The following is a 438,854-nucleotide window of genomic DNA, read 5'->3' as shown; positions in this document are numbered from 1 at the left end:
ATCGCCCCCTTGGCGGGCAAAGTTCGGTTTGCCGCCCAAAGCCCGCCAAAGATACAACACGATTCTCTCTTCACGTCCAGAGACTAAGGGTTAACAAGCTCTTAACGAAGCGTTACCCGCTATTGGTGACGACCGGGCTGCGACTTTCTTATTTTCTCGAATTTCCAATACCTTAGTCCTTAACCCCTTGAGATTTGTTCGTCTTTTGCTCTAGGGTCAATTATGCAAGCGCGACCGTTTTGGAAGCGATCCGAAAGGTCCGCGCAGCTTCACGAATGATGTCGTCGATATCGCAACTCAGGTTTCTTTTGCCGCTCCGCGATGATATCGCGCAAGCATTGGCCGCAGGAGTGGGATCTTTACGATAATTCGGATTTTCCGGGCCAAGCTTGCCGGTCAGAAACTGAATCTTTGAAGTTCACCAAACATGACCAACTGCTGGGGTGGCATTTCCGGCCGCTCGATTTGATGAATGAGGCTTTCAACCAGATTGCGACCAACCGCAACCATATCGACGGAATGCGCAATCAGCGGTACGGAAAGGTAGCGGCAAATCTGGGTATTGTCGCGCACAACAATGCGAACGTCCCGTCCCGGAACGAGATTACGTTGCCGTAGCGCACTGAGAGCGCCGAGCAGACCGAGTTCATTAGCGCAGATCAATCCTGACATCGGGTCTGGCAGATCGAGCAGCTTGCCGACCCACCGTTCACTCGCTGCCATGGTAAATTCCTGATACCCGATCAGTCGCGGGTCGATTTCGAGCCCGGCTTCGGCCATCGCTCGGGAATATCCAGCCATACGCATGGCGCTGTACTGGTCTTCCAGCGTCAACAGTTGCAGAGCAATACTCCGGCACCCCTCGGCCACCAGCATCTGGACGGCTTCGTAGGCAATTTTCTCGTTGTCGATATCCACATAAGCGTAATTCAGGTGCGAACCGCTGCGTCCGAAGGCAACGAATGGAATATGCCGTTCAAGCAGAAAAGGCGGCCGCGGGTCATTTGCTACCATTCGGGTAATGATGATCCCGTCGGCGCTGCCCGCCTGGATGACACGTTTCAGGTTTTCATATGGATCGTCGTCCGGCGTCGTTGATGAGATCGACAGGCTGTAGCCGCTTTCCTGGGCGGCCAGAGTCATGCCCTCGATCAGGGGCAGCTTGGCAAGGTCGGAAAGATAATCGCGTGTCTCAAGGGGCAGAATGGCAGACAATGTACGGGTCTGTCCGGTTCGCAACGCCCGCCCATGCAGGTTAGGCACATATCCCGCAGCATTTGCGGCAATTTTCACCCTTGCGATCGTCTTGGGATGCACTTCAGGGCCGTCTTTCAGCGCACGTGAAACCGTCGTCACCGACAGACCAAGCTCGGACGCAATTTTCTTCAGATTGGCCCGGCCGTTTCCTTCCATCGATAGACTCAAAGCCCCTTTTTTCATGTGTCTAATACACTGCCCTTTTCATCGGAAGAAGGAAAGCGCGGATGACATCTATTAAATCGAACTTGACGAAGTGCACTTTTTCATCAATCGTAACGTTACGATTTTTAGAAAAAGGCTTAGATCCGAAGGAAATCGTGTTTCAGAGGTGAACAAAGGAGAGACTATCGATGTCCCGCATGATGTACTTTTCCGTGGCCATGATCGCGCTCGTAGCCGCAAGCCCGCTGGCAGCCCAATCCCTTACCATCACCACCGCCGGAGGCGATTACGGAAAGGCGATGAAAGAGGTTATGTGGGGACCTGCTGCCGCCGAACTCGGCCTTGACGTTCGTGAGGAAACCCAGAGCGACGGTTTCGCGGCTCTCAAGATGCAGGTTACTTCCGGGGCTGTGACGACGGATGTAATTCACCTCGGCTCTCCTGAAGGCGCTCAAGCTGCGGCGCAGGGGCTTCTGGAGAAGCTGGACTATAACATCATCGATCCGAAGACGCTGCCCGCCGGCGCCGAATCCGAATATTGCTACCCCTTCAGTTCCTACGGCACGGTAATGGCCTGGAACACGAAGACCTTCGGCGCGAACGCACCGAAGAACTGGACTGAGTTCTGGGATGTCAAGGCGTTTCCAGGCAAGCGGGCTTTGCGCGCCAACGCTCAGGATCTGATCGAGATCGCGCTTCTCTCCGAAGGCGTTGCGCCTGGCGACATATACAAGATCCTCGATACGCCCGAAGGCATCAAGCGCGCTATCGCAAGGCTTGAGGAACTCAAGCCGGATGTTGCGGTGTGGTGGACATCGGGCGCCCAGTCCGCGCAGATCCTCAAGGACGGCGAGGCCGATCTCGTGGTGACCTGGAACGGTCGCGCCCAGAGCGTCAAGGCCGATGGCGGTCCTGCCGACTACACGTTCAAAGGATCTGTGATCGGCACGGATTGCCTCGCTGTTCCCAAGGGTTCGGCAAACCGCGAAGCGGCCATGAAACTCATCTCTGCGATGACCCAGCCGGCGCGCGGCGCAAAGCTTACGGACTTCATCGCCTACGGCCCGGTCAATCCGGCAGCGTATCAGGGCGGGCTTATCCCGGCAGAAAAAATGGCGTTTCTCGCTACAGCCCCCGGCAATGTGGAAACCTCTGTTTTCTCGAAGGCCGACTGGTGGCTCAAGAACGGTGAAGCCGCTCAGCTCGCATTTGACGAGATGATGAACCGCTAACATTTGCGCAGAGAACCACGATCACCATGGCAACGACCTCGCTTCCAATCACGATCAGCAATGTGCAGAAGACCTACGGGACTTATGTTGCGCTGAACGATGTTTCGCTTGATATCGCCGCTGGCGAATTCCTGACGCTCCTTGGTCCTTCGGGCTCAGGAAAGACAACGCTATTGATGGCGCTGGCGGGGTTTGTTCGCCCGGATAGCGGTTCTCTCATCATCGGAGGTCGGGACTTCACCCGGCTTCCGCCCGAAAAGCGCGAGATCGGCATCGTCTTCCAGAACTATGCGCTGTTCCCGCATATGAGCGTTCTGGCGAATGTGGAATATCCGCTCGTTCTGCGGCGTGTGCCGAAAGCAGAAGCCCGCGAGCGTGCTCTCGCCGCCCTTGCCCGCGTCAAGCTGGACGGGTTCGGCGACAGAAACATCGCGGCCCTTTCAGGTGGCCAGCGCCAGCGCGTGGCCCTTGCCCGCGCCATTGTGTTCGAGCCGCGTGTCATGCTCATGGACGAGCCGCTTTCTGCGCTCGACAAGAACCTGCGCGAGCATATGCAGTTCGAAATCCGCAAGCTGCATGACGATCTGGGCATCACCACGATTTACGTGACCCACGACCAGCGCGAGGCCCTGACCATGTCGGATCGCATCGCGGTAATGGATGCGGGTATCATACAGCAGATCGGTGCGCCCCAGGACATTTACCATCGTCCCCGCACACGTTTCGTCGCTGAATTCATGGGTGAAGCGAACGTACTTCCCGCTCCGGCGCTCAACGCCGGTAGCAAGGGGTTCGCAATGATCCGTGCGGAAAGTTTCCATCTTGAGGCCGATGCGGCCGGTAGCGACCGTGTTTCCATCGCTGGCCATCTCAAGGCCAAGGCATTTCGCGGTGAAAACTGGCTCCTCAATCTCCATCTCGGCAATGGTGAAGAGGTCATGTTGAGTATTCCGGCTACACATTCTGGTGCATGTCCGCAATTGCAGCCCGGCGAACCGGTCACGGCCTATGCGGCTGCGAGACATGTTCACATTCTGGAAGAGGGGGCGTCTGCATGAGTGCATCGGACCTTGTAAAAGATGCCCGCAAGGAAAGGCGCTTCTTTCTGTCGTTGTCCTTGCCAGCCCTTGTTCTGGTCGGGCTGGGGGCGATTGTGCCGATGGTCTGGATCCTGCGGCAGTCCTTCCTCAACATCGGCGGCCAGGCGACACTGTCAAACTATGAGAAAATCCTCTTCAGCGGTCTCACCTGGTCCGCGCTCTGGACAACGATCATGCTGTCCGGGGCAACTCTTGCCATTTGTCTCGTTCTCGGCATCCCGGTGGCGTTAACGCTGGCAAGCGCGCGGCCGAGGATAGCCAATCGGATGCTGATTTTCATTATGTTGCCGCTGTGGACCTCGATTCTGGTTCGGACTTATGGCTGGCTTGTGTTGTTGCGCCGTGACGGGCTTGTAAATTCCACACTGGGCGCCCTCGGCATAACCGACACGCCGTTGCCACTGGTCTATAATTTCTCCGGAACCCTCGTCGGCATGGTTCATTACATGCTGCCGCTTTTTATTCTGCCTGTTTATGCGGCGATGCGGGACATAGATTCCAATATCATCCGTGCCTCCGCCAGCATGGGGGCCAGCATGTGGCATTGCGTGCGCACTGTCATCCTGCCGCTCTCGGTTGGCGGCATCCTTTCGGGGTCCACCATCGTCTTTATCTACACGCTCGGTTTCTTCGTCACGCCCGCTGTTCTGGGCGGCGGCAAGGTCAACCCGGTCGCCATTCGTATCGAACGCACGCTCTCCACATTTCAGGACTGGGGTTCGGCGAGCGCCCTGGGCGTGGTGTTGCTCGTTCTTGTTCTCACGACAGGCGCCATGGTCTTCGGCCTGCGCCAACTCACAGCCGTGAGGGTTCGCAATGCTTGATGCCTATCAGGACAACCGGCTTTTCAGAAACTTCCTCTGGATCTTCTCGTGCATCGTGCTTGTGTTTATGATGCTGCCGACGCTCATCGTCATTCCCTTGTCCTTTTCGGCATCGGACCTTCTGGAGTTTCCTCCGCGCGAATGGTCGTTGCGCTGGTATGGCGCCTTCTTCTCGTCCGCGTCATGGATGGCGGCGCTGAGAACGAGCCTTCTGCTCGGTGTTCTCACAGCCGTGATCGCGGTGCCGATCAGTTTTCTTGCCTGCTTTGCGATCAATCGGCTGACGGGCCGAAGGGCTGCCGCAATTTATATGATGCTCCTGTCACCATCCGTAACGCCAGGCATTCTTCTCGCAATCGGCCTGTTTTTCATTCTCGCGAAGCTCGGCCTTGTCGGCACGCTGACCGGCGTACTGGCGGGCCATGTGGTTCTGGCCATTCCGGTTGCAGTCATCGTATTGTTGCCTGCCATCAACCGTTTCGACTGGGCCCAGGCCCAGGCGGCCAGAAGCCTCGGCGCAGGCTGGTTTCGCACCATGGGTGGCATCATCCTGCCCCAGCTCGGCCTCAGTCTGACGACGGCCGCGCTGATGGCCTTTCTGACGTCGCTGGATGAAGCGGTGATTTCCATCTTTGTCGCAAGCGGCCAGAACAGCACCCTGCCCAAGCTGATGTTCATATCGCTGCGCGACCAGATCGACCCCACCATTGCCGCCATCTCGACCTTGTGGACGGTTCTCATCACCGGCGTCGTACTGTTTTTCAACTTGCGTCAGCGCAGCGATACTCTCTGAAAGACCCATCATGACCGATACTCCTGCTACATCCGCCATTCCAAAGGCCGGACTGGCGATCATTACAGGTTCTGCTAACTGGGGACTGGCTTTTCCCGAAGACGTGGGCGTCGATGGTGTCCGTGTCCTTGCTCGCGATCTGGCATTCGAAACGCCCTACGGCATTTCAGAAAACTGGAAGCTGCTCGAATTCGATGCCTCAATTACCGCTGAAGGCCGCAGCAAGGTCGCGCTGTGCATGTATTCCCACGGCAATCCGCGTGACCAGATCGACCATTCTTGCCACCAACGCTCCTTCTGGGTTCTGATGAATGCGGGAGTAAAACGGGTTCTTGCCTGCTCGACCATCGGAGCGGTCAACAAGGCGATCCAGCCTGGCGACATGGTTATCAATGCGGATATCATCGAGCTCACTCAGACACCCTATTCCCTTCTTCCGGGCCGTCAGCGCTTCGATTGCTCCGGCAAGCGCATCGTCTGCCCGCATTGTGCCGAAACGCTAGCTTCGACAGCGCGCCGTCAATGGCCATCGTCTTGCCGGGTGCATGGTATCGAACAGGGGCTTGTCGCTGGACATGTTTATGGACCCCGTTTGACCAGCCCTGCCGAGGCGATGGCCTTTCATTTCCTCGGAGCCGATGTGATCAACCATTCAATAGCGCCGGAAGCCACGCTTTCACGCGAGATCGGCGCATGCTTCGTGCCGTGCGCTTTCGTAACGGCAGGATTCAACGACTACATGGATCGCAACCGGGGAAGCTTGTTGCAGGAAGGCGTATTGCCAAGCCTTTCCATGCTCACCTCACGCATTGCCCTGGAAACCGCCGCCGGACTTCCTGATGAGGCTCACTGCGAATGCCATGACCTCAAATCGCCGCAGCCCGAAGAAAGGCATACGCGCTTCTGACACAAACTGGCGGGGTGGAAGCTTTGCCATGAAAATATTCTTCCGGAAAGCAGGGTCCACCCGATGTCGGCGGTCCTGATCTCCTGCTATCCTGCCCGGCAGCATGTGCAAGGCAGCGGCAGGTCGAAATGTGCATGCCCACATCGGATCGCCGGCGCCGGTGCCCGATCATCGCAACGCAGACGTGGAAGCTTCACCGGATGGTTCTGGCGCAAGACCTGAAAGACAAAAATCCGCTGACCATTGCGCAAGCGTGGAAGCTGGGCGGGCGGCAGGTGGCGATTGCAACAGTCGTTGAAACCTGGGGTTCGGCACCGCGCCGGGCGGGAAGTCATCTGGTGGCGGATCGTGAAGGCAACTTCGAAGGTTCTGTTTCCGGCGGCTGTGTCGAGGCATCGGTTATCACGGCCTGCATTGATGTTATTGCAGATGGAAAAGCCGCGATGCTGGAGTTCGGCGTCGCGGATGAAACGGCATGGCGTGTCGGATTGTCCTGCGGCGGGCGCATCCGGGTCTATATCGAGAGGCTCGACTGATGCGGCTGGACACTCTCAAACGGCTGAATATTGCTCGCGAACAGCGCATCGCCGTGGCCTTGCTGACCGATCTTGTCACTGGCGACGAAATTTTGCTTCTCGAAGGCACATTTTGGCCGGCCGGACTAGGTGAGGGTGTAAAAAGCGCGTTTCGCGATGGCCGTTCCAGGTTGCTTGATGAGCGGCAGGGCGGCACGTTTTTGAATGTCTATCTGCCATCGCCGCGCATTGTCATCATCGGTGCCGTGCATATCAGTCAGTTTCTGGCGCAGATGGCCATGGTCGCCGGTTTCGAGGTGCGCATTGTCGATCCACGTACGGCCTTCGCCACAGTGGAGCGGTTTCCCGGCGTAAACCTGTCGGCAGATTGGCCCGCAGATGCTTTCCTTGCTGATCCGCTCGATCGCTACACTGCTGTCGTAGCACTCACGCACGACCCGAAAATCGATGATTTTCCATTGGCAGACGCCCTGCGAACGGGCTGCTTTTACATCGGCGCCCTCGGCAGTCGCGCTACCCACGCATCGCGCATCGAGCGCCTGTCCGGGGAGGGGATCGATGCGGATGCACTTTTGGCGATTCATGCGCCGATAGGGCTGGATATAGGCGCCAGTAATCCGGCCGAGATCGCCGTGGCGATCCTTGCCGAGATCATTCAGGCGCTTCGCGTGCGAAACCACGGCCATCAGGGCGTGGATAGATGAAGTTCGGTCAATTCTCTATCGATGACGCGAGAGGAATTGTTCTCGCACACGCCATGAAACTGCCTGAAGCGAAGTTTTCTAAGGGCCATGTCCTGCAAGACGACGATCTCTACCGTATAAAGGCCGCAGGGCAGATTTCGGTGTCAATCGTGATCCCGGCAGCCGGAATGTCAAGCCGCATGGGAAAGAGCGGCGCTCACAAACTTCTCGCGCAGTTCGACGGTATACCGCTTGTCCGTCGCACGGCCCTCGTTGCCACCGATAGCGTTGCATCGTCGGTCACGGTTGTTCTGGGTCATCGTGAACAGGAGTTGCGAAATGCCATTTCGGGCGTGGATGTCAGTATTGTTGTAAATGCCGACTACGCTTCGGGAATGTCTGGCTCACTTGCGAGCGGCTTCATGACTGGTCAGGTGCGCAAAGCACAAGGCGTGCTGATCATGCTGGCCGATATGCCGGGCATTACCACGGCCGATCTCAACCGGCTGATTGCGGAGTTCCGGCGGTCGGGCGGCACAGCAATCGTCCGCGCGTCCTCACAAGGGAAACCTGGAAACCCGGTTATCCTGCCAAAAGCCTTGCAGGACGCCGTGTTAAGACTGGAAGGAGATATAGGTGCCCGCCACCTCATCGAAACATCAAGCCTTCAGGTGATTAACGTTGAAATCGGTCCGGCTGCGCATATCGACCTCGACACGCCGGAGGCTATCGCAGATGCAGGTGGAGTTATCCTCGACATATCCCCTGCGGACGGTAGGAGCAATCGAGGCCGGCAGGTGACTACGCCCGAAAGTAACTAGGCCGGGTGTTCGTTTTCACCCATAGCATCGTCTCCGCCGATTTTTCGAAGCAGGTAAAGCAATGCTACCTGTTCAGCTGCATTCAGACGACCCATGGTCTGTTCGGTAATTGTTCTGGCTCTTGGGTACATCTCTTGCAGCACATCCTCGCCCGCTGGCAGCAACGACATGATCACCTTGCGGCCATCGCTGGCATCACGCGAGATTTTGATCAGGCCGCGTGCCCTAAGACGGTCGATGATGCCGCGAATGGTGGCCTGATCGACCGCCGTTGCCTTTACCAATTCCGTTTGGGAGATGGGGCCGAAATCATGCAGCGCACAGAGTGTAACAAACTGCACCGACGTCAGGTTGGGATCGACGGCATTTTCCTGGAAAATGGAAAGATGACGCTGATAGGCCTTTCGCAAGAGATGGCCTACCTGCTCGGTAACGCGGTAATTCTCCGCATCTCCACGTTCTCTAATGTCTTCGTCTGGTGCCATCGATCTTTCATCCGCCCGGTTTTCAAGTCGCCTTTTCTGAAAACGACGATTCGAGAGGATAGTAATTAAGGGTGAGAGCACGCAAGTGAAAGGCTAAGCGTGATGCAGTTGCAATTTGTCCCCTGCGGCGGGTTTGCCCCAAGGGATGGATAAAAGCTCTATTCGAGCGCCATGCTTTTGCTCTCGGCATTGATAAGCCACACGCTCAGGGCCGCAAGGACGAGCAATCCCGAAATCACACCTAATGCCAGTCCGAAGCTGGAAGCCATGATCGGTGCGACGATGGATGGCGCCAGAAGCCCACCGAAGCGCGCAACCGAACCAGCTGTTCCCATACCGCTGGCCCGTAAGGTTGTTGGATAGATTTCCGGCGTGAAAGCATAGATCGCGCCCCATGTACCGAGCAATGCAAAGCTCGTCAACATCGATGCCGCCACAATGATTTCAGTGCTTTGACCCAAACCGTAAAGGAATGTACCGATAGCGCTAAGAAGCAGAAACCCTATGAGGGTCGGCTTGCGGCCCCAGCGCTCCACGCCATAAGCAGCCAAGGCATAACCGGGAAGTTGCGCGATTGCGAGAACGACCAGGAAGAGCTGCCCGCGCATGAAGCCGAAGCCTTCACTTGCAAGTCTCACAGGTAGATAGACGAAGACGCCGTAATAGGAGATCGAAATCATCATCCATGCGAGCATGAGAAAGATGGTGCGGCGACGCAGTTCCGGCGACAGCAGGGCGGCAAGCGACTTGCGTTCCGGCTTCTGCGGAACGATAGGCGGAATTTCCGCGATAACACCGTTGGCCTTGGCCATTCGCTGGAGAATGTTTCGCGCCTCTTCCGAGCGCCCCTGGCGATTGAGGTAAAGTGGCGATTCAGGCACATAGAAGCGAAGTGCAACCCCGATGAGAGCGGGTAAGCCGGTTACAAAGAAAATCGTTCTCCAGGCTTCGCCCCCGTCGCTTCCTGCAACGAGCGCCAGCATCGCAAGCGCGACCGTGCCGACAGCCCAGAAACCTTCGAGCAGGACCAGCCAGCGACCGCGACGGTCGGCAGGCAGGAACTCAGCCATCATTGCATAGTCGACGGGCAAGGTTCCACCCACGCCAAGGCCAGTCAGGAAACGCGCGACATAGAGCCATTGGAGATCCGGTGCGAATGCCGATGCGACGCCGAACACCGCGTCCAGAATGATTGCCGCGAAAAGGACAGGGCGGCGCCCTATGCGGTCGGCAAGCCGGCCGAAAACAAACGCACCAACGAGCATTCCCAGAAAGAAGAAGGTGCCAGTCTGAAGCGCTTCTGGCACCGTAACCCCGAAACTTTTCGCTATAGACGGGGCACTGAAACCTATGGCCAGAACCTGCATGGCGTCGGCTGCCCAGACGAGGCCGAATATAACGAACAAACGTTTCTGGAACGTGCCGACACCGGCGGCCTTTATCCCTTGTTCTATTGTGATTGGCGATCGCATACGTACCCCTCATTTTTTCTAATGATTGATGTTTTTATCTTTGCGTCTAAATCCAAGTCGTGATCTGTCGTCGCGTCGCTGACCGCCAGAACTGGCGGTCAGAAATCACTGAGCGCTATATGCGCGGCACGTCATTTGCAGCCCGGAGGTCAGCCAAAATTGTGCTGCATTTCCTTCACGACGATGTCTCCATTGAGAACCATCGGTTCGTCGTCGAGGAACAGCGAGCAACCGCGCATCGGGATATCCAGATGGCAGGCGGTATCGTTCGGGCCGCCGAGTTCGTTGTTGGGACCGGTGGAGAACATCACATTGCCGTAGAAGGAGCGTGCTTCCATGCCCATGCCGCCCGGGAATTCGCCGGGGACCATGCGATGCCACTTGGCGTTCTGGTTAAGACCCCAGCCGACATGGCTCATGCCCATGCCACGAGGATCGTTGAAACCCGCCATGTAGGACTTGACCAGTTCGGCATCGAGGCCGCCGCGAATGTCGGTGATCCAGCCGTTTTCGATCGTGTAGACGATCGGGTCGCGTACGTAGATGTTCTGCGGCAGCAGGATATCGCCCGGAGCAACGACGATCGTGCCATCGACGCCGTCATCATCACCACCGGTAAACACGAAGCCGGACGGCCAATGGTCCCAGCGGCCCGGCTCGTCCGTGCACGCATATTCTGTCACGGCGGGATAGGTGTTGAGCTTGTAGGTGACATCTGTGCCATGCGGAGAGGTGATCCGCATCACCTTCGCCTTGGACAGCAAGTCTCCGGCAAATTCGACGCGTTCGCGCAGTTCCTTCGTCGGCAGCATGCGCGCGAGAACTTCCGGCGGTTCAACGGCGGTCAGGATACGCGTACCGGCAGCCTGGATCGCCATTTGTTCCGGGCTGAACAGCAGGAAGATGCAATCGATGAGCATGTCGGCGGCCTTCAGGGCTTCTACCGCGTCCGGCATGGCTGCCAGACCTGTCTGGCCAACTGCCCATGCACCTGCCGGCGGCACCGGCGGCAAACGCATGTGATACATACTGGCGCCAAGACGCATGCCCGCTGCCATGAACGCGTCGGCATAATCGAGGCGCTCGTTGCCCTGGGTAAGGACGATGAGTTTCTCGCCCTCGTGGACGCCCGACATCTTCAATTGATGCAGGCAGATTTCTGTAAAGCTGAATTGATCCATGCTCATTCCCCTATCTTGCTTTAAGGCTTGGGTGTTGCGTCCAGTTACGGACAGTTGGACTTGACCTTGGCGATTTCCGCGATGGCCTCCTCCCTCGAAACGACATCGCCATACTTGCTGTCGATATCGAAGAGGTTGGCATTGTGCGGGTCCGGGTGACGGTCGCCCACGCATTCGCGTACGACGATACCGCGGAAACCATGCTGTACGGCATCGACGGCCGTGGCGCGGATGCAGCCGCTCGTCGAGCAACCTGCCATGATGACAGTGTCTATGCCCATGCTGTGCAATTGCGAGGCGAGGCTGGTGCCGAAGAAGGCGCTGGCATATTGCTTGATGATGACCAATTCATCGCTGGCCGGTTCAACGCCGTCGCAGAATTCTGCCAGTTCGTTGCCTTCGACCATCGCCTTCATGACCGGCGATTTTTTCACCCACATGCCGCCATCGGCGCAGTTTTCCGCCAGATAGAGTATACGGGTATGGATGACGGGAATGCCTGCCTGCCGTGCAGCCGCGATCAGCTCGGGTGCCTTGGCAACGGCTTCAACGACACCGGGAGCATAGAGCGGCGCGCCTTCTATCGTGTAGGCTTTCAGGAAATCGATGACCAGAAGGGCTGGCCGCTGGCCAAAGCCGATGCGGTTGCCCCAGATACCCTGATAATTGGCTTCAGCAGTCTGCATCGATCGCTCCCTCAATAGGCGCCGGACAGAAGCGCACCGGCTCCTGGCACGACAGGTTCGAGGCCCAGCGATTTCAGCATGCAATAGGTGGTGGCGACTGCCGCAGTAACGACCGGCTTGCCGGTCATGGCCTCGACTTTGGCGATTGCCGAAAGCGACGGCATCTGTACGCAGGCAGACAACACGATGACGTCCACATCGGTGAGGTCCAGCGTCTGTACGATGGCTGGCAGATTGTCTGGGTCGTGTCGGGCGACATCCAGATTGTCGGGAATTTCCAGCGCCCGCCAGTCCATCACCTCGAAGCCTTCCTCGCGGATGTAATTCACCACCAGTTCGGTCAGCGGCTTCATATAGGGTGCGACGACGGCGATCTTCTTCGCCTTCATCACCTTCAGTCCTTCGATCAAGGCGCCCGCGCTGGTAACGACAGGGATGTTGGTGCCTTCCTCTTTTGTACGCCCGGTAAGGCGCTTTTCGGATTCACGGTGATAACCGAGACCCATTGCCATGATGGCGACGAGGCAGGCATAACCCAGCACGTCCACGCAGGCATCGGAAAGCTCGATGGCGCAACGGTCGGATTCGGCATCCATCGCCGCCAGTTCTTCCTTGACGACCTTCTTCATGCGCATACGGCTGGAATGGAAGGTGAAACGCTCCGGGCGAATGGACTGGCGCGCCATCAACATGGCCGGAATTTCGGTTTCCATCGTGGTATTGGAGCTGGGTACGATCTGACCGATACGATAGAGTTTTTGCACTGGTGTAATCCTCTGCAAGATAGCCTGACATCAAACGAAAACGGCGAGCCGGGCGCCCGCCGCAGTCTTCATTTTCAACGGGAGAGGAAGTCTCCAAGCGCGACAAAAAAGCCGTCGAAATCATCCCAGGGGATCATATGTCCGGCATTGGTCACATGGGTGATCTCAAGAGCCGGGCAAAGTGCCTGCGCCTCGTCCACGTCCACCTTTTCGATCACACCACCCCGTCCGGCCACCATCAGCATGGAGGGCACGGAGAGCCTGCCGATATCAGGGAAGATATCGTCCTTGTGGAAATCCTCGAAAGCGGTGACGATGGCCGGCTCGTAACAGGTGTGAAGCCACTCTGCCCGCAGCCTGAGCTGCTCGTCGGTCCATGACGGGCAAAACGTCTTCATACCTTCGGCATCGATGCCCCGTAATGACAGACGAATGCTGTCCACATACCATGGCAGCTTGCTCGGATAATCACGGCGGCCGGGACCGGATACTGGTGGATCGACGAGGACCAGCCGGGAGAATGCATCGGACGCCGTTACGGAGGCACGGATTGCAATGCGCGCGCCCATGGAATGACCGAGCAATGCCGGGCGAGACAAACCGAGTGCCGTGGCAAGCCCCACAACATCGGCCGCCATGGCATCAAGACCATATTCGAGGTCAGGGCCGGTCGATGAAAGCCCGCGACCGCGTACATCGAGAACATATACGTCGTAACGTTCCGCCAGCTTTTCAGCCACAAATCCCCAGGTGATCGCCGGGCTGGTGATACCCGGGATCAGGATGAGAGCCTCGCCCCTTCCGCCGTAACGCAGATAGTGCTGGCGAATGCCGTTGGCGAAAACATTCGCACCATAAAGAAAGGCGCTGCTCATGCCACAGACTCACTCTTGAGCGGTTCGGCGTAAATGTCATAGCCATAAACCCAGGAAGGGTCTTCCTGATCGAGAAGGAACGTGTTGGCATTGGAAACAGTCTGGACGCGCGTTGCCCGTTCACGGCGGTTGATTTCATAAAGACTGAAGGCCGTAGGGAAGTCGCTGACACCTGTTTGCGTCAGGCAGCGGGTCAGCATTGCGGCGTCTTCTATGGCCATTGCGGCGCCTTGCGCCATGTGCGGCTTCATCGGGTGGCAGGCATCACCGAGCAGGACCAGACGGCCCTTGCTCCACAGAGGCAGCGGGTTTCGGTTGAACAGCGGCCACTTCGTCACCTCATCGGTGCTTTCGATCAGCGCCTGAATGATCGGATGATAGCCTTCGAAGGCTGCTGCCATTTCGTCGCGGCTGCTGTCCACGAAGGCAGTATCGAACTCCCACGCAGGATGTGGGACACCCGTGACATAATAATATTCATCACGGCGAGCGGTCGTGTAATAGGCCATCATATGGCGGTCCGGACCCCACCACTTGACACATTCCTCGAAATCCAGATTGAATTTGCGAAGCTTGTCGGGAGAGATAAGGGCGCGATGCCCGACCCAGCCACTGTAATTCGGCTTTTCCTCGCCGAGCAGAGTTTCCCGGACGCGGGAGTTGATGCCATCGGCACCGATGACGATGTCGGCCCGAACCGAGGTGCCGCCCTCGAACTCAACCAGTACATCCGTACCATTGTCGTCAATACGTGCGAGCTTTTTGCCAAAATGCAGCGTGCCTGGTTGAAGCGCGTCGCACTGGATCGCCTGAAGATCGCCGCGATGAACGGTGCAATATGTCGCGCCATAACCTTCCAGAGCAGCGCGTGCGCGATATTCACCGGTAATGCCGTTGCGACTTACCCAGTGGCTGGGCGTGTTGCTGATGCTTACGACCTTCTTGTCCACGCCAATGCGCTCGAAAATCTTCAGCACGTTTGGACCCATATGGATGCCGGCTCCCAGACGCGAAAAGCTCGGCGCCTGCTCGTAGACATCGACAACGAACCCCGCATTCTGGAGCAGGGCTCCGGCAACGGCGCCGCCAAGACCAGCGCCGATAATCGCGATTTTTTGCTTCCCGTTTGACATGCTTCAATCCCTTCACGGAAGAGCGCCAGCGCTTTCCGCCTCATCATCGTTAAGTGAGTCAACAATAGCGTATACACTCTAATATGCAAGATCAAAAACCGGGCAAACAGCGCTAAAGATCGCCAAAATAATAGGCTTTATCCCGAAATTTAAGCAATTTGAGCATTGTCAACAACGCTTGTTTTGGCGCAATAAAAAGCGTATACGCTTATATATGATGGAAAGCCAACATCGCTGAGATGCATGCGCGAGCGGGCTGTGACGGGTGGGTAATAATGTGAAAGCAGGCGAGGGCATCGTTTGTGTGCGGCCGAAAACGGGGGTGCCCATGATTGTTGCCAAGCTGTATAAAATCATGCGAACGGGCGCGAACCGGCGCGCGCCACTGATGTGGGAGTAACGCGGGTGGTTGCGGTTTCGCTTTCAGTCAACGGGGAAATATATCGGGTTGACGCCAGCCCGAAGACGCCTTTGCTTTATATATTGCGCAACGACATTGGCCTGAACGGCCCCAAATATGGATGTGGACTGGGCGAATGCGGCGCGTGTGCGGTTCTGGTCGAAGGCCGCGCCGTACGTTCCTGCACCATCCCGCTTGGCGCTGTCGGTACTCGTGAGGTCGTCACGCTTGAAGGGCTTGCGCATGGCGACGCGCTGCATCCGGTGCAGCAGGCGTTTATCGATGAGGCCGCCGCGCAGTGTGGTTACTGCCTCAATGGCATGATTATCGCGATCGTTGCCCTACTCGAGCGCAATGCGCAGCCGGATGAAGAGGCTATCCGCACGGCATTGCGCCATCATCTGTGTCGCTGTGGCACGCACATGGAAATTCTAGCAGCAGCACGACGCGCTGTCGCTTGCAGGAAGGCGCAAGATGAATGCGAACCGGTACAAACAACGGGACCAGCGCAATGAGTGAACATCGCGAAGCGCCGAAACATCAGTATTTCGCTCAGGAAGATATGCTTGCTGTTGTTTCCGACACCGCGGCCGGCGACGAGGCGGAGCTTTTCGTGGCCATCGGCAAGGACGGGCAGGTTGTGGCCTTTAACGGCCATGTAGACCTCGGAACGGGTATCCGCACATCATTGGCGCAGATCGTTGCCGAAGAACTGTTCGTGCCTTTCGAGCAGGTGCGTATGGTGCTGGGCACCACCACAGTTGCGCCGGATCAGGGCGCTACCATTGCCAGCGAAACGATCCAGATCACCGCGATTCCGCTTCGGCAGGCTTGCGCGACGGCGCTCCGGTTTCTTTTGCAGAAGGCTGCGATACGCACCGGTGTTGCCGTGGATCACCTGATAATAGAAGATGGTGTCATTCATTCAGCCGGTGGAGAGAACTGGAGCTTGAGCTTTGCAGATCTCGTCGCCGGAGAGCATGTTCGCCTGTCCGTCGATCCCGCCGCCCCGTTGAAACCCGCCTCTCTCTATCGTCTCGTAGGAATCTCGCGCCCACGTGTGGATATACCGGCCAAAGCAACGGGGCGCTGGACCTATGTGCATGACGTGCGGGTTCCCGGCATGTTGCACGGTCGTGTGGTGCGCCCACCCTATGCCGGTTTCGATCACGGTGCGCATGTCGGCACAAGTCTGATGTCCATCGATGAAAGTTCCGTGTCCCATATAGAGGGTCTTGTTGCCGTGATCGCGGTGGGCGATTTCGTCGGCGTGGTTGCCACCCGCGAGGAAAATGCCGTCGAGGCCGCAAGATGTCTACATGTGGAATGGCGGACACCGCCGGAGCAGCCGGACCTGAACTTCCCCGAACAGGCATTGCGTGCCAATCCCTCGAAACCGCGCAAGCTTGCCGATCGCGGCAATGTCGACCTGGCTCTGGCAGGTAGCGCGCAGCCGATGAACCGGACCTATGTCTGGCCCTACCAGATGCACGCCTCCATTGGCCCATCCTGCGCTGTCGCAGACTACCGCGATGACGGTTTGACCGTGTGGTCCGGCACGCAGAACCCGTTTCCGATGCGCCGCGATCTGGCATTGCTTCTGGACATGCCGGAAGACCTTATTGTCGTAGAGCGGATGGAGGCTGCGGGCTGTTACGGACGCAATTGCGCCGACGACGTTACTGCGGATGCAGCGCTTCTATCCCGCGCCGTCAACGCGCCGGTGCGCGTTCAGTTGACCCGTGAGCAGGAGCATGCATGGGAGCCGAAGGGTGCTGCACAGATCATGGATGTGCGCGGCGGCCTTGATCTCGAAGGCGGGCCTGCTGCCTATGATTTCGAGACACGCTATCCTTCTAACCTCGCGCCAACGCTTTCGCTCGTTCTGACGGGCAAGATCTCGCCGATGGCCGCGGTGGTGCAGATGGGCGACCGCACCGCGATCCCACCCTATGACTATGGCAATCTGCGCGTCACGGTGCATGACATGCCGCCGATTGCCCGGGCCTCATGGTTTCGTGGCGTCTCCGCCATGCCCAACACCTTTGCGCATGAGTGCTACGTGGACGAGCTCGCAGCCGCAGCCGGTGTTGACCCTATCGAATATCGTTTGCGCTACCTGCACGATCCCCGCGCCGTTGACCTCGTAAACGCTGTGGCGGAGCGGGCCAGGTGGGTTCCGCACACCAAATGGGGAACGCTGGGCGGAGAAGGCGATCTTCTTTACGGTCGCGGTTTTGCCTATGCCGTCTATATCCATGGGCCGTTTCCGGGCAAGGCCGCCGCGTGGGCCGCGTGGGTTGCCGATGTCGCCGTCAACGTCAAAACGGGCGAGATCGCAGTCACAAAAGTGACCTGCGGGCAGGACTCCGGCATGATGATCAATCCCGACGGGGTACGTCATCAGATCCACGGAAACGTCATCCAGTCCACCAGCCGGGTGCTGAAGGAAAAGGTCGAGTTTTCATCAACGGCAGTGACATCGAAAGAATGGGGCGGCTATCCGCTGATCACCTTCCCGGAGGTGCCGGATATCGATGTTCTGATGGTGCCCAGACCGGATGAACCGCCGCTCGGTGTCGGTGAATCGGCCTCGGTGCCCAGCGCATCTGCCATTGCCAATGCCGTCTACGATGCAACCGGCATTCGCTTTCGTGAATTACCGCTGACGCCGGAGATGGTTCTGGCAGCTCTCAACGGCGGATCGCCACCGCCTCCGGCCACCCGGAAAAAGCGCAATTGGTGGAACATCGGTCTGTCTGTGGCTGGTGCGGTCGCTGCCGTCTCCGGTGTGGTGTCCATGGCTTCACCCTGGCGACCGGCTATCGCGCCCATCCCGCGCCCCGATGCCAATGTCTATAGTGCAGCCACGATAGAGCGCGGGCGGCTTGCCGCCGCCGCGGGTGCCTGCAATGTCTGTCACGTTGGAAATGATGGCACACCCTTTGCTGGCGGGCGGCGTTTCGATACCCCCTTCGGTCAGGTTTATGCCACCAACATTACACCCGACGTGGAGGTTGGCATCGGTGCATGGTCTTATTCGGCTTTCGAACGCGCCATGCGGCAAGGTGTGAGCCGCGACGGCCATCATCTCTATCCGGCCCACCCCTATACCTCGTTTGCGGGCGCGGAGGATGCCGACATTCAGGCGCTTTACGCTTATATGATGACGCAGACACCGGTTGCCCTAAAGGCGCCGGAGACAAGACTGAACTTTCCCTTCAGCGTACGTGCGCTGATGGCAGGATGGAACATGCTGTTTCTCAAAAACGGGACTTTCGCTTACGATCAGAGCCGCGACGCCACCTGGAACCGCGGCGCTTACCTTGTCGAGACGCTGGGACACTGTTCCGCCTGCCATACTGACCGTAACGTGCTCGGCGCAGAAAAAAACGGTGCCGCTCGTCTATCCGGCGGCTTTGCTGATGGCTGGGACGCGCCCGCTCTTAACAGTTTCGCAAAAGGGCCGGTCGGCTGGACGGCGGAAGCCTTTTACGATTACCTGCGCACAGGCCATTCGAAAGATCATGGCAGCGCATCCGGGCCGATGTCGCATGTGGTCGAGGTCATGCAGCCCTTGCCAGATGATGATATCCGCGCCATGGCCACCTATCTCGCAAGCCTCAACGACGCAGCCCCGGCCGTCGATGCCGAGGCGAAAAGAACGGCGGCGATTGCGGCAGGCGAGGCGAGTGAAACCAATGCAGCCACCCTAGCGCCAAAAGGTGCCCGTATGTTCAGCGGCGCCTGTGCATCCTGCCATGAGGGCAATGACATCTTGTCCTCTCTGGCCCTGAACACCAATCTGCATTCCGACAGGCCCGATAATGTTCTTCAGGCCATTCTCGGCGGGCTGGATGCACCGGCTATCATCGCGGCAACGACCGGGCGTGATGCACCCGAAATCATGTCCATGCCAGCTTTCGACGGTACATTGGACGCATCGCAGCTCGAGGATCTCACGGCTTATTTGCGCGCCCGATTCGCACCGGACAAACCGGCATGGGAAGACATACAGGCGGCAATCACCCGCGTGCGTTCGACGGCAAATCATCATTGACAGGTGAGGCTGTGGACATATGGTTCGCCGGAAAATCCATAATCAGTTCATAGGCCGTGCTGCGCCCACCAGCCTCGCCTTTTCGGAGAATCCCTTTCGCTAACAGGTCCGCAATGTCGCGGGACGCCGTATCCTGGGATGCGTTCGTCAACTTCGCCCACTTCGTCGATGTAAGCTTGCCCTCGAAGTTGCCTTCTATCAGTCTGTTGAGGACCTTGGCTTGTCGCGAGTTAAGATCATGCGCAGCATGCCTTTGCCAGAAATCATTCTTCAGCATGACGTTGTCGAGGGTTGCCAGCGCGCCTCCAACAGCGTTGCCCAACCGATCCAGGAACCATTCGACCCAGCTCGTAATATCGAGAGATTCATTGCTTGTGATCGATTGCAGGGCTTCGTAGTAACCGGTGCGCGACCTCTCGATAGCGGCAGACATGGAGTAAAGTCTGTGTGCGCCGCCGCCACTACGTGCAAGTGTCATGTCGGCGATTGCGCGGGTTATGCGGCCATTGCCATCACCGAAAGGATGGATGGCAACGAACCAAAGGTGGGCGATAGCTGCTTTAACGAGAGGATCGAGATCATGCGATCCGCTGAACCATTCGAGAAAGGCCGACATCTCAGCCTCTACGCGGTCTGCCGGTGGTGCAACATAATGGACTTTCTCGTATCCGAATGCGCCAGAAACAATTTCCATACGGCCACCTGAGTCATCACGCCACTCGCCGACACGAAGCTTGTGACCCCATTCGTTTCGGCCAGTTGGAAAGAGCGCCGCATGCCATTGAAATAGCCGCTCTGCCGTTAGTGGGTGTGAGCAATTGATCGTGGCGTCGAGCGTGATATGGACAATACCCTCAACAGAGCGGTTCGGCGTCACGAACCCGTCGATGTCGATGCCAAGCCGCCGGGCTAACGATGACCGGACCTGTTGTTCATCTAGTCGCTCTCCTTCGATCGCCGACGACTTGACAACGTCGTCCGTCAGCGCCTGCAGGAATGTTGCCTCGCGCGTACGAAATCCGAGGCTTTCGACACGGCCGATGAGCCGCCCCTGATCAAAGCGTACGGTTGCAAGCCTTGATGCCAAGTGTTCGAGTTTCCATTCGAACTTTGGCCATTGGGGAGATTGCCAGATATATGTCATAGTGCAAGATAAGTCCCATATGCGGAGAATGGAAAGCTTAGACTCCGTAATTATGCGGATTTTATTGCGCTTAATCTCCGCACCCTCATGGAACGAAGTGTAATTATGAATCCGTGCGCTTGGCGATAACCTCATAATAAGTGGACGGGGCAATCGGCAGCAGTCTGCAGATCGGCTCGACCCCGAGCACCGAGCGGTGTTCGTCGATGAAGGAAATCGTCGCTTCAGTGGGCGGTCGAGCTCCGCCTAGGCAAAATACGCCGAGGCTTTGCGTAAAATCTCATTCGCCTGACGAAGCTCACCGTTCTCCCGCTCCAGAACCTCATCTTCTCCGCCACGTCATTTGGCAAACCTGCACGCTTGCCGCTGTGGACCTCGGCCTTCTTCACCCATTCATGAAGGGTATGCGCCGAGCAGCCGATCTTGGCCGCTATCGATGATACGGCCGCCCTAAGGGAGGGATGTTCGGCTTCATGCTCCGCCACCATCCGAACGGCACGGGCACGAACTTCAGGAGAAAATTTGTTCGTCGTTTTGCTTGTCATAGACCCTACTTCTCACGAATTGGGGTCTCCGGCAAACCCGGTGCGGTTCAACATGCGTGGTTGCGTAACCTCAGGCATTGCGACGAGATCTGCCAAAACGGCCTCGACGTTCTCCTGTTTAAACAAGGCTTCGCCAGTTTAAAGACCGTGGCCGGAAACAAGGCATCTAAGACGTTCGACGGACGCGAGCGGTGGCATAGTTTCCATGCCAGAAGCCACGCCATTTTGCGCGTGTCCTGCCAGGAGCATCTCATGACACGACTTAAAGACCTTGCGATCGAGGCCCATGGAGGCCTCCAGCGTTGGCTGCAGTTTGAGCAGGTCTCCGCCGATCTCGTGCAGGGCGGCGTTTTGTGGCCGCTGAAGGGCCACCCCCAGACGCTCGAGCACACAACCGTCACGGTGGGGCTTAAGACGGAGTGGGCTTCGCATGCTCCCTTTGGCTCCGACAATCGCCGCTCACGCTTCGAGCCCGGGCGCGTCGCCCTGGAAGCCGAAGACGGAACCGTTCTCGAAGAGCTTCTGCAGCCGCGTGCGAGCTTTGCCGGGCACACACTTCAGACGCCCTGGACGGAGCTGCAACTGGCGTACTTCGCCGGCTGCGCCATGTGGACATATTTGAACATACCGTTTTTACTCGCCTGGCCAGGCGTCGAGACCGAAGAGCTTGAGCCTTCGCAAGCCGATGGCGCGGACTGGCGCCGTCTCGCGGTCCGTTTCCCTACCGAGATCGCCACGCACAGCGCTGTCCAAACGCTCTATTTCGACGGCGACGGGCTTTTGAAGCGTCACGATTATGACGTCGAGATCGCAGGCAACACGCCTGGCGCTCACATCATCGACAGATATGAGGACGTCTCTGGTATCAAGTTCCCGACGAGAAGGCGCATCCATGCCAGGCAGCCTGACAGCAGCTTCACGACCGATCCACTCGTCGTTTCGATCGATCTGTGGAACATCCGCCTCGGCTAGCCGCCTGGCTTCAGGGTCAAATGGACGAAGCTTCGATGCGCTCATGCCGAACGATGCGGCATGAGCCGTGGACCGGCACAAGCCGCTTCTGCCGGAACTTTGCGGTCATGGTGATCGCGCGGGTCTGAACTTGTATCCGAGGACCGGTGGTCCTCACCCTTGTTTGTCCCGTGGCCCGAATGACGGCATCTACGTCCTGTCGGTATCGGTTGTCGATCGATAGGTCTCGAACACCTACTCCCATCGCGAGGTCCTATCATGAAAGCTATCGGCGTCCGCTCCCCTCTTCCCATCGATGATCCGGCATCCCTTACCGACGTCGATCTGCCGCGGCCGGAGCCGACGGGACGGTATCTCGTCGTGCGGATCGAAGCCGTGTCCGTGAACCCTGTCGATACCAAGATGAGGATGCGGCCATCGGCCGAACCGGGGACGTTCAAGGTGCTCGGCTGGGACGCCGTCGGCACCGTCGAAGCGGTCGGTCCGGAAGTGAGCCTATTCGCGCCAGGCGATAGGGTCTTCTATGCCGGTGCGCTCGGCCGCGCGGAGACGAACGCTGAGTTCCATTTGGTCGATGAGCGGATCGTCGGCAAGAAGCCCGACTCACTCGGCTTCGCGGAGGCCGCGGCCCTGCCGCTGACCGCCATCACCGCCTGGGAGGTCCTCTTTGACCGGCTCGACATCCGCAAGCCCGTGCCGGGCGCTGCCAACGCACTCCTGATCGTCGGCGGCGCCAGCGGGGTCGGTCGATCACGACGCAGCTCGCCCGCAAGCTCACCGACATCACCCTGATCACCACGGCCTCGCGTCCGGAGACGGCCGAGTGGAGCCGCAGTCTCGGCGCACATCATGTGATCGATCATTCAAAACCGCTCGCGGCGGAGATCGAGCGGCTGGGTGTCGGGCAGCCCGCCTTCGTGTTCTCGACCACCAACACCGATCAGCATCTTGGCGAAATAGCCAAGCTCATCGCGCCGCAGGGCCGCTTTGCTTTGATCGATGACCCGGCGTCGCTTGACGTGTCGTCCTTCAAGGTGAAGAGCGTATCGACGCACTGGGAGTTCATGTTTACCCGCTCGATGTTCGGCACTGCCGACATGGTAGAGTAAGGAGCACTGCTCAACGAGGTCTCCCGGCTGATCGACACTGGAACGCTGGACACCACCCTGACCGAAGTCTTCGGAACGATTTCGGCCGGAAACCTCCGCCGGGCGCATGTCCTGATCGAGAGCGGCCGCGCCAAGGGCAAGATTGTTCTCGCGGGCTGGCCGGCCACGGGCGGCTGCTAACAGGGAGCCTGCGATTGCGTGCGGCCGTTTCGAAAGACAGATCGATGAGAATATCGAGCATCCCGATCGTGCCCGGCATCGTTCTTCGGAATGGTGCTCGGCATAGCAGGGCTCGGTGGCGCTTGGCGCGCCGCCCATCTCGCCTGGGGGCTGCCGGCTCTCGTCGGAGAGCCGTTGATGCTGGCCGCCGGACTCGTGTGGCTCGCGGTCACGACGCTCTACGGTTTGAAATGGCTCGTGGCGCGCGAGCTCGCGCTGACGGAAGCCGCTCACCCAGTGCAGTGCTGCTTCATCGGGCTGGCCGGCGTCGCCACGATGCTAGTGGCCGGAGGCGTCATTCCCTACGCCTACGATGTCGCTCTTGCACTCTATGTCGTGGGAGCGGCGTTCACGGGGGGCTTTGCCGTCTGCCGAACCGGTGGCCTCTGGATGGGCGAACGCGATCCCAGCCATACGACGCCGGTGCTTTATCTGCCGACAGTCGCCGATAGTTTCGTCGCCGCTATGGTCGGCGCCGCCCTCGGTTTCCCCCGATCTCGGGCAGTGCGTCTTCGGCGCCGACTTCTTCGGCTGGCTCGCGATCGAGTCCGTGCTGCTGCATCGGCTGCTGACGGCGCCGGGAATGGCGAATACGCTTCGGCCGACCCTTGGAATCCAGCTCGCCCCGCCGGTGGTCGGCGCAGTCTCCCTCATCGCGATTGCGCCGCAGGCTCCGCTGCTGCTAGCCACGGTATGATCGGATACGGGATCCTGCAGGCAGTGATCCTGCTGAGGCTGCTGCCCTGGATCCTTCGTGAACCCCTCGCGCCATCGTATTGGGCCTTCACCTTCGGCGTGACGGCGCTTGCGGCGGCGCCGATCCGCCTTCTAATGCTCGGCGACGAAGGTATCGCCCGCACACCCGCACCGGCACTGTTCGTCTTTGCCAACGTCGTCGTGCTGATCGTGGCGGCAGGCACGCTGTACCGCTTCTTCGCAGGTGCTGGGCACGCCTCCGCGGCAACGCCAGCCTCGGATCGGGCAAGGGTCAGGCCTCCAGACTGACGACCCGTTTCCCTTGCTGAACCTAGAGCGTGGCGAGAGGTCCGGCTTCGTTGCGGATCGCCCTCGGTACCTCGCCGTGCACGCGGCCAAACGCCAGGCGCATCCGTTCCCGGTTGGCGAAGCCCGCTTCGCGTGCGATCACCTCGATCGGCAGACGGCTCTGCTCCAGCATGAGTTTCGCGGCCTCAACCCGCAGCGCCTCCACGGCCTTTGCCGGGGTCGTGCCGGTCTCCGACCGGAACAGTCGCGTGAATTGCCGCGGGCTGAGACAGGCGACCTCTGCCAGGTCGTCGATTGCCAGGGTCTCTGAAAGATTCTGGCGCGCGTAGTCCAGCACGCGCTGGATCCTGTCCTCGTTCACGCTCAGATCCACCGAGTGCCAGCACCCTAAGCACCCATGCTCGAAACGTACTGATCGTCCTGTCCGACTCGGACCGTCTTGATTTGAAAGACTGCAAGGTGTTCAAAACCGGATTTTACCTCAATGAACTGATGCAGCCGGTGAAGGCGCTGCTCAACGCCGGCCATAAGATCACTTTTGCACGCCGAACGGTATGGCGCCTTCCGTTGACGTGACCTCCATCGGCAAGATGTATTTCGGCAGTGATGAAGCGGCGATGAAAGCGAGCGAGGTGCAACTGGCAGAATTGCAACTGACGTCGAGCGACACATCGCCGGCCGTCAGCCTCGCACGGGTCGAGCAGGTCGGTTACGACCATTTCGATGCGGTCTACGTGCCTGGCGGTCATGCCCCGATGCAGGATCTTCTGATGAGTTCCGAACTCGGCAAGCTGCTGACGGACTTCCATGAAAACGGCAAACCGACGGCTTTAGCCTGCCATGATAGGCCGGTCGCGTGTTCATATACGGTCGGCTTTTCGTGCTTGAACGGATGATGTTCTGTCAGACTATCGCGAAAGTCGATCTTCGTCGTCGATCAGGGTCAGCCGACCGGGCCCCACGCTGCTCCATGTCCAGAGGACGAGATTGAGATCATCATCCGAGGCGCCGGGGGCAAAGCTCCTCACAAGCAGCCCGCAAAAGCCGCCGGCCGCCAGTTTGCGGGCGAAGGTTTGCGTTCTCGCTTCCCCCGAAACCTTCATCTGGTCACGCCAGGTCGGATCGGCGAGCGCCGCCGCATCCATCCCTTGCGCCCGAAGGGCCGTGTCGTCCCGGCAGTCAAACACAGTCTCGATATCTGCATCATAGGAGACCAGCGTCGTCGGTTGCAGATTGCCGACCTGATTAGCTTCTTTCAGCGCCGTCATGATCGTCAGCGATGTGTAAAGGGCCGGCATGCCTTTGGGGTTGAACCGGCCGCCATAGAGTTCCGCGCCGCGTCCGGATAGAGGCTCGCGGGCGTAGATCGGGTTGAGCGCCCGGTAGAGCTTTCCGTTATAGTGCATCGGTCGGGCTACGCGTGGACGCCGGCATCAACGGCGTCGATATAGTCGAGCACCTCGTCGGCGCGGCCGTTGCGGACCAGCTGCATCGCGGTCTGGCCGGAGAAGCCGGACAGTGGCTCGGAGCGATACCAGGCATAGGCCATCAACGCCGAGCCGAAGCGCGGTTCGACCTTGTTGACGATCTCGATCATCTCGCGCAGGCGCCGCTGCGTTCTGTCCGAACGGATACGGTCCTTGCGCTGGATCGCGTCTTTTCCGAGTCCAGCGGTGCGGGCGATCTCTTCACTGGTCGTGCGAAATGCATCCGCGATCTTACGCGGCGCAAACAGTCCTTCATCTGCATATTGGGCCAGTCCCATGATCCGCCTCCAATTTCGGTAGCGCCATTATTATAGGCGCTATATAGCGTCAATATTAGCGGCATTCAATGCGTTGGAAAAAGAAAATGAGGGGAGAAAGAGAACCCTCCCGCAGACCGGACTTCCCTCGCCGCTGTCGTTCAACCGCCCTCTATGCAATCCTGCCGGTCGTTCTCGCAAGGCTTTGCCCCGCTCGCTGACGGTCAGGGCCGCTCTGACCGCCCTGCGGTCCGGGGGATGCCTTCAGAAAGAACTGAAGGCAGGAAGGATTGGGGAGGTGCCGGTTCCGATATCCCGGAAGGAAAAGATACCATGCAGATCCTCGATCTGCGTAGGAGGTGATGCGGGCAAGGATCTGTTTCAGGCTGGGCCTGCCATGATAGTAGAGCGCTGAAGTCCCTTCGTATGCGCGTTCGTAGAGTCTGAAGGTTTCGGGGTCTGAAAGGCTGAACGCGGGATTGCTATTAATGTTCTGATTGTCAGCCTTCGGAAAACGCTTCTGCTTGTGAACAATACATGCCTCCGTGCCGATAAAAGCTCGCACGTCCGGTTGGTCGAGCAGGCAGAAGACGTGGTAATAACGTCGGAGAAAATTTGCGGGGAACTCCCCGGTTTCCTGCTGTTTGCGAAATTTGGTGGAAATGGTCTGGAGCTTCTCGATAAGTGTGTAGCCCCTCGTAGCGGGGCACGGCCAGCGCACGATTATCGATCAGCTCGATGCGCGTCGCGGCGTAATCGTAGGCCCAAGAACTGATATTCTTATTGATATTGGGCGCCACAGTGCCGAACCCGGCTTCGAGAAGCACACCTTCCTTGAGGTCCAATTTCGTTCCGGTTGTCTCGGGGTAGTAGAGGCGGATGCCGCCGCTGCGATAACTTTCATTGTCGAACCCGGTATCGCGCTCGATCTTCTGGATGCCGTCGATTGTGATCGTCTTGGCGAGCCAGTCATAGAATGACTTCCGGCCTTCACGATGCGCGGGCCCATCGGGGCCAGTTTTCACATTCATGGTCTTCGGCGGTTCGATACGGATATCGATATCCTCCGAGAAGTGGTTGATGATGCGGTATCCTTTCGAGAGCGAAGTGCCCGCCCTTCAACTCGAACGTCATCTTCAAGTGCTGCAGGTCATACAGGCAGTGCATGATCCAATAGTCTCTCTCGACCAGCACCGGCTGCACCTGATCTCGTCAGCGGCGATGCGCAGGAGCGTCCCGAAATCCTTGTGGTGATGCAGGAAATCAGCTGGCATGCATGTCCGCTACGAGATCGTTGAAGAATTTCCGCGTGCGCACCGTTCCATAGTCCTTGGCGGCACGGGTCAGGGCGGTGCGATTGCCTTGCAGCACACGTTCCTTCACGCGGGCCAGCACCTGATCGCGGTCTTCGGCCAGCTGGTCGAGATTGTTGACCAGGTCGACTAGTAGGAATTCTTTGGTCAGGGTTTTGGGGAAGACTGGCTTTCTACGGAACTCGAACTCTCGGCCGCCCAACATGAAGTTGCCGTGGCGCTTATGGTTATAGACGACAGTCTTGTTATAGAGCTGCGTCGCGCCGACACCCAGGCTGTTATAGGCATTGGGCGAGGTAACGAGGTAACGGTCATCCTTCAGGAAAGCCTCGACGAGCGCGTCATCCTCGGCAGGGGCTTTGCCGAACGCGGTCTGCTTCGGCCGGTGATAGACGCCGGTCGATAGCTTGGTCAGGTATCCTTCCGCCAGCAGCTGCTGCAGGTGCCGATCGACAGACGAGGACCATTGGGCGAGATCCCCCCGACGGTAGACCTTGCCGGACCGCAGATGCTTTTTCAGTTCCTGTAACTTCGTCATTGGATAGCTCCTGCACTCACTATACCGATCGCCATCAGACAAACTGTCTGTTTAGTTTTTATGGCTTAGCGAAGGGCAACGTGAAAATGCCTTTGATAAATCAAGTAGAAGCTGAAATGCACGGGCTGAAGGTTCGTATCAGTTCAAAGTGGAGAGAAGATTTTTGTATGGAATCGACGGGTGCATGATTAGCTTACTGATTTCTTGGTTCACAAGGGTAGATATCACGAGCGCTTTCAGGTCGAAGCGTGTAACTTTCGCGTATCTGAAGTGCGCGAAAGTTACATTGATGTTGCGGCCTTAGAAGAGGTGATGTAACCCGAACGCCTATCTTTCGGCTGCCAGCGCCGTACTACTGGGTCCCCATGCGTGACGGCCGCCTGTTCTTGACCGGTCGCCGCGTGCAACGGCAGCGCATCAGGACGCTCGAAATCATCCAAAATAAAGCGCCTGACCACCCATCCGTCGCGCAGGCGGTGGTCGGAGACGACATGGGCGAACTGCGCGTGAACGTGTCTTCACTACGCCAACGCTTTTTGGAAGTCTTTGGTATCCGTAGCGAACATGCGGCGTCGTTCGATGAAACGATGAAAGAGGGGGGGCGCCGCCCGCCTGATCGAAGAGTACGGTAGTTCGGACGCCGCCGCCGACGCTGTGTTCAAGCTCGCTAGAGACAATGACTGGCTTGATGAAGGGCGCGCAGCCGATCGGTTCCTCAAACAAAAGCCGAGCGCTGCGATCGACGTCACCAACCAAGCCGCAATCGACCTGACGTTGGCTTGGCACGGCGTACTGATCGGCAACCTGACGCACGATGGCTTCGAATGGCGGCGGCAGGCTGCCAACCTAGATGGTCCACCACTTTTGCGCCAGACCACGCCCGGCAAGCTGCCGCCCTTCATTGAGTCGCTTCTGCCGGAAGGTTGGCTGAATCGAGTGCTGAATAGCCCGACGAGCGGGTAGAGCTGCGCGCGGGTAAGCGGTACATGTCGAACATCACGATTGCTGAACGGGCGGGCGAGTTGGCAACCCTGCCGGCTGATATCCTGCTGGCACAGCTAAACAGCTTTACGACGGATCATATGTTCACGGAGACTTATACCGGTCCCGGCCGCGGTGATATCCAGGATACGTTCGAACAGAATCTGGCGCGAATGTTTGCGACAGGCGCGACACCGCGCCTGTCGGGAGTGCAGATCAAGGCGCCGATGTTCCTTGATGCTGACGGCACCCTGATGCCGAGCACGGGTAAGCCGTTCACGCATATTCTGAAGCCTGCCAGCACGTCGGGATTCGAGGCACTACCCGCGATCGAATGGCAATCGATGGAGCTTAGCCGCGCGGCCGGATTCACCGCCCCGGCGATTGCACTCGTTTCCATGCCGGATGGTATGCCGGCAGCCCTTGTTGTTGAGCGGTTCGGCATCCGCACCAGCTTGGATGACATCCGCCGTCTGGTACTCGAAGACATGACTTCGATCCTGGGAGTACGGGCGGAAGACAAATACACAGGCGCCATGGAACAGATCGCGAGCGCTCTGCGCCCTCTTTCGACTGACGCGGATGCGGACCTGCTGCTGCTTTTGCGGCGGGCTCTGTTCGGCTGGCTGATCGCCGCTGGCGACATGCGCCTGAAGAATATGGCGCGCTTCTGAAAATTGCTGCGCCAGGGAGAGAAGATTTCAGCTCGGTTCGTATGGCGCCGCTCTACGACGCGGTTACGACGTGGGTGTTTCCAAACCTGCAGCATCACCGCATGGCACTCAAAATCAGCGGCAAGGATGAACGGCTGAAGAGAGCCGATTTCAAGCGTTTCGCAGCGACAGCGGGTATTCCGGCGGCGGCGGATACGGCCATGGATGAACTGAGGGCAGCACTTGCGCGCGGATTGGAACAGCCTGCGCTACCGCCGCCGCTGACAGATGGATCAGTTGGTGCTGAACGAGCGACGCAGATGCGGGAAATTGTCGGCGAACGCCTGAACAGTTTTGGATAATTTCGAACAGTCAAGTTTCCGCTACGGATTGCTGACGAACGAAGCCCATTTCGCTGGTCTCCTCAAAGGTTATCCTCATCACTGGCCTTGAATCGAGTGCCGGAATGGACTTCGAGGTCGTTTTCCCGATCACCTATCCGAAAACGGGAGCCAATCGCTCCTGTACTTTTAGCATTCCACCAGCTGGACGGCGAATTCCTTGAACCGTTCGGCAAGCGACGTCGAGACCGTCCCGTCGGTAACGACGATGTCGATGTCGCGCCATTCCGCGTAGCGTGCGGGAAATATCCTGTCATGTTTGGAATGATCGGCGACCACCATCGAGCGTGCCGATCGCGAAAGCATGGTCCGGTAGACCAACCCGCATTCAAGAAGCGCGTCAGTGGGGCCGTCGGGTCCGAGACCGGAGGCGCCCAGTATCGCGAAATCGGCATTAAATTCCTGAAGATACGATACCGCATGTGCGCCGATGGTGGCGCCTTCGGTCGGGTGATATTTGCCCGGCAGCATCACGACGTCGATGGTGGGATTGATGGCGAGAACCGTGGCGACGCCAAAGGCGTGGGTAATAACGGTGATGTTTTTCATTTCCGTCGCAATACGCCGAGCGACATGAACGGTGGTCGCGCCAGAGCCGATCATCAGCACCCGCGCGTCCTTGAGCAGCGGTACGCCGGCGCGGGCAATGCGTTCGCGTTCGGAAACAAACAGTGCATGCCGTTCCGTTACGGAAGGTTCGGTGCCGAGGGAGCGTACCGCCCCGCCGTAGGTGCGGTTCAGCAGGCCCTGATCGGTCATCTCATCGAGATCGCGACGGATGGTTTCGGTTGAGACCGCCAGCATCTGGGCAAGTTCTGCGACGCGCAGGCTGGGCGACTGGTCTAGTTCGCTGAGAATCCTGTGCTGCCGCGTCGATTTCGGTTTCTTCATCTATGCCTCGTCTCGTCCCGCTTTGCTCAACTGCTTTTTGGCAGCATAGCGGATGCCCTGCAAGTCCGGCGGCAGTGCGCAGGCTGTTTCCGCGGCGTCCGGCTTTTCTTCAAGCCGCCATGCGCCTGCGTCGCAAGAGAGCGCCGATCAGCCCGCCACCGATCAGGAGCGCCGCAGCCGAAAGCGTGCTCATCGTGCCGAGCGCCGGCACCATCGGCGTGTAACCGGCAACCATCTTGGAATAGAGCCATTTCGGAACGGTGGAATCGACGCCCGCCGTATAGAGCGACAGCGGAAAATTGCCCCAGGAGAGCAGGAAGGCAAAGAGCGCGCCGGACCATATGCCGGGCCAGAGGATCGGTAACGTCACCTCACGCAGAATGAACCAGCGGGAGGCGCCTAGGTCGCGGGCGGCTTCCTCCAGCGTCGGGTCAAAACCATAGACCTGAATCGCGATGACCAGCGTTACCACCGGCACAATCCAGACCAGATGGGCAATGACCGCGGTGATCCAGCTCGGATTGACACCGAGTGCATTGAACCACAGGAGCAGTGCCAGACCCAACACCGGCTGCGGGAAGAATATGGGCAGGAGAATGATCTTCTGGTAGAGCTTGCGGCCCTTCCAGTCGTAGCGGGCAAAGGCGAGCGCTCCAAAAAACGCAAAAACGATCGAAACGAAGGTGACGATGGTTGCGATCAGCAGCGAGTTCGAAACCAGTGTCTGTATTTCGAGAGAATCGAGAGTTTTTTCCCACCACTCGCCGGAGAATATTTTCACCGGGAAAACAAAATATCGTCCCTTTGCCAAGCCTGCGAGTGCGCCGCAGAGTATCGGCAGATAAACGACGATCAGAACAAAGGCCGTCCAGAGGCGAATGGCCAGGCCGGTTTGGATTTGCGCACGGGTTTCCATGGGTTACCTCCGTCCGAGGATGCGGTCGAGATCGAGCTTCGACAGCACGAAAAGCGACAGGCCGCTGACGATGACGACGAGGATGAGAGCGAGCGCCGAGCCGAGCGGCCAGTTCTGCGCATAGGTGAAGGCCACCTCGATATCCTGAGCGATGGTGATGACGGATTGCCCGCCGAGGATTTTTGATTCGGCCACCGCACCCGCGCCCAGCACGAAGGTCAACAGCATGCCGATCAATATGCCGGGCATGGCGAGCGGCAGCTCGATCTCGCGCCAGATCGTGAAACGGCGCGCGCCGAGATCGCGGGCGGCATCGACCAGATCCTTCGGCACCATGGCGATGCCCAGTGTCATTGGGAAGAGCATGAAAGGCAGGTAGACATAGAGCATGCCGAACAGGATTGCACCCTGCGTGTAAAGCAGTTCCGGGCCGCCGGAAAAGCCAAGATACTTCATCAGCCCGTCAAAAACGCCATTCTTGATGAAGAACAGCACCCAGCCATACAGCCGCACATTTTCCGACACGAAGAGCGGGAAGACGAAAAGCACGGAAAGGAGACCCGCCCATTTGCCGAACAGGCGGTTGAGACCGTAAGCGATGGGATAAGCGACGACGGCAAGCCCGATGACGGTGGCGAGCGCATAGGCCAGCGACCACGCGAACGAAATCCAGACGGTGTTGGCCGGATTGAAGATCGTGATGAAATTTTCAAGGGTGAAGGAGCGGAAGGCATCGAAACTCTTCGGCGTGGCAAAGGCATAGGCAGCAACAGCCAGAAGCGGCGCAAGAAATCCGAGGCAAAGCAAGGCGAGCACCGGAGCAGCGGCCAGAAGGCCCGGTTCCACCTTGATACGTTGGGCCGGGGTTTTAGCAAGGTTGCTGCTGTCTTCTCCAAATGCGATGGTCATGGTCAGTCTCCCACCACGATCGCGTCTGCCGCATCCCAGCCGATCATTACCTTGTCGCCAGCCACAACGGCCGCGCCGCGTGCCGCTTCGACCAGATAGATGTGCTCGCCGGCGTGGATCTGATATTGCATGCGCGAACCCAGCGAATATTCGTTGTAGATCGTGCCGGTAATGGTGTTGTCGGCCGAGATGCCGGGCGCCACGAAGCGCATGGTTTCCGGCCGCACGACGACGGTTGCCTTTTCGGCCACTCCCGCGGGAATGCCGGATACGACCAGCGCCTTGCCGCTGGCGGTCGTCCAGCCCGTTGCAGTGCGGGTGATGTCGAAACTGTTCACCTCGCCGAAGAATTCAGCCACGAAACGGTTGGCGGGACGGGTGTAGATTTCCTCCGGCGCGCCGATCTGCACCAGCTTGCCGCGGTTCATGACGCCGACGCGGTCGGACATCACCATTGCTTCTTCCAGCGAATGGGTAATGTAGACAAAGGTTTTGCCGCTGACGCGATGCAGGTCCTTGAGCTCTTTTTCCAGCGCCTTTTTCAGCTTGTAGTCGAGGGCCGACAGCGGCTCGTCGAAAAACAGCACATCAGGATCATAGGCGAAGGCGCGCGCGAGAGCCACGCGCTGCTTTTCGCCGCCCGAACAGCGCATGACGTTTTTGCCATAGTAATTTTCCGGCAGCCTCACCATGCGCATCAACGCCAGTGCGCGGGTCTTGCGTTCGGCGGCGGGCATCTTGCGCACCTTGAGCGAAAACTCGATATTTTCCCCAACCGTCTTGTGCGGAAAAAGCGCGAGCGACTGGAAGACGAGGCACGTTGGACGCCTGTCGGCCGCCACGTCGTTGATGAGGTTGCCGCGCAGCGTGATGTAACCCTCGCTCGGCCGTTCCATACCGGCCAGCATTCGCAGAAGCGTCGTCTTTCCGGATCCGGACGGGCCGACAATGGAAACGAATTCGCCCTCCTTAAAATCGACGTCGATGCCATCGACGGCAGCGAAATCACCGAAGACCTTGCGAACGCCGACCAGTTGCAGCACCGGTCGGACTTTCGAAGCCGTGTCGAAAGAAGGAATGTCGGGGGAGGTTAATGCGAAAGCCATGTCCACACTCCGGACGAAGCTGCGTCTTCCGCTCTGGAAAACACACTTTTCTGTTTCATTGGGAATTCAATTATCCAGTCAGCCGCGCAGGCGCTTGGCGGCCATCATCAGTTCCAGCGCCTTGTCGTAATCGGGTACGATGTCGTATTCGACCGAGCGGGCCATTTCCTCTTCCAGGCTTTCCCACTGGATAGCTTCCAGCTCATCCTTGGTGAAAAGGTCGAAGCACTTCTTGTTACCCATTTGCGAGACAGGGTTGAATGTGCCCTCGGCAAAGGCGACCGCGTGGGCCACTTCCGGCTGCTGCACATATTTCAGAAAATCGCTGGCGAGCGGCGAAAGGTCAGGATTGTTGACGATCGAGGTGATTTCGATCCAAGCGATGCCGCCCTTGCCCTCGATCGGCCCCTTAAGGGGCGTGACCGCGCGCAGGTTGAGATAGCCATCGGCACGAGCCGGGGAAACGGAATAGGTGCCGCCCGTCAGATGCAGATCGATCTCACCGGAAACCAGCGCCTGGTTCAATGCCGCGCCGTCTCCCACCATTTTCGCACCCTTGAACACCTTCTGCGCCGTTTGCGAGAATAGTTTCATTTCCTCTTCGCTATGGGGCTTGAACGGATTGATGCCCGCGATCATGAAGATGCCGAACACGTTCCAGTCGTCGGATTCAAGAATGCCGTAACTGCCGGCAAGGCCTTCATCATTGAACAGGTTCCAGCCCTGTTCCTCCGCCGTGGCGCGGCTGATCTTGTCGGTATTGACGACGAAGGAATAAGGCCCGAAGCGTTGCGCCATGCCCAGCAGCTCCTTGCCGTCCTCGCTCATCGCCCAGGGATATGGCGCTTTGAATTGTGGCAGCATCTCATCGAAAAACGGCTCGAACTCCGCTTTTGGCAAAGGCTTGATCAGACCGGCCGGCGCCATGACCTTGCGCGCCCAGGGATTGTTGACGTTGATGAGGTCCCAAATCCTGGTTTCGCCGGCGCGAAGCCGGTTTATCATCGTCGGATCGTTGGTCAGCGACTCCGCCTTGACCGTGGCGCCCTTGGCCGAACGGTAGGGATCGAGCACCTGGGCGGAATTGTACCCCTCCCAGCAGAGGATATTGAGCTCCTTGTTGCGCGTGGCGGCCAATGCGTTGCGAATATTCGCAAAGGGGATGGCCAATGTCGCCGCACCCATGGCCTGCATGAAATTGCGTCTCGTCAGTTCCATTTCACTTCCCCTTTTATTGTGCTGTCGGCACCACTTTTGATGTTGGAAGTGTGTCGTAAAAATGTGTTATTTACAACATTTATTTTTTCCGTCATTTTGCCTTCTCAAACGTCTTGTCTCATGAGGTAGGCCGATACGTGGTGAGCCCCCTTGAGTGATTGGGAGATAAAACCCTTATTTTTCAGGCATTTTCTTGGGATTCTGAGTTGGCTGGCGAGGTTTTGTGCAAACGCGGCATTGTCGCAAAGGCAAATGCTGCAAATATTGGCAAGTACCACAGGAAGGTGGATAAAAATGTTGAAGTCTCTACGGGGCAAAACCGTTATTGTCACCGGGGCCAGCCGTGGCATCGGCAAGGGGATCGCCAGACGTTTCGGTGAAGCCGGGCTCAATGTGCTGGTCGTCTCGCGCAGCCAGGCGGACGCAGACAGGGTGGCTGCGGAAATCGGTCCAAATGGCGCCGGTTTCGCTGCGGATGTGTCAACGCCGGAAGGAGCCGAGACAATGGTCCGGGCGGCGGTCGGGCGCTTCGGTGGCGTCGATATTCTTTGCGCCAATGCCGGCATTTTTCCAGCGGCAAAGCTTGGAGAGATGACGCCCGAAGATTTCGATCACGTTATTTCCACCAATCTGAAGAGTACGTTTCTTTCGGTCTCGGCGGTGCTGTCGGAAATGACAAGGAAGGGCGAAGGCCGGATCATCATCACCTCATCAATCACCGGCCCGGTTACAGGTTATCCCGGCTGGTCGCATTACGGCGCCTCGAAGGCCGGTCAGCTTGGTTTCATGCGCACCGCAGCCATCGAACTCGCGCCCAAAGGCATCACGGTCAATGCCGTCCTCCCCGGCAACATCTTCACCGAGGGGCTGGAGGGCATGGGCGCGGATTATATCGCCTCGATGGAAAGCTCGATCCCCTTGAAGCGGCTGGGCACGGCGGCCGATATCGCCAATGCGGCGCTTTTCTTCGCCTCTCAGGAGGCCGCCTATATTACCGGCCAGACGATCACCGTCGATGGTGGCCAGATTCTGCCGGAATCACCCGGCGCTCTGGCAGCGATGTAGAAAACGAAAACCCCGCAAAGCCGTTGCGGGGTTTTTCGTATCCCATCACGGCACGTTCAGCGGTTGCCGAGAATCTCCGACAATACCTGTGAAAAATAATCGGCATCTGCCTTCGAGAAGCAGAGCGGAGGGCGGATTTTCAGCGTTGCACCGTGCTTGCCGGCCGCGCCGATCAGGATGCCCCTTTTCTTCATTTCGTTGATGACGTGAATGGCAAGCGCCGTATCTGGTTTGCCATTATCGTTGCTGACAAAATCGAGGCCGATGAACAGGCCGGCGCCCCGTATGTCGCCGATTGCCGAATGGCGGGACTTGAGGTCGCCGAGACTGCCGGCGAAATACGAACCGACACCATCGGCATTGTGCATCAGTCCCTCATCCGCGATCACGTCGAGAACCGCAAGACCCGCTGCCGCTGCAACCGGATTGCCCCCGAATGTATTGAAGTAGCCCGTCTCCTCGCAAAAGCGTTGCAGAAGATCAGGGCGCGTGATGACGCCGCCCATCGGGAAACCATTGCCCATGGGTTTGCCCATGGTGACGATATCAGGGGTTATGTCGTGGCGCATGAACCCCCAGAGCCCGAAACCGGTGCGGCCAAAACCAGGCTGAACCTCGTCGGCAATGAACAGCCCGCCAGCATTGCGCACCGCCTCCACAGCGGGTTTCAGAAAACCGGCCGGATCGGCATAGATGCCGTCGCTGGAGAAGATGGAATCGATGATCAGCGCCGCCACACCGTAACCCGATTTCTTCAGGTCGGCGATGGCTGCTTCAACATTTGCCGCAAAGGTCGCTGCAACGGTGGACGGGTCACTGCCCGATGGGGCGGGAACCGTGCGCACGAAAGGCGCGGGCCGGCGTTTCCTCAAGGCTGAAGGCGAGATTTCCGTCACCAGCGCCGTATTGCCGTGATAGGCGGTCTCGGTGACGATGAAGCCTTCCGCGCCTGAGCCGATGCGTGCGATACGCAGGGCGAGATCGTTGCTTTCCGATCCGGTGCAGGTCATCACCAGATTGGAAAGATTCTCGGGATAGGTCGCGAGCAGCCGCTCCGAATAGGTCTCGACGATACGGGTAAGATAACGGGTGTGAATATTGATCCTGGCGGCCTGTTCGGCAATGGCGGCGACGACGCGCGGATGACAATGCCCGACCGACGGAACATTGTTGTAGACATCGAGATATCTACGCCCGCTGGCATCATACATATAGGTGCCTTCCGCCCGCACCATCTCGATAGGCTGTTCGTAGAACAGCACGGAAGATGCGCCGAACGTGGCGGAACGGCGTCGGAGCCGCTCGGAAAGATCTTCAGGAAAGCCAACCATGCGGCCGGCGTCGAACCTGTTCAACGCCAGGATTTCTTTGAAGGGAGCGGCGGTCATTGGGATCCTTTCACAGCGATGCGAGATAACGGTCGGCGAGCGCAACGGTGCCGTCCGTATAAGCGGCACCCAGCGCTTGCGCCGTCGGCGTTTCCGAATGTGAGGCGATCCACGCCGTCAGTTGCATGCGCCTCAGCATGATGAACATGGGCAAGGCCGCCACCTGTTCGGCAGCCAGCGGTGCGACCCGGCGATAACCCTCCAGCCAGGCATCCATCAGTTCGGGAATGTAAGTCTCGTGCTCCATGAAGCTGATGGCCGCGGCGAAGTCGTAGGCGAACCACGAAAGTCCGCAATCGTCGAAATCGATGACGCCGAGCCTTTCCCCTTCGACGAGCAGGTTCGCTGCCCGCATGTCGCAGTGAACGAGTCCGAATCGATCGGCACCGTAGCCAAAGGCAGCCGTGCCCTTTTCCAGTTCGAGATAGGTCCGTTCAAGTATCGCCCTGCCATTCGCCGTCAGACCGAGGGCTGCGCGCCAATCCCCCCACCAGGCTGATGGGCCGATAATATGCTCGAAGTCCCACAATTTTCGAACAAAACCTTCGGGCCTTTTCCAGCGGCGGCTGTGGTCGTGGAGGCGGGCATTTATCCCACCCAGCACTCCATACCATTTCACGAGATCGGTTTCGGCATCCGGTTCCCTGCCGGACATGAAATCGAAGGCAACAGCAAAACGACGGGTCTCGCCGTCGGAAAAGGATTGCAGAAGCCTGCCGTTGCGAGAGGCCATGACTTTCGGCGTCTTTACCACCCCGTCGCTGCGCAGGGCTTCGGTCCAGGCAAGTTCGGACAGTATCTCCGCCTCGCTGTGATAGTCAGGCCGATGGACCCGCACGATCACATGGCGTCCCGCCGGCTCGGTGACCCGGAATGTTGCGTTTTCCGATATGGTCAGCAACTCGACGTGGGCATCGGGATCGATATCCCAACTCGGTATAAGGCTGGCGACCCCGTCAGCCAGACGGATCAAGAATTGATCGTCATACAACATATGCGTGATTCCAGGCTTCGTTAATGTGGAAATCCAACACTAAAAATGTGGAACATGCAACATAATTTATAATTTGAAAAACACTGCTTGCCGGTTGGCCGGAGCAAGAAGCGTCTAGGTTCGAACAGGCGACGATAGTGTCGCCTGTTCGATGTGGCGTCTCCGATGTTCGGAACAGCGATCGCGATGAAACCGGACCTAGCCGTTTCGACGTCCTCGGCCCCAATACATTCCGGCTCTCGCAGTCAAAAGCATCATCATTCCTCGCCGGAGGATGCCCAGATATCTTAAGAAAATGTCACTCATGGCTTTTCCTTTCTTCTTGTTTGATCGATCGGATATAGGCGCGCCAACCGCCAAGGCCTGTCACTTCCAAAGCACCCTCGAGCGCATAGGGTTCGCACAGGAAGCCGGAGATTTGTGACCCGTCGTCCAGCGTTACTTTGCCGATCCCGAGCGGGGCGGGAATGTGCTGCACCAAACGTCCAAAGGCTTCGGGCGTCACCCTCCAGACCTCCACCTCCAGACCCGCGCCTTCAAAGCCGGGCTCCCGCAGCAGGCCGGGTTTCGGTGGAGCGGTATTCGGCAAGACGAACAGCCGGTAATCCCCGGCTGTGCGGCAGGATTTCATCAGCCGACCGCCGGGGCCTGTGAGTTCGTGATTGAGCGGCATACCGGTAAGATGGGCGCCGACAACGACGATCGGCACCAGCCCGTCATCGGTATCCGCCACTTTCGAGGCCTCCGGCAGGGCAGCCTTGCGATCCCTGCCCATGCCCGGCTGCAATGCACGGTGCAGCATATCGGCAAATGGCGCCAGCGCATCATCGGAAAAGGCGGGCCCGAACAGGGTCACACCCGCCGGCAAATGATCCGCAGCATCAAAGCCGGCGGGAACAGCGATGGCGGCATAACCGAACAGATTGGCGAAATTGGTATATCGCCCGAAATGGCCGTTCTTCGCGATCGGATCTGCGCGCATCTCCTCCACCGTGTAGGTGGTCGGCGATGTCGGCAGCATCAGCGCGTCGGCTTTCGCCCATTCCGCCGATGCCTTTTGGCGAAGCGCCTCAAGCCTGTATAGTCCCTCGAAGGCATCGACGGCATCGTATCGCCTTGCCCCCTCGATGATTGCCCCGACGATGGGATCGAAATCGTCGACATTGGTAGCCAGGAAATCCTTCACCGCCGCCAAACGCTCGGCCACCCACGGACCGTCATAGAGCAGCTCGGCGGCCTGACGGAACGGTGCATAGTCGAAGGGGACGATGTCTGCGCCGAGCATTTTCGCTTTTTCGATAGTCGCGTCATAGAGTGCCTCGAAAACGGCATTGCCGAAAAATTCGCGTTCCCCGGGCTCAAGCACACCAATGCGCAGCCCGGCGGCAGGCAGGGCGGCCGGCTTTGCCCTGCGCGAGAAGGGATCGGCGGCGTCATAACCCTCCATGACCCTGCGCACATCCACGCCGTCGCCCACCGTCGCGGAAAAAACGGTCACGACGTCCACTGAGCGGCATGCGGGTACGACGCCGACATTCGGCACCAGTCCGGGTGTTGGTTTGATGCCGACAATATTGTTGAAGGCAGCGGGTACGCGGCCGGAGCCGGCCGTATCCGTGCCGAGGGCGAAACTGGCAAGGCCCGATGCCACCGCCACGGCAGAGCCGGAAGACGAGCCTCCCGACACATAAGCCTTGTCGAACACCGAACGCGGAGCGCCGTGAGGCGAGCGTGTGCCGTTCAGCCCGGTGGCGAACTGGTCGAGATTGGTCTTGCCGATGACGATTGCGCCTGCAGCCTTCAGCCGGGCAATCACGGTCGCATCTTGTTTCGGCCAATAGGAGAAGGATGGGCATGCGGCTGTTGTCGGCAGGCCCATCACATCGATATTGTCCTTGACTGCAAATGGCACGCCCCAGAGGGGAAGGCTGCTTACCTCAGGCGCGCAGGCCATGAGATCGCGTGCAGCGGCGCGCAGATCCTCGTCCGGCGTCTTCGTTATGAAGATTGCCGGATCGTCCGACGCCTCGATGCGAAGAATTATCTCCTCGATGAGATCGAGCGGGCTCAGCCCCTTTGCATAGGCTGCCTTAAGTGAGGCGATATCGAGAATGATCGGCAACATTACATGGCCTCCAGAACGACCAGCACGTCGCCGGCCCTGACATTGCGGCCCGGCCCGGCGCGGAGATCGCGCACCTTGCCCGCGGCGTGCGCGTTGACGGTGATTTCCATTTTCATGGATTCGATGATGGCGAGCGTTTCGCCGGCCGCCACCTTCTGCCCTTTTTCCACCAGCACCTTCCAGACATTGCCCGGTACGGCACTTTCAATGCCGAAGCATCCGTCGGGAATATCGCCCCCGAGGCCGGGACCGAGGCCTTCATCAACAACGAAACTATCTAGCCCCTGATCTTTCCAGCGCTGGCGTTCCGCCTCGAAGGCGGCCTGCTGGCCCGCCTTGAATGCGCCGATTGCGGCGGCATTCTTCTGAAGTTCCGTCTCGTAATCGGCATAGGAGAATTCTCCCTCTTCGATACGGACGGGATAACCCCCATGGGGAAAGGCGGCGCGGGCCTCGGTCAATTCGCCGTGGCTGACGGGAAAGAAACGGACCTGATCGAAGAAATCGAGCAGCCAAGGTTTGTCCTTGCCGAAAACCGGGGTTTGCCGCCACGTATTCCACATCTGGATGGTGCGCCCGAAGAGCTGATAGCCGCCCGGTCCCTCCATGCCGTAGATGCACATATAGGCGCCGCCGATGCCGACGGCGTTTTCCGGTGTCCAGGTGCGTGCCGGATTATATTTTGTCGTGACGAGGCGATGGCGCGGGTCGAGAGGAGTGGCAACCGGGGCACCGAGATAGACATCGCCAAGCCCCATGACGAGATAGGAGGCGTCGAAGATTTTGTCTTTTACCGCCTGTTCGTCATCCAGACCGTTTATGCGGCGGATGAATTCAATGTTCGAGGGGCACCAGGGCGCATTGGGGCGCACCAGTTCCTGATATTTGCGCATCGCCAGCGCCGCATGCGGATCGTCCCACGACAGCGGCAGCCAGACGGTGCGGCTCGGCACCTTCACCGAATGAACGGAAGGCATGCCGTTTTCGATTTCGGAAAGAAGGCCGAGCAACCTGCCCCGCGTCACATGCGATCCATCATAGTGAATCTGTAGCGAGCGGATACCGGGGGTCAGGTCTACGAGGCCGGGAATGCGGGCTTGCCGCACCGCCTGCATCAAAAGATGGCTGCGAAGGCGCAAGCTGACATCGAGCTGCATCGGCCCATATTCGACCAGAAGGTTGTCATCGCCCTGCCGGCGATAAACAACCGGAACCTCGCCGTCATCAAGACGGCCGAGAATGGGGGAGCCGGCATTGTCGCCAATACGTTTGACGGTGGGACCGGCAATGGGGTCTTCCGCCCGAGTAACCGGATGAAAGCGGATTTTGTCGCCCGGTTTGAACTGTCCCATCTTCCACTGCTCGTCCGCGGCAATCACTGCGGGGCAAACAAAGCCGCCGAGAGAGGGGCCGTCCGGCCCGAGAATGATCGGCATGTCGCCCGTAAAATCGATGGCGCCGATGGCATAGGCATTGTCATGCAGGTTCGAGGGGTGAAGGCCGGCTTCCCCGCCGTCCTGGCGCGCCCATTTCGGCGCAGGGCCGATGAGGCGTACACCCGTGCGGGCAGAATTGAAATGCACCTCATATTCGGTCGCAAACAGGGTCTCGATATCGTCCTCGAGGAAAAAATCCGGCGCGCCATGGGGGCCGTAAAGCACGCCAACCGACCATTCGCGCGTCAGGTCGGCAGGCTCGGAGGCGGCTTTCATATCGGCCTGGCGCGCGCGGGCGAGGCGAAGAACGTGGCCGGCGCGCAGGGTGCCGGTGGCGTTGCCGCCGAACTGGCCAAGTCCGAAAGTGGCGCGCGAGCCGAGCACGACCGGCGCATCAAAACCGCCGGCCACCGCCAGATAGGCTCGCTGTCCCGCACCGCCGATCTGGCCGATGGTAAGCGTTTGTCCGGAACTGATCGTGATCGGGGTGTCATGCGGCACGGGCTCACCGTCGCACGTTATCGGCATTTCCGCGCCGGCAAGGGCCACCGTCACATCCGCAAAGAACTTGAGCACCGGTCCGGAAACGGTGATTTCCAGCGCCGCCGTATGGTCATGATTGCCGACCAGTCGGTTCGCATGCCGGAAAGACCGTTCGTCCATCGGTCCGCTCGGCGGCACGCCGACATGCCACAAGCCGAGACGGCCAGGCAGTTCCTGAAGGCTCGATTGCGCTCCCGGCGCAATGACCTCGACCACGTCAGGCACGAAGGAGAAATCCTTCAGCGCCGTGGTCGCGACATTGCCGGTTTGGAAAAGGTCGGAGCCGGCAATCGCCTTGAGATAATCGAGGTTGGTCTCGATGCCGGAAATCGCGGTGTGCGAGAGGGCCGTGCCAAGATTGCTAATGGCTGCGTTGCGATCCGCGCCCGTGACAATGATCTTGGCGAGCATGGGATCATAAAAAGGCGTCACTTCCGTCCCGGTCTCTATCCAGCCGTCGATGCGGATATCGTCAGGAAAAACTACCTCCGTCAGAAGCCCGGCGCTCGGGCGAAAATCGGCATGGGGCATTTCCGCATAGACACGCGCCTCAATGGCGGCTCCCTTCGGTGTCAGGTGCTCGGCACCAGTCAGGACATCTTCGCCGGCAGCCTGACGGATCATCCATTCCACCAGATCGATGCCGAAGACGGCTTCGGTCACCGGATGCTCCACCTGCAGCCTCGTATTGACCTCCAGGAAATAGAATTCCTCGCGGGCCGGATCGTAAATGAACTCGACCGTGCCGGCGGAGCGATAATTCACCTGTTTTCCGAGCGAGACGGCCGCCGCGTGCAGGCGCGCCCGAACCTCATCGGAAAGCCCGGGGGCGGGTGTCTCCTCGATGACCTTCTGGTTACGGCGCTGAAGCGAGCAGTCGCGTTCGCCAAGTGCGATCACCCGTCCCTCGCCATCGCCGAATATCTGCACCTCGACGTGGCGGGCCTTCGCCACGAACCGCTCCAGATAGACGCGGGCGTCGCCAAAGCTCGCTTTCGCCGTACGCTGCACACTCTCGAAGGCCGCTTTCAGCGCGACATCGTCGGCGCAGAGCTGCATGCCGATGCCGCCGCCGCCGGCGGTGGATTTCAGCATGACCGGATAACCGACGGCTTCCGCGGCGGCGAGCGCTTCTTTGACCGAACCAAGCAGACCGGAGCCCGGAAGCAGCGGCACACCGCTTCTCTGCGCCAGTTCGCGCGCCGTGTGCTTCAGGCCGAAATCGGCAATGTTTTCCGGCGTCGGGCCGATGAAGACGATGCCCTCGGCCGCCAGCCTTTCGGCAAAGCCGATATTTTCGGAAAGGAAGCCATAACCCGGATGGACCGCTTCCGCCCCTGTCTTTTTGCAGGCGGCAATCACCGCTTCGATATCGAGATAGCTTTCTGTAGAGGGCGCCGGCCCGAGGCGTATGGCTTCATCAGCCATGAGTACGGCTTTCGTGAAGCGGTCGGCATCGGAATAGACCGCTACGGAGGCAATACCCATGTCCCGGAGCGTCCTGATGACGCGGACGGCGATTTCGCCGCGATTGGCGATGAGAATTTTCTTGAACATTGGCTCAATCCTCCTCATTCCAAACGAGCACCCGGATCGGCGTCGGATCGAAACCATTGCAGGGATTGTTGATCTGTGGGCAGTTGGAAATGACCAGCAGCACGTCCATCTCGGCCACCAGCTCGACGTAGTCGCCGGGCGCGGAAATGCCGTCGACGATGGTCATGCCGCCATTGGGCGATATGGGCACATTCATGAAGAGGTTGATATTGGAAACGACATCGCGCTTGCCCATGCCGTATTTCGCGACCTCGGCGACGAAATTGTCCCGGCAGGCATGAAGATATTTCGTCCCGTGGCCGAAACGCACCGTGTTGCTTTCGCAGGAGCAGGCGCCGGCGGAGGTGTCGTGACGGCCGCAGCTGTCGGCGGTCACGGTCAGCATCACACGGCCCTCACACGACATGATTTTCGTGCCCGTCGATATATAGGCAGCGCCCTGCGCCCGCACCGTATCCTGACCGGAGTAGCGTTCGGAAAAATCTCGAGCGTTGTAAAACAGCGTATCAATGGCCTGCTGGCCGTAAGTGTCTTCGATGCGAACCGTAGCGCCCTTGCGGATGAAGGTGGAGAAGGGGTTTTCAGCCGGGACGTAGTGGTCTTGCGCTGCATTTTCACATGTGCGCGACGAAACGGTTTCAATGAAATCGGTCATATTCGTTTCTCCCGGCTCAAAGATTGGAAAGTACGTTGTTTTCGAAACCGCGCACGGCCTCGGCGGTGGCGGTCCGGCACAGGTCGTCAGCGGCAACCGGAGCGGCCGCAAGGCGGGTAACCGTCACCGGGTTCGGCGCATAGGCCGGGTTAGGATCAAGCGGATGCGGGCAATTGGAAAAACCGACCAGCATGTCCATTTCCGCGCGCAGCTCGACATAGTCTCCACCGTTGAGCAGAGCCGGGTTCCAGAAAAAACGGCCCTCGGCATCAACACGCACGGGTGCGAAAAGCGACAGTGCCGCCGGAATGTCACGGCGGTCGAGGCCGAGTTTCATCGCCAGCTTGATGAAATTATCGCGGGTGTCGCGCAGATGGGCGCGGTCATAACGGGCATTGCTCTGCGCGTTCGAGCCGCCCACAAGGCAGTCATGGGCGCCGGAACTGTCCTCGGTAATCGAAAACATCACACGCCCCATGTCGGAAAAGATGACGCGACCTTTGGAAAGCCCCGTCGTCCACTGCACCTTGATCGTGTCGGGCAGATTGATGCGTTCCGATGTGTCGGCGGCATTCCAGGCGATAAGCGCAATCGAAGAGAAGCCGTGGCTCAGGCTGATGCGCAGCACCTCGTCCCGGCGCAGCCTGGTCGTCCAGTACCAGCCGCCGGGAATGATTTCGCGGTGGAGGATCTGCGTTTCGTCGAGCGCGGATTCGGGCAGGAGGCTGAGGCCGGGCAGCGCCTTGGGCGCAAATTCCAGCCCCTTTTTCTGGTGGTCTTCATAACGGGCGCGGTTGGCGGCGATTTCTTCGGGCGAACGTCTTTGGTGCATAAGGTGCTCCATGGCGGTTGAGTTCGGGTCGTCCCGGTGTCTGCCCTTGTTTGCCGGGTCGTCCCGGCGGGCCGTCAAAAGCAATTCCGGCAAGGGTGTTGAGCCACTCCTGTATCCGTAACTGCGCAGTCGACATCAGAGAGCTTGGCCCTGATGGTGGATATCGTTTCAGGCGGCGACGCCGCCGGCCCGGCGCGGCGGCCAGATCGAAATGTCGCGGGTAACCGTTGCGCCATAGCGCAGTTTTTCCTCCGGGCGGTCGCGCGGTCGCTCGAAAGCAATGACGCGCGTGGCAAGCGTGAAGGCCTCACGCATGTCGTGCGTCACCATCACCACCGTCATCTGCGCCTCGTTCCACAGCCGTTTCATCAGCTGGTGGATTTCGGCGCGAATGCCGGGGTCAAGTGCGCCGAAGGGCTCGTCGAGCAGCAGGATTTTCGGCCGCATCAGCAGCGTCTGGGCAAGCGCCAGACGCTGCTGCATGCCGCCGGAAAGCTGGGCAGGATATTTGTACTCCGACCCTGAAAGGCCGACATCGCCTATCATGGTGCGGGCCTCGTCGATCGCAGCCCGGCGGGCTGAGCCGAGCAGCCGTCCGCTCGCCGGCGACGCGACAAGTTCTTTGCCGATCAACACGTTGCCGAGCACGGTCAGATGCGGAAACACCGAATATTTCTGGAATACGACACCACGGTCCGGTCCCGGTTCGCCCGGCAGCGGTTTGCCGTCGAGAAGGATCGTGCCGCGGCTCGGTCGCTCCTGGCCGAGGATCATGCGCAGGAAAGTGGTTTTGCCGCAGCCGGAGGGACCAACAAGCGCAACGAATGCGCGGGATTCGATCTCAAGCGAAACATTCTCCAGCACGATCTGATCACCATATTCCTTCCAGACATTGTCGATGGTCAGCGTGCTCATGCCTTGTTCTCCGTTGCCGACCAGGGAAAGATGGCAAGACGCAGCCGCTCCAGCAGCCAGTCGGTCAGCACGGCGATAAGCGTGATCCAGATGACATAGGGAAAAATCACATCCATCGCGAGATAGCGGCGAACGAGGAAGATGCGATAACCGAGCCCCGCATCCGACGAAATAGCTTCCGCCGCAATCAGGAAAAGCCAGGCCGGTCCGAGCTGGAGACGCAGACAGGTGATGAGCCGCGGCAGGACCTGCGGCAGCACCACGCGCAGTGCGATCTGCCATGAGTTTGCCCCAAGCGTCTCGGCCTTGATGATCTGCTCGCGCGGCAGTTCGATGGCCCTCAGCGCCAGATCCCGGATCATCACGGGCGCCACGCCGATGACGATGAGTGCGATCTTGGAAATTTCGCCAAGGCCGAGCAGGATGAAAAGGATAGGCAAAAGCGCCAGCGGCGGCACCATGGAAATGGCGCCGACGAAGGGCGACAGCAGTGATCGGGCGTAAGGCAGCATGCCGATGAGCATGCCTATGGCCAACGCCATTGCGGTTGCTATGCCCAGCCCCGAAAATAGGCGGGCGAGGCTTGCGAGCGTATCCGCCCATAGAAGAATATCGCCCGTGCGGGCATCGGGAATGACCGCCAGCCGGTTGATGGCGTCGGCAAGGCCGGCTAAGCCCGGCAGAAGCTTGTCATTGGCGTTTTCGGCAAGCCGTGCCGCCGAGCCGACCGTGTAAGCGATCAGTATGGCCGCAAAGGGCAGGACGGCAAGTCCAAGGCGGGCACCGTTCGAAGGACGCGAATTGATCCAGCGCATGGGAAACTCCGGGGTAATGGAAGGGTGGAAGACCGCGCCGGGGCGCGGTGCAGCTGGTCCTCAGAGCATTCCCTTGGCCGCTTCGGCCATGTAGTCCGTCGTGAAGCGGAACTTGACGTTGGACGTGTCACCGCGGACGGTCCCATCCGGAAACGCTATGCCGATCGCGTCCGCCGATGAAGCGCCGTTGCCAAGCAGGCCCTTGTCGAACAGGAAGTGCCGCACCCGGTCCATGGTCTTCGGCAGGTCCGGCGAAGCCGTGAAGGCGACCGCGTCCGCCGGCTTTTCGAACAGCTTGGTGGCCGCCATCTGGGCCTCGAAACCCGCAAGATCCGTGCCGGACGCCTTGCCCATCGCTTCACGCGCGGCCTTGCCTTCCGCGCTCTCGGCGGTCATCACCTTCATCGTATCGTACCAGATGCCCGCGAGCGCCTTGCCGAAATCGGGATTATCCTTCAGCACATCGGTATGGGCTACCATCAGATCGATGATCTCGCCGGGGACTTTGGAACTGTCGAAAACCTTGTTGGCCGAGGAATTCTGGAGAATGGTCGAAACCAGCGGATTCCACGTCACGACAGCGGAAACCTCCGGTGTTTGATAAGCGGCGACCATGTCCGCGTCCGAGGTATTGACGACTTTCACATCGCGTTCGGATGAGCCGATGGTTTCAAGCGCCCGTGCAAGCAGATAGTGCGACACGGAAAACTCCACGAGATTGATGTTCTGGCCCTTGATCTCGGCAAGGTCTTTTTTGTCCTTGAGGATGACGGCATCGTTTCCGTTCGAGAAGTCGCCGACGATGACGGCGGTTGTATCGACGCCGCCGGCAGCGGGAATAGACAGGCCGTCCATGTTGGTCAGCGTCACGGCGTCAAAAGCGCCCGCCGTATACTGGTTCATCGATTCCACGTAATCGTTGAACTGCGTGACCTCGATATTGATGGCGTATTTATCGGCCCATTTCTTAACGATGCCATGGTCGGCGGCATAGCCCCAGGGCATCCAGCCGACATAGATCGACCAGGCGACCTTGAAATCCTTTTTCGGCGCAGCATCCGCTGTCGAAACAAGCGGGAGCGCTAGAAGGCCACCCAGCACGGAAACTGAAATGATTGTTCTGAAAGTCTGCATTGGTATTCCCCTTTTGCTTGTTCTCAAAAAGGGATCGGCATAGACCAACGCCGCCAATCCCTTGGCTAACGAGGTCTCCCGGGCTTTTGTCCCGCCGTGCATCTGTGCGAGATTTCTCCTCGCACAGTGGCTGCTCTCGGACCAGTCATGCAAACCTGCACCGGAACCCTAGCGGCCAACTCGGAATGAATGATGCAAATCGCGTGCCAGATGGGATTTCGGGTTCTGACGCGCGATTTCGTCAAAATGCGAAGAAGAGTGCCCGATTTGTGTTCTTGCCGATGGGCTTCCAAGCTTATTTTTTAGGCGCAGCTTCGGCCAGCCGCCGTTTCGTGCTTTCGTCAGGCCATTCCGCCACCATAGTCATTCCAGAAATTGCCAACGGACAATAACACCATGCCAGTCAAACTGATCGTGCATGCAAGGCGATTGTCGAGGCAATCACGATGTGGTGGGACTCGTGGAGTGTCCCAAGCGGCCAACCTTTTGATCGGACCCAGTGGAATTTGCCCTTCTAACAACTAACCTTTCCCGATGGGTGTCGCTGAAAGCTCTCGAGCATTCAAGCAGGGGCCAACGCAGCCTGCGGGATGGCGGCATAGTTCCGTACAGCACCATGCTGTCGCAAACGAAACTTTTATATTAAACAAGGAGGTTACAAACGCTTAGCGAATCCAAGGCGGCGATCTAATTCGATTCCGCTCAAGGCGTTCACCTAGAAATTTAGCCTACTCATTTCTTCGTGACGGATTTCGGCTTTGGTTGATACAAGCGCCGTTTAACGTTTGAGCACAAAGCATTGCGGACATCCATGTCCACAATCGAAAGGTCGAACCATTCCGGATCAAGATATCCACCGCACCAACTTACGGTTTCGGCATATTCGGGATCGTCTCGATCGGCGATGATCTCCAAAAACCGCTCGTAACCCGATACGCCACCCACATCCTCGGGCGGCCGCGCCCTTTCGCCTGCGACACAGCTCCCGTGTTTGGGCGCGGTAGTGAGCGTCAAGAACTCCTCGACCATGACCGTGTGCCGCCAACCATCCCCGAAATCATAGTGGTAGCTGAAGAGAGAGCCTTCCTCGAAGTCCGAGCGGATAGCGTTTCTGCAGCGGCTGGAGATCGATCCGGAACTGCAGGCGCGCGTATCATCCGGACGGTGGGACCAGACGATCCGGGAGGGCAACGCAACCCCGGCCTGGCTTGCCAACGACTTCAACGCCAGTCGCCGCCACGCTCTGATCGTGGCTCAAGTCATCAAGCTTTGCCAGAAGCTCATGGACGACGCGGTAACGATGTTCATCAAACTGATGGGTAAGTTGTTCTCGCAAGCCAACAATCGAAAGAAACAGCGACGGATGGACTGCAGAGCGAACACCGCCAAAGCGCTGCGCATGTTCCTCGATACGATCACTGCTCTGCACGAATTCCCAGTCCATGTCCCCGCCAGTGATGGACTCGTCGCGGGGAAAGTCGACGCGGATTCCAAACGGCTCGAAGGGAACGAGCCCCGCCATGAGTATGTCGGTGATCGTCTCCTCACGAAAGTTTCGTCGCTTATGCTGATCTCAGTCCAGTATTCCGGCAGCCAGGAATGGGAAACGATGGGCGAAGCTGCATAAGAGATCCAAGTTTTCCATTCCTTTGATATGCCCAGTGGCGAGGGTGGCGATCGATGACACGCGCGACCGCGTGCCCGGGAGACACTGAAGGCATTACCTGGCGCCGGTAGTGCCGCCTTGCCGAAGGCGTACCTGACAACTTCCGGTGGTCAATCCCCTTTGTTTGCCAAGGCACACTCAATGCCCCGGATGGATCGTATCGTTCAGATACACGCAGATAAACATCGCGACCAACACCCCACAGACGTCAGTCGAGCCTTCGAATGTAGAGCCCATCCGAGGCACCCTCTTTGAGAAGGATCTCATCGACGTTTTCCGTTTGGGCGAGGCTGATCAACAGGGCGCTGCAGTCGTCCTGCTCGGCTGACGCCGCCCTGCTGCCTGTATGAAGGAACGTGGTCTGTTGATCGGGACTTAACTCGGCTCAAAAGCCATCGGTTGCCATGATCAGACGCGCTGCCGGTCCCTTGATTTTCTCAATCGTCGGGGCAATAAATTCCCTGGATCGGAAGCTTGACGTCAAGAGATTTCGCGATTTCAGCATGCGGTAAGTCTTTTACTGCATTCACCAAGGTGTGTGGGGCGGTTATCCAGGATACGGATTCATCCGCGTCCCTGATGCCCAATGAGCAATCTCCTGCATAGGCGGCAAAGCAGTCCTCCACGCCGCAAATCACGACGAGATAGCTTGCAGACCCTCGCGGGAAGCGTGGTGCCAGATCACGGTGCAGATCGCGGAGGAAGTCGCATAGGACCTCAGTTGAGACCGGAGAAGCCGCGGCAAACCAATCGACCATCTCCTTTACCAGCACGCGGGGAAGGTCTCCACTGCTCTCGCCGGCTGTCGATCCGTCTGTGATGATCATCAGCAGGCCGTGAGCATTCATGCCGATGCCAGCAAAGTCCCGGTTGTCGCTTGTGCGGGTTCCCTTCAGCGTGCGCCATTCGAGGTTAGCCCGCATTTTGGCCATCACACTGGCTGATCGTCACATAGCGCGCTTTTACGATGGCTGAGCGGCCAGGCTGTTTACGGAGATTTCCTTCAAGAAAGTCGTCGAAATCACTATTGGCGAGAAGTGCGCGGAACCCCTCGGCGGTGAATTGACGCACGTCATCGGAGGCAGCAGAAATCTCGGCTAGTAGCTCCTCGCGTCCGTCAACCATCAACAACAGATCCTCCGCATCGCGACTGGCGGGCGGTGTCAGCACCTTTATGTCTAGGCCGGTATCGAGGATGTGCGGCTGAGCCGTTTCGATCCCGGTCGCATACCAACGATTGCTAAAACCGAGGATTGCTTCATCATCGGGCATGAAATCGACCTTGAGCCTGCCAAGGCGCATCCGGCAGATCACATCATCGTCAGCAGCCTCTACGAAACCTTTTGTGCGCAGGTCTTCCAGCAGCATTGCCCATTCGTGCAATCCGGCAAGATCGACGATCAGATCGATATCGTCCGTCGACCTGACGTCTTCCAGCGTCACCGGGTCTGTGATGAACAGCGCCGTTGTGCACCCTCCGACAAAGACGAGACGGTTGCGGAGGTCATCGCCAAGAGCGGTAGCGACGGCCTTCAGCATCTCCAACAGCTGCTCGCGGATCTCAGTCATTTCGCGAGCATTCTTGATTTGAGGTGATCGCTTGCCAGTCCAACTTCGCGCTGGTTGCCAAGTCTGATGGCATCGACCAGAGCCAGATATTCGTAGAGGTGCTGGTCTTTCAAGGCTGCTTCCGGCACGCTCTTGAACAACGGTTCCACCGATTGCCCCATCTCTCGCCCTTCGGCGTATGGCCACACGTAGTTGTAGCTTCCGCCGCTGACGAGCAATCCTTCGAGCATAGGGGCCGCGAACGCCGTCGGGATGCCGCGTTGCATTGGGCCCGGGTTTGCGGGGAACACGAACCTCAAACCGTGAATGATGAAGTTGAACAGGTTTCGTCGGTGTGGGCGTGGTTCATTTTTCGCGTTGTCCTTCCGCGCGATACCGGATGCTACGCTTCGCTTGATGGATTGGGCAATTTCTGTTTTGCTGATGCCCGTGAGATTTTCCAGATTTCGGACAGCGTAGGGATCCCCGCCAATCGATTCCGATCGCAGTCGCTCTGAGCCCTTCTCGAGCTCTTGATCCTGCAAGCTGATCAATTTCAGCAGGACGACAATATCCTGACTTTTCATTATATTTGTCCTTTGTCCTAGGACTGAGGACATTAAGGGGCGTCCAACTGTTTTGTCAAATATAATCAATGTAAGTGCCTCGGGGCTAGAGTGGACCCGTCGGGCTGGACCACAAACGGCTCAATGATCTGCCATTTCTAAAGGCAAGTAGACGCCACGATTGGGAAACTTGATAAAGATACGGCCACTAAACAAAGGGGTCGCGAGTTCATGTCCCTTCAAGAGCCAAGGAGGCGGGGTAAGCACGGCGGATGCCTCGACGGCATAGAGTGGTTGAGTCGAGACCGTCTTGGTGGAAAACAGTTGTCAACCTGCGCCTATCAAGCGCTCGTGTAGCCGGTTGATAGCCCTTTGGAAGACGGCGGGCTCGTCGAGCGCCCGGGAGAGGACGATCGCCCCCTGGATAGAGAGAACGGCATCTTCCGAAAGGACGCGTGCCCGCTCAGCGTTACGGCCCTGCCGGATGAGCGCTGCTTGGAGAGCGTCCACCCAGGCGACGAAGTAACCTCGGATGGCTTGGGCGAATAGGTCTCGGGTGTTGGTAACAGCCAAAGCGCCGACGAGACAGACGCGCCTCCCCGACCTGAAGTATTTCGCGGTTTCATCGAGCATTGCCGCAATCGCGGCGTTGGCGTCGTCTCGGTCTCGCAGAGGAGAATAGACGGAATCTTCAAACCATTGCTCGATTTCGGCGAGCACAGCCTGAACCATCTCCTCCTTCCCATTCGGAAAGAAGTGATACAGGCTGCCCTTGCCCAGGCCGGTGGCCTTGCCGATCAGGGCAAGGCTCGCACCTTCATATCCATGCTCGCGAAATACTTCGGCCAGGGAGGCGACGGCGTCGGATCTTTCAGCGACCATGCGGGCCATGATTAGAGACCCAGATCACTGAGGCTGGCGTGGTCGTCCGGACGGCGGCCGAGCGGCCAATGGTAAAGGCGATCGCTCTCCGCGATCGGCATTTCGTTGATGGATGCGTGGCGATACGCCATCAGGCCGTCCTCCGCGAATTCCCAGTTCTCGTTACCATACGCGCGGAACCACTGGCCATTGTCGTCGCGATATTCGTAGGCGTACCTTACAGCGATGCGGTTCCCGGTGAAAGCCCAGAGCTCCTTGATAAGGCGGTATTCATGCTCCCTGTTCCACTTACGTGTCAGAAATGCCTGAGCTTCCTCACGGCTGGTAGCGAATTCGACGCGGTTCCGCCAGCGGGTGTCGATCGTGTAGGCAAGCGCGACCTTGGCGGCATCGCGGCTGTTCCAGCCGTCTTCGGCCAGACGGACTTTTTCGATTGCGGTTTCGCGTGTGAACGGGGGGAGAGGAGGACGTGACATGAGTATTTCCTTCGTGAGCCGCTTGTTGTACCAATAGGTAAAGGCTGTACCTATTGGTACAATAGGTGGAATGATTTTCGGTGTCAACGGGTTTCATACGGCGTCCGCGCGAAAACTTGCGACGTGCTTTCCCGATGCCGATCCCGAACCGGAGGGCCTATGTTGAGACTAATGGGAACAAGACGGACCATCCGTGCGCCCGTCCGCAATGGACTTGATGCGCAGCAACCCCGGTTCCATCATCACAACAAGCGCACTCGTCGGCTCTAAAGCCGGGACATAGGCCCGCGCCGATACATCAAAGCCCGCCCTATCGCCTAGAGGCGACCGGTCATGGCAATGATGTATTCCGGAGAAGCATGGGGAAGGCGGTGTTGCCAGTATCAGGGAGATTGGCGGCTTAGAGCGCCGCATCGTCGGACCTTGTCTATTGTGGTCCAATGAACTCAATGCTTCCAAAGGAGCGACTTCGAAAAGCCTTCGAACGGCTATGCCGTAGTAATCGGTACGGAGACCACTGCGAGGCCGAATGCGGCCTGCGGGGCGATGATCGGTAAAAAGGGGCGCGGATGCCCCTTTTATTTTCTCGATCGGCCACAGACGGCCGCGGCATGGATCATCCACGCCAGACCGAATCAGCCCTTGATGAAGGCCAGCAGATCGGCATTCAGCACATCGGCATTGACTGTCAGCATGCCGTGCGAGAAACCGGGATAGGTCTTCAGCGTGCCGTTTTTCAACAGTTTGACCGACTTATGAGCCGAGTCGGCAATCGGAACGATCTGATCGTCTTCACCATGCAGAACCAGCGTCGGAACGCTGATATTCTTCAGGTCTTCAGTCTGGTCGGTTTCGGAGAAAGCCTTGATGCCGTCATAGTGGGCCTTTGCGCCGCCCATCATACCCTGACGCCACCAGTTCTGGATAACGCCTTCATGCACGGTCGCGCCATCACGGTTGAAGCCGTAGAACGGGCCGGCCGGCACATCGCGGAAGAACTGGGCGCGGTTTGCTGCAAGTGCTGAGCGGAAGCCGTCAAACACTTCCATCGGCAGGCCTTCCGGATTGGCCTCGGTCTTGAGCATCAGCGGCGGTACGGCGGAAACGAGAACGGCCTTGGCAACGCGGCCGGCGGGTTCGCCATGCTTGGCGACATAACGGGCGACTTCGCCGCCACCGGTGGAATGGCCGATATGGACGGCATTCTTCAGATCGAGCGCCTCAACGACTGCAAAGGCGTCAGCGGCGTAGTGGTCCATATCGTGACCATCTGCAACCTGGGCGGAACGGCCGTGACCACGGCGGTCATGGGCGACAACACGAAAACCCTTGGAAACGAAGAACAGCATCTGTGCATCCCAGTCATCGGACGACAGTGGCCAGCCATGGTGGAAGACGATTGGCTGTGCGTCCTTCGGACCCCAGTCCTTGTAAAAGATTTCAGTGCCGTCCTTGGTTGTTACGAAGCCCATGTCGATATCTCCTTGTGATGAACTGTTCGTGGAAGAGGTCTGTGAGAAGGCGAGCAACGGGATGCTCACGCCGGCAAGTGCGATGCTTCCGATCAGTACGCTGCGCCTCGACACGAAAAACCGATCTGTATCGGATGACATTGCATTTCTCCTGTCGCGCTGTGTTTGCGAATTCCGTATTTGACAAAGAGAAACTATCGCCATCTCCTGACAGAAACACGTGGCGGAAATGACTTTATCCGAGGCAAAAGTGGCAAAACGGAAAGAAGCTGAATTCATAGAGGTGGGGTTGCTGGTCTACCCGGACTGCCAGTTGGCTGCCGTCTATGGATTGACCGATCTGTTTCGCGTCGCCAGCGAATGGTCGACGAATCTGCAGACACCGACAAGTCTTCGTAACATCCGCGTTAGCTACTGGAAGATGGAGGACGCAGATGTGTCCTGCACATGGGATTCACACCCCGGAGTTGCGCACTCGCTGAGCTACGTCATCGCGCCACCGAGCATCATCATGCCGGAGAAAATGCAGAGCATGAGCCCCGCTTCGCAATGGCTCGCGTCCCAGCATGCGCGTGGTGTGACCGTCTGTTCGATCTGTGCCGGGGCGTTTGTGCTTGCCGAGACCGGGCTAATCGACGGCCGGCGCGCCACAACCCACTGGGCTTTTGCCGAGAGGCTTGCCGAGCAGTTTCCTAAAATCGACGTCTCACCTGACAATATGATCATCGACGATGGTGACGTAATCACCGCAGGCGGCATTCTGGCCTGGGCGGATCTCGGCCTGCTGCTTGTCGAGAAGCTGCTCGGGCAGGCCGTGATGTTGGAGACGGCTCGCTTTCTGGTCGTGGATCCGCCGCGTCGCAGTCAGAGCCAGTACAAGGCTTTTCTTCCTCGCTTCGATCACGGCGACAAGGAGGTCCTGCAGGTCCAGCATCAGTTTCATGCGACACCGGAGCTGCAAAAGTCGATCGGCGAACTGGCACACAGCGTGCGTCTTTCGGAACGGACGCTCCAGCGCCGCTTTTTCCGAGCGACACGGCTGAAACTGACCGAGTATCTGCAGAACGTGCGCATCATGAAGGCGCGGCAGTTGCTGGAAACAACAAATGGTTCTGTCGAGAGCATTGCCTGGGCCGTCGGCTATGCGGATCCGGCAGCATTCCGCAAGATATTCGGTCGGTTGACGGGCGCGAAGCCAAACGTCTATCGCGGAGACGCGCGACTGTAATCAAATTGTGTTGGGATGCGCTGCCGACAGTAGATGGGCGGCCAGCGTTCAAGCTGAGCAGTAGATCTCGGTCGTTTGCTTGCTGAAACTGCCGGGTTGAAGGTTCGGATCACTTCAAAAGCCTTGTTTTTGATTGATGGTTGCGTCGGAACCCACTGAATCGATATTCAAAGTCGGATAAAGCGCGCTCACCGCTTCGACGTCTGCCTTTAATTCACCGATCATCCATTCCTTGACCTGCGTGACGATCGGGCGGGCGGGCTTGGTGCGCAGCCGGATAAGATGGCAGCGCCGGCCGGTGACCATCAATTGCTCGCTCGCTGGAACCAGTGTCCGTGTCCGCAGCCAATGGGCGACGACGTTAAGCCAGCCAAGCGCCACGCCCTGGCCCAGAAGAGCAGCTTGCACGACGATGGCGTAATCGGAGAAGATCATCGAATTCTGCGGGTCGCTGCCGCTGGCCGGTGTGAACAGCGTCGACCAGTTGGGTTGCGCATCGCTTAAATTGATCGTCGTATCCGGCACGCGATCAATATCGTTGCCGGAAATGGCATGGCTTTCCCTGTAGCCCGGACTGCAGATCGGCAGCAGGATTTCGGGCATGACGAAAGCTGCCTCGTGATGCCTGTCCGGTCCATCGACGAAACGCATCCCAAGATCGACGTCGTTGACCGGTCCCGATAGGGCGCCCATCATGAGCTGAAAACGAAGATCGACATTGGGAAATTCCCTTTTGAATTCGGCCATTCTCGGCATCATCCAGTGCGTGGTGAAGCCGGTCGAGACGGAAAGAGACACGGTTTCGATACCGGTTCGGCGATCCTCGATTTCCCGCAAGGCGCTTTCTATTCCGGCGAAGCCTCTGGCAATCGCATCGAACAGCAGCTGGCCGGGTTCCGTCAGCATCACGCCACCGGGCTGCCGAAGAAACAATGTCGTATCAAGATGTTCCTCCAGCCGGGACATCATGCGGCTCACAGCCGCTGGCGTCACGTTCAATTCGTCTGCTGCCCTTGAAAAACTGCCGCAGCGCGCAGCCGCCTCGAAAGTAAAGAGGCCATTCATGGAAGGCAGGGAGCGGCGAAGGAATGTCATTACATTTTGTAACATCGTATAGATTTTTTTTCAATTGCTTATCCGCCTTTTGTTTGGTCTCTTTGCTGCCAACGAGGGCGAAAGACCTTCCATGAATTCAGGGGAACGCGACAGATTGGTTTCAGGCCGGCGCTGGGCGTCACAGGCTGAAAATCTGCTCTTCGTTCCGCAAAAACACGCTGCCATACGTCGGAGCACCACCGAACGTACGGGGATTTTTTAATGGAATCATATGATTGAGCAGCCAAATACAGAGCGGGTAGGCGTTTCCATCAAAGAGGCAGTCAAGTGCTACGGAACGTTTCGTGCGCTGGACGATGTCAATCTCGATGTCGCTCCCGGCGAATTCGTTTCCATTCTCGGGCCTTCGGGGTCAGGCAAGACTACGTTGCTGGGAATTCTCGGCGGATTTGTCCAGCCAACATCGGGGTCAATTTGGTTAGGCGATCGGGATATTACATTTGAGCCGCCGCATAAGCGGGACATCGGTATCGTCTTTCAGAACTACGCGTTGTTTCCGCATATGAGCGTCGGCGAAAACATCACCTTTCCGCTAAGGGCGCGGCGGCTGCCGAAGGCGAGCTGGCCGGCGAAACTCAAGGCCGCGCTCGAGATGGTCGAACTCACCGGCTATGAGAGCAGGCGTATCCACGAATTGTCGGGCGGCCAACGCCAGCGCGTGGCGCTGGCGCGCGCCATGATTTTCGAGCCCGGCCTCATTCTCATGGACGAGCCACTTTCGGCGCTCGACAAGCAGCTACGCGAGACCATGCAGATCGAACTCAAGCGGCTGCATAAGCGGCTCGGCGCCACGATCGTCTATGTCACGCATGATCAGCGCGAGGCGCTTACTATGAGCGACCGCGTAGCGATCATGCACAGGGGACGTCTGGTCCAGGTCGATACGCCGGAGCGCCTGCATGACCGTCCCGTCAACGCCTTCGTCGCCCGTTTCATCGGCGAGGCGACCCTGCTTGCGGTTCGGCGCGAGAGCGAAATGGCGGTGCTGCTGGGAGACCGGCTGCTGCACACGGCGCATCGCGTGCCGGAAGGCGAAAACCTGCATCTCGTGGTTCATTCGGAAAAACTCGTGGTGGCGCAAGGCGCCCAAGCCGATGGCGGTAACAGGCTAACAGGCACTGTCACGGATACGCTTTATCAGGGCGAAAGCATTCGGGTTTTCGTGCGGCTGGACAGCGGTGGCGATCTGAGCTTCCGGCTTCCTAGCAATCATGCCGGCCGCGTGCTCATGAAGTCGCCGGGTCAACCGATCACGCTTTCACTCCACCCCGAAGACACGGTGATCGTTCCCGAAGCGGGCTGAGACATTCCATTCCATGCAGTCAACGAGGATAAAGACTATGCAGCTTACGCAATTCAAGGTCATGACCTTCGATGTGGTCGGCACTTTGATCGATTTCGAAACGGGTGTGCTCAATGCGGTGCGTGCGCTCGGCGGCGAAAAGGCGGCCAGGGTCACCGACGACGAGATTTTCGAACCGTACAAGCGCGGCCGCGACAAGTTCTATGGACGATCTTCCTTCGCCATGAAAGACGTCTATCTTTCTCTCGCCAACGAACTCGGTTTCAACAATGACGACGCCACGGCGGAAGCCTTCCAGCTTGCAGTGCTGCGCTGGCCTGCTTTCGCGGATTCCGTGGAAGCGCTCGCCCGCCTGCGTAAGAACTTTCGTCTTGTCGCCATGACGAATGCCGACCGGACGGCGTTTTCCGCCTATTCCGATACGCTTGGCAATCCGTTTCACGACAGCGTCACCTGTGATGAGGCCGGATGCGCCAAGCCCAATCCGCAGTTTTTCGCTTTTAACAAGGGGCGTCAGTCGGCTTTCGGTTTCAAGCAGTCGGAAATCCTGCATGTCGCCCAGAGCCAGCATCACGATATCGGCGTGGCCCGCGAACTTGGCTACACGACCTGCTGGATCGAGCGTCGCCAGGGCCAGCAGGGGTTCGGTGGAACCCCGGCTCCGAAGGTGGTGGCCAAGCCCGATTTCCACTTCTCCTCGCTCAAGCAACTGGCCGATGCGGTGGACGCGGAGCTTGTTGCCGGCGTCAAGACGGCAACGGCAGCCTGAAAGCGGGAGAGCCGGACCGATGGCCGCACGCCCCCCTTTTCCTGATATCCACTCCCTCTGGCAGGAGACGGCTTCGAGCCGTCCTGCCTTCGACCGGCTCTCGGGTGATCGTCGGTTCGATGTCGCCATCATCGGCGGTGGCTATACGGGCCTTTCCGCGGCGCGCTATCTGGCCCGCCGCGGCCTGTCTCCGGTAGTGCTGGAGGCAAGCCGGATCGGATGGGGCGCGAGCGGCCGCAATGGTGGCGTGGTGTCGGGCAAGTTCCGGCTTTCCTTCTCCGACATCGCCGCCCGCTACGGGATAGAGACGGCGCGGCGCATGCATGATCTCGGTATCGAGGCCATCGATCATGTCGGCGAACTGGTAGACGATTATGCAATCGCCGCTGCCGATTATCGCCCTACCGGTTCGCTGCGCTGTGCGCATAATCAGCTGTCGCTCGATGGCCTGAAAAAAGAAGTCGAGTGGCTGCGTGGATCGCTTGGCGACCACGCCTGCACCATTCTCTCACCGGAGGACATGGAGGCGGAGACGGGCTCAGGCGATTTCGTCGGCGGCATGCTCAATACCCATGGCGGCGTCATTCACCCCTTGAATTTTGTTTTGGGCATGGCGGCCGGATTGAGTGCCGCAGGCATCGCGATCCACGAGAAGACGCCGGTGGCGGCATTCAGGCGAGATGGCGCGGGCATCGTTCTTGAAACGCCTGACGGTGTCGTTTCGGCCCGACAGGTGGTGATCGCCAGTAATTCCTATTCTGATCTGACGCCGGCCACGTCGGCGGTCCGCAAATCCATCATTCCCTTCCGCTCCGCAATGATTGCGACCGAGCCGCTCACCGGCAGGCCCGCTTCCCTCCTGTCGCAGGGACGCAGCTATACCGAGACACGACGCATGATGCGCTGGTTCCGCAAGGTCGGAGACCGTGTGATGTATGGCGGGCGCGGCGCCTTCGGCAAGGCGGATTCCCAAAGCGCGTTTGCGGCGCTGCACAGGGCCATGGTGCGGCAGTTTCCAGAACTCGCAGCCGTATCTGTCACCCATCGCTGGTCCGGCCTCGTGGCCATGACGATGGACAGCATTCCGCATCTGGGCCGGCTGGACGACCGGGTCGTCTATGCAGTCGGTTATAATGGAACCGGGGTGGCCATGGCCTCCAACATGGGCCGCTACGTTGCAGCTATGGTTGCAGGGCAAAGCCCCGATCTCGGGCTCTTGACCGCAGAGCCGCTCAACCCCGTGCCTTTTTATCCCATCAGGGAGCCAGCCGTCCGGCTCGTCGCCGGCTGGTATCAGTTCCTCGATGCAATCGGACGCTAAGACCCGACAGTCGAATGCCAAAAGGGGCGACAGCGCCTCGCCATAAAAGAGGAGAACGACAAATGAAATACAGATTTTCCATGCTCGTGCTTTCCGCATCCGCCGCTGTCTTTTCGGCTGGCCTGGCGTCGGCGGAACAGGTCACCTTCGTCTCGCAGGGCGGCGCCTACCAGGAGGCGCAGACCAAGGCGATCCTCGATCCCGTCGCCAAGCTGCTTGGCATCACTGTCAATCAGGACAGCGCGCCGGATGCCTGGCCGGTGATCAAGACGCAGTCCGCATCTGGCAAGATCGTCTGGGACGTCATCGACACGCCGGCGAAGGATTGCATACGCGGCGGGGAACAGGGAATGATCGAGAAACTCGATTTTTCCAAGATACCCAATGCGGAAAAGATGCCGGCCGAATACAAGAGCCCCTATTCGGTCGCCTATGAATTCTACTCGAGTGTGCTTGCCTACAACAAGGACAAGTTCGGTGGCAACACGCCCAAGAGCTGGTCGGATTTCTGGGATGTAAAGAAATTTCCGGGTACGCGGGCGCTTCGTAACCATCCTCTTGCGACACTTGAGGCCGCTTTGCTCGCCGATGGCGTGCCAGTGGACAAGCTTTATCCGCTCGATGTCGACCGGGCTTTCAAGAAGCTCGAAGAGATCAAACCCTATGTCACGGTGTGGTGGACCTCCGGCGCCCAGTCAGCGCAGCTTCTAGCCGATGGTGAAGTCGACATGGAGATGGCGTGGAACGGCCGCGTTGCTGCGGTGGTGAAGGAGGGCGCGCCGATCGGTTATTCGTTCAATGAAGGTTTCCTTCAGTATACGTCGCTCTGCATTCTCAAGGGCGCGCCGAACCTTGAAACGGCGGTCAAGTTCGTCAACGCGGCGCTGACCCCTGAAATCCAGGCGAATTTCCCGGCCTATATCGACTACGGTCCAGGCAATCCTGAAGCGTACAAGACCGGCAAGATTTCGCCGGAACGCGCTGCCGAAATGCCGAGTTCGCCGAACAATGCCGCACTTCAGGTTCTGGTGTCGGATGAGTGGTGGAGTTCACCAGCCGGTGAGGAGGCGCAAAAACGCTGGGCGCAGTTCATCCAGAAATGATGTTCGGCCTGTGGAGGGTCACTGATGGCACAGTCGAAACGAAATCCGTCGGCGCTGCATGAGCAGCGTGAGCAAAGACTCATGCTGATGCTGCTGGCGCCAGCGCTTGCGGTCGTCGTCGTTCTGCTGGTCCTGCCGCTTCTGTGGCTGGGCTGGCAGTCGATCCGGCAGGATGGCGGCTTTACGCTCGTTCACTATCAGCGGTTTCTGACGGAGTCCGTCTATTGGATGACCTTCCTTCAGACCTTCCGCATTGCGGCGGTCGTCACGCTGATGACCGTGCTCCTCGGCTATCCCGTCGCCTATGTGGCGGCGGGCCTGCCTCAGCGCTGGAGCGTGCTCGTTCTCGCCATGGTGCTGCTGCCTTTCTGGACATCCGTTCTGGTGCGCGCCTATGCCTGGCTCATCCTGCTGCAGCGCAACGGCATCATCAATTCGGCGCTGACGGGATCGGGCCTGATCGATGCGCCGCTCCGGCTGGTCAACAACGAATTCGGCACGGTCATGGCGACGATCCACATCCTGCTGCCCTTCATGGTGCTGCCGCTTTATGCGACGATGAAGAAAATACCCACGGAACTGACCATGGCCGGTTCCAGCCTCGGCGGCTCACCCATGCATGTCTTTTGGCGGGTTTTCCTGCCACTGTCGCTGCCGGGCTTGATCGCCGGCATGGTTCTGGTCTTCGTGCTCACCCTTGGTTTTTATATCACGCCGGAACTGCTGGGCGGCGGGCGCACCTACATGGTCTCTATGCTCGTTTCCCGCAACATCGAGGTTTATAACGAATGGGGCGCAGCTTCGTCGATTAGCGTCGTTCTGCTGGTCTGTGTCTTTCTGGTCTTCCGGCTGGCGAGCCTCATCATTCCATTCGAACGCATCATGGGAACGAGGTGACACATGAGCCTGTCGAAAATCCTTCTCTACGGCTTTGTAGCCCTCGTTCTCGCCTGGCTGATGATCCCCATCCTGATCATCCTGCCAATGTCCTTTTCCGGCGCGCGCTTCCTTGCTTTCCCGCCGCCGTCCTGGTCGCTGCGCTGGTATGAGGCTTATCTTGGCAGCGCCGCCTGGATGCAGGCAACGCGTGTAAGCCTGATAGTCGCCGTCTCCAGCGCCGTCATCGCCACCATTCTCGGGACTGCGGCGGCCTATTCTCTTAACCTCACACAATCGCGGCTGGTGCGCAGCCTGCAGGCGCTGCTGCTTCTGCCGCTGATCGTGCCGATCGTCATCACCGCTGTCGGTGTCTTTCTGGTTTACGCGCAGATCGGGCTCCTCGCCTCGCTGACCGGGCTGGTCCTCGCCAACGTCATGCTTGGTCTGCCCTATGTCGTTACCTCCGTCCTCGTTGGGCTGCGCAAGTTCGACCACACGCAGGAAATGGTGTCGCGAAGCCTCGGCATGAACCGCTGGCGGACCTTCTTCATCGTCACCCTGCCGCAAATCCGCCCGAGCGTCATTTCCGGTCTGCTCTTCGCCTTCATCTCCGCCATCGATGAGACCGTGGTCTCGCTTTTCATTTCCGGTGGCGAATACCAGACGCTCACAAAGCGCATGTTCACCGCGCTGCGGGACGAGATCGATCCGACCATTGCCTCGATCAGCTCCCTGCTGACGGCGATCTCGTTCATCCTGCTGATGCTGGCAGCGATCAATGCCCGCAACACCGAATATTCGCAGGGACGGGCCACATGATCGTCGATCACCTGATCCTCGGCGGCGGATCGGCGGGCTGTGTGCTGGCCGCACGCCTTTCCGCAGATTCGCGGCGGACGGTCGTTCTGGTTGAGGCCGGGCGTAATATTTCGGCGGACGATATCCCGGATGAGGTGCGCGGCCGTTATCCCGGTCGGGCCTATCTCGATGCGCGCAATATCTGGTCGCATCTCACGGCGTTGATGGGCCATGCCCGTTCCAACACGGCGCCCCGTCCACCGCGTTGCTACGAGCAGGCGCGGCTTCTGGGCGGAGGCTCGGCGATCAACGCTCTGATGGCCAATCGCGGCGCCCCGGCCGATTATGCCGAGTGGCAGGCGCTTGGAGCGGACGGCTGGGGCTGGGACGCCTGCCTGCCCTATTTCCTGAAGATCGAAGCCGACAGGGATTTCGACGGGCCGCTTCATGGTACGGACGGACCGCTGACGATCCGGCGCATATCCGACGACAGGATTTCCCCTTTCGTTGACCGAGTTATGAAAACGCTCGACCGCCGCGGCCATCCGATAAAACCTGATCAGAACGGAGCATGGGAAGACGGCGTCTTTCGCGGTGCGATTGCCGTGAGCGATAGTGGGGAGCGCTTGCCGACTTCGGTTGCCTATCTGACGGCGGATGTGCGCAAACGCCCGAATCTCAGGATCATCACCGAAAGCGTCGCGGACCGCATCCTGTTCGATGGCCGTCGAGCCACGGGCGCGAGATTGACAGGTGCGACGGCGGAGACGATCCAAGCGTCGGACGTGATTGTCTCTGCCGGCGCCATCCACACACCCGCGCTGCTGATGCGCTCCGGTATCGGCCCCGTCGGTGACATTGCCGCCGTGGGGGGCGATGTCGTGGCCGGCCGCAATGGCGTCGGGCGCAATCTGATGGAGCATCCCTCGATCGCCGTCGCTGCCTATCTGCCGCCGCAGATGCGGGTGCGTGACAGGAGCGAACACCACGAACAGGCGATCTGGCGTTTCTCGTCGGGTCTCGACGGCGCGCCGCAGAGTGACATGCATGCCGCCATCCTGTCGCGATCCGGCTGGCATTCCATCGGTTTGCGGCTGGGCAGCCTGTTCTTCTGGGTCAACAAGTCCTATTCGCGCGGCTTCGTGAAGCTCGTTTCGCTTGACCCCCATGTGGAGCCCGAGGTCGACTTCAGAATGCTGAGCGATGAGCGTGATCTGAGGCGGCTCAAGCTTGCGCTGCGGCTGGGAGCGGAGGCACTGTCCGATCCTTTCATGGCGGGGCACGGCGGCACTGTTTTTCCATCGAGCTATTCGCCTCGGGTGGCGAAGGTCGCTGTACCAGGGACATGGAACGCGTTGCAGCGGGGTCTTTTCTCGGGTCTTCTGGATGTGGCGGGTCCGCTGCGCCCGGCATTGGTGCATTCGGCGATAACACTCGGCACGACCATGCGGGGGCTGCTTGAAGACGACGAGGCGTTGACGGAATTCGTCCGCCGCCATGTGGGCGGCACATGGCATCCTTCGGGAACGTGCCGCATGGGATCGGCTGACGATCCCACGGCGGTGACGTCGTCTACAGGCCGCGTACACGGCGTGGAAGGATTGAGGGTTTGCGATGCATCGTTGATGCCGTCGATCCCGTGCGCCAATACCAACATTCCCACGATCATGATCGCAGAACGGGTCGCCGACTTCATCCTGGCCGGCCGCTGAGATCATTGGAGACGGATATGGACAACTATCTCAAATTCTACATCGACGGCGCCTGGGTCGATCTACTCGGCGGCCAGCGTCTACCCGTCGTGGACCCCGCCACCGAAGAGCCTTTCGCAGAGATAGCCATGGGATCGGCGGCGGATGCCGAGCGCGCCATTGCCGCCGCGCGCCGCGCCTTTGCTGCCTTTTCGCAGACGACGCGGGAAGAGCGCCTCGGCCTGCTTGAGCGCATTCTTGAGATACTGAAACGTCGACAGGACGAGATCGGCGACGTGATCTCGCGCGAGATGGGCGCACCAAGAAAAATGGCACGGGATGAGCAGGCGGGTATCGGCGTGGCGCATTTCGAGCAGACAATCCGCGCCATGAGCGATTTTCCGTTCGAATACATGCAGGGCACGACCCGCATCGTCCATGAGCCGGTCGGTGTCGTCGGCATGATCACGCCGTGGAACTGGCCGATTAACCAGATCGCCTGCAAGGTGGCTCCGGCGCTCGCCACCGGCTGCACCATGGTGCTGAAACCCTCGGAAATCGCGCCGCTCAACGCCATACTTTTCGCCGAAATCCTGCACGAGGCCGGTGTTCCCAAGGGCGCGTTCAACCTTGTCAATGGTGACGGCCCGACCGTGGGTGCGGTACTGGCGAGCCATCCCGATATCGACATGGTTTCCTTCACCGGCTCGACACGCGCCGGCATTTCGGTCGCGCAGGCGGCGGCCCCGACGGTGAAGCGCGTGCATCAGGAACTGGGTGGCAAATCGCCCAACATCGTACTCCGCAGCGCTGATCTCGACGCCGCCGTGCACGCCGGGGTGATCAGGTGCTTTGCCAATTCCGGCCAGTCCTGCAATGCGCCGACCCGTCTTCTCGTCCCTGCGGAGCAAATGGACCGGGTGATCGGCATCGCCTGTGCGGCGGCGGAATCGGTCCGTGTTGGCGCACCCGGCGATGCCGAGGCGGATATCGGGCCAGTTGCCAGCAGAATGCAATTCGACAAGATTCAGAGCCTCATCCGCAAGGGAATGGAGGAAGGGGCGGAACTCGTTGCCGGCGGGCTCGACCGGCCAGCGCATCTGAACAGCGGCTATTATGTACGGCCGACAGTCTTTGCACGCGTTACGAACGACATGACGATCGCCCGTGAAGAGATTTTCGGGCCTGTGCTTGCCATTCTCGGTTATGGCAGCGAGGACGAGGCGGCGGATATCGCCAACGACACGCCTTATGGACTAGCATCCTATATTCAGGGCGCACCCGAGGAGGCGCGTGCCTTCGCACGACGACTCAGAACCGGCATAGTGCGCCTCAACAGCTCCGCCTGGGATGGGGCCGCCCCCTTCGGCGGCTACAAGCAGTCGGGCAACGGTCGGGAATATGGCAAGTTCGGTCTGCACGAATTTACCGAAATCAAAGGTATAGTTGGGTTCGGCGACTGAGCATTATGCTCCATCTCCAGTCATCGTCGTGGTTCGAATGGATCCGCAGGAGCCTTGTGATTGAACGGTGGCTGCGCAGGATGTGCCGGTAACCATCACCGGACCGGCGTCGTCGAGGAACTGGTCTTGAGACTGGGACTTGTATCGAGAGCGCCGACCGCTTCTTCCGCAACACCGGCGCAGTCATCCGACACGGCGGCAATCAGGCCTACTATTCTCCAGTCATGGACTATATCCAGATTCTGCCCTTTGAGGCGTTTCGCGATGATACCGGGTACGAGGTGACCGACAGGACAGCGGCGGAACATCGCGTCGGACGCGACCTGTCGCGCTATGCCAGGATCGAAGGGAGCGGGCTCGGGAAGAACTCATCGCCGATCTCGGTATTGCTTCGGAGCTCGAGCCGCGGCCGGATCGTCGTCCTATCTCCAGTCCTGGTTATCGGTGCTGGTCAACGACAAGCGGGCGATCTTTCAGGCAGCAGCTCATGCGCACCGGGCGGTCAATTATCTCCAGAGCCTTCAGCCCCAGGCGGACATCTGCTCAAAGACGGAGTCGACGGGAAAAATGCTCCTCCGTCACAAACGCGGAATCTAATTCATGCCGTGCTATGAGCTTTGTACCTTCTTTACCGAGCGTGGGTACGGATTGCCGAGAGACCGCTAAGAGCCTGGTCGGGCATTAACGTGTGCTACGACCAACGCTGCTCGATCCTATGACGAAGTCCGAAACGCGACATCGATTGGCCATGCGGCCCAGGCTTCGTATGAACTACGTGTTTGGTTGCGGGATTGCGAGCCCTTCCACCAGAGTGGCAATGGCTGCGTCCAGCGGCGCCGGTCCGACTTTTTCTTCCACCAGGAGCCCATCGATCGCGAGCAAGGTGATGCCGTGAATGAGCGCCCATGCGGTGGTGGCCTGTCCCCTGACTGGCCGCTTGCGAATGGTCCCAGCAGCCTGACCGCGGTTGAGCATGTCCAGCACTACGTCGAATACCGCTAACGCCCGTTGATCGAGATGCATTCCTACGGCCCGCCCCTCCTCGGCACTGAACATCAGTCGATATAGGGCCGGGTTATCGGTTCCGAACGCGACATATGCCAGAGATATCGGCATGATTTCTTCGAGCAAAGATTGGGGGGCTTCGGGTTTCGCCTCCGCTAGCGCCTCGCGTAGTCGATCGAATCCAATCATGGCGAGTTCGACGAGCAGAGCTGCTTTATCCGGAAAGTGTTTGTAGGGCGCAGCGTGGCTGACGCCGGCCCGACGGGCGACTTCTCGCAGCGTGAACTGCCAGTTCTTGTCATCCCGGAGCATGTCTAACGCCGTTTCAATGATTGCGCGGCGGAGATCACCGTGATGATAGGGGCGGTTTTGAACGTCTGTCATGGCGATAAAGTTTCTCTTGGATACATTGTTGACAGTGGTAACATTGCGGTCTATATAGACCTCCATGTTGCTTTTGTCTACATCGGAGTATGCCATGAACGCTATAGAAGAATTCACCGACGCCAACCACATGGGCCGTATCCTCACCGCCCAGCGAACCGCCTTTCTCCGCGACGGCGCGCCATCACTCGCGGATCGTCGCGCCAATCTCGCCAGACTAAAGCAGGCGCTGATCGGTCGCCGCGCGGCCCTTGAGGCGGCCGTCTCTTCGGACTTCGGGCATCGTGCCCGTCACGAGACCGCGATCATGGAGGTCTTCGGGGTGATCGCTGGCATCGATTATCTAAGCAAAAACCTGCGCCGCTTCATGCGACCTGAGCGCCGTCATGTCTCGCTCCTGATGCAATTCGGCCGGGCCTGGATCGAGTATCAGCCCGTCGGTGTCGTTGGGGTCATCTCGCCTTGGAACTATCCAATTCAGTTGTCTCTGATGCCGGTGGTGACCGCGATCGCCGCGGGAAACCGCGTCATGCTCAAGCCGTCCAATGTGACGCCGGAAACAAATGCCCTCATCGCATCGATGCTCGGCGAAATCTTCACGGAAGAACAGGTTGCGCTCGTCGAGGGCGACGGTGCGGCCTTCTCAACCCTACCGTTCGATCACCTTGTCTTCACCGGCAGCACAGTAGTGGGGCGCGCGGTGATGAAGGCGGCGAGTGACAATCTCGTGCCGGTCACCCTGGAGCTTGGCGGAAAGTCCCCGGCGATCGTTGCCAAGGGCGGCGTGCAGGATCGCTTTGTGTCCGACATCGTCTGGGGGAAGCTTCTTAGCGGTGGGCAAACCTGCATCGCCCCCGACTATGCCTTGGTGCATGAATCCGAGGTCGACACATTTGTCGCGAGTTTCGACAGGCTGGCAAAGGCGGCCTATCCAGACGGTCCGACCAGCGAGGACTACACTTCCATCGTCAACGACCGTCAGTATGGGACGCTGATCGACCTGATCGAGGATGCCCGCGCCCACGGCGCACAGATTATCGAGGTCGGGCACCGGCCTGGTGACGCCGCCCGCCGTCCGCATACGCTCGCGCCGACGGTAGTGCTGGGCGTCACCGATGAGATGAAAATCGCCCACCAGGAGATATTCGGTCCGATTCTGCCTATCTTTCCCTATCGAGACATCAGTGAAGCGATCGCCTATGTGAACGCCCGTCCGCGGCCACTGGCTCTCTACTATTTCGGTGGAGACTCTGCGGAACGGCGAAAGGTGCTCGACCGCACGACATCGGGAAATGTCACGATCAACGGCACGATCATGCATGTCGCCCAGGATGACTTGCCTTTCGGCGGCGTCGGCGCCAGCGGGATGGGCGCCTATCACGGCGTCGAGGGCTTCAGGCGACTGAGCCATGCCAAAGGCATCTACGAGCAAGGACGGTGGAACACCGTCAAACTGTTCCACCCCCCATACGGAAAGCTGGTCGAGCGCATCCTGAACCTCATGATTCGGTAAAGATTCAAACTCTGCAGGCGCTAACAAGCAAGACTTCGTCAGCTCCACCAAAAATATCCATCTATTTGAAAGGAAACCAAATGCAAAACGTTGCTAACGCGGAAACGCAAACATCCCTCGTCGGAAAATTCAATGGTGCCGCAACGAAGCGGGCCCTGATCACCGGCGCCTCAAGTGGCATGGGCCTCGAATATGCCGAACTACTGGCAGCGCAGAAAGTAAATCTCGTGCTCGCCGCCCGGCGCAGGGAGCCGATGGAGAAGCTCGCCTCAGAGCTTCGGCAAAAATATGGTGTCGAGATCGTTGTTGAACCGATAGATCTTGCAGCCCCTGGCGCTGCCGCTCGATTGAAAAGCAGTCTGGACGAAAAGTCGCTGCAGATCGATATTCTGGTGAACAATGCCGGGTATGGGTTGCACGGGGACTTTCTGGAAACCCCGCTGGAGCGCACGACCGATATGATACAGCTCAACATCACAGCGGTCACGGAACTGAGCTTTATCTTCGGGCAGGATATGGCAACCCGCGGGTCTGGGCAGATACTTCTCATTGCAAGCATTCTGTCATTCCAGCCCGTTCCTGGGTTTGCCGCTTATGCAGCAACGAAGTCTTATGTGTTGTCGTTTGGAGAGGCTTTGCACGACGAGCTCCGCCCTCGAGGCGTGACGGTCACCTGCCTTTGCCCTGGACACACCGAAACAGGATTCGATTCGGCCGCAAGTGCCCCTGTCTCGCGCATGCTGCGTTTTCTGACGATGAAGCCCCGTCCTGTCGCCGAAAGTGGTCTTCGCGCGCTATCAAAAGGAAAAGCTTCCGTGCTCCCAGGGTTCATGAACAACATCATTATTTTTTCAAATCGCCTGACGCCGCGTTCGATGCAGCGAGCCGCCATGAAAAACGTTACGGGAGCTTAGCCCTGAAATCGGCCGGCAACAGACGGAATCGCGCCTCGCACTCCGATCCCGACAGACACAGTGAGGAATGAATGGACAAGAAAGATGACCGCCCTATCCTTGTGACAGGCGCCGCGGGCGCCGTTGGGGCAATCGGCCGCAATGTAACGACCAACCTCTTGGCCAGAGGATTTTACGTCCGCGCCTTGGTGCGGCGGGAGGATGACCGCTCGGCAGCGTTGCGCGATCTCGGCGCTGAAGTCGTCGTCGCCGACCTGACGGACCTCCCCTCCATGCATCGCGCCATGGAAGGTGTTTCACGAATCTATTTCGGCATGTCCGTGTCGCCATCCTATCTCGAAGCAACCGTCAACACCGCGGCTATCGCTCGCCATCATGGGGTTGAGGTATTTGTGAACATGTCGCAGATGACGGTCTCGCAAATGAGCATCACCGAAACGACCGATAGCCCGCAGCAAAAGCAGCACTGGCTGGCCGAGCAGGCGCTCCAATGGTCGGGCCTGCCGGTGGTCACTGTACGGCCAACGGTCTTCATGGAAGGGTTTTTCCTGTTCTTCGCCGCCGCGGGGGTTCGGGAGAATGACGAGCTGATCCTGCCGCTTGGCAACAGCATCACCTCACCAATCTCCTCCATCGACGTAGCCGACGCCGTCTCAACGATACTGGCCGAACCGACCCCGTACATCGGTCGCATCTACAATCTGACAGGTCAGGTCACCGCTGATGTGAACCACTACGCGAAAAACTTCTCCGACGCGCTTGGGCGGACCATCCGGTATCGGGACGTGCCGATCGCGGCCTGGGCCGACAAATTGCGCGAACGGGGAGTGCCGGCCCATGTCATCAGCCATCTGGCCACGATGGCCAAACTTCATCAGCAGGGTCGATACAATCGACTGACCGATGATTTCGCGGAGCTCGTTGGGAGGGAGCCGACGAGTATGCACCAGTTCGTCAAGCTTCACGCAAAGGAGTTCTCCCGATAAGATGTTGCTGCCTGACAGGGGAGGAGCCCCACGCATGATATACGAACGGCGGCCTCTTATTCTTGCTTAGGGGGCGTTCGTGGATGCCACGCGCGACGCTGTGTTACCGCCGCAGCAACTGCAGTTTGACGATGCATGTCCCGCACGTCCCTGGCCAACATGCACTGTCGATGAAAACCAGGCCTCATCCCTGACGGACTCAGTCCTTCAAATCCGCCGGCGACAGACGCCTCTGTCGCCGGCCTGTTGATGTTGGTAACTTGTGTGCCTTTTCAGGAAGGTCGACCTTCGCACGGTAACGGCAAACGCCGCCCATATCACCGTACCGTATATCTGTGCCCCTTAAATGTTTAGGGGCCAAGATGGGCCAAACGATCATCGGCGGTATACACCATGGCGGGCCGTTGCTTCAGTCGCCAGTCGCCCCGTCGAATCTGACTCAGGCGCTGGCCGATCTGCTGGTCCGAACAATCCCCAATCGCTAATCTCACTATCTGAGCAAAGGACATTTCTAATCGCACCCTGGCATGTGCCCGACGCAATCGACTTCATGCAGGCAAACATCTCGAAACCCAATACCAGTGCTATGGTCGCCGGGGCCATCGGCGTCTCGGTTCGGGCTCGAAAAGGGTTTTCTTTCATTCCTGGAAACGACCCTGGCCGTTTTATCTGCGGACCCTTCGGCTATGGGCTGTCAGAAATGATCTGCTCGAGCCGTTGAACCAAGAGCCCGTAAGAACAATTTGTCTAAAATGGGGTTCTATCATCTCGGCCGCTTTTGGGCGGTCTATCGCTCTGTCTACGGCAAAAAACCGTCGGAAACGAGAAACGGTGGGGTTGCGCCCTGCAGAAGCCGCTTGCGAGTTTGGGCACGCAGAGGTGGTGATCGCCTTTGTGCAGTTGAAGTCGGGCTGCCGCGGTTCGAAGGGACCATCGAAGAGCGATGCCATGATGTACCTGTGCAGGTTGTCGTGATAAACGAACAGCTTGAGGCATTTTGCTAGGTAGACACCTCCATACTCGAGACCAGCGTGCTGAAGTAGCTCCGTTGCGGATAAAACGCCGAATGTGAGCGGCGGACGTCGTAAAAGTTTCATTACCGGCCGGTAGTGTTGCGGCCCGAAGCACGCCCTTTGACTGCAGACTGGGCCATGACTACCGTGAAGCCGCTGGCACCACGCACGGCTGATGCCAATTAGCCTTGTTCCGTGGGCGAGGGTGCAATTGGCAGGCCGTTTATCACAAGAATCTCCGGAATTGGCGTTCGGTGTTTTCCAAAGTATGACGTGCAAGGATGCCGGCACGCCGTATGAAGCGGATTTTAGAACTTCACTGATAGCGTCGCTTTGACCCCATGCTGTTGGGCGCCCTCAGCAATCTGGCCGGAATAGGCAATTCCGAGGGTGGAGCTTGGGTTGAGGTCATAGTCAAGCCCCGCAGCAAAGATGAAGGCGTTGGGCGCCACCGGGACGCCAGCGATCGTGAAGTCGCCGCCTCCCGCAAAAGCATGCGTCGTCAGCGGAACGGTATCGCCGGCCGCATGCCGCCAGCCCGACATGCCGCGCAGAGTGGCATTCGTTCCACCCAAGCGAATATCCATTTCGGCATGCAGGCCAAGTGTGGCGATGGCGGTGTTAGTAGTGCGGCTCGAACTGTCGAGCGCGGCGGCCCCGCCTTCTTCTGTGAACCCGGCAGTCCGAACGGCCACATGAGCGAGATTGGCGAAGGGCTCGAAAGAGGCCGCCGCCGTATCGATGCGATATCCGAGCTCGGTAAAGGCCTGCAGTGTGCCGGCGCCGTAACTCGCATCGAGCCTGTCCCCCAAGTTTCCGATTACGACGCGGCGGCTGGTATCGATCTCGTGCCAGGTATGGGCAAGGCCGGAGCGGAAAGCGAGATTGCCCCAGTGCGTGCCCCCGTAGAGGCCGAGGTGATAATCGTCGCTCGATCCCGATGAGGCGCGGTGGCGCGGGTCAAAGCGTGAGTTGCTGTAGCCAGCCATCATGCCGAACCTGACGTCATCGAAGGTGGTGTCGACGCCGGCGAGAAATCCACCGGTCTGATGGGGCAGCGTAGCGGCGTTGCCATCCGTGGATGCCTCGCTCCGGCCGCCAAACACCGTACTCCAGAAAACCGGCCTTTCCGACGTATCGGCGGCGATCGGTTCCGGACCGCGCGGCCGGACGGCATGTATCGGGAACGCGGTGGGGCCGGTATCGCCGAATGCGGAGCGCAGGCGCTCATTGGCGGCATCGCGGACAAAGAGGCTCTGGTTGATCAGCGCCGTCTTGATCGAGGCATGGATTTCGCCGGAAAGGGCGTTCAAGCTCGCCTGAATCTCTGACTCGTCGTCCGGCAATGTGACGATCGCGTCGTAGACGTTGTTGCCGGTTCCGAGTCGCTCGGCGGCCCCCGCCGCGGCAATCTGGTTGCGCGTTGCCGCCATTTCGGTGAAGCTCACGTCGTTGCGCGCGATCTGCAGATAGACGTTGTTCAGATCACAGGAGAGGTCGGCTGCCAGGAAGGCGTAATTGGAGGTGACCGCGCCGAATGTGCCGCTGATCCCGCCGGTTGCGGTCAGGACAGTATAGGGGGAGAAGGGCTTGTAGTTGCCGTTCATCCCGACATGGGTGACGGAGGCGCCGTTTAGAAACGCGGTGCCGGTGACCGAGATGAAATCGCTGGCGGTACCGGCTGGATCGACCTCGACTTCATAGGTGGAGCCGGGATCGAAAATGAGGTTGCCGCCGACGGTCAATGTTCCGATGGAATTGCCGGGCGCAACGGTGGCGCCCGCGCCGGCGTTCAGCGTACCAATGGCCCCCGAGCCACCCAGTCTACTGCCTGTCATCGTCAGGGTGCCGCCAAGGCTGCCATTGACGACCAGGCCGCCGCCCGACACGGTCGTCGTACCGGCAAACCCTGAGCTGTCGCCAGTCAGGAACAAGGTGCTGGTGCCGAGTTTGGCGAAATCGCCGCTGCCGGAGAATATGCCAGCATAGGTGCTGTTGCTCGCTTGGTTGATGGTCAAGTCGGCGCTGCCGATCGCGATCTCGCCGCCGCCCGAAAGCTGCCCCATAGTGAGGTCGAAACCACCGAGATCAAGGACGCCGCCATTGACCGCGTAGGCGCCGTTCTGCACGAAAGCGCCAGCGCTGCCTGCCAGCAACGTGCCGGTCTCGACCGTCGTCACCCCGGTATAGATGTCGGTGCCGGAAAGCGTCAGCGTGCCGGTGCCCTGCTTGGTGAGGCCGCCGGTCCCTTGCAGATCTGTTGATATAGCGACGGCAAAGCCGTTCGTATCGATAAAGGCTCCACCGGCATCGATCGTGACCTCGCCGGCGCCGAAGCCGCGCAGGAAATTCGCCTCGCTGCCCGTTGCGCGCAGAATCCCGCCGTCGAAAACAAGATTTGCGTTACCGGCTCCTCTCTCGACGTAGCCTGTCTTAAGAACGCCGCGTCCGTTTCCGGCACTTCCGTCAATCTCCACTGTTCCCGTGCCGCCGGATTCGTTGGCGATGACGATCTCGGACGCAGAAACCATGCCGCCATCGCTGATCGTGACACGGCCTATGCCGAATTCGCCGACGAAGAGTGCGCCTGAGCTGATCCAGTTCGAGCCCGTGCCGATCACGCTCACCACGCCGCTGCCAACGGAACTGAAGCCGACATAGCCTTGGCTGCCGGTGACGGAACCGCCATTCGAAATGGTCAGCGTTCCCGTTCCGGCCTCGCCGACCGAGACGAACGCAGCATTGTTCCAGACCGAATTTGCGCCCGTGACGATGACCTCGCCGATGGCACTGGAATCATTGCTAATATAACCGGATGCGTTGTTGACCGTGCCCCCATTCGAGATGGTGAGCGTGCCGGTCCCGCTATCACCGATGTAGGTGTCTTGGGAGCTGATCCAGGTCGAACCTGCACCATTGACCGTGACCGAACCGCTCGCGCCGGAGAAATAGCCGACATGGCCGGCCACACTATCGACCATGCCGCCATCTTCGATGCTGAGCGTGCCGGTGCCCTGATGGCCGACATAAAGGGTATCGGAGTTAGCCCAGGTGGAGCCCGGCCCGGTCACCGTTACCGTGCCGCCCGCACCCGGATCGACGCCAAGCACGCCGATATCGTTGCTGACGTCGCCGCCATTCCGGATGATGAGGGCTGCGTCGTCGCCGCTTTGCTCGCCTATCAAAAGGTCGTTGTTGATCGTCCATGGACTTGGCTGCGTGCCCGCACCGGTTCCGGCCGGATCCATGCCGTCGATAATCTCCGTATCGCTGCCGCCGATGACCTGTTGCGCCCACCCCGGCCTCACGACGAGCGCCAGCGCCAATGCACACGACAATCTCATAGCTTGTCGCAGACCCATTCCAGGGATAGCTGCTTCATCGAGCCGTTTGGCCATGTCTTCGTCCGCTAGTCGTTTCGCCTACAGAAGAATAAAACGTAATCGATTTATATTTAGTTATGGTTAATATCTAATTTAGTGTATTAGGCCCTTATTCGTTGCCATAATAAGCGAACGACAGCTTAATTGTTCTGCTCTTATCACGTTAAGCTTTGTTACTCGATCAACGCCACGATGACCGAGCGCCGTATCAAGGCAGTCGGCTCTGTCCCCGGCGCGAACTATGGCCGCCTGATGCGGCGGCAACTCCACCGGCCTCAATCCACTCGGTGCCTTGGAGGCAATGGCCAACCACCGTGCTTCCACCGCTCGTGCGGCGGTTCCGTTCCCTCCATCCCGGCATTGAACTCGTGGCGCTCGAAACGGATGATCGTGAGGTTGAAACCTCGTTGGATACGGGTGCGGTCGATCTTGGTGTCGTCCTAAACCCTTGCCAGATAGTAACGCGGTGCTCATCGGGCGGGACGCATGGGTCTGCGTGCTGCCTGCGTCCCATCGCCTCGGCCGACGCGACGCACTATCCCTTGCCGAATTCGTAGCGGAGCCGTTCGTGCTTGCCACCGGCGGATGCCATGTCAATGCGCGCACGCTGGCGACGGCTGCCGGCTTATCGCTGGCGGATGTGCGCATGGAAGTGCGTGACTGGGCTAGCGCGATAGCGCTCCTTCGCGAAGGCGTCGGTGTCAGTCTCGTGCCGGAATCAACATTGCCAGAAAGGCGGAGAGGCGTTCGCACCGTGCGTCCGGATTTCGAGGAGCATATGGCGTCGCTTATTCCCGCCGGGCGCATGGGTCGGCCAGAGGAGCTTGCGCGTGCGGCGCTGTTTCTAGCATCTGATGCTGGCAGTTTCGTCAACGGGATCGAACTTCACGTTAACGGCGGCATGACGCTGATATGAGATCGATCAGATCTCGTCACAGGGCAGCCCTTCGCCATACGCTGGGTGTCAGACCTGTATGACGTTTGAATGCGACGCTGAAAGCCGTCAGCGTCGCGTAACCCTGTCGTTCTGCAATCTCGGTCACCTATAGACGCGGATGTAGTCGAAACTCGACAGCGGGCGGATCGTTCTTCTTCCATGACCGATGACCATCGGGAACAGGCCGAGGCAGAGCGCCCACCACAGGAGACGGTTTCCTTTGCGTTCGACCGGATGACCGTCCCGCGTTTCAGGGAGACCTTAAGTAGGTTTTGCCGTCACCAAAAGCGACAATGCGTTTCAACGGGTAATCGGGGAGATTACGACTGATCAATCTATATTTCGATCAGTCGTTTCTCGACGTCTTCATAATCGGCAGAGCGGTCGATTTTGATCTCAGACGATCTCACTATCTTCTTGTCGCAGGCAAAGGGTTGGTACGATGCCTTTCGTCCGGTTCGAACGTTGGTCTAAGCACTGCCAACCGGTGTGTTCGGGGTTCAAAGGAGGAAAGTTTTAATGCAACGACGCCACCACTCCGTGTGATGAACGCCACCGAAGAGAAATAAGTGATGCGCATTTTCTCGCCTTGTCGAACTTTCGCCGAAAGCAAGGCGTTCAAAACAATTGAGTGAAAGCCGCACCCCGATCGACCCAGATACGGCTAGCGAAAATCGAGGCATGAGAGGGGCAAGTGTCGCCACCCTAGACCTGGCTGGTTTCTCCCTCCGCCAGCTGGGCAAGGCCCGGCAGATTGCAGACCAGAAGTTTCTGCCGCCCGCCCTGCACCAGACCCTTGCTCTCCCAGCTGCTGAGGATACGCGAAACGGTGTGCAGCGTCGTGCCGGTCATTTCGGCTATATCCTGACGCGAGATCGGGAAGTCGATACGGATGCCATCCAACTCCTTGCGTCCCGCCTGCTGTGAAAGGCGCAGCACGGCGTGCGCCACCCGGCGCTCCACTTCCTGCGTCGACATTTCGCGGATGCGTGTGTGGGCTTCCTCAAGACGCTGGCCGATCGTCTGCATGGCGGAGACGGCGAGATGCGGGTTCTGTTCGACGAATTGCGGCCAGAGGTCCGTGTGCCAGGATAGAATCACGCTTTCGGCCGCCGTCGTGGCGGTGCCGGGATAATCCGACCGTTGCAGCGCCCGGGCGAAACCGAAGAGGTCGCCGGGATGCACCATACGCACGATGATCTGCTGGCCGTCATGGGTCACCTGCGTCACCTTCAGGCGGCCGTGAATGAGCAGGAAGAAATGTGTGGCGGACTGGCCCTGCTCGAAAATGGCTTCGCCGGGCGGGACCAGCCGGGATGTGGCGTGGGTCAGCAGTCCGTCCAGCTCATCGTCGGCCATCTTGGCAAACAAGGCCAGCGACCGGATGACGCTTCGGTCAATCTTCACTTGCACCCTCTCCGGTGATTGGCCGCCGCCTTGGTTCCCGTCATGGGCAACCGGGTGTCGACCTTTTCTGTATCCTCACAATACAGCACTATCACTGGCTGAAGAAGATCAAATGATATGAATCAACTGATTGTTTTAATTGACGATTATCAAGAAATCAGACGGGCTGTGCGAAGCTTTTCGACAAGCGGCGCATACCACCGCGTATCCTTCACCAGCCGGAAGCCGAGATTATCAGGAGGCACGCCAACGGCGCAGCCGCCGCTTTTCGGATTTTTGACGAAGGCGCTCATCGCCGCCCGGTGTTTTCCCGATGCGACGGGAATGCCGCAGGCGGCGGCGGTGTCGACCACTTCGCCATCCTTGCCGAGCGTCACGCGGTGGCTGCAACTCGCGGTCCATTCCCAGATATTGCCGCCGAAATCGGCAAGGCCATATTCGTTTTCGCCGAAGCTGCCATAAGATTGCGGAACGGGATTGCCCGCGGCCTTGCGGCTGGTCTGCCGCTCGTAATCCGCCAGCCAGCGCAACGCGGGGTTTTCACTGTCCGCAGCCACGCCAAGCGTCTCATCCGGAAAAAGCGATCCGGCGGCAGAGGCCAGCTCGGTATCGCTCGGCAGGCGCCAGACAGTGCCGGTCCGCTCGCTCAGCCACTTTGCATAGGCGTGGGCGTCATCCTGGCTGATGCCGGTTGCCGGTATCTCGGCGCCGACGGGGGCGGCAAAGCCGGGTTCGGGTTGCTGGCAGCTGCCTTCCGCCACGCAGCGCGCATAATCCGCGCTCGACACCTGATATTTCATGATCGTCAGATTTTGCCGCATCGTCACGTCGACCATCGGGCCATCGACGGCATACCCATTGCGAAAATATTCACCCTCCGCCCGGTAGGTGAAACGTCCGGCGGGCACAGTAACGACCTGCGGAGCCGTCATGGCCGCGCTGGCATCAGCGCCGCTGCGGATGATCCCGGACTGGAAACCAATGGCCGTTGCCAGCACTGTTGCAAGCGAGAGCGGCAAAAGAAGCGAGACGGCATTTGGGAAATGGCTATTGCCGGGAATGCCCATGGGAACCTGCCTGCGTCGTTGAGACGCCAAAGTTCGGGCCTGCTTTCAGGCCGCAGAGAGCAGAAGGGGAGCGCGCCGCGCCTGTCGGCGGCGGCGCGCTCCCGTTTTCGTCAGATGCTCGATGGGGCCAGCACCGCCTGCATCAGGGTGTTGTTCCACTCACCCGTGACCTTGAAGTGGGCTGCTGCGCCCAGTTCGAAGGCTTCGATGAGGTTGTGGTTGACATAGGCGTAGATGCCGGGCTGCTCGAAAGTGTAGAAGGCCGCGCCCGCCGTGCCGCCGGGGATGAACCAGGTTTCCTGGTCGAGATCCGGCGGGTTGCGGAATTTGCCCGTCGCCCAGACATAATCACCATGGCCGCCGATGAGGTGCGGGCGGGTGTCGCGGTTCGCCTGCGAATGAACGATCAGCACCTTTTCACCAACGGCGGCCTGAAGGGCATGTTCACCTGTCAGGGCACCAACTGCACCGTTGAACACGATGTGGCTTGGCGTCAGCTTGCGCATGACTTCCAGCGTGTCGGCCATGGCGTCGCCGGCGCTTTCATATTTCTTGAAATTGCCGTTCTCGTCGCGCGGGATGTAGAAGTCCTGCTCGCCGATATAATAGATCTTGTCATAAACAAGCTCCTTGCCGTGGCCGTCCGCCAGGCCCTCACGCGGCAGTACCATGATCGCGCCATTCATGCCCGAGGTGACGTGCCACGGCACCATGCCGGGAGGTGCGCAGTGATAGACGAAGACGCCGGCCTTGGTGGCTTTGAAGCGCAGGATCGCCTTTTCACCGGGGTTGACGATGGTGAGCCCGCCGCCGCCGAGCGCGCCGGTGGCCGAGTGGAAATCGATATTGTGCTGCAGTTCATTGGTATCGGGGTTGATGAGGGTCAGTTCGACATAGTCGTCCTGGTGCACCACCATCAGAGGCCCGGGAACCGAACCGTTGAAGGTCATGGCGTGGACCTCGGTGCCCTTGTCATCAAGGATCATCTTCTGCTCTTTGATCGTGAGCGTGAACTCGACGATCTTCGGTCCGCCTTCGGCTTTCTGCGTGTGGGCATGCACGAAGGGCGGCTTGATGAGATCAACTTTTACGCGAGGTAACGCTGCAATCTCAGCGCTCGTCAATGGCTTGGCTGCGGCCTTCTTTTCCTCTGCCGCGCTCGCTGCTGATGGCATGATGACGGGAGCTATAGCCCCTGCAAATGCTGCGCCTGCGAGAATATTACGCCGTGTGATGTGGAAGGTTTCCGTCATCATTCTTCTCCTATCCCTCTTGGGGCAGAGCATGTTTCGCTCTGTCCAGCATTTGTAGCGGAGGGGCGAAAATACAATTTGAGATGGAGCAAACTTCGCTTTCGGCACCCTGCGACATTTTGGCAGGCGGCTGAAGGCCGGTGTGGAAGCGTCGCACCGCCTCTTTGCCTGTTCGCAAAGAAGTCGGACGGGCTTGCGTCTAGACATATGTCAAGACCAAGCAAGGAGCATTATAATGAGTGGCAGCGAAACAGTTCTCACCCAAGGGCGCAGCCGGCCAAAGGGCGGCATTCCAAGAGGGCTGGCGCGCACCGGCCCGGTTATCTTTTCTTACGGCTTCCGGCCGTTTTTCCTCGGCGGCGCCCTGTGGGCCATCGTGGCGATGGTGTTGTGGATCGCAGCCCTTTCCGGCTTCATTGACCTCGGTGGGGACTACAGCGCACCGAACTGGCATGCCCATGAGATGCTGTTCGGCTTCGCTTCGGCGGTGCTCGCCGGCTTTCTTTTGACGGCCGTGCCGAACTGGACGGGGCGGCTGCCGGTATCGGGCAAACCCTTGGTGTGGCTGTTTGCGCTCTGGTGCGCCGGCCGGCTTTTCCTGCTTGTGCCGGGCACGGTGGGCGTGGTCACTGCCGCAGCCGTGGACGGGCTTTTCCTACCGGCACTTCTGGTGATCTGCGCGCGCGAGGTCATTGCCGGGCGCAAATGGAAAGATCTGAAGGTGCTGGGCGGGCTGCTGGCGCTTTCCGTCGCCAACATCATTTTCCATGGGGCGGCGATTGGCGGCGATCACAGCCAGATCGCGACCCGCCTTGCCGTCTCGGCCTATACCGTGCTCGTCATCATCGTCGGCGGCCGCATCGTGCCGAGTTTCACCCGAAACTGGCTGAACCGTTTTGGCCGCACGGATTTTCCCGTGCCCTATAACGGCTTCGATACGGCCGCCATCCTCACCGGCATCGTGGCGCTTGCCGTCTGGACAATAGAACCCGAGAGCATCGTGGCAGTGCCCACGGCGCTTCTGGCCGCGTTCATGCATGCTGTTCGACTCATCCGCTGGCGCGGCTGGACGACCTGGCCGGAGCAGGTGCTGGTGGTGCTGCATGTGGCCTATGCCTTCATTCCCGTCGGTTTCATCGCGATTGCGCTGGCGGCTCTAGACGTGATGGACACGCGCTCTGTGCTGCACGTCTTCACCGTCGGCGTTATCGGCTGCATGATGCTTGCGGTTATGACGAGAGCGAGCCTTGGCCATACCGGGCGCAAGCTCGCGGCCAGCAGCGTCACCATCGCCGCTTATGTGGCGCTGATCGCCTGCGCACTGCTGAGGCCGGCAGCCGAGTTTTTCCCGGGCGTGATGATGCATCTTTATGCCTGCTCGGCGCTTCTCTGGATCGTGGGTTTCGGTCTCTTCTGCGTCGAATACGGACCGATCCTGATGCGCGAACGCAAACCGCTGAAAGCCTGAAACGCTCTCTTGCGACACCGTCAAAACGAGACGCCCCGGAAGCAATTTCCGGGGCGTTTCGTTATCAAGCGTAGCCGATGGTTTTAATGCGCGCCGGCGCCGGCGCGGATGAAGATGCGAAACGCCGTGCGCGCCTCGTCGAAATTGCCGGCCCAAAGATGGCCCCGGGCCAGAAGCTCCGGGTAAAAAAAGGTCGGCTCCTGCCGCATCAGCACGAAGATCACGGCGCCCGGCGGAAGACGATCCAGCGCTTTAAGCGTGCGGCTTGTCTGGCCTTCGGCCGTCTCGTCGCTGAGGTCGAGATAGACGACCGGATCAGGCCATATCTGCGGCTCCTCGGCATTGCCCGCAAGCGCCGGTGACACGGAAATCTGCTCGGTTTCAGTGGATTGCGGCGTGAACAGTACTTCCCAGTCGCCGCCGCCGATTTCCCTGACCTTATGGTCGAAACCGCGCTCGGCCATCACCTTGAACAGAGGAACCGGCCGGAAGGTGGCGTATAATCGCAGCGCCTCACCGGGAGCAAGCCCGGCTACGGCTTCCATGATGGCCGGAAAGGGCTCGCCGCCACTCAGCAAAAGCGGCCGGACATCGAGTTCCCTGATCATTTCCGTCATTGCACCACCTCATCTGTCGGCTGGCGGCGGCAAGGGCCATCCGCCAGAGGTCTTTTCACCACACCGCCAGGGCGGGGGTCAATGTTCCGATCCGCAGCAGCATTCGCAGCCGGACATATCGTCTTTGGAACCTTCTGCCTGTTCTTCCAGCCGACCGATATCGAGACGCCAGACTTCCGGACCCTGTTCAAGATATTCCCAGCCGAACTGGCCGGGGAAATTGGTGGCCAGCTGGTAAAGCAGTGGACGGGGATCGTGATCGCTGGTGATCTGTAGCGATTGACCCTCGGTTAATGCGCCCAGCGCACCGAAAATGCGCGGATGGCGTTCGCGATGCGGAATGATGCGCACGTCGATATTGGCTGCGGTTTGGGCTTCTGACATAGGCTGGCTCCACGGCCGCGGATGGAATGATGTCCGGCGGTGCGGCTGGCCGGCGGACTGGAAAAATCTATCCGCCGGGCGGTCGGGAGACATTGTCGCCGCGCAAACAAACCTAGATTCGTCAGGTTCGTTGCGCGACATGCTTCAGCCGGCAAGGCTGCGATAGATTGCCGGCAGCGCAGATGGCAGCTTGGCGATCCTGTTGACGATGGCATAGCCGTTCTGGCCGAACATGACCGGAATATAGGATTGCGCTTTGCTGTCCACCGTTACGCCGAACACGCTGACGCCAGAGCGTCGTGCCTCGGAGACCGCGCGGCGGCTGTCCTCGATGGCGAAGCGGCCGTCATAGTGGTCGACATCGTTCGGCTTGCCATCCGTCAGAAGCAGAAGCAGCTTGCGCCGCTCCGGCCTTTCACGCAGCTTGGCGCTGGCGTGGCGGATGGCTGGGCCGATGCGGGTGTAGAAGCCGGGTTTCAGCGCCGCGATGCGACGCACGATAGTGTGCCCCATCGGCTCATCGAAATCCTTCACCGTTTCCACCCGCACCCAGGAACGGCGGCGGGAGGTGAAGGTCAGGATGGAGTGACTGTCGCCGCAGGCGGAAAGCCCGTGGGCAAGCACCAGCAGGGCTTCCTTCTCCACATCGAGCACCCGGCGATTGTCGAACCAGGCATCGGTCGATAGCGACACGTCGACAAGAATAGTCACGGCAAGATCGTGCGCCTGTGGGCGGCTTGCCATATGAATGCGGTCGCTGCCCTGTCCTCCGGCGGCGATATCGCTTCTGGCGCGAACCACGGCGTCAAGATCGAGATCATTGCCGTCCAGCTGGGCGCGCAGCATCTCGTGGCGTGGCCGCAGCACCTCGAATTGCCGCCTGACCCGGCGGATGAGGCTCTTGGTGTCCGGGTCGGGTTCCGGCGCCATCTCGGCGTTCTTCGCCGGACCGGCGATGACCCGGCAATGATTGGCGAGATAGGTACCGCTGCGGTAATCCCATTCGGGATAGGTCAGCTCCGCCGTCAGCGAGGTATGGTTCAGTGCTTCGGGCGGCAGGTCGAGATCGAAGCGGAAGCGGGCGGAAGGCCGCCCCTTTCTTTCACCCAGTGTCATATCGTCAAGCTCGTCCGCCGCACTGCCGTCGGCATCGTCGCTGTCGTCACCCGGCCGGTCGACATTGACCATCTCGGCCATGGCGAGGATTTTCTCGAAACGGTTGAGGATGAAGGGGCTGCGTTCGGTTTGCCGATTTTCAGCCTTTTCACGCACGGCGATATGGCGGACGGCCTCCGCCCCTTGCGGCACAGCGCCCGCTGCCGGCTGGTCCTCGCCTTGCCGGGCATCGGATGTTTCGCGCAGCAGCGTGTCCGGCCATAGCGGCACCGGCAGCATCGGCAGGTAGCGCGGCGGCGCCTTGGCCGAGAAACCGGCGGGTGGCGCATGGCCCTCGATCCCTGCCGCATCGGCCAGCATGGAAAGCACCCGTTGTTCCACCTGCTGTTCCGCCTGCGGCAGCGGCCGTTTCTGGCGCACCGCGAGCATGGCGGCGCAAAGCCGGCGATAACGGGTCTTCATTCCAGGGAAGGCATGGCTGACGGCTTTTGCCAGTTCTGCGGCGCGATCGAGCCGGGCAAGATCGTTGCGAAGCGGGTCGGCGGCCATGACTGGTTCAAGCGGCATCATCGCCATGGCGGCGGCGAGCCAGAGATAGAGATCGCGGTTGAGGCACCGGTCGGGAAATAGATCCAGCACCGGCGGCAGCATCAGCGTTGCATGATCACGTCCTGGCTGGGCGAGCTTCTCTTCGCCAAGACCCATGCGCTGGCGCAGCCTCAGCCGGTGGCTGGAAGTGCGGGCGCGGGCCGGAGCGATCTGCACCGCATGTTCACCGCCAAAACCGCGGAAACATATGGCCAGCACTGCCTGCATATCCTCCAGCTTCACGGTATGATCCGGGAAGCGTAGCCATGTGCCGGTCTCGCCGATCAGCCTGTGCCAGGCGCGGCCGACGGTTTCTTCCAGTTCCAGAAAGTCCAGCATGGTTTATCCTCATGGCATCGGACCGGAACGCGCGGGGCCGCGCAATCCGGTGTAGATATCAAAGCGCCTATCGAATGATCGCATCCGCGACTTCATGCAGCGCGGCCTTCACATCGGGCTCGTCAGTCAGCGGTTCGATCATGGTCGCGCACACGGCCTGACGCGCGGGAAGGCCGGTATCGATGAGGCTGGCGCAATAAACGAGCAGGCGGGTGGAGACGCCTTCTTCCAGATCGTGGCCTTTCAGGCCGCGCAGCCGGTGGGCAAGATCGACGAGCGGCTCGACGTCGCGCGCATCCAGCCCGCTTTCATGCGAAACGACGGCGATTTCCTGCTCCTTGGGCAGAAAATCGAATTCGATGGCGACGAAACGCTGGCGGGTGCTGGGTTTCAGGCTCTTTAAAAGGTTCTGGTATCCGGGATTATAGGAAACGACGAGCATGAAGCCCGAGGGTGCTTCCAGCACTTCACCGGTGCGTTCCAGCGGCAGGATGCGGCGATCATCGGTGAGGGGATGCAGCACGACGGCCACATCCTTGCGCGCCTCAACGATCTCGTCGAGGTAACATATGCCGCCCTGACGCACGGATCGTGTCAGCGGGCCGTCCATCCACACGGTTTCCCCGCCTTTCAGCAGGTAACGGCCGGTCAGATCAGCGGCAGCAAGATCGTCGTGGCACGAAACGGTGGAAAGCGGCAGGCCGAGTTTCGCTGCCATATGGCTGACGAAACGGGTCTTGCCGCAACCGGTCGGGCCTTTCAGCAGAAGCGGCAATTGCCGCACCCAGGCGCTTTCGAACAGTGTGCATTCATTGCCGAGCGGTGTGTAGAACTGCGTGTCCGGCTGAGGCTGAGGGATCGGGCGGAATATCGTGTTCATGGTCATCTCCATGTTTGTTGATAAGGAACCGGCTCTCCGGGGGAAAAGGAGAGCCGGTCCGTTTCTCATTCGGCGGGCTGCACGAGGCGGGCAACGTCGCCCTGTTTCTGCTTGCCCGGTACCAGGATTGCCCAGATGAACATGACCGCCGAAATGAGAACCGCGAAACCAGAACCGAGACGGATCCAGTAGAAGATCGCCAGCTGGTCCTGCACATCCATGAAGCTTTCGCCCATGACCCGCTGAAGCTGGATCTGCACCACGCCGGCAAAGGTGAGCGCAAAGGTCATCACCGACATGGCCGTGCACATGACCCAGAAGCTCGTCATCGAAAGCCACTGATTATAGGGCGCGCGTTTCTTCATTTCGGGGATGGCGTAGGCCATCATCGCAAGGTTCAGCATCACATAGGCGCCGAAGAAGGCGAGGTGCCCGTGGGCGGCGGTAAGCTGGGTGCCGTGGGTGTAATAGTTCACCGAAGAGAGCGTGTGCAGGAAGCCCCAGACGCCGGCGCCGAAGAAGGCCATGACCGAGCAGCCGATCGACCAGAGGAGGGCTGCGCGGTTCTCATGCTTGCGGCCAGCCTTCCAGGTCATGACGAAGGTGAAGATGACCATGGTGAAGAAGGGGGCCACTTCCAGCGTCGAGAACAGCGAGCCGATCCACTGCCAGTAACCCGGTGCGCCGATCCAGTAATAATGGTGGCCGGTGCCGAGGATGCCCGAGAAGAGGGCAAGACCGACGATGACATAGAGCCATTTTTCCACCACTTCGCGGTCGATGCCGTTGAGCTTGATCATCAGGAAGGCGAGGATCGACGCCATGATCAGTTCCCACACGCCTTCCACCCACAGATGGATGACGTACCACCAGTACATCTTGTCGAGCGCCAGATTGATGGGGTTGTAAAAGGCGAAGAGGAAGAAGATCGCCAGACCCCAGAGACCGAAGAGCAGGATGTTGATGACGGTGGTCTTGCGGCCCTTCAGCGCCGTCATGGTGATGTTGAGCAGAAACATCAAAACGACAAGCACGATACCGACCTTGATGGCGAAGGGCTGCTCGAGGAATTCGCGGCCTTCATGGATGCGGAACAGATATCCGACCACGGCAACCGCGGCGGCCACCAGGAAGATCCAGAACTGCGCGATGGCGAGCTTGGGGCTGTAAAGCTCCGTTTCAGTTTCTTCCGGCAGAAGATAGAAGGTCGAGCCCATGAAGCCCATCAACAGCCACACGACCAGCGCATTGGTGTGGATCATGCGCACGATGTTGAAGGGCAGAAGCTCGGAAAGCGTGTTGGGCAGCACGTAGATCGTCGCGGCGATGACGCCGAACAGGATCTGCGCCACGAACAGCCCGATTGCGCCGTAAAAATACAGCATGGCGACTTTTTGCGTCTGGTATTTCATCTCGTCATCTCCTTGCCGTCAACCTCAACCCGCATCGTTCGGTGGCCAGTTCTGCGTCTTGATCCGGCTCGTCCATTCGAGGAAGTCGACGAGATCATCGAGTTCCTGTTCGGTGAGATTGAACTGCGGCATCTGGCGCCGGCCCTCGATGCCGGTGGGCTGGGCGGCCATCCAGGCCTTGATGGAATCGCGCGCCGTCTCCTTGTCTTCCACGCCGCCATAGCGCTTCCAGACATTGCCGAGTTCGGGCGCGAAATAGGCGCCTTCGCCGAGCAGCGTGTGACAGTTGATGCAGGAGTTTTTCTCCCACACGTGTTTGCCGCGCGCGACGCTTTCCGTCAGCGTGCTTTCGTCCGTCGAGGTGGTGCGCATGTAATAATGGCTATGGGCGGTCAGCCCGACGAATATGGCGAAGAAGAAGATGGAGCCGCCGTAAAAGACGTTTCGCGCTCCTGTTTTGGTCAGGCGTTCTGCCATGCCAATGGTCCTTTCCATCCGGAAGACCGCTTATGCGGACTGGCTTGATCGAACCCTCTTGCCGGGATTTGCCAGCAGGCTGGCGGAATGCGGTGGGGTCTGAAGCCTTTCTAGCCGCTGGCCGCCGGCGTTCTTTGCCATTTGGCAAACAAGTGGAGAGGTGATGCGGTCCGCCTTTTCAGAGCGACAAAATGCCCTGCAGGAACGCCCGCAAAAGGGCTGCGGCGGCGAAGATTGCGGGCCATGCCAGAAGTGCCGTGCGCAGCAGGCCTCGCTCTTCGCCAAAACCCAGAAAGTCGTCGATGACGCGTCTGGATTTCATGAGCGCGAAAAGCAGCATCAGGCAGGCGACGGCAACCGGCGGCAGAAGCGCTGCCTTCCACGATGTGACAACGGCCGTGCCGGCGAGAACAAGAATGGCGAGCACTGCAAAACTTCTTGCAAGCCGGCGGGAGGTGCGGTGGATCATGACTGTCAAACCAGATAGATGATGGGAAAAATGACGATCCAGACCAGATCGATGACATGCCACAGCGTCGTCACCAGCGTGACGTTCTCGTTTTTCGGGAAGACTGCGACGAGAAACAGCAGCACGGCCACGAAGACGACATGCAGCAGATGGAAGCCAGTGAGCAGGAAATAAAGCTCGAAGAAAGCGCCATATGCGGGATCGGACGCGAAGGCGATTTCGGTGGAATATTCATGGAGTTTCACACCGACGAAAGCGAAACCCAGCAGGCCGGCAAGAACAAGCGCCCGCCTTTTGCCCGGCAGCGCGGTGTGGCGGCTGGCCGCGACGGCCGCCTGCCAGCCGCTTGCCAGCAAAATCAGTGTGTTGAGGCCGGCAAGCTGCGGCTGCAGATGCTGGCGCGCGGCTGCGAACGCATCAGGGTTGAGGGCGAAGGCGATGATGAAAGCACCGGTCAGCGCGCCGAAAGCGGCAAGTTCGCTCCAGACCAGAATCCACAAAAGCAGGTTTCCGCTTTCCTCTTCCGTATTGATCGCCATGGCCTCGCCCGTAATTGTAAAACAGCAAGCCACGCTTAGGCGTCCTCAAACCCCGCTTCTTTGCGGTCGGTCAAAGAAGGGAGCGCGCAAAGTCCTATTGTCATGACAAAGCGCAACTCTGGAAAATGGAGCTTCCCATGAACGACGCGCAGGTCGGGCTGATTGTCGCAACCCCTATTATCATTGGCTTTGCGGTGCTGTTGTACCGTATGGGTGTGTTGCAGCGCATGGGCGCGGTTTCCGCCGTACTCGCCTCCGTGGCCATTGCTTCGGTGCTCTTCCTGAACCAGTGAGAAGGCAGTCGCATGCTTGAACTTGTCGCCGCTCTTTCGCTTTTTGTGGCGCTGCATTCCATTCCCGCCGTACCTGCCGTGCGTGGCCGGTTGATTGCGGCCATTGGCCGGCCCGCCTATTTCGGGGCTTATTCCGTGGTCTCGCTTCTGGCGCTGGGCTGGGTGTTTTATGCCGCGCTGTCGGTGGATTATATTCCGCTTTGGGATGTCGCGCCCTGGCAGGCGCATGTCACCTTTCTGGCAGCGCCGATTGGTCTGTTTTTCGTGCTCGCTGGTCTTCTCAGCGTCAATCCGCTTTCCATTTCCGTGCGGCAGGGAGATAAACCGGGGGCAATCGTGCGCATCACGCGGCATCCGGTGCTTGTCGGTTTCCTGTTCTGGTCGCTCGGCCATGTCGTGCCGAATGGCGACCTGCGTTCCGTCATCCTGTTCGGCGGTTTTGCACTGTTTTCGCTTGGCGGGATGACGATGACCGAAAAACGCGCCCGCAAAAGAAAGGGTAATGCGTGGAGCGCGGCGGCTGCTAAAAACGCAACGATCCCTTTCGCAGCAATCCTTTCCGGCAAAACGCGCCTCGCCGTGGACGGGCCGATGCTGCTAGCCGTGGCGCTGACAGGATTGACGGTCTGGTGGCTTCTGGCCGGCGGCCATGCCGCGCTCTTTGGCGCGGACCCCATGGCCTATTTCTGATCGCTCACGACGTCTTCACCACATGCGGCTGCCATATCGGCGCCTGCGGTGCGGGCGCGATACCGAGCTGATCGATGGCGCGGGCGGCGAGCTGATCGACAATATCGAAGACGCTTTGCGGCCTGTTGTAAAAGGCGGGCACCGGCGGCATGACGATAGCGCCTGCCTCCGTGACAATGCACATGTTGCGCAGATGGATGAGATGCAGCGGCGTCTCGCGGGTCATCAGCACCAGCTTCCGGCGTTCCTTCAGATGCACATCGGCGGCGCGGGTAAGGAGATTGTCCGAAAGCCCGGTTGCAATGGCGGCAAGTGTGCGCATGGAGCAGGGGGCGATGATCATGCCTGTTGTCGGGAAGGAGCCGCTGGCAATCGCCGCGCCGATATCATCGACAGCATGATTGACGCTGGCGAGCGACAACATCCGCCCCATTGCTTGCGCACCTTCCTCATGCAGCACGGTGCGTCTGGCGGATTGCGACAGGACGAGATGGATTTCGACGCTTTTCATGTCGGCGAGGCGCTCGATGATGCGCAGCGCAATGCTGGCGCCCGAGGCACCGGTGACGCCGACCACGACACGGCACGGGTTCATGGTCGTTCTCCAAGGCCAAGATCACGCCACATCAGATCCACCTTTGCGATGACGTCTGGCGTCATGGAGAGCACGCGACCCCATTCGCGCTCCGTTTCCGGCGGTAGCTTGCGGGTGGCGTCCAGACCCATCTTGCCGCCGAGGCCGGCTTTCGGCGAGGCGAAGTCGAGATAATCGATCGGCGTATCGTTGATGATCGTTGTATCGCGCGAGGCATCGAAACGGGTAGAAAGCGCCCAGATGACATCCGCCCAGCTGTGCACATTGATGTCGGGATCGACCAGAATGATAAGCTTCACATAGCTGAACTGCGGCAGCATCGACCACAGGCCCATCATCACCCGCTTTGCCTGGCCGGGATAACGCTTGTCGATGGAGGCGACCATGACGCGGTAGGAACAGGCTTCCGGCGGCATCCACAGATCGACGATTTCCGCAAACTGCCTCTTCACGAGCGGCAGGAAAATCTCGAGCATGGCTTCGCCGAGAACCGAGGGCTCATCCGGCGGCCGGCCGGTATAGGTGGAAAGATAGAGCGGGTCGCGGCGCGTGGTGATGGCCGACAGCGTCATGATCGGAAAGGCTTCGACCGAATTATAATAGCCGGTGTGGTCGCCATAGGGGCCTTCCATTGCCGTTTCCGTGGCCGAAACAGTACCTTCCAGCACGATCTCGGCATTGGCGGGCACCGGCATCGGCACCGTCAGTGCCTTCGCGATGCGGCTTTTCGAGCCGCGCAGCAGGCCGGAAAAACCAAGCTCGCTGATATGTTCGGGAAGCGGCATGACGGCGGAAAGAATGGTGGCGGGATCAGTGCCGATAGCGACGGTTACGGGCATATCGAGCCCGCGTGCCTGCCACAGCCGGTGGTGCTGCGCGCCGCCGCGATGCGCCAGCCAGCGCATGATCACCCTGTCCGGCCCCAGCACCTGCATGCGATAGATGCCAACATTGATATCGTCGGGATCATCAGGCGAACGGGTGATGACCAGCGGCCAAGTGATGAGCGGGGCCGGCTCTCCCGGCCAGCACCATTGCACCGGCAGGCGGGCAAGATCGATGGCATCACCCGTCAGTACCTTTTCCTGCACCGGCGCGCGCGAGACGTTGCGTGGCCGCATGGACAGTGCGGCTTTCAGCAAAGGCAGCTTACCCCATGCCTCGGCCATGGATTTCGGCGGCCGTGGCTCGCGCAATTCGGCAAGCTTTTGTCCAAGTGTTGGCAGACCGCCCGTTTCCAGCCCCAGGCCCCATTCGATGCGTTGCCGCGTGCCGAAGAGATTGGCAAGCAGCGGCATGTCCCGCACCTTGCCCTCATGGTCGACGGGTTGCTCGAACAGCAGCGCCGGCCCGCCATCGGCGAGCACCCGGCGGTGGATTTCGGTGATTTCGTGCACCAGCGAGACCGGCTGGCGAATTCGCCGTAGCTGCCCGCGTTCTTCCAGCAACCGGACGAAACCGCGCAGATCGGCTGCGTGGGCGGGTTTAGTTTCTGTTTTCTCGTCTCTCATGCCGCCTGTTTGCCGGTGGCGGTGCGGCATGTCCTTGCGCTGCCGCAAATGCGGCTTCAGTGCGAACGAAGATAGTCGGCAAGAACGAGGGCGTGGTTGTGTTCGGTATCATGGGCGGCGTAAAGCAGCGTGACGCGGCCCTTCGCCATCAGCTCCTTCATGCGCGCCACGGCATCGGGATTGGCGGCCAGCTCCTCATGATAGTGCCGGGTGAATTCGGCAAAACGCGATGGCATATGCGAGAAATTCTTGCGCAACTCGTTGCTGGGCGCGATTTCCTTCATCCACAGCGAAAGCTGTGCGGTTTCCTTGCGCATGCCGCGTGGCCACAGCCGGTCCACCAGAATGCGTGCGCCGTCATCATCGCTGGCGGCATCGTAAATCCGTTTGATCCTTATATCGGACATGGGCGGCCTCCTTCGCTTCGCAAGTGAATGATTTATAGCGGCTTTTGTGAAATCGCACCCGAAAATCTCTCTGTCTTTGCGTTCGCTCAAACCGGCGCTGGCGCGCTGCGGTTAGGTTCCTGCCGCAACTGACCCGACAGGACCATTTATGAGACCGTTTCCCGCCGCCATCGCTACCCCCATGAATTTTCTGCCCCTTGCCGTGGTGCAGCGAGCGACGGCGGCGATGCTGGCGCAGATCATGAAACGGCACCCTGACCTGTTCGGCCGGCTCGGTGAACATTGCAGCAAACGTTATGCCTTCCTGCCGGTCGATCTGCCCTTCGCCTTCATGGTCGAGCCCGCGCGTCCTGCCATCACCGTCAGCCGAAAGGGCCGCTTGCCCAAGGTGGATGCGGCGGTGGAAGGGCCGCTTTTCATGCTGCTGGCGCTGATGGAGGGGCGGCAGGATGCCGATGCGCTGTTCTTTTCGCGTGATCTCAGCGTCACCGGCGACATGGAGGCGATGCTGGCACTGCGCAATACGCTCGATGACAGCGGCATTGATCTGCCGCGCGATCTCGGTGCCTTTGCCGGGCCTTTCGCGCCTGTCGTAACGGGGCTTGCGAACCGCCTGCGCGGCCATGTTCTATCCGAAACGCGTGGAGGTGCGGCATGGAGTTGATCTGTCCTGCGGGAACGCCTGCCGCCTTCCGCGAGGCCGTGGATGCCGGCGCGGATGCCGTCTATTGCGGTTTTCGCGATGAGACCAATGCCCGCAATTTTCCCGGCCTCAATTTTTCCCGCGAAGAGCTTGCCGAAGCCATTACCTATGCGAAGAAGCGCGGCGTCCAGACTTTCGTCGCGCTCAACACCTTCATGCGCGCGGGCAATGAGGATATCTGGTATCGCGGTGCGGCCGATGCCGTGAAGGCGGGGGCGGATGCGCTGATCCTTGCCGATTTCGGTCTGATGGCGCATGTGGCGGAACACCACCCGCAGCAGCGCATCCATGTCTCCGTGCAGGCCTCCGCCTCCAATGCCGATGCGGTGAATTTCCTCGTCGATGCCTTCGGCGCGAAACGCGTGGTGCTGCCGCGCACGCTGACGATTTCCGACATCGCCCGGCTGGCGCGGCAGATCCGCTGCGAAATCGAAATCTTCGTGTTTGGCGGCCTCTGCGTCATGGCGGAGGGGCGCTGCTCGCTCTCGTCTTACGCCACCGGAAAATCCCCCAACATGAACGGCGTCTGCTCGCCAGCAAGCCATGTGCGTTACCGGCAGGACGGGCCGGAGCTGGTGTCGGAACTCGGCGATTACACCATCAACCGCTTTCCGGAAGGCGAAGCAGCGGGTTATCCGACGCTCTGCAAGGGCCGTTTCGAGATTGCCGATGACAAGTCCTATGCCTTTGAGGACCCGGTGTCGCTTGACGTGATGGACCAGATCGATGCGTTGCGCGAAGCGGGGGTCAGCGCGCTGAAGATCGAGGGCCGCCAGCGCGGCAAGGCCTATGTGGCGGAAGTGGTGTCCACCCTGCACCGGGCGCTGGCCGCCAGCGCCGAAGAACGGGGACGGCTGCTCTCACGCCTGCGACTGTTAAGCGAAGGCCAGCGCACAACTGTCGGCGCTTACGAGAAACGCTGGAGATGATGGCGATGGCACACACTGCAAAGGCCACATTGGCGCTTGGCCCGGTCCTCTATCTCTGGCAGGGCGAGAAATGGCGCGATTTCTATTTCCGCATCGCCGATGAAGCGCCCGTCAGCCATGTCTATCTCGGCGAAACCGTCTGCTCAAAACGGTTTCATTTCACCGAACCGCATCTGGCCGAGGTGATCGAGCGGCTGGAGAGTACCGGAAAGCAGGTGATCCTCTCTACGCTTTCACTGGTAACGCTGGAGCGCGAAAGCCGCCAGCTGCGCGGCCTGATCGCCGACAGCCCCTATCCCGTCGAGGCGAACGATCTTTCCGCGCTCGGCATGTTGCACCGCACGCCGCATATCGTTGGGCCAATGGTGAATGTCTACAATGCCGCCACCGCGCGGTTGCTCGCCTCGCGTGGGGCAAGCGCCATCTGCCTGCCGCCGGAACTGCCGGTGACCTCGGTGGAGCGCATCGTGGCGGAAACACCGGATGTGGAGTTCGAAGTCTTCGCCTTCGGCCGCCTGCCGCTCGCCATCTCCGCACGCTGCGCCCATGCCCGCGCCAAGGGCAATATCAAGGATAATTGCCAGTTCGTCTGCGGTGACGACCCTGACGGGCTGCCGGTGCGTACGCTTGACCGGCAGTCGTTTCTGGCGCTGAACGGCGTACAGACGGTTTCGCACACCTGCCAGTCGCTGCTTGGCGAATTGCAGGATCTGGCGGCCGCTGGCATCGCCCGATTCCGGCTGTCACCACAGGATTGCGACATGGTGGCGGTGGCGCAGATCCATGACGATGTTCTGGCCGGCAGGCGGGATGCGGCAGATGGTCTTGCACGTCTCGGGCAAATCTATCCGGACGTGCCTTTTTCCAATGGTTTCCACCACGGGCAGGAAGGGGCGGCCTGGGTCGCCCGTGCCCGCAACACGGCGCATGGGGTGAATGCATGACGATGAACAGGCAAGAGCCGCAATCGCTGTCTGTGGCAGCGCCGGGCGGGGCGGATATCGCTGCTGCGATCCATCTGGTGCGCAACGTGGTTTTGCAGAGCGCACTCGATTGCGGCTGCCGTGACAAGGTCCATGAGGCGCTGCGCGAGCTTGAGGATTTCGAGCGCCAGCGCAATATCGTCAAGCTTCTGGCCGCCGCCCGCGAGGAGCGGCGCAAGATCGGGCTTCTGACCGAGATGCTGGCGGATTTTGCCGAGGACGATACGGTCGATGAAGGCATCGTCGAAACGGCGAGCCTGATGTTTCTCGACATCGCCGCCGCCGCTCAGGAAGGATCGCGAATTCTGCGCGACGCCCTGTCTCTTAAAACATGTAAATAAAACTCATGTTTTTGGTGTTGTTTGATCCAGCGCAAAGAGGCCGTTCTTGCAAAATGTCATCCCCGGTACACGCAGGTTATGACTGAAGGGGTGGCATATGCGGGTGCTGAAGGCGGGGTTTTTCACGATAACAACGGGTTTGATGGCAGGGGTTTCCGGTGTTGCGCTTGCGCAATCGGCCACACCGGGCTCGACCACGGTTCTGGAGACGATCACGGTTGAGGGGGCGAGATGGGCGGATGGCGTGGAGCAGGCGCGCCAGCGCCTGAAGGCCATTCCAGGTGGTGTCTCCGCACTCCAGCCGCAGGAAGCGACCTCAAAGGCCGTGCCGACGCTTGCAGATGCGCTTGCTTCGGCGCCCGGCGTGGTGGTGCAGCGCTTTTTCGGCGGCAATGACCAGCCGCGCATTCAGATCAGAGGCTCCGGGTTGCAGCAGAACCCGGTCGAACGCGGGGTTCTGGTGCTGAAGGACGGGTTGCCGATCAACCGTGCCGATGGTTCCTATATCGTCGGGCTCGCCAATCCCGGTCAGGCCAGCCTCATCGAAATTTACCGCGGTTACACCGCCAACCGGCTGGGGGCCAGCGTTCTGGGCGGGGCGATCAATTTTGCTTCGCCGGTGGAGAAGGGAACCAGCATTTCTGCCGGCGGCGGCAGTTTCGGTCAGGCAGATGCCTCGCTGCGCACTGGTTTTGATGCAGATCGCTTCGCTGCCGGTTTTTATGCCGATGTCAGCCGTCGCGACGGTTATCGCGTCTATATTGATTCCCGCCGGGTAAGTGTCGGCGGGGTGATCGAGGCGGAGGTGTCGGACGCCGTCAAGACGCGGGTTTTTGCCAGCTATACCGATCTGGGTTTTGACGTGGCGGGACCCCTGACGAAAAGCGCCATGGATGCTGATCCCAGACAGGTTTCGCCGGGCCCGCCAACCAGCCTCGGCCCGAATGTGATGCGTGACAAGCCACGCCGGGAGGCCAGCCAGTTCGTCATCGGCTCGCGCAGCTCGATCGAACTCGGCGATCATCTCTTCGACATCGGATTGGGTTACACCTATACCAGGGACATGTTCCGGTTCCCGGTCTCAAGCGGCGTTCGGCGCACGGATGGCGGCGATGTGACGGGGCTGCTGCGTTATGCCTACCAGCCCGATGCCGATGCCCTGCTGCCGCTTTTTGAAGCTTCGGCGCTCTATACGGTCGGTTCGGCGGAACGGACCTATCACATCAGCCAGGCAGGGGGTGATGGTCCGGCCTTTTCCAGCAACGATCTCGATGCTTCGACACTGTCTTTGAATGCGGGGCTGAATATTCCGCTTTCCGAAACGATGACGCTGTCGCCATCGCTTTCCTACACTCATGCCACCCGCGACAATAACGATCTCTGGCGGGCTGCGACCCGGCCGAGGCTGAGCTTCGGACCGGGCGGCGCGGCGGCCTCTGCCGTGGCGGTGGATACGGGCTATGAGCGCAGCTACAGCGGCTGGTCTCCGGCGCTCGGCATCAGGTGGCGCCCGGACGACAACAACATGCTGTTTGCCGCTGTCAGCCGCAGTTTCGAACCGCCGACCCATGACGATCTTCTCGGTACCACCGGCGGCACGCCGAATGCATCGCCCACCGGCTTTTCGACGCCCGATCTTGAGGCGCAGACGGCGACTACGGTCGAGATCGGCTGGCGCGGCGAGCGTGGCTCGTGGAATATCGACGCCACCGCCTATTATTCCTGGGTGGAGAACGAATTGCTCAGCCTGCGCGACACGAGCGGTTCGCTGCTCTCCGCTTTCAACGCGGATGAAACCGTGCATGCGGGTGTGGAGCTTGGCGTTTCCGGCGAAGTGCTAGATGGTCTGACCGCTCGTCTTGCCTATGTGCTGCAGGATTTCCGCTTCCGCGACGATCCGGTGCGCGGTGACAACCGGCTGGCCGGCGCGCCGCGCCATGTCGTCAATCTCGCCCTGCAATATGCTATTTTCGAACAATGGGATATCGGCGCGGTGCTGCAATGGGTGCCATCCAAGACCCCGGTCGACAACATGAATACGATGTATGCCGATCCCTATGCGGTGGTTGATCTCAAGACCGAATATCGCGTCAATGACAGGTTCTCGATCTATGGCGCGGTCACCAACGTCTTCGACAAGACCTACGCCTCATCCACACTCATTCTCGACCAGGCAAGCGCCGGTCAGGCGGTCTATCTGCCGGGCGACGGGCGCGGATTTTATGCCGGCATCAAGGCGCGTTTCTGAACGCCGAAAGGATCTGATCATGACGAGTTACACACGACGCCGGGCGCTGTCGCTGCTTTCCAGGCTGACCGTCGCGGGCCTTGCCGCGCCATCCGTCCTGAGGGCCGAGGCACCGCTTGTCTTTTACGGTCCGCCCGCAGCACCTTCGGCGGTTCTGGCTCATGCCGTAAAAGGCGGTTTCCTGAAGGATGTCGCGCCTGGGGCCGTGTTCAAGGCATGGAAAACGCCGGATGAAATGCGCGCCGCCGTCGCTTCCGGTTCCATGGGAGCGGTGGTGATGCCGAGTTACGGTGCTGCCAATCTCCATAATCGCGGCCTCGGCCTTGGGCTGATGAACGTGCTGACAACGGGTCTGCTCTATATCGTGTCGAAGGACGAGACGCTGACGTCGCTCGAAAGCCTTTCCGGCAAGACGCTGGCTCTGCCGTTCAAGAACGACATGCCCGATTTCGTTCTGCGTCGCCTTGTTGCCGAGAACGGCTTGAAACCCGGCGACATCAAGCTGGAATATGCCGCTTCGCCACCGGAAGCCGTGCAATTGCTGCTGACGGGCCGGGTGGATGCGGCCCTGCTGAGTGAACCGGCCGCGACCGCTGTGCTGATAAAGGCAAAGTCGTTTTTCATGACCGTTCACCGCACCATCGATATCCAGCAGGAATGGGCAAAGGTGGCGGGCAAGTCGGAAATCCCGCAGGCGGGTCTCGCTTTGACGTCGCAGGTTCAGCAAAAGCTCGGCAAGGCAGGTATAGAGGCTTTGCAGGCGGGCATGGAAGCGGCACTTGCCAGTGCCACAGCTGACCCGCAAACGGCCGCCGCCGCCGCGGCCGATGCCCTCGGCTTCCCGCCGGAAATCATCGCCGCCTCCTTTCCGACAAGCCATTTGTCGGCGTTGAAGGCGAGTACGGCACGCGCCGATCTCGAGGCGTTTTACGATGAACTTGCCAAGGCCGACCCGGCAATCATCGGCGGCCGGCGGCCGGATGACGGCTTTTATCTGGTGTAGCAGGCATGAACCGCATTCTTGAAAGTCTTGGCTGGACCGGTCGCTATCTCTGGGCGGGCTGGGCTGGGCTTTCCGGCATTTTCTGTTTTCTCGCCGCATGGCAGGCTGGGCATGAGATTTACGGCTCCTTCATCCTGCCCTCGCCGGGTGAGACTTTCGCGGCAATCGGGGGTCTGGTGGCGCGACCGGACTTTTTCGCCATCCTGTCGCAGAGTGCCATCAGGGCATTGACCGGTTTTGCCATTACCGCCGGCATCGGCACGGTGGCGGGTGTGGCGGCGGGCTGCTCATTTGCCGCCATGCGGCTGATGAAGCCTGTCGTCACCGTCCTGCTCGGCGTGCCGCCCATCGGCTGGATTGTGCTGGCGCTGATCTGGTTCGGATCGTCGGGCGGCACCGCCGTCATGACCGTTGTCATTGCCTCGGCGCCCGTTTCCTTCGCAGGGGCGCTGGAAGGGGTGACCAAGCGCGACCGTCAGCTGGAGGTTATGGCGCAAGCTTTCGGCGCTCCATGGTTTTACCGCCTGCGCACGGTCACCATGCCGCATGTTCTCTCCTATCTCTTCCCGGCCTGGACGACGACGGCCGGCAGCGCCTGGAAGGTGACCGTCATGGCGGAGCTTCTGTCAAACTCCGGCGGCATTGGCGGCGAACTGGCAACCGCGAGGGCGCTGTTCGATATCGCCCAGGTGAGCGCCTGGCTCACCATCACGGTCGGCCTTGCCTTGCTGACCGATTACGGCCTGCTGCATCTGCTGCGCGAAGCGTTGGAACGCTGGCGCGCCGTTGGGCTGCCATGGGGTGTCAAACGATGAGCGACCATTTTTCCCTCAGTTTCGAACAGGTCGGTCACGCCTTTCTCGGCCGCAGCCTGTTTGAGAATATCAATCTGGGCATCGCGCCGGGGGAAACCGTGGCCCTGCTCGGTCCCTCCGGCAGCGGCAAGACAACGATTTTGCAGATTGCGGCTGGTATCATCGATCCCGTTCGCGGCCGTGTGCGTCGCAATTACCGCAGGCAGGGTCTGGTGTTTCAGGAGCCGCGGTTGCTGCCATGGATGACGTTGATTGACAATATCGCCTATGGTCTCGCTGCGGCGGGCATGCCGAAACGGCAGCGGCGGGAAACCGCCGGGCAGTTTGCTCTGGAAGTCGGTCTGGAAGAGACGGATTTTCACAAATATCCGGTCGAGCTTTCCGGCGGCATGCGCCAGCGTGCCGGGGTGGCGAGGGCGCTCGCCGTGGAACCGGACATGCTGTTTCTGGACGAACCCTTCAGTGCTATTGATGTCGGCCTGCGCCGGCATTTGCAGGAACTTCTGGTGGATGCCGCTCGCAGGCGTGGTTTCTCCACGCTTCTCGTCACTCACGATCTTCATGAAGCGCTCTTGGTGGCCGACAGGCTGATCGTGCTCTCCGGCGTCGATGGCCGGGTTGTTGCCGCGCATACTCCGGCCGGTTCGCCGGGGCGGCGCATGGCGCGCGCGGTGTTCGACGAAGTGGAATTCCTGTCCGAGAGCCCAGCTTTCGCCGAATTGTTTTCGGCAAAGGAGCGGATGCGATGAGACAACCACCGATCCTCTCCGAGGCCCTGCGGCTGTTTTTCCCTTTGGCCGCCGTGCATGGCGCGGTCTGGCCGTTCTTGTGGGTCGCCATCGGCGGCTACGCCTTACCTTTTGCCGATGCCGTTCCGCCTTCGCAAATCCATGCCCATGAAATGATTTTCGGCACCTATGGCATGGCGCTCGCCGGTTTTCTCGGCTCGGCGGTGCCGGAATGGACCGATACGAAAGCGGCGGCGGGTCGCACACTTGTTTATTTTGCCGGTCTCTGGCTGCCGGGCCGCCTGATCGGTTTCGTGGGGGCCGATGGGTGGAGCCTGCTGGCGGGCTTTTTTGATCTGGCATTTCTACTCGTGCTCTCCGTCCTCATCGGCAAGGCGATGCTCGTGCGTCGAACGACGAAACATCTGGCGTTCCTCGTCTGGCTCATTCTGTTTGCGGCGATGGAGACAGGCGTGCGCTATGCCTGGTGGATCGGTGATCTGGAACTCGCAGCCCGCTGTCTGGAGGCGGCGCTGTGCGTCTTCACCGTGCTGTTTTCGCTCTCGGCCGCTCGCATCAATGTGGTCGTCATCAATCTGGCGCTAGATCCGAGCGCCGAGACCACGCCTTACCGGCCCCATCCCGGCCGCCAGCATATGGCGGGCGCCATGGTGACGCTTTACATGGTAGCGAAACTCTTCTTTCCGGAAAGCGATGTCTGCGCCTGGTTGGCGCTTGCGGCCGGTGCGGCATTTTTTGACCGGCTGGCAGAGTGGTTCATCGGGCGTGCCGCCTTCAAGACCGAGGTGCTGCTGCTCGGCCTTGGCAATGCCTTTGCCGGTGCGGGGTTTCTGGCGCTCGGGGCGGTGCGGCTCGGTTTTTCCGTCACGCCTGCCGCTGGCCTGCACCTGTTGTCGGTGGGCGCACTTGGCTGCGCCATCATGGCGGTGTTCATCATCGCCGGGCTGCGGCATACCGGACGCAACCTGACATATCTGCCGTGGCAGGCGCATATGGCAGCCGCCCTGATGGTGGCGGCCGTGCTGATCCGCATTCTGCCGGAATTTGATTTCGCAGCATTCCTGTCACCCTATCATCACGGCCTCAGTGCTATCCTGTGGGCGGCAAGTTTCGGTGCCTGGCTTCACGGCTTCCTGCCCTCCATGCGTGCGCCCGGTGTTGATGCAGCGGGAGCTTGCGGCTGAGGCGCAACGTGTTCCTCTCGCCTTCGACGTTTTCGTGTGGCCTGATTATTTTTTCGGCAAAAGCGCAATATGAAATCAATGGCTTAGGCCAGCACTATTGATGAATGTTATTTCTAGTAAATAATCAATAAAATCAGTTGGTTGAATATTTACGCCTTTTGGCCGATGATAACTCGAACCGAACAGGGAAACGCGAATATGCCCAAAATAGTCGCGCCTCTACACGCAGATGGAAAGCCGAGCAGGACGAGGGAGCTTATTACCTTCGCCGTTCTGGCCTTTGGGATCTGGCCTGTGCTGGCGGTCGGATTTGTCGGAGCCTATGGCTTCATCGTCTGGATGTTCCAGATCATTTACGGGCCGCCGGGGCCGCCCGGCCATTGAGGGCGAATGACGATGCAAGTCTCTCTCAGCCGGCGTGACTTTCTGCGCGGCGGACAAAAACGGGAAACACGTATCTGTCCCCCCGGGGTCGCGTTGAGCGACCTCGCCGCCTGCAGCGGTTGCGCAAAATGCGTTGAAGCCTGTCCCACCGGCATCATCACCATGTCGGGTGGCTTTCCTTCGGTCGATTTCTCGGCCGGGGAATGCACCTTTTGCGGCAAATGCGCGGAGGCCTGTCCCGAGCCGGTTTTTGCCGTCCCTGCGGCGCAGCGCTTCGATCATGTCATGGCGATTGGCGATGGGTGTCTCGCCTTCGGCAATGTCGATTGCCAGGCCTGCCGCGATGCCTGTCCGACCGAGGCCATCCGGTTTCACCCCCGCCGCGGCGGCCCCTTCGTGCCGGAGCTTATCGCGGATGCCTGCACCGGCTGCGGGGCCTGTGTGTCCGTCTGCCCGACGGGTGTGATCAAGATCAAGGAAACAGCCACGGAGATGCAATATGCCTGAAAATACAGGCCTGTATCATGTCTCAAGCGCTGTCGTGGCGGTGATGCCCCAGATGCGGGACGCCGTGTTTGCAACGCTTCTGACGCTCGACAATGTCGAGGTTCATGGCGAGGGTAACGGCAAGATCGTCATCGTCATAGACGGCACGAGCACAGGCATGCTGGGCGATACGCTCACTTATATTTCGACACTCGACGGTGTGATTGCCGCCAACATGGTTTTCGAACGCGTCGATACAGAGGAGACAGGCGGCGATGAGCAGCGAACTGACGCGGCGTAATCTATTGAAGGCGCATGCCGCCGGCATTGCGGCGGCAACGGCGGGCATTGCGCTGCCGGCCGCCGCCCAGCCGGTGCCGGGCGGTGTTTCCGCATTGCAGATCAAATGGTCCAAGGCACCCTGTCGTTTCTGCGGCACGGGCTGCGGTGTCATGGTTGGCGTCAAGGAAGGCAAGGTCGTTGCCACCCATGGCGACATGCAGGCGGAGGTCAATCGTGGCCTCAACTGCATCAAGGGCTATTTCCTCTCCAAGATCATGTATGGCAAGGACCGCATCGAGACCCCGCTCCTGCGCAAGAAAAATGGCGCCTATGCCAAGGATGGCGAGTTCGAGCCTGTCAGCTGGGACGAGGCCTTCGACGTGATGGCGCAGCAGTGCAAGCGCGTGCTGAAGGAAAAGGGACCGACGGCCATCGGCATGTTCGGTTCCGGCCAATGGACGATCTTCGAAGGTTATGCCGCGACCAAGCTGATGCGCGCCGGCTTCCGTTCCAACAATCTCGATCCCAACGCCCGCCACTGCATGGCGTCGGCCGCCTATGCCTTCATGCGCACTTTCGGCATGGACGAGCCGATGGGGTGCTATGACGATTTTGAACATGCCGATGCCTTCGTGCTCTGGGGCTCGAACATGGCGGAGATGCACCCCATTCTGTGGACCCGCATTGCCGACCGGCGTCTGGGATTTGATCACGTGAAGGTGGCGGTGCTTTCCACCTTCACCCATCGCAGCATGGATCTGGCCGATGTTCCGATCATATTCAAACCGGGTACGGACCTCGTCATCCTCAATTACATCGCCAACCACATCATCAAGACCGGCCGCGTCAACGAAGACTTCGTGAAGAACCACACGAAATTCGTGCGTGGTGTCACCGATATCGGTTATGGCCTGCGGCCAGACGATCCGGTTGAGGTGAATGCCGCCAATTCCGCCGATCCGACCAAGACGGAAGCGATCGATTTTGAGACCTTCAAGGAGTTCGTCTCCGAATACACGCTGGAAAAAACCGCCGCCATGACCGGGGTGGAAGCCGGTTTCCTGGAAGAACTGGCCGAGCTTTATGCCGACCCGAAACGCAAGGTCATGTCGCTCTGGACCATGGGTTTCAACCAGCATGTCCGCGGCGTCTGGGCCAACCAGATGGTCTATAACATCCATCTGCTGACGGGAAAGATTTCCGAGCCCGGCAACAGCCCGTTCTCGCTCACCGGCCAGCCATCGGCTTGCGGCACGGCGCGTGAAGTGGGAACCTTTGCCCACCGCCTGCCGGCCGACATGACGGTGACCAACCCGGAACACCGCAAACATGCCGAGGAAATCTGGCGCATTCCGCATGGCATCATTCCGGAAAAGCCGGGTTACCACGCCGTGCAGCAGGACCGCATGCTGCATGACGGCAAGCTGAATTTCTACTGGGTGCAGGTCAACAACAACGTCCAGGCCGGCCCCAACACCAAGAACGAGACCTATCTGGGTTATCGCAACCCGGAAAACTTCATCGTCGTTTCGGATGCCTATCCGACCATCACCGCCATGAGCGCCGATCTCGTCCTGCCCGCCGCCATGTGGGTGGAGAAGGAGGGGGCCTATGGCAATGCCGAGCGACGCACCCATGTCTGGCACCAGCTGGTGGAGGCCTCGGGCGAGGCGCGTTCCGACCTCTGGCAGCTGGTGGAGTTTTCCAAGCGTTTCACTACCGACGAAGTATGGCCGGCGGAAATACTCGACGCCAATCCCGCCTATCGCGGCAAGACGCTTTACGAGGTGCTCTACAAGGACAGCGATGTCGGCAAGTTCCCGCTGAGCGAGATCAACGCCGATTACAAGAACCAGGAATCCAGTGATTTCGGCTTCTATCTGCAGAAGGGCCTGTTTGAGGAATATGCCGCCTTCGGGCGCGGCCACGGCCACGATCTGGCGCCTTACGATGCCTATCACGAGGTGCGCGGCATGCGCTGGCCTGTCGTCGACGGCAAGGAAACGTTGTGGCGTTACCGCGAGGGTTACGACCCCTATGTCAAACCCGGCGAGGGTGTGAAGTTCTACGGCAACAAGGACGGCAGGGCGGTCATCATCGCCGTGCCTTACGAGCCGCCGGCGGAATCCCCCGATGAGGAATTCGATACCTGGCTGGTGACGGGCCGCGTGCTGGAGCACTGGCATTCCGGTTCCATGACCATGCGCGTACCGGAACTCTACAAGGCGTTTCCCGGCGCCCGCTGTTTCATGAATGCGGATGATGCGCGCAAGCGCGGGCTCAATCAGGGCGCGGAAATCCGCATCGTCTCGCGGCGCGGGGAAATCCGCTCGCGGGTGGAAACGCGTGGCCGCAACCGCATGCCGCCCGGCGTCATCTTCGTTCCCTGGTTCGATGCCAGCCAGCTGATCAACAAGGTGACGCTCGACGCAACCGATCCCATCTCCAAGCAGACGGATTTCAAGAAATGCGCAGTCAAGATAGAGCCAGTCGCATGATCAGGAAACACGGATGGATCGCCGCCACGCTTCTGGTCGTGGCGCTTGCGACGGGGGCCGTAGCGCAGATGGTGCCGGAACTGTCCGGCCCGCGCGGCGATGCAATGAAGACCGAGCCGGCCAAACCCCTGCCGAAATGGGTGATTGACGACTTCCGGCGCATGCGTGCCTATCCCGAACAGCCGCCGATCATCCCGCATTCGATTGACGGTTACCAGCTTTCGGTTAATGCGAATCGCTGTCTGTCCTGTCACAAGCGCGAATTCACGCAGGATTCCGGCGCACCGATGATCAGCGTCACCCACTACATGACGCGGGAAGGCCAGATGCTGGCAGATGTTTCGCCACGGCGTTATTTCTGCACCGCCTGCCATGTGCCGCAGGCCGATACACGGCCGCTCGTGCCCAACACGTTCGAGGATATGAGCACGATGGGCGTGAAACCGGCGGGTAGCGAATAATGATTGCCCGTATCAAAAAACTCTTCATCTGGCTCTGGGCGGTTCTGACGACGCCGGCGGGTACGCTCAGCCTCGCCTTCCTGACGCTTGGCGGTTTCGTTGGCGGGGTGATGTTCTGGGGCGCCTTCAACACCGCGCTGGAAATGACCAACAAGGAAGCCTTCTGCATTTCCTGCCACGAGATGCGCGCCAATGTTTATGAAGAGCTGACCCGGACGGTGCATTTCTCCAACCGCTCCGGCGTGCGTGCTTCCTGTCCGGATTGCCATGTGCCGCACGAATGGACCGACAAGATCGCCCGCAAGATGCAGGCTTCCAAGGAAGTCTGGGGCAAGATTTTCGGCACCATCAACACCCGCAAGAAATTCCTCGACAAGCGGCTAGAGCTTGCCCAGCACGAATGGTCGCGCCTGAAGGCCAATGACAGCCTGGAATGCCGCAATTGCCACTCCTCGGTCGCCATGGACTTTACCAAGCAGACGCAGCGCGCTGCCGATCTTCATTCGAAATATCTGCTGACGGGCAAGGCCACCTGCATCGATTGCCACAAGGGCATCGCGCATGAACTGCCGAACATGGAAGGCATCGACCCCGGCTGGAAAATGCCGCCGGCGCTCAACGATGAACCGGGACAGACGGCGTCCGCGGTCGATGATCTGCGCCGGGCGATGAGCGATGTGCATCGGAACGTTTTTTAAGGAAAAACCCTGTCGCTTTTCCATTGCCTCAGACGCCACTTGTGAGGCCAGCGACTGTAAGAGTTGATGGATCTCCTTACCTTCAGACAGACTATGGCAAGATTTCCATCAACCTTTATTCCTGGGTTGGCAGATAGCGTGAGCAGTCCGGCTTCGGCTGGTTCGTGCACTTCTCGAACGGCCTAGATAACGACAGTGGTAATCTGGGTGTCTTAAGTTCAGTTCCCTTCAAGAGCAGACGTGGTGGCACCTCAGCTCTTAAGCGTTTCAAGAGTGAGGTCGATTTCCGGAACAGGCTATGCAGGGGAGCGCCGCGCGTGCCGGCGACTCTCGTCACCGTTCGAAAATGCTGCGGGGCTCGGGTCGTTGTCCCGACACTTCTAGGCCCGGGGCCGTCCACCCTTTCCGCTTATTCAGTCTCGTATTGTGCCTTCGAGATCACCTTCATCGAATCCTTCTCGAAGAAGATGATCTGTTGGTCAGGTGTCTTGAACCAGCACGTATGTTTCGCGGGTTTGCACTCGCAGTTGGGATTTTGCGGCACGCACGCCGAGATGTCGATTTTGCTCCGGTCCAGAAAGAAGTCGGATTTCGATTGCGCATGCGCCATGCTGACCAACGTCGATATAGCCGCAGCGCCAACAAATAACCATCTCATGGACTTTCTCCTAATGTTCTAAGGCTCCTTGAACCCCGGCGGTTTTGCTGTAACCCCGATGATCTTGATCGTCTGGACGTCCTCGCGCGTTCTCGATGCTTCCGCGGTTAGATTGAGCCGCACGGCTTGAAAGCCGAAAGAGCCGTTTGCATGAACGGATCGAGACACCGCGAATTGCTTGGTCATGCTGAATTTATCGAAAAGCATCATTGGATGGCCCGCACTGGTCGCCAGCAACTGCTCGGCGAATTCGTTCAGTCGATCCCCGATACCAAGCCCCGGGTTCTCCATCATTCCGGCTCCGCTACGGGCTGCCGCACAGACACTTGTATCCAAGGAATATGGATTGAGGAGGATGGTATCCTCCATAGAGGTTGTTACCGACTTCGACCCTGACACGGCGAACCCTAATGATGCGGAACCATAGGGTAGAATGAGCGGCCCAATGCCGACCCCGGCCTTGCCTGCTGCCGTATCGACGACTTTGAGGGTCAAAGTGATCACAAACGGCTTTTCGCCCTCAAGGAAACGGATTCTCGAGCTGTCACGAAGACGTTCGTCAGCGAAATATCGGGCCATCTCACACTTGATCGTGTTGAGAACGACAGCCGCCGGAATCAGAATGCGAGGGGACGACGAAATCGTTCCGCACGACGCTAGCAGCACCATTGATGCCATCGACAACACATTGCGCATAGGAATTCCCCCACGCGGCAAATGAAGCAGGAATCGCCCACGAAGTCCAACGGTTTACGCAACCCCCATAGGCGTCACTACCCCTCCAAAACTATTGAGGGACCATCTTACGTGCCGGAGCCAAATCGGAAGCACATACTCAATGAATGAGCCTAAGGGCCGCAGGCCGCCACGTGGGGCGGTCGCAGCAAACGAAGGCCAGAGCGCGCTCCCCAATAGCGCCGAAGAAATGGCCGCAGTCTTGTGGGAAGCCGAGCCGGGACAGCTCCCCCTATCTCTGATCGGTGCTGAAACCGGCCATAGCCGGAAGTATGCCTACGAGGTTCGCGGCAATCTTCACGGTTGCTGCATGGCCGCGCCGAGATTTCCCAAGACACCGAGTTGACCCATGATGATGGTCGCGGCGGTCTAGCAATGGAAGGATGTCACCTTGCCGTCCTTCATGTGGAAGACGAAGACGTTGCAGCAGGGCGCGTGCATTTCCTTTCCGGTCGCCGGGCGAGCGGACCTGTATGCGTGCCGTTGAGGGTTCCGAAAGCCTGGGAGGGCGGCATCAAGCTCCGTGTCTTTTGGCTTGGGGCGGCGTGCCCACATTTGTGGATTGAGCGACCCCCAAATCAGTCGTGGTTATGAATACAGCAAATGCAGCGGTGGCAAACGTGCGGCTTGGTCGGCATGCTGTGGCTGCGTTTTCTGACCCCGGTTTCCGGTTACTGGACTGCGTTTGCCGCACCGCTGATGCTTGTTGAGGTCGGTCAGGGTAGTTCTCCGGCTCCGTTGACGACGACAGACCCACCTCAAGAGTTGCAGTAATCTGCGGCAGATCCTTACGCCCAACCCAATGGGTTAACGTTCCGGGAGGCTTAGTCTGTACGTTTAATGCCGCATAGCAATCTGCGGCGGGCAACAATCGAAGACTTACCGAACACTTTTCATCGTCGCATTGATATATGAGGCGCTATTCATCACGTAGGGAGGCTTCATCTTCCGTCGCCACCGCTGCCCAGGGATGATTGGGATGCGCCATTCCGATGAACATGTCACCTTCACGCATGACGGCCGAAGGAATTGCGAATCTAACAGGGTAAAGGGTGTCGTCAACGATCTCCACGGGGAAGCGGTGTGCCACTGTCGTGGCCACATCCGTCCGCGCCCGGCGGTCGATATTGATCGTTACGGAGCTGGCGTCGATCCTCGGGGTGCTGAACGCTTCTTCCAGGGAAAGGCCGAAATGGGCCACATAAGAAAGGAGCTGGACCAGAGCTGGCATGATCTGACGGCCGCCCGCCGCGCCCAATGCTATCGTCGGCCGTTCGTTCAGGGTGCCGATGAAGGGACACATATTGGCAAGTGGCCGCACGCCACCAGCAATGGAGTTGGGCTGCCCGGGGCGCGGATCGAACCACATCATGCCGTTGTTCAGCAGGAAGCCGGTGGAGGGTAGCGTGACCTTGGAACCGAAGCGCGACAATAGCGTGTTGGTCAGCGAAACCATCGTGCCAGCGCTATCGACGACACTGATATGGGTGGTGCAGCTATCGCCGCTTGCATGGCCAAGGGTGCGCAGACGATGTTCGGACGCCTTCCGTATGGCACTGGCGAATGCAAGGGCCGTGCGGCCCGAATGGGGTTCATCGACCGGCAGGCTGGTGGAAAGCTCTCGCAGCGCCTCCACCATCGTCGGCCCACCCGAAAGGCCAGACATGGCATGGATCGTCAGGCCAGCATAATCCAGCGCAATCGGCTCGCGCCATAAAGGCCGGTAGCCGGCCAGATCGCCAACCTGAATGGCTGAGCCACCCTCCTGCAATTCACGTACCAGGCTGGACGCAATTTCCCCTTCATAAAAATCGCGCGCACCCGCCTTGGCCAGGCGTTCCAGCGTTCGTAACTTGGCCGGCATGGGAAGGTGAACACTGCCGCCACGCTCGCCGGTGCGCGGCGCTCTGCCATCGCGCAAAAAGATGTCCGCGGAAGTGGGGAAGCGACCGAGATTTGCGGCATCGACCGCAAGCGCAAGCGTTGCGAACCAATCGACGGCAAGGCCGCGGCGAGCATGTTCGATTGCCGGTTGCAGCGCTTCGCCAAAACTGATCGTGCCGTGGATTTCCAATGCCTCGGCAAAGCCGGCGATGGCGCCGGGCACACAGATCGAAGGGTAGCCGCTGATATTGCGGTCGCCCGCCACCAACGGCCAATCAAACCAGTCGCCGTCATTTCCCGGTATGAGAGGATAGTCTGCGGGATCCAAACCGGCGGGAGACAGGACGTTGAAGTCAAGTGCCGTGACCTGTCCCGTCGCCCCGTCGGCGCGCAGCATGAAGCCGCCGCCACCGATGCCGGAAAGCCAAGGCTCCACGACACTCAACGTCAGCGCCGTGACGACGGCCGCATCAACAGCGTTGCCACCGCGAGCCAGAACGGTGGCGCCAGCTTCCGCCGCGAGCCGGTTCTGGCAGGAAACGAGACCTTTACGGCTGCGGATTTCACATTTAGCGATGGTCCAGCTCTCGGTCATGCTGGCTTTCCGAACCGCCGTGGCCCGATCGACGCCGGCACTCTCGCATCGATTGCGAAACGCCCCTTGTTGACCGAAGTTGAATGGTGACGGGCGATCTCATCTGCGGTTGCCACCCACGCAGCGGGCTGACGGGAGATCTCGTCCAGCAGTTCCTCCAGCAGTGCTATCCGCTGGGCGCGACCGGAAATCCAGTCATGCACCGTCAGCGTGAACAATCCTCCGAAGCGGTGAATGGCACGCCATTCCCTTATCCAGTCGGCAAGCACAGCGCCGCCGGGCTGCAACGGAAAGCGATCACGCCCACCGCCTTCGAACTTGAAGAAAATCGCATCATCGATTGCCCATTGAACGGGAATTTCCGTCATCCCGTCCATGTCATAGGGATGGTCGAAACCGGACAGGGAAGAATCATAGGTCAGGCCATGGCGGCGGATTTCACCGAGCATATGGGGCGTGAGTTCCCATGCCGGAGACCGGAAGCCGCTGGGGCGGATACCCACTTGAACGTCGAACAATTCGAGGCTCGCCTCAAGCGCGCCGGTGAATTCCTCGTTTGAAACCTCGGAGACAATCTCGTGGAAGTAACCGTGAAGCCCGATTTCGTGGCCTCTTTCAACGATTGCCGGCAGGATTTCCGGATTTGCCTCCGCTACATAGCCGGGCACGTAGAAACTGGCCCTGTAGTCGTAGCGGGCAAAAAGGTCGAGCAGGCGGTAAAGGCCGGTACGCGGACCGAAACTGCGGATTTCCGGCAGCGCCAGACGATCAGGTACTTCTCCATCGCGCAGCGACCATAAAAACGGCGAGGTGGCATCCACATCGACCGAAAGAAGAACGCCCGAGGTTTTACCCTGAGGCCATTCATAGGCGGGGTAGGGAGCACCTATCGGCAAGGCGGGATTTTTGTTCGACATTCGCTTTTCCCCAGCTTTTCAGTTGCAAACAACGCCTTGTTTCAAAACGTGTCTTCGATGCGTCGAGAAATCCTCCAGGATACCTTTGTCAAGTGGATTGGCGTCGAGCACGACGAGATCGGCACGGAAACCGGTCGCCACCTGGCCAATCTCCTTTTCCAGCCTGACGAGCTCCGCCGCCGTGCTGGTCGCAGCGCGCAGCAGATCGAGCGGCGGCACGACGTCTGCACGAAGCTTGAACTCATCGAGCTGACGCGTGTGCATCGGACCGATGAGATCCGTGCCGTAGGCCATGGGGACACCGGCGCGATAGGCCATTTCGACCGCGTGAATGCCGGCGTCCAGAACGACCCTGATCTTGTCCATCCTGTCACGGGGAAAACCGCTTTCGGCTCCCACCTCGGAAAGAGCGCGGAAACAGGACAGCGTCGGCGTGAGGAAACTGCCCGCCTCCTTCATCAGTTGGACCGTCTCCTGGTCGAGCAGGTTGCCGTGCTCTATCGAGCGAACCCCGTTTCGCACGGCTCGTGCCACCGAACGTGCGGTGTAGGTATGTGAAACGACATAGAGATCGGCCATCGACGCCTCATCCACGATTGCGGCGATCTCGGCCTCGGAAAACTGGTCGGAGGTGATGCGGTCCGTTGGAGAGGATATGCCGCCATTGGCCATGATCTTGATGTGATGAGCGCCGCGACGGATTTCGTCGCGTGCCGCCAGACGAACCTGCTCGACGCCATCGCAGCGGCGGCCAAGGCTGACCTGGGAATAGGTTTCGTCCGTGACATCAACGCCCGGTCCGCGGTGATCCCCATGCCCGCCGCTTGGCGAAAGCGCCTTGCCGCCATAAAGAATGCGGGGGCCTTCAATCAGCCCCTCCTCGACCGCCCGCGCCAAGCCAAAATCGGCGCCGCCGACGTCGCGCACCGTGGTGAAGCCGCGCTGCAGCATGCCTTTCAAAATCCGGGCGGATTGCGCCGCCACGTACATTGGCGACTGCTTGGGCAGTTCGCCAAGATTGGCAGTGTAGGCGGTGACATGGACGTGAGCGTCGATCAGACCGGGAATAACGAAGCCGCCATCTACCTTGATCCGCCTTGCCTCGAGCTCCGGCACTGTGCCGTCAGCAAGATCAACGATCATGCCATCTTCGATCACGACATGCCTGTCGGCAAGAATGTTTCCGGTGACGACGTCAACAACGTTGGTGTTTTCGAGAATGGTGATCAAGGTCCGGTCCTTCCATGCCTGCTATCAATGATAAAACCGGGCGGTGAACCGCCCGGTTGAATTTGACAAAATGCCTTTAGTTCTGCGACCAGCCGATGCGGTTCAGAAAGAGATTTTCGTTCGGTAGCGGCGAGAACTCGACATTTTTCGCTGCCCCATAGATGACCGAAGCCTGGTAAAGCGGGATGATGTAATTCTCGTTCGCAACGATCTGATGGACCGTCTTGTAGAGCTCAAGGCGCTTTGCTGGATCGATGGTCGTGCGCGCTTCATCGAGAGCCTTGTCGATGCGCTCGTCCTTGATGGTGGACCAGCTGCTGGAGGAGTGAAGCAGGGAATAAAGCGTACCGTCTGCATCCTGGCAACCGCAGCTCCAGCGGCCGAATGCGCTGGCGGGTATGGTTGCGCCACCGGACTGCATCTGCTGCATCCAGTTGCCCATGTCGGTCGTCTCGATTTTCACATTCAGTCCTACATCTGCAAGCATCTGCTGGATTGCCTGAACCACGCGCTGGTCGTAGGTCGGGGTGGTAAAGAGGCTGAATTCCGTCTTTGCCGCATCGCCGACTTCCGCGATCAGGGCTTTGGCCTTCTCCGGACTGAATTCGGGCGGTGTGATGCCTTCGCTGTAACCGAACGAAACCGGCGACGTCAGCTGCGACAGAGGCACATCAAAACCACCCAGAATGCCATCGACGATGCCCTGCTTGTCGATAGCATGGGCGATCGCCTGGCGTATGCGCTTGTCGTTCAGGGGAGGCTTGTTGATATTTAGACTGTAGAAAGCAAGGCGTTCGCCCCGGACCGGCAGAACCTTCCCCTGCCCAGATGCCGTCAATTGGTCGGCAAGGTCGTTGTTGAGGTTGCTGGCGAGATCCGATGCGCCGGATTGCAGGTTGGCGATCCGTGTCGATCCGTCCGGAACGGCGCGGAAAGCGACTTTCGGAAAGGCTCCCTTGTTGCCCCAGTAATCGTCGTTACGATCGACTAAGACTTCCACGCCGCGGTTCCAGGCTTCGAACTTGTACGGACCGCTGCCAACTGGCTTCAGGTTGAACTCGTCCTTCGAAACGGCTTCGACCACATGTTTCGGCACGATCGACAGCTTCGTCAGCTGCGCCAGAAGAACCGGGTAGGGGCCTTTCGTGGTCACGATCAGCGTCGTCGGGTCCTTGGCGACTGCATCGGTGATCTGGTTGAACTGCCCGATCTGCGGGCTTGCGAATTTCGGATCGGTGATACGCTTGATGCTGAAAGCGACGTCTTCAGCCGTCAGTTGCTTGCCGTCATGGAACTTCACATCGCTGCGGATTTTGAACTCGATTTCCGTGTCCGACAGATATTTCCACTCGGTTGCGATCTGCGGGGCGATTTCACCCTTGTCGTCACGCGTGAGCAGATTGTCGAAAATATTGCGGTAGACGTTGAAGCTGTCCGTATTCCATTGAACGTGCGGATCGAGCGAACTCGGTTCCGCAATGAAATCGACAACCAGCAGATCCTTCGCGCCGACCGGCAGGACTGCCGCGGCGAGCGATGTCGCGGCCAGCAATGCTGCAGCCAGAATGTTTTTCAGTCGCATAATCCCTCTCCTGTCCGTCGTTTTCCGCTCCTGTAAACGGAAAGACATAACTTCTAATCTGACATCTTAGTTTTTATATTTGAATTGCAATAATCCGATGTTGCCATGCTGTCGGCATTTCGGCAATCATGGAGTTTTCCAAATCTACGAACATAAGGAAAAAGTAATTTCTGATTTTTGAGATAAAATGAAAACTGTTTCTTATCAAAGATTTGAAGGTCCAATTTTTTCGTTTCGTCGGCGACCTAATTGTGAGATATTTTCTGCAAATTCCGGCTTGCGAAAAGAAAAACCGTTCTTTGCCTCGGCTTTAAGAGATGCAAAGATTAAAATCTGAGAGGTCAAATATGTTGGATAGAAGTTCGTTCGCCCTCTCACCTGCCGCCAGCGGCAAGGGTGAACTGGCGGAAAGGGCGTTGCGAAGTGCGATCGTGAACTGCGTTATGGAGCCGGGCGAGAGGCTGTCGGAAGTTGCCCTGGTGGAGGAGTTCGCGCTGGGGCGCGGCGCCGTGCGAGCTGCGCTGGCAAGGCTCAAAAGCGCGGGACTTGTTTCCTCTTCCGCGCGCAGCGGCTGGGCTGTAATGCCGATCTCGGCGTCCGAAATCCGCGAGCTGAGCGCGGCGCGGCGGCATCTGGAGCCTCTGCTCTCGTCCGTTCTGCTGGATGAGGTTGCGCTCCAGAGGCTGGTAATGCTGGCGGACACACATCTGGCGCTGACGCAGCGCGGCGACATGAACGACGACATTCTGCCGACGATCCGCCGTTGCGAGCGCGAGATACTGGAGCTGCTGGCGGAGCGGCTGGGTATGCCCATCGTCGCCGGCTGGCTGGTGGATTTGTGGGACAGGTCTGTCCGTCTGGTCAATTTCTTCGAAAAGACCGGCCGGGTTCGGCTGGTTCCTGCCGGCAGGTCGCAGCTGGTGCATGCGATAATCGACGGTCGAAAGGCTGAAGCGCTGGAGCATCTGGCCGCCGCCAACACGTCGCTCGAGACCTATCTTTTTGATCGCTTTCTGGAATCGGAAGCGGTGGTGGGGGGCAGGGGTAACCGCCGCACTGTCGCCAAGGACAAGCCGGGTCGTGTCAAGCGACCCAAGGATTCAATCGACAGAACAAGGATTTGATGAGGATCATGAATTTTAGCTGCTCTCTTCGTTTCTCTGCCATGGCGCTGCTTCTTGCATGCGCTCCGCTCGCGGTCACGCCTTCGATGGCCAAAGACCAGCTGATTGTCGATCTCGTGAACGAGCCTTCCTCGCTCGATCCGCACAAGCAGTGGAACCCGGACAGCTATTACGTTTATCGAAACATCTTCGACAACCTCGTCACCCGCGATGATGCGGGCAAGATCGTGCCGCAGATCGCGACGGAATGGACTTATAAATCCGATACCGAAATCGTCTTCAAAATTCGCAACGATGTGAAGTTTCACGACGGTAAGGCTTTGACCGCCGCCGATGTTGTTTTCAGCGTCAAGCGTATCATCGACCCGAAATTCGCGAGCCCGCAGCTCGGCCAGTTCAACAAGATCGTCAGCGCCGAAGCCACCGGCGACAATGAGGTGACCCTGAAGACGGATGGCGCCTATCCCGCGCTTTTGCCGCAACTGGTCAAGCTGTCCATCGTGCCGCAGCATGTGGTCGTGGAAAAGGGGGATGATGCCTTCAACGCAGCGCCTGCCGGCTCGGGACCCTACAGGTTCAAAGCCTGGGCGAAGGGCGTTTCGGTGGCGCTGGAGCGCAATGACGACTACTGGGGCGACAAGGGTGCTTTCGCTGCCGCTGAATTCCGCGCCGTGCCGGATGCCGCCACCCGTATCGCCAACCTGCAAGCGGGAACCACCGATCTCGCCGTCGGGCTCGATGTCGATCTTGCCGGGCAGCTGGATGGTTCCGCCAATGCCAAGTCGCTTTCCGTTCGGACCGAGCGCGTCGCCTATGTGAAGCTCAACCCCAATGTCCCGCCTTTCGACGACAAGCGGGTACGCGAAGCCGTCGCCAGGGCGATCGACAAGCAAGGCATCGTCGACGGGCTGCTCGGCGGCGTCGATAAGCCGGTGGCGCAAATGGCGACTTCAGCGCATTTCGGGTATGCCGACGGTATCGAGGGTTATCCCTATGATCTGGCGGAGGCCAAGCGGCTGGTCAGTGAAGCCGGAGCCACGGGCAAGGCGGTCGCTTTCGCCACTGCGCCATCTTTCGATCAACGCGTCGTGCAGGCAATTGCGCAGATGGTGGGCGAGACGGGCCTTTCCGTCAATATCGAGATGACCGATATGGCCACCTATCTCAAGCGTGTTCAAAGCGCGCCGGCCGCGCAGCCCTCCATCGCTTTCGGCCGCTGGTCCTGCGCCTGCCAGGATGTGGACGGGGTGTTGTTCCCGCTGCTGCATTCCTCCAGCTCATGGTCGTCGGTCAGGAACCCGCAGATCGACAAGCTGCTCGAAAATGCCCGCAATACCCTCAATGAGAAACAGCGGCTGAGCGATTACAAGGCTGTTGCCGAATGGGTTGCGACCGACGTGCCGCTGGTGCCGGTCTATCAGGCCGCCATTATCTACGGAGCGGCCAAGGGCCTTCAGTGGCAGCCGACCGCCAATGAGAGCCTCTTCCTCAACCGCATGAACTGGAAAGACTAATTCCTAGCCGCTCTGCAGGGTCCAGCCGGATGTGGTCAGACCCTGCGGCAACCAATAACAGACGGAACAGCACCGGTGCCAGCTTTCTTCCTCAAGCGCGCTTTGCAGGCGTTCATCGCCATTCTGGGCGTCATGACCTTGATCTTCTTCCTGCAGCGCCTCGCAGGGGATCCCGTTCTGCTGCTGGTGCCGCAGAACGCCACCCAGGCCGATATCGACACCATGCGGGTTGCACTTGGTTTCGACCGGCCTTTGATGGTGCAGTATATCGAGTATCTGAGCGCTTTGATGTCGTTCGATCTCGGTCGCTCCTACGTTCAGAACGTGCCGGTCTGGACGCTGATCGCCAGCCGCCTGCCCTATACGCTGATGCTGGCCGGCGGTGCGCTTCTGGTCGCATTCGGCCTTGGCATCCCGCTGGGCGTCGCCATGGCGGTGCGTCGGGGCAAAATCGAGGCCAAGGCGATGATGGGCGTGGTGCTGGCCGGACAGTCGATGCCGACCTTCTGGAGCGCCATCCTTATGATCATGGTCTTCGCTGTCTGGCTCGGCTGGCTTCCGCCCTCCGGCGCGCGTGACTGGGCCAGCCTGATCATGCCGTCGCTGGCCCTTGGCCTGCTTTCCATGGCCACTTTTGCGCGCGTTGCGCGTACCGCCGTGCTGGACGAACTGGAAAAGGATTATGTGCGCACCGGCTATGCCAAGGGCCTGCCGATGATGCGCATCGTGACGCGTCACCTGCTACGCAACGCGGCGATCCCCGTGGTGACGGTGACCGCGCTCGAAATAGCCAACCTTCTGGCCGGAGCTGTCATCGTTGAGACGGTGTTCGCCTGGCCGGGCCTCGGACAGCTGACGGTACAGGCGATCAGCGCCCGCGACTTCATGCTGGTTCAGGGCATCGTCCTTCTCGGCGCCATAACCGCCATACTTTTGAACCTGGTGGCCGATCTTCTCTATAGCCTGATCGATCCGCGCATCCGCATCGAAGGGAACGCATGATGGCCGGCGCCGTATCCGCTCCAAAGCCGATGGCGCGCCGGTCTGACCGGTGGTCCTGGAACGTGCTGCCGTTTTTCGCGATCCTGCTCTGTCTGGTGCTGATTGCGGTCCTCGCTCCGCTCGTTTCGCCTGCCGATCCTAACAGTCAGAACCTCCTGGCGCGGCTGAAGCCACCGGGTTTCCAGAGCCGGGGCATTACCTATCTGCTCGGAACGGACGAACTCGGTCGCGACGTGTTCAGCCGGCTCATCTATGGGGCGCGGATATCGCTGCTGGTCGCGTTCGCGTCCGTCATCCTGTCAGGCATTTTCGGAAGCGTGCTCGGTATGGTGGCTGCTTTCTATCGCGGGTGGGTCGAAACCATCATCATGCGGATTGTCGATATCGTGCTGTCGGTGCCGGCCATTCTGCTTGCCATCATCACGGTCGCGGTCATGGGGGCGAGCCTGACCAATGTGGTCATCGTGCTCGCGCTTACCCGCTGGCCCCGTTATGCCCGCGTTGCCTACGGCCAGACGCTGTCGGTCGCCAATATGCCCTATGTCCGGCTGTCGCGTTTCATGGGTGCGGGCTGGTTCCGTCTGCTTAGGCGGCACATTCTTCCCAATATCGCCGGTGGCCTGATCGTCGTCGCCACGCTCGAATTCGGACTGATGGTGCTGTTCGAGGCGGGGTTGTCCTTCCTCGGTCTTGGCGTACAGCCGCCAACCGCAAGCTGGGGCGCCATGCTTTCCACCGGCCGAAACTATGTCGGCACCGCATGGTGGATCGCCACCTTCCCGGGGCTGGCGCTCTTTCTCCTCGTCCTTTCCATCAACCTGATCGGCGACAACGTCCGCGACCGGCTAGATCCGCGCGGAAGATAGGATTACGTCATGAATTTCGATCAAGAGTTCAAAGGCAAGAAAGTCGTGTTGACCGGTGCAGGCGGCATCATCGGCGGCTGGATCGCGAATGCATTTGCGGCTGAGGGTGCGCAGGTCTGTCTTACGGATCGCGCCGTGGATCGTATCGAGAGCCGCAAGGCGCAACTGCCCGGCAGCGGCCATCTGACCTTTGCGGCGGAATTGACGGATGCGGCTTCATTGTCCGCCTTCGCCGCCTTCGTGGAAGCGGAATGGGGTGCGCCCGATATCCTCGTCAACAATGCCGGGATTTATCCGTCCGGCTTCCTTCTCGATATATCGGTGGATGACTGGGATGCGATGTTCGACATCAATCTGCGCGCGCCATTCATCCTCTCGCAGCTCTTCGCCAGGCAGATGGTTGCCGGCGGCAAGGGCGGCTCCATCGTCAACATCTCGTCCGGTGCTGCCCGCAAGATGCGCAGTACAGTCGTTCCCTATTGCACGTCCAAGACCGCGCTCGACCGATTGACCAAAGGCTTTGCGCTGGAGCTTGCGGAATACGGCATTCGCGTCAATGCGGTGGAGCCGGGGTTTGCAGCGGGCAGCGATGTCAGCACGCTTACCGAGGAGCATGTGTCCAACGTCACCGCCGCCATTCCCCTCGGCCGTGCGTCCTCGGCGCAGGATGTGGCCGCAGCCGTTCTCTATGTCACCTCAGAGGCGGGATCCTACGTCACCGGCGCAACGCTGACGGTCGATGGCGGTAACTCGATCGGCTCGCAGGTTGTCTTCCAGGCAAAGAAGAAAGCGCTCTGACACGATGGCAGAATATCGGCTTGTTTTTGTGCAGGTAGCGGCATGACCGCCTCCGTTCTTTCGGTAGAGGATCTCAGGGTATCCATCGGCGGTGAGCCGGTGGTCGATGGCGTCAGCTTCGAGGTCCGCCAGGGCGAAATTCTGTCGCTGGTGGGCGAGTCCGGATGCGGCAAGTCAATGACTGCCTTTTCCGTCATGGGACTGCTGCCGAAGGTCGCCCGCATCACTGGCGGCCAGGTCCGTCTTGGCGACCGGAATCTATCGGCGCTTTCCGAAGGCGAGCGGCGGGGTCTGAGGGGTCAAGAGATCGCCATGATTTTCCAGGAGCCGGTTGCCTCGCTCAACCCGCTGATGAAGATCGGCCGACAGATCGAAGAAGGTCTGATCGTCCATCGTCACCTCGACGCCCGGTCGGCCAGGCGCGCCGCAATCGAAATGCTGGAAGAGGTCGGTATTCCCGAGCCGCAGATACGCGCGGGCCAATATCCATTCGAACTTTCCGGCGGCATGTGCCAGCGCGCGATGATTGCGATGGCGTTGATCTGTCGCCCGCGCCTGCTGATCGCGGATGAACCGACAACGGCGCTGGACGTGACCATTCAGGCGCAGATTCTTGAATTGATGAAGCGCCTGCGTGACGAAACCGGCACCGCAATCCTGCTCATCACGCATGATATGGGCGTGGTGGCGGACATGGCGGACCGCGTGGCGGTGATGTATGCCGGCCGCGTTATAGAGACAGCGCCGGTTGAGGGGATTTTTTCAAACCAGGAGCATCCCTACACCCGGCTGCTTTTGAAGACGATTCCGCGCCTCGACGGAATGCCGAAGACGGAACTGCCGACGATCGAGGGTCTTGTCCCGGATATAGGGCACTGGCCTGCAGGCTGTCGTTTCAGTCCGCGCTGTCCGCTTGCCGAAGAAAAATGCCGCCAGCTATTGCCGCCGCTCGTCCCGCGTCCGGATGGCGGCCAGGCGGCCTGTTGGCGTTCCGAACTGGTCGGAGGAATTTGATGAGCGACACGTTGCTGACCGTTGAAGGCCTGAAAGTTCATTATCCAATCCGTGGCGGGCTGCTTGGAAGGCCCATCGGCTTCGTGAAGGCTGTCGATGGCGTCGATCTCAGTATCGGCAGGGGCGAAAGCGTTGCCCTGGTTGGCGAGTCCGGTTGCGGCAAATCTACGCTCGGCGCCGCCTTGCTGGGCACGACCAGATCGACCGGCGGTTCCGTCCGTTTCGACGGCCAGCCCATCGTTTACGGTGACGCGCAGGCGCGCAAAACGCTGTCGCGGGACATGCAGATCGTTTTTCAGGATCCGGTATCCGCTCTCAACCCGAAACTCACAGTCGGTGAAAGCATCGGTGAGCCGTTGGCCATTCACGGCGTGGGAACCGCGGCGGAGCGCCGGGACCGCGTGGCGGAGCTTCTCAGCCTTGTCGGCCTGCATGCCGGCCATGCCATGCGCAAACCCAACGCGTTTTCTGGCGGACAGCGCCAGCGTATCGTCATCGCCCGCGCTCTGGCGCTCAATCCCAAACTGATGATCCTTGATGAGCCGGTGTCTGCTCTCGACGTGTCGATCCGTTCGCAAATACTCAACCTGCTGCTTGAGCTACAGCGAAAATTCGGCCTTTCCTACCTGTTCATCAGCCATGACCTCTCGGTGGTGCGCCACTTCGCCGATCGTGTGGCGGTCATGTATCTCGGCCATCTTGTTGAAACCGGGCCGACCGAGGACGTGTTTTCGCGCCCGGTCCATCCCTATACCGAGGCGTTGCTCTCCGCCGTGCCGCTGCCGGACCCGATCGCGCAGCGCGGTCGCCAACGCATCGTGCTGAAGGGCGATCTTCCAAGCCCGGCCAATCCGCCGAAAGGCTGCAAATTCGTGACCCGCTGTCCCCTGGCGGAAGATATCTGCCGGGAAAGCCACCCGCCGCTGCGGCCGGTCGGCGCAGGCAGGCTTGCAGCCTGTCACCTGCGGGCCGGCTGACGTCGCGGCGCGCAGGATCAGTTGCGAAAGGCGATGTCGCACTCGGCGGCAACTTGCGCATCCCACTCCGCCCTGTCGAGATCGGCAAGCGGGAGGATGCGCGTGGCGCGGCGCGTGAAGGGAAAGCGCCGGGCATCGGTGGAGGCAAAGCCGCCGCTGTCAACCACGAAAACACCCTCTTGCGCGAGCGGGGTAAACGCGCTGCGGAAGTGGTTGCTGGATTTGACATGGATAATGGCTTTCTCCTCCAGATTTATCCCCTGGCTGCGGAAGGCCTGTGTGTCATAGGCCTGAATACGTTCGGTAACGATGGCGATATGTCCGCCGTCGCCGACCCGCAGCACGGCGCCAAGCCCGCCTTCCAGAAGCTCGCCGTTGAGATTCGGACCCTCGTTGCGATAGCTTACCTCATCGACCCGCTCCACGACGACATCCAGAACCAATGGATGACCATCGCCCAGGCGTCCCATGGATATGCGTCCGCGATTGCCGACGCCGATCGATTGCGCAGCGAGCACCGCTTCACCATCGACCAGGAAGCCCGCTGCGAAAGGCAGCGGCTGCGCGGCAAGCGCCGCAAAGATATCGGCAAGATTGGCGACCCCGCCAGAACCGGGATTGTCGCCGGCGTCGCCGACAACCACGCGGCCCCGCGCGGCGTGCGCGAACATATCTGAAGCCGCCTCCTCAAACGTAGGCGCGCGGCGCATTGCCGCAATGCGGCGTTCCCACACGGCATCCGCCATGTCGCGGTAAGCCTGCCGCATGGCTTCGGCATCGGTACCGGTCACGAGGACGGAACTGCCCACTTCGTCGGAATCGACATAAGGAAACCCGCCCATGACAACGACATCTGCGAGACCCGGCCGTTTCTCCACCTCGTTGGAAATGGCGACGAGTTCGGAAAAAGGCGCGGTGTCACTGGTCTGGGCGCTCATCGGTACGGCGATCGGCAGGCGGAAACGGCGTGTTCGCCAGGCTGTCGGCTGCAACGCCAGCTGCATCATCTTCTTGCCGCGAGCATGGGTATCGGCATGCGGATAAAGCTTGCCGCCAATGATCACATCGACAAGAAAAGGCAGTTTCGGCTCGACATTGGCGTGGAAATCCAGTGGAACGGCGATGCGGATGTCTGGGCCGAACACTGCACGTACCTTGCGCGCCAGATCGGTTTCCGGTTCCTTCACGCCTTCAACATGCAGGGCGCCGTGCAGAAGCAGCGCCACCACATCGACGGGGCCGTTCGCTGCTATTTCTTCAAGCGACGTGATGATGTCGTCCACGAGGCGGTGGTAGCTTTCGCGTTTGAGCGTCCCACCCGGCAGACAGCCCGTGCAAACCCCATAAGATATCTCATAGCCAGCTTCATCCAGCGCTTCCGTGACGCCGCCCAGCCAGTTGCTGGTATAGCCGAACTCGCGCCGGACATCCTCGCCGCGAAAATACTGGGCGGACAGGAAACCCTCATAATTGGCCTTGACCGGGGTGAAGGCATTGGCTTCGTGGAAAAGCTGAATCACGGCGGCGCGGGGCATTGGGAACCTCTTTCGTATGGTTTGTCTTGGCACCAGAAAAGAGCCTGGAGCCGGTTGCGCCTTTTTTGGAAAAAGGCTTTGTCGCTCACGCCTTTTCTCCGACGCTATCGCGGACAAGCACTTCGAAACCGGTATCGACGAGCTTTTTTGCGCCGTTCTCGCCCCTGACGCGACCGATGATCAATGAGACGGCCTGATGGCCCATCTGGTAAGTGTTCGGCTGCAAGGTCGTGAGCGTAGGCGTGATTTCGGAGGCGATTTCGTAGTCGCCCCAGCCGGTCACAGCGATCCGGTCCGGGACTTGCCAGCGCCGGCGATTGCACTCGAAGATGACGCCGGCGGCGATGATGTCAGTTGGGCAAAGCAGCGCGTCAAGCTGTGGATCCTGATGCTGGAGAGCGTCGAGCGCCTTCGACCCCGCGCCAAAACCATCGGTTTCATCGGCAAGATAGATCAGGTCCGAACGCAGCCCGTGTACCGCGAGCGTCTCTTTGAAAGCGGGTAGACGCTCGGTGAAACGATGGGCGGCAGCGCCCTGATAGCCGACAAACCCTATCCGCGTCCTGCCGGACTGTAAAAGCAGGTTCAGTATCGCCGCTGTCGCCTGAGAGGCCGAATATCCGACCGCCATGTCGAAAGCCTTCTGGTGGACCCAGGATTCCACGACCGGGGTGCCGGCCTTGCGAAGCAGCGTCAAGGCGTCTTCGTCATGTTCATCGCCGACCAAGGCGATGCCGGCCACGCGCAAGCCAATAAATGTCTGTATCGCGGCGCCTTCGCTGCTGAGGCTGTCGGCAAGCTTAAGGATGAGTTCGTACCCATCCTGCGCGGCCCTGTCCTGCATTCCCCGGACATATTTGTAGAAGCTCGAGTTTTTGATCGACGGTATGATTGCGCCGATGATCCTGCTTTGCCCAGAAGCAAGATTGCCCGCCGCATGGTTCGGCACATAGCCCATCTGCGCTGCGATGCGCAGTACCTTCCGGCGTGTCTCATCCTGAACGCGCGTCGGGTAACGGAACGCGTTGGAGACCGTCATCGGTGAAACGCCCGCCGCTTGCGCAACTGACTGCATCGTGACTTGAATCTTGTCGTCGTTGGACTTGGCCATGGGTTTAAGTGCCTTAAACGGCCCGCGATGAGCAAGGAAAACCAATGCTCAAAACGACCGATAAATCGCAAAAACAATTCTTGACGTCGAATGATATTATCTAAATTGTAGCGCTACAAAAGCAATCGTTTTTTTGCAAGGGTCGGCTCATCCGGTCCCTTCTCAAAAACCGCCGTCGCGCGGGAAGCAGGGCGATGACGTCAGGAACGAATATGAGCGCCGAGACACTGGTGCTGACGGGCGTGCAAAAAGCCTATGCCGCAACCGTGGCGGTGCGCGATCTCGACCTCCGCGTTGCTGCGGGAGAACTGGTTGCGCTGCTGGGGCCGTCGGGATGCGGCAAAACCACGACGCTTCGCATGGTCGCCGGTTTCGAGCACCCGGATGCCGGCTCCATCACAATCGGCGGGAACGAGATTTCCGCCCTTCCGCCGCACAGGCGCAATCTGGGCATGGTCTTCCAGAATTACAGTCTGTTTCCGCATCGAACCGTGGCGGAAAACATCGGTTTCGGTCTGAAAATGGCCGGTCTGGCGCGTGCGGAAAAGGACCGTCGCGTTGCTGAAATGCTGGACCTTATTCAACTGCCGGGACGCAAGGATATGTATCCGGCGCAACTTTCCGGAGGTCAGCAACAGCGCGTAGCCCTCGGCCGGTCTCTGGTCGTCAATCCGAAAGTGCTGCTTCTCGACGAGCCGCTCGGCGCGCTGGACAAATCCCTGCGTGAAAGCATGCAATTCGAGATCAGGAGCATGCAGCAGCGTCTGGGCATCACCACCTTGCTGGTGACTCACGATCAGGAGGAGGCCCTGTCCATGTCGGACCGGGTTGCCGTCATGAACGCCGGGCGGATCCTGCAGATCGGTTCTCCGACTGATATCTACGACCGGCCGCAAAGCCGTTTCGTCGCCGAGTTCCTGGGAACGTCCAACATTTTCGAGGGAAAGGTTTCTGCCGATGGCCGCTTCCTGATTGTCGCGGGCAATGGCGGCGACCGGCCCATCGCGCTTGAAGCCCCGGCCACGCCCGGTCGTTCCCTCACTCTTTCAGTGCGTCCGGAAAGGTTGCGGCTGGGGGATGAGGCCACATCCTGCACGAACTTCGAGGGGCGCGTGACGGGCGCCGTCTTTCGCGGCAACTATGCGGCCTATCAGGTCGCGGTGCCGGCGCTTGGACGCGATCTCTTTGTCTACAGGCAGGCGGACGGCCCACTGGGTACCGTTTCCTTCCGCCTTGGTGAAACATTGACGCTCGGCTGGGTCCCGCAGGATGCGGTGCCGGTCCGCGACGAATGATTTGGAAATGACGATGACGCAAAAAAACGGCGCACGCATTGGTATCGATGTCGGCGGCACATTCACCGATTTCGTGCTTGCCAATCCGGCGGATGGAAGCCTTGTCCACTACAAGGAGCCCTCCACACCGGACGAACCCTCGCGCGCGCTGATCGATGGGCTGAAATCCCTTCTCGAAAAGGCAGGCATTGATGCTTCTGGTGTCGCAACCCTCATGCATGGCACGACGATCGGTCTCAATGCCATCATCCAGCGACGGGGCGCCACCATCGCGCTGGTGGTGACCAAAGGCTTCCGTGACATACTGGAGATCGCGCGCAGCCGCATGCCATCCTCATTCGACTTCCATGCGAGCAAGGAGGAGCCGCTGGTGCCGCGTTACCGGATCATTGAGATCGATGCCCGGCTGTCGTCTGGCGGAAAGGTCACGGCCATGCCGGACGAGGCCGAACTCGACCGCGTGGCGGGCGAACTCCAGGCGCTCGGTGTCGATGCGGCCGCACTGGTGCTGCTTAACGGCTACACCGATCCATCCGTCGAAATCGACCTTGCGGCCCGGCTTGCGGAAAAGTCCGGCGGTCTCGGCATCACGTCCGCGGCGGCGATCTGGCCGGAGATACGCGAATACGAACGCACGCTCGTCGCCTGCCTGAATGCCTATATTCAGCCGCTGATGCAGCGTTACTTCAAAGACTTGAAGGTCGGACTAGTGCGTGATGGCATCACTGCCCCGATTCTCGTGACCGCGTCGAACGGCGGCTCGCTCAGTCTTGGCTCCGCCCGCGAACGCCCGGTGGAGACGATCCTGTCCGGCCCCGCATCCGGTGTCATGGCGGCGGCGCGGCTGGCGGATGCAGCGGGTGTTACATCGATCATCACTTTCGACATGGGCGGCACTTCCTCCGATATCGCCGTCGCCCATGCCGGCTCTGCCGAACTTGCCACGCGCACCGATATTGGCGGCCTGCCGCTCGTCTTGCCGGTTGTCGATGTTTCAGCGATTGGGGCAGGCGGCGGATCAATCGTCTGGGTCGATGGCCACAGCGTCTTGAAAGTCGGCCCGCGCAGCGCCGGCGCCGTGCCCGGCCCAGTCTCCTACGGACGTGGCGGTCTGGAACCGGCCGTGACCGATTGTTACCTGACGCTCGGCTATATCGATCCAGACGGTTTTCTCGGCGGCCGCATGAAGCTCGACAAGGCGGCTGCCGAAGCGGCACTGGCCGAGATCGGCGAGCGCATCGGTCTTGGCGGCGAAAACATTGCCGCGGAAGCGGCCGAAGGGGCGCTCGCCGTCATCACGGCAGGCATGGCGACGGAACTCTACAAGACGCTGGCGTCAAGGGGTCTCGACCCCGCTACTTTTGCACTGGTGCCATTCGGCGGGGCCGGTCCGACCCATGCCAATCTGCTTGCCGAGGAGGTGGGTATCGGGCGCGTGATCATACCTGCGGCGGCAGGCACGTTCTGTGCTCTCGGTGCTGCCGCAGCAGACCTTCGCCGCGATTTCGTCCGCAGCCTTCGGCGTCCTTTGACATCGCAAAATGCGATGCTGCTTCAGCAAGTCTTTGCTGAACTGGCCGCAGAAGGCTCTGACTGGCTCGAACGGGAAGGCGAGCAGACACTGGCTCGCCGCATCGAAAGAGCGGTTGATATGCGCTATGCCGGGCAGGCCTATGAGCTGCGCATCGCTTTGAGCGAGGATTGCGTGGAAGCGACGGATGTTGCGGCCGCCTTCCATGCGCAGCATGAACACGTCTACGGCTTCCGTGATACCGCAACGGAAATCGAGCTGGGAACAGTCCGCCTGGCCGTGGTTGGGGAAACGCCCAAGCTTTCGCGACAGACCATCGCCACAGGGGGTGGAAGGCCGGTGGCCAGGAAAGAAAGGCCGCTCTTTCGCAAGGGAACATGGTTTGCAGCAGCAGTCTATGACCGCAGTTCACTCGGGGCCGGCGACTGTATTTCCGGTCCCGCGATCATAGAACAGGACGATACGACCACCATCCTCCTGCCGAACTGGACAACCCGCGTAGACGACGCTGGCAATCTCCACCTGGAAAGGCTTGTGTCATGAAGCTCGATTCCGTCACCCTCGCCATTCTCGGTAACAAGCTGGCTGCGGTCAGCGAGGAGATGTGCCTGACGCTCCAGCGCACCGGCCGGACGCTTTACGTCAAGGAAACGGCGGACTTCGCCTGTGCACTCGCGGGTCTTGATGGCCGCTTTTTTGCCTATCCACGTTCCATCGGAGTCTCCGGCTTTGTCGGCCTGGAATGCCTGCCATCGATCAAAGCCGTCGGCAAGCTCGAGCCCGGCGACATCATCCTGACCAACGATCCTTACCGTTCGGAAGGACTTGCTACGCATCTTCCTGACCTGCACATGATCGAGCCCTATTTCCATGAGGGCGAGATCATCGCTTATGGCTGGTGTTTCGTGCATTGCTCCGATGTCGGCGGGCGGGTCCCGTCGAGCATATCGCCGGTCAATACGGAGATTTTCCAGGAAGGTCTGCGCATTCCGCCGGTTAAGCTCATGAAACGCGGAGAAATGGTACCGGAGGTGCGCCTGTTTCTGGATGCGAACAGCCGCACGCCGGATGCAAACATGGGGGACATCCGCGCCATGCTTGCGGCGCTTGCGGCGGGCCGCCGGCGTCTGGAACAGACAATCGCCCAGCATGGCGCCCAGGCGGTTTCCGTCGCCGCGACGGATCTGATCACATACGCCGCCGAAAAGGCTCGCGACGTGCTGCGCAAAGTCCCCAATGGCACCTATGGTTTTTCGGATTACCTTGACGATGATGCCGCCACCCGTCTGCCTGTGCGCATCGCACTTGCCGCGACGGTTGATGACGGGACGGTGCATCTCGATTTTTCCGGGACGGATCCGCAGGTCGCCACTGCAATGAACATCCCGTCACGCGGACGGCCGCATGCCTGGCTGACGCTGCGCGTGCTGGCGCTCGTCAACACGCTTGACCCGACCACACCACTCAATGCCGGACTGCTTCATCCCGTGCGAGTTACTGCGCCAGAGGGAAGTCTCGTCAATCCACAGGAGCCGGCGGCCACAGGCGTGCGCCATGCGGCGGCAATCCGCGTCAACGATGTGTTGAACGGCGCTTTCGGCAAGGCCCTGCCAAACGTGATGCCTGCCGCCTCGTCGGGAACCGTCATTCCCGTTGTCATGGCCGAGCCGGATGGGCGCGGCGGCCGCCGGGTTCAGGTCATAGAGCCAATGATCGGCGGAACCGGGGCGCGATCGGGACGCGACGGCGTGGATGGCCGCGACAGCGGTATTTCCAACCTCGCCAACAACCCGGTTGAAACGGTCGAAGCGGAACTCGGCGTAGAAATCGAGGCCTATGCGCTGCGCCCGGATTCGGGCGGGGCAGGGCGCTGGCGCGGCGGTTGCGGCATGGAGCTGACCTTTCGTGTCCTCACCGATGACAGCAATGTACTCGGTCGCGGCATGGAACGCCTTCTCTTCCGGCCCTGGGGTTCCAACGGCGGCAAACCGGGGGCGGCAGGCGAACTGATCGTCAACCGGGGAAAGCCAGGCGAGCACCGCCTCGGCAAGATCGATGTGCTCACCGTTAATGCCGGTGACACCGTTACCTTTCTGACACCGGGGGCGGGCGGCTGGGGCCATGCTGCCGAGCGCGATGCGCAGGCCATTCTGCTCGATGTCAGGAACGGCATCGTGACCATTGAAGCCGCCGCCCGCGACTACGGCGTGGTTATTGCCGGCAATGAGGTAGACGAAGAGGCGACACTTTTACTTCGGGCGACACTGGTTGCAAGCACCACAGCCAACGCGCAGGGGGCGGAGCGTGAGCGCTGGGACGCCGTCTTTACACCTGAGCTTATGGACCGGATGAACAGCGTCCTGGTGGCGCTTGCCGGTGCGGTTCGCCAACGCAGGCGAAAGGAAATCTTCGATCGTGTCCTCTCGGGGCTGCCGCCAGATTTCCCCCGCGGCGCCGCAGCGGCAGGTGCCGAAATGGCTGCCCGAAGCGCACTTGAAGTGGCCGTGAGTGAACTGTGACGATCTTAACCCGGGGGCCGGCGCGCTTGCCCCAATAGTTCGGAGAATTTCGATGACGACGATAAAGAGACGGACATTCCTTGGCGGCGGCGCCGCGATCGGTGCGGGTCTCCTGACCGGCCTCTCTCCGCGGCTTGCCAATGCGCAATCCGGCGAAATCACCGTGACAGCCTTCGGCGGGGTCTGGGAGGAGGCGGTGCGCAAATGCTTCGTCGCGCCTTTCGAGGCAAAAACCGGGGCGAAAGCAAATGTTTCGCTCGGCGGCCCGCCGCAATGGCTGGCGCAGGTGGAGGCCGAGCCGAACAAACCGCCGGTCGATGTTTTGATCATGACGCCGGATCTCGCGCTGACCGCCGCCAAGGTGGACCTTGTCGATGACTTCACTGTCGAGAAACTTCCCAACCTTGCAAAAATACCGCAACAGCTGACAGATTCGGTAAAAGGCAAAGGCACTCTGTTCGACTACGGCGTTAGTGGCATCACCTACAATAAGGACAGGATCAAGACCCCCCCGAAGTCCTTCAAGGAATTCGTCGAGCGCGTATCCGCAGGTGAGTTCGTCGCATCGATACCGTCCATCAGTTACGCGGTGACGCCGATCATGCTGATCTGGTCCTTGGCGCAGGCGCTGGGCGGCAGCGCCAAGGACGTTGGACCTTTCTTCCAGGCGGTCGAGAAGATGAAGGACAACCTTGTCTTCTGGGGCGGGCCGAATGATTTCTTCAATCACCTGTCTTCGGGTGAGGCGGATATCGGCATCTATTTCGACGGCCGCACCTGGAACCATTATGACAGCGGCGCGACCTGGATAGACTTCATCAATCCCGAGGAAGGCGGCGCGCTGAACGGCGTGGCCGTGCAAAAACCCAAGAACGCCAACCCGCTGGCCTGGCAGTATATCAACGAGGTTCTCGATGCCGGGAACCAGACACTGTTTGCCGAGGTCATGAACTACGGCGTCACCAATACCGACGTGGTCTACAGCGAAAAACTGAAGCCACGCATCACCCCCTGGCAGAATACCCAGTTCCCGCCTTATGAAGAGATCGCGCTTGTCCGTAACGAGTGGGTCGATCGCTGGAACCGCGAAATCGGTCGCTGAGGAAAAAAGCCCTGCGGCCATGCCGTGTGGCCGCAGCAAGCTGAACGGATAATCCATGCAAGCGCACGCCTCCGCCACCGCAGGACTGAAGGGAACTATGTCAAAGCCATGGCTTCTGACAGTGCCGGCCCTGTTGTTCCTCGTCGCCTTCTTCGTTTTGCCGCTGTTCGACAACGGTTTGCGCAGCCTTATCGGCAGTGATGGCCGCCTGACTGCCTCGCGTTATGTCGCCCTTCTAACGGACGGGTTCTACCTGAAGGTGATAGCGCAAACAATTCTGCTGTCCGCCGGGGTGACATTGATCTGCGTTTTGGTGGGTTATCCCGTGGCCTATTTTCTCGTTCGCAAGGCCGGGCGCTGGGCCGGCCTTATCATTTTCCTACTGATCGCCCCACTGCTCACATCCATCATCATGCGGACTTTTGGCTGGCAGGTTCTGTTTGCACGGCGAGGTCTGGTCAACAATTTTCTCGTCGATCAGCTAGGAGTGATTTCTACGCCGCTGCGGCTGACGAACTCACCGGAAATTGCGATTGCCGCACTGGTTCATGTCCTCGTTCCGTTCATGGTGCTCGCGATTGCGACCGTGCTGCAATCCGTTGACCGGCGGCTGGAAGAATCCGCCAAAATTCTCGGAGCCGGTCGCTGGAGAACCTTCTTCGAGGTGACGCTGCCGCTGTCGCTGGATGGCGTCGGAACCGGGGCGATCCTGGTATTCATGATCGCGAATGGAAGTTTCGTGACCCTTGTCCTGCTCGGCGGCGGTCTGCAAACGTTACCGCTTTTGATTTACCAGCAATTCAATACGACCCGTGATTTCGGAATGGCGAGCGCCATGAGTACGATCCTCCTCGTTATCGCCGTGTTCTGCCTTTTCTTTCAACTGCGCCTCGTGCGCCGTCGGGGGGCGTGAGGATGGCTGCAATGAAACGGGACTGGATCAGTGCGGGCCTCGCCCTTTTTGTGATGATATTCTTCATGTTCATGCTGGCGCCCATACTGGTGGTCGTCGTGGTTTCGTTCACTTCGGCAGGCTACGTGTCTTTCCCCATTCCGGGATGGTCACTGAAATGGTTCGCCAACATCTTTGTGTATCAACCGTTCATCGATGCCCTGACCGTCAGTTTTCAGGTGGCGACCGGGGCGACAATATTGTCATGCCTGCTTGGCGTTCCCGCTTGCCTCTATCTGGCTCGCGCCCGCAGCGGCTGGGCAAACGCCGTGATGACCTTCCTGCTGTCGCCGCTCTCCATGCCGATGATCGTGATAGGTTTTGCCTCGCTGTTTTTCCTCTCAAGGCTTGGCATCGGCATTTCCTTCACTGCACTTGTGATCACCCACACGGTCGTCTGCCTGCCCTATGTCATTCGCACCGTCGCCGGCGTGTATGCGGGCATTCCGCGAGCCCATGAGGAAGCTGCAGCCATTCTCGGGGCCAACCCGATCAATGTCTTCCGGCACGTGACGCTACCGTTGATACGGCCAGGCATCATGGCTGGATCGCTCTTCTCGTTCCTGACATCCTTCGACAATCTGCCGATCAGTTATTTTTTCGGCAGTTCCAGCACCAATACGCTGCCGGTGGTGATGCTGAGCTATATGGAGCATCAGTTCGATCCGACGATCGCGGCGCTCAGCACATTGCAGCTCGTCATGGCAATCGCTGCGCTGCTGATAGTCGACCGGATCTATGGAATAGACAAGATGACGGTGGCTGGCTGATGCTGATACTTCCGATTGATCACGTCATCATTCCCGTTGCGGATCTGGCAGCGACTGGGGCCGCATTTGAAGCGGCCGGTTTTGTGGTGACGCCGGAGGCCCGTCACAGCGCCGCAATGGGCACGGCTAACCGCTGTATCATGTTCGACAGGACATATATCGAGCTGATGGGCGTCGTTGAGGAAACCTCCGCAAACCTGCCATGGCGTCGCGCGATCAAGCACGGCTCGGGCATGGGCGGACTGGCTTTTTCTACCAGCAACATTCAGGTAACGGCCAATGACTTCAAGGCGAGGTGCATAAGGACGGAAGCGCTGCGGCATTTCTCCCGCCAGACAAATGAAGGCGAGTTGCGCTTCTCGGTGATCCGCATCGATCCCTCCGAGACACCAGGCTTTCAATGCCTTGTCTGCGAGCACCATACGCGTGAGTTGCTTTGGCGACCAGAACTGCTTCGACATCCGAACAGCGTGACTTCCATCGAGGCGATTTTTCTGCCCAGCGTTGAGGGGCTGGGGCGGTTTGGGCAGCAGGAGGGTGTGGCTGTGATGCAGGGCAATTCCGGTCTGAGGCTGCGTGGATCAAGGTCGGCCAGCTACGACCTGACATCGAGTTGCGACATAACTATTGAGGTGATTGCGCCATGACATACTGGCCTTCGGATACGCCATCGTCCCTCTGGATGGAGTTGTCACGGGAGAAATTTCGTGCCCCCGCCCTCAAGGAGGCGCTAGAGACAGACGTTGTGGTCATCGGCGGAGGCATATCAGGCCTGGCGACCGCCATCGAATTGCGGCGGCGGCAGCACAGGGTGGTGGTGCTGGAGGCGGCAAGGGTCGGCTACGGCGCATCGGGGCGGGCGAACGGTCAGGTTATTTCCGCACTGACGCGCCATGGGCCGGACGCCATCACCAAGCTGTGGCCGGGCAAACGCGGTGAACTTTTCATCGATCTCGTCAAGGGTGCTGCCGACCGGCTCTACGATTTGATTGACCGATACCAGATCGATTGCGATGCGCGGCGCAACGGCTGGCTGCAACCGGCCCACACGCCCGGCCGCGCCAAACGGGTGGCGAGTATGGCGGCCCAGTGGGCCGCCGTCGGCGCCCCCACGGCGGCGCTCGACTGTCGAGAGATCGCCGGGCGTTTGGGGACGGACGTCTATGCGGGCGGCTGGGAACATCGGGGCGGCGGCCACGTCAATCCCTATGCATTCACGGTCGGACTCGCCCGCGCAGCGGCGGAGGACGGCGTTCTCGTCTTCGAAGACAGTCCGGCAATCGAGCTTTCACGAAGCGCTGGACAATGGAGCGTAAAAACGCCTGCCGGTTCCGTGTCGGCTGCGAAAGTCGTCATGACCACCGCTGCCTATACTGGCAAACTTTGGCCGGAACTGCGAACGTCCATTGTTCCGGTCACGTCCTACCAGGCGGCGACGGAGCCGCTAGGGCCGCTTTCCAACACTATTTTACCGAATGACGAGGCCTCATCCGACACGCGGATGGACCTGCGATATTTCAGGAAGGACAGGGAAGGACGCCTTATCTCCGGCGGCGCCCTTGCCGTTCAGTTGGGTGCATCATGGCGCGTGCCCGCAATGGTCGGGCGACGGTTGCGCGAGATGTTTCCGGCGTTGCCCAAAAATCCGATGTCGAGATTTTGGGCCGGCCGTATCGCGATGACAGTAGACCGACTGCCGCATCTGCACCGCCAGGCGGATGGGCTATGTGCGTGGATCGGCTGCAATGGCCGTGGTCTGGCGCTCGCCTGTGCGCTCGCTCCTGTCATGGCGGACGCGGTGGAAGGCATGGCCGATGACAAACTCGCACTGCGGCCGACGACACTATCAAGGTTGCCGTTTCATGGCCTCTCGTCACGTTTCGCCCGGCTGGCGCTGTTCTGGTACCGGCACAAAGATTCGCGGGAGGTACGCTGATCGCTTTTTCGACAATACCAGGCTGTCGCCCGATACGGCGGGGACAAGGCCTTTTATTCTCCCTCAACCGACCACATCCAGTTGCCGCGGCCCGAACAGTTTCGCGACATGGCCTCTTTCGTTGCCACGAGAGCGCACGAAACCTTGCATTGGGCAGGCGGTCCCGCCCGGCTGAATAGGGATCTCAGCCGATACCACAAGGACCGCCGCGAAAGGGCATTCGAAGAAATGCTCGTGGAATTGGGCTCAGCGATGCTGTGCGCCGATCTGGGCATCGTGCCGGAGCTGGAGCCTCGCCCGGACCATGCCGCCTATGTCAAGAGTTGGGCGGAAATCCTCGGGTCCGACAAGCGCGCGATCTTCAATGCGGCGGCGCATGCGCAGCGCGCTGTCGCCTATCTACATGACCTTCAGCCGGAAGCGACCGCCGGGCAGGAGGCTGCCTGACGATCTCAAATTTTGCCGGGGGAGGGTGCATCCTCCCCGATCCGGCTGCGGGCGCTTTCGCTCGGAGCTGGCGCCCAGTCCACCACCATGGCGCTGATGGCAGCCCATGGTGAGATTGGACCAATGCCCGACTGCGCGATCTTCGCCGATACCGGTGGGAGCCGAAAGCCGTCGTATGAACATCTCGAATGGTTGACGTCGCCGAATGTCCTGCCGTTCCCGGTCCATATCGTATCGGCCGGCAATATTCGGGACGTCTTATGGATGCAGCAGCCGGCAAACGCTAGGCTTTTATTCCGGCGTTTGCAAAGACCGTGACACCAGCGGGTGTAGATGAGGAACACATCGTCTCGAATCGGCTTGTGGGTAACTCCGACTGGCTCGACGGAACCCCTGTTGGGCTCGACAAGTCTGGTAAAGACCATCTCGCTGTCAGAATTGAAGGCTATAAGGGAAGTGTTTCGCCCGCCGAAATCAACCTCATAGGCATGGCCGACTGCCGGGAAAGCAATTTGGTTCATGTTGCCTTGGCTCCTGTCTTTAGCCAAGGGCGTCCCGCACCATCGCGGTGTCGACATATTGGTCCATACGCGGGATCTTGCCGTCCCGAAGTTGGTAGAGATGCGCGAAGTGGGCGGTCATGGACTTGCCGGTCGCCTTGTAGGTGCCGGAATAGATGCCGAAGGCGGCAACGCGGTCGCCATCGGCCAGATAGGTGCGGACTTCGGCCTTATAGCTATCCCATTCCGTCGCGAGACGATGAAAAACGCCCTGCATCAGGGCATCCACCCCCACATAGGTGCCCGCATAGGGAAATCCCGCTGCCTCGGTCCATTCGATGTCGGCAGACAGAACGGCAAGGAGGTTCTTGCCGTTCTCCTCGGAGGACCCTTCATAGGTCCTCCGGATGATGTCGCGATTGCTGATCATCTCAGCCCCACTTCATTTCGCCCTTGGCGACCCTGGAACCGATATCCAGCGCGACGCCCATACCAAGGCCTGGGAAGCGGGCCTCCATCGCTGACTTCAGCGCGGTAGCGTCAGCGGCCTTATCCAGCTCCTCTTCGAAGGCGAGGAGATAGGCCTTGGTGAACGCGACGGCTCTCAGATCGGTCGCTGCCTGCGGATCGAGGTGGCCGGGCACGACGACGGACGGGTTCAGGGCGGCGATCTTGTCGAGATTGGCAACCCATGCCGCCCGGACCTCCTTGGTCGGTGTGTCCGCAGTCCAGACGTGGACGCCGGAAAAAATAAGCACGCCACCGAACACCGCGTTGAGCGTGGGTACGCGCAGATAGCGCCGGTTGGCCAAGCCCTCGGCGGCGACGATCTCGACCGTCTCGCCGTCGACCGTCAACGCCGGGCCGTCGAATGCTTCGGGCAGCACGACATCGGCGAGCGTCTGCGGCCCATTCTCCTTCAACTGGGGACCCCAGACGGCAAGCTTCTTCTCAACATTGCCGTTTATGGCAGCGATCGTGTTGGAAGCGGAGATAACCTTCGCGTTCGGGAACGCCTCGCGCACCGGCTTCAGACTGAAATAGTAGTCCGGGTCGGACTGGCTGACATAGATGGTGGTCAGGGTCTTACCCGTTGCCTTGATCGCCTCCGCCAGCGCCCGGCCGTCCGAATAGGTGAAGCCGCCGTCGATCAGCAACGCTTCGGTCGGCCCGGTGAGCAGCACTGGCGCGCGGAAGAAGCCATTCTGGCCGGCGGGAAAATGCTTCCATGTCAGTGTGGATCCGGCTGCATGCCCAAGACCTGCCGGGGCGAAGGCAATGGCGGCACCTGCTGCAATCGTCGTTTTCATGAGGTCTCTCCTTGAATACATGGTGGTCTCCAGTCTTGTCGGTTGCTGATACGCGGACGCACAGCGGCGTTGAAAATGCTGATTGGGCACGCTTCGATCAGCCCAGTTGAAGTTCGGCGACGAGCAGATCGAAATCACCGTAAAGAAAACGGCTATCGATCTTTCGGCACTGATCCCCGGATCCTGCAAGAATGGCGGGTACGCCCTGAATGCCGAAACGCGCCATGTCGGCCCGTGCCGCCGACATCCTGCTCCTATATGCGGCGAGGAGTGCCTCGTCTGGAGCTTGAATCCGCCGAGCCGCCTCGACGCAGCCGGCCGATGTGAGCGTTTCGGCGACGATGCCGAGATCGGAATTGTTGCGGCCTTCCTGATAGCGGGCGCGTTGCAGGGTGTTCAGCACTTCGAGTTCACGCGCCGGCTCGCTAAGAGCGACGGCGACCAGCCCGAGGGTGGCTGGCGCGGAATCAAACAGGCCGCCTACCGCACCGAGCACCTGCTCGCGGTAGGCTTCGGAGAAGGGCTGCCCGGTCAGGCGGACGATGCGCTGGTCGTTCTGCCAGGCATAGTCCGCAAATTGCTTGTTCATTGGCCGTGAACCCTCTCCGGCAAACAGGCCGGTAGGCGCCAGATCGAGCGTCACACCGTCGAGCCGTGACAGCTTCTCCAGCGCCGGACCGGCGCCGTAGCACCAGCCGCAAAGAGGATCGAAGAGATAGGTGATCTGCATATCTGTTTTCCGTCTTGTCTGGCATTGAAGATATGCGATCGGGATTGAATTGATAATCGCGATTAAATATCCCAAACTGTGCGTCATTGGCATACAATGCGGGAGTGCTACATGGAGGCGATCAATCTCAATCGGCTAGCTTATTTCGTTGCTGTGGTAGACGCGGGCTCGTTCACACGTGCCGCGGAGCGGCTCGGCATCACCAAGACCGTCGTCAGCCAGCAGGTGGCCCGGCTGGAAGCAGACCTCAGGACGAGCCTCCTCTTGCGGACGACCCGCCGCGTCGAGCCGACCGAAGCGGGCCGGTTGCTACACGCGCGGGCGGTCATCATCCTGCGCGAAGCCGAGGATGCGTTCGGCGAAGTCGCCGAAGTCACGGCCAGTCCGGTCGGGACATTGCGGATCGCCGCCCCGAACGACTTCGGCACATCGACCATTGCCCCATTGGTGGCGAAATTCTGCCGGAGCTATCCCGCCTGCACGGTCGACCTCTTCCTGTCGGACGCCAAGATCGATCTAATTTCCCATCACATCGACGTCTCGATAAGGGTCGGCTGGCTCGACGATTCCAGCCAGCAGGCCCGCCGTATCGGCGCGTTTCGGCAGTTGCTTGTTGCCGCACCTGACTTCGCGCGCACGATGACCGCCAGTACCCCGGATGATCTCGCCCACCAGCCATTCATAGCCAACGGCGCGTTGCGTGAGCCGCTGGTCTGGCATTTCTCGCGCGCCGACTTCGACCGTCGCACTATCCGCATGCGACCAGCGATGACCATCAACGCAACGCCAGCCGTGCTTGCCGCGACACGGGCCGGTGGAGGGCTTTCGGTGCTGCCGGACTTTCTGGTAAGCGGGCTGCTGGAGAGCGGCGCGCTCGTCCAGGTTTTGCCAGACTGGTCCTTGCCATCGGGCGGCATCCATGCGGTTTATCCCGCTGCGCGGTTCCGACCGCCCAAGGTCACGGCGTTCGTCGCGATGCTGGCAGCCGAAGTGAAGCTTGCATCGGCGGATTGAGGATTTTCCCAGAAGCGCCCGAAGCTGGCCGGCACCGGCCGCCCAATCGCCGCACATGCGTGGGGCGATTGGTATTCGTCAAAGGCGGTTGAGGAAGTCCGAACGTCAATCGCAAGACGGCCTGACGGCGTACCAGTGTTGTTGGACAGCGCGAGAGCTGTCACGTTCGCGGCGGATCGCGTCGACCCGTTGCGCACCGCGCTATCGTTCTCATCCCAACATCATTCAAGCCGATGGCTGCAACGTCGCCATGTCGATGACGAAGCGATAGCGAACATCTGCGCGCTCAAGTCTTTCGAACGCTTCGTTAATTTCATCCATGCGAATGAATTCGACATCGGGCAGGACTTTGGCACGGGCGCAAAAGTCGAGCAGCTCCTGAGTTTCAGCGATACCGCCAATCGGTGACCCGGCAATCCTGCGCCGTCCTGTCATCAAGGGAAGGGTGTTCATCTCGTTCATCGGTCCAAGCTGGCCGACCAGAACAAGTGTGGCGTCGACATCGAGCAAAGGCAGATAGGGATCGAGATCGTGCCGGACGGGGACCGTATCGATGATCAGATCGAAGCTTGAATGCGCGGATGCCATGGCCTCAGGGTCGGACGAGACGAGCAAACGCTCGGCGCCCAGTGCGAGGGCATCGGCTTGCTTGTTGTTCGATCTGCTGACAACGGTGACATGCGCTCCCATCGCGACAGCCAGCTTGACTGCCATGTGTCCAAGACCGCCCAGCCCGACAACCCCGACGCGGCTGCCTGGCCCGACATTCCATGTGCGGAGCGGCGAATAGGTAGTGATGCCGGCGCAAAGAAGTGGGGCCGCCTTCGCGGGATCGAGTCCTTCGGGCACGCGCAGCACGAACTCCTCTCGAACGACGAGGGTCGCGGCATAGCCGCCGGTCGTCAATTGCCCGGTGATCCGGTCTGGAGCGCCGTACGTCGACGTGACGCCCTGGCGGCACATCTGCTCTTCGCCCGACCGGCACTGGTCGCAACTCTGGCAGCTGTCGACGATACATCCAACTGCGACGAGGTCGCCCACCTTGTAGCGCGTCACCTCAGGGCCGACATTCGTGACGCAGCCCACGATCTCGTGCCCGGGGACTACCGGATAGGTCGTCCATCCCCAGTCATTACGCGACTGGTGCAGATCCGAGTGGCAGACGCCACAATAGAGGACCTCAATTGTTACGTCATTGTCGCGCACTTCGCGGCAATTGAACGAGTGCGGCTTCAAGGGGGCATCAGGCGCGGTCGCAGCGTATCCGTATGTTTTCATGGTGCACTTTCCGAGTGGACGTTTTGGGATTTGTTTCGGCGTTCCGGCGGCGGTCATGAGGTTTGCAAAGCCATAGGCCGTTCGTTTCGTCGATGAAAATGTCTTGCGTTTCCGCAAAGCAGTGGTAGTAAGAGGAGGAGTCCTCCGTTTTATATACGGAGAATTCCTCCGTTTATCAAGCTGGAAAAACATGATGACCGCTGAAAAACAAACACCGCGCAAACCGCGTGCCGACGCCGAGCGCAATCGGCTGAGGCTGATGGCTGTGGCGAAACAGGTGTTTGCGGATAAGGGAACGTCTGCGAGCCTGGACGAGATTGCCCGCGCGGCCGGAGTGGGCATTGGTACGCTCTACCGACACTTCGCGACACGCGAAGCGTTGATCGGTCAGCTGTACGAAAACGAGGGCGATCAGCTCGCGGAAGCAGCCAACAATCTCTCGCAAGGCGAGCCGCCCATCGAGGCTTTGCGGCAATGGCTTTTGTTGTTCGCCGACTATCTTGCGACCAAGCGGATCATGGCCGATGTCCTGAGTCTGCTGGGTCCCAATGCCGACGAGATCTGCGCGGCCTCGGCCGAAAGGCTTATCGCAGCCTGCGGCTATCTTCTCGATAACGCGACAGCGAGCGGCGACATCCGTCGCGACGTGGAACCTCTCGACCTGCTGATGGCGATCGCCGGGGGCGCAAATCTGGGGCACGCGCCTCAATGGGAGACCGGCGTTGCGCGGGTCATTGGCATCATGATCGCCGGCCTCATCCGCGAGCCCTGACACATTCATCAACGCAACAACGGACAAGTCCGCCGCACCGGGCGGTGCGCTCATGGTCGGCAGCCGACAGGAAGTGGCGTCCAAATTCTTGATCGCCGCACGACGCTCCGCATCGTCCGGTTCATGGGACAGGTCAGTCTCGGCGGAATGTCCAAGGACATGATCGAACTCCGTCCGGCTGTTCGGCGAAGCGGACATTCCAGCCGTGCGGCATGTCCGTCGCATGAGAGAGGCCCCATGACCAGGATCAGCAAACCGTCATCCCATCAGCGTTTGCGTGTGCTGACGGCCGGGGCCTTGCCAACAAATTCACGGCTATCGATCTGGTCGAACATGAAGATCGCAATGTCTTCGCGAGACACCGCGAGGGAGTGGCGGGTGCGGCCGTAGAGGCCCACGTTCAAGAATTTGGAGGCAGGCCTGTTCTTGAGGAAAGCCGCGCGCACTATGGTCCAGTCGAGACCGGAGGAACGGATTGTGTCGGCGAGCCCCACGATGTCCTGATAGACGCCGGGAACCAGACGCTTGATGACTACAGCCGGGAGCCACGCCTTCCAGTCGGACCCATCGGCCGGATCGACGGCCGTACCGGTCGAGATGGCGATGAGGCGCGTGACATTCTCTTGGCTCATCGCCGAAATGATGGCCTGCGTCGCCCGCGTGATTGGACGATCTTTCGGGTGCGGGGTTTTCGACGGCCCGAGCGCCGACAGCACCGCATCGGCGCCGCGAACGGCCTCGCGCAGGACCGCACTATCCGAGAGATCGCCCCGCACCACACGAACCCTGACGTCCTGGAAAGGTGACGAAGAGCGGGCAAACACCGTCACCTCGAAGCCGCGCTTCAACGCTTCATCGATCAGATAGGGACCGGTTTTGCCGGTCGCGCCGAAGAGGGTGACTTTCATGTTTCGAGTCCTTCCTGAAGCGGGTGCGACGGGTTCGCCGCCCCCGCACTGTGAGATTATTCCTGCACGAGATCGAATTTGTTGCCGTCCGGATCGGTCAGCGTCGTGTAGCGGATCTGCGGCAGCTCGAACTTCTCCACGACCGTCGCACCAAGCTGCACCAGCCGCTCGGTCTCGCCATCGAGATCGGATGTCTTGAGATCGACATGGACGCGGTTGCGCTGTGTCGGCACGTCTTCGACTGGAAGGGCGGGACATCAGGCGACGCGGCCAGTTGAACGATCATGCCAAAATCATTGGCGACTGCGATACCGAGAGCTTGCGACCACCAGGTGGCCAGTTTCTGCGGGTTGGCAGTGTCGATGGTGACAGCGTGTATCTTCATGGTCTGTTTCCTAGTTTCTTTGGACAGGGAGCGGTCCTCGCCCTCGCATATGCTCACTTGCGAGGACCCCTCCGGTAGCTCAACGGGCACTGTCGATGATCGACCCGCCATCGGGCGCGAGTGAGTAGCCGGTCAGGAACTGGGCGTCCTTGCTCGCCAGGAACAGCACCACGGGCGCGATGTCTTCCTCCGGCGATCCGTAACGGCCGAGTGCATTGGCCGGCGGCGGGACATCGACTTCAGGTCCCCATGTCTCAGCCACCGGCAGAACATTGTTGACGGTGATCTTGTCCCCCGCCCACTCGCGGGCGGCCGTTCTCGTGAGCGCCCTCACGGCTTCCTTGGCCATGTTATAAGGAGCCATGCCTGCCAGTCCCGAGACGCCGGCAAGGGACCCGAAGTTGATGACACGGCCATGCCCGCTCACTTTGAGATGCGGATAGGCCGCCTGCATGGCCCGCAGATAAGCGATCGGGCCAATCTCGAAATTGCGCTGGAGCTGTTCCGCCGTGAGGTCGAGCACAGACGCATAGGCAACGGTTGAGTCGAATGCGTTGTTCACGAGAATGTCGAGGCCGCCATAGGTCTCGACAACCTTGTCCACTGCTGCCTTGATGTCGTCGGCATTGCCCAAATCGGCTGGAAGCGCGAGCGCCGTGCCGCCGGTGGCCTCTATCTCAGCCACGACGGCTTCAATGCCAGCCAGGGTGCGCGATAGTACGCCGACCTTTACGCCTTCGGCTGCAAACAGCTTGGCGGTCGCGCGGCCAATGCCCCGACTGGCACCGGTGACGAGTGCGATTTTTCCTTCAAGTCTTGCCATTGTAGTTTCTCCTTAGTTGAGACTTGCCTGTTGGGTTGTCGCGACGAGGCCGTAGGGCGACGGCACATCGCGAGCGGCATTCTGCGTGGCGAAGGAAGCGGCGAGCAGTGCGGGGCCGATCACGGCTGGCAGCGCACCAGCAGGCTTGCGAACGCCCAGATGCGCCGATCCCGATAGGATCAGATGGAAGAAGATGCCCGCATAAGCCAGATCACTCAGCGGCACGCTGACCCGCGACAGGATCGCGAGCGGGCCGAGAACTTTCACCACGATCATTAGGGGCACGAGATAGGGTGCCGGATAGTTGAGCCCGGCAAGGGTCTGCGGAACCCAGGCGCCTCTGGTCAAAATAAAGAAACGCGGAACTTAGATAGAGCAGTGACAGCAGTGCTGTGCTGACCCAGTAGATGACGGTTGCTGTCATGACTATTCCCGTGGACCTCGCGCCCCCGATGAGACGGCGGTCGATTTCGTGTTTTCCTTCATGTCCTCATTGGCATCGTATCCGAGAACCTGTACGATAATTTAGATGTTGAACGAAAAATCACAAGTAGTATGAATTTATGATGATAAGTATGGAAAACCAGACTAATGACGATACGTGACGACTTCACCATGCAGGATGAGATGCGCCGCGCCTTCGCTATGCTCTCTGGCAAATGGAAGCTGGAGATCATGTGGCTGCTGCATCAGCGCACCCATCGCTTCGGCGAATTGCGCAAGGGCATCCCCGGCATCACGCAGCATACGCTGACGGTGCAACTTCGGGAACTCGAGGCCGATGGACTGGTGGCCCGAACGGTGTTCGCCGAAGTGCCGCCGCGCGTCGAGTATGCAATGACCGACAAAGCGCGGGGGCTCGGTCCCACCATGGAAGCGCTCACCGCCTGGTGGAATGAATATGGCAGGCAGTCCGCACCAAAACCAAAGCCGAGAGGCCGTAAGGCAAAGGATTAATGGAGCCGTCCGGTTTTAGGCCGGACGGTCTTAGTCTCACGCGGGTTCGGCTTTGTTCTTGAAGAGCTGTCCATAGGGCGACGGCTTGCGTCGCGCGGCATTCTGCGTGGCGAACGAGACAAGCAAGGCGATCAAACCGACCAAAGCCGGCGCGAAGCCATAGTCGCCGGCATTGAGATGCGCAGAAATCGCCAGCAGCAGGTGATAGAACATTCCCGCATAGGCAAGGTCCGACAGGGCGACATTGAACCGCCAGAGGATCGTGACCGCGGCGAGCGGCTTCAGCACAGCCAGGATCGGCACGAGATAGGCGGGGTATCCGAGTGTCGGGAAGATGCGCTGCACGCCGACGAGGTCGGAAAGATAATAGGCGCCGCCCGCCAGATAGATGAGAGACAAGAGGCCCGTGGAGGCCCAGTAAATCCATTTCAGCTTCATTGGTGATTTCCTGTTTACGAAAGAAGTTGGGTGGCAAGGACCTGCCGCAGGGCCTTGGGTGGACGGCCGGTGAGCCGCTCGACATCTCCGGTGACGATGTCGAAGGCCCCGCGGATGAAGCTTTTCTGGATGTCGATGACGGCATCCACCACCGTCTCAGGCAGTCCCGCCTGCGACAGGCCCGCATGCAGCTGCTCCTCTGGCAGAACGAGGAAGTTGAGGGGGCGGCCTGTGATGTCGGCGATGAGCGCCGCGCGCTCGGCGCCCGAGAGGCGCTGTTCTCCTGTCGCGTGGTAGATCGCGCCGTCGTGGCCATCGCTCACGAGAATGCCCGCAGCAGCCGCAGCCACATCGTCGCGCGAAACGAAGGAAACCCTGTTTTCGGCAAGGCCGGTGAGTACGCCACCGGCAAGCGACGCCCGCGCCTCATCGGCCAGCGCCTCGGCGTAATAACTCATGCGCAGGATCGTCCACCCAGGCGCTGTGGCGATCAGATGCTGTTCGCCCTTCCAGTACCCGGAGCCAAGTTCCGCATCGTCGGCCCGCTTCGTTCCCGCAGCCGACATGAGGACGATGTGAGGCACGCCTGACCGCCTCGCAGCATCGATAGCGGCGACCAATTGCACTGCACGCTTGCCCGGCTCCAGGTCGGCCGAAGGGATCAGCAGCAACCGGTCCAGCCCCACATAGGCTTCCCGAAGCCCGTCTGGTTCATCGTAATTGCCATATCGGGACTGGACGCCGTCTTTCGCTCCTTCCGGCGTTCGCGAGATCGCGACCACCTCATGTCCGCCTCCCCGCTGTAGCAATTCCACGATCACTGTCTTGCCGAGATGCCCGCTCGCACCGCTCACGCCGATTTTCATTGTTGGCCTCCTTGTTCGATTTAACGCACTATCTGTTCCTAACGTTGTATATGTTCCCAAAGAGAAGCGTAAGAATGTACAAAATGGTGCGTCACGCACCTTTATGTTCGTGGAGGGATCGACATGCCGGCGATGACGAAAGAACGCGATACGCTTGAGGATCAGCAGCACGCGAAGTGCAGACTGCTTGGCCAGATCCTCGACCGTATCGGCGACAAATGGACGATCATGGCGGTCGGCGCCCTATCCGACGGGCCAATGCGTTTCAACGCCATCATGCGGCGTATCGGCGGCGTGTCGCATCGCATGCTCACGCTCACACTACGTGGTCTGGAGCGCGACGGCATGGTCCGCAGGACGGCCTATGCCACCATCCCGCCAAAGGTCGAATATGAGCTTACACCGCTCGGTCGATCACTCACCGAACCCTTGGCCACATTGCTGGAATGGGGAGAGAAGCATAGCGAGGACATTGATGTTGCTCGCAAAGCGTTCGACAGCGATGCCTGATGTTGCTTCGGCGTAATGCGTTTCCACTGAGATCGATAAAGTGCCTATTGGGGACAGGGGAGCTGTCGGGTGGCATAGAGCACGCAGATAGCTCCTACATCAGTTTTGCCTGGGTCATAAGGAGTTTCAGGCGCAAACTCCTAGGTGCGTGCGCGAACGTGCAGCCATTGGCGCCGAAATAGCATTTAAGAGTAGTATTCTGGCGACGTCGCAACGGAGGACCGCCCATTTCGAGCGTAAAACGTGCCGCCCCTGTCCGAATTTCTACTGTGAAAGAAAGCCGTTCAGCCAGATCCTAGAGTCAGGGATCCTCTTCCGTGCCTGCCAGCCAGTGCGGTATGGCGCTGAGGGCAAGGGGGATTGCATCCTGACCGCGGCCGTTGCCTGTGGAACTAGGCACCATGCAGTCGACGATGGGCTCGGCTATCGAACGGGCGGTAGTGCAAACCCACCTATTCGCGAAGGGGTCGAACGGAACGGCGGGACCTCAGCCATGACGTAGGGTGAGCAGGTGCCGATAGCGATTGTGCCGGCAGCGCGCTGGTGTGAACTCACCGATTGCTCTCTCGGCATGTCGTGCGCAATCCGGTTCGGGCTGGCCACACCCACGCAGACCTCGATGGATCTGGTGTGACCGAAGGACGCCTTCGTCTCGATCGCCTTGGCCGCAACGGTCATACGCAACTTTCTTCCCCTGCGAACAGGTTCGCATTCCTCGCGGGCCAAGAAAGCCGCTCCCGGCCATCCTCCACTTCGTTCCGGCCCCGTAGGGGTGCGGCGTCGATCGCCGTCGGTCTTAACACCGTCATCGAGGCCGCGATGGGCGCGGCCCGAGCAAACCGGAAAAGGAACACGACAATGGCAGTCATCGGCGAATTCACCACCAACGGCAACAACTCCATCATCGGCAACGTGCGCACCCTCACCGTCAGCATGAAGGCCCGCCTGAACCCGATCGAACGCGTCTCGCGCGACGCTCCGGATTTCCGCATCACCGCCGGCAACGGCGTCGAGGTCGGCGCCGGCTGGAAGGCGGTCTCCAACGACGGCGAGGAATACATCTCGGTCAAGCTGGACGATCCGAGCTTCAACGCCCCGATCACCGCAGCCCTTTGGCCGAGCGAGAAGGACGGCGAATACGCCCTCATCTGGAGCCGCCCGAAGCGGGAGGCCTGATCACCCCGAAGAGCTCCGCCGAAAGGCGGGGCTTTTCTTCTTTTCAGATCATGAAGCCGGAGGCGGGCATCGAGCCCGCCTCCGGCTTCATGGTGCCATACGGAGAGGATGTGAGCTGCTCAGTTCGTCCAAGCGTGCCATGACGAACCGAAGGCTTCCAGCACGAGCGGCGCCTCCAATTTGCTCCTGCCGCCTTTGGCGGCTCCCGCAAATCGGTTCCTCCACTCGCCGCCTCTGGCGGTCGCGTCCCGCGCTGCTTGACCCCTCCGTTTCGCGATGACGCGCGGCGTCGTCTTTCACAAACGTCAAGTAGACGACGATGACGATTTCTCTCGAAATGCAACGCGAAGAACTCCCGGCCGAACTTGGGAATGCCTGCGATCCGGCCGAGCGCCGCCAGATTGCGGCGGAGCTAGAGATGGTGCAGGCGGAGCTTGCAACCATCGAGGCCGAGCAGGACGGGCGCATCAGCGCGGAGCCTCCTTTCTAGGGGGCTCTATTTCTGCGTCCCTTGTGGCTGTCTTGCCTCAGCCGTTCAGTGCGTCCTTGACCGCCTTGCCTGGCGTGAACGTCAGCTTTTTCGAAGCGGCGATCTTGATCGTTGCGCCTGTTGCCGGGTTACGGCCTTCACGCTCCGGCGTGTCCTTCAGCTTGAACTTCCCGAACGAGGGGATCGACGTTTCTGCGCCAGCAAGCGCCGCGTTGGTGATCTGCTTGAAGATGCTCTCGACGATCGTCTTGGCCTGCGCCTTTGTCAGATTCTGTTCGGCTGCGATCTTGTCGGCGATTTCGTTGGTCGTGGTCATAAGGTACGGTCCTCTTTCGGTTTTCGGGCCTTCAGCTTTGACAATGAAGATGTGGCGAAGAAAGGTGCAGAAAGGCAGGAAATCCCGCGTTGACGCGAAAACCACAGGAAATGCAGAAGTTCGGCCGATTGAGACAGGTTATTAGACACTGCTCGCGTCCCGATAGCCGCGTCGTCTCTTCGTTCGTTCGATAAGGAACAGTGCTGTGTCCGCATCGTCCGGATGATCGAAGGTCTCCATCATCGTCTGGCCGCCCGATCCGATCCGGCCCCAGTTTCGGATCACCGAAGCACCACCGAACAGCGTCGGCTGGATCGCAATGCTGTAGTAGCGCCGCATGTTCTGCGCCGCATCGATGCGGTGAAGATGAACCTGGCATGTCTCCTTGTCTTCCATGTTCCCATTGTCGCTGTCCCGGCAAGCAGCGTCCAACGAGTTATATGAATCGATCCGGTGTCACCGATTCATCGTGGTGATGGTTTCAGACGGGGATTGGCGAGGCGGCTTCGCCGCACGGCTCTTTGAGCAGGCGCACCGAACCCGCAAGTGGTTTCGTCCCATTCGGGTCACGATCCTCTCGCGGCCGGTTCTCTTCTCTCTGACTTTGTATTTTGCGCCCGCCAGTCCGGCGTTAAGGACGTCGGCACCTCCAAATCGCAGCCACCGTCTGCGACGGCTCCTGCAAATCCGCTCCTCCAATCGCCGCCTCCGGCGGTCGCAATGCGATCCCTGACCCCTTGCATCAGAAAGACGAAAGGAGATTGCCATGACAGAGCGGAAAATCAAATCCAGCCATGGCGGCAGCCCGGAATGCTGGCGTCAGCGCGAAGAGGGTTTCGGTTGATTCGAGAAGCCGAGCGTGCACATGGGCGCGTCAAGGGCGCGCCAATGTACATCTCAGGGGCTACGACGATGATGGCGACGTCATCCCCGTCGAAAACCTCTGTCAACGGGATGCGCTGGACGCGGCGATCCGTGCTATCGAGGCCAACGAGACGGCGGTCGATATTCTGGTTGCCCAGCGACGAACCGAGATTGCCGGCTGGCGCATCGACGCCGTGAGCCGTCAACTCAACAGTAGCCTCGATTGAAGTCGAGGACGAAAGGTGGTGGCACCACCTTTCGTCCTTGTCCTTTGTCTACGAGCCATGCCAGCCGGATCGACCGGCCGACATGGCTGATGAAAGAGGACAAGCCCCCTCTCGACCCTCACTCCCATGAAGTGGCAAGGCACCGCCCCGCCCCCTCAAACACCCCAACACATGGGGAAAGGGGACGGTTCCTCCTCCCTTTCCCCAAATCCCTATCCCTCTGCCGGCTGATCTATTGTTCAGGTTGGATCAGCAGCGCATGACTTTCGTCGTTTGCTGCAAGCCCTATAATGATAAGGAGTTGGGGGTGAAAAATAGAGGCCTGCAGCGGTGACGACAATTCTTGAAACTGAAATCCTGACGAACATGGCACTGGTCATGGAGCAGGAGCGGATAGAGCGTTGGATGACCACAACTGAACTGCTTAAACTCTGCGAACTGAGCGAGTCTAACTATCTTGGTATATTCGATGGCTCCGTAAAATTGCGATTGAGCGCCGTCGTCGGTACCGGTCGGAATCTTGATATTCCACTTGTTGAACTTTTCGGTCGACCATCTGTCAGATTCAATCGACACCATTGAAGACACTTATCCTTCTGCCAGTCTGAACCGGATAGTGCCGTGAGATGGTTCAGACAGAAGCAACGGTTGGTGGTACATCCTGCGTCGTGCTGGGTGTCTTTTCTTTTTCTGGCTGTCGCTTGCCTGTCGTTGAGCGAACGCGGTTCAATATCGGTGGCAGGAATGGCACATGTTCCCAGACGACATCGCCTTCGAAAAGGGTTTCGGTATTGCGGTTACGCCATCTGACCTCTTCCCTGGTCACGAAGGGTGGCGCAATTTCGGCGAGGGTCGCCAACGGTACGAACCCGGCCGTACAGATCAAAGCAATGATCCTCAGCGTCAAGTTAGCATTCTGTGTGAATACCTCAAGGGTAATGATTGCTTCGACAACAATGATCGGTGTGAAGGCCATGAACGCAGCCCAGATGATCAGCGGCCCCATCAGAGAGTACCAGTCTTTTTTCCAATGCATCCCTTATTGTTCCTTTCGACTTTTTGAGAGGTCGAGGGGGCTGATTGTTTCCAATGCCACGTTATATCGATTGCTCATCCCTGTGAAACCTATTCTCACCGACGCAGGCTTTCATATCGTCACGCCGGAACCAAATAGCACGGCCACACCGTAGCGGTGGGTTGCCGGAGGAGAACACGATCTGCTCGTCGCTGCGCATACGCAGCACTTCATGCGGCAGGATCAGCGGGCGGCGGCTGAGCTGCTTTGATCGCGAGCGCGACGATCCCTTCATTCCGGTCGAACGGTTGGTCTGATCGACCTCCACTGTGGTGTCGCCACAACGCTTGGAAATATAGTCCGCAGTATCGGGATCGTTGATCGCCGCAAACGAAATCCACGACGCGGATTCGAACCATTTGCTCGTCGCGTCACGTCCACCATAGGCCTCGCGCATCTGGCCGAGCGACTGGAAGATCATCGTCAGTGTGATGCCGTATTTGCGGCCCGCGTCTCGGGCGGTTTCGAGGATGCGCAGGTAGCCGAGACGTGCCACCTCGTCGAGCAGGAAGAGGGTGCGACCCTTCACATCGCCGTTGCGGTTATAGATCGCGTTCAGCAGCGAACCGATCACAAGACGCGCCAGTCCTGGATGGGCTTCCAGCACTTTCAGATCGAGCGCTATGAAGATGTCAGTCTCGCCGTCTGCGAGATCGTCGGTCGAGAAACTGTCGCCGGAGACCAGGCTGGCATAGTTGGGATAGGAGAGCCAGTGCGTATCCTTGACGGCATTGGCGTAGACACCGGAAAATGTCTCCGGCGTCATGTTGACGAAGACGGCGACGTTTTCCTTTACGAAGTCGGACCCTGACCCCTCATAGATCTTCGTTAGGCGTGCCCGAAGCTGGGGTTCGGGCTCGGACAGATTGGCGCGGACCCGGCGCAAAGTTTGCTCTTTTTCGTCCGTATGTCCTGAAAGGCAGACATCGGCGATCAACGCGGTCAGGAGCTGCATCGCCGAGGCCGTGAAGAAGTCATCGCGGGCGGACGCGGTGCGCGCACTGTCGGTCATGATCCACGTGGCGACGGCAACAATATCCTCTTCCTTGGTATTGCCATGGCGACCGATCCAGTCGAGCGCATTGAAGCCGACATCAGACGCGGTTGGATCGAGCACGATCACTTTGCGGCCGGCCGTGCGCCGATGTTCGATCACCATCGGCGCGACCTCGCTTGACGGATCCAGTACGACGACGCCGCCGCCCCATTTGAGCGCGGTCGGGATCGTCACTGACGTCGTCTTGAAACCGCCGGAGCCAGCAAAGACGATCCCGTGCGACGAGCCAAACGATCCATCGAAGCAAAGCAGCGACGCCTTGCCACCGCCGCCCCAGCTTTTTTTGTCATCGGCCCGGAACGGCATGGCGGCAACGCTATCGCGATCGACGCGATAGCGTTCACCGATAACGATACCGCCTGCTTCTGGAAAAAGTTTTGCGGCTTCGGGCAGTTTCATCCAGTCGGCCTCGCCATGCACAGCGCGTTTGCCACCGATGCGGCGCGGTCCGGACGCCACGAACGCAGCATTGCCTTTCAGCGCGATACGCAAGGCGAAGATACCGCTGAATAGTGCTGCGGCAGCACCCACCATCGTCGCCGGGTCGGAATAGGCGAGAACGGACTGTCCCGCCGGCACGTTTCCGGCGATACCGGCAAGTCGGACAATCTCGCGCACCACGGCGACGGCGCCGGTCACGGCGTTTCCCGCAAGCACGCTCCCGCCGGCCGTCTTGATGTTCGCGGAACCGTTGACGGCGAACAGCGCGATGACGCCGATCGCGGCTGCCGCAATGTAGGGTAATGCAAGGCCGGCCCGCCCGAGCATCAACTTCGCCTGCGGGGATGTTCCAAGTGCCGCCAGCCGATGCTCTAGGCCTGAAGTTAGAACCATCGTCACAAGCATGATGATCGCCGGCAGGACAGCCAGCAGTGTCCTATTCGCCGTCATGACCGAATGCCTCCACGCCAATCGTGGTCAGACGTGCGCGTTCCATATCGTCACCTTTGATGCGGCGGTTCGCGTCGATCAGCAGGCCGAGCAACAGCGCGCGCTTCTCGTAGCGCAGCCCGGCCTTGACGATCAGGCCGCCGAGCTCGATTTTTTCGCGCGTATCCTTTTTGCGCGCATCCGATGTCATTGCTTTCGCCATCCGCTCAAGCCTCACCAGCCCCGCCCGAATCCGCGCCAGGCGACTGCGCCGTGGACGACTCACCGCCGCTTCTGCTCTCGCCGGCATTCTTTCTCCCGGTCGCAATACCTTTGCCTCCGCGAAACTGTTTGGCGACGTCCTCGAAGGCAGCCTGAAGCTCTGCCTCGTCAATCTCGATATCCCCGAGGCCGGCTTTCAGCGCGATGCGACCAATACGCTCGGCCTCGCGGGTCTCGGCCTGCTTCAGCTGGTCCTGCAATCTGGCGATTTCTTCCCTGATCCTCGATGATGGCTTCTTCATTCCGGTCGCTCCTTTAAAGTCCGGGCGTTGCACTTGCGACGCCCAGACTCTTCCGGATGCTCTGAAAATGACATCTGCAGATCTGCAGATCGCCAAGGGCGATGCCTTTGTGAATGATCCCGCCGTTCCGAAGGAGCGGTTCCAAGGGCGCAATTATACGTCGCGATGCGACGCGTTGCTTCTCGGCCCGGTGGGTCCGAGCTTTGCCGCCACTCCCGACGAACTTGATTCTAACCGGGAGCGCTCTTCGCCGTGGCCATCGCCCATTTCTCAGCCAGCATCGTCAGCCGCGGCTCGGGTCGCAGTGTCGTGCTGTCTGCAGCCTATCGGCACTGCGCGAAGATGGAATACGAGCGTGAGGCCCGCACCATCGACTACACCCGCAAGCAGGGACTCCTTCATGAGGAGTTTCTTCTCTCGGACGATGCCCCGAAATGGGTGCGCAGCCTCGTTTCCGATCGCTCTGTTTCCGGCGCTGTCGAGGCCTTCTGGAACAAGGTTGAAGCTTTCGAGAAACGAGCCGATGCGCAGCTTGCCCGTGATCTGACCATCGCCCTGCCGCTGGAACTGTCTGCTGAACAAAACATTACCCTGGTGCGGGATTTCGTCGAGAAACACATCCTCTCAAAAGGTATGGTCGCCGACTGGGTTTATCACGACAATCCCGGCAATCCGCACGTTCACCTGATGACCACTTTACGGCCACTCACCGAGGACGGCTTCGGGTCGAAGAAGGTCGCTGTCATCGGTGAGGATGGTCAGCCGGTGCGCACGAAGTCCGGCAAAATCCTTTACGAGCTCTGGGCCGGATCGACTGATGACTTCAACCTGCTGCGGGATGGATGGTTCGAGCGGCTGAACCATCATCTGGCACTCGGCGGCATCGATCTTCGCATCGATGGGCGCTCCTACGAGAAGCAGGGCATCGATCTGCAGGCTACCCTCCATCTCGGAGTCGGAGCCAAGGCGATCGAGCGCAAGGCGGAAAGCCACGGTGTTCGCCCGGAGTTGGAACGGATCGAGCTGAACGAGCAGCGACGCTCGGAAAACACCCGCCGGATCATGCGCAATCCTGCCATCGTGCTCGACCTGATCATGCGGGAAAAGAGCGTGTTCGACGAACGCGATATCGCCAAGGTGCTGCATCGCTATGTCTACGATCCCGCAGTCTTCCAGCAATTGATGCTGAAGATCATCCTGAACCCGCATGTGTTGCGGCTGCAGCGCGACACGATCGACTTTACCACCGGCGACAAGCTGCCGGCGCGATATTCGACGCGAGCGATGATCCGGCTGGAAGCGACGATGGCGCGGCAGGCGATGTGGCTGTTGAACCGGGAGGGAAGGGGCGTTTTCCAGTCCGCTCTTGACGCCGCGTTCCGGCGGCATGAGCGGTTGTCCGACGAGCAGAAAGTTGCGATCGAGCGCGTTGCAGGACCTGCCCGTATCGCCGCCGTTGTCGGGCGCGCCGGGGCTGGTAAGACTACGATGATGAAGGTGGCCCGTGAGGCCTGGGAATTGACCGGATATCGTGTTGTCGGTGGTGCGCTTGCGGGCAAGGCGGCTGAGGGTCTGGAAAAAGAAGCCGGCATCGTGAGCCGGACGCTTGCGTCATGGGAGCTGCGCTGGAACCGCGGCCGAGACGTTCTGGACGACAGGACGATCTTCGTCATGGACGAGGCCGGCATGGTCGCGTCGAAACAGATGGCCGGGTTCGTCGATGCCGTGGTTCGGGCCGGCGCCAAGATCGTGTTGGTTGGTGATCCCGAGCAGCTTCAGCCGATCGAGGCGGGGGCCGCTTTCCGCGCCATTGTCGATCGCATTGGCTACGCCGAACTCGACACTATCTATCGTCAGCGCGAGGACTGGATGCGGAAGGCATCACTCGATCTGGCGCGCGGTAATGTCGAGAGGGCGCTCGTCGCATATCAGGGCCAGGGCAGGGTGCTCGGCTCGCGACTGAAGTCCGACGCCATTGCAAATCTTATCGGCGATTGGAACCGCGATTACGATCAGACGAAAGCGGCGCTAATCCTCGCCCATCTGCGCCGCGACGTCCGGATGCTCAATGTCATGGCCCGCGAGAAGCTGGTCGAACGCGGTATCGTCGGCGTGGGCCACGTCTTCAAGACGGCCGACGGCGAACGCCGTTTCGATACTGGCGACCAGATCGTGTTCCTGAAGAACGAAGGATCGCTTTGGCTCAAGAATGGCATGATCGGCCATGTCGTTGAGGCTCAACCGAACCGCATCGTGGCCGTGGTCGGCGAGGGGGATCAGCAGCGCCAGGTGATCGTTGAACAGCGGTTCTACAACAATCTCGATCACGGCTATGCCACGACGATCCATAAGAGCCAGGGCGCGACGGTTGATCGCGTGAAGGTACTCGCCTCGCTGTCTCTGGATCGTCATCTGACCTATGTGGCAATGACCCGCCATCGCGAGGATCTGCAGCTTTACTACGGGACGAGGTCTTTCTCCTTCAATGGTGGCCTGGCCAAGGTTCTATCCCGAAAGAATGCCAAGGAGACGACGCTCGATTACGAGCGCGGCCAACTCTATCGCGAGGCGCTGCGCTTCTCCGAGGCTCGTGGCCTGCACATCGTCCAGGTCGCACGCACGCTGGTACGCGACCGGGTCGACTGGACGCTACGCCAGAAAGCGAAACTTGTCGATCTCGGTCGGCGTCTTGATGCCTTTGCGGCGCGCCTCGGCTTCACCCGAATCCCTGACACTCAAACGATGAAGGAGGCCGCACCCATGGTCGCAGGCATCAGGACATTCTCAGGCTCTGTTGCCGACACGGTCGGTGACAAGCTTGGCGCCGATCCCGCGCTGAAACGGCAATGGGAGGAGGTCTCGGCGCGCTTCGCTTACGTCTTCGCTGATCCCGAAACTGCCTTCCGCGCGATGAACCTCGACGCGGTTCTCGCGGACAAGGAGATGGCGAAACAGGTTCTCCGGAAACTCGAGATAGAGCCGGCTTCGATCGGCCCCCTGAACGGCAAGACCGGCATTCTCGCCACCAGGTCGGAGCGGGAGGCGCGTCGTGTCGCAGAGGTCAATGTTCCGGCCCTGAAGCGGGATCTCGCGCACTATCTTCGGATGCGTGAGACGGTCAATCAGAGGCTGCAAACGGACGAGCAGGCCTTGCGTCAGCGCGTTTCGATCGACATTCCCGCACTGTCGCCGGCAGCGCGCGTGGTGCTAGAGCGGGTCCGTGACGCCATTGACCGTAACGACCTGCCGGCGGCGATGGCCTACGCGCTCAGAAACCGCGAAACCAAGCTCGAGATTGACGGGTTCAATCAGGCGGTCACCCAGCGGTTTGGGGAGCGGACGCTGTCGAGCAACGCCGCGCGCGAGCCGTCGGGAAAGCTATACGAACAGCTTTCCGAGGGTATGAAGTCGGAGCAGAAGGAACAGCTCAAACAGGCCTGGCCGGTCATGCGCACGGCGCAACAGCTAGCGGCCCACGAGCGTACTGTCCGATCACTAAAGGTTGCCGAGGAACAGCGCCTCACCCAGCGCCAGACGCCGGTGCTGAAGCAATGAGGCATAGGCGAGTTCTCCTGTTTCTGACGGGTGCCGCCGCCGTCATGTCCGCGCTGGCGGCGACTGCGCTCACAGGTGGCTATCGGCTGAACCTAACCCCAAGCGAGCCGCTCGGCCTCTGGCGAATCGAAATGCTTCAGCGTCCGGTCGCCGTCGGCGATCTGGTGTTTTTATGCCCGCCGATGACAGCCGTCTTTGGCGAGGCGTGGCGGCGCGGATATCTGCGGCAGGGGCTTTGCCCCGGCGGTTTTGCGCCGCTGATAAAGTCGGTCGCCGCACTTCCCGGACAGCGTGTCGACATCACCGATCACGTGTTCATCGATGGTCGCCTGGTTCCGGCATCGTCTGTATGGGGCAGGGACGGCGAGGGCAGGGCGATCACCCCAGATCTCGGCGGCGTCGTACCGCCGCATCATCTGTTCCTTCACTCACCTTTTGCGAGCTCCTATGATAGTCGATATTTTGGTCCGGTTCCGGATTCCGGTCTTCTCGGCCTGGCGCGGCCGGCCCTCACCTTCGATCCCTGATCGCGGTGACAATCATCCGACTGATCGCTGGAAATCCATCCTGCTGATCATCACGGCCATTGCCTGCGGGTGGGTCGGCTGGAGCGGCGAGGTGCTTCTCCTTCCGCTCGCCATGTTCTTTCCTTTGATCTGGGCGATCGCGCCGTCACGCTCGATCGCAGCACTTGTGGCAGCAGGATATTTCCTGGCGGCCTCCCGCGGTTTGCCGCGGGGCGTGGCCAACTTCTATAGCGCCGATCTCTGGCCGGGGCTTTTGCTCTGGGTAGTGGCTTCCGCATCCTTCGTCGCTGTCCACGCGGTGTTTTGGACGAAACCTCGGGGCAAAAACGCTTCCGAGAGAAAAGGAACGGATGCGGCGAGGGCGCTACGCTATCTCATTGTAATAGTGATTACGGCGCTGCCGCCATTCGGCATCACCGGTTGGGCGCATCCCCTGACGGCTGCGGGAGTGCTGCTTCCCGGCTGGGGATGGTGGGGACTGTGCGCGATGGCGACCGGCCTGCTCATCATGGCGACGAGGCTTTGGCCGGCCGCAGCCATCATCCTTGCGGGATTCTGGCTTTGGTCCGCCGCGACGTGGACGGAACCGAAACTACCTGATGCGTGGAGGGGCGTCGACCTTCAGGTGGGACAAAAACTCGGTCGCGATGAATCGCTTCTGTACCACCGTGACCTGATCCTGACGGTGCGTCGCTCAATTGCCGAGCGCCCGGACGCGCATGTTGTGGTGCTGCCGGAGAGCACGCTCGGTTTCTGGACGCCGACGGTGGAACGCGTCTGGCACGAAGGTCTTCGTGGCTCGAACCTCATCGTCATCGCAGGTGCCGCCGTCATCGACTCACGGGGCTATGACAATGTCATGGTCGCGATTTCGGCCGACGCAGCAAAGGTTCTTTATCGCGAGCGCATGCCGGTCCCGGGTTCGATGTGGCAGCCGTGGTTGCGATGGACCGGGCAGGGCGGTGGCGCGAAAGCCGACTTCTTCGGCAATCCGGTGGTTGAGGTCGATGGGGTCAGGATCGCGCCGCTGATCTGCTACGAGCAGCTCATTGTCTGGCCGGTCCTGCAATCGATGCTGCATGCGCCAGAAGTCATCGTCGCCGTTGGCAACGGCTGGTGGACGGAAAACACCTCGATCGTTGCCATCCAGAAAGCGAGCGTCTCGGCCTGGGCAAGGCTCTTCGGCTTGCCCGTTGTCATGGCATTCAACACATAGGAGTACCCAAGATGCTCGATGCCGTCCTTATCCAGCAATGCGCCGATCCTTCCCTGAAGCCCTCGATCGTTGAGCAGTTCATCGCAAAAGCCGGATCGCAGGACCCTCTCGCCATCACCGTGCGATCCGGCAGCCGGATGGTGCTGGTGCCGAAGCCGACAACCCCGGAAGAGGCACTGACTTTGATCCGCGACAATCTCGGTCGGAACACCGTTCGCGTGGGTATCACGCAGTATCCGGCAGGTCTCGGCATCGTCGAGGCCGGTCAATTGAAGCCGGATATGGTCGAGGCTTGCGAGAATATCCGCATGGGGACGGCGCTGTTCGCCAAGGTCTTTCGCACCGTTTTAAAATGGTATGGCAATCCCACCGCGAAAGAAGTCCTGCCGCAGGTTATGGATGATGCGGTCATCGCCTGGCAGACGGGGTATTTCGAAGGGCTGGCGGTGTTTCGGGCGGAGGATCCGCGGCGGGAAGAAACCGCTCGGCCTGAAACCGTCGATTCAGAGAAAGCCGAAAAGGATAGCGACCCTACTGAAGCCGGTGACACGGTGAAATCCGCGGCGGATGCGGATGCTTCCGATCCGAACAAAGCAGGCATCAGGATCGACCTTTCCGGGATCGGCGCGAGGCCTTAATCAGGATCACTCTGCAGATCTGCAAAGTGATTGTTTTCTATCGCTCTAGCGAAACAAGCATCGGCCCGTTATATGATGGAGCAGGGCAGTACGCGCTGCCCGGGGGTGTGGAAACCCTTACTCGGCGGTTGATGTCGGCCGATACGACATCAGAATCCTCTGGCCAGTGGCCGGTGGGCCTGCGACGTATGTCCAGGTGCTCCGGTGCTAAAGGTCGCAGGACTGTCCGAGTACAGTTTCCAACCCCCGGCTTGGGATCAGAGATTAACGTTTGCGGGGGCGCACCGCAGACTATACTCAAGGGTTGGATCACCAATGGATTTGAAAGATTCAGCAGTGTCGGACACATGTGAACTGCGCCCGGTGATCGGGCTCACGCGCGGACTTCCAGTCCCGGATATCGAGACCCTGGCGATTAACGCCATCCGGCTGCACAGACAACTCGTCGAAAAGGCGGATCAGTTTTTCCAGGCTTTGCCGAAGGATTATCAGACGGGCAAATCTGTTGGTGGAGAGCAGCATCTCGAATATATCGAAGCGATGATCGAGATGCATGCGCAGATGAGCGCCGTTAACACGCTGGTTGGTCTGCTGGGCTACATTCCGAAGGTGTCGGTCAACTAAACTCTTCGCCTAGATGAGGCCAGCACGAATGGCCAGGGCCACCAGGTGCGGCATCGTATGGATCTGGAAGCGCTTTCTCGCCTCCTCAAGTTTGCTTTTCACCGAATTGTATTTGACGCCTTCCAGATCGGCCGCTTCTTCCATCGTCTTGCCGACTGAGATCCAGTTGAGGTACGCGGCCTCCTTGGGATCGAGCCACGCCGGATACTGTGCACTCGGCGTTAGGCAATGTGATATCCATCCCGAAGCCACCAGCAGAATCGGGATCAACAAAGATATGATATCGATCCAGGCTTCCTCCTTCGCTTCGGAAGAAGTGCGGCCCCATCCGAGCGTCACAATGGGTGTCGGCGATTTGCAGCTCATTTGAATTGACGGGCATCTTTTGTTCCGAGAGCTTCTTTCCGTCTTTTGCGATATCCAGCCTTATGAACGCGCAAAGCTCGCCATCGGCGTTGATTTCGACATTATGGGCCACGATGCAAAAATAACCATTCGAGAAATGCGCGTCGGCGTACCACCATTCATACGCTCCGGGCAGAAATGGTTTTGAAAGCCGAAACCCGTCTTCCCAAGTCTGCGGCACGTCGCGATTGATCTTGAGTTCTGCGAAGCGTGCGTCATCGTCGAGCAGGCGAACTTGCTTTGTCGGGATAGCTATAGTCCTTCCATTCAGCCCCAAATCTGGGCGCACGATGCCTGGCCACCGGACAACGGCAGCAAAAAGCACGGCCATGTTTGGCGATTTATCGGCTGATCAGTTCAACCTACGCTCATTCTCTTCTGCTCAGAATTGATCGCAGGCGGCTCGTCTGCACGTCGATCGATTGTGGACCGTTGCCAGTCAGCAGCTTTAGGTGAGGTTCCCATTCGACACGGATCGCCGCCGGATTGAAGGACAGACGGACGTCGTAGCCGGCCTCTTTCAATGCCTCATCCACATAGTATGGCAATCTCGTCTTCTTGCCGGGAATTTTAGGATAGTTCGTTGAAAGAGCCACAAGCTCTCCGAACTTTGGCACCGTCGTGATCTTCGCACCACGAAACGGGTGGTTCGGGTAGTCGAAGGGGTTTCCACCGGAATCCACCCTCCACCTGGCCGAGGTCATTGCGATCGGCGCGTGGCAGATCAACGAAAGAAGGACATTTTCTTCATACGCCGTATTGATAATCTCGCCGAGCCAGGGAGCATCCTTAAAATCCACGACTGGTGCGTGTCCGCCGGGGAAGTGAATGAATTCAAAGTCCCCGATCGAAAAGGGATCGTCGGGATCACGATGGCGTTCGACGACTGTTTGGGCCGAGAGATAGTCTTTTTGCGGTAGGGCCGCAAAACTGGCGAACACTTCGTCAAACAAGGCGGCCGCTTCCGGGTCTGTGTTAGGCAGTACTTCGGATAGCGGCAGAGCGCCAAGATGTCGGCGGGCAAGTGCGAGTTCTGCGCTGCGGCGGGAAACCAGATCGGGATGGCGACGGGCAAAGCTCTTCGGGGCGAACATATTGGCGGCAGCGGCGAAGGTCATGCCGCTCGTTGCGAGAAAAGGGAGCGACAGGCCGTTTATATCGAGTTGCGGCAACGCGCCATCGGGCGTGCATAATGTGAACTCGTGGGAGTTTTCGAACTCCTTCAGCACTTGCGCCAGTTCAACAAGAAAAACTCCCGTTGAAATTACATGGCCCGCCGGCTCGCTGACCTGAAAATGGCGGGCAGACGACAGAATGATGAGGGCTTTGGGCTTGCCTGATGGGTGGGTATCGGCTGTCATATCAGCTCCTTTTTTCGTTATGGAGCAAAGCGCGCAAAAGGACGGGAACCATGCTCAACATGCTCCCCGGGCTGATCGCCCGGTCGAGGGTCACGCTGCGTTCCAATGCCATCAATCCCCCCGCGAGATCTTCCAATGCAACGGGCGGCGGCGCTTTGCTAAGATCGAAAAGCAGCTTTGCAAGCCGCGCATAGAGCGTGCGTTGCTCGGCCATGATGGCCCAATAGGCCTTGCCGAATTCGGGATTACGCACCGCGTGTAGTTGAAGTTCGGCGGAGACTAAGGCGTGCTCCGGGCTTTCGGAAAGTTTTTCCGCCCATGCATCTACGCCATCGAGAGCCGCTTTGAGGTCATCGCCGACGGCATCAATGATAGAAGCCACCCGTTCGGATTCCTCAAGCTTGTGCAGCTTCAGGACCTCCAGCAACAGGGCCTCGTTGCTCTCGAAATTAGAATAGAAGGCAACCTGCGAGTATCCGGCCGCCTCCGCGATATCGCGCATCGACGCCGCATTGAACCCCCGCGCAGCAACTTGCTGCCGTGCGGATTTTATCAAGCGTTGACGGGTCTGCTCTCGGGTCTCTTCACGAGTGAGTCGGCGACGGTTCATGTTTCTCATGAGATTCGAATATCAAATGATATTTGAATTGGCAATGCTATTCAGAGAATTACCCGCGCGGTCGTTATGGTTTGACATGCTGCGCCGGAAGAAGCCGCACATCATGCCCCATCTAGGTGACGACCAACAAAAACGATGCTGCCGATGCCGAAGCCATCTCCTACGCGGTCACTTGACCAACCGGACGGTTTGTTCCGATCAAGGAGGTCCAGCACCAGAAGGTGCTGGTCCTTCATCGCGTCCGAGAGATGCTGTTCCCCCAGAGGACACAGCTCATTATTCTAGGGTCATCTCGCTGAGTTCGGCATCATTGCTCCGAACCGCACCCAAAGTATCGGGCTTCTAACCTCGCTGATTGAGGATGAAGAATACAACGAGCTTCCGGCAGTGGGCGCGGCATGTGTTGCGCTCTCACCGAGCGACTGAGGGAGGTGAAGACAAAGCAATTGCGCACATATAGGGATCTGATCAGGGTCGTACAGGGAAGCGAGGCTTGTCGATGATTGATGACCATTCCTGGCGTCGGTGTGGCTACAGCGACAACATTGGGTTCCTCCATGAAAGAAGCGTCCGACTTCAGGTCTGGGCGATCTTTCGGCCCTAGTCTCATCGAGTTCCCGTCATTTGTTATTGACCATCGCTGTGACCATGGCCAAGCACTGACAGCTTTTCTTGATACATTTCCCCTCATGCAAAAAAGAAAAAAGCTGCAGTTTTACCTGTCCGCGTCGTTGGCGACCCACTTGAAGAAGTAATAAACCGCGACCCACATTAAGATCAGCGGCATAAGATCCGATATTATTTGCATTGATGCGCACTACTATTTACATTGGCGCTCCCAAGCGGAAGCTATACTGGATTCAAAATTTGCCAGAGCCACCGACAGGCGGGGCACTCGCCGCTCGTCCCGTGTAAGTGGCAGCAGAGAGCCATCGCCGTCGACAATACTAACAAGATCAACCTCTCAAAAGATAACTGGATACGACCCAGCCCCTCATTGAAGAAAGATTCGCTATCGCCCAGCGTAACAGCAGGTTTTCTGAGAGTGCACCAGAGGAAACGTCGTGGAGTCCATAATTATCAAGAACGCTGTCGCGCACGATCAATTGTGACGTCTTTTCGGTCGTTCGGCTAATGGATAAAACTATACCAGACTAGCTTTTGCTCGACACTCTAGCAGGCCCGGAAAGTCCGTCTTTCCGGTCTCCTGGAATTGCAAGACGGAAGCTTAATTGAATAAGCGGCGTATTTAAATTAGACCATGAATATCAAGGTTTTATATTTTTTTGGCGTAGTTTTAGCCTCGATCTTGTTCCAAATTATGCTGTTCGGCAGCGTTTATGCGCTTTTCTGCTGAGCCAGCGCAACCGACGGCGTTTCCCGCTCACAAGAATTGGCTCTGCGATATTCACTAGGTGAAAGCCCTGTCCAGCGCCGGAACGCAAGGTTGAATGGTGGAGCGGAAGAATAGTCCAGAAGCTTGGCCAATCTGAACATCGGCACCTTGGTCGTTCCAAGGAGGCGAACCGCCTCACCTCGCCTGATATCCTCCAGGATTTCAACATAGGATGAATTTTCGTCAGCCAGTCTTCGTTGCAAGGTTTTCGTTCCCATGCCCATTGACCTTGCGATAACCTCCGCACTGGTCACTCCAACGCCAAGCATGCTGCGTATCATCGTCTCGACTGTTTTCTGTGCCGTGCCCTGAAATACCGGCATCCGGGAAACGCGCTCATGGAAATGAGCGGCGGCGCAAGCGTTGAGATATTCTTTTGAGCACGCGACGGGAAGATCGAGATGTCTGTCGTCAAAAACGATCTCATAATGCTCCGCATTAAATTCAATCGGGCATCTGAAAACCTCTTCATATATGCCCCGGTTGACGGAGCCACCGTGCCTGAAGCGCACCATCACATGATGTTTGTCGGCCAACCCTGTGAGAACCCGCGTAAGAAGGCTGATTGAAGCAAAAATCGATTCGATCTTTTGCCGGCGCAGAGCAGTCGAGTTATCGAACTCGAAGCGACAGGCGACGTAAGACGTACCAGGCATCTTGATGCGCCTGGGCCTGTAGGCATTGGTATGTGAATGCCAATAGGCCTCAATCCGCTGGATCCATTCACGCATGGTCCGCGCCTTTGTTGCCGCAAGCATTACAGGCCCGAGATTCTGAAAGAAAGGAACCATGTTTTTTGCCCAGTCAATGCCAAAGGTGGGTCGCTGCATATGACTTGCGGCAACCTCAAGCAATGTTCCGAACTTGTTTGCACTGATAAAAAGATCTACATCGTCCAGCGCAGATTGATCGATGCCTGCCAATACAAGCAACTCCTTGGGATCATAACCTGCTGATCCCACCATTTCGCTGAATCCGATGAGTGAGACCGCTCTTATGTAAAACTTTTCTGGCTGCAATGTCGTCGCTTTCATTTTTCCCTTCGATCCTGTTTTAGGACCTGGTCGTCTTGGCTACACCCCGTCCCGGGACATGATCTGTACGCTGCGATGTCGGAGGCAAACACGCATCGTTTCAACGGACCAAGATAAAACATAATAGCTCATTTCTCTGACCTGTGGGCTGGCACAACGTAACAGCCTCGCACCAGATTATTTGCCTTACGAGGAAGACCCTCCTTCCGCTCTTTGAGGAAGCGATCGACACGGCGAATTCGCATGGCGCGCAACTTGGTGCGAATGGAGATCGCAGAAAGTCTGGTTACCAATACCCACCTCGCGATCCCGATCAATAGCGATCAGCTTGGCTAAAGCGAACTGAGCGCCTTTACCCGAGGCTTCAGGCATTTCACGGAGTTCACTCCAGCTCGTTTCCGTGAGGAGATCAGAAATCTCCACATTGTCTGCTTTCTGCGTCAATGGGCCATCGCCCCTCCTTGATCAACGTCAGCTTGAGCTGTCCAGCTCCCTACCGCCTTCAGTTTACCAGACGACAGGATGCGATTGACCTGTGTTTACGTTGACAAGTCCTGACGGCACCTGGTCGCTTGGCGCGACGAATACCCAGCGCCAGGGCAGGCAAGTCAGGGTGGCGAATATCAGCGTTTCCGGAAAGCCCGGTTTCCAGATCTTGGTAGCGGAAGGCTCGTACATCCACTCGATCTTTTCCGCGGCTGAGTATAGCTGCTGCATTTCTCGATCAAGTTCCTCTGCCGGGCGCGCCGTCATCAGGCCACCGATCTCGTAGCGTACCTCCGCTACGATCTCGCCCCGATGCGCCAGCACCCATCCGCCGGCGATTTCCTGCAGGCGATTTACGGCCATCGCCATCGCACCGTCGGAGGAGCCCACTGTCCAGACATTGTGTGAATCATGTGCGACGGAGCAGGCAAGAGCAGTGTCCGGATCCGCCGGACCGCAGCCCAGCCAGAACATCGATGCCAGCTTTCCGTTGCCGCTATAGCGGTCGATTATTGCGAATTTCGTAATCTTCCGCGCCGTGTCACGCTGGACCTCACCGTTTTCAACCCTCAGTTCCATGGTCAGAAAATCCTGATTCCAGTGAAAGGGGCGCAGGAGCGCTGCTTGGACGCTATGCCGGTCGCTGGGAGCCCGAATGGCAAAATCCGCCGCAGTCAGGAGGCGTCCGATGTTCAGCGTTTCGCTCGCCCATTCCGGCCAGGAAATGTCGGGTTGCGGTCCGAGATATTGGTTGCCTTCGGAAACGAGCAAGCCGTCCGCGTAAACGGCTGAGATGGAAACGGCGCCCACATCGTTGAGCAGCACGAGATCCGCATAGCGGCCGGGTGTAATGCTCCCCACCCATGCGTCGATTCGCATATGTCTGGCCGGGTTGAGCGTGACACATTGAATGGCGGTTTCGGGCGGGACGCCGTGCTCGATCGCGGACCGAAGATTGTAGTCGCTCGCGCCTATTCTCAGCGTTTCCGAGGCACTGCGGTCATCCGTGGTAAAAGCGATACTAGACCAATCGGGAAGGCCGCGCTCAAGGAGGCCCGGCAAGACCTCGGGGAAATTATAGGGGCGGATCTCGATGAAGATGCCACGGTTTATTTTCTCCCAGCCGTCCTCGAAACTCCAGATCTCATGATCGGAAGAGATACCGGACGCGGCGAAGGCACTGGTTTCATGCGCCTCGACAAGACCTGCACCGTGTCCCTCGACAACGCCGCGCTGTTCGACCGTAGCACGGATCATTCCCCATATTCGCTCATAGGCGGGGTTTTGCGGATCCCAGACCGCCGGCCAGTCCATGACCTCGTCGAGACTGACCACGGACAGATCTCCCGTCAGGAAGCCGCGCTGCTCCTCATAGCCGTAATCGCCGCCGGTGCTCTCCCATCCGCTCGGAGGCACTGCGGAGCCGGGCTGGATGAAGACCTTGTGTGGTACGCCATAACTGCGGGCCGTCTTCCAGAATGCCGTATTGTTGGGGCCGTCGACATTTGCGAATTCGTGGCTCGCCTCGCACGTCCAGGTGTTGCCTCTCGGCAGAACAAGGGCTGCCTCATATTCGGGCGTCAGGTGCGTGCTTTCGATGTGCTTGTGCACCTCGCCGAAGCCGGGAACGGCCGAAAGGTCCGGATAGTGTACTCGGCCGGCGACCTCTCCCTTGTATTGGCCGGCAGGGCCGACCCAGGCGATGCGCCGTCCCTTGACGACGATCTCCTGGTCAATAGCCCACATGCGCGTATGTACATTCAGCAGGCGGCCCACGCGGATCGCCAGATCCGCCGGTCTTTTGCCCAAGGCCACAAGGACGAGATCCTGGCGGATGGTGATATCGTCCTTTGCGCTGAGGATGAGGTCGTTTGGAAGGCTCATGGTGCGCGCTCCTTAAAAAGCCCGATTGACGATAATGATGTAGATGATGAAGATGACATCGAGGGCTACGAGCATCGCGGTGAGTTTCTGCCACTGGCGCGTCGCCAGAACGATCAGCGAGTAGACGAAGCAACCGATCGCCAATCCCATCATCAGATCGGTGGTTACGACCGTGATCAGGAGGATCAGGATAGGCGGAATGGCATTCTCAGGCCGCGACGTGTCCAAGTCGCGAATGCCTTCCATCATCAGAACGCCGACCATCACCAGGGCCGGAGCCGTTGCCTGGGCCGGAATGATGCCGATGAGCGGCCAGAAGAAGAGCGAGACACCGAAGAGAACTGCGACGACGATGCCGGTCAGGCCCGTACGGCCGCCTGCTTCGACGCCCGCCGCCGATTCCACGTACGCCACGACAGTCGACGTGCCTAAAGCAGCACCGATAATCGAGGCGAAGCCGTCAGCGGCGTAGGCCTGCCTGGCGCTCGGAATGTTGCCGTCCTCATCCATGATCTTGCCGCGGCGTGTCACACCAATCAGCGTCGCTGTCGCAGAGAAGAAATCGGATATGAAGAAGTAGAGCGTGATCGGAAGAACGAGCCAGAAGTGCGTGAAAAACTCATGGAAATCGAAAGCGAAGAAGAGCTCTTTTGGGATGATCGGAAAATCGATGATGCGATCCGGAACGGCTGTCAGCGGCGTTCCATCCGCTGTGATGAACAGGCCGATGACACTCAGGGCGGCGATCGAGATCAGGAAGGCGGCCGGTATCCGCAATGCGATCAGCATCGGCGTCGCAAGCACGCCGATAAGCGAAAGCATGACGGCCGGCTCGGCGATATCACCGAAGGAAAGCCGGTCATTGGCCAGAGACACCAGGCCGGCGTTCTTGAGGCCGAGATAGGCGATGAAAAGACCGAGGCCGCATTGTATGCCCAGCCGGATCGGCTCGGGAAAACCGCGGACAATCCGCTCGCGCCATCGGGTGAGCGACAGGATCGTAAACAGGATCCCGCCGATCAGGACCATGGTGAAGGCAGTCTGGTAGGATACTCCCATCTGCAGCACGACCACCTGCGCAAAGATTACGTTCGACCCCATTCCGGGCGCGAGCGCGATCGGCAGATTGGCCCAAAGCGCCATGATCAAGGTTCCTACCATCGAAGCGAGGGCCGTGGCGATGATGAGCGAATGCATATTCATGCCCGCGGCCGACAGGATCGCTGGGTTGACCACGATGATGTAGCTCATCGCGCCGAAGGTCGTGAGACCGGCTACGACCTCACGCGATATCGACGAATTCCGCTCTTCGATGCGGAAATATCGATTGAGGGTCGGTAGTTTTGAGCGCTCCTGATCCGAAAAAACATTGCCTGTCATTGCCTATCGTTCCCCTGTTTTTGCCGTCGCGTTGGCAGCTTTTTGCTGTCTATCGAGCGTGATGAAACTGGATATCGTCATGAAAAGGCGGGCGCCATGACTGCGGCTTCGTGAAGTTGATTGGAATTCAGGAAGATTGCGCATTCTGACAACCGAGAGGCTTCGGTCCGGGCATAGGGATTGTTTTTAGCCTTGGCGCGAATGCCTAACCGCAGCGAGACAGGCGGGTCAGCGCTCGCATAGAATGCGACGAGTTAGGCACAAATATTGCTTGTTATCGACATGGAGCCCCGTCGTAGCCTGGCAAAGGCCGAGGTTCTCACACCAACCCGCAGCCGACCGAGTGCAACTACGCACCGGATGCGGGCTGTTCTGTAGGAAGGATCGAGTTATGGAGATTTTAAGTCGAGACTATAATTTTCACTTTCATAAGGCGACAAGCGACAACAATCCTGCCGGCACTTATTTCGGCGAACCACGTGTCGAGGTATCGCTCATTATGAAGGGGTCGGTGCGGTTCATCGTCGATGGCCGTGTACGTGTTGTGCATGCGCCCTGCGCCACATTGCAGGCGTATCACGTCGATCTCCACGCGCTTTCGAACAGCGACCAAAAGGTTCAGACAATGTGGTGCCACTTCTCCCCGGATGCGCTGTCGGAGGACGACTGGTCGGTACTGGAAAATTTGCCGGCCGCCCAGCCGATTCCTCCTTTGATACCATCACTCTTTGCCGGCGCTCTCTCCTTGCAGCAGGAATCCGCTGCCCCGGGCGAGCATGATGTCACCAACCACATGCGCAATTCGCTCGGCCGAACGATCCTCGCGGAATATATCCGAGGCACCCAGCTTGCGGGGCGAACGAGGCCATTGCCAAAGGCGGTTAGCGTGGCAAAAAAGGCGCTCGACAGTGAATATTCACGATCATGGACCGTTCCAAAGCTCGCGAGCCTCGCCGGTACAAACGCAAACTACCTCATTCATCTTTTCAAGACCTATCTCGGCGAGCCGCCGATGCATTATTTGTGGCAGAGAAGGCTGGATGCGGGTATCCAGATGCTGCAGTCCACCAGCCTGACAATCGACGAGATATCCCATCGCTGCGGATTCCGGAGCCCGGCGCATTTTTCACGGCGGGTCAAGGAGAGGAATGGCGCTCCACCAAGCCGTTTCCGGTAGTGGTTGCATTTTCACGGAGACGTGGTCCCGCGGGCCGTCCATTATTGGAGAAGCTTATCCAAGTGCATCATGCCTGTTTTTGAGGGTAGGGGATCAGACCTCTCCGTGCAAATGTGCGATGAACGCTTCGGTTGGCGTCCTGTAACCCAGGCACTTTCTCGGTTGGTTGTTGAGTATGCGTGTGATCTGGTTCAGCATCGCTTGTGACATCTGGCTGAGGTCCGTGTTCGATGGCAAGAAGCGGCGGATGCGCTTGTTGGCGTTTTCCACCGCACCTTTTTGCCAAGGCGCGCTTGGATCGCAGAACCAGCTCCGTGCGCCGATCCCATCTTCCAAAGCCCTGAATGCTGCAAACTCTGTGCCGCGATCGAAAGTAAAGCTCTGACGTGCGAAAGCGGGCAGGGAGGAGAAGGTACGCACGATCTTGTCCATGATTGGTCGCGAATGTCGGCTCGGGTTTTTGATCAACACCGTGTAGCGGCTTTTGCGCTCAATAAGGGATGTCACATTGGCATGGCCAAACGGACGTTCGAAGATGACGAGGTCACCCTCCCAGTGCCCAAACCGGGATCTGTTTCCAATAAAATCAGGCCTTGCGAGATGCGATGGCTTGCGGGGAATGCGCCGTCGCGAGGCTTCCGTGATCCCAATGGGCGACGTTTGCGGCGCGCTTCCGGCAGGTATCTATAAAGTCCGAGTTCGTAATCTTCCTTGCTGTAGATGAACCGGTAGATCGTCTCGGCAGACACACGAACGGGGCTTATTCCTTCTGACAGCAGGCGTCCGGCGATCTGTTCGGGCGACCACCGAGCCTCCAGTTGACTGATGACTTCAGCACGAAGATCTGCATGACGTCGAAGCTTGCGCAAACGTCGCCGCCGCTCGCGCCTCAGTTCATCAGCGATCGTGCCAAAATAGCCGGTGTACTCAGGCAGTTCCTTGTCATGAAAGGTGTTGCGCCGGATTTCCCTATAGATCGTCGAACGGTGGCGTCCTAGCCGACGGGCCATCTCGTTGACAGCAAGTTTTTGCTCTACGAAGCGATGAAGAAGGCGACGATCGGCGAGGGTTAGTTGCTGATAACATCCAGACATGCCAAAATCTCCAGAGTGAAGCCATTGAAATTACTGGCATGTCGCGCTTGGAAATAGAATGTACCCGGCTACAACATTTGTGGCAGAGGAGTTGGAATGTCCTCTCTGGCGCAAAGTAGAAATGTCATTTTGAACTACCACGCGGCACAGCGATCAGCCCCGGTCTGACCGGCTGGTCCGGGTTGCAAGATCAGATCGGGGCGGGTGAGGGACGCCTTTCGGCTTTAGCTTTGAGACTATCCGATCGATACATCACTCGGCAGCATCGAGCCTTGACAGCTTCTTTTTCCGACGCGCAATCACCGCCTGATCACTCATGATATCCGTCTTCCGCCCGGGCTTGCGGCCCCGCGATATGTAGCCGTTCTTGTCGCTGTTGGTCTTCACCTTCGGCGTTGTCTGCTTGTCCTGACGTTCCTTGATATAGGCCAGAATATCACCGAGCCGCTTGTTCTCGGTGATCGCCGCATGTGTCACCCGCTGATCCTTGTCGAACACCGTATAGGGCAGGGAATATCCCTTCGAGCGCACATCGAGGCGACCATCGGCGTAGGCATAGGTCTCGACATATTTGCCAACCAGGCCTCGCGTGACGTCGTTCTCGTCCAGCATGATCCGCTGGCGTTCGAACGAGAATGTCAGCTGCGATCCGACATACCGCTGCTCGCGCTTGCACAGAATCTCGGCCAACCGCTCCGGTGGCAGATTCATCGCCCGATGCAGGTCATTGGAGCGGGCAGGGGCGATCGCAAATCGCGCATTGTAAGCGGCCATGAAGTCCGGAAGGAAGGCATTGCCTGCCTCCATATTGTCGATGCCAGAAAGCCGCAGCTCCTTGACCAACCGGTCCTGCAACGTCCGGTTCATCCGCTCCACACGACCTTTGGCTTGGCTCGAGTTTGCGCAAAGAATCTCGATATTTAGCTCACAAAGCGCCCGCCCGAACTGGGTCATGCCCTGACCACCCTTGGCATCCTTCTTCGCCACCCGAAACACCGAATGCTTGTCAGAATAAAAGGCAACCGGTGCGCCGTGGTGTTTGAGATATAGCGCCAGCGCTTCAAAATAGGTGAAGGCGCTTTCCGAACGCACGAAGCGCAACTGCATCAGCCTGCCGGTCGCATCGTCAACGAACACCAGCAACGAGCATGACGGTCCGCGGTCCTCGAACCAGCGATGCTCGGATCCGTCGATCTGCACCAGCTCGCCATAAGCCTCGCGACGTAATCTCGGCTGATGAAACGTCCGACGCTGCTTGCGCGACAGCCATAAGCCAACATCCACCATCCAGCCACGGACGGTCTCGCGAGACACATGCAGTCCATCACGCTCGGCGAGCTTCTCGGCCGCCAGGGTCGGGCCGAAGTCCGCATAACGTTCACGAACCAGCGTTACCGCGTAATCACGAATGCCGTCATTGATGCGGTTGTTGGATGGTCGGCCGATCGCCTTGTGTCTGATCGAAGCCGCACCGCCAGTTTGCATCCTGTTCAACAACCGACGGATTTGCCGTGTGCTGAGATCAAGCACATGCGCCGCCGACACCATGGTCATGCGACCGGCAATCACCTTCGACAAAATCTCGATCCGCTGCAAATCCCGTTCGCTCATCGCAATCAGTCCCATCTGCAATCTCCCAGGCATCGTTCAGACCCGGGGAGTGTGACATTCCAACTTTGCAGAAACAGGACACTTCAACTTTGCGGCTACAACATTTGATCGCATAATCTATCTTATGGAACTTATTATATTATCGGGTAAGCGTCATGGCTCTCTGGCCGTCATCCATTTAATTTAGATCTCTTAGAAACTTCGCGAGCGCAGATTTGAAATCGCGTTGGTAGGCGTTGACGCTGTCAGACTTGGAGGTAATTTCGACGAAAGAGGCATTCGGTATCCATTCGGCTAACGTTCGCGCATAAGAAAGGGGGTGCACGGGATCGCGATTATTGCCAATGACGAGAGTCGGCACTGAAATGTTCTTGATTTCGTCCTCAGTTACGCCAGGTCCCCCCATCGCGATGGATGTTAACAAGGCAGATGTTACCTCTATCGGCTCGCGAGTGAAAAATCCGCGGATTGCAGATAAATTGTCTGGACCGTGTTCAGCAAGATCCATTGCGACCTCTGACATCTCAAATCGCTGTAATGCGTCTTGAGGGTCGTATTGCGAGAGCAATTGCCCCACAAAAAGATTTGGATATGCGCTTCGTGGAGCATCGTCAGTTACCCATGCAGGGCGGGCTAAGATCAGCGCCCTTATCATGTACGGCCAGCGTACGGCAATTCGGAGAGATATCGCGGCACCCATAGAGATGCCTCCAATAACCGGTCGCTCTAGGGATTGCATATATCCTACCACGTCGTCAGTGAACGTGGGAATTAAAAGATCCTCAAGCGGACCAGTTTCGGATTGCCCATGTCCTCGACATTCGACCGTCAAACACCGATATGCAGTGTCTTCAGGAAACACTTGAATGAGCTGGTCTGCGTCTGCGCACAGCCCGTGTTGGAACACAAACGGGAGACCCTCTCCATGCTCAGAAACGGAGAGGGATACTCCACGGGTCTCATATACCGATCGGATCATTTGAGTATCCCCAAGACAACGCTAAGCACGAGCACACTGCGCTTAGTTATTTCAGATTTACTGCACTGCTTTAAGCGGACGGCCATTGGCGGCAGCATGAGACCCTACCTCCGCAGCGGCGACCGGATTGCCACGAATCTGCGCGCTTCCCTCCGCTAAGAGGGAAAAGTTGCGACATCACCGCGCACCTGTTAATAGAATTACATTCCGGCAACCAAATATCGTGATATCATGCGACTTGTCAAATCCCTCCTAGACCGCTGCTTCGAACTCATCACGCTGCTTAGTGAGAACGCAGATGGTATGGCCCTTGGCGAGATCAGTCGTCGTTTAGACGTTCCCAAGAGCGCGGCTCACCGTCTTCTGACCAGTCTTTGTGACTTGGGTTGGGCTGAACAGGTACCCAATAGCGGTTTCTATCGGCTCTCGCTGAGATTGGCTGTTGTTGGCCAACGCTTGCTGGCCGGAACGAAGATCCCTGATATCTGCCAGCCGATCCTCGATCGTTTGGCGGACACGGCAAAAGGCCTCGGTAGGATTGCAATCATTGGTCCAGACGGACTTACATGGATTGCCCAATCGCAAGGCGTTCGTTCGGGTCTGGTTTATCAGCCCGAGTTGGTGGCCAAGGTACTCCTTCACACAACGGCAAACGGTAAAGCGTGGCTTGCGACACTTGATCGCGACGAGGCTCTGGCTCGTGCCGAAGCTAGCGGTCTGGGACGCAAAAATATCGGCGGTCCTCGGGTAATCACGACGAAGCAAACGTTCTCAGCAGCCCTAGATGAGACGCAAGAGCAAGGTTGGGCAAGCGCCATCGAGGAAGCCGAGCCAGGCGTCGCCGCTGTCGCTGCGGTGATACGGGTTGGCGAACAAGTTGTTGGGACGGTCAGTGTCGCTGGCCCGATTCACCGCTTTTCTCCGGTCGTAGTTCCGCAACTCGCAGAGCAGGTCCAAGCGGCGGCGCGGGAACTTTCTGAGCTTTGGCCTTACCGGATTTCGCTCCCCGGCCGACAAGCTCCCGCGGTAGCTCTGTCGGAAGGCATTGAAGAGACAGTTTAATATGCAGTTAATATGCAGACGACATGTCAACCTCTTGTGACGACCGAAGGCAAAGCCTGACCCCCGGCCATCGCTGGAGGAACATCGTTGCGTGGCGTGAATTATGGCCATGGTTCGAGAGGGACCGTCTTTTCAGTCGACTGGAGGTTGGGTTGGATAATGTTGAACTAAGGGCAATGCGCAAGACAGATAACCCTGCTTTACGGCGGGTGGGTCGATCAACGAGGTGAATTTCTCATGTTGGTAGGACCGTCCGGCCGCGGGAAAATCGACACGCGTCTGTATGAAGAGGCGCAACCGCGTGACGTATCGTATCCTGCCCTCCGATCTCCGTGTGGGCCGATGCCGCAAGCGAGAGCTAGGAGGGGTGGGCAAACAACGAACTCATTAGGCGGAACAGCATTCCATCGTTTACGACTGGGTATTGGCTATTAAGCCCTTGACCAGGCCAATTTCCTGCCCCAACACGACGCTTTTCCGTCGTTGACATACCCAATTTCGTAGATAGAATGGCGTTCCAATAGTGTGCCGGCGCTTGGCCGCGCCGAGGATAAGCCACGGTAGCCAGGAGGCGGGAGCATCGTAGGCTGGGGAAAATCACGCGGCATTGACGACTGTAGCACCTCATGTGGTGTGCTCGCGTAAGACAAGGACCAACTGGGAGGAGGAATCTATATGGACGACTTGAAATTATCGCGCCGCTCACTATTAGGCGGGCTGGCTGCAGCATCAGTGGTTGCCGGGGTTGGAGGCCGACGAGCATCGGCACAATCCGGCGTAACATCCGAGGTGAGCTACAATGGGTTTCTTGATCCGTCCAACGGCAAAGACCCTAGGGCTGTCGCGCAGAATCGGATGATCGAAGCGTTCGAAAAGGCCAATCCATCGATCAAGATCAGAGTCATTGTCGACCCTTCAGGTGCAAATGGTATTCGTGCGGCACGCGCGCGTTCCGGTGCGCCCGACGTCATCCGCGTCTCAAATTCGCAACAGCCGGAATATTCGTCGACTGGTTCAATTTTGCCAATTGATGACCTTATAGCCCGTGACGGCATTGATACCAAAGATTGGCTGATCCCTCTAGAGCAGACTAAGGTTAATGGGCAACTGTGGGGTCTGCAGCAGGACTTTCGCATTCCGATCCTTATCTATCGAAAAAGCCGGTTTGCAGAAGCGCAAGTTACAAGTCCACCGCGCACCTACGAAGAAGTTGCGGCTCTGGGAGCAAAGCTCACTAAAGGAGCTACTATCGGATATGCCGTTCCGATCGGGACGACGGGCGGGATCGGTGGCGCCCAGGCATTTAACGAATTCATCATCAGTTCGATACTTGCCGGAAATACAGGTCCTCTTTTTGCTCCCGACGGCCGGAACATCGCTTTTTCGGATGACCGGCTTTTGCTCGCCGCCACGACCGTTTCGGACCTTTTCGCGAAAAAGGCCTCCACGCCCGTCAGCTTGCAATATGGATACAATGAATTGCAGGATGGCCTGCGCTCGGCAACGGTCGCTTCCGCCTCTTTTGGCCTTTATCGGTACAAGGGTATCGAAAATGCGGTTGCGAACAATGATCTCGCCTGGGCCCCAGCACCCACGGTCGGGCAGGGCGATAAGCTGACCGCTTATGGATTCCAATTGAGCATCAATGCAAACTCTCCGAATAGGGAAGCCGCTTGGGAATTCGTAAAGTTCATGACAAGCCCGGAAGCGCAAATTCTCGCGGCTCGTGGCGGTGAGGTTGTCGCGCGGGCGAGTGTCTACAACGATCCATATTTCTCTACACCTGAGGCCGCTGATCAACAAGGCTGGAAGGCCCTTGTTCAGGAGCGCGGTCTCCTGGTAACTTACTCTGTCATCCAGTCAGCCTTCAATCAGATTGCCGGCGAGGAATTCCAGCGCATGATCCTGCGCGGCAGTACGCCTGAAAGCGTCGTTTCGCAGATCAAGTCCCGTTATTCGGAGGCTCTATCGAAATCTTGAGCCTCTAGGCACGGCATCACAGCTTTGGGATGCCGTGCGACCACACTACCCCACAGCCTTGAAATAGCGTGTTAGAGCAGCACTCTTCAAGTTCGACCATGCCTGTCGAGAAGGGTCGCCGGGCAGGCTTCGACTATCGTGTCGACAAGCACTTTTACTCCGTGCCCTACCAGTTTGCCCGAGAGCAGGGACGCGCAAATCACTGCCAACACGATCGAGATATTCTACGAGGGCGAATGGATCGCAGCTCACGGGTGATCGAGTGGCAAAGGCACCAAACGACGACACCGGAGCACATGCCGTCTTCGCATCGGCGGTTTGCCAACTGGACGATAGAGCACATTAGCCGCTAGGCGTCGGCAGCCGGTCTGGACGACGGTTTACTCTATGACCGCATTCTCGCCGACCGTTGCAGCCGGTTCTATAGACATCGAGGATGGTCCAAAAAGTCCCTATACCTCGACGGTCCGGGGGTGTCCTTAAAGGAAACTCAACACTGGAGCGACGCCATCATCAGTCGATAAGGCACGTCGAATATCGACGTCATGCTGAGCCGCTTCACACCTCAACTACGGCAGTCTTCCACAGATTAAAGGCATCGCTGCCTTACGCGGTGAGGGTGGGAAGAGGCTCCAAGGGCGTGGCTTTCGAGTTTCTCACGGTTGATGTAGGACCGAGGTTCTAGGCTTGAAAGAGACTTGCACCAACCGTGCAGGACACTATAGCGAGCCAGACGGACGCGGCCCGCTGAAGTACCATCATGTGTCGGTGGTTTCGCGCACCGACCCGCGTCAACCTGCCAATCAAACCCCAAATCATGGTGGCAATGCTCGCCAAGACAACGAAAATAACTAGCTTTGGCAGGAAGTCCGGTGCGATCGGCTGAGGCAGAAGAACAAGCCCAAACACGAGGGCCTTGGGGTTGAGCGCCGTTGTCACAAATATGCGTCGAGCGGTCACGCTGCAGTCCGCGACATCTTTTGTTGCCGCCACCCAAAGCTTGATTGCGAGATACATAACCCAAATCGCCGCCGCGGCCTTCAACATCAAACCGGTTTCGGGCCATCGACTGATCATCTCTCCCCCGAGCCACGTGAGGGGCACTATCATAGTGAGGTAACCGAGAAGTTCGGCAGGTAGTAGTCTTGCAACGACCCAGAAATTGTTGCGCGCCGATGCCAACCCCATCAACGTATTTGTCGGGCCGGGACTCAAAAGCAGGATAAACACCGCCGAGATATATGCTGGATAGCTCATTGCAGGTCGCTCGCAGCGGTAGTGTCTTCAGTCATTCCCGGTGGCGTTAAGCAGGTGTTTGCCCCTGGCTTTCCCTCAAGTCCAGCTGTCTGTCTCGTCGTAGTGAGGAATACTCGACTGGCTTCCAAGACGCGAACACGCAATCGCAGCGGCTTTTGCGGCTCGTCGCATTGCCGCGTCGAGCGAGAGACCTCGATCGAGAGCAGACGCGAGGACGCCTACAAAACAATCACCAGCTGCGGTCGTATCCACAGCGTCGACCCGTAGCGCCGGGACCGTTACGTCCTCGCCGTTGATGAAAGCTTCAGCTCCCTCTCCTCCCTTGGTGCGTAAGACGCCGGTGTTGAGAGCGCCGGACAACGATCTCGCGCTCGGCTCGCAATCAAGCCAACCAGAAAGAGCTTCCGCCTCGTCTTCGTTGACGATTAGGATATCGACGAGCGAGAGAAGGTCGCGATCCAGCCGGTAGGCCGGCGCCAGATTGAGGATCGATTTTGCGGAATGATTGAAAACCCGTCTGATCAAATTTTCGATCTGAACAGTGTCGCTTTCCATCTGCATGAGGACGTAATTTGCGTTACAAAGCAGCTCATCTTCAACGCCATTCGACTGGGCTGCCAGGTTGGCGCCTGCTGCTACCGCTATCATATTGCGGCCATCGGTATCGATCATTATAGCGGCGGAGCCAGTACGCTCCTCTAATCGAACCACACGGCTGATATCGACTTCGCGTTCCAGATTCTGGAGGGCAATGGGGGCCATCGCGTCGTTACCCACAGCACCGATCATCACGACATTCGCGCCATCCCGTGCGGCTGCGAGGGCTTGGTTAGCCCCCTTCCCTCCAGCCTCTGTTCGTGATCCGCGGGCTAAGACCGTCTGTCCAGCTTGAGGTATCTCGTCGACCAGATAAATGAGGTCAGCATTTATTGACCCGAACGTGACAATCATAATTTGAACCCTCGTTGCAGTTGGCGGGCGGCACTGAATTACGATCCAAGCGATCTACGTTTCCAACCTACGCTAAGATTGCCGTGATGATCGGTCACCTCTAATCCGTATCGCCGATGATCGGAATTGAGTTGTCTTTTAGAATCCATTTCTGTTTTTCTCAAGCTCAAAGAGTAACCTCGGCCCGGCCGACGGCTGACGCGTCTTCCGCCATTACAGAAAATTGCCGACCTTGATCACTGACGTCGAGCACTTATGGAAGCCTATTCCAGTTTAGAAACAAACCTTGTAAGCTTCGCAAAACAGGAGATTCAGGTTTGACCGTCGCAGCCGTATCACGATGCCTCACGCTTTTGGAAGTGCTGGCTGGAGAAGCAGGATCTATCGAGTTGTCCGATCTTGCCGGACGCCTCGATATGCCGGCCAGTGCGGTCCATCGCCTTTTGACTACCCTTATTAACCATGGTTGGGTTACCCAAGACGCCGCGAGTCAAAACTATGCCCTTTCTCTCCGTTTGAGCGCGTTGGCCTTCCGGAATCTCGATGCCCGGAACGTCCCCGACGTGGTCCAATCGGTCCTGAATCGGTTGGCTACGGAGACGCAAGAGTATTGCCGCTTAGCGATTCTGGAGGGTCGGGATTTGATATGGGTGGCACGCGCACAAGGTGCAACAACCGGCCTCCGATATGATCCGGACATGGGACAAGAGATCGTTCTTCACGCAACGGCAAATGGAAAAGCATGGCTTTCCACCCTACCCGAAGAACAGGCTCTGGAAATCATTTATTCTCGCGGTTTTACGGCCAAACGAAAGCTTGGGCCCAATTCTGCTCGGTCGATCGATGAACTCAGGGTCCGACTGAATGAAACCCGGGAGCGGGGCTTCGCAACCTCTGTCGAGGAGGGTGAGGCTGGTACCGCAGCAGTCGCGGTTCCCTTTCGAACGAGTTCTGATGCTGAAGCGCCGGTCGCTGGAACCATCTCCGTTGCGGGGCCTCTTATGCGCATAACCGAAGATCGTTGGCCCGACTTAGTCTGTTCCCTCAAAAAAGCTGCGGAAGAACTGAGCGACATCTGGCCTCTGCGAGTTCGTCAGCGAACCATGACGCCACTGATCGTAGCAACCGGCGCAGTGCTGTAGCTGCGCCTAAAGTTACTTTAACGCAGAACGCGGCCGGTTGGATCTGCAAGGATCGCCGGGCTCTGCCATTGCAGACCTCGTGATGTGTCCTCACAAAGCGGTTCTGCGCCTACCCGCACTCCTGATCGAACAGCTTGTCCAGTGCCAGTGCGCCAGCAACGCAGGCTGATTGGGAGCAAACTCACGTTAATGCTCTGCCTTCTACCGGACATCAGCCTCTTCTTCCTCCCTATATCACTACCCGATGTCCTGCCCCTAAAGCGCGCCTGACAAAATTTTCTACTAGATTCGAAAGGTGGTTTCGTTTTAGAAATCAGTTCCAATTAAGTGCGCAATTAGAGAGGGTTTGCGATGAGCGTAACAAGATGGGAGGACGATGCCACTCTGTGGCACGGTCCAGACTATGGCCCGGAGGCTTTGAAATACCACCCGGACGTCAAGTCGGCAGCCGTTGCAGGGCGCATCATCACCTGCGTCGAAATTGTGGACTGGAGCGGCACAGGCACGAAGGACATGCTGATTTCAGCATGGGACGCCTGTTATGACGGCCGTGTTTTTCTGCGCCGCCAGATCGGAACAAACTCCGACGGGACACCTGTTTTGGGTGAAGAGGAACTGGTCGACGGTGTGCGCGGCTACGTGACTGCCGTCAGGGACGGCGATACTTTCCACCTCGTCTCGACATCACGTCTGCGCAAGCAGATATACGTCTTTCCCAATATCGGCGTAAAGGGAGCCCCGAAATTCGGCGATCCCGTAAGGCTCGATCTCGAGGCCGACTGGGTCAAGGGCAATGAGTATTTCCACATGGCCCGCTTCCACGACATCGATGACGACGGCGTCGATGAGTTGATCGTCGGTAGCGACTACTGGAACGACTACTGGCCGAACGGCCTGGAATGGAATGATGAAGGGTATCGCGGATATGACGATGCCGGCCGCTGGCTGGGCGGTCCGCTACGCGGTTTCCTTTACGCCTTCAAGAACAGTGGCACGCTCGCGGCTCCCGTACTGGAAAAGGGGCATGCGCTCATCGCCGGCGAGACGCCGCTCGAAGTCTATGGCCAGCTTGCTCCGGCTTTCGGCCGCTTCGGTGCAGAGCGCCAGAGTGTGATAGCTGGCGAATTCTGGAATATCCTGCACATCGCAAGACAGCGCGAAGACGGAACCTTCGAGCCGACCAGCTTGATCCGCACGATCGATGACAAAGTTCTGGAACTCGAACAATGCATCCACCTGCCCTGTGTGGTGGATTGGGATGGCGACGGCCGCGAGGATATCCTTTACGGCGCTGAGGACGGCTATATCAGTTTCCTCAAAAACGTCGGCGATGGCGAGGACGGATTGCCGCGCTTCGAGCAGCGAGGCCGAATCGAGACTGAAAAGCCACTGATCCATGCCGGCATCCTGCCAAGCCCGGCTGCATATGATTTCAGCGGTGATGGGCACTACGACCTGGTTGTCGGCAACAGTACCGGCGAACTTCTCTTCTACCAGAGCCGGGAAAAGGACGGCACCATCTATCTCGACAAAGAAGTCATGCTGAAGGGCGGCGAGAAGCCGATCCGACTTGCGGCCGGTCTGACCGGTTCAATACAGGGGCCATCGGAAAAGATGTTCGGCTATTCCTGCCCGACACTGGCCGACTGGACGGGCGATGGCAGCATGGACATTCTCGTCAGCGACGTAACGGGAAGGCACCGTCTATTTCGCAATACCGGCGAAAAAACGATTCCGCCGCGCTTTGGCGAAGAGGAATTCCTCACATACAGGGGCAAGCCGCTGAAGACGGTCTGGCGGGTGAGGCCTGCAGTCGTCGACTGGCTCGGGGACAACGACCTTCACTATGTCGCATTGGATGAGGACGGCGTCCTCAGTGACTGGAGGAAAGCCTCGGATACCGAACTCATCGACAAGCGTTTCCTCCAATGGGAAGATGGTGACGCCATGCGCTTCACCGTGGATGTCGGCGGTGGACGCGGTCGTGTGAAGCTGTGCTTTTGCGATTGGGAAGGGACTGGTCGTACCGATCTGATCTTCGGCACCCATGCTCGCGCCTGCGTGCCGCCCGATCCGAAAACCGGCGCGCCGCGCAACACCACCAAGCAGGCCGGCCTCTTCTACGCGCGCAACATCGGGACACCGGAAGAGCCTCGTTTCGCATTGCCGGTTCCGATCAAACATCGGAACGAGACCATTCAAATGGCGATGCATGTCGCCTCTCCTGAAGTCGCCGATTGGGCTGGTCGCGGTGTGCTCGACCTTATCGTCGGCATCGAGGACGGCAGCATCGTCTGGCTCAAGCGCGAGGAACTGTCGTGGTAAACGGTGTCACTATTCGCGGCACGACCAGGCTGATCGGCATCATCGGTGATCCGATCGTCCAGGCCAAGTCGCCAGCGGCGGTCAATCCGCTCTTTGCGGCACGTGGAGCGGATATCGTCTCTGTCCCACTCCATGTTCCGGCAACAGATCTGGCTACGATCTGGGCCGGTCTGAAGGCTATGCCGAACCTCGTGGGGTTCGGCATCACCCTGCCCCACAAGCAGACCGCCATCGATCTATGCGATAGTCTTGACCCGGTTGCCGCCCGGGTCGGCGCTGTCAACTTTGTTCGGCGTGAACTTGACGGCACATTTCGGGGCTATCAATTCGATGGAAAAGGCTTCGTGCGGGGCCTGCAATCGAAAGGGGTCGCGATCAAGGGTCGCGACGCTCTCATCATTGGAGCGGGCGGTGCTTCGGTTGCCATAGCGTTTGCTTTGGTCGAGGCAGGAGCCGACAGCATCACGGTGTCCAACCGGACCTTTGATAAAGCCGAAGCGCTGGCGGAGACAGTGAACGCCGACTTTGGAAGGAAGGTTGCCAAGGCGGGCAAAGCCGAGCCGGAAGCGGGTCAGCTCGTCGTCAATGCCACGTCGCTCGGCCTTCAAGATTCGGACGCCCTGCCGCTCGATCCCGATCTTCTAAAACCGGGGATGACATTTGCTGAAGTCATTGCCCAGCCAGAGACGACCAGGCTTCTCGCGCTTGCTGCCAAAAAGGGTGTCGAGACCCATTCCGGGATGCACATGATCACTGGACAGGCCGACCTGACCGTTGACCATATCTGCGAGCTTTGGGCTTAGGTGCCAGGAAAATGTCTGATCGGCATGCCTGACCCGTCAGTATGCCGATCGCTTCCCGTCAAGCATCATTGGAAGGCAGAGCGTGAATCCTCTGGCGCTCGCTCGAACCAGTTCGGGACAATACCTGGATCTGAGAAACGACCAGTTCCTGCGGCTAGTTTCCTAGCATAGACACGCCATCTTTAACCCATCGTAGGGGTGACAGGCATGCCTGTCTCGGCTGCTTCGAGGATGGAGAGAGTTGCCGTGAGGGTACGCAAACCGTCTTCTCCGTCGATTAGTGGCGTCTCTCCACATTGGATGACGCGACAGAAATGTTCTAGTTGAGCAATGTAAGCCTCGTTCTGTTGAATGACGCGCGATTCACGCGAGATCGGCGATAGCCAACCTGGCTTTGCCTGATCAACGTAGCGCCAGATGAAAAGGTCTGGAAATTCAAGAGACCCCTCGGATCCAAGGAAACGGTAGGCATTCTCCCGTCCCTGGTAAATCAATGGGTTTTCTCCGGTCGCGGAATCCCAGGACCAAGGAGCGGGAGACGCATCGGAGGCCGTGATGGTCCCAATCGCACCGCCGCTGAATTTGAGCATGGCCACCACAGTGTCCTCGACCGAGTTTCCGCGCCCCTCGCTCGAAACGATTGCAGAGACTGTCTCAATCTCCCCGCAGAGATGTCGAAGAAGGTCGATCTCATGAATGAGATTGATCAGTACGGGCCCCGCACCCTTTTCCCGCCGCCAGGACACATCGAAGTAATCATCCGGCTTCTTGACGGACCAGAGCACGCTGACCGCGAGCAATCGGCCAATGTCGCCTTCGCTCAGAATCCTTCGTGTCTCCTTCACCACTGAGTTATGACGCCGATGATGGCCAACCAGGATGGAGGTCTCGTTGCGCTTGGCGAGGTCAACCAGCGTCCGAGCGTCAGCTACGGTGTCGGTTATTGGCTTTTCGATCAAAACCGCGACGCCTCGCTCGAGTGCGCGTGCAGCAGTCTGAAGATGGAGCTGCGTCGGCGTTGCGATGATAACGCCGTCGGGTTTGACGCGATCCAGCAGATCCTCAACCGAAGCGAAGCTGGGAACACCGAGCTCAACCCCGACTTTCGAAGCAACCGGTCCAGGATCGCTTATGCCGACCAGTTCGCAATTGCTGTAAGAGGCACAATATTTCGCATGGCGATAACCAATCCAACCTACCCCGATTACGCCGATCCGTGGTTTCCCAATAATCCCGCTCATTTCTGATTCCTCCCACCCTTGGATGAAAATGCTCATGCTTGCAAAATTCGAGGAACCTCTGCGATTGCACACGGCGGTCCGCCCGAGAGGGCATCGATGCGATCCGCGGCTTTCCATCGCCATAATTAGCCGCTTTTGCGAACAGGCCTCTACCGAGGCGGGCCAGGACTAGGCAAACCCTGATGTTGCAGTCTTAGACCTTTCTCTGGCCACCGAAGCCGGCCAACCTCGCCTGTCAACGACAGAGTGACGATAGCATCTTGTAAGTCTTGCCCTACAAACCCCAGATTTGTGGGATAGATATCCGGCATCCTCACTTGGTCGAGCAGTTCGCCCTGTGGTGAAACAACGGTTATACATCCCGTCACTAAGGTTGCGACGCAGATGTTACCAGAAGCTGCGACCTTCAGGCTGTCGAACCTCTGGAAGCCGTCAAGACCAACGACAAGCTCCCCTCCGCTTTGGCTCGGGAACGGCGTTCTCTCAACCACCCCCGGCTTCACTATCGCGTAGCTCCATAACCTGGCTGTTTCCATTTCGGCGACGTAGAGAGTCTTAAGATCGGGAGATAGACCAACTCCATTGGGTGTCAGGAGCGGAAACACCACTTTCTTTATCCAACTGCCATCGGCTCTTGCGTAAAATACACCACCGTGGTCGCGCTGGAACTCCCGAACCCTGCCCGTGTCGGTAAAATAAAATCCGCCGTTATTGTCGAAAACGATGTCGTTTGGGCCGCTAAGTGTCCGGCCGTCGCACCGGTCATACAAGGTATTCACCTCACCGGTAGCGATATCGACCCTTTGGACCAATCCACCGGAGTAATCAGGGGCAAGACCAACAGGTCGCAACCACTCACCCTCCTGCTTCCAGGAAAACCCTCCGTTATTGCAAACGTAGAGTGCTCCATCCGGGCCTAGAGCCATCCCATTAGGTCCGCCGCCGGTATGGGCCAATACTTCGTGTTTTCCGGCTCCGCTGATCCTAATGATTCTACCGGCACCGATCTCCACGACGGCAATCGAACCGTCAGGAAGTTCGACCGGTCCTTCGGGAAAGTGAAGTCCCGTCGCAATTATCTCAATGTCGGGTTTTGTCATTTGGTCTGCGATCATGAAACAGGGCCGACGTGCGACCTAACTGGTCGTTTCCACGTCCTCAGGCGCTCCACCATTGGTCGCTGATCGGTAGCCCGCCTCAAGCACGGCGAGCGCGCGCTCCGCTTCCAGCAGGCCTGCAACGGGAGGACGGCCGCTCGCTAAATCCGCCCAGCTGCGGCGAAGGAAGACTGGGTAATATTCGTCGGTATTGTACTCGATGTTCGTGGCAGAAGCCTTCTCCTGTTCGGGCGATTTGGCGTAGAATTGATCGGCATACCCGCGAATATAGCGTTCGCGATGAGCGAGCGAAAAGGCAAAATCCCGCTGATCGTCGGCGGTGGACGGATACAAATAGCCTGTCTCGATCACACCAATCTGTCCTGCGGCAGTTCGGCAGGTGAAGACAGCCTGTTCGTCGACAGTCACGTCAGGTCGATAGATCCGAACCTCTCCTGCAACACGGGTGATGGGACTTTGCGTGAGTGTCGAGATCAGGTCGATGAAGTGAATGCCAACATTGAGCATCGATCCACCTCCAGCGTGGTGCTTTTCCAGCATCCACGCGCATCCATTCCGCTCGTAACGGGCGACCGACCCCACAATGAACCTGAAGGACAAGTGTTGAAACCCGTCGGGCGTGAGCCCTGCGGCCGGTGATAAACGATCGGCCAGTTCACTTACGCGCTGGATAAAAGGCACACTAACGTAAACACCACGTTCTTCGGCTAAGCTGCGGATACGACGAACCTCCTGCAGATTGAGCCCGCACGGCTTCTCAATCAAGAAAGGCTTGCCCATGGCAATCAGCCGCTCAGCAAGTTTGACCATGTCGGAGTGTCGGCTCAATACAATGGCGAAGTCGAAGTCCGCATCCAGGAGCTCCTCATTGGAGCCGTAGAGCTTACAATCAAGCAGATCAGAAAAACGAGCACCGGCAAACGAAGCGCTGTCCGATATGCCAATTACCTCAACGCCCGGATCCTTCAGCGCAGGGATGTAAAGCGGAAAGTGCCAATGGCTGACGTCAAAAACTGCAATTTTCATCCCGACTCCATTTATTCCGGGTTCATCAATGGGAGGAGCTGTCGTTTACTCGATGGGACGAATGGACAACGGCAAACTGACATTTGACCGCTATCCAAGCGGCTCCTTGTGAAAAGCCTTCCATAATGCTATTGGAATAGCGTTCCGAAAAACCGAATATCGTGGTATCATGCGACTTGTCAAATCCCTTCTAGACCGCTGTTTCGACGTCATTACGCTGTTGAGCGAGAACGCCAGCGGGCTGTCACTGGGCGAAATCAGTCGCCGGCTGGATGTCCCGAAAAGCGCGGCGCACCGCCTGCTCAACAGTCTGTGTGACTTAGGTTGGGCCGAGCAGGACCCTGAGAACGGATTCTACCGACTTTCATTGCGCCTCGCCGTCGTGGGCCAGCGCCTGCTAGCTGGAACACGGATTCCCGACATCTGCCAACCGATTCTGGACCGGTTAGCGAGCAATACGAAGGGGCTCGGCAGGATTGCGATCCTTGACCCTGATGGTTTGACCTGGATATCCCATTCACAAGGGATGCGATCGGGCTTGATTTACCAGCCAGAACTCGTTGCAAAAGTTCCATTGCACACGACTGCTAACGGAAAAGCGTGGCTGGCAACACTGGATCGAGAGGAAGCGTTAGCAAGGGCCGTGGCGAGCGGACTAGGGCGAACAGACCTTGGTGGCCCGCGGGTTATCACCTCCAGGCAGACATTTTCCGCGGCTTTGGATGAGACCGAAGAACGAGGGTGGGCCACTGCGATTGAGGAAGCTGAACCGGGCGTCGCTGCTGTCGCTGCTGTCATTCGCGTCGGCGGTCAGGTTGTGGGAACGGTGAGCATCGCTGGACCGATTCACCACTTTTCACCGCTTGTACTGCCTCAATTGGCGGAACAGGTGAAGGCAACTGCTCAGGAACTTTCTCAACTCTGGCCCTATCGCATCGCGTCGGCTACCCCGCAAACGAGCCCATCACATCGGGCCCAAGTCATTGGCAATATTATATAATTGTATTTTATAGGCCACGGTGCAGTACATCTAACGCCGATGTCTGTTGACACCTGTCATCCTTAGTGGAATAACGTTCCGATAGTGATCGAGGAGATCGCGCTGGGTTAGGTGGCCGCCTCGTCGGCTGGTAGGAGGAAACAGTTGGCTAATGTTGAGCTGAAAGCCGTTCGCAAAGCTTACGGCGCCGTACGCGTGCTTCACGGCGTGTCTGTCGATATCAACGAAGGGGAGTTTGTAACCCTCGTTGGACCCTCGGGTTGCGGAAAATCAACTCTGTTGCGAATGATCGCGGGCCTTGAAAATATCACGGGTGGCGAGATCCAGATCGGCGGACGCACCGTTAACGACATCCCGCCGAAGGCGAGAGATATCGCCATGGTATTCCAAAATTATGCCCTCTATCCGCATATGACCGTTGCGGAAAACATGGGCTTTTCGCTGAAGCTCAAAAAGGCTCCGCGGGAGGAGCGAGAGATGCGCGTTCAGCGGGCAGCTGAAATCCTGAGCCTTACGAAGCTCCTCGATCGTTACCCTCGCGAACTTTCGGGCGGGCAGCGTCAGCGCGTGGCGATGGGTCGCGCGATTGTGCGCAATCCGCAAGTATTCCTGTTCGATGAGCCGCTCTCGAACCTTGACGCGAAACTGCGCGTACAGATGCGCGCTGAGATCAAGGAACTGCATCAGCGGCTCAAAACCACAACCGTTTACGTGACCCACGATCAGGTCGAAGCAATGACAATGGCCGATAAGATCGTTGTCATGCACGACGGTTACGTCGAGCAAGTCGGTGCGCCGCTTGAACTGTATGATTACCCTGCCAACGTATTTGTTGCTGGATTCATCGGATCGCCATCGATGAATTTTCTCAACGGGCGAGTGGAGGAAGGCCGGTTCGTTCTCGAGGATGGACACATGCTGCCTCTGCCTGCGGGCGTCGCCGATACGTCGGAAAAGGTGATCTACGGCGTGCGTCCTGAGCATCTCACGATCAGCGACGAGGGACTGCCTCTTACCGTGACCGTCGTCGAACCGACCGGTTCCGAGACCCAGATCATCGCTCGGCATGGCGCTCAAACTATCGTGTGCATATTCCGGGATCGGGTTCTTCCGAAAGTTGGCGAGACCATCACCGTGGCCCCGGATCTTTCACGCGTCCATCTCTTCAGCGAGAGCACTGGCAGGCGCTTGTCCTAACGACGCGACGCCTCCCACTCCGCCTGATACGGCCACAGGGGAATAGTAATCGAATGTCTATACCACCGCTTCAAGTCACCAATCAAAGCGCGACGCACCTGGCGAGTGACGTCGTGGATGACACTGACATCGTGAGCCGCTTTAGTTGGGCTCCCTTTGTATGGTTTACGCCCGCAATTTTGATCCTGTTTCTCGTGACGCTTTATCCGACGATCTTTGTGATCTGGTTGAGCTTCCAGAAAACCAAATACTACGAGCTCGTCGGCTTTACCGGTCTCACCAACTACACCGAAGTCCTGACCTCTTCCGAGTTCTGGGATACGACGATAATTTCTCTGACCTATGTTGGAGGGTCTCTGGCCGGCGCGATGATCCTCGGCCTGGGCTCAGCGTTGGTATTGAATAGGGCGGGCGTTACCGGTTCTACATTGCGGGTTTTTATCCTTTTCCCTTGGACGCTATCCATGTCGGTCGTCGGCAGCATCTGGCTGTGGCTCCTCAACCCTTCATTTGGGCCTGTGCCTTACGTGATCCAGAAACTGGGTATTGATCCGGGACTGATGTTAGGGGATCCGGGGATGGCATTGCCCCTCATCATCATCGTTACAGCCTGGTGGTCCTTTCCTTACGTCATGGTGATGGCGACAGCAGCCATGCAGTCCATTCCGAAAGAACTCTATGAAGCAGTTGAGATCGATGGCGGCGGGGCGTTTGTGAAGTTCCGTTATGTCACGTTCACGGAAATCCTTCCCACCTTGGGAAGCACCGCGCTGACGCTTTCCATCATGTACCTGACCTTGATGACGCTGATCATTGTCATGACCGGCGGAGGACCACTGGGGTCTACGACGACGCTCAGTTTCGAAGCTTTTCGTGGAACCGTTCAGGCGGTCAACATTGGGCCGACGGCTGTCGTGTCGATTGTCGTCCTGATCATCAATGTCGCCCTTGGTGCTCTTTACAGCCGGCTGACCGGCCGCGCTACCGGATAGGATCAGATATGAGTAACGCTCTCTCGAACCGATCAAACGGACAGATACCCGCGATCCTGGGTTCACTGCTTGTCGCGATTATCGTTCTTGGACCAGTGCTTTGGGCCTTTGCGACATCTTTCAAGACAGAAGTCGAAGCGGTTGTTATTCCGCCTACTCTTTGGCCAACGTCACCAACTTTGGATAACTACACCAAGGTCTTCAAGGACGCGGCCTTCTTCAGCGACCTTTGGAACTCTGTTGCCTACTCCGTTGGCGCCGTCATCATCGCTCTCCTCGTTGGAATTCCCGGAGGTTATGCCGCCGCACGTTTTTCCTTCAGGGGCAAGCGGACGTTGATGCTGGTGATACTCGGAACCTCGATGGTTCCAGGGGTCGCCCTGCTTGTTCCGACTTATTATCTGCTGGAAACGGTCGGCTTGCTCAACAGCGGTATTGTCATCACGATAATCCTATCCGCTCGCATTATCCCGCAGACCGTCTGGTTTATCGCCAATTTCGTCGAAGCCGTTCCAATTGAGATCGAGGATTCCGCTATGATCGATGGCGCGTCCCGGTTTCAAATCATCTGGGCTCTGATCTTGCCGCTAATACGTCCAGGCATAGCGGCCGTCGCGACGATTGGTATTGTGACAACGTGGAACGACTATATCACTGTGGCGGTTTTTGCGCCCGAGGTCGCAAAACGGACCCTCCAGGTGGCGCTTGTCAATCAGGTCTTCGACGCCGTCGGCATTTCCTGGTCCTACATGATGGCGTTTGTGATGGTCGCATCATCACCGGTTATCCTGATGTTCGGCTTCGTTCAAAAATGGTTCATCTCCGGCCTGACGGCAGGCGCCGTCAAAGGCTGATGACCGCCAACTTTTATACCAACTCGTTCAACATGGGAGGGAAACGCATGCAAACCATATCGAAACGGAAACTTATCAAATCATCCGCGGCACTAGCAATTGGTACCGCCATCCTCGCATTCGCTGCTCCGCAAGCCTTTGCCGAGAGCACGAAGATCATCTACCAGACGTTTCTCGATCCGAACAACGCGAAGGATCCCCGGTCTGCTGCTCAGACCAAGATGATCGACGCTTTCCAGGCAAAGAACCCGGACATCAAGATCGAGCTGCTTGTCGATCCGACCGGTGGAGCAGCAGCACGTGCTATCAAGTCCGGAAGCCAGACACCAGATGTGATCCGCGTCGTCGGCTTTGCGGTTTCCGAATTTGCGGCCACCGGAAATCTTCTCGAGCTTGACGATCTGGTCAAGAAGGAAGGCATTTCGGACGAGGATTGGCTCCTGCCGCTGTCGAGCACGAAGGTTACCGGAAAGCTTTACGCTCTTCCCCAGGACTTCCGTATTCCTATCCTCTTCTATCGCAAGAGTATGCTGGAAAAGGCCGGCGTAAATCCGCCGACGACCTGGGATGAGGTGTGTGCACTGGGCGACAAACTCGGCCAATCGGATACGATCCCGTTCGCAGTTCCGCTCGGAGCAACCGGTGGCCTTGGTGGCGCCCAGAGCCTCGGTGAATTCTTCCTGAGCACGATGTTGCCTGGAAACGGCGGCGAATACTTCACGCCTGAGGGGAAGATCGCGTTTTCCAAGGAGTCGTTTGTCAAGGCGGCGCAAACGATCAAAGACTTCTACACGAAATGCAAAGTCACGCCTCTTCGCAGCGCCCAGATGGGGTTCAATGAGTTGCATGACGCGCTCCGGTCCGGCAGTGCGGCGACCGCGGTGTTTGGTGTCTATCGCTACAAGACAGTGAAGCAGCAAGGCGGTGGTGACGATCTGGCCTGGGCTCCGGCGCCCGGTTATGCGGCAACCGACAAACAGACCGTGTACAGCTACAACATCGCCATCAACAAGAAGACCGCCAATCCGGATGCGGCCTGGACCTTCGTGAAGTTCATGGTGTCACCCGAAGCGCAGGCCTTCGCAGCGGAAGGTGGTGAAGTCGTGTCGCGCAAGTCGGCTTATACAGCGCCTTATTTCCAGGGCGATGCCGGCAAAGACCAGAAGGCATGGGCAGATCTGGTGGCACAGCGAGGTCAAACCGTGACCTACACTCCCATCCTGTCCACTTACCATACCATTCTCGGCGAAGCCTTCCAAAGAATGATCCTGAAAGACGGATCGCCCGCGGATGCCTACGATGAGTTGATCGAACGGTATGGTGCAGCACTCGCGAAGGCGCAGTAAGCCAAGCTCCTCGTAACAAGCCGGGATGGCGGGGATAGTAACCGCCATCCAGTTCCTTTCCGAGACGACCATCGACAGACGTCACCGGAATATAGACGACAAAAATTATTGGTTTGGGCGGCCTTAATTCTCGCTCAACGACGGTTGAAAGGCCGACGGGAGTGCTGTGCCATGCGATCTCAGATCGCGCGCGAACCGTAGGCCCATGAGCCACATTCAAACTGATGAAAGGCATCCGCCATGAGATATCGGTACCTTGGACGAACTGGAGTTCAGGTCAGCGAGTACATGCTGGGCACGATGAGCTACGGAACGGATGGGAATACTGACGAGAAAGAGTGTATAGACATCCTGCACAGTGCGCTTGATCGCGGCATCAACTTTATCGACACTGCCGACACTTACTCTCATGGTGAATCCGAGGAGATCGTCGGCAAAGCGATTGCAGGCCGGCGGGACAAAGTGGTGCTTGCGACCAAGTTTCGCCTGGCGGCCGGTGAGGGACGCAACGAACAAGGCGCGTCGCGCTACTGGATCATGAAGCAGGTGGAAAACAGCCTGCGACGGTTGAACACGGATCACATCGATCTCTATCAGATGCATCGGCCCGACCTTCAGGCCGATCTTGATGAAACACTCGGTGCTCTCGACGACTTGGTCACGCAGGGGAAAGTTCGCTACATCGGCTGCTCGACGATGCCGAGCTGGTATCTGGCGGAGACACAATCTGTAAGCCGATTGAACAAGACAGCGCGATTTATCAATGAAAGCTCGCCCTACTCTATTTTCCAGCGGGCCGCAGAGAGGGAAACCCTCCCCGCCGTCCAACACTACCGCATGGGTTTCACCGCCTGGAGCCCACTGAACGGCGGCTGGTTGACCGGCAAGTACAAGGCCGATGGCTCGGTGCCGTCAGGATCGAGGGCCGAGCGTGTAAAGGGGCAGTGGGGACAGCACTATCCGATCCTACAAACACGCTTCGACATGCAGCGCGAGGGTAACCGGCGAAAGCTGGAACTGCTCCCGGAACTCGAGCGCATTGCAACGGAGGCAGGTATGTCGCTTATGCACATGGCTCAGGCTTTCCCGCTTGCGCACGCTGCCGTGACGTCCGTGATCCTCGGTCCGCGCACCCTTGAGCAGTTCAACGTCATGGAAGCCGGGTTCAACGCCGTTCTTCAGTCCGCGACGCTTGACCGGATCGATGAACTAGTTCCTCCGGGAGCACTCATTGAAGAAGCCGACCGTGGCTACGTTTCTCCGTGGCTAGCGCCAGAGGTTCGTCGTCATGCGGGAACCGCTGCCTGAGACACGAACCGCCACCTTTCCTGCGACCCAGCAACGGTCCGAAAACAATGAATACTCAAAAAACCAAGAGGGGCCGATGACCAACATCGTCATCAACCACGCCACAGTGCGCGAGAGAGCAGATATGTTGACCTTCCTTCGTCTCTGCGTGGAGCGAGGACTGAAAACAGTATCCATATGGGGAGACGAAATCGCCAAGGTGGGTGAAACTGACGCTCTCTCCGTTTTGCGCGATTTCGGAATGACTGTCTCAGGATATAACCGTGTTGGGCCGTTGACAGCGGATTCCCTTGACCGCGTCGAGGCGGAACTCGAGCGAGCCGCCAGATTTGAGGCTGACCATGTCTTCCTTTTTACCGGGGGCTTTCAAGCCAATGAAAAGGATCTGGCGACAGCAAGACGAAGGGTCGAGGATTCAATCGGCAAAGTTCTCGACAGCGCACGAAAGATTGGCGTGAAACTCGCCATTGAGCCACTTCATCCCATGGTCACGGGCGATCGCGCCCTCATCTCCAGCCTCTCGCATGCAAATTCCATATGCGAAGCACTGGGGCCGGGCATCGGAGTGGTCGTCGATGTCTATCATTGCTGGTGGGACGAGCGACTGGCAGCCGAGATTGAGCGCGCGGGCGAAGCAGGCCGGCTTCTCGGTTTTCACGTAAACGACTGGCTGCTTCCGACACGGCATCTCCTGACCGATCGAGGCATGATGGGCGATGGGATCATAGACCTGCGCGGAATCTACTCGATGGTCCGAAGTGCCGGATATAAGGGAGCGGTCGAGGTGGAGATCTTCTCCACCGACTGGTGGTCTCGCGACCCGGCGGAGGTGATCGATATTGCGATCGATCGCTGTCGCAGCCTGTTCAGGGCGGAATAAAATCATGCACGTTAATATTCCTAACCTCAACGGCAACTCGCGTATCTACGCCGTGTTTGGCGACCCAATATATCAGGTACAGACGCCGCGGCTGATCAACCCGATCTTTGCGGCCGCCGAGGTGAACATCTACGCGGTGCCATTCCTGATAACCGCCGAGCACTTCGCGACGGCATGGGATTGTTTCTCCGCCATCCCCAACCTCTGCGGTATCAGCACCACGGTGCCTCACAAGGTTGCGGCGGCCAAAAGGTGCTCAACGCTCACCCCAACGGCGAAGGCAGTCGGCGCCGTCAACTGCGTCCAGCGCGGAGAGGACGGCCAGATGAACGGTGCGCTCTTCGATGGCGTGGGCTTCGTTGAAGGACTGGGAGGGGCGAAATCCCGACTGCGCGGCGCCCGCGTGCTGATTGTCGGAGCAGGGGGAGCAGGCCGCGCGATCGCCTTCGCGCTGGCTGAAGAAGGCGTAAGCAAGATTAACCTCATGGACCTCTCGGCTGAATCCGTCGCCTTCACTGCGGCTATGGTCAATACCGTTCGTGGTGAAGAATGCGCGGTTGCCGTCGATGGATCAGCAGGTTGGGACTACGATATCGTCATCAATGCATCTCCGATCGGCGTCAAGGGAGATAGCATATTTCCCATGCCGGCTGACGCGATACGGCCCGAAATGCTCATAGCAGACATCGCCAGCTTAAGCAGCGAGACAGCCTTATTGTCCGCTGCCAAGGCAGCCGGCGCGACGGTGTCCGACGGGAATGACATGCTGCTTGCACAAATCCGCCTGATGGCAGGCTTTGCCGCAGGTTTGCCGGCAGGAACTGCGCTTTAAACACCTAACAAAGAGCGAAAGAGTACATCATGAGAATCCAGGCCCAGGGCATTGTCCCCGTCATGCTTACCCCTTTTACGCCGGACAACCGGATCGATTGGCAAGGTCTTGAACAACTCGTGGAATGGTATATCGTCAATGGTGCAGATACGCTCTTTGCTGTTTGCCAGTCCAGCGAGATGCAGAAGCTGTCGCTGGAAGAGCGCGTTGAGCTTTCCAAACAGGTTGTCTCGCTCGCTGCAGGGCGTGTGCCGGTCATCTCATCGGGACACATTAGCGACAGCCGCGATGACCAGCGCGCCGAACTGGTGGCGATGGCCGAAACCGGGATCGACGCGCTTGTCCTGGTCAGCAACAGGCTCGACACAAAAAATGAAGGAACCGAAGTATTTCGCTCCAGCCTCGACGCCATCTTGAGCTGGCTCCCGAGCGACCTGGCCCTCGGTCTGTACGAATGCCCGGCTCCGTATCGCCGTCTTTTGAGCGATGACGAGTTCAAGCTGTGCCGTGACACGGGCCGCTTCGTAACGCTGAAAGACGTCTCGTGCGATCTCGAAACCGTCAAGCGGCGCGTCGCACTCTCCGGCGATTCCGGCTTTGCGATCGTCAATGCCAATGCGGCCATCGCCGCAGCCGCTATGCGGGCGGGTTCAAAGGGCTTCTCTGGCGTCTTCACCAACATTCACCCTGACCTCTACGCGTGGCTTTACAAGCACGCTTCGGAAGAAAACGATCTGCGCCGCGAACTTGAAAACTTCCTCGCGCTCGCAGCGATGGCTGAGCCGATGGGATATCCTGGTCTTGCCAAGGTTTGGCACAAGCGCCTTGGCACGTTTGAGAGCATCTATTCTCGTGTGACGGATTATGACATTGCCGAGCGGCATTGGGCGGTCATGAATCTTCTGGACCATATCCAGCTGGGGACGGAGAGGTTTCGCGAGCGGATCAAGCAGGCGTCCTGAGGATAGTGGCCGGCGGATTTGCTCCGAACGACATATGTCGCCGAGGGCGTCTAAGTTCAAAGCACTGATCGTCGGATGGCCGGATACCTTCATCGTTAAGGCGGCGTCGTTAAAATGACCAAGAGGCAGTCATGAATTCTATGCTAGCAACCACTGACATAAATGCATTGGCCCATCAGCTATGCAGCCTCCGTCAAAACGGAAGCAAGGTTCTGACAGGTCAGCTCGTCTCAGTGCCCGTGGCACTTGAGGATGCGATCGACGTACAGCGCCAGTTATCGACGCTTGAGGGGGCAGACCTGAGCGCGTGGAAGGTAGCCAAATCGCCCAGCGGCGACTCCGTCGCCGCTCCACTTCATCCCTATCTGGATAATCCTCCCCGTGCAGTTCTGACTTGGCGTAAGGGCATGAAAATCGAGGTGGAAATTGCCGTTGAGCTTTGCCGGGATCTGCCTCTTCGCACCGATAGAACCTATGAGCGGGCCGACATCGAGGCCGCTATTTCCAACGCCTATCTAGGCGCTGAACTGGTTTGGAGCGGTATTTCGGAGGGGGGCGAAATATCATTCCTGGCATTCTTGGCAGACCGACTGGGGAACTCGGGCTACGTAAAGGGCCCTTCCCTATCATTAGCAACCCTTCGACCCGGTTCAAGTTTGCCGCTAACGATTTCGTTCGACGAGAACGTCGTTTTTGACGCAACGGCACAGCATCCCACTAAAGACGTGCTGACTTGGCTTCGCGACTACGCAAACGATCTATCGAGGCCTGACGCATCGCTCAGAGCGGGCTCAATTATCACGACAGGAAGCTTCTGTGGCGCAATCGAAATTGCCGGTTCTTGCGACGTCAACATAAAAGTCGCGGGAGACGTTTCGCTACACCTCGCACTCTCATAAGTCGGATCCGTCGGGCCAAGAAGGGCACTGAAATGAGAAAATTAAATCCCAGCTTCACCGTGAACACCTACTCGTACACAAGCCGCTTCTCGGCGGTGGAATGCTTGCGCCATGTTTCGGATATGGGTTTTTCCGGTTTCGAAATGATGCTGATACCAGGCCATTTTTGGCCCAGCACCGCTACAGTTGCTGAGCGCAAAGCAATCAAAGATCTGCTTAACGAACGAAACATCCGGATCTACACGCTCAATCAGCCAAACCTGGACGTTAATCTAGCAGCCCTGACACCGGAATGCCGAAAATACTCCTGCGATGTTGTCGCTTCTGCGCTTGAAGTCGCGGCTGACTGGGGCGCTATCGGGGTCGTCGTCAACCCCGGCAAGACGAACCCCGTTTTCCCCGCGAGTTCCGATAAACTTACCGAATGCTTCCAATCCTCGCTGGACACATTGGTGAAACGTGCGGCGGACCTGCAGGTCAAGCTGATCGTTAAGAATCATCCTTTGTCATGGCTTTACAGAGGAGCAGACCTTCTGTCGTTTTTTGATCGCTACGGATGGACGAGCATCGGATTGGGATACGATGTCGCGAACGCGGCATTCGGACATGACTCGACGTTAGACGCTCTTCCCCAATTGAAAGAGCATCTGCTGGCCGTCTACGTTGCGGACACGCCGCTGGAAGAGTTTCGCCATGACCCAGTCGGCGGAGGTGCGGTGTCCTTCGAACCTATCGCCAAGGTTCTCGACACCATCGATTATCGCGGCCCATCGATTTTCGAAATCGTTTCAGCTGATCCCGACGAGGCGCTCCTAAGCAGCGCGTCCTTGCTGACGCCGTTCTGGCAGACGAGATCAGATCCCTTCGCAAATGCCGTCGGAGAGAACCGCTCATAAATATCACGTGATTGGCAGTGAAACGCCGCCCACGGATGCCAATTCAATGAAGCTGGAGCGTCGCGCTTAGGCGATGAGGAGATACCATGATCATCAATACTTTTTCATACCTCTGGAAATCCACCGCAGTAGACGCAATGTGCGAACTAACCAAGCACCGCTTCACGGAGTTTGAGGTTCCCATCGGATCACCGCATTGCTGGCCAGACGAAATGTCGCCAAAGACGCGTTCCGATGCAAGAGAGCGTTTGAAGGACCACGGAGCGAGCGTAAGGTCGCTGAATGCTGGCGGCTACGATATCAATCTAGCTAGCCCCGGCGCAAACATGAGGCGCAAAAGCGTTGACCATATCAAAGACGTCATCGAACTCGCAGTCGATTGGGCAGTGACGGACGTAGTCATCTCTCCCGGTACGCGTCGACCGATGATATCCCCTACGCTCGAGCAGGCCTACAGGTGGTTCTCGGAAAGTCTTGACGTGCTCCTCCCGGTCGCGGAGCAGGCGGGCGTTCATCTACTCGTTGAGAATACCCCATATTGCTGGACGCCCACAATCGGCGAGCTCGTAGACCTCGTAAAGAAGATCAAAAGCGACAATGTGAGTATCGTCTATGATGTCGCGAACGCCGCATATATTGGCGAGGATCCTGTGGCAGCGCTGCTTTCTCATCACTCTTACATTGGTCTGGTACATATCTCGGACACGGGCACGGACGTGTGGGGTCATGATCCGATCGGTACGGGCATCATAGATTTCGAGAGCCTTGGACGCGCCGTGGATTCGGTCTTCAATGTCGACCGCGTCGTTCTAGAGGTCATTCGGGAAGAAGAACCACTACTGGAAATCAACAACGCGATTCAGGAGCTCAAAAAGCGTGGCTGGAGCCTCGATTGATGTAGTGCCGTTTTGCAATCATGTTTGGCGCACGAGTTCCGCGTCGGGATGGCAAAGCTCGCCCATAACTCATCTCAAGCGACGGGTGCCGTACCGTAACGGTGCGTTCGAGGGAGAGACGGGCTTTGCAGATGCAACTCCTCCGGCAGCATGAAACATCATCACGCACGTCTAGAATCTAATTGTGATTTGGAAGTGAATTCCATATTAATTACTAACAACAATCGGAGAACCGTTCATGAAAGTCTTAGTCAGTGGAGGAAGTCGCGGGATCGGCGCAGCGGTTTGTGTCCGCATCGCGGAAGCGGCTGCAGCAAGGGGCGAGCGCGCCCAGATCGCGGTGTGTGGTCTCGGTTCATTTGAAGGGCAAGACGACGTTGCACGCTCGGTGCGCGCGTTTGGAGGGGATGCTATCACTCTATCGGGCGACCTGGGCAATGTCGATGTGGTTCCAAGGCTCGTGGAAGCCGCGGTATCGGAATTCGGTGGTCTTGACGCTTTGGTTGCCAATGCCGGCGTGGCAAGTCCAGGAAATATCTGTGATTTGTCAGTTGCCGATTGGGATAACATGTTCGCGGTCAACCTTCGCGGAGCGTGGCTTCTGGCCAAATATTGCTACCCGCACTTGAAGCAAAGCCGCGGAGCGGCATGCTTCACATCATCGATGTCGGGACAAGTCCCTCATGCCGGGTCAGGAGCCTATAGCCCAAGCAAAGCAGGGTTGACTATGCTTGCAAAAACTCTTGCCCTGGAATGGGCGCCGGATGGCATTCGCTCGAATGTCGTCTCCCCTGGAATGACGCACACTCCAATGTCCGCGAAGATGTACGCCGATCCAGCGATCAAGCAGGCGAGAGAGGCTCTGATCCCGCTATCGAGGATCGGAGATCCCAAAGATATAGCAAACGCAATCGAGTTCCTGATCAGTCCGCTTGCAGCTTACATCACCGGTCAAGACCTGTGCGTCGACGGTGGCTTCTCAAAATCGATCCTAAGCCACATCCCTGGGCGTCCAAGCTCAAAATCATAGTCGGCGAGGTCGCCCCCTCGAAGGCTGCGAAGGCCAACTCGTAGACCTTCGTGGGCCTAGCTAAGGGGTGCAAATGCGCACGCACAAGGCGGGCTCAACCTGAACAAAGCAGGAGGCTACTTATGTTGAATAGACGTCAAGTATTGGAGCGCGCCGCTTCAAGCAGCCTTCTGTTTCTCACAAATCGTCGAGCATTTGCGCGAACCGACCGGCTATCCCGGCGGATACATGGTGCACTCAGAGCCGCTCCTCGAGCGGCAAACCCAGCTTCGTCACGATTCGCGAAGGTCGATTGAAGAATATTCTCAGCCCTAAGGGAATACGCTATTTCCGTGGCATTCCTACGCACGCCCGCCCATGAGCGCGCTTCGTTTCAAGCCGCCGACGCCTCCCGTTGCATGGACTAGGACGCGCTAGGCTACGCAGAACCTCTCAGCAGCTATATACAATCAAGTGATTTTCTTGCGGTGTTCGATGCTTTACGCTCAGTATCACCGCGCCGCGCGTTTTCGCTGCCGGCGAGAGATTGATCACGGCAATCTCAAGGCCCTACTGGAAACAGAGTAGGCACTCCAGCTTCGCCCTCGAAAAGCTGCGAGAAACCGCCCGCCTATTCAAAAATGCGACATCGCTGAGCACGGATAGAAATTGTTTGCAAAATAGAAACTAATTCCATTTATCTTCTTAACACCTTCGGTGGGCAACTAAGACAGTGCTCGGAATGTGACGAGTGCCGCTGCATTGGTATGTATTCTTCGTGCTGTTTTGCCGTGCGCGCCTTGGATGTGACGTCAGTCGGTAATTTGAAGCGTCTGAGCGTAGAGGCAAAGCCGGAGTCCCTCCGTTTTGATGCGCGGATCTTGAAGTTATTAGATAAGGGGATGGGGAAAAATGATATTCAACATACGGAATGTCCTGATCGGGCTCTTTATACTCGTTAGTGTCGCTTTGGCCGGATTGTTGGGGAATTCTCTGCTGTCTTCTTTAGAACGTGCCCGCGTGTATACCGAAGTGTCAAATTTGATATCGATGGATAAATATCTTTTTCAGGTTCTGGTGAACGTGCGCGGCGAACGGGGAGACTCGGCAACCGCATTGACACTTTCTCCCGCCGACGGGGCGGGTGCTTGGGCGGCAGCGACCGGCGCACGAGGACGGGTCGATGCGGCAATGGCGCAAGCCATCGCCAAAGCCGGGACGCTCGCACGCCCAGAGCTCAGATCGGCGCTCGATCGCGCTCAGCAGATCTATAGTCAGTTTGTCAGTTTGAGACAGAGGATAGATGCAAACATCGCTCTGCCACTTGCGCAGCGCGAGGTCGGACTTGACACGTCCATCCTCAGCGTCGGTAGTGAATTCCTTGCGGCGCTCGAGGCCGGTTCTGTTGCGATGGAGCGCCGCGTTCGTTCTCTAGATGCCAGCCAGATCGCACTGCTCGAAGTGCGATCCTTCGCTTGGTCTGCTCGTGCTTTTGGCGGCAATGCCACGGTTATTCTAACAGGTGTTGTCGGTGCTGGCCGTCCGTTGACCGAAGCCGAGCTAGTTAAGTTGTCTGGACTTGACGCTAGCGTCGCTTTCGCATGGAAGTCTGTTTCAGACCTTGTTTCCCATGATGACACTCCTGATGTTTTGAAGGCTGACTTTGCCGTCGCTGACAATAGCTACTTCAAGGGACAATTTGCCGAGCAGCGCGTACAGCTGCTAGCTGATCTCGCCGCCGGAAAGCCTCTGAATTTCACGAAGGATAGCTGGCGCACGACCGTCACCGCTGCGTTAGGCACAATTGCAGCCGTGGCGTCATCCACGATGGATGTGCTCGACCGCCAAGCCGAAGTCGGCCGCCAGGGCGCCGTTCTCGAAGCCATGATCTATCTGGCGGTCTTTATCATCACGCTCGCCATTTGCGTGACCGGTATGGCTGTGATCATCTTCCGGGTGACTCGGCCGATCAGCAGACTGACATCCTGCATGGGTGAACTCTCTTCCGGAAATCTGGCTGTGACGGTGCCAAGCGCGTACCGCCGAGACGAAATTGGCGAAATGGCCCGTTCCGTCGAAGTGTTCCGCGAGGCCGGCATCCGCAACAAGCAATTGGAACTGGATGCTGCCACAAGCCGCGAGCAGGCCGAGCGCGACCGCGTCGAGACACAGTTCAGGGCCGAGGCCGAGGCCGAAGAGCGACTGAACCAAGCTACTGGTTTGTTGGCGTCAGGTCTTCGTCGCCTGTCGTCGGGCGACATGGTCTGTGAGATCAAAACGCCTTTCGACCCCCAGTTCGAAAGTCTGCGTCACGACTTCAATTCGTCGGTTCTCCAACTACGTGAGGCACTGTTACGGGTTGGCGAATCGGTCTCGACTGTCAATGGCGGATCCCAGGAAGTCTCTACGGCATCCGACGATCTTTCCCGCCGCACAGAGCAGCAAGCAGCCTCTCTAGAAGAAACCGCAGCCGCGTTGGAAGAGATCACGGCAAATGTCGTTTCAACATCGAAGCGAGCGAGTGAAGCCCGTGATACCGTTCGGCACGCCCGCAACAAGGCGGATGATTCGGGCAAAGTCGTCAGCGACGCCGTAGCCGCGATGGAGCGCATTGAACGGTCGTCTAGGCAGATCGGCCAGATCATCGGCGTGATTGACGAGATCGCATTCCAGACAAATCTTCTTGCTCTGAACGCGGGTGTGGAAGCCGCTCGTGCTGGCGATGCCGGCAAGGGCTTTGCTGTTGTCGCGCAAGAAGTGCGTGAACTTGCCCAGCGTTCGGCTAACGCCGCTAAAGAGATCAAGACGCTCATTGGGACGTCCGCCGTCGCCGTCACGGAAGGCGTCAAGCTGGTTGCCGATACCGGCGTCGGTCTCGGGGAAATCGGGCAACTCGTTCTCTCGGTCAGTGATCATATGGAAGCCATTGCCACGGCTGCACAAGAACAGTCCGCTGGACTTACACAGGTGAACACCGCTGTTAACCACATGGACCAGGCAACACAGCAGAATGCTGCGATGGTTGAGGAGATGAATGCCGCAGGTGCCGGTCTCGCACAGGAATGCCTAACTCTGCAGAGCCTGCTTTCCGAGTTTCAGCTTGGGCAGACTGCCTCCGTGCTCCATCAGATTGCCCGGAGGATGGAGGCGGTCGTATCGCCCATGCCTTCAGGCGCCCCCCCACGTCCGTCAGTACCGGTTGGCTTGCGACCTGCGGTTACCACCACATCTCGCATGCGTGTGGCGCCTACGCATGGCAATGTCGCGGTAGAGAAAAACGACTGGCAGGAATTTTGACTTTCCGGGGATAGGTTGGCTAACTCTGGGAACCGTGACTGAAGCGTCGGTGCTGGCTCGCCAGTCCGAACCCCTGGCGAAAGCCGGACGCAATCGGGCAGGCCGTGTCCGGGCATGGAATACTGTGCATGGCGCAGATTGATTCATCTAGGAAAACAGTCCACGATTTGCTTTTCGTAAGCGCAGATTGCTGATTGGCCTCACTTTGCATCCCCGGCGAAATAAGCGCTCGCCTTTTTTAGGATGTCTCGCTCCTCGGTGACGCGAGCCAGTTCCTTTTCAGTCGCCTGATCTCCTCGTCGTAGCCCTTGGCGCTCGACGCAGCAAACTTCTCCTTCCATTCGTACAGAAAATGCTGGCTAACCTCGAGCTGCTGCGAAGCCTCCGCAACCCGAAAGTCTCGCTCAGTAATCTGACACTGTGCGTCGCGCTTAAAGCTCTTCGCTGAAATTCGATTTGCTCATGGTGCTCTTCTTGCCTCAAATTTAGGAAAGAAGGTGTCTACAAATCTCGGGGCTATTCAGCATCGCATATGCCACGCGGACTACCGTGATCTTTATTCATAGCTTTAAGGCTGTGGCCGAGAATTTCGTGCAATTCACACACGCGTTCCGGACTTAGCTTCTCATGAAGGCTGTTTTGCGCCTCCCGCCATGCGAGGCGGGCTGTCGTCCATCTCGCTCGCCCCTCCCCGGTCATCTCCACAGAACGACTGCGGGCGTCGAGGCCAGGACAGAGACTGATGAGCTTCTGATCCAGGAGCGGCCGCATGTTCCGGGTCAAGGTGGACGCATCCATTTCCATCACCCGCGCCAACTTCCCGAGCCCCACCGGGCCCAAGACGGCAACGTGAGATAGCAGAGTGTACTGCGTGATCTTCAGCTGCGCGCTAGACAGATATCGGTCGTAGTGGCGGCTCACCGCACGTGTAAGCTTCCGCAACACGAGATTCGTGCATTCGTTTATCTTGACCGACTTGATCATGGCTTTTAACTTACAGAGATTATTTGCATATACAAGGGTTTCAGTATGGGCGTTGACGAGTTGACTGCCTCTTGGATTCGGGAAGAAGAGGAGGTGCGCGGCAGGTTCCTTCCGGCCGGTGTGATGCCGATCGAGAAACTCGCGGAGCGGTCCGGGTTGGAAACGCTGAATGCGATCTTCTCAGGCGAACTTCCCCCTCCTCCGATAGGCGAAACCCTGGATCTCGTTCCGATACACATCGAGACAGGCAAAGCGGTATTCCAAGGGCGGCCTTCGAAGAGGTACTACAATCCTCTGGGAGGCGTGCATGGCGGCTGGTTCGCGACCTTGCTGGATTCAGCCGTAGGCTGCGCCATCCACTCGACCCTGGAGCGTGGCCAAAGCTACACAACGCTCGAACTGAAAGTGAATTACATCCGCCCCCTGACAGAGAAGGTTCGCATAGTGCGCGCCGAGGGCGCCATCATCCACGTCGGCCGCCAGACAGCGACGGCCGAAGGCCGGATCATCGGCCCCGATGGCAAGCTGTATGCGCACGCATCAACGACCTGTCTCATTTTCCAGCACCAAGGAGCCAAGAATGGCTAACTCAAAGATTGTCGTCTGCTCGCCACGACGCTGAGAGCATTGGCTATCCGCGAAACCTTGGTATGGTCGGGCTTGGCGTCGGATCCGCAGACCATCAATGCAGCTATCATGGGACAGTTTGTTCACGCCAGCGCCAGAATGTATCCCCCGAGGCAGGCGGCCATCGGTGGCGGCTTGCCGTTGCAAGGGCCGGCGCTGACTGTCAATCGCGTCGCCCACCAAACGCGGGCGTGGCACCTCAAACTTCGTTGGCCGCACTCTGCTCAGTCCGCCAAGCCGGGTATCATGTGCACTAGCCTTGCGATGACCTTTGAGCAGTTCGCCTGGGGCGCGATGTGACAGGCGTTCGGCTCCGTGCCCGTAGTCAGGCCCCAATCGGCAATTTTAAACGCTGACCCTTTCGGCCCTTGCGCTATCGATCCATTCTGTATATGATGACCATCATGCGAAAATCAACAATCAACTCCCGAGCCGCCGCCAAGGAGGCTTCCCACAAGAGGATCGTGCAGGCTGCCGCACGCGCCATCCGGCGCAGCGGCTTTGACGGCACGGGTGTGGCCGACATCATGAAAGAGGCCGGCTTGACGCATGGCGCCTTCTACGCCCACTTCGACTCGCGCGAGGCCATGCTGGCCGAGGCGGCGGACCAAGCTGGCGCCGAGTCAAACGCCGCTGGCGCAAGTGCCATCGCCTCAGCGTCTTCGGAGCAGGTTTTCCAGGCCTTGGTGCACGCCTATCTTTCCAAGGCACATCTTATGAGCGTCGAGACGGGATGTCCCGTGGCCGCACTGGGTTCCGAGATGCACCGTCAAGCGCCTGAGGTGCGCCGAGTGGCCACGCGTGGCATCAAGGAAATGATCGATCAGGTCGCGCGCCAGTTACCGGATTGGGGGCAGCGAGGTGCGCATGAACGCGCTTTGGTGACGGTGGCCACCATGGTAGGCACGTTGATTTTGGCCCGCGCAGTCGATGACGCTGCCTTGTCTGACTCTTTGTGCAGTGCTGCATTGAAGCGTCTTGAGCCCTCAGGGTCGTGACTGACCGCTTCATTTTTTTGATCTTACATATGATGATCATCATACCAAATTCCCGTCAACTGCCACTGGTTGTGGTCCTGAATCTGGAGCTACCAAGGAGAACCTATGAAAGCCTTCATCGTGGATAGTTACGGCAAGCGGGAGCATCTGCGGGCTGGCGACGTTCCAGAACCGGAACTGGGGGCCGACGAGGTGTTGATCGAGGCCCACGCGTCAGCCGTCAACCTCATCGACGCCAAAGTGCGCAATGTCGAGTTCAAACTCATCCTGCCTTACCGCACACCCTTCATCCTGGGGCACGACGTGGCGGGCGTGGTGGTGCGTGTCGGCTCCCGCGTTAGTCAATTCAAAGTCGGCGACGAGGTCTACGCCAGGCCCCGTGACCTGCGCATCGGAACCTTTGCAGAATTCGTTGCGGTCAATGAAGACACAGTGGCGCTCAAGCCCAGAAACATCTCCATGGAGGAGGCCGCCTCCATCCCCTTGGTCGGTTTGTCTGCATGGCAGGCGTTGTTCGAGAAGGCCAAGCTTCAGACGGGTCAGAAGGTCTTCACCCAGGCGGGTTCCGGGGGCGTCGGAACATTTGCGATCCAGTTGGCCAAGCACCTGGGCGCCACTGTGGCCACCGCCACCAGCGCCGGCAACGCCGCGCTAGTGAAAGACATGGGCGCGGATGTCGTGATCGACTACAGGAAGGATGCCTTTGAAGATCGGCTGCGGGACTACGACGTGGTGCTGAACAGTCAGGATGAAAAGACATCGAAAAAGTCCCTGGGCGTGCCCAAGCCTGGCGACCACGTCGTGTCCATCACAGCGCCGCCGGACCTCCAGTTTGGCAAGGACATCAAGGCTTCGTGGCCAGTGAGACAGCTCTTCAGAGCGCTGGGTTTCAGCGTTCGCCGGAAAGCCCGGCGCCTCGGGCTCAACTACACCTTCCTATTCATGAGGGGCAACGGAAGCCAGCTTCGACAGATCGCATCGCTCATCGAGGTGGGCGTCATCCGCCCGGTGATCGACAAGGTCTTCCCCTTCGAATCCACCAACGAAGCCCTAGCTTATGTCGAAAGCGGCCGCGCCAAGGGCAAGGTGGTGATCAGGATGCGATGAAGTCCCACAGAACGACATCGCACCCCCCGAAACATGACGAACTTACTCGAACTCTCAAACAATCATCTGGAGCCTTCCATGAACATTGAAAACTCTGTCGTCCTCGTCACCGGTGCTAACCGCGGTATCGGCCTGGCATTTGCCCGCGAACTCCTTGCACGTGGTGCCCGCAAGGTCTACGCCGCCGCACGAGACCCTGCCACTGTGACGCTGCCGGGCGTGCAGGCCCTGCGACTTGATGTCACCAAGCCCGAAGAGATCGCGGCTGCAGCACGGGTGGCCCCCGATGTGAACCTGGTGATCAACAACGCCGGGATCGCCCAAGTCGGTGGCTTTCTTGCCGATGATAGCGAAGAAGTGGCTCGGCGCATCTTCGAGACTAACTTCTTCGGCGTGCTGAACGTGAGCAAGGCCTTTGCGCCCGTGCTCAATGGCAACGGCGGTGGCGCATTGATCAATGTGCTGTCAGTGGCCTCCTGGGTCAACGGCGGCGAGTTGGCTGCCTACTCGGCGAGCAAGTCAGCGGCATGGTCTTTGACCAATGCCTTGCGCCACGAGCTCTCTGGCCAGAAGACCCAGGTTCTCGGCCTGCACATGGCCGGCGTCGATACCGACCTCACGCGCGGCTTCGAGATTCCGAAGACGAGCCCCGAAGAGATCGTTCAGCGCGCACTCGATGGCCTGGCTGCGGGCGCCGACGAAGTCCTGGCTGACACGTTCACCCAGCAGGTCTGGCAAGGCTTGACGGCCCCACGTCCGGCCTACCTTCCCCAAGCCCAGTGAACCGACGCTGCAAATCCCCATCGACAGAAAGCCCGACATGCTCTTCACACCCTTCGTTAACCCCTCCCTGCAGCTGAGCAATCGCATAGTGATGGCGCCCATGACGCGGCATCGCGCCGTGGAGCACAACACGCCCAACGCCCTGATGGCCGAATACTACAGCCAACGGGCCACTGCCGGCCTGATCGTCACCGAGGGCACCTCGCCGTCGCCCAATGGGCTGGGCTATCCACGCATTCCGGGCCTGTTCAACCAATCCCATGTGCAGGCGTGGAAGCAAGTGACGCAGGCTGTCCACGCACAGGGCGGCAAGATTTTTGTGCAGCTGATGCATACCGGCCGCGTGACTCATGCGGACAACCTGCCGGCGGACGCTGAAGTTCTGGGACCGATGGCAGACGTTTGCCCCGGCGAGATCCGCACCGACACGTTGGGCATGCAGCCACACAGCGCGCCGCGCGCCATGACCGCGGAGGACATCGCCCACGCGGTAGCGGAGTACGCTCGGTCGGCTCAATTGGCCATCGAGGCGGGGTTCGACGGAGTCGAATTGCACGCGGCCAATGGCTATTTGATCGAGCAGTTCCTGAACGCCAACGTGAATCGGCGCAGCGATGGGTATGGGGACGGTTTCCATGGCCGTAACCGTTTTGCGCTGGAAGTGGTTCGTGCCACTGTGGCCGCCATTGGCGCAGACCGCGTTGGCATTCGCCTATCGCCATGCGGCGTGTTGAACGGCACGGGCGCCTACCCCGATGTCGAAGCCCAGTATCTGGCGCTCGTCGAAGAGCTGTCGCAGTTGGGCATTCTGTACGTCCACCTTCTGGACCATTCCGCTTTGGGCGCCCCTCCAGTGCCTGCCGAGCTAAAGCTACTCCTGCGCGCCGCGTTCAAGCGTGTGTTCATCCTCGCCGGTGGCTTCGACCGGGCAAGCGCCGAGCATGCGCTTGAGGAAGGTCAGGCAGATATGATTGCTTTCGCCCGCCCTTTCATCGCCAACCCGGATCTGGTGGCACGCATGCAGACAGGGGCACCACTCAATCCCTTGGACATGGCGACTTTCTATACGCCTGGCCCCGAGGGCTACACCGACTACCCTGAGCTCCACGCTCACAGCTGAGCCAATCCCCCATGGGTTGAAAGGCGCCAGCTGAGAGAGTGGTGGATGCCGTTCTGCTGCACAAACTCCCGTAAACAGGCAAACACAGGAAATTACTAATGACGAAAACGATCGTGATTTATCATTCAGGCTACGGTCACACTAAATCTGTCGCTGAACATGTGGCCAAGGGAGCTAATGCAGAATTGATCGCAATCAGCTCTGAAGGCAATATTACGGATGAGGATTGGCAAGCGCTGAATGCCGCCGACGCCATCATCTTTGGGACGCCGACGTATATGGGCAATGTCAGCTGGCAGTTTAAAAAATTTGCTGACGCGTCGTCGAAGGTCTGGTTCGCTCGGAATTGGCAAGACAAGGTCTTTGGGGGCTTCACGAATTCCGCGAGTCCCAGCGGGGACAAGCAGGTATCGATGATCGCTTTGCAAACGCTTGCTTCGCAGCACGGTGGTATCTGGGTGAGCTTGGGCCAGGCACCGTCCAGCACGAAAGCGGCTACCTCGGACGATCCCAATAATCTCGGAGGTTCGGTTGGACTGCTAGCCCGTTCGCCTGCTGACGCCTCCGTGGACGAAGTCCATTCCGGCGATCTTCATACCGCAGCGCTCTACGGCGAGCGCGTAGCCGCCATCGCTACCAAGCTGAAGGCGTAGCATTCTTGACGACCCTTTCACCCGCCGAACAATCCGGCGCACCATAGAAAGTTGAACCATGATCCCGCTCTTCCTTCTTGCAGCAGTTGCTGTTGGACAGCCGCCGGCACTCTCGGTGGCTTCCACTGCCGATCCCGCACCACTCCATCAGCCCGCGCGTGGCGACGAGGAGCTCAAGGCAAACAAACGTGTCGTCATCGAATTCTATAACCTGGCGCTGAACAAGAAAAACGCGGATGCGGCCATCGCACTGATGGGACCGACCTACACCCAGCACAACGCCCGTGCACCCGACGGAAAAGATGGGTTCCGGACGTTCATTGAGAGCTTTCGGGAAAAATATCCCGCCTCCCATAGCCAGATCCTTCGCGTATTCTCAGATGGTGACTATGTGATCCTTCATGTTCATCTCGTGCGCGAACCAGGAAGCAGGGGCGAAGCTGTCGTCGATATCTTCCGGCTTGATAACGGTAAAATTGTCGAACATTGGGACGTCCTGCAGGCCGTCCCCGAGACCATACCCCACAACAATACTATGTTCTAAATCTTTCCCTTGATGCCCGCTACTGCTACTGAAACGAGATACCTGGGCTGATCGGAACTTCTCAGGAGTTCCAGGAGCGTCGGTTACACCCTGAGTTTGAAGACGTTTTATAAGCGCCGGCCACCATCAAAGGTTCTGCTCAGGCGGCAGGTGCTTCAACGGAAAATGCCGCCCGCCGCGACTATCTGTTCCAATGTATCGACGTCGATCAGAGCGCCATTTCCGATTTCTACTTCGGCAACCAGAGGTGCGGCTAGATCAATCAGGCTGCGAGCACCTGTGTCGCCAACTAGCTCTTTTAACGGTCCAAACAAATACCTCGGAAAAATCACAGGATTGCCTGGCACACCCTGCGAGACTGCACGAACCACAGACTGGCCAAGGTGGCGGCGGAACTCCGCAATCAACTTGTCCAGGTCATCCACGATCAAGTCGGGCATATCAGCGAGCATGATCATAATGCCGTCCGGCTGACTCGTTTCCGCGACGGCTACCCCTACATGCAGTGAACTTGCCATGCCTGACATGTAGTGTTCGTTGTGGGCCACGCCTACAGCTAAGTCCGCTATCTCGGCTTCTATCTTTGCCCTCATGTATCCCGTCACCACCGTGATCGAGTGGCTTTGGCAACCGAGGGCGATCAGTGTTGAGCGCCGAATGAGGGACACCCCTTGAAACTCTGCGAGCAGTTTGTGAAACCCATTCGGGCTTGCACGGCTCGATCTTCCTGCAGCAAGCACAACCACGGAAACACTGAAGAACGGGCATTCTTTGACGAACGCGTTTCTCATCCGAACGCTGCCAGCCGAGAGGCAGCCACGTCGCCCAAAACCGATAATGCGATTGATGTTGCGTCTCGCGCCGGACCGAAGATGCCGATCGGCGCTTTTATGCGAGCGATGTCCGATTGTGTGAAAGACTGCAAGCGTAGACGCTCCGAGCGTTTTCGGTGGGTGCGAGTGCTGCCGAGCGCTCCTACGTAAAAGGCTGGCGATCGAAGTGCTGCCTTGAGGACCGGAAACTCGGCGTCGAGCTCGTGATGTAGCAGAACTACCGCCGTGAATGGGTCGATTGCGTTTGGGTCATTCAGCCCTTCGGTGGCGGAGCTAAATTGCAGGACCTGGTAAAATGATGCCCTGGCAAGACGGACCACCGCTTCGGCTTCGGCCGTTGGGCCAGAGACTAGAAGGCGTGTTCTTGGTCGATAGATTACCTCGAAACGATCTTCCACCCAACCCGTTTTCGAGGCCGTGACTGCATTGCTGAGCTTACATTCTTTTGGAATATAGCAAAGCCCTGCCGCTTTTCTCCGGCGCAAGTCATTCAAGACGCTGCAAAGCGGATGTATGTCGCGAACAACATGAATTGCCAGGGAGAGACCTCCGCCACATGGAAGAACTATGTCAAAAAACGGAGACCCTTCTCCAAAACTTACCACGCGATCACGGCCGTCCGATATTGCGAGAAGCGCCTCGGCCGCGACGGCGGCTTCCACACATCCGCCAGAGACATAACCGCAAAAACGGCCGTCCGCCGCAACAGCGACATGCGAGCCAAGCGCGCGTGCCGCACCACCGCGGACTTCGCTGAGCGTCGCCAAAGCGACTGGTCCGTTGCGAAACTGGTCAACGACAAATTGCAGCAAATCTACGGGATCATCGCTTGACGATGCTCTTTCCGGAACTGCATGTGAGGTTGGAGCCAGCATCGGATGCTATCGCATTTGCAAGATAATGGGGTCGCTGCTGGCCGGATCGGTGTGTTGGCGAAGCCCCTTGACGTCTTCTTCCGCTACCGTCTTGCCGTGATTGCCCCAGGCTGAGCGCACATATGTCAGGACATCGGCGATCTCTTTGTCCGTTAGTTGTTCACGGAAAGGCGGCATTCGATATGCGCCCGGGACGGTATTGCTGACGACCCGAACCGATCCGTTCAATACCACATTGATTTGCGAGTCCGTGTGCTCGATCAGTGAAGAAGCAGCGCCGGCAAGCGGAGATATCCATTGGTTCTGTCCCCGACCGTCGGGGCCATGGCAGAAACCACAGCGTTCTGCATATGTCTGTTCCCCCGGAGTGCGCTTGCTGATCGAAATCGAGGTCGGCGCCTCGACATAGCGCCAAGGGGCACCGTCACCGGAGGGGTCGCCGGGTAGGGATTTCAGATAATGGCTGATCGCACGCAAATCGCTTTCAGTCATGAACTGCAATGAGTTGTTGTAGACCTCGGTCATCGAGCCAAAAACAACCGCATGTCGGTTACGGCCATTTTTGAGAAACTGAAAGATGTCCTCCTCGCTCCAGCGACCAAGACCTGTGTTATGATCCTGACGAAGGCTTGGTGCATACCACCCATCCAGTACGGCACCTGATAGGAAGTCGGGGCTCAATTCATCTAGACCTTTTTCATTCATGCCGAGGCCGCGGGGCGTGTGGCAAGCACCACAATGTCCGGCAGCCTGAACAAGATATGCGCCCCGGTTCCATCTCTCGTCCTTACCCGGCTTTTGCGCATACACGCCTCCATCGACGAACATGGCATTCCAGAGTGCCAGCGGCCAACGTATGTTTAACGGCCACTCAATATCCGCTGGTTCGTTCAGTTGCTTCACCGGCGCCACGTCATTCATGAAAAAAGCATAAAGCGCAGTGATGTCATCATCGGTCATTTTGGCATAAGACGGATAGGGCATCGCAGGGTAGAGACGGCGTCCGTCGGGGGTTACGCCGTGCCGGACGGCCCGGTCAAAATCCGCAAGGGAGTAGTTGCCGATACCCGTCGTTTTATCCGGCGTAATGTTTGTCGCGAAAATTGAGCCGAGTGGCGTGTCCATCTCTAGCCCACCGACAAAGGGCTTGCTCACCGGAGTGCTGTGACAGGCGACACAATCGGCCTGACGTGCAACCATTTCGCCCCGTATTAGAAGCTCCGGGGTTGCCTTGGTAGCTGCTATGTCATTGTCGAAGGCTGATGTCGGCAAGCGGGTGACGAACAAGGTCAGACTGCCAGCGACAATGACAGCGATCCCGCTTAGAACTAGAAGCATTTTCTGCAAAGGCAATCGATCCTGTGTAAGGTGTCTTGTTGGGTGACAGCCTCAATTGATGAGGGAGCCATTGCGATTGTGCGACGGTGAGGATGCAATCACGAGGTAAGCCGAAGTTGCTTCAAGTCTCGAATCTGTAATGTGATAGGGGCATGCTGCGTAGGCGCTTCCCGGTCAGAGTAGAGACAGCATTCGCGACCGCCGGGGGCACCGCCGGGAGGCCTGGTTCGCCTATTCCGCCCATTTTCTCTCCGCTTTCGATGATCTTCGTATGCACGCGCGGCATTTGGTCCGGAGACAGGACCCTGTAAAGATCATAGTTGCGGGCGACGGGCCGACCCTTCTCATAGACGGCTTCTTCGAAGAGGACCTGGGACAGACCAAGGGCAACGGCTGAGTTTATCTGGGCCTCGATGATACCCGGGTTGATAATACTGCCTGGATCTATCGCTTGCCAAAGATCGTGAACTACAACCTCTCCGGATTGGATCGACACTTCGGCAATCGCAGCGGTGTGGCTACCGAACGGGGATGCCATGCCGATCCCGCGGGCACGTCGGGAACCGTCTTCTGCTGTAAATGGACCACGTTTCCAGCCGCCTGACATATCGGACACAGCCTCGAGGAGATTGGTCAAACGGGCGTTGTTCCTGAGCAACTGAAGGCGGAGGTCATACGGGTCCTTGCCGCCCGCGTCAGCCATTTCGTCGAGAAAGCACTCGTAGAAAAAGTCATTCATTGAGTGGCCCACCCCGCGCCAGTAAGAGACCATCGCGGGATTTTGAACATAGATTTGTGCGATGCGTCTGTTGGGGATTAGATAGGATTTTCCAGTCAATCCCTCGACTGCGGTCTTGTCGATTTTTTCAGGATTGTGTCCCCGAATCCCTTCGGTCGGCCCCTCAGAGACGCTAACGGCTTCGACCGCCATTGGCATGCCGCTGTCGTCAAGGGCAGCGCGAAACCGAACCGCCGCCATCGGCCGCAAGGTGTCCCTCAGAAACTCTTCCTCGCGGCTCCAGATCAATTTGATCGGGCGCCCAGTTTCTCTCGCAAGCTGAATGGCCTGTTTATATGGATTGGCAGCAACGCAAAGGAAGTGTCTGCCGAAGAAGCCGCCAAGCAAGGGACTGTGGATATTGATTTTCGCAAGGTCCAAGCCCGTGCTTTTGGCGATATCGGCCTGGAACACTTCCGGCGATTGGTTGGGCATCCATACATCGAGGGTGCCGTCGCTGCTAAAGCGGGCAAGCGTTGACGGGGGCTCTAACTGAGCGTGGTTGAGGTACTGACTCTGATAAGTTGCCGAGACGATTTTCTTGGCAGACGCGAGGACGCCGGCTGGATCACCTTCCGTTTCGGCATCCCTGCCATCACCAGGCTCGTGTACGAGTCGATCCGCAAATGCTTTGGTTGAGAAGTCGATCGGCATGATACGCCCGCCTTCAACGGCCGAAATTCCGTCAGCTTCCTGCCAGTCTACCTGAAGTGCTTCGGCGGCCCGCTTTGCAGTCCACCAGCGCTCTGCAACAACAGCGACTGCGCCGGGCAGGCGATGAACCGACAGGACGCCGCGCATTGCCTTGACCGCATCCTCGTTGAAAATTGTACCAGCCGACATACCAAGTCGCGGTGCGTGCTGCACAGCGGCTTGCAACATGCCCTCAACCCTACAGTCGATGGCATAAACAGCGCGCCCGACGGTTTTGTCAAAAACATCCAGGCGCGGGATCGACTTTCCAATCCATCGGAACTGGCTGCGGTCCTTCAATGTCACGTGATCTGCGGCTGGGATCGGAAGGTCAAACGCATGCCGGGCGATGTCGCCGTACGAAAACGACCGGCCTGTCGCTGCATGGACAACGCGTCCTGGTTCGGTTGTCAGTTCATCAAGGGGAACATCGAGCCGCGTGGCCGATGCCTGAAGAATCATCAGTCGAGCCGACGCACCGAGACGGCGCATTGTATCGTAACTGAGACGCGTGGAATTACTTCCTCCGGTCAATCGCATGCCAAAAATGATTTGATAATCGGGGCCCGCAGGCGCATTTTCCACCGTGAAAGACGCGGGGTCGAGGTCAAGTTCCTCACCAACGATTTGCGCCATCCCGGTGAATATGCCTTGACCGCCCTCGACGAAAGGGCTCAACAGACGTGCGGTATTGTCCGGGCGAATTTCCAAAAATGCTGGAACACGCGTACCGGGCGCGACCTTGCCAGCCGCTTCCTGCGCTCGCGTCGACTGGACAGGTATTCCGAAGCCAATAACGAGCGCTCCGGCAGTCAGACCGGCGGAAGCCAACATAAAACCACGACGAGAAAGATTAATCGGAGCACCTGAGGACATCTCGCCCTTTGTCGGCCACTCGCGGAAATGCTCGTTCATAGAGTGGCCTCCGTGCGCTCTGCTACGTCATTCACGGCCGCCTTTATCGCGTTGTAAGTCCCACAGCGACAGAGGTTAATCATAGCCGCAGCAATATCGTCGTCGCTCGGGTTAGCGGTCTTTTTCAAAAGCGCAGTCGCTGCCATCACCTGTCCGGACTGACAATAGCCGCATTGCGGGACCTGATGCGCGACCCAGGCGGCGACGACACGTCGGCCGACCTCGTCCTCCTGGATGGCTTCGATCGTCGTGACTTTCTTGTCGATGACACCGTCGAGGGGTGTCACGCACGATCTCGTGATCTGTCCATCGACTAGCACCGAACACGCGCCGCATTGAGCGAGGCCACAGCCAAACTTCGTTCCGATGAGACCAAGTTCGTCCCGGATCACCCAGAGCAGCGGGGTATCGGGTTCAGAATCCACGTCATACGTTTGATTATTGACGAGCAGTTTCAAACAGGTGACCTCCAGTTAAACGATCGGCAGGACAGCCTTTGCGGTGGATCCGTTTTGCTCAGGTGCCCGCACACGTGACAAGTGCGGACGATCCATGAGAGTAACCCGCTCGGCCCTGGGCAGACGAACAACAGCTGGCTTTATCGCTGGCCAGACCCGCTCAGCGAGGCTTCGTTCAGTTGCTGAAATTCTCTGTCTGAAAGGGTGACGGCTGCTGCGGCCACATTCTCGTCCAGGTGAGCTACTCGGCTTGTTCCCGGAATTGGCAGCATCACCGGACTGCGCTTCAGTGTCCAAGCCAATGCGATTTGTCCTGGTGTCGCACCCTTTGCTTTGGCCAGAGTGTCAACAATCCCGCCTGGCTGCGCTAGCGTGCCAGCGGCCAATGGGAACCATGGAATAAAGCCGATACCGTTTGCTTCGCAATACTCAAGCACGGCTTCGTCGGCCCGGTACGCCAAGTTATAGCGATTCTGCACCGTGGCGACTGGAAAGATCTTTCGCGCCGCCTCGATTTCCTCGACTGTGACCTGACTGAGACCGGCGAAGCGGATTAATCCCTGATCGATAAAGGAACGGATCGCCTCAAACTGCTCGAGTGCCGGTACCTTCGGATCGATGCGGTGCAGTTGCCACAGATCGATGCGATCGATTTTCAGGCGACGCAGGCTCATCCGAACGGCCTGTCCAAGATAGTTTGGATCGCCTACTTGAGGCCACGTACCTTCAGTGAGCCCCGGACGCACGAGCCCTCCCTTCGTCGCTATCGTCAGTCCCTGGTAAGGGGCCAGCGCCTCAGCGATGAGATACTCACTAACAAAAGGACCGTAGCTGTCGGCCGTATCAATGAAGTTTACGCCGAGCTCGGGCAAGCGTCGTAGAACACGGATAGCTTCTTCTCGGTCTTCTGGTTCTCCCCATATGCCAGGGCCCGTGAGCCGCATCGTTCCGAAACCCAGCCTATTAACCTCAATTTCTCCTCCGACTTTGAATTGACCTGAAAGTGTTGCGTCTGGCTTCGTCATGGCGATGACCTCGCTTATGTTATGACTGTTGTTAAACGGGAAACCCTTACCGTCATTGGCAATCCAGCCCGATATTGTGAATTTGGCGTGAAATTATAAGAGCGATTGAATTTCAGATAGCATATGATATTTTGATATACAATAGTATATTTTGGCCTGATCCAGGCAAATGTCTCCGGCCATTCCAGACCTTCCCGATGACATTTTGAGAACGCGCCCGCGCCGGCGTCAAACTTCCTGAAGGGTCCGGAGAGCCAAACGTCTGGGCTAGCGGAGGGACTGGTCGATCTCGCGGTGCTTTATGATACCGGCGCGATCAGCACCGCCAGGATTATGAAAGTCAAGGTTTCTCCAGCGGTGTCGCATGTCGATGACCAACTTGCCACGCACGAGACGGTCTGGGTTCCCGACGTTGCGGAGTTGCTCTCAGCGCTTAGTCTGACATTCAATTTGACGGAACTCGTTGGATATTGTTCATGTCGCGAAAACCCTGATCGAGGTTGATTACGCGACTCCGGTACGACCCGTTGGTCGAACCGCTTTCCGGCGATCGCGCAAAGCTAATAGAAGCGGTTTCGAAAGAGCCTCTTGCCCCCGAGACGATCAGCTCTGTGACAGACCAGGGGCTGAATGGATGACCCCATATCCCGTGTCGTGCACGCGATTGCTCAGTCAGCGTGGTTGATGCAACAACGCGCGCAAGATATTGGACATGAGGTTAACGCCCGCACCTTTATGGATAGCGCTGTCGAGGATGGCACCCCGCCCTAGTGACATCAGCCCCCCCGCGAGGTCCTCTAGGGCGGCAGGTGGAGGAACATTGCTGAGGGCGAAAAGTCGCCGAGCGAACTCCGCGTAAAGTGCGCGTTGCTCCTCCATGAGCAACCAATATGCCCTACCAAATTCAGAATTGCGTACCGCGTGTAGTTGAAGTTCCGCTGAAACAACAGCGTGTTCAGTACCTGCAGCTAACCGTTCGGCCCGAGCATCAAGACCGTCCAGGGCTGCAGTTAGGTCATCCCCTGCAGCCTCGATGATGGAGTTAATGCGGCCTGCTTCCTCGAGCTTGTAGAGCTTCAAGACTTCCAACAGCAAGGCCTCTTTGCTATCGAAGTTGGAGTAGAATGCGCCCTGCGAGTAGCCGGCACCTTCGGCAATATCGCGCACAGAAGCACCGTTGAATCCGCGCGCAGCTACCTGCCGACGAGCAGATTCGATCAGACGCTGGCGGGTCTGTTCTCTGGTTTCTTCCCTTGTAAGGCGACGACGGGTCTCTTCAGTCATACAATTCCGATATCACGCAGTATTCCGATTTGCAACGAAACATGGTGCCCTTGACGCACACCCTAAAACGCCGACTTCTTCAGAACATGAATAATATGGGCCGCATGCAAAAATGCAGCTTTCGCATCCTGCGAATGAAGTTCTCGCTTAGATGCGTTGACAGCGCGGAGGTAATTTTCCGCTTCTAATACAAGAGGAACGTTGCGGATCTGAGTGTCGTTGAGCGCGCGACCGATCAGAATGGCCGCAACATTTAGCCTCTGCCGGATTTCTTGCTGACTAAGGTGCTCAATTCTATTGGCAGAGTGAAGAAGCTCACGAATGTAGTTTGATTTTAGGGGCACTGAGGAGTGACTTCTTGAGAAACGGAAGAGCGATCGCCAAGTCAACGTGAGTACGAACGCGCGCTCGCTCGCTTGGATCGTTGTGTGGCAACTAGCGAAGTTCGGACTGATATCGCCAAGCAGGTGGCGCTTAATATTCAAATATCAATATATATCAAAATGTCAAGTGATATATGAAGTATCAAAATTCTTTTAGCCGATCTAGGCGTGGCTCACTTGTCGAACGATCCGTTTTCAAATGGAAAAGCCGCAAAGAGAGAAGCATTCCAGCATCACGCAGTCCTCAAATAAGATGCGCGCGGATTGCCAAAGCGACCAGGTGAGACATCGTGTGGACCCCGAGGCGCTTCCTGGTCTCTTGGAGCTTGCTCTTGACTGAGTTGTATTTTACTCCTTCCAAGTTAGCCGCCTCTTCCATGGTTTTTCCAACGGCGATCCATTTTAGATAGGCCGCCTCTTTGGGATCGAGCCAAGCTGGGTGTTGTACAGTGGGTGTGAGCGGAAGAAGGCACATCCGTGCATGAAGTTGTCCGACAACGGCTGCGGCTGCCACGACATCAATATCGCGGCCCAGGTTAAGGGTCGGCTTTGCAGAAGCCATCGTGAACATCGACATAGAACCGTTGGCTGCCCTTACTGGAATGGTTACGCCGGAGCGGATGTCGAACTCTGCGGCACGCGCATAAAACAACCTTTCTGCCTTTGTCACGCGGGGGCTGTCCTCATCACCGCTCCAGACGAAAGCCTGTCTCAGAGTCCTTGCGCGTTTCACGACAGGGTCGATCGTGGTGAACTTTTGCTTAAAATAAATAGACCGCCACTCTGGATGATAATTCGTGACAGCGAGAATATGGCCAGGCTGCAGGTGAAGGTACGCATAGCCCTCAAAGCCAGCGTCCTTGGTCAGATTTTCGAGGGCGTGCTGAAGCACGCTGTCGCTGCCCTGCAGCGCGCTGATATCGGTCAGCTTGTCCAGCCAAGAGTGCATGATATACCCCGCTTTAGGAATCAGTTGGGACAGGTCATTCGTAGACTCCAATATTAGTGCTGTGTCTGAACTCGCTGGCTGAGGTGGTTAGTCTCTCTCCGATCTGCACTGTGCTAGCGCCGATTTGGGTTCCTATTCTCTAGATGTCCACTGGTGGGTCTCATTCCTCTGTATCGCGCCACCGGGTCTGCTTACACCGAGTTGTTGTTCAAGAGGGGCACGTACCATTCCCAGCCTCCTTTCCCAGTTTTTTTGAGCCGGTAAAGCGCGTTATCAGCGCGCCGTAAAACCTCCCGCAAATCATCACCGTCTCTTGGCCAAAGGCTCGCGCCGATGGTTGCCCCTACGCTGACTTCCATTTCCGCGCACTTGAAGGGCTTGTCGAATGCATACCCAACACGTCGGCAGACGATCTCAGTCTCCCTCACGCTCAAGCCAGGCACCAGCAGGACGAACTCGTCGCCGCCAATTCTGAAAAGGAGGTCGCTCCTCCTTGTACACTCGCGTAGTCGGCATGCGACGGCCTTTAGGACTGCATCTCCGCAGTCGTGGCCCAATGTATCATTGATCGGTTTGAAATCATCAAGGTCGACAATCAACACCGCAAGGTGTTGCGATGGCTCGCCGGCGGCGGCGGTTGTTTCGATGCTCCATTGAGCCTGGAGGGCTCGTCGATTGCCCGCCCCCGTGAGCGGGTCTTCAAAAGAAAACCGGCTGAGAGCCTCTTCGGCAACCTTACGTGCCGTCACGTCTTCGAAAGTAGCGATCCCAATCCCTATATCGTGGAGCAGGATCCCGCGATGTTGTACGGTCAGTATTTTTCCGTCACCGCAACACACGCGTAACTCTTGCACATCGACTTCGGAAATCCCTTCTTCCGCGATGGTCCATACCGTTCGCCAGCGTTGACGGGCATCTGCGCGCTCTGACTGGTCTACATAGGCGTTATCAATCCAGTCATCGACCGTTAGGAAACTGTCATCTTCGTAGGAGAACACGCGTTTAAACGCACGGTTTACGAACTGAATACGACCATCCGACAAAGTTGCCCATGAAAGGGGCACGGGTACAGCGTCAAGAATGATGTGCAAATCGCGATGCGATACCAACCTGCCGTTCTCTGCGCGTTCGAATAGTTCCTTCATCGCTTCTTTGCCATCGTTTATAGCGACCGGTGTTGTACGATCGCTCCTCTCTACAGGTCGATTGGAATTGCGTTGCCCTCATCGCGTTCGAGCACGAAGGCACCTGCCTGCGGAATATCCTTGAAATCCATGATTCCCAATATCGTATTCGCATCGATTTTCGCGAAATGATCAAGGATCGGCCTCGCGTCGTAAAGTAGGGAACCGGTGAGTTTTTCACGATATCGAACGGTACGCAGGCGCCCCCCGGAAAAACTCGTGCGTAGGTCCGCGCGCGAAAGCTTAGTGAACTCGGACACAGCTTCCGGCACTGAGGTTGCGTTAACCGAGAGCGGAAGCCGACTGGGATCTATAGCGAAAAGCTCCGTCCCATCTAGCGAGTGTACGATAAGCGGATGCGCATCCTCGACACCCTTAAATACTTTTCCGTACCAGCCGAGAGTGTCCAGCAGGCTGTCCATAGGGTGATCAGTCGCAATCACAAAGCCCTTCCAACGACCAATCAAGAAGTCGGTGGACACAGGGTCGAGCTCATCGAAGACCCTCAGAACCGTCGCGGTATCCGAATTTCGTTCCCGAAGCATTTGATCGAGCATGAGTCTACTCCATTTGCAGTTGAAGAAATTCGTCGACCCGACCAGTTGAGTATACTTCGCGGCGCTACCTGCGCAGCAGGCTCAATTAGCAACTGGCGCGAGGCCGATTTTCAGTAGGTGATTTGCATTCTTGCGCTTCTCGATTAGCCGTCAGCAAACGAGCGTTGCTCAACGCTCCTTTCTTGGTTGGCAGCCTGGGGTCAAGTTCTCTATTCACTTTGAATAGCATATGGTATTCAGATTGTAAATGATATGTAGCGCCCGTTTATCAGGATATACAAGTCGATCCGGCGTGCTCCAAACTGCTGCAACCCGGCGGATCTTTCCGTCATCGAACTTGGGACATCCAGAATTCTTGCTGCCCGTTATCGACTTGTCGGGCAGGTTGTAGAAGCCCCGAGGAGGAGATCGCAAATGACATGGAGGTCGGTGACTACACCAGTGCACAGTGACCGGATTTCCGGCGTCGGCTTGTAGATATCGGGGACCATGAAAGTCATCATCCCGGCGGAGGAGGCAGAGCGGACTCCGTTGAACGAATCCTCCAGGGCCAGGCACTGATCGGGCTCCACCTGGAGCCTCCTCGCTGCGACCCGAAATGGATCAGGCGAAGGTTTACCAGCAGCGTAATCCCCATGCGCGATAATCGCGTCGAACCGGCCCTGCAAACGGTGAGCGGAAAGATGTTTTTGCACTGTGGCATGGGACGACGATGTCGCGATACATCGCGGGAGCACAAGTTTATCAAGCACGTCAAGAAGTTCGACAACCCCCGGCTTTAAACGGAGTTGCTTGCTGGCGAGCGTTTCGAAATATCTCATCACTGCGTCGCCGTATTGGTCGACCGGGAAATCCGGTCCCATTTGCTGCAGAAAGGAAAGTTTGTTTTGGGCCCATGGCACGCCAATGGCACCCTGCATTAATGCCAACGGCACATCGTGCCTCACCTCGCGAGCGGCCTCCATAAACGCTTGCTGATAGAGTACCTCTGTATCGAAAATTAAACCATCCATGTCGAAGACGACTGCAGAAGGCATATATCGCAACATCATGATCCCTCGCGTAAACCCAGGCCGGTTTGTCTTCGTGATGGCGAAGCCCCACGAACTGCCATCAGTCCGCCTGCATTTTAAATTTCACTGAATATCCAGATATCACATGATATACGAAAGAGCAAAGCATAGCCCGCTGTTTCGTTGTGAGCCGGAAATCGTTAGGAAGCCAAGTGATTCATACCACCTCATCTTCAGATCGGGAGGCCTGAGCCCCTCAACAACCTTCCCGCTTCGCTTATGCTAGTGATTGTCTATTCTTATTTTTCAACGGTATTGACCTGGAAAGACAATGTCCTGATCCACGAGAACATTAAATTTGTAGCCCGGTCGGATCTCCAACGTCGGCTGCACATCCATATTCCGCTGGATCGTCCGGTCGGCCACTCGCCCAAAGGTTTCAGCAAAATTCCGCCTCGCAGCATCGGATGCCGTATCCTGGGTGGCTAGCGTTGAGCTCTGAGGCACCGCCATGTCGATGCCCGTCCCGATCAGCGCGATCATGACCGCCGAGCCGAAGGTTTTCAGATAGTGGTTGTTCACCTTGTCATTGAAGCCGCTGTAGCCGCTCGCATCCGTGCCGGCCATGCCGCCAATCTGCAATGTCGAGCCGTTCGGAAAGATGATGTCGGTCCACACGACAAGAACCCGGCTCTGGCCGAACGACACCTTGCTGTCATAGCGACCGAACAGTTTAGTGCCCTGCGGAATCAGCAGACGATGGCCTGTTGCGTTGTCATAGACGTTCTGACTGACCTGAGCGGTGATACGCCCTGGCAGATCAGAGTTGATGCCTGAGATCAATGTCGCCGGAATAACCGAGCCCCGTTTCAGCTCGTACAGGGACTGCTGCGGCACGACGCGGTTCGGCAGATAGCCGAGATCCTTGAGATCGGCATTGAAGAAGTCTTCCTTGGAGCTCTGTCCGTTCGGATCGACGTTCTGTCCCCCCAGACCGGCGCGCAGGGCCGCGGCGTAAAGATCGGAAGCGTTTCCGTTCGCCGCAGCTGTCGTCGTCCGGGCTCCGGCGCTCGCATCGTTTTCCGACCCCACTCGCAGTTTGCCGCGATCGATGGCAAGCGGCGCATCATAGGCGGAGTCCCGCGCCTGCATCCGCGCCATCCGTTGGCGCTGTTGCTCGCGCAGGACCTGTTCCTGTTGTTCACGGGCCAGACGCGCACGCCACACCGCCTCCGGCTCCAGTTCAGATTCGCGCCGTTGCTCCTGTCTCTGTTCGGCCTGCGCGAACGGATTCGCCGCCTTCTCTTCGGCCTGTTTCGTCTCGGCTGGCGTCGGCTGAAACGTCGTCTGCGGCTGTGGCTCGCCGATGATACCGTCGGTGACACCACGCTTGATCTGGTCGGCATAGGTCGATGCCAGATTGCCGGAACTGGTGTCCGGGCCGCTGTCCTTGCCGAAGTAAAGCCCGCGCGAGGCGAAGCCAAAGAAAATGATTCCGAGGAAGGCGACCAGCAGCACGATCACAAGGATGACCGGCACGCGGTTCACCCGCTTGATGCCGGATGCGGCCTGATTGTTTTGCGCACCACCGAGTTTGAGAGACTGCACCATGATACCCTCCCTCACCCGCGCCGCATGAGGGACAGGGCGCTTGCCGGTGTCGCACCCGATGTCGTCACTGTGTAGGCCCGGCCGAGTTCGATACTGCTGGTCGAAAGCCGCGCGAGCACCTGGCCGTCGTGGGGCACGATGACATACGCGAGCGGAACGACGGTGGCGCCGCTATCCGTCTTTTGGTCGGTGACAACGGCATAGCCCCATCCCTTCAACGCGGCTTCAAGTGCCTGTCCGAAGGGAGAACCATCCTGCTTGAGCACGATGGTCGCCTTCCCCTGTCCGATCTGTTCGGCAAGTCGGCTGACCATATCGCCCGCAATGGCGCCCGCGGCTGGTCCGGAGACCTCTGGCGCTGCTGCGCTGGTGGCAAGACCGTCTGTGTCCATCGACTGGCAACCGGAAAGTAGGATGGCGAGAGCGCAGACTGCGGCGAAGCACAGTATCTGGCCATGACGGAGCGGGGTCTGGCTGCGGAAGTTCAGCATCACCGCCCTCCCCTGCTGATTGTCACCTTCTGCTGTTTCCAGCCGACGCCCGAGACGAGGACAGCGCGATCGATATTGTAATCGACCACCATCATGTTGCTCTTCATGCGATAGTTGACGATGCGGTTTTGGCCGCCGGAGACGACGAAGAGAATCGGCGCATCCTGACCGGAAATCGACCGCGGAAACTGAATATATGTCTTCTGCCCATCCGAGTAGACTCGGGTCGGTCGCCAGCCGGCACTGCCCGACATGGAATAGGCGAAGCTTAGTTGCTCGGCGGGAACTCCGGCGCCAGGTATCGTGCTGGCTTCCAGCCGTGCGTTGACGTCGGCAAGCTTTGCCGAGACGTCCTCGGGATATTCGAACCCGACGCGCGCCATATACTGCGTGACGTGCGATTTCAGCTGGATATGATAGGTCCGCCGCGACGTCGTCACGACCATGGACGTAACCAGATCCGGCTCCGACGGCTTGACGATCAGATGAATCGCCTGGCCACCGACCGCACCCGAGGTCGCAGGCTCGACCTTCCAGCGCACGGTATCGCCGACCAGCACGTCGCGAACCACTTCGCCACCCTGAAGTTCGATGTCGCAGACTTGTAGCGGTGAGCAGACGACGGACGGCTGCACTTCGCCATAGAGGAAGACCACCTTTCCATCAGCACCTTTCGTCACCAGCCCGCGGCTTCCGCGCCATTGTGTCGAAATCCCCATGCCTTTCGCCTCGTTGGCGGTGACACCATCGGCGGCGAGAGAAGCAGACGGGAAGGCGGAGGAGGCAGCAACGGCGATAGCAATGATGCCGGCGCTCATCGTGACCCGAGATAGTTCGTGTGATCTGTTCATGTTCGGGGCCATGCCTTTCAAAGCTGTGCAGTCCAGTCGAAGTCGCGGAGATAGAGACCGATGGGATTGAGGCGGATGACGCCCTCGTCCTGGGGCGGCGTCAGTGTCACGGTGGCAATCGCACGGAAGCGGCGCGTGGCTGTCTCCTTGCCGCGGCGATCCCGCTCGAACTCGGTCCAGTCGATCTGGTAGCTCTGGTTCGACAGCGCGACGATGTTGTTGACCTCGATTGCCACCGTCGCGTTCTTCGCCTTCTCGAAGGGCGAGTTCGAACGAAACCAGGCGTTGACCTTTTCCGTCGCGGGATCGGAGGTGCGAAGCAGCCCGTAGGTGCGGTCGATATACTGCTTCTGCACGACCGCATCCGGGGTCACCGAGCGGAAGTTCGACACGAAACTGCCGAGTGTCGCGCGCACCACCCGTGGATCGGCATATTCGATCTGCTCAGGGAAGCCGGCATTGACAGCCGTACCAAGCTTGTCGACTTCGACAATATAGGGGATCAGCTTGACCTGCGTGCTCTGATAAAGCGCATAACCAAAACCGATAACGGCCATGGTCATGCCGGCGATGCCGACGACGCGCCAGGCGGCTGCCGCTTTGACGTACGAGCCATAACGCTCGTTCCATTCGTTGCGAGCGGCGATGTAGGGATTATCTGGAATATTCCGACCCGTCATTCTTTCAGCGTCCCGTCACTTGGTGTCGTTGATCGGCGGTGGTGGAGGCGGTGTGCCTGGCCGGCCGGATGGTTGATCGAGTTTGGCGTTGGCAAGGCCGAGCATCGATCCGGCATAGGCGCCGGGCGAGCCAATCGCCTTTTCCTTTGCTGCCGAGCCGACGGCACCAGCGGCTCCTCCGATCCCGGCCTGCATGCCGCGCAGTGCCGCACTGGCCAGGGACGCGCCCCCTGCCCTTGCGGCACTGGCGGCCCCCAAGCCTCTGTTGGCCGCGCCGATCGTAAGAAACCCGGCGCCGAGTGCCGCGGATGTCGCTTGTCCGCCATGACGGATGGCTTCCATGCCGCCGCCGACCGAAGCGCCCTGGACCACGCCTTGTAGAATGGGGGGCACATACATGGCGATGACGAAGACGACGACCGAGATGCCGGCGATCGCCAGCGTCGTGATGAATTGTTCAGAGGTCGCGGTTGGTGCCTCCGCCAGACCGAGAAGGATGTCCGAGCCGATCTTGGCGATCATCACCAGCGCCATCAGCTTCATGCCGACGGAGAAGGCATAGACCAGGTATTTGATCGCGAAATCCTTGGTATAGGAGGAACCACCGAGCCCGAGCATGATCATGCCGGCGAGCAGGCCGACATACATCTCGACCATGACAGCCACGAAGATCGCTGCTAGCAGCGAGAACGACACGACGACCACGACCATGGCGAAGACGGCGGCGATCGCCAGTGCATTATCCTGCCAGAGGCCAAATTTCGCCTGTTCCGACATCTTCGTTGCGACACGAATGCCGGCATCGAAGATGTTGGCGGGAGATGCGGAGCCGCCACCCGCGCCGATCTGGTAGAGACTGTCGACCACTGCTTTGGCGAACTCTGGTCCTCTGTCGAGGATGAAGGAGAACAGGCCGATGAACATGATGCGCTTGACGAGTTCAGCAAACCAGCTGTCGAGCGAGGCGGCACTGATTGCCAGCCATACGGCAGCAACCCCGACCTCGATGCCGGCGAGGATCCAGAACAACGAGCGAGCTGCGTTCATTACCGTCGTTTCCCAGCCCCTGGCGGCGGTGACGACGGAATTTTCGAGTGTGGTCAGGACATGGCCCTGTTGTGCCATCGTCGGCGTGGCCGCCAGCAACACCACCGCAATCGCAATGAACATATGTTCAAGTGTGCGGGAAGGATGAACAGCTACCATCGCGGTTTCATCTCCTGGCCCCCACGAATGCCACGGCTTGTATCTCCGCCAAAGAACTGTTCACGGTGTCGGCGCTGTTCTTCGTTGGCGGATGAGCCTGTCGCAATCCCGCCGGATCCGGAAAGTGGCTCCGGTCGAACGATAATCCAGGTGATCGCGCTCGCGCCGGCCGCGGAAACGACCGCGACGAGCGCGACAATAGTGATCAGGCGGGGGCTCACCAGCGGGGCTCCATCGTCTGGCCGCCCCTGATGTCACGCTCGGTTCCGCTGAAGAATTGTTGGCGCCGCGCCTGCGCGAGATCCTTCTGCGCCTGTTCGGACTGGTACCAGGTGCCCATCATCGTCATCTGCTGGGAGACCAGGCCCCGCAGTTTCTGCATTTGCGCGACCTGCTGGGCGGCGATCTCGTGCCCGACCTGCAGAGCCTTCATCTGGCCGTCGGCCGATTCCGACATCGACCTGAGCTCCGACATGGTGCTTTCTTCACTGGAAAATTGCTCGGCCGTCAGATTCGCGGCCTTCAGCGTGCCGGCGATGGTGTCGCGATTGGTGTCGGACCAGCTCTGATAGGTCGTGGAGAAGCTCGCACCGTCAGGCAGATTGCTCTTCATATCGGCAAAGCTCTGGAAGCGCTGCTTGAGGACATCGTCGACATTGCCCATGGAGAAGGCGACGCCCTGTCCCTGGTTGACAATGGTCTGGAGGTTCTTCAGATCGCTTTCGACCTGTCCCCAGACATGGTTCGGAAGCTGCGCCGTGTTCTGCAGCATGTTCTTGTAGATGTTGAGCTGGTTCTGGATCTGCTCGGCCAGCTGCGAAATCTGGGTGATCTGGTTGTTGACCTGCTCAGCGGACTTGCCGACGAGACTGATCAGTTCGGTATTGTTGGCCAGCTGAGTCCATTCCGTTGCCTGTCCCGTGACGCCACCGGCCTGCGTAGGAAGCGAGAGAGCAGACGAGAGCATGAGAGCCGCACCAAGCACGGGGTGCAATGTCCTACTGAGTTGGGAAGAGCGTGTCGGCATGGGCGATACCCCTTTGCTGGAGCCAATAGAGAGGCCAGGCGGCCCCATGTTCAAGATGCAGGGCGCGGATGCGCTTGAGGTCTTCCTTTCCGGACGCTCCGACAAAAGAGAGCGCCACCGGTCCAAGCGCCATGTCGAAGAGCCTGCGGCCCTCGGGAGAGACGACGTAATAGTCGCGCTTCGGGATAGCGGTCGCGACGATCTCGATCTGCCGTTCGTTGAAGCCGATCCGTTCGTAAAACTCGCGCGTTCCCGGCTCCCGGGCAGCACCATTCGGCAGGCAGATCTTGGTCGGGCAGGATTCCTTCAGCACATCGATGATGCCGGACCGCTCGGCATCAGAGATCGACTGGGTGGCGAGCACCACGGCGCAATTGGCCTTGCGAAGCACCTTCAGCCATTCCCGGATCTTGTCGCGGAACACCGGATGGCCGAGCATCAGCCAGGCTTCATCGAGAATGATCAGGCTAGGTGAACCGGTGAGCCGCTTTTCGATGCGTCGGAAGAGATAGGTCAGGACAGGAACAAGATTGCGCTCGCCCATGTTCATCAGTTCCTCGATCTCGAAGCACTGGAAGGCGCCGAGCGCCAGACCGTCCTCCTCGGCATCGAGAAGCTGCCCCATCGGACCGTCGACGGTGTAGTGATGCAGGGCGTCCTTGATCTCGCGCATCTGCACGCCCGAGACGAAGTCGGAAAGGGAGCGGCCACGCGACTCGGCCATCAGCGCGATCTGCCGTGAAATCGCATTGCGATAGTCGGGGGTGATGGTGACCCCCTGCAGCGCGACCAGCATCTCGATCCACTCGGAAGCCCAGGCACGATCAGCATCGGACGAGAGATCGGCCAGCGGGCAAAATGAGAGTGCCCTCCCCTCTCCCTCCTCCGGCATATCGCCACCGATCTGGTAATGATCGCCCTCGATTCCAAGCGTCAGCGGCAGCATCGAGCCACCGTTGTCGAAGGCGAAGATCTGCGCACCGGCATAGCGTCGGAACTGGGCTGCGATCAGTGAAAGCAGAGTTGATTTGCCGGAGCCGGTCGGACCGAAGATCAGCGTGTGGCCGACATCGTCGACATGCAGGTTCAGTCGGAACGGTGTCGACCCGCTGGCGACCTGCATTAGCGGAGGAGATCCGGCCGGATAAAACGGACAAGGTGCGACCGGGCTGCCCGACCACACGGAATTGAGCGGGATGAGGTCGGCGAGATTGCGCGTGTTGATCAGCGGCTCGCGGATGTTGGCATAGGAGACGCCCGGCAGGCTGCCAAGAAATGCATCGGTCGCGTTGATTGTCTCGATCCGTGCGCCAAAGCCTTCGGCCTGAATCAGGCGGCGGACCGCCTCGCATTTCTCCTGAAGACGGGATTGATCCTCATCGAAGAGGACAATGACCGGCGTATAGTAGCCATAGGCCACAAGCTGCGACGAGGCTTCGGCGATCGCGTCTTCGGTCTCTGCCACCATCAGCATCGCATCCTGGTCGAGCGACCGCGACTGCGTCTGGAAGAGCTGATCGAAGAACGGCCGCACCTTCTGCTGCCACTTCTTGCGCGTACGCTCGAGCCTTGTGCGGGCCTCCTCAGCATCAAGGAAGATGAAGCGGGACGACCAGCGGTACGTCAGCGGCATCAGATCAAGGCTGTTGAGAATTCCGGGCCAGCTTTCCGCGGGCAAGCCGTCGATCGCCACCACGCCGAGAAACCGGTTCTCGACGAGTGGCGTCAGACCGTGCTGGAGTTCGGCCGTCACCAGCCAGTCGAGGTACATGGGGATTTCGGGCAGGCGCACCGGATGGTTCTCGCCGGTAATGCAGAAACGGACGAACTGGAAGAGCTCGTCGTAGCGGGCGACACGATGACCGCCGCGCTCCGGCGTCTCTCGTGTCATCATCCGCCGGATCGACACGACATTGCCGAGATACTGTTCGACCTCACGGATCGACGTCAGAAAGGTTTCAAGCGCCTTGTCGGCATACGTCGCGGATCGGCTGCCAACGTCGGAATAGACATAGCGCGTCAGTCCCGACCGCCGCGGTTCCGGTGGGCGCCAGGTGAGGATCAGGGCATGCCGGCTTTCGTAGTGCCCCCTCTCCTTCTGGAAGTGTGCCCGCCGCTCCGCATCGATGGCGCGGGTGACCGGATCGGGGAAATGACTGGCTTCCTCCGTTGGATAATCCCCCGTCGGCACTCGAATAGCCTCGACCTGGATCATCCAGCCGGACCCGAGGCGCGAAAGGATGGCATTGATCTGGCGCGACACCTCGTTGCGCTCGGCGTCCGTTGAACTTTCGCTGTCCGGGCCGGCAAAATACCAGCCGGCCATCAGCGAGCCGTCCTTCAGGAGAATGACGCCGTTATCGACCAGCCCGGCATAGGGAACGAGATCGGCGAAGGACGGTCCGGAATGGCGGAAGGATTTGAGGGCAACCATGCCGTACTCCCTCAGTAGCTGCGCCACGGCGATGATGTCGCGCGGTAGAAGGTCTTATACGAAATATGTCGGATATAGACCCGTCGCATCAGCGGATCAGCCTTGGCCATCATACGAAGGGCGGCGACGGTGACCAGCCAGATTGCGATACCGAAGAGCGCCGCATACCAGGTCAGAACCACGAAGATCAGGATGACGGCGGCGAGCGCCGTTACGAGGACAAGCTCGCGATCGGCGCCCATCAACAGGTTGGGACGTGACAGCGCCCGATGTACCCGCGACCGGATGAGATTGGAACCGGCTTCAGCCACGGGCTCCCTCCCCTACTGCTGACGGCGTCGTCACGGGTACAGAGACGACTGGAGCCACGCCTCCCTCGGCGTGGCGCTCGCCAATTGAGGCGCCGGTCGCGCCAAACAGGGCGACGATTTGGGTGGCGCTGAGCAGCACGCCGCCGACCAGCGCGACGTAGCAGAGCCGCCGCGCGAAATCGTTGAGTTCCCCACCGAAGATCAGCATTGCGCCGGCGATCGCGACCGCTGTAAGGGCGATGAACCCCGCGACGGGGCCAGTAATGGATTGCTGAATCTGCTGCAGCGGCGATTCCCAGGGGAGACCGCCACCTCCCGAGGACGCCAATGCTTGCTCGGAAATGCTAAAGCAGACGGCGGCAAACGTAATCACTGCGAGAATGGAATAAGTCTTACGCGACATGGCTGTCCTCGTCGATCTGGGCATAGTGTTCGGTCTGGTAGTGGTCGTTGCGGTAACCCTCGATGTGAATCACCTCTCGGACCCGCCTCCCCTTTCCCGTCCGCTCGATGGAGACGACGAGATCGACCGCCTCGCCGATCACTTCCTGCATGGGCTGCTGGCTGGCCTCGGCAGTCAGTTGCTCAAGCCGCCGCAGCGCCGACATCGCGGTGTTTGAATGGATTGTAGTGACCCCGCCGGGATGACCGGTGTTCCAGGCCTTCAGGAGCGTGAGCGCTGCACCGTCGCGGACCTCACCGACGATGATGCGGTCTGGACGCAGTCGCATGGTGCTCTTAAGCAACCGCGCCATGTCGATTCTATCGCTGGTATGCAGGCAGACTGCATTCTCCGCTGCGCATTGGATCTCGGCGGTGTCCTCGAGGATCACCGTCCGATCATCCGGTGCGCTCAGAACGATCTCCGCGATGATTGCATTAGCGAGCGTGGTCTTGCCGGAGCCAGTGCCGCCGGAAATGACGATGTTCATGCGGGCGCCTATGGCGCTTCGGATGGCTGATGCCTGGGCCTCTGTCATCACCTTCGACGTCACATAATCGTCGAGCGGGATGAGACGCGAGGCGCGGCGACGGATCGTGAAGGTCGGACCGGACACGATGGGCGGAAGAAGACCCTCGAAGCGATGGCCACCGATGGGCAGTTCGCCGGAGATGATAGGGTGCTCGTCATCTGCCTCCGACTGCAATGCATGGGCGACGCTACCGATGATGACTTCCGCAGCCGCTGGTGTCATGACCCCGGCCCCGGCTACACCGTGACCGAGGCGTTCAATGAACAGTCGGCCGTCCGGATTGAGCATGATCTCGACGACTGTCGCATCGTCTAGCGCGACGCATAGCTGGTCGCCAAGCGCATCCTGGAGCTTGCGAACGAGGCGAGGGTGGGAACGTAGCTGGTTCACGCCGCGCTCCTCTCCGGGTGATCATCGGCACAAGAGAGAACGGATCGATAGTTCGAAGGGCGAACCTGTTCGAAGCTCTCCTGGTCCGCTGGAAGCGTGCCGGCGATGGCGACGGTATTGCCAATCGGAACGGGTTCACCCAACCGCGCCATCGGCCATCCCGCTCGGTTCAAGATACGCTCGAAACGTAGATCGGTGGCGGTAACGATCTTGTCGTAGCCATTCGCCATCGACCATTCGATGATCCCGGCGAACATGGTCAATGTTGCAAGGTGGAGTTGGCTCCCTTCCCTACCTGCGGGTAATGTCGTATCGACGCAGAAGCGGGAACTCTCGATCATCGCATTGGTCGCGTTGAGCGAGCCATCCGCCAGAAGTCGCGGAAATGTGCGTTTCAGCATGGTCGGGCCTTGTGCGGGCAGAAGGCGCGCGCATCCGATCACACGTCCATAGTCTGTCACCGCAAGGACATAGGTGGGGTCGAACCGGTCGTACTCGTCAAATTCGCCTGTCTCGGTGACTGTGACATCCCATTCTAGGCGACCTCGGAAGACCATTTCGCGAAGTCGGTGCATCTGCGCCAGTTCATCTTTGTGATGGGCGTGTTGATCAGGGGGAACGGTCAGGATCCGCATATCTTTCTCCGCTTGATTTCACCGTGCGAAGAAAGAGCATCTCGAAAGCGACGTGGCTATCTGCAGATCTGCAGTGCTCGCCGTCAGCAGTCCATGCCGCTTTTACTTTCCTTTCCTATTCATCAAACGCATCGGCCAACAGGGAAGGCGCGACTTGGAAAATCCTAAGTTTTGCGGGGGAGCAGGTGAATGCCGGCCAGGGTGCAACGCACGGACCCTCCGGCCATCTCAATAGAGGGTATATCAAGCGCAACAATTCGTACGCAGTCTTCGATCGCTTCTCGCTGGTGAGGTTCAAGCGATGCCACAGCCGTCGTAGACATGGCCAGAAAGCGCCCACTATTCCCCCCAAGTTCCAGTGCATTGCCGGCAAATTTGCCAATCTGATCGTCGCGCAGTTCAATCACCTCCCGCCCTGACCTATGCAAGCGGGCCAGAATCTCTTCACGACGGGAGGTGTCGCGTATCATACCGCTCCCGATCATGGCAAAATCGGTTCCGATGCACATCAATACATTTGTATGGTAGACGGGCATTCCCTGCGCATCGCATGCATCAAACACCATCGGCTCAAAGCCGAATTGTGTGGCGAACCGCTCGAGCGCAACAGGATTTGTGCGATCCGAGCGGGCGGCGTATGCGACCCTGTCAACGTGGTCGAGGACCATCGCACCCGTTCCTTCGAGAAAAAGTCCATCAGGTTCCAGCCCGGAGTAGTCGATAACCTGCTGCACCCGGTATTCCGATTTCAGCATTTCGATAACATCGACCCGTCGCTCTTTTCTGCGATTTTTTGCCCGCATGGGATAAATCGCAACAAGCCCGCCGGCATGTGTCGAGAACCAGTTGTTGGGAAAGACCGAGTCAGGTGTCGTCGTCCCCTCATCGTCAAACATATGGACGGTCACACCGTGATGTCGGAGCGTTTTGGCTGCGTTGGTTATCTCGGCATAAGCCATTTGTGTGATGTCCGAGACACCGATGCCCGCGGCTTGAAAACTGTTGTCATCAGCCGTCTCGGTATTAACCGTAAAATTATGAGGCCGGATCATCACGACTGAGGCCGGTGCTTGGGCAGAATATCGCATGGGTTCAGTCCGCTTCCAGAAATTTTGCAGCGGAGCGCCGCACGTTGATGCCGCCCTGTGCCGCCAGTTTGCAGATTGTCCGGGCTGTCTCGTAGGATTTTACGAATGCGGAGACAGGAAGGAATTCGAAGCGCGAGTGGAAGTTATAGGCGCCCGTGAAAAAGTTCGGCGTCGGGATGCCGCGAGCGGACAACACTGCACCATCAGTCCCGCCCCGCATCGGGACGATCTTCTTTTTTATGCCGAGCTCGTCAAGAGCGCTGAACAGCAGGTCAGCCGCGCGGGAATCGGCGGCAAGATGATCGCCGATATTGTCATATGTGTCCAAAACGGAGCTGCGAACTGCGCCTGTCGGGTATTGTGCGGCAACAAGTGTCGCCACTTCGCCAATTCGCTTCTTGCGCTCTTCGAAGCTGTTCCGCTCGAAGTCGCGGATCATGACTTTTAGCCGCGCCTCACTATCGCTGGCGCTGAGATCCCTGAACCAGAAATACCCTTCCCTGCCCACGGTGTGTTCAGGTGTATCCCTACGATCGAAATGGGAGATGAAATCAATCGCCATCAAAAGAGGATTTACGAGGACGCCCTTGGCCGACATCGGATGGGCGCTGACGCCCGTGAAAATAATCTCCGCAGATGCCGCATTGAAGTTTTCCACCACCACCTCGCCCTCCTCGCAGCAATCGATCGTATAGGCGAAATCGCAGGGGAAACGGGCAAGATCGAGGGCTTTTGCTCCCCGCAAGCCGATCTCTTCGTCCGGCACGAAGGCAACCGCAATATCACCGGTAGGCGTGTCATCTTCAAATCGGGCGAGCAGCGTCATGATCACAGTGATTGCCGCTTTGTTGTCGGCGCCAAGTACACTTGTTCCGTCGCTCAGGATGACGTCTCCTCCCCTCCAGGATTCTATTTCCGGATGGTCAGCCACCCGCAGCCAGATGTGCCGGTCCTCGTTCATGCATAAATCGCGCCCTTCAAATCGCTTGATCTGCGGCTTGATATTCGCGGATAGTCCAACATCGACCGTATCGAGGTGGGCAATAAAGCCGATGCGCGGGGCATTCGGATTTGAACCGCGCCTTACCGCCGTGACGATTGCATTTTCGTCGACAAGTACGTCTTCAATGCCGAGCTCCTGAAGTTCCTGTGCCAGCAACAAGGCAAGTTTCAGTTGTCCCGGCGTCGAGGGCAATTCGGCCGCTGCCACATTGCTCTGACTTTCGATGCCGACATATCGGAAGAACCTTTCGAGAAGCTCGTCACGTAACCCGGTATCGTTTCTTGCCGTCGTTTCCATGGATCTGTGCTCCGCTCTTTATCTGGATATGGTTTTGGTTAGGCGATGTCAGTTCGTTGGTTTGACACGAGGGCCTGAAGGCATTTTGTCCTGCCTCATATCAGGTGGTCCGGAACTCAGAGCCGAAGAATGCCGATGTTGTCTTCTATGTGGATTTGTGCCCCCAGCTCGGCCGACTGCGCCTGAAACCGCGCGAGAATTCGGTTCGCTCTACCGTCGGTCGCAATATGGGGCGCCAGTCGCTCCTCCAGTCTTGAATGGCTCAAACCCTCCTCGCCACCGATGACAACGGGATGGAATTCGATCTCTACCAGTCGGTTGTCGGCCTCGAAGCTGCACACACCAATCACACTCTCCCAGACTTCCGGTGAATGCCAGGTTGATTTGGAAGGAACATGGAATATGAAATTGCCGAGGCTGTAGAAAATCGGCCGTCCGTTATAAATCTCCAGTGGCTGAAGCACCGGCGCGCCGTGGCTCAGGAACATTGCGGCCCCTGCGTCAATACAGCGACGTGCGATGGAGCCAACCCACTCAGGAACCTTGTACCAGTCGGACGCCCAGTGATGATGATGCAGATAGGCGACGACGAGGTATCCCTCGCTCGCGGCTGACGCGATTTCCTGGAGGTTTCGCTCCATGTCGCGGTCGTCGATGCGCACGTTGCGCCCAAATCGACCTGCGCGCTTGAAGATTGTCCGGCCGAGCGCCAGTTCGTCAATGGGATCCACGAATGGCGGGTCGTTCGGTTGACTGTCATTGGAAAGATCGATTGCAGTATATCCGACCTTGTCCCGGATCGCGCTCAGCTCTTCAAAGGCGCGATCGTCCACCTCAATGAGCTGAGAAAGTTTAAGACGGTTGATGCCGGGACGCGCGGGGCGATGTTCGTCGCCGTCAGCTGCATACATGAGATCAGGCCCTGGCCCCCCATCCATGGCAACCATCGCTATGCGGTTTGTGCCAACCACTCCCCTGCCTGCTTGGGTTGCGTGCCGGTGATCCCGTCCGATCCCTGCATGCAGCATCCGACGTCGTTCCACTTCGTCCAACGTTGCCAGAACCCCTGACGGACCTAGGTCAAACGCGTGGTTGTTGGATAGCGACAGTGCGCCGAAACCCGTCTCGGCCAGAGCATCGAGAACGATTGGTCGGCTACATCCGAAAAACGAACCTTTCAGTGGCCATCCGCCATGATCTCCAAGTATGGTGCCCTCAAAATTTGTAAAAGAAAGATCTGCTTTTCGAAGGATATTCTGGACCGCCCTGAATTCCGCGGCGTCGATATCCCGAATGTCATGCTTGATGAGAGACTGGCCGGTCACGGCCAAGGTAAATCGTCCTGTCATACGCTTTTGCCTGTGTTGACCGCCCATCGGACGGCGTATTGGTTGACAACCGCAACAACGGCGCTTGTGGAGCTGCTGTGCCGGGAGTGGAACGGCGTGTTCCGCGGAGATGCTCAGTGCGTGAATCTTTGTGGACGTGCGTCAATGAGACTCCGCGTGTATGGATTTCGCGAATTCGAGAAGACGTCGTCACAAGGGCCGCTGTCCTCGATCTTGCCGTCCCTCAAGATGAAAACCGATCGGCAGAGCTGTTGAACGACCGCCAGATCGTGCGAGATAAACAGCATCGAAAGGTTCTGGCTTTGAACGGTCTCCCTGAGCAGTTCGATGATCTGGGCCTGCACCGAGACATCAAGTGCCGAGGTCGGCTCGTCAGCGACGATGATTTGCGGACGCGCCAGAAGAGCCCTTGCGATGCAAACGCGCTGTTTCTGCCCACCGGAGAGCTGATGCGGATACCGGGTCAGCAGGCCCAGCGAAAGCCCAAGCCGTTCCATCATGGCGTCGAGTAAGAGCGTCTTGCTGTCGTCTCTGGCACCTGCGCAGAAGTGAAGGCTTTCGCGCAAGGTTTCGCCTATGCGCATCGTTGGGTTTAACGAAACAGCTGGATCCTGAAAAATCATCTGAACCTGTCCGAGCAGGCCATTGCGCTGCCCCGATTGTGTCACGTCGTAGGGACGGCCCTCCAGCAGCATCGTTCCTGTCGATGCCGTTTCCAGCCCCGCAATGATCCGGCCGAAGGTCGTTTTTCCGCTACCACTTTCCCCCACTACACCGGTGATCTCGCCGCGTAGCAGCGTCAGGCTGATATCGCTCAAGGCGTATCGTGAAGAGCCACGCCCTCTGTCGATCAACGAGGACAGCCCCCTTGCAACGAAAGTCTTTCCAATGCCTTCGACCACAAGAGATGGATTGGAAGCATCCCTTGAAGCGGGACCTGCTTGTTCCCCCCGTTGACCGTTGTGGCTCGTCCCGCCAGTATCCGGGGTGTTCAGAAGTAACCGGGGAACCGCGGCGAGAAGATCACGAGTATAGTCCTCGGCAGGTTTGTCGATCACACTGTCGGTGTCGTTTTCCTCAACGACCTTTCCCTTGCGCATGACCAGTACGCGATCAGTCACTTCCGCGACGACACCCATGTCATGGGTGACAAGAATGACTGAAACCCCCGTTTCATTAACGAGAGTGCGCAACAGTGTCAGAATTTGCTTTTGCACGGTTGCATCCAGTGCAGAGGTCGGTTCATCCGCGATAATGAAATCTGGCGATCCGGCCAGGGCCATGGCGATCACCGCCCGCTGTCGCTGCCCACCGGAAAACTGGTGCGGAAAGTGACCATAGCGACGCTCCGGGTCGGGAATGCCAACCCGGCCGAGAAGGTCCAGCGAACGCATGCGGGCATCACCCATGGTGAGGTCCGCGTTATGGGCTCGAACCGTCTCGGTGATCTGGGCACCGACGCTCATCAGCGGATCGAGGGAAGCGGTGTGGTCCTGAAATACCGCCGAAACCCGCCGACGCCGCGCCAGGTCGCTCTGTCTGTCGAGTGGATCGAGGGGTTTCCCTTCGATGACGATTGTCCCGGACACCTGCTCGATTTCAGGAGGTAGCAGCCCAAGGATCGCGTTTCCAATCGTTGATTTTCCGGCACCCGACTCGCCGATGATTCCCAGGATCTCGCCGCGGCTGAGCGTAAAGCTGACATCTTCCAGGATTTTCGAAGATCCAGACTTTGACAGATGGCGGAGGCTCAGATTGCTGATTTCAAGAAGCGGCACGGTTTTAATGTCCGTTACAAGTGTCGTGGATGCTGGTGCCGAGCTGTTCATCGTGGCTTGCTCCTGGGGTCGAGGCGCAGGCGAATTCCCTCGCCGGTAAAGTTGATGGCGGCGATCAGGCAGAACAGTGCAAGGCCGGGAAACAGGCTGATCCAGTACTGGCCAGTCAGAAGGTACTGAAATCCGTTCGCGACCATCGAGCCGAGCGACGGTTTGTCCAGGGGAACACCAAGGCCGAGGAACGACAATGTTGCTTCAAGTGCCACCGCATGACCGACTTCAATCGGAATTAGACTGACTGCCGGAGCGATACTGTTTGGTAACAGGTGCCGGAATATGACCCTGTGCGTCGGCAGACGCTTCAGGCGTGCTGCGTCCATGTATGGCTTTTGCGTCTCACTGAGGGCGACGCCCCGCACCAGCCGCGCGTAGCTTGCCCATTGCGCGATGACCAGCGCAAGAATGATCCGGTCCACGCCCGGTCCAAGCGTGACGATGGCAATCAGCGCAACGAGAATTGTAGGAAGGCTGAGCTGCAGGTCAACGATCCGCATGATCATGACATCGACCCAGCGCCCGAAATACGCAGCGCTTACCCCCGCCGTCAGACCGATGAGTGCAGCGATAGCCGAGCTTGTAAGCGAGACGACCAGACTGATGCGCAGCCCATAGAGAATGGTGCTGAAAATATCTCGTCCCAGTCCATCGGTGCCGAGGAGGTAAATGTAGCCTCCGCTGCCGGCGGTGCCCGGCGCCGACGACGCCTCCCACCCGAAAATCTGGAGCGGGTCATAGGGGTTCTGTAATGCAATTAGTGGTGCTGCGAGCGCTGCCAGAACGAAGCAGCACAGAACAATTGTCGACAGGTGAGCCGATGCATTAGGGAGTGTGCGGTGTTCGGACGTGTGGGTGCGCATTCTGAGCGCCCGGAGAATAAGCGGTTTCATGATATATTCCTCCTTATGACGACAGGCGCACACGTGGGTCGACGAGCGCGTAATAGAGATCGACGAGCGCGTTCAACACTACGAAGCTCACGGCCGTGAAGGTCAGGCTCGCCATGACGACGGGCCGGTCAAGTAACTGGATGGAATCGATCAGCAGCTTGCCAATCCCCGGCCAGGCAAAGATCGATTCAACCACGACGGCAAAGGCGAGCATTCCGCCAAATTGCATGCCGATGATCGTGACAAGGGGCACGCTGATGTTCGGCAGGGTGTGAGCAAACAGTATCCGCCTTGGTGAGAGGCCTCGTGCCCTGCAAAAACGCGTGAACTCCTGCTGTTCTATCTCGATCGTTCCTGATCTCGTCAGTCGGGCAATCAGCGCGATGTTCGGAATGGCGAGTGCCAGCATCGGGAGGATCATGTGCCGCAATCCATCTGCGGTCAGAAAACTCCATTCGTTTCCCGCAAAACTTGCCGTCGTCCCTCGGCCGCCCGACGGGAACCAGCCGGTCAGGACCGCACCCGTCAGGATCAACATCATGCTGAGCCAGAACGAGGGAACGCTGAGAGCAAAGACGCTGCCGTTGAGGACTGCCCGATCGAGCTCCGTTCCCTTTCTTCTGCCGGCAACGAGACCGAGGCCGACGCCGGTGATGGCCGACAGAAGCATTGCCGCACATGCAAGCTCCAACGTCGCCGGCAGCTTGCCTAGAACAAGATTAAATGCGGGTTGGTGGTAGATATAGGAGGTGCCGAAATTGCCGCTGACGACATTTTTCAGAAACAATCCATATTGTTGCCATATCGGAAGGTCGAGCCCCAGCGCAGCCGTCGCACGCCTGATATCCTCAGGGGTGGCAGTTTCAATATTGACCACGTTGAAAACTGGATTACCAACGCTGTGGATGCCGATGAAGCCGATCAGCGACATGGCGAGGAGGAGAAGCACGGCCTGTGAGAGCCTTGCCGAAACGGCGAAGATCAGACCCATCAGCTTACTCCGTCGCTGCGATGGTCTGCATGGCAGTTGTCCACCCGCGTGGGTGCATCACGTATGATCCAACTTTCGGGCCGTAGCCGACGATATGATGGAAGTGATAGAGCGGTATGATCGGCTGGTCTTTGAGAGCAAGTTCAGTCGCCGCTGCAAGCGCAGCATCGCGCTCTTTACCCTCTTCGATGCTCTCTGCCTTTGCAAGAAGTGTATCAAAGGATGAGTTGCGATAATGCCCGAAATTGAGCGCACCGGTGCCGCGCTCCTTATCAGGAGAAGCCAGCAAGGCTCGCAGGATGACGTCCACAGATTCACCAGAGGTCCCACCGTACCACGCGGCGTATTCGCCGGCGGCGCGTTTGGTGTTGAACACCGAAAACGGTGATGCTTGGGGCTGGACAGAAACGCCGATACGCGCCCAGCTCTGTGCCACCGCCTGAAGACTGTCGCTGTCTCCGGGGTAGCGGCCGGCAGGGCCAGCTAGAATGATTATGAAGCCTTCAGAGTAACCCGCCTTTGAAAGCAGCGCTTTGGCGGCGTCATAGTCGGGCGATTCTGCCTTCAGATTGGGGGAGGTTCCAGGCAAGCCTTCGGGAAACACCTGTGACGCGGCAGTACCGTAACCCGAGAGGATCTTCTCTGCGATCACATCGCGATCTGTAGCAAGCGCCAGGGCCTTTCTTACCCTTATGTCTCGAAACGGGTTGGGGATAGGGGCGCCGGATTTGTCAGTTACGCCTGACACCTTCTCCTTCTCGACGTCGAACTGCAGAAAATTGATGCGAGCCGCACTGATGCTGGCGATGCTGGCGCCGCGCTGTTTCAGGGAACTGACATCCCTTGCCGGGACCGAGTCAGCCACGTCCACATCACCGGCAGACAAAGCAGCGACACGGGCTGCAGGACTTTCCATGACCCTGAAGGTGACCGTGGGCCATGCGGGACGGCTGCCCCAGTAGTCATCGTTTCGTATCAGTCGCAGGGTCTCGCCCGAACTCCAGCCGTCCAGCTTGTAAGGGCCGGTACCTACGGACGCCCTCCCGGAATTGAGTTCTTCCGTTGTCTGAAACCCCTCCCCCGGCTTGTGCATGATGAAGACGGAGGACATCAAAAGAGGAAAATTGGGGACTGGCCCATCCGTTTCGAAGAGGACCGTCAACGGATCCGGTGCCGTGGCGGACTTGATATCTGTTACATAGGAACGGTATCCGCCGCTGGGTGATTGCAGGAAGTTCCTGATACGCTCGATGGAATAGACGACATCGTCCGCCGTAAACGGCGAACCGTCATGAAACTTGACGCCGTCACGCAGCTTGAACTCCCAGCGATTGTCGGAGATCATCGACCATGAAACCGCAAGACTGGGCTTTAACGCGAGCTTTTCGTCTTGGTAAACCAGTCGCTCGTAGATATTCGACAGCAGCGATGTGTTTTCGTTAAGGTTCGCATAATGTGGGTCGAGCGTCATCAGCTTGTAGGATGTTGCGATGCGCAAGTCGGACTTCGTCTGGGCACTCGCTGGCGTGGAGGGCTGGGTGAGGAGCGCAATTGATAGAACGGCTGTGGCGATGGTGCTTGGCCGAATTGTTTTGGTGAAATTGATCATCGAGTTCCCTTTTTGTCGTTGGAATTTGGACGGCCGGGGACCCATGCTGCGAAAAGGCTGCAGCTTGGTTCAGCAGACAGATGGTTGAATCGGAAACACGACGGGACGCTCTGACCCCGCCGGATAAATGTGACGGTGCTCGAATTTAGAGGGCTACGGCCTTCCCGTTTCGGTCCCCTGCCCTATTTGGTTGGATAGGCGCAATCTTCCGTGACGGTGGATCGGCCGCAATGGGAATGGTCTGGAAATGAGATGGAGAACCTGAGCTGAAATCTGCCCTCGCGAAAGAAGGCATAGTTCTGCTATTGTCGGAATCAGCCATGATCCGAGCTCCCTAACAGCTTGAGTGTGGTCAGGCCGTATCCGGCGTTCGTGCACAAGATACAGTCAAGTGAAACTAAAAGTGCCACATGAACTAAAAAAGTTCAACCCGAAATCGTGGATTTATGAAGAAAATAACCGGTGCTCAGATTCGAGCGGCAAGAGCGCTAAAGAGGTGGACGGCTGAAGAGTTGGCCAGTCATGCGTCTGTTGGATTATCGACAATACGAAGAGCTGAAGCAGATAACGGATTGCCATCAATTACCTCTGCGAACTTGAAGCTTATACATATGGCTTTCGAAGATGCGGGAATTGAATTCATAGAGGAAAACGGTGGTGGGGTTGGCGTTCGCTTTAAGAACCCTAGTTAAAGGATGTCTGTGCGGACGATTGCATGGATGTTGCGATCGTCGACTGATTTTTCTCGATACACCGTCACTCTCCAATATCTGCCTTTCAAAGGCGAACTTTTGGGTTGGCCGCCAAGACAAGGTCTATGAGCTGGATCTTCGGCAATAACGCATCGTGGAGATGCAAAATTTGTCAGGTTCTTGTGGTTGGGGACTCCCGGGATTGAATTGATCGTAGATGGCCGAAAGCCCACTGATATGAAAACCTCACAGGAAGATTTCGCAGGGGTCTATTTGCTAGGGATGCAACTGCCGTGCGTGGTGCTTAATGCGACCGATGGTACGTCCGTTGACCTTAGAGGACCGGGTCTATCCGTAGTCTATGCCTACCCACGTACAAGTCCACCGGACGGCAGGGTATTTGACGGATGGGAAGAAATACCCGGAGCTAGAGGGTGCACGCCGCAATCTTGTGCTTTTCGAGATCATTTCGCTGAGTTGAGGCGATTAGGGGTGAGTCGGCTTTTCGGACTTTCAACTCAGCCCACTGAATATCAAAAGGAGGCCGCAGACCGGCTCCATCTGCCTTTTCCATTACTTTCCGACAGTTCGCTTTCGCTGGCCAACGCTCTTAACTTGCCCACCTTTGAAGCTGGAGGGTTCACGCTGCTCAAGAGGCTGACGATGATAATCGAAGAAGGCACCATCAAGCATGTTTTCTATCCGGTACATTTGCCCGATGAAAATGCCGAAGCGGTGATTTCTTGGCTGGTAGCGAACTCTTCCTCATGAGTACACGGATTGCCGACAAGAGAGAGAGACGCTACCCGCTTTTTGTCTTGTGGTTCCCGCACAGATGCCGCGTCTATCGGCACGATTGTCGCCGTGTTAGGTGTTTCCGGAAAGGCCGATTTGGGGCCGGCTGCAGACTGAACCACAGTTCATAGTGACCACCCATTTGCACCGAAATCGGTATGAAGCGGAAAGCCGCAGTTGCACGGAAGCTGACGAGGAACACAAATGTCGATCACTGTACAGAGAACAATCCCTGCCGAGCGAATGCGCCAGTTCCACCAAATGGTTGATCGATGGCTGGGAGAAGGTCCCATCAAGCTTGCGACGAATGCAACGATAACTGCAATGGACAATGCCGGCATCCCGAAGGCCGAACAGGCAGCGATCATCGAGGATCGGGATATCATAATGAAATACAATATGCGCCTTGGTGTCATCAGCGAGGTATTCGGCCCAGCCATCGATAAAGCAGTGAGTTCGTACCGGTCGGGTAATGAAGCCCAGGATGAAATCGCTCGGTTGATTGTGACTGCAATCGGTATCCGTCAGGACGACGACAGTGAATTGATCACATTCACCTTCACGACCCAAGCCGAAGCAGATGTCTTTCACAAAGCAACCTGACAGACTACGTGTCGCTCTTATGTCTTCATTGCTAACAAGCAAAAATGCGGCGTCGGGAGATGAAGTTGCTAAACCGCATCATGACCGGTGGCAATGAGGTATGGCGCCTCCGAGGGTTCAGCGCTCACCTTGGCGGCGTAGTGGCACAAAACCCCTGCAACGATACGCGATTGCGGCACGCTCCCCGTGATCGATCTAGAACGATGGAGCTGTCAGCTTATTGTTCTACACATCTTTGATCGTTTGTTGGAGAAAGTGACTAGAGGCAAGTCTTCGCGTCTAGTCGCTTGGCCATGAGGATTTCATCAAATTCAAGTCCATCATCGACGTATCCCTGTGGGACAGTCCCGATCTCTCTGAAACCGGCGCGTTTGTAGAATCGTATCGCCCCTGCACGGTTGGCTCGCACTCCCAGCTCGATCTGCCTCATCCCGTGTTGCTGAGCGTATCTAATGGTCGTGTCCAATAGTGCGTTTGCAAGACCGGAAGAGCGAAAGCGCTGGTTTACGTACACCATCGTAATCGTTGCTCGGTGGATCATCTTGGGTTGGTGCAATTGCTTTAGCGCCATCAATCCGACAGGACGTCTTTCGGCGAATGCTACGAAAACAGGAATATTCATCCGCTCACGCCATTCCGCATCCGAGAGCCCTACCCAATCCTCATAGACGCTCGCGAAGGCACCAGGTTCGCTTTGCAATGCTTCCAGTCGAATCTGGCGGAACACGTCCACTTCCCCTGGCGAGATTGTGCGGATCTGCCAACTGGATGTTTCCATCGGGGTTCCTCCGTTCGAATCTTGCCTAGGCCCACCGCCACTCCGGTGATGCAGTGGTAATCCTTTGGCTTGTGAGATGGCCATACATCTCCCGCCAAATAGGATCGGCGGTGAAGAAACCAAGATCGCCTGCCGCCACTTCCAGTGGCTGCTCACCATATGCCGCGGCGACGGCCAACCAATGTCCGACCTCTTCCGTTTCTTGAAGCGGAGAGGCGTTTGCTGGACGAAGAACGCGATGGCCCCACATGCTAGCGTGGCTGTCCTCACGCATTGCAGTCAAAAGCGCTCGGTCGTGGTTTGCGTCGAGCGAGGCAGCAACGACGTATCGCATCAGCGGGTGGTAGACAGTCTGCCGACTACCACCGAGCAATCGAATGCCCGGGAGGATTGATGTGACGAGCGCCATCGTCAGCAAATTCGGAACCAACTGGCGCTGGCGCAACGACCTTGCAAGATGCTCAGGGGTGAGCGGAATACTGAAGGGTGCCGAAGTTGAACCAGTCAGGACACCGCAATCGAGGTGAAGCGGCACAATCCGTCCGTCTACAAGTCCCCAGAAAAAATCGGTTGTTCGCCTGATCCAACCTGCCCACGGGCCCTCGTTCAGTGCGTCAATTATCGACAGCATTCTCTCCGCAGCCTGACCATCACCCGTGAAACGTCTCGATAGCCATGAGTCCGGGTCTTCGAAGTGATCGGCAACGAGGTCTCCCACATCCACATCGTTGAACTGTAGTAACTGCAGTGACAGCGGAAATGACTTCTTCCAGAGAGCCTGATTGGCAGCGATGATCGCGTCGGCCGCCGTCGGGAACGTGGCGTCGGGCAGCTCGGTTCTCAGCAATGCGGCGTATGGGTTTGGAGCCGTTGCGGTGGTGGGTGAGAGCTCGAATTGGTATGGCCCGTTGCGGCCGCAAAGGTTGGTTGATCCCATGCGCCGCTTGGACAAGCCAAAGACATTGATGAGATCACCACCGGCATCCAGCCACCCTGGCCCCTTTCCGGGGCTCTCCGTAAACTTGACGGTCGAACAGCCAAAGTAAAGGTACCACCGGCGTTTGTGAGAACTCAAGCCCAATGCGCTGAACAGATGCGTGTAGAACGCCTCCGGGTCCACAATCAGGAAACTATGCGGTCCGCTTTGTAATACGGGCACCTCTGATATCTGCCTGGCCGCATCCAGCGCTTGGTCCTCATCAGCACCTGCGCGAATTGCCACACTGCGGACCAGCATCTGCAAACGCCCAATCGCATCGTTACGCACAGAGCAGTGTCCCCGGTGGACATCGTCATATACCGCATGTGCATAATCCAGGAGCGGACGTTGCCAGAATTTCTGGAGTTTGGGCATCAGAAGGGTCAGCGCCTGTCTGATTTGCGAGGCGGAAAAGCAAGGTTCTCCGAAACTGCCACTCATGAGTTCAATCTCCGCGCGGTCCAGGCAATGGAGCAACGACCGGCTTTACTGACCAAGGAGGGCGCCATTTCCAGTTTGTGGGGAGCGGCTCGTTGGCGTCGTCAATAATCGTCAGCGGCAGTCGCCCGTTAGAGAAGTCAGCGGGTATTGCAGGGCTCAACAGCAACGAAACGTATTCAATCATGGATCGTCGAGAGTTCGACGAGACGATCGTGTAAAAATTGCCACTGTTCCAGGTCACCACGCTGTAGCGAAAAGACAGGCCAAGTGCCGCAACGGTCGTCGCCATATCGACCTGGAAATCCAACATGGTGTTGAGGATTTCACGTTTCTTTTCCGAAATCTGGCTCTGTGAGAAAAAAAGCGATTTGAACATCTCGTCTTTTTGACGTTCACGCTCTGCGTAGATCAGAGGATCGGGATGCCGGAGCTTCTGCACCTGCACCAGCACCCCTGTCGGCCTGAGCGAGCGGGCGACAAATTCTGTCTGATTATCCCTGTCGCTTCCATACATCTGGAACGTGGTGTCTTCGATAAGTACATCGAATCCTCGCCGAAATGGCTTGAGGTCCCGATCACTTGCGATCCGATCAGCATCGAGTTCGAAAAAAGGGCCCTCGAAGAAATGCGCGTACTCGCTGCCGCGCTTTTCGTAAAAGCACACACGGTTCGCAGCGGTCGGACTGCAGTTAAGAGTACTGATGCGGCCGTCGCCGAGTTTCGCGAGCGAGCGGGAAAGGCTGCCAGCTCCGGCTCCCAGCGTGTACAATGTCGCCGGCCGGCACTCCAGTGCCCAAGCCCCTAAACAAAACCGGAATGCCGCAGCTGCAATACGGCACTCCTCTTCCAGCCGGAAGGGGATGCTGGCAAAATAGTGATGCTCAAACTTGCCCCACAGTCGCCGGTGAGTGTCTGCGTATGTCAGGCAATCCAGATCAAATTGCAGAAGATCGGCTGAAGCGATCGGCGCGCCATAGTCGGGCGCGCCCTCCAGCCCGCTTGCAGTTCTCTCGAAGAAGTCGGCAAACTCATTCAGTCTCGGCGCACGTCGCCAAGCGTCTTTTACCGTGTCATCCATCTTTGCACGTCCTTGCCCGCGCCGAATTGCGACGCGCCTTTAGGTTGGTCAAACGTGGCGGGATTGCTCCGGAAGTTTTGGCGCCGGCAGGGTCCACGCCATTGCCGAAAGCGATCGAACGATAGCCCCGCGGGCAGACCTGTTCGAAACTCGCTTGATCGGTAGGAAGAGTGCTGGAGATTTTGTCGATCTCCACCGGCTCTCTTCGCGGTGTTATCGGCCACCGGGGCCGGTCCCGGGTGCATTCGAAGTACAGATCTTTTGCCGTGCCGATCTCATCGTAGCCATTCGCCATCGACCACTCGATGATGACGCGAACACTGTGAGTGCTGCGAGATGGACTTGGGCCCCCTCCCCTACCCGGGGGTAACCTTGTCGCGATGCAGACGCGAAAACTCTCGATCATCCTGTCGGTCGCATTGAGTGAGCCGCTCGCTAAAAGCTGCGGGAATGTCCGCTCCGACATAGTCCGGTTGACTGTGGGAAGCCGACGCGCGCAGGCAACTACCGCGCGGATGTTCGTGGGGTTCAGCTGGTCGTGTTGCTCAAACTCGCCCGACTCGCTGATTGTAACATCCCGTTCGAGGCGGTCTCGAAAACCGGTCGCGCGAAGTCGATGCATCTGTGCCAGTTCATATAATTGATAGGCGTATTGATCACGAGGGACCGTCAAGATTCGCATTTCTCTCTCCGCTCGTTTCGAACGTGAGGAGAATGATCATATGAAAAACGATGTCGCAATCTGCAGATCTGCAGCGCGTGATTCTATCTCTGGAGGGACGTCATAGTGTCGATCCGGGAAAGCCGAGCGCGTTGCGTGCAGGTGTTTCAACTGCAGATCTGCAGTTCCACTGTAGGACATCCGATTTTCAATATCCGGTCATCTCAAGATAGCCTCTCCCCGAGGTGGTTCCACTAAACTCTATCGGCCCCTCCCAGTAGGGTGTCGAGGTTGCCATCCATGCTTGCTCGTTGAGAGGGACTGTTTTGATGTCGAGACCACGGCTCGGTATCTGCACGCTCCATTCCACCGGGATCGCCCTGCCGTTCACATTCGCGGTTCGCAAGGGGCGGAGCAGCACGTCCGCCGGATCGATCGGGGATGTTTCGCCATCGGCTGAAATCCAGTTTGCAGACGTATACCCACCTCGGTCGTCGCGTAGCCGGAACGCCATAAGCTTCTCGCCGGATGCCAGGTGAAGCGAAAACCAGTCCCATCCCGTCTGATTGGAAGCCAGCGGCTGCGAAGACCATTCGCGATCGAGCCAGGCTCTTCCCGTTACTTCAAGGAGCCTGCCATCGAGACGGACGGCGCCGCTGACGTCGTAGAATGGCTGAGAATAATAATAGCTTGCCTGTCCTGCCGCCGATTTGACCGAAAAACCTCGGTCTCCCTGGAGAACCAAAGGCCCATTCGCCTGAAGTTTCAGACGATATTCGAAACCATCACCGCTGGCGTTCAGATCAAGCTGGTCAATCGGATCGGGGAGACCGGCCGTCGCCGTCTTCATCTGCCAGTTATCGATCCAGGCTTCAAAAGGGATAGCTCCAACACCCGCCTGCCCGATGCCTCCGCGCGCCAGTCTTTCTGCAACATGGTGACGGCTTGCGGTCGTGACGGCGGCGTGACCTAACCATGTCTGCGGATCTGCCCATCCGGCACCTTCTCCGGGGTGAAGTGCGGAACGGAAGAGCGTCCACTGGGCACCCAGCTGTTCGCCGTCTGCCGTCTGCAGATTGGCGGTGACGTACCACCACTCGATCCTGAAATCCGGATGCGGCCCGTGGTCTTTTGGAAAAACAAGCGGCACGCCCCTTTGCGGAATGTTGAAGCCTTCGGCATTTGACCCAAGGCCGGCAAAACCCTGCCCCACCGCCGCCGTCGGTGAAAGAAAGCAAGATGCGTAAAGAAGAAGAAGGATACGCTTAACGTTCATTGGCAAATACCTTCAGAAGATCGGCTGGTGCCGTTTTCGCCAATCGGCGGACGGGGATGAGAACCGAAACGACGGCGGCGAACAGCGCGACGAGGCCGAGTTTGAGCCATTCTAACGGAAACAGAATCATTGGCAGCCGCCATCCGAACGCTTCCACATTAATGATCGCCAGCAGAACCCAGGCGAGCGCGAGGCCGACAGGAATGGCAGTAACAAAGGTGACAAACCACAACGCCAGCGTTCGAAGGAACTCCAAGAGCGCCAGGTCGCGGCGGCGAAGCCCAAGTGCCCAGACGGGTGCAAGCTGCGGCAATCGCAGCGAGGCGAGTGTTAACAGGCTCGAAAACATGGCGAAGCCAGCGACGGCAAGCGTCAGTACGTTCAGCGCGCCGGTCACCGCAAAGGTCTGTTCGAAAATGGCGGCAGACTGCCGTTTGAGCGAAGCCTGGTCAACAATATTGGCCTCCGGCAGGCTGAACTCGTCTATCAGCCGTCGGCGGAAATCCGCCACGTCATCCGGCCCCATGCGAAGGCCATATCTCAGTTTTTCAACGTCCGGATAGTGTCGAACCAAAGCATCGATACCGATAATCACCTGGCCCATCGGATTGCCGTAATCTGAAAAGACACCGACCACAGTCGCGCTCCAGCCGCCCGGCAAGTCGATTTTCTGACCAGGCGAAGCTTTTCCGGCTCTCCAGAGCTGCTCATTGACGAGCGCCCCGTGCCCGCTTGCAATGTCATCCCAGGTCGCAGCCGTTCCAAGGATCAGCGGCCAGTGATCCCTGTAGGTCGGGTCGTCGGCAACGCCGAAAATCTGCACCTGCCCTCCGGAGATTTCGCCTCTGGTGCTCCAGATGGGCAGGACCGCCCTTGCATTTTCCGGAAACCATTGGCGCAGGCGGGCCGCTTCAGCCTCGTCGCGTGCAGTTACATAGACCTCTGCAGCAAGCCGCTGATCGAGCCAGCCGAGAAACGTCTGCCGGAAGCTCGAAACCATGGTACCGACGCCAATATTGGCGGATAAAGCAAGTAGCAACGCCATCAATGCGAGAGAAAGCCCGGGCAATTGCTGGCGTGTATCGGCAAAAAACCATCGAGTGAGCACGTGCCGGGACGTTTGCTCGCCCGCTTTCATGGCAACGGCCAGCAGCGGCGGAAGAACGAATGCCGCACCAAGAAGAAACGCCGCCAGCACCGCAAATCCCGAGAGGAGACCGCCCCCGAACCGGACGAGCAGGCCGGATGTCAAAACAAGAACTATCCCTGTGATTGCCTGGAACACCAGTCCTTTGGCGGATGCCATTGTCCACGCCCGGCTCTGTGCTGCCGACAATAGCGGCATCCGCCAGACGCGCCAGAGATGTTGCAGCGACGAAAGTCCGGTCCCGACCACCGCAATGCCAAGGCCCGCCAACCACCACTCTGGCCGAATGGAAAGTGAACCCGCCACGCTCGCCCCGTAAAGGCCGCGCAGCGTCATGGCGACACCGGGCAGTAGCGCCGAGGCCACCACGTATCCGAGAGCCACGCCCAGGGCGCCCGACAACAGCGAAAAGAGCGTTATTTCGACGACAAGCATCGTCGTCAGGGCGCGAAGCGAGATACCGAGGGATCTGAGGGTTCTGAACGTGCCGCGCCTTTGCTCGAACGACAAGCCGGTTGCAGAATAGACGATGAAGAGACCGACAACAAAAGCAAGAAACCCGAATGCAGTGAGATTGAGGTGAAAACTGTCGGTGAGCCTTGCCACATCCGGCCTCCCGCCGGCCTGTTTCACCGTCAGCTCCGGTGCGATGGTGGCAAATGCCTGAAGATCCACTTTTTGTGAGGGCGAAATGACGATCCGGCTTAGGTTTCCATTGCGTTCCAAAACGCGGTCAGCTGTGGAAATGTCTACAAAAGCCGCTCTGTCAGGAATATTCGCCGCCGTTCTGACGGCAAGGTCTGCAGTATCTTTTAATGTGCTGGCCGTTGCAGGCGATACGATCATCATACCGGGCACCGTCATGAAGTCGATCAGCCCGGATGGCTCCGAAGCGGGAAGAACCGTTCCTTCAGACGGCATCGTCAACGGGTCGATGCCGACAAGCCTGATACGCGTTGTCCCGAACCTGTGTTCACCCTCGATAATCGGAGAGACATCAAGGCCAGCCCGCCGAAGTCGGGCATAAGTCTTCAAGGAAATCGTTCCGCCGTCTTTTGCCACCAGTTGGTCGAGTTGGTTTTGCGCCAACACTGAGGCAGCCCGGTCGTAACTCGCGCGAGCCTCGGCATTGATGGCCTGCACGGCAGACCAAAGAGCGGTCGCAAGCGCCACGCCCAGAATAAGGGTGAAAAACTGAAGCGGTCTGTAGCGCCAATGCGAGAGCAGCGCCCAAAAGGCAGCCCGGTTCATTGCGAAACCTTCCCGCCACTGAGCGTGATGCGCCGATCAAGTTTTGCCGCCAGCCGGCTGGAATGGGTGACAAGCAGAAGTGCGATCTGCGCTGACTTCGTCATCTGCAACATGATATCGATGACAATGTCCGCCGTCGCTTCGTCGAGATTGCCGGTCGGCTCGTCGGCAAGGATCAGCGGCGGCCTCGCCGCAAGTGTCCGCGCGATCGCAACCCGCTGTTGCTGACCGCCAGAGAGCTGCTCGGGATAGCGGCCGAGCAGCTCTTCGATCCGAAGGGTTTCGACCAGCGTCTTCTCCCAGACCGGATCGAAGCGGTCCGCAAGTCTGGCATGAAACGAAACATTGGAGCCGACATCAAGGCTTGGGATGAGATTGAACTGCTGAAAGATCAAACCGACGTCATGGCGACGAAACATCGCACGACCTTTATCGTCCAGATCGGTGATATTGCGGCCACTCGCTATGATGGTGCCGCTGTCGGGGACGTCGAGGCCGCCGACAAGATGAAGGAGTGTGCTCTTCCCGCTGCCGGATTCGCCCGTCAGGGCAAGGCTCTCTCCCACATCGAGCGAAAAGCCGACACCATTGAGTACGGCTATTGTGCCTTCAGCGGTCTCATAGGACTTTCTGATGTCGGAAATTGACAGAATCATGAGGCTTCGATCTCTAACTCGTCCTATATGATCGGATGTGTTTGCAGGTTTGAACCAATCGTACCCGAGGATGTTCCAGTGTACGATACATAAGCCATCCAGCTTTTGCTGGATAATCGCAGTTGGCCTTTGTCACACCCGCATTTGGGAATAATAGCTGAGGCGGGTAAAGCCTACGGAAATGCTCCTAATTTTGCTGCCTGCGATACAGTTACTCTGCTATCCGTGGCTGCATTGCTGGAGAGCTACCGTACTGCGCGTCGGCTGAACTCGGCCGATGCCTTGCTTCGAGGCTCGAGGCACATTGTCCTAACTGCACGATTGCATGAACTCACGAGTACCCGTGGGGGGCGGCGCTTTGCCACGCGTCGTGATTCCCGTGGATCGGCGACAATGGAAAATATTCATGCCGGGAAGCAATCGGGAACCAACCCGCACCAGCATGGTTGGGGTCGCTCGATTGAATTCATACCAAACGAGGTGTTGCATGGCCCAGAAATCCCTTCCCATCCCCAACGACAACAGAAGCCACGAAGGCCCTGGTGACACTGAGCGCCTGAGCACTGAGGACATCTCTCTCATCAATGAAGAGAAAGCTTCCGCGCGGACTGGCCAGCAGGCGAACGTAAAAATCAACACGACACATCAGGGTCACCAGCAGGAAAGATAGCGCCAGCCTGTTCCCGGCAGTCCCCGGGGCCTCGTCGTTGCAGATCGATACAGTTTCCGGAGACGCCACATGCGGATTCTTGCCGTTACGGCTGAAATGTTTCCATTCGTCAAAACCGGCGGATTGGCCGATGCGGCAGGCGCGCTGCCGGAAGCTTTGGAAAGCCTGGGAGGGGAGGTGCGTACACTGTTGCCTCTCTACCGAAGGCTTAGTCCGCTTGTCAGCGGCCAGGAGGCATGTCTGACTACGAATATTCTGGGACAACCGGTCTCGGTTTTTTCCGTCACGGCGGGTGGTCGCAACCTGCTGCTTCTGGAAGCCGCAGACCTGTTCGACAGAGACGGTCACCCCTACGGCGAAAAGGAAGCGCCCTTCAGCGACAACGATGTGCGTTTTGCCGTCCTTTCCAAGGTCGCAGCAGAAATCGCCCTTGGCGCTCTGGACGGCTGGCAACCGGATATCGTTCATGCTCACGATTGGCACGCGGCTTTAGTCTGCGTCTATCTTTCCGAGGCGACGCCGAAGGTGCCCTCGGTCCTCACCCTTCACAATCTTGCTTTCCAGGGGCAATATCCACTGGAGCGTGCCAGCATGCTAGGCCTTCCCTCCCACCTCTGCACCGTCGACTGCCTCGAATATTATGGCGACCTGTCGTTTTTAAAGGGCGGTCTGACGACGGCATCAGCCATCACCACCGTCAGTCCAACCTATGCACGGGAAATTCTGATGCCGGAAGCGGGCATGGGAATGCACGGGGTGCTTGCCGGACGGCGTGACAGTCTGCGCGGCATTGTCAACGGCGTGGATCAGGACGTCTGGGACCCAGCGACCGATCCCTACATCCTTGCGAATTTCACTTCGGCCACGGCGACGAGGCGGAACCTGAATAAATATGCCCTGCTTCAAGCTCTCGGTCTCGCACATACGCAAGGCCCCGTTTTCGGCGTGGTCAGTCGTCTGACCTGGCAAAAGGGCATTGATCTCCTACCTGACGTCGTTCCCCTGATCATAGAGAAAAAAGGTAGACTGATTATTCACGGAGAAGGCGACAGGGCGTTAGAAGATAGTTTGCGCGCGCTCGCAAAACGCTATCCAGAACTCGTCTGTGCGCATATCGGTTACGATGAGAGGCTGGCCCACATGATCCAGGCCGGCTCGGATTTCATCATCCAGCCGTCGCGATTTGAACCATGCGGGCTCACGCAACTCTATGCATTGCGATATGGCGCGCTGCCCATTGTAAGCCGCACCGGCGGGTTGGCGGAAACCATCATTGATGCGAACGATGCCGCAATCGAAGCGAGAGTGGCGACTGGTTTTCAGTTCGAGCCGGCGAATACGGACGATCTGCGCGCCGCCCTCGAACGCGCCATCCATGCGTATAATGACAGGGAGCTTTTCAGGCGCCTCCAGGCACAGGCTATGGGCGCCAATTTTTCGTGGGACAAAAGTGCCAGGCAATACATGACGCTTTTCGAAAGCCTTGTCGACGACAGCGATCCCGAGAAGGCTTTTGTCGCCGATGTTCGACCGGAAGCCTTTGCAAAGATAAGAGCTCACAGGCGACAGACGGGAACCGCAGGATCATCGACAGGTTAGGCCACCGATAACCGGAGGCTCTGGTGATGAATGCAGCGAATGATCGCAGCGGTGTTCGTCGATGAAGGAAATCATCGCGTCATTGGGCGGTCTAACTCCGCCTGGGCAAATACGCCGAGGCTTTGCGAAAATCTCATTCGCCTAACGAAGCTCGCGGTTGCCCCGCTACAGAGCCTTCATCTTCTCCGCCATGTCACTCGGCAAACCTGCACGCTTGCCGCTGTCGATCTTGGCCTTCTTCACCCATTCATGGAGGGTATGGGCCGAGCAGCGGATCGTGGCGGCTATGGAAGATACTGCCGCCCATCGCGAAGGATGTCGGCTTCATGCTCCGTCGCCATTCGAACCGCGCGGGCACGGACTTCTGGAGAGAATTTGTTCGTCGTTTTGCTCGTCATAGACCCCACTTCTCACAAGTTGGGGTCTCCGGCACAGCGCTGGTGCGGTTCAAACAGACAATTTGTCTGATGGCGATGGGCAACGGATCTTGGGCGCCACCTCAATAAAGCTTTTGAGAAACGCGCTCGGCCATGAAATCAATGAAAGCGCGAACTTTAGGCGCTCTTGCCGACATAGGCGGCCAGACAAGCGAAACGCTGCCACGTTCGTCCGTGTAATCTGCGAGAATGGCTTGGAGACGCCCCGCTGCAATATCGTCGCTTACGAGATAGCTTGGCACCTGAATAATCCCCAATCCGCCCAGTGCGGCGGATGCAAGTGCTTCGCCGTCGTTCAAAATCGTAGACGGCTTGATTGGTGTTCCCTGGTGTGAATTCTTGAACGCCCAGACCTCTGGCCGACCCGTGGTAGGAAAACGATAGTATATACAACAGTGACTATGGAGATCTGCTGGACTTTGCGGAATGCCGCGGTGGGCAAGATATCCAGGCGAGGCGCACGTTGTGAACGTATGTGGTCCGATCCTTCGTGCGCGTAAGGTTGAGTCGTCCAGCTCTCCAAGTCGCAGCACCACGTCATATCCGCCCTCGATGATATCAACCTTCACGTCATCGAGGCTGATTTCGGTCGTCACCTCTGGAAAGCGAGTTCGAAAATCGAGGAGCGCAGGCATAACAATCTTGCGACCTAAGACTGTGGGCACGCTCACCTTGAGACGACCTCGGGGTGTCTGTTGGACCAGATGAAGCTCTTGCTCGGCATCTTGCAGTTCTTTCAAGATACGAGTGACGTACCGGTACAGGATGTCACCTTCGCCGGTCACGGCTAGCGACCTGGTTGTACGGTTTAATAACCGCAGACCTAGACGCCCTTCAAGGCGCTCTACCGCTTTCCCCACGGCCGATGCGGATAGGCCGAGCTTCCTTCCCGCAGCCGCAAAACTTCCGGTTTCGACGGCGACTGAAAATGCGACAAGGCCGCTGAGGGACTCTATAGAGACGATTGACGACATTCTGTCCGGTATGATGCGACGAGTACCCCTATTCCGTCAACTGCTACGATTGTCCAATATCCAGGCAGCAAACGCTGGCGCAGATCGCCATAAAATGTCGAGTTAGCTTTGGAAGGAAGTAGTCATGTCTTTCACTCACGCACCCCTATCCTTGATTATTCAACGCGCCGGATAACGGGTCGGACAAGCAATGACCCGGCGGCGGCAGGCGATCATGGAACGCTTGAAAACCACCGTGATGGTTTGGTTCGCCGTCTACCCGAGCGTCCTTCTAATTATCTGGCTCGTCGGCGACCGTACTCAAAACTGGCCAACGCCGCTGCGTGTATTGGGCGCAACGCTCTTGATCGTGCCGATTGTTACAAACATTAGCCTGCCCGCAGTGAGGACGATTGTCGGGAAAATCGAAAAGGCAATTGTGCGGCGGCAATCGAGAAGCCGGCTCTAACCTCGTCCATCTTGGACGATCACTCAAAAGTCGAAGGATCCAGAGATATGACGATGACTCCCGACAGCATAACGAGCCGGAAAGCCTTCAATTGGATCAACGGATCCCAGTGCCAAGAAGGTGAGTTGAAGCAGTCCATCGACCCGGCGACTTACAACGTAATCGGCCACTATCCCGACTACGGCCTTGAGGCCGCGAAATTTGCCGTAGCAGCAGCCTCTAAAGCCTTTCGTGAGACTTTGTGGGCGCACGATCACGAACTACGGGCGCGTGTGCTCGACCAACTAGCGTGCGCTTTTGAGCGCAATCGCGACAGACTTCTCGAGATTCTGTCGTTGGAGAACGGCAAGGTGAAGGCAGAAGCCGCGTTCGAGCTGGACATGGTTGCGAGTAAGCTTCGCTATTCGGCCGCAACTGCTCTGGTCGAAGGCGGACGGGCGATGACACCCAAGCCGGGGAGCATTTCCCTGATCCTTCGGCAACCGACGGGGGTCGCCGCAGTCATCGCCCCTTGGAACTCGCCGGTTATTCTGACTATCCGCTCGCTGGCTCCAGCGCTTGCTGCTGGTTGCACCACAGTCATCAAGCTTCCGGCGCAAGTCGCACAGACTGCAAGCGTTATGGCGGAGATAATGGCTGAAGCAGAAGATCTTCCGAATGGCGTGATCAATCTATTTTTTGAGAGCGGACCTGAAGGCTCTGCCTATCTCGTGGACTCGCCGGAGGTTCCGGTCGTCAGTTTCACAGGATCCACCCGTACTGGCCGAGCCATCAGCAGCACTGGCGCAAGGTATCTCAAGCGTTTCGGCATGGAACTCGGTGGTAAGACACCGATGATCGTCTTTGACGATGCAGATATCGATGCCGCTTTGCCGGTCCTGGAGAAGGCACTGACAGTCTTCAGCGGCCAGTTCTGTATGACGGGCTCCCGCCTGCTCGTGCAGAATGGCAAATACGAGGCCGTTCGCGACGGCTTGGCGGAAAGGTTGCGCAACGTCAAGGTTGGCCCCGCTACCGACCCCTCAAGCGATATGGGCCCGTTGATAGACCGCGCTAACGTCGAGCGGGTTGATGGTGTTGTTGAGGCCGCTATCGCAGCTGGAGCGAAGGTGGTTGAGCGTGGCGGGCCCATCAAAGTCGGTCCGCTTGCAAATGGCGCCTTCTTCCGCCCGGCCCTTCTTGAAGTCTCTGATAACAGTCTCACTATCATACAGGAGGAGACTTTTGGTCCGGTGCTGACGATTCAGCGATTCTCTGATGAGGCCGAAGCGATCCAACTCGCCAACGACAATGAATACGGACTGTCGGCCAGCATCTGGACACGCGATGTCGATCGATCCTTACGGGTCGCGCAGGCGCTCGAAGCGGGCTCGGTGTGGATCAATGACTGGGCGAAGGTCTACGACGGTACAGAAGAGGGCGGTTTCAAACAGTCTGGCCTTGGCCGCCTGAACGGTCTGGCTGCGCTCGACGATTTCATCGAACACAAGCACATCGCGCTCAAGCCGGGCTTGACGCAACGCTAACACCAAAAGGGTCGCTCAAAAGGAGGAATAAAACATGTCTACCGATACGAACGCCGAGAAAAAGTTATCGAAAGCAGAAACAGCATCACCGACATCGCCTTTGGGGGTGTTGCAGTCGATCTTGTCGAACCCGACCGACCTGGAGTTCGTCAAACAATTCACCACAGACGATTTCATCTATGTTTCGCTCAACTATGAGCACCCGGAGCTGAAACGGATCATGCCTTGGGCTGGTACCAACGAAGGTACCGAGGGGCTAGTCCAGACTTTCATCGATGTCGGCCGTTACTGGACAACAGACAACTTCGAAATCCAGGACAGTTTCGAAAATAAGAACGGCGCGGCGATCTTCGGCACGTTCACCTACACATCAAGCGTTTTGGGTAAAACGGTGACGTCGCCTTTCTCGGTTCTGGCGCGCGGCGAGAACGGCAAATTGTCCTACGTGCAGTTTATGGAAGACACTTTCGCAACAGTCCGCAGTTTCAGAGATGGCGGCGAGTATTTTATCAAAGCGAACCCGGACGGGTCCGAAATTGCCGTCTGAAGGTAAGTCCCCCTCGCCCGGCTTCAACCAACAAGCAGCTTTCTCTCAGCCAGCAGTCCCCAGTCCGGGCGGGGACCTGCGCCATGTTTGACTGCAAGCATATGTATGTGGCGTGACCGAAAACAGCGCCGATCCGCAAAAGATGGTTGAGTGGCTCATGGTCGAATCCTGGGCCGAGCACCTGCGCCAGCAAAAGACGGTCTCGAATGCCGATGCCGATCTGCAGGGCAAGCTTCTGACCTATCGCAAAGGTCCCGACAAGCCGGTCGTGCGCCATTTTCTGGCGATCGGCCGGACAAGGCCTGATCCGAAGACGTCTTTGGAAAGAGCAGGCAGGATCGCGCCCGCCCTATAGCGGGAGACCCGTCGACATTGCAGCGCAACGTAGTGGCATTCCCGCCGAGAACTACGGTGACTGAGTTTTTTGACAATTAAATATCGATATCATGGGACCTCGATGCCGAGAGCGTCATGCAGTTCGTCCACCATGGCAAAATCTTCCTTTCGAGCGAGCCACTGACCGAAGGGCATCTCATTCATCACCAGTATATCGGGCCGGCGATTGGCAAGAGCTTGGGAAAATTGGTCCCACGTCGCTCCATGCGGCTGCAAGCCATCCGTCATCTCGACGTAAGCACAAACAGGCATTATTTTCCTCCGCCTCAAGGGATCGAGCTAGGACTTGGCATAAGGTCAACGTTTCAGGACTGCCATGAGCTTCCCGCCGGACGGCTCTGTATTCTCAATGAGGTAGCGGGGCCACGGTGACCGGCACTGCGTAGGAGCTACCGGCTAGACAGTGACGCCGTAGCGGCTGCATTTTTAGCTTCTTGGATGGACAGGCGAACCGCTCGCTTCATGGCGTCCTTCTCCCCGAATATGGCGACAAAAGCCGTGGCGCCTTCCAAACGGGCTAATGTGTCAGTCGCGATGTTCCGAGCTACATCGGCAGGCATGGCGCGGGACAAGATGCTGGACAGATGATCGCGGTGCGCTTGAAAAAACGCTCGAACTGCATCCTTGGCAATCGGGGTCTCGTCACTCGTGCCATAAGCAAGATGCAGGCCTACGCATCGCCCGCGATCGGTGAGAGTGGTTGCAATCAGTTCAATGACCTCGACGAACTCGGCGCCCCATTGCCTTGATCCTAGGTCTTTTTGACCGAATGTCTCTTGCAAGGTGAGATCCAGGACCGCCGGAACGAGAGCTTCCTTGTTGGGAAAGCGGACGTATAGCGATGATTTCTTCAGGCCCACGGCGTCCGCAAGGTCGTTCATAGACGCGCCGGCATATCCTCTTGATCGAAACAATTCCCTCGCGGTCGATACGATCGTTTCTCTCATGACTTTCATACGTTTTCTCCGAGCCAGGTTCTACGACACTTGATACAGCAACCTTGAAGGGTTGACAACCGACCGTTCGGTCGTATTTTACGTCCATCCGCCGATTGTTGGTGTGCCGAGACCCTTAAGAAGGAGTTCCAAAATGGTCGTGAACTACAAAACGCAAAATGTTGGAGACATCGATGTTTTCTACAGAGAGGCCGGTTCAAAGGAAGCGCCGGTGCTTCTTCTGCTCCACGGTTTTCCGTCATCCAGCCACATGTTTCGCGATCTGATCCCGCTGCTGGCAGATCGGTACCGCGTCATCGCACCAGATCTTCCCGGATTCGGTCGAACGATCTCACCTCCACGTGGGGATTTTGCTTACACATTCGATAACCTCGCCGCTGTCATGACAGGCTTCACAGAGGCGCTCGGCCTCAGCCGCTATGCACTTTACGTGTTCGACTACGGCGCACCGGTCGGGTTCAGAATGGCAACGGCCAATCCGGAGCGTATCACCGCCATAATCAGCCAGAATGGCAACGCCTACATTGACGGGTTCAGTGATGAATGGACCGCGTGGGAGGCCTATTGGCGGGACCCCTCCGCCGAAAACAGAGAGGCATGTCGGGCCTCGTTGTCTTCGGAGGTTATCGAGAACTGGCAATACCGCACCGGGGCATCAAAAGAGCGTCTTTCGCCCGATGGTTATCAACTCGATATCGTGTTCATGTCGCGACCGGGTGCGGAAGACATTCAACTCGATCTTATCCTCGACTACAGAACAAACATCGACCGGTATGGCGAATTTCAGGCGTATTTCCGGGATCACCAACCACCGTTCCTGGCGGTCTGGGGCAGACATGATCCAGCATTTTTACCGGCGGGCGCCGAGGCTTATAAGCGCGACCTGCCCGCCGCGGAAGTCCACCTGCTTGATACCGGCCATTTCGCCTTGGAAACACATGCTGATGAGATCGCTCAGTTCATACGGAGCTTCCTGATCAGACACGTCTGAGCTCGATACGACAGTCTCGTGGTAAAGTTGGTTCCAGGATCACTGAAAAAATTCAATAGACGAAGCTTCGCGGGGAAGACAGGTGCGGGTTTTATGACCCAATCCCAGCGTTCCAGCTAACGCAACAGAGTTTTGCGTGTCGCGCACCTACAGGATGCCAGCGAGCTCCACGAAATATTGTTCGCTGGTTCGGTTCGCAGCTTCGGCAGCTTTCGCGAATGACCTGAAGCACAACAACTTATCCAGGAAGAAAGGAACAGAAATATGATCAATCTTGAAGGCAAACGTGCATTGGTAACCGGCGGTTCGCGAGGCATTGGTGCTGCGATCGCATTGGCGCTGGCGGAAAACGGCGCGGATGTCGCGTTCACCTACCAACGCTCCGCCGAAAAGGCTTCAAAGGTAACGGAAGCGATCGAAAAGATGGGGCGCCGTGTGGCTGCAATCCAGGCCGACAGTGCCGACCCCGAGGCGATTGCCAGCTCAGTAAGCGAGGCCGTCTCCGTTTTGGGCGGGCTGGACATCCTTGTAAACAGCGCTGCGATTGGCCACAATGGAACGATCGCGGACCTTGACGTCTCAGCGTATCAGACGTTGATGGATGTCAACGTACGGGCTCCGGTCCTGTTCGCGAAAGCCGTCATCCCGCATCTCGGCAAAGGCGGCCGCATCGTCACAATCGGCTCGGCGCTAGGTGAGCGGGTACCGTTTCCCGGCATTACACCCTACGCAATGTCCAAAGCAGCACTCACATCTTTCACACGCGGTCTTTCGCGTGAACTTGGTCCGAGTGGCATCACCGTCAATCTCGTGCAACCCGGAGCGACCGATACGGAGAGCAACCCGGCGGATGGACCAGCTGCAGACTTCCAGAAGAGCTTGACGTCCTTGGGGCGCTACGGCGAACCGCGGGAGATTGCCAACGCCGTCGTATTTCTCGCAAGTCCGGCTGCGAGTGTCATTACGGGCGCCATTCTAACCGCAGACGGCGGTGCGATCGCCTGACTTTCTCTCGTGAAATTCCGAATAGGATAATGGTACCCACCGTTGATCGCCTGTGCATGCCGGCCATTGATCACTTCGGTGGGCGCCTTCTCCACGCTTCTACTTTTGACAATAGGAGACCTTGATGGCCAAGTCTGAACTTTTCGTCACACCCGGGTACGGGCAGAAATTCCATGAGCTTTTGCACTTTTCACAAGCGCTCAAGATCGGTGATCGCATTGAGATCTCCGGCCAGGGCGGATGGAATGATGAACTCGAAATCCCGGTTTCGATCGTGAGCGAAATCGAGAGAGCGTTTGAGAATGTCCAGCGAACCTTGGCCACGGCCGGCGCGGAGTGGAGGGATGTCGTCCACGTCAATTCTTATCACGTTGGAGGCTTTCCACCGATTGTAAACGAGACGATTGCCGGTCTTTTCCGAAATTACATGCCCGATCGCGCTCCGATTTGGACGCAAACCGGTGTGGAAGCCCTTGGGCTCCCCGCCATGCGAATTGAGATCCGCGTCACTGCCATCCTGGAATGACACTGGCGCCTGCCACGCCTGCATTAGAGCGCAATGACTAGCCGCGCTGAGAACCGACCGAAACATGGCTGTAGCCAGCTGACCGCCTCAACGCGATCAGAACCTCAGCCTTCCACCAAGGAGAATGTGATGAAGACCGACAGCTGCCCCATTCCCACACCCCAGGAGCGCTCCTTCCTAGCCATCCAGCAAGCAGCCGAACAGACGATGCTTGAGAAGGTGGCGCGTGCCATCTCCGATGCAACAATCGAAGTTGCAACGAACGTGCGGGACGCCGGTTTGAGCTTCGAACCGACCAGTGAAGGTTACTTCATGTTTGCGGTTCAGCAGGCAATGTTCGTGCGCCTTTGCGGAGGCAATCCGGATACGCTGCGGGGAGGAAACCCGGAGGTTGGCGATCATGTCGTTCGGAATTGTCGCAACATCATCGACACCTATTGGAAGAGCCAGTCTGCGCGCACCACGATGCCCTGAAGCTGTTCAGCAATCGGCCACAAAAAACGAGGTTCATCATGAAATGGGAATACCTGACAGTCACAAAACTCTCGATAATCATCAGATGAACGAACTAGCAATGTATCTTTCCACGAGAAAGAGAACTCCGAAAAGAACTATCCCTATGAGGCCAAAAAGCCTGTTCAAACGGACGGATTTTTCTATCACCCAAGATGGGCACTCTGGGTGCTTACTATCAAACCAGGTTACCCAAGTACCACCGATCGATCGAGCAAACGATCCATAGCCGTTCGCTTCAACTGCGAGCCTGTGCGTGAAGTAGCTGTATAAAAATACGCACAGAAGCACGAGTGAGAGGTCAAATATAATGATGACTTTAAGCCAGATAGGCAGCGGCATTTCTATTGGACCCACCAATTTAACGCCATCAACACAAGTGTTCGATCACATACGTAACCAAGTTTTTTGGGCTGTCATCTCCAAATTTTTTATGGACACGATCGCAGAGACGGTGACCAGGCTGCGGTCGCGTGCCGTAAGTTCCTTCCGCACCGAGACCTCACCGAACAGGATGTCGTCGGTGAAATGGCCGAGGCCGGGAGAGACATCATATACGGCCGCAGGAGCTATGCGACGGCGCTGTTCCCGCGCGTCGGTTCCCGTGACAGCAAGCGCCGAGATAGCCATGATGCGGCATCTTCATCTGCTATCCTTTCCTTGCTCATTATGATGGACGGGGCCGCAATCGGCCCCATCCGCATGTGTGTTTCGAGCCCATTACGCAGGGCAAACGATCAAGACGGATTTCGGCTAGGCCAGATACTGCCCGAAGAAATCGGCCATCCGGTCGAAGGGGATCTTGTCCACCCGGTCGTAAAGGTCAGTATGGTTTGCGCCAGGGATGATCAGCAGTTCCGCAGCGGCAGCAAAGGCGGTCTCTGCAAAATAGCGGGAATGCGCCTTCTCTCCATGAACGAACAGGATCGGGCGCGGCGCAATCTCTGCGATGTAGGTCAGGATCGGCATGTTCATGAACGATAGTGGCGTCGTGTGTGACCAGGCATTCCCTGAGTTGACAGCTCGTGGATGATAGCCACGCGGCGTCATGTAGTAGTCGTGATAGTCTATGAGGAACTGGGCTTCGCCACCTTTCAGCTCGTTGTAAGGAGGCTGATATGCAGGCGTTCCCTTTTCAGCATCAGACCAGCGCTGGCGACTCAATTGATCGAGAGCTTTCGTCCGCTGCTCCAGCGTCACAGTGTCGTTGTAGCCCTTCGACATGACACGGGTCATGTCGTACATCGTGCTCGCAACGACCGCCTTGACCCGCTTGTCGACCGCAACTGCGTTCAAGGCGAACCCGCCCCAGCCGCAGATACCGATCATTCCGATACGTTCGCGGTCGACGAATGACTGAAGGCCGATGAAATCCACGGCGGCGCTGAAGTCCTCCGTGTTGATGTCTGGAGAAGCGATGTTGCGGGGTTCGCCGCCGCTCTCCCCGGTGTAGGATCCGTCGAATGCCAGCGTCGCGAAACCACGTTCGGCCATCGTCTGGGCGTAGAGACCGGAAGACTGCTCCTTCACAGCCCCGAATGGGCCACCGACAACCAGGGCTGCAAGCTTGGCGTTTCCGCGCTCCTTCGGCAGATAGAGGTCGCCCGAGAGCTGGATGCCGTAGCGGTTCTTGAAGGATACTTTTTGATGATCGACCTTTTCGCTTTTGGGAAACATCTTGTCCCACGAGGTGGTTTGCGCGAGCACCTGCGTTGCGACTGTGGCAGGAACCACGCTTATCGCAGCAACGGCAACACCCGTAGCCTTCATCAGATTGCGTCTGGCGGCACTGAAGCCGTCATTATTGTCAGTCTTGCTGGTCATGCTCGTCACTCCTTCGATGTGAGGTGGCTTACTGGATGCGCTCGATGCGAAGCGGGAACTTGCCGGGCTTGTGCAGCGCCTCGTAGCCGCCATCGAACCGACCAAGACGAACGAGGCCGGGATGTTTGTAGTCGGCGTAGAACATCGCCAGATTGCCCCATGGCACGTAATAGCAAAGATCGTAGGGTCGCTCGTTTGAGAACGGTCCCCGCCCGTCGATGCTAAGCTTGCGTGGCAGGTAGGCGATCTTCTCGTTGGAGCTGAAATCATCGATCTCGAGATCCAGCGGAAGCATGGACGCGAAGTCGCGTGCGGAGGGATTGTCATAGAGGGTTGCGGTCATCTCGTGCCCCTGGAATACAAACCTGATTTTCACGCCTGTTGGCTCCTGATTATCAGGATCGCTTTGCCCGCAGACGGCTCCTGGCACTGTCGCGACTGCCAAGGCCGCCGCGAAAAGGTGCCGCCGGCTTGGATTCTTGATGGGGATACTCACTTTGTCCTCCCGGCTGCGCGCCACGCGGCGAGAGATGACAGCGAGGATCCAAAAAGCAGAACCGCACTGAGAAGAAAGGTGGATTGCCAGCCGACGACATCGAACAGAAGTCCGCCGAGTGACGCTCCGGCCGTGATTGCAAGCTGGATCACGGCGACCTGCAGGCCTCCACCCGCCTCGGCGTCCTCTGGAAGCGTGCGGCTGAGCCAAGTGCCCCAGCCGACAGGCGCAGCGGTGCCGAGCAGCCCCCAGCCGATCAATGACAGGACCACGGGAAACGTCATCTCGCCAAGCGCAATTAAGATCACAGATATTACGGCCATGAGCATCGGGATGATGACGAGGACGCTGAACAGGCGACGAGACAGAAGCCTGCCTATGATCCAGGTGCCGACCGCTCCCGCAAGCCCCATGACCAGAAGGGTAAGCGACAGCGTTTCGATACTGAGCTGGGTAACACGTTCCAGAAATGGCCGCAGATAGGTGAAGAGAGCGAATTGTCCCATGAAGAGAAGCAGGATCGCGGCCATTCCGAGCGCCACATCCCGCCGTCTGAGAAGCCGGAAGAGGTTTCCTGAGGTTGCAGCGCCACGCGGAGGAAGGCTCGGAAGACTGATCCACTGCCAGATGAGCGCAAGCAACGCCACGGGCACGACGAGAAAGAACGCACCGCGCCAACCAATATAAGCGCCGAGCAGACTGCCCAAGGGGGCGGAGATTGTTGCCGCAACGGCATTGCCCGCGTTGAGCAGGGCGAGCGCCCTAGGCACCTCATCATTCGATACGAGTCGCATCACGATAGCGGTGGACATCGACCAGAAGCCGCCAATCGAGACTCCGAGCAGCGCTCGACCCAGCATCAGGAATGGATAGGACGGCGCGAAAGTCACCGCTGCCCCCGACAAGATCAGAAGTGCGGTGAGACAAAGAACCACTGCGCGGCGATCGAAGCGGCGGACAAGGATGGCGATGAACAGGCTGGTCAGGACGGCGAATATCCCTGAGATCGAGATTGCTTGTCCGGTGTTGCCTTCCGATACGCCAAGATCCGCCGCGATCGGTGTGAGAAGGCTGACGGGCATGAACTCGGATGCGATCAGGACGAAAACACACAGCGTCATGGAGAATACGGCGCCCCAAGCAGCGTAACCTTGCTCTGACTTGTCATAAGTGAGGGTCATTGATCGCTAATCCAGTCGAATTGATTTTCCAGCGTTGCAACGAAGATAGTCACGTCGTACTTTTCGGACTAGCCGTGCAAAATCGCATGGACTTATCGATATTCAACATTAATCCTGAGGCACGACGATGCAGCGCGAAGACATGAAGGATCTGTTGTGGTTCCTTGAGGTCGCAAAGGAGAAAAGCTTCACGAAGGCTGCGGCCAATCTCGGAACCTCGCAATCGACGCTGAGTCATACGATCAAGCAGTTGGAAGCTCGGCTCGGTGTTCGTCTTTTGACGCGAACAACCCGTAGCGTCGCCACCACGGAGGCGGGGGAGCGTCTGTTAAGTTCGATTGGCCCGCGCATTCAGGGCATCGAGTCGGATCTGGCGGATCTTGTCGCGTTTCGGGAGAAACCTTCCGGCACCGTCCGTCTGACCCTGTCTGACCACGCGTTGCAGACCCTGGTATGGCCGAAGCTTTCCCGCACGCTTTCTGACTACCCGGATGTGAAGGTCGAACTCTACAGCGATAACGGCATGCGCAACATCGTTGAGGAGAGGTTTGATGCAGGTGTTCGTCTGGGAGAGAGCGTCGACAAGGACATGATCGCTGTGAGGATCGGTCCCGATTGGCGGCTGCGAGCCGTCGCCTCGCCGGATTATTTTACCAGGCGCGACATCCCGAAAGTACCGCAAGAGCTCGTCGGCCATACCTGCATCAATATGCGCCAGGCGACCTTGGGCGGTTTCTACGCCTGGGAGTTCGAGAAGAACGGCCGTGAACTACGCGTTCGCGTAGACGGGCAACTTAGTTTCAACTCCTCGATCGCACAGGTCGAAGCAGCCATCAATGGCTTCGGGATCACATATGTGCCAGAGGATTTGGTCGAAGAGCACATTACTGCAGGACGATTACAGGCGGTGCTGGATGATTGGAGCCCGCCGTTCACCGGCTACCATCTGTACTATCCCAGCAGGCGGCAGATGTCCCCAGCCATGATGGTGATCGTGGAGGCTCTCAAACAACGGGCGAAGGTGTGACCTTGTATTTCGTCATCCATGTTTCAACGCCGCCGATGAGGATGATCGGTCCGCCAATCGCAGCCATGCCTTAAAGGGACTCGAACCTTCGGTCTCTCTCTAATATGCTAAGTTACCAAAAAATTTGCGAGATTGCGGGCCTGTTGTTTAATGGCACTCACATTTTAACGCCATGCAAGTTCTGGCGCTTGGTGGTGGCCCAATGATACAATGGCGGTTGTTTGAAGATTGATAAGTCCGTCCGATCGTTTCAGACTGTTGCCATGACAACAACAATAGATTTTTTAGAGATGCAGGCCTTTGTCGCCGTGGTGACTGAAGGATCTTTCACCGCCGCAGCGGAACGCCTCGAAACGGATAAGGCGCGGGTGAGCCGCATAGTGCGGCGAATGGAAGAGAAGCTCGGCGCGCGGCTTTTGAACCGGTCGACCCGGCATCTCAGCGTGACAGAAGTCGGGCGCGATTATTTCGAACGCGCTTCGTCTATTCTGGCGGCAGCTGAAGCCGCCGAAGCCGCAGTGGCACAACGGACTCAAGAACCGAAGGGCCGCCTGAAAGTTACGGCTGGGGCCGAATTTGGAACGACGCGGGTCGATGGCTGGATTGCTGAATTCTTGCGCAAGTATCCGAAGGTGACCATCGAAACTGAATACACGAACCGTCTCGTGGATATCATTCATGAAGGTGTCGATGTGGCGATCCGCATCGGTCTGTTGGATGACTCGGGACTTTCGGCCCGGAGGCTGGGAGAGCTGACATACGGCTTGTATGCATCCCCGGATTATCTGAGGAGCGCAGCATCTATCCATAAAGTTGACGACCTGAAGCTGCACGATCTCATCATGCATGCGCCGCGTGGCCGTCCGGGCTGGACCTTGGTAAATGGTGAAAAGACGGAGAAGGTGTGGCACTCGCCGCGGTGCGCCCTCGATAACACCACGGCCGCCAGGAATCTGGCGCTGTCGGGCCTTGGGATCGTGCAGCTTCCAAGATACATGGCCGAGCCGCATGTAGCTGAAGGCGGCCTTGTCAGAGTCCTGTCAGGTTGGGCGCGTGTCCCTGTGCCGGTCCACGCCGTCTTTGCGTCGACGCGCTATATGGATCCGAAGGTGCGGGGGTTTGTCGACGTCTGCCGCGATGGCTTCAGGAGTGATGTCGAAGGCTCGAGTTGAGACAATCGCTGCGCCGCATGTGTTAGATTCTAAATGGCGTGAATCCGTTCTGTTGTCACGGAGTATCTTAGCGATCTGGTCATGACGCTTCCATTTTTGAGCGACCTTGCCGCTCGGGGATTGGGTGTGCCTGCACCGCTGGCGATCCATTGTCGGCTCGAGGGACAACAGTGTGTTGCCCGCGGCTCGACTGTTAACTCCTACATCAGATTCATAACTTTGCTCGTGTCGCTTGCTGGAGCGCTCGCCGCCGAACGGCGCGCGGGACAGTGCGGGCGCATGATACCCATTGGCGGCTATCGCCTATTTAAGAAAGACATCTCATATGACACAAACAATCGGAATTATCGGCTCCGGCCTCGTAGGTAAGGCCGTCGCGCGCCTCGCGACCGCAGCTGGCTACAAGGTGGTGATCAGCAACTCCCGCGGCGCGGACACCATCAAGAACTTGATCGAGGAGCTTGGCCCGCTGGCGAGCGCCGGCACCACCGAGAAGGCCATCGCTGCTGGTGACATCGTCACGCTCTCCATCCCGATCGCCGCGACCGAGCAGCTGCCCGCCGACAAGTTTGTGGGCAAGGTCGTACTCGACCAGACGAACTACTATCCCGCATTCGGCAGCAATGACGTTCTCGACAAGGCCGAGCTGACTTCCAGCGAGCTGATCCAACGGCGTCTGCCGGGGGCGAAGGTCGTCAAGGGCATGCACAACCTCAGCTGGCTCCACATGAAGGCCAACGCGACGCCAAGGGGTTCGTCGAACCGCACGACGCTGCCGATCGCGGGTGACGACGCCGGAGCGAAACAGACGGTGACGGAGTTCTTCGATAAGATCGGCTTCGACACCATCGATGCGGGCTCGCTCGCGGAAAGCTGGCGCATTGAACCGAGCACGCCGATCTACTTTTGGCGCTACGCTCCAACGGTAGACCTGCAGGCGACGGGTCCTGAAGCCGAGCGCGCCTACACGCAACCCGGCACGCCCGTGTCTCGCGGAGATGCTCGGCGCCTGATAGACGAGGCAAAGCGCCCGTCGCCGATCGGCGGCACCTTCGAGGGCATGCCGCAGGTCCACGTCGACCTCTTCATGGCCCAGGCTAGCGCAGCGACCACAGCGACGTAATCCCCCGCCGGACGCCCCCAAGGGCGTCCGGCATTTGGCTGGGGATGCCTTGTGATTTAGACGGCGCATGACAGAATGTTGTCCATGACATCAACAATCGGCTTTTCCGAAATGCAGGTCTTCGTCGCAGTGGTAATGGAGGAGTCCTTCACCGCCGCGGCCGTTCGCCTTGAGACTGATAAGGCTCGGGTGAGCCGGATCGTACAGCGGATCGAGGAAAAGCTCGGGGCGAGGTTGCTGAACAGATCGACGCGCCGCCTCAGCGTGACAGAAGTCGGAAGGGACTATTTCGAGCGCGCCTCCTCGATCCTAGCCGCCGTAGAGGCGGCCCAGGCCGCGGTCGCCCAGCAAAGTCAGGAGCCCAAGGGCCGTCTTAAGATCACAGCGACACCAGAGTTCGGCACGACACGCGTCGACGACTGGATCGCCGCCTACTTATCCAAGTGGCCGAAGGTCACGGTGGAAGCGGTATACTCAATTCGGTTCGTCGATATCATTCATGAGGGGATCGATGTTGCGATCCGCATTGGCACCTTGCAAGACTCTGATCTGTCGGCCCGCAAGCTTGGAGAGATAACCTACGGCCTCTATGCCGCGCCTACATATCTAAGGGAAGCTCCGGCGCTCCGGACCATCGACGATTTGAAACGCCACGACCTCATTATGAAAACGTCCAGCGGTCGCGCGAGCTGGATCCTTGTCAATGGCCAAGCCACAGAGAAGGTTTCGCAAGCGCCACGCTGCGCGCTCGATAACATCGTTGCGGCCAAGAACCTGACCGTGTCCGGTTTGGGGGTGGCGCAACTTCCGCAGTTCATGGCTGAGCCACACGTGGCGGAGGGAAGCCTCGTCAGGCTTTTGCCGGGTTGGGCAAGCATACCCATGCCGGTTTACGCCGTTTTTGCCTCTACACGCTACATGGATCCGAAGGTACGTGGCTTCGTTGATCTCTGCCGCGAGGCTTTCGGGGCCCGGCAGTGACATCAGCCTGCGCTGAGCCCCCCGCTGAAACTAGAATTGTGCGTCGGAACATCCCGGTGCCCGAGCGATGATTCACCATTGTTGCTCGCGCGAGCAACAGACTGAGGTTCGTCGAGCACCTAATCTACCCCTGAGCGATATCCTACCTTCCAACCGAACCGCTCCGCGAGGAAGCGCGAACGTTGAAGTGAATAGGATATCAAAATGAAGATCGGAATCTTAAACGCCGGCAATCTCGGTAGTCGTCTGGCAAGGGCCTGGGCCGCCGCGGGCCATGAACTTGTTATTGCGAAGGACGGTGAGGACCGGAAAATCGCGCCATTACTTGCAGAACTGGGCGATAGGGCTCGGCTCGGCACGATCCGCGAGGCTGCGGAGTTCGGTGAAGCTGTTCTTTTCTCCGTTTATTGGCCCCGGGTGGAAGCGATCGTGAGCGAGGTTGGCAACGCGCTCGATGGCAAGACCGTGATCGAGACCATGAACCCGCTGGGCGTTACTGCCGACTTCGTGCACTTCCACGACCTAGAATTTATGCGCGACAACTCGACCGCGGAAGACCTGCAACGGCGGCTGCCGGAGGCACGCGTCGTCAAGGCGTTCAATCTATTGGCGGCTCCGGTGCTCGAGGCGGCTGCATGGTCAGCATCGCCGGCGCAGCCCGGTATCTTCTACGTGAGCGACGACGTTGCAGCCGGAGAGGTCACGCGAGGTCTGATCGCTGACGCCGGGTTCAAGTCCATCAACGCCGGTCCACTTGCCGGCGCCAGGCAGCTCGAACAGCTCGGCGTGCTTTTGCATCACATCGCAGACCACGAATTTGGCGGCGACGCGGATCTCGTGCGCCTGGCTCTCGCGGTCGTCGAGGCAAATCCCGGCCCGATCGCACGCAAACGGATCGCGTGAACAGGCGCGCCAACTCGTCCGCAAATCACTGAAATCACATTTTGGCTAACGAAGGGAAATTCTATGTCGCAGACTCTCAACGGAAAAACTGCTCTCGTGACTGGAGGGTCACGGGGCATCGGTCGCGCTATCGCAGAGCGTCTCGCCGCCGACGGCGCGACCGTCGCACTGACTTACAACTCCAGCAAGGCCGGCGCCGACGAGGCCGTCGCCGAGATCGAGAAATCCGGTGGCCGCGCATTTGCGCTGAAAGCTGAATTGCTGGACGCGGGCTCGATTGGGCCGTTGTTCGAGGCGCTTGATGCCGAACTCGAAAGCCGCAACGGCAGCAGAACGCTGGACATCGTCGTGAACAATGCCGGCGGCAGCGGTTTCGGCGGCCTCGACAATGCGACGCCTGAAAGCTTTGACGCCATGTTCAACGTCTTCGTCCGTGCACCCTTTTTCGTCGTCCAGGCCGCACTCAGCCGCCTGACCGATGGCGGACGGGTGGTAAACGTGTCTTCCGGTTTCGCCACACGACCCTCGCCGATGGCGTCGATGTACTCGATGGCCAAGGGAAGCATCAACGTCTTTACGCATTCGCTCGCCATGGAACTGGGTCCCCGTGGCATCACGGCGAATGCCGTTGCGCCGGGCTGGACGCGAACCGACATGAACGCGGCTGTCCGCGAAAGCGCCGAAATGGTGACCGCCATCGAATCAGATACCGCCCTTGGCCGCTTCGGCGAACCGTCGGACATCGCCGCGGTGGTGGCCTTCCTGGCCTCGGATGAAGGCCGGTGGGTGACCGGCCAGGTTATCGAAGCGAGTGGCGGCTACAGGCTCTGATCCCATGGTGAGATCAGCCCTGCAGAATTACGAGGATATCCGACGACAATGCCGGTGCTGATCTCACCTTCGAAATCTATGAAGCGTTTCCCCAGAAATATGCTTGATCGACGGGTGGAAGAAGCCGCCATGACGTATAAATCAATCGCCTAGCAGGCCACAGAGCAGGTATTTGATGGGATACAAACCATCAACCGGTGATTCCGCCATGCAGTTGAACAAATTCGAACCTACGATCCGCTTTTTCTCCGAATCCACAAAGCAGAGGCGAACCCGCCGACCTGACGAGTTTGATCAAACACGTTCATCGGCAGATCAGCTTTTGGCATCCAAACGCGTCCACTTCCACCCCCGGCAGGCCGGCAAGGCGGGGAAAACATTTAGTGTCGCTCCTTCTCCGTGCGCAGTTTTATACTGTTAAAACGCCGCCTCAGTTCCTTGCGAAAAAATAAGAGGTCCGCGGCAGGAACACAATGACGTCACAGTAGTGGAAACGCGACCGCCTCTCGGGTGACCCAAGGGGCGGTCGGAAAGCGGGTGAGGAAGCTCCGCTCGCTCCTATGGGGAGAGTTCCTCCAAAACCTTGCCTTTGGTCTCCACCGCAAACAGCATTGTCACAACGGCACCAATGACCAGAATGGCGGCAAACGTCGCGAACACATACTGGATGCCCATGGAGGACATCAAGAAGCCTACAAGCATCGGGCCGGCGGAGGAGCCGAGACGAAGCCAGGCGCTGCCCGTCCCTGTGCCGATAGCCCGCAAGCGCGTCGGGTAGATTTCCGCCGAATACAGATACAGCGAGAAAGTCACCGTCTGCACGATGGCGTAGGCAAGGCCCGCCAGGATGAGGACCTGCATCGGCGATGTTGCACCAAGCCACGCGAGAATGACGAGAGGTACCGGAGCAAGAAGCAGCGCACCCGTATACCACCGTTTACGGCCCACCCGATCGATTAGCAATGCGCAAATGACGGCGGCCACAACGCCCGCTGCAGACGTCATGAAACCATACAGAATGCTTGTTTCAAGCGGCAGGTTGAAAGTCTGGCGGTAGAGCGTCGGCAGCCATGTAATCGTCCCGTTCGCCACCATGTAGGCGCAGAACCACATCGCCCAGATCGACAGTGTGCGCTTCAGGTAGATTCCCTGGAAAAGTTCCCTCCAATCGGACTTACGCTTGACGGATGTTGCTATGACCCGAGGTTCGGGAAGCTCTTTTCCAGAGGCTCGAGCGCTTTCTTCCATACGTGTCACGATGGCGTCGGCCTCGTCATACCGACCGGTCGCCGCTAGCCAGCGCGGAGACTCTTTCAGGAACCAGCGCAACGGGATCATCAAAATGGCAGGTACCAGACCGACGACAAACATTGCTTTCCAGCCATAAAGCGGAACCATGAAGTAGCCGATCAGACCGGCGCCGACGAGCCCGAGCAGGAACATGACTTCGTAGAGCAGGAAAAAGCGACCGCGGCCTTTCGAGCCGATCAACTCGTTGATGTAGGCGCTGGCGACGGGCACTTCGCCGCCGGTGCCTATCCCCTGCACGAAGCGGAACGCCATCATCATGCCCGCGCCCGCGGCAAAGAGGCAGGCAACATCCATGCTGACGAACAGGAGAATGGTGAACAACAGAACTTTGAGCCGACCGATTTTTTCCGCGAGCCAGCCAAACAGGATGGCGCCGATGAGTTGCCCCAGATATCCCATCGATAGGATCATTCCTGTCTGAGATGGAGTGAGCCCCCACTCGCGGACCAGAACAGGCATCGCGTAGGCTATGGCGATCACCGTATAGCCGTCGAAGAACGTCGCCGCTCCAACGATGTTACGGGCCCAAAAAACTTCTCTTGTGATAGGAAGGCGCTCCAGTCGGGCGCTGATGTCGGCCTGCGGATCGGCAACAGCCGTCGCGTCAGCCATCTGTGGCTGCATGATATTCATGATTTCCTCCTCGACCCGTCGCCTTTCTCGCTCCCGGCTACGGATACGCTCCCTGCGTTGTTGCTACGATGTTTCGGCGTTCCTGTCAGAGATAAACTTGTTCCTGCGCGGACCTGCTGCTTTGCTCAGGCCGGCCCCCTTTGGTTTGCCGCCCCGAGCGCTTGCAGGGGGCGGCAAAAGATCATTCAGCGGCCAGCAGCTGCTCGACGCGGCCAATGCCGGCTGCCTCGAAGGCAGCAAAGATTTCCTGCTCCGCCTTTTCGCCGAGGTTCTTCAAAGGCTCGCGGATCGTCGCATGATCGAGGACTCCGCGGTGCACGAGGCCGAGTTTCAGGGCGACAGTGCCTTCCATATGTGAACCACGGTGGTAGACTGCACGGGTCACCGGGAGCAATTGTTCGAAGATCTTGCGCGCTTGCGGATAGTCCTGTGCCTTGCCCGCCTTGATCAGATCGATCAGAAGCTCGGGCGCGATATTGCCATAGCCGACGAGTAAACCGTCGACATCGAACATCGTTGGCAGAAGCCATTCGTCGTGGCAGCTGAGGACCTGCAGGTTCGGATTGGCCTTCTTCAGCTCGGGGATTTCGACATACCAGCGCTTCATATTGCGCACGCCGTTTTTTGTCGCCACGACACCGGGCTGGGTGGCGATTGCCAGCTGCGTATCCAGATCATAGGACGCCTTGGTCACATCCGGATACTGGAACAGGATTTCCTGCAGGCCCGATTCTTCCCAGATCGCCTTGTAACGGTCCTGTGGTGCACCCTTCTGGAAACCGAAGCGAAGCCAGCCGTGGTTAGGATAAACGAGCGCGCCGGTGGCACCGGCAGCCTTGCACTTCTTGGCTTCTGCCGCAGCCACCCGCGTACCTTCCCCGGTAATACCGGCGATGATGGGCAGCGAACCGCCAACAGCATCAACGTAAATGCGGATGAGTTCCAAGCGCTCGTCTTCAGTCAGGAACGTGCCTTCGCCGGCATGGCCGAGAATGACGAGGCTCTTTACGCCATCCATCGAGGCAAGCCACTTGGCGATTTTTGCATTGGCTGCGTAGTCGACCTCACCATCACGCGTGAAAGCGGTGACGGGTGCCGGGCTGAGGCCGCGAAGATCCATGGGTTGCATCTGATTTCTCCTCCTTATCAGCTGCTGTCCTTAATCGACCAGCAGACGGGATCGTTAATGGGAACGTTCCCGTTATCGATCTGAATTGTTCTGGAGTCAACCGCGTTTTTCGTGCAATGTACTCGGCGTGCGCCCGGCAACAGACGTGGAATGGAAAAAAGACAATGGAATCAAAAGAGCGTCATCGGCAACCGCGCGTGACTGTTCACAGTGTTGCCGCTGCCGCGGGAGTGTCGAAATCGACTGTCTCACGCATCCTCGACGAGCGGCTGCCGCGGTCGGACAGCGAAACAGCCAAGCGTGTGCGCAAGATTGCGGCGGAACTCGGTTACGTGAGGGATGTTTCGGCTGCAAGCTTGCGACGCGGTAACACGATGACGATCGGCGTCATCGTTCCGCGGTTAACGGATACCGTCATGGCGATGCTGTATGAGGCAATTGTCAAAGCTTGCGCCCGGACCGGACGGTTTGCCATTGTTGCGACGACCGAGGATAAACCACAGGCGGATCGCCTGGCAGCGGAATCGCTTCTCAATAGAGGCGTCGATGGATTGATATTATCCACCGCGCGTGATGATGACAGTTTCCCCGATGAACTGAGAGAACGGGGTGTCCCCTTTGTACTGGCGCTGAGAACGGATCGTCACAGCCTCTCTGCGGTGGGCGATGATCGGCTCGGTGGCTATCTTGCGACGCGTCATTTACTGGATTTGGGCCATGAGCGGATAGGCTTGATTGCGGGTCCAGACTATGCATCCAGCGCGACCGGACGCGTCGACGGATACAGGCAGGCCCTTGAAGAGGCATCAATTGCAATCGATCCCGGCCTGATCATCCCGTCGACATTCAGTATCCAGTCGGGAGCAGAAGCGGTCACGAAGCTCATGGCACTTGGCAATCCACCGACTGCAATTTTTGCCGTCAACGACAATACCGCGATCGGCGCGCTCTCGGCATTGAACAAGGTGGGGCTCTCTGTGCCGGATGACGTCTCCCTGGTTGGCTACAACGATATACCGATCGTCAGCCATCTCTCGACGCCACTCACAACACTCCGCGTTCCCTTTGATCAGATCGCGGCCAACGCGCTCGACTTGCTCACGCATACAACTGCCGTCCGTGAAAGCAAAATTCTCGTGTCAGCCCCAACTTTGATCCCGCGCAAATCGACAGCAAGGCTCCACGTTTAGTTCGAGCAGACACGTTTTGCCTGCAAGGGCGAAAGGTTTGGCGACCGCTGAAGCCAGTCAGGGGAGCTGAGCAATAATGCTCGAGACGGAAAAACCGCTTTGCTTGCTTTGATTTCGACCGGCGCAGAGGCGACATGACGCACCGCCGGCGCAATGTCTGTGCGGCAGGCATCAGGATGGCATCGATAGCTGACGTCTTCTTCGCCTTGAACCAAATTGAACCTCCGGCCGCTAATTCAGCAACAAGGTCACTGAAAATTCCGGCTCGTCACCTTCAGCGTATCGATATGAAGATCGGGCACGAACATATCCCGCGGGACAACGGGCTTCGGCCTGTCTCGCGAATCCTGACGGCCGCCGCCGTGGGAGAACTCATACCCTCGCCCAGTCGGCAGCTTGAAGTCCGTCTCCCGATCAGCCAGACCAACTAGATCCGTGACAGGTCTAACAGTTGCTGCGCGACCAGATGGAGGACCTCCCCTTCCCGCTGAATGCGTCCGTTGATCGCCATCATCGAGGATCCGAGCACCACACGCCGGCGCTTCTCAAACAGCGATGGCCAGACAACGACATTGGCAGGCCCCGTTTCGTCTTCGATGGTGATGAACATCATCAGAGATAGTGTGCCTCGATGGCCCTTTGCATTCCGTCAGCTAGAGCCATCAGCACCTCAAAGGGCCGAACGAATGGCGATGCGTTGAAAGCGAATTCAAGCTTCACTAAGGGCTTGAAACTAAAATCTGCTATTCCTAGCTCTTCCGCGGCCGGGGCTTGAAGAGCTCGGTCTTTATTCGCACGTCTGTTCAGAGTGACGTTAGAATGGAAAAGACATACGATTTTATCAAAGATCTTGACGTGACAAAGCGGGAGGAGTTTTTCATCGATATCGCTCGCACCCTCGAGCACACAGCAAGGGACGCTTTCAGCGCTCCGCCTGCCTGGCGGCTTGAGATGGCCCGGCCGCCGTCTTTGCTGCTCGGTATGCCGTGAGAAGAGTTGCTTTGGCGTCTGCAGCGGCGGAGCGTCGGTCGGTAAGGTCGTTGTTTCTGGCGTGTCTCAAATTTCTATCCTGACTTTTGCGTTTGGGATGATCAACTGGACTTCGATCGTTTGGCAAGTAGCGCGGATGTAGGGGAGATCCGGTCAGCTTTCTCCTTGGCGAGGCGCGCTTCGCGCAGCCTGATGGTCTTGGCATCGCGTGCCTGAGCCGCGGATTGGAGCTCTTCCGCCGCATTGTTCTTGGTGAAGAACGCCGTCTGAAGACTGCCGAAGGCCGCCTCGGCCTGCTGGCGAGATTTACTATATGTCTCTGTCATTGATTTCCTCGACGTTGGCCGTGAGGCGAAACGGAAAAGGCCAGGCGAATTGCCTGGCCTTAAACTGATAATTGCTCCCGGCAGTGCCAGTACATCCGTGGTCAAAGGGGAGCAGATATCGATTAAGCGGACTGCAGATTGCAGGCCGACATCTTGCCCGACTTCATGTCGCGCTCGAGTTCGAAGCCGATCTTCTGGCCTTCGACGAGCTCGCGCATACCGGCGCGCTCGACGGCAGAGATATGAACGAAGGCGTCAGCGCCGCCGTTGTCAGGCTGAATGAAGCCGAAGCCCTTGGTGGAATTGAACCATTTTACTGTGCCAGTGGTCATGAAGACCCTTTCAAAGCATAGATTGAGGAACCGCGAAGCTGTTGCCACGCAGACGAAAAACCGACTATTTTTGAAAGAGAAATTCGCTTAAAACGCGGTGCCAATCACGCGGTAGACAAAGCTCGGCAAGCAAAAGATCGATGACTGAGACATAGGGGGCCGCGGCTGAAACGTCAACCTTTAATTTTCAGAAGAAGGCCTTCACCCCTTTTGGTTGTGGCCGTCTTTGAGGTTGTGGTTCGCCGGTGAGATTCTCGAAGCGGTCATCGAGGCCGTTGATCTAGAGAATAGCCACCTGATCCTGCCAGCTTTTATGGCCATACCGTCTCATCCGCGTGCTTCCGGCCAAGGGGGCGTTCGCTAATTTTCTCGCTTGTCGCACACATGCTGATCGAGCGAAATATCCCAGGATGCAAAGCTTGATCACACTGAATCTACGGCCCTGGCTTCATGCAGAGAGGCGGCTTTCGTTCATCCTAAGGGTAACCACCACGCCGCCATCGGTCCAGTCATAGGCTATCGATCCGCCCAACTGCCCGGAAATCGTCCTCTGCAGCAGTTTACTGCCGTATCCTTCGGAAGACCTTGGCTGCGGATCACCCTTACCCCCATGTTCGCTCCAAACGATCTCGACATTGTCTTCGACAAGCGCGCCGGAGATGTCGAGTAACCCTGTGTCGTTAGACAGTGCACCGTATTTAAGCGAATTGGTGGCCAGTTCATGGATGACCAGCGCGAGATTGGTTGCTGCTTTTTCCCCTAGCCCCATGCGTGGAACCGAGACGCGGATACGGCCAGCAAACGCACCGACATCGTTGTAGGGCGCGAGCAGCACGGCAAACAGGTCACCCAACAAGGCAGCCTTGCCCTGCCCGTCCGGAAGAGGACGCACCAGTTCGTGCGCACGACCAAGGGCGGTGAGCCGTTGTGTCAACTGCTTGGCCATTTCCTCTTTCGTGTCGGTCGATCGCGATGTGATCGTCGTCAAGCCGGCCGCCAGCGCGAGCAGGTTCTTGACGCGATGGCTCATTTCGCCTGCAAGGAGTTCATGACCTTCCTCAGCCTGCTTTCGGCCCGTGACATCCAAAAAGACGCCAGTCATCTTCTTGGTGGCGGTATTGCCCTCGTTGCCTTGGCCTCTGGCAGAAATCCATCGAACGTCAGAGGCGCTCGTCAAGATCCGGAAGTCAATTTCGAAAGGGCCATCAATGCCCCGGGTCGCATTAAATGCCGCGCGTACCCGATCCCGGTCCGCCGGATGCACTTTCGCGGAAAGGTGCTCAAAGGTTAGGTTGGTTTCAACCGGGATGTCCCACAATTCATAGGCCTTCGTATCCATAATGAATGTGCCGTCGTCGACCGTCCAGGTCCACAATGCGACGCCAGCCGACTTGATGGCTCGCAGAAGCTCCTCAGTTGTCCATTCCGGTTGCGACTTCGCCTGGCTCATTGTCGTATCTCTTCCACCAGATGCAAAAACTGTCATTCGCCAAGAACTAGCGGGCTAGACAAGCGTTATCAATGGCCAAAGTAGACAATGCGATCTCCGGTGAAAGTGATGATGGTAAACTCGGATCAGTATCAGGACATATTCGTCGGTAACGGCGAGATGGCGCAAATGATGCGCCGTCATGACTGGGCTAATGACCCACTTGGTTCGCCTGATGGTTGGCCGGAAGCACTGAAGGTAGCGATCAGGCTCTTGCTGACATCAAAATTTGAGATGTGGCTGGGCTGGGGACCGGACATCGCCTTTTTTTACAATGACGCCTATCGGCCAACGCTTGGAAACAAACATCCCCATGCGCTAGCGGTGCCGACGAAGATCCTGTGGGCCGAAATCTGGGATGATGTGAAAGGCCGCCTTGCGACCGTCTACGAGACCGGGCAAGCGACCTGGGACAGGGCCCTTCTCCTGTTTCTTGAGCGCGACGGCTATCCTGAGGAGACCTACCATACCTTCTCCTATAGCCCCTTGCTCGGCGATGGCGGCAAGGTAGAGGGTGTTTTTTGTGCTGTTACTGAGGAAACCGAACGGGTTATCAGTGAACGCCGGTTGGCAACAATGCGTACCCTAGCCTCTGGGCTTGCCGCAGTGGACACGCAAAGGGGTGTATTCGACGCGTCACGAGAAGCGCTTAGGCAAAACCTTCAGGATCTTCCTTTCAGTGCTCTGTACGTTTTCGACGATGAAGGCAATGGCAGGCGCCAGTGGATATGTGGAGCGCCTGAAGACCTCGCGCTACTGCCTCCAGAGATAAGCCGTAGTGTCGGTATCTGGAACCTCGAACGTGCCTGGGCAGAGCAGGCAGTTGAACTGGTAGACCTGTCGACTTCCAAGGAAATTCCGGTCGGGCCGTGGCCAAAGGCGCCGTTTCAGGCGGCGATCGTTCCCCTGATCGGACAGGGCAGCGAGCAATCAAGGGGTATCTTGATCAGCGGGCTCAATCCGCACCGAGCCGTGAGTGACGAATATCTCGATTTTCTAAAGCTGCTTGCAGGCCAGATCACGTCACGACTGGCGAGCGCTGAGGCGTTCGAGACCGAACGGCGACGGGCGGCGGCCCTCGCCGAGGCCGCCGAGATGCGAGAAAAAGCATCGGTTGCTTTGCAGCAACTCAACCGCCAGCTCGCATCGGAAGTCGAGTTGCGGACTACCGAGCGCGATCGCATGCGGGCTCTGTTCCAGCAGGCGCCGAGCTTCATGTGCATCCTGAGTGGGCCGGAACACACGTTCGAACTTGTCAACGATGCCTACTTGCAACTGGTTGGGTATCGTCAACTCATAGGTTTAAGCGTGCGGGATGCGCTTCCTGAGGTGGCCGGGCAAGGCTTCTTCGAACTGCTCGATGATGTGTTTCAGTCGGGAAAACCATATATCGGTCAGTACGCGCCGGTGTTTCTCCAGCGTGCAGGCAGCGCGGAGCCGGATGAGCGGTTCGTCAACCTGATCTATCAGCCCATTTTCGATCAAGTCGGCAACGTCACAGGCATTTTCGTTGATGGCTTCGATGTAACGGACCAGAAGCGTGCGGAGGATCAGCTTCAGAGCCTCAACCAGACGCTTGAGCAGAAGGTGGAGCAACGTACCCAAGAATTAAGGTCCGCCCTTCTTGAGCTAGAAAAGGAAACCGTCGAGCGGGAAAACGTTCAGATCGCCCTAAGGCAGGCGCAGAAAATGGAAGCCCTTGGCAATCTGACAGGCGGCGTGGCGCACGACTTCAATAATCTCCTGCAGGTCGTAAGCGGCAACCTGCAGCTCCTATCGAGAGACATCGACGGCAACACTCGGGCCGAACAACGCCTTAATAATGCTCTAGCTGGCGTGGCGCGCGGCGCGAAACTGGCGTCGCAGCTTTTGGCGTTCGGTCGCCGGCAGCCCCTTGAGCCGAAGGTAGTCAATGTTCGTCGCCTGATCCAGAATATGGATGATATGCTGAGACGGGCATTGGGTGAAGAGATCGAGCTCGAAACGGTGGTCTCCGGCGGCCTCTGGAACACGTTGATTGACCCAAGCCAGTTGGAGAACGCCATCCTGAACCTGGCAATCAACGCCAGGGATGCGATGGGGGGCCGCGGTCGGCTGACGATCGAAACGGCGAACTCGATACTTGACGACGATTATGCTCGCTCACACGACGATGTCCGCGCAGGACAATATGTTCTTGTCGCCGTGACAGACACGGGGTCTGGCATACCGCCCGAAATCCTCGAGCACGTGCTGGAACCGTTCTTCAGCACGAAGACGGACGGGAAAGGCAGCGGCTTGGGCCTCTCCATGGTGTACGGCTTCTTGAAGCAATCCGGTGGACATCTCAAGATCTATAGCGAGGTCGGTCACGGTACAACGATGAAACTCTACATGCCGCGCACGATGCAGATCGAGGACAACTTGACCGATGCAAACGCAGTTCCCGTGAAAGGCGGAACAGAAACTGTGCTCGTCGTCGAGGACGATGACGGTGTTCGCGAAACGTCGGTCGCGCTCCTGACAGACCTCGGATACCGCGTTCTCAAGGCACATGATGCCCAGTCGGCATTTGCGATCGTAAATAGCGGCGTGCACATCGATCTGCTGTTCACCGACGTCGTCATGCCGGGTCACATGCGCAGCACCGAGCTCGCGCGAAAGGCAAAGGCCCTCCTTCCGGACATCGGGGTTTTGTTCACCTCAGGCTACACCGAGAACTCGATCGTTCATGGCGGAAGGCTGGATGCTGACGTAGAACTATTATCAAAGCCTTATACCCGCGAAGCATTGGCGCGAAAAATTCGTCACGTTCTCAGCAACGCGCAGCAACACAAAATCGCTGTGCAAAGACTGGAGCGGCAGGAGCAAACGCCGGGAGACAGTTCTCCACAGCCACAGACGGCGCAAGCGCGGGTCTTGATAGTCGAAGATGAGCCGCTAATCTTGATGTCGACGGTCGATATGGTGGAGGAACTGGGCCACTCGGTTTTCGAGGCGAGTTCTGCCGAAGACGCACTTGGCGTTCTGGAAACCCGAGGTGTCGATGTTCTGCTGACAGACGTCGGGTTGCCTGGCATCTCCGGTATCGATCTGGCGCGGCGGGTCCGGGAGCGCTGGCCAAATGTGCGCATTGTATTCGCGAGCGGCGACGATAGCGCCAGGGCCGCATCCGGAATCAGCGATGCGCGTCAGCTATCGAAGCCCTTCGCGATCGAAGGTCTGCGTGAAGTGCTGGCTCAGAACGACTAGACCGCCCGGAAGCCGCCTGATTGACTCCAAGTTCCGGAACTGCCGGTGGCAGATCGCGGCAGCGCCCGCTACAGCCCATTTGCCCTAATTGCCATCGAGATGTACCTCTGGACAGAGTAACCTCTACCGCCAGATTATACGCCTTGAAGGAATATGCACTTATGACGCCCAGATGACCACTGTGATTATCTGGACCAAGGATCTATGACTTTCAGCCCCGCAGCCTCGAAAGGGCTTGTGTTGCGAGTTGCAATCGCCAGGCCCTTTGCTAGCGCTGTGGCTGCGATGTACCCGTCAGCGGTGCCAATCGCTTTCCCAGACATTCGAGCTCGTGCCATCAGTTCGGAATAAAACTGAGAAGTAGCCAGATCGAACGACAGAATGCGATCGGAAAAGTGTGGCAGCACATCGCCCTCAAGGCGGTCGCGAAGAATAGTTTGCCGTTTCCCTGAAGGCATCGCAGCTATTCCGAAACGAATTTCAGCAATCGTTATTGCAGAGAGGAAAAGGGTTTCGATAGCTTGGGCGTCCAACCAGGCGATTACAGCTTCATCAGGAACGGATTTCCTAGGTTCGGATATAACGTTAGTGTCCAGAAGTATCATTCGAAGGTCATCGGCTCAGCAGGTGTCCTGTCGCACCTTTTCTGCAGGGCCTCAATGTCGCTGTTCGAAAGCTCGGCATCGCGACCAATGGCCGTCAGCAAGGAACCAAGCTTAATACGTTTAGAAGGACGAACAGCGGCCTCAATAATGTCACGAATCTCCGCCTCAGTGCTCCGGCCGTGATGAGCCGCTCGCACCCGCAGAGCACGATGTGTTTCCTCGGAAAGATTACGAATGGTGACTGCCGGCACTGATATCAACCTACAGAAGTGATGGCATTGATATCAATTTATCAAAAATGACGCCAAAATTCGAGATGCTCATGAACTGCGGTGAACATCATGACTGTCTAGATATTCTAGCTTTTGATGAGACCCGAACCGTCGGCCCAGCAATTTTCCTCAAGGTGGTTCGCCCGCAGCATTCAACATTCTGTCCAATAATACTTGCAGAAGAGTACGGCTCCCGCTACATTACTGGATATATATCCGGAGGATCCGATGGCTAGTTCTCAGACACGTGCAATTCAAAATTACAGGAGCCGCCTGGGCGACCGCGGCCTTGCTCGTTTCGAAGTTCTTGGGCGCGATAGCGATCGGAGCCTTATCAGATCATTAGCGCGCAGGTTGGCAGAAGATGGCCCTGAAGCGGCAAGTTTGCGCGCTGTTGTAAGCGAAACGCTTGCCGGAGAACCGCCTAAAAGAGGTGGTATCCTTGCGGCGCTACGCCGATCACCCCTCGTTGGAGCAGAACTCGAAATCTCACGTTCACGCGAAGAAGGTCGAGAGATCGATTTCTGATGCGTTATCTGCTCGACACGAACATTCTCAGCAACGTTACCAAGGCTGAACCGTCAGCATCACTATTGACGTGGATGGCCGAGCAAGCTGACGCTGACTTATTCATCGCATCGCTCACCATCGCTGAAATACACCGCGGAATTCTGGAGAAGCCCGCGGGCAAGAAGCGTGTCGCTCTCGAAGCCTGGTTTGCTGGTAATGAGGGGCCACGCGCACTCTTTGCGGGCCGCATCCTGTCGTTCGACGAGAAGGCAGCGCTCATCTGGGGCGAGTTGATGGCACAAGGAAAGGCGTCGGGCCGTCCAAGAAGTGCACTGGATACGATTGTCGCGGCCATTGCCCAGTCCAACGGTTGTATTGTTGTGACCGACAATGAGCGAGATTTTCACGGAGTCGAAATCATCAATCCCCTCCGGCAAACCGCGATCTGAAACGGCTGGAAGTTTTTAATGCTCTTGAGCGGAATCGAACAGCCGTTCACCTAGTGCTTTTGTCTAGCATCAATTCATTTCTTCAGCGACAGCGTGTACCGGGTATGCCGACGTTCGCCTGTGCGCGTCAGTGCACCGATCTCTACGAGCTGCTGAAGGTCGCGTGTTGCTGTAGCACGGGATGTGTCTGTGATCGAAATGTAGTTTTCGGCGCTTAGCCCCCCCTTGAAGCCTGCCGTGCCCTCTTTGAAGATGCGCGCGACTACTTTTTCCTGCCGCTCGTTCAGTTGGCCCCGAAAACGGTCATAGAACTTTGCTTTCTGAATGAAGAAATCGATGCGCTCAAGCGTCGCCCGTTGAGCATCCAGGATAGTTTCTGCAAAGAAACTGATCCAGCCGGTGATATCGAGCGTACGCTGGTGCCGCTCAAGCTCGGAGTGGTAGGCCTTCCGGCGCTTCTCGATTGTAAAGGCGAGTGAAATGAGGCTTGGCTGCCCTATGTTTTGCGCTAGGGATTTCTCAGCGAGCGCGCGCCCAATTCGGCCGTTGCCATCCTCAAATGGATGTATGCTTTCAAAGTACAGATGTCCTACTGCTGCACGCGTCAATGCTTGAAGCGACGTTTGGCCATCTGGCCCGGATTGATTGAACCATGCGATGAAAGTCTTCATCTCACCGGTAACCTGGCGAGACGGGGGAGCCTCGAAGTGGATTGTGGGCTTGTCCAATCGACCCGACACGATCTGCATGGCGTCTTCATGCTTGCGGTAAGCACCAACTGTTTCAATATATCGGTTTCCGGCCATTAGCATTGAATGCCAGTGGAACAGGCCCTCATGATGCAGCGGCTTATGCCAGCTTCGATAGACATCCGCCATCATCTCAGCGATCCCCCGCTCTTGGGGGCGAATCTGTCTATCATCAGCGTCGAGCCCGAACTGCCGACGGAGTGATGATTGGACACTCATTCGGTCCAGAAATTCCCCCTCGATCTCTGAGGTCTTGACCGCTTCGTCGCTCAGCAACTCAATGCGAAGTTGGTTGCTGTCGTCCTCGTTGAAATGTCGGACAGCACCGATAACCTCGCCAGCGGACTGCAGAAATTTCTGCTCCAACGGTATCAGGCTTGCGGTGTCGTATCTGAAGTTTGGCCAATCAGTGTTTTGCCAGTTCCATTTCATGAGTTATAGCGCCCCTCTCTATAACTCATAATTATTGCCATAAATGAGCTATTGCAAGTCCGTCTATCGCTCATCATCACGATCTGCAGTTCCTCATTCAAGAGGCAGCGATTGGCAGGTAACCACTTGCCCTAAGCATATTTTGTTAACGGGCGCCCCCTATTTCCGCTCGCCCTCGGCATTGGTGTCAAGAGAAACGGAATGAGCATGACCAAACACGACTTTTCATCACGTCATTTTCAGCGAAAAATTTCGGAATTCTGCGAACTTCGCATCGCTCCAATCGCATCCAGGAGAGTGTTGGAGAATATACGGCCTTATCTGGCCAGTTTGATCATCTACCGGAAATCTCCTCCGCTTCTGAATGGCCGTATCGACTGGACGATGATCAGTCAGGCCTGTGGGATCGAAGCCGAGTTGACGGCAGAACTGAAAAAGCAGCTCCGGCCAGGCTTGGATGCAATCATCCGCTGGCTGGGCGCACCACCAGCGGCCGAAGAACGACGACCGCCAAAGCCGACAGTTAGCTCGGGCAAAATGGCGCCCGCCAAGAAGGCAGCTTCCGCACGCTCCGCCCGACAGCCACAACGCGCGGTGACCGGCGGCACCTTTGCCGGGTCTGCGTCAACATCGCGCGGCCCAGCACCAAAACCGATAAGCCCTTTCCCAGAAGCACTCTTTGAAGCGACAGAAGATCCGGCGAGCTTTCAGGACGCATTGGTCTACCATATGCGTCGGTTCGGCGACACATATTGGCAGCTGTACCGCGCCGTTGTTCATCTGGATGAGACATTCGATAACAAGACGCTGCTATCCTGGATGCAGGGGGAGCGCGTGCCTCGCTCCGTTGCCAGCTTTAATATCCTGCGCCGCATTGAGCGGCGCTATCGGTTGCAGGAAGGATATTTCAAGGACAAGCTACCGCACCAGGCGCGCTCGCTTTATGGTCATGATCTCGGCGATATCAGCCCGGCTGAGCGGCGCAGGATTTCGGTGCATCTGCCAGATGACTTCAGCAGCCTGCCCTTTACTAAGCGGGAGGAGATTCTCGATTGGGTGCGCCGGGTGATCATTTCCGGATCGACAGAGTATCGCCGCTATCAGGCGGCGGCGAGCAAGCAACGTTATGCCATTCGCTTTCCCGGTGTCACTTATGGCGGCAGTTCCGTATCACCCCGGTCCTTGGCACCCGCAGTCAGCACCGATCAGAATGCAGCGGCAGAAAACGATGATCCGGATTTGCTGTCCGGGGTTATCGATGCGCCGCCAAGGCTTGCCATGGAAATGGCTGACCTCATCCGTTTCAAAACCTCGACCCTGACTGCCATTGGCTTTCAACGGAATGGCGTCTGGGGGGAGGAAACGGCCTCTCAGAAGATAGAACATCTCGGATTGATGTTCGGCGCACTAGCTTCCTGACCGAATGGAGCAGTAAGAGGTTTCGGCGTACCGCTTAGCCAGTTGAGCTTTGGCCTTCTCGTATTCCCCGGTGTTTGGGACTGGTATCTGCGGTGGCGGGAACAGCGACGCGGTTTCTATACCAAATGGGAAGAAGACATGCTTATGGTCGCCCAGGCTCTTACTCGCGCGGACGTCGGCTGGATACGGCAGCACCCGGAGCTACTTCAGAACGTCAGACCGATTACAGGCTTGATTGAGCGGGAGGAAATTGAATTCGCAGCCCGTAATTGGCATGGCGCCTGTGACGCTTTTCACCGACATGCCGCCAATCGTTCCAAGGAAATTCAGCGTGTCATGCGTGTTCACCGCGATCCATTCGAGCCGGTCATGTGCGTCCTTGAGGCAGAGAGTCCATTGGCCGAATATCGTAAGATCACCGATGAGATTCTTGAACGCATGCCGGATGAGAACAGATATCCCCGGCCGGCGGCCGAAGCCGTGAGATCATTCCTGCTGCTTCGGCTTGGCCTGCACCTTGGGCTGCGGCAAAAGAACCTTCGCCAGTTACGCGTCTGCCCGCGCGGACATTATCCGACCTCAGAACGTCGACTTGAAGACATGAAGTGCGGAGAGTTGCGCTGGAGCGACCGCGATCATGGGCGGGAGGTCCTTATCCCATCGGTCGCGTTCAAAAACTCGGGCTCCTCCTTCTTCGGACAGAAGCCATTCCGGTTGATTTTGCCCGACCTTCTCGATCTCTACAAATACCTCGACGCGTATATCGACAGGCATCGTGGAGTTCTGCTCGGCGGTGCGAAAGATCCCCAAACGCTATTCGTCAAGACAGTGAAAACGACCAGCATTGATGCTGCTTACAATTCGACCACATTCTACGAGGCCTGGCGGAGCGTTATTCAACGCTACGGCATTTACAATCCCTACACCGGGCGGGGCGCGATCAAGGGCCTGCTGCCGCATGGGCCGCATAACCTGCGGGACATTCTTGCGACGCATATTCTGAAACAGACCGGATCCTACGAGCAGGCAAGCTATGCCATTCAAGATACGCCAGATGTCGTGCAGCAGCACTACGGTCGCTTCTTACCGCAAGACAAGGCGGCCCTGGCTGCCAAAATCCTCAACCAGGTTTGGGAAGCCGCGTAAGATCGAATGAGATATTCGGCTCGGATAGTGATGACAGTCTGCGTCTGGGCCGACCTCTTCGTTTAGCTCTTGAAGAGATCTGAACCGTCGGCACAGGTTCCCCTGCTTGGGACTTTAAGGCGCACCAAAGACTTGGCCTTTGGAGAATGTCTGTTTTGGGGCCGAAAGCGGTAATCTGCATCGGCCGATCATGCCAGCATATCTGAGACAATTTCCTCGATATTCGCATTGTGCAGGTGTTTTGCATGGCTTAATTCGGACGGCAGGTGCTCGCCCACGAAATAGCTTCGGGAGGCGAGATTGAGCATAGGGATATCTCCGTGCGAATCCCCCGCCGCCGCGACGGCATCCCTGTCGATACTCAATTCGGCAATCAGGGAGCTCAAATAGCTGGCTTTATCTTCCGGCCAGAAATGATCGATGGTCCCTTTCTCTTGCCAGCCGGTACCGACGGCGTAATCCGCACCCAGTTCTGAGGCGAACCAGCCGACAGCGAACTCCCAAGTGATGGACACAAGGGCGATCTTGACTCCGGCCTCTTTGAGGCGCGCAAACCCTTCTTTGACACCCGGAGCTAGACGAAGCTCCGACAGATGTCCGATCAGGGCAGCCCGGTCAAAGGGGGCATACCACTCCAACATTGTTTCGCGTCCAGCGGCAATTTCATCTCGCGAGCGAAGAAGCTCGAAACCGTCCATTTCAACCGTACGGCCTAGTTTCCGGGCAATACAGCCGCAGATATTTTCGCCCCGCAGAATGGTTCCGTCTACGTCAAACGCAGCTAGTTTGATGGCGCTGATCTTCTGTCCCCTTTGTGCTCTTTGGTGCCCACAAACCGTAGTAAAAGAAGCCGCCTGCCGCAACGTCTCCTGTCGGCGCAAAGCGGTCATTGCGTGCCGCTCATGGCTCAAGCGAATTTCTTGGCCAGCGTCTTCGCCTCAACGAAATCGAACCTTTGGCCCATCTATTTGTCATGAATTGAGAGGCAAGGGATCGGTGCCTTCACCTAGAATTGCGAGGTATCGTTGATAGCTGAACACGCGGCCACGCTTGCGTCCGGTAACCTCATCAACGATGCCCAATCGCTTCAGATCAGCGAGTGCGGCGTTGACCGTTGGTGCGGACAAACCCGTGATCTGAACAATCTGGTTCGCAGTGTGAAAAGGAGTCTGCTGGAAAAGCTCGTGAATGCGAAGGGCCGACCCCGCTCTATCACTCTCCATGGTGATCCGCTCGCGATCTTCCTTGAAAAGATCGACGATCTGTGTCGCTGCCTCAAAGGCTTGATTGGCAGTGTCGGCAACGCCGGCCAGGAAAAAGTCCAGCCAGGCTTCCCAGTTTCCATGCTCACGGACCTCTTGCAATAACCGATAGTATTCTCTCCGATGGGACTTCAGATAAAGGCTGAGGTAGAGCAGCGGCTTTCGCAAAACCCCGTTCATGCAAAGATATAGGGTTACAAGCAGGCGGCCAATACGACCATTGCCATCGAGGAACGGATGGATCGTTTCAAACTGCACGTGCAGCAGGCCAGCTTTGATTAGCGCCGGTAGTCGCGATTGGTCGTCATGCATGAAGCGCTCGAACGCATCCAGGCAACCAGCCATTTCAGTGACGGGTGGCGGCACAAAGAGTGCGTTACCGGGGCGCGTGCCACCAATCCAATTTTGCGAGCGGCGGAACTCTCCTGGATCCTTGGTGCCTCCCCGCCCACTGTGCAGGAGCCTGGCGTGCATCTCACGGATCAGACTCAACGACATGGGCAACGTTTCTAGCCGCTCTAAACCATACATCATGGCGTCAACATAGTTGGAGACTTCACGGATATCATCAACTGGCTGTCCGGCTTGAGCTTCGGTCTCAAACCGCAAGAGATCAGAAAGCGTCGACTGCGTGCCTTCAATCTGCGAGGAAAGAACGGCTTCCTTTCTCACATACATATAAAGAAACAGCTCCTGTCTCGGCAGCAGCATTGTGATACCATCAAGGCGTCCTAGCGCTCGCTCAGCCAAGCTGAGGCGCTCTAGCAATGAAAGTACATCAATCGCCGGCTCGGGCGGCAATGGTGGGGGCACGAACGCCCACACTGTTTCACTGGCAGCGACCGTCTCGACGAAACGACCCAAGCGGTTTCTGGATTGGGAATCAGACATAACCCAATATCAGCCGCGCCCCTTAATTAAGCAAGGCGCATTTCATTTAATTAAGCGACAGGTGTAGATAAGCGCGCTTAATTAACGCGCCGACATTGAACTCCTTACCTTCGATCCAGGCGGCGTAGGCGCCTAGTACGATAATTATGCGCCATTAGAAGTGACACGCCCGATACATCCTTTGTAAGGGGCATCTACTCCATCAGTTCAGATCGATGATGAATCTTTCCGGCTCTGTTGTTCAGCGTTTGCAGATAAATTCGTAAGGCGTGAGCCAGTTAAGGGTCTTGAGGCGACGGCCGAATTTGTACTCTTGGATGAAGCTTTGGAAAATGGGTTTGATGTTGATCACGGAGTTTTCGGGCGAGGATGCCGATGCGACCGATGCCCACCATGATCAAAGCACTCCTCACCCGATCTGAAATCCGCGGGCAAGCGGATCGCGATCATCCACGAATATGGTGTTGTGCCCAATGATCCGCGCCCAGCCGGAGACGCTCGGCATTATGCCGCTGAAGCTGCCGACTGCCGTCTCTTCCTCGATCCTGCCTTCGAAGATCGTGCCGATCAGGCTTTCCTGACGGAATGTGTCCCCGGTCTTTAGACGACCCTTGCCGTGGAGCTGCGCCATGCGGGCCGAGGTGCCTGTGCCGCCGGGGGAGCGGTCGATGGCCTTGTCGCCGTAAAACACTGCGCCGCGCCCATCCGCATCGACTGAAACCGGTTTGTCGCACCAGATGGCATGGTGCACGCCGCTTATTCTCTCGTCTTCGGGATGCACGGGATTGGAGATTTGGGAAAGCGCGTCGCGCAGCTTGCGGCTGAGATCGACGATATCGCTGGCCGACATGCCGTCGAGACCGGGCCAGGCGGCTTGCGGCTCGACCACCGCATAATAGTTGCCGCCATAGGCGACATCGACGGCGAGCCGACCGAGGCCCGGAACCTCGACATCCACATCGGCAGCGTGGAGATAGCTGGCGACATTGAACATGCGGACGGATTCGACGAAGTCTGCGGGCTTCTCGTATTGAATATCGACCTTTCCGGCGGGCGTCTCAATTGACAGCCTTCCCGGCACCTTAGGGATCACTAGACCCTCCTCGATAGCCGCCGTCACAAGCCCGATGGTGCCGGCGCCGCACATGGGCAGGCATCCGCTGACCTCGATGAAGATCACCGCGAAATCGCAGTCCTGTCGGTAGGCCGGATAGATGATCGCGCCCGACATCACATCGTGGCCGCGCGGCTCGAACATCAACGCCTGCCGTACCCAGTCGTGGTCGCGAACGAATATGTCGCGGCGCTCAGCGATCGGAAGATGCGGCAACAGCGGCCCGCCGCCCGCGACGAGGCGAACGGGGTTTCCGCAGGTGTGGGAATCGATGCAGAAGAAGCTGTGGCGCATGGCTCTCTTTTCCTCAGTGCGCGCCGTTTCCTCCGGCCGATACCCTGCGGCCCTGTAGCGCGCCTCTGGACAGTCGGTCGAGGAGAATGGCGATAGCGACGATGGCCAGTCCGGCTCTTAGGCCTGGCCCCATTTCCATTCGCGTCAATCCACGCGTGACTTCAGCGCCAAGTCCGCCCGCACCGACAAGCCCGGCAAGAACGACCATGGCCAGCGACAGCAGGATGCACTGGTTGAGGCCGACCAGAAGCGTTGGCGTGGCGGACGGGATTTCGATCTTGAAGAGGATCGCACGGGGCGAGGCGCCGCTCGCCTGTCCAAGTTCGAGCAAGTCCTTCGGCACCTGGTTGAAGGCGAGTGTGGTGAGGCGCAGCATGGGTGGCACGCCGTAGACGATCGTGGCGATGATCGCGGGCACGCGGCCCAGGCTGAAGATCATCACCGCCGGGATGAGATAGACCCATGGCGGTACGGTCTGCATGATGTCGAGCACGGGGCGGAGGGCTGTCTCGAAACGTTTATGGCGGGACGCCAGGATGCCGAGCGGAAAGGCGATCGACACCGAAATGATGACAGCCACCGTGACCAGCGCCAGGGTTTGCATGGATTGTGTCCAGAGGCCGGCGAAGAAGCAGAAGGCAAGCGCAAGCACCGTTACGATTGCGGCCTTGAGATTGATGGCGAAAAAGGCGAGCAATGTCGCGACCGCAATCAGGGCAAAGGCGGGCGGATAGAGCAGCACGGCTTCGATTGCACCGAGAACGCTCTCGATGAGGTTGGTTACCGCGGCGAAAAACGGGTGGAAATTGGTATTCAGCCAGTCCACGGCGGGTGCGAGATAGGTGCCCGGAGAAAATCGGAAGAAATCGAAGTTCATCTTGCACCTGCCTTTGCGCGACTTGCCGCGCTTTGTGTGAGCCTGTCCAGCACCATGGTCAGAATGACGATCGCGATCGCGGCGTTGATGGAGGTGGCGATATCCAGCGTGCGTACTGCCCCGTAGATCGTTTCGCCGAGGCCGCCGGAACCGACGATACCCGCGATGACGACCATCCCGAAAGCCATCATCAGGCTCTGGTTGATGCCAGCCATGACGCTGGGTATGGCGAAAGGCAGCCTGATCTTCGTGAACATCTGCCAGGGTGTCAGCCCGCTTGCGTGACCCAGTTCGATGAATTCCCGTGGCGTCATGCGGATACCGAGCGAGGTCAACCGGATGGCGGGCGGCATGGCGACGATGACGGTGGCGATGAGCGCCGTCGCCGGCCCGTAGCCCAGGAGGGCGATCGCAGGCAGGAGATAGATGTAAGGCGGCATGGTCTGGATCAGATCGAGCACGGGTTCGAGCACCCGGTCGAGCGATTTGGCGAATCCCGCAAGGATGCCAAGCGGAATGCCGACCAGCAGAGCGAGGATCGTTGCGGTCGTGACAAGCGCCAGGGTGCTCATGGTTTCGGCCCACAGCCCAATGGTCGCGCAGAAAAGCAGCGCGACCCCGGCGAGAATGCCGGCTGCCAGGTTGATCAACCGCCAGCCGAGCAGGACGGCGATGAGTGCGACGACGACGGGCGAGGCAAGCTGGAGCAGCCACAGGATGCCGTCGTAGCTGCCCTCAAGCAGCCAGCTGACGAAATCGAACAGCCCCTCGCCATTATCGCCGATCCAGCCAAGCGCATCCTCCGTCCAGATATCGAAACGGTCCGTGATGATCGAGGTATCCATCTTGAGCCTCCAGCTATGCCGCCACGGATTCTTCTTGCGCTGTTCCGGCCACACCGCGAAGAAGGTCGCGGGTGGTGACGATGCCGATGACGGTATCTTTTTCGACCACCGCGACGGCATCGTGGTCAGACTGCATCGTCAGATCGATCAGCGCGCCGATATCGTCCTGTGGCGAAGCCCTGAGCAGCGTGCCGATATCGCACTGGGGCTGCGAGGCCGCAAATTCCGCAACCGGCTGCATAACCGAATAGGCCTTCACCAGATGGATTCTGGAGATGCCTGCCACGAAATCGGCGACATAGTCGTCAGCGGGTTTGGTGACGATATCCTCGGCGGTTCCCACCTGCACGATGACGCCGTCCTTCATGATGGCGATGCGGTCGCCGATGCGGATGGCCTCTTCGAGGTCATGGGTGATGAAGACAGCGGACTTGCCGAGCGATTTCGTCAATTGCCGAAATTCGTCCTGGAGCTGCCGACGGATAAGAGGGTCGAGCGCGCTGAACGGCTCGTCCATGAGAATGATTTCCGGGTCGGCGGTCAGGGCGCGGGCAAGTCCGACGCGCTGCTGCATGCCTCCTGACAATTCGTGGGGATACCGCGACGTCCAGTCGGCGAGGCCCACCTTTTCAAGCGCCGCGCGGGCTATGCGGTTGCGCTCGTCTTTCGCTACGCCTCGAACCTCAAGACTGAAACCGGCGTTTTCAAGCACCGTCCGATAAGGCAGCAGCGCTACGCTCTGAAACACCATGGCGATGTTGCGGGCGCGCAATTCGCGCAATTCGGCGGCGTTCAGTCTGGCGATATCCTTGCCCTTCACCGTGATTTTGCCGACACTTGGCTCTATGAGGCGGTTGAGGAGCCGAATCAGGGTGGATTTACCGCTGCCGGAAAGCCCCATGATGCAGAAGATCTCGCCACGGCGAACCTGAAGGCTGGCGTCGGAGACGCCGACGACACAGTCGAAATCTTCTAGTATCTGCTTCTTTGACAATCCGCGTTCGGAGACGGCCTTCACGGCGGCCTGCGCCCGCGCGCCAAAAATCTTCCAGACGTTTTGGCAATCAACCAACACTTCGTTGGGTTCGTTCATCACAGAATTCATCGCGTTCCCCACGGGCCTGCTCGGGGCCGGCCTTCAACTTTTGGAAATCCGCGTGCGGGCCGCCTTTGTGGCCCGCACGTTCTGGGTCATTCGCCCTTGATATTTTCCCAGCGCTTCAGAAGATCGGCGTGGCTGTCGGTCCATTCCTTGACCGCCTGGTCCATTGTCTTGCCGTCATTGACCGCACCATTGATCGTGGTGATGTCGGCAAGCGGCACATAAATGCTGGCGACCACTTCACGCGCATGCGGATATTTCTCGGAGAAACCCTTCTGGCCGATCCAGTAATAGCTCTGCGGCGGCGGGAATACGGCCTTCGGATCCTTGAGGAACTTGACGTCGTATCGCTGCATCATCCAGGAAGGTTCCCAGATCGTGACGGCGACCCATTCCTTGCGGTCGATTGCCGATTTCAGAGCGGCGGTCATCGCGGCCGTGCTGCCTTCGACGAGCTGGAGCTTCAGACCGTAATCCTTGACGGCATTGCCGGCATCGCGCATCAGGCCTGAACCCGGCTCGATCCCGATGATCTTGCCCCCGAACTTGTCGGCGTTGTCGTTCAACTGATCAATCGAGTCGATCGTCACGTATTTCGGAACTGCGATCGCCTGGTAGAGACCATGCGACACCGGCGAAATCTTTTCCAGACGTCGCTTATTCTTGTCCCAGTAGTCCTGAGCGACGTAGTCGGTCTGCGAGGCTAGAAGCTGGATGTCTCCTTTGGAGAGGGCGGCATAGGCAATACCCCATTCCGAGAACGACACGACTTTCACGGCGTAACCGGAATCCTCAAGTACCTTCTTGGTGATCCCGGTGATGGGCGTGAGATCCTCCCAGGACATCGTACCCACCGTAATCGTCTTTTCCGCCGCTTTGGCGGAGAATACCGTCATGCCGATCATCGCAGCCGCGCAGAGCGCTTTCCATAAAGTCTTCATAATAGTTCTCCTAGTTTTTGTTCCCATTCTTCTCGAAGGCTTCGTGCTTGGCTCAGCCCTCACATTGCGTAGGAGGGTTCATCCCTCGCGGCCTGCACGCAATTCCTGCAAACGGATCACCGAATTGATGCCGAGCCACGCGAATGGTTCCGGCGGCAGCCGGGTGGGCTTGGGATGATCCATGTATTCCTCAAGGTGTCTGGAAGCGTTGCCGGTCGCCAGTTCCGCCGCCATCATGCCGGCAAGCGTGCTTTTCACGGTGCCTAGCCCGTTCTCGCAGCAGGCGGAATAAAGCCCCTCCTCGATCTCGCCGAAGGCGGGCACATGATTGCGGCTGAGACAAAGCCTGCCGGCCCAGCTGTGCTCGAAGCCGATATTGCCGAGGCCGGGAAAGCGGGCGTCGAGCGAGCGCCGATGCGCCTGCGCCATCTTCGCAAGCCGCCGCTCGCTGATGCCAACCGTCGTCTCATAGGTATATTTCGTGCGGATCGCGATGCGTGACTGGCCGCCCGAGGTGATCTTGCGCACGGTTGCGCCCATCGCATCGGCGGGCAGCAGCGCCCACTTGTCTTCGCCCGATACGCTGCGGCCGAAAGTGTCCGCCGGAAAGGGCGCGGTGATCGACGCATAGGCGAAGATATGCATCAGCCGTCCGTCAAAATGGCCAAAATCGTCGATATGGCCGTTGACCCCCAGAATGACCTTCGGGGCGCTAACGCCGCCCTTCGGCGTCACCGCCGTCCAGATGTGATTTTCGTGTCTGAGCGCCGTGACAGGCGAATTTTCGAACAGATCCACCTTCGGCGACAGGCCGGCGGCCAGTTCGCGAATATAGTCCGCCGGCTGGATCAGCACGGCTCCCGGTGTATAAAGCCCGCCGAGATAGTAGTCCGATCCGGTCAGCGCGCGCATTTCGGCGGCGTCGAGGAAACGGTGTTTTTCGCCGGTGTTTTTCAGCGACAGGCCGAAACTCTGGTTGAGTTTCAGTCCCCGGGCGGTGGCGGCGGCATTGATCTTTCCGGCCGGATCGAATGTCTGGCGCGACATTCCGTATTCCGCCGCTGCTTCGGTGGAAAATTTTATCGCCGACCGGTTCTGCTCCATCTCGAGTTTGGTGGCGTCGGCCGCGCCGCTCGAATATTCACCGGAGGCGAGGTTGTGGGGAACGTCGATCATGAAGCCGGAATTGCGGCCCGAGGTTCCCTTGCCCACCTCGCTCGCATCGAGAACGACGATCCTGTCGCCTGGACGAAGCTGCGTGAGGCGGCGCGCAGCGGAAAGACCCGCAAAACCCGCGCCGATGACCAGCCAGTCCGCCGTTACGTTGCCTTCCAAACTGCGGACCGGGAAGGAACGTTCACTGATCGCCTCCCAGCCCGAGATGCCGTTTTCGACCGGCAAACGCCTGACGTTCAGGATCGTCATCTGACCGTCTCGTCCACCGAACGATCCGATATGTCGAACCAGATCGTCTTGAGTTCGCAATAATTGTCATGCGCGAAAATCGACTTGTCGCGCCCGCCGAAACCGGATTCCTTGTAACCGCCGAAGGGCGTGGTGGCGTCACCCTCGCCGAAGCAGTTGACCGTCACGATGCCGGCGCGGATTTCGCGCGACAGCCGGATCGCCTTACGCAGGCTTGCGGTATAGACGGACGCCGCAAGGCCGTAATTCGTGTCATTCGCGAGACTGACCGCTTCGGCCAGCGTGTTGAAACTCGTCACCGACAGGATGGGCCCGAAGATTTCTTCCTTGAAGAGACGGCTCGTCGGCGTCACCTTGTCGACCACCGTGGGCTCGATGAAGATGCCTTTCTCGGTCTTGCCTCCGTGAACGATGACAAGCTTCTCGGTCTTCACATCCTCGAGGAAGGAGTGGACCTTGTCGAAATGGGCCTTGCTGACCAGCGCGCCGATGCGGTTTTCCGGGTCGAGCGGGTCACCCATCTTCCATTCGCGCATATAGGCGCCGATCCGCTGAAGCAGTTCGTCCTTGATCTTCGCGTCGACGATCAGCCGCGAGGAGGCCGAGCAATTCTCGCCCATGTTCCAGAACGCGCCGTTGACGACCTGTTCGGCGACGAGATCGAGGTCTTCGGCATCATCCAGCACCACCGCCGGGTTCTTGCCGCCGCATTCGAGCACGACGCGCTTGAGGTTGGAATCGGCGGCGTAACGCAGGAACCGCCGTCCGGTCGGCGTGGAGCCGGTGAAGGCCACCATGTCGACATCCATATGCAGGCCGATCGGCTCGCCGACTTCCTTGCCGCCCCCGGTGACGACGTTGAAGACGCCGGCCGGAATGCCGGCCTCATGGGCGAGTTCGGCGACGCGCAACGTCGTCAGCGTGGTTTCCGCCGCCGGCTTGACGATGACCGAACAACCGGAGGCAAGCGCCGGGCCGATCTTCCAGGCGAGCATCAAAAGCGGGAAATTCCACGGCAGGACGCAGCCGACGACGCCGACGGGTTCGCGCACGATCATGGCAAGCGCATTGCCGGTGACCGGGGCGGTATTGTCGTAAAGTTTGTCAATCAGTTCGGCATGCCAGCGAATGGTATGGATCGTATCGGGAACATCGACCGTCTGGCACTCGCGGACCGGTTTGCCGCTGTCCAGGCTTTCCATGACGGCCAGTTCGTGCCGGTTGGTTTCCAGAAGTTTTGCGAAGTCGATCAGGATCGCCTTGCGGTCGGCTGGCGCGAGATTGCGCCAGCGGCCGTCCTCGAAGGCCTCCCGCGCCTTGGCGACGGCGAAATCCACATCGCTCGCGTCACAGGCGGCGATTTCGGCGAGCGTTTCGCCGGTGGCGGGGTTGGTCGAGGTGAATGTCTTGCCCGATTTCGCCGGCACGAAAGCGCCGTCGATGAAGGCATTGGCGGGCAGTTGTAGTTTGGCGGCGATCGCGCGGTATTCGGCGGCGGTCAAAGGTTCATGCATGATTGGCTCCCGACGTAATCTGGGCGACCGTGCGCTTCAAGGTGGCGACGACAGTCTGGAGGGTGCGTTTTTCCTCGGAATTGAGCGGCCTGAGCGGCGCGCGGACGGGACCGGCCTTCAGGCCGATGATCTCGCAGCCGTGCTTGATGGACTGCACGAATTTTCCGCATTCGAGGAAATCCATCAGCGGCAGCATCGCGGTCATGATCGCGCGGCCCTTGTTGAAATTCTTTTCGAGAACGCAGGCTTCGTAGAGCGCCACATGTTCGCGCGGCAGGAAATTCGAGCCCGCGCAGACCCAGCTTCTCGCACCCCAGGCGAAAAATTCGAGCGCCTGGTCGTCCCAGCCGCAGGAGAGCGCGATATGCGGGAACTTGCGGGCGAGCAGATGCAGGTTGCCCATATCGCCGGAGCTTTCCTTGATGGCGACGACGTTTTTCGATTTGCCGACGCGGGAGAAATACTCTTCCCCCATCACCACGCCCATGCGGGCGGGATAGTTGTAGAGCATGATCGGCAGATTGGCGGCGCGGTCGACGGCCAGCGCATGGACCGCATTTTCACGCTCCGTCGGCAGCGCATAGGGCGGCGAGGAGACGAGAATGGCGTCCGCCCCGATTTCCTTCGCGGCCTTGGCATAGTCAATGGAATCCTCGGTGCGCGTGGCGCCAGTGCCGACGATCAGCGGCAGCCGCGTACCGATGACCTGCTTGGCGTAAGCGGCGAGATCGAAGCGCTCCTGCGCCGTCTGCGCGTAATATTCACCCGTGGAACCGCCGACGATGATGCCGTGGACGCGGGCTTCGATCAGCTGCTCCAGAACGGCTGCGAAACCGTCACGGTCGATCTGCCCATCGGACCCAAGCGGCGTGATCGCCGGAGTATATATGCCTTCGAACTTCAAGACGATTTCTCCATCGCTGCGACGGGCACCTCAACGAGGGCATCCGCCTTCATTCCCTGTGGTGCGATGAACATTTCCATGTTCTCGCGCGACAATTCCCAATGCTCGAAGACCAGATCGACAACGGCGTCCTCGTCATGCTTTTCAATCGCTGCGATGAAACCGTCATGATGCTCGACGGCAAGCTTCAGGCGTTCGCGCATGTCGTCATTGCGCGGCCGGTAAAACGTGTGGCCGATGCGGGCGTGATCGATCAGCAGTCGCCCGAGGCTCGCCTGCAGATAAACGTTGCCGGACATGTCGCCGATCAGCGCGTGGAAATGGTTGTTTTCCACGACCATGGCCGGCGCATCGCCCTTCAGGATGGCCGTGCGGAACCGCTCCTGCGTGTCCCTCAATTCGCCAAGCTGTTTCGGCCGGAAATTCTGTACGGCAAGGCGGCCGATCGCGGCATAGATCATCGGTGCAACCAGAAAGAAGTGCCGAAGCGTCTGGTGATTCATCGGAATGACACGCGCGCCACGATTTGCCCGAATGTCGATATAACCCTCACCCTCGAGACGGCGAAAAATTTCTCGGACAGGCGTGCGCGACAGGCCGTAGCGTGCGCCGAGGCTCACCTCATCGAGATCCTGATCGGGGTCGAGTTCCATCGTCAGAATCTGATGCTTGATATCTTCATACAAGCCGTTCTTGCCGTTTTTCATCCAAACCTCCTGCCCGAACCCGTGTGGGCGCATTCCATTCCTGTCGACGTTGAAAAAGCTGACACGGCTTTCGCGATGAGTCAACGAAATTGTATAATCTTGTTATACATTGCTTATAAGGAAATAATTCATTTCCGCGATTTCACACGTTGATGGTGTGCAGAATATTGAAAATATTACACTTTAAGAAATTCTGCTTATTTGCATGGGCTGGCGAGGCCGCCCCAAGGCACGTCGCGTGCGGCGACATCGATCAGGAATTTGTACTCCGCGCTGGGACTCGCCAAACGTTTCAGTTGGAACATGATCCGCTTTTCGTTCTCGCTCTCATTGTCAAAAACGGTGTCCATGGGCTGATCTGCGGAACGTACGGTGGGTATAAAGCGCCGAAGGCCTGTCGCCGGCATGCTGCTCGATTCCAAACGGTCCGGATTACGCGACAAGAAAGGCCAAGGCTTCCCTGTTACTGAGGAGAAGACAAATTCCAACGCTACTAGTTCGATCGTCGCAATCGCGTCTATTCCGACAAACTGGCGAAGTTGCTCATCCGGGTGCAACGAGGCCGCCGGCATCGTCGCTGAGCAGATGAAGGTGCAGCCGGTGCTGGTCGAGAAGACTACTGGAGCATGCACTGCCTGTACGACCTGCAGCAGCTTGAGATGGCGTTCGAACTCAAGGGCGGTACTTGCTCTGCTAACGGAAAGCGCGATGGACCAGACCTAGCTGCTGTGGTTAACAATCCGCGCACGATGTCGCTGTCAGATGCCGCCAACATCGACGAAGATGCCTGGTAACAACGGTCAGCGTCGCCGTATCTTCCCCTTCGATATAAAAAGCATGGTCGGAAATACACCGCGGGCGGCGGCAATGGCGCGTTCGCCACCCGACACCGGGGCTCCCGTTGACAGGCGCTTGCGTGGAAGCCCTTGCGCATGGCTTTTGGGTCGATATCAAGTATCGATCCACTATATGGACCTTCCATATGCGCAAATAAACTACACAAATCCGTATGTTTACAGTTGATTTCGTCAATTTTTGTATGTATTTCGAATAGATGATTTTGTAGCGGTCCATATTGTGGAGGCAATATACCGATACTTTCAGACTTTGAGGGAGGTCTGGCCAGTCTGGCAACAACAGATACATCCTGATGTCGCGGTCGCGGCACGGGCCCTGTTTGCTGGCCGCCATCCATTGCGAAGGTTGTTCTGCGGGAGAGGAGGCCCAATGACCATGACCGCAAGCACAAATGACGATGTATTTGTACTCGATGGCGAGCTGCTGCATACGGAGCCGGTAACGGGCTCGTGGTTCATGCGACCTGTCGAGGCTGTGGCAGCCGTGCTGCTGGCGATCATGATCGGCCTGCTTCTGCTGGGCGTGACATCGCGTTATGCCCTGCATCTGCCGATCGTCTGGATCGATGAAATGGCATCGATGAGTTTCCTGTGGTTTGCCATGCTGGGTGCGGCAATCGCCATCGATCGCAGCGAACACCTGCGCCTGACGCTGTTTCTCAACATGTTTCCGCAACGGTTCCTGGGCTACATCAATTCGCTGGCGATGTTGCTGGTAGCGGCATTTCTAGGTGCGATCATCACGCCGGCCGTAGAATATGCCATCGAGGAATGGGTGGTCACGTCGGCGGCGCTGAATATTCCCATGACCTTCCGCGCCGCGGCGCTGCCATTGGGCTGCTGTCTGATGCTGCTTCTGGTCTTCAACAATCTCTTTCGCAAGGAAAGGCTGCGCGACATTATCGCGGCCGTTGTAACCGTCGCGGTCGTCTCCGGCCTGCTCTATCTGGCATCGCCGGCGCTTGAATCCCTGGGCAACATCAATCTGGCAATCTTTCTTGGCCTGTTCGTGGCGGTGTTTCTGGTACTGGGCGTGCCGATTGCCTTCTGCTTCGGCCTTGGAACACTCTCCTATCTCACCTTCACCACCTGGGTTCCAACCATCGTGATGATCGGGCGTATGGATGAGGGCATGTCGGGCATCATTCTGCTGTCGGTGCCGATTTTCGTGCTGTTGGGTTGCGTGCTCGATGCTACCGGCATGGGCAGGGCGATCGTCGAGCTTCTTTCCTCGATGTTCGGTCATATTCGCGCAGGCATGTCCTATGTCCTGCTCGGTTCGCTATTCCTGGTCTCTGGTATTTCCGGATCGAAGGTTTCGGATATGGCAACGGTTGCACCCGCACTGTTTCCGGAAATGAAGCGCCGTGGCCACAAGCCCAAGGAAATGATCGCGCTTTTGGCCACCGGCGCCGCCATGGCTGATACTGTTCCGCCATCCATCGTGCTCATCGTGCTCGGTTCGGCGGCGGGTGTGTCGATCGCCGGTCTGTTCACCTCCGGCTTCATGATTGCCATGGTGCTGCTTCTGGTGCTGGCCGTTCTGGCCCGCTGGAAGGCGCGGCATGAAAACATGGAAGGTGCAAAACGCACGCCATGGCCGCTGGTGGGCAAGGCAGCGCTGATTGCCGCGCCCGCACTGGTTCTGCCCTTCCTGATCCGCAGTCTGGTGGGCGGCGGCGTGGCGACGGCAACCGAGGTTTCCACCATTGCCGTGCTTTATGCGATGATCATCGGCGCGGTGCTTTATGGCGGCATCAGCCTCAAAAAGCTTTACTCCATGCTGGTGGAAACGGCAGCCCTTTCCGGCGCTATCCTGTTGATCCTCGGCTGCGCCTCGGCCATGGCCTGGGGGCTGACGCAAAGCGGCTTTGCCTTCCAGCTCACCGCCATGATCACCGATCTGCCGGGTGGCTGGATGACCTATATGGTCGTGTCGATCGTGATTTTCATGATCCTCGGCTGCGTGCTGGAAGGCCTGCCCGCGATCGTATTGCTCGCGCCGATCATGTTCCCCATTGCCCGCACGCTTGGCATCAACGACATCCATTATTCGATGGTCGTTGTGGTTGCCATGAATATCGGCCTGATGGCGCCGCCCATCGGCATCGGTTTCTACATCGCCTGCAAGATCGGCAATGTCTCGCCTGATGAAGCCATGGGCGCCATCTGGCCCTATCTTGCAGCGATGGTCATAGGCCTGCTGCTGATTGCCGCAATTCCCGGCTTTTCGACAATTCTGCTCTGAGACCGTGGCGGGGATGTCCGCGACGCCGATTAACGACACATGCTTTTATTTTGGGAGGAGAAAGCAATGAATATCAACAGACGTACCATGCTGGCCGGTGCCGGTTCCGCCGTTCTTGCCACCGCTTTTGTGTCGCGCGCCCGCGCTGCGCAATACAATTATAAATATGCCAACAACCTGCCCGCCGCGCACCCCATGAACATCCGCGCCAAGGAAGCCGCCGACCGTATTGCCAAGGAAACCGATGGCCAGGTGACGATCAATATCTTCCCCAGCAGCCAGCTGGGCGCCGATACCGACGTGCTGAGCCAGGTTCGCTCGGGCGGCGTTGAATTCTTCACGCTTTCGCCGCTGATCCTGTCGACACTGGTGCCGAACGCATCGATCAGCGGCATCGGCTTCGCCTTCCCGAACTACGATTCCGTATGGGCGGCTATGGATGGCGATCTCGGCAAATATGTGCGCGGCGAAATTGCCAAGCAGAACCTCGTTGCCATGGACACCATCTGGGACAACGGCTTCCGCCAGATCACCAGCGCGTCCAAGCCCATCGCGACGCCTGCCGACCTCGAAAGCTTCAAGATCCGCGTACCGGTGAGCCCGCTCTGGACATCAATGTTCAAGGCCTTTAAATCGGCTCCCGCCTCGATCAATTTCGCGGAAGTCTACACCGCCTTGCAGACCGGCGTGGTCGATGGCCAGGAAAATCCTCTGGCAATCATTTCAACTGCCAAGCTGTTCGAAGTGCAGAAATTCTGCTCGGTCACCAACCACATGTGGGATGGCTTCTGGTTCCTGGCCAACAAGCGCGCCTGGGAACGCCTGCCGGATGACCTGCGCACCATCGTTGCCAAAAACCTCAATCAGGCCGGCAAGGACGAGCGCGCCGATGTGGCAAAACTGAATGCTTCGGTGAAGGAAGACCTCATCGGCAAGGGCATGACCTTCAACGACACCGACGCCTCTCTCTTCCGGGCAGTGCTCAAGGACGCCGGTTTCTATTCCGAGTGGAAGGGCAAATATGGCGACGAAGCCTGGGCCATTCTCGAAAAGGCCGTCGGCGCCAGCCTGACCTGATCGGTCTTGCATAATTGGCCCCGCCTCTGGCGGGGCCGACCCGACTATTTCTGAAGATTGCAATGGAGACTGTTTTGACAGGTCGCCTGACGGGAAAACGCGCCATTGTGTTTGGTGCAGGATCATCGGGTCCGGGTTTTGGCAATGGCAAGGCTGCGGCTGTGCAGTTTGCCCGCGAAGGCGCGCGTGTGGCCTGTGTCGATCTCTCCGCTGACGCCGCCGAAGAGACGGCGCAGATCATTCGCGACGAAGGTTTCGAGGCGATTGCGGTTGCGGCAGACGTCACGAAGCTCGATTCCGTAACGGCAACTGTTGCCCGTACCTGTGACGCTTTCGGCGGCATCGATATTCTGCATAATAATGTTGGCGTGACCCATATGGGCGGGCCTGTCGAGCTGGATGAGGAAAGCTTTCGCGCCTCCGTCGATCTCAATATCGGCTCCGTTTATCGCACCGCCAAGGCCGTGCTGCCGGTGATGCTGGCGCAAGGCGGCGGTGCCATCGTCAACATCTCCTCGCTCGCCTCCATCCGCTGGACCGGCTATCCCTATTTTGCCTACTACGCGATGAAGGCCGCCGTAAACCAGGCAACGGTGGCGCTCGCCATGCAATATGCCCGAGAGGGCATTCGCGCCAATTGCATTCTTCCGGGCATGATCGACACGCCGCTGATCTACAAGCAGATCAGCAGTCAATATGCCTCCGTCGAGGATATGGTGGTGGCGCGCAATGCCGCCGTTCCGGTTGGCCGCATGGGTGATGCCTTCGATATCGCCCGCGCCGCCGCCTTTCTGGCATCCGATGAGGCGAAGTTCATCACCGGCGTCTGTCTGCCGGTCGATGGCGGACAAAGCTGTGCGGTGGGGGCATTTTCCTGATATGGCGACGACGATCCCGACAGAAAACGATCTGACAGGTGCGCGCGCGGTAGACCGGGCGCTGGGGCTGCTCTCCATGGTGGGGCGTCATGCCGAACGCGGCGTGGCATTGTCGGTGATTGTCACCGAAAGCGGGCTGAACAAACCCACGGCTCGCCGACTGCTGCTGGCGCTAATCCGCGCCGGCCTCGTGGAGCAGGACGAGGAGACACGGCGTTATTATCTGGGTGAAGAGGCTTATGTGCTGGGCAGCCTGTCGTCGCGCCGTTTCGGACTGTTGCAAATGGCCCAGGACGGGCTGACACGTCTTTCCCGCCGCACTGAGGATTCGAGCTTTCTTTCCGTGCGCCGCGATACATTTGCGCTCTGCCTTTATCGTGAAGAAGGCACCTGGCCGGTACGTACCCATGCGCTTCAGGCCGGCTTTGAGCACCCGTTGGGCATTGGCGCCGGTTCGCTTGCCATGCTGGCGGCCCTGCCCGATGCCGAGGTGGAAAGCGTCATCGCCGCCAATGGCGGGCTGATTGCCGCAAATTATCCCGGTATCACCCCTGAAGGACTGCGCCGCGATGTCGAGTTGACGAGAGCCAATGGTTATTCGCTCAACCCCGGCCTGATCCTTTCGAATTCCTGGGGTATCGGCGTTGCCATCCGCACGCCTGACGGTGCGTTGGCAGGTGCGCTGAGCATTGCCGCTGTCGATAGCCGCATGCGCCCGGAGCGGCAGCCGGAACTGGCGGCGCTGCTGCGCGAGGAAGTGACGCGCATCGAAACACGCATTGCAGAAATGATGGCCAGCCGCGCTCGCACGCGCGGCGATGGTGAAACGAAGCGACAGGCAAGGAGAACGAGCAGATGAGCAAAGCACAGATCGTCGGCTGGGCGCATTCGCCTTTCGGCAAATCGGCCCTTGAAAATACCGAACAACTGATGGCCTCGGTCGTGACGCCGGCCATTGAGCATGCGGGCGTCCATGTCGGCGATATCGACGGCATTTTTGTCGGTGTGATGAATAACGGTTTCTCGAAACAGGATTTTCAGGGTGCGCTGGTTGCCATGGGCGACGAACGCCTCGCCTATACGCCCGCGGTGCGTTTCGAGAATGCCTGCTCGACAGGATCGGCCGCCCTCTATAGCGCCATGGATTTCATCGAAGCCGGGCGCGGCCGAATCGCGCTCGTTGTCGGCGCCGAAAAAATGACGGCGCTGCCAACGGCGGAAGTCGGCGAAATCCTGCTTTCCGCCTGCTACCGGGCTGAAGAAGCCGATATTTCAGGCGGCTTTGCCGGTCAGTTCGGGCGTATCGCAGAGACCTATTTCCAGCGTTATGGCGATCGCTCGGAAGAACTGGCGATGATTGCCGCCAAGAACCACGCCAATGGCGCGGTCAATCCTTATGCCCACATGCGAAAGGATTTCGGCTTCGATTTCTGCAACACGGTATCGGAGAAGAACCCTTATGTCGCAGGGCCCCTGCGCCGCACAGACTGCTCGCTGATCTCCGATGGCGCCGCCGCCATCATTCTGGCCGACGAGGAAACAGCCGCTACTCTCAACCGCGCCATAGGCTTTAGGGGCCGCAAGCATGTCAACGACATTCTGGCTCTAAGCCGCCGCGACCCACTGGCCTTCGAGGGCGCGCGCCGTGCCTGGGCTGGCTCGCTGGAACTCGCCGGAGCGACCCTCGATGACCTTTCCTTTGTTGAGACGCATGACTGCTTCACCATTGCCGAACTTATTGAATATGAGGCCATGGGGCTGGCGAAGCCCGGTGAAGGACATCGCGTTGTCCGGGAAGGAACGGCGCTGAAGACCGGACGCCTGCCGATCAACCCATCCGGCGGCCTGAAATCCAAAGGGCATCCGGTGGGGGCAACCGGGGTCTCGATGCATGTCATGGCCGCGATGCAATTGATGGGTGAGGCAGGCGATATGCAGATCCCCGACGCGTCGCTGGCCGGTGTTTTCAACATGGGTGGCACTGCGGTTGCCAACTATGTCTCGATCATGGAGCGGGTGAAATGACGATACAAAGCGCCGCGCAGCATCCCCCGGGCGGTGTTGCGCCGTCCACCACGCGAGTGATGAATCTCTCGCATTTCCTCACCCAGGCGGCGCGCCGTAACCCCGCCGATATAGGTTTCGTCTGGGGCGACAGGGCCTGGACCTGGGCCGAAATGGATGCCCGCGTCGATGCCATGGCGCAGGCGCTGGTCACCGAATTCGGCGTCAAAAAGGGTGACCGCATTCTGGTGCAGTCTTCCAATAACAACCAGATGTTCGAATCCATGTTTGCCTGCTTCCGCGTGGGTGCGGTGTGGGTGCCAACCAATTATCGTCAGTCGCCAGATGAAGTGGCTTACCTGGCCAAAGCCAGCGGCGCGCGCGGCATGATATGCGCCAGCGCTTTTCCCAATCATGCAAGGGCGAGCCGCGCGGCATCCGCGATTGATTTCACAATCGCCATCGGTCCGGCAGAATTCGGCGAGGACTACGATGACATTGTCGCACGTCATCTTGGCCAGAGGGTGAAAAGCGAGGCAGTGAACCGAGACGATCCCTGCTGGTTCTTCTTCACCTCGGGCACCACCGGCCGCCCGAAGGCTGCGGTGCTGACCCACGGCCAGATGGCCTTCGTCATCACCAACCATCTTTGCGACCTGATGCCGGGAACGGGAACGGGCGATGCCTCGATTGTCGTTGCGCCGCTTTCGCATGGCGCGGGCATTCACCAACTGGTGCAGGTGGCGCATGGGTCAAAAACGGTGCTTCCGGCTGTTGAAAAACTCGATGTGCCGGCTGTGTGGGCGCTGATCGAGAAGTGGCGCGTGACCAACGCATTCACCGTGCCAACCATTCTGAAAATGCTCATCGAAGACGCCTCGGTCGATCGTTTCGATCATTCGTCACTGCGCTATGTCATCTATGCCGGTGCGCCGATGTATCGCGCCGATCAGAAACGGGCGCTCGCAAAGCTCGGCCCGGTTCTGGTGCAATATTTCGGCCTTGGCGAAGTCACCGGCAATATTACCGTGCTTCCCCCTTCCCTCCACAGCACCGAGGATGGACCGGAGGCGCGGGTCGGCACCTGCGGTTATGATCGTACCGGCATGGAAGTGCAGATCCAGAACGACGCGGGTGATGAGCTGGGCGCTGGCGAAACCGGCGAGATCTGCGTTATCGGTCCCGCCGTTTTCGCAGGCTATTACGATAACCCGGAAGCCAATGCCAAAGCCTTCCGCAACGGCTGGTTCCGCACCGGCGATCTGGGCCACCGTGATGAGAACGGCTTCATCTACATCACCGGGCGCGCCTCCGACATGTATATTTCCGGCGGTTCCAACATCTACCCGCGCGAGATCGAGGAAAAAATCCTCATGCATCCGGATATCACCGAGACCGCGGTTCTGGGCGTGCCGGATGCGGTGTGGGGAGAAGTAGGCGTGGCGGTTTGCGTGGCGCGTCAAGGTGCTGATATCGCCGGTATCGACCTCAAGTCCTATCTCGAAGGCAAGATGGCTCGCTACAAGCTGCCGAAAACCGTTGTGTTCTGGGATGCCATGCCGAAATCCGCCTATGGCAAGATCACCAAGAAAATGATCCGTGAGGAGTTGGAAAGGCGCGGCCAGATCCCGGTTTTCGAAGAAAAACTGACCGGCTGAAAGCCGAAGCGCATGATCGGGAGGAGATGGAATGAGACAGCAGACGACACAGAAAAAAGGGGCCGTCGCCATCACTGGCGGCGCATCGGGCATCGGTTTTTCCACGGCGCAGCTTTTGATGGCGCGCGGCTGGCAGCCTTGGCTCTTGGATCTCAAGCGCGAAGCGCTGGATGCGGCCTGCGAAAAACTCGGCATCGACGCCTCGCGCGGCATCGTCTGCAATGTGGCGGATGAAGCCTCGGTAGAGCAGGCATTCACCGCCCTGACGGCCGGTAACAGAGAGCATGAGGTGGGTCTTGTGGCGGTGGTCAACAGCGCTGGCATCGGTATGGACAAGCTTTCCATCGATACCAGTGTCGAAGAATTTCGCCGTATCGTCGATGTCAATCTGGTCGGCAGCTTTGCGGTGGGGCGCGCCGCCGCGCGTTATTGGCTGGACCGTGAGAGCGCCGGTTCCATCGTCAATATCAGTTCGGTCTCCGGCATGTGCGGCAATCGTGGCCGCAGCGCCTACGGCGCTTCGAAGGGCGGCGTCAATCTTCTGACGATGGTGATGGCAAACGAGTTGGGTCAATCGGGCATTCGCGTCAATGCCATCGCTCCCGGGCCGGTCGATACGCCGCTGACCCAGGCCGTTCATACCGAAAACGTTCGCAACCAGTGGCACAGCCGCGTTCCCATGCGCCGCTATGGCACCACGGACGAGATTGCCTCTGCCGTGGCTTTCCTCGTGTCGGATGAGGCGAGCTACGTCAACGGACAGGTGCTGGCGGTGGATGGCGGCTTCATTACCGCTGGGCTTGTGGTATGACGGAGACAGGCACGCAGGAGCTTCCCCGCCGCATCGTCCATCCCGGACCGGTGACGCCCGAACGCTTTCGCGTCGTCGGCTGCCACGCCCATCCGGTCACGCTGACGGTGAGGCCCGGCGTATGCGTCAACGAAGCGATTGCTGATGCGTTTGCGGAGCAGGGTTTCGATGGCGGTTATGTGAGGCTTAAAAACGTGCCGATGAAGCGGCTGCATTATGTCATGCCCGCAGCCTCCCCCGATGACACCCATGCCGCCTGGTACAGCGAAACCTTTTCCATGCCTGATGGTACGATCATCGATGCCGGCCTGCATATGGGGCGACGCGACGGTCAGCCTTTTCTGCACTGCCATGGTTCCTGGAAAAGCGCTGAAGGTATTTTATCGATGGGGCATCTGCTGCCTTTCGAGGCCGAATTTGCCGGGGAAACACCGCTTGAGGCTCTGGCGCTGGATGGCGCGATCCTCGATGTGCAAAAGGATGAGGAAACGAATTTCCCCCTCTTCACGCCCATTGCGCAACCGCGCAATCAAAAGGATGCGGGCCTGAAGGCGCTGTTGTGCACCGTGCGGCCCAACACCGATATCTGCACGGCCCTTGAAGCGGCCTGCGCGCAATTCGGCCTGCGCGCAGCTGAGGTCAATGGTATCGGCAGCCTGATCGGTGTGGATTATGAAGACGGGACCACTCTCGCTGCCTATGCCAGCGAAATCCTCATTCGCAATGGCCGCGTCACGGGTGGTCAACACGCGGCGCTGGAGATTGCCATGGTCGATCTCACCGCCCACATCAGCGACGGGCGGCTGGTGCGCGGAAAAAACCCGGTTTGCGTCACTTTCGAACTGCTTCTTACCGAAAGAAAAGAGGCAGCCTCATGAGTTGCGCCGGGGCGGCTGGCGACACTGCGCCACTCGATGGCCGATCGTACTGCAATTCACGCCGCCTGCGGCTTCTCCGCGGGCAACCATTCCTCCAGCGTCACTTCAAAGGTCATGCATACGGGGTTGGCACCTGCAATGAAGGGGCCGCCGTAAACCGCGCCTTCTGTATCCGCGACTACGCCGGTCAGCGCGGCGCGCAGCGAACCGTCGGGCTGGGCGCGCACTTCACCGGCAATCGAGACGATTTCAACGGCGGGACCGCTTATCTGCAAAAACGCGCCGTTGCGCGTGCCGAGACATGCATCGACCAGGCTCCCAAGCGCACCGCGCACAAAAGCATTGCGGAACCCTTCGGCCAGGCACAGTTTTTCGACGCCGAGCACCAGGTCTTCATTTGGCGCGATACGGGCATAAGCCACACGGCCCATGGAGCCGGATTCAACATTGTCATGCGTGCTCATCGGCGCGCTCCGTGCGGTTGCGTGGCTGAAGAAGAGGAATATTGGTTTCGGGATCGAATGACTGCTGCAGCACGAAACTGTCGAGCGAGGTCACAAGCGCGGAAATGCCGCCTTCTCCGACAATACAGGATTCCGTCAGCAAATGGCCGCCCCTGACCACCCCCGCCACAGTCCGCATCGCCGCATGGCAGTGAACGATCGGCTCGCCCTTCATGCTGCGCCCAAGCGTGGCATTGCCAAAGACCAGCCAGGCTGCTCCTGCGTCGATGGGTTTCGTATAGGCGATGACCGCATTGCCGGAAGGATCAGGCGGGGCCACGCAATAGGACAATATGTCGAAATAACCGCCAAGAATGGTCAGAGACGCATTTTCGATGCCGTTTTCGAAGAGCGGCTGCACGATACCATCGTAAAGGCTGCACCCCGGCGCGATGAGCAGCCGCACATGCCGCGCAGATGGCGAGCGCAGGCTGTTGATGCGCACCGGCGAGGAGATGCCGGGATGTATCAGCGTTCTCGGCCTTGGAAAATGCTGTTGCTGTACTGGTGCCACGCCTGCTCCTCCGTGCTGTCTGTACCTTGCAGTACGGTACTCAAAGACTGGCCAAAGGTGCTTTCGAATGACACCGGCAAACAGCGGGCAAGAAGACACTTCTTTCGTAAGCGGTCTCATGGACGGCAGATTTTTTTGCAGCAGATTTCGGGGAGACCGGCATGACGAAGCCGCTGGACAGAATTGATCGCAAAATATTGCGGGCCCTGCTGGAAAACGGCAGGCTGAGCAACACGGAACTATCGGAAAAGGTGGGGTTGTCACCCAGCCCCTGCTGGCAGCGTGTCAAGCGGCTGGAAGATGAAGGGGTCATTCGTGGTTATACCGCCATTCTCGATCAGGCTCACCTGGGACTGACCGAGACTGTCATTATCGAGGTGATGCTGGAGCGCCACGATGACGAGGTTCTGGAACGTTTCGGCGCAGCCATGGCCGCCCTTCCGGAGGTGCTGGAAGCTTATCTGACCACCGGCGAATATGATTATCTCATCAAGGTGGCGGTGGCAGGAACCACAGGCTACGAGCAGTTTCTACGCCGCAAGCTCTACAAGATCGAGGGTGTGCGCCATTCCCGCTCCTGTTTCGCACTCAAATGTCTCAAGCACACATTGTCAGTCGTGCCCGATGCCGAGCCTCCGTCCGGCTGAGGGTCTGCGCACCTCGCCATCAATGTACTGCGACCGCGATAATCCCTATTCGGTGAAAGCTTCTTCGCGTTTGCGGCTGATGCTCGGCGACAGCACGAGCGCCAGCATCGCAATGGCAAAGATCAGCAGAGACAGGCTGAGCGGGCTGCGCAGAAAGATCGTCGGATCCCCCTGGCTGATCAGCATCGATGCGCTCGGAGCTCACATGCTGCGAACCTCGATCCGCCACGCAAAGAGTTGGCCCAACCTGGCCTTGTCGGTCAACGTCTCACCCGTCCAATTTTGCAATCCGGACTTTGCCGCGCAGGTTGTCGCCGTGGAGGTTGATTTCAACCCCAATTACCTTACTTTGAAGATAACTGAGGGCGTGCTCCCGAGCAAGCGCGTCGGTCTATAGACCAGCTCCGGCGGGTTGGCATCAAATTTGCGCTTGACGATTTCGGTTGAGGCTATGCGAGTATCGGTGCGCTGCGCCAATTCGGCTTTGATCGCATGAAGATCGATCGGTCGCTTGTGTCGGGCGTCGAGGAAAACGGCAAGGGGATTGATATCCTTGGCGCGACGATAGCCTTGGCGTCAGCAGTCCAACCAAAATCATCGGTCTTACGGGCGGGCGATGCCTCAAGCCGTGCAACCTCATCTAAGGCTCTTGAGGTTTGTACCGGCGCATTGCGGTTTGACGTCAGAAAATCCAGGCCGGCTCGGATTTCATCAGCCAGCCGTCGCGATTTGAACCATGCGGGCTCAAGCAACTCTATGCACTGCGATATGGCGCGCTGCCCATTGTAAGCCGCACCGGCGGATTGGCGGAAACCATCATTGATGCGAACGACGCCGCAATCGAAGCGAGAGTGGCGACTGGTTTTCAGTTCGAGCCGGCGAATACGGACGATCTGCGCGCCGCCCTCGAACGCGCCATCCATGCGTATAATGACAGGGAGCTTTTCAGGCGCCTCCAGGCACAGGCTATGGGCGCCAATTTTTCGTGGGACAAAAGTGTCAGGCAATACATGACGCTTTTCGAAAGCCTTGTCGACAACAGCGATCCCGAGAAGGCTTTTGTCGCCGATGTTCGACCGGAAGCCTTTGCAAAGATAAGAGCTCACAGGCGACAGACGGGAACCGCAGGATCATCGACAGGTTAGGCCACCGATAACCGGAGGCTCTGGTGATGAATGCAGCGAATGATCGCAAATGGGGCGTCCAGCGCAATCGATCGGGCGATACGGATTTCAGGATTTGGGCTCCCAGCTCAGCAACGGTGAAACTGTGGTTGAATGATGCGCAATTCGACATGCAGGAGATCGATGACGGCTGGCACCACATCACAAAACCCACCCAGATCGGCGATTGCTATTGCTTCGTGCTGGCCGATGGCCAAAGAGTCCCCGATCCGGCTGCCCATCAGCAGCAAGAAGGCGTGCTTGGTCCATCCCTGATCGTCAACCATGACTTCGCCTGGAAAAACCAGGAATGGAGAGGTCGGCCTTGGCACGAAGCGATTGTCTATGAGCTGCATGTCGGCACCTTCACCCCAGAAGGCACCTTTGCGGCGGCAGGGGAGAAACTTGAATATCTCGCCGACACCGGCATTACCGTGGTCGAACTGATGCCGCTTGCGACATTCGCAGGAAATCGTGGCTGGGGTTATGACGGCGTCCTGCAGTTTTCACCGCAACGGGACTACGGCTCGCCGGACGAACTGAAGGCTTTCATAGATAAAGCCCATGGCTACGGTCTCATGGTGCTGCTTGATGTCGTCTACAATCACTTTGGCCCTGCAGGAAACGCTCTTCAAGCCTACGTGCCCGCATTTTTCAAGAAGGACGCGACGCCGTGGGGACCCGCACCGGACTTTAACCGATCCGTGGTCCGGTCCTTCTTTCTTCAAAACGCATTCCACTGGCTGCAGACCTATCGTTTCGACGGATTGCGGATCGATGCCGCCGATCACCTCGCCGGTGGCGACGGTGAGGTCGATTTCCTCACCGAACTGGCGCGAGAGGTGAAACGAACGATAACGGGCAGGCATGTGCATCTCGTCATAGAGGATGCGAGAAACGCGGCGTCGCCAATGACACCCTCGGCTGATGGCGCGGTCCTGATCGACGCGGAGTGGAATGACGATTTCCATCACGTCATCCATGTTGCCACCACAAATGAAGACGGCGGCATCTATGGTGACTTTGCGACGAGGCCTTATGACAAGCTTCGCCGTTCGCTGGCCACCGGTTTTGTCTATCAGGGAGAACCGCGCCCTTCCCGTGATTTCGCAAGCAGCGGAGAACCGAGCGGCCATTTGCCGCCGCAACGATTTGTCAATTTTCTCCACAACCACGATCAGGCCGGAAACCGTTTATGCGGCGAAAGGCTGCGCGCCCTGATCCCGCCGCCCCTTTTCGAGACCCTCGAAGCAATTCTCCTTCTTTGCCCGCAGACGCCCTTGATCTTCATGGGTGACGATCATGGCACGACCAATCCTTTTTTCTTCTTCTCCGACCACCCCGATCACGACCGGGAACAGGAAATAAAAAACCGGCTTAAGCAGGCGGAAATGTTTCAGGGGAAACTCTCGCCCAACGTGCTGGAGATGGTGCGCGACCCAAACGATCCCTGCACAATGCGGCTCTCGACATTGAACTGGCAGCAGGCGGAAAGTTCGGACGGACAACTGGCCCGAGCAAGGATGACCGCATTGCTTGCGAAACGGCGCCGACACATTTGGCCCCTCCTCTGCACACAATTCGAGAAAGGGGTATCACTTGATTGCGAGCCTCAAAGCCTTGCGATCGATTGGTATTTCAAAACGGGACGACTGGAAATGCGCGCAAACCTTTCGGCAGACAAATGCGAACTGCCGCCGGTGAAGGGAGATATCCTTCATCGGCACGGCGACATTGATAACACACGATACGAAGGTTATGCGGCTCAGTTTGCGATCGATACGCACCACTCAGTCCAGACTTCGCCGTAGCGACTCCCGTGCCCTGTTGACACGGCTTTTGATGGTGCCCACCCGGCAGCCGCAAATGGCCGCCGCATCGGAGTAACTTGTCCCTGCGGCCACGAGCAGCAAAGCTTTTTTCTGATCCTCGTCGAGTTCGCGGATTGCCTGCATGACTTCCTGATGCTGCACACGCCATTCCTGGCTGGCAGGGGTGGACATGGATTGCTCGATACCAACAGGCAAGCCAACGCATTCACGTCTCGACACCTTGTAGCGGGTGCAGAACGTGTTTCGCAAAATGGTGAAAAGCCATGATTTCAGCGCCGTGCCGGGGGTAAAACCATGCAGAGACCGCAGTCCCCGCAACATCGTCTCCTGAACGAGATCGTCAACATCCTCCTCATTTCTGACGAAGCGACGGGCAAAAGCCGTCAAGGCCGGCGCCAGATCTGCAATACCGATGCGCAACGCCTCCAGTTGCGCTTCACTCAATGTGTTTCCGGAAACTCCATTCACAGCGTGGCTGGTCATTTTCCCATCCTTTCACGATGGGGAAATGCCTCGGCAGGCGCTTGGTTGCCGTACGCCAACGTACAATGACAACATCCATGGCGATCCGGGCGGCGTTGATCGGGAAAAGCTGAGCCGCGGGAACCCCGGCTTGACGGTCAGTTATCTTCCGCGCCGACAGCTGGTCGCCCGCCGTACCTCTGTTCGATCATGCGTTCCGCGTTTTTTCGCGTCTGTTCACGGTCCCGGCGGCTTTCTTCGCTATCGCCGGAACGGGCGTCGTCCGTACCGGGCTCCGGCTTTATATCGTCGTCTGGTCGGCTCATCACTTCATCTCCGCTCGTGAGTACAGGATGGGATCGGCTCATCCGGTCGCCTTCTAACCCCGGCGACGTGACGAGGTTCCGGCCTGGCGGAGGCTTTGAGGGAACAGGGATGAAGGAAAAAGGTTAGGGAAGCATCAAGGAGGATGTCATGAACAAGGACGACAAGCTCAAACAGATTCACAAGGACAGTGAGCCGCAATTTGCACGCGGCAAAAAAACCTCTGATAACAACGGGGTGGCGAGCGCGAAGCCAAGGGTCATCACCGGCTCCGACGACGCAACCGCCAACAAGCTGCCGCCCGGCGTCAAGAAACCCGAGAAGGATTGGGATATCAATTACGACGAACGGGAAACGAACGAGGGCGATTTCAGGGGGTAACCCTCTCGCAAACCGCGATATTCACCGGGCCAGGTCCTCGATGACAAGTTCGATGGACTGTGGCTCGGCGCCTTCCTTTGTCTGCACAGTCAGGACGCTGCCGGTGTTCAAGACGCCTTCAAGCACCGTACGCTCACCTACAATGATCTTAATCACCTTGGGGGTCGCAGCCTCGATATTCAGGCTGTTGCTGGTTTTGTGATCAACGATCTCTGTCACGGCCGGACCTCCGGTTCGAGGGAAGATAGGCGGCCTAACTTCGCTCGGGCACGCTTGTTCCCTCTTTTCGGTGACGACGCCCGGCCGGCCGCGATTGCCAGGACGGCGGGGAACTTTGACGACAGACCCCGGTTAGGCTTGAACCCGGCCCACCTGCCGCTCCATCGACCCGGAAGGAACACCGACAATGAAGGCATTGACCTGGCACGGTAAACACGACATCCGCTGCGAAACTGTACCTGACCCGCAGATCGAGCACGGTCGTGACGCGATCATCAAGGTGACCGCCTGCGCAATATGTGGCTCCGATCTCCATCTCTATAACGGCATCATGCCCGATATGCACGGCGGCGACATCATGGGCCATGAGACCATGGGCGAAGTCGTCGAAGTCGGTAGCGACAATAAAACGCTGAAGGTCGGTGACCGGGTCGTCGTGCCCTTCACCATTGCCTGCGGTGCGTGTTTCTTCTGCAAAAGAGGGTTCTATTCCGGCTGCGAGCGCAGCAATCCCGATCCACATAAGGTCCGTGAAATGTGGGGGAATTCCCCAGCCGGGCTGTTCGGTTATACCCACCTTCTGGGAGGCTTCAGCGGTGGCCAGGCGGAATATATGCGGGTGCCGTTTGCCGATGTCGGACCTATTAAGGTTCCGGATGGGCTGACGGACGAGCAGGTGCTGTTTCTCTCGGATATTTTTCCGACCGGTTACATGGCGGCGGAATTCTGTAACATCCAGCCCGGCGATACGATTGCGATCTGGGGCTGCGGCCCCGTCGGCCAGATGGCAATCCGTTCCGCCTTCCTCCTGGGTGCGGAACGGGTCATCGCCATTGATGCCGTACCGGAACGTATCGATCTCGCCGCTGCCGCGGGCGCACTGACGCTCAATTACCTGGACGAGGACATTTACGAGCGGATCATGGAACTGACCCATGGTCGGGGTGCCGATGCCTGCATCGACGCGGTAGGGACCGAGGCGGATCCGGCTGCTGGATGGGATTCCAGGCTCGACCGCATCAAGGTGGCCACCTTCATGGGCACCGACCGCCCGCATGTGCTGCGGCAGGCGATCTATTGCTGCCGCAACTTCGGCACGGTCTCGATCGTTGGCGTCTATGGTGGTTTTCTGGACAAGATTCCCATGGGTTCAGCGATCAATCGCGGCCTGACATTTCGAATGGCCCAGACGCCGGTGCAGGCTTATCTGCCCCTTCTGATGGAGCGGATCGAAAAGGGGGAGATAGATCCCTCCTTCGTCATCACCCACCGCGCCAGCCTCGAAGAAGGTCCCGATCTCTATAAAACATTCAGTCACCGCGACGACGGCTGCATCAAGGTCGTTCTGAAACCATAGGAGGCGAACATGAACCCGGATATATCCACCAAGGGTCTTGCCGTGGTCACTGGCGCCTCATCGGGCATCGGTTACGAACTGGCAAGATACGCGGCGCAGGACGGTTACGATCTCATCATCGTGGCTGACGAGGCCGAAATCGAAACTGCGGCGACGCACCTGCGGGCAGTCGGCACTGAGGTGGAAGCCGTGCAAGTCGATCTTTCGACACAAGTGGGCGTCGAGAAACTTCTCTCCCGCATTGCAACGAAAGAACGTCCGGTTGACCTGCTGTTCGCGAATGCAGGACAGGGATTGGGCCACGGTTTCCTTGACCAGAAAATGGATGCGATCCAGCGGGTGATCGCCACCAACATCAGCGGCACCATTGCGCTGGTGCATGCGATCGGTAGTGGCATGCGTCAGCGCGGCAGCGGGCGGATCCTGTTCACGGGCTCCATTGCCGGTTTCATGCCGGGGACGTTTCAGGCGGTCTATAACGCCACCAAAGCCTTCATCAATTCCTTTTCATTCGCGCTTCGTGAGGAGCTGGACGGCACCGGCGTTACGGTCACCTGCCTTATGCCCGGAGCGACCGAGACGGCGTTTTTCGAGCGCGCTGATATGCTCGAAACGCCAGTCGGGAGACAGAAAAAGGACGATCCCGGCTTCGTGGCGGAAATCGGTTACGACGCGATGATGAAGGGTGAAGGCGATGTTGTGTCCGGCTGGAAAAACAAACTGATGTCAGCGGCGGCGAATGTGACGCCTTCTGAGACCCTCGCAAAACAGCATCGCAAAATGGCGGCCCCGGAAGAAAAGTGACTCCGGCTGCTTTATGGCGGAAAGCCTCGAATCACCTTGCCGACCTGACAAGTCCCGCCGCATTCGACAATGTGACCCGCGAGGTGCTCCCCGATGAAATGGAGCGGTTCATACCTTTCGTCACAAAGGGCGAAGACGTACTTGAGCTTGTTGCCGAATGCCGTTCCTAGCGCGTGGGGGAAACTTACATCCACAACGTCTCTCGCGATCAGCAGGGCTTCATCCGCTTCATGGGAGGGGAAGTTCTCCCCGCCATCGCACGAACTGACAGTTAAGAGGAATTGTTATTGATGGATGCTGATTTGCTGGTTGGCTATCTTGCCTCCATATGCTCCGTGGCGAGCTTCATACCGCAGGTTTGGAAGGTCTTGAAAACGGGAGACACCGCAGCCATCTCGGCGCGCATGTATGTGCTCACCGTGATCGGCTTTGCGCTCTGGACGGGGTTCGGTCTTCTTCGCGGCGAGTGGCCGATCATTTTGACCAATTCCATCTGCTTTTGCCTGTCCGGCGTTGTCCTTTCCAGAAAGCTCAGGGCTCGTAATCGCGCCGGGTAAGATTATCAGACAAAATTCCTGCCTGTCTGCCCTCGCTGTCCCCATCCTGAGGAACTTTCGATGGCTGCGACGGTTCGGCAGCATGATACCGGTTTGAACCAAATAGGAGGATGAAATGGGTACTGATCGCGAGGAATGGATATCGAAGCGCGCTTATGAACTCTGGGAGCAGGCCGGTCGGCCTGAAGGACAGGACGAAGAACAGTGGCACCTTGCCAGTGCCGACTGGGAGACCGAATTCGGACCCGTCGAGCCACCTTCTCCGGCTGACGGCTCCCCGGGAAAAAGCGTCTGACGGAAGGCGAAATTGTTCTCCGATTTGAAGGCGAAGGATAGGCCGTCTTCGGCGGCCGCCTTATCGAGCATTGCGAGGGACATCCGAACAGGCCCGATGCCGGTATATCATTCGCCAGCCTTCCGACAGTCTGTCGGAAAGCTCTGATCGCTGAAGTGCAAACGCTACAGGACAATATGCCTCATCGCCGAACGGAACCGTTTCGGGCCCCTAGGTTACTGACGTGGCTCAAAATCGGCGCGCTCTAAGCCAGATATGCCGGCAACACCCGGCCTGTTCCCATCCCGCCAACTTTCCAGAGGTAACAATGATCAGCAGAAATTCCCGTATCATCGCCGGTGACCACCGTCAGCTCGGTGCGATCGCAGACAATGACGGCGTGAACTTCGCGTTGTTCAGCGCGCATGCGGAACGGGTGGAACTTTGCCTCTTTACAGACGATGGGAGGACGGAGATCGAGCGTATCGAACTTCACGAATATACCAACGAGGTCTGGCATGGTTATATCCCGGGCCTGACGCCAGGGGCGCTTTATGGCTACCGTGTTTACGGACCGTTTGATCCGGAGAATGGCCACCGTTTCAACCCTCACAAGCTGTTGCTTGACCCCTATGCGCGCGAACTCGTCGGTGAGATCGAATGGGGGCAGCCCCAGTTCGCATATGTGTCGGCTAGTGTGGACAAGGACTTGTCCTTCGACAAAACCGACAGCGCTCCGTTCGTTCCCAAAGCTCGGATCGTCGGGCGGGCCGACGCGCCAAGGGGTAAGCCTCGCCCCGATATTCCCTGGTCGAAGACGATTTTCTACGAAACTCATGTCAAAGGTTTCACCCAGCTTCATCCCGCCGTGCCGGAGGCTCTGAGAGGTACTTTCGAGGGGCTTGGGCAAAAGGAGATCGTGGACTATGTCAAAAGCCTTGGCGTAACCTCCATCGAGCTGCTTCCCGTCCACTGGTTTCCCGACGATGCCCATTTGCTGGAAAAAGGTCTGCGGAATTTCTGGGGGTACAACACGCTGGCTTTCTTTGCACCGGCTAACCGCTACTTTGGTCCCCGGGGCGTTCAGGGCTTCCGCGACATGGTCCGAGCCTTTCACGAGGCGGGGATAGAGGTCATCCTCGACGTCGTCTACAATCACACCGCCGAAGGCAATGAAATGGGGCCGACACTCTCCTTCAGGGGTATCGACAACTTTTCCTATTATCGCACCTTGCCGGGTCAGGCGCGGTATTACATCAACGATACAGGAACCGGGAATACGGTGAACACCTCCCATCCGCGGGTTTTGCAGATGATAACGGACTCGCTTCGTTACTGGGCTCAGGAGATGGAGATCGACGGGTTCCGATTTGATCTCGGAACCATTCTGGGACGTGAGCCCGAAGGTTTCGACCAGCGCGGTGGCTTCTTCGATGCCGTTGGACAGGACCCGGTTCTGTCACGCCTGAAGCTCGTGGGCGAGCCGTGGGATATAGGGCCCGGCGGCTACCAGGTAGGCGGGTTTCCACCTGGCTGGGCAGAATGGAACGACAAGTACCGCGACACCGTCCGGGACTACTGGAGAAACCGGGATGGCACGACCCGGGACTTTGCCGCGCGTGTTCTGGGCTCCGGCGACGTTTACGACTTGCGCGGTCGACGCCCCTGGTCGGGCGTGAATTTTCTGACTGCCCATGACGGCTTTACGCTCAACGACCTCGTTTCATACAATGAGAAGCACAATCAGGCGAATGGTGAGGACAACAGGGATGGTCATGGTGATAACCGGAGTTTCAATTTCGGTATCGAAGGCCCATCGGATGACGAAGGGATCATTTCTCTTCGCGACCGCCAAAAACGAAACTTCCTCGCTACGTTGTTTCTGTCTCACGGAACCCCGATGCTCCTGGCCGGCGACGAGTTCGGCCGCAGCCAGATGGGCAACAACAACGGGTACTGCCAGGATAACGAGCTGAGTTGGGTTCATTGGGACGGGCTGCCGGCAAGCGCAGCGCAACTGCGCTATTTCGTCAGCAGATTGATCTCATTGCGGAATGAACACTCGATTTTGAGGCGGGATGACTGGCGCGACGGGATGGTCATCACCTGGTACAATCCCGCAGCCAGCGAACAGACGCAGGAGGAATGGGACGATCCCGGAGCCACGACGATCGGACTGCGTGTTTGCCGCGATCATGACGAAGAGGAGGGCTGGGACGATATTCTCATTCTGTTCAATCCCCATGATGGGCCGGTGCCATTCGTGCTGCCGCAGGTAGAGGGAGGCTGGGTCGAGGTTCTAACGACAGCCGATCCCGACATGGCCGACCGAAAAATTGAAGCCGCTGAATATGTCTTAATAGAACGCAGCCTTGTTCTGCTACGTTCAAGGAAGGACCTTTGAACGGTCGAATAGTCCTTTTCAAAGTGAAGATTGCCGCACATCATTCCCAGATGGGGACTGAACATGCAGCCGATGGTGACGACCGCTCGCGTCCCGCTTCATTCAGAGAATGCTCGATCATAAGAGCCACAGCACTGCAAACCGCCGTCAGGAGATAAAGCTATTAAGTCGAATATTGAAGCGCGCCGTCAGCTCCGCAGCATAAGACAGCAGCGAAGCGCTTGGCGCTCCATATCAAGGATGTAGCGACGTGAGCGGCCGACTACGCACCGATCAAGACAGTGGCGGAAAGATAAAGGGAACACGAGAGCGACCATGTTCCGAGTTGCCAAGTCCCTTTTCAACAAAGGTAACTTTTGATGCTCAACAATAGGGTTTCAACGAAAGCGAAGCCATATACTGGCCCGAGGATTAACACGAGCAAGTCAGAGGTATCAGGTGCGTGATTACAATCGTGATGATGACAATCGAATGTTTCCTTCCGATACCGTGCGCGCGCTGTCCAGCGATGTCTCGAACGGGGACTTGACGTCGCGCGACTTTCTGCAGGTATCGCCGATTGCAGGTTATCTCACCGATGAAGCCGGCACTCTGATATTCTACAACGAGTTGGCCGCTGACATATGGCAGCTCAAGCCGCGTTTAAAGGACGTCAGGTACTGCGGATCCCTTAGGCTCCACACGCCAGATGGCGAGCCACTGCCGCATGTGGAGAGCCCCATGGCGATAGCTCTGCGGGAAAAGCGACCGGTGCGAGATCATCATTTGCTTGTGGAGCGACCCGACGGAAGCCGGCTTCCCGTCCGTGCGTTCGCAACTCCGATATTCAATAGCGGCGGTGTCCTCTCCGGCGGCGTCAACATGCTCATCGAAGAGCCCGATGATCCATTCACCGATGAGATCACACAGCGTATGACAGCCATAATCCAGTCCTCTGACGACGCAATTCTGGCAAAAGATCTGAACGGTATAATCACGGACTGGAATCGCGGCGCTGAACAGTTGTTTGGTTATACCGTGGAAGAAGCGGTGGGCCGTTCGGTCACGATGCTGATCCCTCCGGATCGAGCGGATGAAGAACCCGCCATTCTTGCGCGCCTCCGGCGCGGCGAAAAGATCGATCACTACGAAACGGTCCGCAAGCGAAAGGACGGCACGTTTGTCGATATCTCCTTGTCTGTATCGCCGATCAGAAACCGCATCGGTCACGTCATAGGTGCTTCCAAAATTGCGCGCGATATCACGGAACGCCGGCGTGCTGAAGAACAACAACATCTGTTGATCCAGGAGATGAACCACCGTGTAAAGAACCTCTTCACCGTGGCGAGCAGCATAGTTTCGCTCAGTGCAAGAACGACGAAAACGTCGGCTGAGCTCGCAGCCGCGGTTCGGGAGAGGCTTAACGCTCTTTCACGGGCGCATATGTTGACAGTTTCGCTAACGTCCCTCGAATCTGATCGCCTTGCCCAGGCGACCACACTTCACTCGCTGATCAAAACAATCCTCGCCCCCTACGGCCAGGGAGCGGCTTCTCACGTGATCATTAGTGGCCCGGATATTGATATTACAGGCGGTTCTCTGACGAGTTTTGCGCTTCTGCTACACGAGTTCGCAACCAACGCCGCAAAATACGGTGCTTTGTCAACCGAACAGGGACGCGTTGAAATTGCATGTGAAAGCGACGACCAGCTGTTCACTCTCACCTGGACCGAGAAAGGTGGGCCGCCGGTCAAGCGAACGTCCGACGGGGAAGGTTTCGGCACAATTCTCGGTCGCGCGACCATTGGTAGCCAGCTAGGTGGAGAAATTCACCGCGACTGGAAACCTGACGGCCTGGTCATCCGGCTGAGCGCCGCTCGTGACCGTCTCTAAGCCGAGCACGAGACGGCGTATTGCTGGGTTTTGTTCTCTCGCATCTTGTCTACTTACGACCTGAAAATGCGATTGCCCTGACGTCGGTTCCCCAAACCATCCGTTCGGCCGGGGGCATGCGTTCGCTTTTATGGTTCGTTCTTCGAAGGAGTGACAATCATGCGAGACGTCACCGCAAGCACCTTGTAAGCCCGACGATCCGAAAACAACTCACGGATCGACCTGGCGAACCAGACCCAAGAATGAGGACATTTTCACCAACAACGACGAAGGAGCGCCACCAGTCCCGGTCGGCCAGCCTGGTGATCGCGAGCGAGGATCTGGGACCAACGGCCCCATGCGAGGCCACTAAGCTTCCCTTTGCAAGAATGGAGACGATGGCAGCATTCTGATAATGCGCCGCAGTGCGAAGCAGTGGTTGCATTTTTACGCACGTTCCGGATTGATGGCGCTTCGGAGGCGCTGAAGAGTGCGAAGCAGGCCTTCCTTCGAACCGATCGCACCGTCAAGCCTCACGAACATTGGGGCTAGATCAAGGCAATCAAGGGTTGATTTAGGGTTGCCAATTATAGGGGTCGACTCTCGCTACGATAGGAGTACCATCCAATGCATTGCCACCAACCGAATTCATAGGCGGTGGCACCTGAGGGTTACTACGTGCTCCCGCCTATTCGTGTGGAGGACGGCCGTGTGCCCCAGCCAGAAATTTCTCGTAATTGCTTGCTCCGACGTATCCTTATCCGTTGGGCCAGTCGCTTCACCCCCAACGAAGCGCTACAGGTCCACCTTGTGGAAAAGACGATCAGCGAAATCCTCCGGGAATTTCCAGTAATCGACGACACATCTCCCATTGATGTCGAGCTGTTTTCGACGATGCGGCGGGTGATGCTTCGGGAATTTGGTGTGCAAGGTCTTGATGCACCCTCTTCAGGCGAAGGCGCGCGCGTCAACGATCAGTGAAGAGTGGACGACGGGCCCGGTCGGCCAAAGAGCGCATCGGCTATTTTTCGAAGTTGCGTCGAGTCGTCACTCAAGACGTAGCCCGCCGAATCCGCCCTCTGGACGGAAGCAAAAACAAAAGGCACCTTCATCGCGTCGAGAAGCATGGCCAGGTGCATCATGGTTTCTTCATCGACTTCGGCATCGATGATCGCGGCATCGACCCCACCGTCTTCCAATGTCTGCAAGACCTGCCTAACAGAAGAGAAGGGGCCGACAACAGTTGCTCCAGCGGCAACGATCTGCACGCGACATCTTGCCGTCAACAGCGCCCGCTGCTCCACAACCATCAGCCTCTTGCCCCTAAAGACGCGTAGCACAGGAATGTCCTCAATTTGTCCCCGCCCCTGCTGCGCCCTACGCAAGCAGTGCCGACATCGCCTCTCGCTATACGCGCTTAGCTTGTGAATTGTAAGGCAAGCAAGATACAATGGCTGTCAACGCCCCCGCAACAGAACCGCGCTGTGGCCCAACGGTTCCCATGAATCCTCATTGAGCTCTTATAGGCACCACGGTTTTGCAAAATTTTTGACGGAACCAACACCCTGGGAGGTGGTTGAATAAAACTTCATAAGAAACAGGAAAGTATGCAATGCCACGGTATTACTTCCACTTCCGAGACGCAGAGGGCCTCTCGGTGGATGGGGAAGGCGCAATGCTTTCGAACGACGAGCGAGCCCGTGTCGAAGCCGCGCAAGCCGCTAGAGAAATGCTCGCAGAGAAAATTCTCAAGAACGAAGTTGTAGACGGCGCAGTGTTCGAGGTTGTCAGAGGCGACGGTGTCCTGATCGCAAAAATCCCACTAAGATCCGTTGTTCGGTTTGAGTGATGGGGCTTGCTCACTGATGCGCTGGTTGTCTGGGTCCTCCATGTCGGGTCTAACGGCGTCATCAGCGTGGGTCCTGGCAAATCCGAAAATTGGTTCGGGACGACTTGGAATCGTTTCTTCAGGCTGATATGTTCCCTGTTTGTTTCTGTCCGCCGTCGAGCGAGATCCATGACAGGCATGGCCCCAACACCGATCCGCAAAATCATTCACGTCGACATGGATGCTTTCTACGCGTCTGTGGAACAGCGTGACAATCCTGAATTGCGCGGTAAGCCGGTGGCAGTCGGCAGTGCAGCTGCACGCGGTGTGGTAGCAGCCGCAAGCTATGAAGCACGCGAATTTGGCGTCCGCTCGGCCATGCCGTCCGTCACTGCCGCGCGAAAGTGTCCCGACCTGATTTTCGTGCCGCCGCGCTTCGACGTCTACAAGGCCGTGTCCGAGCAAATTCGGGCAATTTTCGCTGATTACACGCCGCTGATCGAACCGCTTTCGCTCGATGAGGCCTATCTCGACGTCACAGAGAACCTGAAGGGGATGGCGATAGCGACCGAGATCGCGCTCGAAATTCGGGCCAGGATCAAGCAGATCACCGGTCTCAATGCATCCGCGGGCATTTCCTACAACAAGTTCCTGGCCAAGATGGCATCCGACCTCAACAAGCCGAATGGTCAGGCCGTCATAACGCCGAAGAACGGTCCGGCCTTTGTCGAGCGGCTCGCGGTCAAGAAATTCCATGGCGTCGGTCCGGCTACCGCGGAGAAAATGCACCGGCTCGGCATCCAGACCGGCGCGGATCTGAAGTCAAAGCCGCTGCAGTTCTTGGTCGAGCATTTCGGCAAGTCCGGTCCTTACTTCTACGGCATTGCCCGCGGTATCGATGAACGGCAGGTCCGCCCAGATCGCATTCGCAAATCTGTTGGTGCCGAGGACACATTCAGCGTCGATATCAACGACCTCGATCTTGCCGCTGCCGAGTTGAGGCCGCTTGTCGAGAAGGTCTGGCGCTATTGCGAGGCGCAGCGCGTCAGCGGCAAGACAGTCACTGTGAAGGTCAAGTATTCCGACTTCACCCAGGCGACACGCAGCCGGACAAGCGCGTCGCCTGCCGTCGGAATTCAAGAAATCCTCGAGGCAGCATCGGCTCTGCTGGCGACGGTCTACCCCTTCCGTCGGCCGGTCAGGCTGCTGGGCGTGACCCTGTCTTCCCTAACCAATGATCAAGCCGTTGAGGACGAAGAACAACCGCAGCTCGATTTCGCCAAAAAGGATATGTGGAACTGATGCGGAGATTAAGTTAGATAATGTCCGCATGTCTGCGGAGATTATGCTTTCCATTCTCCGCATATGGGACTTATCTTGCACTATGACATATATCTGGCAATCTCCCCAATGGCCAAAGTTCGAATGGAAACTCGAACACTTGGCATCAAGGCTTGCAACCGTACGCTTTGATCAGGGGCGGCTCATCGGCCGTGTCGAAAGCCTCGGATTTCGTACGCGCGAGGCAACGTTCCTGCAGGCGCTGACGGACGACGTTGTCAAGTCGTCGGCGATCGAAGGAGAGCGACTAGATGAACAACAGGTCCGGTCATCGTTAGCCCGGCGGCTTGGCATCGACATCGACGGGTTCGTGACGCCGAACCGCTCTGTTGAGGGTATTGTCCATATCACGCTCGACGCCACGATCAATTGCTCACACCCACTAACGGCAGAGCGGCTATTTCAATGGCATGCGGCGCTCTTTCCAACTGGCCGAAACGAATGGGGTCACAAGCTTCGTGTCGGCGAGTGGCGTGATGACTCAGGTGGCCGTATGGAAATTGTTTCTGGCGCATTCGGATACGAGAAAGTCCATTATGTTGCACCACCGGCAGACCGCGTAGAGGCTGAGATGTCGGCCTTTCTCGAATGGTTCAGCGGATCGCATGATCTCGATCCTCTCGTTAAAACAGCTATCGCCCACCTTTGGTTCGTTGCCATCCATCCTTTCGGTGATGGCAATGGCCGCATAACCCGCGCAATCGCCGACATGACACTTGCACGTAGTGGCGGCGGCGCACACAGACTTTACTCCATGTCTGCCGCTATCGAGAGGTCGCGCACCGGTTACTACGAAGCCCTGCAATCGATCACAAGCAATGAATCTCTCGATATTACGAGCTGGGTCGAATGGTTCCTGGATCGGTTGGGCAACGCTGTTGGAGGCGCGCTGGCAACCCTCGACAACGTCATGCTGAAGAATGATTTCTGGCAAAGGCATGCTGCGCATGATCTTAACTCGCGACAAGCCAAGGTCCTCAACAGACTGCTAGAAGGCAACTTCGAGGGCAAGCTTACATCAACGAAGTGGGCGAAATTGACGAACGCATCCCAGGATACGGCGTCCCGCGACATTGCGGACCTGTTAGCGAAAGGGATTCTCCGAAAAGGCGAGGCTGGTGGGCGCAGCACGGCCTATGAACTGATTATGGATTTTCCGGCGAACCATATGTCCAGGGGAGCTTAATCCGCAGACCTTAGACTTCACGATGGCGCTTTGTCTGGGAAGCAAAAACACCGCTCTTCGGCGTAGTCGCGTCAACTCACCGAGCGTATTAACAGGGGCGCAGTCCATCCCGATCCGAAGTGGGTGCGGATTTGCAAGACGTGCCACCACGCCGCCGATGCCAGTAGCAACGCCAGTTTATCATGGGCTTCCGGTATGCTGCTGTCGCTCAGGCTAGAAATCCGTGTGACGTCGAATCCTCGACGTGAAATCAGAAGCCGAAAGCAGCGCGCGAGTTGCATCCGGCGTCAGGGGCCGTGAGAGCAAGAAGCCCTGAAGATGATGGCAACCCAAGCTCTTTAGAGTATCGCGTTGCTCCCTTGTCTCAACACCCTCGGCGGTAATCTTCAATCCCTTGGCCCGCGCGATATTGATCATCGCAACGACAAGAGCCCTGTTGTCGCTTCTGTGGATTTCCTCGATAAAGGATCTGTCAATCTTGATGCGATCCACATCGATCTTCTGAACCCGCGAGAATGACGAGTATCCAGTTCCAAAATCGTCGATGGCAAACCTGACGCCGGCTGCGCGCAGGGCTGCAATATTCCGCTCCGATCGGCCATCCTCGCCGGTGGCAGCACTTTCCGTTATCTCGATCTCCAGGCGGTTAGCCGGTATCTGCCATTTTTCGAGCGCAGCAATTATGTTCAGCGGATAGGCGGGCGAACACAGTTCCACTAAGGAGGCGTTGAGCGCGATGTCGATGTCGGGAAACTCTGCCAGCATGGAACAGGCGTCTTCCAGCACAATGGCACCGATTTCGTGAATGAGGCCGCACTCTTCCGCGAGCGGAATAAACCGTTCGGGGCTGATGTATCCGAGTTCCGGGTGTTTCCAGCGCGCCAGGGCCTCGAGAGAACAGAGCGTCCCCTCCCCCGCAGAAAAGACAGGCTGATAAAATGTTTCTATCTGCGCATGGCCATTGACCGCTTTACGCAGGTCAGCCTCCAGAGCTCTCCTCTTGCGAAGCAACTCGTCCATGTGGTCGCCGAATATCGCGTAAGTATTCCTGCCGGCGGCTTTGGCGTGATAAAGTGCAATGTCAGCCTGACGGATTGCCTCGTTTGCGTCAAAGGAGCCCTGCTTGAGAGCCACTCCGACACTCGCACCAATTGCGACATGTGCCCCATAGATTTCGAAAGGCGCTCGAAGGTCGTCAACGATGGCTTTTGCGGCATGCTCTGCCTGCACGAATTCGTTCAGCGTGAGAAGAACGGTAAATTCATCACCGCCGATCCGCGCAACAAGGCCATCGGGAAAAAGGCTCGTGAGCCGCGCTGCAACAAGCGATATCAATTTATCTCCCGCGGGATGGCCAAGCGAGTCGTTCACCTCCTTGAACCTGTCGAGATCGGTGAACAGGACAGCGTGTACCTCGTCTTCCTTCGCATTTTGCGCGGCCGCCGCAACCTTCGCGTTGAATTCCGAACGATTGGCGAGCCCGGTGAGACCATCATGTGTCGCCTGATATTGCAGTTGCTCCCGGCTCGACCGTAACCGGTTCGAGCGTCTCCAGAGTGCATTACCACCAATGCTCGCTGCACTGAATATAGCAAGGAACGCAATTGCTATGGCGGGAACGGTGGCCTCGAGGACCTTGTGGCCGGGCGTGAAGGGTTGCCACTCGAAGTAGCCGACAACCGGTCCGGATCTTGAACGCAGCGTAAGATATGAAAAACGCGGATCCGTCGGCTGATGAAGGGCAAAGCGCAGATTGTGGAACTGGTATTCCTGACCCACGGTCGCTGCGAGATCTCCGTCTAGAAAGCGAACCGCGACATGCAGATGTTGCTGCCCCGGTTGCTGCTCGATATCCCCTGTGTCCGAAACGATCGGTTTGACACTGACGATTGCCGGGCGCGAGCCAACGTAGACGATGTCCGCTTCGCCTATGGAGAGGACCTTGCTGCTCGTTCCGTCCTGATCGCCGGCAATGAGGCGCTCCTTCAGTCTCTTTGCCAATGGAAGATAGGCGACCCGCAAACCATCGCTAACGGTCGCGTCATTGGGAACGACAACAAATTGGTAGATTGGATTGAGATCCTCTGTCAGCACGACTGCTGCGTCGTGTCCGAAATATGTGTTCATCCATACGCCAAGATTGGTGTCCATCCAGTCGCGATTTCGGGCAACCGAATTCCTGACCGCGTCATCCCAGACAGTGGCGCTTTCCTGATCATGAGCAATTGATGACCTCAGTTTTGAAACCGTAAGAGCGACGACATCGCGCTGTCTAGCAACCGCGATAGCGTCGCTTGCGACCGCCGCCCAGTAAAGTGACAAGAGAAGCAGCCCACATATAGCGATCGACACCATGATGGGCAGGCTAAATCTCCAAAACCATTTCGACTGCAAAAGGGTTAGCATTCGTTCATGTCCGCCTGTGTTTCATCGACCCTACGAGGATGAACCTTAAAACGGCTGGAACCAATATAGTTAAGGGAGGTCGAAACGGCTTTCGTACGGTGCCGCACAAAACTACCTCTTCACGGTCGTGGGCCTGCGATGTTCCGCCTCGGAACGGGAGCATCCTTCGCGGCGGCATCGTCAATCGGGCCGGAGACATCGTCGAATGGCATGAAGCCGGCGTTGTTGAACACCAGGTTGAGATCGGGATGGGTTCTCGAATAATTCGCGCGCGGCGGACTGGATGCTGTCGAGGCTCGATACATCGAGCTTGATGGCCGCCATGCCGGGATTTTGGCCGCTGTCACCTCGTCGAGCAAGGCGATGCGTCGTCCGGCAATGATCACCTTGTGGCCGTGCCGGTTCAGGCATGGGGTGGCAGTTCGGCCCCTGCTAGTTTCGTGGATATGTTGTCGCGCAGCCGGTAATAACGCAGCATCATGGCTGGCGCGAAACCCATATAGAAGGGAGCTGCTTTCAGTGGTTCCAACTTCAGGGCTAGTTCGTTTTCCGTCTTGCCGAGTGCCCATTCCGAAAGAATGGAACCGAGCATCGAGCCGGTCGGCACACCACGGCCCGAAAGACCGGTCAAAGCCACAACGCCGGGCGCAAGACCATAAAACCGCGGAACGGTGCGATATTGCATATCGAGTTCGCCGAACCAGAAATACTCCCAGCGGATATCTTCCCGGAGCTTTGGATGCAGCCATTTGAGCCTTTCGCTCATGACCTGTCTCGTATAGGCCATGTCGCGGCCGCGGCGTCCCATGGGAAACATCGATGCGACGATCCGGCCTTCGGCATTGTATTTGTAGACGTAGATGTCGCCGCGACCATCATGAATGGTCGTGTTCTGCGGCAGGACGGTCCGGTGTGTCTCTTCGGACAAAATTTGCGTCGCGGCAACGAACACGCGTTGAATCTTGAAGGTTCGATCCAGCTTGGGCCAACCACCAACCGTATAGGCGCCAGTGGTAAAGATCACTTTCGACGCGACCACTTCTCCGCGATCGGTCTTGACCTTCCAGCCTCCGGTTATGTCGCGCTCGCAACCCGTCACTGCCGAGCCGGTAAATATCTTCCCGCGCTCCTGGATGACAGCACGGCCGAGACCGCGGGCGTAACCGAGCGGATTGAGGTGACCTGCCTCTTCGTGCAGCCAGCCGCCGTCGAAACGGGGACTGCCGGTGACCGCTTCCACCTCGTCACGGTCGAGCAGCCGGGTTTTCGCGCCCACCGCATTATAGGTCTCGACCTTGCGCCTGATCTCATCCATGGCGCCCTTATGCGGGGCACCCATCACATAGCCGTTCTGCACCCATTCGCAGTCGATCTGATAGTCGCGGATTATGCTCGAGACACGGTCATTCGCCCGCGTTTGCCGTTCGATCAACCGTTCCGCCCAGGGTTCACCCAGCATCCTGCGCAGTTCGGGCAGGCTATAATGGGTAAAGGTCGGGGTGCAATGTCCGGCATTGCGGCCCGAACCGCCGAAGCCGATTTCCTGCCGCTCCAGAAGCACGACATTGATGCCGGTTTTCGCCAGCTCCAATGCGGTCGTCAGACCGGTATAACCCGCGCCGACGATGCAGACATCGGCCTGCACACGACCGGAAAGAGGCTCCGTATGCGGTGCTGAAGCTGCGGTCGCATACCACAGTGTCACGTCAAAGGGTGAGAACGAAACCATCTGCCGACACCTTCAATTCAGGTCACTGCGCGCATCGAGCGCATCACGAAGCCCATCACCGATGAAATTGAAGCTGGTGACGGCAAGCGTGATGGCGACTCCAGGTACGATGGCGAGCCAGGGCGCCTTGTCGAGATATTGCTGGGCTCCGTTCAGCATATTGCCCCAGCTCGGCAGAGGCGGCTGAATGCCGTAACCGAGAAAGCTAATATAGGCTTCCAGAAGGATGGCGCGCGCGACTGTCAGGGTCGCGGCGACGATGATGGGGCCGACAGCATTCGGCAGCAGTTCCCGGAACATGATCCAGCCATTGGGCAGGCCGAGCATACGGGCTGCCATGACGAAGTCGCGTTCGCGCAGAGACCGCACTTCCGCCTCAACCAGGCGGGCAATTTCCATCCAGCTCGTGACGGCAATGATAACCGTGATCATGAACGGGCTCGGCTTGACGAAAGCGGCCAGAGCGAGAAGCAGGAAAATACTCGGGAAAGACAGAAAGGCATCGACGAAACGCATCAATATCGCGCCGATGCGCCCGCCATAATAACCGGCAACGACACCGATGATGGTGCCGATCAGCGTCGACAGCACCATGGCGAAAAACCCGACCAGCAGTGAGATGCGGCCGGCATTGAAAAGGCGTGCGGCTATGTCGCGTCCGAGCGGATCGGTGCCGAAAATATGGTAACCGGTCATCGGCGGGGCAAAACGGGCGCGCAGATCGATGAACAATTCATCGTAAGGCAAGAGATAGGGCCCGACCACGCAGGCGAAAATCATGACGGTGATCATGATGAGGCCGAGCACAGCAAGCTTGTGGCGGGCGAAACGGCGCAGCGTGCGGTTCTGCCACCAGTGGATCCGCGGTGCGGCCTGTGAGGGATGGAGGGTTGCAGCGGACATGGTCTTTCCTTCGATTGAGTGCGGCGTTTCGTCGATCGGCTCTATCCGAGCCGGATGCGGGGATCGACGAGAGCGACCATGAGGTCAGCGAGCAAGCTTCCGATGAGAACGAGGATTGCGGAAAACATCAGAAGCCCCATCACGACGGGGTAATCGTGATAACCAAGGCTATCGAGGAACAGGCGGCCCATGCCGGGCCAGGTAAAGACCGTCTCCGTTACGAGGGCGCCGCCGAGAATCGTCGGGAGCTGGAGACCGGCAAGGGTAATCATTGGCAGAAGTGCATTGCCGACGACGTGTTTCATCAGAACCCGGCGCGGGGTCAGCCCCTTGGCGCGGGCGGTACGGACGAAATCCTGATTGATGACATCAAGTGTCGCAGTCCGCATATAGCGGCTCCAGACGGCGATGTTGACGAGGGCGAGTACCAGGCTCGGCATGATCAGGTGAATTGCGTAGTCATAAAAGGACTGATCGCCGATCGTGTACATGTTGCCTGCGGGCAGCCATTTCAGCCGAAGCGCGAAAACATAGATGGCTACCAGCCCGAACCAGAAGGTGGGAATTGAAAGCGCCACCATGGCCCCGACCGTCGCGGTGTAGTCGAACAGCGTGTAACGCTTGGTCGCCCCCTTAATACCGATCCAGGTGCCAACAAGAATGGATACGACGGTTGATGAGACCATCAACAGCAGGGTCGCAAACAAATGCCCGGAGATGATATCGAGAACCGGTCGCTGGTCGCGATAGGATTTCCCCCAATCGCCTTGCAGCAGGCGCCAGGCCCATTCAAGATATTGCACCGGCAAGGGTCGATCGAGACCCATCTGGTGGGCGATGCGATCGAGCGCCTCCCGCGTCATGCCGGGCGTCAGGGCAAATTGCGACAATGGCCCGCCAGGCGCGAGATTGAGGATGGCAAAACCGATGATCGAGACAAGTAGCAGAAGTACGAGGCTCTGCCATATCCGGTGGAGAAGAAAGGTCAGCATGATGAGACTCCAGGTCGCATCGTGGAACTGGCTAGCAACCATCCACGAATAGCCGTCAGAGTGCCGGCTGCTTCAAAGCCGGCACTTCACATGGATCGGGCGTAAAGCCCTGTCTGCGGCAGGCTTTACGCCAGACGCCAGGTCGCAACGTTCCAGGTATCGATGCGGTTATTGACGTTTGGCTTCACGTTTTCGACGCCCTGCTTGTGACCACGCACCGTTGCGTACTGGAACAGTGGCAACAGCGGCAGTTCCTTGCGCATGATCTCCTGGATCTTCAGGTAGACGGCCTTGCGCTCCTCTGGCACGAAGAGACTGCCGCCCTTGGCCAGAAGATCATCGACGTCCTTGTTGACGAACTGCCAGGTATTCTGGCCCGAGCCGCCTTTTGCAGCGCTCGACGTCGAGCGGAAGAAGTCGGATGTGTCGGGATCCGGGCCGGTCAGGAAGTCGAGCCCGACGATAACCGAATCGAACTTCGACAGCATCCAGTAGTCACCCCACATGACAGCCGGCGGCAGGTTCGAAATGGTCATCTCCACGCCGATATCCTTGAAAGATTGCTGCATGTATTGCTGAACCTGTTCGCGGATGTGATTGCCCGCTGTCGTGGAGCAGGTGAAAGCGAGCTTCACGCCGCCCTTGGCGCGGATGCCATCCGCCCCGGGCGCCCAGCCCGCATCATCGAGCAGCTTTTTCGCTTTCTCAATGGAATATTCATGCTTGGGTAGATCTGGATTGTAATAGAAAGACTGCTGCGGAACGTAGCTTTCGGTGGGTGTGGGCAAACCGTAATAAAGTGCCTCGATGATCGATTGTTTGTCGATCGCCGCATAAAGCGCCTCTCTTACCGCCGGCTCCTTGAACTGTGGACGTTCCATGTTGAACGAGAGGGATTCAATCGTGGAGCCCGGAACGACGTTGACCACCTTGCCGGCGAGATCCTTGGCCTCGTCATAATGGTCGGGTGTGATCCATTGCAGGCCCACCACGTCTATGTCGCCGGTCTTGAACTGGGTGTACATCACATTCAGGTCGGGCACGTATTTGTAGACCAGACGCTCTATATGCGGGCCATCACCAAAATAATCGGTATTGGCGTCGAGCAGAATGTAGTCACCTGCAACCCGCTCCTTCCACTTGAAAGCGCCCGTGCCGACCGGCGCGTTGTTATAGGCGGCGGTATTGCGGTCAGCTTCCGCACCTAGGAGGTGCTTCGGCGTAATAAATGTGGAAGCAAGGATCGAGGGATAGGGCGCGAAGGGCTTTTCCATCTTCCAGGTTATTTCCGTTGGCGAAACCACGGTCAAATCCCGTACGAATTCGTGCCCGGTCTTGCGCCATGAACGGAAGTTGGGATCGACCAGAAGTTCAAGCGTGAACTTCACGTCTTCAGCGGTGAACGGCTTGCCGTCGTGCCATTTGACGTCGTCACGCAGCTTGACCTTCCAGTTGAGACCATCGGCGGAAATGCCGCCGTTTTCGACCGTTGGCACTTCGGCGGCGAGAGCTGCGACGAAGGCACCTTTCTCATCGACATAAAACAGCGGATCGAAGATGCTGAAATGGATACCTTCATCCACTTCGATATGCGGCATATGCGGGTTGAAGACGGTTGGCTCCTGCGAGAAGCCAACCGTGAGCTGGCCTTTGGCGGCCTTGTCCTGCGCCATGGCGCGGGAAAAACCCGGAAGACCGGAAAGGACGACGCCGGATGCGCCGAGCGCCAAAAGGCCGAGTGCCTGGCGGCGGGTGGTATTGATAAGCGGCTTGTTCTGGTCGGACATTTTTAGTTCCCCTTGTTCCGATGGTTGAACACGACGATTATTTTTGCTTCCGCCTCTTTGGGCGGTACTACTCCCATCAGCAGTTGCCTGCCTCATGCGTCAAAAGGATCGGCGGCACGGGCCCGCCGTGTTTGCCATGTCAAAAGCCGCTGACCAGTTCGATCTTCGAACCGTCGCTGAAGCGGCTGAAACGGAAATCGCGACGATCGACAATCGGATCGCGGCCTGTGACGATATCAGCCATGAGTTTTCCCGCCGCCGGGCCGATGCCGAAGCCATGGCCGGAAAAGCCGGTTGCGACATGAAAGCCCGGAATGGCGTCGATACTGTCGATGACCGGAATGGCGTCAGGCGTCACGTCGATCATGCCCGCCCAGCGCTGCGAAATTTCGGCCTTTTCGAAGACCGGGAAGGCTTTCTTCAGCTTGGCAAAGGCGCCGTCCGTCATGCCCATCGCCGGAATGGGATCGAGCACACGATTATATTCGAAGGGCGAAGCCTCATCGAGCGCCCAGCGGCGCGGGATGCGCCATTCATCGAAAAAGCGGCCGGTCAGGCGCAGGTCGAGCGAGCGCCACTCATGCCGCAGGGCCGGCAGGAACTTCAGCGCATAACGGAAGGATGCGGGCACGATGTCGACAATATTCTGGAAGCCGTTGGCGATCGTATATCCGCCGTCAAGCCGTTTGCGGATCGCAAAACCGTTCGACCAGATCGCCTCTTCCGGACCGCCTTCCAGCGGCTTTGTGCGCAGCACGGAATTCATGACCTTGAGCTGCGGCAGATCGAGACCATTATTGCCGAGAAACAGGCTGGACCACGCGCCACCCGCCATCACCGCCGCCTTGCAGGCGATTTCACCGCGCTCTGTCACGACACCCGACACCTTGCCGCCGGACAGCTGCAGACCGCGCACGGCGCATTCGGTCAGGATGAAAGCGCCACGGTCGCGGGCAGCTTCGGCGATGGCCGGGGCGGCGCGCTGCGGCTCGGCCCGGCAATCCCCGGCCGTATAGAGCGCACCGGCGACATCCATGTTGGAGCCGGGATATTTCGCCTTGAATTCCGCTCTACTCAGCATGCGGCTTTCAATCTGGTAGCCTTCCAGATTGCGGTTCCAGCGTTCGTGCTCGGAAAATTCCTTTTCGTTTGCGCATGTAAAGACGATGCCGGAGCGCTTGAAACCGGTCTCCCGTCCTGTACGACGATTGAGATCCGCCCAGATGCGCAGCGATTCTGCCATCAAGGGCACCTCGCGTGGGTCGCGGCGGGAAATGCGCACCCAACCCCAGTTGCGGCTCGATTGCTCATGACCGATACCGCCCTTTTCGCAAAGTGCAACACGCAGCCCCTGATCGACAAGTTCGAGCGCGGTGGAGGTGCCGATAATGCCGCCGCCAATAACGACGACATCGACTTCTTTCGGCAATTCCGCATCGCCATGGACGGGAACGACATAAGGACCGGGCATGTCAGAAAAACTCCTCGAGCTGGCAATTAATGGCGAATTCGGCGACGGAAGCCTCATTCGGTAGGGACAGCAGCATTGCAATGATGCGGGCAAGATCGGCGGGGTGGGTCATTTGGTCCGCCGGCCGTTCGGAAAGGGCGGTCGCCATATCGGTGGCAACGAAACCGGGGCATACGGCTGTGGCGCGCACGCCGTTTTCGAAGCCCGCCTGCCGGATGGCATGTGCAAGCGCGACCGCCGCGAATTTGGAGAGAGAATAGCTGCCGGCAGATGCGGACTTCACCCGCTTGCCGGAAAGGGAAGCGAGGATGACGACCCGGCCACGACCACTTTCGCTCAACGCCTCCCAGGCGGCCTTAACCAGCCTTCTCGGCGCCTTGACGTTGACCGCAAGCATGGCGTCGATATCGTCGTCATCCGCTTCGATCACTGTCTTCGGGATCATGATGCCGGCATTGGCCACGACCGCATCGATACGACCGAAATGCTGAAGCGCATCATCCGCCCAGCGTTTCTCCGCACTCGCATCATTTGCGTCATACTGGGCAAGATGGACCTGTCCCTCGCGACCGACAGCCCATTGCGGCAGCGAAGGGCTGCGCATACCAAGCGATACCGACCAGCCTTCACCAAGAAGAGTAGCGGCGATATGGTCGCCTATACCCCGGCTTGCACCGGATATGAGAGCAACGCGTTTTGTCGTTCGCTCCATCATGCAAGCCCCACAATATGGCGGTAGGCGCGACGCAAAATGTCGATAACCTGCTTCTGCTCGTCTTCCGGGATGAAGCTGAAGAAATCGCGCGATTGCTGCGGAACGATCTCCCGGATTTTCGTTGCAAGTGCCGCTCCGGCTTCGGTGATGTAAAGCTCCTGGGCGCGGCTGTCCTCCTGCGACACTTCCCGGCGTATCAGATCGTGCGACACCATCTGGTCGATGATCCTGCCCATTGCAGACCGGTCCCGCATCGTCAGATGAGCTATCACTGAAGGACGGATACCCGGGTAGTCATCGACGAGCAGCAGGGTCGTGATCTTTCCAGTTCCCTTCGCCACATCCAGCCCGTCCAGCCGGGCATCGAGATCGCGCGATACGGCAAGGTTGATCGTGCGGATGTAAAAGCTCAGCGTGTCTTCAAGCACATCGAGATTGATATCGGTTGGCGATGTCGGCGGATTTTCAGTTGGTTTGGACATGGAGTTTCCGTTCGAATGGTCAAAGATCAGCATTGGCGCACACGCATTCCCGGCGTGCCGCAGTGCAGGTTTTCGGCCATGTCGTATGTCAGTTTTGTGACTGAATGAAAGGATAATTAGTAGACAAACGCAACTACTTTTTATTCCTGAAATCATATTTTTATTATTTAAATCAGATTCTTAAAAGGAAAACCTCTCGCACCGCCGGATCCACAATAATCCGGCGGTGCGATCGGTCTTTGATGTCGCGCGATGCGAAGTCTGTCGAGGTGTCCGGCTCGTCAGACTTCGATGTTATGTGCCGACGGCAGTTGCCGCAGGTTCCCAGTCCGCACCGGGGATCGCCGCAACGAGTTTCCGAGTATAGGGGTGGGCTGGCGACCGGAAGATTTTTGTCGGCGGCCCCTGTTCGACAACCGTTCCCTTGTGCATGACCAGAACATCGTCGCAAATCTGGCTTGCGACGCGCAGGTCATGGGTAATGAAGATCATCGCCACCTTCATTTCCCGTTGAACCCGCGCCAGAAGCTCCAGCACCTGCGCCTGTATGGAAACGTCGAGAGCGGACACGGCTTCGTCGGCCACAAGGACGACCGGATCAAACATCAATGCACGGGCGATGCCGATGCGCTGGCGTTGGCCGCCGGAGAATTCATGCGGGTAACGGTCATAGGCCTGCTCATCCAGCCCCACGAGCTTCAGAATTCCGAGCGCCTTGGTTCTTGCCTCATGCACTGCCATTCCATGGGCGACAGGGCCGACCGTCAAGATCCTGCCGATCGTGTGGCGCGGATTGAGTGATGCGAACGGGTCCTGAAAAATCATCTGAATATAGGGTCGCAAGGATCGAAACGAGGTTTCGTCCATCGCGGCGATGTCGCGGCCGTCGAAGCGTATGGAGCCGCCATCGGCGTCCAGCAATTTGAGCAGGACACGTCCGAGCGAAGACTTGCCCGACCCGCTTTCACCGACGATACCGAGCGTCTGGCCCTTGTGGAGCTTGAAGCTGACACCGTTGACCGCCTTGACGATACGGGCCTTGCGGAAAAACGAGCCGGAGCTGCGATATTCCTTCTCAAGATTTTCGACCTTGAGAACGACGGGGGCTTCTGCGCTGACTGAACGCTCAGTGCTCCGCATCCGCGGAACCGCAGCGACAAGTCGCTGGGTATAGGGGTGGACGGGATTGACCAGAACCTGGTCCACCCTTCCCTGCTCCACAAGATATCCCTTCTCCATCACCACGACGCGATCGGCAATTTCGGCAACGACGCCGAAATCGTGGGTGATGAACATGACGCTCATGTTCTTGCGCTTCTGTATCTTGCGGATGAGCTCAAGGATCTGCGCCTGGGTGGTAACGTCGAGAGCGGTTGTTGGCTCATCGGCGATCAGGACATCCGGATCGAGTGCCAGTGCCATGGCGATCATGACCCGCTGGCGTTGTCCGCCAGACAGACGGAACGGATATTGCAGCCGCATCAGAGGCGGGTCGGGAAGACCGACTTCTTCCAGTAGATCCAGAACCTTGGTCCTGCGGGTTTCAGGCGTTCCATAGCCGTGCGCTTCAAGCACCTCGGCGATCTGATCCCCGATTGTCATCAATGGATTGAGCGCGGAAAGCGGGTCCTGGAAAATGATTGAGACCGCCTGACCACGCAGCGGCCGGATCTTATCTTCCCTGGCCGCAAGTATGTCCATTCCGTTGAAATGGATTTCGCCGGAGCTGACTTTTATCACGGGCGACAACAGCCCCATGATCGTGCTGGCAGTGACGGATTTGCCGGATCCGGATTCACCGATAATGCACAGGATTTCACCTGCATGAAGGTCGAACGAGATATTCTTGACCGCGTGGGTGCGCTCCATTCCCGGCGGAAGATCCACCGTGAGATTGCGAACGGACAGCACCACGTTGGCTGACGTGGTGGGATGCGACATAAGTTCCCCTTGTTTTTTGTAACTTTGTTCGCCTTGGCTGACGCGTCATGCGCCGAGGACAATATAGTGGACAATATCTACTATATTGTCCAGTGGCGATGACGCGCGTTGGAAACCATGGCTAGCCGAGCTGAGACTGCGGCCGAAGGTGTCGCGAAGGGATTGAACGGCGCATTTTCCAAGGAGGGCGCCGTATCTGTTTTGGAGCACCATAGTGAGCCCTTGATGGCGTAGGTAGTGGCCTGAGCACTTGCTCTTGAAAGAATATGAACCGCCGACCCTCAATTCAGTGGTTCTGGCTGTCAAATGTTTTTCTAATCTAGGCAACTACTTGCTCTTCGGGACGGTAGGCTTGGGTCGAAAGTCTTGGCAGCTTAGCGCCAATAGCAGATGTCCTCGGGCATCGGTGAAACCAACGACGCGGATATTCCCGCCAAATTCGATGAACGTTCCAACACGCACGAGAGGCAGATGCAACGCCCTCTGAAGACTGGTAAGACAAAAAAAGGAATGCCGGAGGCAAGGATCATGACCAGAGAAGAAATGCTGAGATATTCTCAAGCAGTTTGCGATGGTCTTCGCGAGGATCAAGACGGGGTGAGACGTGAGGTTCTCACCCACGCGGGAAATAGGTGGTCGCTCGGCGTCATACACACCCTCGGCGTTTACGGCAGACTTCGGCACGCAGATATCGGTAGACGGATGCACGGCGTCACGCAGCGAATGCTTACTCGCACGCTACGCCAACTCGAAAGAGATGGCCTCGTCACGCGCCACGATCTCGTCGAGATGCCGCCTCGGGTGGAATACGAACTGACAGAACTGGGAATGGGTCTTCTCATTCGTATGATCCCGTTGTGGACGTGGGTCGTGGAGAATTCCGAGCAGTTTCGAAAGTCACGCGAGGAATTTGATTCCCGACCGCCGGAAAAGCCTTCCTGGCAGACGTTCTAACGGCCGAGAACCGCCGTCGCTCCGTTGATGTCATCACGCCTCGACCGGATGGCGATAGGAAGCTGCGGACGAACCGGGAGAGTGCGGGCATACCGCGCGCTCCTGTTTAATTATCTTCTGTCGGGTTGCACCTCAAAAGGCCTCGTTACCTTGCGCTCAGGTTGACGTTGATCCAATCAGACACATCCGTCACCTTTATGCCCTCGTGGACGTTGAACGTGCCCGCCTTGTCCCACGACATGCCTCGCCCGATACCAAAGGCTGCACGGTATTTGCGCATCATGTTCTGAGGGTCGGCTGCTAGTTCTTCCATGAGAACCGGAACAGTCCACTCGGAGCGACTGAAAGGTCTGTTCAAAGCTGCTTCAAGTTTGTCCGCAAGCTCGCCATAGGTAACCGTGTCGCCAGCCAGAAAGACGATTTCATTGCTGATAGTCGGCTCGTAAAACACAATTTCTGCGGCGAGCACCCCGATGTCGTCAGGCGTCGTCACCGTAACAGCCGTATCGTAGCTTCCGAGTGCTCTCACTGTGCTATTCTCAAAATCAACGACGCCGAATTCCGGTTCGAAGAGATAGCTCATGAACATGCCGGTGGAGATGATAACCCAGTCGGTCTTACTTTGAGATCGCAGGAGTTCACGCACATCAAGCTGGGCATCGAAGATGTCCTGTGGCCCGCCTCGACCGATTGCTTCGAAATCGACGCCGAATTGCCACGGGAAATAGCGGGGAATCCCGGACTGCAGCGCTGCCTTGGCCAGCTTCATCGGAGTGTTGATCCCCGCTGCATAGCCCGTGCAGCCGATCACGGTGTCATAGTGAGAGAACAAGGACGCCAACTCATCAACCGAACTCTTCACCAGATCGCCTACGACGATATCGATACCCAGGTCGCGTATTTCAGCAACGTCACGCTGCTTCGGCGGGAAGTCGGAATCAATGGCGCTGGCACGCAGCAAAACGCTGATCTTCGCGTTTTCAATCTTTTTGGCACGACGGGCCAGATTGCGAAGGACGGGCATGCCGAGTTCCCCTGCCCCGAGAACGAGAATGTTTCGTGACTTCACGTTGGAAACTGTCTGATTCATCTATTTCTATCCTTCAAAACTCTCTGTCACTGCTATTTGGCAAGGCGCGACCATGAAGAAAAGAAGGTACACGGATGATACTGGAGCAAAAAAGAAAGACGACAATCCCGTTGTACTCGTCCGCACATACCGGTCTGTCCGCTTCGGGCCGGGAACTGCCCTGATGCACCAAGTGCGGCCGTGAATCTATCGGACGCGGGGAACTACCGGATTTTCAAGAAAGCCACGCCGGAAGGCTCTTGCAACAACCACGCCCAGTCCAAATCCCGATATCAATCTTGCTAGCAAAAGATCAGGCAATGAATAGGACGCCAGCCAATAAAAGGTTCCAAATGCCAAGAACGATGTTGCGACAAGGCTAAGCTGGCCGTCTGTTGCTGGCCGACGAAAAGCCACAGAATGGAAGCCAGCGACGCCCCCAACCAGGCATGGCAAAAACTGACCGAGAGTTATCGTTGGCTTCGCCGTAAGCGTATCCAAAAGGCAAAAGATGAACGCCAACAATCCGGTGCCGAGTAACTGCAACAATACGGCTCCAACCAGGCTTGTTCTGACGGAATATTTGGGTTTCGAGTAGCGAAAATATGTGACCAAGACGCCCTCCTTTGACGTGGTCGCGTTCGATGGGCCGCGATCGCCTTGAAATTCGTACAACCTCAACTAGAGTTGAGGTCAAGGGGCAATGGCACGAGAGTTAACCGCTGGGCAGATTGCGGCAAGCGCGGTCTGAAATCAGGAGGGACCGGATGGCACACGTTATTTTTTGCATGGTGCGTCGAGCAGCGGCAAGTCAGCCATTGCGAAAGCGCTGCAGAAGCGCATCGAGAAACCATTCTGGCATATATCAATTGACCATCTGCACGGTGCGCTTGCGCGACCATCCTTCTCAGCCCTTCGAAACCCTCGTCGCTTCGACATCTCCAAAAATGCGTTGAACCGCAGCGATGTCGACCGAAACCTCGATGTCACCATCGAGGGCACCATCATGGCGAGTACCATCGGCGCGCGAGGCGTCTCGGCCGGATGCGTGCGAACCGGATGTGTTTTCGCCGGTGGCCGACTGTACGAAAATGTCGGGCCGGGGCACGCCCTGCTGTTGAACCAGATGCTCGACCGTGAGGTCGGCGGCCTCACGCGTTGAGAAACTCGCGCGGATGGTAACGGTGCTGTCGTCCGCCATGATGATCTCCTTTGGCTTCAATGAAAGCGAAACTCTCAGGGTGCGCCGTGGTTGCGAAGTTTTCTGTCTTCTTCTCGGCGAGCGGCCCGCCGGACTGGTCGAAGCTCTTCTATGGTCGGCTGCCACCACTCAGCACCTTCCGCGTGTGGTACCTTCGCTGGCCATGTGCCTACGAGTTCGTCTAACCTCGGCTTCCGCCACAGACCCCAGACGTGATCTTCCGTGACGCCTGGATAGAATTCCGCCATCGCCTCTGGATCGACGAGTTCCCCGGTGATCTCAGTGAAGATCACCAAGCCATATTGAATGCCGACGACGCGGTCCAAAGGTGGAAGGTTGTCGCTCGCGACAGGGTATCGCCGCCTTTTCCGCTCAGCCGAGCGTAGTTTCGACTTCGCCTCCTCTTCCGAGCCTTTCCGGGCTTCAACTCGACGCCGCCGTTCCTCAGGCTCGTTCCTCCTCGCCGCCTCCTCGATTGCCGGCCAGTGGCTGCGGAGCTCTTCATATGAACGGTAGGGGACGTGCCAGATCTTCAGGTCGCCATCCCATCGCGAATATGGAATCTTGCGCAATTCGTCGACGACCGTACGCGAATAAGGCGTCTTGATCAGGAAGCCTGCCTTCCCGAGTGCAAGGTAACAGCTCTCGATCGGGTCAAACTCGAACGCATCCCTGCCCTTCGCGTCGGCGAACGCATCGGCTTCTGCTTCGAGTTCGGCCAGCCAGCGCCCGACACGGCGTGCGGCAGTCTTACCTGGCACAAACCACGCCTTCCGGGTGTCGCTCCATCTCGCCGTGGGGAAACGCGTCCGAAATTGCTCGACAGTCATGCGGTCGAACGGAAAGAACACCGTCTCTCCTGGCGCAGCTTCGACATTCTCCGTTGATTGCTCGTCGCTCATGCTGTGGAAACGGCTATGTTGACCGACAGTTTCAATCTTCCGCGAAAAGGCTGAGCCCGCTTACGGTGTTGTTGGAACTAAATCACGGCTGGACGCTTCTCAGTGTCGAGGTTCCAGGCTGTGTCAACCGGACGTGGCAGGGATGACGAACGCGATGGTTTTTCCGGTTTCTCATCGCGGCCAACGAAACGGCAGTCGAGCGTCCAACCTGTCCGGCCGGGCCTCATCCCGCCCTCATCGGAGGCGGGAGGCGGATTTGTACCGGGGACTGCCATGGCCAGCGACAAGCTCTCGACCTACAAGCAGAAACGCGATTTTCAAAAAACGCAGGAGCCGAGCGGCGCAGCGAAGCTGAAGGCGTCCAACCGCAGGCGCTTCGTCATTCAGAAACATGACGCAACGCGGCTGCATTACGACTTGCGGCTCGAACTCGATGGCGTCTTCAAGTCCTGGGCTGTCACCAAGGGACCGTCTCTTGATCCACACGACAAGCGCTTGGCTGTCGAGGTCGAAGACCATCCGTTGGACTATGGCGATTTCGAGGGCACCATACCGAAAGGCCAATATGGCGGCGGAACTGTCATGCTCTGGGATCGCGGCTACTGGGAGCCGGAAGGCAACAAGACGCCGGAGCAGGCTCTCGCCAAAGGGGATTTCAAGTTTACCCTGGAAGGCGAGCGGCTGCATGGCAGCTTCGTGCTGGTGCGGATGCGCAATGACCGCGACGGCGGCAAGCGGACGAATTGGCTGCTGATCAAGCATCATGACGACTTCTCAGTCGAGGAGAATGGTGCTGCGGTCCTTGAGGACAACGCGACGTCCGTCGCCTCCGGCCGAACCATGGAGGCGATCGCTTCCGGCAAGGGCAGGAAGCCAAAACCGTTCATGGTGCAGAGAGGCGACGTCCAGGCAGATGCCGTTTGGGATAGCAATCACGGGCTGGCGGCGCAGGAACGTGCCGCGGATACGAGGACAAAGCGAACGCCGGCGCCGAAAAAGCCGGCAAAGTCCGCGATGCTGGAGTTCATACCGCCGCAGCTTTGCGAAACGCTCGATCGCCCGCCCTCAGCCGATGGCTGGATCCACGAGATCAAGTTCGACGGCTATCGTATCCAGGCGCGCATCGAAGACGGCGAGGTGACGCTGAAGACCCGCAAGGGCTTGGACTGGACGGGCAAATATCCGGCGATTGCCGCGTCGGCCGCAAACCTGCCGGATGCCATTATCGACGGAGAGATCTGCGCCCTCGACGAAAACGGAGCGCCGGATTTCGCAGCACTTCAGGCGGCGCTGTCGGAAGGCAAGACCGACGAACTGGTCTATTTCGCCTTCGACTTGTTGTTCGAGGGCGGTGAAGACCTGCGGCAATTGCCGCTCACCGAGCGGAAGGAACGGCTGCAGACACTGCTCAATGATGCCGGTGACGACCCACGCTTGCGTTTCGTCGAACATTTCGAAACCGGAGGCGATGCGGTCCTCAAATCTGCATGCAAGCTGTCGCTGGAAGGTATTGTCTCGAAACAGGCCGACGCGCCCTATCAATCGGGCCGCACCGAGACATGGGCGAAATCCAAATGCCGCGCTGGCCATGAGGTTGTGATTGGCGCCTATGCCACGACCAACGGCAAGTTCCGTTCCCTGTTGGTTGGTGTCTTCAGGGGTGGTCACTTCGTTTATGTCGGCCGGGTTGGAACCGGCTACGGCGCCAAAACAGTCGATACGATCCTGGCGAAGCTTCGCGAGATCGAGGCGGAGAAATCACCGTTTACGGGAATCGGCGCGCCAACGAAGGATCCCAACATCGTCTGGGTCAAACCCGAACTGGTCGCAGAGATCCAGTTCGCCGGCTGGACTGCGGATGGACTCGTCCGCCAGGCGGCGTTCAAGGGATTGCGCGAAGACAAGCCTGCACACGAAGTCGAGGCAGACAAGCCGGCATCGCCGGCAAAGACCGACACCCCGACGCCGGCCACCACCAAGCCGTCAAGGCCGGCACGCGGCAAGAACGCCAAGGCCGAGGTGATGGGCGTGATGATCTCCAGCCCGGACAAGCCGCTCTGGCCCGATGCCCATGATGGAAAGCCGGTAACCAAGGAAGATTTGGCTCGCTATCACGAAGCCGTCGGTGCATGGCTGATCGACCATATCAAGGGGCGGCCATGCTCGATCATCCGAACCCCCGATGGTATCGGCGGCGAGCAATTCTTTCAGCGCCACGCAATGCCGGGGACCTCTAATCTGCTCGAACTGGTCAAAGTGTTTGGCGACAAGAAACCCTATCTGCAGATCGATCGCGTCGAGGGGCTTGCCGCCATCGCCCAGATCGGCGGCGTCGAGCTGCATCCGTGGAATTGCGAACCGGGCCAGCCGGAGGCGCCAGGCCGTCTCGTCTTCGACCTCGATCCAGGCCCGGAAGTCCCCTTCTCCGCCGTCGTCGAAGCCGCTCGGGAAATGCGCGACCGGCTGGAGGAACTTGGCCTCGTCAGCTTCTGCAAGACCACCGGTGGCAAGGGCCTTCATGTCGTCACGCCACTTGCCGTGCCAAAGGGTAAGAAGCTTGCCTGGCCGGAGGCAAAAGCGTTCGCACACGATGTTTGCCAGCAGATGGCACGCGAGAACCCTGAGCTTTATTTGATCAAGATGGCGAAGAACCAGCGCAACGGCCGCATCTTCCTCGACTATCTGCGCAATGACCGGACGGCGACGGCGGTCGCGCCGTTGTCGCCGCGTGCGCGACCGGGTGCTACAGTGTCGATGCCCCTAACCTGGACCCAGGTGAAGACCGATCTCGATCCGAAGCGCTTCACTATCCGCACCGTCCCAGCGCTGCTTGAGAAGACGAGCGCCTGGCAGGATTATTGCGACGGGCAGCGATCGCTGGAGCAGGCCATCAAGCGGCTGGCAAAGTCCATGAAACAGGCCGCCTAAACGCGGGACCCGTCAGGTACCGTAGCGCCGATCAAGTTCTCGGAGAGCAGCCTGAACATCGTCGATGCAAACCGGCTCCGGTGTTCCGGGAATATGGCGGAACGCCGGCTTAGAGTCGACCGCGTAGAAGTCCGCAGGCCCATGAGGCCAGGATGGTCCGTTTGTCGTCCGCGGTGAGAGCAGTCGCTTTCACCACATCAAGCGGCCGCTCAATCTGCATGCCCTGAAGCAGGACCGTCGGATGACCCGTCGCAGCGGCATTGCTCGCGGCCTGCTGCAAAATCTGGTCCATGTCGGCCTCCCTAGCGAACGTGCGGATCTTTGTCGTGCCGGCGACTGGAAGCGGCGATGATATCGGTCTCCGGTGCCAGCAGATCGTGCTTCTCAGCGAAAGCTGCGAACAGCCCGCGTGCGGTCTCCGCTTCGATCTCGCCGCGCAGGGCTGCGCCACAGGCCTTCAGCGCCACCGAATAAGCCGTGTCGCGCATTGATGCTGGCCATTCGACGAGATGCCGGTAAGCGTCCATAACTGTTCGGACCTTAGCGGGAAAGCCAAGACCGACAAGGATAATCACAGGTTCTCTGAACATATCGGGTTTCATTGTCTCTCTCCTTCCCAACCCGGAATGTGCGATAGGGCGCCGCGGCCAGCGGCGCCCTTTTCCAAAGTTTCAGTCAGGCGGCCTTTTGCGCTTCGATCTGCACCGGAGCGGTCGACTGCACGAGGGCCGGATCCGTCTGGATGTCGATCTTCCGCGGCTTCAACGCCTCCGGGATCTCACGAAGGAGATCGATCGACAAAAGACCATTGTTTAAATCCGCGCCATTTACCCTGACATGGTCGGCAAGCTCGAACCGGTGTTCAAACGGACGTCCGGCAATGCCGCGATGCAGGTAGCCTTCGGATGCCATCTCCTGCTTCTTGCCAGTGACCGTCAGCAGATTGGACTGGAAGGTGATGTCGAGATCATCTCGGGCAAAACCTGCGACCGCGATTGAAATCCGGTAGCTGTCATCGCCGGTCTTGACGATGTCATAGGGCGGCCAATCACTGATCGAGCGGGCGCGCTGGGCATTTTCGAGGAGATTGAAGACCCGGTCGAAGCCGACGCTCGAGCGGAACAGAGGTGCGTAGTCGTAAGATGTTGCCATAGCCATATCCTCCTTGAAGCAACATGGGTACAGAAGCGCCGAAACTCGGTGCTCCCAGCAAGGCCAGCCCTGTTTTCAGCGGCTGGCGGCAAACGATTTGGTTTTTGAGAATTTAGGATTCAAGAGCACGGGCCGAAAAAATTTAAGGCCTCGCCGACGCGCTGAAATTCCTGCTCAGTCGAGCTCATAAACAGCGGCATTGTCCTGGATCTCACGCAGTCCTTTGTAAGATGCGTGCCGCAGATTGCCATCGTCGGTCCAGCCACGGAACTCGATCTCGGCAATCAGCGTCGGCTGCGCAAAGACGTAGTTCTTCCCCTTGAGCGGCACGACCGGTGTCCTGGTCTTCAGCGTATCCAGGGTCTTCTTCAGGTATGCCGCGTCCTTTTGCTTGAACCCGGTTCCTACCGCGCCAACATAGACCCAGTCCTGTCCACGTCTCGCAGCCAGCAGCAGACTGCCAATCCCGCCGCGCGCGGTGGCTGACTGCTCGTAGCCGACGATCATGAAGCTCTCACTCTGCACGCACTTGATTTTAAGCCAGTCGCCCGTCCGGCCGGATCGGTAAGGACGGTCCCGGTGTTTGGCGATAATTCCTTCCAGCCCGAGAGAACAGGCGATTTCGAGGAGTTCGCCGCCGTCACCCTCCACCTCCTCGGAAAGCTGGATCGCTCCAACCGCACCATCCAACAGATCTGTCAAAAGATGTCGGCGGACTGACAGCTCGGTCTTCGTCAGATCGTGCCCGTCGAAGTATAACAGGTCGAAGGCGAAGAGGACGGCTTCGCTCGAATCTCGTTTGCCGCCGCGTCCGCCAAGCGAGCGTTGCAGCGCTCCGAAGTCGGACCTGCCTTGCGCATCGAGCACAACAGCTTCGCCATCCAGGATAGCAGTCCCGACTCCCAGCTCTTTGGCAGCTGCCGCGATCGCAGGAAACCGGTGTGTCCAGTCATGGCCGCCGCGGGTAATAATTCGCACGCCTTTCGGCTCGATGTGCACGGCCAGCCGATAGCCATCCCACTTGATCTCAAAAGCCCAATCCGGGCCGATCGGGGGAGCTGCCTTGAGCAAGGCCAGGCATGGCTCAACCCGATCGGGCATCGGATCAAATGGAAGGTTCGGCTGCGCCGGATCGCGCTTGCGGCGCGGCTGCGATTTTGCAGAAAGCCCGTCGTCCTGTAGGAGCGGTTTGGCGCGTCGCTTCATTTGCTGGACCGGGTCTCAGCGGCGACCGACTTTTTCAGAGCATCCATGATGTTGATGACGTTGCTCGGCGTCGACTTTACTGGCGCGGACGGTTTCGCTCTGGCCTGCTTTTTCAGCGCCTTCTTCTTGGCGGCAATGATGTCGAGAAGCCGGTCCTGCACTGGATCAATGACCATCTTCGGGTCCCAGTGCTGCGTCTGCTTCTTGATGAGTTGCTGTACCAGGGGCATCATCTCGCTGTCCGCTGTCTCGTCGTCGTCGATGCCCGCAAAATACGAGTCTTCATCGCGGACTTCATCCCCGTAGCGCAAAGTCCAAAGGACAATACCCTTGCCACGTGGCTCCAGCATGACGGCGCGTTCCCGGCGCGAGATCACCAGCCGCGAGATACCAACCATGTCCTGGGCCTCCATCGCATCGCGAATGACGGAGAACGCCTCCTGTCCGACCGGATCGTTGGGCGATAGGTAATACGGCGTGTCGAGCCAGATCCATTCCACGCTGTCGCGCGGGGTGAATGTGAAGATGTCGATCGTCTTGGCACTGTCGAGCGCAACGTTCTCCAGCTCCTCGTCCTCCAGCATTATGTATTCGTTCTCGCCACGCTGGTAGCCTTTGACCTCATCTTCGTCTTGGACCTCTTTGCCGGTGACGCTGTCGACATAGTGGCTGACGACGCGGTTCTGGGTCTCGCGATTGAGTGTGTGGAAGCGGACCTTCTCGCTTTCGGAGGTCGCCGGCATCATCTGGACCGGGCACGTGACGAGCGATAGCTTGAGGTAGCCTTTCCAATAGGGACGGACAGCCATGGTCTCCTCCGATCAACCGGCGCGGCGGGTCTGCGACGCCGCGGACTTGGTTTTGGAAGCGGCAGGTTTGGCGACCTTCTGGCGCGCCGTGCCCTTGTTGGCATTGGCCGCACTCCGTTTCGGCTCCGCCTTCTTTGCATCAATGCCGGCACTCTCTCTGAGTGCCTGCAGAAGATCGCTGGGTTTCGACGCCGCCGGCGCCTTTTTCTTCGGAAGCGCCCTACCCTCGATCTTCGCCTTCACCAGCTCGGCGACGGCAGCTTCGTAACGATCATCGAAGGCACTGGCATCAAAGCTTCCTCTCTTGGTGCCAATGATGTGCTCGGCCAAATCCAGCATTTCGCCTTCGATCTTCAGATCGGGTAGTTCCTCGAACGCCTCCTGAGAGGAGCGCACCTCGTAATCGAAGTTCAGCGTTGTGGCGATCAGCCCTTTGCCATGCGGACGGATGAGGACGGTTCGAACGCGGCGAAAGAGAACGGTCCGGGCAATCGCGGCAACCTTGGCTTTCTTCATGCCGTCGCGCAAAAGCAAAAAAGCATCCGTACCCATCTTGTCCGGCGCCAGATAGTACGGCTTGTCAAAATAGACGTCGTCGATCTCGTGGCAGGGGATGAAGGCGTCGATCTTGAGCGTCTTGTCGCTGTCAGGAACGGCGGCGGCGACCTCCTCGGGCTCAAGGATGATGTATTGGCCGTTTTCGACCTCGTATCCTTTGACCTGCTCGTCACGTTCGACCGGATCGCCGGTCTCGCTGTCAACGAACTCGCGCCTGACCCGGTTTCCGGTCTTGCGGTTCAGCGTGTTGAAAGCGATCCTTTCCGAAGATGATGCCGCAGTGTACAGCGCCACCGGACAAGCGACCTCTCCGTATTTGATGAAGCCTTTCCAATTCGCTCTCGGGGCAACCATGACGCAGAACTCCTGACACAACCAATGCGATTCAAGCGAATCAGCATGTAATTGTTCCGAGTCGAAACGAATCAATTTTCAAGGACTTAGCGCGATCATGCCCACTCGTTTTACGAGTCTGCGCTAGTCTCTTGATTCCCGTGCATCTTTTCCTGGTCACATGCGTTTCTTCGTGGAGCAACCCAAAAAGGAGTCCTGCCATGAGCAAGCGCGAACTGATCGATACCGGAACTGACAAGCGTTATGTCCGTCGTGACAAGGAGGGGAAATTCAAGGAGAGTGTCGACGTCTCCCGCTCGCTGTCGGCCGATGCTCGCCACGACGCGAAGCATGATGCGAAACCGGGTCAGGGCGACAAGGGTGATCGCAGGCACTGACGGAACCGCCGGTGAAGCTCGCTACCTACAACGTCAACGGGATCAATGGCCGGCTGGAGGTTTTGCTCCGCTGGCTCGACGAGGCGAAGCCTGATGTGGTGTGCCTGCAGGAGTTAAAGGCGCCGGACAACAACTTTCCGCGCCGCGAGATCGAGCGCGCAGGCTATGGCGCCATCTGGCACGGCCAGAAATCCTGGAATGGCGTGGCGATCCTTGCCAGGGATCAGGAGCCGCGCGAAACGCGACGCGGCTTGCCGGGCGATCCTGACGACAGTCACAGCCGTTACATCGAGGCGGCCATCGATGGCATCGTCATTGGCTGCTTGTATCTTCCGAACGGCAATCCAGCGCCAGGGCCGAAGTTTGATTATAAGCTCCGTTGGTTCGAACGCCTGCATTCCTATGCGGCGGAACTGTTTGAACTCGACGTGCCCGTGGCTCTGGTTGGCGATTTCAACGTGATGCCGACGGACCTCGATGTCTACAAGCCGGAGCGCTGGCGAGACGATGCGCTGTTTCGGCCCGAGGTGCGCGAAGCTTATGCGGAGCTCATTGCAGCGGGCTGGACGGACGCCCTCAGGCTGCTGCATCCGGAAGAGCGGATTTATACGTTCTGGAAGTATTTCCGCAACGCCTTCGCCCGCGACGCCGGGCTGCGCATCGACCATTTCCTGCTGAGCCCATCGCTGCGGGAACGAGTGCAAACCTGCGGCGTAGACAAGTTCGCGCGGGCCTGGGAGCACACCAGCGACCATGCGCCGGTCTGGATTGAACTGGATGATGAGTAGCATATCTCAAGGACATGTCGGTGCGGTCGTTTCCAGGCCCACCACCCGTGGCGATGGCCGATAGAGAGACATAGGAGTGACGGTATGCAAGATTTCGACGCCGTAGAGTTCGCAGACCGTCTGGCGGCGATGACGGACGAGGAAGTGTTTGGGCTGATGAAGAAGCTCGAGGAAGCAAGCGAGACCATTCGTCCTGAAGATCGGGATGACAGCGATGTGTTCGCCCAAATCGCCATGGTGGAGACGGCGATCGAGGATCGGTTTCCGGGCCAGCTTATGGCGCCATACAAGGATTGGCAGCAGCGCCGGGTCGGTAGCTGATCAGGAGGATTTTTGATGAGTGAGAAATCTGAAAATCAGGAACGACTGTTTCAGCAGTTGGATGATGCCGTCGCCGAGATCATCGATCGTTTCGCCAGTGAAGGACACGGAACAGCGCGTGTCGTTGAGACGCTTCAGGACGTTCTGGCAAAGCGGCAGCTCGCCTATGATCGCGACCCTGATCCCGCGGATGAACCGATAGAAGAACCGGCCAACGAGTGGCCCGCAGCCGATAACCCGTCGAACGAAAACGGGGGGCGGAGACCATGAACAATATGGCAGACCATCCCGCCGCCGTTGAGGCAATAGGCAGTCTGACCCGGACGCAAGAAGAAGCGCTTCGAGCAATTGCTTTCTTCCGGCGACAGAGGAAAGTGGGCCGGGGTTGGCTGGTGGGTGACAAGCGGCTATCGGAGAAGCTTGTCGAGCGGCTGGAAAAGATGGAACTAGTCGAGGAGAGCTTCATCCGCGGCGAACCGGTGCTGCAGTTGACCATTGTCGGACAGGCGATCAAGGCGCAGCTGCTTCAATAATCTGCCTGCTCATGCATTTTATCCATTGGAAAGACGTGAGCCTACTGACTACATGATAGCATAACCGGATTACGCTACTGACCAATGTTTTGGTATAAAATTTGGTCAGTAGAGGCGGAGTTGCTTTTAGTGACCAATTTTCGTATATAATTTTTGGACACAATGTAGGATAATTATGCCGGATCCCACATCTGACACTCTGGAACGCATTCACCAACGGATCGCCGACGGGGCGCCTTCCGGGGTTTGGTCGCGCTCCGATTTCCTGGATATCGCAACACCGAACGCCGTCGAAAAGGCGCTGCAGAGGCTGACCAATCGCGGCGACATCCGCCGCCCTCATCGTGGTCTTTACGACAAGCCAGCTGTCAGCCAACTGACAGGCAAGATGGTGTTTCCACCACGGGCCTCCTTCATCGATGCAATCGCGCGACGCGACAAGCTTCGTGTTTGCGTCGATGGAATGACGGCTGCCAATGATCTTGGCCTGACGACGGCCGTCCCTGCCAGGTCCACAATCTATGCGGACACATATCCCCGAATCATCGAGATCGAGGCCAATGCCGGCGATGCGGAGGCCACGAAGCCGGTTATCTACATCTTGGACTTCAAGCGCATTTCGGCAAAGACCGCCTTCTGGGCGGGCCGGCCGGCAATGCGAGTGATCCAGGCCCTCCACTGGTTTCGCGACGAGCGATCAAATCTGGAGACAGTTGTCGATGGTATCGTCCGCTACCTGGCACGAAGTCCCCACAGACATCCGATCGTCGAGGATCTGCGGGAAAACATCCACGCAATCCCTGCCTGGATGTACAAGGCGGTAGAGACCATAACTGCCGATCAGCCGCCTCAGGAAGATGGAGGTACTTCACAAGGCAACGAGGGAAAGGATGAACATGCGCCAGGGTTTCATTGATATCCTTCGCTCAAGCGCCGACGAGCGCAAGGCCTTGTTTTCCGCCGCTGCGTCCGATCTGGAGACGCGGGCCGAAAATATCGAAAAGGATCTGTACGTCTGCTGGGTGCTGGACTTCCTGTTCAACCGCCGCAAAGACGATACTATCGGCCTCTACTTTAAGGGCGGCACCAGTCTCAGCAAGGCATATGGCCTGATAAAGCGCTTTTCTGAAGATATCGACATCGGCATCTACAAGGCAGACCTAAAGGTTCCCCTCGAGGCCGATATCGCAGCCCTGCCCTCCGTCAATCAACAGCAGAAAGCTCTGGCCGAACAGGTGGATGAGGCAGCGCGCCATTATATGTCCGGACCGCTCAAGCGTTTGCTCGATGAGGAAATCGCTGCGGTCGAGGAAGAGACCGGACAATCGGGACATTTTTCGCTCGACTTCGGATACGATCTCTACCGAAAGAAGGAGGCGCTCGACGTACTCGTTCTGGGATACAAAAGCGTCTTCGACATGAGTGGCGGTTATGTCGAAGCGGCAGTGCGCATTGAAGGCGGGGCACGCCCGGATCCGGTTCCGGCCGAGACGCGAGAAATCATTCCATACATTGCCCCGGAAATGAGAAAGGGCAGTGACTTGACGGTCCAGAATGTAACAACCGTCAAGCCGGAGCGCACTTTTTGGGAAAAAGTTCTGATCCTTCACGCGATGACGGAGATGACGGAAAAACGGAGAATACAGAATAGTCCTGAGCTGAAAGTTCCAGACCTCAATCGATACTCGCGCCACTATTACGATGTTCATCAAATCTGGACGAATCCCGACTACGGCAAGGCCACTGCATCGATGCTTGACCTTGCTGAGGCTTGCCGCCGGCATAAGGAGCTGATGTTTCGCGCGCCGGACCATCGATATGATCGAGCCGTCCCAGGAAGTTTTCGGCTGGTGCCCACGCCCGAGATGCGCAAAAAACTCGCATCCGACTACGAGAGAATGTCCGCCATGATATTTGGGACGCCGCCCGAATTTGGGTCTGTCATGGACAGCATTGAAGAGTTGGAGGCCTTTCTCAACGCAATCGCGGACAAGGCCTCTGTTTGAAGGCAAATGCGAGAGGTAGCAGATCGTGTCGCCTTGATGGGAATCGAACCGTCAACCCCGCAATTTTCCTCAGCTAGTTCACGCCCCATGCATTCAACATTAGGTCCAATAACACTTGCAGAAGAATACGTCTGCCGCTACATTACTGGATATATATCCGGAGGGTTCGATGGCAAGTTCTCAGACACGTGCAATTCAAAACTATAGGAGCCGCCTAGGCGACCGCGGCCTTGCTCGTTTCGAGGTGCTCGGACGGGATAGCGACCGGAGCCTGATCAGATCATTAGCGCGCCGGTTAGCGGAAGATGGCCCGGAAGCAGCCAGCTTGCGCGCCGTCGTGAGCGAAACGCTTGCCGGAGAGCCGCCTATAAGAGGGGGTATCCTTGCAGCTCTCCGCCGATCGCCCCTTGTTGGAGCAGAACTCGAAATCTCACGTTCCCGCGAAGGAGGTCGAGAGATCGATTTGTAATGCGTTATCTGCTCGACACGAATATTCTTAGCAACATTATAAAGCCCGAACCGTCAGCGTCACTACTAATATGGATGGCGGAGCAAGCTGACGCTGACTTATTCATCGCATCGCTCACCATCGCTGAAGTACACCGAGGAATTCTGGAGAAGCCGGCGGGCAAGAAGCGTGCCGCTCTCGAAACCTGGTTTGCCGGTACTGAGGGGCCACGCGCACTCTTTGCAGGACGCATACTTTCGTTCGACGAAAAGGCCGCGCTCATCTGGGGGGAGTTAATGGCACAAGGAAAAGCGGCGGGCCGCCCAAGAAGTGCATTGGACACGATTGTCGCGGCCATTGCCCAGTCCAATGGCTGTATTGTGGTGACCGACAATGAGCGAGATTTTCAGGGGGTCGAAATCATCAATCCTCTCCGGCACACCGCAATCTAAAACGGCCAGCAGCTTTACGCTCTTGACCGGAATCGAACCGATATCCACCGCTCCGATACACTGAGATGCTGTAACTTGTATGCTCAACGTGGAAAGGTGCGTTCGCGGCATATCGGTTCCATCATCGCTTTACGGCAACACATTTCACCTCAGCGAGAAGTCCCTGGTGCGCGAGTTCAGAGACACCTATCCGGGTCCACGCATAGGTTCCCTTCGGAAACACCTCGTTTTTGACAGTCCGGAACACGTCCATGTGCTTGGACATTTCGACGTGATAGCTTGTCACTTCCACGATGTCATCAAACGTGCAGTGAGCGGCTTCCAGAACCATCCGTAAATTGTCCCACATAGCTCTGAATTGCTCTGAAGGATCGTGAATGATGTCGAGATCCTTGGTCCGCCCAACTTGGCCGACGACGTAGATTGTGTCTCCGACTTTAACCGCGGGCGCATAGCCTGCTCGGCTGACGATCTCCTGCATCTCGTCGGGTATAATGATCTCTCGATCCATAGTAGTCCTCGCAATCTTTGCTGGTTACTAGCGGCACTGATACAAGCGGCGCGAATTTTCAAGCTCCGCTGGATGAAAAAGTAAATACGGCCAGCGATGTCGGGCAGTCCTTCACTTCGCCCCGGCACGGCTCTTTCCCGGGCGCAGGTACGTTTCTCAAAATAGTTGGGTTACGTCCCCGGACGTGACCCAACTAGCAAGTTCATCGAGACAAGCGCCTTTTGCAGAATGAATGCCGCCACTACTTGGCAGCTTCCGCGGCCTCCTCGATCACCTTCGCAACTGCAGCCGCCTGCGAGATATAAATAGCGTGACTACCGTCGATCTCCGTCACAGTTGAACCGGAGCGCTTGTACATCCAGCGCTCAAGGCCCGGATTGATCGTCATGTCATCCTTCGCAACAATCCCGTAGCTTGGCTTGTCGTGCCAAGCGGCAATAGACACCGGCGCACTGGTGGCCGCGACGGCGACAGGCATCTGAGACCGGGCCATAAACTCGCCCTGCTCTTTGGGTAGATCCGCCCCGAAATCAGCTGCGAACTTTGCCGGGTCGATAAGCAGGAAGCCATCCTTTGTCGGCTTGATATCGTTGGTGGGTGACGGCATCGATTGGAGCAGTTGTGCGGTGCTTTCGCCCTTGTCTGGCTGCAGTGCCGCAACATAGACTAGTGCCTTGACCTTGGGATCATCACCTGCTGCCGTGATGATCGTGCCCCCATAGCTGTGGCCGACGAGAACGACGTCCCCGTCCTGCTGATCAAGCACGCTCTTCGTGGCTGCAACGTCCTGATCCAGGCTTGTCAGTGGCTGCTGGACGATGCTGACATGAAAGCCGTCGCGGGTCAGGATGTCATAAACGCCGCGCCAACCCGAACCATCCACGAGCGCGCCATGGACAAGCACGATGTTGCGCGCGTCCGCTAAGGCTGGGGCTGTTAGGGCAGCGGAAGACAGAAGCGCGGCAATGAGGCCAGCGGCCGCTTTACTGAAGTTCGACATGGTCGGTTGTTCCTTGAGTTTTGTGCGTGAAATAACTGAGGCTTTGAAATCGCCTGAAGGATATGTCTCTCCCCCTATCCGAAGGAGAGACGAACGTGATCGCTTGCGCTTACTGCTTGACGACAATTGGAGCCTTAATCGGCACGCGTTCATAGAGGTCGATAATGTCCTGGTTGAGCAGGCGCACATATCCGGAAGAAACTGCCTTGCCAATCGAGCGCCATTGCGGATTGCCGTGCAGACGATAGAGTGTGTCGTGGCCACCGGAGAAGATGTACAGCGCTCGCGCACCCAGCAAATTTTTCAGGCCCGGCTCCATGCCGCCATTTTCGATCGAATATTTGGCCAATTCCGGCTGGCGGGCGACCATCTCGTTCGGCGGCTTCCAACGCGGCCATTTCTGACGCCACTGAATGATGCCGTTGCCCTGCCAGGCAAAGCCATCGCGCCCGATCCCGACACCATAGCGCATCGCGGTCCCGCCCGGCTGGACGAGACAGAGGAAGCGGGAGGGGGTGTCGACGACGATCGTGCCGGGCGCCTCGCCAGTCGGGTCGAGGACCTGCTGGAGATAGTAGCGCGGATCGATCTGCTTGTAGGGAACCGCCGGGATTAGAAAGCCGCCATCCTCGGTAGGACCGTACATGACAGCCAGTTCGGCATCTGTCGGCGCAGGAGCGATGTGGACAGAGCCGATCGGTTCCTGGAGAGGCGTCGACTGTCGCCCCACCATCCGGCCCGTGCCGGGGGTGGAGACGCACCCTGCCAGGGCCGAGACCGCAGCCATCGCCGAAAGCGACAGGAGGCTGTGGCAGGATGACGAGGTATCAAAGCTCACCCTCATTCCTCATCCTGCCATCTGCGCAGATCCGTCTGGTCATGATAGGCCATGCGATCAGGCGTGGTGATAAACTCAATCATCGTGCCCCACGGCGCTCGGCAATAGCAGACCCTGTTTCCAGGACCTTTTTCGGTTGCGTAGGGAATAGCTCGTGGTGCCGTAAGGGCTGTTCCGCCAGCCTTCTCAAAGCGCTGTACCGATGCATCGATGTCGTCGGTATAGACACCAAAATGCGTGATGCCGAAGTCGCTCGGTGTAACCGGTTGCGCTTGTTTGGGGCCGTGCATTTCAAAGAGCTCGATGTCAGGCCCGGTTCCGATCTTGACCATCGCCTGCGCACGCACAACCGTTCCCGCGTAAGCACCAGTGGCCCGCTCGAACTCGGGTCCTTGCCTGGCCGGATCCTGCGGCCCGAACGATTGGTAGATCACCTGGCCGCCAAAGGCTTCCACCAGGAACGATTTTGCCGCTTCGATGTCAGGCACCGTGATGCCGATGTGATTGACGCCGCGAATGACAGGTGCGGTCATGACAATTTTCCTTTCTTGTTAAATCGATGAACGCGATCGAGCTCAATTTGCCCGCATCGCAGAGTTCACTTGGCCTTGAGGAAATCGATGAGAGCAGCGGCCACTTCATCCGGGCGCTCGTCCGCCACATAGTGACTGCAGCGGGCAATCGAGCCGCCAGTTACATCTGTGGCGAACTCCCTGAGCATCGCGACCATATGAGCACCGAAACGCTGCTCGCCGCCGAGACCTAAAACCGGAATCCGGAGCGGTTGTTTTTTGTATTCAAGCGCGGCCGCATGGTCGGCGGTCAGTGTGCGGTACCATTCCATGCCACCGCGCGTGCGACCAGGAAGTGCCATTGCTTTCGCATAAATGTCGATATCTTCAGGATTAAAGGTGCTGTGATCGTAAAACCGCTCCGCCATGAATGTCGAAACATAGTCATGTTCGCGGCCATAAATCAGGCGTTCCGGCAGATCCCGATTAGCATGGAACGCGAAGTGCCAGATCTTTGCCGTCGTCGCCTCCCACTGGCTCCAGCCAGGAAGCGGAACATCGAGGACGGCAAGGTGAGTAACTGCATCTCGATAGATAGCGGCCTGCGGAAGCGCTACCATTCCGCCGATATCATGGCCGCATACGGCATAACGTTGATGCCCAAGGGCAATCATGACCTCATGCGCGTCGCGCGCCATCGTCGCCTTGTCGTAGCCGTCAAGCGGGCATTCGGAAAAGCCTGCGCCGCGTAGATCAATCGCCACCACGCTGAACTGCTCCGCCAGCAGCGGCATCACATGGTGCCATTCCCACCATGTTTCCGGCCAACCGTGAAGCAGAAGGATCGGGGGGCCGGAGCCGCCCGTGACGGCATTGATCTTGATGCCGTTCACCGGCACCAATTGCTGGGTAAACCCTTTCAATGTTGGGATCATGATGACTTTCCAATCGATGTGACGTTCAAGCAGAGCTAGCGATCAGATCAGGGCTGATCGAAATCGGTGGCAATCGAGATGTCGCGCCAGGTGTCGATATCGCGGCGAAACGAAGCCAGCTTTCGCTCAGCGATTGAATGCGCGACGGGCCCAAGCGGCAGATGAAGCGGGGCATTATCGGCGTCGACCGCCTGCAGGATCACTGCAACCGCCTTGTCGGGATCCCCTGCTTGATTGCCGTTGTTGGTTTCCCGATAGTGCCTGCGCGAACTCGCGGCGTATTCCGGCATCTCGTTGGCCGCCATCGTGATCGAACGGCCGAGGAAATCGGTGCGAAACGGGCCAGGCTCGACGATCAGCACACGGATGCCGAACGGCTTCAGCTCACCGGCGAGCGCCTCGGAAACCCCTTCGACCGCAAACTTGGCGGCATTGTAGTATGCTGCGCCGCCGCTGCCCGCGATCCCTGCGCCGGACGACATATTGACGATCATTCCGCCCGAACGTCGCAAGGTCGGCAGCGCTGCTCTGGTGGTTTCGATAAGACCGAAAACGTTCACCTCGAACATCGGTCGATATTCTTCCGGCGTGCCTTCCTCGAGCGCGCCAAACAATCCGTAGCCGGCATTGTTGATGAGGACGTCAAAGCCGCCGAATGTCTCGACCGCCTTAGCGACTGCGGCTTTGACTGCCGCCACATCCGTCACGTCGAGCGGCAAGGTGATCATGCGGCCGCCGAAAGGCTCAGCCATTTCTTCGATCGAGTTGACGTTGCGGGCAGTTGCGACAACCTGATCGCCTCGCTGTGCCGCAGCGATCGCCAGCCGTTGTCCGAAGCCGCTCGAGCAGCCTGTGATGAACCATGTTTTCATGATGTTTCTCCGCTTGCTTTCAGAAGATGACTTGAATTTAGATGTTTATATTTGTACTTGAAGTGACAGTTTTGTATTTTCACCGTTCACTTTTGTAAGGGCGCGGCCGTGGAGTGGAGCGACGTAAAAATCTTCCTTGCGATTGCGCGATCCGGCACGCTCGGCGGTGCTGCGCGTGCTCTTCATACAAGCCATCCGACCGTCGGCAGACGGCTGCGTGCCCTTGAGGATGCCATCGGCCACACGCTCTTCCAGCGGACCGCGGACGGTCTCGTGCTTACCGAGGAGGGCCATGGGATCATCGCCCTGGCAGAGCAGATGGAAGAAGGCGCGCTGGCCATGGAGCGCCGGCTCGCCGGGCAGGAGCAAAACCTCAAAGGCAATCTGCGCATCTCATCGGCAGACTGGTTCGGGGCCTATGTCCTGCCTCCCATCGTGGCGGATTTCTCGAAAGCCTACCCCAATGTAGACGTCGAGATCCTGACGGGCACCCGCCTGTTCAACCTCGCCCAAAGAGAGGCCGACGTTGCCTTTCGCATCGTTCCGTTCGACACTGCCGATGTCATTCAGCGGCGGCTCTTCAGGCTCGAATACGGCGTCTACATCGCCGAGGAGTCGCCTGACCCTAAATATGGCGACGGGACTGGTTTCCGTCTGATCACCCACGACACTTCGACAGGGCAATTCCCCGACATAGCCTGGCTCGCCGAGAGTTTTCCGAACGCGAGACCCGTTCTGCGATCAAACAACCGAAACGTTCAGGGGCGAATGTGCAGGCAGGGCGTTGGGATCGCCGTCCTGCCCCGCGCGGTAGGCAATCAAATCCCGGGTATCCGCAGACTAGAACTACCCAAGCACCCGCCGGCGCGAGACATCTGGATGGGATATCACCGCGACCTGCGACGTCTTCAGCGTCTTCGGGCGTTTATCTCGGCCGTCTCGGACCACATCACAAATGCCCCTGCATGGTAAGCCGCGCGAAGAAGATCGATTCTCCCCGCCGATCCCCGGCTGCGGTAGGACAGCCGCCACAGACAACTTACTTGCTGGCCGCAATCTCCCTGTGCCGCTCCACCACAGCGCCCACGATCATTGTCATCAGCCCTTCGACGAAGTGCCGACTGAGGCCAACGTCATTGGCGATACTCATCACTCGATCCAATTGGCGTCGCTCTCGCTCATTATCGACCGCCGGCAACGCCTGTTCGGCTTTCAAGTGGCCGACATGCTCGGTACAGCGAAAGCGTTCGGCCAGAATATAGAGGAGAGCGGAATCCAAATTGTCGATGGTCCTCCGGTAGGAAGCGAGTTGCTGTGCCACATCATCTGTCATCATTTGAATATCTTCCAAGTCGTTTCGTAGGCGCGAGGTAGAGCTTATGAGATGGGATGCATACTGCGACGCGACAGGGCGATCGTCAGCCAAATTGCCGAAACCAGGAAGTAGAATGCGCCGACGCCAGCGTAGCCCGCAACCGTGGCGATAGAAGGCTCCTGAGGCCTTTGCGCCTGAAAGATGAAGAGAGCACCGGCCACAGAGGATTGGGCTCCGCTCAAAATCATCACCCACTGACCTCCACTCGTTCTCCAGCGCCGCACGGCAGTTCCAAGCTGCAACAGCCCTGAAAAGATCGCCCATAGACCGAAGGCGCCGAGAACCCAGTTCATGTTCATTGTCAACGCCAGAACCACGGCTATCGTCATAACCGAGCTCGCGGCGACGTTGATCGCTTGGCTCCGGTTGGCGGCAAGACCACCGCTCCTCGCGGCATCGATAACGTTGGCGACTGCATCCCAAGCGGGGTAAATGATCAGCAGTGCGGCAGCCACCGCAAAGGAATGTTGTCCTGCCGTCAACGCAGTCGCGACCCACAGCGATGAGAAGGCCGCTCTGGTAAAGTAATACTGCTTGAGCCACTGGTCGTTGCCGCGCGCGGCACGGGAGGTCTGGTTGTTCGACATCGTTTTCTTTCACTTTCTGAACTGGTTGTTTAATGGTTCGCGCAAGCGTCGTCAGATGAAGGCTAAATGCTTGCCCAAGAGGGTGTTCTCCTCCCATTCAGTACGGCGGATCCGATCGCTTTGCCGGAGAGTTTCCCGGCTGACATTTCGGGACTATCGAGGTCCTGGCCGTCGCGAGAAGAAACCGTCGTCCCGCCGCCGTGGGCAACGCTTGATGCCCATGCCTTTCCGAAGGCTCATGGATTGTTTTCCTGTGGTTCACCATTTCGATTACCTCAGATGCCGGCGTACCACTCGTAGCCACGGTCTTCCCAATAGCCGCCGTTCCCACCCCACAGCCCGGCGAAGCTGTCGACCAGTTCGATGCGCATGATGTATTTTGCCTGTTTGTAGCCAAGTTGTCGCTCGACCCTGAGGCGCAAGGGCGCGCCGTGGCCGACGCTGAGATCCTGGCCGTTCATCTGGTAGGCGAGGATGGTTTGAGGATGGGCCGCATCGATGAGATCAATGCTCTCATAGTAACGACCGCTTCCGTCGAGCGTCTTTTCGAGTTCGTCGGCACAATGCAATACGACGTAGCGCGCCGTTGGCTTGACCCCGGTGAGGCGCAACAGGTGGGAGAGCGGGACGCCTTTCCATTTACCGATCGCACTCCAGCCTTCGACGCAGTCATGGCGGGTAATCTGGGTGCGGAAAGGAAGCGCCTTCAGACCAGCGAGTGAAAACGTCTGAGGTCGATCAACAAGACCGTCGATCTTCAGTCGCCAGTTTGCGAACTTGCCTTCCAGCAGCTCCGCATATTCATCGCTGTCGGGAGCACTCGTTCCATTGACACGGAAGGAGGGGGAAATGTCCTTTTCGTCAAACTCGCGCGCCAGTGAATCGCGCCCCTGAAGCAGTCTTTGGGCTTTTATGGTCAGATGCTCAGCTGAGCGAAGGACTTTTGCGACGTCTGCGTTCTGGTCCAAGAGGTCGCAACCCGAGAGAGTAAGGGCGCTGGCCCCGAGCGTGCCGCCGATGAGAAAGCGGCGTCGGGTGAAAAGCTTGCTCATGATTTCGGGCCTTTCTCCTGGATCGCATAGCGTCCGGTGATCATCGAGCGGATGTTGTTCCAGGTCCCGGACAGGACTACCATTGCCACATGCACGACAACGAAGATGACAAGCGCCGACGCTGTGATGAAGTGGATGGTGCGCGCGGACTGACGTCCGCCAAAAATCTCGATCAAGGCGGGCAGAGCGGCATCGACGCCCGGTGACATGGTCAGGCCTGTCAAAACCATCAGAGGCAGGAGGACGACAATAACGGTGAGATAGGTGAGCTTTTGAAGCGCGTTGTAGTGCCTGGCCTCCTCGCCTTCTGGAAAGCGGAGCCGAGCGTGGTCGAGGATTTCGCGGCCGAGGTGGCGCGGCGAGATCTCATGAGGCTTTGGCGCCAGGTCTTTGCGGAAATGTCCGCTGAGCACGCTGAAGCCGAGATAGACAATGCCGTTGATCACAAGCAGCCAGGCGAAGAAGAAATGCCAGCGACGTCCGGCGGCAAGATCCTGGAATGAAGGGATGGTTGCCCAGGAGGGAAAAGCGCGTGAGACCTGTTCGCCATCAGCCTGAGAAACGCCAAGCACGCCCGTCGTGGGGATCTTCAACCCGGCAACACGTACGAAACCGCGCGGCTGACGGCCGCCGTCATCGGAGCCTATTGTCAGAACGGCGGGATCGCCGTTCGCGCCATAATGACCCCAATAAAGCTCTGGGTGGGCGTTGAAGATCTGCAGCCCGCTCAAAAGAAGGAAACTCAGGCAAAGCACGTTCAGCCAGTGCGTGACACGGGTCACAACCGAGTGCCGGCGGATAAAGATCGTCCGTGGATATTCAACATTGTCGTTGGAAGCGTTTGCGCTCATCTCAGCGTCTTTCATCGTTGACATTTTACGGCTGCAGATCAGGCGTCGCCGATTTCTAGTCACTGGCCGAAGCAGTAAGGCGGCTGCTCCGGCCAGTGGCGGCGTGGTCTTCACATAGGGGGAACCACGCCATTCCTGCCGACGACCACCTGGTGGGCGATCGGGCCTGTTGCAGCTTTTTCAGCTGTGATGAAGACCACGGCACCAGGAACGAGATCATCCTTGGTGGCCGCGGCGATGGTCACGACCGGTGTCCCATCCGGAATAGCGATCTTCTTTTCCTTGCCATGATAGGTCACGGTGACAGTCCGGCCATCGACGCCTTTAACGGCATCCGCGACCGTCGCATTGGTCATGCTGCTGTCCGGCTTCAGATCCCAACCGTAGCTCCCCTCGCCTGTGCCTTTCATTGCCGGAGGGAAAATCAGGACCTCAAGTGCGCCATCGCCACCATCGGCCTTTGGTAGGGATGCAATGCCGACAAAATCGCCCGGCTTGATGTCGGTGACCTTGGCATTCGCGACGCCTGCCAGCTTCCAGTCGTCTGCAAGCGCGACGTCCATTGTCTCCCCTTCGCGGGTCTTCACTTTGAGCGTCGACCCCTGGTAGTCGACGATGCTCCCGCGGACATGGATCGGCGCGGCTTTCTTATCCTCGGCAGATGCGGGTGCCGAAAGGACAGTCACAGAAAGGATGCTCGTCAGCCCGAGGGCTAAGGCTGGGAAAGTATTTCTCATTTTATCTTCCTACTAGTTGGTAGTTTCGATGGACGCAATTCACCCGAGTAGCCTTGCCACGCAGGATTAGTGAGAAACCGTCGGCGTGAGACGATCGAGGGCAGGTTCAAGTATCATTGAGAACACTTCCGGCTTCCCATTGGCTCTCGCCGAAAGCATTGCCCCGTATATGGTGGCCAGAAATGTTTCGGCTTCAACATGCGGCGCACTGGTAAGACTCAGTTCGCCCTGCTTGGAACCGCGTTCCATGACCGAAGTCAGCCACGAGGAGATGAAGCGAAAAAAGTTCGTCACCTCCGTTGCGACTTCCGTCGGGAGGGATGGCAGTTCACTGGCAAGCATAGCACAGACACAATAGGGTCTGCTGGCATCCTCAATGCATGCGGCCCAGTGGTTTGCATAAGTCTTGAGGATGTCCAGAGCATTCGGAACCTTCTGCTCAAGGATTGCCACGCTTGCCTGGCCATCCTCTCGATAACGCTTAACCAGCTCACGCACCAGATCGACCTTGCTGGGAAAATGATGATGGATGCTGGCCTTGCGGATACCAACAATCTCCGAGATATCGGCGTAGCTGAAGCCATTGTAGCCGCCGCTTATCAGAAGGTGTCGGGTGGACGCCAGAATGTCGTCCGAGGTGGTCGAAAGATTACTCATGCAGCTTGTCTACCTTCTAGTAGGCAGATCGTCAATAGCAAATTTTGGGTTTGCGTTAGCCGTCTGTGGAAACAGTCACGCTCTTCCAAGCTTCGATTTCCTGGGTCAGGCGTTCGATCCGCGCCGTTACATGTCTAAGCGCGTCGCTGCCAAGGAGAAGTTGCGGCGGGGGATTTTCAGATTCGATGAGGGTCAGCACCGCGTCGGCGAGCTTTTGCGGATTTCCGAGCTGCTTGCCGCTCACTGCCTGACGCGCCTCGCGGATCGGATCAAACAGGGTATCATAGTCAGCAATGGAACGCTCTGTGCGGACCATAGAACGGCCTGCCCAGTCCGTCCGGAACGAGCCGGGGCAAAGGGTTGTTACGTGCACACCAAACGGCGCCATTTCCGACCGCATGACCTCTGAAATACCCTGCAACGCGAACTTGCTGCCGCAGTAATAGGCGATGCCGGGCATGGTGATCATGCCTCCCATCGACGTGACGTTGACGATAAAGCCGCTTCGGCGCTCACGGAACCTCGGGAGGAACGCCTTGGCGACTGCAACGGCGCCAAACACATTCACGTCGAACTGGCGGCGCATCTCCTCGATCGGCGATTCCTCAAGCACACCCTCGTGCCCATATCCGGCATTGTTGATCAGCACATCGACTGGGCCATGCTCTTCCTCCGCTCGCCGCACCGCGACCGGAACACGATCAAAATCGGTGACGTCGCAGAGGACCGGGCGCAGTTCCGGGAGGGTCTTTGCCAGCGCTTCGCGCGAGGCTTCGGAGCGGATGGTCCCGATGACGGTATGACCGGCTTCGATTGCAGCAGTGGCGATCGCCAGCCCAAAACCTGAGTTCGCCCCTGTTATGAAAAACGTTTTGCCCGACATTTCTGAAACTCCTTGATTACCCGTTGATGTGACAGATAATCTGGAGACAACGCGGGTTCGATTGCGAATCCTCTTAGAGTTTTGCCAATTCCTATGAACTGTAAAATGTCGCCCTCTACACATGACCAGTCTGCCGCCTTGGCCGGACAACTCGCTCCTCGTCATGGCTACAACCAGACCGGGCTCGGTTGTGTCCGCATCCTACGCACGGAAGCAGTGCTGAATGACATTCCGGTTCTTTATAAGCCGGGCGCCGTGTTCGTATTGCAGGGGAGCAAACACGGAATTCTGGACGGGGAAATCTACCTCTATGACGAGCACCACTATCTTGCCGTTTCGGTGCCCGTCCCCTTTAGGATGACATCTACAGCCAGTCCACGGCGGCCACTGCTCGCGGTCTATTTAGAGTTCGACATGCAGATGGCGGCCGAGATCGCCACGCAGCTCGAAAAGCTCGCGGGTCCTGCAAGCGTCAAGCCAAAAGGGCTCTTCTCGAGTAGGATGGACAGCACTATCGAAGACGTCCTGCTGCGCTTGCTGACGGTGCTCGGCAGTCCGGTTGAGGTCGCCGTCCTTGGCGGCTCCATCCTGCGTGAGTTGCATTACCGGGTCATGTCAGGGCCGCAGGGCGGCGCAGTGATCGCCGCCCTGCAGCGGAAAGGGACGTCGGGAAAACTGGTCGAGAGCCTGGCATGGCTGCGCAAAAACTACGGCTCTGAAATCACCGTCGCGGACCTTGCCAGAGCGGTGGGCATGAGCGTTCCTTCCTACCATGTCCATTTCAAGGAGCTGACAGGCTCAAGTCCGATGCAATACGTGAAGGCGATGCGGCTCCATGAAGCGAGACTGATGATCGCCCGCCAGACGGCGACAATTGCAGAGGTGGCGGCGTCAGTGGGCTATGTCAGCCCGGCGCAATTCAGCCGCGACTTCAGACGGCATTTCGGGCGTACCGCATCGGAAGAAGCGAAGTGGGTCAGGCATCACCTGGGCGAACAGGTTTGACCATTGCCCCTCACCGTTATGACGATCGATCGACCGTCAGAACACAACATGTCATTGTAAAGCGGCTTGAAGGGCGGCTTTGCAATGAATGAGGGTCGTGTCGAAGACGGGAACGCCTACGTTATCCTGGTTTAACAGCATTCCCACCTCGGTACAGCCGAGGATAAGACAGTCGCAGCCTTTGTCAACCAGACGCTGCGCAATCCGTTCATAGGTCAAGCGGCTCTCCTCGCGAACGATGTCGCGGCACAGCTCTTCATAGATAATGCGATGGGTTTCTGTTCGATCATCAGCTTCAGGGATCGTTGGCGACAGCCCCTGAGCGATGAGGCGGTCGGTGTAGAAGGTCTGCTCCATGGTGAAGGCCGTTGCCATCAAACCCGGTCTCCGGAAACCGCGGTCCAGGATAGCGGTTGCAGTCGCGTCCGCGATGTGCACGAACGGGATCGACACCCCGCCCACGATCTTGTCCGCCACTTTGTGCATGGTATTCGTCGCCAGGATGAGGAGGTCGGCACCTCCGCGCTGCAGCGCGATAGCATGTTCATTGAGGATTCGGCCTGCCGCGTCCCAATCGGAGGATGCCTGCAACTTTTCGATTTCGTCGAAGTCGACAGACCGTATGAGAAGCTCGGGAGAATGGAGTCCTCCCAGGCTCTCGCGGGTGAGCCTGCAGAGTTCTCGGTAATAAATCTGGGTTGACGTCGCGGACATTCCGCCAAGTATGCCGATGGTCTTCAAATGCTTCTCCATGTTCATACGTTAGGTCTGTTACCGCTCAACGGGCGCTTGAGCAGAAACCAGGCTACCCATATTTGCTATTTTGGTACGATCGCAACGCAGGAAAACCACCAACGGAGTGGAGAAATCCCTGGATGAAGGCCACCGCCTGCTTCGCCAAATTTACGCGCATAGTACAGCGGAGGGAACTCCGCAGCCCATTCGCGCTTAAATTCCGCGTTATCACCTACAGGACAGAGCGGCGAGGCACCGCCTCGTATCAATGCTCAGGCACTGATGCCGCCATCGACGAGAATGCCTGAGCCGGTGATGTAGGCTGCACCGGGCCCCGCGAGAAAGGCGACGGCCTCTGCGACTTCACTGGTTTTACCGTATCGAGCAATCGAGAGGTTTGGCAGGATAGCGGCTGCGAGCGCGCCATCGGCAGGGTTCATGTCAGTATCAATCGGACCTGGTCGAACCAGATTGACCGTAATTTCCCGAGAGCCCAACTCACGTGCGAGGCCGCGCGTGAAGCTTTCCAGCGCAGACTTGGTCGCGGCATAGACCGCGATCCCCGCGAACGGCACAGCCAGACCCGCGTTGCTGCCGGTACTGATGATGCGACCTCCGTTGGGAATATATTTCAGCGCTGCCTGGGTGATCAGAAAGACACCGCGAACATTGACGTTCAGCTGCAGATCAATCTCCTCAAGTGGCTGCGTGGAAAAATCACTTGCGAAAAGGACGCCGGCATTATTGACCAGAATATCAAGGCTGCCGAGGCGGGCGACGGTCTGCTCGACAGTGGACCTTGCCGCTTCTGTACGCGCGGCATCGGCATGGATGGCGATCGCTTTGCGACCCATGGCGCGGATCTCAGCAACGAGGGCTTCCGCTTTCTCGACCGACTTCTCATAGGTGATCGCAACGTCGGCACCGTCCTCGGCCAGTTTCAGCGCAATTGCCGCACCGATACCGCGTGCCGCACCGGTGACCAGCGCGCGCTTGCCGGCAAGAGGTAGTGTGGAGATGTTGTTCATGGAGATTACCTCTGAATGTTTCTATTTTGCTGGGGAGTTTCACCCCGTTTCCGCGTGATCGGCTGATGATGCGCTGCAATGGCGCCGCTTATCGACGCAACGGTTGGGTCGATGTCAGGCTGACGGAAAGCCATCCCGCGATGAGAAGACAAATGGCAATTGCAACCGCTGCAACGCTGTATGCTTGGCCAATGGATTGAACGTCTGTGGCCGGCCCCAAGATCGAGAAGAACAATCCGCCAACGATTGCGGCTGCCAACGCACCGCCAATCTGAAACATCGAATTGACCAGACCAGAAGCCAATCCTGACTGCGCCCGGTCTACCCTTTGCACGATGCTCTTCACCAGGTTTGGAAGGGCGATCCCCTGCCCCGCACCGATAAAAAAAAGCGCAGCAAAAAGGAATTGCGGAAGGCCATTCGAAATTAAGGCCGCCGTTCCAAACAATCCTCCGGCTTGCAGCACCATGCCGGCGCCAGCGGAAAATCTTCCGAAGACGCTGAGGATGCGCTCGCTTGCAAAAGGACCAAGGACGAAGCCGACAGCCGTAGGAAGGATCGCCAGCCCGGCCTCGAAAGGCGTCCGACCAAGGCCACCCTGCTCATAGACCGAGAATATCAGCCAGAAGGCCGCAAGGGCGTAGAAGAACAAGGCAGCCAGCAGCCCGCGCAGTAGCCCACGGTTTTGCAGCAGGCTAGGTGCAAGAATCGGATCTTTCCCCGTCGATTCCAGATGTTTCTCATGCCGCCAAAACAGGACGAAAAACGGAAGACACGTGGCAAGCATCACGATAAGCCAGATCGGCCACCCCTGCTCCCGGCCCTCGATCAGCGGCGCAATCAGTGCAAATAGCGCAATCGCGATCAACAGTGCTCCGCCAAGATCCAGTTTGCTTGGGTGCGCAGATCGGGTTTCTCGCAACATGACGAAGGCCGACGGCGCAGCGACTGCAATAACCGGCAGGTTGATGAGGAAGATGGCTCTCCATCCAAGACCAAGAACATCAAGCGCAATCAACGCACCACCGAGAAACAGACCAACCATCGATGCCATCCCGAATGTCAGGGCATAAAAGCTGAGGGCTCTTGATTTTTCTTGGTCTGGGAAAATGGCATTGATCGAAGCCAAGGCCTGCGGTGCCATAATTGCCGCTGCAAACCCCTGAAGGATACGGCCGGCGACCAACGCGGCTGGAGACCAGGCAAACCCGCATAAGGCAGATGCGGCTGCAAACCCGACCATTCCAGCCAGAAAGACATTTCGTCGACCATAGAGATCTCCAAGCCTGCCGCCAGTGATAAGCATCACAGCATAGGTGGTGGCGTAACCGGAGATAATCAGCTGCATCGTTGACGCAGAAGCCCTGAAATCTGCCCGGATCGAGGGCAGCGCCACATTGACGATGAAGAAGTCAAGCGGTGGCAAAAAAGCGCCGGTCAAAAGGATGATCAGTGCAATCCAACGACGTGGATCGAGTTTGTCATCGGGATTGCTCGTGTCTATCATAAGTGTCTCCACATCGACCAAAAAATCGATCGACGGTTTGAAATGATAAAAATTGGGAACCTATTGGTTCCAAATTGAAGTTAGCCAAGCGCCTTCAGCGCCAGTTCGACCATGGCCCTCGTCTCAGCGCGATCCGCTCCTGCTTTGGCAAGGACCCGCATGCCCTGAATCTGACACACGAGGAACCTGGCAAGCGTTCGTTCATCCAGCTCGGGATCGGTTTCGCCCAAGGCCTGCGCTCTTATTATCGCCGCCGCATAAAGATCTTGCAGCCGCCTGAACAGCCGGGAAATACGTGGTGCGACCTCTTTATCCTTTGGGAGCATCTCGACAGCTGCAAAGACGACAAAGCATCCACGCAAACCGTCCTGTCCCGATGCTTGATCCACCTGTTGAGAAAAAGCTTCTAAAATCGCGGCTTTGGGCGACGGATTGGAATGAAGCGCTTCACCGACCGAGCGAACCGCGTCCTCAATGTAAGCGTCGAGGGCGCGCAGATAGACGCCTCTCTTGTCGACGAAAGCCTTATAAAAGCTGCCTCTGGAAAGTTTCATACCCTCAAGCAAGTCGGGAAGGGATGCTTCGTGATATCCACGATCCCAAAATACGTGCATTGCTTTTCGAACTGCTTCATCGAGTTCAAATTCTCTAGGGCGACCAACGGACGCGGATATTTGAGTGCGCTTGACCATGGCAAATATATGGGACCATTCGGTCCACAATGCAAGCGATATTTTCGGGATGATGCGCCAAGCGTTCGGCACCCAGGTTAGTTAGCGACGCCGATCGACGGGATAATCCCGAGAGAATTCCCGGACCGCCATCAAAATCGGCATAAGCCCGCGGCCTGCTGAACTCAGCGAGTATTCAACTAGAGGAGGCTGCTCTTGAAAGTCGTGCCGGATTATGAGGCCGTCAATTTCCAGCTCCCTGAGATGTTGCGTTAGCATCTTCTGGGATATCGCAGGTATGTCTCTCATGAACTGCGATGCCCGCAATGATGGTTCGGCGAACAATCGGAAAAGGATCGGCAGTTTCCAACGTCCTGTGATCATCCGAAGCACCCTGCTGACATGAGAGACGGAACCGTCGGCTCCGAGGCATGTCGCCCTGTCCTCGACAGGCACTTTAAAGTGCGTAATTGCCTGTTTCATCGACGAACCTCATATCTGCCGGAGACGATAACACGGATCAAATATCATGGACTTACAACTCCAAAACAAGGTTGCGCTGGTCACGGGAAGCAGCAAAGGGATTGGCGAGGGTGTGGCCAGAGGCCTCGCGAAGGAAGGGGCAACCGTTCTTGTCCACGGTCGCGACAGAATGAAAACGGAGGAAGTCGCGCATGACATCATATCCTCTGGAGGTCGGGCATTCGCGGTAGTCGGTGACCTGACAGTGTCGGATCAGGTCGATCGTCTTGTTAGGGATTCCAAGGCCGCAGCAGGGTCGATCGACATCCTGGTCAACAATGCTGGCGGATCTGCCCCGGCGGAGGATTGGACCTCGACAAACTCTGAAACGTGGGCCGCTGTCTATGACAGAAACGTGCTCGCATCTGTGAGGATCGTCTCGCTCGTTCTGCCCGCAATGAAAGCGTCGCGGTGGGGTCGGATCATAAACATCTCAAGCCTGGCGGCCCTGATGCCGCCTGCAAGTCGACCGGACTACTCTGCCGCCAAAGCGGCCATGATCGCGATGACGGCGTCGCTCGCAAAAGACGTTGCTGCACAAGGCATTACCGCAAACACCGTTTCGCCTGGAACAGTGCATAGCATCAGTTTGGATACCGCTTTCCGTAAGAAAGCCATTGAGAGGGGCATGGCCATCGACGCCCCTTGGAATGACGTAGAGAGAGAAATCCTGCCGTTGTTTGCTCAGGTGCCCCTTGGAAGGGTAGGAACCCTCGAGGAGATTGCGGATGCGACTGCGTTTCTCTCGAGCTCCCGTGCTGGCTATATCACAGGAGCAAACCTCCGACTTGATGGCGGAATGTGGCCAGGGATGTAGCAGGACAACAGAGGGGCAGCGCCAAAACTTTGTGGGTTTCCGGCCTCAGTTCCAGTTTGCCATGACGAACCGGTGGATCTCCGCTTCGAGTTCCTGGTCTTCCGGCGTCCCACCCATGAAGCCACCATGGGGCATAGCTTCGAAGACGTGCAATTCGGTTTCCACGCCAGCTTTTCGCAACGCTCGATGCATCCTCACCGTGTTCGACAGGAACAGGTCACGCGTGCCGGTTTGGAGAAAAGTCGGCGGGAAGCCCCGAAGATCGCCAAAGAGTGGCGATAGATAGTGAATTAGCCCCCGAAAGGCCCGGACATGCTCCCCCACTTAGCTAAGTGGGTAGGAGTAATGTTGGTAATATGACTAGCAGCAATTTTAAGATGGAAGTCCTCTCGGGGCCGGAACGTCGGCGGCGCTGGAGCACGGCAGAGAAGCTGACGATCATCCACGAGACCTATGAGGCGGACGCGACGGTGAGCATCGTCGCGCGTCGACACGGCATCCAGCCGAACCAGTTGTTCGCCTGGCGCAAGCTGGCGTCCCAAGGGGCACTGACGGCGACGGCCGCCGAAGAGGAGGTCGTTCCGGCTTCCGAATACCGGGCGCTTCAGGCCCAGGTGAAGGAGTTGCAACGCCTGTTGGGCAAGAAGACGATGGAGAGCGAAATCCTGAAGGAAGCCCTCGAAATCGCCGGTGGCCCAAAAAAACATCTGTTGCGCTCGCTCTCTCTTCCGAGGGGGATTTTGGAATGAAGACCGTCTGCGAAACTTTGGGTGTCGCCCGCTCGAATATCGCCGCGCGTGCCGCAGGCTCCCCGTCCAGAGCCAGAGGACGCCCGCCTCTACCTGATCGAGAGCTGGTGGAGGACATCAAGGCCGTCATCGCCGATACGCCCACCTATGGCTATCGGCGTGTCCATGCCATCTTGCGTCGGAATGCCCGGAAACTGGGGCGTTCGTGGCCCAATGCCAAGCGCGTCTACCGGGTGATGAAGCTGCACAATCTGCTGCTGGTGCGTCATACCGGAGCGGTCGATGATCGCCTTCACGACGGCCAGGTCGCCGTCGAGCGTTCGAACATCAGATGGTGCTCCGACGGCTTCGAGATCGGCTGCGACAACAAGGAGAAGGTCCGCGTCGCCTTCGCCCTCGACTGCTGCGACCGCGAGGCAATCGCCCATGTCGCCACCACGGAGGGCATCAAGAGCGAAGACGTGCAGGACCTCGTGATCACCGCCGTCGAGAACCGCTTCGGTCGCATCAACATGCTATCCGAGCCCATCGAATGGCTCACCGACAACGGCTCCTGCTTCATCGCCAGGGACACCGCATCCTTGCTCCGCGAGATCGGCATGGAACCGTGCACGACACCGGTGCGAAGCCCACAGTCGAACGGCATGGCCGAGGCGTTCGTCAAAACATTCAAGCGCGATTACGTCTCGGTGAATCCAACCCCCGACGCTGAAACCGTTATCGCTCAACTGCCGTTCTGGTTCGAGCATTACAACAATCTTCACCCGCACAGTGCTTTAGGATATCAATCGCCGCGCGAGTTCATCAGCTCGCAATCTCAAACCTGAGCATGTCCGGTCTTTTGGGGGCAACTCCAGAGTGGCGATAGATAGGGATTGGAAAGATCTGCACCACCAGCGTAGAGCAAGTTGCTTGATCTAAGCGGTAGAGGCAGAACGAGATCAATCATCTGGTTTGTTTTGAAACTGTCGCCCGATTCGGTGAGGTCAACCTGTGGCGACAGCAAGACTAATCTGCTAGGCATTGGCATGCCTTCATCTCTCGCCCGCAGCAGCATGGCAGTCGCGAGATTGCCGCCTGCCGATCTCCCCAGGATGATTACCTTGTCGGGGGAATGACCAGTCAACACATGACGGTACGCGGCCAAGCAGTCATCAAGAGCGGCCGGATATGGATGCTCGGGCGGCATTCGGTAATCGACGCCGTAGCATCGAACGGCATGTTGGTGAGCTTGGCGGCGCGCACTGACGCGACAGGCCTCTCCGCCTCCGAACACCAATGCGCCGCCATGCAGGTCGATGAGTGCGCTACGCTCATGAAATGATCCGTGCGGCGTTGCGACATGGATCGTTGCTTGTTCGACTACGATTGTCTCGACTGTGGACTGCAAACTCTTGGCAAGGTCTTTAGCCGCGGCGGCGTAGTGCGCATCTACTGCGGCTTTCATCATCATCCAGCCTGAAAAATCCTCTGGGGACGGCATTTCGAACCGCGCATTGATAGGGCTACCGTCCTCGTCGACCAAGGGCGACAGTGCCGCTCGCGCTTCGGCGCTGATGGACTGTGGGACCTGAACTATCCGTGAAGGGACGGCTACACTGCGCGGGGAATTGCTCATTTCTTGCTCTGTCATGGAACGAAGCGGCGATGACTTTTTCTCGAACCCCTGGCGCCGGTCTGGCCTGTCGACGTTAGACGATCTGCCCGAGACATGAAATCGCTTCAGATTGGAGGTTGGGTCCGCAGCCGGATGACTGACTGTATCCGATTACTTCGAAGGGAGAACAGCATCTATCACTAAATTGACCCTGCTACCACCTCAACAATTTGGGCCCGATTGAAGCTCCCAGTGCCATTACGCATGCAATGGCGATCGAATACCATACCGCCACAAAGGCGGCGCCATCGTTGAGGCAGGCGATGGTATAGGCGAGACCACCAACGGAACCGGCAAGGAAACCTGCAATAGCGCCTGCCCGGCTGAGCCGCGTGGGCGTTCCGGTTCGCATCGCAAAAAGAATAGCTGCGAGCGCGGGGATCGAAGCCATGATGATAGTCCCCGCGCAATTTAGCACGGAGTAGGTGTGAACTCCAAACAAGGGAAAGCCGCTCCGATCAAACAGAGCTCCGGCAAGCAGGAACAACAGAGCCGGAGCAAGAACGAGAACCGTACGAGACGCCTGGCCCGGCTGGACCACTGTCCAAACAAGCTGAAACCCGCCGGCAGCTACAAGAACCATGCCGATGACTTTGAATAGGAATGTCCATGTCGGCAGTATCTGCAAGAGATCGGAGCGAGGTCCGGCGATCATCACAACGACGCCAGTCGCTGCCAGGATGGAAAAGACCAGCGCGACAGGAAGGACGATCGAGAGGCGGAGCAAAAATGACGAACCTTTACCAGCTTGCGCTGCAAGACCTCGAATAAGATCGTCCGTTGGCTGCCGATTGTCATTCATGCCCGGGGCCTCTTCCCTGTGTTGCCGCCATTAGTCTCTTCAACGATCGATGGAAGGCGACGCGCACCGCGCCCTCGGTGGAACCGATACGCGCCGCGGCCTCTTTGATAGAAGCACCTTCGAGCCCGATGGCTCGGACAGCAGCCTGTTCACCGGGGGGCAAGGCGGAGATTAGTTTTTCGACATCTGCCGGATTGCGTTCAGGATCGATCCCCTCAAATAAGAACAAGCCGGCCCACTGCTCTTCGGTCAAATCGACGCGCATGCGTGCGTCTCGACCCAAGCGCCGGCTGGCGTCAATGATCTTGTAGCGCGTGATTGCGTTCAGCCAGGGAAGCAGAGACCGCTTCGTATCCCATTGGTGGCGACGGGAATGCACTGCTACGAGCACTTCCTGTACGACATCCTCTGCCTCATAGCGACTAAAGCCCATATACCGCAAATGCGTTTCGACGATCCGCCGCACCGAAGCGGCGAACGCCCTGAGAAACGCCTCGTAGGCAGCGCTATCGCCAGTGCGTTCCGCGCGCATCGCTTTCGCCCATTCGTCTTCCCGTGTGTCCATCACTCGTGCTTTCGGTTGGGCGAGACCCGTTGTTACGTCGCATCGCGAGATTATTCGATATTACGCGCCGATCACATCGGTGTGACGATGTAAGATTGGGGTATTCCCAACGAAGGACTCCTCGAAGCATGTGCTTTATGATGAAAGGAAGTCCGGAATGATCATGAACAGGCGCACATTTTCAACTACTATGCTTGCCGGCGCGGCAGCATCAATGCTTTCAACCAACGGCATGGCCGCATCGGCAGTCGGCCACCCAGAAAAGGCCCGTAACGTTGTCTTCGTCCATGGGCTGTTCGCAGATGGTTCCTGCTGGAGCGAAGTGATATCGAGGCTGCAGCCTAAGGGCTTGAACATCACATCCGTGCAGAACCCTCTGACTACTCTCTCGGAGTCGGTTGCTGCTGCGGAGCGAGTACTGGCGCGGCAGGATGGGCCAACCGTACTGGTCGGGCACTCATTTGGAGGAATGATTGTAACTCAGGCCGGCATGCATCCTAATGTGTCTGCGCTCGTGTACGTCGCCGCGCGTGCACCCGACGCAAACGAGGATTTTGGCGCTTTGGCGAAAACCTTCCCTACTCCACCTGCTTCTGCCGGGATTGTTTTCGACGGTGAGGAAGGGAGACTAAGCGAGAACGCATTCTTAGAGGATTTCGCTGGTGACATTCCAAAGGCCCGCGCGAAAGTGCTGTATGCAACGCAGTACCCTTTCCAGAAGACGCTGCTCGCGGGCAAAGTCACAGAAGCGGCATGGCGCCATAAGCCCAGCTATTACGCGGTGTCTAGCGAGGACCGGACGATTAATCCAGACCTCGAGCGGTTTCTCGCGAAACGAATGGGCGCTAACACAATTGAATTGAAAGCCAGCCATTTATCGCTGATCTCGCATCCTGATGACATCGCCGATCTTGTTGTGAAAGCAGCAGGCTACGCCGCTTAAACGCGATGCGCGACGACTTAGACCTCGCGTGCATCGATCACTGCGAAGTGAGCACGTCATGCTGATGCCTGGCGCCGAATGCCAGACCCGCAATCGCGGAAAAGAATAGCAGACAACTCCGTTTGCTCTCCTCGGCTTAACGTGGGCTTCGGTGCCAAGTGCGGATTATCTGCGTCACTTCATGAGAGGTGACGCAGATGACGTGATCCTCCATTGAGGATGAGGCATATTTGTGTGTCCAGCCAGGGCGTGTGTGGGAAAGCAGTTCGGCGGGTCCAGCTGAGCGAGCAAAATGGTAGCCCCTCTCGCACGCCCTGCGGCGACGTATTTTCAGTTGATCTTGAACCAGCTCATCGCCTTGATCGGAATCGAACCGGCGTTCCGAAGAACCGCCCCATCACCGCCATCGCAACCAACCCACACTTTCAGTTATTGCAGATAGAGGTCTCTCTCGCTATATTGGCTGCTAAGGAGATATCGCATGGCCAGCCAAATTGTTCATTTCGCCAGACTGTCAGATCGCGATCGAAAAACAGCAATGCCGTTGCCAAAGCTGGTTGCCGGTGACAGGCTGGAACTCCACGTTCGTGATGCAGGTGGCAAGGCGCGCACGCTCCCGATCCCACCCTCGGCCGCCGCAGCTGTCGAAGCCCTTCTGGCGCATATGCTGCGCGGGGAGCGCGTTGCAGTGCTGGCCGAGGACCAGGAAGTGAGCCCAAGTGACGCTTCAGCCATTCTCGGCATCTCTCGTCCGCTCGTCGTCTTGCGCATGGACCGTGGCGATCTGCCATTCCGCTACGTCGGCAAACACCGCCGCGCCCTCCTGAAGGATGTGCTCGCGTTGAAGTCGAAGCTCGACAAACGACAGATGGCAATGGAAGCACTTGCCGAGGACACAGAGGACCTGATCGAGACCTATGGCCTCTAATCCGCCCGTCGCGGTCTACGATGCCTGCGTCCTCTACCCCTTCCACCTCCGCAACATTCTGATCCAGTGCGCCTTCGACGGTCTTGTCGGGGCGCGCTGGACCGACGATATACATGATGAGTGGATGCGCAATCTCGCCGCCAACACACCAGGTTTGTCCATCGACCGTTTGAGAGCCACGCGCGACCGGATGAACGCGGTCCTCCCAGAAGCCGTCGTGGCTGACTATCGCCCGTTGATTCACGAACTCACGCTACCGGATCCCGATGATCGACACGTCCTCGCGGCAGCCATCGCAGGCAAAGCCTCCGTCATCGTCACCTGGAACCTGAAGGACTTTCCCGCAAGCAACCTTCTTGCCCATGGTGTGACGAGCAAGTCGCCAGATGATTTCCTCACCGATCTCCATGCGGCGTTTCCGGAAGCGCTAATCTCCAGTGTCAAAAGTGCGAGGCATAATCTGCGAAAGTCGATTCCATCGGTTGAGGCGTTCGTCGACGCGCTTCATCAAGGCGGGTTGAAGAAGTTTTCAGGGATGCTTCGCCGCAACATAACCGGATTGAAGTGAGCCCGCGCAATCCTTGAAAAATTGACGAGACCGCCCGACGACTTCTTTGGGTTGTCGGGTCGTCCTTATAGACTTTACGGATTCTTAACCGTCTACCACTAATTCCGCACGCCCTCGGCCTGAGGCCCCGAGAGAATACGGGATGACACATGCCAAACGAAGACCTTTCCAAACGCCATTTCCAGAAAAAGATCTCGACCTACTGCGATGTCCGCATTGTTCCTGTCGCGCCGGATCGGGTAGTTGACAACGTCCGCGCCTACCTTCTGGCGTTAATCACATTTCGAAAGACACCCGCTCTAGCGAACAACCGCTATGATTGGCGGCAGATAGCGCACGATTGTGGGATCGATGAAGCGCTGACGATAACGTTGAAGAAACAGCTGCGACCAGCGCTGGATGCGATCATGCGCTGGCTGAAGGAGCCGCTTGTAGAAGACGATGCTCCGAAAGGCAGAAGACTGCAAGCTGCGCCGATATCCGGTGCCACGGGAAAGTTTACCCCCTCCCCGACAAGCCAGCATCACGAAATCGAAGAGATCGAGAGCTCGCCCTCACCTGGCCGCCCCGGCCCTAAGCCGAGATCAGTTTCTGACAAACCAGAACCCTTGTTCGAGGCCAACGAAGACCCGAGTTCATTCGCCGATGCACTCGCCTATCAAATGCGCCGCTTTGGTGAGAGTTACTGGCAACTCCACCGGGCGGTCGTTCGCATAGACGAAACCTTTGATGCGAAGACCTTGCTGTCGTGGATTGAGGGCCAGCGTGTGCCGCGCTCGGTGGCAAGCTTTGATATCCTTTGCCGGATCGAGCGCAGATATGGCTTGGAGCGAGGCTATTTCAAAGCCAAACTGCCACATCAGTCCAGGTCCTTATATGGCCACGATCTGGAAGACATCAGCCCGGCGGAGCGGCGCCGGCTTGCCTGGCATCTTCCCGACGACTTCAGCAGCCTGCCTTTTTCAAAGCGCGCAGAGATCCTGGAATGGGTCCGGCGCGTCATCATCTCGGGGTCGACGGATTACAGGCGTTTCCAGGCGGCAGCAACGAAGCAGCGCTACGCAATCCGGTTCCCTGGGATCACATATGGCGGGAGTGCACTTACTCCTCGACTAGCGGCTTCTAGCTGGCTGCGAGATGAGGACGAAAAAGGGCGTTTGACCAAGGCTTTCGAGGATCCAGACCTGCTCTCCGGTGTCGTTGACGCACCCCCTCGGCTTGCGATGGAGATGGCAGATCTCATCCGCTTCAAAACGTCGACTCTCACCGAGATCGGCTTCCGCAGAAATGGCGTCTGGAATGAGGAGACCGCCAGCCAGAAAATCGAACATCTCGGCCTGATGTTTGGGGCACTTGCGGCATCCCCGAACGGGGTTGTCAAAGGCCGAGGCGTGCCGCTCAATCGACTTACCTTCGGCCTCCTGATCTTCCCGGGCGTGTGGGATTGGTATCTGCAGTGGCGCGAGCGCCGTCGCGGCTTCTTTACTAAATGGGAAGACGACATGCTGATGGTGGCCATGGCCCTTACTCGCGCTGAAGTCGGCTGGCTTCGCCAACATCCCGAACTCCTGCACAACGTGAAGCCGATCGAAGGACTGCTCACGACAGACGAGATCGAGTCTGCTCGTCGGGACTGGCATGGCGCATGCGAAAACTTCCACCGCCATGCCGCCAACCGTTCAAAAGAAATCCAGCGGGTGATGCGCGTGCACCGCGATCCATTCGAGCCGATCATGTGCGTGCTGGAAGCGGAAAGCCCGCTCGCTGAATATCGGAAGATCACCGAGGAGATCTTGAAGCGTATGCCCGACGAGCACCGCTACCCGAGAGCGGCCGCTGAGGCGGTCCGTTCGTTCCTTATGCTGAGGCTGGGCTTACATCTCGGCCTCAGGCAGAAAAACCTTCGGCAATTGCTGGTCTGCCCACGCGGACAATTCCCAACGGCAGAACGCCGGCTCGAAGACATGAAGAGAGGCGAACTGCGTTGGAACGAACGGGAGCGTGGGTGGGAAGTCTTCATCCCATCCAACGCTTTCAAGAACTCGGGCTCCTCCTTTTTCGGGCAGAAGCCGTTTCGTCTGGTGCTGCCGGATCTTCTTGACCTCTACACCTATCTCAACGCCTATATCGAACGGCACCGGAAGGTGCTCTTGGGACGCGCGCCCGATCCCGGCACGCTGTTCGTCAAGACAGTTAAGACGACCAGCATCGACGCCGCTTACAATCAGACGACGTTTTACGAGGCTTGGCGGTTAGCGATCCAGCGCTACGGCATCTACAACCCCTATACAGGCCGCGGTGCCATTAAGGGTTTGCTACCACATGGTCCACACAACGTCCGAGACGTGCTTGCCACTCACATCCTGAAGCAAACAGGATCCTATGAGCAGGCCAGTTATGCCATTCAGGACACGCCCGACGTCGTGCAGCAGCACTACGGACGTTTTCTGCCTCAAGACAAAGCAGCATTAGCTGCGCGGATCCTCAATCAGGTATGGGAGGCAGCTTAGTATGTTGGATGCGTCGCTCAGGCCATTGCAGGCATATGCGCAAAATGTCCGCAGCCGTCTGGGACACTACTTATCGTCTCCGCCTTGATGGGAATCGAACCGTCAACCCCGCAATTTTCCTCAGCTAGTTCACGCCCCATGCATTCAACATTAGGTCCAATAACACTTGCAGAAGAATACGTCTGCCGCTACATTACTGGATATATATCCGGAGGGTTCGATGGCAAGTTCTCAGACACGTGCAATTCAAAACTATAGGAGCCGCCTAGGCGACCGCGGCCTTGCTCGTTTCGAGGTGCTCGGACGGGATAGCGACCGGAGCCTGATCAGATCATTAGCGCGCCGGTTAGCGGAAGATGGCCCGGAAGCAGCCAGCTTGCGCGCCGTCGTGAGCGAAACGCTTGCCGGAGAGCCGCCTATAAGAGGGGGTATCCTTGCAGCTCTCCGCCGATCGCCCCTTGTTGGAGCAGAACTCGAAATCTCACGTTCCCGCGAAGGAGGTCGAGAGATCGATTTGTAATGCGTTATCTGCTCGACACGAATATTCTTAGCAACATTATAAAGCCCGAACCGTCAGCGTCACTACTAATATGGATGGCGGAGCAAGCTGACGCTGACTTATTCATCGCATCGCTCACCATCGCTGAAGTACACCGAGGAATTCTGGAGAAGCCGGCGGGCAAGAAGCGTGCCGCTCTCGAAACCTGGTTTGCCGGTACTGAGGGGCCACGCGCACTCTTTGCAGGACGCATACTTTCGTTCGACGAAAAGGCCGCGCTCATCTGGGGGGAGTTAATGGCACAAGGAAAAGCGGCGGGCCGCCCAAGAAGTGCATTGGACACGATTGTCGCGGCCATTGCCCAGTCCAATGGCTGTATTGTGGTGACCGACAATGAGCGAGATTTTCAGGGGGTCGAAATCATCAATCCTCTCCGGCACACCGCAATCTAAAACGGCCAGCAGCTTTACGCTCTTGAACGGATTCGAACCGCTAAGCTCTCAGTGCAGCTTGGTTCAATAAGTATGTCAGTGAGATAACGTTGCGCAGACGCGCATCATTCATTTTTTGTCCTGCTCAGCAAGAGCGGTTACGAGCTCAACAATCTTTCGTCGAATATCTGGGTTTCTGATCTTTAGAAACGCCTGATTGAGGTGAAGCCCTTCCGTTGAAGCCAGGAAGAGCCCATCCGCAAGTGAGGAGAAAGTTTTAAGATTGTCGATAGCGTCCCCTTCGGTCCCCGGAGCATCCTCGAAGAAAAACGAAATGGGTACATTCAAAACGTTAGCGATATTCTGGAGGCGACTGGCGCCAACGCGGTTCGTGCCGTTTTCATATTTCTGAATCTGCTGAAAGGTGATTCCGAGAGCTTCACCAAGGCGTTCTTGACTCATTCCGCTCAGTTTACGTCGCAACCTTATGCGTCCTCCGACGTGAACATCGATGGCGTTAGGTTGTTTCTTCTGAGCCTTCAAATTGGTCATCCTTACATGCAAATCTCAAAACTAGTTTGTCCACGCGATCGCGTTTCTTGCAAGAAGTCGTCAGAAAGATTCTCTTCATTCCGACGGCACTGCAACAAGGAATTATAGAAGAGAGTGCTGAGTCGTTAAATCTTCGATTGGCACTGGCCAAGGTGTTGCTTCGAGCGCATTGTTCGCAATGGGTGGTAGAGGGCTGGCATATGGAGAAAGCTTCCGTTATCGTACTTGCGGTTTTAAATGCTCTGGCATTTCTGGGCGTATCAGCCATCGCTTTTGGTTGGATAGGGCCGTCGAAGGGCCTGGATGAGACATTTCGTGCCGGTGCATATGATTGTCTTCGCAATGGGCGGCACGATTGTAATGTCACACCAAGCCCGCCCAAAGAATGTGGTAAGTTGACCGCGCCACAGGCGTAACTGAAACAGACGACTGCTTACTGTATACGCGATTTGGCGGAGCTTCTGGTGGGTCGCTCTGTCGGAGCGCGCGACTGTGTCCAGTTGGCTGAAGCTGGGTCTCGGAAAATCTTTGCCGTGAGTGAGGGCACTTGATGTGATGCTTCGGCGGCCTTGAATGTGACAAATTGTACCGCATAACGACTTTCGAAAAACGGCGGCACACCCTCGGACTAAAGTTGCCTTACACCAACTCCGGTCGTCATTTTCTAATTTCGCCTTTTCTTATTTCAACGCCGCCGCGTCTGGCGAGGATGGCCTAGATATTTTTGGTCCTGTAATTCGAAAGGGCTAATCCTACTAATACTTTAGGCCCAAAGTTTTCCCGAGACATCTTCATTTATAGCAAGTTGTTTAGAGCAATTCTATTGTGGTACGTTTACAGCCTGAATAAACGTGGGGGTTGATAAATGTCTTTGCCAGTGTTCGCGCCTGTATCAGTAGCATTTGTCGACGATCACCCTATACTTCTCGAAGGGCTCGTAAGTCTTTATTCGGGCAAAAGTGATCTCAAGATTGTTGGTGAAGGCCACAATGCGGTGGATGCCATCAAGCTCGCGGAGCAGCTCTCCCCCGACGTTATCGTCATAGATCTCAGCATGCCAGGCGACTCTATGGCGGCGATTGAGGTTATAACCCAGACGATGTCCGCTACCAAGGTCGTGATCTTCACTGCTACCTCCAGTATCGAAACCGCAGTGAAGGCTCTCAATATCGGCGTATCAGGATATGTTCTCAAGGGAAGTAGCTCTACGGACCTCCATGAAGCAATAATTGCCGCCCACAAAGGCGAAAAATACATGACGCCTGGCTTTGCGACGAAGGTCATTATGTCAATGAAAGCTGCAGAAGCGCGGCAAAAAGCGATGCAAAATAAACGTCTCAGTGCGCGGGAGGAGCAGATAGTCGGCCATCTGATGAGAGGGCAGACAAATCGCGAAATTGCCCATAGTCTCGACATCAGTGAGAAGACGGTCAAACACTACATGACAATCCTCATGCAAAAGCTTGATGTGCGCAACAGGGTTGAAGCCGTACTTGCTGCCCAGAAAATTAATACGCCGAGTGATCTTTTCAACTGAAACAAGCAAGCGAGGTCATGTGGTTATTCGCTTGTATTCGGGCTCGACAATTGATTGATCGGCAAAACCGCGACAACAATCGTGCCAGCCAGACGTCTGAAGACACGCATTTTTCCGCCAAATGATCTCACGCGCCGCCTCTGGCTCGTAATGCCAAGCTTCACCCGCGCAGCTGCTTTTTGATCAGTGTGGACGACACGTTCACCGAGATCTGCCACGACAACGATCAACTTGTTATCGTGGATCCGGTAGCGAACTTTCTGCTTATTGCTCGAGGCGTGTCGGAATGCATTCATGAGCCCTTCTTGAATGAAGCGATATACGCATACGTTGAGGTGAGGCTTATATACTTCGTGCGGTATCAGACCATCCATCTCAACAGGGAATGCTGTGAGATCGCGATATCTCGCGACAGCTAGCTTGATGGTCTCACTTAAGCTGAGCTCATCAAGCTCTGGCAAAGCCAGGCCTGCAGAGATCTTTCTGAGATCTACCAAAACGCTTGAAACAAATCTGAGAAGCTTTTCGAGTTCCTTGTCGACGGGTTTTCCGCTCGTTCGCTGCTCTGCGACCATGTCGCTCAAGCGAAGATTGATGAGTGTTAAAACCTGAACCGGCCCATCGTGAAGATCATTGCCAATCTGGTCGAGTATTTTCTCGTTTAGCTTCCCGGCCTCAAGGCGGGCATAATCTGCCGCTTTTCTGAGTTTGTCGTTCTGCTCCCATAAATCCAGAGCGTTGAGAAGATTTGCTTCGATCGCATGCTTCTGCCGGACGATAAGGCGACTTGCCGTTAGAGCAATAAGATACAGAAGTCCCAGCATTGGAAGCGTGATAGCCGCAACGATAAGGAACGTTCCACGCTGAGCCGAACGAAGCTCGCCGATGAGATAATTTGGCTCTTCATAAAACTCTCCGACAAGAATGATCTTGCCGTTTTTGTCGCGCAGTAGCGGCGCATAGACTTCGATCAGGAGGTTCTGTTTTTCATCGCCCGTATAGGCGTGTTTGTCGACCTCTGTGCGGGACACGACGATTTCACCCGACAGGGCGGCCTTCAACTCGTCGAATACCCGTGGACGTTCAATTTTCTGGTTGTTTGTCGAGTAGAATATACTGCCGTCTGCCTTCCAGAGCTTGATCGTGCGAACATGCTGACCAAGAGGTCCCGTGCCGAGAAGTGTCTCAAGACGAGAGGCAAGGACGGGATTGATCACATCATTGCTGATGTCAGCCTCCTCGATGAGAGGGGACACGAAGGTCTCAAGATAAAGTGCCCCTACTCCACCCGCCCCTGCGAGCATTGCGCGTTCAACGCGATCTGAAGCCCACAGCGTCAGACATGACATCAAGACAATTATGATCGGAGACATGAGGATCATGAATTGTGTTGAGAGATGTAAGGCTCGAAATCTTTCGAGTAAAGATCGCCAGGAAAGCTTCCCTTTCACCGGTAATTCAGAAGGCGGATTCTTGACAGGATCGGTCTCGTTCGGTGGCGAAGATCTCATTTGTGAACTCGCAGGTCGTTTTCACCAATGTGGTCTCGAAAGTCTGACTTTTAATTAATTTCACCGAACATGCGGCGATTTTTGCAGTCCAGAGTGTGCAATTCGTTATCGTTGCAATCTGACGCGTAGCAAGGGCTGAACTTCTCAGACCAAAGTCCGATGTCCACTCCGACGAAGGGGCATGAAAGAACTGGACCATGTGAAGTGTCACAAAGCAAGCGTTTCCTGCAACCTGTGATCATGAGGGCTAAGGGGACCTTCTTCTTGTAAGGGGAAGATATGTTGATTGGGCTGAGGGCCAATCAAGACCTTTCAAAGCCTCCATCAATGTAACGGCGTTTTAGCGCACTGGCGCTTTTGGAGGGGAAAATGGCTGCTTTCACACTCAACCAGGCTGACTTGGCATTTGTTCTTCATCAGATCAAAGTCGCAGAAGTCCACGCGTCCGGTGTGCCACTCACTGAAATCCGGCTCAACCCTGATGGAACAGTGATTTCCGACCGGACACAGTATGATGCTGTGACCGGTGTCTATCTCGGAAACGCAGCAACGCCTCGCGCCATTCCCGATCCCCATGTGCCAGTTGGACTTCGTACCGTCGACGGCACCTATAACAATATCGTGGCAGGCCGGGAACTTTGGGGGGCTGCCGACCAGGCCATGCCGCGTGCGCTCGATCCGAATTTCCGCAACGATGCCGATGGCGACACGATGTCACTCGGCGGCCCGGCCGTCGTAACGAACACCGACTACAGTGTCGTTGGCGCACCTTCCGGAACAAATGGCGGTCATACAGGAAACGTTGCCGACGCGGATCCGCGCATCATCTCGAACCTCATTTCCGACATGAGCATCAATAATCCGGCTGCAGTATCGGCCTGGTTCAACAACCCTCTGGCGGTTGCGGCGTGGGAGGAGGCTAACCCTGGAATGGTGCCCGTGGCGCCTGGAGAACCTCTAGGCACGAACGGTGTATACCTCACCAATGCCGACCTTGCTTCGATCCCGAACATCGCACCTGACGAAGGCCTCTCGGCGCCGTTCAATGCGTGGATGACATTCTTCGGCCAGTTCTTCGACCATGGCCTCGACCTGATCAGCAAGGGTAACAACGGCTCAGTATTCATTCCACTACAGGCGGACGATCCCCTTGTCCTCGGCGCCGATGGCATTGCCGGTACGCCCGACGACCTGCCTCCTAGCCTGCGATTCATGGTCATCACCAGAGCAGACCCTGTCGATGGTCCCGGTGCAGACGGGGTTATGGGGACGGCCGACGATACGCATCACGAGGCCCGTAACACGACAACTCCGTTCGTTGATCAGAACCAAACCTACACCTCGCATCCGTCGCATCAGGTTTTCCTGCGTGAATACGCAACCGTTGGAGGCGTCACCGTCGCGACCGGACGTTTGCTTGATGGCCCTCCCCCGGCAGGTTCTCCCGCGGGAACACACGGTGGCCTTCCGACATGGGCGGATATCAAGGCCAACGCTCTTCAGTACCTCGGTATTCAGTTGAGTGATGCGGATGTCGTCAACCTGCCTCTTATCCGCACCGATCAATACGGCAATTTTATCCCCCATCCGGTGACAGGTTATGCGCAGGTTGTGACGGGTATCGGTGCAGACGGCATTCCAAACACAGCAGACGATGCAGTCGTCTCCGGCACACCGTCAACGCCTATAAACACGTTCGCCTCGCTGGCGTTACGTACCGGCCATGCCTTCCTGGACGACATTGCGCACAACGCCAATCCATTTAACAGCCAGACTGGCGCTCTGAAAACTGCGGACGCCGACGGTGTCGTCAGCAGTGGCCCCCTCGCATCGGGTGTTTATGACGATGAGCTGCTCGCACGGCATTTCATCACAGGTGATGGCCGCGGTAACGAGAACATCGGTCTAACCGCAGTCCATCATATCTTCCATTCCGAGCACAATCGTCAGGTCGACTCCCAGATGCTGACGATCCTGCAAAGCGGCAATATCGCTTTCATCAACGAATGGCTGGCGACAGATATCGGCGGCCTCCCCGCTGACTTTGAAGATCGTCCTGCGATCGATCAGCTTGCTTATGCACAAAGCCTGAACTGGGACGGCGAGCGCATGTTCCAAGCAGCCAGGTTCGCAACCGAGATGCAGTACCAGCACCTCGTGTTTGAAGAGTTCGCGCGCAAGATTCAGCCCGCGATCGATGTCTTTGTTTTCAACTCGGTCACGGACGTCAATCCGTCGATCTTCGCGGAATTTGCCCATACCGTTTACCGCTTTGGACACTCGATGCTGACCGACGGTATGCCACGCGTTTTCCTGAACGCGGATGGTACGGAGACGCCAGCGACCGAACCTGAGCTCGATCTCATCGAGGCTTTCCTCAATCCGGTCGCCTTTGATCTCAACAGCACCATCAGTGCAGATCAGGCCGCTGGCGCGATCGTGCGTGGCATGGTCGTCGAGCATGGGAATGAAATCGACGAATTTATCGTCAGCTCCCTGCGCAACAATCTGCTTGGTCTGCCGCTGGATCTCGGCGCGATCAACATTGCTCGCGGCCGCGATACGGGCGTGCCTTCGCTCAACGACGCCCGTGCGCAATTGTACGCGGCAAGCGGCTCCACATTCCTGAAGCCCTATGACAACTGGGTTGATTTTGCCGCCAATCTGAAAAACTCCGCATCCGTAATCAACTTCATTGCAGCCTATGGCACGCACGGAACAATCACCGGCGAATCCACGCTGGCCGGAAAGCGTGCGGCTGCGACCGCGCTCGTTATGGGCGGTGCCGGTGCCCCTGCGGACCGCGTTTCCTATCTCACCAGCACAGGGACATGGGCAGGTGTGGAAACGGGCCTCAACCTGATCGATCTGTGGATTGGCGGCCTTGCCGAAAAGAAGATGCCCTTCGGGGGCATGCTCGGCTCGACATTCAATGCGATCTTCGAAATGCAGCTCGAAAACCTGCAGGATGGCGACAGATTCTATTATCTGACCCGTACGCAGGGCCAGAATTTCCTCAACATGCTGGAGCAAAACTCGTTCGCCAAGATGATCATGGCGAATACGGATATTGCACAGCCGGGCGCTGACGGGATCAGGGGTACGGCAGACGATATTATCGCCCGTCACCTCGGCGTTGACGTCTTTGCCGATTACGATTTCGTCCTCGAGATCAACAAGGCGAATCAGGTCGGCGAAGACCCTGTTGGGGACGATCCGATCATGGCCGCTCTCGGTCTTGGTAAAGTTCAGCGCGATGATCTCTCCACTGCCGACGTTGACGAAAGTGTCGCTGACACCAGCGCCAATCAAAGCGGCAGCACAGGACACTACCTCCGCTTCACGGGTGGTGAACACGTCGTGGTCGGCGGCACGATAGGCAACGATACCATTATCACTGATTTCGGCGACGACGGTATCTGGGGCGACGCCGGAGACGACCGCATCGAAAGCGGTGCTGGGGTCGACCTCGTTAACGGCGGTGCAGGCAACGATATCATCACGGACTCGGGCGATACCGGCGACTTTGTGAAGGGCGATGAAGGCGACGACGTGATCGCCAATTCGAACGGCATGGATATCGTCATGGGCGGAACTGGCAAAGATGTCGTCTTTGTCGGTGTCGACGATACGGAAGTGTTCGGCGGCGATGGTGACGACTTCATCCTCGGTGGTGACGGCGTTGATATGCTTATGGGCAATGAAGGCGACGACTGGATCGAGGCAGGTGGCGGTTTTGACACCACGGCTGGCGACAACTCCGAACTGTTCTTCAATTCGTCGATCGTTGGTCACGACGTCATGTTTGCCGGCAATGAGGAGCACGATTTCGATGCTGAATCCGGCGACGACATCATGGTCCAGGGTGAAAGCGTCATGCGTAACGAGGGTATGTTCGGCTTCGACTGGGCAATCTTCAAGGACGTGGAAATGGACGCCTACGCTGATATGCGTATCCCGATTTTCACCACGGAACAGGAAGATATCCTTCGCAACCGGTTCGACAAGACTGAAGCGCTGTCCGGCTGGAACTACAACGACACATTGCTTGGCGACGATCGTGTCTTTGGCGACGTGGTGCCTGGCGATACGGTTGCCACGACCGAGGGTATCTTCTTCAACGATGGTTTGACGCAGGCGGGCGTCGATCGAATTGAAGGCCTGCGCGAACTGCTTGGTAACCTGATCGCAGCGGCTCCAGCCAGCGGAAACCTGGAGGCGATTACCGCCTTCGATCGCGGTAACATTCTCCTGGGTGGGGCAGGCAGTGACTCACTTCGCGGCAATGGTGGAGATGACTTCCTTGATGGTGACGCGTGGCTGAACGTTCGCATCCGCATCACGCCTGCCGGCGCGGAAAATACGGATGGCAACCAGATTGCTACGGTCGACAGCCTGAAACACGTCTTCACTGAAGACGAGAATCCAGCCTGGGCTGGGAAATCGCTCTTTGAGTTGATGATCTCTCGCACCATCGTACCAAGCCAGTTGCATATTGTTAGGGAGATTGTCTCATCAACAACGCCGCTTGCAGGTGATGATACCGCCGAGTTCAACGATATTCGTGCAAACTACACGATCGTCAGAAATGGTGATGGAAGTTTCACGGTGACCCACAACACGGTTAGCAACGTTGTTGATCCATTGACCGAGCGTAATCTCGTCTCCGATGGCGTCGACACCTTGCGAAACATAGAGGCGGCACGGTTTTCGGACGGTATCGAGGTAGCTCTCGTAAACCGGGCGGCAACAGGTGTGCCGGTGATTAGCGACACATCACCGACTGAGACGCAGACATTGACTGCGAACACGTCCGATATCGCCGATGCGAACGGTCTGGGAACTTTCAGTTTCCAGTGGCAGACATCAATCAATGGCACGACCTGGACCAATGTTGGAGCGAACTCGGCGAGTTTTACACCCCAGCAGGCACATGTGGGCCAACAGGTGCGGGTGGTTGTTAGCTTCGTCGATGGTTTCGGCTCTGCCGAACAGGTCGTGTCAGCCGCAACCCAGGTCGTGGGTGACGTGATTAATGGCACTAATGCGGCCAATACAATCAATGGAACCGCTGGGGCAGACATAATTACCGGAAACGGCGGTAACGACATCGTCAATGCAATGGGCGGTGACGATGTCATCAACTGGAGCGCGCTTCCACCCCACGGGCGCGATAGAGTCGACGGCGGCACTGAAGGCTTCGATGGCGACACCTTTTCTATACAGGGGTCGCCATTGGCGGAAACGTTCAGGGTCTACACACGTGCCGCAGCAATCAGCGCGGGAATGAGCGGCATCGCCGCAGGAACGGAAATCGTCATCACTCGTAACGGGACGAACAACGCCTCCATTATCGCGGAACTGACGGAGATCGAAGAAATACTCATCAACACCGGTGCGGGTAACGATACCGTTCTGGCGATAGGCAACTTTTCTCCGACCAACCTCAGCTTCAACACCATCACCATCAACGGTGGTGCGGACGACGAGACCGTCAACATTTCTGGATTGATGTCAGCACACCGTATTCTCTTCCGCAGCAATGGTGGCGACGATACGATCGTTGGAACCCTTCGTCCTCAGGACGTTGTCGAACTGGCGCCGGGACAACAACTCTCCAGCTACACCCTTGTGGACAATGGCAACGGAACAAAGTCATTTTCGAACGGCACGCATTCGATCACTTTCACAGGTAGTGTCGTGCCCCAGTTCCAGGAAGCGACATCAGGTGAAGACGGCGACGATATTTCCGGTCACTTCGAATACACACCAAGTGATCTAGCTGGTCTGAAAGCACTCGTGAATGGTCTTTCTCCCAACGATGGTGATGATCCTGTCCCAACAGGTGTCCGCACCCTTTCCGGCCATGGCAATAATGCTGCAGATCCCGACGCAGGTGCTGTCGATACACCATTTATCCGCATCACCCAGTCGCACTATGGCGAGCCGGACGCCTTCGGAAATTCCGCGATCAACCCGATCTTTGACGGGCTCGATCCCCGAAACATCAGCAACATTCTGGGTGCACAGGAAGCGAACCTTCCAAAAGCCGATGCCAACATCTTCTTCATGGCCTTTGGACAGTATTTCGACCACGGCCTGGATTTTCTCGGAAAAGGCGGAAATGGCACGATCCAGATTGGCGCTCCCGGAAACGGAGCCCCCGGCTCCGGCAATCCGGCTGATCTGACACGCGCTACCGTCGCCTACTACGACGATGGCGTTCCACAGCACATAAACAAGACATCGCCGTTCGTCGATCAGAATCAGGCTTACGGTTCGAATGATCTCGTCGGACAGTTCTTGCGCGAAGGCGATGGGTCAGGCGGTCTGGGGGCACACTTGCTTCAAGGCGGTGCGGATCCATCCAACCCCAACTTCAAGCTGATGCCGACATTGCGTGACCTCATCCTGCATCACTGGGAAAACGACACGGTTTTCCACTCACCGACACTCGCGGGCGGACAGGCGAGCTTCCGCTCCTATTTCCCGGGTCTCGTTACGGCAGGTGTGATCAATGAAGCTATAATCTCCGGGCTTGCCTCGGACTTCATGGGTAGCACGCACGCACTGCTTCTCGACACCAACCCCTACATCAGTCTGCTTGATCACTACGTGGCGGGCGATGGCCGGGCGAATGAGAACATTGCCCTCACCTCAATGCACACCATCTGGGCCCGAAACCATAATTTCCATGTCGAAGGCCTTGAGGCAGCCGGCTTCGATGGAACTGCTGAGGAACTGTTTCAGGCTGCAAAGATGCTCAATGAGGCCGAATATCAGCGCGTTGTCTTCACCGAGTTCGCAGACAAGCTGATCGGCGGCATTAGAGGAGACGGCGACCACGGTTTTTCGGAATACAATCCGAACGCGACGGCAGCGATCAGCCATGAATTCGCCGCTGCTGTCTATCGGGTTGGTCATTCGCTGATCGGCCAAACCATGACGGTCCTCGATGAAGATGGGAACCCGACCCAGGTGGCATTGTTCGATGCCTTCCTCAATCCCACGAACGATCCAAGTGCCTTCAAACTGCCGCTCAGCACGCTTGCGCAATACGGATACGTGCCACAGGAAGGCTATGAGCAGCTTGGTGTGAGTGCCATCCTCGGTGGGATTGCGACACAACCTGCCGAAGCCGTCGACTTCAACATTGTCGACGCCGTACGAAACGACCTTGTGCGTATCAACGCCGACCTGTTCGCCTTCAACGTTGCACGAGGCTGGGACGTCGGACTTGGAACGCTCAACCAGGTTCGCATGGACCTCGCAGCATCCACAGACCCCTATGTCGCAGAGGCGCTAGGATATGCAGGAACAATGACGGCCTACACGTCCTGGGAAGATTTCCAGAGCCGTAACGGTCTCTCTGATACCGTAATCGCCCAGTTCCGTCAGGCATATCCAGACCTCGTTCTCGAGGCCGGTGAAATCGATGCGTTCCGCGCGATCAACCCGGATATCGAGATTGCGATGCAACCGAACGGAACCGGCATCGTCAAAGGCATAGATCGCGTTGATCTCTGGGTTGGAGGCCTTGCCGAGAAACACATCAACGGCGGCATGGTCGGTCAGACATTCTGGGTCGTCCTGCAGGAACAGTTCGATCGCCTTCAGGAAGCTGATCGCTTCTACTATACGGAGCGTTTCGACGATTTCGATTTCTACGAAAACTTCATCGACGGCCAGGAGTTCGCCGACATCATCGCGCGAAACACGGGTCTGACGAACCTTGACGAGGATATTTTCTCGCCGAACGTCCAAGACAACGAGGAAGAAGAGGAAGACGACGACAATAATAACGACGACGACGATGATGACGATGATGACGGCGGCGCCAACGGTGGCGGCGATGACGATAACGAGGAGGAAGAGGAAGAAGAGGACGACGGCGAAGACGACAACAATGATGATGATGACGACGATGGAGATGACGACGACAGTGGCAGCGGCGACGACGACGACGACGATGACACCTGCTCGCACGATGACGACGATGACGATGGCCCCGTTGTCTCTGTCCCGATTGCAGCCCTTGCCCTAATCGGTACCGCTGCAGGTGAAGTACTCGCCGGGCAAGCAGGCGATGACACGATACTTGCGGGTGGAGGCTCGGACGTGCTGTCTGGGGATGCCGGTTCTGACATCCTGAGGGGCGAAGACGGCGACGACGTGATTGTCGCGGCTGCGGGCAACGATGTTGCAAGTGGTGGCATTGGCGATGACGAGCTGCACGGCGGCGCCGGTCACGATGTACTCTTTGGAAATAACGGGGCCGATCTTCTCTTCGGAGATTCCGGCAACGACACTATCGAAGGTGGTGCCGGTGACGACCAAGCTTGGGGTGGCGATGGGGACGATATCGTTCTTGCCACTGCCAGCGATGGAAATGACAGGTATTGGGGCGATGGAGGCAAGGATACGCTCGATTATTCCGTCGCAACGACCAACGTGACCGTAGATCTCGGTACAGGCCTCATGGGACACGGCACTGCCGTCAGCGCCACGACAGGTAACGATACGTTCTACGGCTTCGAGAACTTCGTGGGTGGCTCTGGTCATGACGTGATCACTGCATCGAATGCTGCGAACGTGATGGATGGCGGTCTTGGCAACGACACCTTCCGCTTCACAACGACGAGTGCAGCCAATGGCGACAGCATTTACGGCTTCCAGCCTGGCGACAAGATCGACTTCTCAGCAATCGACGCCAACACAGGTGTTGCGGGTAAGCAGACCTTCACAATCAACAGTCCAGCCTCGCTGACTGCGACCGGAGGCATTGCGATTACGCACGAAGTTCGTGACGGCGAGGACTTTACGGTCATTCGTGGTCACACCGATGCAGATGGGAACGCCGACTTTGAACTGGCGGTTTCCGGAAAGCACCATCTGACCAACAACGATTTCACAGGAGTTTCCTGACCAACCGAGAGCGAACGGGGGACATCCCCCGTTCACTGCGAATTCCCAACGCCGGTGAGGACTGGCACCGGCGTTGCAACTGAAATGGGATGTCTTGGGTCAATCAAATCACTCCACGACATGCCGCGAACTTAACGCCGAATGTCGGCAAAGTTTCCAGGGGGAATTTCAGATGAGTGGCACCTGCAACAAAAAAGAAAACCAAATAAATGGCTTAGGTGGCTTGATGATGTTTGTCTTCGGCCTGTCCGGCATCATCAATATTCTGGCCCTGACCGGCGCCTTTTACATGCTCCAGATCTATGACCGTGCGTTGACCAGCGGAAGCGTGTCGACGCTTGTTGCATTGTCTGGCCTAGCAATTGGCCTTTATCTTTTCCAGGGTCTCTTTGATATTCTTCGGTCACAGATCTTGGTGAGGCTTGGGGCAAGACTGGATACTCAACTGGCCCCACTCGCCCACAAAGTCGTCATTGACATGCCGCGCTATGGTTACTCCACGGCTGAAGCGACAGAGCGTGGGCGGGACGTCGATACGATCCGCGGCTTTCTAGCGAGCCCCGGACTAATTGCGCTGTTCGATCTGCCCTGGATGCCAATCTACCTCGTATTCGTTTGGCTTCTTCACCCGATGCTCGGCATGCTGACAGCTGGGGGAGCCGTGGTCCTCGGTCTTTTGACGCTGTGCACGGAACTTCTGACACGTCGTCACGCCAAAGAGATGCTGAAGTCGACGGTCCTGCGAAATGCAGTGATAGATTCCAATGCGCGAAACAGCGATATCATGCACTCAATGGGCATCGCTGATCGGGCCGTCAGCCGTTTTGAGCGCGCCAATCGGCGTCATCTGGATACGCAAACCAAGACATCCGATATCTCCGGGACATTCTCAGGCCTGTCGAAGGTACTGAGAATGATGCTGCAATCCGCAATTCTCGGGCTTGGCGCATATCTCACAATCAAAGGTGAATTGTCGGCTGGTTCGATCATCGCATCTTCGATAGTGACCGCACGCGCACTTGCACCGGTCGATCAAGCAATCGCGCAGTGGAAGGGAATGGTCTCGGCTAGGCGCAGTCATGCGCGCCTGAAAGAAACGCTGGCTGTTCTCGACGACAAGACGGCACTTTTGAACCTTCCCGCTCCAAAGGAAACATTGACCGTTGAAGGTATCACAACCGTCGCGCCCCATAGCGGTGCGGTTCTGTTGAGTGATGTTAGCTTTGAGCTGAAGGCTGGCCAGGCGCTTGCGTTGATCGGCCCGAGCGGTGGCGGGAAAACGACCCTTGCCCGATCCATCCTCGGCATCTGGCCGACACTTCGCGGCTCAGTGCGCATTGACGGTGCGGATCTCAAGCAATGGCCTTCAAGCTTCTTCAGCGAACATGTAGGCTATCTGCCCCAGGACGTCTGTCTGATGGATGGAACCATCGCAGAGAACATTTCGCGTTTTGCCGAAACGCCGGAGGCGCGCACGATCCTTCAGGCCGCAAGGGCAGCAGGCATCCACGATATGATCGTTCGCCTGCCGAATGGCTATCAGACGGAGCTCGGACCGAATGGCATGTCGCTTTCCGCCGGTCAGCGCCAACGTATCGGGCTTGCAAGGGCGTTGTATGGCAGCCCGTTTCTTGTCGTACTCGACGAACCGAACTCCAATCTCGATGCCGAAGGTGAAGAAGCACTGATGAAAGCGATTGCCGCAGTGCGCTGTCGCGGCGGGATCGTGGTGGTCGTCGCCCACCGCCCTAGCGCACTGCAATCTGCCGACATGGTCGGCGTTGTCCAGAACGGCAAGCTCGTGGCGTTCGGTCCAAAGGACGAAGTTGTGAAAGGCCCACAACCACAGTTGCTTCGCTCAGAACATACACGCGTCCAGGCGTCGTCAGGCAATACTCCGGCAGAATGAATTTGTTCCGTTGCAACGCATAGAGGCAACAGGAGGAGAACAGACAATGGAAGACAAACTTGTTCTTGGGCTGCCTGACGTAGCAGCCTCCATAGCGCCAAAGAACCGCTTTGAGGTTCAGGAAAAACCAGCCCCGCGCTACTGGAGCATTGTGAGCCCGGCAATCGCATTTGCCGCGATCGGCGCTTTTTTTGGAAAGCTTCATTCCGAAACGCACGTCGAGGGGCCGGATTCGCCGGATGAACGACAAATTCTAGACTCAACTGCCGAAACCGTCGCGAGTTCGAACGATGCTTCGACAAACATCGACATTATTGAGGAAGTCGCCGCGTATCTTCGCCAGGTTGCAGAAGAAGCTGGCCGTGCCGAACGGAAGGTAAGGTATTTCGCGGAAGGCATCCAGTTACCCTCCACGTTCCACGCAAGGGTCGACCTCAATCTCGAAAATCATACCTTTCGTTCGTTCCTTCAATCGCTTTCCGCAAACGACAATCATCGGGTCAGCGGTTACTTTGGGCCTTTGACGCGACTCGGCGCTTTGGGCAACGAAACCCCTATCGTCTGGCACGAAAGCGACCGGTGGGAACGTGGCGGCATTTCAACTGAAGCGCCGCGTTCAGATGAAAATCCGAAAGGCCACGACCTGCCGTCAACTGGAGGCAGTTCTCCTCCTACAAGTAATACACGCCCGAACAGATTGCCCGTGGTTGCGGGACGGGTGCTGCTAGGCAGTGGCTTGATGAACCTTTCTGCACTGATCCTTCTTGATAATTTGGCATCGGCTGCGACCGACCCGGATGGCGACACCTTGTCGATCCGAAACCTGCAGGTTTCGTCTGGCGTCATACAGAGCTATGGCGACGGTAAATGGCTGTACACACCTGAGCGTGGCTACACAGGTGAAGTCACCTTCACATATGGCATTAGCGATGGAACCGGAGCTGTGCTGGGGACGGCGATGCTGGACCTCGTAAAAGCGGCGCCACACGCCGTTGAAGGTACCAATAACGATGATGTCCTACTGGGAACCCCCGAGGAAGACATAATTGCAGCCCTCGATGGGGACGACATTGTCTACGGGCGCGAAAACAATGACGTCATTTACGGCGGCGATGGAAATGACACGCTTATCGGAGGGACTGGAAACGACACCATCTATGGCGAGAGCGGCCACGACCGGATCTTCGGTGGCGAGGGTGACGACGTCATTTTTGGTGGTGAAGGAAACGACGAGATTTATGGCGAAGAAGGCGCTGACATCGTGTCCGGAGGTGATGGCGATGACATTGTCAGTGGGGGATCCGGCAATGACCATATCTTCGGAGACGTAGGCAACGACCGCCTTTCCGGAGATGTTGGGGATGACCTGCTCGATGGCGGTGACGGCAACGACATGCTGTCGGGCGGTCTCGGCAACGACGCCGTAGTCGCTGGAGCCGGCAACGACACCATCGTCATCGGCGCTGGCCCCGAGGAAGCGCGAGCACCAGCGCAACTTAATGCCGTTAGCGATGGGAACGACACATATTCCGGCGGCGATGGCTTCGACACGTATGACGCATCGTCGGCTTCTGAAGCAGTGGTCGTTGACCTTGCCGCCGAGACTGCATCGGGTTCTGAGATTGGAACAGATAAGGTCGTTGGATTCGAGGCTGCAATCGGCGGCAGTGGAAACGACACGTTGACCGGCGATGACGGGAATAATCTCCTGATCGGAGGAACTGGCGACGATCGACTAACCGCAGGCAGCGGCAGCGATATCGTCAATGGTGGCGCTGGCGATGATACGGTAGTCGTTCTCTACACGAGCGACGGATCAAGCGATGGCGACGATCAATATTCCGGCGGAGAAGGGATCGATACCTACGACGCTTCCGCGACAATTACGGCAGTCATCATTGACCTTGAAGGTGGCACAGCAACGGGGGTTGAGATAGGGACGGATCAACTGGAGGGCTTCGAAGTCGCCATTGCCGGGCTCGGCGACGACGTTCTGGTCGCCAATTCGGATATCAATTTTTTGACGGGTGGCGCGGGCAACGACGTCTTCATTTTCCGTTCGGTGGAAACCGTGTCCAACAACGGGCAAGGAACAGACAAGATACTAGACTTCCAGATCGGCGATCGGATCGATCTTTCCGATCTCGCAGATGAAATCGGCGGGCTGATGTTCGACCGCATCATGGGCGAGATCGATGACCAGCAGGATGTGCGGCGAATTCGCCTTTACAGCGAGTTTGCCGACGGCGAGACAGCCATTGTTCGCGCCGTCATCGATCTAGCGGGCGAACAAGACGATCTCGAGCTGCTGATCTACAGCCATCAGACATTGACCGAAGATGATTTCATTCTTGCGGCTCGTGATGAGGACGCAGGATTGGCACGGGCGTAACAAAAAGGGCGAAAGCCATATCGGGGAGTCTGCTGAGATGATGTATGAAAACAAAAACACCAACAATCAGGTGCAATCTAATGCACAATCGTTCGGCATCGCGCCACGCGTCATCGTTTCAGGCATTCTGGCAGGATTCCTAGTGTTTGGTGTCGGTGGATGGGCAGTCCAGGCAAAACTTGCTGGTGCGGTTATCGCGCAAGGTCAGCTCGTGGTGCCAGATCAGGTCAAGACTATCCAGCACCGTGACGGCGGGATTGTCGCTGACATTCCTGTCGCCAATGGGGACACGGTAAAGGCTGGTGATGTGCTTCTGAGGTTTGACGAGACACAGACCCGAGTTGAACTGACGATCATCCGAAGCCAACTCGCCCAGCTTAGGGCGATGAAAATCCGCCTTGAGGCGGAGCGCGACGGTAAGGACACTATTGCATTCCCCAATGCTTCTATCGTAGCTGAGCTGGCGCATAATGAAACGAAGCTGTTTCAGGAAAACCGCCGGATGATCCTCAATCAGAAACAGCAGTTGGAGATGCAAATCTCCCAGCTCGAAGACCAGATTGACGGTTTGATTTCGCAGAGGAAAGCGAACGAAGCTGAAAAGAAGATCATCACTGAAGAGATCAGCGTGAGCGAGAGACTCGCCAAAGGCGGGTTGATCAAGTTATCGGAATTTCGCGACCTCCAAAAGCAAGTAGCACGTATCGACGGGACCAGCGGCGAAGTGGCAGCTCGCGTGGCGGAGGCTGAAGGAGAGATTAGCGAGTTGCGCATCAAGCTTCTCTCAATCGACCAGACGACGCGCTCTGAAACTCAGAAGGAGATTGTCTCGATCGAATCCAAGCTCGCCGAACTGGGAGAGCGAGAGATTGCTGCACATGACCGACTGTCGCGAATGGAGGTCCGTGCACCTGTTGATGGCTTTGTCTATGACCTGCAAATCCATACCATCAACGGCGTCATAGGAGCAGGAGCGACTATCATGTCGGTCGTTCCCAAAACTGACGACATGAAGGTCGAATTCCGGGTTCCGCCGGCAGATGTTGATCGTGTCACGCCAGGCCAGGCCGCTAGGATGCGACTGACAGCGTTTAATAGTGCAACCACTCCCGAGGTATATGGGATCGTCGAGTTCGTTGCAGCAGCAACCGTGGTCGACAAGACGACTGGTCAACCCTACTATCTCGCGACAGTTGACATGATTGACCAACAGGAAGTCATCAGAGACCTCAAACTCATGCCGGGCATGCCAATTGAGGTTTTCGTTCATACAGCTGAGCGCTCGGCGTGGTCGTATCTGACGAAGCCTTTCACCGACCAGGTTATGAAAGCGTTTCGCGAAGAATGATTTGGAATGGACGATATCTAGTCAAATGGGGACGAGATTAACCCGCAAGGGCGATGGACGGTCCTTCTAGCAAGTCGTAGACTGCGCTGCGGATTAGGCAACGATACTCTCGGAGAAAACGAATGCCTATCTTCATTGATCGGCACGATCTCACCGGCGTTTCCGCCGCAGATATTGCCGTAGCACACCTCAAGGACCTAAGTGTCCAGGAGCAGTATGGTGTTCGGTTTCTGACTTACTGGTTCGATGAAAGACGTGGGACGGCGTTCTGCCTCATCGATGCACCAGATGCCGAAACAGCCCAATGCGTGCATCGTGAAGCTCACGGCTTTATCGCAACGGAGGTTGTTGAAGTCGCTCTATCTGCTGTGGAAGCATTCCTCGGACGAATTCAAGACCCTCTAAAAATCGGCTGTATTCCCCCCGATAAGGACGCCGGTCACCGCGCAGTTTTATTTACTGACATCGTGGGATCAACTGAAATGACTGCGCGGCTTGGAGACCGCATGGCGGCTGAACTCGTAAGAGCCCATGATGCTCTCGTGAGAGCCTGTTTGGGCCGGCGAAACGGTAGAGAGGTTAAGCATACGGGCGATGGTATAATGGCGGTCTTTTCGGTAACGCCAGATGCTGTCGACTGCGCAGTTGATATTCAGCGCGCGTTCCATCGCTATAACACGGATAATGGGGAGCCGATCCATATCCGAATTGGCTTGGATTGCGGTGAGCCAATTGAAGACAGCAACGATTTCTTTGGCTCAACAGTCCAACTTGCGGCTCGGCTATGCGCAGCAGCTGAAAGTGACCAGATCCTGATCTCAGAGAACCTCTTCCTTGAATATGGAAGGACTGACGTAATCATTCGCGGTGATCGTTTTGAACTGAAGGGATTTGCCCAACCAGTACTTGCCTATCGTTGCGAGTGGCTGGCTTCAATGTGAATGACGTCTCAAGCGAGTTCAGTCCGTCTGTAAGGATAATCTTTCGGTGTGCCCCAGTCTGTGAGGGTAGTGGCTTTGCAATCAACAAGGAGGGTGAAAATGAAGAGCCCGAATGCTGCGCCATACACTGGAGTGCCCCCGTTTCGCCGGACATGTCGGCTAGATTGATTTAGCCCTGATGAACTGCCGAGGGGAAGCCATCTTGAGAGCGGAATGGGGATGGATTTCGTTGTAGTCCTCGATCCATCCGTCGATGAGACGGAGCGCCGTTTCGGCGTCCGGTAGTGCCGAGATGCGGACGTAATCTCGCTTCAGGGTTTTGACGAAAGCTTCTGACATTCCGTTCGACTGCGGACTGGCCACCGGCGTGAAGCAGGGCGTCAGGTTGAGCGCCTGGGCGAACAGCTTCGTATCCCTCGCGGTGTAAGCCGACCCATTGTCCGACAGATGTTCGATTGGATGTGGGGCTCTGGTTCCGTTGAAGCGTTTCTCGACCGCCTCCAGCATCATATCGCGCACGTCCGAGCCGGAGATGCCCGCATTGGCAACTGCCGTCCAGGCAATGATCTCGCGGTCGAAGGCGTCGATAATGAAGGCGAGACGAATGACCTCACCATTCCAGCAAGTGAACTCCAGACCGTCGGAGCACCAGCGCAGGTTTGAGCGCATGACCATGACCTTGCCGTCATGGATGCGGCCCTTGCGAACGGCCGTATGCTTCTCCAGCAACATGGCGTGGTTGCCCATGATGCGGTGAACCCGTTTGGCGTTGACGACAGGCTTATCGGCGGCTCGCCTTTCGCGATTGAGGAGCGCGGCGATCCGCCGATAGCCGTACGTCGGCCTTTGATCCACCAGCCTGCGAATGGCGGGCAGAAGCTCTGCATCCTCGACCTTGTGGTATGGCCCACGCGGCTTTGTTTTGCCTTTCAGCCGCTCGATGAGGTTGGAACGGGAGACGCCCAGCGTGTCTGCGACGGCCTTCATCGCGAACCGTCCTTCGGCAACAAGATCGGCCGCGATATCCGTTTTTTTGAGTCCGCTTTGGAAAGGGCTTCGCGGAGGATTTCGACCTCCATCGTCTTGCGACCGAGCATGCGCTCCAGCTCCCGGACGCGATCCTCCAGTTTCTTCACTTCCGAATTCCCGACAACCGGCTCGTCAGAATCCACGGCTGCAGCACCTCCCTCGCTCAAGAGCCTGCGCCACCGATAAAGCAAATTGGGCGCGACGCCATGACGGCGAGCGGTCGAAGATACCGTCTCGCCGGGTTCGAAACTCTGCTCAATGATTGTCAGCTTTTGCTCGGTTGTCCACCGCCTGCGGCGAACATCACCCGTCAGCAATTCAACGTGTCGATACTCGTTAGACATAAGCCTGTCCTCAAGCCTGTGCTTGAGCCTTTCTGCTTATGCCGACTGTCCGGTCGAAATGGGGGGCAGTTCATACACGATTGAAGAGCTCCAGGACGTCTATGCTCTAACGATACAGAAAGCAGCAGAGCTTATCGACCGCTTCCGCGGTGATCGTGTTTTGATTGACAAGATTATGAAACGTTTTCCAGTACGAAACGATGACGGTAAGCAGTAACCTGCTACCCCGTCTTGGTCACTGACGTCGGTCTACGGCACATTGTATGGTCGTCGAAGTTTCTTAGCAAGGACCGCAACCCCACAGCGGTGGTGGTGTTTGAAGATTCTGAGGCGTCTATCTGCGTGGATAAAGATTACAGCCTAAATCTCGCATTCCCCTATGCTTTTTGTTTCCCGCAGACAGAGGCAGGCGTGGCCGCGATGTCAGTGGGACGGGTGCGAGAAAAGCGGTACACACCGTGCGCCCGTGGGAGCAGGCGGTGAAGGGCTCTATCTCCTATTTTGCCTGGAACATGTGAAGGAGTACAACAAAGGATACAGCTACACGTCTGCACCTTCGAATGCCGACGTCGCCCGTTACCAAAAAGAGGCGACGACTGGATCTCGACGGACCTTTGGAACCCGCGTTCAGGAGGCAACGGAAATCCCGATCCCCTCGACAGAGCGTTCTGGCTCGGCAAAGACGCTTAATGCTCGCAAGGCAGGTACGGCGGGACAGACGAAGGCCGGCCAGCAGGAGAGAAAGCTAAAGGCACTCGAAGCCAAAGCGTTCGAAACACTTGGCCTTTTACCTCAAGCGACTGGCAGTGAGATAAGGAGCCGTTACAAGGAAAGGCTCAAGATGCACCATCCAGATGCCAATGACGGAGATCGAAATTCCGAGGATGAACTTCGTGCAGCGATTGGAGCCTACAGGATCCTAAAGTTGAATGGCTTTTGCTAGCGGGATTTTCAAAAACGTCCCGAAGACGAGAGGGTGGTACAGAGAGATGAAAACAACCGCGATTGCACCCTCCTACTCTTGAACGGATTCGAACGAAAGACACGCAATATCGGAATCTTAACTACCTGGAAATATTTGATAATTTCTCTGTCATGTGTTCCGGCGTGGGATTGGTAACATATCTTCGCCGCAGTGGTGTAGACGGTTATGAGCTAGCCGGGATGGCCAAGGTACTTTTAGGGGCTCGTCGTATCGATCGTGATGAGTATCGACCGCTTGGCCCCACAGACTTCATACGTTTGCTTTTCCAGACCAACCCACCTTCGCCAAAGCCCTACGGCAAGATGAGCATCAATTGGCTGGTTTGGCTCGGCGCCAGTTCGCCTGGCGGGTATCAGTTTTGAGCATCGGCACATCCTAGATGAAGCTAGCTCGCAATAAGCTCGTTACCTTGCCTGTTTTTGTCATCGGCACGGCTGTCCTGGAAGACCGCTTGAAGGCAAACGTCTCCGGCAGGAACGATCGCTACGCATCTAGAAATAAATCCTGATTCTAGATCAAGGGGTTGCCCGCAGAAGCCGGATATCGATTACATTTTTGTACCCTTCCGTTGTTGCTTTCTTAATGAGATTGAGCCATATCCTTCCTCAACAACACCCGCCACGCCTCGGACGGAACTTAGGTTTCGGAACTGCGCACCCCGGCGGGTTTTCCTTTTCTGGGACTTCGAATCCGCTTATGAAATGGCATGAAGTTCGAAAAACCGTCCGTCTCCATCGCTGACCAAATTACGCTGCTTGAGGCGAGGGGAATGGCTGTTCCCGATCGCGCCCACACAGCTCATTGCCTTCAGCATTTAAGTTACTACCGTCTGCGTGCCTACTGGCTTCCGTTCGAGGAGGCGGCGCCCCAAAATGGCGAGCATAGTTTCAAGAGTGGAACTACGTTCGACAATGTGCTGGACCTATACATTTTCGACAGACGTCTCAGATTGCTCGTGATGGATGCTATCGAAAGAATCGAAGTTTCCCTGCGAGGGAGTTGGGCGCATCATCTCGCGATGAAATATGGGCCACACGGATACCTAGAGCCAGCCCTCTACAATCGCGCCGATCGGTATGCTCAAGCATTCGCCAGGCTGATTGAAGATCTCAACAGATCGAAAGACACTTTCATCGTTCATTACAGAAGCAAATACGATGATCCGGAGCATCCTCCTATTTGGATGACGGCAGAAGTTGTTTCACTGGGTCAGCTCTCGATGTGGTACAGTAATTTGAAAAGCCGCCCCGACCGCCAAGCCATTGCGAAGACGTATGGACTTGACGAAACGGTGTTGGTTTCGCTCGCTCATCATCTTACTTATATACGCAATATCTGTGCACATCACGGGCGCCTTTGGAACAAACAGATCACTGTGAAGATGATCGTGCCGAAGTCGCCTGCCAGCCTGAAGTTGGCCATGAATCAAAATGTTCAAGGCCGTCTATATAATACGTTGGCGGTTCTCGGTTTTCTAATGGATGTCGTAGCGCCCGGAAACCAATGGCGTCCGCATCTTTTAGATTTGATGAATTCCTGCCCACTCGCGGATGAAAATGCCATGGGCTTCCCCCAAAACTGGAAAAATCTTTCCGCATGGAATTGATTTTGAAGAAGATGAGGGGAATCGAACCTACGACCATTTTTGGGAAAAGACACCAAGGTGCTGAATACGAACGAATTTGATCAAAAGCGCAACAAATCTGGTCGACGCTGAAGCAGCTCGATGCCCAAAAAAATATGCGGCATGCCTCGATTTCATTCCAAACAGGGATTGCTATGACTGACGAAGCCGGATCTATCTTCAATTCCTCGCCCCCGCCGCACGTGGACGACATCCTTTTTGGGCCAAACTCCGAAGATTGGCATTTAAATGCCTGCATCACGCATTGGGGTGAGGTTGACTACGCTTATAAGGCGGGTTTTCGAAGAGCCGCCCTTCAGTTAACAACGCAAATGTGCGAGCAACCGATCGACCAAGATTCCGTCGTATATCCGATTGTTTATCTATATCGTCATCACGTCGAGCTGGTGCTCAAAGACATTTTCCGCCTTGCCGCAGACCTCTGCGAAGTACCTCTATCGGGTAGTCAGAAAGATCATCTTGGCAGGCACGATCTCGGAAAATTGTGGTCCCTGATCCGTCCCTTGCTTGATCCCGCTTGCAGGATAGGAGGAGAGAGTTGCCTGCCCGTGGCCGACCTTGACGGGATTGATGCCTATATGCGCCAGGTCAACGACCACGATCCGAGGGGGGAAAGCTTCCGTTATGCGCGAAGCCGGGACTCAACGCGGACTCTAAGTCCCGAACTCGTGCATATCAACATCCGTTCGTTTGCGATCCACATGGAAAAATTGGCTGATTATTTGGGCGGTCTCGAGAACTGGCTCGGGATGCTCGTCGATAGCCGCAATGAGGCAATGCGCAGATGAGGTCAGAGACTCTTATGCTGGGTCCGTGGCTATGCCGGTAGTATTCTCATCGGAACCGCCCCCAAGCTGGCAGCGGTGTTTTTGAATTCTTCATAGCGAAAATCTGCTGCCCGAATACACACTTCCGTCGGGTTTTTTGATCCTCGCACAAATTTTCCAACCTCTTGATGAACTCCGGCGCCTGCGCAAGCGCATCGCGCACTACGAACCGGCCCTGAATCGCAACATAGCGCCCCGGTACGACTCGCTTTTAGACTTGATCGGCTATATCTCTCAGGCTACGGCCTGGTGGGTAGATGATCAAAGCTCGGTTATGGAGGTTTTAGCGTAGGAACCGCGAGGGATTATAGCTTGGGGGCACTATGAGGACGATAGCATTAGACCACGTCACATGGCGAAACTGTTGGGCAGATGTCGGCACCTATAGCCACAAAGCGACTTTAGAAAACTTCATAAAGGACGTGGTCGAGCCTGGTCTCGCCTCGCTCGACAGCAAAATCACAGAGTATGCGGAAAAAGGCGGAGCCTGGGAAGCCTTTGCAGTCCCCGACCTGAAGGCGGTCAGGCGAGAAACTACTGTCGCCTTTAGCCTCGCAATTCAGTCGATCTGGGAACGTCAGTTAAGAGGCTATCTTCAACGATGCGTCGCAGAGCTGTATCCAAAGCGTGCAGACTTGCACGATATGACCCAGTCCAACAAATGGGTGGTGGTAGAGGCGCTGTTTCTTAACCTAAGAGGCGTGGCGCTAACCTCCTTTCCATCTTACAGTGTCCTTTCCACATTGCATCTTCTCGGCAATGCCGCTCGCCACGGTGAAGGGCAATCGGTGACGAAGCTCAGGCGAGAACATCCGGAGTTTTGGCCAGAGATGCCCTTTGGGGACTACACACCGCTTGTTCACCTGGGGAAATTACTGGTAACTTTGGAGCACTTACGGCACTTCTCCGAGGCGATCGGCGCCTTCTGGGACGAAATTGAGATTATCCGGCTCCGGAGCCTAAACTCAAAAGATGATCGGATACACCGCGGGATTGAAGAGCTTATTCGCCAGCGCAAATTTGTGACCTGACGACCCTTCAGCACCCGTGTTCCGGTATCAGGAGAATTGCAGAAGGCCACTTACGCCGTTGATCGGCGTTCCGGAAATAACTAACGCCGGGCCGTGCAGCTGCTTCTCCCCGGCAATCTATACGTTAGTAGGCGTGATGTGACCGCCATCAATGACTATTCTCATGCTATGTCCGGCAGCCACCAGCGCGGATTACCGTGCGTGCCGGCAAATGTATCAAGGCTGTTCATCGCAGCACCGGTGAGGGCCGGCTCCACTGGTCGAGAAGATGCGGATGATCGACAATCTTCGCCAAGATGGCGTGAAGATCCAGAGCCTCACTGAGCACCTCGACAGCGAAAGCGCCACGGCCGCTTTGCGCTGCAGATCCACGCGCCATGGCGGAATACTACCTTGACCTCAATCGCGAGTGCACGATGGCGGGATTCGAAGCCTCCCTGCGCGGGGACGTAAGGGCGGCCGCCCACAAAAGTTCTGCGAACAGGATTTGGAAGCCGCGCGTGCCGTGCACGCGACTGTCACAATATCGGTCGCCGACATCACCAAGCGTCTCGGCGTCAACAGTCCGTGCTTCTACAGTTGCTTCCCGCAGACGCTGTCCCGCTTGGTGAAATGTGACTATTCCCGGTTGCAAGGTTTCATTGCCACCCCTAAGCTCTTCGAGCTACGGAGGAGCTAATGTTAATAGCGCATCTGGAATTGTCGAACTTTCGGAAACTTATTGCTGTACGCATGGATATTGCGGACCAGACCACCCTTTTCGTGGGTGCCAACAATAGTGGCAAGACGTCCGCCATGGTCGCGCTCCGGCGGTTCCTGCTGCATCACGGCAAGGGCTTCCAGCCTCATGATCTTACCTTAGCCCATTGGGACAAGATACGGAAAATCGGCCAGGCTTGGGTAAAAAACCACGCGGAGGAGCTCCCTCCGGACCTTACCGACACGGCCTGGACCGAGTGTATGCCTTTTCTCGATCTCTGGCTCGAGGTTGGGGACAACGAGCTCCATTACGTTCGAACTGTCTTGCCAACTCTTGGGTTCACTAAGGGCCTTCTGGGCCTGCGCTTGAGATTGGAACCAGAAAAGATCGAAACAATCCACCAGGAGTTCCTAACTGCTTTCACAGACGCTTGTAAGCTGAAAGCGAGTTTGAAAAAGGAAAGCGAGGTGCCCTCTCCAACGCCGTCTCTAACATTGTGGCCGGAAGATTTACTCGATTTTCTGAGCCGCGACTTCATGAAGTATCTCACCGTTCGCACTTACGTTCTGAATCCTTCGAAGCTAAAGGCGCCCATAAACGGGAGGGCCCAACCTCAAAAGCTACGCCCCGGCGCGGTAGCGATTGAGGGCAACCCGCTTAACGGCCTCATACGGGTCAATGAGATCAATGCTCAACGTGGTTTCGGCGAAACGGATGGCCCGGAAGAGGGCGCGGCCCCCGGCAACGCCGAAAGCCGGCGCCTATCCGAGCAACTGAGAGCCTATTATACCAAACATCTGGACCCGACGGATAAACCCGATATCAGCGACCTGGGGGCTTTGCAGGCGATCGAGGCCGCTCAGGAGGCCTTCAACGTACGTCTGCATGACAGTTTCTCCGACGCGTTTGTCGAGGTCGAGGGTCTGGGATATCCGGGGGTCACGGACCCAAAGATCAAGGTATCGACACGGCTTCGAGCGCTGGATGGCATTGATCACGAAGCTGCGGTATCGTTTGAAATTGATGTGGTGAGCGAAGCGGGTGAGATCACGCCTACCTTGCGTCTTCCCGAAAACAACAACGGTCTCGGCTACCAAAACCTGATCTCGATGATCTTCCGCCTTATGGCGTTTCGTGACGCCTGGATGCGGGTCCGAAAAGCCGGAAAAAACAACCTAGATGACCCGATCGAACCGCTGCAGCTTGTGCTGATAGAGGAGCCGGAGGCGCATCTTCATGCCCAAGTGCAGCAGGTTTTCGTCCGAAAAGCTTACAGTGTTCTCCGCAAACATAAAGATCTCGGAGACTCGAAGGCCCTTCGCACGCAGCTCATCGTAAGTAGCCATTCCAGCCACGTCGCGCACGAAACACCTTTTTCGTCCCTTCGCTATTTCCGTCGCCTGCCGGCCGGCATGGGGGCGACCGTGCCTACGTCCATTGTCGTCAACCTGTCGGAAACCTTTGGCCCGGCAAGCGGAACTGAGCGGTTCGTTACGCGCTATCTTAGATCCCAGCATGCTGACCTCTTTTTTGCGGACGCTGCGATATTGGTGGAGGGACCTGCCGAGCGCATTTTGCTGCCGAACTTTGTGCGGGAGCATTATCCCTATCTCCACCAGTGCTACCTCTCGATCTTGGAAATAGGTGGCAGCCACGCCCATACGCTCAGGCCACTCATCGAGCACTTGGGCTTGAGCACGCTCATTATTACCGATCTGGACACCGAGAAGGACGGCGAAGCGGTTCAGCCTGAGCGAAAAGCTGGACAGGTTACTAACAATGACACGCTGGAGAAATGGTGGCCCAAAAAAACCGACGCTGACGAGTTGTTCGACCTTCCCCAGACCCAAAAGGTCATGGATACGGCAGGCGATCCATTATTTTCGGTTCGCGTCGCCTACCAGAAGCCCTTAAACGTAGCTAAACCAGGCTCTTCCGACGAGGTCGAAGCCTTGCCCTACACGTTTGAGGATGCACTGGTGTTCTCAAACATCGAATTTTTCTCCAGGATGACTGGCAACGGCCTCGTGAAAAAATTCCATACTGCAATCAACACGCAGCCGGATATTAAATCGATTGGCGCAGCAATGTTCGTGGCCTTGAAGAAAGGAAAAAAGGCGGAGTTCGCGCTCGATGTGTTGGCCCATAAGGATTTTACAACCTTAAAGGTGCCGGCCTACATTGACGAAGGTTTGGATTGGCTCGAGGGGAAGCTGAAGAAGAAGCGAAGTGATATCATTGATGTAATCAAGACCGGTGGGTCAGATGACTCAGAATGAGGCAACCAACGACAACCTCGTTGACAAGCATGTCGATGATGAAATTTTTGAATGCTTGGACCTCGACGCACCTAAGAGCTTCTTCATGTATGCCGGTGCGGGTTCCGGAAAGACGCGCTCTCTCATTGAAGTACTTCGGCGCCTGCGCGAGAAGGCAGGCGAAAGGTTGGCTCTGGGCGGCCGGAATGTTGGTGTCATAACATTCACCAATGCAGCTTGTGATGAGATCAAGCAGCGCCTGGATTTCGATGTCCGTGTGGTTGTGTCCACGATCCATTCGTTCGCTTGGTCGCTAATTCAGGGCTATAACGACGATATCCGCGAATGGCTGAAAGAAAACCTCAAGGCTGAGATTGCCGAACTTCAAGATAAGCAGACCCGAGGCCGAGCCAGTAAAGCCTCCGCGGACCGGGAAAGGTCGATCCTGAGCAAGACGGCTCGTTTGGCCGCACTCGATGACCTGCTGACGTTCCAGTACAGCCCCACTGGTGACAATCGCGAGCGGGACGCCCTGAACCACAGCGAAGTGATTTCGATTACGGCGAGCTTCCTCACCGAAAAGCCGGGCCTGCGGTCAATTCTTGTGAATGCTTTCCCTATCCTGCTGATCGACGAGAGCCAGGACACAAACAAGGACCTGTTGGCTGCCCTTCTCACGGTTCAAAAGGAGCATGGCAGCAAATTCAGCCTTGGGCTCTTTGGCGACACGATGCAGCGCATTTATTCGGATGGCATGGTCGGTCTGGAGCGAGCTCTTCCTGCAAGCTGGGAGCGGCCAGCGAAGGTCATGAACCATCGCAGTCGTGAGCGGATCATTCGCCTTATCAACCGTATCCGCAAGGACGTGGATGGTCAGGAGCAGCGCGCACGGTCGAATAAGCCGGGGGGCCATGTCCGTCTTTTTATCGTGCCTTCCGGGAGGGATCAGACTTCGTCCGAGGGCCATGTCCGTACCGTCATGGTCAAGGAAACGGGTGACGATGGTTGGATCGCGGGAAGCGTTAAATCGCTGATTCTTGAACACCACATGGCGGCACGGCGCCTAGGCTTCTCGGCATTCTTCGAGCCCCTGCACAAGGTTGAGCGCCTGCGCACTGGGTTGCTTGACGGCAGCTATTCGGCGGCGCGGTTCTTTGCAAAGGACGTGCTGACCCTCGTAAAAGCCATTAGGAGCCAAGATGACTTCGAGATCGCGGCGGCCGTTCGCGAGCGCTCACCGCTGCTTGAGAAGAAAGCGCTTCAAGCTGAAGGCGTGGACCAGGCTGAAAGGATCCTGCAAGTTCAGCGCGGAGTCGACTCCCTCGCCGCTCTTTTTGCAGCTGGTGCGAGCCCAACGTTCTTGGATGTCCTTGGCGATATCGCGGTATCTCAGTTGTTTCCCATTCCGGCTCCCCTCACCCCGTTTGTCGGCGCCGGCGAGATTCAACTAAGTGATGATGACGGGCCGGAGGAACCCGGCACAGACGAGAAACTAACGGAGCTTGAGGCGTGGCGGCTCGTTCTAGGTACACCCTTTGCGCAAATTGAGAATTACGAGAGTTACGTCAGCCGAACCTCGAGCTTTGATACCCATCAAGGCGTGAAAGGCTTGGAATTCCCGCGAGTGCTGGTGATCGTAAGTGACGAAGAAGCGCGTGGATTTCTATTCAGCTATGAGAAGCTCTTTGGAGCCAAAGCGAAGAGCGCCACAGATATTCAACGCGAGGCCCAGGGCGACGAGACGACGATCGATCGAACCAGAAGACTGTTTTATGTGACGTGTAGCCGAGCCGAAGACAGCCTCGCCATTATTGCCTACAGCGATAATCCCAGCGCGGTGAAGTCCACTGCGGTGGAGAACGGTTGGTTCGAGGAACAGGAAGTAAATATCCTCTGGTCATGACTTCTGGCAAGGAGTCGCTTTCGAGCTATGTCTCGCTCTGAGCGGATGGAGGCATTTTCTCAGAACCAATTCGGATCTTCGCCGACTTGAGCACAGTGCACTTGGATACGGAAAAGCCCAAGATGTGATACGAGCTTGGATAAGGAAACGACTGGGCGGCAACTGGGAAGAAGAAAACGTCACTAGTGACGAAAACTCAACGTCGGGCGATGGAGTGCCCGGAGTTTACTGTCGTAAGCATCCAGCATTTTAGCCCTCGCCCACGAGCTAGTTCGCTCAGTCTATACTCCACCACCATGTCGATCCGTAAATGTCTGATCGATCGTGCTCAGTCCAGATATGCTTGGACCACATGTGCTGCGGTGGGTTGCCGCCGTATTTCACCTCATCGTGCATATATTCGTAAACGTCCTTTGTGATCCAGGTTTTTTCGGATTGCTTAATCTCGGTAAGCTTGGCCGCGTAGTTCGCAGCTCGCCCAACCCAGACGATATCATTATCTCCTCGGACGCCTGTTCGGGCAGCTCGGATTTGGCTTGTATCGACACCAACAACCTGTCCAACTTGGATTTTGCTATCTGGATACTGCTTTTTATAGGCTGGATGAATGACCTCCTGAACTGCCCAGTTGATTTTCATAGCGGCCTTTACCGCCGACGTGCACTGTGCCTCACCGATGAAAACGCCCATAACTCTGTCTCCATCATAAGAGGTAATGGTCCCACCCATGTTGCGGATAATCCTGCCGGAGCAGTACAGAAATGTCTTGTAAATTTCGGCGGACTTCTGCCAACCCGCAACGTCAACCATGTTTGTCGAACCAGTGAGGTCCGCGTACAGGACGGTCGCACGCTCGAATACGATCGCATCATTCGACAGTTTCAGGTCTTCAGGGGCTGGAACCACTCGCCCATCTCGGGTCGACCAGGATGAACTGAAAACTGAACTTACGTTATCTTTTAGCTCTTTCAGAAGTGCCATAGTGTTCAGCCGTTGTTAGGGCCAAGAGACAAAATATGATTGCGGAGCTTGTTGCAGGCCGGAGCGATGAGCGCGTCCATGTCTTTGCCATCGTTGAAGCCATAGGAAATCGTGGTGATACCGGCGAGGTCACTTGGTAGACGAACTTTTTCGTCACGAGGCTCCATAAGAATAGCCCGTGAGCGGCCCAGCCTTCCCATGAACAAGCCAAGCTCCAGAATGACGTTGTCGCGGGGTGTTGGCCACTCGGTTCCCCGAAACACCGTGACGTCGTCTGCGTGTGCAACCGCTATTGCAAAATCGGAGTCGTCAACCGCGGCCTCGAGTGCATCCATGGTATAACTTGCAATGCGGAAAACACCATCAGTCCAGACGGTACAGGTGAACGGGTCGTGTTCGAACGCACTCTGGATAGCCCGCGCGACAAGGAGACCTTCGACCGAGGAGATGATGAACACACGAATTTTGTCACGATGCGTTCGAACGAGTTTATTGCGCTCAGACAAACGACGGGAAAGATCACGAGCTATCGTGCGATAGATCGATGGGTAGCGTTCCGCGAGACAAGAAAACTGCTCTTCAGCAAGTTTTGCGACTACGGCGCTCGAGCTCGCGGTAGCCGTCGCTGATCTTGTTTGCGCTAGCTGAATTGCGGCCATTTCACCTATGGTGTCACCTGGCCCACGACTAGCAACCGGCTGCCCATTGACTACAATCATAAACGTTCCGGAAAGCACCAAGTAGATGTCGTTAGTTTCATCACCCTGTCGGATAAGATCGGCGCCAACTGCATACTCCTCTATTTCACAGAGATCAGCGATTTCCTCGATGAGCACAGGCTGTCCCAAGCAAATCTTCTGTGTGGCGATCGCTTCTATCCTCAATCTACGCCCACCTGCCCCCTCGAACCGCTCTTTCATGGCCTCTCCTCACATTCGGGGCAACCATAGGGCGATTCTTGATCAGGTCGAAAGAGGTGCACCTGGTAAATGCGCAAAAAGTGTAAATGCAAATTCGCACCTAGAGTTTGATCAAGGGCTCACCAGTTCCTCGGGCTCGGTAGGTTTCGTTCCATTGGTGTGGGATGAAATGGTAAGGCCGGAACCGTCAACTGTTTCCGTGCTCCTCGCGCAGAGGTAGGAGTAACGCACTCCAGTAAAGCGACTATATTCGATGGAGAAGCCAGCTGTATCTGCTACGTCCGAAGATGGGGTAAAATTGTTTATATGACGCTTGAGCGCACCGGTCAGCTCCTCAAAGCCACGCCAGAGCCGATACTTGTATAAACTTTGACACCGATGATCGAGAAGGAAACGTCTGCTACGCGTCTGTCATGGCGTAAGTCCAGGGAACATCTGCGGCGAAACGTAAGCAGAAGACTCCGTGCCCCAAGCCACCGTCTCCCGTCTTCTCCAAACGCCAAACTTGCAAAGCAATCTTCCTCGCCCGCTTGCGGCGTCACCTTGAGCGAATAGATCGCCGCGCCTAGAGCTTCCGCCCTAACAATGTGCGTGCCAGAGCTAACCGGTCACGCTCTTTTCGAGTTACTTAGAGATAGAGACCGGTTTCGACTTCTATTGATGTGCGCTCACGCTAAATCTGCGCTCGCTCGTCGGAGGCATTCGCTACAAGACGGCGTACGGGTCTTTTGAGCGGCGCGCTCATTTCTGTCTGCCACCTTGATCCTAGGAACCTCGCGATCATTTTGCTGCATGTCGAAGACGGAGATGCTCTATGCGGTGGCATCTGGGACACAGAAGTGAGAAGTCCGCTATAGTTGTTCGACGCACTCCCTCTGAAAGCGGATCTTTATGATGAACGTCAAAGAGACTTCGGACAGGTAGATTTTTTAGGTCAGGTTTGTCTGCGGGATCGAAAGCGCAGCCATCACACCTGATAGACTTCGCTTTTTGCCGAGACAGCCAAAACTTTTGGGCGAGCCAAGCAGCTCGCCGTTTGATCTTCACCCTACGGTCTTCAGTCTCCCCTTCGAGCGCGTGTCGCAGATCAATATCTATCGTCGCCGCGGTGGTAGTCGGGATGTTGGATCGCTCCGCAATCAGGATCTCGTCCTCAATAGCTATCCAAGCATTTTGGGCAGGCGTCTCGACAATTTCGAGATCTGAAATTTCCTGCCGCATTTTATCTGTGACAATCCGAAGTGTAGAGCTTTGCGTCCGATAGGTGGAATTAAAAACGTCGGATGAAAGAACCGAGTGCGCGGTCGGTTTACCGATGATCTCCCACGTACGTACAATCGGGAAGGCCACGGACCATCTCTTTCTCTTCCCTGGTTCGGCCCACACATTCTGCATGTGCTCAAACTCATCTTTGCCGAGGACGTCTATCAGTGGTCGAGAGGTAGGGCGCAGCTCATGCACAGCTACGAGTCGATCTGCGAGCTGCCGATGCGTGTCGCGGTCCCGGATCACCTGCGGATCATTCTCAAATCCGGGGCGAGGATCCTCCATTTTCTGAGCGACGCGTTCGAGAACCAAGCCACCAGCCATTTGCTTGCTAATGGTGTTTTCACATTTTGCATCTGCGTCCCTACCGGTTCCCGTGGGTGTAAAACCGATCCAAGTCCTCCCGGGCAACCAATCGGCCTTTGTGGCAGTTACGGGTAGCGGGAGATCGCGAATCTTCATTTTCTCACTCAACTCTAACCTCACGGCTATGTGCGTTTTACCGTACAGGTGTGCAACTCCACGAGAATTTTCCAGCGGCTCAGGCGAGATCTCAAGAGCCAAGACGGCATATTTTTGGTCGTAAAGTATTGAAATTAAAGTTAATATTTCTTAAACGAAAGCTAACCTACCGTTAGCATTCCTCACATGGTATGATCGATAGTTGGCGTTTAAGCCATTGATAAGTACCTCTTATCGATGATTGTTGATTTCGCGGCGCAAATCACTGAAAATCGCTGCTAATACCGGTCACCAAGGCCGCATGAATCCGGTTTTTTGGAGCACCCGTGGCAAAAACATCGCTAAACGCCGTCGAACGCCGCGCCGAAGAGCTCGACACTATCGCCGCCGTCCTGCCACTTGAGCGTCGCGACGAGCTCGCTGAGCTGTTGACGGATGAGGACGTCGAAACGCTGCGCCATCTCGTCAACCAGGGAATGGGCGACAATACCCTAAGAGCGCTGACCTCCGACCTCGCCTATCTTGAAGCCTGGGGCCTGGCCGCGACCGGACAGTCGCTACCATGGCCAGCACCCGAGGCACTATTGCTCAAATTCGTCGCCCACCATTTGTGGGATCCGGAAAAGCGGGCAGGCGACCCCAACCACGGCATGCCCGTAGATGTTGACGAGAATCTCAGGCACCAGGGTTTTTTAAAATCCATCGGTCCGCACGCGCCTGATACGGTGCGGCGCAGGCTGGCCAGTTGGTCGACGCTCACCAAATGGCGCGGTCTTAACGGCGCTTTCGCCTCCCCTGCCCTCAAACAGGCGATCCGGTTGGCGGTTCGTGCCGTTCCACGAACGCGCCGTCGTAAAAGCGCCAAGGCAGTCACAGGCGATATCCTTCAAAAGTTGCTGGCGACTTGCGCGGATAGCAGCCTGCGCGACGTTCGCGATCGGGCGATACTGATGGTCGCCTTTGCCTCAGGTGGTCGCCGACGCAGCGAGATTGCCTCATTGCGCGTCGAGCAACTGACTGTCGAGGCTCCGATCGAAGTGCCCGACAGCCCTCCCCTCCCCTCGCTCGCCATCCATCTCGGCCGGACGAAAACAACCACCGGCGAACAAGATGAGATCGTCTACCTAACGGGCCAGCCGGTGGAGGCACTCAATGCCTGGATGGCAGTCGCAGGCATTGAAAAGGGCAGCGTGTTTCGGGGGATTGGCAGGTGGAATACCGTTTCGAAGCGGGCGCTCGACCCGCAATCGATCAATGCCATTCTCAAGCAGCGAGCCAAAATGGCCGGGTTGGAGCCAGGGGAGTTTTCGGCGCACGGGTTGCGGTCAGGGTATTTGACCGAGGCGGCAAACCGCGGCATCCCGCTCCCGGAGGCGATGGAGCAATCCCGCCATCGATCCGTTCAGCAGGCATCCAGCTATTATAACAGTGCTACACGCAGAAGCGGGCGAGCGGCCCGATTGTTGTAGGATCGGATCTCACTGTCAGAATTGCCAGGGCGAGATCAATTGGAGCCCTGTTGTCTCGAAATCTTTGAGGTTTCGGGTCGCCAACCGGCCACCATTGATCCGCGCTATCGCCGCGATCATGCCGTCAGGAACCGACATCCCCCTCCCCTGCCGCGCAGCGTCTCCCATGATATCGCCATAGGCCAATGCTGCTTCTTCCGTGAAGGCAAACATCTTGTCGGAGAACCGGCGACGCCAGCTCACAAGTCCCTCTTCCAGGCGATCTGCGCGCTGATCAGGCCTGATCTTTTGAATACCAAAAGCGATCTCAGCAACTGCAACCGTCGGTAATGCCAATTCGGCGTCGTGACGAACCAGCCATGCTATGACCGCAGAATCGGGAGCTTTCTTCAAAGTCTCCGACATCACATTCGTGTCGAGAAAAATCAAAGCTCGATGCCTTTGTGAGCGCGTCTGTTTTCATCAATGATACTGTCGAAATCGATATCCGTACCTGACTGCGATGAAAGACGACTATAGAATTTCGCAGCGGGTTCACGTCCTGCCTCACGAGCCTCATAGGTTTCGAGCGCGCGCTCGACGATATCGGCAATCGTGCGATTTTCTCGGCGGGCGAGCTTATGGGCAAGGTCGCGAGCTTTGGAACTGCGGACAGATAGTTGCGGTGTTACCATTGAGTGCTCCTTTCTCTCCACAGTAACTTAAATTGAAATAGCCATCAAGATGGCGTCTGCCATCTTGATGGCTATCTAGTATTTGTGATTTGGCGCCCCGTGGTTTGGTGATCGTGCATGTTCGTTCCGCGTGGAGGCCAACACATCCCCTCCCCGAACACCATACTTTAAGCAATTTCCGCCGTAGACGGCCATCAGAGCGCATTTCAAGCCGGTCGTAGCTAGATGTAATTCGACGCCGTGTTTCGCGTCTGACAGGGCCGCATTAAGGTCATAAAACATACTTGCAACTGGTCCTTTATCAGCGCATTCCTTATCTGAACAAACCCGCTGAATCGAACCGAAAATCAATGGCCGAACGGCAAAAAGCAATTCTCCTCCCCCACCTCGCCGGCTGATAGGTCACGCCCGTGTCGCGACCGACGATCAGGTTCACGATGCGCAGGTCGACGAGCTACAGGCCGCAGGCTGTGGCCTCATCTGTCAGGATCATGGGCCCATGTGCATCCGGAACGCGACCCGTGCTCGCGAGACTGCTGAAGGAGTTGACCGCGGCATCAACACTCAACAGAGAACAGCGTTACGGCTACTCGTTCAGTTATACGACAATGCTTCCGATCAGCCGCATTGCCCCAGCGATCAGAAGGAAGGCCAAAATTTTGCGCAGCGTTTCGGGTTTGAAATAGAACGCTCCCAACCACGAGCCGACATAGCCTCCGGCCCCCACACACAACAGCCACAGTGGAAGCTCCGCAGGCAGGTCGGGCATGGTAACCCATGCGCCAGCCAACGCCGCCCCGGAATTGAGGAGGTTGAATACCGCCGAAATCGCCGCAACCTGACGCGCCCCTGCCCAGCCCAGTGCCAGCACCAAGGGGGCCAGGAAGATGCCACCCCCTACTCCAGTGACCCCTGACATGATGCCCAGCACCCCACCCGCCACGAGCGACGGCATAAAGGGCGGGCCTTTGGGGTGGGCTTCGCCATCACGGCCGGATACCGGGCGCAGCATCTGGACTCCTGCAATGAGCAACAGGATTCCGACCACCGGATGATACACCCCCGCAGGCAGGTGCAGCGCGCCGCCGATCAAAGAGAACGGCAGGCCAAGGATTGCGAACGGGTAACACGTGCGCCAGGTGACCAGATCCGCCCGGTAGAAGCGAATACAGCCGATGGCCGACACGAGAATATTGAGAGCGAGGGCTGAAGGCTTGATAACGGCAGGCATGAACCCGGCCAGCCCCATCAGCGCCACATAGCCCGTGCCCCCCGCCTGACCGACGGAGGAATAGAGCAGAGCGACTATCGCTAGGGAGAGGGCAAAGAGGATATGCAGCACGCGATCAGCCTACCATACCTCGGCGGCGAAAGCTCCCAAGGAGGACGAACAAGGCCAGGGCCAGCAGGCCGAGGCCGACGATCGCCGCGAGGGACAGCGAGAACCCCAGCCATTCCATTGCCAGAGCCATGACGAAGGGGGCTGAAGCCGAGACGATCAGTCGGGCGGCCATCATCTTCCCCTGCAGCTTGCCGTAACCTTCACTGCCGAACAGCGCTAGCGGCAGGGTTCCGCTCACAATGCTCAGCAGGCCGTTGCCCATGCCGAACACCACGGCGAAAACCATGGCCCCGGGTATGGAGGGCGCGGTCAGTTCCAGTACCAGAGCGCCGGCAGGGATCAGTGCCGCTGAAATCATAGCGAGACGGAGCGCGTCCAGGCGTTTGCCGAACAGCATATTGATCAGCCGGCTCGCGACCTGCGACGGTCCGAACAGCGCGCCGACGATGGCTGCGGTGGCGCCGAGGCCGAGGCCGGCGAGCAACGGCACCATGTGGACCAGCACTGATGCGCTGGCGAGGTACTGCACCGCAAAGGCCGTGGTCATGAGGGCAAACCCAGTGCGGCGGTGCGACGGCGCCAGTGATCCTGCCATGGGAGCGGCCTGTTGTGCGACAGCTTGCCGGCGGCTGTGTGCCAGGCCGCGCGACAGCCAGGCGTGGATCGGCAGGCACACCAGCAGATTGAGGCCAGCGAATATGAGGTAGACGTTCTGCCAGGACAGCTGCGCGTGCAGCGCCGTCGTGATCGGCCAGAACATCGTCGAGGCAAAGCCAGCGACCAGGGTGAGATACGTGATGCTACGTTGCGCCACCACCGGCCGCAGCTGGACCAGGAGTGCGAACGCTGCCCCGTACTGTACCAGGTTGGCGGCGACCTCGATCGCGATCAGTGCCGCGACATAAGTACCCCTTCCCGGCGCGTAGGCGCAAGCAACTAAGGCTACGGCCGCGACGGCGGAGCCAATGGTCATCACCCGCCCTGCCCCAATGCGGTCGATCAGCGTGCCAAGCCAAGGGGCGGTCAATCCGCCGATGAGCAGGGCGGCCGAGAGGGCGCCAAAGATCCATTCCTGAGACCAGGACAGGCTTTCAGCCATGTCCGGCGCCAGGATGCTGAAGCTGTAATAGAGGGTGCCGTAGCCGATGTTCTGGGTGACACCAAGGGCGAGGATCGCGCCGATCGGCAAGCGCTGGGTCATATGGACTTGAGGCTTACGCGCTGCTCGAGCTTTTCGGCCTCTTCCTTTCGCTCGCTGTAGCGATCGGTGAGGTAGGCGGAGGCGTCACGGGTCAGGAGCGTGAACTTGACCAGTTCCTCGCAGACGTCCACTACCCGGTCGTAATAGGAAGACGGCTTCATGCGTCCGTCTGCGTCGAATTCCTGAAACGCTTTCGCGACCGACGACTGATTGGGGATCGTGATCATCCGCATCCAGCGGCCGAGAACGCGTAGCTGGTTGATCGCGTTGAACGATTGGGAGCCTCCGGAAACCTGCATGACCGCCAACGTCTTGCCCTGGGTCGGTCGCACCGAACCGACCGCAAGCGGAATCCAGTCGATCTGCGCTTTCATGATGCCGGTCATCGCGCCGTGGCGTTCCGGCGAAACCCAGACCTGGCCTTCCGACCAGGCGGACAAGTCGCGCAGCTCCTGCACTTTGGGGTGGCTCGCCGGTTCCGCATCGGGAAGCGGCAGGCCTGCCGGATCGAAGATCCGCACTTCGCAGCCGAAGTGCTCCAGCAGCCGCGCCGCTTCTTGCGCCAGAAGCCGGCTATAAGACACAGCCCGCAGAGAGCCGTAGAGGATCAGAATACGCGGTTTGTGCGATGAGAACGGAGGACGCAAAGCGTCCAGGTCTGGCTGACGAAGATGCGATAGGGATGCGGCAGGCAGATCAGACAACGCGCTTGCCCTCCGCATCGAGGACCTGTTCGCCATCTTCCTTGGTAAAGGCGCCTTTGTGGGTATCCGGCAGAATGTCCAGCACTACTTCGGATGGCCGCGCCAGGCGCGTGCCGAGCGGCGTCATGACCAGGGGCCGGTTGATCAGGATCGGGTCCTTAAGCATGGCGTCGAGCAACTGGTCATCGGTCAGCTCCGGGTTGTCGAGGCCCAGCTCCGCATAGGGCGTGCCCTTCTCGCGGATAGCCTGGCGCACGGTGAGGCCGGCGTCAGCGATCATCTTGACAAGCTGATCGCGGCTTGGCGGGGTTTTCAGGTATTCTATCACCGTCGGTTCAATGCCGGCGTTGCGAATTATTTCCAGCGTGTTGCGCGACGTACCGCAGGCGGGGTTATGGTAGATCGTGACATCCATCGTTTTCATGCCCTTTCGATGGTGGAAGTGGAGGAGCGGACGGCGGCGCCGCGCTCGTACCAGCCCTTGCTGCGGTTGACGATCCAGACCACCGACAGCATGACTGGCACCTCGATGAGGACGCCGACGACCGTGGCCAGCGCCGCGCCCGAGTTGAAGCCGAACAGGCTGATGGCGGCGGCCACCGCCAGTTCGAAAAAGTTGGACGCGCCGATCAAAGCCGACGGGCCGGCGACACAGTGCTCCTCCCCGCTCATGCGGTTGAGCAGGTAGGCGAGGCCGGAGTTGAAATAGACTTGGATGAGGATCGGAGCGGCCAGCAGGGCGATCACGCCCGGTTGCGCGAGGATCTGCTCGCCCTGAAAGCCGAACAGCAGCACCAGGGTCGCAAGCAACGCAACGAGAGACACCGGCTGCAGTCTGGCGCCAAGGCGGTTCACATCTCTCAGCCGGCGCAGGATTTGTGCCGCGACCACCGGCAGGACGATGTAGAGCACGACCGACAGGATCAACGTATCCCAAGGCACCGTGATGGCGGACAGACCCAACAGCAGCCCGACGATCGGCGCGAAGGCCACGACCATGATCGTGTCGTTCAGCGCGACCTGGCTCAGCGTGAAATGAGGCTCCCCTTTGGTCAGGTTCGACCAGACGAACACCATGGCGGTGCAGGGCGCGGCGGCCAGGATGATCAGGCCGGCGATATAGGAATCGATCTGGCCGGCCGGCAGGTACGGACGGAACAGATAGCCGATGAACAGCCAGCCAAGCAGCGCCATCGAAAATGGTTTTACGGCCCAGTTGATGAACAGGGTGACGCCGATCCCGCGCCAGTGTCGGCCGACCTGACCGAGGGACGCGAAATCGATCTTGAGCAGCATCGGAATGATCATCAGCCCGATCAGCACTGCGACCGGCAGGTTGACCTTGGCGACTTCGGCCGCACCGATCGCTTGGAAGGCGTCCGGCATGAGGTGGCCAAGCGCCACCCCGACGACGATGCAGGCAAAGACCCACACCGTCAGATAGCGTTCAAATGTGGACATGATTTTATCCTCAGATTGATTTGGCAAACAGGCCGGCAGACGCCGGGCACAAGCTTGCCGCCTGGCGTGTTTGCAGGATCGTCTCCGGCGCAGCCGTGCGCTCGACTTTCACGAACCCAAGATGTTCAAAGAACGCGGCAGCCGATTGAGTCAGCAGATAGACAGTACGGGCGCCGCCGCGCCCCGCCTCGTCAAGCAGCCGGCGGGAGATAGCTTCGCCATAACCGCGTCCGCGTTGTTCTGGCAGGACGACCACGGAGCGCAACAGCGCGCAGTCGCCATAGGGCTCCAGCCCGCCGAAGCCGACGATTTGACCCTTGTCGGCAAAGCGGAAGAAGGTGCGCCCACTTTGCTCCAGATCGTCGATCGGAAGTCCCGCCGCCTGCAGGGCTGCCCGCAGGTCCTGATCGCGCCCGCTGGCCGGCTGCTGATCCAAAACGTAGCTCACGCGACGTGGCCCTTGCGGCTGGTGCTGCCTTCCATCGTGCCGATGGTACGGAGCTGGGTTTCAAGCGCCAGCTTGTCAATCGAGGCTAGGGGCAGGCTTAAGAATGCGGTGATGCGGTTCTTGAGATAGCGGGCCGCCTGGGAGAAGGCCTGGCCCTTTTCGATGAGGGAGCCTTCGACAGCTGCCGGATCTTCAACGCCCCAGTGGGCAGTCATCGGATGGCCGATCCAGACCGGGCAGGCTTCACCAGCGGCATTGTCGCAAACCGTGAAGATGAAATCCATTTGCGGTGCGCCGGGCTCCGCGAAGACGTCCCAGCTTTTTGAGCTGAACCCCGTCGCTTCGTATCCGAGGCCACGCAGCGTATCCAGCGCTAACGGATGAACCTCGCCCTTGGGCTGGCTGCCAGCAGAGAACGCGCGGAACCGGCCCTTGCCTTCACCATTCAAAATCGACTCGGCGAGGATCGAACGGGCCGAATTGCCGGTGCAGAGGAATAGGACGTTGTAAATGCGATCAGCGGTCATTGCAGGTTCTCCTTCGGGGTTGGCGCGCAGCAGGCGGCGATTTCGGTGGCCGGTGCGCATATCTCCGGGTGCCCGGCGCAGCAGTCTTCCAACAGGAAGCGGACCAGTGCGCCCAGCCCGTCGTAATTGGCGGTGTAGATGATCGAGCGGGATTCGCGCTGCTGGTTGATTAGCCCGGCGCGTTCCAGTTCCTTCAGATGGAAAGACACATTCGAGGGCGATACCTCAGCCTTTTCCGCGATCGCACCGGCAGCCATTCCGTCCGGACCGGCCACCACCAGCATGCGGACGATGTGGAGCCTGGTTTCCTGCGACAGGGCCGCAAATGACATGAGGGCTTGACGTTCTTCCATATTTCTACAATCCTTGAATTATTGAAACATGAGTAGCCGAAATGAACGCATTCGACAAGTCCCTTCTCGAAACCGACATCAGCCTTGGCCGCCTGCTCGACACCATCGACGGCGTCCGGGACCTACCATTGATCTTTTCCTACGACGGCCGGCCGGTTAAGGGCGGCTATCACGTGACCGAGGTGAAGGCCGGGCAGTTCGCAGCACTCGACTGCGGCGCCGAGCACGAGGAGTGGTCGGAAATCTTCGTGCAGCTGTGGGACATTGATGAGGGTGACCGCACGCACATGTCGGCCGAGAAGTTCGCGGCAATCATCCGCAAGGTGTCGGAGCATGTGCAACTGGCCGGCTCGGCGAAATTGACCTTTGAGGTCAGTGACGGCGTCCGGCCGATGCAGCTTTATTGCGCGGCGGCCCCTGCCCTACACAGCGGCGCACTGCACGTCGATCTGGTGCCACGTCCCGCGAGCTGCAAGCCGCGCGATCGCTGGCTGGCGGAGGAAAACCAGAAAGCCTCGGCATCCTGCGGCCCGGTACAGCAAACAGGATCATGCTGCTCCTGAGTCCGCTTAATTAGTATGAGTCCGGCGAATTGGGAGAATGCCTTGTTCTTTGAAATCAGTCAGATAGAGTCCGCTCGATAAGGACGACCGACAAGTAAGAATCGGGGCAAATCACGGTCTCAGAGGCCGCCGAAACCGTCCTTTTGGAGCGCCTTTGGCCAAATCGAAGACATCACCGACCGCCGTCGAGCGGCGCGCCGAAGAGCTCGATACCATTGCGTCCGTCCTGCCGCTCGAACGCCGCGATGAGCTCACCGAGCTTCTGACCGACCAGGACATCGAAACGCTGCGCCATTTGGTCAACCAAGGTATGGGTGCCAACACGCTGCGAGCGCTTACGTCGGATCTGACCTGTCTCGAAGCCTGGGGCCTGGCAGCCACCGGGCAATCGATTCCATGGCCGGCGCCCGAGGCGCTGCTGCTAAAATTCGTTGCCCATCATCTTTGGGATCCGGAAAAGCGAGCCAACGAACCAGATCACGGCATGCCACCCGATGTGGACGACAATCTGCGACGTCAGGGGTTGCTGAAATCCGCCGGTCCACACGCACCCGACACGGTACGCCGCCGACTGGCCAGTTGGTCGACCTCACGAAATGGCGCGGCCTTAACGGAGCTTTCGCCTCCCTGCTCTCAAACCCGCCATTCGCCTCGCCGTGCGGGCCGTCCCAAGGCAACGTCGTCGCAAGAGTGCTAAGGCCGTCACCGGCGATGTGCTGACCAAGCTGCTGGCAAGCTGCGCCACCGATAGCCTGCGCGACGTCAGGGACCGGGCGATCCTGATGGTCGGCTTTGCCTCCGGCGGCCGACGGCGCAGCGAGGTCGCAGGCCTTCGCCTGGAACAACTGAGCGTGGAAGCTCCGATCGAGATCGAAGGCGGCCTTCCCCTCCCCTCTCTCGCCATCCATCTTGGCCGCACCAAGACCTCCGATGGCAAACAGGATGAGGTCGTCTATCTGACCGGCCGGCCGTGGAGGCGCTGAACGCCTGGCTGGCAGCCGCTAAAATCGACAAGGGCAGCGTATTCCGGGGGATCGGGCGCTGGGGCGCAGTCTCGAAGCGGGCACTCGATCCGCAGTCGGTCAATGCTATCCTCGAGCAGCGAACGGACATGGCCGGGCTGGAGCCTGGGTAGTTTTCCGCTCATGGCCTAAGGTCCGGCTATCTGACCGAGGCTGCCAACCGTGGGATCGCCCTCCCCGAGGCATGGAGCAGTCGCGTCATCGATCGGTGCCGCAGGCATCCAGCTATTACAACAACGCGACACGGCGTAGCGGTCGGGCCACGTGCCTCGTTATATAGATGAAATTATCCTTGCAATTGGGGAATATAACTCCATAAATGCAAGGATGATTGAACGAAGAATAGAAGCCGAACTTCTGGATCTGTTAGACGAAAGCCCTGCCGTTGCGCTGTTGGGCCCTCGTCAGGTCGGTAAAACGACATTAGCAATCAATATTAGCGAAACCCGGACATCCATTTATCTCGATCTAGAATCGGAAGCAGACCGGGCCAAGCTTTCGGAACCCGAACTCTATCTTGCAAGCCACAGTGAGAAGCTGGTCGTCCTCGATGAAGTTCACCGACTGCCAAGTATATTCCACATCCTACGGGGCCTGATTGATCGCAACGCCGGGCCGGAAGGCGCAGCGGTCAGTTCCTGCTGCTTGGCTCCGCTTCCATCGATCTCCTCAAGCAATCCGGAGAAACGCTGGCTGGCCGAATAGCCTATCTTGAGATGCAGCCTGTCGACGGATTGGAGGTCCCTGAAGACGCGCTCGAAAGGCTTTGGCTACGGGGTGGTTTTCCTGACAGTTTCCTTGCTTCTAGCGACCGTGCAAGTATGCGCTGGCGACAGGATTTCATTCGCACCTATCTCGAACGAGATATTCCGCTTTTCGGGCCGCGCATCCCCGCCGAGACGCTAAGGCGCTTCTGGACTATGCTGGCGCACCACCAGTCCGGTCTCCTCAACGCAGCCGAACTCGCCCGCTCCCTAGGGGTAGATGGGAAGACCGTCGCTTCTTACCTCGACCTTCTTGTCGACCTGCTACTGGTGCGTCGTCTCGAACCCTGGCATGCCAATGTCGGCAAGCGGTTGGTCAAATCACCAAAAGTCTATGTCAGAGACAGCGGCATTGCCCATGCGCTGCTTGGGCTTGGAACCACTGAACAATTACTTGGTCATCCAATTGTCGGCTCCAGTTGGGAGGGCTTCGTGATCGAAACACTGATCGCGTCCTCGCCTGAGGGCACTGCAGCCAACTTTTACCGTACAGCTGCCGGAGCCGAAATCGATCTCCTGCTGACCCCTCCAGGCGAAAAGCCCTGGGCGATAGAGATCAAGCGAAGCCTTACGCCGAAACTCGAAAAAGGGTTTTATCTGGCCTGCGAGGATTTGCAGCCGCAAAAGCGGATCGTTATCTATCCGGTCAAGAGTCCTTCCCTCTTCCGAACGGTGTGACGGTAATGTCCCTCTCTGCCGCCCGTCGCCTATTGCTTGACCGATAGCCAAATTCGCGTTGATGGGGATAGTGTGCGGGCCAGCGTAACGCCTCAACGCCGGTTTTCTCTAAAGGTCTGATAATCTTGCATTATCGGACATTTCTGTCATTATAGGGAAATGGCCCAAATCATCGGGCAAAACACCAAAATTCACGTCGAGGAGACCTCAGCACCGTCTTTTGGCTTCTGGCCGTGATATTTCCGCGCTGGAGGTGTGGGGCGATTACTCTCTCGTCGGCGAGGATCAGGCGCCAGCTCATCTCGCAGGCCTTGCCGATCGCGCCCGCGTTATGTCGAAGCGGCCAGCTCCGCCCACGCGCAAAGCTTATGCTGCCGACTGGAAGCACTTTTCAGCGTGGTGCCGGCGGTTCGCCTCTCTCCCTACCCCCGCACCCGCAGACCGTCGGGCTCTATATCACGGCCTGCGCTTCCGGCAGTGCCTTTGGCGCGGCGGAGCGCGGCGCCAAGGCCAACTCCGCCTCAACCATTCAACGACGCCTCTCCTCGCTCGCCTGGAACTATGCGCAGCGTGGCCTCTCGCTCGATCGCAAGGACCGGCATATCGCCACCGTGATGGCCGGCATCCGCAACAGTGCTGCGTTCTGGAGGAGCGTGGGTTCGATCGAAACCACGTCATGCCGTCCGACGTCGATACGACCCTCGCTGAGAAATAAGCCATCGCTGCTGGGGGGCAGGCACCACAGTCTCAAGAAGCTGCTGGATCACGGTGTGAAGACGCTAACCAAGAAGGCGGGAGCGGAGCATTCCCTGGCCTCGGCGTTGGCGTGCACTCAGATCTGGGTCGGCTTGATGGTGTCGACACGGATGTCGCCGTCGATCACTCCCCTCACCAGACCCTGTCGACCATGCTCCACCTCAATCACCGTATAGAGCTTCTCATCTCTAAAGCACTTGCATTCGACGTCGACACGTCTTCTGCTGGAAGGGCGTCGATCTCAAGGTAATCGAGTTCGGCACCTGCAGCGACAACCCGTGCATCACCCGCAGTCCGCGCAGCGACCACGACAGTTCCGTGGGGGGGCGCATTCTCCCAACGTGGGTCGTCCGGTGCTGCAACCGGCTCAAGGCGATAAACATTAAGGGTTTCGCCGACAACCGTTCCGCGTGCGATCACGCTTGCATCGTCAAACTGGGCCCGGCTTTCCGCCGAGTAGCCGAACCGGTTATCGGTAGTACCTGTGTTTCCATCGTAATCGTCATCCGTCGATTTTGCGTTAGACATGGTATCTCCTCTCTTTGACGTCTTAACCTCCGTTACAAACCACGGGCCTAGCCCAAATGTTCCAAGTGTGGTCAGAGCTCAGGCGTTGGCTAAACTGACAGCAAGGGAAATGTCCATCATCGATTAGACACGCCCTGCGGGCCATTGTCCGGCGTCATCGTTACTTTCGTGGGAGGTCCGGGGATGCCAACATCGCGGAGCTGCGTAATGGGAAACCCCATGGGATGACTCGTAGGGTGGTGCCCCGGTTGCCTCAATGCCGTGCCGTGGACGAAGGAGGGTGCAGATTATGCGCACTGAAGCAGTGCGCCAAAAACCTTGTCAGCTGACAAGGTTTTTGGCGGACCGAAGCATCCACCGACTGTTCGCCATGATACGACACTGAAAAGATCCGCCTGACTTCGCGACCCAATCGCCGCGGTGGAACCTTGTCAGCTGACAAGGTTTTAAGAGGAACCTAGCTGAAACAGATTTTCGCGCTAAGCCCCGGTTTATGATGAGTAGAACTGGACCAAGTGACTCAAGCTGGAGGGAGACCCGATTTGTCAACAATTGCTACTGCGGCGTGGTCCATACCCAAAACGGCCGCCGACCAGTTCCCGGAGGAGGGGAGTAGCCTTCAACGGTACGCCTCCATCTTTAACGGCGTCGAAATCAATTCCACTTTCTACCGTCGGCACAAGGCGTCCACCTTTGCGCGATGGGCTGAATCTGTGCCCGACACCTTTCGATTTTCTGCAAAGGTGCCCAAAGAGATTTCGCATAGGCGCAAAATGAACGACATCTCAGAGCCGTTTGAGACCTTTATAGAAGACCTTGCGCCACTAGGCCAAAAGCGTGGGCCGCTTTTGTGTCAGCTTCCGCCATCGTTGGCCTTTGATATCCAAACGTTAGATAACGCACTCAAGACGATGCGGGCGATCGACGAAGGCCAGATCGTCATTGAAGCTCGGCACGAAAGCTGGGCGTCGCAAGAGGCAGTTGATCTGCTGAAGACACACAAGATTGACCGCGTCTTCGCCGATCCTGCGCTCGTGTGGCCTGCCGAAGCCTTCGACGGACCCCCGCGATATGTTCGTCTGCACGGAAAGCCCAAGATCTACTATTCCGCTTATAACGACGACGAGATCAGATTCTTTTCTAAACTCGTGGCACCTGACGGCTGGTGCGTCTTCGACAACACCGCGTCAGGTGCGGCAATCGAGAATGCTTTAACGATGAAATGCACGCCTGGACGCCAACGTCCGCGCAAGACATCGGGATGAGGCAAGTGAACTTGTGCGATGACGGCCTCGCGGACGATTCAACGGTCGGCCTCATGTGCTTGATCATTCATCACGGAACCCCAACCCGTCATATCCCGGAGCCGACTCTTTGAAATTCCAAACATGCGGCGCTTCGCTTCCAAATCAGGCTGACACATGGCTTTCAATTTCGCTGGAGAGCAAACCACGGCGCTGCCGCGGCTGGGCGGCCCCGATTTGAACAGAACACCACGAACGTTACGGAGTTCCAAAGGGGAGGGGGCGAAAGAAGGGGACAGCGAGGGTCCAAGCAGCCCTCAGCATCAAATCGGCCGGGTTGAGGCGCGTTCAACGACTTCGGTTTTTAAGACCACCTTGCGGGTCGCTTGATCTGCGCCATTCAACCGCTCGACAAGCAATCTTGCCGCCGTCGCTCCGAGTTCATACACGGGTTGCCGGACAACGGTGATCGGAGGGCTGGTTACGGACGTCCAGTCCGCATCATGGAAAGAGATCAAGGACACATCGCCCGGAATATTTACTCCCAAATCGCGGTGAGCCTTGAATACCTCAAGGCCGATGATGCTGTCTGATGCGATAATCGCGGTCGGAGGGTTTGCCGATTGGAGCATTTCGACAACGATCCGGTGTGTGCGTTCCGGCGTGACGGCGCCGACCTTCACCCAGTCCTCTACGCCAACAAGGCCAGCCCTACGGCAGACGTCAAGATATCCCTCGATACGGCGCCGGACCGACCCTGTGCTGATGTCCTTTGACGTGTGGAAGCAATGATCCGGCGTGTCGCAGGCGGTTAGATAGGCAATGCGGCGGTGACCAAGCGCGATTAGTCGGCTCGTGACATTCTCGGCAGCATGACGATCGTCGGCAAGAACCGTGTCCACGTCGAGCGTGTCACTCCCGCGGTCAAGTAAAGCCAAGGGTAGTCCCGAGCGAATAGCCTCATGCAGGTGCTCGACATCATTTTCATTAGCTGGCGATACAATGAGTCCGTCTACGCGCCTGGCTAGCAAAGTGCGGATGGCCGCTTTCTCAACAAAAATATCCTCGCCCGAATTGATGAGAATGACGGTAAACCCCGCCTGCCGGGCGATATCCGTGATGCCGCGTACGGCGAGGCTGAAGAAGGGGTTCTCGATATCCCCCACTACGACGCCGATCGTGCCGGAACGGCCGGTTGTCATACTGCGGGCAAGCTCATTCGGGCGATAGTCAAGGGAACTTGCGGCAGCTGTGACGGCCTCGCGCACCCTGTCGCTAACAGTTCCGTAGCCGCCGAGCACGCGTGCAGCCGTTGCCTTCGAGACGCCGGCCCTGCGCGCCACGTCAGCCACGGTGACGGAAGGAGTTTTAGATAGGCTCTTATCCATAAACGGTAGCCTTACAAGAGAACTTGACGACTGGCAAATGCGAAGATAACAATTGCCAATAATCAAAGAGACCGGTCTCTTTCTTTCTGAGACCGGTCTCAAAATACAAAAAGACTTCCGACATGCGAACTGCATGGGCCGGGCAGGTGACGTTATGTCGCCGTCCGGATGGGACCCGTGCGTCTTGAATACATCGCAGACAACGACACCAGAGGAGACGAAACCAATGCGATTTACCGAAGCCTTCACTTCCGCCTTTACCAAAATCCGCGCCAGCGCTCTCGCGGTCACGCTCGGTATGCTTACAGGCGCGGCGTCCCCGGCGTTTGCCGACAATCCGCTTGGCCTCATTGATCCCACCACCATCAGTGTCGGCACGATGGGCGACGCCAAGCCCTATGCCTTCACCACAGCCGACGGTAACTTTACCGGTTTCGACATCGAGCTTTTCCTCAATGTCGCCGGACGTCTTGGCTTCAAGAAGGAGCAGGTGGTCTTCACCGGCCAAGAATTCTCCGCCCTGATGCCCTCGGTCGCCAACGGCCGCTTCGATGTTGCGGCCGCCGCAATAGGCACCACGGCCAAGCGCAAGGAGACCGTTGATTTCTCCGATGGTTATCTTGCAGGTTTCCTGAGCGTTCTGACTTCGGAAGCCGCGATCACCGATGCTGCGGGCCTCAAGGACAAGCGTCTCGGCGTCGTGCAGGGCACGCTGCAGGAAATCTATGCCGAGAAAAATTTCGCAGGCACCGATCTCGTAAAATTCCCGGACAACAACTCAGCCGTTTCCGCACTCAACAACGGCACGGTCGATGCCCATTTCCTCGATTTCGAGGCTGCAAAGGATTATTCCGCCCGCTATCCGGCGCTAAAGATCGCGGTCAATATTCCGAGCTTCGATGCGCCGGCCGGCTTCGTCATCCGCAAGGATAACGAAGCATTGCGCCAGGCGCTCAACAAGGGCCTGAAAGAGGCCATGCAAGACGGCACCTGGAAGAAGCTTCACGAAAAATGGTTCCCCGGCACACCGATGCCGCCGGCATATCTTCCCAAGCAGTGATGCCGCCTTCCGGTCCGGCCTTCACCGGTCGGACCGGCCTTTCTTTCAAGGGATATCCTGATGAACTGGCTTGAAAACCTGCGCCGCAGCTTCCTCGACTGGAATGCCATGGCCGAAGTGCTGCCGACCATGATCACAGTCGGTCTGAAGAATACGCTGATCCTGGCTGCGACCTCGACGGTGCTCGGCGTCGCCATCGGCATGATGCTCGCTGTCATGGGCATTTCCCGTTCGCCCTGGCTGCGCATCCCCGCCCGTCTTTATACCGATATTTTCCGCGGGCTGCCGGCCATCGTGACAATCCTCCTGATCGGTCAGGGATTTGCCCGCATCGGCCGGGAATTGTTCGGACCGTCGCCTTATCCGCTTGGCATTCTGGCGCTCAGCCTGATCGCTGGCGCCTATATCGGCGAGATTTTTCGCTCCGGCATTCAGAGCGTCGACCGTGGCCAGATGGAGGCCTGCCGGGCATTGTCGATGAGCTACGGTCAGGGCATGCGCCTTATCGTCGTGCCGCAGGGTGTGCGCCGCGTACTGCCGGCTCTCGTCAACCAGTTCATCGGCAACGTGAAGGACTCGAGCCTTGTCTATTTCCTTGGGCTTTTGGCCTCCGAGCGCGAGATTTTTCGCGTGGGACAGGACCAGGCGGTGGTGACGGGCAATCTTTCGCCTTTGCTGCTGGCGGGCGTGTTTTATCTCGTCGTCACCGTGCCGCTCACCCATGTCGTCAATGCGATCGACAATCGCCTGCGAATTGGCAAGCAGCGTCCCTCCGTCATCACCAGTGGATTGGAGGAGGTCAGTGAACTCGACAGTGCAGCCCGCGCTTCCGGTGTCGCCTTCAAGGGCGGCAGCCTTGATGTGCGCCGTCTCGGCATGGCCTATGGCGATCTCGACGTGCTGAAGGGTGTCGACCTTTCGGTAAAGCCGGGCAGTGTCACCTGCATCATCGGCCCATCCGGTTCAGGTAAATCCACCCTGTTGCGTGGGCTCAACCGCCTGGTCGAGCCGAAGAGCGGCGATATTCTCATCGATGGTGAAAGCATTCTCTCCATGAAGCCGGAAACGCTGCGCCGCAGGGTCGGCATGGTCTTCCAGCATTTCAATCTCTTTCCGGATCACACGGCGCTGGAAAACGTCATGCTGTCGCTGAAGAAGATCAAGGGTCTGCCGGCAGCCGAGGCCGAGCGCATCGCCAAGGCAAGGCTTGCCGATGTTGGTCTTGCGAGCCGTCAACATCATCGTCCGGGCGGTCTTTCCGGCGGGCAGCAGCAGCGCGTCGCGATTGCCCGTGCGCTTGCCATGGAGCCGGAAGTCATCCTCTTCGACGAGGTGACGAGTGCGCTCGATCCGGAATTGGTCAAGGGCGTGCTCAACCTGATGGCCGAGCTCGGCACGCGCGGCATGACCATGGTCGTCGTGACGCATGAAATGGGATTTGCCCGCCGGGTCGCCGATCAGGTCGTCTTCATGGATGAGGGGAGGGTGGTGGAAACTGGCACGCCGGAGGCGATATTTGATAACCCGCAAAGCCCGCGCCTTCAACGCTTCCTTGCGGAAGTTCTCTGAGGGTAGGGGAGGAGAAAAAATGACACGAACGATACGATGGGGCGTACTCGGTTGCGCAGGCATTGCCGCCAAAGCGGTCATTCCCGCCATCCAGTCAAGCCGTCTGGGGCGCGTTGCGGCAATTGCCTCGCGCGATGCCGTCAAGGCGAAGAAGATGGCGGCCCGCTTCGGGATAGCCAAGTCCTATGGCAGCTACGAGGATTTGCTTGCCGATCCGGACATAGATGCAATCTATAACCCTTTGCCCAATCATCTACATGTGCCCATGACGATCAAGGCGCTGGAGCAGGGCAAACCCGTGCTTTGCGAGAAACCGATCGCGCTTGATGCCGCGCAGGCAATAGAACTGGCGGCCGCACAGAATGCAGTGGGACTGCCAGTCGCCGAAGCCTTCATGGTTCGCCACCATCCGCAATGGAAGAAAGCACGTGCGTTGATCGCCGAGGGGCGCCTGGGCGAGGTCAGGGCCATCCAGACGATCTTTTCCTATTATCTCGATGACCCCGGAAATGTGCGCAACCAGGCTGATATTGGTGGCGGCGGCCTGTTCGACGTCGGTTGTTATGCCATCAACACGGCGCGTTTCCTGTTCGACGCGGAACCGCAGCGAGCAATCGCTCTCGTGGAACGTGATCCTGTCTTCGGCACGGATCGGCTGACGAGCGGCTTGCTGGCGTTTCCGGAGGGAAGGCAGCTTGCCTTCACCTGTTCCACACAACTGTCCCTCACGCAGAAGGTCACGGTGCTCGGAACGCGCGGGCGGCTGAAAATTCCCATACCTTTCAATGCACCGGCCGATGAGCCGACTTTCCTTATCTTCGACGATGGCCGCGATCTTGCCGGCGGTGGACGCGACGAGATCATGATCGGGCCGGTCGACCAGTATCGTGAACAGGCCGATGCATTCGCCGAGGCCGTTCTCTCTGGAAAGCCACTCGATACCGGGCTTGGCGACGCGATTGCGAACATGAAGGTGATCGACGCACTTTTCCGCTCTGCCGCCAGCGGCCGCTGGGAAGAGCCCTGAACCGCTTTACCCCATCCCTATGACAATTCATTGAAAGCCAACTCCATGACCGACAACACTATCTCTTCGGCCGTCATCATCGGCGCCGGTATCTTCGGCGTTTCTACCGGCGTGCAGCTTGCGCGGCGCGGCATTCAGGTCACGATCCTCAATGACGGCCCGCCCGCCAACGGTGCCTCCGGCCGCTCGCTTTCCTGGTTAAACTCGGCGCGCATGCGCTCGGAACCCTATCATCAGTTGCGGATGGCCGGTATCGACCGTTATCGTACGCTCGCGGCACAGAACCCTGATGCGGAATGGCTTCGTTTCGATGGCGGGCTGACTTGGGATGCGGATGACGAGCACAACGAGATTGACGAGGCCTATCGCCACGAGGTTTCGCTCGCCTATGACGCGCAGCGGCTTTCCGCAGCCGAAGTCGCAAGCGTCGCGCCCGGTCTCGACGCACGTGCAATCACCCCCCAAGGTGCCATCTTCAATCCCGGCGAAGGCTGGGTCGATCTGCCAACGTTGATCGGGGTGCTTCTGGAAGAGTTTTCCGCGCTCGGGGGTGTTCTGGTGACGGACCAGGGTGCCGCGCGGGTCGTGGTTGAGGGTGGTCGTGCCGTTGGTGCGGAAACCGCAGAAGACTATCTCCATCTGGCCGACGCAGTTGTGCTCGCGACAGGCCCGGCCGTGCCGAAGATGGCTGCGGAAAGCGGACAGACCATCGGCGACGGAACACCGATCGCGCTTCTCGTGCAGACCAAACCGTTCGCCCATCCCCTGCGCGCTGTCCTTAACACACCGCGTGTCGCTGTCCGTCCCGCGCCGGGTGGTACCTTCTCGCTGGATGCCGACTGGGCGGCTGATGAGGGTGTGACAGTGCGTGCGGACGGCACCTATGAGATTGATAACAGCATTGTTGCCGAGCTTCTGGTGGAGGCTGCCAAGGTGATGGAAGGCAATCCGCAACTCGAAGTGGCTTCGATCGGTGTTGGTGGGAAACCGATCCCGGGCGACGGCGAGCCGGTGATTGGAGCCATCAAGGCCATTCCCGGTTATTACTTGGCCTTCAGCCATAGCGGCGCAACACTTGGCCTTATCGTGGGCGAATTGCTTGCTTTCGAGATTGTTACAGGAACCGAACATCCCATGCTCGCGACTTTCCGACCGGAGCGTTTCTCGAGCTAACCAACTACAGGAACGTTATGCAAAATAATCCCGCCGAACTAAAGGCGGGTTTATTTGCGGCACGCCGTTGTAGAAACGCCGTTTCTGTTTTTGACAGGGCAGGGCGGCCAGGTCCCTTACCAATTATCCGCGCGACGCGGAAATCGATCGGATCACGCCGGCTCAGCACGCGGTTCAGCTTGGACCTGTTAAGCAGAAAACCGGTTTCAGCGAATCCGGAGACACTAGCCAGAGGCATTGTTGCCCGGCTGCTCGGTGAACCTCTGCGATCGAGGTGTTTTGATCGTTGACCCGCCTCCTGAAGCCGGGAAGTGTTGAGATTCTAGTATTGACGGGATTTGGTCGCCAAGTTCCATGGCTCACCAGCTCGGCCAGATGAAAGTACCGGACAATGGAGGGCAGGGAAGGGTGGTCGCTTCATGCTGTGAGCAAGCAAACGCCTTCCCATTGACCAAGGTTCCAAAGCGCAGGCTAAGACCGCCATGACGATATCACCTCTGCAAGCAACCATCATCCTGCGGCTTTGATCTGGTGGCCGCCAGCTCGCAGCAGAGCCATAAGCACCGGACCAAGTGAGAATTCACCGCGCTTCGCCTTATTTGTCAAATCCCGGAGATATCCACCTGGCGAATTAATGTGACCGCCACGTTCCAGGATGCAGGCGATCGTCACCGCAGCATTCTCTGGACCCATTACCTCACAGGCCTCCTGATATGCGGAGGGGCTGACCCCAAGCATCGACCTGACGACCACGGCGGCTGTCATGAGCTCCCGCCAACTCCCGATTTGTCCCTCAGGCCCGTAGTTCGAAATCTCGGGGCAGGCCCGCAAGACAAGACCAATTGGGAAAGCCTTGATCGGCACATGGACGGCCCGCTTATTCTCACTCGGCTTCGCCTCCAGCTCGTTTCTAGAGCTAGGTTCAAGTTCATTTGGAGGGTTGGTATTTGAATTCTGTATGTGACGCTCAATATGGGCATCATTGCTGATCATTTCTGAAGAAAAATCATCGGAATTCAGGAGTTTGAGGATGTCCTCACGCAGGCCGCCCATCCTGGCATACAGATCGCTAAGTTCGCCCAGGTTCGGATTGCGCGGAATTTGCCTCACGAGCAGGAGATATCGCTCCTCAAGCTCGTCCCAATCGCCTGGAGCACCTTCTTCAATGGCAGCCGTGATTAGCTTGCGGATATCACGCCGGCAGATGGTCAGGTTTTCCTTTGCTCGTCTAAAGGCAACGCGATCAGCAGCAACCTGCTGGGCAAGGCATGCGAGCTCCTCGGCTCGCATAAGAAGCGGCGATATATCGAATCCGAAGGCGTGCTCGATTGATCCGCCGTCATCTTTTTGAGCGTATCGTTTGCCGTTCGCACTGTCCTTGCGGATGATCAGTCCGGCCTCAACGAGAAGGGCAAGGTGCCGCCGCAAAGTGGCGCCTGCAATGCCATGAGCGCGAATTGACAACTGGATGTTTGATGGGAAGACGATGAGCTGTGCTTCCTGACGCAGTTCATTTTCCGGATAGAAGCTCAACAGCGCGTCAAGCACGGCGAGGCTACGATCCTGCAGACCGAGCACTTCTCGAGCTTCCGATGCGTCGCGGAAAACCTTCCACTTGTTTGCCGACTTGCCTTCCTCGATCCTGCTCGTGGCAATTTGCCGCTTCACAAGCGCAAGCGTAACCTGTCGCCGCCCAAAGGGCGTCGTCACTTGTCCACCTTCCATGTCTTCGCCTCTCAAAAAGGCAAAAGATCAACGCTCACCGAAATGGTGCCAAAGACTCTTGACTAGGATTCATGGAAATGCGATTCTCTAGCTCTCACACGACGAGAAGGGCTTCCATGACGGCAACGTTTCGGGGGCCTTTTTCTTTTGCGCGATTTCCTTCCTTAAAATCGTTTCGAAGTCCGCTTTGGCTTCGATTAGTTCTTTAATTTCTCATGAGCGAAGCGTTCAGCCAGCGCCGGCAGCTCCGATTCAATAAAGCTCAGGAATTCCGCCCCGGCCCGCGTATCCGCCGAAATGCGAACCTCCTTGGCCGTGCGCAAATATCTGCCCAGCTGCTCACCTGCGGGACCAGCAATGGTTTTGCCGGTTTCCTGCAATGGCGCTCTGGGCTTCAGAGCATTCAAAGCTGCCAGAAACTTCTGGTCGGACCCGAAGCGCTTTCCGGCGGTGACCGATAGCACCTTGCGCACTTCGTCATGCAGATCAGGGCTTTCGGAGAACGTCTTTGCAAACTCGGCCCATCTCGGACGACCCACCTTGGCCGCCCTACCGATTGCTTCTATGATTTCGATCGGAACGGCGCGGTAGACTAACCGCATGCGCGCAAGCTCGGGATCGTCGATCGACAGGGCCGCCTTGATATCCCGTGGCTTCACGTCGGCATCGTCCATACGGCGTGCAAACAGGGCGCGCTCAATCCAGCTCAGATCCTGGCGATCGGCGTTTTCGATACCCTGTGCGATGACGAGTTCGACGTCGGAAATCTCGACTTCGATAGCCTTGACCGGAACACCGAGATCTTTGGCTGCCTGCAGCCGGCGGTGGCCGTAAATTACCTGATAGCGGTCAGGTGAGGCCGGTGATTTGCGGACCTGGATGGGAACCTTCTGGCCTTCGGATCGGATTGAGTTCCTGAAACTCTCGAAATCAGAGCCGTCGTCGTCAGGAAGACGATCGGGAAAAGGCGAGGGGTCGACCTTTGACGGATCGAGTTCGCGGATCGCGCCTCCACCGGCTTCGACAAGCGCCTTCAGGCGGTCGCGTTCCGACTTGATGTCGTCGATTGCCCGGTGCGCCGCACCGATCACGCCGGCGCCGACACGCGCGGGTGGGGCCGGTTGGGGAGCGGTGCCAGGGTTCTCCGTTGACAGCCGGTTTTCCAGCTCTGCAGACAGCAGTCCGAAGTTCGCTACGATGGATTTACGCGATGACTTGCTGGTCATGTGCGCCCCCAGCTGGTGTTGATGAGTTTCACGATCGCTTCGTTGACGGCATCGACCGCCTCGCGGGCTCGCTTGTGCGTATCACGACCGATCTGGCCCATTTCGAGTTCGTAGATTGAGCGTTTCGCAAGTCCCGCTGCCTCGACAGCCGTGCTTTCGATCAGGGTTGGTAGAAGCACATCGGTGCCGAACAGATGGCGCATCATCGCGACAACCTGCGACTGCGGTGCGTCGTTCGGATCATGGCGGGTGATGAGATAGCGGATGAAATCCTGATCAAGCTGCGCGCCGTTTTCGTTTAGCACGCCGATCAAATCGCCCATCATCAACAGGAACTGGCTCATGGAAGCCACGTCAAGCATCGCCGGATGGACGGTGATAATCATACTGGTCGCAGCATAGATTGCGCTGAGCGTCAGAAATCCAAGGGACGGAGGCGTATCGAGGATAACGACGTCGTAATCCTGATCGACTTCGGCCAGCGCGAGCTTCAATCGCTCGAAGAAAATTGCCCCTGAACCGGATTTCTGGGCCAGTACCCTTGGCGTCTCGTGCTCATATTCCATGACCTCGAGGTTACCTGGGATAAGGTCGATGCCGTCAAAATAGGTCTTGCGAATAATGTCACGGATTGATCGGCGCTCGGCGTCGTCATAGCGCAGCGCCGCATAGATGGTCTCATTGGCGCCGACGTCAAACTCGGGCTGAGCACCGAAAAGTGCCGAAAGCGATGCCTGTGGATCGAGATCGAGTGCGAGGACGCGGTAGCCCTGCAGCGCTAGATAATGGGCAAGGTGAACGCAGGTCGTGGTCTTGGCACTGCCGCCCTTGAAGTTGGCGATCGCCACGACCTGAAGGTGTTCGCCCTCGCGGCGGCGCGGCGAAAATCTCAACGCCTCCGAGGGCTTCTGGCTTGCGAAGAGTTCCCGCAACTCGTTGATCTGGGCCAGTGTATAGACCCGATGATTATTTTCCAGACGTCCTGGAATCGGGCCACGCCCTTCACTCGACAGGAGTTTCAGGGTGGAATCAGGTATGGATGTGAGCTTGGAAACCTCGTTGGTCAGGAATGGACGCAGGCTTTTCTCCGACTTCGGCGGATACATGCGTGTGCGCAGTTCCTGCAATTGCTGCGACAAAAGGCTCGCATGGCGGGCTATCTTACCGCCTGCATCTTCCTTCCGAGCAATCGTTGCTTCAATCTTATCCGCTATCGCCAT

General features: G+C 58.0%; 404 protein-coding genes, 37 pseudogenes, 1 riboswitch and 1 other annotated feature. Of the genes and pseudogenes, 206 read left to right on the top strand and 235 right to left on the bottom strand.

The genetic code is table 11. From position 1 onward, the window contains the following. Positions 1–396: 396 nt before the first annotated feature. Positions 397–1,413, bottom strand: coding sequence for a LacI family DNA-binding transcriptional regulator (locus CFBP5499_RS27650; protein WP_080830388.1), 1,017 nt, complete (start codon positions 1,411–1,413; stop codon positions 397–399). Between the two features lie 197 nt (positions 1,414–1,610). Between CFBP5499_RS27650 and CFBP5499_RS27645 the strand changes: the two genes are divergently transcribed. From CFBP5499_RS27645 to CFBP5499_RS27610, 8 genes are all read left to right on the top strand, one after another. Beyond that, entirely contained in the window at positions 1,611–2,654 is a 1,044-nt protein-coding gene (locus CFBP5499_RS27645) for an ABC transporter substrate-binding protein (RefSeq protein ID WP_080830387.1), read from the top strand. 26 nt (positions 2,655–2,680) lie between these two features. After that, entirely contained in the window at positions 2,681–3,712 is a 1,032-nt protein-coding gene (locus CFBP5499_RS27640) for an ABC transporter ATP-binding protein (protein ID WP_080830386.1), read from the top strand. Beyond that, positions 3,709–4,578: an ABC transporter permease gene (locus CFBP5499_RS27635; RefSeq protein ID WP_080830385.1), complete on the top strand. Its 870-nt coding sequence runs from the start codon at positions 3,709–3,711 to the stop codon at positions 4,576–4,578. Before CFBP5499_RS27640 ends, CFBP5499_RS27635 begins: the two co-directional genes overlap by 4 nt. After that, positions 4,571–5,371 carry an ABC transporter permease gene (locus CFBP5499_RS27630; protein WP_080830384.1) on the top strand — a complete coding sequence of 267 codons (801 nt, stop codon included), beginning with the start codon at positions 4,571–4,573 and terminating at the stop codon, positions 5,369–5,371. Before CFBP5499_RS27635 ends, CFBP5499_RS27630 begins: the two co-directional genes overlap by 8 nt. 10 nt (positions 5,372–5,381) lie before the next feature. After that, a complete protein-coding gene (locus CFBP5499_RS27625) occupies positions 5,382–6,278 on the top strand; it encodes a 5'-methylthioadenosine phosphorylase (RefSeq protein WP_080830383.1) in 897 nt (298 codons plus the stop codon). 200 nt (positions 6,279–6,478) lie between these two features. Then, complete coding sequence (locus CFBP5499_RS27620; protein ID WP_080830382.1) at positions 6,479–6,814, top strand: XdhC family protein; 336 nt, start codon at positions 6,479–6,481, stop codon at positions 6,812–6,814. After that, on the top strand, positions 6,814–7,518 hold the full coding sequence (locus CFBP5499_RS27615; protein ID WP_080830381.1) for an XdhC family protein: 705 nt from the start codon (positions 6,814–6,816) through the stop codon (positions 7,516–7,518). Before CFBP5499_RS27620 ends, CFBP5499_RS27615 begins: the two co-directional genes overlap by 1 nt. Next, the gene (locus CFBP5499_RS27610; protein WP_080830380.1) at positions 7,515–8,318 is read left to right on the top strand and encodes a nucleotidyltransferase family protein; all 804 of its coding nucleotides are present in this window, start codon (positions 7,515–7,517) and stop codon (positions 8,316–8,318) included. The genes CFBP5499_RS27615 and CFBP5499_RS27610 overlap by 4 nt, the downstream gene beginning before the upstream one ends. On the opposite strand, the gene CFBP5499_RS27605 is transcribed toward CFBP5499_RS27610, so the two are convergent. From CFBP5499_RS27605 to CFBP5499_RS27575, 7 genes are all read right to left on the bottom strand, one after another. Further along, positions 8,315–8,803: a MarR family winged helix-turn-helix transcriptional regulator gene (locus CFBP5499_RS27605; protein ID WP_080830379.1), complete on the bottom strand. Its 489-nt coding sequence runs from the start codon at positions 8,801–8,803 to the stop codon at positions 8,315–8,317. The two genes, CFBP5499_RS27610 and CFBP5499_RS27605, sit on opposite strands and share 4 nt — an antisense overlap. Positions 8,804–8,961: 158 nt before the next feature. Continuing rightward, the gene (locus CFBP5499_RS27600; protein WP_080830378.1) at positions 8,962–10,275 is read right to left on the bottom strand and encodes an MFS transporter; all 1,314 of its coding nucleotides are present in this window, start codon (positions 10,273–10,275) and stop codon (positions 8,962–8,964) included. Between the two features lie 149 nt (positions 10,276–10,424). Further along, positions 10,425–11,456, bottom strand: a complete 1,032-nt coding sequence (locus CFBP5499_RS27595; protein WP_080830613.1) for a leucyl aminopeptidase — start codon at positions 11,454–11,456, stop codon at positions 10,425–10,427. 44 nt (positions 11,457–11,500) lie between these two features. Then, entirely contained in the window at positions 11,501–12,142 is a 642-nt protein-coding gene (locus CFBP5499_RS27590; protein ID WP_080830377.1) for an N-carbamoylsarcosine amidohydrolase, read from the bottom strand. Positions 12,143–12,153: 11 nt separating this feature from the next. Continuing rightward, positions 12,154–12,906, bottom strand: coding sequence for a maleate cis-trans isomerase family protein (locus tag CFBP5499_RS27585; RefSeq protein WP_080830376.1), 753 nt, complete (start codon positions 12,904–12,906; stop codon positions 12,154–12,156). A gap of 74 nt (positions 12,907–12,980) precedes the next feature. Then, complete coding sequence (locus tag CFBP5499_RS27580) at positions 12,981–13,781, bottom strand: alpha/beta fold hydrolase (RefSeq protein WP_080830375.1); 801 nt, start codon at positions 13,779–13,781, stop codon at positions 12,981–12,983. Next, positions 13,778–14,914: an FAD-dependent monooxygenase gene (locus tag CFBP5499_RS27575; RefSeq protein ID WP_080830374.1), complete on the bottom strand. Its 1,137-nt coding sequence runs from the start codon at positions 14,912–14,914 to the stop codon at positions 13,778–13,780. Before CFBP5499_RS27575 ends, CFBP5499_RS27580 begins: the two co-directional genes overlap by 4 nt. Before the next feature lie 405 nt (positions 14,915–15,319). On the opposite strand from CFBP5499_RS27575, the gene CFBP5499_RS27570 reads away from it, so the two are divergent. Both CFBP5499_RS27570 and CFBP5499_RS27565 read left to right on the top strand, forming a co-directional pair. Beyond that, positions 15,320–15,829 carry a (2Fe-2S)-binding protein gene (locus CFBP5499_RS27570; protein ID WP_080830373.1) on the top strand — a complete coding sequence of 170 codons (510 nt, stop codon included), beginning with the start codon at positions 15,320–15,322 and terminating at the stop codon, positions 15,827–15,829. Further along, positions 15,826–19,374 (top strand): molybdopterin cofactor-binding domain-containing protein, encoded by a 3,549-nt coding sequence (locus CFBP5499_RS27565; protein WP_080830372.1) that lies wholly within the window; start codon positions 15,826–15,828, stop codon positions 19,372–19,374. Before CFBP5499_RS27570 ends, CFBP5499_RS27565 begins: the two co-directional genes overlap by 4 nt. On the opposite strand, the gene CFBP5499_RS27560 is transcribed toward CFBP5499_RS27565, so the two are convergent. Continuing rightward, the gene (locus CFBP5499_RS27560; protein ID WP_080830371.1) at positions 19,340–20,518 is read right to left on the bottom strand and encodes a Fic family protein; all 1,179 of its coding nucleotides are present in this window, start codon (positions 20,516–20,518) and stop codon (positions 19,340–19,342) included. The genes CFBP5499_RS27565 and CFBP5499_RS27560 overlap by 35 nt on opposite strands. 109 nt (positions 20,519–20,627) lie before the next feature. Beyond that, a pseudogene (locus tag CFBP5499_RS27555) lies at positions 20,628–21,063 on the bottom strand (transposase); the annotation flags it as partial. Beyond that, positions 20,664–20,780, bottom strand: a sequence feature (AL1L pseudoknot). It overlaps the preceding pseudogene by 117 nt. A gap of 252 nt (positions 21,064–21,315) precedes the next feature. Between CFBP5499_RS27555 and CFBP5499_RS27550 the strand changes: the two are divergent. From CFBP5499_RS27550 to CFBP5499_RS30935, 3 genes and pseudogenes are all read left to right on the top strand, one after another. Next, positions 21,316–22,035, top strand: a complete 720-nt coding sequence (locus CFBP5499_RS27550) for a hypothetical protein (RefSeq protein ID WP_080830370.1) — start codon at positions 21,316–21,318, stop codon at positions 22,033–22,035. A 258-nt stretch (positions 22,036–22,293) separates the two neighbouring features. After that, positions 22,294–23,324 (top strand): annotated as a pseudogene (locus CFBP5499_RS27545) (zinc-binding alcohol dehydrogenase family protein). A 90-nt stretch (positions 23,325–23,414) separates the two neighbouring features. Beyond that, complete coding sequence (locus tag CFBP5499_RS30935) at positions 23,415–24,368, top strand: dicarboxylate transporter/tellurite-resistance protein TehA (RefSeq protein WP_233284271.1); 954 nt, start codon at positions 23,415–23,417, stop codon at positions 24,366–24,368. A 22-nt stretch (positions 24,369–24,390) separates the two neighbouring features. Here CFBP5499_RS30935 and CFBP5499_RS27535 read toward each other — a convergent pair. Beyond that, positions 24,391–24,726, bottom strand: a pseudogene (locus CFBP5499_RS27535) (helix-turn-helix domain-containing protein); the annotation flags it as partial. A gap of 32 nt (positions 24,727–24,758) precedes the next feature. Between CFBP5499_RS27535 and CFBP5499_RS27530 the strand changes: the two are divergent. After that, positions 24,759–25,240: pseudogene (locus tag CFBP5499_RS27530) on the top strand (type 1 glutamine amidotransferase domain-containing protein); the annotation flags it as partial. 36 nt (positions 25,241–25,276) lie between these two features. Here the strand turns inward: CFBP5499_RS27530 and CFBP5499_RS27525 are convergent. The 4 genes from CFBP5499_RS27525 to CFBP5499_RS27510 all read right to left on the bottom strand — a co-directional run bounded on the left by CFBP5499_RS27525 (position 25,277) and on the right by CFBP5499_RS27510 (position 27,963). Next, entirely contained in the window at positions 25,277–25,774 is a 498-nt protein-coding gene (locus CFBP5499_RS27525) for an RES family NAD+ phosphorylase (protein WP_080830369.1), read from the bottom strand. 8 nt (positions 25,775–25,782) lie between these two features. After that, positions 25,783–26,133: an antitoxin Xre/MbcA/ParS toxin-binding domain-containing protein gene (locus CFBP5499_RS27520; protein ID WP_080830368.1), complete on the bottom strand. Its 351-nt coding sequence runs from the start codon at positions 26,131–26,133 to the stop codon at positions 25,783–25,785. Between the two features lie 479 nt (positions 26,134–26,612). Further along, positions 26,613–27,167, bottom strand: a complete 555-nt coding sequence (locus CFBP5499_RS30845; RefSeq protein ID WP_244557733.1) for a hypothetical protein — start codon at positions 27,165–27,167, stop codon at positions 26,613–26,615. Positions 27,168–27,375: 208 nt separating this feature from the next. Beyond that, the gene (locus CFBP5499_RS27510; RefSeq protein WP_080830367.1) at positions 27,376–27,963 is read right to left on the bottom strand and encodes a hypothetical protein; all 588 of its coding nucleotides are present in this window, start codon (positions 27,961–27,963) and stop codon (positions 27,376–27,378) included. 355 nt (positions 27,964–28,318) lie between these two features. Here CFBP5499_RS27510 and CFBP5499_RS27505 point away from each other — a divergent pair. Beyond that, positions 28,319–29,959, top strand: a pseudogene (locus tag CFBP5499_RS27505) (type II toxin-antitoxin system HipA family toxin). Positions 29,960–30,127: 168 nt separating this feature from the next. On the opposite strand, the gene CFBP5499_RS27500 reads toward CFBP5499_RS27505, so the two are convergent. From CFBP5499_RS27500 to CFBP5499_RS27480, 5 genes are all read right to left on the bottom strand, one after another. Then, positions 30,128–30,889, bottom strand: coding sequence for a DeoR/GlpR family DNA-binding transcription regulator (locus tag CFBP5499_RS27500; RefSeq protein ID WP_080830366.1), 762 nt, complete (start codon positions 30,887–30,889; stop codon positions 30,128–30,130). A 109-nt stretch (positions 30,890–30,998) separates the two neighbouring features. Beyond that, positions 30,999–31,805: an ABC transporter permease gene (locus CFBP5499_RS27495; protein WP_080830365.1), complete on the bottom strand. Its 807-nt coding sequence runs from the start codon at positions 31,803–31,805 to the stop codon at positions 30,999–31,001. A gap of 3 nt (positions 31,806–31,808) precedes the next feature. Beyond that, the gene (locus CFBP5499_RS27490) at positions 31,809–32,714 is read right to left on the bottom strand and encodes an ABC transporter permease (RefSeq protein ID WP_080830364.1); all 906 of its coding nucleotides are present in this window, start codon (positions 32,712–32,714) and stop codon (positions 31,809–31,811) included. A gap of 2 nt (positions 32,715–32,716) precedes the next feature. Beyond that, positions 32,717–33,820, bottom strand: coding sequence for an ABC transporter ATP-binding protein (locus tag CFBP5499_RS27485; protein ID WP_080830363.1), 1,104 nt, complete (start codon positions 33,818–33,820; stop codon positions 32,717–32,719). A gap of 78 nt (positions 33,821–33,898) precedes the next feature. Continuing rightward, positions 33,899–35,038, bottom strand: coding sequence for an ABC transporter substrate-binding protein (locus CFBP5499_RS27480; protein WP_080830362.1), 1,140 nt, complete (start codon positions 35,036–35,038; stop codon positions 33,899–33,901). A gap of 294 nt (positions 35,039–35,332) precedes the next feature. Here CFBP5499_RS27480 and fabG point away from each other — a divergent pair, with 294 nt between their 5' ends. Continuing rightward, positions 35,333–36,103 (top strand): 3-oxoacyl-ACP reductase FabG, encoded by a 771-nt coding sequence (gene fabG, locus CFBP5499_RS27475; RefSeq protein WP_080830361.1) that lies wholly within the window; start codon positions 35,333–35,335, stop codon positions 36,101–36,103. A gap of 56 nt (positions 36,104–36,159) precedes the next feature. Here the strand turns inward: fabG and CFBP5499_RS27470 are convergent, their stop codons facing one another. The 9 genes from CFBP5499_RS27470 to CFBP5499_RS27430 form a co-directional block, all read right to left on the bottom strand. Next, on the bottom strand, positions 36,160–37,491 hold the full coding sequence (locus CFBP5499_RS27470) for an aspartate aminotransferase family protein (protein ID WP_080830360.1): 1,332 nt from the start codon (positions 37,489–37,491) through the stop codon (positions 36,160–36,162). Positions 37,492–37,501: 10 nt separating this feature from the next. Next, a complete protein-coding gene (locus CFBP5499_RS27465; RefSeq protein WP_080830359.1) occupies positions 37,502–38,485 on the bottom strand; it encodes a phosphotransferase enzyme family protein in 984 nt (327 codons plus the stop codon). Between the two features lie 298 nt (positions 38,486–38,783). After that, entirely contained in the window at positions 38,784–40,610 is a 1,827-nt protein-coding gene (gene atzF, locus CFBP5499_RS27460; protein ID WP_080830358.1) for an allophanate hydrolase, read from the bottom strand. After that, entirely contained in the window at positions 40,610–44,146 is a 3,537-nt protein-coding gene (gene uca, locus CFBP5499_RS27455; RefSeq protein WP_080830357.1) for an urea carboxylase, read from the bottom strand. Before uca ends, atzF begins: the two co-directional genes overlap by 1 nt. 4 nt (positions 44,147–44,150) lie before the next feature. Further along, positions 44,151–44,801, bottom strand: coding sequence for an urea amidolyase associated protein UAAP2 (locus tag CFBP5499_RS27450; protein WP_080830356.1), 651 nt, complete (start codon positions 44,799–44,801; stop codon positions 44,151–44,153). Between the two features lie 16 nt (positions 44,802–44,817). Further along, complete coding sequence (locus tag CFBP5499_RS27445) at positions 44,818–45,633, bottom strand: urea amidolyase associated protein UAAP1 (protein WP_175416932.1); 816 nt, start codon at positions 45,631–45,633, stop codon at positions 44,818–44,820. Between the two features lie 168 nt (positions 45,634–45,801). Further along, on the bottom strand, positions 45,802–46,548 hold the full coding sequence (locus CFBP5499_RS27440) for an ABC transporter ATP-binding protein (protein ID WP_080830354.1): 747 nt from the start codon (positions 46,546–46,548) through the stop codon (positions 45,802–45,804). Next, positions 46,545–47,363 carry an ABC transporter permease gene (locus CFBP5499_RS27435; RefSeq protein ID WP_080830353.1) on the bottom strand — a complete coding sequence of 273 codons (819 nt, stop codon included), beginning with the start codon at positions 47,361–47,363 and terminating at the stop codon, positions 46,545–46,547. The genes CFBP5499_RS27440 and CFBP5499_RS27435 overlap by 4 nt, the downstream gene beginning before the upstream one ends. A 60-nt stretch (positions 47,364–47,423) precedes the next feature. Then, entirely contained in the window at positions 47,424–48,497 is a 1,074-nt protein-coding gene (locus tag CFBP5499_RS27430; RefSeq protein ID WP_080830352.1) for a putative urea ABC transporter substrate-binding protein, read from the bottom strand. 73 nt (positions 48,498–48,570) lie between these two features. After that, positions 48,571–48,680: riboswitch (guanidine-I (ykkC/yxkD leader) on the bottom strand. Between the two features lie 2 nt (positions 48,681–48,682). On the opposite strand from CFBP5499_RS27430, the gene CFBP5499_RS27425 reads away from it, so the two are divergent. Beyond that, the gene (locus CFBP5499_RS27425) at positions 48,683–48,889 is read left to right on the top strand and encodes a hypothetical protein (RefSeq protein ID WP_130932593.1); all 207 of its coding nucleotides are present in this window, start codon (positions 48,683–48,685) and stop codon (positions 48,887–48,889) included. A 340-nt stretch (positions 48,890–49,229) separates the two neighbouring features. On the opposite strand, the pseudogene CFBP5499_RS27420 reads toward CFBP5499_RS27425, so the two are convergent. Continuing rightward, positions 49,230–49,592 (bottom strand): annotated as a pseudogene (locus CFBP5499_RS27420) (plasmid pRiA4b ORF-3 family protein); the annotation flags it as partial. Here CFBP5499_RS27420 and CFBP5499_RS30245 point away from each other — a divergent pair. After that, positions 49,591–49,923, top strand: a pseudogene (locus tag CFBP5499_RS30245) (Tn3 family transposase); the annotation flags it as partial. The pseudogenes CFBP5499_RS27420 and CFBP5499_RS30245 sit on opposite strands and share 2 nt — an antisense overlap. 51 nt (positions 49,924–49,974) lie before the next feature. Here CFBP5499_RS30245 and CFBP5499_RS30930 read toward each other — a convergent pair. The 7 genes and pseudogenes from CFBP5499_RS30930 to CFBP5499_RS27385 form a co-directional block, all read right to left on the bottom strand. Beyond that, positions 49,975–50,019, bottom strand: a pseudogene (locus CFBP5499_RS30930) (hypothetical protein); the annotation flags it as partial. Between the two features lie 581 nt (positions 50,020–50,600). Beyond that, positions 50,601–51,086, bottom strand: coding sequence for a hypothetical protein (locus tag CFBP5499_RS27410; RefSeq protein WP_080830349.1), 486 nt, complete (start codon positions 51,084–51,086; stop codon positions 50,601–50,603). Next, complete coding sequence (locus CFBP5499_RS27405; RefSeq protein WP_080830348.1) at positions 51,076–51,732, bottom strand: hypothetical protein; 657 nt, start codon at positions 51,730–51,732, stop codon at positions 51,076–51,078. Before CFBP5499_RS27405 ends, CFBP5499_RS27410 begins: the two co-directional genes overlap by 11 nt. Continuing rightward, positions 51,729–52,298 carry a hypothetical protein gene (locus tag CFBP5499_RS27400; protein ID WP_080802349.1) on the bottom strand — a complete coding sequence of 190 codons (570 nt, stop codon included), beginning with the start codon at positions 52,296–52,298 and terminating at the stop codon, positions 51,729–51,731. The genes CFBP5499_RS27405 and CFBP5499_RS27400 overlap by 4 nt, the downstream gene beginning before the upstream one ends. A 306-nt stretch (positions 52,299–52,604) precedes the next feature. After that, positions 52,605–53,168, bottom strand: a complete 564-nt coding sequence (locus CFBP5499_RS27395) for a TetR/AcrR family transcriptional regulator (protein ID WP_080830347.1) — start codon at positions 53,166–53,168, stop codon at positions 52,605–52,607. Between the two features lie 2 nt (positions 53,169–53,170). After that, a complete protein-coding gene (locus CFBP5499_RS27390; protein WP_080830346.1) occupies positions 53,171–53,635 on the bottom strand; it encodes a DUF1348 family protein in 465 nt (154 codons plus the stop codon). A gap of 635 nt (positions 53,636–54,270) precedes the next feature. Continuing rightward, on the bottom strand, positions 54,271–55,107 hold the full coding sequence (locus CFBP5499_RS27385) for an alpha/beta fold hydrolase (protein WP_080830612.1): 837 nt from the start codon (positions 55,105–55,107) through the stop codon (positions 54,271–54,273). 229 nt (positions 55,108–55,336) lie between these two features. On the opposite strand from CFBP5499_RS27385, the gene CFBP5499_RS27380 reads away from it, so the two are divergent. Beyond that, positions 55,337–56,335: a GlxA family transcriptional regulator gene (locus CFBP5499_RS27380; protein ID WP_080830345.1), complete on the top strand. Its 999-nt coding sequence runs from the start codon at positions 55,337–55,339 to the stop codon at positions 56,333–56,335. Positions 56,336–56,449: 114 nt separating this feature from the next. Here the strand turns inward: CFBP5499_RS27380 and CFBP5499_RS27375 are convergent, their stop codons facing one another. Then, positions 56,450–57,430: a LysR family transcriptional regulator gene (locus CFBP5499_RS27375; protein WP_137066511.1), complete on the bottom strand. Its 981-nt coding sequence runs from the start codon at positions 57,428–57,430 to the stop codon at positions 56,450–56,452. 232 nt (positions 57,431–57,662) lie between these two features. Here CFBP5499_RS27375 and CFBP5499_RS27370 point away from each other — a divergent pair, with 232 nt between their 5' ends. The 9 genes and pseudogenes from CFBP5499_RS27370 to CFBP5499_RS27330 form a co-directional block, all read left to right on the top strand. Next, positions 57,663–58,754: an ABC transporter ATP-binding protein gene (locus CFBP5499_RS27370; RefSeq protein WP_080830343.1), complete on the top strand. Its 1,092-nt coding sequence runs from the start codon at positions 57,663–57,665 to the stop codon at positions 58,752–58,754. 37 nt (positions 58,755–58,791) lie between these two features. Further along, complete coding sequence (locus tag CFBP5499_RS27365; protein ID WP_137066509.1) at positions 58,792–59,523, top strand: HAD-IA family hydrolase; 732 nt, start codon at positions 58,792–58,794, stop codon at positions 59,521–59,523. Positions 59,524–59,542: 19 nt separating this feature from the next. After that, on the top strand, positions 59,543–60,844 hold the full coding sequence (locus CFBP5499_RS27360) for an NAD(P)/FAD-dependent oxidoreductase (protein WP_080830342.1): 1,302 nt from the start codon (positions 59,543–59,545) through the stop codon (positions 60,842–60,844). A 62-nt stretch (positions 60,845–60,906) separates the two neighbouring features. Continuing rightward, a complete protein-coding gene (locus tag CFBP5499_RS27355) occupies positions 60,907–61,947 on the top strand; it encodes an ABC transporter substrate-binding protein (RefSeq protein ID WP_080830341.1) in 1,041 nt (346 codons plus the stop codon). A 24-nt stretch (positions 61,948–61,971) separates the two neighbouring features. Beyond that, positions 61,972–62,844, top strand: a complete 873-nt coding sequence (locus tag CFBP5499_RS27350; RefSeq protein WP_080830340.1) for an ABC transporter permease — start codon at positions 61,972–61,974, stop codon at positions 62,842–62,844. Positions 62,845–62,847: 3 nt separating this feature from the next. Continuing rightward, positions 62,848–63,645: an ABC transporter permease gene (locus CFBP5499_RS27345; RefSeq protein ID WP_080830339.1), complete on the top strand. Its 798-nt coding sequence runs from the start codon at positions 62,848–62,850 to the stop codon at positions 63,643–63,645. Continuing rightward, positions 63,642–65,336: a GMC family oxidoreductase gene (locus CFBP5499_RS27340; RefSeq protein ID WP_080830338.1), complete on the top strand. Its 1,695-nt coding sequence runs from the start codon at positions 63,642–63,644 to the stop codon at positions 65,334–65,336. Before CFBP5499_RS27345 ends, CFBP5499_RS27340 begins: the two co-directional genes overlap by 4 nt. 17 nt (positions 65,337–65,353) lie before the next feature. After that, positions 65,354–66,778: an aldehyde dehydrogenase family protein gene (locus CFBP5499_RS27335; protein ID WP_080830337.1), complete on the top strand. Its 1,425-nt coding sequence runs from the start codon at positions 65,354–65,356 to the stop codon at positions 66,776–66,778. 143 nt (positions 66,779–66,921) lie between these two features. Then, positions 66,922–67,375, top strand: a pseudogene (locus tag CFBP5499_RS27330) (zincin-like metallopeptidase domain-containing protein); the annotation flags it as partial. A gap of 174 nt (positions 67,376–67,549) precedes the next feature. On the opposite strand, the gene CFBP5499_RS27325 reads toward CFBP5499_RS27330, so the two are convergent. Next, a complete protein-coding gene (locus CFBP5499_RS27325; RefSeq protein ID WP_080830611.1) occupies positions 67,550–68,167 on the bottom strand; it encodes a TetR/AcrR family transcriptional regulator in 618 nt (205 codons plus the stop codon). 94 nt (positions 68,168–68,261) lie between these two features. Between CFBP5499_RS27325 and CFBP5499_RS27320 the strand changes: the two genes are divergently transcribed. The 3 genes from CFBP5499_RS27320 (at position 68,262) to CFBP5499_RS27310 (ending at position 71,580) form a co-directional block, all read left to right on the top strand. Continuing rightward, positions 68,262–69,680, top strand: a complete 1,419-nt coding sequence (locus CFBP5499_RS27320) for a coniferyl aldehyde dehydrogenase (RefSeq protein ID WP_137066507.1) — start codon at positions 68,262–68,264, stop codon at positions 69,678–69,680. An 80-nt stretch (positions 69,681–69,760) separates the two neighbouring features. Further along, positions 69,761–70,594, top strand: coding sequence for an SDR family NAD(P)-dependent oxidoreductase (locus CFBP5499_RS27315; RefSeq protein ID WP_080830336.1), 834 nt, complete (start codon positions 69,761–69,763; stop codon positions 70,592–70,594). Between the two features lie 71 nt (positions 70,595–70,665). After that, on the top strand, positions 70,666–71,580 hold the full coding sequence (locus CFBP5499_RS27310; RefSeq protein ID WP_080830335.1) for an NAD(P)H-binding protein: 915 nt from the start codon (positions 70,666–70,668) through the stop codon (positions 71,578–71,580). A gap of 1,321 nt (positions 71,581–72,901) precedes the next feature. On the opposite strand, the gene CFBP5499_RS27300 is transcribed toward CFBP5499_RS27310, so the two are convergent. Next, a complete protein-coding gene (locus CFBP5499_RS27300; protein ID WP_233284270.1) occupies positions 72,902–75,937 on the bottom strand; it encodes an autotransporter outer membrane beta-barrel domain-containing protein in 3,036 nt (1,011 codons plus the stop codon). Positions 75,938–76,150: 213 nt separating this feature from the next. Between CFBP5499_RS27300 and CFBP5499_RS30680 the strand changes: the two are divergent. From CFBP5499_RS30680 to CFBP5499_RS30925, 3 genes and pseudogenes are all read left to right on the top strand, one after another. Continuing rightward, positions 76,151–76,313, top strand: a pseudogene (locus tag CFBP5499_RS30680) (alpha/beta hydrolase); the annotation flags it as partial. Further along, a pseudogene (locus CFBP5499_RS30675) lies at positions 76,264–76,694 on the top strand (LysR family transcriptional regulator substrate-binding protein); the annotation flags it as partial. The pseudogenes CFBP5499_RS30680 and CFBP5499_RS30675, both read left to right, overlap by 50 nt. Positions 76,695–76,754: 60 nt before the next feature. Next, positions 76,755–76,892 carry an SDR family oxidoreductase gene (locus CFBP5499_RS30925; protein ID WP_233284284.1) on the top strand — a complete coding sequence of 46 codons (138 nt, stop codon included), beginning with the start codon at positions 76,755–76,757 and terminating at the stop codon, positions 76,890–76,892. A 16-nt stretch (positions 76,893–76,908) separates the two neighbouring features. Here CFBP5499_RS30925 and CFBP5499_RS27290 read toward each other — a convergent pair whose 3' ends face one another. The 4 genes from CFBP5499_RS27290 to nirK form a co-directional block, all read right to left on the bottom strand. Further along, the gene (locus tag CFBP5499_RS27290) at positions 76,909–77,019 is read right to left on the bottom strand and encodes a helix-turn-helix domain-containing protein (protein WP_080830333.1); all 111 of its coding nucleotides are present in this window, start codon (positions 77,017–77,019) and stop codon (positions 76,909–76,911) included. 599 nt (positions 77,020–77,618) lie between these two features. Beyond that, the gene (locus tag CFBP5499_RS27285) at positions 77,619–78,320 is read right to left on the bottom strand and encodes a Crp/Fnr family transcriptional regulator (RefSeq protein WP_080830332.1); all 702 of its coding nucleotides are present in this window, start codon (positions 78,318–78,320) and stop codon (positions 77,619–77,621) included. 149 nt (positions 78,321–78,469) lie between these two features. Then, entirely contained in the window at positions 78,470–79,387 is a 918-nt protein-coding gene (locus tag CFBP5499_RS27280; RefSeq protein WP_080830331.1) for an SUMF1/EgtB/PvdO family nonheme iron enzyme, read from the bottom strand. A gap of 110 nt (positions 79,388–79,497) precedes the next feature. Continuing rightward, complete coding sequence (gene nirK, locus CFBP5499_RS27275; protein WP_080830330.1) at positions 79,498–80,640, bottom strand: copper-containing nitrite reductase; 1,143 nt, start codon at positions 80,638–80,640, stop codon at positions 79,498–79,500. 235 nt (positions 80,641–80,875) lie between these two features. On the opposite strand from nirK, the gene CFBP5499_RS27270 reads away from it, so the two are divergent. Beyond that, positions 80,876–82,108: an NnrS family protein gene (locus CFBP5499_RS27270; protein ID WP_080830329.1), complete on the top strand. Its 1,233-nt coding sequence runs from the start codon at positions 80,876–80,878 to the stop codon at positions 82,106–82,108. A gap of 83 nt (positions 82,109–82,191) precedes the next feature. Here the strand turns inward: CFBP5499_RS27270 and CFBP5499_RS27265 are convergent, their stop codons facing one another. The 8 genes from CFBP5499_RS27265 to CFBP5499_RS27230 all read right to left on the bottom strand — a co-directional run bounded on the left by CFBP5499_RS27265 (position 82,192) and on the right by CFBP5499_RS27230 (position 88,929). Then, entirely contained in the window at positions 82,192–82,725 is a 534-nt protein-coding gene (locus CFBP5499_RS27265) for a DUF2249 domain-containing protein (RefSeq protein ID WP_080830328.1), read from the bottom strand. Between the two features lie 78 nt (positions 82,726–82,803). Next, complete coding sequence (locus CFBP5499_RS27260) at positions 82,804–83,109, bottom strand: DUF2249 domain-containing protein (protein WP_175416930.1); 306 nt, start codon at positions 83,107–83,109, stop codon at positions 82,804–82,806. A 144-nt stretch (positions 83,110–83,253) separates the two neighbouring features. Further along, positions 83,254–85,152: a nitric oxide reductase activation protein NorD gene (locus tag CFBP5499_RS27255; protein ID WP_080830326.1), complete on the bottom strand. Its 1,899-nt coding sequence runs from the start codon at positions 85,150–85,152 to the stop codon at positions 83,254–83,256. 67 nt (positions 85,153–85,219) lie between these two features. Beyond that, a complete protein-coding gene (locus CFBP5499_RS27250; RefSeq protein WP_080830610.1) occupies positions 85,220–86,032 on the bottom strand; it encodes a CbbQ/NirQ/NorQ/GpvN family protein in 813 nt (270 codons plus the stop codon). A 65-nt stretch (positions 86,033–86,097) separates the two neighbouring features. Further along, on the bottom strand, positions 86,098–87,444 hold the full coding sequence (locus tag CFBP5499_RS27245; RefSeq protein WP_080830325.1) for a nitric-oxide reductase large subunit: 1,347 nt from the start codon (positions 87,442–87,444) through the stop codon (positions 86,098–86,100). Positions 87,445–87,468: 24 nt separating this feature from the next. After that, complete coding sequence (locus CFBP5499_RS27240; RefSeq protein WP_046800955.1) at positions 87,469–87,921, bottom strand: c-type cytochrome; 453 nt, start codon at positions 87,919–87,921, stop codon at positions 87,469–87,471. 178 nt (positions 87,922–88,099) lie between these two features. Continuing rightward, positions 88,100–88,390, bottom strand: coding sequence for a hypothetical protein (locus tag CFBP5499_RS27235; protein ID WP_175416929.1), 291 nt, complete (start codon positions 88,388–88,390; stop codon positions 88,100–88,102). A 5-nt stretch (positions 88,391–88,395) separates the two neighbouring features. Next, positions 88,396–88,929 carry a cytochrome c oxidase subunit 3 family protein gene (locus CFBP5499_RS27230; protein WP_080830323.1) on the bottom strand — a complete coding sequence of 178 codons (534 nt, stop codon included), beginning with the start codon at positions 88,927–88,929 and terminating at the stop codon, positions 88,396–88,398. Positions 88,930–89,066: 137 nt separating this feature from the next. Between CFBP5499_RS27230 and CFBP5499_RS27225 the strand changes: the two genes are divergently transcribed. Continuing rightward, the gene (locus CFBP5499_RS27225) at positions 89,067–89,222 is read left to right on the top strand and encodes a hypothetical protein (protein WP_003520964.1); all 156 of its coding nucleotides are present in this window, start codon (positions 89,067–89,069) and stop codon (positions 89,220–89,222) included. Positions 89,223–89,234: 12 nt separating this feature from the next. Beyond that, positions 89,235–89,912, top strand: a complete 678-nt coding sequence (locus tag CFBP5499_RS27220; protein ID WP_080830322.1) for an NnrU family protein — start codon at positions 89,235–89,237, stop codon at positions 89,910–89,912. 4 nt (positions 89,913–89,916) lie between these two features. Here the strand turns inward: CFBP5499_RS27220 and CFBP5499_RS27215 are convergent, their stop codons facing one another. The 3 genes from CFBP5499_RS27215 to CFBP5499_RS27205 are packed head-to-tail and all read right to left on the bottom strand — an operon-like array spanning position 89,917 to position 92,425. Next, a complete protein-coding gene (locus tag CFBP5499_RS27215; RefSeq protein WP_137066505.1) occupies positions 89,917–90,507 on the bottom strand; it encodes a UbiX family flavin prenyltransferase in 591 nt (196 codons plus the stop codon). Next, complete coding sequence (locus CFBP5499_RS27210; RefSeq protein ID WP_175416928.1) at positions 90,504–92,018, bottom strand: UbiD family decarboxylase; 1,515 nt, start codon at positions 92,016–92,018, stop codon at positions 90,504–90,506. The genes CFBP5499_RS27215 and CFBP5499_RS27210 overlap by 4 nt, the downstream gene beginning before the upstream one ends. Positions 92,019–92,074: 56 nt before the next feature. Then, positions 92,075–92,425 carry a DUF488 domain-containing protein gene (locus CFBP5499_RS27205; RefSeq protein WP_080830320.1) on the bottom strand — a complete coding sequence of 117 codons (351 nt, stop codon included), beginning with the start codon at positions 92,423–92,425 and terminating at the stop codon, positions 92,075–92,077. A gap of 148 nt (positions 92,426–92,573) precedes the next feature. Between CFBP5499_RS27205 and ubiT the strand changes: the two genes are divergently transcribed. The 15 genes from ubiT to CFBP5499_RS27130 all read left to right on the top strand — a co-directional run bounded on the left by ubiT (position 92,574) and on the right by CFBP5499_RS27130 (position 106,189). After that, positions 92,574–93,089 (top strand): ubiquinone anaerobic biosynthesis accessory factor UbiT, encoded by a 516-nt coding sequence (gene ubiT, locus CFBP5499_RS27200; protein WP_080830319.1) that lies wholly within the window; start codon positions 92,574–92,576, stop codon positions 93,087–93,089. Next, positions 93,080–94,057: a ubiquinone anaerobic biosynthesis protein UbiU gene (gene ubiU, locus CFBP5499_RS27195; RefSeq protein ID WP_080830318.1), complete on the top strand. Its 978-nt coding sequence runs from the start codon at positions 93,080–93,082 to the stop codon at positions 94,055–94,057. The genes ubiT and ubiU overlap by 10 nt, the downstream gene beginning before the upstream one ends. 5 nt (positions 94,058–94,062) lie before the next feature. Then, on the top strand, positions 94,063–95,001 hold the full coding sequence (gene ubiV / locus CFBP5499_RS27190; RefSeq protein WP_080830608.1) for a ubiquinone anaerobic biosynthesis protein UbiV: 939 nt from the start codon (positions 94,063–94,065) through the stop codon (positions 94,999–95,001). Continuing rightward, complete coding sequence (locus CFBP5499_RS27185; protein WP_080830317.1) at positions 94,998–95,381, top strand: hypothetical protein; 384 nt, start codon at positions 94,998–95,000, stop codon at positions 95,379–95,381. The genes ubiV and CFBP5499_RS27185 overlap by 4 nt, the downstream gene beginning before the upstream one ends. A 97-nt stretch (positions 95,382–95,478) precedes the next feature. After that, positions 95,479–97,629, top strand: coding sequence for a TonB-dependent receptor family protein (locus tag CFBP5499_RS27180; RefSeq protein ID WP_080830316.1), 2,151 nt, complete (start codon positions 95,479–95,481; stop codon positions 97,627–97,629). Between the two features lie 19 nt (positions 97,630–97,648). Continuing rightward, complete coding sequence (locus tag CFBP5499_RS27175; protein ID WP_080830607.1) at positions 97,649–98,632, top strand: ABC transporter substrate-binding protein; 984 nt, start codon at positions 97,649–97,651, stop codon at positions 98,630–98,632. A 5-nt stretch (positions 98,633–98,637) separates the two neighbouring features. Continuing rightward, on the top strand, positions 98,638–99,447 hold the full coding sequence (locus tag CFBP5499_RS27170; RefSeq protein WP_080830315.1) for an ABC transporter permease: 810 nt from the start codon (positions 98,638–98,640) through the stop codon (positions 99,445–99,447). Beyond that, entirely contained in the window at positions 99,444–100,196 is a 753-nt protein-coding gene (locus tag CFBP5499_RS27165) for an ATP-binding cassette domain-containing protein (RefSeq protein ID WP_080830314.1), read from the top strand. The genes CFBP5499_RS27170 and CFBP5499_RS27165 overlap by 4 nt, the downstream gene beginning before the upstream one ends. Next, positions 100,193–101,380, top strand: coding sequence for an NnrS family protein (locus CFBP5499_RS27160; RefSeq protein WP_080830313.1), 1,188 nt, complete (start codon positions 100,193–100,195; stop codon positions 101,378–101,380). Before CFBP5499_RS27165 ends, CFBP5499_RS27160 begins: the two co-directional genes overlap by 4 nt. Positions 101,381–101,578: 198 nt before the next feature. Continuing rightward, the gene (gene napE, locus CFBP5499_RS27155) at positions 101,579–101,764 is read left to right on the top strand and encodes a periplasmic nitrate reductase, NapE protein (protein ID WP_046800942.1); all 186 of its coding nucleotides are present in this window, start codon (positions 101,579–101,581) and stop codon (positions 101,762–101,764) included. 6 nt (positions 101,765–101,770) lie between these two features. Next, entirely contained in the window at positions 101,771–102,271 is a 501-nt protein-coding gene (locus tag CFBP5499_RS27150) for a ferredoxin-type protein NapF (protein WP_080830312.1), read from the top strand. Then, entirely contained in the window at positions 102,264–102,551 is a 288-nt protein-coding gene (locus CFBP5499_RS27145) for a chaperone NapD (RefSeq protein ID WP_080830311.1), read from the top strand. Before CFBP5499_RS27150 ends, CFBP5499_RS27145 begins: the two co-directional genes overlap by 8 nt. Next, positions 102,526–105,030, top strand: coding sequence for a periplasmic nitrate reductase subunit alpha (gene napA / locus CFBP5499_RS27140; protein WP_080830310.1), 2,505 nt, complete (start codon positions 102,526–102,528; stop codon positions 105,028–105,030). Before CFBP5499_RS27145 ends, napA begins: the two co-directional genes overlap by 26 nt. Beyond that, on the top strand, positions 105,000–105,491 hold the full coding sequence (locus tag CFBP5499_RS27135; protein WP_080830309.1) for a nitrate reductase cytochrome c-type subunit: 492 nt from the start codon (positions 105,000–105,002) through the stop codon (positions 105,489–105,491). Before napA ends, CFBP5499_RS27135 begins: the two co-directional genes overlap by 31 nt. 2 nt (positions 105,492–105,493) lie before the next feature. Then, positions 105,494–106,189 (top strand): NapC/NirT family cytochrome c, encoded by a 696-nt coding sequence (locus tag CFBP5499_RS27130; RefSeq protein ID WP_272438706.1) that lies wholly within the window; start codon positions 105,494–105,496, stop codon positions 106,187–106,189. Positions 106,190–106,598: 409 nt separating this feature from the next. On the opposite strand, the gene CFBP5499_RS27125 is transcribed toward CFBP5499_RS27130, so the two are convergent. From CFBP5499_RS27125 to CFBP5499_RS27095, 6 genes are all read right to left on the bottom strand, one after another. Next, entirely contained in the window at positions 106,599–106,847 is a 249-nt protein-coding gene (locus tag CFBP5499_RS27125; protein WP_080830307.1) for a hypothetical protein, read from the bottom strand. Between the two features lie 18 nt (positions 106,848–106,865). Next, positions 106,866–107,543 (bottom strand): hypothetical protein, encoded by a 678-nt coding sequence (locus CFBP5499_RS27120; RefSeq protein WP_080830306.1) that lies wholly within the window; start codon positions 107,541–107,543, stop codon positions 106,866–106,868. Between the two features lie 958 nt (positions 107,544–108,501). Next, the gene (locus CFBP5499_RS27110) at positions 108,502–110,061 is read right to left on the bottom strand and encodes a gamma-glutamyltransferase family protein (protein WP_080830305.1); all 1,560 of its coding nucleotides are present in this window, start codon (positions 110,059–110,061) and stop codon (positions 108,502–108,504) included. Beyond that, positions 110,058–110,978, bottom strand: a complete 921-nt coding sequence (locus CFBP5499_RS27105) for a polysaccharide deacetylase family protein (RefSeq protein WP_080830304.1) — start codon at positions 110,976–110,978, stop codon at positions 110,058–110,060. The genes CFBP5499_RS27110 and CFBP5499_RS27105 overlap by 4 nt, the downstream gene beginning before the upstream one ends. A gap of 18 nt (positions 110,979–110,996) precedes the next feature. Continuing rightward, the gene (locus CFBP5499_RS27100; RefSeq protein ID WP_199445979.1) at positions 110,997–112,208 is read right to left on the bottom strand and encodes a metal-dependent hydrolase family protein; all 1,212 of its coding nucleotides are present in this window, start codon (positions 112,206–112,208) and stop codon (positions 110,997–110,999) included. Positions 112,209–112,284: 76 nt separating this feature from the next. Next, the gene (locus CFBP5499_RS27095) at positions 112,285–113,790 is read right to left on the bottom strand and encodes an ABC transporter substrate-binding protein (protein WP_080830303.1); all 1,506 of its coding nucleotides are present in this window, start codon (positions 113,788–113,790) and stop codon (positions 112,285–112,287) included. A 347-nt stretch (positions 113,791–114,137) separates the two neighbouring features. On the opposite strand from CFBP5499_RS27095, the gene CFBP5499_RS27090 reads away from it, so the two are divergent. The 7 genes from CFBP5499_RS27090 (at position 114,138) to CFBP5499_RS27060 (ending at position 121,085) form a co-directional block, all read left to right on the top strand. Then, entirely contained in the window at positions 114,138–114,914 is a 777-nt protein-coding gene (locus CFBP5499_RS27090) for a GntR family transcriptional regulator (protein ID WP_158523302.1), read from the top strand. An 86-nt stretch (positions 114,915–115,000) separates the two neighbouring features. After that, positions 115,001–116,428, top strand: a complete 1,428-nt coding sequence (locus CFBP5499_RS27085) for an ABC transporter substrate-binding protein (RefSeq protein WP_233284269.1) — start codon at positions 115,001–115,003, stop codon at positions 116,426–116,428. 75 nt (positions 116,429–116,503) lie between these two features. Continuing rightward, on the top strand, positions 116,504–117,430 hold the full coding sequence (locus CFBP5499_RS27080) for an ABC transporter permease (RefSeq protein ID WP_080830300.1): 927 nt from the start codon (positions 116,504–116,506) through the stop codon (positions 117,428–117,430). Positions 117,431–117,459: 29 nt separating this feature from the next. After that, positions 117,460–118,296, top strand: coding sequence for an ABC transporter permease (locus CFBP5499_RS27075; protein WP_130932603.1), 837 nt, complete (start codon positions 117,460–117,462; stop codon positions 118,294–118,296). 9 nt (positions 118,297–118,305) lie between these two features. After that, positions 118,306–119,094, top strand: coding sequence for an SDR family NAD(P)-dependent oxidoreductase (locus CFBP5499_RS27070; RefSeq protein WP_080830298.1), 789 nt, complete (start codon positions 118,306–118,308; stop codon positions 119,092–119,094). A 42-nt stretch (positions 119,095–119,136) separates the two neighbouring features. After that, entirely contained in the window at positions 119,137–120,108 is a 972-nt protein-coding gene (locus CFBP5499_RS27065; protein WP_080830297.1) for an ABC transporter ATP-binding protein, read from the top strand. After that, positions 120,108–121,085, top strand: coding sequence for an ABC transporter ATP-binding protein (locus tag CFBP5499_RS27060; protein WP_080830296.1), 978 nt, complete (start codon positions 120,108–120,110; stop codon positions 121,083–121,085). Before CFBP5499_RS27065 ends, CFBP5499_RS27060 begins: the two co-directional genes overlap by 1 nt. Positions 121,086–121,102: 17 nt before the next feature. On the opposite strand, the gene CFBP5499_RS27055 is transcribed toward CFBP5499_RS27060, so the two are convergent. Then, positions 121,103–122,620, bottom strand: a complete 1,518-nt coding sequence (locus CFBP5499_RS27055; RefSeq protein ID WP_080830295.1) for a M81 family metallopeptidase — start codon at positions 122,618–122,620, stop codon at positions 121,103–121,105. 85 nt (positions 122,621–122,705) lie between these two features. Next, entirely contained in the window at positions 122,706–123,731 is a 1,026-nt protein-coding gene (locus tag CFBP5499_RS27050; RefSeq protein WP_233284268.1) for a LacI family DNA-binding transcriptional regulator, read from the bottom strand. Between the two features lie 212 nt (positions 123,732–123,943). On the opposite strand from CFBP5499_RS27050, the gene CFBP5499_RS27045 reads away from it, so the two are divergent. The 10 genes and pseudogenes from CFBP5499_RS27045 to CFBP5499_RS30665 all read left to right on the top strand — a co-directional run. Beyond that, positions 123,944–125,026, top strand: a complete 1,083-nt coding sequence (locus CFBP5499_RS27045) for an ABC transporter ATP-binding protein (RefSeq protein ID WP_130932590.1) — start codon at positions 123,944–123,946, stop codon at positions 125,024–125,026. Positions 125,027–125,039: 13 nt separating this feature from the next. Then, positions 125,040–127,100 carry a hydantoinase/oxoprolinase family protein gene (locus CFBP5499_RS27040; RefSeq protein WP_080830604.1) on the top strand — a complete coding sequence of 687 codons (2,061 nt, stop codon included), beginning with the start codon at positions 125,040–125,042 and terminating at the stop codon, positions 127,098–127,100. Next, entirely contained in the window at positions 127,097–129,076 is a 1,980-nt protein-coding gene (locus CFBP5499_RS27035; RefSeq protein ID WP_080830293.1) for a hydantoinase B/oxoprolinase family protein, read from the top strand. The genes CFBP5499_RS27040 and CFBP5499_RS27035 overlap by 4 nt, the downstream gene beginning before the upstream one ends. Positions 129,077–129,128: 52 nt before the next feature. After that, a complete protein-coding gene (locus CFBP5499_RS27030) occupies positions 129,129–130,178 on the top strand; it encodes an extracellular solute-binding protein (protein WP_080830292.1) in 1,050 nt (349 codons plus the stop codon). A 157-nt stretch (positions 130,179–130,335) separates the two neighbouring features. After that, a complete protein-coding gene (locus CFBP5499_RS27025; RefSeq protein WP_233284267.1) occupies positions 130,336–131,091 on the top strand; it encodes an ABC transporter permease in 756 nt (251 codons plus the stop codon). Positions 131,092–131,102: 11 nt separating this feature from the next. Beyond that, positions 131,103–131,900: an ABC transporter permease gene (locus CFBP5499_RS27020; protein ID WP_080830290.1), complete on the top strand. Its 798-nt coding sequence runs from the start codon at positions 131,103–131,105 to the stop codon at positions 131,898–131,900. Then, positions 131,900–132,547: a VOC family protein gene (locus tag CFBP5499_RS27015; protein WP_233284266.1), complete on the top strand. Its 648-nt coding sequence runs from the start codon at positions 131,900–131,902 to the stop codon at positions 132,545–132,547. The genes CFBP5499_RS27020 and CFBP5499_RS27015 overlap by 1 nt, the downstream gene beginning before the upstream one ends. Further along, positions 132,544–133,836 (top strand): NAD(P)/FAD-dependent oxidoreductase, encoded by a 1,293-nt coding sequence (locus tag CFBP5499_RS27010; protein WP_080830288.1) that lies wholly within the window; start codon positions 132,544–132,546, stop codon positions 133,834–133,836. Before CFBP5499_RS27015 ends, CFBP5499_RS27010 begins: the two co-directional genes overlap by 4 nt. Beyond that, positions 133,820–134,283, top strand: a pseudogene (locus CFBP5499_RS27005) (zincin-like metallopeptidase domain-containing protein); the annotation flags it as partial. The gene CFBP5499_RS27010 and the pseudogene CFBP5499_RS27005, both read left to right, overlap by 17 nt. Before the next feature lie 9 nt (positions 134,284–134,292). Continuing rightward, a pseudogene (locus tag CFBP5499_RS30665) lies at positions 134,293–134,567 on the top strand (hypothetical protein); the annotation flags it as partial. 105 nt (positions 134,568–134,672) lie between these two features. Here CFBP5499_RS30665 and CFBP5499_RS30920 read toward each other — a convergent pair. From CFBP5499_RS30920 to CFBP5499_RS26985, 4 genes and pseudogenes are all read right to left on the bottom strand, one after another. Then, a pseudogene (locus tag CFBP5499_RS30920) lies at positions 134,673–134,804 on the bottom strand (hypothetical protein); the annotation flags it as partial. 19 nt (positions 134,805–134,823) lie between these two features. After that, on the bottom strand, positions 134,824–135,213 hold the full coding sequence (locus tag CFBP5499_RS26995) for a nuclear transport factor 2 family protein (protein WP_080830287.1): 390 nt from the start codon (positions 135,211–135,213) through the stop codon (positions 134,824–134,826). Position 135,214: 1 nt separating this feature from the next. Beyond that, positions 135,215–136,114 (bottom strand): MBL fold metallo-hydrolase, encoded by a 900-nt coding sequence (locus CFBP5499_RS26990; protein WP_175416926.1) that lies wholly within the window; start codon positions 136,112–136,114, stop codon positions 135,215–135,217. 76 nt (positions 136,115–136,190) lie between these two features. Beyond that, positions 136,191–136,823 carry a DsbA family protein gene (locus CFBP5499_RS26985; RefSeq protein ID WP_080830285.1) on the bottom strand — a complete coding sequence of 211 codons (633 nt, stop codon included), beginning with the start codon at positions 136,821–136,823 and terminating at the stop codon, positions 136,191–136,193. Between the two features lie 111 nt (positions 136,824–136,934). On the opposite strand from CFBP5499_RS26985, the gene CFBP5499_RS26980 reads away from it, so the two are divergent. Beyond that, positions 136,935–137,837, top strand: coding sequence for a LysR family transcriptional regulator (locus CFBP5499_RS26980; protein WP_080830284.1), 903 nt, complete (start codon positions 136,935–136,937; stop codon positions 137,835–137,837). 225 nt (positions 137,838–138,062) lie between these two features. Here CFBP5499_RS26980 and CFBP5499_RS26975 read toward each other — a convergent pair whose 3' ends face one another. Next, on the bottom strand, positions 138,063–139,115 hold the full coding sequence (locus tag CFBP5499_RS26975; protein ID WP_080830283.1) for an NAD(P)-dependent alcohol dehydrogenase: 1,053 nt from the start codon (positions 139,113–139,115) through the stop codon (positions 138,063–138,065). 193 nt (positions 139,116–139,308) lie between these two features. Between CFBP5499_RS26975 and CFBP5499_RS26970 the strand changes: the two genes are divergently transcribed. Beyond that, positions 139,309–139,887 carry a TetR/AcrR family transcriptional regulator gene (locus tag CFBP5499_RS26970; protein WP_080830282.1) on the top strand — a complete coding sequence of 193 codons (579 nt, stop codon included), beginning with the start codon at positions 139,309–139,311 and terminating at the stop codon, positions 139,885–139,887. Between the two features lie 266 nt (positions 139,888–140,153). On the opposite strand, the gene CFBP5499_RS26965 is transcribed toward CFBP5499_RS26970, so the two are convergent. From CFBP5499_RS26965 to CFBP5499_RS26950, 4 genes and pseudogenes are all read right to left on the bottom strand, one after another. Then, entirely contained in the window at positions 140,154–140,795 is a 642-nt protein-coding gene (locus CFBP5499_RS26965) for an NAD(P)-dependent oxidoreductase (protein WP_080830281.1), read from the bottom strand. Positions 140,796–140,851: 56 nt separating this feature from the next. Continuing rightward, positions 140,852–141,028 (bottom strand): VOC family protein, encoded by a 177-nt coding sequence (locus tag CFBP5499_RS30660; protein ID WP_233284265.1) that lies wholly within the window; start codon positions 141,026–141,028, stop codon positions 140,852–140,854. A 231-nt stretch (positions 141,029–141,259) separates the two neighbouring features. Next, positions 141,260–142,003, bottom strand: a complete 744-nt coding sequence (locus CFBP5499_RS26955; protein WP_080830280.1) for an SDR family NAD(P)-dependent oxidoreductase — start codon at positions 142,001–142,003, stop codon at positions 141,260–141,262. Positions 142,004–142,015: 12 nt separating this feature from the next. Next, a pseudogene (locus CFBP5499_RS26950) lies at positions 142,016–142,427 on the bottom strand (DoxX family protein). Positions 142,428–142,594: 167 nt separating this feature from the next. On the opposite strand from CFBP5499_RS26950, the gene CFBP5499_RS26945 reads away from it, so the two are divergent. Further along, positions 142,595–142,960, top strand: a complete 366-nt coding sequence (locus tag CFBP5499_RS26945; RefSeq protein ID WP_080830279.1) for a winged helix-turn-helix transcriptional regulator — start codon at positions 142,595–142,597, stop codon at positions 142,958–142,960. A 36-nt stretch (positions 142,961–142,996) separates the two neighbouring features. Here CFBP5499_RS26945 and CFBP5499_RS26940 read toward each other — a convergent pair whose 3' ends face one another. Further along, positions 142,997–143,398 carry a DoxX family protein gene (locus CFBP5499_RS26940; protein ID WP_080830278.1) on the bottom strand — a complete coding sequence of 134 codons (402 nt, stop codon included), beginning with the start codon at positions 143,396–143,398 and terminating at the stop codon, positions 142,997–142,999. 14 nt (positions 143,399–143,412) lie between these two features. Further along, positions 143,413–144,264, bottom strand: coding sequence for an SDR family oxidoreductase (locus CFBP5499_RS26935; RefSeq protein WP_080830277.1), 852 nt, complete (start codon positions 144,262–144,264; stop codon positions 143,413–143,415). 132 nt (positions 144,265–144,396) lie between these two features. Between CFBP5499_RS26935 and CFBP5499_RS26930 the strand changes: the two genes are divergently transcribed. Further along, entirely contained in the window at positions 144,397–144,774 is a 378-nt protein-coding gene (locus CFBP5499_RS26930) for a winged helix-turn-helix transcriptional regulator (RefSeq protein WP_233284282.1), read from the top strand. A gap of 423 nt (positions 144,775–145,197) precedes the next feature. On the opposite strand, the gene CFBP5499_RS26925 is transcribed toward CFBP5499_RS26930, so the two are convergent. Then, positions 145,198–145,458, bottom strand: a complete 261-nt coding sequence (locus tag CFBP5499_RS26925; protein WP_137066503.1) for a hypothetical protein — start codon at positions 145,456–145,458, stop codon at positions 145,198–145,200. A 174-nt stretch (positions 145,459–145,632) separates the two neighbouring features. Here CFBP5499_RS26925 and CFBP5499_RS26920 point away from each other — a divergent pair, with 174 nt between their 5' ends. Next, positions 145,633–145,950: a DUF736 domain-containing protein gene (locus CFBP5499_RS26920; RefSeq protein ID WP_175416925.1), complete on the top strand. Its 318-nt coding sequence runs from the start codon at positions 145,633–145,635 to the stop codon at positions 145,948–145,950. Positions 145,951–146,269: 319 nt separating this feature from the next. Then, on the top strand, positions 146,270–146,440 hold the full coding sequence (locus CFBP5499_RS30230) for a hypothetical protein (RefSeq protein WP_175416924.1): 171 nt from the start codon (positions 146,270–146,272) through the stop codon (positions 146,438–146,440). A 37-nt stretch (positions 146,441–146,477) separates the two neighbouring features. On the opposite strand, the gene CFBP5499_RS26915 is transcribed toward CFBP5499_RS30230, so the two are convergent. Next, positions 146,478–146,756: an HU family DNA-binding protein gene (locus tag CFBP5499_RS26915; RefSeq protein ID WP_080830603.1), complete on the bottom strand. Its 279-nt coding sequence runs from the start codon at positions 146,754–146,756 to the stop codon at positions 146,478–146,480. Positions 146,757–146,897: 141 nt separating this feature from the next. After that, the gene (locus CFBP5499_RS26910; protein WP_080830273.1) at positions 146,898–147,152 is read right to left on the bottom strand and encodes a WGR domain-containing protein; all 255 of its coding nucleotides are present in this window, start codon (positions 147,150–147,152) and stop codon (positions 146,898–146,900) included. Between the two features lie 398 nt (positions 147,153–147,550). On the opposite strand from CFBP5499_RS26910, the gene CFBP5499_RS26905 reads away from it, so the two are divergent. Beyond that, the gene (locus CFBP5499_RS26905) at positions 147,551–147,847 is read left to right on the top strand and encodes a hypothetical protein (RefSeq protein ID WP_199445977.1); all 297 of its coding nucleotides are present in this window, start codon (positions 147,551–147,553) and stop codon (positions 147,845–147,847) included. A gap of 330 nt (positions 147,848–148,177) precedes the next feature. Continuing rightward, positions 148,178–148,429, top strand: a complete 252-nt coding sequence (locus CFBP5499_RS26900) for a hypothetical protein (RefSeq protein ID WP_130932588.1) — start codon at positions 148,178–148,180, stop codon at positions 148,427–148,429. 49 nt (positions 148,430–148,478) lie between these two features. Here the strand turns inward: CFBP5499_RS26900 and CFBP5499_RS26895 are convergent, their stop codons facing one another. The 4 genes from CFBP5499_RS26895 to traC all read right to left on the bottom strand — a co-directional run bounded on the left by CFBP5499_RS26895 (position 148,479) and on the right by traC (position 151,373). After that, positions 148,479–148,883, bottom strand: coding sequence for a hypothetical protein (locus CFBP5499_RS26895; protein ID WP_080830271.1), 405 nt, complete (start codon positions 148,881–148,883; stop codon positions 148,479–148,481). Between the two features lie 61 nt (positions 148,884–148,944). Further along, on the bottom strand, positions 148,945–150,870 hold the full coding sequence (traG, locus tag CFBP5499_RS26890; RefSeq protein WP_080830270.1) for a Ti-type conjugative transfer system protein TraG: 1,926 nt from the start codon (positions 150,868–150,870) through the stop codon (positions 148,945–148,947). Next, complete coding sequence (gene traD / locus CFBP5499_RS26885) at positions 150,857–151,072, bottom strand: type IV conjugative transfer system coupling protein TraD (protein WP_175416923.1); 216 nt, start codon at positions 151,070–151,072, stop codon at positions 150,857–150,859. Before traD ends, traG begins: the two co-directional genes overlap by 14 nt. Positions 151,073–151,076: 4 nt before the next feature. Then, a complete protein-coding gene (gene traC, locus CFBP5499_RS26880; RefSeq protein ID WP_080830269.1) occupies positions 151,077–151,373 on the bottom strand; it encodes a conjugal transfer protein TraC in 297 nt (98 codons plus the stop codon). A gap of 252 nt (positions 151,374–151,625) precedes the next feature. On the opposite strand from traC, the gene traA reads away from it, so the two are divergent. The 5 genes from traA (at position 151,626) to CFBP5499_RS26855 (ending at position 157,933) form a co-directional block, all read left to right on the top strand. Beyond that, positions 151,626–154,928: a Ti-type conjugative transfer relaxase TraA gene (traA, locus tag CFBP5499_RS26875; RefSeq protein WP_080830268.1), complete on the top strand. Its 3,303-nt coding sequence runs from the start codon at positions 151,626–151,628 to the stop codon at positions 154,926–154,928. Next, on the top strand, positions 154,925–155,455 hold the full coding sequence (gene traF, locus CFBP5499_RS26870; RefSeq protein WP_080830267.1) for a conjugative transfer signal peptidase TraF: 531 nt from the start codon (positions 154,925–154,927) through the stop codon (positions 155,453–155,455). Before traA ends, traF begins: the two co-directional genes overlap by 4 nt. Further along, complete coding sequence (locus tag CFBP5499_RS26865; RefSeq protein WP_080830266.1) at positions 155,376–156,671, top strand: conjugal transfer protein TraB; 1,296 nt, start codon at positions 155,376–155,378, stop codon at positions 156,669–156,671. Before traF ends, CFBP5499_RS26865 begins: the two co-directional genes overlap by 80 nt. Before the next feature lie 11 nt (positions 156,672–156,682). Beyond that, positions 156,683–157,309: a TraH family protein gene (locus tag CFBP5499_RS26860; protein WP_080830265.1), complete on the top strand. Its 627-nt coding sequence runs from the start codon at positions 156,683–156,685 to the stop codon at positions 157,307–157,309. A 315-nt stretch (positions 157,310–157,624) separates the two neighbouring features. Next, positions 157,625–157,933, top strand: coding sequence for a transcriptional repressor TraM (locus CFBP5499_RS26855; RefSeq protein WP_035260802.1), 309 nt, complete (start codon positions 157,625–157,627; stop codon positions 157,931–157,933). 9 nt (positions 157,934–157,942) lie between these two features. Here the strand turns inward: CFBP5499_RS26855 and CFBP5499_RS30655 are convergent. From CFBP5499_RS30655 to CFBP5499_RS26825, 6 genes and pseudogenes are all read right to left on the bottom strand, one after another. Continuing rightward, positions 157,943–158,155, bottom strand: a pseudogene (locus CFBP5499_RS30655) (transcriptional regulator TraR); the annotation flags it as partial. 551 nt (positions 158,156–158,706) lie between these two features. Next, positions 158,707–159,699, bottom strand: a complete 993-nt coding sequence (locus CFBP5499_RS26845; RefSeq protein ID WP_080830263.1) for a hypothetical protein — start codon at positions 159,697–159,699, stop codon at positions 158,707–158,709. A 1-nt stretch (position 159,700) separates the two neighbouring features. Further along, on the bottom strand, positions 159,701–160,318 hold the full coding sequence (locus CFBP5499_RS26840) for a TetR/AcrR family transcriptional regulator (protein ID WP_080830262.1): 618 nt from the start codon (positions 160,316–160,318) through the stop codon (positions 159,701–159,703). Between the two features lie 1,338 nt (positions 160,319–161,656). Continuing rightward, positions 161,657–162,748, bottom strand: a complete 1,092-nt coding sequence (locus CFBP5499_RS26835) for an AraC family transcriptional regulator (protein ID WP_080830260.1) — start codon at positions 162,746–162,748, stop codon at positions 161,657–161,659. 507 nt (positions 162,749–163,255) lie between these two features. After that, entirely contained in the window at positions 163,256–165,118 is a 1,863-nt protein-coding gene (locus CFBP5499_RS26830; protein ID WP_137066501.1) for an adenine deaminase, read from the bottom strand. Positions 165,119–165,130: 12 nt separating this feature from the next. Beyond that, the gene (locus tag CFBP5499_RS26825; protein WP_137081378.1) at positions 165,131–166,498 is read right to left on the bottom strand and encodes an NCS2 family permease; all 1,368 of its coding nucleotides are present in this window, start codon (positions 166,496–166,498) and stop codon (positions 165,131–165,133) included. A 391-nt stretch (positions 166,499–166,889) separates the two neighbouring features. On the opposite strand from CFBP5499_RS26825, the gene CFBP5499_RS26820 reads away from it, so the two are divergent. Then, positions 166,890–167,675, top strand: a complete 786-nt coding sequence (locus tag CFBP5499_RS26820; protein WP_158523312.1) for a helix-turn-helix transcriptional regulator — start codon at positions 166,890–166,892, stop codon at positions 167,673–167,675. Positions 167,676–167,768: 93 nt separating this feature from the next. On the opposite strand, the pseudogene CFBP5499_RS26815 reads toward CFBP5499_RS26820, so the two are convergent. The 3 genes and pseudogenes from CFBP5499_RS26815 to CFBP5499_RS26805 all read right to left on the bottom strand — a co-directional run bounded on the left by CFBP5499_RS26815 (position 167,769) and on the right by CFBP5499_RS26805 (position 171,359). Then, positions 167,769–168,769: pseudogene (locus tag CFBP5499_RS26815) on the bottom strand (IS30 family transposase). A gap of 252 nt (positions 168,770–169,021) precedes the next feature. Further along, positions 169,022–170,395 carry an ISNCY family transposase gene (locus CFBP5499_RS26810; RefSeq protein ID WP_080830599.1) on the bottom strand — a complete coding sequence of 458 codons (1,374 nt, stop codon included), beginning with the start codon at positions 170,393–170,395 and terminating at the stop codon, positions 169,022–169,024. A gap of 163 nt (positions 170,396–170,558) precedes the next feature. Continuing rightward, a complete protein-coding gene (locus CFBP5499_RS26805) occupies positions 170,559–171,359 on the bottom strand; it encodes an alpha/beta fold hydrolase (RefSeq protein WP_080830598.1) in 801 nt (266 codons plus the stop codon). Between the two features lie 231 nt (positions 171,360–171,590). Between CFBP5499_RS26805 and CFBP5499_RS26800 the strand changes: the two genes are divergently transcribed. The 3 genes and pseudogenes from CFBP5499_RS26800 to CFBP5499_RS26790 form a co-directional block, all read left to right on the top strand. Further along, positions 171,591–172,421 (top strand): IclR family transcriptional regulator, encoded by an 831-nt coding sequence (locus CFBP5499_RS26800; protein WP_080830597.1) that lies wholly within the window; start codon positions 171,591–171,593, stop codon positions 172,419–172,421. Between the two features lie 675 nt (positions 172,422–173,096). Beyond that, positions 173,097–174,401, top strand: coding sequence for an ABC transporter substrate-binding protein (locus CFBP5499_RS26795; RefSeq protein WP_080830596.1), 1,305 nt, complete (start codon positions 173,097–173,099; stop codon positions 174,399–174,401). Between the two features lie 110 nt (positions 174,402–174,511). Beyond that, positions 174,512–174,751, top strand: a pseudogene (locus tag CFBP5499_RS26790) (Mu transposase domain-containing protein); the annotation flags it as partial. Between the two features lie 331 nt (positions 174,752–175,082). On the opposite strand, the gene CFBP5499_RS26785 reads toward CFBP5499_RS26790, so the two are convergent. Both CFBP5499_RS26785 and CFBP5499_RS26780 read right to left on the bottom strand, forming a co-directional pair. Further along, on the bottom strand, positions 175,083–175,658 hold the full coding sequence (locus CFBP5499_RS26785; protein ID WP_080830595.1) for a LysE family translocator: 576 nt from the start codon (positions 175,656–175,658) through the stop codon (positions 175,083–175,085). Positions 175,659–175,733: 75 nt separating this feature from the next. Further along, complete coding sequence (locus CFBP5499_RS26780; protein WP_080830594.1) at positions 175,734–176,609, bottom strand: ribokinase; 876 nt, start codon at positions 176,607–176,609, stop codon at positions 175,734–175,736. A gap of 317 nt (positions 176,610–176,926) precedes the next feature. On the opposite strand from CFBP5499_RS26780, the gene CFBP5499_RS26775 reads away from it, so the two are divergent. From CFBP5499_RS26775 to CFBP5499_RS26765, 3 genes are all read left to right on the top strand, one after another. Further along, positions 176,927–177,751 (top strand): IclR family transcriptional regulator, encoded by an 825-nt coding sequence (locus tag CFBP5499_RS26775; protein ID WP_080830593.1) that lies wholly within the window; start codon positions 176,927–176,929, stop codon positions 177,749–177,751. Between the two features lie 351 nt (positions 177,752–178,102). After that, on the top strand, positions 178,103–180,076 hold the full coding sequence (locus CFBP5499_RS26770) for an FG-GAP repeat domain-containing protein (protein ID WP_080830592.1): 1,974 nt from the start codon (positions 178,103–178,105) through the stop codon (positions 180,074–180,076). After that, complete coding sequence (locus tag CFBP5499_RS26765; protein WP_233284264.1) at positions 180,070–180,879, top strand: shikimate dehydrogenase family protein; 810 nt, start codon at positions 180,070–180,072, stop codon at positions 180,877–180,879. Before CFBP5499_RS26770 ends, CFBP5499_RS26765 begins: the two co-directional genes overlap by 7 nt. A 182-nt stretch (positions 180,880–181,061) precedes the next feature. Here the strand turns inward: CFBP5499_RS26765 and CFBP5499_RS26760 are convergent, their stop codons facing one another. The 3 genes from CFBP5499_RS26760 to CFBP5499_RS26750 form a co-directional block, all read right to left on the bottom strand. Beyond that, positions 181,062–182,156 carry a Gfo/Idh/MocA family protein gene (locus tag CFBP5499_RS26760; RefSeq protein WP_158523311.1) on the bottom strand — a complete coding sequence of 365 codons (1,095 nt, stop codon included), beginning with the start codon at positions 182,154–182,156 and terminating at the stop codon, positions 181,062–181,064. A 113-nt stretch (positions 182,157–182,269) separates the two neighbouring features. Further along, positions 182,270–183,220: an SMP-30/gluconolactonase/LRE family protein gene (locus tag CFBP5499_RS26755; RefSeq protein WP_233284263.1), complete on the bottom strand. Its 951-nt coding sequence runs from the start codon at positions 183,218–183,220 to the stop codon at positions 182,270–182,272. Positions 183,221–183,256: 36 nt separating this feature from the next. After that, complete coding sequence (locus CFBP5499_RS26750; protein ID WP_080830589.1) at positions 183,257–184,264, bottom strand: Gfo/Idh/MocA family protein; 1,008 nt, start codon at positions 184,262–184,264, stop codon at positions 183,257–183,259. A 169-nt stretch (positions 184,265–184,433) separates the two neighbouring features. On the opposite strand from CFBP5499_RS26750, the gene CFBP5499_RS26745 reads away from it, so the two are divergent. The 14 genes from CFBP5499_RS26745 to CFBP5499_RS26675 all read left to right on the top strand — a co-directional run bounded on the left by CFBP5499_RS26745 (position 184,434) and on the right by CFBP5499_RS26675 (position 200,632). After that, positions 184,434–185,264: an IclR family transcriptional regulator gene (locus tag CFBP5499_RS26745; RefSeq protein ID WP_080830588.1), complete on the top strand. Its 831-nt coding sequence runs from the start codon at positions 184,434–184,436 to the stop codon at positions 185,262–185,264. Positions 185,265–185,408: 144 nt separating this feature from the next. Continuing rightward, positions 185,409–186,461 (top strand): ABC transporter ATP-binding protein, encoded by a 1,053-nt coding sequence (locus CFBP5499_RS26740; protein WP_080830587.1) that lies wholly within the window; start codon positions 185,409–185,411, stop codon positions 186,459–186,461. 53 nt (positions 186,462–186,514) lie between these two features. Continuing rightward, positions 186,515–187,453 carry a carbohydrate ABC transporter permease gene (locus CFBP5499_RS26735; protein ID WP_080830586.1) on the top strand — a complete coding sequence of 313 codons (939 nt, stop codon included), beginning with the start codon at positions 186,515–186,517 and terminating at the stop codon, positions 187,451–187,453. 8 nt (positions 187,454–187,461) lie between these two features. Further along, on the top strand, positions 187,462–188,307 hold the full coding sequence (locus CFBP5499_RS26730) for a carbohydrate ABC transporter permease (protein WP_080830585.1): 846 nt from the start codon (positions 187,462–187,464) through the stop codon (positions 188,305–188,307). Positions 188,308–188,354: 47 nt separating this feature from the next. Beyond that, positions 188,355–189,653 (top strand): ABC transporter substrate-binding protein, encoded by a 1,299-nt coding sequence (locus CFBP5499_RS26725; protein ID WP_158523310.1) that lies wholly within the window; start codon positions 188,355–188,357, stop codon positions 189,651–189,653. Between the two features lie 240 nt (positions 189,654–189,893). Then, the gene (locus CFBP5499_RS26720) at positions 189,894–190,961 is read left to right on the top strand and encodes an aldo/keto reductase (protein WP_080830583.1); all 1,068 of its coding nucleotides are present in this window, start codon (positions 189,894–189,896) and stop codon (positions 190,959–190,961) included. A 76-nt stretch (positions 190,962–191,037) separates the two neighbouring features. After that, on the top strand, positions 191,038–191,841 hold the full coding sequence (locus CFBP5499_RS26715; RefSeq protein WP_158523309.1) for a sugar phosphate isomerase/epimerase family protein: 804 nt from the start codon (positions 191,038–191,040) through the stop codon (positions 191,839–191,841). A 4-nt stretch (positions 191,842–191,845) separates the two neighbouring features. Continuing rightward, positions 191,846–192,673, top strand: a complete 828-nt coding sequence (locus tag CFBP5499_RS26710; RefSeq protein ID WP_080830581.1) for a shikimate dehydrogenase family protein — start codon at positions 191,846–191,848, stop codon at positions 192,671–192,673. Between the two features lie 29 nt (positions 192,674–192,702). Next, the gene (locus CFBP5499_RS26705; RefSeq protein ID WP_080830580.1) at positions 192,703–193,635 is read left to right on the top strand and encodes a dihydrodipicolinate synthase family protein; all 933 of its coding nucleotides are present in this window, start codon (positions 192,703–192,705) and stop codon (positions 193,633–193,635) included. A gap of 131 nt (positions 193,636–193,766) precedes the next feature. Beyond that, positions 193,767–194,534, top strand: a complete 768-nt coding sequence (locus CFBP5499_RS26700; protein ID WP_080830579.1) for a hypothetical protein — start codon at positions 193,767–193,769, stop codon at positions 194,532–194,534. A gap of 32 nt (positions 194,535–194,566) precedes the next feature. Continuing rightward, positions 194,567–195,430, top strand: coding sequence for a sugar phosphate isomerase/epimerase family protein (locus CFBP5499_RS26695; RefSeq protein WP_080830578.1), 864 nt, complete (start codon positions 194,567–194,569; stop codon positions 195,428–195,430). 86 nt (positions 195,431–195,516) lie between these two features. Further along, positions 195,517–196,326 carry a sugar phosphate isomerase/epimerase family protein gene (locus CFBP5499_RS26690; protein ID WP_080830577.1) on the top strand — a complete coding sequence of 270 codons (810 nt, stop codon included), beginning with the start codon at positions 195,517–195,519 and terminating at the stop codon, positions 196,324–196,326. A gap of 238 nt (positions 196,327–196,564) precedes the next feature. Further along, positions 196,565–197,356, top strand: a complete 792-nt coding sequence (locus CFBP5499_RS26685; protein ID WP_080830576.1) for an SDR family NAD(P)-dependent oxidoreductase — start codon at positions 196,565–196,567, stop codon at positions 197,354–197,356. 891 nt (positions 197,357–198,247) lie between these two features. Beyond that, a complete protein-coding gene (locus CFBP5499_RS26675) occupies positions 198,248–200,632 on the top strand; it encodes a methyl-accepting chemotaxis protein (RefSeq protein ID WP_080830575.1) in 2,385 nt (794 codons plus the stop codon). A 227-nt stretch (positions 200,633–200,859) separates the two neighbouring features. Here the strand turns inward: CFBP5499_RS26675 and CFBP5499_RS30650 are convergent. After that, positions 200,860–201,096, bottom strand: a pseudogene (locus CFBP5499_RS30650) (transposase); the annotation flags it as partial. Positions 201,097–201,661: 565 nt separating this feature from the next. Here CFBP5499_RS30650 and CFBP5499_RS26665 point away from each other — a divergent pair. The 7 genes from CFBP5499_RS26665 (at position 201,662) to CFBP5499_RS26635 (ending at position 207,448) form a co-directional block, all read left to right on the top strand. Beyond that, positions 201,662–202,204, top strand: a complete 543-nt coding sequence (locus CFBP5499_RS26665; protein ID WP_080830573.1) for a PaaI family thioesterase — start codon at positions 201,662–201,664, stop codon at positions 202,202–202,204. A 431-nt stretch (positions 202,205–202,635) separates the two neighbouring features. Next, the gene (locus tag CFBP5499_RS26660) at positions 202,636–203,241 is read left to right on the top strand and encodes a TetR/AcrR family transcriptional regulator (RefSeq protein WP_080830571.1); all 606 of its coding nucleotides are present in this window, start codon (positions 202,636–202,638) and stop codon (positions 203,239–203,241) included. A 105-nt stretch (positions 203,242–203,346) separates the two neighbouring features. Next, on the top strand, positions 203,347–204,348 hold the full coding sequence (locus tag CFBP5499_RS26655; protein ID WP_080830570.1) for an NADP-dependent oxidoreductase: 1,002 nt from the start codon (positions 203,347–203,349) through the stop codon (positions 204,346–204,348). A 78-nt stretch (positions 204,349–204,426) separates the two neighbouring features. Then, a complete protein-coding gene (locus tag CFBP5499_RS26650; protein ID WP_080830636.1) occupies positions 204,427–205,131 on the top strand; it encodes an SDR family oxidoreductase in 705 nt (234 codons plus the stop codon). A gap of 37 nt (positions 205,132–205,168) precedes the next feature. After that, entirely contained in the window at positions 205,169–206,251 is a 1,083-nt protein-coding gene (locus tag CFBP5499_RS26645) for an alkene reductase (RefSeq protein WP_080830569.1), read from the top strand. A gap of 98 nt (positions 206,252–206,349) precedes the next feature. Next, the gene (locus tag CFBP5499_RS26640; protein ID WP_080830568.1) at positions 206,350–206,904 is read left to right on the top strand and encodes a flavodoxin family protein; all 555 of its coding nucleotides are present in this window, start codon (positions 206,350–206,352) and stop codon (positions 206,902–206,904) included. Between the two features lie 58 nt (positions 206,905–206,962). Next, a complete protein-coding gene (locus CFBP5499_RS26635) occupies positions 206,963–207,448 on the top strand; it encodes a nuclear transport factor 2 family protein (RefSeq protein ID WP_080830567.1) in 486 nt (161 codons plus the stop codon). Positions 207,449–207,603: 155 nt separating this feature from the next. Here CFBP5499_RS26635 and CFBP5499_RS26630 read toward each other — a convergent pair whose 3' ends face one another. The 30 genes from CFBP5499_RS26630 to CFBP5499_RS26485 form a co-directional block, all read right to left on the bottom strand. Next, positions 207,604–208,239 (bottom strand): nucleotidyltransferase family protein, encoded by a 636-nt coding sequence (locus CFBP5499_RS26630; protein ID WP_080830566.1) that lies wholly within the window; start codon positions 208,237–208,239, stop codon positions 207,604–207,606. After that, complete coding sequence (locus tag CFBP5499_RS26625) at positions 208,236–209,156, bottom strand: XdhC family protein (protein ID WP_080830565.1); 921 nt, start codon at positions 209,154–209,156, stop codon at positions 208,236–208,238. Before CFBP5499_RS26625 ends, CFBP5499_RS26630 begins: the two co-directional genes overlap by 4 nt. Before the next feature lie 6 nt (positions 209,157–209,162). Beyond that, positions 209,163–210,494, bottom strand: coding sequence for a c-type cytochrome (locus tag CFBP5499_RS26620; RefSeq protein WP_080830564.1), 1,332 nt, complete (start codon positions 210,492–210,494; stop codon positions 209,163–209,165). Positions 210,495–210,615: 121 nt separating this feature from the next. Then, entirely contained in the window at positions 210,616–212,880 is a 2,265-nt protein-coding gene (locus CFBP5499_RS26615) for a xanthine dehydrogenase family protein molybdopterin-binding subunit (protein WP_080830563.1), read from the bottom strand. Then, positions 212,877–213,338: a (2Fe-2S)-binding protein gene (locus CFBP5499_RS26610; protein WP_080830562.1), complete on the bottom strand. Its 462-nt coding sequence runs from the start codon at positions 213,336–213,338 to the stop codon at positions 212,877–212,879. The genes CFBP5499_RS26615 and CFBP5499_RS26610 overlap by 4 nt, the downstream gene beginning before the upstream one ends. Before the next feature lie 140 nt (positions 213,339–213,478). After that, a complete protein-coding gene (locus tag CFBP5499_RS26605) occupies positions 213,479–214,363 on the bottom strand; it encodes an aldo/keto reductase (protein ID WP_080830561.1) in 885 nt (294 codons plus the stop codon). Positions 214,364–215,035: 672 nt separating this feature from the next. Next, entirely contained in the window at positions 215,036–215,647 is a 612-nt protein-coding gene (locus CFBP5499_RS26600; protein ID WP_080830560.1) for a TetR/AcrR family transcriptional regulator, read from the bottom strand. A 627-nt stretch (positions 215,648–216,274) separates the two neighbouring features. Continuing rightward, the gene (traR, locus tag CFBP5499_RS26595) at positions 216,275–216,979 is read right to left on the bottom strand and encodes an autoinducer-binding transcriptional regulator TraR (RefSeq protein WP_080830635.1); all 705 of its coding nucleotides are present in this window, start codon (positions 216,977–216,979) and stop codon (positions 216,275–216,277) included. Between the two features lie 191 nt (positions 216,980–217,170). Continuing rightward, complete coding sequence (locus tag CFBP5499_RS26590) at positions 217,171–218,124, bottom strand: sensor domain-containing diguanylate cyclase (RefSeq protein WP_080830558.1); 954 nt, start codon at positions 218,122–218,124, stop codon at positions 217,171–217,173. Between the two features lie 50 nt (positions 218,125–218,174). Next, positions 218,175–218,720 carry a GXWXG domain-containing protein gene (locus tag CFBP5499_RS26585; protein ID WP_080830557.1) on the bottom strand — a complete coding sequence of 182 codons (546 nt, stop codon included), beginning with the start codon at positions 218,718–218,720 and terminating at the stop codon, positions 218,175–218,177. A gap of 365 nt (positions 218,721–219,085) precedes the next feature. Further along, a complete protein-coding gene (locus CFBP5499_RS26580) occupies positions 219,086–219,772 on the bottom strand; it encodes an HAD family hydrolase (protein ID WP_080830556.1) in 687 nt (228 codons plus the stop codon). Positions 219,773–220,039: 267 nt separating this feature from the next. Continuing rightward, positions 220,040–221,344 (bottom strand): IncP-type conjugal transfer protein TrbI, encoded by a 1,305-nt coding sequence (gene trbI, locus CFBP5499_RS26575; protein ID WP_080830555.1) that lies wholly within the window; start codon positions 221,342–221,344, stop codon positions 220,040–220,042. Positions 221,345–221,355: 11 nt separating this feature from the next. Further along, a complete protein-coding gene (trbH, locus tag CFBP5499_RS26570) occupies positions 221,356–221,835 on the bottom strand; it encodes a conjugal transfer protein TrbH (RefSeq protein WP_080830554.1) in 480 nt (159 codons plus the stop codon). Continuing rightward, the gene (gene trbG, locus CFBP5499_RS26565; RefSeq protein WP_371507040.1) at positions 221,835–222,653 is read right to left on the bottom strand and encodes a P-type conjugative transfer protein TrbG; all 819 of its coding nucleotides are present in this window, start codon (positions 222,651–222,653) and stop codon (positions 221,835–221,837) included. Before trbG ends, trbH begins: the two co-directional genes overlap by 1 nt. A gap of 50 nt (positions 222,654–222,703) precedes the next feature. Next, positions 222,704–223,366, bottom strand: coding sequence for a conjugal transfer protein TrbF (locus tag CFBP5499_RS26560; protein WP_080830553.1), 663 nt, complete (start codon positions 223,364–223,366; stop codon positions 222,704–222,706). 15 nt (positions 223,367–223,381) lie between these two features. Next, positions 223,382–224,572 (bottom strand): P-type conjugative transfer protein TrbL, encoded by a 1,191-nt coding sequence (trbL, locus tag CFBP5499_RS26555; RefSeq protein ID WP_080830552.1) that lies wholly within the window; start codon positions 224,570–224,572, stop codon positions 223,382–223,384. Beyond that, the gene (trbK, locus tag CFBP5499_RS26550; RefSeq protein WP_080830551.1) at positions 224,566–224,793 is read right to left on the bottom strand and encodes an entry exclusion protein TrbK; all 228 of its coding nucleotides are present in this window, start codon (positions 224,791–224,793) and stop codon (positions 224,566–224,568) included. Before trbK ends, trbL begins: the two co-directional genes overlap by 7 nt. Next, positions 224,790–225,539 (bottom strand): P-type conjugative transfer protein TrbJ, encoded by a 750-nt coding sequence (gene trbJ, locus CFBP5499_RS26545; RefSeq protein ID WP_371507039.1) that lies wholly within the window; start codon positions 225,537–225,539, stop codon positions 224,790–224,792. Before trbJ ends, trbK begins: the two co-directional genes overlap by 4 nt. A gap of 31 nt (positions 225,540–225,570) precedes the next feature. Continuing rightward, the gene (locus CFBP5499_RS26540) at positions 225,571–228,033 is read right to left on the bottom strand and encodes a conjugal transfer protein TrbE (RefSeq protein ID WP_080830549.1); all 2,463 of its coding nucleotides are present in this window, start codon (positions 228,031–228,033) and stop codon (positions 225,571–225,573) included. Between the two features lie 11 nt (positions 228,034–228,044). Continuing rightward, positions 228,045–228,344 carry a conjugal transfer protein TrbD gene (locus CFBP5499_RS26535; protein ID WP_080830548.1) on the bottom strand — a complete coding sequence of 100 codons (300 nt, stop codon included), beginning with the start codon at positions 228,342–228,344 and terminating at the stop codon, positions 228,045–228,047. Further along, the gene (gene trbC, locus CFBP5499_RS26530; RefSeq protein WP_080830547.1) at positions 228,337–228,747 is read right to left on the bottom strand and encodes a conjugal transfer pilin TrbC; all 411 of its coding nucleotides are present in this window, start codon (positions 228,745–228,747) and stop codon (positions 228,337–228,339) included. The genes CFBP5499_RS26535 and trbC overlap by 8 nt, the downstream gene beginning before the upstream one ends. Then, positions 228,737–229,708, bottom strand: coding sequence for a P-type conjugative transfer ATPase TrbB (gene trbB, locus CFBP5499_RS26525; protein WP_080830546.1), 972 nt, complete (start codon positions 229,706–229,708; stop codon positions 228,737–228,739). The genes trbC and trbB overlap by 11 nt, the downstream gene beginning before the upstream one ends. After that, entirely contained in the window at positions 229,705–230,343 is a 639-nt protein-coding gene (gene traI, locus CFBP5499_RS26520; RefSeq protein WP_080830545.1) for an acyl-homoserine-lactone synthase TraI, read from the bottom strand. The genes trbB and traI overlap by 4 nt, the downstream gene beginning before the upstream one ends. A 164-nt stretch (positions 230,344–230,507) precedes the next feature. Then, positions 230,508–231,431 carry a citrulline utilization hydrolase CtlX gene (ctlX, locus tag CFBP5499_RS26515; RefSeq protein WP_130932601.1) on the bottom strand — a complete coding sequence of 308 codons (924 nt, stop codon included), beginning with the start codon at positions 231,429–231,431 and terminating at the stop codon, positions 230,508–230,510. A 4-nt stretch (positions 231,432–231,435) separates the two neighbouring features. After that, positions 231,436–232,731 (bottom strand): peptidase T, encoded by a 1,296-nt coding sequence (pepT, locus tag CFBP5499_RS26510; protein ID WP_080830544.1) that lies wholly within the window; start codon positions 232,729–232,731, stop codon positions 231,436–231,438. A 116-nt stretch (positions 232,732–232,847) separates the two neighbouring features. Further along, positions 232,848–234,080, bottom strand: a complete 1,233-nt coding sequence (locus CFBP5499_RS26505) for a CapA family protein (RefSeq protein ID WP_080830543.1) — start codon at positions 234,078–234,080, stop codon at positions 232,848–232,850. 113 nt (positions 234,081–234,193) lie between these two features. Further along, on the bottom strand, positions 234,194–235,909 hold the full coding sequence (locus CFBP5499_RS26500) for a dipeptide ABC transporter ATP-binding protein (protein ID WP_080830542.1): 1,716 nt from the start codon (positions 235,907–235,909) through the stop codon (positions 234,194–234,196). Next, complete coding sequence (locus tag CFBP5499_RS26495; protein WP_080830541.1) at positions 235,906–236,805, bottom strand: ABC transporter permease; 900 nt, start codon at positions 236,803–236,805, stop codon at positions 235,906–235,908. Before CFBP5499_RS26495 ends, CFBP5499_RS26500 begins: the two co-directional genes overlap by 4 nt. A gap of 13 nt (positions 236,806–236,818) precedes the next feature. Then, entirely contained in the window at positions 236,819–237,796 is a 978-nt protein-coding gene (locus CFBP5499_RS26490) for an ABC transporter permease (RefSeq protein WP_080830540.1), read from the bottom strand. Between the two features lie 4 nt (positions 237,797–237,800). Beyond that, positions 237,801–239,405, bottom strand: a complete 1,605-nt coding sequence (locus CFBP5499_RS26485; RefSeq protein ID WP_080830539.1) for an ABC transporter substrate-binding protein — start codon at positions 239,403–239,405, stop codon at positions 237,801–237,803. Positions 239,406–239,851: 446 nt separating this feature from the next. Here CFBP5499_RS26485 and CFBP5499_RS30640 point away from each other — a divergent pair, with 446 nt between their 5' ends. The 3 genes from CFBP5499_RS30640 (at position 239,852) to CFBP5499_RS26470 (ending at position 241,495) form a co-directional block, all read left to right on the top strand. After that, entirely contained in the window at positions 239,852–240,097 is a 246-nt protein-coding gene (locus CFBP5499_RS30640; protein WP_080830538.1) for a helix-turn-helix transcriptional regulator, read from the top strand. 237 nt (positions 240,098–240,334) lie between these two features. Next, on the top strand, positions 240,335–240,868 hold the full coding sequence (locus CFBP5499_RS26475) for a peroxiredoxin (RefSeq protein ID WP_080830632.1): 534 nt from the start codon (positions 240,335–240,337) through the stop codon (positions 240,866–240,868). Positions 240,869–241,096: 228 nt separating this feature from the next. Then, complete coding sequence (locus CFBP5499_RS26470; protein WP_080830537.1) at positions 241,097–241,495, top strand: hypothetical protein; 399 nt, start codon at positions 241,097–241,099, stop codon at positions 241,493–241,495. A gap of 259 nt (positions 241,496–241,754) precedes the next feature. Here the strand turns inward: CFBP5499_RS26470 and CFBP5499_RS26465 are convergent, their stop codons facing one another. The 7 genes from CFBP5499_RS26465 to CFBP5499_RS26435 all read right to left on the bottom strand — a co-directional run bounded on the left by CFBP5499_RS26465 (position 241,755) and on the right by CFBP5499_RS26435 (position 249,762). Beyond that, on the bottom strand, positions 241,755–242,273 hold the full coding sequence (locus tag CFBP5499_RS26465) for a GNAT family N-acetyltransferase (protein WP_080830536.1): 519 nt from the start codon (positions 242,271–242,273) through the stop codon (positions 241,755–241,757). Positions 242,274–242,298: 25 nt separating this feature from the next. Further along, positions 242,299–243,693 carry a hypothetical protein gene (locus CFBP5499_RS26460; RefSeq protein ID WP_080830535.1) on the bottom strand — a complete coding sequence of 465 codons (1,395 nt, stop codon included), beginning with the start codon at positions 243,691–243,693 and terminating at the stop codon, positions 242,299–242,301. Between the two features lie 4 nt (positions 243,694–243,697). Beyond that, on the bottom strand, positions 243,698–244,771 hold the full coding sequence (locus tag CFBP5499_RS26455) for a class I SAM-dependent methyltransferase (RefSeq protein WP_080830534.1): 1,074 nt from the start codon (positions 244,769–244,771) through the stop codon (positions 243,698–243,700). Then, positions 244,764–245,453, bottom strand: a complete 690-nt coding sequence (locus tag CFBP5499_RS26450) for an acyl-homoserine-lactone synthase (RefSeq protein ID WP_080830533.1) — start codon at positions 245,451–245,453, stop codon at positions 244,764–244,766. The genes CFBP5499_RS26455 and CFBP5499_RS26450 overlap by 8 nt, the downstream gene beginning before the upstream one ends. 187 nt (positions 245,454–245,640) lie before the next feature. Further along, entirely contained in the window at positions 245,641–246,708 is a 1,068-nt protein-coding gene (locus CFBP5499_RS26445; protein WP_080830532.1) for a lipocalin-like domain-containing protein, read from the bottom strand. Beyond that, positions 246,698–249,106, bottom strand: a complete 2,409-nt coding sequence (locus tag CFBP5499_RS26440; RefSeq protein WP_080830531.1) for an FtsX-like permease family protein — start codon at positions 249,104–249,106, stop codon at positions 246,698–246,700. The genes CFBP5499_RS26445 and CFBP5499_RS26440 overlap by 11 nt, the downstream gene beginning before the upstream one ends. Then, a complete protein-coding gene (locus tag CFBP5499_RS26435; protein ID WP_080830530.1) occupies positions 249,103–249,762 on the bottom strand; it encodes an ABC transporter ATP-binding protein in 660 nt (219 codons plus the stop codon). The genes CFBP5499_RS26440 and CFBP5499_RS26435 overlap by 4 nt, the downstream gene beginning before the upstream one ends. 487 nt (positions 249,763–250,249) lie before the next feature. Between CFBP5499_RS26435 and CFBP5499_RS30405 the strand changes: the two genes are divergently transcribed. Then, complete coding sequence (locus CFBP5499_RS30405) at positions 250,250–250,432, top strand: hypothetical protein (protein WP_080830631.1); 183 nt, start codon at positions 250,250–250,252, stop codon at positions 250,430–250,432. 69 nt (positions 250,433–250,501) lie between these two features. Further along, positions 250,502–252,031, top strand: a complete 1,530-nt coding sequence (gene glgA, locus CFBP5499_RS26425) for a glycogen synthase GlgA (RefSeq protein WP_080830529.1) — start codon at positions 250,502–250,504, stop codon at positions 252,029–252,031. A 48-nt stretch (positions 252,032–252,079) separates the two neighbouring features. Here the strand turns inward: glgA and CFBP5499_RS26420 are convergent. From CFBP5499_RS26420 to CFBP5499_RS30635, 3 genes and pseudogenes are all read right to left on the bottom strand, one after another. Further along, positions 252,080–252,429, bottom strand: a pseudogene (locus tag CFBP5499_RS26420) (transposase); the annotation flags it as partial. A 101-nt stretch (positions 252,430–252,530) separates the two neighbouring features. After that, positions 252,531–253,253 carry a substrate binding domain-containing protein gene (locus CFBP5499_RS26415; protein WP_233284279.1) on the bottom strand — a complete coding sequence of 241 codons (723 nt, stop codon included), beginning with the start codon at positions 253,251–253,253 and terminating at the stop codon, positions 252,531–252,533. A 45-nt stretch (positions 253,254–253,298) separates the two neighbouring features. After that, positions 253,299–253,442, bottom strand: a pseudogene (locus CFBP5499_RS30635) (helix-turn-helix domain-containing protein); the annotation flags it as partial. Between the two features lie 214 nt (positions 253,443–253,656). On the opposite strand from CFBP5499_RS30635, the gene CFBP5499_RS26410 reads away from it, so the two are divergent. The 4 genes and pseudogenes from CFBP5499_RS26410 to CFBP5499_RS26395 form a co-directional block, all read left to right on the top strand. Further along, positions 253,657–253,890 carry a hypothetical protein gene (locus CFBP5499_RS26410; RefSeq protein ID WP_130932600.1) on the top strand — a complete coding sequence of 78 codons (234 nt, stop codon included), beginning with the start codon at positions 253,657–253,659 and terminating at the stop codon, positions 253,888–253,890. Between the two features lie 47 nt (positions 253,891–253,937). Further along, the gene (locus CFBP5499_RS26405) at positions 253,938–255,416 is read left to right on the top strand and encodes an aldehyde dehydrogenase family protein (RefSeq protein WP_080830526.1); all 1,479 of its coding nucleotides are present in this window, start codon (positions 253,938–253,940) and stop codon (positions 255,414–255,416) included. Between the two features lie 34 nt (positions 255,417–255,450). Then, on the top strand, positions 255,451–255,963 hold the full coding sequence (locus CFBP5499_RS26400; protein ID WP_233284276.1) for a nuclear transport factor 2 family protein: 513 nt from the start codon (positions 255,451–255,453) through the stop codon (positions 255,961–255,963). 97 nt (positions 255,964–256,060) lie between these two features. Beyond that, a pseudogene (locus CFBP5499_RS26395) lies at positions 256,061–256,318 on the top strand (MFS transporter); the annotation flags it as partial. A gap of 89 nt (positions 256,319–256,407) precedes the next feature. On the opposite strand, the gene CFBP5499_RS26390 reads toward CFBP5499_RS26395, so the two are convergent. Next, on the bottom strand, positions 256,408–256,611 hold the full coding sequence (locus CFBP5499_RS26390) for a hypothetical protein (protein ID WP_233284275.1): 204 nt from the start codon (positions 256,609–256,611) through the stop codon (positions 256,408–256,410). A gap of 137 nt (positions 256,612–256,748) precedes the next feature. After that, a complete protein-coding gene (locus CFBP5499_RS26385) occupies positions 256,749–257,315 on the bottom strand; it encodes a TetR/AcrR family transcriptional regulator (protein ID WP_080830525.1) in 567 nt (188 codons plus the stop codon). 133 nt (positions 257,316–257,448) lie between these two features. On the opposite strand from CFBP5499_RS26385, the gene CFBP5499_RS26380 reads away from it, so the two are divergent. The 4 genes from CFBP5499_RS26380 to CFBP5499_RS26365 all read left to right on the top strand — a co-directional run bounded on the left by CFBP5499_RS26380 (position 257,449) and on the right by CFBP5499_RS26365 (position 260,311). Next, on the top strand, positions 257,449–258,306 hold the full coding sequence (locus CFBP5499_RS26380) for an alpha/beta fold hydrolase (RefSeq protein ID WP_080830524.1): 858 nt from the start codon (positions 257,449–257,451) through the stop codon (positions 258,304–258,306). Between the two features lie 264 nt (positions 258,307–258,570). Continuing rightward, on the top strand, positions 258,571–259,311 hold the full coding sequence (locus CFBP5499_RS26375; protein WP_080830523.1) for an SDR family NAD(P)-dependent oxidoreductase: 741 nt from the start codon (positions 258,571–258,573) through the stop codon (positions 259,309–259,311). 124 nt (positions 259,312–259,435) lie between these two features. Next, positions 259,436–259,837, top strand: a complete 402-nt coding sequence (locus CFBP5499_RS26370; protein WP_080830522.1) for a RidA family protein — start codon at positions 259,436–259,438, stop codon at positions 259,835–259,837. A 129-nt stretch (positions 259,838–259,966) separates the two neighbouring features. After that, entirely contained in the window at positions 259,967–260,311 is a 345-nt protein-coding gene (locus tag CFBP5499_RS26365; RefSeq protein ID WP_080830521.1) for a hypothetical protein, read from the top strand. A gap of 426 nt (positions 260,312–260,737) precedes the next feature. On the opposite strand, the gene CFBP5499_RS26360 is transcribed toward CFBP5499_RS26365, so the two are convergent. From CFBP5499_RS26360 to CFBP5499_RS26345, 4 genes are all read right to left on the bottom strand, one after another. Beyond that, positions 260,738–260,980: a hypothetical protein gene (locus tag CFBP5499_RS26360; RefSeq protein WP_336470690.1), complete on the bottom strand. Its 243-nt coding sequence runs from the start codon at positions 260,978–260,980 to the stop codon at positions 260,738–260,740. 123 nt (positions 260,981–261,103) lie between these two features. Beyond that, on the bottom strand, positions 261,104–262,174 hold the full coding sequence (locus tag CFBP5499_RS26355; protein WP_080830519.1) for an alpha/beta hydrolase: 1,071 nt from the start codon (positions 262,172–262,174) through the stop codon (positions 261,104–261,106). A gap of 28 nt (positions 262,175–262,202) precedes the next feature. Next, positions 262,203–262,619 carry a cyclophilin-like fold protein gene (locus CFBP5499_RS26350; protein ID WP_233284278.1) on the bottom strand — a complete coding sequence of 139 codons (417 nt, stop codon included), beginning with the start codon at positions 262,617–262,619 and terminating at the stop codon, positions 262,203–262,205. 47 nt (positions 262,620–262,666) lie between these two features. Next, entirely contained in the window at positions 262,667–263,851 is a 1,185-nt protein-coding gene (locus CFBP5499_RS26345; RefSeq protein WP_080830518.1) for an MFS transporter, read from the bottom strand. A gap of 127 nt (positions 263,852–263,978) precedes the next feature. On the opposite strand from CFBP5499_RS26345, the gene CFBP5499_RS26340 reads away from it, so the two are divergent. From CFBP5499_RS26340 to CFBP5499_RS26315, 6 genes are all read left to right on the top strand, one after another. Further along, entirely contained in the window at positions 263,979–264,878 is a 900-nt protein-coding gene (locus tag CFBP5499_RS26340) for a LysR family transcriptional regulator (RefSeq protein WP_130932598.1), read from the top strand. A 263-nt stretch (positions 264,879–265,141) separates the two neighbouring features. After that, positions 265,142–266,050 (top strand): LysR family transcriptional regulator, encoded by a 909-nt coding sequence (locus tag CFBP5499_RS26335; protein WP_080830517.1) that lies wholly within the window; start codon positions 265,142–265,144, stop codon positions 266,048–266,050. 325 nt (positions 266,051–266,375) lie between these two features. Then, on the top strand, positions 266,376–267,173 hold the full coding sequence (locus CFBP5499_RS26330) for an NADPH-dependent F420 reductase (protein WP_080830516.1): 798 nt from the start codon (positions 266,376–266,378) through the stop codon (positions 267,171–267,173). An 84-nt stretch (positions 267,174–267,257) separates the two neighbouring features. Then, on the top strand, positions 267,258–268,154 hold the full coding sequence (locus CFBP5499_RS26325; protein WP_175416921.1) for a LysR family transcriptional regulator: 897 nt from the start codon (positions 267,258–267,260) through the stop codon (positions 268,152–268,154). A gap of 204 nt (positions 268,155–268,358) precedes the next feature. Continuing rightward, positions 268,359–269,057, top strand: coding sequence for an NADPH-dependent F420 reductase (locus CFBP5499_RS26320; RefSeq protein WP_080830515.1), 699 nt, complete (start codon positions 268,359–268,361; stop codon positions 269,055–269,057). Between the two features lie 63 nt (positions 269,058–269,120). Further along, positions 269,121–269,888 carry an SDR family NAD(P)-dependent oxidoreductase gene (locus CFBP5499_RS26315; RefSeq protein WP_080830514.1) on the top strand — a complete coding sequence of 256 codons (768 nt, stop codon included), beginning with the start codon at positions 269,121–269,123 and terminating at the stop codon, positions 269,886–269,888. A 558-nt stretch (positions 269,889–270,446) separates the two neighbouring features. On the opposite strand, the gene CFBP5499_RS26305 is transcribed toward CFBP5499_RS26315, so the two are convergent. Further along, a complete protein-coding gene (locus tag CFBP5499_RS26305; protein ID WP_080830513.1) occupies positions 270,447–271,832 on the bottom strand; it encodes an MFS transporter in 1,386 nt (461 codons plus the stop codon). A 181-nt stretch (positions 271,833–272,013) separates the two neighbouring features. Beyond that, positions 272,014–272,961, bottom strand: coding sequence for a dihydrodipicolinate synthase family protein (locus CFBP5499_RS26300; protein WP_175416920.1), 948 nt, complete (start codon positions 272,959–272,961; stop codon positions 272,014–272,016). 164 nt (positions 272,962–273,125) lie between these two features. Here CFBP5499_RS26300 and CFBP5499_RS26295 point away from each other — a divergent pair, with 164 nt between their 5' ends. Then, the gene (locus CFBP5499_RS26295) at positions 273,126–274,151 is read left to right on the top strand and encodes a LacI family DNA-binding transcriptional regulator (protein WP_080830512.1); all 1,026 of its coding nucleotides are present in this window, start codon (positions 273,126–273,128) and stop codon (positions 274,149–274,151) included. Between the two features lie 248 nt (positions 274,152–274,399). On the opposite strand, the pseudogene CFBP5499_RS26290 reads toward CFBP5499_RS26295, so the two are convergent. Further along, positions 274,400–274,764, bottom strand: a pseudogene (locus CFBP5499_RS26290) (OB-fold nucleic acid binding domain-containing protein); the annotation flags it as partial. A 14-nt stretch (positions 274,765–274,778) separates the two neighbouring features. Here CFBP5499_RS26290 and CFBP5499_RS30630 point away from each other — a divergent pair. Both CFBP5499_RS30630 and CFBP5499_RS30220 read left to right on the top strand, forming a co-directional pair. Then, a pseudogene (locus tag CFBP5499_RS30630) lies at positions 274,779–274,874 on the top strand (aspartate-semialdehyde dehydrogenase); the annotation flags it as partial. A gap of 96 nt (positions 274,875–274,970) precedes the next feature. After that, positions 274,971–275,141 carry a hypothetical protein gene (locus CFBP5499_RS30220; protein WP_175416919.1) on the top strand — a complete coding sequence of 57 codons (171 nt, stop codon included), beginning with the start codon at positions 274,971–274,973 and terminating at the stop codon, positions 275,139–275,141. Here CFBP5499_RS30220 and CFBP5499_RS30915 read toward each other — a convergent pair. The 4 genes and pseudogenes from CFBP5499_RS30915 to CFBP5499_RS26270 all read right to left on the bottom strand — a co-directional run. Continuing rightward, a pseudogene (locus CFBP5499_RS30915) lies at positions 275,077–275,211 on the bottom strand (DUF6481 family protein); the annotation flags it as partial. The gene CFBP5499_RS30220 and the pseudogene CFBP5499_RS30915 overlap by 65 nt on opposite strands. Before the next feature lie 31 nt (positions 275,212–275,242). Continuing rightward, positions 275,243–275,467 (bottom strand): hypothetical protein, encoded by a 225-nt coding sequence (locus CFBP5499_RS26280; RefSeq protein ID WP_080830511.1) that lies wholly within the window; start codon positions 275,465–275,467, stop codon positions 275,243–275,245. A gap of 122 nt (positions 275,468–275,589) precedes the next feature. Continuing rightward, complete coding sequence (locus CFBP5499_RS26275) at positions 275,590–275,799, bottom strand: cold-shock protein (protein WP_018902430.1); 210 nt, start codon at positions 275,797–275,799, stop codon at positions 275,590–275,592. Between the two features lie 448 nt (positions 275,800–276,247). Beyond that, complete coding sequence (locus CFBP5499_RS26270; protein WP_080830510.1) at positions 276,248–277,249, bottom strand: sensor histidine kinase; 1,002 nt, start codon at positions 277,247–277,249, stop codon at positions 276,248–276,250. Positions 277,250–277,408: 159 nt separating this feature from the next. Here CFBP5499_RS26270 and CFBP5499_RS26265 point away from each other — a divergent pair, with 159 nt between their 5' ends. After that, positions 277,409–280,519: a hybrid sensor histidine kinase/response regulator gene (locus tag CFBP5499_RS26265; protein ID WP_080830625.1), complete on the top strand. Its 3,111-nt coding sequence runs from the start codon at positions 277,409–277,411 to the stop codon at positions 280,517–280,519. Positions 280,520–280,704: 185 nt separating this feature from the next. Here CFBP5499_RS26265 and CFBP5499_RS26260 read toward each other — a convergent pair whose 3' ends face one another. Both CFBP5499_RS26260 and CFBP5499_RS26255 read right to left on the bottom strand, forming a co-directional pair. Then, positions 280,705–281,124, bottom strand: a complete 420-nt coding sequence (locus CFBP5499_RS26260; RefSeq protein WP_080830509.1) for a type II toxin-antitoxin system VapC family toxin — start codon at positions 281,122–281,124, stop codon at positions 280,705–280,707. Continuing rightward, positions 281,121–281,375: a FitA-like ribbon-helix-helix domain-containing protein gene (locus CFBP5499_RS26255; RefSeq protein ID WP_080830624.1), complete on the bottom strand. Its 255-nt coding sequence runs from the start codon at positions 281,373–281,375 to the stop codon at positions 281,121–281,123. Before CFBP5499_RS26255 ends, CFBP5499_RS26260 begins: the two co-directional genes overlap by 4 nt. A 249-nt stretch (positions 281,376–281,624) precedes the next feature. Between CFBP5499_RS26255 and CFBP5499_RS30625 the strand changes: the two genes are divergently transcribed. Together CFBP5499_RS30625 and CFBP5499_RS26245 are read left to right on the top strand one after the other, a co-directional pair. Beyond that, entirely contained in the window at positions 281,625–281,924 is a 300-nt protein-coding gene (locus CFBP5499_RS30625; protein WP_080830508.1) for a hypothetical protein, read from the top strand. Further along, complete coding sequence (locus CFBP5499_RS26245; RefSeq protein ID WP_080830507.1) at positions 281,924–282,355, top strand: type II toxin-antitoxin system VapC family toxin; 432 nt, start codon at positions 281,924–281,926, stop codon at positions 282,353–282,355. The genes CFBP5499_RS30625 and CFBP5499_RS26245 overlap by 1 nt, the downstream gene beginning before the upstream one ends. A 74-nt stretch (positions 282,356–282,429) precedes the next feature. Here CFBP5499_RS26245 and CFBP5499_RS26240 read toward each other — a convergent pair whose 3' ends face one another. Next, on the bottom strand, positions 282,430–283,536 hold the full coding sequence (locus CFBP5499_RS26240) for a Fic family protein (protein ID WP_080830506.1): 1,107 nt from the start codon (positions 283,534–283,536) through the stop codon (positions 282,430–282,432). Positions 283,537–283,737: 201 nt separating this feature from the next. Between CFBP5499_RS26240 and CFBP5499_RS26235 the strand changes: the two are divergent. Next, positions 283,738–286,101 (top strand): annotated as a pseudogene (locus CFBP5499_RS26235) (hypothetical protein). A 188-nt stretch (positions 286,102–286,289) separates the two neighbouring features. On the opposite strand, the gene CFBP5499_RS26230 reads toward CFBP5499_RS26235, so the two are convergent. The 12 genes from CFBP5499_RS26230 to CFBP5499_RS30215 form a co-directional block, all read right to left on the bottom strand. Continuing rightward, complete coding sequence (locus CFBP5499_RS26230; RefSeq protein WP_080830505.1) at positions 286,290–286,991, bottom strand: HAD family hydrolase; 702 nt, start codon at positions 286,989–286,991, stop codon at positions 286,290–286,292. Between the two features lie 81 nt (positions 286,992–287,072). Next, a complete protein-coding gene (locus tag CFBP5499_RS26225) occupies positions 287,073–288,254 on the bottom strand; it encodes a Fic family protein (RefSeq protein ID WP_080830504.1) in 1,182 nt (393 codons plus the stop codon). A gap of 409 nt (positions 288,255–288,663) precedes the next feature. Further along, the gene (locus tag CFBP5499_RS26220) at positions 288,664–289,662 is read right to left on the bottom strand and encodes a 4-hydroxyproline epimerase (protein ID WP_080830503.1); all 999 of its coding nucleotides are present in this window, start codon (positions 289,660–289,662) and stop codon (positions 288,664–288,666) included. A gap of 13 nt (positions 289,663–289,675) precedes the next feature. Beyond that, complete coding sequence (locus CFBP5499_RS26215; protein ID WP_080830502.1) at positions 289,676–290,539, bottom strand: ABC transporter permease; 864 nt, start codon at positions 290,537–290,539, stop codon at positions 289,676–289,678. Beyond that, positions 290,536–291,384 carry an ABC transporter permease gene (locus CFBP5499_RS26210; RefSeq protein ID WP_080830501.1) on the bottom strand — a complete coding sequence of 283 codons (849 nt, stop codon included), beginning with the start codon at positions 291,382–291,384 and terminating at the stop codon, positions 290,536–290,538. Before CFBP5499_RS26210 ends, CFBP5499_RS26215 begins: the two co-directional genes overlap by 4 nt. Before the next feature lie 13 nt (positions 291,385–291,397). Next, the gene (locus CFBP5499_RS26205; protein WP_371507036.1) at positions 291,398–292,477 is read right to left on the bottom strand and encodes a quaternary amine ABC transporter ATP-binding protein; all 1,080 of its coding nucleotides are present in this window, start codon (positions 292,475–292,477) and stop codon (positions 291,398–291,400) included. 98 nt (positions 292,478–292,575) lie between these two features. Continuing rightward, entirely contained in the window at positions 292,576–293,427 is an 852-nt protein-coding gene (locus tag CFBP5499_RS26200; protein WP_175416918.1) for a glycine betaine ABC transporter substrate-binding protein, read from the bottom strand. Between the two features lie 78 nt (positions 293,428–293,505). After that, on the bottom strand, positions 293,506–294,852 hold the full coding sequence (locus tag CFBP5499_RS26195) for an NAD(P)/FAD-dependent oxidoreductase (protein WP_080830498.1): 1,347 nt from the start codon (positions 294,850–294,852) through the stop codon (positions 293,506–293,508). Then, positions 294,849–296,366: an aldehyde dehydrogenase gene (locus CFBP5499_RS26190; RefSeq protein ID WP_080830497.1), complete on the bottom strand. Its 1,518-nt coding sequence runs from the start codon at positions 296,364–296,366 to the stop codon at positions 294,849–294,851. Before CFBP5499_RS26190 ends, CFBP5499_RS26195 begins: the two co-directional genes overlap by 4 nt. Then, on the bottom strand, positions 296,359–297,270 hold the full coding sequence (locus CFBP5499_RS26185; protein ID WP_080830496.1) for a dihydrodipicolinate synthase family protein: 912 nt from the start codon (positions 297,268–297,270) through the stop codon (positions 296,359–296,361). Before CFBP5499_RS26185 ends, CFBP5499_RS26190 begins: the two co-directional genes overlap by 8 nt. Beyond that, a complete protein-coding gene (locus tag CFBP5499_RS26180) occupies positions 297,267–297,977 on the bottom strand; it encodes a GntR family transcriptional regulator (RefSeq protein WP_080830495.1) in 711 nt (236 codons plus the stop codon). Before CFBP5499_RS26180 ends, CFBP5499_RS26185 begins: the two co-directional genes overlap by 4 nt. Positions 297,978–298,174: 197 nt before the next feature. Then, entirely contained in the window at positions 298,175–298,327 is a 153-nt protein-coding gene (locus tag CFBP5499_RS30215; RefSeq protein WP_158523307.1) for a hypothetical protein, read from the bottom strand. Between the two features lie 276 nt (positions 298,328–298,603). Between CFBP5499_RS30215 and CFBP5499_RS30210 the strand changes: the two genes are divergently transcribed. The 9 genes from CFBP5499_RS30210 to CFBP5499_RS26140 all read left to right on the top strand — a co-directional run bounded on the left by CFBP5499_RS30210 (position 298,604) and on the right by CFBP5499_RS26140 (position 308,388). Continuing rightward, on the top strand, positions 298,604–298,771 hold the full coding sequence (locus tag CFBP5499_RS30210) for a hypothetical protein (RefSeq protein ID WP_175416911.1): 168 nt from the start codon (positions 298,604–298,606) through the stop codon (positions 298,769–298,771). Between the two features lie 433 nt (positions 298,772–299,204). Further along, a complete protein-coding gene (locus CFBP5499_RS26175) occupies positions 299,205–301,082 on the top strand; it encodes a TRAP transporter large permease subunit (protein ID WP_080830494.1) in 1,878 nt (625 codons plus the stop codon). 66 nt (positions 301,083–301,148) lie between these two features. After that, positions 301,149–302,159 (top strand): TRAP transporter substrate-binding protein, encoded by a 1,011-nt coding sequence (locus CFBP5499_RS26170; RefSeq protein WP_080830493.1) that lies wholly within the window; start codon positions 301,149–301,151, stop codon positions 302,157–302,159. Between the two features lie 74 nt (positions 302,160–302,233). Further along, on the top strand, positions 302,234–303,037 hold the full coding sequence (locus CFBP5499_RS26165) for an SDR family NAD(P)-dependent oxidoreductase (RefSeq protein WP_175416936.1): 804 nt from the start codon (positions 302,234–302,236) through the stop codon (positions 303,035–303,037). A 1-nt stretch (position 303,038) separates the two neighbouring features. Beyond that, complete coding sequence (locus CFBP5499_RS26160; RefSeq protein ID WP_080830491.1) at positions 303,039–303,896, top strand: IclR family transcriptional regulator; 858 nt, start codon at positions 303,039–303,041, stop codon at positions 303,894–303,896. Next, the gene (locus tag CFBP5499_RS26155; protein ID WP_080830490.1) at positions 303,893–305,062 is read left to right on the top strand and encodes an acetyl-CoA acetyltransferase; all 1,170 of its coding nucleotides are present in this window, start codon (positions 303,893–303,895) and stop codon (positions 305,060–305,062) included. The genes CFBP5499_RS26160 and CFBP5499_RS26155 overlap by 4 nt, the downstream gene beginning before the upstream one ends. Next, positions 305,059–306,699 carry an acyl-CoA synthetase gene (locus CFBP5499_RS26150; RefSeq protein WP_080830489.1) on the top strand — a complete coding sequence of 547 codons (1,641 nt, stop codon included), beginning with the start codon at positions 305,059–305,061 and terminating at the stop codon, positions 306,697–306,699. The genes CFBP5499_RS26155 and CFBP5499_RS26150 overlap by 4 nt, the downstream gene beginning before the upstream one ends. A gap of 31 nt (positions 306,700–306,730) precedes the next feature. Continuing rightward, positions 306,731–307,510, top strand: a complete 780-nt coding sequence (locus CFBP5499_RS26145; RefSeq protein WP_080830488.1) for an SDR family NAD(P)-dependent oxidoreductase — start codon at positions 306,731–306,733, stop codon at positions 307,508–307,510. Further along, positions 307,507–308,388 (top strand): DUF296 domain-containing protein, encoded by an 882-nt coding sequence (locus CFBP5499_RS26140; RefSeq protein ID WP_080830487.1) that lies wholly within the window; start codon positions 307,507–307,509, stop codon positions 308,386–308,388. The genes CFBP5499_RS26145 and CFBP5499_RS26140 overlap by 4 nt, the downstream gene beginning before the upstream one ends. 56 nt (positions 308,389–308,444) lie before the next feature. Here the strand turns inward: CFBP5499_RS26140 and CFBP5499_RS26135 are convergent, their stop codons facing one another. Continuing rightward, a complete protein-coding gene (locus CFBP5499_RS26135; protein ID WP_175416917.1) occupies positions 308,445–308,852 on the bottom strand; it encodes a PPC domain-containing DNA-binding protein in 408 nt (135 codons plus the stop codon). Next, positions 308,839–309,405: a DUF296 domain-containing protein gene (locus CFBP5499_RS26130; protein ID WP_175416916.1), complete on the bottom strand. Its 567-nt coding sequence runs from the start codon at positions 309,403–309,405 to the stop codon at positions 308,839–308,841. Before CFBP5499_RS26130 ends, CFBP5499_RS26135 begins: the two co-directional genes overlap by 14 nt. Before the next feature lie 161 nt (positions 309,406–309,566). On the opposite strand from CFBP5499_RS26130, the gene CFBP5499_RS26125 reads away from it, so the two are divergent. Next, positions 309,567–310,052 carry an Lrp/AsnC family transcriptional regulator gene (locus CFBP5499_RS26125; protein WP_080830485.1) on the top strand — a complete coding sequence of 162 codons (486 nt, stop codon included), beginning with the start codon at positions 309,567–309,569 and terminating at the stop codon, positions 310,050–310,052. Positions 310,053–310,097: 45 nt separating this feature from the next. Here the strand turns inward: CFBP5499_RS26125 and CFBP5499_RS30205 are convergent, their stop codons facing one another. Continuing rightward, positions 310,098–310,238 (bottom strand): hypothetical protein, encoded by a 141-nt coding sequence (locus tag CFBP5499_RS30205; RefSeq protein ID WP_175416910.1) that lies wholly within the window; start codon positions 310,236–310,238, stop codon positions 310,098–310,100. Between CFBP5499_RS30205 and CFBP5499_RS26120 the strand changes: the two are divergent. From CFBP5499_RS26120 to treZ, 3 genes and pseudogenes are all read left to right on the top strand, one after another. Then, positions 310,237–310,841, top strand: a pseudogene (locus CFBP5499_RS26120) (EAL domain-containing protein); the annotation flags it as partial. The gene CFBP5499_RS30205 and the pseudogene CFBP5499_RS26120 sit on opposite strands and share 2 nt — an antisense overlap. Further along, positions 310,742–311,197, top strand: a pseudogene (locus CFBP5499_RS26115) (glycosyltransferase); the annotation flags it as partial. The pseudogenes CFBP5499_RS26120 and CFBP5499_RS26115, both read left to right, overlap by 100 nt. Before the next feature lie 26 nt (positions 311,198–311,223). Then, positions 311,224–313,026, top strand: a complete 1,803-nt coding sequence (treZ, locus tag CFBP5499_RS26110) for a malto-oligosyltrehalose trehalohydrolase (RefSeq protein ID WP_080830483.1) — start codon at positions 311,224–311,226, stop codon at positions 313,024–313,026. On the opposite strand, the gene CFBP5499_RS26105 is transcribed toward treZ, so the two are convergent. Continuing rightward, complete coding sequence (locus CFBP5499_RS26105) at positions 313,006–313,530, bottom strand: sigma-70 family RNA polymerase sigma factor (RefSeq protein WP_080830482.1); 525 nt, start codon at positions 313,528–313,530, stop codon at positions 313,006–313,008. The two genes, treZ and CFBP5499_RS26105, sit on opposite strands and share 21 nt — an antisense overlap. Before the next feature lie 137 nt (positions 313,531–313,667). Next, complete coding sequence (locus CFBP5499_RS30200) at positions 313,668–313,835, bottom strand: hypothetical protein (protein ID WP_158523306.1); 168 nt, start codon at positions 313,833–313,835, stop codon at positions 313,668–313,670. A 148-nt stretch (positions 313,836–313,983) separates the two neighbouring features. Here CFBP5499_RS30200 and CFBP5499_RS26100 point away from each other — a divergent pair, with 148 nt between their 5' ends. Then, positions 313,984–314,214: a hypothetical protein gene (locus CFBP5499_RS26100; RefSeq protein WP_080830481.1), complete on the top strand. Its 231-nt coding sequence runs from the start codon at positions 313,984–313,986 to the stop codon at positions 314,212–314,214. A gap of 21 nt (positions 314,215–314,235) precedes the next feature. Here CFBP5499_RS26100 and CFBP5499_RS26095 read toward each other — a convergent pair whose 3' ends face one another. Continuing rightward, positions 314,236–314,433 carry a hypothetical protein gene (locus tag CFBP5499_RS26095; protein ID WP_080830480.1) on the bottom strand — a complete coding sequence of 66 codons (198 nt, stop codon included), beginning with the start codon at positions 314,431–314,433 and terminating at the stop codon, positions 314,236–314,238. A gap of 187 nt (positions 314,434–314,620) precedes the next feature. Here CFBP5499_RS26095 and CFBP5499_RS26090 point away from each other — a divergent pair, with 187 nt between their 5' ends. From CFBP5499_RS26090 to CFBP5499_RS30195, 7 genes are all read left to right on the top strand, one after another. Then, positions 314,621–315,790, top strand: a complete 1,170-nt coding sequence (locus CFBP5499_RS26090; RefSeq protein ID WP_080830479.1) for a zinc-dependent alcohol dehydrogenase — start codon at positions 314,621–314,623, stop codon at positions 315,788–315,790. A gap of 9 nt (positions 315,791–315,799) precedes the next feature. After that, a complete protein-coding gene (locus tag CFBP5499_RS26085) occupies positions 315,800–316,594 on the top strand; it encodes an SDR family NAD(P)-dependent oxidoreductase (RefSeq protein ID WP_080830478.1) in 795 nt (264 codons plus the stop codon). A gap of 290 nt (positions 316,595–316,884) precedes the next feature. After that, on the top strand, positions 316,885–317,151 hold the full coding sequence (locus tag CFBP5499_RS26075) for a SemiSWEET family sugar transporter (protein ID WP_080830477.1): 267 nt from the start codon (positions 316,885–316,887) through the stop codon (positions 317,149–317,151). 115 nt (positions 317,152–317,266) lie between these two features. Next, positions 317,267–317,446 carry a DUF2934 domain-containing protein gene (locus CFBP5499_RS26070; RefSeq protein ID WP_080830476.1) on the top strand — a complete coding sequence of 60 codons (180 nt, stop codon included), beginning with the start codon at positions 317,267–317,269 and terminating at the stop codon, positions 317,444–317,446. Between the two features lie 307 nt (positions 317,447–317,753). Next, positions 317,754–319,829, top strand: coding sequence for a glycogen debranching protein GlgX (glgX, locus tag CFBP5499_RS26065; protein WP_080830475.1), 2,076 nt, complete (start codon positions 317,754–317,756; stop codon positions 319,827–319,829). 438 nt (positions 319,830–320,267) lie between these two features. Next, the gene (locus CFBP5499_RS26060; RefSeq protein WP_233284274.1) at positions 320,268–321,701 is read left to right on the top strand and encodes a PAS domain S-box protein; all 1,434 of its coding nucleotides are present in this window, start codon (positions 320,268–320,270) and stop codon (positions 321,699–321,701) included. A 789-nt stretch (positions 321,702–322,490) separates the two neighbouring features. Then, positions 322,491–322,661 (top strand): hypothetical protein, encoded by a 171-nt coding sequence (locus CFBP5499_RS30195; protein ID WP_158523305.1) that lies wholly within the window; start codon positions 322,491–322,493, stop codon positions 322,659–322,661. On the opposite strand, the gene CFBP5499_RS26055 is transcribed toward CFBP5499_RS30195, so the two are convergent. Next, entirely contained in the window at positions 322,655–322,990 is a 336-nt protein-coding gene (locus tag CFBP5499_RS26055) for a hypothetical protein (protein WP_233284273.1), read from the bottom strand. The genes CFBP5499_RS30195 and CFBP5499_RS26055 overlap by 7 nt on opposite strands. 302 nt (positions 322,991–323,292) lie before the next feature. Here CFBP5499_RS26055 and CFBP5499_RS26050 point away from each other — a divergent pair, with 302 nt between their 5' ends. From CFBP5499_RS26050 to CFBP5499_RS26040, 3 genes are all read left to right on the top strand, one after another. Then, positions 323,293–323,529 (top strand): DUF6894 family protein, encoded by a 237-nt coding sequence (locus CFBP5499_RS26050; RefSeq protein WP_080830472.1) that lies wholly within the window; start codon positions 323,293–323,295, stop codon positions 323,527–323,529. 168 nt (positions 323,530–323,697) lie between these two features. Beyond that, positions 323,698–324,810 carry a DNA polymerase IV gene (gene dinB, locus CFBP5499_RS26045; protein WP_175416935.1) on the top strand — a complete coding sequence of 371 codons (1,113 nt, stop codon included), beginning with the start codon at positions 323,698–323,700 and terminating at the stop codon, positions 324,808–324,810. A gap of 82 nt (positions 324,811–324,892) precedes the next feature. Continuing rightward, positions 324,893–326,035 (top strand): Fic family protein, encoded by a 1,143-nt coding sequence (locus CFBP5499_RS26040; RefSeq protein WP_137066497.1) that lies wholly within the window; start codon positions 324,893–324,895, stop codon positions 326,033–326,035. A 213-nt stretch (positions 326,036–326,248) separates the two neighbouring features. On the opposite strand, the gene CFBP5499_RS26035 is transcribed toward CFBP5499_RS26040, so the two are convergent. The 10 genes from CFBP5499_RS26035 to CFBP5499_RS25990 all read right to left on the bottom strand — a co-directional run bounded on the left by CFBP5499_RS26035 (position 326,249) and on the right by CFBP5499_RS25990 (position 338,461). After that, entirely contained in the window at positions 326,249–328,441 is a 2,193-nt protein-coding gene (locus CFBP5499_RS26035; protein ID WP_080830471.1) for a bifunctional diguanylate cyclase/phosphodiesterase, read from the bottom strand. Between the two features lie 119 nt (positions 328,442–328,560). Next, positions 328,561–328,827 (bottom strand): hypothetical protein, encoded by a 267-nt coding sequence (locus CFBP5499_RS26030; RefSeq protein WP_080830470.1) that lies wholly within the window; start codon positions 328,825–328,827, stop codon positions 328,561–328,563. Between the two features lie 17 nt (positions 328,828–328,844). After that, the gene (locus CFBP5499_RS26025; protein WP_080830469.1) at positions 328,845–330,170 is read right to left on the bottom strand and encodes an NAD(P)/FAD-dependent oxidoreductase; all 1,326 of its coding nucleotides are present in this window, start codon (positions 330,168–330,170) and stop codon (positions 328,845–328,847) included. Positions 330,171–330,182: 12 nt separating this feature from the next. After that, positions 330,183–331,073 (bottom strand): ABC transporter permease, encoded by an 891-nt coding sequence (locus CFBP5499_RS26020; RefSeq protein WP_080830468.1) that lies wholly within the window; start codon positions 331,071–331,073, stop codon positions 330,183–330,185. A 41-nt stretch (positions 331,074–331,114) separates the two neighbouring features. Continuing rightward, positions 331,115–332,065: an ABC transporter permease gene (locus CFBP5499_RS26015; RefSeq protein ID WP_013761327.1), complete on the bottom strand. Its 951-nt coding sequence runs from the start codon at positions 332,063–332,065 to the stop codon at positions 331,115–331,117. Between the two features lie 125 nt (positions 332,066–332,190). Next, the gene (locus CFBP5499_RS26010) at positions 332,191–333,852 is read right to left on the bottom strand and encodes a peptide ABC transporter substrate-binding protein (protein ID WP_080830467.1); all 1,662 of its coding nucleotides are present in this window, start codon (positions 333,850–333,852) and stop codon (positions 332,191–332,193) included. A 139-nt stretch (positions 333,853–333,991) separates the two neighbouring features. Continuing rightward, entirely contained in the window at positions 333,992–335,323 is a 1,332-nt protein-coding gene (locus CFBP5499_RS26005) for an NAD(P)/FAD-dependent oxidoreductase (protein WP_080830466.1), read from the bottom strand. 1 nt (position 335,324) lies between these two features. Then, positions 335,325–336,035 (bottom strand): SDR family NAD(P)-dependent oxidoreductase, encoded by a 711-nt coding sequence (locus CFBP5499_RS26000; protein ID WP_175416934.1) that lies wholly within the window; start codon positions 336,033–336,035, stop codon positions 335,325–335,327. Beyond that, the gene (locus tag CFBP5499_RS25995; RefSeq protein WP_026330963.1) at positions 336,035–336,520 is read right to left on the bottom strand and encodes a MarR family winged helix-turn-helix transcriptional regulator; all 486 of its coding nucleotides are present in this window, start codon (positions 336,518–336,520) and stop codon (positions 336,035–336,037) included. The genes CFBP5499_RS26000 and CFBP5499_RS25995 overlap by 1 nt, the downstream gene beginning before the upstream one ends. 294 nt (positions 336,521–336,814) lie before the next feature. Next, positions 336,815–338,461, bottom strand: coding sequence for an ABC transporter ATP-binding protein (locus tag CFBP5499_RS25990; protein ID WP_080830464.1), 1,647 nt, complete (start codon positions 338,459–338,461; stop codon positions 336,815–336,817). Positions 338,462–338,989: 528 nt separating this feature from the next. Between CFBP5499_RS25990 and CFBP5499_RS25985 the strand changes: the two genes are divergently transcribed. After that, positions 338,990–339,415 carry a winged helix-turn-helix transcriptional regulator gene (locus CFBP5499_RS25985; RefSeq protein ID WP_080830620.1) on the top strand — a complete coding sequence of 142 codons (426 nt, stop codon included), beginning with the start codon at positions 338,990–338,992 and terminating at the stop codon, positions 339,413–339,415. A 145-nt stretch (positions 339,416–339,560) separates the two neighbouring features. Here the strand turns inward: CFBP5499_RS25985 and CFBP5499_RS25980 are convergent, their stop codons facing one another. Next, a complete protein-coding gene (locus CFBP5499_RS25980) occupies positions 339,561–340,505 on the bottom strand; it encodes an aromatic alcohol reductase (protein WP_080830463.1) in 945 nt (314 codons plus the stop codon). A 763-nt stretch (positions 340,506–341,268) separates the two neighbouring features. Here CFBP5499_RS25980 and CFBP5499_RS30910 point away from each other — a divergent pair. Next, positions 341,269–341,325, top strand: a pseudogene (locus tag CFBP5499_RS30910) (chloramphenicol phosphotransferase); the annotation flags it as partial. Positions 341,326–341,391: 66 nt separating this feature from the next. Here CFBP5499_RS30910 and CFBP5499_RS25965 read toward each other — a convergent pair. Then, the gene (locus CFBP5499_RS25965; RefSeq protein WP_080830619.1) at positions 341,392–341,685 is read right to left on the bottom strand and encodes a hypothetical protein; all 294 of its coding nucleotides are present in this window, start codon (positions 341,683–341,685) and stop codon (positions 341,392–341,394) included. Positions 341,686–341,720: 35 nt separating this feature from the next. Beyond that, entirely contained in the window at positions 341,721–342,587 is an 867-nt protein-coding gene (locus CFBP5499_RS25960; protein WP_175416915.1) for a hypothetical protein, read from the bottom strand. A 273-nt stretch (positions 342,588–342,860) separates the two neighbouring features. On the opposite strand from CFBP5499_RS25960, the gene ligD (CFBP5499_RS25955) reads away from it, so the two are divergent. Continuing rightward, positions 342,861–345,515: a DNA ligase D gene (gene ligD, locus CFBP5499_RS25955; protein WP_080830461.1), complete on the top strand. Its 2,655-nt coding sequence runs from the start codon at positions 342,861–342,863 to the stop codon at positions 345,513–345,515. 109 nt (positions 345,516–345,624) lie between these two features. Here ligD (CFBP5499_RS25955) and CFBP5499_RS25950 read toward each other — a convergent pair whose 3' ends face one another. From CFBP5499_RS25950 to CFBP5499_RS25925, 6 genes are all read right to left on the bottom strand, one after another. After that, a complete protein-coding gene (locus tag CFBP5499_RS25950; RefSeq protein WP_336470689.1) occupies positions 345,625–345,807 on the bottom strand; it encodes a hypothetical protein in 183 nt (60 codons plus the stop codon). 10 nt (positions 345,808–345,817) lie between these two features. Next, a complete protein-coding gene (locus CFBP5499_RS25945) occupies positions 345,818–346,117 on the bottom strand; it encodes a DUF982 domain-containing protein (protein ID WP_003585063.1) in 300 nt (99 codons plus the stop codon). Positions 346,118–346,190: 73 nt separating this feature from the next. Beyond that, entirely contained in the window at positions 346,191–346,667 is a 477-nt protein-coding gene (locus CFBP5499_RS25940; protein WP_080830460.1) for an Hsp20 family protein, read from the bottom strand. Between the two features lie 174 nt (positions 346,668–346,841). Continuing rightward, positions 346,842–347,873: a non-homologous end-joining DNA ligase gene (gene ligD, locus CFBP5499_RS25935; RefSeq protein ID WP_080830459.1), complete on the bottom strand. Its 1,032-nt coding sequence runs from the start codon at positions 347,871–347,873 to the stop codon at positions 346,842–346,844. Beyond that, positions 347,870–348,682 (bottom strand): Ku protein, encoded by an 813-nt coding sequence (locus CFBP5499_RS25930; protein WP_080830458.1) that lies wholly within the window; start codon positions 348,680–348,682, stop codon positions 347,870–347,872. The genes ligD (CFBP5499_RS25935) and CFBP5499_RS25930 overlap by 4 nt, the downstream gene beginning before the upstream one ends. A gap of 12 nt (positions 348,683–348,694) precedes the next feature. Beyond that, positions 348,695–349,594, bottom strand: a complete 900-nt coding sequence (locus CFBP5499_RS25925) for a Ku protein (protein ID WP_080830457.1) — start codon at positions 349,592–349,594, stop codon at positions 348,695–348,697. A gap of 200 nt (positions 349,595–349,794) precedes the next feature. Between CFBP5499_RS25925 and CFBP5499_RS25920 the strand changes: the two genes are divergently transcribed. The 9 genes from CFBP5499_RS25920 (at position 349,795) to CFBP5499_RS25880 (ending at position 354,519) form a co-directional block, all read left to right on the top strand. Then, on the top strand, positions 349,795–349,971 hold the full coding sequence (locus tag CFBP5499_RS25920; RefSeq protein ID WP_080830456.1) for a hypothetical protein: 177 nt from the start codon (positions 349,795–349,797) through the stop codon (positions 349,969–349,971). 11 nt (positions 349,972–349,982) lie between these two features. Beyond that, positions 349,983–350,759, top strand: a complete 777-nt coding sequence (gene xth, locus CFBP5499_RS25915) for an exodeoxyribonuclease III (protein ID WP_080830455.1) — start codon at positions 349,983–349,985, stop codon at positions 350,757–350,759. Positions 350,760–350,843: 84 nt separating this feature from the next. Beyond that, positions 350,844–351,080, top strand: a complete 237-nt coding sequence (locus CFBP5499_RS25910; RefSeq protein ID WP_080830454.1) for a hypothetical protein — start codon at positions 350,844–350,846, stop codon at positions 351,078–351,080. 15 nt (positions 351,081–351,095) lie between these two features. Continuing rightward, the gene (locus CFBP5499_RS30190) at positions 351,096–351,350 is read left to right on the top strand and encodes a hypothetical protein (protein WP_233284272.1); all 255 of its coding nucleotides are present in this window, start codon (positions 351,096–351,098) and stop codon (positions 351,348–351,350) included. Then, on the top strand, positions 351,347–351,613 hold the full coding sequence (locus CFBP5499_RS25900; protein WP_080830452.1) for a hypothetical protein: 267 nt from the start codon (positions 351,347–351,349) through the stop codon (positions 351,611–351,613). The genes CFBP5499_RS30190 and CFBP5499_RS25900 overlap by 4 nt, the downstream gene beginning before the upstream one ends. A gap of 175 nt (positions 351,614–351,788) precedes the next feature. Continuing rightward, positions 351,789–352,529: a DUF6088 family protein gene (locus tag CFBP5499_RS25895; RefSeq protein ID WP_080830451.1), complete on the top strand. Its 741-nt coding sequence runs from the start codon at positions 351,789–351,791 to the stop codon at positions 352,527–352,529. Then, on the top strand, positions 352,510–353,619 hold the full coding sequence (locus CFBP5499_RS25890; RefSeq protein WP_080830450.1) for a nucleotidyl transferase AbiEii/AbiGii toxin family protein: 1,110 nt from the start codon (positions 352,510–352,512) through the stop codon (positions 353,617–353,619). Before CFBP5499_RS25895 ends, CFBP5499_RS25890 begins: the two co-directional genes overlap by 20 nt. A gap of 169 nt (positions 353,620–353,788) precedes the next feature. Continuing rightward, complete coding sequence (locus CFBP5499_RS30620; protein WP_080830426.1) at positions 353,789–354,088, top strand: hypothetical protein; 300 nt, start codon at positions 353,789–353,791, stop codon at positions 354,086–354,088. Then, positions 354,088–354,519, top strand: coding sequence for a type II toxin-antitoxin system VapC family toxin (locus CFBP5499_RS25880; RefSeq protein ID WP_080830425.1), 432 nt, complete (start codon positions 354,088–354,090; stop codon positions 354,517–354,519). The genes CFBP5499_RS30620 and CFBP5499_RS25880 overlap by 1 nt, the downstream gene beginning before the upstream one ends. 121 nt (positions 354,520–354,640) lie before the next feature. On the opposite strand, the gene CFBP5499_RS25875 is transcribed toward CFBP5499_RS25880, so the two are convergent. The 6 genes from CFBP5499_RS25875 to CFBP5499_RS25850 form a co-directional block, all read right to left on the bottom strand. Further along, positions 354,641–355,030, bottom strand: a complete 390-nt coding sequence (locus CFBP5499_RS25875; protein ID WP_080830449.1) for a RidA family protein — start codon at positions 355,028–355,030, stop codon at positions 354,641–354,643. Positions 355,031–355,271: 241 nt separating this feature from the next. Further along, the gene (locus CFBP5499_RS25870; protein ID WP_080830448.1) at positions 355,272–356,030 is read right to left on the bottom strand and encodes an alpha/beta fold hydrolase; all 759 of its coding nucleotides are present in this window, start codon (positions 356,028–356,030) and stop codon (positions 355,272–355,274) included. A gap of 109 nt (positions 356,031–356,139) precedes the next feature. Continuing rightward, positions 356,140–356,874, bottom strand: a complete 735-nt coding sequence (locus CFBP5499_RS25865; protein WP_371507035.1) for a L,D-transpeptidase — start codon at positions 356,872–356,874, stop codon at positions 356,140–356,142. Next, a complete protein-coding gene (locus tag CFBP5499_RS25860) occupies positions 356,871–357,401 on the bottom strand; it encodes a VOC family protein (protein WP_080830446.1) in 531 nt (176 codons plus the stop codon). Before CFBP5499_RS25860 ends, CFBP5499_RS25865 begins: the two co-directional genes overlap by 4 nt. Before the next feature lie 65 nt (positions 357,402–357,466). Further along, positions 357,467–358,315: an alpha/beta fold hydrolase gene (locus CFBP5499_RS25855; protein ID WP_080830445.1), complete on the bottom strand. Its 849-nt coding sequence runs from the start codon at positions 358,313–358,315 to the stop codon at positions 357,467–357,469. 47 nt (positions 358,316–358,362) lie between these two features. After that, positions 358,363–359,187, bottom strand: a complete 825-nt coding sequence (locus tag CFBP5499_RS25850; protein WP_080830444.1) for an oxidoreductase — start codon at positions 359,185–359,187, stop codon at positions 358,363–358,365. Positions 359,188–359,295: 108 nt separating this feature from the next. Here CFBP5499_RS25850 and CFBP5499_RS25845 point away from each other — a divergent pair, with 108 nt between their 5' ends. Then, the gene (locus CFBP5499_RS25845; protein ID WP_020808326.1) at positions 359,296–360,159 is read left to right on the top strand and encodes a LysR family transcriptional regulator; all 864 of its coding nucleotides are present in this window, start codon (positions 359,296–359,298) and stop codon (positions 360,157–360,159) included. Positions 360,160–360,226: 67 nt separating this feature from the next. Here CFBP5499_RS25845 and CFBP5499_RS25840 read toward each other — a convergent pair whose 3' ends face one another. The 7 genes from CFBP5499_RS25840 to CFBP5499_RS25810 all read right to left on the bottom strand — a co-directional run bounded on the left by CFBP5499_RS25840 (position 360,227) and on the right by CFBP5499_RS25810 (position 365,329). Continuing rightward, positions 360,227–360,523: a chorismate mutase gene (locus tag CFBP5499_RS25840; RefSeq protein ID WP_022557133.1), complete on the bottom strand. Its 297-nt coding sequence runs from the start codon at positions 360,521–360,523 to the stop codon at positions 360,227–360,229. A 41-nt stretch (positions 360,524–360,564) separates the two neighbouring features. Further along, positions 360,565–361,149, bottom strand: a complete 585-nt coding sequence (locus tag CFBP5499_RS25835; protein WP_080830443.1) for a DUF308 domain-containing protein — start codon at positions 361,147–361,149, stop codon at positions 360,565–360,567. 275 nt (positions 361,150–361,424) lie between these two features. Then, positions 361,425–362,201: a molybdopterin-binding protein gene (locus CFBP5499_RS25830; protein ID WP_080830442.1), complete on the bottom strand. Its 777-nt coding sequence runs from the start codon at positions 362,199–362,201 to the stop codon at positions 361,425–361,427. After that, positions 362,198–363,052, bottom strand: coding sequence for a cytochrome b/b6 domain-containing protein (locus tag CFBP5499_RS25825; RefSeq protein ID WP_031233276.1), 855 nt, complete (start codon positions 363,050–363,052; stop codon positions 362,198–362,200). Before CFBP5499_RS25825 ends, CFBP5499_RS25830 begins: the two co-directional genes overlap by 4 nt. 110 nt (positions 363,053–363,162) lie before the next feature. Next, entirely contained in the window at positions 363,163–363,789 is a 627-nt protein-coding gene (locus tag CFBP5499_RS25820; RefSeq protein WP_020808321.1) for a hypothetical protein, read from the bottom strand. Positions 363,790–363,855: 66 nt separating this feature from the next. Beyond that, positions 363,856–364,446 carry a TetR/AcrR family transcriptional regulator gene (locus tag CFBP5499_RS25815; protein WP_080830441.1) on the bottom strand — a complete coding sequence of 197 codons (591 nt, stop codon included), beginning with the start codon at positions 364,444–364,446 and terminating at the stop codon, positions 363,856–363,858. A 55-nt stretch (positions 364,447–364,501) separates the two neighbouring features. Next, on the bottom strand, positions 364,502–365,329 hold the full coding sequence (locus CFBP5499_RS25810; RefSeq protein WP_080830440.1) for an oxidoreductase: 828 nt from the start codon (positions 365,327–365,329) through the stop codon (positions 364,502–364,504). Positions 365,330–365,422: 93 nt separating this feature from the next. On the opposite strand from CFBP5499_RS25810, the gene CFBP5499_RS25805 reads away from it, so the two are divergent. Then, the gene (locus tag CFBP5499_RS25805) at positions 365,423–366,334 is read left to right on the top strand and encodes an AraC family transcriptional regulator (protein WP_080830439.1); all 912 of its coding nucleotides are present in this window, start codon (positions 365,423–365,425) and stop codon (positions 366,332–366,334) included. A gap of 51 nt (positions 366,335–366,385) precedes the next feature. Here the strand turns inward: CFBP5499_RS25805 and CFBP5499_RS25800 are convergent, their stop codons facing one another. From CFBP5499_RS25800 to CFBP5499_RS25780, 5 genes are all read right to left on the bottom strand, one after another. Further along, complete coding sequence (locus CFBP5499_RS25800; RefSeq protein WP_080830617.1) at positions 366,386–367,075, bottom strand: aspartate/glutamate racemase family protein; 690 nt, start codon at positions 367,073–367,075, stop codon at positions 366,386–366,388. Positions 367,076–367,341: 266 nt separating this feature from the next. Next, on the bottom strand, positions 367,342–368,097 hold the full coding sequence (locus tag CFBP5499_RS25795) for an SDR family oxidoreductase (RefSeq protein ID WP_080830438.1): 756 nt from the start codon (positions 368,095–368,097) through the stop codon (positions 367,342–367,344). Between the two features lie 88 nt (positions 368,098–368,185). Beyond that, complete coding sequence (locus tag CFBP5499_RS25790) at positions 368,186–369,604, bottom strand: MFS transporter (protein ID WP_080830437.1); 1,419 nt, start codon at positions 369,602–369,604, stop codon at positions 368,186–368,188. Positions 369,605–369,684: 80 nt separating this feature from the next. Further along, on the bottom strand, positions 369,685–370,218 hold the full coding sequence (locus tag CFBP5499_RS25785) for a TetR/AcrR family transcriptional regulator (RefSeq protein ID WP_080830436.1): 534 nt from the start codon (positions 370,216–370,218) through the stop codon (positions 369,685–369,687). A gap of 159 nt (positions 370,219–370,377) precedes the next feature. Beyond that, positions 370,378–370,758 carry a winged helix-turn-helix transcriptional regulator gene (locus CFBP5499_RS25780; protein WP_080830435.1) on the bottom strand — a complete coding sequence of 127 codons (381 nt, stop codon included), beginning with the start codon at positions 370,756–370,758 and terminating at the stop codon, positions 370,378–370,380. 46 nt (positions 370,759–370,804) lie between these two features. Here CFBP5499_RS25780 and CFBP5499_RS25775 point away from each other — a divergent pair, with 46 nt between their 5' ends. Then, the gene (locus tag CFBP5499_RS25775) at positions 370,805–371,614 is read left to right on the top strand and encodes an SDR family NAD(P)-dependent oxidoreductase (RefSeq protein WP_080830434.1); all 810 of its coding nucleotides are present in this window, start codon (positions 370,805–370,807) and stop codon (positions 371,612–371,614) included. A gap of 45 nt (positions 371,615–371,659) precedes the next feature. On the opposite strand, the pseudogene CFBP5499_RS25770 reads toward CFBP5499_RS25775, so the two are convergent. After that, positions 371,660–371,899, bottom strand: a pseudogene (locus tag CFBP5499_RS25770) (alpha/beta hydrolase); the annotation flags it as partial. 71 nt (positions 371,900–371,970) lie between these two features. Here CFBP5499_RS25770 and CFBP5499_RS25765 point away from each other — a divergent pair. After that, a protein-coding gene (locus CFBP5499_RS25765; protein WP_130932597.1) for an IS3-like element ISRm1 family transposase occupies positions 371,971–373,190 on the top strand; the annotation gives its coding sequence in 2 pieces (ribosomal slippage) (positions 371,971–372,307 and positions 372,307–373,190; 1,221 coding nt in all). 26 nt (positions 373,191–373,216) lie between these two features. On the opposite strand, the pseudogene CFBP5499_RS25760 reads toward CFBP5499_RS25765, so the two are convergent. From CFBP5499_RS25760 to CFBP5499_RS25750, 3 genes and pseudogenes are all read right to left on the bottom strand, one after another. Further along, positions 373,217–373,981, bottom strand: a pseudogene (locus CFBP5499_RS25760) (alpha/beta hydrolase fold domain-containing protein); the annotation flags it as partial. Between the two features lie 193 nt (positions 373,982–374,174). Next, entirely contained in the window at positions 374,175–374,822 is a 648-nt protein-coding gene (locus CFBP5499_RS25755; protein WP_080830432.1) for an NrsF family protein, read from the bottom strand. After that, on the bottom strand, positions 374,815–375,387 hold the full coding sequence (locus tag CFBP5499_RS25750) for a sigma-70 family RNA polymerase sigma factor (protein WP_080830431.1): 573 nt from the start codon (positions 375,385–375,387) through the stop codon (positions 374,815–374,817). Before CFBP5499_RS25750 ends, CFBP5499_RS25755 begins: the two co-directional genes overlap by 8 nt. Before the next feature lie 157 nt (positions 375,388–375,544). Between CFBP5499_RS25750 and CFBP5499_RS25745 the strand changes: the two genes are divergently transcribed. From CFBP5499_RS25745 to CFBP5499_RS25720, 6 genes are all read left to right on the top strand, one after another. Continuing rightward, a complete protein-coding gene (locus CFBP5499_RS25745) occupies positions 375,545–376,330 on the top strand; it encodes an alpha/beta fold hydrolase (protein ID WP_080830430.1) in 786 nt (261 codons plus the stop codon). A 481-nt stretch (positions 376,331–376,811) separates the two neighbouring features. Further along, the gene (locus CFBP5499_RS25740) at positions 376,812–377,258 is read left to right on the top strand and encodes an excisionase (RefSeq protein WP_080830429.1); all 447 of its coding nucleotides are present in this window, start codon (positions 376,812–376,814) and stop codon (positions 377,256–377,258) included. Then, positions 377,248–377,826, top strand: a complete 579-nt coding sequence (locus CFBP5499_RS25735; protein WP_080830428.1) for a PIN domain-containing protein — start codon at positions 377,248–377,250, stop codon at positions 377,824–377,826. Before CFBP5499_RS25740 ends, CFBP5499_RS25735 begins: the two co-directional genes overlap by 11 nt. Positions 377,827–377,975: 149 nt before the next feature. Further along, positions 377,976–380,336, top strand: a complete 2,361-nt coding sequence (locus tag CFBP5499_RS25730) for a hypothetical protein (protein ID WP_080830427.1) — start codon at positions 377,976–377,978, stop codon at positions 380,334–380,336. Positions 380,337–380,556: 220 nt separating this feature from the next. Next, a complete protein-coding gene (locus CFBP5499_RS30615; RefSeq protein ID WP_080830426.1) occupies positions 380,557–380,856 on the top strand; it encodes a hypothetical protein in 300 nt (99 codons plus the stop codon). Then, entirely contained in the window at positions 380,856–381,287 is a 432-nt protein-coding gene (locus CFBP5499_RS25720; RefSeq protein WP_080830425.1) for a type II toxin-antitoxin system VapC family toxin, read from the top strand. The genes CFBP5499_RS30615 and CFBP5499_RS25720 overlap by 1 nt, the downstream gene beginning before the upstream one ends. A 108-nt stretch (positions 381,288–381,395) precedes the next feature. Here the strand turns inward: CFBP5499_RS25720 and CFBP5499_RS25715 are convergent, their stop codons facing one another. After that, the gene (locus tag CFBP5499_RS25715; protein ID WP_130932607.1) at positions 381,396–381,809 is read right to left on the bottom strand and encodes a helix-turn-helix domain-containing protein; all 414 of its coding nucleotides are present in this window, start codon (positions 381,807–381,809) and stop codon (positions 381,396–381,398) included. Positions 381,810–381,865: 56 nt separating this feature from the next. Here CFBP5499_RS25715 and CFBP5499_RS25710 point away from each other — a divergent pair, with 56 nt between their 5' ends. Continuing rightward, positions 381,866–382,234, top strand: coding sequence for a hypothetical protein (locus CFBP5499_RS25710; protein ID WP_130932596.1), 369 nt, complete (start codon positions 381,866–381,868; stop codon positions 382,232–382,234). Between the two features lie 449 nt (positions 382,235–382,683). Continuing rightward, positions 382,684–383,355: a response regulator gene (locus tag CFBP5499_RS25705; protein WP_080830423.1), complete on the top strand. Its 672-nt coding sequence runs from the start codon at positions 382,684–382,686 to the stop codon at positions 383,353–383,355. A 23-nt stretch (positions 383,356–383,378) separates the two neighbouring features. Here the strand turns inward: CFBP5499_RS25705 and CFBP5499_RS25700 are convergent, their stop codons facing one another. Further along, positions 383,379–384,866: a sensor histidine kinase gene (locus CFBP5499_RS25700; RefSeq protein WP_080830422.1), complete on the bottom strand. Its 1,488-nt coding sequence runs from the start codon at positions 384,864–384,866 to the stop codon at positions 383,379–383,381. Between the two features lie 369 nt (positions 384,867–385,235). Here CFBP5499_RS25700 and CFBP5499_RS25695 point away from each other — a divergent pair, with 369 nt between their 5' ends. From CFBP5499_RS25695 to CFBP5499_RS25675, 5 genes are all read left to right on the top strand, one after another. Beyond that, positions 385,236–393,791, top strand: a complete 8,556-nt coding sequence (locus CFBP5499_RS25695) for a peroxidase family protein (RefSeq protein WP_080830421.1) — start codon at positions 385,236–385,238, stop codon at positions 393,789–393,791. A 172-nt stretch (positions 393,792–393,963) separates the two neighbouring features. Continuing rightward, complete coding sequence (locus CFBP5499_RS25690) at positions 393,964–395,700, top strand: type I secretion system permease/ATPase (protein ID WP_080830420.1); 1,737 nt, start codon at positions 393,964–393,966, stop codon at positions 395,698–395,700. 46 nt (positions 395,701–395,746) lie between these two features. Beyond that, on the top strand, positions 395,747–398,092 hold the full coding sequence (locus CFBP5499_RS25685) for a calcium-binding protein (RefSeq protein WP_080830419.1): 2,346 nt from the start codon (positions 395,747–395,749) through the stop codon (positions 398,090–398,092). Between the two features lie 37 nt (positions 398,093–398,129). Beyond that, the gene (locus tag CFBP5499_RS25680; protein ID WP_080830616.1) at positions 398,130–399,440 is read left to right on the top strand and encodes an HlyD family type I secretion periplasmic adaptor subunit; all 1,311 of its coding nucleotides are present in this window, start codon (positions 398,130–398,132) and stop codon (positions 399,438–399,440) included. Between the two features lie 122 nt (positions 399,441–399,562). Further along, positions 399,563–400,381 carry a nickel-binding protein gene (locus CFBP5499_RS25675; RefSeq protein WP_080830418.1) on the top strand — a complete coding sequence of 273 codons (819 nt, stop codon included), beginning with the start codon at positions 399,563–399,565 and terminating at the stop codon, positions 400,379–400,381. Positions 400,382–400,540: 159 nt separating this feature from the next. Here the strand turns inward: CFBP5499_RS25675 and CFBP5499_RS25670 are convergent. Then, a protein-coding gene (locus CFBP5499_RS25670) for an IS3 family transposase (protein WP_137066461.1) occupies positions 400,541–401,754 on the bottom strand; the annotation gives its coding sequence in 2 pieces (ribosomal slippage) (positions 400,541–401,418 and positions 401,418–401,754; 1,215 coding nt in all). A gap of 379 nt (positions 401,755–402,133) precedes the next feature. Here CFBP5499_RS25670 and CFBP5499_RS25660 point away from each other — a divergent pair. Then, entirely contained in the window at positions 402,134–402,697 is a 564-nt protein-coding gene (locus tag CFBP5499_RS25660; RefSeq protein ID WP_080830417.1) for a J domain-containing protein, read from the top strand. Between the two features lie 150 nt (positions 402,698–402,847). Here CFBP5499_RS25660 and CFBP5499_RS30610 read toward each other — a convergent pair. Further along, positions 402,848–403,105 (bottom strand): annotated as a pseudogene (locus CFBP5499_RS30610) (hypothetical protein). Between the two features lie 340 nt (positions 403,106–403,445). Between CFBP5499_RS30610 and CFBP5499_RS25650 the strand changes: the two are divergent. The 3 genes from CFBP5499_RS25650 to CFBP5499_RS25640 all read left to right on the top strand — a co-directional run bounded on the left by CFBP5499_RS25650 (position 403,446) and on the right by CFBP5499_RS25640 (position 406,242). After that, entirely contained in the window at positions 403,446–404,345 is a 900-nt protein-coding gene (locus CFBP5499_RS25650) for an Abi family protein (RefSeq protein WP_080830416.1), read from the top strand. Between the two features lie 173 nt (positions 404,346–404,518). Beyond that, positions 404,519–405,172, top strand: a complete 654-nt coding sequence (locus CFBP5499_RS25645; protein WP_130932595.1) for a hypothetical protein — start codon at positions 404,519–404,521, stop codon at positions 405,170–405,172. Positions 405,173–405,534: 362 nt separating this feature from the next. Next, entirely contained in the window at positions 405,535–406,242 is a 708-nt protein-coding gene (locus CFBP5499_RS25640; RefSeq protein ID WP_080830413.1) for a hypothetical protein, read from the top strand. 226 nt (positions 406,243–406,468) lie between these two features. On the opposite strand, the gene CFBP5499_RS30185 is transcribed toward CFBP5499_RS25640, so the two are convergent. Beyond that, positions 406,469–406,621 carry a hypothetical protein gene (locus CFBP5499_RS30185; RefSeq protein WP_158523304.1) on the bottom strand — a complete coding sequence of 51 codons (153 nt, stop codon included), beginning with the start codon at positions 406,619–406,621 and terminating at the stop codon, positions 406,469–406,471. Positions 406,622–406,920: 299 nt separating this feature from the next. On the opposite strand from CFBP5499_RS30185, the gene CFBP5499_RS25635 reads away from it, so the two are divergent. Both CFBP5499_RS25635 and CFBP5499_RS25630 read left to right on the top strand, forming a co-directional pair. Continuing rightward, the gene (locus tag CFBP5499_RS25635) at positions 406,921–409,221 is read left to right on the top strand and encodes an AAA family ATPase (protein WP_080830412.1); all 2,301 of its coding nucleotides are present in this window, start codon (positions 406,921–406,923) and stop codon (positions 409,219–409,221) included. Continuing rightward, a complete protein-coding gene (locus CFBP5499_RS25630; RefSeq protein ID WP_080830411.1) occupies positions 409,208–411,103 on the top strand; it encodes a UvrD-helicase domain-containing protein in 1,896 nt (631 codons plus the stop codon). Before CFBP5499_RS25635 ends, CFBP5499_RS25630 begins: the two co-directional genes overlap by 14 nt. Positions 411,104–411,379: 276 nt before the next feature. Here the strand turns inward: CFBP5499_RS25630 and CFBP5499_RS25625 are convergent, their stop codons facing one another. From CFBP5499_RS25625 to CFBP5499_RS25615, 3 genes are all read right to left on the bottom strand, one after another. Continuing rightward, on the bottom strand, positions 411,380–412,084 hold the full coding sequence (locus CFBP5499_RS25625; RefSeq protein WP_080830410.1) for an adenylate/guanylate cyclase domain-containing protein: 705 nt from the start codon (positions 412,082–412,084) through the stop codon (positions 411,380–411,382). A gap of 5 nt (positions 412,085–412,089) precedes the next feature. Then, entirely contained in the window at positions 412,090–413,004 is a 915-nt protein-coding gene (locus tag CFBP5499_RS25620; RefSeq protein WP_080830409.1) for a TIR domain-containing protein, read from the bottom strand. Between the two features lie 780 nt (positions 413,005–413,784). Next, positions 413,785–414,732 (bottom strand): HNH endonuclease, encoded by a 948-nt coding sequence (locus CFBP5499_RS25615; RefSeq protein WP_080830408.1) that lies wholly within the window; start codon positions 414,730–414,732, stop codon positions 413,785–413,787. A gap of 326 nt (positions 414,733–415,058) precedes the next feature. Between CFBP5499_RS25615 and CFBP5499_RS25610 the strand changes: the two genes are divergently transcribed. Next, a complete protein-coding gene (locus CFBP5499_RS25610) occupies positions 415,059–416,201 on the top strand; it encodes a site-specific integrase (protein ID WP_175416914.1) in 1,143 nt (380 codons plus the stop codon). 15 nt (positions 416,202–416,216) lie between these two features. On the opposite strand, the gene CFBP5499_RS25605 is transcribed toward CFBP5499_RS25610, so the two are convergent. Next, positions 416,217–416,630, bottom strand: a complete 414-nt coding sequence (locus CFBP5499_RS25605) for a type II toxin-antitoxin system VapC family toxin (protein ID WP_080830407.1) — start codon at positions 416,628–416,630, stop codon at positions 416,217–416,219. Next, positions 416,627–416,875, bottom strand: a complete 249-nt coding sequence (locus CFBP5499_RS25600; protein WP_080830406.1) for a type II toxin-antitoxin system VapB family antitoxin — start codon at positions 416,873–416,875, stop codon at positions 416,627–416,629. Before CFBP5499_RS25600 ends, CFBP5499_RS25605 begins: the two co-directional genes overlap by 4 nt. Positions 416,876–417,221: 346 nt before the next feature. On the opposite strand from CFBP5499_RS25600, the pseudogene CFBP5499_RS30605 reads away from it, so the two are divergent. After that, positions 417,222–417,441, top strand: a pseudogene (locus CFBP5499_RS30605) (recombinase family protein); the annotation flags it as partial. A gap of 32 nt (positions 417,442–417,473) precedes the next feature. Here the strand turns inward: CFBP5499_RS30605 and CFBP5499_RS25590 are convergent. From CFBP5499_RS25590 to CFBP5499_RS25555, 8 genes are read right to left on the bottom strand one after another with little or no spacing between them, the layout of a single operon-like run. Continuing rightward, positions 417,474–418,217 (bottom strand): sulfite exporter TauE/SafE family protein, encoded by a 744-nt coding sequence (locus CFBP5499_RS25590; RefSeq protein ID WP_080830405.1) that lies wholly within the window; start codon positions 418,215–418,217, stop codon positions 417,474–417,476. Between the two features lie 4 nt (positions 418,218–418,221). Next, positions 418,222–419,418 carry an arsenite efflux MFS transporter ArsK gene (gene arsK, locus CFBP5499_RS25585; protein ID WP_080830404.1) on the bottom strand — a complete coding sequence of 399 codons (1,197 nt, stop codon included), beginning with the start codon at positions 419,416–419,418 and terminating at the stop codon, positions 418,222–418,224. Then, positions 419,415–420,140: an arsenical resistance protein ArsH gene (arsH, locus tag CFBP5499_RS25580; protein ID WP_175416913.1), complete on the bottom strand. Its 726-nt coding sequence runs from the start codon at positions 420,138–420,140 to the stop codon at positions 419,415–419,417. Before arsH ends, arsK begins: the two co-directional genes overlap by 4 nt. Further along, on the bottom strand, positions 420,115–420,537 hold the full coding sequence (arsC, locus tag CFBP5499_RS25575; RefSeq protein WP_080830614.1) for an arsenate reductase (glutaredoxin): 423 nt from the start codon (positions 420,535–420,537) through the stop codon (positions 420,115–420,117). Before arsC ends, arsH begins: the two co-directional genes overlap by 26 nt. Before the next feature lie 5 nt (positions 420,538–420,542). Further along, complete coding sequence (gene arsB / locus CFBP5499_RS25570) at positions 420,543–421,583, bottom strand: ACR3 family arsenite efflux transporter (RefSeq protein ID WP_080830402.1); 1,041 nt, start codon at positions 421,581–421,583, stop codon at positions 420,543–420,545. Between the two features lie 10 nt (positions 421,584–421,593). Beyond that, positions 421,594–422,031, bottom strand: a complete 438-nt coding sequence (arsN2, locus tag CFBP5499_RS25565) for an arsenic resistance N-acetyltransferase ArsN2 (protein WP_080830401.1) — start codon at positions 422,029–422,031, stop codon at positions 421,594–421,596. Continuing rightward, positions 422,028–422,558, bottom strand: a complete 531-nt coding sequence (locus CFBP5499_RS25560) for an arsenate reductase ArsC (RefSeq protein WP_080830400.1) — start codon at positions 422,556–422,558, stop codon at positions 422,028–422,030. The genes arsN2 and CFBP5499_RS25560 overlap by 4 nt, the downstream gene beginning before the upstream one ends. Then, entirely contained in the window at positions 422,555–422,911 is a 357-nt protein-coding gene (locus CFBP5499_RS25555) for an ArsR/SmtB family transcription factor (RefSeq protein ID WP_080830399.1), read from the bottom strand. Before CFBP5499_RS25555 ends, CFBP5499_RS25560 begins: the two co-directional genes overlap by 4 nt. Before the next feature lie 41 nt (positions 422,912–422,952). On the opposite strand from CFBP5499_RS25555, the gene CFBP5499_RS25550 reads away from it, so the two are divergent. The 4 genes and pseudogenes from CFBP5499_RS25550 to CFBP5499_RS25535 all read left to right on the top strand — a co-directional run. Next, positions 422,953–423,474, top strand: a complete 522-nt coding sequence (locus CFBP5499_RS25550) for a DUF6428 family protein (RefSeq protein WP_080830398.1) — start codon at positions 422,953–422,955, stop codon at positions 423,472–423,474. Positions 423,475–423,628: 154 nt separating this feature from the next. After that, positions 423,629–424,776, top strand: a pseudogene (locus tag CFBP5499_RS25545) (site-specific integrase). Between the two features lie 47 nt (positions 424,777–424,823). Next, positions 424,824–425,985, top strand: a pseudogene (locus CFBP5499_RS25540) (ATP-binding protein). Between the two features lie 191 nt (positions 425,986–426,176). Continuing rightward, positions 426,177–426,579, top strand: a pseudogene (locus tag CFBP5499_RS25535) (integrase); the annotation flags it as partial. A 191-nt stretch (positions 426,580–426,770) separates the two neighbouring features. On the opposite strand, the pseudogene CFBP5499_RS25530 reads toward CFBP5499_RS25535, so the two are convergent. Next, positions 426,771–427,222 (bottom strand): annotated as a pseudogene (locus CFBP5499_RS25530) (hypothetical protein). A gap of 542 nt (positions 427,223–427,764) precedes the next feature. On the opposite strand from CFBP5499_RS25530, the gene CFBP5499_RS25525 reads away from it, so the two are divergent. Continuing rightward, complete coding sequence (locus CFBP5499_RS25525) at positions 427,765–428,487, top strand: DUF72 domain-containing protein (RefSeq protein WP_080830397.1); 723 nt, start codon at positions 427,765–427,767, stop codon at positions 428,485–428,487. A gap of 302 nt (positions 428,488–428,789) precedes the next feature. Here CFBP5499_RS25525 and CFBP5499_RS25520 read toward each other — a convergent pair whose 3' ends face one another. Continuing rightward, complete coding sequence (locus CFBP5499_RS25520; protein ID WP_080830396.1) at positions 428,790–429,854, bottom strand: LacI family DNA-binding transcriptional regulator; 1,065 nt, start codon at positions 429,852–429,854, stop codon at positions 428,790–428,792. A gap of 226 nt (positions 429,855–430,080) precedes the next feature. On the opposite strand from CFBP5499_RS25520, the gene CFBP5499_RS25515 reads away from it, so the two are divergent. From CFBP5499_RS25515 to CFBP5499_RS25500, 4 genes are read left to right on the top strand one after another with little or no spacing between them, the layout of a single operon-like run. Next, entirely contained in the window at positions 430,081–430,914 is an 834-nt protein-coding gene (locus tag CFBP5499_RS25515) for an ABC transporter substrate-binding protein (protein WP_080830395.1), read from the top strand. A 60-nt stretch (positions 430,915–430,974) separates the two neighbouring features. After that, positions 430,975–432,483: an amino acid ABC transporter permease/ATP-binding protein gene (locus tag CFBP5499_RS30815; protein WP_080830394.1), complete on the top strand. Its 1,509-nt coding sequence runs from the start codon at positions 430,975–430,977 to the stop codon at positions 432,481–432,483. Between the two features lie 19 nt (positions 432,484–432,502). After that, positions 432,503–433,510: a Gfo/Idh/MocA family protein gene (locus CFBP5499_RS25505; protein WP_080830393.1), complete on the top strand. Its 1,008-nt coding sequence runs from the start codon at positions 432,503–432,505 to the stop codon at positions 433,508–433,510. A gap of 45 nt (positions 433,511–433,555) precedes the next feature. Then, positions 433,556–434,683, top strand: a complete 1,128-nt coding sequence (locus tag CFBP5499_RS25500; protein ID WP_080830392.1) for an NAD(P)/FAD-dependent oxidoreductase — start codon at positions 433,556–433,558, stop codon at positions 434,681–434,683. Positions 434,684–435,193: 510 nt separating this feature from the next. Here CFBP5499_RS25500 and repC read toward each other — a convergent pair. From repC to repA, 3 genes are all read right to left on the bottom strand, one after another. Continuing rightward, positions 435,194–436,408 (bottom strand): plasmid replication protein RepC, encoded by a 1,215-nt coding sequence (repC, locus tag CFBP5499_RS25495; RefSeq protein ID WP_080830391.1) that lies wholly within the window; start codon positions 436,406–436,408, stop codon positions 435,194–435,196. 197 nt (positions 436,409–436,605) lie between these two features. Beyond that, the gene (repB, locus tag CFBP5499_RS25490; RefSeq protein WP_080830390.1) at positions 436,606–437,634 is read right to left on the bottom strand and encodes a plasmid partitioning protein RepB; all 1,029 of its coding nucleotides are present in this window, start codon (positions 437,632–437,634) and stop codon (positions 436,606–436,608) included. Beyond that, positions 437,631–438,854 carry a plasmid partitioning protein RepA gene (repA, locus tag CFBP5499_RS25485; protein WP_175416912.1) on the bottom strand — a complete coding sequence of 408 codons (1,224 nt, stop codon included), beginning with the start codon at positions 438,852–438,854 and terminating at the stop codon, positions 437,631–437,633. Before repA ends, repB begins: the two co-directional genes overlap by 4 nt.

Source organism: Agrobacterium tumefaciens (assembly GCF_005221325.1).
Classification (GTDB): Bacteria; Pseudomonadota; Alphaproteobacteria; order Rhizobiales; family Rhizobiaceae; genus Agrobacterium.
The sequence above is the reverse complement of the archived record's forward strand: the minus strand, read 5'-3'. Positions and strand labels throughout refer to the sequence as shown.

Excerpts from the sequence above, each read along its gene's own strand:
- CFBP5499_RS27650 (WP_080830388.1), bottom strand. The coding sequence starts at position 1,413 with ATGGAAGGAAACGGCCGGGCCAATCTGAAGAAAATTGCGTCCGAGCTT.
- CFBP5499_RS27645 (WP_080830387.1), top strand. The coding sequence starts at position 1,611 with ATGTCCCGCATGATGTACTTTTCCGTGGCCATGATCGCGCTCGTAGCC.
- CFBP5499_RS27640 (WP_080830386.1), top strand. The coding sequence starts at position 2,681 with ATGGCAACGACCTCGCTTCCAATCACGATCAGCAATGTGCAGAAGACC.
- CFBP5499_RS27635 (WP_080830385.1), top strand. The coding sequence starts at position 3,709 with ATGAGTGCATCGGACCTTGTAAAAGATGCCCGCAAGGAAAGGCGCTTC.
- CFBP5499_RS27630 (WP_080830384.1), top strand. The coding sequence starts at position 4,571 with ATGCTTGATGCCTATCAGGACAACCGGCTTTTCAGAAACTTCCTCTGG.
- CFBP5499_RS27625 (WP_080830383.1), top strand. The coding sequence starts at position 5,382 with ATGACCGATACTCCTGCTACATCCGCCATTCCAAAGGCCGGACTGGCG.
- CFBP5499_RS27620 (WP_080830382.1), top strand. The coding sequence starts at position 6,479 with ATGGTTCTGGCGCAAGACCTGAAAGACAAAAATCCGCTGACCATTGCG.
- CFBP5499_RS27615 (WP_080830381.1), top strand. The coding sequence starts at position 6,814 with ATGCGGCTGGACACTCTCAAACGGCTGAATATTGCTCGCGAACAGCGC.
- CFBP5499_RS27610 (WP_080830380.1), top strand. The coding sequence starts at position 7,515 with ATGAAGTTCGGTCAATTCTCTATCGATGACGCGAGAGGAATTGTTCTC.
- CFBP5499_RS27605 (WP_080830379.1), bottom strand. The coding sequence starts at position 8,803 with ATGGCACCAGACGAAGACATTAGAGAACGTGGAGATGCGGAGAATTAC.
- CFBP5499_RS27600 (WP_080830378.1), bottom strand. The coding sequence starts at position 10,275 with ATGCGATCGCCAATCACAATAGAACAAGGGATAAAGGCCGCCGGTGTC.
- CFBP5499_RS27595 (WP_080830613.1), bottom strand. The coding sequence starts at position 11,456 with ATGGATCAATTCAGCTTTACAGAAATCTGCCTGCATCAATTGAAGATG.
- CFBP5499_RS27590 (WP_080830377.1), bottom strand. The coding sequence starts at position 12,142 with ATGCAGACTGCTGAAGCCAATTATCAGGGTATCTGGGGCAACCGCATC.
- CFBP5499_RS27580 (WP_080830375.1), bottom strand. The coding sequence starts at position 13,781 with ATGAGCAGCGCCTTTCTTTATGGTGCGAATGTTTTCGCCAACGGCATT.
- CFBP5499_RS27575 (WP_080830374.1), bottom strand. The coding sequence starts at position 14,914 with ATGTCAAACGGGAAGCAAAAAATCGCGATTATCGGCGCTGGTCTTGGC.
- CFBP5499_RS27565 (WP_080830372.1), top strand. The coding sequence starts at position 15,826 with ATGAGTGAACATCGCGAAGCGCCGAAACATCAGTATTTCGCTCAGGAA.
- CFBP5499_RS27560 (WP_080830371.1), bottom strand. The coding sequence starts at position 20,518 with ATGACATATATCTGGCAATCTCCCCAATGGCCAAAGTTCGAATGGAAA.
- CFBP5499_RS27550 (WP_080830370.1), top strand. The coding sequence starts at position 21,316 with ATGACACGACTTAAAGACCTTGCGATCGAGGCCCATGGAGGCCTCCAG.
- CFBP5499_RS30935 (WP_233284271.1), top strand. The coding sequence starts at position 23,415 with ATGGTGCTCGGCATAGCAGGGCTCGGTGGCGCTTGGCGCGCCGCCCAT.
- CFBP5499_RS27525 (WP_080830369.1), bottom strand. The coding sequence starts at position 25,774 with ATGCACTATAACGGAAAGCTCTACCGGGCGCTCAACCCGATCTACGCC.
- CFBP5499_RS27520 (WP_080830368.1), bottom strand. The coding sequence starts at position 26,133 with ATGGGACTGGCCCAATATGCAGATGAAGGACTGTTTGCGCCGCGTAAG.
- CFBP5499_RS27510 (WP_080830367.1), bottom strand. The coding sequence starts at position 27,963 with ATGACGAAGTTACAGGAACTGAAAAAGCATCTGCGGTCCGGCAAGGTC.
- CFBP5499_RS27500 (WP_080830366.1), bottom strand. The coding sequence starts at position 30,889 with ATGAAGAAACCGAAATCGACGCGGCAGCACAGGATTCTCAGCGAACTA.
- CFBP5499_RS27495 (WP_080830365.1), bottom strand. The coding sequence starts at position 31,805 with ATGGAAACCCGTGCGCAAATCCAAACCGGCCTGGCCATTCGCCTCTGG.
- CFBP5499_RS27490 (WP_080830364.1), bottom strand. The coding sequence starts at position 32,714 with ATGACCATCGCATTTGGAGAAGACAGCAGCAACCTTGCTAAAACCCCG.
- CFBP5499_RS27485 (WP_080830363.1), bottom strand. The coding sequence starts at position 33,820 with ATGGCTTTCGCATTAACCTCCCCCGACATTCCTTCTTTCGACACGGCT.
- CFBP5499_RS27480 (WP_080830362.1), bottom strand. The coding sequence starts at position 35,038 with ATGGAACTGACGAGACGCAATTTCATGCAGGCCATGGGTGCGGCGACA.
- fabG (WP_080830361.1), top strand. The coding sequence starts at position 35,333 with ATGTTGAAGTCTCTACGGGGCAAAACCGTTATTGTCACCGGGGCCAGC.
- CFBP5499_RS27470 (WP_080830360.1), bottom strand. The coding sequence starts at position 37,491 with ATGACCGCCGCTCCCTTCAAAGAAATCCTGGCGTTGAACAGGTTCGAC.
- CFBP5499_RS27465 (WP_080830359.1), bottom strand. The coding sequence starts at position 38,485 with ATGTTGTATGACGATCAATTCTTGATCCGTCTGGCTGACGGGGTCGCC.
- atzF (WP_080830358.1), bottom strand. The coding sequence starts at position 40,610 with ATGTTGCCGATCATTCTCGATATCGCCTCACTTAAGGCAGCCTATGCA.
- uca (WP_080830357.1), bottom strand. The coding sequence starts at position 44,146 with ATGTTCAAGAAAATTCTCATCGCCAATCGCGGCGAAATCGCCGTCCGC.
- CFBP5499_RS27450 (WP_080830356.1), bottom strand. The coding sequence starts at position 44,801 with ATGACCGATTTCATTGAAACCGTTTCGTCGCGCACATGTGAAAATGCA.
- CFBP5499_RS27445 (WP_175416932.1), bottom strand. The coding sequence starts at position 45,633 with ATGCACCAAAGACGTTCGCCCGAAGAAATCGCCGCCAACCGCGCCCGT.
- CFBP5499_RS27440 (WP_080830354.1), bottom strand. The coding sequence starts at position 46,548 with ATGAGCACGCTGACCATCGACAATGTCTGGAAGGAATATGGTGATCAG.
- CFBP5499_RS27435 (WP_080830353.1), bottom strand. The coding sequence starts at position 47,363 with ATGCGCTGGATCAATTCGCGTCCTTCGAACGGTGCCCGCCTTGGACTT.
- CFBP5499_RS27430 (WP_080830352.1), bottom strand. The coding sequence starts at position 48,497 with ATGCAGACTTTCAGAACAATCATTTCAGTTTCCGTGCTGGGTGGCCTT.
- CFBP5499_RS27425 (WP_130932593.1), top strand. The coding sequence starts at position 48,683 with ATGAATGATGCAAATCGCGTGCCAGATGGGATTTCGGGTTCTGACGCG.
- CFBP5499_RS27410 (WP_080830349.1), bottom strand. The coding sequence starts at position 51,086 with ATGCGGGCTAACCTCGAATGGCGCACGCTGAAGGGAACCCGCACAAGC.
- CFBP5499_RS27405 (WP_080830348.1), bottom strand. The coding sequence starts at position 51,732 with ATGACTGAGATCCGCGAGCAGCTGTTGGAGATGCTGAAGGCCGTCGCT.
- CFBP5499_RS27400 (WP_080802349.1), bottom strand. The coding sequence starts at position 52,298 with ATGAAAAGTCAGGATATTGTCGTCCTGCTGAAATTGATCAGCTTGCAG.
- CFBP5499_RS27395 (WP_080830347.1), bottom strand. The coding sequence starts at position 53,168 with ATGGCCCGCATGGTCGCTGAAAGATCCGACGCCGTCGCCTCCCTGGCC.
- CFBP5499_RS27390 (WP_080830346.1), bottom strand. The coding sequence starts at position 53,635 with ATGTCACGTCCTCCTCTCCCCCCGTTCACACGCGAAACCGCAATCGAA.
- CFBP5499_RS27385 (WP_080830612.1), bottom strand. The coding sequence starts at position 55,107 with ATGGGCTTCGTAACAACCAAGGACGGCACTGAAATCTTTTACAAGGAC.
- CFBP5499_RS27380 (WP_080830345.1), top strand. The coding sequence starts at position 55,337 with ATGACTTTATCCGAGGCAAAAGTGGCAAAACGGAAAGAAGCTGAATTC.
- CFBP5499_RS27375 (WP_137066511.1), bottom strand. The coding sequence starts at position 57,430 with ATGACATTCCTTCGCCGCTCCCTGCCTTCCATGAATGGCCTCTTTACT.
- CFBP5499_RS27370 (WP_080830343.1), top strand. The coding sequence starts at position 57,663 with ATGATTGAGCAGCCAAATACAGAGCGGGTAGGCGTTTCCATCAAAGAG.
- CFBP5499_RS27365 (WP_137066509.1), top strand. The coding sequence starts at position 58,792 with ATGCAGCTTACGCAATTCAAGGTCATGACCTTCGATGTGGTCGGCACT.
- CFBP5499_RS27360 (WP_080830342.1), top strand. The coding sequence starts at position 59,543 with ATGGCCGCACGCCCCCCTTTTCCTGATATCCACTCCCTCTGGCAGGAG.
- CFBP5499_RS27355 (WP_080830341.1), top strand. The coding sequence starts at position 60,907 with ATGAAATACAGATTTTCCATGCTCGTGCTTTCCGCATCCGCCGCTGTC.
- CFBP5499_RS27350 (WP_080830340.1), top strand. The coding sequence starts at position 61,972 with ATGGCACAGTCGAAACGAAATCCGTCGGCGCTGCATGAGCAGCGTGAG.
- CFBP5499_RS27345 (WP_080830339.1), top strand. The coding sequence starts at position 62,848 with ATGAGCCTGTCGAAAATCCTTCTCTACGGCTTTGTAGCCCTCGTTCTC.
- CFBP5499_RS27340 (WP_080830338.1), top strand. The coding sequence starts at position 63,642 with ATGATCGTCGATCACCTGATCCTCGGCGGCGGATCGGCGGGCTGTGTG.
- CFBP5499_RS27335 (WP_080830337.1), top strand. The coding sequence starts at position 65,354 with ATGGACAACTATCTCAAATTCTACATCGACGGCGCCTGGGTCGATCTA.
- CFBP5499_RS27325 (WP_080830611.1), bottom strand. The coding sequence starts at position 68,167 with ATGACAGACGTTCAAAACCGCCCCTATCATCACGGTGATCTCCGCCGC.
- CFBP5499_RS27320 (WP_137066507.1), top strand. The coding sequence starts at position 68,262 with ATGAACGCTATAGAAGAATTCACCGACGCCAACCACATGGGCCGTATC.
- CFBP5499_RS27315 (WP_080830336.1), top strand. The coding sequence starts at position 69,761 with ATGCAAAACGTTGCTAACGCGGAAACGCAAACATCCCTCGTCGGAAAA.
- CFBP5499_RS27310 (WP_080830335.1), top strand. The coding sequence starts at position 70,666 with ATGGACAAGAAAGATGACCGCCCTATCCTTGTGACAGGCGCCGCGGGC.
- CFBP5499_RS27300 (WP_233284270.1), bottom strand. The coding sequence starts at position 75,937 with ATGAGATTGTCGTGTGCATTGGCGCTGGCGCTCGTCGTGAGGCCGGGG.
- CFBP5499_RS30925 (WP_233284284.1), top strand. The coding sequence starts at position 76,755 with ATGGCGTCGCTTATTCCCGCCGGGCGCATGGGTCGGCCAGAGGAGCTT.
- CFBP5499_RS27280 (WP_080830331.1), bottom strand. The coding sequence starts at position 79,387 with ATGGGCATTCCCGGCAATAGCCATTTCCCAAATGCCGTCTCGCTTCTT.
- nirK (WP_080830330.1), bottom strand. The coding sequence starts at position 80,640 with ATGACGGAAACCTTCCACATCACACGGCGTAATATTCTCGCAGGCGCA.
- CFBP5499_RS27270 (WP_080830329.1), top strand. The coding sequence starts at position 80,876 with ATGAGTGGCAGCGAAACAGTTCTCACCCAAGGGCGCAGCCGGCCAAAG.
- CFBP5499_RS27265 (WP_080830328.1), bottom strand. The coding sequence starts at position 82,725 with ATGACGGAAATGATCAGGGAACTCGATGTCCGGCCGCTTTTGCTGAGT.
- CFBP5499_RS27260 (WP_175416930.1), bottom strand. The coding sequence starts at position 83,109 with ATGTCAGAAGCCCAAACCGCAGCCAATATCGACGTGCGCATCATTCCG.
- CFBP5499_RS27255 (WP_080830326.1), bottom strand. The coding sequence starts at position 85,152 with ATGCTGGACTTTCTGGAACTGGAAGAAACCGTCGGCCGCGCCTGGCAC.
- CFBP5499_RS27250 (WP_080830610.1), bottom strand. The coding sequence starts at position 86,032 with ATGAACACGATATTCCGCCCGATCCCTCAGCCTCAGCCGGACACGCAG.
- CFBP5499_RS27245 (WP_080830325.1), bottom strand. The coding sequence starts at position 87,444 with ATGAAATACCAGACGCAAAAAGTCGCCATGCTGTATTTTTACGGCGCA.
- CFBP5499_RS27240 (WP_046800955.1), bottom strand. The coding sequence starts at position 87,921 with ATGGCAGAACGCCTGACCAAAACAGGAGCGCGAAACGTCTTTTACGGC.
- CFBP5499_RS27235 (WP_175416929.1), bottom strand. The coding sequence starts at position 88,390 with ATGATCCACCGCACCTCCCGCCGGCTTGCAAGAAGTTTTGCAGTGCTC.
- CFBP5499_RS27230 (WP_080830323.1), bottom strand. The coding sequence starts at position 88,929 with ATGGCGATCAATACGGAAGAGGAAAGCGGAAACCTGCTTTTGTGGATT.
- CFBP5499_RS27225 (WP_003520964.1), top strand. The coding sequence starts at position 89,067 with ATGAACGACGCGCAGGTCGGGCTGATTGTCGCAACCCCTATTATCATT.
- CFBP5499_RS27220 (WP_080830322.1), top strand. The coding sequence starts at position 89,235 with ATGCTTGAACTTGTCGCCGCTCTTTCGCTTTTTGTGGCGCTGCATTCC.
- CFBP5499_RS27215 (WP_137066505.1), bottom strand. The coding sequence starts at position 90,507 with ATGAACCCGTGCCGTGTCGTGGTCGGCGTCACCGGTGCCTCGGGCGCC.
- CFBP5499_RS27210 (WP_175416928.1), bottom strand. The coding sequence starts at position 92,018 with ATGAGAGACGAGAAAACAGAAACTAAACCCGCCCACGCAGCCGATCTG.
- CFBP5499_RS27205 (WP_080830320.1), bottom strand. The coding sequence starts at position 92,425 with ATGTCCGATATAAGGATCAAACGGATTTACGATGCCGCCAGCGATGAT.
- ubiT (WP_080830319.1), top strand. The coding sequence starts at position 92,574 with ATGAGACCGTTTCCCGCCGCCATCGCTACCCCCATGAATTTTCTGCCC.
- ubiU (WP_080830318.1), top strand. The coding sequence starts at position 93,080 with ATGGAGTTGATCTGTCCTGCGGGAACGCCTGCCGCCTTCCGCGAGGCC.
- ubiV (WP_080830608.1), top strand. The coding sequence starts at position 94,063 with ATGGCACACACTGCAAAGGCCACATTGGCGCTTGGCCCGGTCCTCTAT.
- CFBP5499_RS27185 (WP_080830317.1), top strand. The coding sequence starts at position 94,998 with ATGACGATGAACAGGCAAGAGCCGCAATCGCTGTCTGTGGCAGCGCCG.
- CFBP5499_RS27180 (WP_080830316.1), top strand. The coding sequence starts at position 95,479 with ATGCGGGTGCTGAAGGCGGGGTTTTTCACGATAACAACGGGTTTGATG.
- CFBP5499_RS27175 (WP_080830607.1), top strand. The coding sequence starts at position 97,649 with ATGACGAGTTACACACGACGCCGGGCGCTGTCGCTGCTTTCCAGGCTG.
- CFBP5499_RS27170 (WP_080830315.1), top strand. The coding sequence starts at position 98,638 with ATGAACCGCATTCTTGAAAGTCTTGGCTGGACCGGTCGCTATCTCTGG.
- CFBP5499_RS27165 (WP_080830314.1), top strand. The coding sequence starts at position 99,444 with ATGAGCGACCATTTTTCCCTCAGTTTCGAACAGGTCGGTCACGCCTTT.
- CFBP5499_RS27160 (WP_080830313.1), top strand. The coding sequence starts at position 100,193 with ATGAGACAACCACCGATCCTCTCCGAGGCCCTGCGGCTGTTTTTCCCT.
- napE (WP_046800942.1), top strand. The coding sequence starts at position 101,579 with ATGCCCAAAATAGTCGCGCCTCTACACGCAGATGGAAAGCCGAGCAGG.
- CFBP5499_RS27150 (WP_080830312.1), top strand. The coding sequence starts at position 101,771 with ATGACGATGCAAGTCTCTCTCAGCCGGCGTGACTTTCTGCGCGGCGGA.
- CFBP5499_RS27145 (WP_080830311.1), top strand. The coding sequence starts at position 102,264 with ATGCCTGAAAATACAGGCCTGTATCATGTCTCAAGCGCTGTCGTGGCG.
- napA (WP_080830310.1), top strand. The coding sequence starts at position 102,526 with ATGAGCAGCGAACTGACGCGGCGTAATCTATTGAAGGCGCATGCCGCC.
- CFBP5499_RS27135 (WP_080830309.1), top strand. The coding sequence starts at position 105,000 with ATGCGCAGTCAAGATAGAGCCAGTCGCATGATCAGGAAACACGGATGG.
- CFBP5499_RS27125 (WP_080830307.1), bottom strand. The coding sequence starts at position 106,847 with ATGAGATGGTTATTTGTTGGCGCTGCGGCTATATCGACGTTGGTCAGC.
- CFBP5499_RS27120 (WP_080830306.1), bottom strand. The coding sequence starts at position 107,543 with ATGCGCAATGTGTTGTCGATGGCATCAATGGTGCTGCTAGCGTCGTGC.
- CFBP5499_RS27110 (WP_080830305.1), bottom strand. The coding sequence starts at position 110,061 with ATGACCGAGAGCTGGACCATCGCTAAATGTGAAATCCGCAGCCGTAAA.
- CFBP5499_RS27105 (WP_080830304.1), bottom strand. The coding sequence starts at position 110,978 with ATGTCGAACAAAAATCCCGCCTTGCCGATAGGTGCTCCCTACCCCGCC.
- CFBP5499_RS27095 (WP_080830303.1), bottom strand. The coding sequence starts at position 113,790 with ATGCGACTGAAAAACATTCTGGCTGCAGCATTGCTGGCCGCGACATCG.
- CFBP5499_RS27090 (WP_158523302.1), top strand. The coding sequence starts at position 114,138 with ATGTTGGATAGAAGTTCGTTCGCCCTCTCACCTGCCGCCAGCGGCAAG.
- CFBP5499_RS27085 (WP_233284269.1), top strand. The coding sequence starts at position 115,001 with ATGGCCAAAGACCAGCTGATTGTCGATCTCGTGAACGAGCCTTCCTCG.
- CFBP5499_RS27075 (WP_130932603.1), top strand. The coding sequence starts at position 117,460 with ATGGCGCGCCGGTCTGACCGGTGGTCCTGGAACGTGCTGCCGTTTTTC.
- CFBP5499_RS27070 (WP_080830298.1), top strand. The coding sequence starts at position 118,306 with ATGAATTTCGATCAAGAGTTCAAAGGCAAGAAAGTCGTGTTGACCGGT.
- CFBP5499_RS27065 (WP_080830297.1), top strand. The coding sequence starts at position 119,137 with ATGACCGCCTCCGTTCTTTCGGTAGAGGATCTCAGGGTATCCATCGGC.
- CFBP5499_RS27060 (WP_080830296.1), top strand. The coding sequence starts at position 120,108 with ATGAGCGACACGTTGCTGACCGTTGAAGGCCTGAAAGTTCATTATCCA.
- CFBP5499_RS27055 (WP_080830295.1), bottom strand. The coding sequence starts at position 122,620 with ATGCCCCGCGCCGCCGTGATTCAGCTTTTCCACGAAGCCAATGCCTTC.
- CFBP5499_RS27050 (WP_233284268.1), bottom strand. The coding sequence starts at position 123,731 with ATGGCCAAGTCCAACGACGACAAGATTCAAGTCACGATGCAGTCAGTT.
- CFBP5499_RS27045 (WP_130932590.1), top strand. The coding sequence starts at position 123,944 with ATGAGCGCCGAGACACTGGTGCTGACGGGCGTGCAAAAAGCCTATGCC.
- CFBP5499_RS27040 (WP_080830604.1), top strand. The coding sequence starts at position 125,040 with ATGACGCAAAAAAACGGCGCACGCATTGGTATCGATGTCGGCGGCACA.
- CFBP5499_RS27035 (WP_080830293.1), top strand. The coding sequence starts at position 127,097 with ATGAAGCTCGATTCCGTCACCCTCGCCATTCTCGGTAACAAGCTGGCT.
- CFBP5499_RS27030 (WP_080830292.1), top strand. The coding sequence starts at position 129,129 with ATGACGACGATAAAGAGACGGACATTCCTTGGCGGCGGCGCCGCGATC.
- CFBP5499_RS27020 (WP_080830290.1), top strand. The coding sequence starts at position 131,103 with ATGAAACGGGACTGGATCAGTGCGGGCCTCGCCCTTTTTGTGATGATA.
- CFBP5499_RS27015 (WP_233284266.1), top strand. The coding sequence starts at position 131,900 with ATGCTGATACTTCCGATTGATCACGTCATCATTCCCGTTGCGGATCTG.
- CFBP5499_RS27010 (WP_080830288.1), top strand. The coding sequence starts at position 132,544 with ATGACATACTGGCCTTCGGATACGCCATCGTCCCTCTGGATGGAGTTG.
- CFBP5499_RS26995 (WP_080830287.1), bottom strand. The coding sequence starts at position 135,213 with ATGATCAGCAATCGCGACATCATCCGGAGGACCTATGAAGGGTCCTCC.
- CFBP5499_RS26990 (WP_175416926.1), bottom strand. The coding sequence starts at position 136,114 with ATGTATTCAAGGAGAGACCTCATGAAAACGACGATTGCAGCAGGTGCC.
- CFBP5499_RS26985 (WP_080830285.1), bottom strand. The coding sequence starts at position 136,823 with ATGCAGATCACCTATCTCTTCGATCCTCTTTGCGGCTGGTGCTACGGC.
- CFBP5499_RS26980 (WP_080830284.1), top strand. The coding sequence starts at position 136,935 with ATGGAGGCGATCAATCTCAATCGGCTAGCTTATTTCGTTGCTGTGGTA.
- CFBP5499_RS26975 (WP_080830283.1), bottom strand. The coding sequence starts at position 139,115 with ATGAAAACATACGGATACGCTGCGACCGCGCCTGATGCCCCCTTGAAG.
- CFBP5499_RS26970 (WP_080830282.1), top strand. The coding sequence starts at position 139,309 with ATGACCGCTGAAAAACAAACACCGCGCAAACCGCGTGCCGACGCCGAG.
- CFBP5499_RS26965 (WP_080830281.1), bottom strand. The coding sequence starts at position 140,795 with ATGAAAGTCACCCTCTTCGGCGCGACCGGCAAAACCGGTCCCTATCTG.
- CFBP5499_RS26955 (WP_080830280.1), bottom strand. The coding sequence starts at position 142,003 with ATGGCAAGACTTGAAGGAAAAATCGCACTCGTCACCGGTGCCAGTCGG.
- CFBP5499_RS26945 (WP_080830279.1), top strand. The coding sequence starts at position 142,595 with ATGACGATACGTGACGACTTCACCATGCAGGATGAGATGCGCCGCGCC.
- CFBP5499_RS26940 (WP_080830278.1), bottom strand. The coding sequence starts at position 143,398 with ATGAAGCTGAAATGGATTTACTGGGCCTCCACGGGCCTCTTGTCTCTC.
- CFBP5499_RS26935 (WP_080830277.1), bottom strand. The coding sequence starts at position 144,264 with ATGAAAATCGGCGTGAGCGGTGCGAGCGGGCATCTCGGCAAGACAGTG.
- CFBP5499_RS26930 (WP_233284282.1), top strand. The coding sequence starts at position 144,397 with ATGACGAAAGAACGCGATACGCTTGAGGATCAGCAGCACGCGAAGTGC.
- CFBP5499_RS26920 (WP_175416925.1), top strand. The coding sequence starts at position 145,633 with ATGGCAGTCATCGGCGAATTCACCACCAACGGCAACAACTCCATCATC.
- CFBP5499_RS30230 (WP_175416924.1), top strand. The coding sequence starts at position 146,270 with ATGACGATTTCTCTCGAAATGCAACGCGAAGAACTCCCGGCCGAACTT.
- CFBP5499_RS26915 (WP_080830603.1), bottom strand. The coding sequence starts at position 146,756 with ATGACCACGACCAACGAAATCGCCGACAAGATCGCAGCCGAACAGAAT.
- CFBP5499_RS26910 (WP_080830273.1), bottom strand. The coding sequence starts at position 147,152 with ATGGAAGACAAGGAGACATGCCAGGTTCATCTTCACCGCATCGATGCG.
- CFBP5499_RS26905 (WP_199445977.1), top strand. The coding sequence starts at position 147,551 with ATGGCGGCAGCCCGGAATGCTGGCGTCAGCGCGAAGAGGGTTTCGGTT.
- CFBP5499_RS26895 (WP_080830271.1), bottom strand. The coding sequence starts at position 148,883 with ATGCATTGGAAAAAAGACTGGTACTCTCTGATGGGGCCGCTGATCATC.
- traG (WP_080830270.1), bottom strand. The coding sequence starts at position 150,870 with ATGACGGCGAATAGGACACTGCTGGCTGTCCTGCCGGCGATCATCATG.
- traD (WP_175416923.1), bottom strand. The coding sequence starts at position 151,072 with ATGGCGAAAGCAATGACATCGGATGCGCGCAAAAAGGATACGCGCGAA.
- traC (WP_080830269.1), bottom strand. The coding sequence starts at position 151,373 with ATGAAGAAGCCATCATCGAGGATCAGGGAAGAAATCGCCAGATTGCAG.
- traF (WP_080830267.1), top strand. The coding sequence starts at position 154,925 with ATGAGGCATAGGCGAGTTCTCCTGTTTCTGACGGGTGCCGCCGCCGTC.
- CFBP5499_RS26865 (WP_080830266.1), top strand. The coding sequence starts at position 155,376 with ATGATAGTCGATATTTTGGTCCGGTTCCGGATTCCGGTCTTCTCGGCC.
- CFBP5499_RS26860 (WP_080830265.1), top strand. The coding sequence starts at position 156,683 with ATGCTCGATGCCGTCCTTATCCAGCAATGCGCCGATCCTTCCCTGAAG.
- CFBP5499_RS26855 (WP_035260802.1), top strand. The coding sequence starts at position 157,625 with ATGGATTTGAAAGATTCAGCAGTGTCGGACACATGTGAACTGCGCCCG.
- CFBP5499_RS26845 (WP_080830263.1), bottom strand. The coding sequence starts at position 159,699 with ATGACAGCCGATACCCACCCATCAGGCAAGCCCAAAGCCCTCATCATT.
- CFBP5499_RS26840 (WP_080830262.1), bottom strand. The coding sequence starts at position 160,318 with ATGAGAAACATGAACCGTCGCCGACTCACTCGTGAAGAGACCCGAGAG.
- CFBP5499_RS26835 (WP_080830260.1), bottom strand. The coding sequence starts at position 162,748 with ATGAAAGCGACGACATTGCAGCCAGAAAAGTTTTACATAAGAGCGGTC.
- CFBP5499_RS26830 (WP_137066501.1), bottom strand. The coding sequence starts at position 165,118 with ATGAGCCTTCCAAACGACCTCATCCTCAGCGCAAAGGACGATATCACC.
- CFBP5499_RS26825 (WP_137081378.1), bottom strand. The coding sequence starts at position 166,498 with ATGACAGGCAATGTTTTTTCGGATCAGGAGCGCTCAAAACTACCGACC.
- CFBP5499_RS26820 (WP_158523312.1), top strand. The coding sequence starts at position 166,890 with ATGGAGATTTTAAGTCGAGACTATAATTTTCACTTTCATAAGGCGACA.
- CFBP5499_RS26810 (WP_080830599.1), bottom strand. The coding sequence starts at position 170,395 with ATGGGACTGATTGCGATGAGCGAACGGGATTTGCAGCGGATCGAGATT.
- CFBP5499_RS26805 (WP_080830598.1), bottom strand. The coding sequence starts at position 171,359 with ATGATCCGATCGGTATATGAGACCCGTGGAGTATCCCTCTCCGTTTCT.
- CFBP5499_RS26800 (WP_080830597.1), top strand. The coding sequence starts at position 171,591 with ATGCGACTTGTCAAATCCCTCCTAGACCGCTGCTTCGAACTCATCACG.
- CFBP5499_RS26795 (WP_080830596.1), top strand. The coding sequence starts at position 173,097 with ATGGACGACTTGAAATTATCGCGCCGCTCACTATTAGGCGGGCTGGCT.
- CFBP5499_RS26785 (WP_080830595.1), bottom strand. The coding sequence starts at position 175,658 with ATGAGCTATCCAGCATATATCTCGGCGGTGTTTATCCTGCTTTTGAGT.
- CFBP5499_RS26780 (WP_080830594.1), bottom strand. The coding sequence starts at position 176,609 with ATGATTGTCACGTTCGGGTCAATAAATGCTGACCTCATTTATCTGGTC.
- CFBP5499_RS26770 (WP_080830592.1), top strand. The coding sequence starts at position 178,103 with ATGAGCGTAACAAGATGGGAGGACGATGCCACTCTGTGGCACGGTCCA.
- CFBP5499_RS26760 (WP_158523311.1), bottom strand. The coding sequence starts at position 182,156 with ATGAGCATTTTCATCCAAGGGTGGGAGGAATCAGAAATGAGCGGGATT.
- CFBP5499_RS26755 (WP_233284263.1), bottom strand. The coding sequence starts at position 183,220 with ATGACAAAACCCGACATTGAGATAATTGCGACGGGACTTCACTTTCCC.
- CFBP5499_RS26750 (WP_080830589.1), bottom strand. The coding sequence starts at position 184,264 with ATGAAAATTGCAGTTTTTGACGTCAGCCATTGGCACTTTCCGCTTTAC.
- CFBP5499_RS26745 (WP_080830588.1), top strand. The coding sequence starts at position 184,434 with ATGCGACTTGTCAAATCCCTTCTAGACCGCTGTTTCGACGTCATTACG.
- CFBP5499_RS26735 (WP_080830586.1), top strand. The coding sequence starts at position 186,515 with ATGTCTATACCACCGCTTCAAGTCACCAATCAAAGCGCGACGCACCTG.
- CFBP5499_RS26730 (WP_080830585.1), top strand. The coding sequence starts at position 187,462 with ATGAGTAACGCTCTCTCGAACCGATCAAACGGACAGATACCCGCGATC.
- CFBP5499_RS26725 (WP_158523310.1), top strand. The coding sequence starts at position 188,355 with ATGCAAACCATATCGAAACGGAAACTTATCAAATCATCCGCGGCACTA.
- CFBP5499_RS26720 (WP_080830583.1), top strand. The coding sequence starts at position 189,894 with ATGAGATATCGGTACCTTGGACGAACTGGAGTTCAGGTCAGCGAGTAC.
- CFBP5499_RS26715 (WP_158523309.1), top strand. The coding sequence starts at position 191,038 with ATGACCAACATCGTCATCAACCACGCCACAGTGCGCGAGAGAGCAGAT.
- CFBP5499_RS26710 (WP_080830581.1), top strand. The coding sequence starts at position 191,846 with ATGCACGTTAATATTCCTAACCTCAACGGCAACTCGCGTATCTACGCC.
- CFBP5499_RS26705 (WP_080830580.1), top strand. The coding sequence starts at position 192,703 with ATGAGAATCCAGGCCCAGGGCATTGTCCCCGTCATGCTTACCCCTTTT.
- CFBP5499_RS26700 (WP_080830579.1), top strand. The coding sequence starts at position 193,767 with ATGAATTCTATGCTAGCAACCACTGACATAAATGCATTGGCCCATCAG.
- CFBP5499_RS26695 (WP_080830578.1), top strand. The coding sequence starts at position 194,567 with ATGAGAAAATTAAATCCCAGCTTCACCGTGAACACCTACTCGTACACA.
- CFBP5499_RS26690 (WP_080830577.1), top strand. The coding sequence starts at position 195,517 with ATGATCATCAATACTTTTTCATACCTCTGGAAATCCACCGCAGTAGAC.
- CFBP5499_RS26685 (WP_080830576.1), top strand. The coding sequence starts at position 196,565 with ATGAAAGTCTTAGTCAGTGGAGGAAGTCGCGGGATCGGCGCAGCGGTT.
- CFBP5499_RS26675 (WP_080830575.1), top strand. The coding sequence starts at position 198,248 with ATGATATTCAACATACGGAATGTCCTGATCGGGCTCTTTATACTCGTT.
- CFBP5499_RS26665 (WP_080830573.1), top strand. The coding sequence starts at position 201,662 with ATGGGCGTTGACGAGTTGACTGCCTCTTGGATTCGGGAAGAAGAGGAG.
- CFBP5499_RS26660 (WP_080830571.1), top strand. The coding sequence starts at position 202,636 with ATGATGACCATCATGCGAAAATCAACAATCAACTCCCGAGCCGCCGCC.
- CFBP5499_RS26655 (WP_080830570.1), top strand. The coding sequence starts at position 203,347 with ATGAAAGCCTTCATCGTGGATAGTTACGGCAAGCGGGAGCATCTGCGG.
- CFBP5499_RS26650 (WP_080830636.1), top strand. The coding sequence starts at position 204,427 with ATGAACATTGAAAACTCTGTCGTCCTCGTCACCGGTGCTAACCGCGGT.
- CFBP5499_RS26645 (WP_080830569.1), top strand. The coding sequence starts at position 205,169 with ATGCTCTTCACACCCTTCGTTAACCCCTCCCTGCAGCTGAGCAATCGC.
- CFBP5499_RS26640 (WP_080830568.1), top strand. The coding sequence starts at position 206,350 with ATGACGAAAACGATCGTGATTTATCATTCAGGCTACGGTCACACTAAA.
- CFBP5499_RS26635 (WP_080830567.1), top strand. The coding sequence starts at position 206,963 with ATGATCCCGCTCTTCCTTCTTGCAGCAGTTGCTGTTGGACAGCCGCCG.
- CFBP5499_RS26630 (WP_080830566.1), bottom strand. The coding sequence starts at position 208,239 with ATGAGAAACGCGTTCGTCAAAGAATGCCCGTTCTTCAGTGTTTCCGTG.
- CFBP5499_RS26625 (WP_080830565.1), bottom strand. The coding sequence starts at position 209,156 with ATGCTGGCTCCAACCTCACATGCAGTTCCGGAAAGAGCATCGTCAAGC.
- CFBP5499_RS26620 (WP_080830564.1), bottom strand. The coding sequence starts at position 210,494 with ATGCTTCTAGTTCTAAGCGGGATCGCTGTCATTGTCGCTGGCAGTCTG.
- CFBP5499_RS26615 (WP_080830563.1), bottom strand. The coding sequence starts at position 212,880 with ATGAACGAGCATTTCCGCGAGTGGCCGACAAAGGGCGAGATGTCCTCA.
- CFBP5499_RS26605 (WP_080830561.1), bottom strand. The coding sequence starts at position 214,363 with ATGACGAAGCCAGACGCAACACTTTCAGGTCAATTCAAAGTCGGAGGA.
- CFBP5499_RS26600 (WP_080830560.1), bottom strand. The coding sequence starts at position 215,647 with ATGACTGAAGAGACCCGTCGTCGCCTTACAAGGGAAGAAACCAGAGAA.
- traR (WP_080830635.1), bottom strand. The coding sequence starts at position 216,979 with ATGCACTCTTGGCTGGACAAGCTGACCGATATCAGCGCGCTGCAGGGC.
- CFBP5499_RS26590 (WP_080830558.1), bottom strand. The coding sequence starts at position 218,124 with ATGAAGGAACTATTCGAACGCGCAGAGAACGGCAGGTTGGTATCGCAT.
- CFBP5499_RS26585 (WP_080830557.1), bottom strand. The coding sequence starts at position 218,720 with ATGCTCGATCAAATGCTTCGGGAACGAAATTCGGATACCGCGACGGTT.
- CFBP5499_RS26580 (WP_080830556.1), bottom strand. The coding sequence starts at position 219,772 with ATGATGTTGCGATATATGCCTTCTGCAGTCGTCTTCGACATGGATGGT.
- trbI (WP_080830555.1), bottom strand. The coding sequence starts at position 221,344 with ATGGTGCAGTCTCTCAAACTCGGTGGTGCGCAAAACAATCAGGCCGCA.
- trbH (WP_080830554.1), bottom strand. The coding sequence starts at position 221,835 with ATGCTGAACTTCCGCAGCCAGACCCCGCTCCGTCATGGCCAGATACTG.
- trbG (WP_371507040.1), bottom strand. The coding sequence starts at position 222,653 with ATGAGCGCCGGCATCATTGCTATCGCCGTTGCTGCCTCCTCCGCCTTC.
- CFBP5499_RS26560 (WP_080830553.1), bottom strand. The coding sequence starts at position 223,366 with ATGACGGGTCGGAATATTCCAGATAATCCCTACATCGCCGCTCGCAAC.
- trbL (WP_080830552.1), bottom strand. The coding sequence starts at position 224,572 with ATGGTAGCTGTTCATCCTTCCCGCACACTTGAACATATGTTCATTGCG.
- trbJ (WP_371507039.1), bottom strand. The coding sequence starts at position 225,539 with ATGCTCTCGTCTGCTCTCTCGCTTCCTACGCAGGCCGGTGGCGTCACG.
- CFBP5499_RS26540 (WP_080830549.1), bottom strand. The coding sequence starts at position 228,033 with ATGGTTGCCCTCAAATCCTTCCGCCATTCCGGACCGTCCTTCGCCGAT.
- trbC (WP_080830547.1), bottom strand. The coding sequence starts at position 228,747 with ATGTCGCGTAAGACTTATTCCATTCTCGCAGTGATTACGTTTGCCGCC.
- traI (WP_080830545.1), bottom strand. The coding sequence starts at position 230,343 with ATGCGGATCCTGACCGTTCCCCCTGATCAACACGCCCATCACAAAGAT.
- ctlX (WP_130932601.1), bottom strand. The coding sequence starts at position 231,431 with ATGCGATATTCTGCCCAAGCACCGGCCTCAGTCGTGATGATCCGGCCT.
- pepT (WP_080830544.1), bottom strand. The coding sequence starts at position 232,731 with ATGGAAACGACGGCAAGAAACGATACCGGGTTACGTGACGAGCTTCTC.
- CFBP5499_RS26505 (WP_080830543.1), bottom strand. The coding sequence starts at position 234,080 with ATGACAGGACGATTTACCTTGGCCGTGACCGGCCAGTCTCTCATCAAG.
- CFBP5499_RS26500 (WP_080830542.1), bottom strand. The coding sequence starts at position 235,909 with ATGAACAGCTCGGCACCAGCATCCACGACACTTGTAACGGACATTAAA.
- CFBP5499_RS26495 (WP_080830541.1), bottom strand. The coding sequence starts at position 236,805 with ATGAAACCGCTTATTCTCCGGGCGCTCAGAATGCGCACCCACACGTCC.
- CFBP5499_RS26490 (WP_080830540.1), bottom strand. The coding sequence starts at position 237,796 with ATGGGTCTGATCTTCGCCGTTTCGGCAAGGCTCTCACAGGCCGTGCTT.
- CFBP5499_RS26485 (WP_080830539.1), bottom strand. The coding sequence starts at position 239,405 with ATGATCAATTTCACCAAAACAATTCGGCCAAGCACCATCGCCACAGCC.
- CFBP5499_RS30640 (WP_080830538.1), top strand. The coding sequence starts at position 239,852 with ATGAAGAAAATAACCGGTGCTCAGATTCGAGCGGCAAGAGCGCTAAAG.
- CFBP5499_RS26475 (WP_080830632.1), top strand. The coding sequence starts at position 240,335 with ATGAAAACCTCACAGGAAGATTTCGCAGGGGTCTATTTGCTAGGGATG.
- CFBP5499_RS26470 (WP_080830537.1), top strand. The coding sequence starts at position 241,097 with ATGTCGATCACTGTACAGAGAACAATCCCTGCCGAGCGAATGCGCCAG.
- CFBP5499_RS26465 (WP_080830536.1), bottom strand. The coding sequence starts at position 242,273 with ATGGAAACATCCAGTTGGCAGATCCGCACAATCTCGCCAGGGGAAGTG.
- CFBP5499_RS26460 (WP_080830535.1), bottom strand. The coding sequence starts at position 243,693 with ATGAGTGGCAGTTTCGGAGAACCTTGCTTTTCCGCCTCGCAAATCAGA.
- CFBP5499_RS26455 (WP_080830534.1), bottom strand. The coding sequence starts at position 244,771 with ATGGATGACACGGTAAAAGACGCTTGGCGACGTGCGCCGAGACTGAAT.
- CFBP5499_RS26450 (WP_080830533.1), bottom strand. The coding sequence starts at position 245,453 with ATGCGAATCTTGACGGTCCCTCGTGATCAATACGCCTATCAATTATAT.
- CFBP5499_RS26445 (WP_080830532.1), bottom strand. The coding sequence starts at position 246,708 with ATGAACGTTAAGCGTATCCTTCTTCTTCTTTACGCATCTTGCTTTCTT.
- CFBP5499_RS26440 (WP_080830531.1), bottom strand. The coding sequence starts at position 249,106 with ATGAACCGGGCTGCCTTTTGGGCGCTGCTCTCGCATTGGCGCTACAGA.
- CFBP5499_RS26435 (WP_080830530.1), bottom strand. The coding sequence starts at position 249,762 with ATGATTCTGTCAATTTCCGACATCAGAAAGTCCTATGAGACCGCTGAA.
- CFBP5499_RS30405 (WP_080830631.1), top strand. The coding sequence starts at position 250,250 with ATGGCCCAGAAATCCCTTCCCATCCCCAACGACAACAGAAGCCACGAA.
- glgA (WP_080830529.1), top strand. The coding sequence starts at position 250,502 with ATGCGGATTCTTGCCGTTACGGCTGAAATGTTTCCATTCGTCAAAACC.
- CFBP5499_RS26410 (WP_130932600.1), top strand. The coding sequence starts at position 253,657 with ATGGAACGCTTGAAAACCACCGTGATGGTTTGGTTCGCCGTCTACCCG.
- CFBP5499_RS26405 (WP_080830526.1), top strand. The coding sequence starts at position 253,938 with ATGACGATGACTCCCGACAGCATAACGAGCCGGAAAGCCTTCAATTGG.
- CFBP5499_RS26400 (WP_233284276.1), top strand. The coding sequence starts at position 255,451 with ATGTCTACCGATACGAACGCCGAGAAAAAGTTATCGAAAGCAGAAACA.
- CFBP5499_RS26390 (WP_233284275.1), bottom strand. The coding sequence starts at position 256,611 with ATGCCTGTTTGTGCTTACGTCGAGATGACGGATGGCTTGCAGCCGCAT.
- CFBP5499_RS26385 (WP_080830525.1), bottom strand. The coding sequence starts at position 257,315 with ATGAAAGTCATGAGAGAAACGATCGTATCGACCGCGAGGGAATTGTTT.
- CFBP5499_RS26380 (WP_080830524.1), top strand. The coding sequence starts at position 257,449 with ATGGTCGTGAACTACAAAACGCAAAATGTTGGAGACATCGATGTTTTC.
- CFBP5499_RS26375 (WP_080830523.1), top strand. The coding sequence starts at position 258,571 with ATGATCAATCTTGAAGGCAAACGTGCATTGGTAACCGGCGGTTCGCGA.
- CFBP5499_RS26370 (WP_080830522.1), top strand. The coding sequence starts at position 259,436 with ATGGCCAAGTCTGAACTTTTCGTCACACCCGGGTACGGGCAGAAATTC.
- CFBP5499_RS26365 (WP_080830521.1), top strand. The coding sequence starts at position 259,967 with ATGAAGACCGACAGCTGCCCCATTCCCACACCCCAGGAGCGCTCCTTC.
- CFBP5499_RS26360 (WP_336470690.1), bottom strand. The coding sequence starts at position 260,980 with ATGGCTATCTCGGCGCTTGCTGTCACGGGAACCGACGCGCGGGAACAG.
- CFBP5499_RS26355 (WP_080830519.1), bottom strand. The coding sequence starts at position 262,174 with ATGACCAGCAAGACTGACAATAATGACGGCTTCAGTGCCGCCAGACGC.
- CFBP5499_RS26345 (WP_080830518.1), bottom strand. The coding sequence starts at position 263,851 with ATGACCCTCACTTATGACAAGTCAGAGCAAGGTTACGCTGCTTGGGGC.
- CFBP5499_RS26340 (WP_130932598.1), top strand. The coding sequence starts at position 263,979 with ATGCAGCGCGAAGACATGAAGGATCTGTTGTGGTTCCTTGAGGTCGCA.
- CFBP5499_RS26335 (WP_080830517.1), top strand. The coding sequence starts at position 265,142 with ATGACAACAACAATAGATTTTTTAGAGATGCAGGCCTTTGTCGCCGTG.
- CFBP5499_RS26330 (WP_080830516.1), top strand. The coding sequence starts at position 266,376 with ATGACACAAACAATCGGAATTATCGGCTCCGGCCTCGTAGGTAAGGCC.
- CFBP5499_RS26325 (WP_175416921.1), top strand. The coding sequence starts at position 267,258 with ATGACATCAACAATCGGCTTTTCCGAAATGCAGGTCTTCGTCGCAGTG.
- CFBP5499_RS26320 (WP_080830515.1), top strand. The coding sequence starts at position 268,359 with ATGAAGATCGGAATCTTAAACGCCGGCAATCTCGGTAGTCGTCTGGCA.
- CFBP5499_RS26315 (WP_080830514.1), top strand. The coding sequence starts at position 269,121 with ATGTCGCAGACTCTCAACGGAAAAACTGCTCTCGTGACTGGAGGGTCA.
- CFBP5499_RS26305 (WP_080830513.1), bottom strand. The coding sequence starts at position 271,832 with ATGAATATCATGCAGCCACAGATGGCTGACGCGACGGCTGTTGCCGAT.
- CFBP5499_RS26300 (WP_175416920.1), bottom strand. The coding sequence starts at position 272,961 with ATGCAACCCATGGATCTTCGCGGCCTCAGCCCGGCACCCGTCACCGCT.
- CFBP5499_RS26295 (WP_080830512.1), top strand. The coding sequence starts at position 273,126 with ATGGAATCAAAAGAGCGTCATCGGCAACCGCGCGTGACTGTTCACAGT.
- CFBP5499_RS30220 (WP_175416919.1), top strand. The coding sequence starts at position 274,971 with ATGGAAAAGACATACGATTTTATCAAAGATCTTGACGTGACAAAGCGG.
- CFBP5499_RS26280 (WP_080830511.1), bottom strand. The coding sequence starts at position 275,467 with ATGACAGAGACATATAGTAAATCTCGCCAGCAGGCCGAGGCGGCCTTC.
- CFBP5499_RS26275 (WP_018902430.1), bottom strand. The coding sequence starts at position 275,799 with ATGACCACTGGCACAGTAAAATGGTTCAATTCCACCAAGGGCTTCGGC.
- CFBP5499_RS26270 (WP_080830510.1), bottom strand. The coding sequence starts at position 277,249 with ATGAGCCAGGCGAAGTCGCAACCGGAATGGACAACTGAGGAGCTTCTG.
- CFBP5499_RS26265 (WP_080830625.1), top strand. The coding sequence starts at position 277,409 with ATGGCGCAAATGATGCGCCGTCATGACTGGGCTAATGACCCACTTGGT.
- CFBP5499_RS26260 (WP_080830509.1), bottom strand. The coding sequence starts at position 281,124 with ATGATACTTCTGGACACTAACGTTATATCCGAACCTAGGAAATCCGTT.
- CFBP5499_RS30625 (WP_080830508.1), top strand. The coding sequence starts at position 281,625 with ATGGCTAGTTCTCAGACACGTGCAATTCAAAATTACAGGAGCCGCCTG.
- CFBP5499_RS26245 (WP_080830507.1), top strand. The coding sequence starts at position 281,924 with ATGCGTTATCTGCTCGACACGAACATTCTCAGCAACGTTACCAAGGCT.
- CFBP5499_RS26240 (WP_080830506.1), bottom strand. The coding sequence starts at position 283,536 with ATGAAATGGAACTGGCAAAACACTGATTGGCCAAACTTCAGATACGAC.
- CFBP5499_RS26230 (WP_080830505.1), bottom strand. The coding sequence starts at position 286,991 with ATGACCGCTTTGCGCCGACAGGAGACGTTGCGGCAGGCGGCTTCTTTT.
- CFBP5499_RS26225 (WP_080830504.1), bottom strand. The coding sequence starts at position 288,254 with ATGTCTGATTCCCAATCCAGAAACCGCTTGGGTCGTTTCGTCGAGACG.
- CFBP5499_RS26220 (WP_080830503.1), bottom strand. The coding sequence starts at position 289,662 with ATGCGCCACAGCTTCTTCTGCATCGATTCCCACACCTGCGGAAACCCC.
- CFBP5499_RS26215 (WP_080830502.1), bottom strand. The coding sequence starts at position 290,539 with ATGAACTTCGATTTCTTCCGATTTTCTCCGGGCACCTATCTCGCACCC.
- CFBP5499_RS26210 (WP_080830501.1), bottom strand. The coding sequence starts at position 291,384 with ATGGATACCTCGATCATCACGGACCGTTTCGATATCTGGACGGAGGAT.
- CFBP5499_RS26205 (WP_371507036.1), bottom strand. The coding sequence starts at position 292,477 with ATGAACGAACCCAACGAAGTGTTGGTTGATTGCCAAAACGTCTGGAAG.
- CFBP5499_RS26200 (WP_175416918.1), bottom strand. The coding sequence starts at position 293,427 with ATGAAGACTTTATGGAAAGCGCTCTGCGCGGCTGCGATGATCGGCATG.
- CFBP5499_RS26195 (WP_080830498.1), bottom strand. The coding sequence starts at position 294,852 with ATGACGATCCTGAACGTCAGGCGTTTGCCGGTCGAAAACGGCATCTCG.
- CFBP5499_RS26190 (WP_080830497.1), bottom strand. The coding sequence starts at position 296,366 with ATGCATGAACCTTTGACCGCCGCCGAATACCGCGCGATCGCCGCCAAA.
- CFBP5499_RS26180 (WP_080830495.1), bottom strand. The coding sequence starts at position 297,977 with ATGAAAAACGGCAAGAACGGCTTGTATGAAGATATCAAGCATCAGATT.
- CFBP5499_RS30215 (WP_158523307.1), bottom strand. The coding sequence starts at position 298,327 with ATGGACACCGTTTTTGACAATGAGAGCGAGAACGAAAAGCGGATCATG.
- CFBP5499_RS30210 (WP_175416911.1), top strand. The coding sequence starts at position 298,604 with ATGCACTGCCTGTACGACCTGCAGCAGCTTGAGATGGCGTTCGAACTC.
- CFBP5499_RS26175 (WP_080830494.1), top strand. The coding sequence starts at position 299,205 with ATGACCATGACCGCAAGCACAAATGACGATGTATTTGTACTCGATGGC.
- CFBP5499_RS26170 (WP_080830493.1), top strand. The coding sequence starts at position 301,149 with ATGAATATCAACAGACGTACCATGCTGGCCGGTGCCGGTTCCGCCGTT.
- CFBP5499_RS26160 (WP_080830491.1), top strand. The coding sequence starts at position 303,039 with ATGGCGACGACGATCCCGACAGAAAACGATCTGACAGGTGCGCGCGCG.
- CFBP5499_RS26155 (WP_080830490.1), top strand. The coding sequence starts at position 303,893 with ATGAGCAAAGCACAGATCGTCGGCTGGGCGCATTCGCCTTTCGGCAAA.
- CFBP5499_RS26150 (WP_080830489.1), top strand. The coding sequence starts at position 305,059 with ATGACGATACAAAGCGCCGCGCAGCATCCCCCGGGCGGTGTTGCGCCG.
- CFBP5499_RS26145 (WP_080830488.1), top strand. The coding sequence starts at position 306,731 with ATGAGACAGCAGACGACACAGAAAAAAGGGGCCGTCGCCATCACTGGC.
- CFBP5499_RS26140 (WP_080830487.1), top strand. The coding sequence starts at position 307,507 with ATGACGGAGACAGGCACGCAGGAGCTTCCCCGCCGCATCGTCCATCCC.
- CFBP5499_RS26135 (WP_175416917.1), bottom strand. The coding sequence starts at position 308,852 with ATGAGCACGCATGACAATGTTGAATCCGGCTCCATGGGCCGTGTGGCT.
- CFBP5499_RS26125 (WP_080830485.1), top strand. The coding sequence starts at position 309,567 with ATGACGAAGCCGCTGGACAGAATTGATCGCAAAATATTGCGGGCCCTG.
- CFBP5499_RS30205 (WP_175416910.1), bottom strand. The coding sequence starts at position 310,238 with ATGCTGATCAGCCAGGGGGATCCGACGATCTTTCTGCGCAGCCCGCTC.
- treZ (WP_080830483.1), top strand. The coding sequence starts at position 311,224 with ATGAATGCAGCGAATGATCGCAAATGGGGCGTCCAGCGCAATCGATCG.
- CFBP5499_RS26105 (WP_080830482.1), bottom strand. The coding sequence starts at position 313,530 with ATGACCAGCCACGCTGTGAATGGAGTTTCCGGAAACACATTGAGTGAA.
- CFBP5499_RS30200 (WP_158523306.1), bottom strand. The coding sequence starts at position 313,835 with ATGAGCCGACCAGACGACGATATAAAGCCGGAGCCCGGTACGGACGAC.
- CFBP5499_RS26100 (WP_080830481.1), top strand. The coding sequence starts at position 313,984 with ATGAACAAGGACGACAAGCTCAAACAGATTCACAAGGACAGTGAGCCG.
- CFBP5499_RS26090 (WP_080830479.1), top strand. The coding sequence starts at position 314,621 with ATGAAGGCATTGACCTGGCACGGTAAACACGACATCCGCTGCGAAACT.
- CFBP5499_RS26085 (WP_080830478.1), top strand. The coding sequence starts at position 315,800 with ATGAACCCGGATATATCCACCAAGGGTCTTGCCGTGGTCACTGGCGCC.
- CFBP5499_RS26075 (WP_080830477.1), top strand. The coding sequence starts at position 316,885 with ATGGATGCTGATTTGCTGGTTGGCTATCTTGCCTCCATATGCTCCGTG.
- CFBP5499_RS26070 (WP_080830476.1), top strand. The coding sequence starts at position 317,267 with ATGGGTACTGATCGCGAGGAATGGATATCGAAGCGCGCTTATGAACTC.
- glgX (WP_080830475.1), top strand. The coding sequence starts at position 317,754 with ATGATCAGCAGAAATTCCCGTATCATCGCCGGTGACCACCGTCAGCTC.
- CFBP5499_RS26055 (WP_233284273.1), bottom strand. The coding sequence starts at position 322,990 with ATGGTTGTGGAGCAGCGGGCGCTGTTGACGGCAAGATGTCGCGTGCAG.
- CFBP5499_RS26050 (WP_080830472.1), top strand. The coding sequence starts at position 323,293 with ATGCCACGGTATTACTTCCACTTCCGAGACGCAGAGGGCCTCTCGGTG.
- dinB (WP_175416935.1), top strand. The coding sequence starts at position 323,698 with ATGACAGGCATGGCCCCAACACCGATCCGCAAAATCATTCACGTCGAC.
- CFBP5499_RS26040 (WP_137066497.1), top strand. The coding sequence starts at position 324,893 with ATGACATATATCTGGCAATCTCCCCAATGGCCAAAGTTCGAATGGAAA.
- CFBP5499_RS26035 (WP_080830471.1), bottom strand. The coding sequence starts at position 328,441 with ATGCTAACCCTTTTGCAGTCGAAATGGTTTTGGAGATTTAGCCTGCCC.
- CFBP5499_RS26025 (WP_080830469.1), bottom strand. The coding sequence starts at position 330,170 with ATGGTTTCGTTCTCACCCTTTGACGTGACACTGTGGTATGCGACCGCA.
- CFBP5499_RS26020 (WP_080830468.1), bottom strand. The coding sequence starts at position 331,073 with ATGTCCGCTGCAACCCTCCATCCCTCACAGGCCGCACCGCGGATCCAC.
- CFBP5499_RS26015 (WP_013761327.1), bottom strand. The coding sequence starts at position 332,065 with ATGCTGACCTTTCTTCTCCACCGGATATGGCAGAGCCTCGTACTTCTG.
- CFBP5499_RS26010 (WP_080830467.1), bottom strand. The coding sequence starts at position 333,852 with ATGTCCGACCAGAACAAGCCGCTTATCAATACCACCCGCCGCCAGGCA.
- CFBP5499_RS26005 (WP_080830466.1), bottom strand. The coding sequence starts at position 335,323 with ATGCCCGGTCCTTATGTCGTTCCCGTCCATGGCGATGCGGAATTGCCG.
- CFBP5499_RS26000 (WP_175416934.1), bottom strand. The coding sequence starts at position 336,035 with ATGGAGCGAACGACAAAACGCGTTGCTCTCATATCCGGTGCAAGCCGG.
- CFBP5499_RS25995 (WP_026330963.1), bottom strand. The coding sequence starts at position 336,520 with ATGTCCAAACCAACTGAAAATCCGCCGACATCGCCAACCGATATCAAT.
- CFBP5499_RS25990 (WP_080830464.1), bottom strand. The coding sequence starts at position 338,461 with ATGTCGCATCCCACCACGTCAGCCAACGTGGTGCTGTCCGTTCGCAAT.
- CFBP5499_RS25985 (WP_080830620.1), top strand. The coding sequence starts at position 338,990 with ATGACCAGAGAAGAAATGCTGAGATATTCTCAAGCAGTTTGCGATGGT.
- CFBP5499_RS25980 (WP_080830463.1), bottom strand. The coding sequence starts at position 340,505 with ATGAATCAGACAGTTTCCAACGTGAAGTCACGAAACATTCTCGTTCTC.
- CFBP5499_RS25965 (WP_080830619.1), bottom strand. The coding sequence starts at position 341,685 with ATGGCGGACGACAGCACCGTTACCATCCGCGCGAGTTTCTCAACGCGT.
- CFBP5499_RS25960 (WP_175416915.1), bottom strand. The coding sequence starts at position 342,587 with ATGAGCGACGAGCAATCAACGGAGAATGTCGAAGCTGCGCCAGGAGAG.
- ligD (WP_080830461.1), top strand. The coding sequence starts at position 342,861 with ATGGCCAGCGACAAGCTCTCGACCTACAAGCAGAAACGCGATTTTCAA.
- CFBP5499_RS25950 (WP_336470689.1), bottom strand. The coding sequence starts at position 345,807 with ATGGACCAGATTTTGCAGCAGGCCGCGAGCAATGCCGCTGCGACGGGT.
- CFBP5499_RS25945 (WP_003585063.1), bottom strand. The coding sequence starts at position 346,117 with ATGAAACCCGATATGTTCAGAGAACCTGTGATTATCCTTGTCGGTCTT.
- CFBP5499_RS25940 (WP_080830460.1), bottom strand. The coding sequence starts at position 346,667 with ATGGCAACATCTTACGACTACGCACCTCTGTTCCGCTCGAGCGTCGGC.
- ligD (WP_080830459.1), bottom strand. The coding sequence starts at position 347,873 with ATGAAGCGACGCGCCAAACCGCTCCTACAGGACGACGGGCTTTCTGCA.
- CFBP5499_RS25930 (WP_080830458.1), bottom strand. The coding sequence starts at position 348,682 with ATGGCTGTCCGTCCCTATTGGAAAGGCTACCTCAAGCTATCGCTCGTC.
- CFBP5499_RS25925 (WP_080830457.1), bottom strand. The coding sequence starts at position 349,594 with ATGGTTGCCCCGAGAGCGAATTGGAAAGGCTTCATCAAATACGGAGAG.
- CFBP5499_RS25920 (WP_080830456.1), top strand. The coding sequence starts at position 349,795 with ATGAGCAAGCGCGAACTGATCGATACCGGAACTGACAAGCGTTATGTC.
- CFBP5499_RS25910 (WP_080830454.1), top strand. The coding sequence starts at position 350,844 with ATGCAAGATTTCGACGCCGTAGAGTTCGCAGACCGTCTGGCGGCGATG.
- CFBP5499_RS30190 (WP_233284272.1), top strand. The coding sequence starts at position 351,096 with ATGAGTGAGAAATCTGAAAATCAGGAACGACTGTTTCAGCAGTTGGAT.
- CFBP5499_RS25900 (WP_080830452.1), top strand. The coding sequence starts at position 351,347 with ATGAACAATATGGCAGACCATCCCGCCGCCGTTGAGGCAATAGGCAGT.
- CFBP5499_RS25895 (WP_080830451.1), top strand. The coding sequence starts at position 351,789 with ATGCCGGATCCCACATCTGACACTCTGGAACGCATTCACCAACGGATC.
- CFBP5499_RS25890 (WP_080830450.1), top strand. The coding sequence starts at position 352,510 with ATGCGCCAGGGTTTCATTGATATCCTTCGCTCAAGCGCCGACGAGCGC.
- CFBP5499_RS30620 (WP_080830426.1), top strand. The coding sequence starts at position 353,789 with ATGGCAAGTTCTCAGACACGTGCAATTCAAAACTATAGGAGCCGCCTA.
- CFBP5499_RS25880 (WP_080830425.1), top strand. The coding sequence starts at position 354,088 with ATGCGTTATCTGCTCGACACGAATATTCTTAGCAACATTATAAAGCCC.
- CFBP5499_RS25875 (WP_080830449.1), bottom strand. The coding sequence starts at position 355,030 with ATGGATCGAGAGATCATTATACCCGACGAGATGCAGGAGATCGTCAGC.
- CFBP5499_RS25870 (WP_080830448.1), bottom strand. The coding sequence starts at position 356,030 with ATGTCGAACTTCAGTAAAGCGGCCGCTGGCCTCATTGCCGCGCTTCTG.
- CFBP5499_RS25865 (WP_371507035.1), bottom strand. The coding sequence starts at position 356,874 with ATGAGGGTGAGCTTTGATACCTCGTCATCCTGCCACAGCCTCCTGTCG.
- CFBP5499_RS25860 (WP_080830446.1), bottom strand. The coding sequence starts at position 357,401 with ATGACCGCACCTGTCATTCGCGGCGTCAATCACATCGGCATCACGGTG.
- CFBP5499_RS25855 (WP_080830445.1), bottom strand. The coding sequence starts at position 358,315 with ATGATCCCAACATTGAAAGGGTTTACCCAGCAATTGGTGCCGGTGAAC.
- CFBP5499_RS25850 (WP_080830444.1), bottom strand. The coding sequence starts at position 359,187 with ATGAAAACATGGTTCATCACAGGCTGCTCGAGCGGCTTCGGACAACGG.
- CFBP5499_RS25840 (WP_022557133.1), bottom strand. The coding sequence starts at position 360,523 with ATGATGACAGATGATGTGGCACAGCAACTCGCTTCCTACCGGAGGACC.
- CFBP5499_RS25835 (WP_080830443.1), bottom strand. The coding sequence starts at position 361,149 with ATGTCGAACAACCAGACCTCCCGTGCCGCGCGCGGCAACGACCAGTGG.
- CFBP5499_RS25830 (WP_080830442.1), bottom strand. The coding sequence starts at position 362,201 with ATGAGCAAGCTTTTCACCCGACGCCGCTTTCTCATCGGCGGCACGCTC.
- CFBP5499_RS25825 (WP_031233276.1), bottom strand. The coding sequence starts at position 363,052 with ATGAGCGCAAACGCTTCCAACGACAATGTTGAATATCCACGGACGATC.
- CFBP5499_RS25820 (WP_020808321.1), bottom strand. The coding sequence starts at position 363,789 with ATGAGAAATACTTTCCCAGCCTTAGCCCTCGGGCTGACGAGCATCCTT.
- CFBP5499_RS25815 (WP_080830441.1), bottom strand. The coding sequence starts at position 364,446 with ATGAGTAATCTTTCGACCACCTCGGACGACATTCTGGCGTCCACCCGA.
- CFBP5499_RS25810 (WP_080830440.1), bottom strand. The coding sequence starts at position 365,329 with ATGTCGGGCAAAACGTTTTTCATAACAGGGGCGAACTCAGGTTTTGGG.
- CFBP5499_RS25805 (WP_080830439.1), top strand. The coding sequence starts at position 365,423 with ATGAACTGTAAAATGTCGCCCTCTACACATGACCAGTCTGCCGCCTTG.
- CFBP5499_RS25795 (WP_080830438.1), bottom strand. The coding sequence starts at position 368,097 with ATGAACAACATCTCCACACTACCTCTTGCCGGCAAGCGCGCGCTGGTC.
- CFBP5499_RS25790 (WP_080830437.1), bottom strand. The coding sequence starts at position 369,604 with ATGATAGACACGAGCAATCCCGATGACAAACTCGATCCACGTCGTTGG.
- CFBP5499_RS25785 (WP_080830436.1), bottom strand. The coding sequence starts at position 370,218 with ATGCACGTATTTTGGGATCGTGGATATCACGAAGCATCCCTTCCCGAC.
- CFBP5499_RS25780 (WP_080830435.1), bottom strand. The coding sequence starts at position 370,758 with ATGAAACAGGCAATTACGCACTTTAAAGTGCCTGTCGAGGACAGGGCG.
- CFBP5499_RS25775 (WP_080830434.1), top strand. The coding sequence starts at position 370,805 with ATGGACTTACAACTCCAAAACAAGGTTGCGCTGGTCACGGGAAGCAGC.
- CFBP5499_RS25755 (WP_080830432.1), bottom strand. The coding sequence starts at position 374,822 with ATGAATGACAATCGGCAGCCAACGGACGATCTTATTCGAGGTCTTGCA.
- CFBP5499_RS25750 (WP_080830431.1), bottom strand. The coding sequence starts at position 375,387 with ATGGACACACGGGAAGACGAATGGGCGAAAGCGATGCGCGCGGAACGC.
- CFBP5499_RS25745 (WP_080830430.1), top strand. The coding sequence starts at position 375,545 with ATGATCATGAACAGGCGCACATTTTCAACTACTATGCTTGCCGGCGCG.
- CFBP5499_RS25740 (WP_080830429.1), top strand. The coding sequence starts at position 376,812 with ATGGCCAGCCAAATTGTTCATTTCGCCAGACTGTCAGATCGCGATCGA.
- CFBP5499_RS25735 (WP_080830428.1), top strand. The coding sequence starts at position 377,248 with ATGGCCTCTAATCCGCCCGTCGCGGTCTACGATGCCTGCGTCCTCTAC.
- CFBP5499_RS25730 (WP_080830427.1), top strand. The coding sequence starts at position 377,976 with ATGCCAAACGAAGACCTTTCCAAACGCCATTTCCAGAAAAAGATCTCG.
- CFBP5499_RS30615 (WP_080830426.1), top strand. The coding sequence starts at position 380,557 with ATGGCAAGTTCTCAGACACGTGCAATTCAAAACTATAGGAGCCGCCTA.
- CFBP5499_RS25720 (WP_080830425.1), top strand. The coding sequence starts at position 380,856 with ATGCGTTATCTGCTCGACACGAATATTCTTAGCAACATTATAAAGCCC.
- CFBP5499_RS25705 (WP_080830423.1), top strand. The coding sequence starts at position 382,684 with ATGTCTTTGCCAGTGTTCGCGCCTGTATCAGTAGCATTTGTCGACGAT.
- CFBP5499_RS25700 (WP_080830422.1), bottom strand. The coding sequence starts at position 384,866 with ATGAGATCTTCGCCACCGAACGAGACCGATCCTGTCAAGAATCCGCCT.
- CFBP5499_RS25695 (WP_080830421.1), top strand. The coding sequence starts at position 385,236 with ATGGCTGCTTTCACACTCAACCAGGCTGACTTGGCATTTGTTCTTCAT.
- CFBP5499_RS25690 (WP_080830420.1), top strand. The coding sequence starts at position 393,964 with ATGAGTGGCACCTGCAACAAAAAAGAAAACCAAATAAATGGCTTAGGT.
- CFBP5499_RS25685 (WP_080830419.1), top strand. The coding sequence starts at position 395,747 with ATGGAAGACAAACTTGTTCTTGGGCTGCCTGACGTAGCAGCCTCCATA.
- CFBP5499_RS25680 (WP_080830616.1), top strand. The coding sequence starts at position 398,130 with ATGATGTATGAAAACAAAAACACCAACAATCAGGTGCAATCTAATGCA.
- CFBP5499_RS25675 (WP_080830418.1), top strand. The coding sequence starts at position 399,563 with ATGCCTATCTTCATTGATCGGCACGATCTCACCGGCGTTTCCGCCGCA.
- CFBP5499_RS25660 (WP_080830417.1), top strand. The coding sequence starts at position 402,134 with ATGCTTTTTGTTTCCCGCAGACAGAGGCAGGCGTGGCCGCGATGTCAG.
- CFBP5499_RS25650 (WP_080830416.1), top strand. The coding sequence starts at position 403,446 with ATGAAGTTCGAAAAACCGTCCGTCTCCATCGCTGACCAAATTACGCTG.
- CFBP5499_RS25645 (WP_130932595.1), top strand. The coding sequence starts at position 404,519 with ATGACTGACGAAGCCGGATCTATCTTCAATTCCTCGCCCCCGCCGCAC.
- CFBP5499_RS25640 (WP_080830413.1), top strand. The coding sequence starts at position 405,535 with ATGAGGACGATAGCATTAGACCACGTCACATGGCGAAACTGTTGGGCA.
- CFBP5499_RS30185 (WP_158523304.1), bottom strand. The coding sequence starts at position 406,621 with ATGGCGCGTGGATCTGCAGCGCAAAGCGGCCGTGGCGCTTTCGCTGTC.
- CFBP5499_RS25635 (WP_080830412.1), top strand. The coding sequence starts at position 406,921 with ATGTTAATAGCGCATCTGGAATTGTCGAACTTTCGGAAACTTATTGCT.
- CFBP5499_RS25630 (WP_080830411.1), top strand. The coding sequence starts at position 409,208 with ATGACTCAGAATGAGGCAACCAACGACAACCTCGTTGACAAGCATGTC.
- CFBP5499_RS25625 (WP_080830410.1), bottom strand. The coding sequence starts at position 412,084 with ATGGCACTTCTGAAAGAGCTAAAAGATAACGTAAGTTCAGTTTTCAGT.
- CFBP5499_RS25620 (WP_080830409.1), bottom strand. The coding sequence starts at position 413,004 with ATGAAAGAGCGGTTCGAGGGGGCAGGTGGGCGTAGATTGAGGATAGAA.
- CFBP5499_RS25615 (WP_080830408.1), bottom strand. The coding sequence starts at position 414,732 with ATGAAGATTCGCGATCTCCCGCTACCCGTAACTGCCACAAAGGCCGAT.
- CFBP5499_RS25600 (WP_080830406.1), bottom strand. The coding sequence starts at position 416,875 with ATGGTAACACCGCAACTATCTGTCCGCAGTTCCAAAGCTCGCGACCTT.
- arsK (WP_080830404.1), bottom strand. The coding sequence starts at position 419,418 with ATGACCCAGCGCTTGCCGATCGGCGCGATCCTCGCCCTTGGTGTCACC.
- arsH (WP_175416913.1), bottom strand. The coding sequence starts at position 420,140 with ATGCGGAGGGCAAGCGCGTTGTCTGATCTGCCTGCCGCATCCCTATCG.
- arsC (WP_080830614.1), bottom strand. The coding sequence starts at position 420,537 with ATGGATGTCACGATCTACCATAACCCCGCCTGCGGTACGTCGCGCAAC.
- arsB (WP_080830402.1), bottom strand. The coding sequence starts at position 421,583 with ATGTCCACATTTGAACGCTATCTGACGGTGTGGGTCTTTGCCTGCATC.
- CFBP5499_RS25560 (WP_080830400.1), bottom strand. The coding sequence starts at position 422,558 with ATGACCGCTGATCGCATTTACAACGTCCTATTCCTCTGCACCGGCAAT.
- CFBP5499_RS25555 (WP_080830399.1), bottom strand. The coding sequence starts at position 422,911 with ATGGAAGAACGTCAAGCCCTCATGTCATTTGCGGCCCTGTCGCAGGAA.
- CFBP5499_RS25550 (WP_080830398.1), top strand. The coding sequence starts at position 422,953 with ATGAACGCATTCGACAAGTCCCTTCTCGAAACCGACATCAGCCTTGGC.
- CFBP5499_RS25520 (WP_080830396.1), bottom strand. The coding sequence starts at position 429,854 with ATGGATAAGAGCCTATCTAAAACTCCTTCCGTCACCGTGGCTGACGTG.
- CFBP5499_RS25515 (WP_080830395.1), top strand. The coding sequence starts at position 430,081 with ATGCGATTTACCGAAGCCTTCACTTCCGCCTTTACCAAAATCCGCGCC.
- CFBP5499_RS30815 (WP_080830394.1), top strand. The coding sequence starts at position 430,975 with ATGAACTGGCTTGAAAACCTGCGCCGCAGCTTCCTCGACTGGAATGCC.
- CFBP5499_RS25505 (WP_080830393.1), top strand. The coding sequence starts at position 432,503 with ATGACACGAACGATACGATGGGGCGTACTCGGTTGCGCAGGCATTGCC.
- CFBP5499_RS25500 (WP_080830392.1), top strand. The coding sequence starts at position 433,556 with ATGACCGACAACACTATCTCTTCGGCCGTCATCATCGGCGCCGGTATC.
- repC (WP_080830391.1), bottom strand. The coding sequence starts at position 436,408 with ATGGAAGGTGGACAAGTGACGACGCCCTTTGGGCGGCGACAGGTTACG.
- repB (WP_080830390.1), bottom strand. The coding sequence starts at position 437,634 with ATGACCAGCAAGTCATCGCGTAAATCCATCGTAGCGAACTTCGGACTG.
- repA (WP_175416912.1), bottom strand. The coding sequence starts at position 438,854 with ATGGCGATAGCGGATAAGATTGAAGCAACGATTGCTCGGAAGGAAGAT.